Genomic DNA, 461373 nt, shown 5'->3' on the forward strand with positions numbered 1-461373 from the left:
GCTAAGTGCCTCCAAAGGGGAGTCAGGCCGGTCTCTGGAAAGCATTGGAGTGGCGTTGAGGATCAGCCATCGGTTGAGCCAGACCGCCCATCCCCACCTGCGATTCGAAGCTGCTCGGCTGCGCCGTGCCGTTCTGGATGTGCTCCAGGAAATTTTCTCCCACGGCAAAGTGTTTCGCGAGGACGCGGCCAGGCTCAACGAGGTCGTGAGAAACATCCTGGCAACATGGCCTGAGGACGCCGATACCTGGAAGGCCGCCCGAGCTCTTGGTCTCCACGCTTATGAGGTGGTTCGCATTGGACGCCTGTTTGATCTATTGACCGACGAGGAAGCAAAGACGCTCTCCCAGGAGTACGACCTCCGCACCCTTGTGGAAAAGACCCGCGCCCATGCGGATCAGGACGAACTCTATTATCTCACCCAAATGCGGCAGGTGATTGACCTATCGCGGAAGCCCTACTTCGAACGAAAACCCGCACTTGACCGCCTGGTTAGCGAATGGCAGGCGAGAAAGGCGGACGAAGAGGTTTTGGTGGCCTGTCGCATCCTCCTGCCTATGGTAGAGCCTGGGCAACTGGTCCAGGCGGAAGATCGTGCCAATATGCTGGCGTGGGCGGTGGCACTCGATGCGGCTTTGGGTCATCAAAATGCCACGGAGGTTGTCAATCCGCTGACGGGAGAGAAGTACTGGGTCGAGTCCAGCGGCGATTGGCTCTACATTAATGGCATCGGGACCGACCTTGGGCGGCATGGTGCCATCGCGATCCCCCGTTTTCCGTCGCCGAAATGAAATCGGGCCTCTACATGGGAGCCATTGTGGATTCACTCTTGGTGGACTGGGAACCTTCCCCGGCGGGTTGAGAGGTGGAGAAGTTCTGGCTCTTTTTCCCGTTCCCGTTGTTGGTCATGCCCAGCGATTTTCGCACGATCGGTCCCAGCAGGGGATGATTGATCAGTTTCAGGTCTTTTTCGTCAGCGATCTGCCGAAGGTCGTCACGTGCTCGGAAGAATGCTTCCACAACCTGCGGGTCCCACTGGCGACCTGCTCCCTTGCGGATGATTTCGTCGATTTTGTCGTTGGGCATCCGGGAGCGATACGGACGGTTGCTCGCCATCGCATCATAGGCGTCGGCCACCGCGACAATTCGGGCGATGGGAGGAATGGCCTCGCCAGCCAATTTATGGGGATAGCCCGTCCCATCCCATGACTCGTGATGGTGCAGCACCACAGGCAGAATATCATCCAGTTGCTTGAGTCCGGCAAGAATCCGGTGCCCTTTCTCCACATGGGTCTTGATGTGGTCGTACTCCTCATCCGTGAGTTTACCGGGTTTTTGAAGCACCGCGTCATTCACCCCGATTTTACCGATATCGTGAAGCAGTCCTGCCAGGTAAACTCGGGAAAGCATTTCGGGAGGATAGCCCATCTCCTGCGCCAGTCGCACAGCGATCCGGGCAACGCGGTCACTGTGACCACACGTGTAGGGATCCTTGGCATCAATCGCCGATGTGAGCGCCCTGATCACACCCGCCAGAAGCATCGACTGCTGTCGATAAAGCTCAAGGTTGGCACTGTGGACCCCAATGATCGTCGCCACGGAATGGAGCAGGTTGGCCTCCATGCTGCCAAACTGCTGATCCTGGCGATGATTGAAAGCGGCCAGATAGCCCAGCAGGTTCTCACCTTCCGTCACCGGGACGGCGATGACATTGCGAATCGAGAATGCTTCAAAAGTAAATGGATCGGAAAAGTTCCGGACCAGAGGGTCGATCGCTTTGCGAACATTCCAGTGCTCCATAAGGGAGCAGAATTGCTCGTCGGTCAGGGGTAAATTCCCCGCCTTCAGTAACACATTTTGAGTGCGGACCTTTCCGAGGTAGTTTTCATCCGTTGAGTCCACAGGCAGGAGAACCAGCCCGATGCCTTGCGCTGGCACCACCTCCATCAGCCAGTCGATGGCAATTTTGGCGAGCTCTTCGTCCGTTTTGGAAAGTCGCAAATTGCGGGTTAAACGGTGGAGAAGGCTGATTTCTTCGTAAACGCCGGCCAGGTGCATGGACATTTCGTCGGCCTGGCTTTCCAGGTCCTCCACACGATCAAGTGTGCGGAAGTGCTCACGGCACGCATCCGCCACTTGGAGCAGAATCCGCGGATCCCAAACGTGTTGGTGAGCCGCCCAATGATGGAGATGGCTCGCCTTGGCCCCGAGACGCTCGGCGTGGGCGTCGAGGGAATCCTGCGGCGACAGGGGTGCGGTGAGAAACACAGCGGCCGCCACGTGCCATTCCTCCCCGGCGCGAAAAGGAACGGCGAGGGCCGTCAGGGGAGACTCCTCCCAAATAATCTCGGACTGTTTCCGATTCGCGACGACCCGGCAAAGTATCCCAAACTGTTCCCAATCAATCGACGGCTGTTCCGGCTTGGCCAAAAGTTCCCCAGTCTCCCCTTTGAACACAGCAAAATCGGTCCCGAAACTTTTGGCTAGAAAGCGGAGACGCTTTGAACCTGACGGCGATGCCAAGCATACCGCCGCCCAGACTTGGGCGACATCAGAGCCTTCACCGCTTGCCCATTCCTTCCAGCTCTCGAGCAGGGAAGATTCGCCTATGGTCATGGTTGATTCCCTCACTTGTTTCCGCCACGCACACTTCGTCGCCCCACTCGATGAGATCCTTCATATCGGCCTTTGCAATCGAAAATCTCATCCCGTTGACTAAGTGTCATTGCCACTGGTCTGCCCATCCGGCGACTTATTCCGACTCATTTCCCCGCACCAGGCCCCAGTGAAAATTTAGGACACTTTTTCCATTCACGCAAAATGTCTGGCCGTCCTGACAGAAATATTCTGGATTCTGCCACGGGAAGAATCGGCATTACCTTCCCCACGGACGAATTACCCGGGAGAACGTTGAAAGAGCCACTGAGCTGTGCCGGACACCGAAAAACCGATTGGGGGCCGGTGATGAAAATCTCGGTCGGGGATTTAATCCGCTCCGCGCAGGATGGCCCACAAATCACCCGGTGCACATAATGAAGGGCTGACAGCGGCCCTTCAGATAAGAGGTCCCAAAAAGTTCCCGGAAATGTCTGTCAGTGTGAAAAAAAGAGCCGCGTCCCAAACAATCCATTCGGGACGCGGCCGCTTCCGGGAGGGACAAAGGGGAACGGGTTTATCCGGTGAATTTCAAGGACTCATCAACCCTGCTTTTTCTCCTCCTTTTTGCGGGGCTCGAAGCCTTTCTCGAATCCCGCATTACCGAACACAGCATTAAAACGCTCGGCATCAGCCATTTTCTCGATCTTGCCCGCACATCCCTTGCAGCAGAAATGCACCTCCAATCCACCAATCTCGGCCTTTTGCTCGGTCGAGACGGGGCGACCGGTCAACGGGCAAGCCTTTTGAGTGTACTGCTTGGTCAAAACAAGCTGTTGATTGGCCTTGGCCGCGTACTTGTCCTTATGCTTGTTGAACTCTTCGATGCAGTCCGGGCAGCAGAAAAACACTTTCCCGCCGCGATAATCGGCAGAGACTTCTTTCTTGGCCTCTCCGCCCATCACCGGGCATTCAATCTTCGGACCCTTCTTGGGCGCGCCTTCGAGAGCGGTCAACTGAGCGGCCACCCCTCCCTTCTCCTGGGCGGCATCGACCGGACAGGACTGATCTGTATCGCAGGCCTTTCCAGCGCAGCAGGCGGACTTTTCACCGTCAACCTTATCCGCAACTTCGGAAACCGCTCCGCCACCGCAGCACCCGCCCGCCACAGCTTTGACCGGACACTGGCCAGAGGTCTCGTCGCCCGTCGTGGATGAGGAGCTAAAGAGGATGGAACCCCCGATAATTCCGGCACTCAAGCTAACAAATGCAATTAGGTACTTCATATTTCTCCTCCTCTCGTTGACCCTCCTCTCGCATCCGCCGGCGCGGGTGGAAAATTTCGTCAGAATCAATTGCTGAATTAAGCATAGGCAGGGCAGCCAATGCGGTCAAGTGTTCAAATACGACATATTTGCTAATGTTTTTTGGGCCCCCCGCACAAACGCTCTTGGGGCGGCAGGCCGGCCGCTATGTCCGCCCGGTCTCAGCGGCAATAATGAACTGATTGTGCGGCAGCGTCTCAGGCCGCGAGCCGGTAAAGCCGCGGGCGGAACCGAAGTAAAGCGCGTTGTTGATCCAGATTGGGTAACATTTCCTCGGGGTTCTGGTTTTTCTGGTGATGGAGCGGCCGGTGATCCTCGACCATCCTTTCGGAGCGCCAAGCCATGCCAAAAATCATTGATCTTTCGCTTCCGTTGACCGACGGCGGGCCGAGTTATCCCAAAGATCCACCCCTCCGCATCGAGGTTTACCGTCGGCTTCCGGATGACGGATGCAACGTGACGCAAATCACGATGGGCACGCACCAAGGAACTCACTGCGACGCCCCGTTTCATTTTTTGGAGGAAGGCCGTCCGGTCGATCAGGTGCCTCTGGAGCGCTTCTATGGCCCGGCCACCCTTGTGGACCTCGCACCCGGCGGAGAACTGCCTCCCAAAACACCCATCACCCCAGATATGCTCCAGCCCTTTGCCAAGTACTTTCGGGAGGGAAGCCGCGTCATCTGCCGGACGGGTTGGTACCGCCGTTTTGGTCAGCCTGAGTATTTCATTGATCTTCCCTCCCTTACAGTAGAGGCGGCGCAGTGGATCGCCGCTCGCCGCATCAGTCTGTTGGGCATTGATATGCCGACGCCGAGCAAAATTGCTGGTCACGAGGTCCATCGGATTCTGCTGGCCCCGGGAGCCGAGATTGTTCTCGTGGAAGCCCTCACCAATCTCGATGCCTTGCCGCAGGAGTTCATTTTCGCGGGTTTCCCGCTCAAACTGGTGGGCAGGGATGGTTCCCCAATAAGGGCTGTGGCCATCATCCCGGATGAATAGCCCCGTAGTTCCCCCAGAGGACAATTGAGCGTCAAACCCCGGTGAGCCCCGCTCTACCCCCTCGCTTCCGAAGACCCTTCCGGATATTGAGACACGTTCCGAAGACCCTTCCGGATATTGAGACACGTTCGGTGGGAAGAAGTGTTCGCCACTTTCCGCAAACACCAGGGACAAAATCATGGACGAGCACACTCACACGTATGAGGAAGCTGACTACCGGCCGGCGGTTGCCCCGCCCCCGCAATCCATCTTCATCCCGGGAACGCAAATCGAAATCATTCGCCCCATTGATAGTCCGGGCATCTATCGACATGCTCTGTTTGATTTTGACGGGACATTGAGCCTGATTCGGGAAGGCTGGCCGGACGTCATGATCCCGATGATGGTGGAGATCCTGCTGGCCACTGGAACCACGGAGACGCCGCAGGAGCTCGAAGAATTGGTTCGGAACTTTGTCACCGAATTGACAGGAAAACAGACGATTTACCAGATGATCCGATTGGCGGAAGAGGTGGCCCGGCGGGGTGGTCGACCGCTCGATCCCGCTGAGTACAAGCGGATCTATCACGAACGTCTCATGGCGCGCATCGAGCATCGCCGGGAAGGCCTCCGCAGCGGACGAATCAGGCCCGAGGACATGCTTGTTCCCGGCGCGATTGAGCTGCTGGAAGAGCTTTGTCGCCGCAGAGTAAAGCTGTACCTGGCCAGTGGTACGGACGAGGTCTATGTCCAGGAGGAAGCCCGGCTGCTGGGGCTGGACAAATACTTCGGTCCCCATATCTACGGGGCGATTGACGACTATAGACGTTTTTCCAAGGCCATGGTCATCGAACAGATTCTGACAAGTAACCAAATCACTGGCCGGGAACTTCTCGGGTTCGGGGATGGATATGTGGAAATCCAGAATGTGAAGGAGGTCGGGGGAACCGCGGTGGCGGTGGCAAGTGACGAAGCCCACAAAAGCGGCAAGCCCGACCCGTGGAAACGTCAAAGGTTGATCGGGGTGGGGGCGGATGTGGTCATCCCCGATTATCGGGAATGGCGAGCGCTCATCGGTTATCTTTGGGGAGTAATTCAGATTCCCGCTGGATGATGACAGGCTGGCATGCCCGCATCGCGGCCGCCACGATATTTCCATGCTGACCGCGCGGTGGCAGAATAGCCGTAGAAGACTGTCAATCCGGCTGGAAAAAGGAAAGCCCTATGCCCTATCCACAGTTTGATCGTTCGCGGGTAACGCTGCGTCCATTGAGCGAGCGAATTCATGACCTGAACCGCAGCATCCTTCTGGATCCGAATAACCTTCAGGTCACGTTTCGACATCCCGCGATTCCTGTCCTGGCCGAAAGAATCACCCAGGCCGCGGTAAAAAAGGCATCCATCATCGCTTTTTGCGGCGCCCATGTCCTGAGGAAAGGCAATGGCCCCCTTCTTATTGACCTGATGGCGAAAGGACTTTTAACACATTTGGCCCTCAACGGCGCTGGGGCGATTCACGACTTCGAGCTGGCGCTCATCGGCGCGACCTGCGAGAGCGTCGCTCGGTATATCCGCACCGGACAGTTTGGCCTGTGGCGCGAGACCGGTCGAATCAATGAGGCGGCGATTCTGGCGGCGCGGGAGGGCATCGGGTTCGGCGAAGCCCTGGGACGAATGATCGAAGAAGAACAATTCCCATACCGGCAAACAAGTGTTCTGGCGGCGGGATATCGGCTAGGCGTCCCAGTGACGGTCCATGTGGCCATTGGGCAAGATATCGTGCACGAACATCCTAACTTTGACGCAGCGGCCACCGGCCAGGCGTCGTACACAGATTTTCTGGTTTTCACCGAGAGCGTAGCCCATCTGGAAGGCGGCGTGTACCTCAATATTGGGTCGGCCGTTGCAGGACCGGAGGTCTATCTCAAGGCCCTTAGCATGGCGCGGAACGTGGCACGGCAGGAAGGCCGGGAAATCCGGCACTTCACGACGGCGGTGTTTGACCTAATACCGATCGGCGACGACTGGCGCAGTGAAGCGCCCAAAGACGATCCGCGCTACTACTACCGGCCGTTCAAAACGGTCCTCGTGCGGACGGTGGCCGATGGCGGAGAAAGTTTCTACATTCAGGGAGACCACCGCGAGACGGTGCCGTCTCTTTACACGGAGATTATCCGCCGCTGGCAGTCTCGCCCCGCCTGACCGGGCAGCAACTGACGCCGCCCGAAGCAGTTCTTTCCCAGAGAGGCTGGGTCGTCCCTGACAGGGTGCATCAGAAACGAGGTCCGTGGCATGGTTTCAGCGAAACGTTTCGAGGGAATCACACAGGAACGACTGACTGCCCTGCTGGAACGCTTTCCCAGTCGACGTGTGGCGGTCGTGGGGGATTTTTTCCTTGACAAATACCTGGATGTGGATCCCCGATTGGCGGAAACCAGCCTGGAGACTGGCAAAATCGCGCATCAGGTGGTGCGCGTCAGGCACAGCCCGGGAGCAGCGGGAACTGTGGTGTGTAACCTGGCGGCCCTCGGCGTGGGCACCATTTACTGCGTGGGAATCATCGGCGACGACGGCGAAGGTTATGAATTACGCCAGGATTTGCAGAGACTGGGTTGTCGGCTGGAACATCTCCAGGTTGTTCCAGACCGATTCACCCCTACCTACCTGAAACCCCGGGATATTACCGACCCGTCACTTGCTGGTGAACATTCCCGGTACGATACGAAGAATCGAACGCCGACACCAGAAAAGCTGGTGGATCGCCTGCTTTCCTCCGTGGAGAACCTGCTGTCGGAAGTGGACGCGGTAATCGTTCTGGACCAGGTGGAAGAAGAGGAATGTGGCGTGGTGGGACGACGATTACGGGAGTTTCTCGCCCAGCAGGCACCGCGTTTCCCCCACATTGTTTTCTGGGCGGACAGCCGACGTCGCATCCGTCAATTTCGCCGTATCATCCTCAAGTGCAACCGTTATGAATTGACCGGATCCCGGCCTCGGGAGGCAGATCCACCGGACTGGGCCGCTCTTTTGGAAGCCCTCAAGAGCTTCCGCGAGTTGAATGGCGCACCCGCCGTTGTCACACTAGGTGAATACGGCATGATGGTGAGCGACCCGGAGATCCTTTGGATTCCGGCCGTCCGCGTCGAAGGGCCGACTGACCCCACCGGGGCCGGAGACAGTGCCACGGCCGGCGCCGTGGCAGCGCTGGCCAGTGGTGCTTCGCTGCCCGAAGCTGCTCTCGTGGGTAACCTGGTCGCTTCGATCACAGTGCAGCAACTGGCCACCACGGGGACGGCCAAACCGGAAGAACTGCCGCCGCGTCTCGAACTATGGCGATCTCAGCAAAGCGATCAGCGATCACTCCCCGCCTGAATGGGGTTTTTGCACCGGTCAGAAAGAAACGTGCTGCCATCAATTTCCCGGCAACGTGAAAGTCAATTCCATGGCTCGACGGCACGCGTCAGGTGCGGGGGCGACGGTGAACCTTGGAGCCGCTGTGGGCAAGGTGGCCCGGTGGCTCAAGGCACGTCCCCCCGTGGTCCAGCAACTCCTGACCTGCCTCACCTGTTCACTCTCGCGGCCTGCGCCAACCTCCCCTTCCGGCTCAGCCACGAAATTACGCGTCGCGTCAAAAAGCGGCGACGCTAGCCAGTCGCCGAAAGCCGGACGACTATGGGCAGCTCAATGGGGTTTAGACCCCCACCTGACGGACAGCGTTGTCGAGCAGGCCCTTGAGGCCGTCTTCGCCTGTGTGACCACCCTCATCACCGTGCGTTTTCTCCAGCTTTTGGATGTCGAGGGAATCCCCGAAGAGCCGTCCGTTCATGCGCAGTTGCTGGTCGCCTTCGCAGTCCAGGACGTACCCGAGCGCTATCCCCAGGCGAAAGAACTCTGGGGCTTCTATCAGTGGTTGGGGCTGACCGACGCCCTTTCTGTGAATGTGAACGCGGACCCCAGCCAACTGACAGCGCATCTCACGGCGTTCGTGCAGGAGGTGGATCGCATCCTCGAGCCAAAACCAGCGTGGAATGTAACGCCCCAGGATATCTTTCGTCCCATCCGCGAGGCCCTCTTCCCAAAATGGATCCGTCTGGCAAAAGGCGAATTCTACACGCCCTTTGTCCTGGCCGATTACATCCTCGAAAAACTTGGATATCCTGATCAGATGAATTCGCGTCTCCTGGACCCCTCGTGCGGAAGTGGGGTTTTTCTGGTGGCGGCTGCCTGGCGACGGGCTGAGCACTTCCGGCGGCAACTCGCTGAGGGTATCGCCATCCACCGAGAATATTCTTCAACCCCCGCAGTCCATGGCAACGCTTCCGCGCAAGCCGTGCTTCGCGATAAACTGCTCCACACGATCCTGGGTGGGGGCATCCTGGGACTGGAAATTCAACCTGCCGCTGTTCTGGCCGCCCGCGCAAGTCTGGCCGTGATCGCCACCGCTTTCTGCCGTCGATGGATGCCCCACGTCCCGATTTCGCTTTCCGACCTCACGCGCCACGGCCCTCCCGTTCTTCGGAGAGATTTCCTGTCTTTGTGGTCCTCACTGGGCAGCGGTGCGTGCGAGACCTCGGAAACTTCTTTCCCAACCACCTCAACGGACGTCCTTGACAGAAAGCCGTTTGACATCATCGTTGGCAATCCCCCGTGGGTGATATGGGACCGGCTGGATGAAAACGCCCGGCGCGACATGTCCACCGTTTTTCGCGAACTCGGGCTTTTCGATCTTTCGCCTCAAATGGCGCGGCATGGTGGCGGCAAACGTGACTGCGGTGCTGCATTCATTTCGGCAGCGTGCCGCGTTCTCGAACAGCATGGCCGCCTTGGAATGGTGTTGCCAGTTAGCCTGTTTCATAGCCAGGCCTCGGGCCGGAGTTTTCGGCTCCTGTTTAGCAAGTCCCAGGGCTGTTTGAGGATTCGAGAGGTGGTGGACCTTCGTGCCGTCTCGGTGTTTCCGGGGACGATTCAGCGGACGGGAATTCTGTTCGCGGAGAAAGGCATTGCGCCTCGGTTTCCGGTACCGTTTACAGTTTGCCGAGGCAGGAAAGGCCATCGGGGCCAATTACGTGACGGCATGTGGCCCAGCATCCAGGCCGAGCGGACGGTGCTCTTCGCGCAACCGGCCGACAGGACAGACGCCGGCGCTCCCTGGATTATCATGAGACCGTCCCTGTGGGAGATTTGGGAACAAATCTGCGGTCGATCTGAATACCAGGCCTACTTAGGGGCGAATACGGGCGGGGCGAACGGGATTTTCTGGTTGGAAGTTCTGGGATGGGAGGGAAACCGGCTCGTTGTGCAGAATCGCCCGGAATTTGGTCGCACCCCAGTGCCCCGTGTCACGGCAACCCTCGAGCCCGATCTGGTTTTCCCCCTGGTGCGGTGGAAAGATCTCGCCCCGATAAAGGCCCCCGTTCTCGGCGTCCTCCTCGTGCAGAATCCTGCTACCCGCTCGCCATGGCCGGAGGACTACCTCCGCGAGTTTTTTCCGGCGACCTTTGGTTATCTCGCCCGGTTTCAAGATGTTCTGGACAGGCGCGCGGCACGAAAGAAGCTTCAATCGCGAGGTCCCTGGTATGCCCAGTACAACGTGGGACCGTACACAATGGCCTCGTGGAAAGTGGTGTGGCGACGGATGGACGCGACGCTGAAAGCCGTGGTGCTGGGGGAAGAAAGTCTCGCCGGGTTACCGGCCAAGCCCGTGATTCCCCAGGAAACGTGCTGCTTTGTCCCGGTGGAGTCCAGTGAAGAAGGCCATTATCTAGCTGGTGTTTTGAACAGTCCCCTGGTGGAAGCGATTATTCAGGCCTTTGGGATGTCCGGATCACGAAGTTTCGGCAGTCCCAGCCTGCTCCATTATCTGCGAATTCCTCGCTTTCGACCGACGGACCCTGTTCACATGCAACTCGCCGAGTTCTACCGCCAGGCCGCTTGCCGTGAAGACACCGCCGATTCGGATTTTCTGGCGGAATGGACAGAGCTGGCCGCCGCCGTGTTCGGTACTGATTCGGAGCGGGCCAAACGAGAAATTCTGCAACACGGCACTTCACCCCATTGACGAATTGGTGCAAACAGCAGTTCTCTGTTTGGGCAAAGCAGTCGGCCGGTCAAGAGTTCGGAGGGCCGTTGAGCCCCAGTCGGGTAAGCCAGCGACCTCGCGGTGGCTTGGCCTTGTCGCCGGAGGCCGACGCACTTTCCAGAGCTTGCAATTTCTCTTCGAGTTCGCGCTGTTTTTCCTCCAGCAGGGCGCGCTCGCGGGCGATTTTCGCCCGTTCCAGAGAGATCTCCAGCTCAGCCTTGCGGAGTTTTTCCTTCCACTCCTCTTCCAACTGACGGAGATGTTCACGTTGCTGACGAATGACTTCATCCTGATCGAGCAACCGCTCCAGCGCGGCGGCACCTACGGCCACAGAGCCGATACTCGTGGCCTGCTCTTCAAGCAGACGTCGAAGTTCGGCGATTTCATTGTCCTTTTCGGCGAGTAGTGCTTCCGTCCGGGTGATAATTTCCTCAATACGATCCCGCTCTTTCTGAAGCGTGCCATCCGAAGAATCTTCAGACTCCGACTCCAAAGCCGCCAGGATTCGCTGTTTTTCGGCTTCCCAATTGAGAATCCGGCCATCGCTGGCACCACCCGGGGCCGGCCCGTTGGACTGCGCTCGCGCCAGCTTCTTCTCCAATTCTGCATTCTTCTGTCTCAGTTCACGGATTTCCGCCAGGGCGAGATTATATCTTTCCTGAAGCTCGGATTGCGTTGACCCATTTCCTTCGCGGCGAAGAGCCTCCAGTTCTTCCTCAAGCTGGCTGCAACGAAGCACAAGGGCGTTGAGCGCCGCCTCGCGATCATTCCACTGGTTTGCCCACTGCTGTCTTTCGCGCTCAAACTGCGTCAGGAGTTGTTTCTCCCTGGCCTTCCAACTGTCTTCGCTGTCCCCAGAATGCTGCTGAAGTGCTGTCAGGCGGGTTTCCAAATCTTCCTTGAGGTTTCGCACCGACGCCAGTTCTTCGCGGACGGCCACCAGCTCCGCTGTGAGCCGTTCCAGGCAAGCGGTTTGCTGTTGGAGGGGTTCCTGCCATCCGTTGCCAGACTTTTGAATCATGGCCTCCAATGTAGGAATCAGCGAGGCCAGTTGCTGAGAAAGACCGCTATCACTGGAAGAAGCCGACGCCGGGACGGTCTCGGCGCTGCGGAGAGCCTGCTCGAGAGCGATTTTCAGTCCTTCCCCGGCCAGGCGAAGCCGTTCTTCCTGACGCGCGAAAATCTCGCGGCATCGGCTCTGTTGATGCTGAAGACGTCTGAGGAGCGCTTCCGCCGAGTTCACCGGCGCCGCGAGTCCTTCACTTGCCACCATGGGACGGGACTTTCTTGACCAAGTTCGTGGTAGATGAGATCTCCGCCAATAAAATTGCGGGGAATTATCCCTGTAAAATCCATATCGCCGGCAATGCCAGCACTCCCTAATGAACGAGTAGCTCACAGATGGCGGCCAGTCAAATGGGCGGAAATCAAACACCGGAGTGCTGATTTTTTGCACCGACCAGGCCAAATCAAACGGGGACGGCAACTGTGCCGTCCCCGCGATGTGGAGATGCTGTTCGCGCCTCACACGCCAAGGATGGTGAGACGTTGACTCATTGGGCATCCTTCGTCACGCCCGGGAAGTCGTCGGTGCGGAATGGGCTGGCTGGCAATCCCGCTTTATTCCAGAGATTGACCACTGGATAGTTGGCCCAACCAAACCGCACGGCGACCGGCTTTTCCACCTGCGGGCTCCACACGACGACGGTGTCGCCCTGAATCTCTGCCTCCGCGTTGACGAATTTTCGATCTTCGCCGCAGATCGTGAAGCCCGTCAACTTGTCACCCTTGCAGACCAATCCGCCGTCCACATGGGTGAAATGGAGGATCACCTTGTTGCCCTGAACTTCCATGTGGTCGTAGATGGGGCCCGAGTACTCGATATCTTCACCGTAGGCCAGCGCCCTTGCGGCAATGGCGAGGCGTTCACCGACCGGCTGCTTCTTTTTGGGGTGAATATCGTCTTCCTCACCCACGTCAGTGATAACAGCCATCGCCGTATTGCGGGTATTGAGCATGGTCAAAAGCTGTGCCTCGCGGAGTTCCGCCCAGGCACTTTCGGTCGGCTCCGTTTCAATTTTCATGAAGGGAGCTAGTTGCACGAAGAGGAAGGGAAAGTCTCCCTGATTCCACGCTTCCCGCCAGGAGGCAATCATTGCCGGGAAGAGTGTGCGGTACTGGTAGGCCCGCCCCGCATTCGATTCCCCCTGATACCAGATAGCCCCGCGAATGGCATATGGGATGAGCGGCGCGACCATGGCGTTGTACAAGCCACCGGGACTGTGCGGATGTTCCGGTCCCATCGGAGGGCTGGGAGGCCGTCGATTGAACTGCTCACCCTTTTCCTTGGCCTGGCGAGCCTGTTGGCGGTATTCCGCCATGGCCTCCTCGTACTTCTTCATATTCTCGGGATACTTGGCCAGCGCATCGCGGAAGCGGTCCACGATGGGGGAAAGCTCAGGCATATTGATGAGTTTGTGCCAGTTCGTCCAGGCCTCGGCCGGCGTCCCGCCATACGAGGTGTTGATCAATCCCACAGCCACCCCGAGCTTCTTTTGCAGGCTGCGTCCGAAAAAGTAACCCACAGCGGAGAAGTCCGCCACCGTGTCCGGACCACAGACTGCCCAGGCTCCGTTCACGTCGGTCTGCGGTTCGGGCTTGGCCTGGCGGGGCACGGTGAACAGCCGAATCATGGGATTGGCCGAGTTGGCGATTTCTTCTTCGGCGTTGGCTGACGCCCGCACCGGCCATTGCATATTCGATTGTCCGCTGCAAATCCAAACCTCTCCGATCATAACATCTTTGAGGACAATTTCATTCTTGCCCTGAATTTTCAGCTCGTACGGTCCGCCCGCGGGCACGGCCTGAAGTTTGACCATCCACCGCCCGTGTTCGTCTGCTTTGGTGGAAACTTTTTGATCGCCCAGAGTAACAGTCACCTCTTCGCCCGGATCGGCTGTCCCCCAGACAGGAATCGGCATCTGCTGTTGCAGGACAGCATGGTCGGAAAACAGGGCCATCGGTTTAACGTCCGCCCGGGCTGCGGTGAGGGCCCATCCCACCCAACACAGGCCGGTTAACAGCAGGACACTTCTCCAGTGGTGCCACACGCGTTGCATTGTCGCGGTCTCCTTGTTCAAAACACCAACCGACACCGTCGCTTCCAAGGTGGAAGCGCGCTTCACAAAACAGCGCCTATTGTGTGTCCGCAGAAAGCCGCATGCAAGCCACCCGGTTGTTGCCCCATCCGCAGTTTTGCAAAAACCCACGAGATGCCACGGGCGCAACGTGCTGTAGGGGCAATTCATGAACTGCCCCTACCAGTCCCAGGGCCCGGATGAAATGGGCCCGCAAATGGAACCGAACATTCGAGCGCTTCTCAGGATTCGGAGATCAACGGGACGATCGCTCAGGACGGCATCTGCGTCTGTTGGAGGGGCGTCTTCCACGGTATCCGGTGAACACGGAGAGGCACGCTTCTCGTGCCCGGCGAAACGCAATGCGTCATCTCACGCTGGGAAGCGGACCTGACGAGCATATCCCTCCGAGATGTGGAGTGCGGGGCTTTAGCTCCGCTTTCAGCGCGGGACTTCAGTCCCCGCCGAAGGCAAATGGATGATCCAATGTCGAATGGCGGACCTGACACGCACGTCCCTCCGGGATTGCACCTGACAAGGAGGTCCCTGCGAGCTGAATCCCGCTCCGACGTGAATCGCTTCGAACGACCTCGTCCCCATCGGCAGACCAAAAGTGGGGATGTCTCAAACCCGCGTGATTGCGAAATAAACCGAGCGCCCCGGGGTTGACTGGCGGGGCGCTCGTCGGCAGGAATCGGGCAGTCCTTCTTGGGTACCGAGGTTTGGGAAATTTGGGGCTTACGCGGCCGGCTGCCGGGGGAAGAACAATCAGCTTTGATGGGCCAGCTCGCCACGGGTCTTGAATCGAGCAACGAGCGACCGCAGAGCCGTGGCCTGGGCGCCCAGCTCTTCACTGCACGAGGCAAGTTCGGAGGTGCCCGCGGAGGCTTCCTGCGTGATGGCAGCCACCGATCCGATTGCCTGAACAACCTGCTGAGCGATGGCGGTCTGCTGCTGTGTCACCTCTGCAATTTCGGAGATCATTTGAGAGGTGCTTTCCACGGCCGCCACAATCTTCTGGAGGGCTCCTCCCACCTGTTCGCTCAGTTGTGCCCCCTCCACAATCCGTTCCGTGGACTCCTTGATGAGCGTCGTGATCTGGCTGGCAGCGCGGTTGCAGCGTTCTGCCAGCTTGCGGACCTCGTCGGCCACCACGGCGAAGCCCATGCCGTGCTCACCGGCCCGGGCCGCTTCAATCGCCGCGTTGAGCGCGAGCAGATTGGTCTGGCTGGCGATGTCCGAAATCACACCGATGATCTCGCTGATTTGATTGGCACTTGACCGAATCAATTCCATCGATTCCATAGATTTCTCGACCGACTGAGCCCCCGTGTGAGCCAGTTGATCGGTATTCCGGGCCTGTGCCGCCGCCTCCATAGCCTTCTGCTGAATCTCCTGAATCAACTGGTTGAGTGTTTGGACAGAGCGGGTCACCGATTCAATCGCTTCAACCTGGTTTTGTGCGCCCGCTGCAATATCCTGAGAGCGCGTGGCCACAATCTGTGACCCCTCGGCAAATTGGTGGCCGCTCTCCACCACGCTGGCCACGAGAGCCTCCAAGCGATCGATGAATCGATTAAACCACATCGCCAGCTCACCGAATTCGTCGCGCGTAACGGCGGGGAGACGCTTCGTCAAATCACCCTCACCCTCTGCAATATCGCGGAGCAATTCCGTGGTGGTGCGAATCTGGCGAAGCGTCTTGCGAATTAGATAAAAGACGCCACCCATGCACACGAGCCCACCAACCAAAATGGAACCTAGGAAAACGAACAATGTGCGGCGCGCCTCACTTCGGATCCGATGGCTGATCTCCTCGGTCTGCGCTGCAGTCGTCTGGATAGCGCTGATTTGCCGCGATCATGCTATTTCGCTCGGCAGTTGCTTTCAGTACCCGTTCGATCTGCGCCTGTTGTTCATCCTGCATCACATCGAGGATATGCCGGGCCTCATCAAAATGGGCCACCGAGGCAGCCCTGCTAATTTCCGTGGCGGCCTCGCGCTGATCAGGGTGAGCCGCTTTGGCTACGACCTCGCTGGTCACAGATTTCCACGCCTGAAAAGCCTCCTGGAATTTCTGATAAAGCTCGCGGAGGGTAGGCGAATCGTATTTTTCGAGGGACTTTTTCACCCGCTCTTCGGCCTGTCCGAGGTTCTCCTCGCTGGCCTGCTTGGCTTTTTCCCATGCTTCAGGGGTACTGGCGGCGAGGGCTTCCCGTTCCGCCACAAGTGCCTGGTACATATCCCGGTCAGCATTCAGCATGAGAGTGATGCTCTCGTAGCGTCCCGCGACTTCCGGCAAATCCTGGGATATGAGCGCTCCCACTTGCTCGTTGATGAGCGGGTTGATTTTGTGCTCGACCAGGGTGGGGATTTGATGTTCTGCCACGTCATGGAGCGCTCTGTCCAGCGTAGCTAATGCGTACCATCCCACCGCGGAGACCGTTACCATCAACAAACCAATAAACCCAATAAGCAAATAGGCTTTGGTGCGCAATCGCATGGTCTTCACAACTCCCTGAAATGTTAACGCCGTTCTTGAGACTTTCACCGCAACCACTGCCATTAGGGTGCGTCTCGCGATGCATCGCGATCGACGACTGACACACGATCACAACAAAGGACGTCTTTGAATGGCCAACGTGGTCGAAAATAGGGCACACGGCTCACGAGAAGACTCTCTCGGAAACTGTCGAGGCCTTCTTGGCTGTTCTTTGCGGAGCCGAGTGCCGGGCTGGCTTGCCAGCGGATAGCGACTCCATTCGCAGAAACTATAGGTCATGAATTTGGAGGCGTGAGAAAACGTCTGAAGAATCGTTGACTTTGCATCCCGCGAATCCACCGACGGATCCGGAATCAAAAGCTCGAGCACAATTACACCAAATCCCACGTGCAACTTTCCAGAAAAGCTGTAATCTTGATACCAGCTAGTCCCGTACAGGCCACACAACAGACACTACTGTTGGGCCGCCATCTGGCGGAACGTGACCCCGCCGCCGCAATTGCCCCAGAAGCCTATAGTCTTTAATAGTTCTCAACGCTGATCGGCCGGAATGATGTCGATCTCGGCAATTGAGGTGAAAGGCTGGCCGCGAATTTCCTTCAAGGCAACGAGTTTGAGGAATCGGGCTCGGATCGACTGTGGGAAGCGGATAACTCTTTCGATCGCTCGGCCGTCCCAGGTGCCCCGAACAATGGCATCGCCCCAGGCCTGGCCGTCATCGCTCAGAAAGACAGCAAATTCAGCAATTCGCCCGTTAGGATTGCTGTCCTGCCGGGGTAGGACTCTCATCCCGGCCATGAGCACAGGCTGCCCCAAATCAACGATGATTTCATGCGGCGGGGGCGCGGCCACCGGGTCCCAGGCGGTATGCCACATCGTCTGCGGATCACCGTCAATCGCCAAAGTCGGTTCGTAGCCTGGTTGGAAGCTGTCGGCGGTGGCCTTCGCGCCAAGGGTTTCGAGGAGACGCGGCTTACGCCACAGGGTTTGCCACTGTACCTCGGTAACCGTGACCGCCGGCTGGAAATTCTCGGAAAGCATGTAACGAATGAGACTGCTTCTCAGTTGGCGGGCAACCACTCGTGTGGATAAATCATGCAGCACGTCCATTGAACACACCAAAAGCCGACCGTTTCCAACCCTCGCTTCCCACAGAAGCCCGAGCTTCCGGGCTTCGCACCAGTCATCGATGGCCTGAACGATGGGGCGGAGATCCCGGGCTAACCCGTCCAGAACCATCGGCGTGCATGCGTCGAGAAGCTCCTGCCACTGCCAGTCGGCATGAAAATCGGTCGGAAAATCCTTGAGCGCAGGATGCTCAGGATCACAAAGTATTCCCACCATATGCACTTTTTGAGTGGGAAAGGTAATCCGGTTCCAGAAAATCGGCTGGAATGTCCCCAGCGTATCTCCCCCAATCCATTTCCTCTCCGGTATGAAAAGAACGGTTCTGCCCTCCTGGGCAAATCTCCACGCCGTGTGTGGATCTGTGGCCAGTGCAATTTGATCCGGGATCTCCGTGGAAACCTCGGCCGGATAAACCCAAATTTTCCAGTCATTGGTCACATCACTATTCTCAAGGCATACTTTCAGCCTGAGGACGGCCGGCGCGGGCACATTGCGAAGGTCGACACTTTGCACTGACCCTTCGGTGAGCTGACCGGTGGGATAATCCCGGGGGACCGTTTGCCCAGCCGCAATCACCCGCGGTTCCGGATTTTCTTGGCACAATTCCCATTTCAGCACGGCGTCTCTGAGGTCCTCCGGACCGTAATGGGCCAGATCGAGCTGGAATTCGAGTTTCTCCTGGTTGGTCCAAACGAACTTTTTCAGCCGAGCCAGTGGAACGGTGCTGTTGCAGAAACGTCGATATTCCCCGGGAGAACAGTACCCCTTGCTTTCCCAAAACGCGTCCAGCACACCGACAGGAGCGGTCCCCTGTCCGGGAAAATCGTGCAGATCCAGCAGTTGAAAACCGGCCATGCCCGGCGTCCGCAAAGCGGCTTCGATCTCCTGCTTGTAGAGGATCACCTGAAATCGGCCGGAAGCCCGGATGAAATCCGCCGCCTGATCGTAGAGGCCCTTCTTTTGCAGGATGTCGCGAAACACCTCCATATTGGACCCGCGGAAAAACCCTGTGTACTTCTCAGGTTCGGAGACCACATTGGGGTAAGCGCACCACTGACCGATCTCGTGGCTGACGACGGGAATTCCTGCTTTGGCGATAAATTCACGGTAGTCGAGCCAGGTTTGCCCTGGTTTATTCAACTGCAGAGGTCCCCAGGCCTGAAGGCGCGGAGCCGGTGTGACGTGATATTGATTGGCTGGTAACTGAGGCCAACCTGAGCCGGCCGAGTAACAGCGTCTGGGATCGGCAGCCTTTTGTGTTTCCACCCATTTGGTAAGAAAGGCGTCCCGCTTGGCCACAGAGGGCCCGCCCGGCTCATTGCTCGCTACCATCAACAGGAAGGAAGGATGATTTCCATACGTCCTGCGAATGCGTGCCGCCTCGGCGTACACAAACGCGTCCTGCGGTTCGCCATTGCCGAACGAGGCCCAGCAGGAGCATTCCACCTGGTAGTAAAAGCCCATTTCGTCGGCCGCGACAAAGGCGGCCTCCGGTGGGCACCAGGAATGAAAGCGCAGGTGGTTGAGGCCGTAGCTCCGCGCCACAGAAAGAATCCGCTTCCAGGACTCCACGTCCGTGGGAGGATGGCCTTCCCGGGGAAAAATGCAGCATTCCAGTGTGCCCCGGAGGAAGATGGGGCGTCCGTTGAGAACAAACTGAGTTCCGCGGACTTCCAATTGCCGCAAGCCAAATGTCACCGTTTCCACATCATGATACGTCCCTTCTCCACGGTCCTGGGTTTTTAACTCCACCGTCAGATCGTACAAAACGGGATGAAATTCATCCCAAAACCTTGCTCGGCCATCCAGGGAATAGCGTACCCGCTGGCGCAGGCCGTCTGCGTCCCATCGAACGGGAATTTCCAGTGCGCGGAATTGTTCTGCTGGAGCAGAATCCGCCTGGGCGGCGTGTGCCCTGGCCGCCAGGAGCAACTGCCCGTGACCGCTGACGCCCGTCCGATTTCCGAGGGTGATTTTCACCTCCACCGCATGCTGGGCCACATCGGGGTAAACCTGGACGTCATCGATCCACACCGGGGGACGACGACGCAGTTCCATGCGTCCCACAATCCCGTTCCAGTTCCCCTGGGTCTCATCAGAAATGCTGTGCGCGCTTTTGCCCACCGGAATCAGGTAACGGTTATCTACGGAAATCGTCAAGCGATGCTTTCCCGGTGTGAGGTATTCCGAGAGATCATAAACGTGGGGCGTGGCCAGGGAATTCTGGGAACCCACCTCTCGATCGTCGATCCAGAGCGTGCTCTGCCAGTGGACACGCTCAAGGAAAAGGACAATGTGGTCACCCTGCCAATCTTCTGGAATTGTTACCTCCCGCTGGTACCAGGCCGGGCCGACATAATGACGCGGCGGAGTCAGAAAAAAAGGAGAACGAAAGTTCTCACGCGTCCAGTAAGGAGCGAACAGAGAGTCGTTTGCCCTTTTCAATCCGATTCCCGCCAGCCATTGGCTCTCCGGTCCAGGCGGATCGCCATATCCCTGCGCCTGAAGCATTCCCGGCAGTTGGATGCGATCCGGCAACGCGGTGTCGTACCACCGTTCTACCCGGCCACGATCCTCTGGATCCAGTCGGAAGGACCACTCACCGGATAGATCGACCGCTCGCTCTGTCGCGTGAATCTTGGCCGACCAGGCTATGCTTACTGCGAACGCCAATACTAATCCCAACTGACCGTATTTCGGTGATCGCGACATGAAAGGCAGTCCCTCCGCAAAGATTTTGCTTCATCCCATCGGAAAATGACGAATCGCTCTGCGCTAACGCATGGTCCCGTCGGACCATGGCTGTAAAAACCTCGATTAATGTACTGCAAGAGGCGTTTCTCCGCGACCCACTCCGTCGGAAGATCGCCAAGCATTCAACACGTTTCCAGGTCCGAACCGTCCGTCGCAGAAGAGATCCAGAGCGCATTCAGGGCCGGCTCAAGAAGGGCCGGTTTCACCCGGATTAACGGCACGCCGCGGAAGGCGTCCCTCCAGTGGAGGCTGTGGAACACGTCGCGCCCGTGGGCGGATGGGCGGGTCGGGTGTCACCCCGACCGATCGCGATTCTGTCACGAGAAAATCGCCGGTCAACCGACAAGTGAGGCGAAACCGACGGACCAGAAATTTTTATTTGCCCCCGGAAATCCGTGAAGCATCATGGTATAAATAAGGTTTTCGACGGTTCTCGCCCGAACACGATTGGCCCTGTCCGGGCGTGGCGCCCGGCCCGGCGCGATGCGAGCCATCATAACAAATCTGTACAGCGCGAATTTGCTGAAGGGAGGATGTATGGAGCTGAAACGGTCTCTCCTGCCGGAAAGCGACCTGCCTGTAGAGTGGTACAACCTGCTGGCCGATCTGCCTGAACCGCTTCCACCGCCGATTCATCCGCTGACCAAGGAACCCCTGGATCCTGCCGCTTTGGAACGCATTTTCGCGAAGGAGCTGATCCGGCAGGAAGTCAGCCAGGAGCGATGGATCGGCATTCCCGACGAAGTGCGCCGGGTGTACGCCCTATGGCGTCCCACGCCCCTCGTTCGCGCTCGCAATCTGGAAAAGGCGCTGAAAACCCCTGCTCGGATTTACTTCAAAGACGAAAGTCACAGCCCGCCCGGAAGTCACAAGCCTAACACAGCGGTTGCCCAGGCTTACTACAACAAGATTCAGGGAATCCGACGCCTATCGACGGAGACAGGTGCCGGCCAGTGGGGATCTTCTCTGGCGTTTGCCTGCTCCTTCTTTGGGCTGGAGTGCAAGGTTTATATGGTCAAGGTGAGCTATCACCAGAAACCTTATCGACGTGTCATGATGCAGTTGTGGGGAGCCACGGTAACGCCGAGTCCCTCGGAGGAGACGGAATGCGGGCGCAAGATCCTCGCCAGCGACCCCAACTGTCCCGGAAGCCTGGGAATCGCCATTAGCGAAGCCGTCGAAGTTGCCCTCAAGAACGACGACACCAATTACACACTGGGGAGCGTTCTCAACCACGTGATGCTCCATCAGACCGTCATCGGTCTTGAGGCCGAAAAACAGATGAAAGAGTTCGGCGATTGGCCAGATGTTGTCATCGGCTGCGTCGGCGGCGGAAGCAATTTTGCTGGCTTGGCTTTCCCGTTCCTCCGCCACAAACTGGCAGGAAAGGAAATGCGTTTTGTGGCGGCAGAGCCGAAGGCCTGTCCCTCGCTCACCCGAGGCATGTACCGCTACGATTTCGGCGACACCTCGATGCTCACACCGTTGCTCAAGATGCACACGCTGGGACACAGCTTTGTGCCAGCCGGCATTCATGCGGGTGGACTGCGATATCATGGAATGGCCCCGATGGTGAGCTTCGCCGTCAAACTGGGCCTGGTGGAAGCTGTGGCCCTCCATCAACGGGAATGCTTCGAGGCCGCCAGGCTCTTTGCCGCCACGGAGGGAATCATCCCGGCACCGGAAACCTCGCACGCCATTCGGGCGGCGATTATCGAGGCCCTGAAATGCAAGGAAACCGGCGAAGAGAAGTGCATTCTCTTCAATCTGAGTGGCCACGGAATTTGCGACCTGGGCGCTTACGAGCGCTATCTGGCCGGAGAGCTGGAAGACTACGAATTGCCACAGGAACAAATCGATCAGGCCCTCGCTGAACTGCCTGCCGTCGAGTAGGAGGCTATCCTCTAATCTGCGGCTGACCGCACCTGTCGGCCTACGTCTATGATTCATGAAAACCTAAAAAAGGAGGCATGCCATGACCTATACAGGGCGTGGTAGCGGGCGACTGGCCGCCCGAGCCGTGACAGTTGCATTTGCCCTGGCGCTCCTTTTTGGCGCAAACCTGCCGGCGGAGAAGATCGGCCCATGGGATACCGATCTCCTCTTTCAGCCCCCGACTGTGGAATGGGGCGAGGAAAAAGACGGGGTCCGCGAACTCTTCTACCAGGGAGAGCCTTTTCAGGGAAGACCGACCCGCGTGTACGCCGTTTACGCTCAGCCGCCGGGAACCGGTCCCTTTCCTGCCATGGTGTGTGTCCACGGAGGTGGCGGCACGGCGTTTCCGGAGTGGGTCCGACTGTGGGCGGAGCGTGGATACGCGGCGATCTCCATGGACCTGGCCGGTTGTGGCCCCCAACGGCAGCGTTTACCGGATGGTGGCCCTGATCAATCCGACGATTCCAAGTTTCGTTCTTTCGACGAGAATTCAGTTACCGAAATGTGGACATACCATGCGGTGGCGGCGGTGATTCGGGCACATTCACTCCTGCGGAGTCTGCCTCAAATCGATGCTGATCGCATCGGTGTCACCGGGATCAGTTGGGGCGGTTATCTCACATGCATCGTGGCTGGAGTGGATAGCCGTTTTCGACTGGCCATTCCCGTTTACGGATGCGGATTCCTCCACGAGAACAGCGTGTGGCTTCCCCGATTTGAAAAGATGTCACCGGAACAGCGTGAACGATGGGTCCGCTTTTTCGACCCTTCCCAATATCTCGGTCGCGTGCGATGTCCGATCTTTTTCCTTAACGGCACAAACGATTTCGCCTACCCGCTTGACAGCTATCGCAAATCCTACGACCTCGTACCGGGAGAGAAATACATTCGCATCGAAGTCCGCATGAAGCACAGCCATCCCGACGGTTGGGCGCCGCGAGAAATCGGCCTTTTCGCCGACGCCCTGCTCAAAGGAGGACAACCGTTACCCCGGCTCTCTTCTCTCCACCGTGAGGACCGGACGGTCTGGGCCGAGGTGACGTCGGTCGTACCTGTGAAGCAAGCCCATCTGAATTACACCGTCGACGGTGGTCGGTGGCAGGACCGTCAGTGGACGTCCATCCCCGCCAGGCTGGAGCAGAACCGCGTGGTGGCAGAACTGCCTTCCGAACAGTTGTCCGCATATTACCTGGATGTGGTGGATGAAAGAGGGGCGATGATTTCCACGCCCCCCGAGATTGTGCGATAGCCGGGCAAGGGCCCCTGCCGGGTGGAATCGCCCAGGCGTGGGACCGGGATCTTTTTAATCCGTTAGTTCGAACGTGAACTCGGTGGTGGACTCCGTGACTTCGGCTGTTAGGCCTGACGTTTCTGGTGCCGCATATTTCGTGGGGAGTTCGTCACGATATTTGGCGGGGACGGGCGGTGCGTCAGGATCCGTGCTTCCACCTTCCACCAGGACCGATTTCCGGATAGTGACCCGATAGCTGCCCGGTACAACCCCGTCGTTCTTCTCGAATGTCGTCAGGCGTGCCACACCTTGAGCATCCGTCATCCCTGTAGCGGCATGGCCTCCAGACGTGGGCAGGAATTGGACGTTTGCCTCAGCTACCGGTTGGCCCTTGTACTTGACCGTCACTTTTACGGGCACGGTCTTGGGACGCCCCGGCACGGCGCGCTTGCCGCTGCCACAGCCACTCAAGCAAAGCGACAAAGCGACGATAACACCAACAGCAGCCGCTTTTCCCACGGAAGGTCTCCAGTTACGCGCCGTCAGCATGCTTTTCTCCTAAAGCTCGACTTCTTTGGCAGGTTGAGTATCGATAAACCTCAGTCACCGTTTCGCCTGCAGCGATGGAACAATACAAGCCGGCCTGCTAGCGCAGGCCGGGCAAGGAGGTGCGTCATGCCGCCACTCGAGACAGCCTCAAGAGAGCTTTTCGCTGGTCTTGCGACCGCTCTCTTAAGCCCGACGATTTGGCCGGCGCGATTGGCCAGAAATGTCGCGAGGAAAAAAACCACGGAATGCGATCCCCAAGCATCGAGATGGAATGGGGATCAACTCAGGAAATCTCGCGATCAGAATTCCGAACTCGGCTCTCCGCCAGCCTTGGTCCCCAGAGCGCCCCAAACGCCGTACGGGCTCACGCCACCCGCGGTTGGCGATGGAAAGTCGGTTCCCAGGTTCCCTGTGTCAACGGTTTCGGTAACGAATCGCACGGATCCGTCAGCGAATGCCACGTTGACACCACCGGGATGACGACTGCTGGGGGTGTAAATACCCCGTTCCCAGTGGCTGGCTGCATTGGCACAGGAAGCTGAATTGGGCGGAAGAATCGTGGTAAAGCCAGCAAACCATGCCGCACCGTCCGCCCAGCGGAATCCAGGTGCCGTATCGGTGGTGAAGCTTCCCGTCACGTATTTCTTTTGAGCTGGATCATAAGCAGCCCGACAGGTTAATGGATTTGTACCGAGCGCCAATCCCACAACGTTGCCAAGAGAGTTCTGAGCCTTCGGTCGAACACGCTCGGAGAGCAGGGCCGTGTTGCTCGTCCCATCAGTAATATCCGCCATCGATGACCAACTGAAGACGTGAAACACCCCACGGTTTTGGGCACTTGTGGGTGGTGCGTTGAAGCTATCAATGGGCGAATCACCGCCGTTCATGCAGTAGCTCAATGTTCCTCGGGCGGTTCCCGTGGGCGTCACATTGGTCGGATCGCTGGGGCAATTGAGGGCTGGAATCACGGCGTTGTACCAGGTTGTGCCGTTCCATGGTGCCTGATTGGGAAGAGCGTAGATCTGGTCATAGAGCGACTGCTGCTCGATAAACGGAGTCACCGCGGCCCAACCACTCAGACGCCCTCGATGCGTTGTGTTGCTGTTGGAATTCTGATCTCCGGAACCGGCCTGGCGAGCGGGAAACCGATTGTACACATCATGATAATTTTGCATCGCCAGCGCGAGCTGCTTGAGGTTGTTCACGCATTGCGTGCGTCGCGCGGCTTCCCGCGCAGCCTGAACCGCCGGTAACAAAAGGGCGATTAAAATTCCGATAATGGCGATCACTACAAGCAGTTCCACGAGTGTAAACGCCGAGCGCGCACAACTTTTCTTACGAGACAACTCAAAACCCATAAAAAGACCTCCATCCGGAAGCAAATTGAACGGGAAAAACGGATACCACAGACACACAAAACCGAACCCTAAGGCGCTGCAAAACCCCCGTGCAGCGAGCGTCCTCTCCCTGACGAAAGAACCCAGCGGGGACAAGCCCGGGGAATTGGGCGGGAAACTAACGGCGGGTTTTTTCAGCATTTAACTTCCATCGTAGATGGCCTTTTGACTGCTGTCAAGTAACCGAGTGATGCCCAAGCCCAAGGTTAACAGTGAGGCCGCTCGTCCCGTCACCTCTGTGGGACCTAATTCATCCCCACTTTGCAAAACCCGACGACATGCCACGGGCACAATGGGTTCTAGGGGAAATTCATGAAGTGTCCTACGTCGTCGGAGGGAACCGCTTGTCAGGTCCGCTTTTTCCAACGTTGGACCATCGATTTTGCTTCACCGGGCACGACAAGCGTGCCCCTCCGGCCTTTTTCCGGAGGGACGTGCTTGTCAGATCGGCATCTTCGGAGGGACGTGCTTGTCACGTCCGCCGTTCAATGTTGGATCATTCGTTCCCTTTCGCCGGGGACTGAAGTCCCGCGCCGAAAGCGGGGCTAAAGCCCCGCACTCCATGGAGTGCGGCGATTTATCGCCGCTTTCTTCGTGAAGGCTTTAGCCTTCACAACCTTCCGTCGGTGCAGATGGAACGACGCTAAGCGGTAGGGGCAATTCATGAATTGCCCCTACCATCCGAGAGAATGCGTTTCGGCGATCGGGGGCCTGTCGGATCGCCTGCCCGTTGCAACATGAACTCATGTCATGCCTGTCGCGTCCTGGCCTGTGCCGGAGAACTGGCTTTCCGAACGTGGACTGACTATCCTAATGGGGCGGACGATGTGACGACATTTTTGAGCACGCAAAAGAGAATAAGGTGCTGCCATGACGAATTCCCATGCTTCTACCGGCTATTCGCGACGTAGCGTTTTGAGGGGACTGCTAATGTGCGGGACGATGGCCATTGGGAGTCGGTCCCTTCTTGGGACTGGACTTTTGGCTGAGGAAGTGGCTGGCTCGGGGCAGGCCCTGGAAAAACGTGGCTGGAAACTTGCTTGCCAACTCTACACATTCCGAAGATTTCCTTTTTATGAGGCGATCGAAAAAATCGCGGCTCTGGGGATCAAAGCCGTGGAACCGTGCTTTTTCCTGCCCCTTGATGCGCGCCAGCCTGGCCTCGTCACAAGTGAGGCCCTTCCTCCCGACAAACGTGCGGAAATGAGGCAGAAAATGGCCCAACTCGGCATAACAATGCCCAACTTCTATGCGAACCTTGGCAACGATCAAGATCAGGCACGGAAAGTGTTTTCATTCGCGAAAGAGATGGGCTGCCAGACCGTCGTGGCCGAACCGCCTGCCGACTCGCTCCCCATGCTGGACGAACTCCTGGCCGAGTACGGTCTCACGCTGGCCATCCACAATCATCCCCAGTCACCCAGTTCTCACTACTGGCATCCTAAGAACGTGCTGGGGGCAGTGGAAAAACGTAGCCACCGAATTGGAGCGTGCGCAGACACGGGACACTGGGTCCGCTCGGGCCTGGATCCCGTCGCGTGCCTGAAGCTGCTGGAAGGGCGCATCATTACCCTTCACTTGAAGGACGTGGCGGAATGCGGGGTGGTTGGTTCCCGGGATGTTCCTCTGGGCACGGGAGCGGCCCACTATGATCGCGTCCTGGAAGAGTTGGCCCGGCAAAACTTTCGAGGCGTCATGACCATCGAATACGAGCACGATTCGCCGCAACTGCTTGAAGACGTCGCCAAGTGTCGCGATTTCGTCATCAATTGGGCGGTCCAACACGCGTGAATGCCTTCCATTTAACTTGCGGGTTCTTTCGAGTCGCGCATCCAGGGGAGAAAATCTATGCGGTGGCTGAAAACAATGACGGCTTTCTGGGCAGAGCCACATTCCCGACCATCCGTTGGCCGGTTGAGCGTTCTTTCTCTTCTCGTGGTCGTGACTCTGACCCCACCACCTATCGGGAAAACGCAAGAGGCTCAGCAGTTTTCCAAACTTTGGGGCAAAAACGGAGCGCTCTGGTCGCCCTACAGTCGGCTTCCGGATTTCACCTGGGCAGGATACCGTTGGGGCTCGGAGACCTACAGAAGGCCTCAGGAACGGGTGTCGGTCAAGGATTTCGGGGCCAAAGGTGACGGACAAACCGATGACACGGCGGCCTTTAAACACGCCCTCGAGGCCGGAAAAGGCAAAATTGTTTTCATCCCACCCGGAAAGTATATTTTGCGGGACATTCTTTACATCCGCAATTCAAACACTGTGCTGCAAGGGGCGGGGCCGGAGCAAACCGTCCTCGTCTTCACCAGACCCGGCGTGGAAATCGATCCTCGACCCTCCAAAACCGATGGTAATCAGCCCACCACCAACTGGTCCTGGGCGGGGGGACTGATCTCCATTGGCGGCGCGCGTACTCAATCCAAAGACGTGACGAAAGTTATCAAATCCCAAAAGCGAGGGGACACAACCCTCACGCTGGAGAAGAATCCTTTTCGGCCGGGGGATGAAATTCTTCTTACCCTCCGCGATGATGATGCGAAATCGCTCCTGAATTACCTTTATCGCGGCCAGCCTGGCGATATTTCGGGACTGGACAACTGGTACGTGGAACAGGTTTTCCGCGTCGTTGGATGCGAGGGGCAAACGGTGGTTTTGAATCGGCCGTTGCGTTTTGACGTCCGTGGGGAATGGCGGCCAACCGTGGAGCGATTTGTCCCACCTGTGACAGATGTCGGAGTCGAAGGGCTCACCTTTGATTTCCCAGTGCGTCAATACGCCGGACATTTCAAGGAGGTGGGCCTGAATCCGGTGGAGATCACGCGCTATGCTGCCCATTGCTGGTTGAGAGACCTGGTGATTCGCAATGCTGATAATGGTCCGTTTGTTTCGGGTTATTTCTGCACTTTGGAGAAGATTCGCTTGGAGGCCGATCCGGAAAGGGCCTCGCCATCCGGCCATTACACCGGCCACCACGGCATTACTTTCGGCCGAGCTTCAGACTGCCTCTGCCGGGATTTTGAGATCAATACCCGATTCATACACGATCTGACTGTGCAGAGTTCCATTGGATGCGTGTTTTGCTCAGGACGCGGCATCGACCTCTGTTTCGATCACCACCGCTGGGCGCCATACGAAAATCTTTTCACCGATATCGATGCGGGCATTGGAAGCCGCCTGTTTGCTTCGAGTGGCGGGGGCATGCGGGGCAATCACACCGCCGGAGGTGAAACCTTCTGGTGCATTCGCACCCAGCGACCTGTCCGCTGGCCCGCGAGTTTGGGGATTGACGCGATCAATGTGGTTGGCCTTAACGTGAGTGATGCCGCTCAGGCTGTCCCCTCGTTACCTCCGGTCGCCGAGCTGACGGGAAGATGGTGTGAACCGATCCCGCCGCAAAAACTTCTCCCGCCGAATTTATACGATGCCATGCGTGCGCGAGGCGGCGGCAATAACTGACAATCGGAATGCGAAAAGCTTACGTGGAGCGGGCGCGCCCCACCGTGGGGTATTCGCCCGGGTTTCTGTACTACGCTTTTATAAGAGGGTTTCTTTAAAAAATGCGCGGCGAGGGCCGACATGGATCAAGCGTATCGGCATTCGCCCCCTCAAGTGGGGTATTGTTTCTTGGTTTGGCCAGACTATATTTCAGGCGGTGGCGATAACACTCGCCGGGGGCTAATGAAAATGTTGGGACCGCCATCGGGCAAATAGAAATCATGAATTGATTTCAGAATTGATTACTTCGACGGAGCGGCACGTTCGGTTTTTAACGAGAGATGCAGGCAATGCAATGTTGCGCAACCTGCAATGTTGCGCAACCATGGTTTCTACTTAAGCATTTTCGTCGGCGTCGTGCTCGTGCTAGGGGGATGGGCAGGAAAAGCACGGGTTTTCGCGGAACCGACCCTGCAGATCTATCTCGAAGGCGGACTTTACGACACGGTGACAGAAAGCTGGTACCTGGCACCGCCGGGTTCTTCGGCAGGCGCACCATTCCGGTTGTGGATCATTGGTAACACCTCTCAGGGACCTATCGAGGAAGTGCGCCTTTCCATGGCTTATTCGGCCGTCTACCGGGCAAACGGCGTCGATCTTGCCGTGACCATCACTCCGACCACCACAGGGGGGCTATTTGGATTCACCGATCCTTCGACGCCACCCCCTCCCACCTTCCTTCAGTACGGTGCGGAAGGAACTCGGCCGGCTCTGGGAGATGGTTCACCGCTCCCCGCTCATGGGATTTACGGTGAGGGTGTCGTATGGCAGGAATGGCTTCTGGGGGACTTTACGCTCTCCGATTCGCCCATCGGCGATTTCATCAACAGCGTGCCTCCGCCAGGTCCGAAGACAGGTCAAATCAACGTTTATGAGGTAACCATCACTTTCTCAGATGGCTCGAGTGCTCACGGTGTGAATGTACACTTTGACGCGTACAACCACGTGGAAGCGAAAAATCATGTACGGTACCGCTTTGCCCCGTTTTCGCACGACGCTGACGGCGATGTGACGGTTGTGCCCGAGCCGGGCAGCCTTGTTGCTCTCGCGTCTTTTCTTGGAGGCTCGTTAGTCTTCGGGACGGGAACTTTTTTCCGGCGGCGAAAGAAAGGTTGACCAATCCACGTTCAATGTGGTTGCGGTGAAGTCATCGTTGTCGGCTTGCCCGTTCCCATTGGGCAACATCGCGCTGGATGAACGTTTCATTCCAGCAACATCCTGGGATATTCGGCTCGCAGCCCACCTTCTTTTTAAGCGCCTCGGCCAGGTTTTGAGAGTTTAGCGTCGTTTCGGCACGCGACGTGCTGCTCTAATGGACGAGTGTTGGTGGCGTCTGAGGTTCCCCATCGCGAAGCGATTTTGGTTCAGGCTAGTTTTTGTCGCCAGGAGTAAGCGGTCTATGAGTCACCTCTCCTCGTCGGGTCGTCGGCGCTCACTTCGTCGTGGCGTACTCAGTTTCGAGTGGATCCTCCTCATTTCGCTCCTAGTGATCGGAATTATCGGCGGACTGGCGGCCGTGCGAAATGCCCTGCTCAGCGAGCTCAACGATCTCTCCCAAGCGGTTGAAGCGATCAACGTCTGCGGGACGTGCGATCCAGCCAGTTGTCCCCCCGGAAACCCCGATTGCTGCGACGATCCCTGGTGGTGTCCGTGATCCATCCATGGCTCCCTGCCGCTTTGGGCAGTCGACCAGCTACAATAGGGCATTGAACTGGCTGTATCACTACCGCTGTTCGTCGCTTTGGCCTCTTGGATAAGTGTTAATGGAATCGCCCCACGTTAGTGACACTGCCGGCCAGACGGTCGCTCCCGTGGGCGAGAGTGCGTCCACTCACCCGGGGCGGGCCGCTTGCTGTCCTCGCTGGCGTCGCGGTTCGCTTTTAGCAGTCGCCCTGCTCTTCGTCCTTGGGGTGATTTTCCACCGACAGTGGCTGCCCCTGCTCGTCTATCCCCTTTTGGCACCGACGAACTCGCATCCGGGTGCGGCGGATGTTGTTTGGATCCGCAGTTCGGACGGGCACTCTCTGCCTACCGAAGACGCAATTTCGCAAGCCGCGGCGATTCTCCGCCAAAATCCGGACGCCGTTGTTATCTTTACAGAAGGATGGCCGAGCCGACTTGTAGAGCTGGGCGTCCTCCCGCCCATGGTGGAAGTGCTACGGTCGGCCCTCAAGGACTACGGTATTCCTCCCGAGCGGGTGATCGAACTCAAACCCGATCAAGCGGGTTTATGGTACGAAGCACAGGCGGTGGCGAACTACCTCAAACGGCATCCCGATACGGATGTAGTCTTTTTTGTGGAAGAATTTGGCGGAAGAAGTACTTCGCTGGTCCTTCGATCCGCCATGGGTGACGACGTCTATCGCCGTGTCACCCTCGTGGGGGTGCCCCATCCGCTGTTTTCCGCGCAAAACTGGTGGCGTTGCCGGGCAGGCATCAAGGGAACCATGGTGGGTTATCTGTACCTCATTTACTCTCTCATTGAACCCCGGCCGGTGGTATCACCGCAGCCATTATCACTTGACGATTTTGACAGACTGATACCGGAATGTCCGGAAAGCTAAGGAAACCCCGCACCATGAGCCGTCGGTGGATAGCCGTTCTGGTGGTCCTGGGAGTCGTTGGCGGTCTGGCCGCCGCACACCAGTGGTGGCTTCCCCACCTGGCAAGTTGGCTGGATGTCAGCGGTCCGCTGCGCCGTGCTGACTACGCCATGGTGATGGGAGGAGGTGTGGAAAACCGTCCCGTGCTGGCTGCCGTTTTGTACCGGAAGCGCTGGGTGGATCGGATTCTCATCTCGGAAATCAGACCCATCCCCTCACGGACCCGATCCCTCATACCCGCCGAGCATGAACTCACAAAAGCCCTTCTGATGCGCTTGGGGGTACCGGAGGACCGAATTGTCCTGTTGCGGGGCAATCATGCGGCGACTTTTCATGAAATCACTTCCTTGCGCGATGTGCTGGCGGAATCGCCCTCCGTTCGGGTAATCATCGTGACCGACAGTCTCCACACCCGGCGGACTGCCTGGAATGTCCGCCATTTGCTGGGCCCCATGGCCGACCGCGTGACCTTCGTGGGGGCTCCTTCAGAACGCTACGACCTCCGCCGGTGGTGGCAGTCCGGCGACGGGTTCTTCATGGTCACAAGCGAATACCTCAAGCTTGTTTCATACTGGATCCTTTATGGAACGGGCAAATGGTGGGTACCCGGCGTTATCGCCTTGATCCTCGTGCTCGGTATGCTCCGACGTCACCTCACCCGGTACCGGAGAACTCACCGCCTGACGCAGGGAACAGCTTGAAAGAGCACGAGCCGCGGTCCGGAGATTGACGCCGTCCCGCGCGTGCCGCCTCGCTGGTTCATTCAACAGTTTTTGGCCCACCCAAGACGGCCGTTTTGAAAACGTTCCTCTCTTTCGGCCCCAGTCCGCCGCGCAAATTCCCCAAGTTGGTGGTGTGGCACTACCGCACCAGGAGCCAAACTGGTAAGATTATCATGGTGGTAGGGCAACCATCAGTTTGAGGGGGGACGTGGTGGGCGCCAGATGCCTTGGCGGGGCGTCGCTTCAAGGGGATATAAGCTGGGAGATCCATGGCCATGAACGAGGCACAAACTGAACCCAAAAAAATTCGGGTGTTCATCGCTGACGACCACGAGATGGTGCGGGTGGGCCTGCGCGCCATGTTTCAGGGAACGGAGATCGAGGTCGTCGGGGAAGCGGGAACGGGCGAGGACGCGGTCAACTTTCTGCGCAACAACGATGTCGATGTTGCCATCCTTGATGTGCGGATGCCCCATGGCGATGGCCTCAATGCCCTGGGTCGGATCAAGCTCGAAAAGCCCGATCTCCCGGTTCTGATCCTCTCCACATTCGACAACCCCAGCTACGTCGCCCGCGCGGTTGCTTTCGGTGCCCAGGGATATCTCCTTAAAAGCAGCACACGCGACGAGCTTTTGGAGGCCATTCGGGCAGCCGCCCGCGGGGAAAGTATCTGGACCCGGGAAGAACTTCGCCGGGTGGCGGGGGGACTGGCCACGCCCCGGACACAGGGAAACATCGATATTCCGTTGACTCAGCGGGAAAGCGAGGTGCTGCGCCACCTTGCCCGGGGAATGACCAACAAAGAGATCGCTCAGGCCCTCAAAATCAGCTACGAAACCGTCAAGGAACACGTCCAGCACATTTTGAGAAAAATTGGTGTGACGGACCGGACTCAGGCGGCCGTCTGGGCGGTGAAAAACGGTTTGGTATGAATTTGTCGCTCATGCCGGTAGGCTAAACTGGACGGGAGCGAGTTCTCCCGTTTTTTTATCCTGCTATTTCTCTTCCGTATGCCACATTTTCTGGGCAGCGAGAAAATCCTTCCCAAAGATGGTCCTACCCAGTTTCAAGCTTCCGGCTACGGTGGAAAACGATGGCCGTTATCCCCCTATCCCCAGCTAATTTTCCGCGATTTGAATCAGACCTGGTCCTCAAACCGTGGACAATCGAGAGCGGGAACGCTGAGGCGGCGTTTCCCCTTCCTCCCGGGGCGTACTTTCCAGCACTGCCGGAGAAGCCAGCTCTGCCTGAACCGGTGGAAGTTCTGGGCCTGCCTATTTCCCCATGGACAAAGAGCCAGGTTCTCGAGTTTGTGGATTGGCTCGTGCTCCGAGGTCAGCCGTCGTTTTTCATCACGGCCAATCTCCACTACGCCCGACTGACGGCACGGTGGCCCGATCTGAAAGAGATCAACAAAAAAGCGGACTTTATCGTGGCCGACGGAATGCCTCTCCTCTGGGTGGCTCGCTGGATGGGGCGTCCCCTGCCTGAACGGGTGACCGGTGCCGATCTTGTTTGGGATCTTTCCGAGCTGGCGGCCTCTCGCGGTTATCCTGTCTTTCTTTTGGGAGGGACCCCGGGAGTTGCCGAAATAGCGGCACGAAAACTGCTCGAAAGGTTCCCACGTTTGGTCATCGCCGGGACGGCGGCCCCGATGCTGGATACCCTGGAACCGGCGCGCGAAGCGGAGTTACTGGCCCGGATCAGGCACAGTGGGGCCCGAATCCTCTTTGCCGCCTTTGGTCAACCCAAGGGTGAACGCTGGCTGGCCTCGCGTATCGAGGCACTGGGTGTCCCGGTCGCCGTCCAGGTCGGAGCCGCTCTGGATTTTGCCGCGAGGAAAGTCCGTCGGGCACCGCGATTTCTTCAACGCGTCGGTCTGGAATGGGCCTATCGGATTCTGTGCGATCCCCGGCGGCTGGCTCCTCGGTACATGGCCGACGGCCTGTTCTTCCTGCGCGCCCTTGCGCGGATTCAAAAGGGATGAATATCCACTAACGATTCACGGTGTATTCGAGGGTCAAAGTGCTCTCGCCACCATCGGAAACTTCAACGGGCAGACGCCAGCCTTGAATTCCAATGCGGCATAAACCACGGCCGGACTTTTCGCACCAGTAAAACACGGCCACAACTTCAAGCGTCGTGGTGCCGGAGTCCAGCGGAGAGAGCTCGACTTCGATAGGCCCTTCCTTCGGCGTGACCCGAAAGACTTCAAAGCCCTGCCGCGTGTCCCCTGAGGACGCTGACGTTCCAGACTGCTGCAATCGCCGAACCCGAATCTCCACCGGCATGGCCGGATTCAAACCGTGGTCCGGAGGGAACCGGAGATCAAGGCGAATTTTCAGTGGTGATTCCGAACGTACCGAGACTTTTTCCTGGGTGATGAAGGGAACGTCAGCGAAAGGTGGCTCACTTTCACGTTTGATTTGAGGTGCCTGCAGACCTTTGATCGCCACCGTGATGCCCCGAACCGCCGGCGCAAGCTCAATTCGCCGTATCGCGTGATTATTCGTATCAGCCACGTAAAGAACCGAGTCCGAAGCAGGTGAAATCCCAGCCGGCTCATCGAAACGGGGTGGATCGTCGCTGTTGCCCGGCTGGGTCTCACCGGCCACGGTCACGGTCTCCCCAGTCTCGGGATGCACCCGCTTGATTTTGTTGTTGTACGTATCGGCCACATAGAGAAATTTCCCTGCATAGCACAGACCTATCGGGTGCTGAAGCAGGACCTGAGGGGCGGGCCCGTCCCGATCCCCAAACGTAAACAGCCGCGCAGCCATCAAACGGGCGGTTCCCACCACCGTTCGAACCTCACCGCCTGCCTGCAGCGGCACGGCACGGATGGAACTTCCTTCGCTGTCAGCCACATAGAGCCATCGACCATCGGTGGCCAGCCCACTGGGCTGTGCGAACGAAGCGAACCCCAAAGCGTACGGTGATGGCGGGAGAAGCGGCCCGTCGACGATATCCTCACGGGCATTTCCCGCATACGGACCAATCCGGCTGAACTGCGTATCCATCCGCCAAATCTGGTGACATCCCGCCATCGCGATGTAGATCCACTCTCTCACGATGCACAGATCCCATGGGCTGCTCAATTCGGTGGTAAGAGGAGCTCCCATGCGCGCGGGTGGGGGGCGGCGCAGTTGACGACCCGTTCCCGCGACTGTTCGCACAACGCGTTTTTCCAGATCCACCGCGCGGATCGCATGGTTTTCGGTATCTGCTACTAAAAGGATTTGGCCCAGGAGTGCCATTCCCTGAGGACTGGAAAACTGGGCTGCCTCGAACGTCCCGTTCCGGAGGCCCGGCTCCCCCGACCCAATCACGGCGAGAAGATCTCCCTCCAGGGTGGTCACGACAATCCGATGATGCCCGGAATCCGCTATGAAGAGCCGTTTTCCCGAAGAATCGACGAGAATTTTGCCGGGAAACCGCAACGGAGTGGGTTCAACGCGGCGGGCAAGCGTCTCGAAATGAATCGGGGTGCGGTCGAGAGTGCCGCGTTTGTCGTAGTATGCAATTGCGGGCCGCAGGAGCCGATCCAACGCCTCGAACGTGGTCTCTCCGCTTTCACCCCAAACGACAAAGCCTTCGGGATCGATCAGAACCAGCGTCGGCCAGGCGTTAACACCAAACCGCCGCCAAATTGTCATGTTGCGGTCGTTGATGACCGGATGCTCGATTCCGTAGCGCAAGATGGCCTGCTTGATGTTGTCCGTGTCGCGCTCTTCATCGAACTTCGCAGAGTGTACGCCGATTACCACCAGTTCCCGCGGATACTTGGCCTCCAGCTTCTTCAACTCGGGAATGATGTGCATGCAGTTGATGCAGCAGTATGTCCAGAAGTCGAGAAGGACAAATTTGCCGCGAAGGTCTTCCCATCGCAGCGGCCCCGCGGTATTCAACCATTCCACGTCTTCTGGCAAATCCGGAACAGGATGACGCACTGCAAAGGGTGCTGCTTCCATAGTCAAACCTTTATTGGCACAACCAAAAGAAACTAAATTGAGCGTGCACACAAATATGGCAAGTAAAAGCCACGAGCGACCATACCTCAGGAATCCGCTTTGTGGCACCCGATCTCGACACCGCTGGGAATTGTCGGCGATCCGGATCGTGGGATTGGAAGGTCTCCACAAAACCATGGCCATATCCTTCGCGCCTGACGAAAATGGCACAACGTTTCTTCTCATTCCCATTGAAGATTTCTTCCCGGTCTCCAGAGGTCCGGCTGGAGGTTGAAACGGGCCTGTCATCTTCGTGCCCGCGGGTCGTGGAAATGACAAACGGATTCCGATGGCCCGAACTCCGATGGCGAGATCCGTCCTGGGATTGCCCAATCCTATACCCGACAAGGCCGCTGGGACAATAACCACCAACGCTGACACATCCCCACTCTTTCTCAAACGAGGGGGACGCGGACGTTCACACGGGTTTGCGTCGAAGCGAAATTCAACCCGGGGGAACCTGCTTGCCAGGTCCGCTTTCGGAGGGACGTGCCGGTCACGTCCACTTTGCAACGTTAGACCACCCATTGGGTTTCGGCGGGCATGGCAAGCGTCTCCCTGCGCGTTCAATGGACGCCGTGGAAGGCATCCCTCCGACAGACGCAGATGCCGCCCTGAGCGATCGTCCCGTTGGCGTCCGAATCGTGAGAAGCACTCAAATGTTCGGTTCCATTTGCGGGCCCATTTTATCCGGGCCCCGGGACCGGTAGGGGCAATTCATGAATTGCCCCTACAGCACGTTGCGCTTGTGGCATCTCAGAGGTTATTGAGAAGCAGGAATGACTCGGGCACCCACGGTGACGATTTGCCCTCTGAGCGGTTGTACCGGAGGCCGAAACTGATACATCCAGGAACAACTCGGCCGGAGACTGAAAAGAGCCTGCGAAACTGTTAGGAGGCCTGAGAGAGCTGCGAGACGAGCCTTGCAAACTCCTGCTGGACTCTCTGTTGAATCCCCGAAGTGTCCGGGTCACTGGAAAGGGCTGCCTGCCGAAGTGCCAGTTCGCTGCAGAGAACCACCGCCCTGCAGGTCGCATCATAGTTAATGGGGAGGAAGATTCGCAGCCGGGCGGGCAAAAATCGCCTGCGAAGAAGCGCTGCCTGGTCAGGCCGAATTCGGCCCTCGCGCACCTGCTCCTCCAGATACCGCACAAAGGACCCGTACTCTCGCCGCAAAATAGCGATCACCACCAACACGGCGACAAGCCACGCCAACCCGTCGACCCAGCCGGCGACGCTGACCGGAGAATAACCCATGCGTTCGCTGAGAAGCAGCACGGCCCCGTTTCTTAGAACACGCACACCGTACACGCCACTCCACAGGGTGATTGCCGTATGCCAGCGCTGCCACAGTTTAGGACGGCTTTGCGCCCAGGCCAGCGCGGCCCCGATGGCCGCCCCACAAAGCGTGGTCATGAATCCCCCAGCAACCACGCGATTCACGAACACGCTGGCCATCCCGCCATATCCCGCCGGCTGCCACCCCGCCAGATAGAGATAAAACACATTCTGAATGGCGGCGAACCCCGCTGCGATGACGCCCCCGTAGATCATGGCCTCCGAGAGATAGCCGAACTGTTTGCGGAACATCAGCATCACCGCCAGAATGGCGAGCGCCTTAAGGCCCTCTTCCACAGCGGGAGCCACAAGAAGAAACCGACGAGGCACCTCCAGGGCCTGGCTTTCCAGATGAAACGCCATATTCCAGGGCACAAGCAACCCCAGGAATAAATTAGCGAACACCCCGGCCACGAGCCCCCAGCCAAACACGCACCCCAGTAAATAGGTCTCCTGCCACCGGTACCGCTCCAGCCAGTAGAAAAACCAGGCAAAGCAAACACCGGCCAATAGAGACCCAACAGTGCATATGAGCAATCCGAGGGCTTCGCTCATCCTTGCTTTCCCTCAGTCAAAAGTCAGAGCGTCACTGATAACCCACCTCCCGAAATAAACAGGTGTCATCTTCCGCCCCCAAAAGCCCTAAGGCTCTTATGGCACGTTTTGCCACAAGCGGGCCCTCCAATCGGGAGAGTTCTCGCAGTGCGTTATCTTAACGCCGCCGGTCCCGCGAGCCATACCCCGATCGCCGACTCCTCGCTTCCAAATTCTTCTGGATAACATAGCCAACCACCTCGGCCCAACCGGGCACCGCCTTGTGCGATGGTCGCGGAATTTCTTCCTCGTCGGTCTCGTGGGCTTCCTCCTCTTCTGGCTTGCTCTCGGCGGACGTTACACTACGCCGTTTTCGCTGGGGCGCGACCTCGGGTTCCTCCCGAACCGCCTGGCTTGGCTCCGCCTCTTCTGGAGATTCTCCTGTTTCCCCGTTAGCCTCCGCACCACTAACGGCAAGCTCCACGATCTCGGGAAGCTCTTCTTCAAACGGTTCCGGAGATACCGGGGCCACACCGGAGCGTTTCTTTCGACGTTTTCTCCGGCGTTTTTTCTTTTCCCCCGTTAGAGCCTCGGCTTCTGACGCGGATTCCCCGGACGACACATCAGCCACAACCGGTTGAAGCGTGGCTGTATCCGCCGCCACCGCACGCCCCGCGGAGGAGGGCGTCAGAATTTCTTCCACCACCGGCACAAGTGGGGCAGGAGGGTTTTCTCCCTCCACGGGCGCGACCACCTGCTCCTCCAGCCAATCGCCCTGCGGAGTGACCTCCGCCTGGACCACCTCCCGTACCTCCTCCTCCGGTGGCAAGGTCACCGCCACCACAGACGCCTCTTCGAACGGCTCGGGAGCGATTGTCTGTTCGACTGGTGCAAACCATTCCAGAGCACCGGTCGATGGGGCGACCGTCTCGGAAGTGCCCTTCTCTCCCGTTGGCCGGGCGGTCATTTGGTCGGACGTGACCCCCTCGGCCGGGGCTGCCGTCTCTTTGGGCCGTAGCCCAAGCTGGGCTGCGATATCGTCCCAATCACCCCCCGACCGACTCCGCGGCGTCCACCGGCGCAAGGGAATGCGATCCGGGATTGCTTCGAGCGTGATAGGCCCCGGCGATTTTCCAGACGCCTGGGTCACCGCTACACTCGGCTGTTCACCAGGTTGCTGCGATTCCGATGGAGTGTCCCGTTGATCCGTCGCACTCCCTTCCACAGGCGTGGCGGACCCGGAGGAAGGCTGCGAAGACTCCGCACCGCTGTCCCCCGGCCGAAGTCCGAGGAATTCGGCCAGCTTCGCCCACGGATCATTCTCAGTTCGCTGCTTGCTTGATGATTCGGACGCTTCTGCCATAAGTGCTCAGGTTGCCCAAGTAGCCCGGTAACCAGGCGCAGGACCGCATTAACGAGGAATACCTCCGCAGGAGGCAACAAAACGAGGACGACTCACTGCGAGTTTTTCTTAATTTTTCGCATCTTTTAATATACGCCAGCCTTCTGCCCGTGAAAAGCAAGCCCGCCGCGACGTGGGAAGCCTTGCCAAAGGGACTACCTCCACTTTCCCCCGTCGATAGGTACGCGGAGGCCACATCGGCTTACGTCAACCCGGAGGGACGTGCTTGTCGCGTCCGCTTTTCAGCGTTAGGTGATGCGGTGTGGTTCGGTAGGCTCCATGGAGTGCGGGGCTTTAGCCCCGCTTTCATCGTGGGACTTCAGTCCCCGCTGAAACGGAATGGACGATCAAACGTTGAACGGCGGCCCCGACAAGCGGGGCCCTCCGAGAAATCATTCGGAGGGGCGCGCTCGTCGTGCCCGATGAGGAGGCATGGTTCATCGATCAGTTTTCATCGGCCCCGACAAGCGGGTCCCTCCGAAGAAGCGGCCCCGAGAAGCGAGTCGCTCCGCACGCGGTAGGGGCGATTCATGAATCGCCCCGAAAATACTTTCATCAGGGCCAAGCGGTATGTCGGTAGGCGCAATTCATGAATTGCGCCTACCTCGCGCCATGCCCTTAGATTCCGACAGATCCTTTCAAAAAAGTGGGGATGGGTCAGGGCAATCGGTCGCTTGTCAGGGCCCTGCCGGGCCGGGTACGATAACATTTCCTGTGCCCCCTGAATTCAACACCACTGGACGGCGTGTGAGGCAGACGGCTGGCAGTGCTTCCCGCCGCAAGACCTTGATCAACTGACCAGGTAAAGGACGTGCCTATGTCTGTCAATCCGTGGCTTCCATTCCCGATAGACCAGTTTGCGCAGGCCGGGTATCGCGATTATCAACGCCAGCGGCAACTCACGCTGGGTGACCTCCTTCTGGAAAACCGCATCATCCTCCTCCAGGGGCCGATCTACGACCTCAACGCGAGCGAGGTCATCATGAAACTCCTCTATTTGCAAAGCGAAAACCGACGGAAAGACATTCATTTTTACATCAATTCGCCCGGGGGAAGTGTCACTGCTACCCTGGCGATTTACGACACGATGCAGATTCTCAGTTGCCCGGTGGCCACCTACTGCGTGGGTCTGGCTGCCAGTGGAGGCGCGGTCCTTTTGGCCGGAGGGACCAAAGGCAAACGCTTCGCGCTCCCGCACTCCAAGGTGATGATCCACCAGCCCTACGGCCAGGTGGGCGGTCAGGTGAGCGACATCGAGATTCAAACACAGGAGATTCTCCGCACGCGGGACATTCTTAATCAAATTCTCGCGCAGCATACAGGACAGCCAATCGAACGCATTGCAAAGGACACAGACCGCGATTTCTACATGACTGCCGAGGAAGCCAAGGCTTACGGTATCGTGGACGATATTCTTTCCAAACAGTCCCAGGAAAAACCCGAAGACGAACTGGAATGAACCAGAAAGTGCCAGCCCAGGAAATAGCCGCTGTCATCTGGACTTCTTGCATTCTCCGAATCATGCGGTCTTTTGAAGCGGTTTACCGGGACCTGCACGCGTGAGGCAGCCGCCGCAACGAAAACAATGCGAAGTTGTCAGGAGACTCAATCATGACGCTGATCCCTTTTGTTATTGAACGGACGGGTCGGGAAGAGCGGGCGATGGATATTTACAGTCGCCTGCTCAAAGATCGGATTGTCTTTATCGGTGCTCCCATCACGGACGAACTGGCCAACTCGGTGGTCGCGCAATTGCTCTATCTGCAATCCGAAAACCCCAAGGCAGATGTGCACATTTACATTAATTCGCCAGGCGGAAGTGTGACGGCGGGACTGGCCATCTACGATACGATGCAATTCATCCGCTGCGATGTCGCCACCTACTGCATCGGACAGGCTGCGTCCATGGCGGCCGTGCTCCTGGCCGCAGGAACAAAAGGAAAACGCTACGCCCTGCCTAATTCGCGGATCATGATCCATCAGCCGATGGCCGGTGTCGAAGGAACTGCTACCGAGATCATGATTCACGCCAAGGAATTCCGGAACCTCAAAGAGCGGATCAATCGCATCCTGATCAAACACACGGGACACCCCCTTGAGAAAATCGAAAAAGACACGGACCGCGATTGTTTCATGTCCGCTGAGGAAGCCCGCGACTACGGACTGATCGACCACGTGATCGAGCGTGCCCCGGAGCCTGTGGAAAGGCAGTGAGTCTCAACTCAGAGGAATAGCGCAACGTTAAGCCCCCAAACGAACGTCACGCAGGCACCGGTGTGTCTTCAACGAGGCGACGGATGAGCGCTTCCACGGCGTCCCGCTGACCTCCGTGGAGATACCCCTGGGTGATGACACGGTGAGCGAGGACGGGCACGGCAAGGGCCTGGATGTCGTCTGGCACCACGAAATCTCGTCCCTCCAGAAAAGCCCGAGCCTGCGCCGCCCGGTAAAGGACCAGCGACGCCCGGACACTGGCCCCCACGCGGATTTCCGGGCATTTCCGAGTGGCTTCCACGAGGTCGAGAAGATACTCCAGCACGGATCGCTCCATGCGGACCTCACGAACGGCGGCCTGCAGCGCCAGCACCTGCTCCGTTGTGAGTACCGGCTCGAGCGAGTCCACCGGTTCCCCGTTGCGGTGCTGCTCCAATAGTTCCCGTTCGAAATCACGGGCGGGATATCCTACCGAAATCCGCAGCAAAAACCGGTCCATCTGACTTTCCGGCAAAGGATAAGTCCCCTCGAATTCCAGCGGATTCTGCGTGGCAATGACCAGAAATGGACGGGGCAGCGGATATGTCTTGCCCTCCACAGTCACCTGGGCTTCGTTCATGGCCTCCAGAAGAGCACTCTGCGTCCGCGGGGTGGCACGATTGATTTCGTCGGCCAGAACGACGTTAGCAAAAATCGGACCTGGATAAAAGACAAATTCGCGGCGATCTGCATGATATAAGTTGCTTCCCGTGATGTCCGATGGCAGCAGATCCGGCGTAAACTGAATGCGGCGGAAAACGCCTGCAATGCTTCGTGCGATCGCCTTTCCCAGCAGCGTCTTGCCCACTCCTGGAACATCTTCGAGGAGGAGGTGTTCCCCGGCCAACAGGGCGATCAGACACATCTCCACGACAGATTGTTTGCCGAGGAGCACACCGTTGATATTGTCCCGCAGGGCCTGGAGAAGGCGAAACGTTTCATTGTCCATAAGGCAAATACGCCCGACTCAAAAGACTGTCTTCTGTTGCTGGCGGAAACGAACAGAGGGGAGCATCACGGGTTTGCACCGCCTCACGTGCGCGGATCAATGTCGCTCCTGATGCCCCATTATAATCTAGCCAGCTTCGATGTCGTCCGCCCACACCTGAAAGGAGAAACGCCCGCCACGCGGGTGATGCGAGAACTGGGCAGGGAAACTGGCTCGAAGAGAGAAGATACGCCAGTCCCATCGCAATTCCAAATTCAAGACCATCCCCAGCAGCCCACAGTTCGGGCACGAACTGGGAGGAGTGCGGCAACTCCTCGCCAGGTTCAGACGGTGGGGGCGGATGCCGGTTCCACCTCAGGGTTTGATCGCCCGCCAGGATTCGGCGGTCACCCGTGCCGGTGTCTCCTCGGCTGATTGGTTCCGCGCATTCGCGGGTTTGCTCGTGGAGGGCACGTCGTCCGATACGCCCACCCAGGCTACCGGTTCCACCTCGCTTACCCCGTTCTTCTGCGCGAGTGTTCCCTCCGCTTTGTGCGTTGCCACGTCGCGCTGCGCCGATGACCGGCCGGGCTGCAAATGCGTGCCGAGCGCTCTCAACTCTAGATCGCCGGGAGAAACTTGCGAGGCAACGCGCTCATACGACCTGCCATGGGATACCCTTGTGTTCTGGCTCCCTTGCGAGCCCGAGTTGACCGAAGGTGCCTTCACGATGCGCAGGGTGGAGCCACCCTCTTTTGCACCCGAATCAGAACGGGGACTGAGCCGGGTCGTGGATGGAAGAGGTGGGACCTCCGGGCCTTCTTCGCCGGTGCTTTTCTGCGGCTTGGGAGCAGGTAACACCTCGGGCCCCTTCGGCTCGGTCTTGGATTCGGTCGCGTTTTCGCCCTCCGCAGTGAACGGATTACCGGAGTCCGAATCCCGTCGCCCCGCATGTTGATCATATTCCCCGCGGCTGAATACCGGCGGATTGGTCATGCCGTAGTTGAGATAGATTCCGGCATCGCGAGCCCGAGCCCGGCGAAGGGCGTCGAAGTAGGCTTTTTCCGGCCAGGGACCCTCAGTGAGATACACACCGTTGTATTCCAGGAGGGAACCCTTCCGAAAGTGGAGATGGCTGATCGCGAACATGTACTTGGTGAGGGCCTGATAATACTGAATTTCCGCTTCCGCTCGACGCTGCTGCGCGTTAAGCAGAAGATCCAGCGTGGCCGTCCCCGCATCGTACATCGCCGTGACCGCGCGGACTTCGTTTTCGGCGGCCACCGTTCGGTTGTAGTTCGTCTGGGCGAGTGTGTAATACTCGTCGATTTCCCGCAAGACCCAGGCAATCTGGTGGGAGATTTCCAGCTCCTGCTCCTGGAGGATCGCTCTTTCCCGGGCAAGGTTGAGCTGGGCGTTGCGGACAGCAGCAAGTTCCTTCCGGAAACCGATCGGAATCTGCAACTCCATGCCCAGCTCCCAGTCCTGGAAGTCGCCCGACGTGAGCGATCCGTAGGCGTTGGACCTGCTGTTATCGGGATCGAGCAAGTCATGTCCCAGGCCGTTCCATCGGTAAAACCCGAAGAAATCCAGGCGGGGGAGAAGGTAATTCTTGGCCGCGATCAACTCCAGCTCGGCTTTCTTCACACGCCATTTCTCCCGCCGAAGGAGCGGGTTGCGGACAAGGGCCTCGGCGTGGACATCGTAAAAGTCAAACTGGACCTTTGCCCGGGTGGGTTCGTCTTTGGGCCTGATGAGTCGTCCATCGGTGGCGGCAAGCCCCATCAGGTAGCGGAGATTGTTTTCCGCTTTGTAGAGCGAGCTGAGTGACTGTTCCACCGCAGCGCGAAAGGCCAGGTATTGTTGACGAGCCTGGGCCTCTTCCTGGGCACTCCCTCCACGACCGCCAACCTCGTACTTCGCCCGAACCTGCCGCCACGTCTGGAGGGCGGCGTCCCGTCCGGCAATGACCGTGTCGAGCTGGCGATACGCGAGATACAGGGTCCAGTAGGCCTTTTCCACGTCCAGGAGGAGTTCCGAAACCGACTGTTCAAACTCCGCCAGCCGCTGATCCGTTTCCAATCGCGCGATGAGCACCCCGTTGTACACTCCGGGAATGGTGTTGGGACCAGCAATCCGATTGAACGTCACCCCCGCACCCTGGAGTAACGGTTGCCGGAACTCTGCCTGAAGATTCGCTGTCCAGTGACTGGGCCAGGCCCGGCTGGCCGTGGCGTTATTCCATTCGTAGCCCACATTGTGACTGATGCTGAACGTCCCGCCCGTTGCGTAAGTCTTGGACAACTGCGTCTGAAACGTGCCGAGGTCCTGGCGAAAGGCCGATGGCCGAAAAAATGTGACAAAACCTGCCACGTTTTGAGGGGTGTCCAGTTTTTGCCAGAACAAGCGGGTACTCAGTTGAGCATCGAATTCGGCGAGCACCGCTTCAACACCGGTGCGAGGATTGGTCTCCTGCCTCGCCGGGTCGTAAATCGATGCCGTACCTTCCGGAGCCACAGTGAGCGTGGTCTCAGGGAGACGCGGTGCACCAACGTCCGGTTGATTCAGACTGCGGATGATCTTGCTGTTTTGAAGCGCGATCCGTGCCGCCTCTTCGAGTGAAAGATCCCAGTACTCTTTGACCTCACTGTTGGAAATCGTAAATGGTGGCAACGCCTTTTGCACTTCGTCCAGGGAATTAGCTTCTACGTCCGGATATTCAATTTGCGTGGCCTTATCGACGTAGTGGGAAAGATCGCCGTCTTCATGGAGGAAAAACGGTTGCTGCGGACGGCAACCGAGCATCCCGGCGAACACAATTCCGCAGACCACGGTGAGCATGCCTCTCGGCAGCTTCATGGGCGATATCCTCTCTGAAGCAGCAGCTCTTTTAGCGGGCATCAACGCGCCACCCAAACCACAACAAGCGCGTTAAATCCTGCGGAATTGTTATCGACGAGTTGATCGTTAAACTTTGACAAATCGGGTCATCTTAACACCCCGCCCTTCGGACGAGCGTCCCGGATGGCGCCTGCGCTAGTCGCAAGACAGATCAGAAAACATACGAAGCATGGAGGAAATAAACAAACGAACTGCGATGGCATGCGCCGCGGTTGCTGGCCCCTCTCAGAGCAAATCGAATTGGTCAGTCAGAGGATTTGTGGCCAAACAGTGTCAGCACGATCCGCCGCCCTGAATTGTGTCGGCGGTGTTCGCAGAGAAAGATCCCCTGCCAGGTGCCCAGGGCCAGCCGACCATTGCGAACAGGGATGAGCACACTGCAGCCCAGAATCGAGCATTTGCCGTGGCCAGGCATGTCGTCAGCACCTTCCACCGTGTGCACATACCGAAAGCCCTCCGGGACGAGATGATCCAGAAGGCGATCGAGGTCGGCCGCCACGTCGGGATCAGCAGATTCGTTGATGGTTAGGGAAGCCGACGTATGCTGAAGAAACACATGGAGAAGGCCGCACTGAAACTGCCGCAACTCCGGGAGCGCTTCGACAATATGTCGGGTGATGGGATGAAATCCTTTTCCAAACCGGGGCAGCTCGATTTCTCGCTGAACCCAATCCATTCCGCTCATATAACCTGTCTTTCGCACTTTTTTCAGAATACCAAAGCTCGCAATCTCGATTCTCATTCTCTGCCAATATGCAATGTACGATTCATTTCCGCAAGATTGCCGAATAAAATGAGGTGACACGGGAAGACCAATCGCACGCGGAAACCAGCGGCCTCGGCGGGATTAAAATTACGGCTTCCGCGGCATCAATCCACTTTGTCAGAATCAGGACCCGAGTATGACCTGCAAACACCTCCAAGAACTCTTTGCCCTGTGTGAGAGGTATAACCTGAAAATCACGGGTGCCGAACTCGTTCGCATTGTCTGTCCCACGTGTGGAGTGGATGAAGTCTGCCCCAACGTCCTGACGGAAGAATACGAGAGGCGCCACGGCGAAGTCTCTAGTGAGGAGACCGCCCCGCCGCAGCCGCAAGGGTCTTCAACCGCCACGCCGTCGCCCTGACCACTTCTCGTTGGTGTTGCTTTTCAAAAAACGGCTCACTTTCAGGCCCGATCGACCACTCGAACCTTTCACGATTCCGGCGCGGGCTGCCCTAATTTCGGGCGGCTGTGAGCTTCGACTGGCATGGCGAATCCAACCCAGTGGCTTTCTCTATGAGGCCCACACGGAGACGGTCCCTATTCGCGCGGAAAACCTCCACTATTAGACTAACGTTTTTCCCCGTCGCTTTCATGAGCTTTTTTGACGCCCTGAACGTACAAAATAAATAGGGTGACAATTCGAGCACCCTTTGGGTTTCGTTTTGACACAACGAAGTCACTTCAGCACAAGCTAAGGAGCCGAAGCGATGCCAGCAGTTGTCAATCAGGAAACATGCAACGGTTGCGGTGAATGCGTGCAGGCTTGCCCTCTGGATGCCATCAAGATTGAAAATGAAAAAGCTCACGTTGACCCGGATACTTGCGGCGACTGCGGGGCCTGCGTTGACGTGTGCCCAACGCAATCCATTACGCTCTCGTAATCCCCGCGACTGCCCACGATAAATCGGTAAACCGGGCATCCCCACAATGATCCCGCCTGAGATAACACTCAGGGGGGAGTTTTTCCGCGAAACTTCTCCACCACGCCTGAGGGAGCGGCTTAGCACGTTTTCTGGTGCGTCAAGCAGCACAGCGCTGACATTACCGGTGGGTAGATGGCCGGCGGCGTGGTTATTTTCGCGTCTTCAAGAACTGCCTGAACCCGGGCAGGGGAGCGGTGGCACTGGCAACGTATTTGGGAAGCCGGACAACTTCCCCGTTGGCCCATTCGACGAACCCTCGCTGGTGGCAGTCTGCCGCGAGGTCGAGAATTGTTTTCTCAGCCAGCGGGGGATCCGCCTCGGCCAGCGCCACAACAAACCAGCCTGCGGGAACGGGCCAGTAACCGCCGTTTTGATACGTCTCGGGAGGTGCCTTGCAGACTTCCCAATAGCTACCGCCCGGCAAGTGGCGGATTTTCCCTTTTTGGACAATCTCGCTGTAATGATTGCGAAAATAGGCACCTGTTTTGCGCCGCTGGCCGGGTGAAGCAACCCCCAAATAGACGGCGAACGCCGATCCCCAAATGTCAGGCTGTCCGCACTGATGCGTGGCCGCCAGAAAGAGACCGATCTTCTCATCCCACAGCGTTGTGCGGATCGCCTCGGCAAGACGTGCAGCCTCCCGCGCATAACCGGTCGCCTTTTCTGAGTTTCCGGCGGCCGACTCCATCTCAGCCATTTGCTGGTAACCCTGATACAGCAAGAGGGAACAGAAAAGAACCGCCCCTTTTTTGACAACCGTGTCCGTGAACCCATAGGGGCAACGGTCCCATTCTTTTGCCGGATCAATCCAAACAAGTCCAGAACTCGGCTCTCGGGGCACGACGGCGAGCGCCTTTTCAAGACGCGGAAGAATTTCCCGCAGAAGCTCTGGGTCTTTAATGCGTTTCCAGGTGTGATAGGCAACATCCACAAGAAACTGGGAACCATCGGCAACCGGATTTTCCCCCATGGTGCCCATCCCGGGCTTAAAGATGGGCTTGCCGTCGAAGGTGACACAATCGACGCATGTGCCGTCGGGTGCCTGGGCATTCAGAAAGATGGCCAGGCAGTTACGGAGTTCGTCTTCAGTGAAGGCATCGGCCGCTCCTTCTAGCACGTACGCGTAATCGCGGAGCCAGAAAGCCTCATAGCCGATGCCTACCTGAGGGGGAAAAACAGCCCGGCCGTCCGGAAGTGTCCGGCGGCATTCCCGAACCAGACTTCTCGCCTGGGATTCCAGCCAGGTCACCGCCTCGGAGACATCCCTCCACGGGAGTTCTCTCCCCTGCTCTGCGAAACTAACCGAAGCCCTCACCGTGGCGAGAACCGCGATCACGAGGCCCAACGGTGCCAATCGCATGGGGCATCCCCATTTGCTGAAGGTTCAGAGCAGTCCTGGCTGCCAGGCTGCATTGTGTGCAAAGGAAACAAGGCAGCCAACTAAGCCGTGGCAGATATCTCCGGTATTCGGCAACTGTCTAAAGTGCTGGGACAAACGACCACCCGGATCAGTGCGCTCCCGCTTGCTGCTGAGCTTCTTCGGGAGGAATTTCCCGAATGAAGATATTGCGGAAATAGAGTTTGTTGCCGTGATTTTGAAGCTCGATCGGGCCGGTGCGGTAGATGGGCTTGTCACGTTCCCAGTAGTTTTCCATCACCACGTTGTCCACCACCAGTTCTCCGTTCAGCCACACGCTCACGCGGTCTCCAATCATCCGGATGCGGAAGCGGTTCCACTCACCGATAGGTTTGTCCGCCCGTTTGAGCGGCTTATTCGGGTGCTTCTGATTGTTGTAAAGTCCCCCTGAACCCTCCGGATGGTCGTTGGCGTCCCAGATCTGGACCTGGGGGCATCCCCGGAGATAAATTCCCGAGTCCCCGTGGGGCAGGATTTTCCAATCCACCCAAAGCTCGAAGTCGCCGTAATCGCGGGCAGTGCAGAGGTTGTCGCCCTTTCCATCAAACACCAGGACGCCATCCTCCACATGCCAGTGTTCACGCATCCGCTGATCGGCGATTTCCTGGGCCTTGGCCAGCTCTTCAGGCGACATTTTAGCCCGAGTGACCGGATTTCCCACGAGGCCCTTCCAACCGGTCAAATCTTTCCCATTAAACAGGGCCACAAAACCGGGGGGCGGCACGTTGTTTTCGCCAGGTTCCGCCGCCAGGGCCACACCTACCATCCCAGTCAGGATGCTACTCAGAATCAGCAAGCTGAAAAATCGCATGACCTTCTCCTTTCGTGATTGACTGACAGTGTCCCCCGTAAACGCGATGTTCTCGCACAAAGCACCGATTCTTACCGTCGGCCCAAAGCATTGACCCCCACTTGGCTGGCTGCCATTCTAGCCGAGTCGGCGGACATGATCACGAGATGCCGTCAACCATCCGGATCGTCAACGGTTGCGTCGGACCGTACCTTCGCCTCCATAGTACGGTGCGCGGTCCCAGTAATCGGTGTCGCCCAGTGCCCGGGGGTCTCCCGTCGAGACCATCCAGTCGCGCAGTTTGGCTTTCAGTTCGTTCTCGACCTGGGCAAGTTCCGGTTTTCCCGATAGATTGTGCATCTCGCCGGGGTCCGCCTGGAGATCGTAGAGCTCGAATTCGGGCCGTTTGGCTCCGGCTGCCGCAAGGAAGAACGGGCGGATTGCCGGGTCGTCTTTGCGTGCGAGCATCTCTGACCAGGTGGGCGAGCCATCGATATCGCCGTAGTCCCGCCCCACGCTTTCCTCCGGTGGATTGCCAGCCGGCCAGAGCTGCGGGCGCAAATTCCAGATCAGATGCCAGCGTTCCGTAATGATGGAACGGATTGGATAACTCGCGTTGTTGGGTCGGGTGCAGGTGTGGCGTTCGCGTTCTGTAAACACGTGATCGCGTGAAGGATCCACCCGCCCCGACTGGTTGGACAGCAGGATGTTCAGGAAACTCCTGCCGGTCATCTCAGGAAGCGGCTCCAAACCTGCCGCCTCGAGGATTGTGGGAGCTACGTCGGTCAGCGAGATAAAATCGTCCACGATCCGGCCACCCGGCACGCGGGCCCGCCAGCAGATTGCCAGCGGCACGTGGGTACCCGCATCGTAACACGTCGCCTTAGCCTTGGGAAACGGCATCCCGTTGTCGCCAGTCACGATGATGAGGGTGTTATCGAGGCGACCGCTCTTTTCGAGCAATGCCAGAGCTTCGCCCAGCTCTCGATCGAAACGTTCCACCTCAAACAGATAGTCGGCAATATCACTTCGCACGATAGGCGTATCGGGGAGAAACGGCGGCACACGGACCCGTTTGGGGTCGATGCCGGCTGCCTCGCCCGAACCCTTTTCGTATGGTCGGTGGGGATCAGATGTCCCAAACCAGAAGCAGAAAGGTTTATCAGGCGGGACAGTTTTCAGAAACTGTTCAAAGCTTTTGAAGGAGGGACCTGCCGGATTCCGCTTTCTTCCCGTCCCTTCCAGGGAGCCGGGGCCCCAGCCTTTGCGCATGCTGCCGATGACGTAGTCGTTTTCTTCCAGAACATCGGGATAGCAGCGGAATTTGGCCATCAGACGGCTGTGCAGATTGGCACCCTCTTCCAGTCGATGCGAGGCCTGTCCGGTCAAGAGCGCTCCGCGAGACGCCGTGCAGGTCGGGGCATTCACGTGAGCGCGGGTGAAAAGCACACCTTCCCGGGCGATGCGGTCGAACGTGGGGGTCCGCGCCGCCGGATCGCCGTAGGCTCCAGCATGCGGCCAGGCCCAGTCATCAGCAATCGCCAGCAAGATGTTGGGACGTTCCGCCGGGCGCTCTTCCCCAAGGCCCGTGCTGGAAAACAACGGCACTGTCTGAAAGCCGGCAACAATCAGCAGCAAGTTGCCGATCATGCCGAAAAACCACCGTTGGATGTTGACGTGACTCATCGCTGAGATCTCCTCCCCAAAATTAACACTCGCCGCGTTGGGTCGGCGAAATCCGAGTTTAACGACCCTGGGAACTCCGCAGGGTGTACATAACGGATGCGATATCCCGAGCGGCCTGAATGATCTCGGGATAGGGTGTATCACACACGTCGAGAAAGCCGATCTGGTAGTTCTCACCGTCACCCCGACCGGTGGTGGCCTGATCCATAAGCTGGAACCAATGCGTGCCCACAATCTGCGGATGGAGCAAGGCGCTTTTCACGTACCGACGATAACATTCCGCGCGGTCTGCCTGATCAGCGGCTTCGCGGAGTCCCGTGTGGAACATCCCCCGGTCCAAGGCCCCGAAGTGAAATTCTCCGATGATCACGGGTTTATCAATTCCGTCGGGCAGACGGAGCGAGGCCACACTGACGTCATAGCGGTTGAAGCTGATAACATCGCAGTACAAGGCTGCGGCACGAATTGCCCGATCGTTCACCCAGGCAAATCGACAGCCCAGATAGAGTTTATCAGGCGCGAATTTTTTGACGGCGTCGTGGCAGCGACGGAAATATGTTTCAGCAATTTCGCTGCAGAAGGCCGCCAGATCCTCGCGGGCCTTTTTCTGATCCACCTCGTCCGTTTTTTGGAGGAAATCGTCCCAAGAGGCAAAACTTGTTCCCCAAATGGCGTTCAATTTGGCGACATCTCCATACTTTTGCCGAAGGCGCTCCTGGAAAACCTTTTTAGCGGGTTGATCTGCCGGCGAACGAACAGTCGCCACTGCCAGAGAAAGCTCGTCACCCCAGCTCAGCTCGTTATCCACGAAGTAGCCCAAACACCACGGATCTTTTGCCGAGGAATTGGCTTCCCGCTCCATCGCCGCCAGAAGGCCACGGTCAAAATCGGGATCAAACGGATCCGCAAATCGACCCCAGTATCCGGTGGAACCTTCGATCCGGCGGGCGCCTGAGGAAAGAGTCACCACATAAGGAGTGCGGCGCATGCTGTAAATAGCCGGGTCCGACCAGTTGCCAATGGTGTTAATGCCCCAGCTCCGCAACCGCTGATGCATTCGCTCGTTGAACGTTTTTTCCCAATTCGTGCCGTACTTTAGGAGGAGATTGGCGCCGGAAAAGCAAAACGTTCGATACGACTCTTTCTTCTGATAGTAGCCGTGGGGGGCCCATGAGCCCCGACCGTAAAACACGCCAAATGGACTATCCACCGGCGGGAGTTGGAACCAGTGCTCACGATCGGTGATGGGTGTGACCGCTGTGGTGCTGCGGACACAGTCGACCCCGTGCGACCAGAAGAGCCGCCCCTCTGGATCCACCAACCACCATCGGCCCTCGTGTTTGGTCACACGAAAGTGACCTGTTGCCTCCAGAATCGGCCCGCTCTTCCACCCGCCGAACTGATCCCAATCGCCTGGACCGGGATGGGCAGCCAGATCGCGATCCTCCTCCCGGATTCTTTCAGCCAGCTCCGCCGCGCTGTGGATTTTCCCGGGCCAGTCTCGATGTCGGTACTGCCCAAACTCGTCAATCAGCGGGAACAGATTGCTTGTATCACCACTCCACCAGGGGGGCGTTTGGAAGCTTTCGCTGGCCAGCACTTTTTGCACTTCCAGCACGGTGTTGGCGGAAAAACCTCGCATCGTGAGCGCCAGCTCTTCCACGGTAGCGACGTCGATGCCCCGTTCTGGGTCAAGCAGTTCAGGAAATCCCCGCATGCCAAAGAACACGTCCTTGAGCGCTTCGGGAACGACACGGCGGAGCGTCAGTCGAAGGTGCACGCGTTCGCCAGGTTCCAGAATGTAATCCCGGGAAAGATTCTTGCCCTTGCTCCTTGCTCGCCATTGAACCCGTAGTGTATCCGCGGAAGGATTGTGAAGTTCGATTCCGACGTAGCGAAAGGCCGTCAGATTCCAGGTCTTCTCAGGGGCTGGAAAGCGAACCATTGCCGAGTCTGCTCCCGCTTCCGGCCGGATCCTCAGGATCGAAACCCCATCGCGGGATGCTACCTCGGCTGTCGCCCGTTCCAAACGATAACCGTCTGCCTTTTGCGGCGACCACAATACTTCCACGGACGCGCCGTTCGGTTGCTCGGCCTGAGCCTGCCTGCCCGGGAACACCGGCAAAACATTCCAAGAGTTGCAAACAATCAGAACGGCTAGCGTGATCTGTAGGTAGCAGAGACATCCAGGCAAATTAAAGTACCGTCTCATGGGTTTGTCACCTCCGAGTTGCGGGCAGGATCCGCGACGTTTCCGGGAGCTAACTCCTCGAGCACGACCACGCTCATCAGTGCATGCGTTGATGTGCCACGATTAACCGTGCCCCTATCCTACGTCGGAGAGCCGTGCCCTTCAAGCACGTCAGGACCCGCGCTTCATCCCCCCTTCTGCAAAAACCACGAGATGCCGCGGGCGCAAGGCGTGGTAGGGGCAATTCATGAATTGCCCCTACCGTTTAACCCGCCGCCGAACCGACCGTTTATCGCCCGGTTGGTGAATTTGGTCATCTAAGGATTGCGCTAGGAACATGACAAGCGCGTCACTCCCAAAGCAAGCCTGAGAAACGGGTTCTACCAGGCTGATGTCGCTCCCACACAAGCCCGTGCGGATGTCCGCGCTCTTTGGCAGTGGAAAAGTAGGGATCTGTCAGCTTCAGTATCAATTAGGAATTCTTTAGACTGAGCAAAAGAGGACGCTTTCTCCCCATACCTGGCTCCGCAAACAGATTTTTTGTCACCGTCCGCGGTAGAAATGTGGTGATGTTGCTCTCTCGGCTTCAGTATGGATTTACGCAAAGTGCTGTTCGCTGGCTGGCGGATCGGCGGCGGTCGCTGGCCTGGCGATTGTTTACCGGCTTTGTTTTGGTAGCGCTGAGCAGCAGTCTGCTGGCGGGCCTGGGCACGGCGTTGTTTTGGCGCCAGCACGTGCAGAAACGTCAGGAACGCGAGTTACAGCGCGTGGCCGACATCGTCACCCACGCCAGATTTCCCCTGGGAAGAAGTGTGCTGCGACAAATGCGGGAACTTTCCGGAGTGGAGTTTGTCACCGCATCCCGCGCTGGACAAATCCTTGACAGTACCATTCCCCTCGATAAAACCGACGAGAAAGTGTTGACCACAATCCTCGGGCAGCATCCAGAAGGTCGAGACCCTAGCCGCACAGTGAACCTCTCGGGCAAGCAGTACCGGGTCAAAAAAATTCCCGTGGCGTATCGAACGGGCTCACCGGACGACGCCCACGCCGTACTGCTTCTTCGCGAGCAAGCGGCCTTACTGTCGGAGATGGCACCAATTCTTCCTGCGACGGGCGTTGCTGCCGGATGTGCCGTTGCCCTGTCGGCGATTGTCTCCATTTGGCTGGCGCGTTCCATCGCCAAACCACTCAGCGACCTGGCCAGGGCAACCGTTCGGGCGGCACGGGACTGGAATGCCTCCATCCCCATTCCTTCAACCAACAACGAGGTGTGCGACCTGGCCGTGGCGATTCAGCAAATGATCCGCCAGCGACAGGAGTTTGAACGGGCACTCCGCGATGAAGAACGCAACCATGCGCTGCATGAGATTGGCCGTGGACTCGCGCACCAACTGAGAAACCTGGTTACCGCGCTCCGTCTGGCCGTGGATCTCCATGTGCAGTCCTGTCATGAGGCTGGGGCTGATGACGAATTGAGGGTGGCGTACCGGCAACTTCAGGTGATGGAGGTCACTCTTCGCGAATTCCTCACCCTCACCGCCCAACTTCCGCATCCGGAACTTGTGGATCTACGCGCGCTGCTGGACGAGGTTCTGGAGTTGCTCCAGCCAGCCATCGAGCATGCTCAGGTGACACTTCGGGTGGAAGTTTCACCGGATTCCGACGGAAAATTTCCTGTGGAAGGACATCGATGGGCCCTGTTTCAACTGATGGCCAATCTGATCACCAATGGATTTGAGGCAGCCCGACAGGGCTCTCACCAGCCTCAGGTGTGGGTTCTGCTCGAGCGCCGCGATAACAAAGGGCGACTGGTGGTGAGGGACAACGGGCCAGGCGTGGCAGATCATGTGCAGGAGCGACTGTTCAAAGCACCCGTCACGACCAAGCCGGACGGAATTGGGCTGGGCCTTTTGGTCTGTCAGACTGTGGCCGCCCAACACCACGGGACGCTGAGCTGGTCTCGCCAGCGTGAGTGGACCGAGTTTGTCTTTGAATTCCCACTCGCGTCAAGTGGAAACCCGTCAACGGTAGAATCGCAGGCGTGAAGCATGGCGAACATTCTGATTGTCGATGATCAACCGGATATCTGCTGGGCGCTCTCCAAGCTTGCCCGGCAGATGGGACATTCCGCCATCACGCTGACGGCGGCAGAGGACCTGTTTCGCCAACTGGAAGAAGCTCGCGGCGATCTGGTGATCCTCGATGTGCGTCTGCCTGGGATGGACGGTCTGGAGGCCCTCCGGCAGCTTCGCCAACTTCGCCCCCGACTGCCCGTCATTGTCATCACGGCTTACGGTGATCTGGACGTGGCCGTCCAGGCAATCCAGGCAGGGGCCTTCGACTATCTGACAAAACCATTCACGCTGGAAACTGCCGCCCAGGCCATCAGACGTGCCCTGGCCACCCCGGCTTTGCAAACCGCATCGCCGGACGCAACGGATGACCGACAGGGAAACGAGTTGCAGCTCATCGGCGTTTCACCCGCCATGCAAGCGGTTTTCAAGCAGATTGCCGTGGTGGCACCCACCGATTCGGCAGTGCACATTACCGGCGAAAGCGGGACAGGAAAAGAACTGGTCGCGAGGGCCATTCATCACTACAGCCCTCGCCGCGATCGTCCCTTTGTTGTCGCCCACCTCGCGGCCCTCAGTCCCTCGCTCGTTGAGAGCGAACTTTTCGGCCACGTGCGCGGTGCCTTCACAGGAGCCGAGTCGGATCACGTGGGGCTGCTTCAGCGGGCGAACGGGGGCACTCTGTTTATCGACGAAGTCGCCGACATTCCGCTGAACGTTCAGGCCAAGTTGCTTCGAGCCTTGGAATATCGCGAATTCTGCCCGGTGGGTGGCACAAAACCGGTCCAGGTCAATTTTCGCCTCATTTCGGCCACACACCAGGATCTGCGCAGACTCGTCAGAGAGGGCGCGTTCCGACATGATTTGTTTTATCGGCTTGTGACATTCGAAATCCATCTCCCTCCCTTGAGGGAGCGGAAGGAAGACATTGAACCGCTGGCAAAGTACTTTCTGGGACGGCTGGCCGCGCAATCGGGAAAGGCACCTCCGGCCTGGTCCGCGGATTTTCGCGAGGCGCTTCTGGCGCGTCCCTGGTGGGGAAATGTACGCGAGTTACGGCACGCCCTGGAGCACGCCCTCATCGTCAGTCGAGGAGGCGTCCTGCATGCCGACCACCTCCCGCCAGCCCTGTCACGCAGCCAGCAGGATGTCGCGGAGGAAGAATCGCTTCGCGATTGTGTGCAGAAATGGGTGCAGCAAGCCGTGACCGATCCGACCCTCGAGGGCCGACTGTACGAAGCGTTTCTCCAGCTTGTGGAACCGGTGCTCCTGGAAGCCGCCCTGGAAATCCATCGAGGCCAGTACATCCATGCGGCGCGGCATCTGGGAATTCACCGTGTCACGCTGCGAAAAAAGCTCCAGCAGTACCGAGAGCTCCGCCGGTTTGCCGATCGGTCGGCGGAGACCTCTTCGGAGGCTGATCCAAGCGAGTGAAGCGACTCCCTTCGGACACTCGCCCGTTTACAGGCGAGAAGGCAGCCTTCATAATAAGTGCACGAGGTTTGATAGAAGGAGGGTCATTCCACGATGAGCAGCCAACAAACAATTGACCTCGCGAGCTACATCCGCTCAATCCCCAACTTTCCCAAACCGGGGATTATTTTCCGCGACATCACGCCATTGCTGGCTTCTCCCGAAGCTCTGCGAGAAACGGTGCGGCAGCTCGCCGATGCCGTCCGCGACCGAGATGTAGAAGCCATAGCAGCCGCCGAAGCTCGGGGTTTCCTTTTCGCCGCCCCGCTCGCCCTGGAGCTGAACGTGGGGCTGATCCCCATTCGTAAGCCGGGGAAACTGCCCTCTGAAACTTTTTCTCACACCTATACTCTGGAGTACGGAACCGACACCCTGGAAATGCACAAAGACGCCATCAAGCCGGGAACGCGGGTACTGGTGGTCGACGATCTCCTGGCAACCGGTGGGACTGTGGAAGCGTGCTGCCGACTTATAGAGAAGGCTGGCGGAATTGTGGTCGGCTGTGCTTTTGTTATCGAACTGACCGATCTCAAGGGGGCCGAACGTTTGGCCCGATACCGCCCGGTGAGCCTCATCAAATTCAGCGGCGGATGACTCCTTCCCGGGAATGACCAGGCTTGCCCGCCGGCTCTTCTGACCCTCGTCAGTACGAATCGAAGAAAGCACATTCCTGAACGGTCGAGGGGCAGATTTTCCATCAGCGGACGAAAAGCGTGCTGGTGGAGCGTGCCGGACTGACCACCGGGGTTCTCTGAAAAAACCGGGCAAGTAAGGCGGGCTGGGCTGCAAAGTCCACGTGCACGATCGACGCCACCACCTGCGCGTTGCCGATGATGTCGTACTCGAAGCCCGGCTCCTTCACCAGGCCGGTGGAAACCGACTCGGGCTCGAACCACCACTGGGAATTCCGGTAGCCGCGTATCGCCGTGCCCGCCTCCGCCAGCCAGGTGCTCGATCGGAGCGTCACCGTAACCGGAAGTGGCTCCCCAAATCGTGGGAGACGCCGCCCCGCTGCCGGGAGGACTCCCGCCCCAGAAATGAAGCAACCGGTACTGACCTCCATCCATTCGCAGAGATACGCCGCACCGGCCCCTTCCGCATAGACCCTGCCACCCCGGCGGACGTAATCTCGGAGAGAGACCTTCAGGCAGTGGTTTTCAGCCAGGCGAGCCGCGTGTTCCCGAGGTTCTCCACAGCCCAGGTAGACCACGTCCGTTTCTGGTGGAATACGCTCGTCCCGAAGAGGGGAGAATTCGACGATTTTGGCCCCTGCTCGCTCCAGAAGTTCCAGGGATTCCTGGAAGTAGCAACCGAACACGGCGTCCCGCGCTATCGCCACCTGGAGCCGTCCCCGAAAATCCCAAATCGTCGTGGGATCCTGGGGAAATGGCCTCTCGGCACTGGTCCGGACAATCCGCTGAAATAACCCAAAATCCCACCACAGGGTTAGTCCTCCATCCACCCAGCACTGGGATCGGTCCAGCACGGCAGAAAGGCGATTCGGATGGCCATGATAAACGATCCCCACAAGCGGCACACCCAAAAGTATCCCCACGTCCACCACGTACTGGCTGGGTGGAATGCCGGGATCGGCATCGGTGAGGAAAAGGCCATCCAATCCGCTCGGCAAACTGCAACGGTTGGCCACAACCTGCGTGAGTTGGCGAGTACTGAAGATGGCCAACTTCGATAGACCGAGCCAATCGCAGAGCGCATCCAGATTTCCTCCAGCCCCTCGTGAACATCGGGGAAGTGCGCGGAGGCAGCAGGAAGGAGCTTTCGAGACGGACCTTTTTCCTGCGAGGTCCGCCTGTCTTTTTTCACCAGAGTCCTCCGGCTGTGCAGGCGGAAGCGATAGGCAACCGCTTGACGCCGAATTGGCCGGGGAATACTGACCGAGCACGATCGCCAAATCGGCCCGTTCCGTCCCTTCAAGAAAAAAAGAACGGCACTGGGTGGGGGTCATCAACCAACTGTCCAGATGCCGTGGAGTGGCCCCCGACCATGCCCGAAGCTCCTGAAATCCCCCGAAAGCTGCCCGGGAAAGAAACGTCTGCACATGAACCTTGCGAGCGGCAAATCCCCGGAGCAGGACCCGTAGTAAGGGCCAGGGGTCTGTTGCCCCATCCAGCGTGCCAAGGGCCAATCGGGGAACTGAAGCCATACTATTACCTGCGTATCCGTCCGAATTAGCAAATTCACTCAAATCTGCATTAGCAGCCTAGATTCGCCGGACAATTTGTGCCTCGCTGTTGGCATTTTTCGCGGGCTCCCAAGAAGAGTCAAGCGAAGAGGATTCCAGCGCAGGGAAGAGAATTCAATCACTCAGGATATATCACAGAGGTAAATGGCACGCAGGTTACAGTTCCCGGAGCCGGACGACCGCCTGCCGGGCCCGCTCCAGAAATGCCTGCTTTGGTTCCCCATTCTCCAGCCACATCGGTGGACCAAAGATGACCCGCGTGAGCAGCGGCACTGGAAGAAACTCACCCCGGGGGAGGATGCGGTTCATGTTGTCCAGATAGACCGGCACAAGCTCCAGGTCCGGCCGTCGCTTGGCGAGATAATACAGGCCGCTCTTGAACGGCGCCACATCTGGTCCGAGGGTTCGCCCGCCCTCCGGGAAGATGATCACCGAATACTTGTCGCCCATCGCTTCCAGGATCTCTGCGATCGGGGAGTGGTGGATCTTGATCTCCTGCCGATCGATGAGAAGAGCGTTGAAAACTTCACACGCTAGATACCGACGGACCGGATTCGCCACCCAGTAGTCCTTTGCTGCGACCGGGCGGGTGACAGCCCGCACGGCGGAAGGCAACGCCGCCCATATGACCACCGCATCGAGATGGCTCGTATGATTGGCAAAATACACGCGTTGACATGTGTCAGGCTGACAATTCACCCAGCGAACACTTGCCCCGCTGATCAGACGGGCAATCAGCGCAAGCAGGACGCGGAGCCCCCCGGTGACCACCCTGGGTACACGGGATCCCGGAGCCCGAACTGGGTGGACACTGTCGTTTTTCACCTCCAAGGTAGGACTGGAAGTATTCGATGTGGCCAGGATTTTCATCAATCCCAGATCGTTCTGAAGGCTCGGCGGCAAATCGCCAACGGCCGCATCTCTCCCTTGCGCCGGCGTCGCTGCAAGCGGCCCTCGTGACTTCCCCACCACTCCTCCCGCACACAGTTGCGAGGCTGGTCACGGTGCCTGCCCTATGTCTTGCGCCCTGGCGACTTCACCCGGCTTGGGAGGTTCGAACTTCCGCACCCTCACGTTTCGCAAGCGCGCCCAACCCTTCTCGCTTCGCTCAAATAATTGAGGTAATGCTCCCACGTCGAACTTCGGACCGGGACGGAAGTTCGGATCACGGACCTCAACCATTAGCGTACCATTGACCCACAGTGCCGCATAGCCGTCGGCCAGCTGGACCTTGAGGTGATTGAGCCTGAACAGCGGAGAAGGCAAGCAAATCGGCTTTTTTCCCACAGTCACCCAAATCTCGTCAGGCAGCGCAACACCCAGACGATCATCGTTCGTGGGAGCGAACTCCTCGTTCAATTCTCGGGGGACGGCGAGGCCAAGAAACACGCCGTGGTTGTGCTCATGCGTCTGGATGTCGAACTCGACCTCTAACGGCCAGGGGAAAGAGGCACGCGGCCTGATGACCGTGCGGGGATAAGAGGGGTTTGCCCGAACAACGGCCGTATTCTCATCTTCGTATGTCCAGACGCCGCCGATGATCAACCATCTAGTAAATCCCGGATCAAATCGTAACGGACACCACTCACCGGCGTTGAATGCGAGAAGGCCTTCCAGCTCGCGAATCCAAACCGTGCAGTAAGCCCGGGACTGAGGATGGTCATCCGCTGCGTAGGCCTCTTCGAAAAGCTGTTTTGCCTTTTCCAGGACATCATTGGGGTAAGGAGGTGTGACCCCTTCCAGCATTTGCCGCGCGGCTTTGATTTTCTCCGCCCCTTTTCCCGTCAGGGCGTACATTTCGGCGATGAGCCGTGCGGGTTGCTGGTACCACGTAAAGAGGACCGGTTCGGACAGTTTTCCGCCGAGTTGGTCGGCGATCTGCCGTGCCTCTTGAAGCCGCCCGGCCCGGCAGGCGACACAGAACTTCCGGGTCATTAACACCTCGTAGGTAGGGTAAAGGACAATTTCGCCTTGGCGGCTGGGATGCTTGATCATCCCGTCCAGGATCTCACACGCCCGTTCATACACCCCCGGCATCCGCCACACGGGATGATCCTCGTAGATCACCTCGTTTTGGGCGAGGTGGAGCTCTTCCTCGACGTCTTCAATTGCCGTCAGAAAGAAAGCTGGAACCCGTGAGTCATACTTGCGGTAGTCCGCGGCGCGGATTGCCAGTTGATACATCTCCTCCACGCTGCCACCCCAGCGGGGGCGCAGTGCCCACAGGTACGAAGAATAGGCGTGTAGGGAGTCTGGATCCAGCGCCACCGCCTTTTCGAACCATTCGTCCGCGGAGTCTCCAGTCTCGCCCGTCATGGCCACTCCGATCATAAGCTCGGCGGGCTCCACCCAATCCGGGTGTAGCTTGAGGGCTTCCAATAACTCCCCTTTTGCTTTCACCAGTTTCTCGTGGAAAATCGGCCATGCGGCGGGCGAGACGTACTGGGCAAAGCGATTTCCCCGCATCCACCATCCCTCATCGATGAGGTACTGGGCGGTGATCATATGTTGCAGCCACGGGTCCATCTTTTCTTTCACCGCCATGCAGCCCTTGTAAATCGGTTCAACTTGAGTTCGATTTTCAGGAGCGGAGCTATTTCCGAGCACGACTCGCAGTTCGAAAAACACCACGCGGACCATCAACGGCTCCAGCGTGGGATCACACAACCGCCTTGTCACGACCCGCACAAGATCCCCGCTCAAGTTCCCTGGATTGCTGGGGAAGAGAACAGACGACTTCACCGCAAGCGCCGAATACAGTGCCACCCAGCGTGCTTCCTCCGGGTAGCAGATCTCATCGAACCCTTTCAGAACTTGTGTAATAAACGCTTCCGATCGTAGTGCACCCTCCTGGAGAAGTGCCAGGACGTAATAACTCCTCACGAGAGGATCCCGGCACCCTTTCTCGAACAATTTTTCTCCCATGGCGGACGTGATCCGCGGATCACGTCCCCGGGGCCGGGGGAGGAACTGAAGCTGCACCGCTCGCATGAACTCCGCGGCTTCGTCCTGCATTTCCGGAGGATCCCACGTGAATTTCCGGTACATCTCGATATCGCGCGACCAGAGTTTGAGGGCGGCCCGCTCGAAAGGAGTGAATGGGGCCCCGGGCGTAACTTCTGGAATTTCCCCATCACTTTCGTGGGATGCCCGACTTTCCGCTCGGATGCCTGCGTCTGGCGATGTCATTACCGCCATTAAAAAAGGCACGAGAAAAGCCGGTCCCCAAGTGTGCCGAGCAAGTGTTCTTCGCATGGCCCACCCCTCCGTTGACCTCACAAAGCAAAAACCGGGACAAGACCAATGTTATTCGGCCTCCATTGTGCCTTCCCCGACACCTTTGCGTCAAGCATCAAATGCCGTAGATTAGACTTTTTCAAGTTATCGTTACTGGATATCACCGTCTCGCCCGGGCGGCAACCCGGTCAGCGGCGAATTCTGCCGATTGGGAGTGCTGGTAGATGAACGTGCTTGTCGTCGGTGGTGCTGGATATATTGGTTCCCATGCTGTGAAGCTGCTTGCCGAAGTCGGTCACACCGTCGTTGTGGTGGACAATCTCAGCCGGGGACACCGCGAGGCCGTTCCCACCACGATTCCGTTTTATGAAATGCCCCTGGCCGATACCGAGGGTCTCAAACGGGTCCTCAAGCGGTACCGCATCGAGTGCGTCATGCATTTTGCAGCCCTCGCCTATGTGGGCGAATCCGTGGAGCGCCCTCTCGCTTACTACGACAACAATGTCGCTCAAACGGTGTCTCTCCTCCGAGCGATGGAGGCTGCAGGCGTGGACAAGATGGTATTCAGCTCCACCTGCGCCACGTATGGTGAACCGAAAGTGGTTCCGATCGTGGAGGAAACACCCCAGGAACCCATCAATCCGTATGGACGCTCCAAACTTTTTGTGGAAAAAATTCTTGCCGATTACGCAACGAGTCGTCCAGCCTTTTCCTATGCAGCGCTCCGCTACTTCAATGTGGCGGGTGCGGCGCGGGATGGCAGTCTGGGAGAGGATCACGATCCAGAAACCCATTTAATTCCCTCGCTTCTTCTGACGGCCCTAGGAAAACGTCCCCAGTTTGTCGTGTTTGGGACCGACTACCCTACCCCGGACGGCACATGTATTCGGGACTACATTCATGTGGAAGACCTCTGCCGCGCGCACATCATGGTGATGGAGGCGCTCCAGGCGGGATCGCGGCTCATTTATAATCTGGGCATCGGCCGCGGCTATTCGGTGAAAGAGGTGCTGCACTCCGTAGAACGGGTCACCGGCCGAAAGATCCCGGTGGTGTATGGCCCCAGGAGGCCCGGCGACCCTGCCATTCTCTATGCAGATGCTACCAAAATCCGCCGCGAGCTGAACTGGACTCCTGAGTACACAGAAATCGACGCGATCGTGGAAACCGCCTGGCAGTGGTTCAAGGATCACCCCGACGGTTACCGCCGAAAGTCGTAGCGCGAACTAACGTACTAAATGGACACCGTGGGTCAAGCACGAAAGGTGGTCACGATGAAGTGCCGTTCTGCTTTCGCCGGTTGGTTGAGCGCGCTGTCGATGATTACGGTCGTGTGCGGTTCGGCTGTTGCTTATGCAGATGAGAATCGAGCGAATTCGGAGGCAGGCAAGATGCCGCAGCGCGTGGAGGACATCGTGCCGCCGGGAACAGAACCGACTGTCCTGGGAACTGGATACGGGTTCTGTGAAGGACCGGCCGCCGATGCCGAAGGAAATGTCTATTTCTCGGACGGAAAAAACGACTCGATCTACGTTTATCGGGAAGGAAAAGGGGTGGAGCTCTTCGTCAACGACAGCACTGATGCCAACGGTATGATGTTCAACAGCAAAGGCGAACTTCTGGTCTGTGAAGGAGCTGCCCGGAGGGTTGTCGCCTTTGATGTCACAACCAGGAAAAAGCGCATCGTAGCGTCAAATTATCAGGGAACTCCCTTCAACGAACCCAATGACCTCACCGTCGATTTGCAGGACGGTTTCTACTTCACCGACCCCAATTACCACCACCGCGGACAACCGTCGCTGATGAAAGAAGCCGTTTACTACGTGAATCCACAGGGGGAGGTTACGCGCGTTTCCGAAGTCTGTGTCCGGCCGAACGGCATCTTGCTGGATCCACGTAATCGCTACCTCTATCTCGCCGACAATGCGGCGGGCCTCATTTATCGATATCCGGTGGTTGGACCCGGGAAGCTCGGTGAAGTTGAGAAATGGATCGATCTGGGGGCCCATCCCGATGGAATGACAATGGACGAGTGGGGAAATCTCTACGTGGCCTGTGGAAAGGCCGGAGTTAAAGTTTATACCGAGAACGGACAGTATCTCGGAACAATTGTCGTGCCTTACGCTTCGAACTGCGTTTTTGGTGGGAGGGAATTCCGCACTCTGTTCGTCACATCAGCAGACAAGTTCCTGGCCATCCCCACTCAGGTCCGCGGTGCGCCCCCTGTTGTGTGCAGGTCACACGAAAAATCGCAAGAAAGGCCGTAAGTCCACAGCTCACCGTGAAAAAATCGCCGTTCAATGGCTGATCGGATATGATTACAGGATGGGGCCAAGTGAATTGAAGCTACCGTGATGGAAGGATCTATCGGCCCTGACCAGAGGGATGGTGATCCGTTTTTGACTGCGATTTACCTTATCGGGCCTCCGCCGGCCTTTCACTGTGATGGAAGGTCCGTCGCGTTGCGCACCGGGCGGGGATGTTTGCGGGATAGAGCGGTATGGCTCACGGATTGCGTGGAATAACGTGGATCTCTCAGTGGCTGTGGCCGATCCGAACGCGGTGGAAACGGCGAGTCCTTTTCGAAGATGCGTTGAAATTCATCCACGAAAGGGAGGAAACGGGGCAACCGGTCACCCCGGAAGAGCTGGCGTCGGCAATCGGCATCCCACCTAAGAGCTTACCCGGCTTCGTCGGTCGACTCCGGGAAATAGGTTACCTGGAACCGGAGCGAGAGGGGGACAGAAATTTGCGGCTCACTGCGGAGGGGCGGCAGGAGGCCCTTCGGATTGTCCGATTACACCGGTTGTGGGAACATTATCTTGCCGAGCAAACCGGGCTGGCGCCCGAAGAGTGGCACGCGGCGGCGCATCGCCTGGAACACTCCACCACTCCGGAGACCGCGAACTCGCTTGCCGCCCAACTCGGATTTCCTCGCTTCGATCCGCACGGGGATCCCATCCCCACGGAAACCGGCGAGATCGTCCAGCGGGAGGGGACGCCAATTTCGGAGAGCAAGCCGGGCGATGTGGTGCAGGTCTGCCACATCGAAGACGAGCCCGTCACCGCGTACCAGGAACTTCTCTCGCATGACTTGCACCTTGGCACACCGCTGCGGGTGGAAAAAATCCGCCAGGACGGCGTCACCGTCCGCCATCAGGGTCAGACGATCCGTCTGTCGCCCGAGGCTTCTGCCAATCTGTGGGTCAAAGTAGCCCCGGACATTGAGTCCCGACCATGGGAACAGCCCAGGGCGACACTCGCGGACCTTCGCCTGGGAGAGGTTGGGATTGTGAAGGGGATTTCACCCCAGTGTCGTGGACTGCAGCGACGGCGCCTGCTCGACCTGGGTTTCGTGCCGGGGACCCGAGTGGTCGCGGAACTGCGCAGCCCCAGCGGCGATCCCACAGCCTACCGAGTCCGTAACACGCTCATTGCCCTGCGACGAGATCAGGCCCAGTTGATCGACATCGAGCCCGTCAAGACGGGGACCGACACAAAGTCTTTGCAGCCGGTTCAGAATCAATCGCCATGAAGATACTAGCGCGGCAATGTGATAGCTGTCAGCTTTGTCCGGCAGGAAGCGCGGCAGGAACGGCACTCCTCCAGGTGGAACGCGGCCAGGCGGACTTCGTCGTCGCGCTGGCAGGCAATCCAAATACCGGAAAGAGCACGGTTTTCAACGCCCTGACCGGGTTGCATCAGCACACGGGCAACTGGCCTGGCAAGACCGTCGCTCGGGCCGAGGGGTTTTTCACATACCAGGGGAAACGCTTCAAGCTGGTGGATTTGCCCGGCACCTATTCCCTGATGGCCACTAGCTACGATGAGGAAGTGGCCCGTGATTTCCTCCTTTTCGGGCGGCCGGACGTCACCATCATCGTGGTGGATGCGACCCGCCTGGAGCGTAATCTGAACCTTGCCCTCCAGGTTCTGGAAATCACCGACCGTGCGGTAATCTGTCTCAATCTCATGGATGAGGCCCGACGCCACGGAATCACGATTGATGTACCCGCTCTGGAACGTGAACTGGGAGTGCCGGTGGTCCCGGCCGCGGCACGGTTCGGGCAGGGGATCGACGAGTTGGTACAGGTTGTTGCCCAAGTGGCCCACGGAGAGCGGACATGCCGCCCTCGACGCGTCGGCGGCGAGGCCCCCAGTTTGAAAGCGGCGGTCGATCAACTCAGCCAGCTTCTCCTGGAGGCTTTCCCCGGACTGACGAACGCCAACTGGGTCGCGCTCCGGCTGTTGGACGGCGATCCTAACGTGACCGAAGCCGTCAGGTCGGGAATGCTCGGGGAACTCGGAGAGCGGGAAACGCTGCTGGATGGCTCGTCCTCGCTGTCTCGAACGGGCACGGAACAACCGGCTGGGGACTCCACCAGGGCCCTCCGGGAGACGATCATTGAGACGGCCTCCTCCCTGCGCTGGCAGATCGGCATGGATTTCCACCAAACGCTGGTGGAGACGATCTACGCGGCGGCAGCCGAAATTGCGGATCGCGTCGTCCGGTATGACGAGGCGCAAAAAGCGCGGTGGGAGGAAAAGCTGGACCGCATCCTCACCAGTCCCCTGTTCGGTTATCCCATCATGGTGGCGCTATTCCTCGTCGTCATTTGGATCACCGTCCAGGGGGCAAATTATCCTTCCGCATTGCTCAATTGGTTGCTGGTGGAAACCCTCTATCCAGCCGTGCGCGGGCTGTTCGTGGCGGCCGGCGCACCTTCCTGGATAACCGGTCTGCTGGTCGATGGAGGACTTCTTGCCACGGCGTGGGTCGTGAGCGTGATGCTTCCCCCGATGGCCATTTTCTTTCCCCTTTTCACACTGTTGGAAGACCTCGGCTATTTACCGCGGGTGGCGTTCAACCTGGACCGCTTTTTCCGCTGGGCTGGCGCCCACGGTAAACAGGCGCTGACGATGACCATGGGTTTTGGCTGCAATGCTGCGGGAGTGGTCGCCTGCCGAATTATCGACAGTCCCCGGGAACGGCTCGTGGCCATCCTCACCAATAACTTTTCGCTCTGTAACGGTCGCTGGCCCACGCAGATTCTGCTGGCCACCATCTTTCTGGGCAGCCTGGTGCCTCCCTATCTTTCCGGCGCGGTCGCGGCGGCCGGCGTGGTGGGCGTCGCCCTTCTGGGCATCATCATGACGTTCGTCGTGTCCTGGCTTTTGACCAGAACCGTCCTCCGGGGAGAGGTCTCCACGTTCCATCTGGAACTGCCGCCCTACCGGCCACCGCAAATCCTGCAAACTCTCTACACCTCATTGATCGATCGCACCCTCATCGTCCTCTGGCGTGCAGTGGTGTTCGCCTTTCCAGCGGGAATGGCCACCTGGGCTGTGGCCAACATATGGATCGGTGGCGACACACTCGCCGCTCATATCGTCCGATGGCTCGATCCCTTCGGTCGATTCGTGGGCTTGAATGGGGTCATCCTGCTGGCCTATGTGGTGGCCATCCCGGCCAACGAAATTGTTATTCCCACCATCCTTATGCTGACAGTCCTGCTGACAGGAGCAGGCGGTATCCACGCCCAGGCCGGTGTCCTGTTTGAACCTGAAGATCTGACCCTCACAGCTCGCATTTTCCAGGAAGCAGGCTGGACCCCCGTCACCGCCCTCTGTCTTATGCTCTTCAGCCTCATGCACAACCCATGCTCGACAACCATCTATACGATCTACAAAGAAACCGGCAGCACCAAATGGACGATCGTCGCTGTCGTGTTACCGATCCTGATGGGGTTGACAGCCTGTTTTCTGGTCAATGCCACACTGGGGCGGTTCTTCTGACGCTGGTTTCCCGCGTGGCGTCACGCCTTCACGACGCTGGCCCCTCTTCACTTTTCGCGGGGTTTAGCGAGAGACCAGGGCCTCTCCATGTTGCCGGGACAAGCCGTGAATTGCCTCGTCCACACGTGCGGGATTGACGAACCGCCTTCTGGCAGGGGCCATTCATGAATGGGCCTCCCGCTGAAGGAGAAACTGAATCAAGCAGCCGGAGCCGGATGAGGGACAGGAACTATCCAACGCCGGAACATGGGCCGGCGCCCACATCTCACCACACATCCTTCGGAGGACTTGCCCGCGAAAACAGAACAGTCTATCCAACCTTCAACATTGGAAGTGACAAGCACGTCCCTCCGAAATACTTTTCCAAGGGGCCGCTCGCCGTGCCCGTGGAAACGGCATCGATCTTCCAATCTCGACCAGCCGGCCCAACTCACCAGTAATCCACCCCTTAGACGCGCCAACCTGGCATGCGCGGCGCACCACAGGTAAATTGAGTTTTTGTGACTTTTTGTGGACCCAATGGAGGATAATTCTGGTAGAACCTTCTACAGCCATGACACACAACGAGTCTGCAACCCCAAGGACAGAGAAGAAAACCGTCCTCGCCGGTATTGTAGGATCCGGCTTTTCGGCCACCTTTCATTTCCACTCCATCCAAAAGGTTTACGGGACTCACGTGAAAGTGGTCGGCGTATACTCCCGAAATCAGACGGCTGCCGAACAATTTGCCGCCGCCCGGGGGATTCGTGCGTTCCCGTCGCTCGAATCGCTCCTCGATGAGGTGGAAGTCGTGCACATCTGCACACCGCCCGTCACGCACGAACCGTTCTCCATTGCCGCGCTCAAACGAGACAAATTTGTCATCTGCGAAAAGCCCCTGACGGGGTATTTCGGGGACGGCTCGCCCGATTTTCATGGAGATCGATTCCCCAAACAGGTGGCCTTGGATGCGGCACTGGCGAGTGTCGAGCGAATTCTCGAAGCCGAAGCGGCCAGCCGTGGACGACTGCTCTACGCGGAAAACTGGGTCTATGCCCCCTCGATTCAGAAAGAGCGCGAAATCCTGGAAAAAACCAAGGGGCAGATTCTGTGGATTCACGGCGAGGAGGCTCACAGCGGTTCCCACTCCGAAGAATACGCCTTCTGGAAGTTCTGTGGTGGCGGCGTCCTCATCGGCAAGGGATGCCATCCGCTGACGGCCGCACTGTACCTGAAGCGGGTGGAAGGCCGCACGCGGTTGGGAAGGCCCATCCGGCCGAAAATGGTCTCCGCGCGGACGCACGCCATCACCCGCCTGCCCACCTTTGTGGACATGGGTCACATCCGGTGCGATTACTACGACATCGACGATTTTTCGATGATCCACATTGAATTCGAAGACGGAATGATCGCCACCGTGTTCGCCTCCGACATCGTACTCGGCGGAGTTCACAACTGGCTGGAGGTCTGCGCGAACAACCATCGCACCATCTGCAACATCAATCCCAACACGGCCATGCTCACGTACAATCCCCGCGAAGAGTATTTCAAGGACATCTATGTGGTGGAAAAGATCGGCACGAAACAGGGCTGGGCATTCACCTCTCCGGATGAAGACTGGATGACCGGTTACCCGCAGGAGATGGAAGCCTTTTATCGCACAATCGCCTACGGCGAACCTCTGGAGAGCGATAGCCGCCTGGCTGCGGACGCCATCTCCACGATCTACAGCGCCTACGTGTCGGCGGAACAAGGGGGAAAAGCTGTCCCGGTTCGCACTTTCGATTAAAATCGATGGAGAAAAACGGGTCTTGCACTGGCCTGGCTGACCCTGGCAAACAAAGCGACGGATAGCGTCGCACCGAAATAGTTTGAGGCCTGCACGCATCATGACAGCCGAGTATCCCGATCCCTCCTCCACGATGCGGTATCCGGTGGCCTTTTTGCTTCTTCTTTTTATGCTCGGCATTTTGCCCGGGTGGCTGTCGGTAGGTTCCACCGGACGGGGGAGCGTGGCAAGCAAAGAGACACCTCCCAAACTGTCCACACTACCGACACAACTAACGCGCGGCGAAACAGTGGCAAAGCAACCGAGTCCTCCCGTCCCGATGTCACTGGGCGAGAAAGTGCTGTCGCCACGGGAAAGTTTGCTGACCAGCGCGGCGTCTCCCTCGGAAACTCCTGGAAGAATTGCCCCGCCCACCGAGGATGAGTTTCCTCCTTCCGTACCAAGAACTCGGGAAGCACTTCTCGACGAAGCGAAAATGGTGGCCACTTCGGTGGTCCAGCGTTACCCGGAAAGCCCGCTGGCACTGGCCATCCTGGCGACCTGGCAAATGCTGACCAACCAGGACGGTGAGGCCGAACAAACCTGGCGGAAAGTCCTCGCCATGGATAACCGCTTCCTCGATGCCTATGAGGCCCTCATCCAATTGGCGGGGAAACGCCAGGATCACGACGAGGTGATCCGCCTCGCACGGAGAGTCATTGAGGTGGCCCCGCAACAGGAATTTGGGTATCTTCACCTGGCCGACGCGTTAAGTGCCCAAGGAAAAGATGAAGAGGCGGTTGCCGTCCTGCAGGAATACGTCTCCCTCAATCAAAATGCGTCACTCGACGTTCAGAAGCTCCGGGCGAAAATCCTATTGCGATTGGGACAGTACGCCGAGGCAGAAAAGGTCCTGGACGCCATCCCCGCCCATCTTGCTGAGGCGGAATTGGCCGAACTCCGCGCCGCTCTGGCCGCCGCCCAGGGGGATCCCGACCGGGCGGAAAAGTATCTCCAGCAGATGGAAACCGTGACCCCGTCGAAAGAGCCGGCAACACGGTCAACCGCGGCCACCAGGTTGCCTCCCGAGATCGAAAAACTGCTGGCGGACGTCGCCCTTCTCGAAACCAAAGCCGCCAAAATGTACTACGTATATCGCGATTTCATTCGCACGGAGATTTATCTCCGTCGGGCCATCGCCCTCGATCCCAACTGCCGCGAAGCTCGCCGGGCTCTGGTCGCCTTTTACCAGGAACAGAAGCGCTATTCGCAGATGGAAAAAGCGCTTGAAGAGTGGCTTCGTGCGGAACCAGACAGACTGCAGATCTACGTGGGGTTGGCGGCCTGCTACGGCGGGCGGCGGGACTTTGAGAAAACGGAGGCGATCCTTCAGGAGGCAGCCCGGCGTTTTCCCGAAAATCCTCTCCCGCTGGCTATGCTGGCCAGACTCTACATAGATGCCCAGCGCAAGACTGAGGAAGCCGTACCGCTGGCCGAAAAGGTCGTCAAGCTCCAGCCCATTGCCGTCAACTATCAGCTCCTGGCGGAAGCCCTGGAGGCCGTCGGTCGTACTGACGAAGCCCTTGAGGCGATCGATCAGGCCATGAAGCTCGATCCTGGCCAATCCTTATTTCAAAGCGTTCACCAGCGTCTGCTGAAAAAGGCCGGCCAAACGCCCCCTGCAAAAGAGGGCAACGCGGGGTAGTCCGAGGTGGGCCAGCACGTTATCATGCAGGCGTTTTCCCTCGGGCTGGGCCAAGTGTGTGGTCAACTGTTTGATTGCGGATCATTGGGGAGGCTCACACATGACCGTTCGGATGTCTTCATTCTGTACTGTCGGATGGTTGCTGGTTGCTGCTCTTGGAGGAACCATCCGCGGCCTGCCTGCCGCGGAAGTCCAGGCCCGGCGACCGAATATCCTTTTCTGCATTGCCGACGACTGGTCCTATCCCCATGCGAGCATTTACGGCTGCCGCTGGGTGAATACGCCTGGTTTCGACCGTGTGGCCAAGGAGGGAATCCTCTTCACCCGGGCGTACACCCCAAACGCCAAATGTGCGCCCAGCCGGTCCATTATCCTAACGGGCCGAAATTCATGGCAGCTCAAGGAAGCATGCAATCACAATTGCGAGTTCCCTTTGGAGTTCAAGGTCGTCACCGAAGTCCTTGAAGAACACGGCTATTTTGTCGGCAAGACCGGTAAAGGATGGGGACCCGGCCGGGCAAGGGATGCCAACGGGCAGCCCCGGTCGCTGACAGGCCGATCTTTCGATCGCCGCGTGACCAAGCCCGCCACGTCCACCATTTCGCGCAACGATTATGCCGCGAACTTCGCCGACTTCCTTTCCGCCTGTCCCAAAGACCGCCCCTGGTTTTTCTGGTACGGATCCACTGAACCGCATCGGCCCTATGAATTTGGGAGCGGCCTGCGATTGACCAGCAAAAAGCTCACCGACGTGAACTGGGTTCCCTCCTACTGGCCGGATAACGACACGGTACGCACCGACTTACTCGACTATGCCTATGAAGTCGAATACTTCGATCAACACCTGCAAACGATGTTGCGGATTCTTGAAGAAAATGGCCAATTGGACAATACGGTTGTCATTGTGACCTCCGACAACGGCATGCCCTTTCCCCGAGTCAAAGGTCAATGCTACGAGCTTTCCAACCACATGCCGCTGGCCATCATGTGGAAAAAAGGCATTTCTCGCCCCGGCCGAATCGTTGACGACCTCATCAGTTTCGCTGATTTCGCCCCCACATTCCTGGAACTGGCGGGCATCGAACCATCGCAGTCTGGAATGGCCCCCATCACCGGGAAGAGTTTCGTCAACATCCTCACCAGTGAACAATCTGGTCAGGTGGATCCTCAAAGGACCTTTGTGTTGGTGGGAAAGGAACGTCACGACGTTGGACGTCCCCATGATTGGGGTTACCCGATTCGCGGGATTCTGGAGGGTGAGTGGCTGTACCTGCGCAATTTTGAGCCAGACCGCTGGCCCGCGGGTAATCCGGAAACCGGCTATCTTAACTGCGACGGCAGTCCAACCAAGACGGAGATTCTGCATGCTCGGCGGGAAGGTCGGAACGTTTCCTGGTGGCAGGCCTGCTTTGGAAAAAGGCCGCCCGAGGAACTCTATAACATCAAGGAAGATCCCGACTGTGCCACGAACCGGATCGCCGATTTTCCGGAGATTGCACGCCGTCTTGCCGAGAAAATGGAAAAACGTCTTCGTGAAGAGGGTGATCCCCGTATGTTCGGACAGGGGGCCGTGTTCGAGCAATACCCCTATGTTGATCCTCAAACGCGCAATTTCTATGAACGTTTCATGAGCGGGGAAAAGCTCCGTGCTGGATGGGTCAATCCGGACGATTTTGAGCCGCAGCCACTTCCGTAGTTATCTTGGGTGGTGAAAAGGTGAGAAATTGCTTCGGGGAGGTGACTGGATGGTCAGAGGCATCGGCAACCGGGAGGCACTTTTTCGCAACCTGCCGTGCGGAACGGGTCTGGTGCTGGTGGCGGGAGCAATCCTGCTCTGGGGTACGCCAATTCTTTCGGGAATGGCGTTTGTCGGGGAAGGTGCAGCAGCACCGTCTCCCACCGGTGGTCCAGGCGAAACTAAGCCCACCATGGCCGACAACTCGCCCTGCCTTGTCTGCCATGCCAACTTTGAAGAAGAACCGTTGAGCCGGCGGCACGCCAGGGCTGGAGTGGGTTGCGTTAAGTGTCACGGTGAAAGTCTCGATCACCGAAGTGACGAAAACAACACGACGCCACCGGACCGAATGTTCCCGCGCTCGGAAATTGATCGCGCCTGTCGAGAATGCCATCCCACGCATAACGTGCCTGCCAAACTGGTGGTGGCCACCTACCTGGAACGCTGCCGCGAGATCACCAACCCGGAGAAATTGGTTTGCACGGGCTGCCACGGTAAGCACCGGATGAACTATCGCAGCATCGTCTGGGATAAGCGGACCGGGCGTCTGCTTGGCCCCGGCGAGAAAGCCGCCGAATAGTTCCTCAGAGGTGGAAGGATCACGGGATCACATGATACTTCAGAGCCGAGCCACCCACCCTTGCCAACAGCGTTTCCATGCCGAAAACGTTTAAGCGGCACGAAAGGCCAACCCGCCGTCAACGAATGGCAAACGGCGTCCGTCACCGTCACGTTTTCCCGGCACGCACCCGCTGCACCTGTTCCAGGCACCGAAGCATGTACTGGATACTTTCCCGAGCAATTCGTTCTGGACCGGGACCGTAATCGAACACCTCTACCGAAACCCAGCCCTGATACCCAATCTCAAGCAGCGCTTCAAAGATCGGCACAAAATCGAGGTCGCCAAAGCCCGGGCCAAGCCGGTTTGGATCATTGGCGTGAAAGTGGACCAGGTGCTCGCGGAACGTTCGCAAAAGCGTGGGAATGGGCGTCGCTTCGCTGCACATCGCTTTGCAATCCAGATGTAGTCTTACACGCGGCGATCCCAATTTGTTGATGATCGCGACGGCCTCCTCCGCGGTGTTGACGAAATTGGTTTCCTGGATGCCGAGCGGCTCCAGAGCAAGGATGGTGTTGGTGCGTTCAAGTTCCGGAATCAGCTTCTCAAAGACTTCCACAGCGTAATCTTCGGCTTTGGCCCGGGTCACCTGGGGGAGAACATTCCGTTGCTGAGGCGATCCAAAAACGAGAATCGTACCGCCCAGGTCAGCGCAGCATCGGGCAAGTTCACGCAGGTATTCGGCGGTTCGCTGGCGGATTGTTTCGTCGGGCGAGGTGAGGTGAAAGCCCTCCGTCTTGGCCAGCAGCCAGTGGAGCCCCACCGTTTTCAGTCCCGCTTTTTCAATGGCCTGCCGGATTTCCGCCCGCCGCTGCGGCGAAAGATCGGTCACGCGTTGCGCTAGCGTGAACGGCGCAATTTCGATACCCTCGTAGCCGCACTCGGCAGCAAGGGCAAACCCGTCTTCCAACGACCGATCCTGAAAAGTTTCGTTGCAAATGGCGAATCGCATAAAGTCCCTCAAAAAACCGGGAAAAGATTGATCTTTACGCATCCACCGGGACGAGGTGCCGGGCTCCCGTTTCCCTGGCATTCCCGTTGCCAATTCGGCTTGCGTGGTCCCTGGTGTTTCCCCATTTTAGATGGGAATGCCCAGTCGTTCCACAGCCCTGCTCACCCTCTGCCCCGGCCGAAAATGATGCAGACGCCCTTTCCCGCTCGGTGGAACCCATCGCACCGTTGTTTTATAATTCCCCACAAGCCAGTCCAACTCTGCGGGCAACATCCATCGTCAGACTACCTGTTTGAAAAACCGGCTTGCACTTTCCTGCGATGATTGCTCCCCGACAACCAGGACGTTTCCCAGTGGGACTACCCTTCGAATTGCGAATGCCTATGGATACAAATTCGCATGAGCGTTTCATGGAGCTCGCGCTTCGCGAGGCGGAGCAGGCATTTGAAGAAGACGAAGTCCCCATCGGTGCGGTGATTGTTCATGAAAACCGGGTCATTGCTTCAGCCCATAATCAAAGGGAGCGGCTGCGGGATCCGACCGCTCATGCCGAGATGATCGCCATCACCCAGGCCGCGGAGGCACTCCGATCATGGCGGTTGGAAGGATGCACTCTCTATGTCACGATCGAGCCGTGTCCCATGTGTGCGGGGGCCATTTTGCAGGCAAGAATCCCTACGGTGGTCTATGGGGCGGATGACCCGAAGGCGGGCGCTGTGCGTTCACTCTATCAGCTTCTGGAAGATTCCCGGCTGAACCATCGTTGCACAGTTATTCCTGGTGTCCTGGCGGACAAGTGCACGGAGATCATCCGACGGTTTTTTCAAAAACAGCGTGCGTTGGGCAAAAAATAGTTCAAAATCGCCGAAACACCCGAACCTTTGCAGTGGAAAACCTGCCCGTGGGTTGTTCTCAATTTTGCAGGAGGTGAGCTATGATGTTCGAGCAAACTGGCAAAAACCCGTTGATTTCGCGCACCACGCGTCGTGAGTTTCTCCGCAACGGTGCAGCAGCGACAACCATCGGGGGATGGACGCTGCTTCCTCACGCAGCTTCCGTGGCCGAAACTCCAGCCAACGAACGAGTCGTACTCGCGATTGTGGGTTGTGGTGGTCGTGGGAGCGCTCTGGCCGGCGGGTTCCTCCAACGCGGTGATTGCCGCATCGCCTATGTCTGTGATCCTTTTCTGCCCCGCGCGGAAGCACTGGCGAAAACGGTGGCCCAAACTCAAGGGACGGCTCCCAAAGTCGTTGATGATCTCCGCAAAGCCCTTGACGACAATACTGTGGATGCCATCGTGTCGGCCACACCCGATCACTGGCATGCGCTGAGCACTGTCTGGGCGTGCCAGGCAGGCAAGGATGTGTATGTCGAAAAGCCGGTGTCCCACAGTATCTGGGAAGCCCGCAAGATGGTGGAGGCAGCTCGTAAGTATCAGCGGGTGGTCCAAATTGGCACTCAGAATCGGAGCGCTCCCTACAATTTTGATGCAAAGGAGTACATCAGCTCGGGAAAACTGGGACGCATTCACTTGTGCCGGATCTTCAATCAGAAGTTCTGGGGAAATTTCCCGCCCAAGCCGGACAGCGATCCGCCGCCGGGTCTCAATTGGGACATCTGGAATGGCCCCGCGCCCGAGGCCCGATATAACTTCAACTATCAATACAACTGGCATCATTTCTGGCGGTATTCCGGTGGCGATATTGCCAACGATGCCAGCCATCAGATCGATCTTGCCCGGTGGTTGTTGGGCGTCGGCTGTCCCAGGACGGTGTACTCCGTTGGCGGGCGCTTTGATAGCGAGGGCGCAGCGGAGACACCAGACACACAGATTGCCGTGTATGAGTACGATGGACTGTTGGTAACTTTTGAACTGACCCTCTACACCCCGTACATGCTGAAAATCGACCCGGAAATCCGAGACAACGATCTGTTTCCTTACTGGCCGCAGTGTGCCACCCGAATCGAAATCTACGGCACAGAAGGCGTCATGTATGTTGGTCGTCACGGAGGGGGCTGGCAGGTCTTCGAACGGCCGAAATCCCGTCAACCGGTGGTCACAGCCCAGCGGTATGGGCGATTTCCGGATCCGGAACACAAGGCCAACTTCATCGAATGCATCAAGGCCCGCAAGCTGCCCAACGCGGATGTGGAAGAAGGCTACCGCAGCGGCCTTCTCATTCACTACGCAAACATTAGCCTTCGACTGGGGGGCGTGAAGATTGTCCTTGATCCTCAGAAGGAGCTTCCAGTTGAACCTGCCGAAGCCCATTCGCTCATAAAACGCGAGTACCGCCCGCCGTACGTGATCCCCGAAAACGTGTGATTTGAAACCCCGCTCTGCATCGCGATTGCCAATGGGCGAGCCACGGCGGTGGACCGTTTCTCACCCATAACCTATTATGGGGATGAGAGGAGTTTTCCAAATGGAATGTCCGAAAACATATGGTCCTACCTCGATCCTTGACGGTGGGCCCTCCGTCAAGCTTCCGAGATCTTTCCTCAACGGCTGAGTTGGCCAAAATCCATGGTCATCGATCAAATCCTCGATAACTTATTCGTGGGTTCGTGTCCGGTCGACTACAACGATGTCGAATCCCTCAAACGGGCTGGCATCACGGCCGTGTTGAACCTCCAGACGGACGAGGATATCGCCTCCCGAGATATTCACCGGTCAGCCCTTGAAACGGCGTACAGGCGGGCAGGTATCCAGGAAATTAGGGAACCGATTCGCGATTTCGATTACGACCACCTCAGGGCGCGGCTTCCGGAGGCGGTGGCAGAATTACGGCGGTTGCTCCAGAACGGTCACAAAGTTTTCGTCCACTGCACCGCCGGGATGAACCGCTCCCCCACGGTCGTGATCGCCTATATGCACTGGGTGCTTGGATGGGACCTGTACCAGGCGGAATCCCACGTTTACGCCCGGCACTACTGCTACCCGCTTACCGCCGCCATCGCATCCCAGCCGGTCCCCACGTTTGACGAAAGCCCAAGCGACCCGGCGTGTGAATCGCCCTGAGGAGGCTTCTCGCCGAACTCGAAAACGGGCCACGTGAAACTCCTGGGCAAGAATTAGAACATCTGCAACTGCACCGGGGAATTCTTCTTCCCAGAAATCACTGTCTGCGCTGGTTCTTCGTTTTCCGGATTGACAATGATGACGGCCCCGTCAAATTCCTCCGGCGTCGGATCGTCACGGACGGGACGTCCATGCTCGTCCAGCTTCAGGTCGGCCTCAGCCGTCACGCGTTTGGCAACTTCCATGAGGTCTCGATACACTTCGTCACGGTCCACGCCTCTCATCACGGAGACGGCATTCGCCACTTCCTTGAGATAACGGAGAAAGATGTTCCGTCGTTCGCCCTGCTGACGGACCCGCAGACGTCGTCGCAGGTACATTCCCAGACGTCTGCCAACTGCTTGAAATGCCAGCCGTAATTCTTTCTGGATTTCCGGATAGGCCGCGATGGCTTCCTTGGACTCGCTGGTGAACGGCACCCATACGCTGGCAAAGTGCACGAGGAGCGTCACCGGGCCCGTCGGCAGGGAATTGCGAGACTGGCTCAACCCGTAGGGTCGCCAATTCGTGCTCATGACCGTCTGCGTGATGGCACAGGCTCCGGCCTGGAAGAGAAGCGGTACGCGGTTGGCGTAGCGGAGGACAGTCATGGTTTGTCCCTCCGTGAGGTTAACGCTTTGCAGCGCCTCACAGAGTTGCTGACGCTCCCGGGCCTTGAGTTTGGCAGGAGACATGCGCGCCTTCAGCCGTGCCTGCTGAAGAATCTTGTCCGCACCCTCGGGACCAATGCCATCGAACGTTGTCGTCAAGAACTGCCGGAGTGTTCGCGCATCCGTCTCGGCAAGCAGCTCCTCCAGAGTCTCCAGTGAGACGCGGTAAGTGGCGGGCGCTCCACCGTACGCCAGGCCGACTTCCACCTGGAACGGATTCCCGCGATACACGGCCGGGGGACGTGTGACGGCCGTGTAAAACTCGCCGGGCACCAGTTGCCGCAGTCCCCGCAGAATGAGCTCCTCTCCAATCGGTGACAGGCAATCGGTGGCGGGCGATTGAATCTTGGTGGTTTGCAGGGCTTGAAAAAGCGCCTCGGCTTCGTGACGACCGACTCGCCGCGGATTGGCACGGCTGCTCAGCCCCGCGGTTTCGAGAATTTTTTGGGCAACCGCCGGACTGACCCGTGAGAAAGACTCCGTGAGAAAACCGCTCAAGGTGTTCGCTTTGGTGTCCTTGAGCATCGTCACCAGCCAGCCCAATTCCACCCCGTAAGGGTGAGGTTTGATTTCTTTGGGCTCGGGTGGCAACTGTTCGGCAACACGCGGGAAATCACGAGTTTTTCCCTCGGGGTCCTGGTAGTGAAGCGTCACATGGGGATTAGCTATGGCCGTCTGGAAGAGGTACTCATCGACACTTCCCCGCCCTCGCTGGTATTTGGCCTCAAGTTCGATGGCCACCAGCGTCCCGTGTTCCACATCATTCCAGGGCAGGCCGAACGGCTGAAGAAACTCACCAATATTCTCGTTCGCCGGGATATCGACGCCGTCCCCTTTGCCGTTGACGATTTCCGGTCGGTTGTTCTTGGTGTCAATCTGAATTTGATAGAAATGGGCAGGCTTCCTCGGGCCGGTTTTGGAAACGATGCTCACCGGCTTCCCGGTGGTCAAAAGGCCGTACATCCCGGCCGCACTGATACCGATCCCCTGCTGTCCGCGACTTTGCCGAAGCCGGTGGAATTTCGAGCCGTAGAGCAGTTTTCCAAAAATGAGGGGTATTTGCTTTTTGACGATGCCTGGCCCGTTATCCTGCACGATAACGCGGTAGCGGCTCTCTCCGGTGGGATCGATGCGGACCCACACCTCGGGCAGGACGCCGGCCTCTTCGCACGCATCCAGGGCGTTATCCACGGCTTCTTTGACGGCCGTCAACAGCGCCTTGCGGGGATTGTCGAACCCCAGCAGGTGGCGGTTTTTGGCGAAGAATTCGCTGACGGAGATCTCGCGCTGTTTGGCAGCGAGGCTCTCGGCACTCACCCGCCGACGCGGTTGGCCGTTTCCACCCACCGCGGACGAAGCCTCGGACTGACCTGCCTGACGCGATTTTTCAATAGTTTGAGGACTCTGCTGGTCTTGTTTTGCGGTAGAAACTCCCATCGCGATCACACGTCCGTGTTGAAGCCAAAAACAGGAAAGAAATTCGCATTATAGCGATCGTAACGAGCTATGCCCACAGGAGAGGTGTTTCACAGGCGCCACAATATCGTGAGCCCCCTCGAACTCCTTTTATAAAGTCTCACTGTTTTTGTCCAGAGTGGCCGAATCCTCTATAAAGGAGGCCCCATCCGCAGATGGCGTCGGCAGGCGGGTTTTCAGGCTGTTTCACGATGACACGGACGGACCAATGGCAGAAAGGATACGAATGATGAAACGCGGAGAGAGAAACCGACAGACTATGTTGCGTTGGGTGCTGGGCGTGGCGCTGGGTCTGGCCATGGGAATGTTTTTGGGCCTGGCCCCCGCTGTGGCCCATGACCGCGGCCATTCCGATGCCCGTAATCACAGGGCGGGGGATCTGTTCCCCAGCTACTGGGCACCGGCGGCACCGGGGGAGATTTCTGCCCCTCTTTATGTCGCTCCGGTCCCCACGCCTCCTTACGTCGGCCATACCTGGGTCACCTACCAGCCCCTTTATCCCCATGAGTTCCTCTATCCCCATCGAAAGGTGTTTGTCAGGAACAACCCTCAGGGAGGTTGGACGCGGGTGAGTGTCTGCTGGTGGTGAAGCGCGGAAGCCGTCGCCTCGTATCGTCATTTGCCGGAAGATCACCGAGGTAACCAACGAGCCGAATTGACCGGGTTCACACGAATCCTTTTCCACATGCTCGAAGAAGGAACGTCAGCTTACGTCAACGAGGACAAAAACCATGAACACGAAGTTAACCATGACGATCGGTGTGGCGATAGCCCTCACAATGGGCCTTGCAGCCAGCCAGCTTCTCGCCGGGGAAAACACGTTCTTTGGGAAAAGGGCCGCCCGACGCGCCATGTGCACCCCATGGTATGGGGACTACTACAACGGCGCGTGGGGTGCCCCCGTCGCGGTGGTCGTTCCCCCCACTGCAGAATTTCAGACCCATTGGGGTTGGGGAGTGGGAAACATGCGCGTGACGACCATTGATCACCAGTACAGCCGCAACTGGCCGGGACCTGCGATGGGCGGTGCCGTGCCGCTCCGTCCCACCCCGGCCTGGCCGCAGGACACGGACCAATTCGGATATTACTACATCCGCGGTCCGTGGTGAGCCTTCCGCGTGCCCGACATGACAGCCTCCGCCCCCTGGGTTGTCGCCCAGGGGGTCTTTTTATGACAACGGAAATCGGGCGATCGCCTGAAACTCCCCGCCGAATTCAGTTCGCTTCGCGCGTGAAATAGTGGGTATGGAGCAGGCGGTGAGACATTTCGCCCAACGGTTGTCCCAGGAATTCCGCATAGAGTTGCTGAATCTGCGGGTTCAGATGGGACTTGCGAATGGCCTTGTGTTCATCCTCTTTCTTGAGCGCAGCGATTCGGGCAAGGCGAACACGGTGGTCCGTGTAACGGGGCTGACCGCCACCGCCGATGCAGCCGCCGGGACACGCCATCACCTCCACAAAGTGATATTCCCTCTCCCCCTTCTCGATCGCCCGAATTAACCGTTCCGCATTGGCCAGACCGTGGGCCACAGCAACGCGGAGGGTGATTCCTTCGAGAAAGCTCCACTCCGGCTTGAGCTGTGTGAGCGGGATCTCGGCCTCCTTGATTCCCTCCAGTCCGGTCAAATTGGGAACGTGAAGGTCGGGAGTGGGAAGCTCGCGGCCGGTGATCAATTCGTAAACCGTTCGCAAGGCGGCTTCCATGACTCCACCGGTATGTCCGAAAATATCGCCGGCACCGCTGGACAGGCCCATTGGAGCGTCCATCTGTTCATCGGGGAGCGAAGCGAAGTCGATACCGGCCACACGGATCATTCTCGCCAGTTCCCGGGTGGTGAGGACCGCGTCCACGTCACGAGTTCCGCTGGCCGTCATTTCTGGCCGGGCGGCCTCAAACTTCTTGGCCGTGCAGGGCATCACAGAAACGACGAAGATGTCGTCCGGCCGCTTGCCCAGTTTGTTCGCGTAATACGTTTTGGCCACGGCGCCGAACATCTGTTGCGGCGATTTGCAGGTTGATAGATTCCCCAGAAGTTCGTGATGGAAAAACTCCATGTACTGGATCCATCCTGGGGAACAACTCGTGAACATGGGAAGTGGCGCATCCGCGCCTTCGACAAACTTTTTCCGCAACCGCGTGAGAAACTCGGTTCCCTCCTCCATGATGGTGAGATCGGCGGCAAAGTTGGTGTCAAACACCGCATCGAATCCGAGACGCCGCAGGGCCGCCACCATCTTTCCGGTGACGAGTGTGCCGGGCGGATAGCCAAAGCACTCCCCCAATGCAGCGCGAATGGCAGGAGCCGTCTGCACGATCACGAAGTTATCGGGATTGTCCAGTGCTGCCCAAACCATTTCCACGTGGTCGCGCTCGGAAATCGCGCCGACCGGGCAGATCGCCGCGCACTGTCCGCATTGCACACAGGCCACCGTGGCAAGATCCCGCCCCAGCGCGGGACCAATGACGGTGTGAAATCCGCGGAATTGCGGGAAGAGCGCGCCCACATTCTGAATTTCATTGCACACGCTCACACACCGGCGACACTTGATGCACTTGCCGCTGTCCCGCACGAGAGCCGGCGTTGAGACATCGAGCCGCTTGCGTGCCCGTTCGCCGCGGTAGCTGATCTCCCGAATCCCCAGCTCGGCGGCAAGAGATTGCAGCTCACAGTTTCCGTTGCGATCGCACGTCTGGCACTCTCCGTTGTGTTCTGAAAGAAGCAACTCCACCACGGCGGTGCGTGCTCGACGAACCCGCGATGTATTGGTGTAAATGCGCATTCCTTCCCACACCCTGGTGGCGCAAGAAGCCACCAGATTGCGGACTCCCTCCACTTCCACGACGCAGACGCGGCAAGCCCCGACGGGTTTGAGACTTTCCACGAAACAGAGCGTCGGTATCCGGATTCCGGCCTTCTTGGCGGCGCAAAGGATTGTCGTGCCTTCCGGCACTTCCATCTCGTGATCGTTGATGGCGATTCGGACCATGGTTGCCGATTTCTGGCTGGTTGCTTCACTCACTGCGCTGGAATGCATGGCTCGTCCTACCGGAATGCGCCTCAATCAAATTTCGCCTAATTGGTGTAAAACCACCTGATGCATATTGCGTTTCCCATAATCGCACCGCAGGCAGCGCCGCGCCTGACGGATGGCCACGGGCTCCGGCCAGGGCAGTTCCACTTCGTCGAAGTTGTGGCGACGTCTTTCGACCGGCAGCAGCCGGAGGGGCTCGCGAGGGGTGGGCTCCGGCTCGGCATCGGGATCAAAGGACGTTTCCACAGGATGGGGTTCCCGCCAGAAAGCGTGGTTTTCTCCTGTGAGGAACATGTCGATCCCCACCGCCGCCCGTTCTCCGGCAGCGACAGCCTCCACCACGGACGCCGGTCCCGTCACGGCATCTCCGCCGGCAAAAATCCACCGCTGCGACGTCTGCCCGGTCACCGGATCCACATCGATGAACCCCCGACTGTTCCTGCGGAGTTCAACATCACCACAAAGGGTATCCAGGTCGAGAGTCTGCCCCACCGCGACGAGAATGTGATCTGCCGGAATACAGAAGGCTTCACCGGCTTCTTTGGGGCGGCGACGTCCGGAGCGGTCAAACTCACCCAACTGAACGGGAACACACTTGAGGCCCACCACGCGTCCCCCTTCGGTGAGGACCTCCACGGGTGCCGTCAGGAGCTGGAGGCGCACGCCCTCGGCCTCGGCCTCCGTGATCTCCTCCTCATAAGCCGGCATAGCTTCGCGATTTCGCCGATAAACGACCACGACGCTTTCGGCCCCCAGACGGATGGCGGTGCGGGCTGCATCAATCGCGGAGTTGCCCCCGCCAACAATCACCACCCGGCGCCCCACAGGCACCGATCCGCGGATGTTGTATGTCCGCAAGAAACTGAGCGCGTCTTCCACGCCCTGGGCATTTTCCCCGGGAATATTGAGTTTGGCCCCCTGAGGAGCACCCACGCCCAGAAAGACCGCGTCGTAGCCCTGGGCCCGCAAACTGCTGAGTGTGAAATCTCGGCCGAGGGCCATGCCCGTGATGATCTCCACCCCCATCTGCTCGATCATGCGGACCTCTCGGGCAACGACCTCCCTGGGCAACCGATAGGCCGGGATGGCCTGGACCAGCATACCGCCCGGCCGCTGTTCTGCCTCGAAAACCTCCGGTCGGTAGCCCAGTCGGGCCAGAAAATATGCGCAGGTAAGTCCAGCGGGCCCCGCCCCGATGATGGCGATTTTTTTCTTAGCATTTTTGGGATTTTCTCGGATTTCCGGAACTTGCAGCGTCACCTCCTGATCGACCATGAACCGTTTGATCGCGCGGATGGCCACCGGAGCGTCCAATGAGGCACGGCGGCACTTGTCCTCACACGTGTGGAAACACACCCGCGAGCAGACAGCGGCAAAGGGATTCCGTTCGCGATGGAGACGAATCGCTTCGGCGTAACGCCGCTCGGCCACGAGGGCGACAAAGCCGGGAATATCCACATTGGCAGGGCACGCGCTTTCACAGGGAGCCGCCACCATCGCCGAGCAAACTCCCGCCCGACAGTGCTTGTCGCGGATATGCTCCACGTACTCCGCGCCAAAGTGCCGAATGGTGGAAAGGACCGGGTTGGACGCCGTCTGCCCCAGGCCACACAACGATGTTTCTTTGACCATCTCGCCCAGTTCGATGAGGCGTTCCACATCGTCCTCTTGTCCCTGGCCGTTGCAGATCCGCTCCATGATTTCCAGCATCCGCTTGGTACCCACGCGGCACGGCACGCATTTGCCGCAGGATTCGTCCTGGACAAACTCCAGGAAGTATCGGGCGACATCGACCATACAACTGTCGTCGTCCATGACGATCAGCCCGCCGGAGCCCATGATGGCCCCGAGTTCCGCCAGGGACTCGTAATCCAGGGGAACGTTCAGATGCTGGCGGGGTACACACCCGCCGGAAGGCCCGCCAATCTGCGCGGCCTTGAACGGCTTGCCGGAGGCCGTGCCGCCGCCGATGTCGTAGATCAAATCCCCAAGCGGCATGCCGATCGGGACTTCCACGAGGCCCGCATGTTTGATCCCACCGGCCAGGGCGAACACTTTCGTGCCGCGGCTTTTTGGCGTACCCCACTGCGCGTACCACTCACCTCCGCGGAGCACAATCACGGGGATATTGGCCAGTGTTTCCACGTTGTTCAGCACGGTGGGATGGTCCCACAGACCTTTTTCCACGGGAAACGGCGGCCGGGGACGCGGCTCTCCCCGATTACCCTCGATCGAGGTCAAAAGAGCGGTTTCTTCCCCGCATACAAAAGCCCCCGAACCCATGCGGATTTCGATGTCGAAGTCAAAGCCCAAACCCAGAATGTTCTTGCCCAGCAGGCCCGCTTCTCTGGCCTGCGCGATGGCGATTTGAAGGCGTTCCACGGCCAGGGGATATTCCGCCCGCACGTAAACAAAGCCCCGGGACGCCCCGATCGTCGCGGCAGCAATGGCGATCCCCTCGATGACACTGTGGGGATCACCTTCCAGGACACTGCGATCCATGAAGGCCCCGGGATCTCCCTCGTCGGCATTGCAGACCACATATTTGATGGGGTCCGCCTGTCGCCGGGCCGCATCCCATTTTCTCCAGGTGGGAAACCCGGCCCCTCCCCGACCGCGAAGCCCGGACTGTCGCAACGTCTCGATCACCTCGTCGGGATTCCGGTGCTGAAGCACTTTCGCCAGCGCCTGGTATCCGTCCCGCTCGATGTAGTCTTCAATCCGCGTGGGATCGATCTCCCCGCAGTTGCGAAGGACGATTTTTACCTGCCGTTTGAAGAAATCGATCTCCTCCATTCGCGCCACGTGCCTGCCATCCGGCCGACGATGCGTGAGGCGCTCGACAATCTTTCCCTGCAGGAAATGCTCGCGAACAAGCTGGGCGGTGTCTTCCGGACGAACGTGCTCGTAAACAATATCCTCAACCATCAGAACGGGTCCGCCAAAACAAGGCCCCATGCAGCCCGTCCCGATGATCCGCCACTGTTCGCCGATCCCCATTTCCGCAAGGTTCTGCTCGAGAGCTTCTTTTGTGCGGAGTGATCCAGAGGCGATGCAACCGGCGCCAGTGCAGATACGAACTTCCCGACCCCCGTTCTGTTGCCAGGAACTGCGTTGTGTCCGAAGCTCGTCACGCCACTGGGTGAGCTGTTCAACACTTGTGATCCGTGGCCGGTTCATAGGCATGTAACCTGTTGGTGGCTTGTCCAAGACCGAAATTACAAAAGCCAAGACTCCGATACTTCGCGAAATTCCCTCATGATGTGGTGTCCGTCAGGAAAGCGCTTCCAGTCGAGAGCCACGAAAACGAAACACGATCTTCGCCGCTTTTTTCTCTCGTGGATTCTCCTGAAGTCCCAGAACCTCCACGGAAGCGGAAATGGTCATTTGTCCCCGTTGCGATACTTCTGGAGGAGTTCACCAAGGCGGGACACCTTCACTCTTTGGTGAACGTCGTTGTCGATCATGATCACGGGAGCGAGGCCGCACGCACCAAAGCAACGGCCAACGTCCAGAGAGAAAGTGCGATCCGACGTCGTCTCGCCCACGTCGATCCCCAGTTCTTCCCGCAGCGCTGCCAGCACCTGCTTGCCCCCACGAACGTAACACGCGGTCCCCAGACACACCCGAATCATATGCCGCCCGCGAGGCACCGTGTTGAAGAAAGAATAAAAGGTCACGACGCCGGTGACCTCGCTGAGAGGCTTGCCAAATGCCCGCGCAATCCGTTTCAAAACCGGCTCGGGCAGGTATCCGAAGATCGTCTGCGCCATCTGGAGCACGGGAATGAGGCCCCCCGGCACATCGCGATACTGCGAGAGGATGTCGTCAAGCTGGGCGAGCTTTTCTTCTTCCGTAGCTTCCCCACAGAGACACCCTGAAGACGTGCCCGATACTGGCGTTCCAATTTTCTGTGTGTCCACGCGAATCCCTCCCGGCGTCTGACTCTTTAACCTGTTCCGCTCAATGAGTTGTGTCTCATATTGAAAAACTTACATCACTCTGCCGAACACGACCAGGAGCAATAGTCTCGTTTTTATTTGACAGATTGGGCAGATATTAATTCCTTTGCGTGACTAACGATCCCTGTTTCGCCAAATATATACGTAGCAACTTTGCGACGGTTTGAACGGATTTGCCTGGGCACGACGAGCGTGCCCCTCCGATTCGCCGGAGGGACCTGCCTGTCAGGTCTGCTTTTCAACTTCCGCACACCTCGTTTCTTCTGTCCCTGCGTCTTGCGACAGGCTTTCCTCCCGGGGAAAATCAGAGGCACAACCAGATGCTGCTGGCCGTAGCGCAGCGTGGTGCGCATGCCCCAATCTCCATCCCGCCACGCCGCATGGGAGATCATCAGGATGAGCAAGATCACAGACATCCGCATTGTGCGTGTGAACACGAATACCGAAGAATACGCCTACCGAACCCCAATGAAATTTGGCGGCCGGGTGGTGACCGACGTGACGCTGCGGAATGTCGTCATCGACGTGGAAACCCGGGGCGGACGGCGGGCTCGGGGGTTCGGCTCCATGCCCGTGGGGAATGTCTGGGCCTGGCCAAGCCAAGAAGTGCCGCCCGACAAAACCCTTCAAGCAATGGTTCTTTTCGGCAGTCAGTTCCAGTCCTGGCTGGGCGAATACAAAGGTACCGGTCATCCTCTCGAAATAACCGAGGAATGGTCATCTGCCTACGACTATGTGGCGCGCTCAGTCGAGGAGCACCTGCGTCTTTCCGAACGAATGCCCCGTCTTGCCCAGCTCGTCGCAGCCAGTCCGTTTGAAGCCGCGCTCCATGACGCCTACGGCCGGGCCCTGGAACAGAACTCTTACAATGTGCTGGGCAAAGATTTTGTCAACGCAGATCTGTCACATCACCTGTCTGCAGAGTTCCGTGGCGAGTATCTCGATCAATACACTTATCGGGAACCGAGGCCGCGGATGCCGCTCTATCACCTGGTGGGCGCGCTGGACCCCCTCACCGATGCGGATATCAAGGAACGTCTCAACGACGGACTCCCGGAAACGCTCCCCGAGTGGATCACCTTCAATGGTCTCACGCACCTTAAGATCAAGCTCAACGGTGACGATCTTCGCTGGGATGTGGAACGGGTCCTGGCGATCCACGCTGTGACCGCCGAGACGCAGCGCAAGCGCGGGTGCGACAGATGGTTCTACTCAGCCGACTTCAACGAACGCTGCCAGAACGTCGAATATGTCCTGGAATTCTTGACGCGGATCAAGGAGCGCTCGCCTGAGGCCTTCGAGCGTCTTCAGTATATCGAGCAGCCAACCCATCGCGATCTCCGTGCCCACCCCGAAAATCGGATGCACCGGGCAGCCGAGATCAAGCCCGTTGTGATCGATGAGTCTCTCGTGGATTTTGAAAGTCTTCTTCTCAGTCGCGAGATGGGCTACTCGGGAGTTGCACTGAAGACCTGCAAGGGCCACTCGGAAGCCCTTCTCATGGCGGCAGCCGCGCAAAAATACAAACTGTTCCTGTGCGTGCAGGATCTCACGTGCCCGGGATATTCCTTCCTCCATTCGGCTTCGCTTGCCGCTCGCATCCCTGGCGTGGCTGCCATCGAAGGCAATGCCCGACAATACTGCCCGGCAGCCAATCGCGGCTGGGAGGATCGCTACCCTTCCATGTTCCGGATTACAGACGGAACCGTGGGAACGGCAGTTTTGAACGGGGTGGGCCTTGGTTTCGAACCACTCGCGTGGTTTTGAGGAGGCCTTCGCCAAGTTAGAGGCTCTCCCCAAGGTTCAATCACGGCTGACGGACTACACCTAAATAGTTGCTTCCGGTTGGTCTCACCGCGCCCGTCGAGCCACCTCATCAGGTCGACTGACCCAGGAGTTGCTCCCGCGGGGCAGAAATCCCCTCCATACTGGGGAGCAATGCCAGGCCGACCTCGAGCGACAGATCGCCCCAATCGCATGTGAAGTGAATTGAAATGGGTGTGACGTTGGAGGGGAAGTGGACTTCGTGTTGTTTTCCCGTGATCACGTTGGGCAAACTGACTGCCAGTTGGAACTCCTCGAGCTCGGCTTTGGCGCCCCCTGCCACCATGTTTGTGAGTTCCCCCACGGCATCCAGCACATCGTCATTGATTTCGGACATCTCCGTGCACAGGAGAGTCGAAGCGGCTTTGAGGGCCACCTCTCGGGATAAACTGAGAACCACTGCACCGACAGCTTTGCCCGTCAAGCCGATGACGCCGCTCACCTCGTGGCATGCCCGACAGTCCTCCTTCACCGTTAAACTCGTCCGCCGGACGGGACAGTTGAGCATCGTGGTAAACGTCTTCTGAAGTGATCGCATGAACGGATTGATCAATTCAGCCCGCATTGGTTCGCCTTTCGCGCCTCAGTGAGTCTCGTTCCGGACACCAACCCGTCCGGCAAAACAACTTTGGGGAAGCCAAAAACAACTAGCAGAGACCCGCTGTCCGATTCGCGTGGAGCATAGTTTCACCAAATCGCTCCGAGGCCATGCTCGGTTCTGTGATACTGAAATGTAGGCCAGCGTTCGAAGTACGGGAAGTGTTGTCGCTGTGCCTCAATATCATCCAAAAGGGGGGATCGCCCGCGTTTTTTGCATAAAAGGTAATTCTGGACCCATGCAGCCGTCCGGGAGACGCGTCAGACGATTCGGTAATGGCGGTCGACAAAACATAAGCATGGCAATCGCGAGGGTGCCATTGACCTGCACCGAAGAGATATACTCGACATGTGATCGAACTCTTGCACGGGCGATGCAACCAAATCAAGATAGCGCTCAGCTAGATTTTTCTGCCAACGATGGATATACGGAGTTGAGGCCCATGGTCTGGAGCAAGTCTCGACCGTCCGCCTCCCCGCGGCCGAGCATTTGCCAGACCCACTGGGCCTGTTTTTGTCTGCCAACACCCTGTCTCCATCGCGCAGGTTCAACCGCAGGGGCTGTCCGATTCACAACGTGGCGGGTTTTCTTGCACTGCTGGCCGAAGTTTTCAGGAAGGGTCGAAAGGCACGCGCCGCAATAGGTGCGTTATTTCCGCGGTGCCCTGGCTCACCCCCAATTTCGCTTGCCGACAGGGACATGGACCCCCCAGAGGTTCGCGGGGGAGCGAGATTCAACTCGGAGGGACCTGCCGGTCAGGTCCGCTTTGCAAGCTTGGATAATCGATCTCACCGGTCGGGCTCCAATTCTTCGGTTCAGTTGCCGCTGAGACGGTAGGGGCAGTTCAGGAATTGCCCCTACAACCCACTGTGCCTGGGGAATGCCGTAGGGCTATGCAAAAGCAGGCAGCGGGGATGAACTGGCACCACGCCCGCTTCACGCCCAGCCCTGTGCCGGGTAAAATTGGGATTTTCCACAGGATTACACTGGACGTGCCCCAGCGCGCGGCAAATCCGCTTGGGGCATTGTCATCATGCCGGAGCATAGGCTATCAGTTGATTTCTCGAGAGAAGGTTGTTGTCGTTCCATGCCCAAGCAAAAGACAAAGAAAGCCGCGGCAAAACGGTTTAAGATCACGGCCACGGGAAAGGTGAAACACCGAAGTGCCGGCACAAGCCACCTGGCGACGCGGAAGTCAAAAAAGCGGCGCCGGCAGCTTCGGGGAACGGATCTCCTTTCCAAAGTAGAGGCCAAGCGGATCATCCCGCTCATTCGTACCTGATGGGCCCGTCGCCGAATAAAGGGCCATTCGTGGCGCAATTGGGGAGTGGTGTCCGCACGCTTTGTTTGAGATTTTGCGGGACGGGCAGGGTTAAACGCCTTCAGGCTGCTGAAGGGGCCTGGTTCCCGCTTGCTGAGGGAGTCATACCATGCGAACCAGAACGAGTGCAACGCGCAGACGCCGTATAAAAAAGCTCTTTCGTCGGGCAAAAGGCTTCGTAGGCGGACGCAGGCGACTCCTGAGAACTGTCAAGGAAACTCTGATTCGGGCAGGGGTCTACGCGTACCGGGACCGTCGGGTTCGGAAGCGCGAATTCCGCCGCTTGTGGATCACCCGCATCAGTGCCGCCGTCCGTCAGCGAGGTATGCTGTACAGCCGATTTATCGATGGGCTGAAGAAGGCGGGTATCGAACTGGATCGAAAGAGCCTCGCCGAAATGGCGGTCAACGATCCCGAAGGGTTCGATCGGGTCGTCGAGCAAGCCAAGGCAGCGCTCCAGGCCGCCGGCTCACCGCTCTGGTAAGGCGCGGCTGATTGTACTAACGGATGGGACCCCGGCGAACCGAAGGCCGTAGTCCGCTAATGGCAGGGTTTGGAAGCAAAAACGATCACCAAAGGAGCAATTTAGTGGTTGCTCCTGTTTTTTGCTATTGTGATACCCCGGGTACACGGATTCGCTTATCGGAGCAGCGGGGCGCTTTGTGTGTGGTCCGCGGGCGTGCGCTTTCACATCCCCGTCTTGATCACCACGGCATGGCCGTTGAGGTTATGCACGACCACCCGACCCGGCTGCCCGCGGAGACTCTCGACGAAGCGGGTCACTCCCGCGCACAGGCTGAATCCATAATCGTCGAAAACAATAACCCCGCCGGGCGACAGCCTCGGCCAAACCCATGCGAAACACTCCGCTGCGGAGTCGTGGGTGTCCACATCAATATGGCAAAACCGAATGGGGCCAGGTGGAATCAAAGAGCCTGTTTCGTCCGGAAAAATTCCCGGAAGAATCTCGATGCGGGTAACCCCCAATTTCTCTGCAAGCTGCTCAACGATTTCGGGCGAGGCGTCCGCGTGTTCGCCTCCTTTGTAGAAAGTGTCGCTCTCCGAGGCCTTGACGACACCCCTGAATGTATCGCACAGGAAAATTGGGGAATCAATTCCCAGTTGCAGGGCACGATAGGCCAGGAGGACTCCTGTTCCGCCCCGCCAAACTCCCACTTCCAAAAGTATCCCCGCGACCGAGCGAACTTCCGCCAACAGCGTCCACAGTTCCCAGCACCGGTAGCGGTCCACGAGCGTGTGGTTGCGAATTTTTTCGTGAACCATTAAAAACTCATCATCGCCCAACCACGGGGCGTAATCGGCATACGGATGAATATCTTCGACGGGCGTGTGGCCGGCCGAAAAACGCGGGATGCGACGCACCTCGAGCCCAAAACTGCGGATAATCCCCTTCGCAAACTGCCGCCAGTTTGCCGATGTTTTGACCATGCGAATTGCCTCTCTTCTTTATCTTCTCATCTGGAGTACTAGACCTGTCTGTCCTGTTTCCTGCCGCCCTGCTCATCGGCTCGTTACATGTCAAACTTTGACGATTTTTCAAATATCAGGCGATTAGTCATCATTGATTAATGGAATGGAAATACGACAATCTCGAAGCTGGATTCCCCCGGAACCGGCGGTACAATGATGCGCGTCCCGGGTCTGCGGTTGGGTGTAAGCCCGCACCCGGGGAGTGATCGACACAGGCTGAATGCGGCACTTGTCCTGAATGAGAGAAGCGAGGAGGTCCGGACCATGATGAACGTTTCGCGACGAGCGTTTTTGGCAGGGATGGCGGCAGCGGGGAGCGCTGCTTTGGCGGGTCGGTGGACATTCGGCCACCCGCACATGCCCGACATTAAAAGCGGGGTGGATCGCATCACCCTGGGACGAACGGGTCTGAAGACTTCGGTGCTCGGTATCGGCACAGGCACCGTTGGAGGAAGTCAGCAACTGGCAATGGGCAGTGACAACTTCACCAAAATGGTCCGTCACGCCCTTGATCGCGGCATCCACTACATCGACACGGCCGATAACTACAGCACCCACATCTTTGTTCGTTTGGCGCTCCAGAAGGTGCCTCGAGAAAAGTATTTCATCCAAACCAAGACCCGCGCGAGAAGTGCCGAGGTCCTCCACGCCGATATCGAGCGGTTCCGCCGGGAACTCCGGGTGGACTATATTGACTCCGTCCTGATGCATTGCATGACCACGCCCACATGGCCCACCGAGATGCGTCCCGTCATGGATGCACTCTACGAGGAAAAGCAGAAGGGACGGGTGAAAGCAGTGGGTGTTTCCTGCCACGGATGGGAGCCACTCGTTGCGTCCGTGGATGTCGATTGGGTGGACATTCAGCTCGCTCGGATCAACCCCTTCGGCATGAAGATGGACGGCAAGCCGGAAGATGTGGCGGCAGTCCTCAAGAAGATGCACGACGCTGGCCGGGGTATCATCGGGATGAAAATCTACGGGGAGACGGGCCTCAACTCCCGCGATGAGCGACTTCAATCTCTCAAGTACGTTTTGGGCCTGGGTTGTGTGGACTGTTTCACAATCGGTTTCACCAGCATTGAGCAGATCGACGAAACATTGAATCTGATCGAACAGGCGCTCCAGCAGGGAGTCCACGCCTGACTCTCACGATCAGGTTGAAAACGCCGTGGGGGGCCGGGGTGAAAGCCGACCCCCCAATCTTTTTGGGGGGACGCCTTCCGCGACGTCGTTTTGTCCATTGCATACCCCGGGAAACAAAACAACTCCCCGGTTTGCTGCCGACATCGAGACTTTCCAAACTGTCCAGAAAAAACCGGAGGCCTGCCTCTTGCGTTACATGAACACTTTGTGCGTGTTCACTCCAATCAAAAACGATTCTTTTGCGCAGATTTGCTCCCGATTCGCGTTGTCCTATTGCTTAAACTCTGGCGTCGGGCTGTGAGCCAATGGCATTCCCGACCTCCCTCATCACCTTCGCAACCAATCCGCTTATAATCCATTGATGTGGACAGGTAACTTGTGCCTGTAATAAACGGCACACATTGGGAGGGGCTCACACCCACTTGCAGGCCCCATGGTAGGTTGCGGTTGCAAGGGGTCGCGTCCGGGCGGGCTCTCCCTTGGTTTGGGAGGTCTGGTGCGCCTCCGATTGTTCGGACCAACTGGGGTCGCCGTGTTTGGGAAGGTCCCGATCCCGGTGGTGACATCGCGATCAATTCCGGCAGTGGTTCAACAACTCGGTATGTCCAAGCCTTACTTACCATTGTGGTTCGATCGTGCTCGCCCCCTCTTTGGAGCGATCCTTCTGTTTGTGCCGCTTTATCTCCTGGGCGTCGCGTGGTTTGCTGCCGATCCGCAAACGATCGACATCGGCTACTCCCCGACGCAACCCGTCCCTTTCTCCCACGCCCTCCATGCAGGCGAACTGGGATTGGATTGTCGCTACTGTCATACCACCGTGGAAAAAGCAGCTCATGCGGCAATCCCGTCCACGGAAATTTGCATGAACTGCCATGATCGGATCGCGCCGAACAGTCCCAAACTGGCACTGGTGCGAGAAAGTTACGCCACCGGCCAGCCGATTCCCTGGGTGCGTGTCCATGATTTGCCCGATTTTGTTTATTTCGACCACAGTGCCCACGTCAACCGCGGCGTCAGTTGTGTGGAATGCCACGATCGTGTGGACCGCATGGAACGTGTCTATCAGGCAAGGACTTTGCGAATGGGTTGGTGCTTGGAATGCCATCGCAATCCCGAGCCACACCTCCGTCCGCAGGATCAGATCACCAATCTCGCCTGGCAGGCGGGATCTCCGGAAGAACAGCAACGAATAGGTGAAGAATTGCGACGGAAAAACAACATTCAACCCTCGACGAGTTGTTCGACATGTCATCGATGAGTCGCCAAGGTGAGCCAACTGCCGGTAATAGCCCGCGCTACTGGCGGACACTGGACGAATTGGCAGATACTCCGGAATTCCGTGAATGGATTGCCAAGGAGTTTCCTCACGGTGTGGCCCTCGAGGGCCTTTCCCGACGGCGGTGGCTGCAACTGATGGCCGCCTCGTTTACCCTCGCCGGCTTAGCCGGATGCCGCTGGGAAAAAACGGAAATCGCCCCATTCGTTCATCGCCCGGTTGGTCGAATCCCGGGCAAGCCCGAACGCTTCGCCACCGCCATGGACTTATCCGGTGAAGTGACGGGGCTGGTGGCCACATGCGTGGACGGACGGCCAATCAAGTTGGAAGGCAACCCCATTCATCCAACGAGCCTGGGGGGAACGGACAGCTTCGCCCAGGCTGCCGTCCTGCAACTTTACGACCCGGACCGAAGTCGCGATGTCGTCGCACGTTCCGACGGACAATGGGTGGTTCGCTCTTGGGAGGACTTCACGGCGGCCCTGCGGCAACGGATCACGGCCACACCCAATGGGGAAAACTGGGTGTTTGTCACTTCGGCGACGTCCTCCCCCACTGTGCGGCGATTGCGGAAACTTCTCGAACAGCGCTGGCCGAAGGCACAGTGGTTCACCTACGAACCTGTTCATGACGACTTTGTCCGCAGGGGGACGCGGAATGTGTTCGGAGTGGAAGCCCGCCCTGTCTATCGGCTGGATCAGGCCAGAGTCATCCTCGCGCTGGACGCCGACCTGTTTTTCGAGTCGGCGGGACATGTCCGGGCTGCCCGGGACTTTGCCGCCACGCGAGACGGAAACCCTGACCGCATGTCCCGGCTTTATGCGGTCGAAACCCGCTGGACCCTGACCGGTTCGTCCGCGGACCATCGGTTGCCACTCCCTCCTGGCGAAATCTCCGCGTTTGTGGCTGCATTGGAAACTTGTCTGGCAAGACTCGCCGCCGGGGAATCGCTGCCGGATATCGGCTCCACCTCCGATCAATCGCCCAGGTCGCAGTATCGTGCAGCATTTCTCAAAGCAGTCGCGGAAGATCTATGGCAACACCGAGGCCGCTCCGCGGTGGCGGCAGGGACCTGGCTGGCCCCGGAAGTGCATGCGGCTGTCGCGCGGATCAACAGAATGCTGGAAAACCTGGGTGGGCCAGTTTTGTATATCCCCGTATCCGACCCCATGCTTGCCCGGTCCGCAGAAAGCCTGCAGGCACTCCACGAATTGCTGGCATCCGGCAACGTGCAGAACATTTTGTTTGCCGACACGAACCCTGTCTACAGCGCTCCAGCGGCGATGAAGCTGCACCAGCTTGTCGAGCGGGTGCCGTTTTCCGTCCACCTTGGTCTTTACGCCGACGAGACGGCCCTTTCGTGTCGCTGGCACGTTCCCATGGCCCATTTTCTGGAAACCTGGGGCGACGCGGAGACCTGGGACGGCACGTACACCGTCATGCAGCCCATGATCGCTCCGCTTTGGGGCGGCAAAAGCCTCATTGAATTGCTCGGGCTGTTCCTTGATCCGCGAAAGAGTGCTCAAGATTGGGTGCAGGAGACATTCCAAACGCGGTATCCCCACACGCAGGGTTCGGACTGGGAGAGATGTCTTGCCCAGGGGCTGTTCCGGGACGGGACGGGTCAGCTCAATTCGCTCACCGAGCTGGCTGACTCTGCGAAGAAGGAGAGTTTTCCAGATGCCGTGGAACGCTTTATGGCGGGTGACAAACCTACCGAGGATGCTGTCTCCGTCCTGCTCACCGCGGACTACTCGGTGTACGACGGTCGGTTCGCCAACAACGCGTGGCTCCAGGAGTGGCCCGACCCGGTGACCCGCCTCACCTGGGGAAACGCTGCCGTGATGGGCGTGGAGACCGCTCGCGGCCTGGATTGTAAAGACGGTTCCGTCATCCGGCTTGAAGTGAACGGTGCCGCGCTCGTTTTGCCGGTGGTGGTCGTGCCCGGGATCCCACCGCAGACGGTCATTGTTTCCCTGGGCTACGGGCGAACCGCCGCAGGTCATGTGGGGGGCCTGGCTACCGAGAACATCCCCTCCGTGGGAGTTAACACCTATGCGCTTCGATCACACGCTTCCCAGTTTGTTTTCTCCAGTGTCAAAGTGACGAAACTGCCCGACAGCCAGCCGCTGGCCAGTGTTCAGGACCATCATCTCATCGACCGAATTGGTCTCCAGGGACGCGTGGAGCGGTTAGGGGAACTGGTGCGGGAAGTGACCTTGCAACGATTGACCGATCCCCATGAGCCGTATTCCGCGGAGGAGGTGGTGCATCATCCTCCGCTCGAATCGCTTTGGCCTGAACATGCTTACGAAGGTCATCGCTGGGGCATGGCGGTAGACCTCTCGAAGTGCATCGGTTGCGGTGCATGCGTCGTGGCCTGCCAGGCCGAAAACAACATTCCCGTGGTCGGACCGGCGCAGGTGATGCGAAGTCGCGAGATGCACTGGATCCGCATTGATCGCTATTTCACCGGGGCTCCCGAAAATCCTCGCACAGTGCATCAGCCGGTCATGTGTCAGCAGTGCGAGTTGGCGCCGTGCGAACAAGTTTGTCCCGTGGCCGCCACAGTCCACAGCCACGAGGGACTTAACGACATGGTCTATAACCGGTGTATCGGCACCCGATATTGCGCTAACAACTGCCCCTACAAAGTTCGGCGGTTTAATTACTTCTATTATCACAAGGATTTGGACAATCCGCGGAATGAAGTCCAGAAAATGGTATACAACCCCGAGGTGACAATCCGTTCTCGGGGGGTGATGGAAAAGTGTACCTACTGCGTCCAGCGGATCCAGAATGCCAAAATCGAGGCCAAAAACGAGCGCCGTCCGTTGAAAGACGGTGAAATCCAAACCGCGTGCCAGCAGGTGTGTCCGGCGCAGGCGATCGTCTTCGGCGACCTGGCCGACCCCAAAAGCGCGGTCGCTCAACTCCATCATTCAAATCGCGCCTATGGAATGCTGGCAGAACTGAACGTCAAGCCGCGTACCAAGTATCTCGCACGGGTTCGCAACCCTCATCCGGCACTGCAAGCAATGGAAAGTGAGCCATCTGCTGCAAATCGGGAACATACCGCATAAGCAAATTCATCAGCATTCGATGTAAGACCACCAGGGGGAAAGAGAACCTTCCATGGGCCTGGCGTCAATGATTTCCAGACAACCTGAAGTGGACAACACGATCAGCGATCCCACCTCGCGACCACCGCTTGTCATAGGCCAGCACGATTTTGCAACGGTGACAGAAACGGTCGCGCGGATTCCAGAGCGACCCAGGGCCACGCTTGCCTGGAAAGTCAGCTTTGCCGTGGCAGCTTCCCTGGCCGCGATGTTCATCGCCCTGACGGGTTACCTTTTTGTGACGGGCATTGGAATCTGGGGCAACAACAGCCCCGTGTTCTGGGGATTTCCCATCGTCAATTTCGTGTTCTGGGTGGGGATCGGTCACGCGGGCACGCTGATTTCGGCCATCTTATTTCTCTTCCGTCAACACTGGCGGACAAGTATCAACCGCTTCGCGGAAGCGATGACCGTGTTTGCCGTGGTCTGTGCCGGGATCTTTCCCGCGATCCACGTGGGGCGCGTGTGGTACGTTTACTGGCTGGCACCTTATCCCAACCCAATGGGCATGTGGCCAAACTTCAGAAGTCCCCTTTTGTGGGACGTGTTTGCCGTTAGCACATATATGACCGTTTCCGTCTTATTCTGGTACCTGGGGATGATCCCCGATCTGGCCACTCTCCGCGATCGAGCAACTCGCCCGCTGCCAAGGTTACTGTACGGCCTGTTTTCGCTGGGTTGGTCAGGGTCGGCGCGACACTGGCACCGATTTGAGAAGGCGTATCTCTTCTTGGCGGCTTTGGCGACGCCTCTTGTTCTCAGCGTGCACTCCGTCGTGAGCTTCGACTTTGCCGTCTCTGTAATCCCCGGCTGGCATACCACCATCTTTCCGCCTTACTTTGTGGCGGGGGCAATTTTCAGTGGCTTCGCGATGGTGGTCACTCTCATGGTGCCGGCACGAGAGTTTTTTGGACTTAAGGAACTCGTCACACTCCGTCATCTGGATAACATGAATAAATTTATTCTCGCGACCAGCTTCATGGTCGGTTATGCTTACCTCATTGAAGTCTTCATGGCATGGTACAGCGGGAATAAATACGAGCTCTTCACTTTTCTCAATCGGGCACTGGGCCCGTATGCCTGGGCATACTGGACGATGGTCATTTGCAACGTGGCGATTCCTCAACTCTTCTGGTCTAAAAAATGCCGGACTACACCCTGGATGATGTGGATCATCGCCATATTTGTGAATATTGGAATGTGGTTTGAACGCTTTGTCATCATCGTAACTTCGCTCAGTCGCGATTTTCTCCCGGGGAGCTGGGCTCTTTACAAACCCACGATCATTGACTTTCTCATGCTGATCGGCAGTTTCGGAATATTTTTTACTCTGTTTCTGCTCTTCTGCCGGTATCTGCCCATGGTGGCGATGGCCGAAGTGAAAACCGTGTTGCCCCAGGCCCATGTCCATCACCGTCATGCCGCGGAAGAGCACGCGCCTTCCGAACTGGAATATTCGCGATAAAAAAGTTCGGTCATAGTACGTGAACGCACCACGTTAGAGACGTTATGAACGACAATAGTCACAGCCCCACGAAACCGAATTCGCACCAGCCACACTATGTGGGCGTCGTGGCTCGGTTTGGCTCTCCTGCCGACCTGCTGGCAGCGGCACGGCAGATTTCAGCGGCCGGCTACCGTTACTGGGATTGCCATACTCCGTTCCCGATCCACGGCCTTGATCGGGCCATGAAAATCCGGCCCACAATTCTCCCCTGGCTGGTGGCGGGGGCGGGAGCGATGGGAGCACTCGGTGCCCTGGTCCTGCAATGGTGGGCCAACGGAGTTGCCTATCCCCTCAACATCAGTGGAAAACCATTTTTCAGTCTACCGGCTAACGTTCCTATCATCTTCGAACTGACAGTGCTGTTTGCCGCCCTCACCGCCTTTTTCGGCGCAATTGTGCTTAACGGATTGCCCCGCCTCCTCTATCCGGGGAGTACGGCAGCTTCATTCGCTCGGGTGACAACCGATGCATTTCTGGTCTCGATCGAGGCTAAAGACCCTCAGTTTCATCCGGAGCGAACGGCCGAATGGCTGCGAAATCTTGGCGCGGAAAGTGTGGAACTGTGCCCCGCCCCGGAAGGCGATACTACCATCCCGGTGGCCATCAAACGTGGATTGCTGGTGCTGGCCGTTCTGGCGCTCCTGCCGCCGCTGTTCATCGCTCTGGCACGACAGCACACCACGGAAACTCCCCAGGAAAAGCCCCGCATTCACATCATCAAAGACATGGACTTTCAGCCCAAATATCAGACGCAGGCCGTTAGCCCGCTGTTTGCCGACCGTCGGGCGATGCGTCCGCGAGTGCCGGGGACTGTCCCGTTCGATCCTCACTGGGAGCCCCCACCGGAGGGATTTCTCACGGGGAAAATCGGCAGCGACTATCTCACTGAATTTCCGATCCGGGTAACCGAGGAAGTCATGCGGCGCGGCCGCGAACGGTATGACATTTACTGCGCAACATGCCACGGCTGGACGGGTGAAGCGGGGCCGTACGACGGCATGACCTCCCGCCGGGCCCGTGCCCGCGGTGAAGCGACGTGGGTTCCGCCCGCCAGCCTCACCGGCCAGGCCGTCCGCGAACAACCCGTGGGCAAAATCTTCGAGACGATCACCCAGGGCGTGGTTCGCGAGGGTGTTTACAGCATGCCCCCCTACGCTGTCCAAATTCCGCCGGAGGATCGCTGGGCCATCGTGCTGTATGTCCGGGCACTCCAACGGGCTCGCGCGCCGTACCCGGAGGATTTTCAAGAAGCGGCGGCCACTGCATCCACGGCAGGTCGCGGCCTCATCCATGACGAACCCATGAACAGCAACCTCGCAAAAGATAGACGGCCGTAAGAATAACGAGCGAATAAAGCGAAGAGTATTTTACCTTTGACGATGTCGTAGATGGGATCGGTAATGCAAGCGACAGAATTGATGGATACCAATTCCACGGTTCAATCCGCGATGAACCCCTCAACGACGGGGGTGTCTCGGGCACCGCAGATCTGCATTATTGGCGGAGCCATCGCGATCGTTCTGGGCTTTGTGCTGTCCAGCAGTTCTCCGGCCGGGTGGTTGCAGGATTATCTTGTGCACTACACTTTCCTGGTAAGCATCACGCTTGGGGCACTGTTTTTCGTATTTCTTCAACATTTGACCCGTGCCGGCTGGAGCGTCACGGTCCGTCGTACCGCGGAACTGATGGCCGGGACCACTCCGATGCTAGTGGCCGTCGCTTTTTTACCTATCGCTGTCACTTTGTTTATCGATGGATTGAACCTTTATCCCTGGGCGGCTAGCGATTTCTTTCTCCACCATGCTGAATTACGCCATAAAACGATCTATTTGAATATTCCCTTCTTCTTATTGCGGGCAGCTTTTTGCCTGGCGGCATGGTGGTGGCTGGGGCGATTTTACATGACTCGGTCCCTGGCACAGGATACAGATGGGGATCCGCGCTGGACACTGGTTATGGAAAAATGGAGCCCCGCGGCTGCCCTTCTCTTCACAGTGACCGTGACCCTGGCTGCCTTCGACTGGGTGATGTCGCTTGCGCCCGCGTGGTACAGCACCATCTTTCCGGTGTATATCTTTTCCGGATGCGTTGTGGGGGGACTGGCGGGCCTGATCCTGATTCTTTTACTCGCTCAGGCTCTTGGGTTCCTATCTCACCGCGTTGTGACTGTTGAGCATTATCATGATCTGGGAAAACTTCTTTTTGGATTTGTCATTTTTTGGGGATATATAGCGTTTTCGCAATACATGCTCATTTGGTACGGAAATATTCCCGAGGAATCTCAGTTCTATTTGCCACGGCAACAGGGAATATGGTTGTATGTATCATTGGGTCTTGTTTTCGGTCATCTGCTCATTCCACTGGTGGGAATGATGCCCCGGGCGATCAAACGCAATCCCTGGACGCTGGGATTCTTCGCCGTATGGTTGCTGGTATTTCATTGGCTTGATCTGTACTGGTTGATCAAACCGAACTGGCATCCCACTGTCGGTCCCCTATCACTGATTGGTGGAATCCTTGGCGGTGTGGGCGTGTTCGGAATCGTGATCGCAATCGTTCTGAAAGGTTTGACACGCTATCCCCCCATTCCGGTGCGGGATCCGCGTCTGAACGAGGCGATCCACCATGAGGTGGTTTAAAATGAAGCGTTACAACATCAGTGATGGCAAAATCGCGTAACTTACAGATGGTGGCAAGTGATGAACAGCCAAACTGTCCCCGATACTGAAATTGAACTCCAGGTACAGGGCGAAAAGGACGTTAATGCGACCCTGATTGGTCTTATTGGATTTGTGGGAGCACTGATCGTTTTTGCAATTATTATTCTGCTCCAGGTGATTTATTACGCCTGGGTGAGCCGGATTGAAACGCGAAACCGGCAGGTGCTTCCAGAAGAGATTGTCACAGTCAAGACCGAGCAGCAACTCCGTCTGGCGGCAGCGGCATCCCAAGCCGGGAAGGAAGCGGGCGTCCTCCCCATCGATCAGGCCATGCGGCTGGTACTTCGCGACCTTCAGGCAGGGCGGCCAGCGGCCGAAATTGGGGGCAGAATGCAGCCGCCCGCTCCAGCCCCTGAACCCAACGAAAAAACTGGCCAAACCACGCAGGAGGTTAAATCGCCAGAAAAACCGACCAGCAAGATAAAAAATTGAAATTTGCCCGACATTTGTTGGAGAGATCGTGATCTAAGGCATACAATTCCAAAAGAGTCGAGCGGGTGGTAATGTCGAATCCCGCGTGTTGAATGAGTGCCCTTAACACACCAGCGTGGCAATAAACCTCTCTTCGGGAGGAAGTGAACATGTTGCGAAGCCGAGGCTTCACGATATTCCTGGTCTGCGGGCTGATCCTGCTGGGCTCAAGAGTGAACGCCCAGTTGTCCCAGACTGCGCCCAACGAACTGGAGGGCGTTGGCGTAGACGAGAAACTCGGTAGCACGCTCCCGCTGGATCTGGAGTTCACAACCTCCGAGGGGCAGCCCGTCCGTTTGAAGGATCTGTTCGACGGAAAAACACCCGTGCTGCTGACTCTCAATTATTCGAATTGCCCCAAGCTGTGCCATCTTCAGCTCAACGGCCTTTTCGAAGGGCTGGAATCTCTCGATTGGACACTCGGCGGCAAATTCCGCATGATCACGGTGAGCATCAATCCCGAGGAGACGACGGAGCGGGCAGCCGCGACCAAGCGGCACTACCTGACTGCTTACCAGCGCCCGGAAGCGGACCGCGGATGGTTCTTTTTGACGGGCAAAGAAGAGAATATCAAGCGTTTGGCTAACAGCGTGGGCTTCTATTATCGCTACGATCAGGCAACCAAACAATTTATTCATCCGGCAGTGACCATTGTATGCACGCCGGAAGGCAAAATCTCCCGTTACCTTTACGGGGTAGAATATCCTGCTCAAAATATTCGCCTGGCCCTTTTAGAAGCGAGCGAAGGTAAAATCGGCACGACCACCGACCGTATCCTCATGTTCTGCTTTCATTATGACCCCGCCCGGGGAACCTACACCCTGGCAGCCTACCGCCTGATGCAGTTAGGAGGTGTTCTCACGGTCTGTGTCCTGGGGACGGTTTTGGCGGTGTGGTGGTGGCGGGAACGAACACAGCGCAATCCAGGCAATAGTGCCCCCGAAACACATGGAGTCAATGTAACTTCACAGGCTGACGATTCTTGGGCCGAACAATAAAAACTTTCAGAGCAATTTCCTATCATGAGTGTTCGGTTCGGTTGTCCTGGTCAGATTGAACGAGTATGGATCCCTCACAAATAACCAATCATTTGACAGGCAACTCAATCGCGGGAGTTCTACCGCTGGTACAAAGCGGAAGCTTCTGGCTACCACCCGCCGGGTCCACAACGGCATCGGCCGTGGACTGGCTGTTCTATTTTTTGTTCTATGTGGCTGCGTTTTTCTTTCTGTTGATTGTCACCTTGATGACGCTTTTTGTCCTTAAATATCGTGCGCGTCCTGACCGGGATGCGCCCGAACCCTCCCCCAGCCACAATACCTGGCTCGAGCTGACCTGGTCTGTTATTCCCACAATGATCATCATATTCATTTTCGCGGTTGGGTTTGCTGGATACATGGAGATGCGGACACCGCCAGCGAATGCCTATGAAATCCGCGTGACGGGCCAGAAATGGAAGTGGTTTTTTACCTATCCAACAGGATATGTTGATGAGAATCTCCACGTGCCTGTGGATCGTCCCATCCGCCTTGTGATGACCAGTCGCGATGTCATCCACAGTCTCTATATTCCGGCCTTTCGACTCAAGATGGACCTCGTGCCCGGGCGATACACATCCACCTGGTTTCAAGCGATCCAGCCCGGCGAGTACGATCTTTTATGCGCCGAGTACTGTGGAGACAATCATTCTTCGATGCTTGCCAAGGTTATCGTGCATCGGCCCGGTGAGTTTGAAAAATGGCTGGAAGAGGCCTCTAACTTCATGAAAAACCTCTCACCGGTGGAGGCTGGGCAGATCCTCTATCAGCGTCAGGGTTGTGCCCAGTGTCATTCGATCGACGGCTCCGCAAAGGTGGGACCTACCTTTCTGGGACTTTTCGAAAGCCAGGTCAAGCTCGCGGATGGCACTACCGTAACGGCCGACGAGAACTATCTGCGCGAGTCCATCCTGGTGCCGGATGCCAAAGTTGTGGCAGGATTTCGACCGCAGATGCCCCCGTACCAGGGGCTCCTCGATGAGGACAAAATTGCTGCCCTTATTGAGTTTATTAAATCGCTAAAATCGGAACAGTCGGCTGGAGGACATAACTGATGGTTACCGAAGTTACGGAACCCAGGCCGGTGGCCCGCTCGACGCCGCCCGACTATCTTCACGACGGGCGTGGGATCTGGTCGTGGCTTTTCACCCTCGATCATAAGCGGATCGGGGTCATGTATCTTGTGGGCATTTTGACCTCGTTACTTCTGGGGGGAGTTTTCGCACTCCTCATTCGCACTCACCTGGCCATCCCGGCACTGGTTCACCAGCCTGGTCAAGCAACGTCTACCGCCGGGAGTGCCGCCGTGGTTGTGGGGCCGAGTCAGCCGGTTCCGGCCAATACTTCCACCGGGCAGGATGCCGCGGCCCAAATGGTGGCTGAATCCGAAGCGGCTACTGCTGCCAGCACCGTCCAGCCGACACCCCCGCGCTATCTTCTAACGCCAAAGGAATACAATCGCGCGTTTACTCTTCATGGCGCGATTATGATATTCCTGGTCATTATCCCGGGGATTCCTGCCGCCCTGGGTAACTTCGTGTTGCCGCTCATGCTGGGAGCCAAAGACGTGGCGTTTCCGCGTCTCAACTTGATGAGTTTTCATTTATGGCTAATTGGTCTCGTGTTTTTCCTGGTCGTGCTGTTCACGGGAGGACTGGACACGGGATGGACTTTTTATACTCCCTATAGCACGACTACCGATACCCGCGTCACAACGGCAGTGGTAGGCGCGTTTATTCTGGGATTCAGCTCTATATTTACCGGGATTAACTTTATCGCCACCGTTCATTTCCTGCGTCCGCGGGGCATGAGCTGGTTCCGGATGCCGCTCTTTGTCTGGTCCCTCTACGCCACGGCAATTATTCAGGTCCTCGCCACACCGGTGCTGGGCATCACGCTGCTGCTGATTGCTTTAGAGAAGAATCTCGGGCTGGGTATTTTTGACCCCAAGCTGGGTGGGGACCCGGTGCTCTTCCAGCACTTTTTCTGGTTTTACTCTCACCCGGCGGTCTATATCATGATTTTGCCCGGAATGGGCATTATCAGTGAACTGATTTCCACCTTCAGCCGCAAGCATATATTCGGATATCGCTTCATTGCCTTTTCCAGCGTGGCCATCGCCATCCTCGGTTTTCTCGTCTGGGGACATCACATGTTTACCAGCGGGCAATCGCGGCTGGCCAGCATGATCTTCAGTGCGCTTACTTTCAGCGTGTCCATTCCTTCCGCGATTAAAGTCTTCAATTGGTTGGCGACCATGTATAAAGGGCGGATCTCGCTGCAAACACCGATGTGCTATGCCCTTGCGTTCATTCTTCTGTTCGGTATTGGTGGCCTGACAGGTCTGTTCCTTGGCGCCCTGGCCACCGATGTCCACCTCCACGACACCTACTTCGTGGTGGCACACTTTCACTATGTGATGTTTGGCGGGACGCTTGTCGCCTTCCTCGGTGGCCTTCACTACTGGTGGCCGAAGATGACGGGCAAAATGTACAACGATACCCTCGGCCGTTTGGGAGCGCTTTTGATATTCCTCGGTCTCAATCTGACATTCTTCCCGCAATTTGTCTTGGGTAGCCGAGGGATGCCGCGTCGGTACTTCGATTATTCCAGTTTGCTTGATCGGCATCCCGAATTTGCGGGTCTCAATCTGATGTCTACCGCGGGGGCATATCTGACGGCCATTGGGCTGATCGTGGCGGCCGTCTGTCTGCTGGGTTCTTTATGGTGGGGTAGGAAGGCACCGCCCAATCCTTGGGGGTCGGCTTCCCTGGAGTGGCGATGCCCTTCCCCTCCCCCCAAAGAGAATTTCCTCAGTCCTCCCGTCATAACGCCGGCTTTCGATCCGTACGACCTCGATCAGGTGGTGTACGATCCGGAAACACAGGGTTACTGGGTGCGCCAGACCGCAATCACGTGAGGCGAAAAGAGGATGCGCACTGCAATATGACTTTCATGGTTGCGAGTATTGAGAATTCCGGTTTTTCTAAACGTTAGTTCTCCGTTTTTGCGGCGATGACGATGGCAACACACTCCGTTGAAGTTCCGGAACAACATCACCCAACTGGGGAACACGATCACCATGCAGGTGAGCATCCTGCATACCTGGCCCATCATTTCGACTCCATGGCCCAACAGTTTGCGGCCGGCAAACTGGGGATGTGGATCTTCCTGGTGACGGAAATCCTCTTTTTTGGCGGACTCTTTTGCGCGTACGCCGTCTATCGCGCGAATCATCCGGAAGTTTTTGTCTACGCCCACCACTTTCTGGACAAAAACCTCGGCGCGCTGAACACCGCGATCCTCATTTTTAGCAGTTTCACAATGGCCTGGGCGGTGCGAGCCGCGCAACTGGGACAGCAACAAACATTGCGGCTGTGCTTGATAACGACGCTCCTCTGCGCGGGCGCGTTTCTCGGGGTGAAATATGTCGAGTATCGCCAGAAATGGGAGCACGGCCTCCTCTGGGCAGGCTGGTACCATCCCCACGTCACCAATGCTGAGCACCACGGGGATGCTGCTCCGAAACCCTCCTCACCGGCGACCGCGCCAACTGCTGTCCAAGCCACAACATCAGGACAAACACCCGAGCCCACCACGGCGGCAACGGCGGGTGAACACTCCGAATACCCCGGTGAGCCGCGTCTGGCCGGTGTCTTCTTCAGCATTTATTTCTGCATGACAGGCCTTCACGCCCTGCACGTCGTCGGAGGCATGATCGCCATCACGTGGCTTCTCATCCGCGCCTTTCAGGGGGTGTTTGGTCCGGAATACTACGGGCCGGTGGACTACGTCGGCCTTTACTGGCACCTTGTTGACATGATCTGGATTTATCTGTTTCCGCTCCTGTATTTGATTCACTGAGAACGGGGAGGAACCTCCGCTCAGGGAAACAACTGCTGAACTGAGAGGCTTTGCAAAAGGAATGAGTATGACGTCACAGCAGGTAAACCAGGCACATCATGCGGGAGGACACGTGGTGCCAGGACATGTCCTGGTGGCCGTCTTTATTGCGCTCCTCGTACTCACGGCCCTGACGGTAGCCGCCACATGGGTCGACCTGGGACCGGGAAATCTTTTTGTAGCAATTGGAATAGCAACGGTTAAAGCTGCCCTGGTTGCTCTATTCTTCATGCATTTGCGGTACGATCACCCATTCTATGGGCTCGTGTTCACGTTGGCGATACTTTTCCTGGCACTTTTCCTGGGATTAACGCTGGTGGATGTCCGACAAACATTTCCTGAAGTGCAGGCCGCACTGGAAAACCCGGTGTGATCTTGGCAGACACCGCGTCAAGGACATTCGGCGGCCGACTTCTCCGCCAACGTTCTTTGTTTGAATGAGCCCCCACCTTAGGGCACGCTCGGTCGGGGCGTCTGATACGCGGCAAGTCAATGGTCGACCACAAATTTTCTGGATTATTTAAACCGACCCCGGTTATAATGAATGTGCGGTGGAAGGTGTCCGGTTTGTAGACGACCGGGATCGCGCAGCTTGTCTTTCTGGGACTCGTCAAAAAAACGGGAGGGTGCCATGGTGGACATTCGAGAACCGCGGATTCGGGCGGCGGCTGAGCGGGAAATGGCCAAGTGGTCTGCGGCCCAGCAGATTGCGGAACGGGTGATCCGCTTCGACGAAGCACACGCGAGTCAAAAGCAACTCGGTCCGTTCATTACCATTTCTCGGCAGGCAGGTTGTGGGGCGGAAGAAATCGCCCAGCGAGTCGGCGAGAAACTTCATTGGGACGTTATCGACAAAAACGTGCTCGACACCATTGCTCAGAGGTTTTGCCTGGAACGAAGCCAGTTGGAATCGATTGACGAGTCCCCGAGCAACTGGGTGCGGGACACGCTGGGACAGTGGCTGGATCCGCACGTCATTTCCAGCGATAAGTTCCTCGCCTGCCTCGAACGCGTGGTTTGGGCGGCTGCCCGAAAAGGACAGGTCATCTTTGTGGGCAGGGGGATCCGGTTCGTCTTGCCGGATAACGCCGGACTGGCTGTGCGGATTGTGGCCTCGGAAAAGTATCGCGTGGCGAGAATTCAGAGAGAGAAGGGGCTCAGCGAGGCCGAAGCCCGCCGTTTCGTGCAGGAACTGGAAGCGGCTCGGCAACGATTCGTCCAGCAGTTCTTCCATAAGGATGTGAGCGATCCTCAATGGTACGACCTCGTCCTCAATGTGGAGCGCTGGGGCGTGGAGACCACGGCGGATCTGATCGTGGCAGCTTGGAAGGCTCGGGAGGCTTCCCTCTTGGCAAAACAACTGAGTTAGCCGGCTGGGGGCGATTGGGGACATGCGGCAAAGAAAATTGCGGTCGGCACGCGGCAAGCCATAACCACGCGACCGAACTCTGCCTCTTGCAAGTTGCAAAAATCGCGTTATGATAGGGTCCAACTGGTGGGGGTGCCCGGTAAATCGTTACAGGCCGTTGGAAGGAAGGTTTTTAGCCGAGGTTCCCCATCCAGGAAGCTGGAGAAGCGAGCAGCGGCAATGACACAATCCGACAACGTTAAATTGGGGGAATTCCGTCACATCGACGTGTATGAAGTGGACGATGTGACGGTTGTTCATTTCAAGGAAAGCCGAATTACCGACGACCTGGGGATCCAGGAACTGGGGCAGGAACTGTTCTCGCTGGTAGATCAGGGCAATCGGACGAAGCTTTTGCTTAATTTCGCCAACGTGCAATTTCTTTCCAGTGGCGCTTTGGGAAAACTGAGGGCTTTAGAGAACCGGGTATCCAAACGGGGTGGCGTTGTCAAACTCTGCTCAATTAACCCCAATATTTACGAAGTCTTCAAAATTACCCGGTTTGACACGATCTTCCAGATTTTCAAGACCGAAGCTGACGCCCTGGCCAGCTTCTGAGGTCTCTTTCGTCTGATCATCTTCCTGGCCATCTTGTCCCCTGGCCGGTTCAAAAATTGATCTTGGCCAATTTCTGGGAAATTGTTAAAAAGGCAATTGTTCACGGACAAGGATGTCCCCTTGCATGTCTGTCTTGTCAGGATGACTCAGCGGATCATCCGGCGACCAGTTGAGCCGCCGGACGCTCGGTTTTGCCGCGTATTGCAGTGATCGTTTTCGAAGGGCAGGCAAGCTGCTGCGGCACGCTGGCAGGCTGAAAATTTGAGAAGGTGAATTTGCTGTAAGAGCGTTCCGCCCTGCGCCTCCAGAAAGCCTCCAGAAATTCAATTTATGGCAGGTGGCGTGGAGTGTTACGCCTGTTCTGCGTGCCAGAAGGCAACCTGTGCTGAGATTCATTTCCAGAACCGAAAACCCAAAATTACCGTAACTACACCACGAAAACTTGACAACCACCACACCAGGCTCGTCGTAGCAAACGGAGTGGAGACGCCCAGTACGATGTGACATCGTTCTGTGGACGCCAAACAAGGAAAGGAGGACGTCATGTTAGTGCTGACCCGCCGAGAAAACGAACGGATTGTGCTTCCCACCGTGCACACGTCTATTCAGGTGGTGCGGATTTCGGGATCGACTGTGCGATTGGGAATTGATGCGCCGCCAGAGGTGCCAGTATTGCGGGAAGAATTGTTGGAGACGTTCCAACAAGAGACTGCGATGTCCCAACGGGCTTCCACGCAGGCTTCCCTTCAACGAAACACCCCGCCGCAACAGCGCGATTCCTCAGCCAATGAACTACCGATTAAGACCCACCAGGCGTACGAGAAGATCTTGGATTGCCTCGTCGTAGCTCTGGAGTATGCGGATGTCCAATTAACCCAGGGCAACCTTGAGCTCGCCCGTCAAACGATTCAGAAGGCTCTGGTGCACCTTCACGAAACTCGGCAGCAGGTGGGTGCAGTCGGGCAGGCGGATTGTTCCATGCAAGCCGCTCAAACGCACCAGGAGCGCGTCGCACTGGTCGTTCAAAACGTCAAGAAGAGCCAGCGCCCCATCGCGGCGGTCCTGGAGCGGGCGGGATTCAAGGTTAAGATCGTGCCCAATGGGTGTCAGGCCCTGGATTATCTGGCCAAGCATGCCCGTCCCGATCTGATTATCTTCGACTTTGATCAGCCGGTGCCTTCCCGAAAAACGCCGTGTGACACCGCGCGGACGTTGCGTGAAATCCGAGACAATCCAGATTTGAGGGGCGTCAAAGTGATCGCGCTTGGATCACGCAGCCCCGCTGAATTGCAGGTGACCATCGGTCCGCACGGTGTGGATCAATGGATCCAGACGGCTCATCAGGCGGAAACGTTCATCCGCGAACTCAATTTGTAAGGTAGGCTCAGAAGAACGCAATTTCCCGTGGCTGAGCGCTCTGACTTTTCCGTGGACACGACGTGGCTGACCCGGGATGGTATCCGGCTGGTAGGACGTCTCTGGGAACCACGCAACTTCTTACCTCGCGCCCGCATTTTCGGGCTGCACGGAATTCTTGAACACTGCGGCAGGTATGAGTGGTTTGCCAGCCAGTTAACGGCTCGCGGCTACAGTCTGGAAATGATCGATCTGCGGGGACACGGACGCTCGGAAGGTCCGCGGGTCAGCGTCCGCGATTTTGATCAGTATCTTGAGGACCTGGACGACGTCAACCAGCAACTCCGCGAGGTCGGCCGGGCACCGGATTTTCTCTTTGGACACAGCATGGGGGCCGGGCTAGTGATCCTCTGGTGTGCCACCCGACGCCCACCCGTTAGAGGCGCTATTCTCAGTGCTCCGCCTGTGACAATAGCAGTCCGCATCCCGCGATGGCTGATCGGGCTGGGACGATTTCTTGTGAGAGTCTTTCCGGAAATTCGCCTCGTTCAGTTAAAAACGGCGCGGCGTTTCGGTCAGCATGCCGTGTCGCGGGATCCAGCGGTGCTTAAAGCCCTTCGCGAGGATCCTCTCGTTTATCGTGGGCGTTTCCCGCTGCGAACCGGCCTGGGGCTCATCGACCTCCAGGAAAAACTCCAGCAGGTCGCCATCAATTTTGAGACGCCTTTTATTTTGCTCCAGGGCACAGGCGATAAACTTTCTTCCGCGAGTGGTGCTCAACTCTTCTACGAACGCGCAGCCGCTGCCGACAAGACGTTACGGCTATATGATGGGCTCTATCACGAAGTCCTCAGTGAACCGGAGAAAGACCTGGTCATCGCGGAGGTGCTCCGTTGGCTGGATGCCCACTCGACCGAACCGTCGCCGGCGCGCGACCAGCCGCCCTGACAGTCGCGGCGACCGCCCCCACCGTCCACAATCAGGCAGATGGACTGCGTCGCTCTGCGGGGAGTCTCCAGGGAGTTGCCTATCAAGTGTTCGCCTTTGGCCGGCAGCACGGTGTGCTCGCTTCGTCGTGCACAAGAGTCATCTCCCTTCAGAGTGCCTCGGGAAAAAAGCGCTCGTTACGGCCCGTCATGAAAGTTGAATTATTTTGTCTCGCTGGCAACGTCAGGCCCGAAGAACGCCCCGGCCTGGCTGTTCTCTGTGAGATTTCGGCACACTGCCTCACTGCACAAACAGCCATCTGTGCCATCCCGGATGACATGAGAAACGTCGTTTTCTGGATCTTGCGTGGCAATTCGCGGGGACGTCGCCACAGCGTGTCGAAAAGTCGGAATTGTGGGAGAGGTCTCAAAGCCGTGTAGACCGGAGGAACATAGAGCGGCGGCACGGGCATCACTAGCGCACCACCTTCCAGATGGGACGGAATAAGAGACCCTTGAATGGCATCATTAGCTTTGAATGGGCAGCACGCTGCGGGAGTCAGAACCGGGGCATGTCTTGCGAAAGCAGGATAACTGGGAAAGAATGGCAAAAGCGTACACCGAGTTGTAACAACGTCTTGCGCAGTTTCTCTGTGTTGTGAATTTGCTCAATTCCTTCAACGAGAGTATCTCCCCTGAGTTGGTTTGTGGGTCCTGTAAATGCGTCGGCTGAGGAGCTGACGCCCATTTGTGGTCCGTATGTGGTTCCAAGTTGGAGGTTGCTGCGATGAAACGTCTGGTTGCCTTGTTCGTGGCTCTGGGATTGTTGGTGGCTGTGGTCGGCTGCCCAAAACCGGCCACCCAAACCGAAAAAGGAAAGACGCCCGCTGCCGGTACGACTCAAAAGGCAGCCCCGGGCGAAACTCAACCCGCCGGTGAGGAGAAGCCTGCTGAGCCGCAGGGAGCAGCCGAGCAGAAAGGGCCGGAACTCCCTGCTCCATCAGCGCCCGGGGAAGTGACGATGCCGCCTGCTCCTGAACAGCCTGCTGCCCAACCGGCTGAGCAGAAACCGGCCGAACAGCCCGCGGCCCAACCCGCTGAACAGAAGCCGGCTGAACAACCGGCAGCTCAGCCTGCCGAGCAGAAGCCCGCGGAGCAACCCGCTCCTGCCGAACAGAAGCCTGCAGAACAAAAACCAGCCGAACAGCCGGCACCTGCCGAACAGAAGCCGGCGGAACAGCCTGCCCAGCAGTGAGCCAGGGTTTGGCAGCTTTGGCAACCGTGCCCATTTGATTCGACAGGTCTCCTGTCCAAGTAATTTTGAGACTCAGCGCGAGTCCCTCGTGGGACTCGCGTTCTTTTTTGGTTTGCGTTCCTTACCTTGGGCAAGTCGCAGGTTCTTTCAATGAAAGCGGCAAGTTGGTGGCCTGCGTAAGTCGGCCAACGGTTTCCGCGATATAATGGCATCATGAGGTGTGATTAAAGACTCGACACCAGATAACCCAAGTGCGCCGATAAAGATTCTTCGATTTATGCCAACACTTCGTACCATCACGCTCGGATGCAAGGTCAATCAGTACGAGACGGAATACCTCCGCCAGGGTTTCCTGCGCCTGGGATATCGGGACGCCGGGCAGGATGAACCTGTGGATCTGGTCATCTTTAATACTTGCACGGTCACGCATCAGGCGGACGCGGAGTGCCGAAAGATTCTCCGCAGGCTCGCCCGGGAGCATCCTGAAGCCGAGGTGATTGTAATGGGCTGCTTCGCGGCAAAAGCGGCGGACGAAATTGCGTCGATGCCCGGCGTCTCGGAGGTGCTGACCGACAAACGCCAGATGCGGGAGTGTCTCGCCCGGCGAGGGCTCGTCGATGTGCCCACGGGGATTGCCTTTTTTGCTCGGCGGCATCGTGCCTACGTGAAGGTTCAGGACGGTTGCGTTTTGCCCTGCACGTACTGCATTATTCCCCAGGTGCGGCCGGGATTGTGGAGCCGCCCCGTGGAAGACATCCTCCTGGAAGTGCGGCAACTGGTGGACAACGGTTATCGGGAAGTGGTACTCACAGGGGTTCACCTGGGGCTGTTTGGCCGTGGACCGGGCGACGACCGAACAATGGATCTGGCGGAACTCGTTTCCCGGCTTCTCAACGTAGATCGTCGTTTTCGTATCCGCCTTTCAAGCCTGGAAGTCAATGAAGTCAGCGATCGCCTGCTGGAATTGATGGCAGAAAATCCCGAACGGATCTGTTCCCACCTTCATATCCCTTTGCAGAGTGGGTCGCCAAAAATTCTAAAGCGGATGCGGCGTCGGGCAGACGTGGAATACTACTTGCGGCGGTGTGAACGCGTTAAGCAACTCCTTCGCGACCCGGCCATCACGACGGATATCATGGTTGGCTTTCCCGGAGAGACGGATGCCGATTTTGAGGAAACCTGTCGGGTTGTAGAATCGGTCGGATTTGCAAAGATTCACATTTTCCGATTCAGTCCAAGAGAGGGGACTCCCGCCGCCGAGTATCCCGATCAGGTTCCCGAACACGTCAAAAAGGAAAGATCATCGTACCTGGAGCAACTCGCGCAGCAAGTCAGACGGCGCTACATCGGTGAACTCATCGGAGGGAGTCTTCAGGTTCTTTGGGAAGATCTCGTGACCGATCCGGAAGGCCGCCCGAAGTGCCTGCTGGGCATGTCCGACCGATACATCCCTGTCCGATCGCATGCCAGTATGGGCGAATTGGGAGAGTTGGGTCAGGTGGATGTGGACGGATTTGATGGCGAATTTCTTACAGCTCGCGGGCAGGATGCCTCGTTGGACCTGACACTCTTGAATGCAACGGCCGACCGCCTATAGACCCGCCATTTTGGGGAGCGGTGTTGAAATAATTCGGCCAAGACGCCATCATAAGGGGAGTGATGATCCATCCTGGTTTGTGAAGCCCCCGGCATAAATGGTGGTCTATCGCGTAAGCAAAAGGTGAATTTAACTCCACATGCGGGTTCCGGAGCAGGTTTCCCCGTCGAGCCCGTGAGGAATTCCCGCCCAAAAACGTTGCGGAAGGTCCGTGAGCGTCGATCGCTTCACACGGTTTTTCCGCCAGAGAGAAGTTCCCTCCTGAGACGAGGATACGGCAATGGCTGTGCGAAAGTCGAGCAGCATTGGAGATCAATCCGTGCGGGACGAACCGACGGCGACGGCAGTAGAAACGTCCCCGGCATCCACGCCCCGACGCAAACGCATTCTGCTTGTCGATGACGATCCGGAGATCGTCGAATCGATGCGGGTGGCCCTCGAGGCGATGGGCTATGAGGTCCTCATTGCGCGGGACGGAAACCAAGGGCTGGCCCTGGCAGATACTGAAAATCCGGACCTTGTCATTCTCGACATGATGATGCCCAAGCGAAGTGGTTTCCTGGTTCTGGAGCGACTTCGTCAGACACGCAAGGTCCCCGTCCGGGTCATTATGATCACCGCCAACGAGGGAAGTCGGCACAAGGCGTACGCTGAAATGCTGGGCGTGGACGATTACATTCGCAAGCCATTTGCCATGGATCGGCTGCTGGACAGCGTTCGGCGGTTGCTGGAAAGCTGAGCCGGAGAGTCGTGGAAGGATGGACGCAGACTCTCGGGTTGTGGGGCCAACCACTTGCCAGCGCTAGCCGAGATGATGCTAAATAAACTGCTGTTGCTAATCACACCTCAGAGGCGAATTCCCCGGGCGGCTGCCAGTTGAATGATCGCTCTTTTGAAGTATTGAAACTTGTATTTTGGTTTTCTCTTCGCCCAGAGATAGGCTGATTGAAGGAGTTCGGGAGGCAGGCGTCCGGCTTTAACCAGCTCCACGACGTAGGCAATAAAGCCTTCCTCTTCCGGTGACGCCGTGTGGAGAGACGCTTTGAGCACCTCGGGATTGAGCCATTCGGGAGTGTCGGCCCAGCAGGTTCGCTGGAACAACCACCCACCTAAAAAAGCAGTGCCCACCGTCTTTAGAGCTGTGCGGCGATCCATGATTTGCACCCTGGATAGGATTCTGGCTGTAACTCCGCGCGTCAACCAACTTCAGCGTTTTTCCACGTGATGGATACTACCGCCAGTGCGGCCGCTGCGACAAGGCCAAAATTCTCTGTTTAAGCTCGCTTCTTGCGATGAGTCGAAAAACTTTGGGTAACCAACCGGGAGATCATGCTGAATCAGTTTCCGTGGGCACGACACGCGTGCTCCGCCGAAGGATTGCTCGTCGAAAGCCGCGTGTCAGGTCACATTTTCCAAATATTTTTGGAAAACGCATTTTAACGACCGGGCTCCGACCGCTTGGTTCAGTTGCCGGATAAGCGGTAGGGGCAATTCATGAATTGCCCCTGCAACACATTGCCTTCTCAGCGATCCTCGCAAAAAACGGGATAAGATAGGAAGATCATCTGGCACTTCCATTGCTTGCGATTCCATAATGGCAGGAAATCTGCTGCACATGGGCAATGGCCTCCTTTACGCTTACGAAGGAAAGTAAAAACTCTCCTGCCTTTCGAAAAAAGGGATTGACAATGAACAGGCGTGCCGACGTTGGAGCAGCAATGCGAACTCGACCGCCATCAATACCCCGGCAATCAACCGCCCAGCCAGAAAAGATTGTCGCCGTCGTTTTGGTCATTGTTTTCAGCACATGGTGGATATGCGTCAGCAGTGGTTGTCGGAAGCCGGTCATCACTCCCGAAGCGAAGCCCTGGTCGGCCGCCGAAACGGATCCATTGGAAACGGCTTCCGACCTGGAACAATGGCCCATGTTTCGCGGTCCATTTGCCCAGGGAATCGGGGTGAACGCCCATCCGCCGATCCAATTCTCGCTGCAACACAACCTCAAGTGGAAAGTCCCGGTTCCCGGCAAAGGCAACAGCTCACCGGTGGTGTGGGGTGATTTCGTGTTTGTCACTTCGGCCGTCGGGAACGATCGGGAACCAGTCGGAGTCGTTCTTGCCTTTCGTCGCTCCGACGGCCAATTACTGTGGCGGCGGGAGGTGGGCCGACTGCAGGGCAAAACCCATCCCAAGAATGGTTACGCGTCACCCAGTGTAGCCACCGATGGAGAGCGAGTCGTCGCGTTCTTCGGTTCCGCAGGTTTGATCTGTTGTGACTTCGAGGGTAATTTCCTGTGGCAAAAACCGCTGGGTCCGCAAGAGCATATCTATGGGGTGGCCGCCAGCCCAATTATTGTGGGAGACACCGTGATCCAACTGTGTGACCGGGACGAGCATTCCTTCCTGATCGCTGTTGACAAGCGCACCGGGAAAGAAGTGTGGAGAACCCCTCGGGATTCCACCGGCTGCTGGACGACGCCCGTGCTCGTGCCCCTGGAGAAGAACCTCTCCTACCTGGTGGTAAACGGCGGTGAGGTGGGCAACGTCGGCCAACTGACGATTTACGACTCCCGCACGGGCCGTAAGCTATGGTCCTACGACGGGTTAGAAACCCTCGTCACCCCGGTTGCCCTGTTCCGCAACCAAACACTTTTCAGTCTGAGCGGTCGCAACGGGCCGATCCTGGCCTTTCATCTCGAAGGACAAGAGAGATCAGTGCGGGCCGAACTCCTTTGGCGGTTGCCACGTGGTGGCCCGTACATCCCCTCCGGCATTGTCTATCGCAATCGTCTGTATGTGCTATCCGATCTGAAGTGGCTGACCTGTTACAATCCGGGGAACGGTGAGGTTGTCTGGCGAGCTTCGCTGGAAGGGACGTTCACGGCTTCGCTTGTGGCGGCCGATGGCCGATTGTATGCCGTCAACGAACGGGGCGTGGTCTTTGTTGTCGCGGCAGGAGATGAATTCCGACTGCTTGCCCGCAATGACATCGGCGGCCAGTGCCTGGCCACGCCCGCGGTGGTCGATCGTGATTTCGTTCTGAGAACGGCTGAGGCGCTCTACTGCTTCAGTGAGCCTGGGGGCTCGGAAAATGTCAAACAGGGAAACTCCAAGCCTGCTGCCAGTCGCTCTCAAGATGCCGAAAGGCATAAGGACTCTCCGACTGTGCCATCCGGAACCACGCTCCACAACAGCGTGGCCGAACCGACATCCGCGGAGACGGCGGTGGATATCGTCTCCGGATCTGATTGGCCAGTGTTTCGAGGCACGCTCACGGCCACTGGCCTGGCACTGGGTCGATTCGACCGGCCGCCTCGGCAGGCGTGGGTCTTCACCGCCGAGAACGATTCATTCACAGCCACGCCGGTGGTGGCCGAAAACACCGTCTTCCTGGGTGGCAATGAAGGCAATTTTTACGCCGTGGACTTGCAAACAGGACAAAAGCGCTGGGCGTGGAAGGCACCTGCCGGAATCGTTGCGCCCGCTTGTTATTGGAATGGCCATGTGTACGTAGGAGATGTTAATGGTGGCTTTCACTGTCTCCGCGCGGAAACCGGCGATCCCGTGTGGCAACTTGAAGTGGCCGGAGAAATTGACGGGGGGCCCAGCTTCGCCACGCTGCCCTCGGGCAAACAGGTTGTGGTGTTTGGATCGCAGGACACATTCCTCTATTGCGTTGATGCACAAAGTGGGGACATCTTGTGGAAAGGCGGTGGCCACGATCAGATTCGCTGCACACCTCCCATCGTGGAGGGACGCACATTCATCGCTGGATGCGATGGAAAACTGCATGTCTTGGAAATCCACGATGGCAAGGAAATCGCCGCGATCGACCTGGAAGGGCCGACTGGCTCGACACCCGCGGTGGTGGGCCCGCTGGCCTATGTAGGCACGGAAAATGGTGTCTTTTTTGGTATCGACTGGAAGCAGGCAAAAGTCGTGTGGCGTTACGACAATGAGAACGATGGCGGAGCCTTTCGGGCGTCCGCGGCGGTGAGTGAGCGCTACGTTGTGGTGGGCAGTCGAGACAAAGCCGTCCACTGTTTTGACCGCATTACCGGCCGACATTTGTGGCGATTTCCTACGCGGCGCTATGTGGATGCGTCGCCGGTCATTGTGCGGGCAACACAGGATGCGGATCCTGACAATGATTTGGTCCTGGCAGCCTCGTTGGATGGTCATCTTTATGCCATTCGTATCAGGGACGGACAGTCGCCGTGGTCGCTCACCGTGGGCGGCGCCATCTCGGCATCCCCGGTTGTCGTGCAAAACGCTCTGCTGGTGGCCACCGAAGACGGAGACCTTTTGTGTTATCGCGCCGCCATCGAGCCGTAATATGAGTTAAGATGGGCAAAAATCATTGTGCGCGGAGATGAGTATGATTTTGCCGAAGTCCTCCGAGCTCAACGATCCCGAGTTTGACCGGAAGTTAGAGGAGCTGAAAGCCCGTCTGCCCCGGCCGGTCATCTGGCTTGTTGGAAAGGCCCAGGCGGGGAAGACGTCGATCGTCCATGCCCTCACGGGCGACCCTCGTGCGGAAATCGGAAAAGGATTTGAGCCCTGCACGAAATCATCTTGGCGTTATCCGTTCCCGAGCCATGAGTCGCCTCTTCTGGAGTTCCTGGACACGCGCGGTCTTGGCGACGCCGATTACGATCCCACGGAGGATCTGCAATGGCACGAGCAAGACGCACACCTCGTGATGGCCGTCATGCGGGCGGACGATTCCGGGCGAGAGGCTGTTTGCAACGTGATTCGTGAGGTGATGCGGCGGCATCCCGATTGGCCGGTGATCGTGGTGCAGACATGCCTTCACAGGCTCTATCCCCCGCAGGAGCGGCGTCACATTCTCCCGTATCCATTTGATCGTGAGCCCTTCCCGCCGGAAGTGCCGCAAGACCTTGCCCGTGCCCTCACTGAGCAACGTTCGTGGTTCCCGAGGGACAAGGTCCGCTTTGTAGCCATTGATTTTACGCTGCCCGAAGATGGATACACCCCGCAGTTTTATGGCTTGGAGCAACTCTGGCAGGCCATCGAGGATGCCTTTCCGGTGAGTATCCGGGCGATGATCGCGGCCACCCAAGAGCTGCGTCGTCACGCGGGAGCCCTCCATTCGCAAAAGGCACAGGAAGTGATCCTCCATTACGCCCTTCTTGCTGCGGGTGCGGGAGCGGTCCCCATTCCGGCGATTGACCTGCCTTTGATTTTGGGTATTCAATTTCTCATGGCCCAGCGGCTTGCAGCCATTTACAATCAGCCTCTCACCTGGGAACGTTTCTGGGATATGGTGGCAACCCTGGGGTGGGGATTCGTTACTCGTTGGGGTGTGCGGTACGTGACTCGCGAGTTGCTCAAGTTCTTGCCCTGGGTCGGTATGCCGGCCGCAGCGGCCTTCAATGGCGTCTCAACCTATGCACTGGGACAAACCCTGGCATGGTATTTTGCGGAAATCAAGAAGGGGGCAGTGCCGACGGTCGACGACATTAAACACATTTATCAAAATGAATTGAAGTTCGCCCGCGAACATGCGACAGGCCTTTTTCAATCGGTGAAAAGTACCTGAAAGACAAAATGAGAATCTGTCCGGTGCAACACATGCGCATTGAATCCCCACTGATCGGAGTATCTTTGCCAAAAAATCGGCGAGTATTATTTCAGGCGTTTAATACGTATTAAATAAGGGGACTTCCATGTTCAGTAAACGGCAGGCGATTTTGTGGGCGATCACCCTGATGATTGTGGCTATTCCATACGTTGGCTTGATGGTTGTTGGGGCCTACACGCTCTGGCGCAACGGCTGGGTGTTCATTTATGGCATCATCACAGCGGCAATCACCGCAGCCTTTTTTGTCGCTGTCAGTCACTATCGCAGAAAGGCGCCCCAGGATGCGTTGAAAACACCCCTCCCGGCGTGCCCCGAGGATTGGCCCTCTCGAGAACGAGAGGCCTGGCAGAAGGTGGAAGACCTGGCCGCACAGGCCGAGGCCGGCCAACTATTGGTCAATAAAGTTGACGATATTCAGGATCTTCTCCTTCAACTCATGCATACCGTGGCACGCCACTTTTACCCCGACAGGGAGGAAGCTTACCTCCAGGTGCCGGTGACCGACGTTCTCAAAATAATCGAAAAAGTGACCCGTGAACTCCGCGAGACCATCCAAACCAATATTCCTGGCTCTCATATTCTTACAATCAACGACTGGAAAACACTCCGCACGTATTGGGAGTGGTGGCAATCCCTGTACATTATTTACCGCATTGTCACCGCGGCTGCGTCGCCGATCAATGCGCTGTGGCGGGAGTTTCAACGCTACGTCACAAGCCAGACCGTTCAGCAAACAGTGGATCAGATGAAGTCCGAAGCGCTGGCCTTTATTATCCGACGGGTTGGATTTTATCTTATTGAGCTTTACTCAGGCCGGGTCATTTTGGATGAAGAACTCTTCCAGAAGCAAAGGGCAGGCTACCTCCAGGAAGAGTGGAAAGCGGCGCAGGGTTCGACAGGGGACGAATCCGTTCCTGCCGAACTGATTCGGATCGTTATCGTGGGTCAGCTCAAGGCGGGAAAATCAAGCCTGGTCAATGCCCTTTGTGGTGCCTGGCGGGCACATGTGGATGTTCTCCCGGCCACCAACCAAATTTGCCATTACCGTCTCATCCCCGAGGATGCCAACTCCAGGGAGAAGAACAAGAGTCAATTGCCCGGAGGCCTCATTCTCGTCGATACCCCCGGTTACCAGTCGGAGCAGGAGATCGAGAAATCTCGCTCCCTGTGGGAAGAGGTAGAGCGAGCGGATATGGTGGTGATCGTTTGTTCGGCCTGCATTGCTGCCCGCAGGCCGGACCGTATCTTTGTCCGGCGATTTCGGCAATTCTTTCGTGAACGGCCGTTCCTCTGTCAACCGCCGCTTATTGCGGTGTGCTCATTCATCGACGAACTCCGTCCCCGTCACGAATGGAATCCGCCGTACGATTGGCAGGAACAGAATGTCGGCGACAACCTGTCGCCTAAAGAGCGGTCGATTCGCGACTTCGTGGAGTGCGTCCGGCGCGACCTTGAGCTGACTTCCAGCGAGCCTGCCATTCCCGTCTGCACGCATCCAGACCGCCTGTACAACGTGAAGGAGGGGGTCCTCACAGCCATTCGCGAACGCTGGCAGGAGGCCTTAGGCGTCCAGCGAAATCGGCTTCTGCGCCAGCACCGCAAACCCGAAAAATGGCGATTGCTTGGGGAACAGGCCAAACACATTCTCCCGCATGTCTCACGGGTCGGCGTGCAATGGCTGACGGCACACCTGATTGGAAAACTCGGCAAGCAAGGCTGGAAATTCTTCCAGCGGTGAAAAGCCCGGGGCGCTCTGTGCCGGTCGCTGCCTGGTGCAAAAATCGGTGCGACGTCGGCCGTTAATATGGTCAAAAAGATAACCGCCGCAAGTCTTGCAACTGGCGGCGGTCGTTTTGGATCAACACGGGACGCAAGTGAAAACTAATTTGAACTTTGCTCCGAAGGTTTTTGCCCTTCTTGTTTCTGGTCCTTGTCGGACTCAGGCTTCTCCTCTTTTTTGTCCTGTTCGGCGGGCGGGCTGACCGGCTCGGGAGGCTCCTGAAGGAGTTCCCGCATCGGTTTGCCGGACTTATAGGTTTCCAATTCCTTCATGAGAGCCTCTTTTTCCTCGCCCTCGCCGAGTTCCACCGCTTTCTGGGACCATTCGATAGCGGTTTTCAAGTCTCCCAGTTCGGCATAGGCGGCAGCCAGCGTGCTGAGGATATGGGCCTCCTTGTACTGTGTGAGTTCGCAGGCTTTCTTCGCCAGCTCAAGAGCACGCTTGCCGTCCCGCAGTTTATCATCCGGCGAAGTGGCCAGCACCCAGGCCAGGTTGTTCAGGACACCACTATCGTTAGGGTCAACTTCCAGCGCCTTTTCGTAGTCTTTAATCGCTTCCGCATGGCGTCCCATACTGAGCAGGGCATCGGCGCGTCCACGGAGTGCCGCCACGTTCTTGGGATCGGCTTCCAGCACCTTGGTGAACTGTTCGATCGCTTTTCCATAAAATTTCTGGGCGGAGTACAGCAACCCTAGCTGGAGAGCGAGGGTCACTTCGTCTTCGCCGCTCTGCGCCTTGCGCACCTGCTCAAGATCCGCAATGGCCTCGCTAAACTTGCCGCTACCGGCCAGAATCGCCGCCCGAAGGCGCAGAAGAGCTGGATTTCCCGGACGCAGCTTGATGGCTTCATTGATGTCTTTCAGGGCTTCGTCCGTTTTTTTCAGTTCTTGGTACACAGCGGCCCGGATCATGAGAACGGCAGGATTTTTTGGATCAAGCTTAGCCGCCTGGTTTAAAAGCTCGAGTGCTTTTTCGTATTCCTTTTGAACGGCGAGGATCCGTGCTCGGTTAAAGAGGGCTTCCGCCGTGTTAGGGCTGAGCTTTTCAATCTGATCGCACACCTGAAGAGCTTCATCATAACGTTTCAGCTCAATCAGGGTGTCGATCTTGGACTCCAGCGTGGCAATTGAATCCGGCTCCTTTTCCAGTGCCTTATTGAGATCCGCCAGGGCCTCTTCCGGTTTGTTTGCCTTCAGATAGCTTTGCGCCCGCAGACGCAGTGGCTCCGGATCATCCGGCAAAAGCTCGATGGCCTTGGTCAGGTCCGCGATGGATTCCTCCTTGCCCTGGGTGAGCTGCCCCCGAAGCATGTACGCGTCGCCAAGCAGGCGTGGATTGTTGGCACCCAGTTCAATGGCGCGCCCGCATGCCTCGATGGCCTTCCTCTCATCTCCCCCGGGAAGAGCATGGAGCTTGGCAACGGTGAACCAGGCTTCAGCCTGCGTTGGATCAACTGCCAGGCCTTTCTCGAGATCTTCCAGGGCCAGCGCCCGAAAAGCTGGCCAGTTACGATCGATGGGAATCCCACCGAGGATAACCTGGGCAATCATCATTCCGCGTTGGATTCGCGTGGCCGCCAGAAGCTGTTTCGCAAACTCCTCATCTTCCTTATCCAGCTTTTTGGAAAGGGCCTGCTCACACAGTCGGATAACCTCGCCGAGATCATTGAGCGTTCGCGCGGAAAGCTTCAGTTCCACCGCGCGATCGAGGTCTTCCCGACCGGTTGTTTCCTCCGCTTTCTTGGCTTCAGTTTCCGCAACGGACTTTTCCAAAGCCGCAACCCCATTAGCGAAACCGACAAAGCCCCACACTAAAAGGACGGTCACAAGGAACGCAACAACTCGGGTAAGACGCAGCGATTTGGAAACACGTGAGGGTTTCATCTTCAGACTCCTGGCGGCGAATGACACTTTCGGACAGAGAGGCAATTGCGAAATTGTAGCAAAATCTGGGCCTGCAGGTGAACCAAGTTTTTCATTTATCATTATGGTGAGAAAACGCCAACGATGGCTATCCCAGTGTGGCGATGTCCGTTCACCGCCAGAGGAGGGAACCGAAAGGCCGCCAGGAGCGGCTTTGGGCTTGGTGGCCGTTGAGCGATCCTCTTGTAAGTTGCGAACCGGCACCCAGCGGCTGTCGATGGCTCCCAGAACTGTTCTCATGTCCAGAATGGCCAAGTTATCGCCCGGTGAGGGGATCTTCGCGACAGACAATCTGTGGCAAATCCGCACCGACACAGTACCGACACAGTAAGAGTGTGCTGACTTCTCACACCGAGAACCGGGCGTGGTGCTGGCGCCGTTGATCCAGTGTGCTGATCACGCCCATTCACTGGTCTTTATTGGCGTTATCAGGCGGATTGGCCTGTTCCTGATGGGGTTGGGCCTCGGGCGCTGCGGCCGGTTGGTTTTCCCGAGCCTGGTTTTCCTGAGCCGGGGCAGGCGGGTTATTGCCACCGGGGGCTGCTGGTTCGACGGCTGTGCTTCTACCTTGGCCACCATCAACGAGAAGCAAATTGGCCCAAAATAACGGATGGGCCGTCTTTGTCGGAAGATCATTAGGCCTGACCTGAACCCGGGGCTCCCGTCTGGGGTCAAGCGGCTCCGTCATCACCAGGAGCATTGCTCTCTGGAGACTCTCGCTGGCCGACTTCCCTGGCCATTCCTGGAAGAATTCTTTCAGCAGCGTGTTGAGGCTCTGTCCACCTGTCCGCCATCGTCCGAGAAGCAGCGTTTGCGAACCCACCGCCTGCAGGCTCGCGGCGGCAAGGAAAACTTCCTGACCACCCAGCGAAATGTCGTTTTTCCGCAAGGCGGATTCCGTAGCCATGTGAAGGCCCGGGAGGGCCACCATCAGGGGACGTCCGTAGGGCAGTTCAAGCCAGTCGCCCAGTTCGGTATTCCCTTTCGCCAAAGGAAGCGGCGTGATATTAAACGGCCGGGCACAGTCGCCCAAATCCTCCAGGACAACCAGTTGATCAAACAAGGATGCGACCAGGCGACCGGGGGGAGCGCTGGGCGAAGCCCCGAGAACCAGCGCCCCCGGGAGCGACTCAAGAATCGCTGCCACGCGCTGCTGTCCGGCTGCTGGTTCTTCCTGCGGGTTGAGGCGTCCCTGAAAGACGAGCGTTCGCGGCTGCGGAGGGAGGGTGATCGGACCACTTATTACCGCTGAAGACGACGAAATCGCATAATAGACCTTATGCTTGGCAACGAGGGGAAGGTACCCATTATCCGCCTTAACACAGAGCGTTTCAAAGGGCAGGTACCATAGAAAGCCATCTGGTACGATGATCAGTTGATCAAAATCCGCAGCCAGATCGGCTTTCGAACCCGCCACCAGGAAATTGAGTAGATTGGCCCCCGCCGATTGCCAGCCCGTCTCCGCCACGTCTTTGACCGTAAACTCGCGATTTCCGTCCAAAAAGCCAAGCTGCGTCAGATACTGGCTTAGCAGCTTTTGCACCGCCACCTGTCCCCCACGGAGTTGCCAGGTGTCATACTGATCGTTCGTCACATAGAAGACAAAAACGTCATTCCCGGCCGCAAAGAACGTCCACAGAACGGCACCCGGCGGAAGCTGCTGGCGAATTTGCTTGGTCGGAATGACAGGTGGAAAGGGAACGCCCACGGCAGTGCGGTCCACGGCCATCGCACGAAGAAGACTTTCCTGTTTTCTGATAATCTCCATCCAGGCATCCCACTTTTTCTGGAGAGCCACCTGCTCCTCGTTGTTTTTGGGCACGAGACTGGTCGTCAGAAGTTCCTGCCGCAACTGCCGAGACTGCTTGCTGAGTTCGGCGAACTGGGGGTACCGTGCGAGCAGATTTTGCCGCTCCTGACGCGCCTGGTTATCGAGGAGGACCTCCGGAGCCTCGAGAAGTCGCCGCAAGGCGTCCAGCCGTCCTCCCAGCGGGAGAGCCGACTGAAACCGGTGCCGCCGGGCACGATCAGCTATTTCCAGGGCGTCCTCCCATTGCTTTCGCTGCCATGCGATGGCAAACCACTGGTCATAGAGCGTCGGATGAGGAGTCGAAATGACCGCCAGACATTCCAACGGATCGATCGCCCAATCGAGGTTTGTCGGGTCCCGTAGCAGGAGTTGATACAGCTCGTGGGCGGTCCGGGGCGTGATTGGCCCCCGCAGTCCGATTTGCCCCGACGCATAGACCTGAGAAAGACGCGATATCTGAAATAGCCAGAGGGACGTACTCCGCATCGCAGGGAGCGCCGCGTTGAGGGCCGCCTGCCCCTGCGCCGTGGCACCACTTTGGAGCAAGGACGCTGCGCGGAGAAACGCCAGCCGAGTCGCCAGGCGACCCGTGCTCATCTGTCGTCGGGAAACAATGCTCTGGGCATCATCGAGAGCCGTGGTCGCCATCGCCAGATTGTTCGTCGCCAGGGCCTGCTCAGCCAAACTGAGATCCAAACTGGCCTGGATGAAGGGAATCCGCTTGGTCTTGGCCCAGGCAAGAGCCGCAGGCAAGACTGGGTAAACTGTTTGCGATCGGCCAACCAGATGGGCCACTGCCGCCAAACGCAGGGCTTCTTCCAGCATCAGACCGTCGCCATAGTAAAACGCATCGTAGCTGGCCTCCTGGAAGAAATTGATGGCGGCTCCGTAATCCCCCCGGGCCAGGGCCAGTTTCCCAAGCTCGATCAGAGCGATCCCCGAAAGTTGGTGCTCAAACCTGCCGGCAACAGTCGTCGATCGTGTGAGAAGAGGAATCGCCGCATCCAAACGGCCTTCACTGACCGCGCTCAACCCCGCCAAAAGATCGCCCCAGCACTGCGACCAGTGGTTGGGTTGGGTGTATTGAACGGAAAACACACTCGATGCCGGTTTGCTTAGTGGATCAGCGAGCGACAGAGGACCAAGCAGTTCAATCCGTCGCCGCAACGCCAGCGCTGTGCAGCGAATGATCTCCACCACATTGATCGCCCGGGCTTCCTGCGGCACAATGGCTCCTCTCTCCAACAAGCTGGGATCCACTATGATCTGCGAATAGGTGTACAGGCCCGTGGAGGGCACCTGACCAACGGGGTTGGTCCGGGTCCTCTGTCCCCAGGGGATCGGCCGATTTGCACTGCTCAACGGACTTGCCCCCGTTGGTGGCAGAATCACCTGCTGAAGCCAGGTCGGATAGCTCAGGGCAATTTCCAGGGCCGCGGAATAGCTTTCAAATGCCCGATCGAGTTGCCCCATCTGGTAATAGCACTCCCCCATCATCGCGAGGTAGCACACGGAATCCATGAACCGGCGCGTGCCGAATTTCATGGCGCTGCGGTAGCAGGTGTCGAACATCTGGAGTGCATCGCGAAATTCCCCCTCATGCATCAGTTCCAGACCACTGTAATAAAGGGGTTGCGGCACCTGGCCGCCGGAGCTCAATTGAGCCAGCCCCAATTTGCAGAAGAAACATCCCAGCCAGAGCGCCAGCGCAAAGGCCAGCAGCCTCAGCTCCGCACGAATGCCGCGACGCAGCTTCTGTTCACCAAACCGCAGCCGCAAGATTTTTGATGCGTTCATTGAGCTCGCCTGTGGATGCCATGGCAAAAGGACCAACCAAGGGGAGCCGTTTCGTGAAGTCCTGACCACCGGGACCGCGGCCTTTCGCCCGTGCGGTCCTTCAACCCGGCCCCTTTCAGCTCCCCATTGGTAGATGACGGCCACCCCTATTCGATCTTACGACTTTTTCCGAGCTCCCGCTAATAGGCGGCTAAAGTCTGCCTGCCTTGCAGACGATAACGGATATAACGAATCTGCCGGTCCGCTCGGCGGCTCAATGCTGACGTTTGTACTGCGGGGGACCGGGAGTGCTGAATTAGATAGGAAAACCGGGAAGGTTAGACGAGCCTCTCGGAAATCGAAGACAGAAGGACGCTGGCGTCGAAAACGGCCCTATCAGGAACACGGAGGTCGCGAATGGACGGCCGAAAATCACGCACAATGACTGCATTTCTGCTGCTCGGAGCGGTGTCGCTGGGGACGCTCCTGCTGGGTGCAGGGTGCCAGGTGGATGTCGGAGGACAGACCCTTCCCAGCCCCTATTACATGAAGGATGACGTGCAATACTTCGCGCCGGGTCCGGAATTCAAGCTTGCCCGCGAGGCGGCAGCACTTCAGCAGGCCAAGGCCCAGCAGATGCAGCAAGCCCCTGTCCGGTAAGCGCGAGTTTCTAACCTGAAACCAGAAACCCCGATGACCGCGGCGCCAGACCGTGGTGCTCGCACGATGCGTCCATCTGTCTGGGATCAATGTGCTGTTTTAAAGTGCCCCCGCCCTCCACTGGGGCATTTTTTGTAGGAGCACATGCCAGTATGGACTTCCCCTTCCGACTCCCTCTCCTGGCCGAGTACTGGATTGAGCTAGTATTGGTCTGGCTCGGTTTCGGGACTGTGGTCGGCCTTCTGGCGCGAGTCATCTTTCCCGGCCGTGAGCCAAGCGGTGCCTTGGGCACGGTGCTGATCGGGGTGATCGGGGCCGTGGTCGGCCCTCTTTTCATGGAAACGGTGTGCCGTCTGGAGGGGTTCAACCCCATCAGTCTCCTGGGTTTTGTGGCGGCACTCGGGGGAGCCTCCGTGGTGCTGGTCCTGTATCGCTTCCTCCTCCTAATAATGAGCGACCATCTTCCGCCGCAACCCACCGAAGAACATCTCGCTCCTCCCCCCGAATACCCTCCACCACCGCCACCCTACGAATACCCCTGGCCACCCCCTCCTACCGCATGAATGAATGTCGATCACTCCTGAAGGCCCAACTCCGCGGGTGGAACGACAGAATCGCGCATCGTTAAGTCGCGAAAGCATTTAAAACGGTGGAACGTGAGGTAGTTGGCGTCGTGAGCATTGTGAGCGCCGCCTGCCTCATCGTCGTAGGCGGTGCGAATAGCGGCGATGATGTCGTCCCCGTCAAACAACCAGTCAGGGTACTGGAAGGCGTGCCGCTGAGTGTCCGAATGGTAAAGGAGTACGGTGCGGATCTCCCAATGGCGCAGGTCCGGCGAGGCAACTAATGCGAGCGTGTTGCGGACCCTCGCTGCGTCTAGTCCTTGATGCCGGGGAGGCACCCAGTTGACGAGTGACCAGTACCGCCGGGACTGCGGATCGAAGCGGATGGTGAATTTCTTGGCCCCGCCCGGAAAATCCACAAAATCCTCATGGGGATCAAACCGAAGCGTTCGCCCGTCACGAGCCACATGAAGGACGGCGGCTTTTCCTCCCTCGGGATAGGCCACCCGCAGAATGTTGAGAATCTCCCCCGCTGGACCAATCACGATATTTCCTTCCAGAAAACCGCCGAACCCCCCATCAAGCCACGATGAGTCACCAGGTAAAGGGTTACTCAGAGTCCAGTTATCGGCCACGAGAAGGTCTGCGTCGGTAGGAGCTGAAATAACCCGGGCGCGAAACGATCGGCCCCATTGCCGCGGATTTGTAGTGTCTTCCACCGCCCGCCAGATTCGCCCACTGTGCTCGACCACGGGCACAGGCGCACAGTGAAAGCGTCCTTTTGCAAGCAGCCCGCTCTTTTCATCATCCGGTGAAGTCCACGTTCGCCCCCCATCCTGGGAGCGTCGGATAACGAGATTGCCGTAGTGACTCCACGTCCCCAAGAGATAAAGGTGCCCGCGATGGACAAACAGCGTGGACCAGAACTGCCCCTCCACATCAGCCACGTGCTGCCAGCTTTCACCACGGTCTTTTGAGATGAAAACCCGGGTTTTCGCCCTCTCGTGCTCGGTGGAACCCGGCCCAAATTCGTCGTGGGAAGCCACATAAGTTCCATCCGGAAGAACCGCGAGACTCGGCGATCCGATGTAAATGCCAGTGGTCCGCGGCGAATGGTCGACAACGACCCCCGGAACCGTCTTGTGGGTCGGTTCACCTTCAGCCGGGCTCCACACCAAAACACCGAAGGCAATTATTCCCACCCGGATCAAGACGCGATGCAACCTCATGGGACAGCTCCCTTCAGGCCTCTGGCCCTTTGACAAGATCGTCCGGCAACACCGACAGCGCGAGATACGAACTCTGCCGAGAAACATCCGCAAGCGATTGAAAACTGTACAGGAATTCCGCGGTCGTCTTGAGAAACTCGCCCGCAATCTGAGGACACCGGTCGGCCACCTCATTCACTTCCCAGCGGTCATCGGGTTTCACGAACAGCCTTACCCGGCGGCGAAGTTCTTCGATTTCCCAGTCACTGAGCGAGTCCTCTCCTTCCTGCGTTCTCATCTTCACAAGATTGGCAAGATCTGCCCGGGCACTTACCACGGTGAGATCCTGAAGTGTCGCCTCATCGGGCACTGCCTCCTCACCGCTTCCCAGCGCACCTGAGGAATCCGCGATCTCTTCAGCGTCTTCTTGACCCACCAGTCGTACCTGTGCGAACCACCCACGTGTGCGCACCGCCAGGGTCCGGTGTCCATCCCAAACGAAGAGGCGATCTCGCACCTGATCCACCTCTCCGCGAATAATCGGAAGGAGATCTTCCCCGCCAATCGCAACCCATGTTTTTTCCGGACCAACCGGATTTCCAGTCCGCCCGATGGGCGTATCCACACCCACCCAATTCAGAACGGTAACCGCCAGATCGTGCGGATAGACAAGGGCCTGGCTCCGTTCCGATTGCCCAAGCCCGTCGGAAAACGCCACTATGAAGGGAACGTGGAGCAGTTCCGCGTGCAACGGAGTATGCCACGTCCCCAACCATCCGTGCTCTCCCAGAGGCATTCCCCGGGCTGAGGTGATGACCAGCATCCACGGCTCGCGATGGGCAAGTTCCTCCAGTGTGCTCCACAACCCGGCCAGGCAAAGGTCGAGAACTTCCACCTGCGCGGCATAGGCCGAAACAAACGGCAACAGCCAGTCCGGGTCGACCTCTCCCCGAAAGCGGAGTCGTGGCACGTTGGTCCCCGACCACGGCTCGGGATCGCCCTCTTCATGGTGCCGCATTCGCATCGTCAGCGGCGCATCCCAGTGATTTCGCAGGTCGGAGAGATGGCACCACACCAGCGCCGTCCCTTCAATCTGTGACAGCGTTTCGCAGACTTCAGAAAAAACCACAGCCGTGCGGGTCTCCGCCCAGTCCTCTGCCGGCCGACCCACCGGAGTCACAGCGGGCTCGCCCTGGACAACGCGAAACGAACTGTGCTCTTCATCACCCGCGTCGTCCGGCAACTTACCGACCAAGCGATGTTCCTCAAAAGTTTGGGCTAGCGGATGTGCAAGAACGCTGCTTTCTGGACTGATAAGGACGGTCTTCCAATTTTGCTTCCGCAGGAGGGACACAATGGACCGCTGTGCTGGGTCTTCCTGCAAAGTGCCGTCGCCGGAAGTCTCCTGCGATGACACACGATCTCCCAGGCTCACCGAATTACCCACCGCTGATCGGTGCAACGCAATTTGGGTGGGATGGAGTCCTGTCCACAGCGCTGCCGTTTGCACAGCGCGATGCGGCGAACCAATCAGACAGTGATCAAACACAAAACCGTCCGCAGCAATGCGATTGAGCGATGGGGTTTCCACCCAGTCGTTGCCATACGGCCCCAAAAACTCTGCGCGCAATCCGTCGGCCTCGATCACAATGATTTTCATAACGCTCCGTTATGGCTGAGGTCTCACGTCTTTTTCCCACCGTTCCAGCAGTTGACGCAGCTGACCTGCAAAATCCGGCCGGGCCGCAAGCAGGTCCTGGCTCTCACCCGGATCCCTCACAAGATCAAAGAGATACTCCTCCACTTTAGCACCCATCCGGTGTCGAAGGTACTTCCAGTCTCGGTGGCGCACGGCCCACCAGGTGGAGTTGCCCCGTCGCGCCCGCCAATACACGGTACGGGGTATTGGCGGACGATTCTCTTCAACCAGCTTTAATACATCGATTCCGTCCAGCCGAGATATTCCATCCGGTTGTATACCAGCAACGCGTAAGATCGAAGCGGTCCAGTCCATGGTCAGACAGACCTGTTCACTCACGGCGTCCGACGGCACGTGTCCCGGCCAGCGTACGATCGCCGGAACGCGGATCCCGCCCTCCCACGTGGTTCCCTTTCCGCCGCGAAATGGTTTATTGCTGCCGGTCTTTGTGGCCCCGTTGTCGCTGGTGAAAATGACCAAAGTGCGTTCAGCAAGTCCGCATCGATCGACCGCCTCGAGGATTTTTTGAATCGCCTGGTCCATCCCTACTCTTGCAAAAAATCGCTGAGTTCACCTTTTGCACTTTACGCCGCGAGATTGATGAGGTTTTCCAGGAGTTGGAACATTTTTTTCGAACCCCTTCTGCCCAGGCCAGACGCAGAAATTCGCTGTTGTAAACTCAGGCGTTTGAGCGCGCTCAGCATGTCGGCGAACGAAGGACGGGACTTCCGCGTGTACCAAGGCGGGATCCGTAACCTCGCCTCGCGATGACCTTCCGAAACGTACCAATGGACAATCAGCGTGTAAAGCAACATGGCCATGGGAGCCGTGCGCTCCACCGCCCGCTCGCTCCATCCTTGGGGCTCTTCAAATCCCAGGTACTGCTTGCTGTCATGGAAGGTCACTTCCACACTCCAGCGCATGGAATACCATCTCAGGACATCTTCCGCCCTTGCCTCGGCAACCGTGGAATAGAACGCTTCCCGACCGCGTCCTCCGGACAAAGCCTCCACGGCAACGATTTTCACCGGTCGTTCGGGGACTGCGTGCAGCCGGGCTTCGGCCTCGGCGACCCGCGCGGTTTGGGTCCGACCATACACCGACAGCTTGATCTGCCGACCTCCCTTGGACAGCATTTCTTTGGGCGGAGGCAGCTTCTGACCCCGACGACGAGGACGGCCGGGGCGACCAGGCTTGTGAGGTGGTGGGGCCTCGTACAGCCGGGCATCCAGTGTGGTGCGGCTGGTCAGGTCGCAGTTGGGTGGCAACAGGCCCAGGATACTTTGCCCACCATAGGTGGAATCTCCCACCAGGTGAAATCGCAGGTTGGGAAACCGGCTGCACAGCAGTGTGAGTCTTCGACGGTTAAATCCTGGCTCGATCTGGAGCGACGGCTTGCAGAATAACCATGATTAATGTAACAAGTTGCATCGGGAGGCTCCATGCTGACGGCTGGGGATATGTTTTGGCTCGCCTCCTGTGGCGATTTGCAGGAGGCTCTCCTTTTTTGCCAAGACCAGTTTTCAGTCAAAAAGTCCAAAGTTGAACATAAGTATTGTGTAGAAATGCACTAGTCGTCATGCCCGTCTATTTTCACGTCACGTTGTAATTTGTCCGAGTTCGGCACTTCACAGCCCTTTTAATGGTCTCTCGCCGAGTTGCGATTTCTGTTGTCGAGTCCGACAACGTCATAACTTCACTGTTGAGTCATCCACAAATCCACGCGCGGAACGGGTTGCTATTCCTGCGGTAAAAGCACATCCACAACCCTGGCCACAATTTCATAGTTGTTTTCTCTGTTGTTCGAAAAGCCGCGAAGAAAGCATCGTATACGCTTTACATCACCTCCCGTGCGTGGGTCCAGCACCACAAGGTCGCCATCACCGTTTAGCCGCAAGCCAATAGTCATGGCTTCGTCCACATTCACTGCGTGATTGACCCACCAGACCGGATTCTGCCCTTCGTTTTGCCAGAACGCGGTGAAACTCTGGGGTTCGTTGGCGACTCGCTTTCCTTGAACGACAATACCATCCTTCACTAATTCGATCCTCTCAATGCTTGCTATGAGCGGATGGTCCCAACGTCTCACCACTAGTTTTTTTCGCCAATCAATGTGCATGATGTGATTCTTGCATCCAACAATGATTGTTCGCCCATCAGATGTCAAACGCCACGGTACGTCGTCGCTACCCTTCAGAAGAGAAAGAGAACTTCCGTCAAGCTGGCCGATAAGATTTCCAGAGGACGCATCCCAAAAACACCACAGTGGACTTGCATCGTTGTCTTCTGGTTCTTCTTTATCATTTGCAGCTGGCGTTGTAAATGATATGCGAGTCCCTTCAGCTTTCGCTGCTAGAACTTTTCCGGTTACGTCAAATTGAAACTCGCGAAAATCGTCAAAGCGGTCGTTGCGCGGCATTGTGAGCTTGTATCTGCTTACTTTGTCTCCGAATTTAATGATTTCGAGTAATCGGAGTCGATAATTCGAGTACACGAGCAGATTACCTGGTCCAAACGCAAATCCGTAGGCCGCGACTCCCCATGTGGTCCCATTTTCTAAAGTGTGCACGGAACCAAAACCATCAAATCCGCGACACGCGATATACTGACCATCGACTGAAACACTGACTTCATACAAAGGGGGCAGTGGTACACCTAAAAAAGCATTAACATACTTTAACCTTTCGACACTTAGTACATGGACGATGCCTGTATCGAGGCCTGCCAACACCAGTGTCTTGCCGTCTTTCGAAAACACAGTCATGCACTTTCGTCCGGGGGAAACCACCGGCCGTATTTGCTGCGCTTGAGGCAGGTCACATAGAGCTGATACGGCGTTACCGTACCAGAGCCACGCGTGACTTCCTGTAGGACTTAGTTGAAAGTCGTGTATCGCAAGAGGAGTTTCACCTTCAGAATCTGTCTCTAGCGAAACATCCTGTGATTGAGAATCGGTATCGTTGCAGGGAGCGAAAAAAGCATGTATTTCCGAAGCATCTCCATTCTGAATGAAGGTTTCGGCGATTCGTTGGGCCTGAGACTGTTCCGATGGTAGAGCAGGACCACCATCATAAGAGAAGCCTTTGCAGAATACGATATTCTGAAAACTGATGGCGAACGCCAACGTAAGTGGCAGCCAAGCAGCACCCGCGATCAGATGGCCATGTAAGGGAAACATCATTGACTCACCGTCCGTTTTGGGCAAGGTTCACGATGTCTGAGCCCATACCCACGTTCTTGCGCAGACGTCAAACTCAGCTCGTACTCATAGGAACGCAGCATGCATTTAAGGTTTTTTGGTTCTCAATGAACGCAAGCTCCGAGAGAACGGGCTATTGACGTGGGTTGCTGGAACCACGGGGATCCACGACCACTCCGCAAAACAGAATGATGCCAGAGTAACGGTGGCGAATAAGGAAGATGAACGGTCGGTCCACGGTTATGGTTTCCTCTGCGTGTTTTATCCCCAACGTCACGCCAGTAGCAACTGTTTGTGCGGAAGCTCGCAACTCCCTCTGATTTACTCCCACCTGTGTCTGTTGAAGAACGACGTCTAGGGCAATGCTTTCACCTTCCACCATTTTTGAAAAGTCTGCCTCCTCAAGCTCAAAGGCCCGTCGCATACCGGCTGCTTTCAACAATTCCGCTACAGGACATTGAGCCGCGACTTCAAACAGAGGGAGAGTCAGTTTCACGTTCTTCCATTGAAGCCTGGTGTCAAGCAGGCTGCAAAGTTCTGAGAATCTGCTGACAACGCCGGAGAGACACTCATCGACACGCTGTTTCGGATCTGGCAACAGAATTACGAGGTTCAAACCATAATGTCGCGTTGGAAGTTCGACGGCTGTTACGTGGAATTCACCCAGTCTTCCTACTAACGCCGGAACAATCTCACTCATCATGTCAACCGCGATGTGGTTATCCGGTGACACGTAAAAGGGCCTGGTCAGCGTTCCGGAAAACTCTTCCATCCAGGGGTACCGTATGGCTAACGAATTGAGAATGATCCATCGTGTGAGAGGAGTGATTTTGAGGTCCGTTTGTTTAAAAGTTGGCAGTAACGCAGAAAGCAGTTTCTCGTCCTGCAGGTTGCCCTGCATCACGTGTGCGAGCCCGCTGTTCGTGATGTAACGACGATATTCCTCCCGAAGACGGCAACGCACATCGAGGCAAAAGATGGTCGCTTCCTGATTTAATAAGGGAGCAACCTCGGTGGGAACGTACGTTTTAATTCCAGATTCTTCCCAGTGTTCCCAAACAATTCTTATTGGTTCCCGGGAAGTGTTGAATGTTTCAACAACTTGATCCAAAGAAGGCCCTGACACACCGTTAAGCTGATTAATTAAGTCACCCTCTCGCAAGGTCTCTAAAGGCGGGTCCAAAGTCTTCTTCAGTCGCGAAATCACCACCTTCCCATCTTTCTCCGCGAGCTCGATACCCTGAGTATCGCACCAGCGACGAAAGGGTGTTCGCATTTCGATCCCAGCCTGGGAAAAGGCTGAGAACATTTCCTGCTCGATTTCACGCTGTAAATCAATCTTAAGCAATTGGGCAAACTCTCTTTTTGTTTCACCACTGCTTCCCAGGCCTGCCGTGACCAGAACATTGACAATGCCTGCCGGAGAGAAACACTGATTCGTTTCCCGAAACTCCCAGTGCGGCCAGAGGCTGGCCACCAAATGCTGACTGACTGCAGCCCAGCGCCGCCAGCGTAAAGAATCTTCATATCCTGTGGCTACCCGACGTGCAGTTTTCATCGCCTTCTGCATTTCCGCGTCGGTAAGTTGCGTGACATTTGCAATGGCTCCGTCCTTCCATTTGACGGTAACGCGGACCCCTGGCTGGAATAGAAGGCCAAGTTGTCCATCTTGACTAAGCGGTTCCATACCGGCAAACGTAAGAGTATCCACGATAGTCGGCGGAACCTTCAAAGCCACGCTGGGCTCGGTGGCGGGAGCTGAGGGCGGTTGATTCTGGGTGGTAGCAGGCGTTGGTGAAGCTTCCCCTTTCGAACTGTCGTCGCGGGAAGGTCGCTCTCCCGTGGTCGGTGACGTTAGCGCTGAGGGCCTACTAAGTGCCTCCCGCACAGCGTCCAGAAAGATTCGCCACGAATAACTTTTGACTTCTTTTCCAGAAGAAAAAATAGAAACAAACGGACGATCAACGTCGTCACTTGGGTTAGCCCAGACTGCAACAAGCTGTCGATTGTCTTCGCTTACCGCTACAAGCGGTGCATACACCGGCGCGGTCCAGAGGAGACTGCCGGAGCGGGTGACACACGCCACCTGGCCACCACCACCCTCCTGCGTTACCGGTTCCACGAAAAGAACTGCACGACCGTCCTCGGACAACTGGTAATATGGGACTGGCTGTATCTCCTCCGCACCCGAACTCACGGCAACGCTCATGCAGAGCAGCGACCAAAAGGCCAGAGAGTGCATTTACCACCTCCTTCGCATACCGCACCGAGCCGTTCTAACTTCGCACATTTCGGAAAGGGGGCTGTGGGTGGGTACTCCACCACACAGCCCCACAACTACGCTTTTGCCAGACAGGATACCCCACAGCCGACAATAACTTAACTCCTCAGAAACACTCTTCTACTGCTGCCCTTTTCCCTGTCCTGGCCCAAGAAACTCTCCACTACCACTCACGCCTTTTTCTTTTTCTTGCTTGCCCTCCTGAATCTTTTCGCCACTCGCTTCTGTCCCTGAACCAGCGTGACTCTTTTCAGCTTTTGGCTTTTTACTTGCCATCAATTCCTCCCATTCTTTTTGTATATCGCTCCGATCATTTCCGTCCTTGTCCTTTGCTAATAATAACCAAGGATAAAACTCGGCAAAATCTTGTGTCAGCATTTCTTCTTTTTTCAAATACTCCCACGCGCTAAGGATCGCCACGCGTGCGGACTGGTCGAGAAAGCCTATAACATCACTGGCGTCCATCTTCACTACTGAATCTGTGCTTTGATCATTTAGTTCCTCTTTTTCCTTCAAATTCTCCCATGTCACCTTCTTAACAACTTCAGAAAGCGTCCGCGGTTCCTTCACGCCTCCAATCATTTTTTCCACATCCTGCAACTCCAAAGCAAGGTTCGTGCAGTCATTGGGGATCTTTTCTTCTTCAAAAGCAAACGGCAATTGCGCCACGGTGACAAAAGTCTGCGTAAACGGCAATTCCTTCCTCTCGTTCGTAGCGACTGCGCTTTGATCGCGCGCCACTGAATTGATGTGCCAGCGCCCGGCGCCCCTGGCCAAAATGATGTCCAACCGCGTGTACCACCACAGTGGCACCGCCCTCGTTACGATGGAAAACCTAAGCTGTCCATCAGGAAGACGCAATGGTGTGCGAACCTTTTCTTCTCCGTGTCTACTTGCCAGGAAACTTTCTACCGGGAAATCTTGGGCGCATGAGTCACTTACAATGAGGCTGAGCCTCGGGTTCTTCCTCGTGATTGTGTTAGTGAGGTCATCGGCATAAAGAAGATCCTGTTTGCGCTGAATACTCTCAACAGGACCCTTTAGGAACCAACAGAGTCGCTCCCCCTTAGAAGTATCAGTCCCCCCGTGAGACAAAACATACACGAACACGGCGTCGTCACGTCCAACAGGCAGGTTGTTCACGTAACTGATGATATCCTGTGGCGTCACGTCCCGTCCTGTAAAGATCTTAAAGCTCCGGAACTTAGTCTTTTCGTGTTCTTGGACGAGTTTGTCAATCAGAGCCCTGTTGTTTTCCTCTGATTGTGCCTCGACGCTCTTGTACGGTGTTACCAGGAGCCATTTCTTCACCTGTGCAACATTGTGTTCCCAAATCTCTTTATCGGTTTCCGGGTCTTTTACGCCCCCCATGATCACAATGACATGAGCCGGGATGATCGCGGGGGTTGCCTGCACAACTCGTCCCCGACAACAGCGAAATAGTCGCGACAGAATTGGACAGTGATGGGCAGCCTCTGAGTGCGAGAGCGTACCACTCCAGAAGAGCAGGATCACTCCCGCCAGGGCTACGAGTTTCCGAAACATGGTTGTCGGTTTCGGGGTTACGCGCATCTTCCTCTCCTTTCGTAAAAGGACCATACGACAGGAACACAAACCACAGAACGGAGAACGGTAATCAACATTACCACCGGAGAATGCTATTGCGCAACCAAGTCGCCGTCGTACTCTGATAACCTAGTGTTCCGTCACAGGCAAATTTTGGGATTGTGCTAGGTGGGTGGCATGGGATAGGATCGGTGGTCGTTTTCGTTCCCTTTTGCCAAGGAGGGTTGCCGTGCGAAAGAAGTATATTGTCCGGCTGACCGAGGAGGAACGTCAGAAATGTCAGGAAATCATTCGCAAGCTGAAGGGGACCAGCCAGAAGGTCCGTCGCGCTCAGATTTTGCTGAAGGCGGACGCGGACGGTCCAGCTTGGACGGACCAACGCATTGCCGAAGCGTTCGGGTGTCGGCGGCAGACGGTAGAGAAGATTCGTCAGCGTTTTGTGGAACGGGGTTTTGAGGAGACGCTGGAAGGGAAGAGCCGGTCGGGGCCACCAGCGAACAAGATTCTGGATGGGGAGGTGGAAGCGAAAATCATTGCCACCCGTTTGGGGCCGCCGCCTGCGGGTTACGGTCAGTGGACGCTTCGCCTCCTGGCCCGTCGGTTGGTGGAGCTGAAAGTGGTGGAATCGATCAGCCACGAGACAGTACGCCGGGCGCTAAAAAAAACGAGATCACGGCGCGGAAGATTCAGTACTGGGTGATACCGCCGGAGGCGGATGCGGAGTTTGCCGCTCAGATGGAAGAGGTGCTGGAAGTGTATTGTCGGCCGTATGATCCGTTGCATCCGGTCGTTTGCATGGACGAGCAGCCGGTGCAGTTGGTGAAGGAAGTGCGGCGTCCGATTCCGGCGACGAGAGGGCATGCCCGGCGAGTGGATTACGAGTATGAACGAGCGGGGACGGCGGCGATCTTCCTGTTTTGCGAGCCCTTGGTCGGCTGGCGTCAGGCGACGGCGCGGGAACGTCGGACGAAGAGCGACTGGGCCACGGAGGTGGCGGCGCTTTTGGACGGGCGTTACGCGGACTGTGAGCGGATCACGCTGATCTGTGACAACCTGAACACGCACACGAAGGGGGCGTTTTACGAGGTGTTCCCAGCGGAGCGGGCTCGTCAGTACGTTCGTCGCATTGAGTTTGTTTACACGCCGAAACACGGCAGTTGACTGAACGTGGCGGAGTGCGAGTTGAGCTGTTTAACCCGGCAGTGCCTGGCGGGGCGTCGCCTGGGGGAGCTACGTCTTCTTCAGGAGGAAATTGCGGCGTGGTCGGTAGACCTCAACGCTCGGCAGCGGGGTGTCGACTGGCAAATGACCGCGGAAGATGCCCGCTGCAAACTGAAGTCTGTCTATCCCAAAATTATCCTGTGACGAAGCAGTAGGCTGCTTTCGTATTCCATGGTGGAAACGTCATGATACGTTGCTTGTATCTTGTCCCAGCATCAAAAACCGCGAGGAATCGAGATCAGAGAAGAATTTATTCTTTCTTGCCAAGCACGATGGCAAAAAGTTAGAGCTGTGGGTTGTGGATCTTGTCAGCCCAATTTTGCAAGGCCGAATCAGACCCAGACTCAGGCAAGACGTTTTTGAAGTTGACGAGCTTAAATGTTTCCTGAGGCGACATGCGGACACCTATACACAAGATCAGCAGCCTATTCTGACTTTTGCGAAAGAGCGACGCCGCAAAGGTCTGACTCCCGTTTTGCGTGCCTGTTGGTCCGAAGATCGCTGAGGAGGTGCTACGATGAAACGTCAACGTAACTGGGGATTGCTGGTTGGTTCTGTGGCCATGGCCACGTTAGCCTGGTTGGCTCTTTTGCAGGGACGCACGGCACTAGCCGAAGATGATGGTAAGTGCCCGCGTTATGCGGCGATCGCGCTCGACGATTTCACAGGGAGTTATGGCTATGCCTACAATTATTCGACCCGCAAGGAAGCGGAAGAGGCCGCAATTCGCTGGGCGGGTCGCAATGCACGGGTCATTTTGAGTACGACAGCCCCATATTTCGCGTTTGCGCGTGGGCCATTGGGAGGCTGGGGCACGGGAACAGGTAACACCTACTGGGAGGCTGCGACAGCCGCCCTCGTGAACGCGCGAAAGCACGCCCTGTCGCCCCAGCTTAAGTTTTGTCGTTACAACGGCCCTGACACGACTCCGCATTGAATTGGCTGGGTATCATCAGACCGCCCCCTAATCACGTGCATGTCCGCTGTGATTGGCAGTGACGGTGTCCCGATCCTATAAAAGGAATTCGTGTTTTCAATTGATGAGTGGGTGTGTTCCGTGTCTCGCCTGAAAACACGGTGCACACCCATTACCTGTTTCGGTATGTAGGACGCTTTGATAGAGCGATTTTCATTCCAGCAAGAGCAAAAGATCCCGCCCACTATCTCTGTAAGGCCAACATGGACGAGTTGGGTGGCCCGAGCCGAAGCAACGTCTCGGCTTGGAAAGACATTGGCATGCCTTGGTCGGTGGTCTCTACCAAATGACTGGCTTGGTTAACCTGGTTATAATAGGGGTGGTTTTCGGGGGGCTGCTCCTGGGTTCCGGTGGAACAAGTATGCCGTTGTTACCCGCCGTCCAGAGCGCGAATGACCAGGGGCTGGTTGACGAGGGGGGACTTGTCATGGTGACGGGCGAGCAGTTCTGGCAGTCTCTTCAAGCGAGTGGGCTTTTCTCTTCGGAAGATCTGGAGCGGTATCGCAACCGGTGGTTTAAAGAGGGCCTTCCCGACTCCGGCGAGGAGCTCGCGCGGGAACTGGTCCGACACGGGGTGCTGACATCTTTTCAGGCCGGGTGTCTCTTGCGGGGAAAAACGAAATTCCTGGTGCTGGGGGAATATGAGATTTTGGACCAGCTTGGCAAGGGCGGCATGGGGGTTGTCTTCAAGGCCCGGCATCGGCGGATGGAGCGGGTGGTGGCCCTCAAGACCTTGCCGCCGCAGGCGATGAAAGACCCGGAGTCGGTGCAGCGGTTTTATCGGGAGGTGAAGGCGGCGGCCCGGCTGAGCCATCCCAACATTGTGACGGCCTACGACGCGGGGGAGCAACATGGGATTCACTATCTGGTGATGGAGTATGTGGACGGTCAGGACCTGGCAAGCCTGGTCAAAGAGCATGGGCCGATGCCTCTGGAGGAGGCCCTGGAGTGTGTGCTTCAGGCGGCGCGGGGCCTGGCGTATGCCCACAGTCAGGGGGTGATCCATCGGGACATCAAGCCGAGCAATTTGCTGGTGGATCGTTCGGGGGTGGTGAAGATCTTGGACATGGGGCTGGCCCGGCTGATGTTCGACCCGGCCAAGGACGGGGTGACGGGGGACCAGTTGACGGCGACGGGGCAGGTGATGGGGACGTGCGACTACATGGCCCCGGAGCAGGCGGTGAGCACGCATCGGGTGGATGGGCGGGCGGACATCTATTCGTTGGGGTGCACGCTGTACCGGTTGTTGACGGGCGAGCCGCCATATCCGCGGCAGACACTAATGGAGGTGCTGGTGGCACATCGGGAGGCGCCAATTCCCTCGCTGAGCAAGGCCCGGCCGGACGTCCCGGTCGAGGTGGACATGGTGTTTCAGCGGATGATGGCAAAACGCCCGGAGGACCGGTATCAGAGGATGGAGGAGGTGATCGAGGCGTTGGAGCATTGTTTGGCGGTGTGTCGGGCGGGGGTACCTGCGGGGGGTGGGGGTGAGCTTTCGATCAGTGCCTGGCTGGCAAGGCTTTCCCAGCGGCAGGAGGGGGCGGCGGAGGATGAGACGGCGGTGGGAATGGCCGAGGCAACGCCGCGGAAGGTGGGGTCGTGGCCGCGGATGCGGGGCATTTCTGCACAGTCGGCCAGGAAGTGGCAGGATTGGCTTTCATCTCAGTCGCTGTTTATCTGGGGAGGGGTGGTGGTAGGGTGTTTGATTTTGCTGGGCATTCTGGCGGTGGTCCTGCGTCCAGGGCGGTCGTCAGGGACTTCGGGGGAAGCACGAAGACCAGTAGCTCGGCCTGCGGCAAGAAGTTCCGAGAGGGTGGCGGGTCCGCAGCCTCAGCCGACTCTTCCGGTGTGGCAGGAGGAGCTGGAGAAGGTGGAGGGTGAAGTCCAGGGGTATTTGGCGGGGCAAGAGTACGGGAGGGCTTTGGCGGCGTATCAGCAGCTGGCGGATCGGTATCAGGACCTGGAGCTGGCCCAAGTGGTCCAGGAGCGGAAGGCGAAGGTGGAGGAGGCGGCATCACAGGCAGTGCAGGCCGCGGAAGAGCAGGCCCGGCAACTGCTGGCCGAGAAGAAGTTTGTCGGGGCACGGGTGGTGCTCTTGCCGGTTATGGAGCGATTCGGGATACCGGCCCTGGCCGAGAAAGCGCAGGGATTGCTGAAAGAGATTGAGGCGGCAGAGAAGGCTACCGACGAAATGGCCCAGGCCTCTGCTTCGAAGGAGCCAGCGAGTCCAGGTCAGATGCCTGCTGGAGAGTCGAAGCCACAAGAGACAGCGAGTGCTGGCAGGGAACGTCCGGCAATTGAGATGGCCTGGGAGAAAGTGGCGGGATTATTGCGGGAGTGGGAGGATCGTGAGGCCGAGTTCACGCGAGCAACGGCGGGGGTGGAGGAGAAGGTCCGTCAGTGGGATTTTGCGGGGGCGTTAGCGGAGGCAGAGAAGATCCAGTTGAGTGATCCGGCTTTAGCGGTCCGCTGGGAGGTTCGGCGGGAGGAGTTAAGCTGGCTGGTGGAGTGGAAGGGGCGGATCATGGAGAAGATCAACGGCTCTTCGGGGCGATTGCGGAAGAGCGATTTGGGCTTGCGGGGGCTGGGTGGGGAGGTGGTGGCAGCCGATGAGGAGAAGATCACCTGTCGCTTGCTTGGCGAGAAGACGGAGACGTTGGCCTGGCAGGAGTTGGGCTCGCAGGCGCCGAGGAAGCTGGCAAGTCTCGTGCTGGACCCGGCCAGGCCGGAGGACCTTCTGAAGGCGGCCGTGTTTTTGGTGTCGATGGGCGAATCTGGGGAGGCCACCCGGTATTTTGTGGAGGCCGAGAAGAAGGGGCTTTCGGTGCGGAAGCACCTGGAACTGGCCAGCTATCCGCTGCTGAGGGACCTGGTGGAGCAGTTGCGAAAGAAGGAGTACCCGGCGGCCCGATTGGCTTTGGATCGACTGGAAAAGGAACCGGCCCTGGCCGAGTGGCGCAGCCAGCATCAAGAGCTTTTGCAGGGGATTGAGGCGGTCCTGGCCGCTGCCCAGCGGGAGGCCGAGGCAGAAAAACTCTACGCCGAGGCGGTCAAGCTCTATAAGGAGCAGGAGCTTCACGACGTGAAACCGTTGGTGGAACAACTGCGGACGCAATACGCGGACACCACGGTAGTTTTCGATACCGCTCGCCAACCGCCGCTTTCAGAGTTGGAAAAGGCCACAGCCAATTTAGGCCGCCGGATTACGGTGCGTCAGGACGGCAAAGGGGACTTCCGCACTATCCAGGCCGCCATTGATGCAGCCCAAACTGGTGACTTGGTAGAAATCCAAGACTCCGGAATATATAGCGAGGCGGTAAAGATTCCGAATACCAAATCGAATATTACCCTAGCGGGCCGGAAAAAGTGCTGGCCTCTGCTCCTTTCCATGGAACCTAACAGTGTCGTGGGAAATCTACTTACTATTGAGGGTCCAGATGTCACGATTCGGAGACTGTTGGTGGTTAATCGAGGAGCATCAGGCCGCACGCCGTGTGCTATTAAGGGAAGCTGTAAATTAGAAAATTTGGTAGTGGTTGGAAGCATCCGTGATGGTGACTGGGTGGTACTAAATTCATGTTTGATAATAGGAGATATTGGCAGCATAGGAGCCATTTTAAAAATACCGTTCTGGTAGGTGGTTGGAATCCTTGGGGTAATCCCAAGTCAGTTCAAACCGAGCATAGTGTGGCACTAGCGATGACCACTTTCTATCAAGAACCATGTTTGTGGCGGGATTCCATCATCCGGGACATCGCCAATCCTCAGCGCCATCCAGGCCACCGGATGGAGCATTGCGTAACCTTTGGAAACGTTTCGCCGGACATCGAACGGGGGCCAGGCTGTGTGCATGCGGATCCGATGTTTATGGATCCGAAGAATTTGGACTATCGGTTGCGGCCTGGCAGTCCGTGCATTGGGAAGGCATCCGACGGCGGGGATATAGGTGTTCGCTGGACGCCGGAGATGCTCGAACTTCTGCGAGTGGCTCAGGAGCTTCGACGGCGCGGGCTCATTACTTTCTGATTGGCGACAGAAAACAACCGCAACCCAATCGGTCGAGGTGGAACCGGGGTGATCGCTCGGAGGCACCCGATCCTCCAATCCACACAATGGAGAGTATCTCGGAGGGACCCGCTTGTCGGGTCCACTTGTCAACCTTGGATGATCCACTCTGATTCATTCGCATTCCGGTAGGGGCGATTCATGAATCGCCCCTACCACGATGGTGACGCCCCGTGCCGAGGGGACACCGGGCACGACAAGCGTGCCCCTCCGACTCCTTTTTTCGGAGGCACCCGCCTGTCAGGTGCACATTCCGCTGATTACACGGTAGGGAGAATTCATGAATTGCCCCTACCAACGTCGGAGGGACCCGCTTGTCGGGTCCGTTTATCAACGTTCGATGATGAATTGCCTTTCAGCGGGGACTGAAGTCCCGCGCTGAAAGCGGGGCTGAAGCCCCGCACTCCATGGAGTGCGGCGATTCATCGCCGCTTTTCGGTGAAGGCTTTAGCCTTCACCACCTTGCCCTCGGCCTGGATGGAAGGGTGACCGGTCGGGCGGCACCCGACCCCCCAATCCACACAATGGAGGGACCCGCTCGTCAGGTCCGTTCCTCCAGGATGGATGATCCGTTCCATTCATCGTGCATGGCAAGGGTTTAACGGTAGGGGCAATTCGTGAATTGCCCCTACCGGGCAACCCCATCCTGCCCAAAACATGCGATACGGGCGATTCACGAATCGCCCCTACCACACGTTGCGCCTTTCGGCCCTCACAGCTCCAAACGAAAAGTAAGCATCCGACGAATGGCCGGGTGCTTGGAGATACCCTGGCAAGTCAAATGACGTTTGTCGCACCATGACGCAGAAAGGGAGCATCCTGTGGCAAGTGTCGCAAATGACGGCAAAGCCCGAAGAATCCTTTTCGTGGTCCCAGATGGCAAGCGGAAAACGCTCCGCGTTGGCCGTGTGGACAAAAAGATGGCGGAAAGTATCCGCGTCCACGTGGGGGCGTTGCTGGCAGCCCGCATCAGCAGCTTACCGGTACAGCCAGCCACCGGCACTTGGCTGAATACCATCGGTGAGGCCCTCCAGAAGAAACTTGCCAAGGTGGGGCTAGAGCCCTGGCCCCGGTTGAGGCGTAACCTGCGGGCAAATTGCGAAAGCGACCTGGCCCAGGCCTTCCCGCTGGCCGTAATCACCAAGTGGCTGGGAAACTCCCCCTCCATCGCGTTACGGCGTTATTTGGACCCCGCGGATGCGGCATATGCCCAGGCTCTCAACTGGATGCCGCCCCATGAAAGTGGCCAAATGAACATGGGAAGTGTTCAAACGAACAGTGGCATAGAATCCGGTGCACGCGTGGCACGAGGTGGGGCGCCGCAAGCTCCCGCAAGCGGTGGCAAGATAGAGAAGAATACGTCAGAAGTATTTCCTGCAAGCGAAGTTATGCAGTCCTATTCCGGTCCTAACTTCTTTCTGCAAAACGACTTAGTGGAGCGGAGGGGATTCGAACCCCCGACCTCTAGAGTGCGATTCTAGCGCTCTCCCAACTGAGCTACCGCCCCGGGGCCTTCTCAAAGTGGGCGATGCGGGACTCGAACCTGCGACCCCCAGCTTGTCGAGCTGGTGCTCTAACCAACTGAGCTAATCGCCCATCTCTCTTTCCTGGCCGTTCCGACCTCGGTCATACCAGCGGGGACGTCGCCACTGAACAGCCTCAGCCATCCTCACTCTTCGGATGGATTAAGCTGACCGCAAGTGGCACTCATGGCTCGCGGCAAGCGCCGGATCTCCCGGCAGACCGACCGGACTTGCTGGCCAAGTACTCTGGTTCTATTTTAACCGCCCGAGGCACGGGTAAGTCAATAGCCCCTGACACATCTCCGCATTCCCACTTTCCCCCGCCAATGGGCACCCGAACGTCCACACGGGTCGGTCTCAGCCCGGAGGGACCTCCTTGTCAGGTTGGATGCTCCACTTCGCATTGGCCGGCACAACAAGCGTGCCCTTCCCAACGACTTCTCGGAGGGACCTGCTTGTTAGGTCCGCCGAACAACCTTCGATCACCCATTGCCTTTCACCGGGGACTGAAGGTCCGCGTGAAAAGCGGGGTTAGAGCCCCGCACTGCACATAACAAGGACCCGGTTCGCCCGGGCCACGCCATTGGTAGGGGCAATTCATGATTTGCGTCTGCAACCCGTTTTCACTCGTGGCACGTGATGGTTATTGGTAAAAGTAGGGCCGCCGGCGGGCACAACCGTCATATGGTCGGTTTCCGGATGGCCGTTTACAATGGGCGGATATCCGATCGTGCTCCGATTTTAAATACCAAGCCCTGCAGCGCTTTTGCCGGATCAGCTAGCCAGAGAGGGGAGGTCCGCCCCGATTTCTGGCACATTCCGGTATCGCTATATATTTGATTTTCGTCATTCGGGATCGTGCTCATGGCGAAGGCAACATATAAATCCGCGGGTGTGGACCTGGACCTGTATCGCCAGGCGATGGCCCGAATCCCACACCTCCTGCGAAGGACGATGACACCGCGGACCATCGATTTGCCCAATGGTTTCGCGGGGTTGTTCCGTCTGGACTTTCCCTGGCCCCTGTTTGCACGGCGGTATCAGGATCCCGTTCTTGTCGCCTGCACGGACGGAGTCGGCACCAAGCTCAAGGTTGCGTCCCTGGCAGGCGTTTACAATACGGTGGGGATTGATCTTGTGGCCATGAGCGTCAACGACGCGTTATGTTGCGGTGCTGAGCCGCTCTTCTTTCTGGATTATGTGGCCATGCCCAAGGACGATCCGCCGCTTCTGGAAAAGCTGCTGGAGGGCATTGTGGAAGGGTGTCGCCAGGCGGATTGTGCCCTTCTGGGCGGGGAGACAGCGATCCTTCCAGACCTGTATCAGCCGGGTGATTTCGATCTGGCTGGCTTTTGCGTGGGGGTGGTGGAGAGTCGTTCCGTCATCACCGGACAGACTATCACCCCAGGTGATACCGTGTTGGGACTGGCCTCCACCGGCTTTCATTCCAACGGATACAGCCTCATTCGCAAGGTGGTGTTTGAAATGGCCGGACTGAAGGTGGGGGACTTTATTCCGGAATTGGGCATGACCGTGGGCCAAGCACTGCTTACACCGACGCGCATTTACGTCCGGCCAATCCGAGCCGTGTTGCGGTACTATCGGGTTAAGACGGTAGTTCATGGGATTGCCCATATCACTGGTGGCGGCATTCGCGAAAACCTGTCGCGAATCGTGCCGGCGGGCGTGCGGATCGTTTTGGACAAATCCGCCTGGCCGGTGCCCGCCGTTTTTCCCTGGGTGCAGCGGCTCGGGGATATCGATGACGAGGAAATGGAAAATGTTTTTAATCTTGGGCTGGGTATGATCCTCGTCGTCAGCAGTTACTATGCAACCAGTATCCGCCATCAGCTTGAAGACCAGGGCGTTCCCTGCTGGGAAATCGGCCGGGCAGAGGCAGCCGAGGCAAGCGGGGTGGTGTGGGCGGGAAAGTCATCGTAAGCTTTTTGGGACCCCCGTTATTTCACGCCCGCATAACATCACAGGCCGCCTGGGAACAAGGCTCATCGACGGCACTCATGGACTGGGACTAACGGCGTCGAACGATGTTCACGGGGCGGCAGGCAATCTAGAAGGCAAGGCGTCAACAGCCGGCCACCCAGCCAGTGGCTTGAAAAATGTCTCAGGCGGCGCGAGCCTTTCGAACTCGAGAACGTCGGGCGGCAGGGATGGGTGGTTCCGAGGTTTCGCCGGTGTTCAGGTCGGCAGCCGTGGAAGCCGTCCTATCCTCGGGATAAGGATCGGGCACAAAAAACCAGGAATCCGCAACGGGCACAGGCCAGGGATTCTTAGTGGCATCGAGGGGATCGGTGCTTGAGTCGAGCGGTCTCTGTTGCTCGGCCTGATCGACTTCTGGCTCTTCTTTAGAGGTGGAATCGCCCTGGGAGGTGCTTTCGGGTAGTGGGTCCCCGGCCAGAGGCGTCCCGGTAGGATCAGTCATTCCCCCGGCATCGGGGACACTGGACAACGAAACGGGGTTGGACGAAGTCTCCCGGGCCGGTGCAGCCTCGTGGATCGGCGTGGAATGCGATCGCGTCGGCGAGCGCTGAGGTCTACGCGCGGACTTGCCGAGAACCGTCGATGACGTCAGATTCGTCACTGGAATGCCCAGGTTGTGGCAGACGTTTGTAATATGCTCGTGACAGGTTAGCAGGAGGATTTGCTGGCGAGGTCCGGCGAACTCAGCCAGCGTTCGACAGGCCGCCCGAACTCGGTCCTGATCAAAATTCACCAGGACGTCATCGAGGATGAGCGGCAGTTGGACTCCGCGAGCCGCCCAATCACTGGCCAGAGCCAAGCGTAGGGAGAGGAAAAGTTGTTCTCGGGTACCACGGGAAAGCTCGTCCACACGGCGGAGGTTTCCGGAATGATCTTCGGTGAGGAGCACACGCTCGGCAACGGGCGTCCAAACGCGGCGGTAACGGCCCTCTGTCATCGCTTCCAGGAACCTGGAGGCTTTTTGCAGGATGCGGGGTTGCCGTTCGTGCTCGTAGTGCTGGCGAACTTTTTCAAAGAGGAAAAGCACCAGCCGGGGCAATCGCTCGCGAATGAGGCCAGGGCCGAGCCTATAATCGAGAGTCGCCAAAGCCAGGCGTTTTTCCTCGATGCGGCGGTCGCGGGCCAGTGTCTCGATTTCCGCCGTCAATCGCTCCAGCACCTGGCGACAGGACGTCACCTGACCACTGTATTCTTCTACTTTGGCCAGTGCTTCCTGATAGCGCGATTCCAAACCAACGAAGAGATCTTCAAGCTTTTCCCCTGCTCCGAGGCGTGATGACACGCCCTTGACCGCCTGCCGGAGCTCAGTGGTGATTTGTTCGTACTTCTGCTGAAGCTCCTGGCCCTTTCGCCATTGATGATGGGCCCTGCCCAGCGAATCGGAGAAGCCCGTGCGACGCCTGAAATGGCGGATGTGCCGCTTCAAGGCCATCTGTAATTTTCGCACAGTTTTCTGTTGACGCTGAAGATCTTTTAATACAGCCCGCCCTTCGCGAAGAAGTTGTTTTTTCTCGCGGGCATGGGCGATCGCTTCATCGTAAGCGGCCAGCAGCATGTCGAGGAGGAGCTCCGGGGAACTATCCGGCGGCTGAAGTCCGGCAACCTGCGCGAGTTGCTGCAGGCGAGTGGACCATGTCTCATGCTGTCGAAGTAGCGACAATCGCCGTTTGTGGACCGATTCCCAGCGCGAATAAAGTCGGCAATACTGCCGGAGCGTTTGGAGTGCCATCCCGGCAGCGGAAGGGTTCTCCGGTAAAGGAAGTCCTTGCTGGCCAAAGAAAGCTGCCACGCCACGAGCAGCTTCCTCCAATTGGGCCCGTAGCTCGGCGAGCTCTCGCTCTGCTTCCGCGATTTGCTGGGCTAAATGATCAAGTTGCGTTTGAAGCAGGCCCAAGGACTCAAGCTCGCGAATCTCGTTTTCCAGTGCAGGAAGCTCCCGCGGCAAATGGGTGGGCGCTGATGTGATCGCCATTTCCAAACCAGAAACCTGCTCCGTGAGACGCTCGCGATCCGCCCGAAGGGCTTCCCATTCTTGCAGGATCGCATCGGCGCGAGAGCGGTGGAGACGCTCGCCGTGAAGCTTGACGGCGACTCCTGCACCGACCAGAACGGCACCGAGCAGCACACCGCTCCAGCCCAAACCACTCACCGGAAATATGGCAAGCGTCAGCAGGGACAGCAGAACGAGGGCCAGCCCCAGCACAAAGGGAACCGCCACAAACAACCAGGTTCGCCCTGGAAGTAGGGCTTCTTTCATGACGGCGAGCCGTTCCGCGCGAAGCTCCCTCTGCCGGTTATCTAAGGAGGCAAGCTGCTCTCTGAGCTGGGCCAGCTTTCGAAGATGCGTGGCCTGGCGACTGCGTTCGTCGAGGGCCGTCGGGACGTTTGCCGCATGAAAGATTTCGAGCTTCTGCCGCAATTGTTCTGCTAGGCGATCTTTTGTCGCCCGGTCGGTGGCAAGTTTTTGCTCTTCCGTCTGGATTCGCTGGCCAAGCCGCTCCCACTGAGTTATGGCGCGCCGAACGTCGCCCCATGACCAATTTACGGGCCAGTCCAGGGTCTTCGCACCAAGGCGACTTTGGAGACTCTCCAGTTCCCGGTCGAGACGATCCTGCTCCGCTTGCAGAACGTTCAACGTCGTCCGGAGATTGACGAGGTCGTTTCGGATGGGCCGGAGGGCCTCGAATTCGGTGGCGTGGGCCAGGAGTGCCTCGTTGATTGTGATTTTGCTCAGCCGAGTTTTTACCTGGGAGTGCTGCTCCTTGAGCTGTTTTAAGGCCTCTTTGGCGGCGCGCAGCCTTTTGCGCAGGTGGGCCACGCGCCGGAAAAAAACCTCAGGAACACCGACCAGGGGTCCCACCTCGCGGAGTTCCTTCTCCACGAGACAGCGTTCCTCCCACAATGGCAGGAATTGCCGAAGCGCTTCCCATGTCTGGCATTTCTCGCGCCACTCCGCGAGGGCTTCTTCTGCCCTGGCGCACTGCTGCTCCGCTGTCTTTCGCGCGGCGAGAAGTCGCGCAAACCGAACTGCCGTCCTGGGAGCCTCTTGCAGTTCCCGTTCCAGCCGATCCCGCTCCTCCAGCAACTCCTCGAGAATTTCACCCTGCCGGTTTGCCTCAGCCTGTTCCTGTAAACGCGCAAGGACTCGCCCCAAAACGGCTCGGTCAATCCCCAAACTCAGGTCGTAGAGGAGTTCACCCGTGGCCGCAGTCTCGAGCGTTCGAAGATAGGCTATGTCTTCCAGATTGACCGCGAAAATGGCGTTGAACGTGGTCTCGTCGAGAGGGCACAGAAGACGGAGCGTCTCCTCGGCCGGGCTATTTTGGTTGCCGTCAAAGACCTCGATGACCTCACCACGGCTGGGTGTCCACCGCCGGTAGACCTGGAAGACAGTGTCCTGATGCTCACACACCAGTCGTCCCGCAAGCACCGGATCGTCGGCCGAGGCAAAACTGTTTCGTTGTTGAAAACCGAAGAACATACCCCGCAGAAATTCCAGCAGGGTGGACTTGCCCGTCTCGTTGGGGCCGAAAAACACGGCCAGTCCAGAGGGCAACTCCCCGCTGGACCAATCACGCCAGATTCCAAACCGCTCGATGTCGATCTGGCGGAGTCTCATTCAGCGCGTCCTCCACCACTACGCGTTGCGGGCTGGTTCTCTTCCAGCAACACCAAACCATAAAAAAGGGCCTCTCGAACGATTTCCGGCCAACCGGTCTGCCACTGATCGGGGCATCCGCGAAACACTGGAGACAGTTCCAATTCGCTCGCTGGCAAGCATTGGGAAAGAAATTCACGAGGATTCGTTGCCTCTAAGGCCAATCCCTGCCTGAGCAATTCTCCGCGAAAGCTCTCCTCTTGCAGCCAGGTTTCCGGCCAGGGATCACTGGGATGCCAGGTCACCTCGATCGGCCAGACGTAAGGAGGGCTTTGACCGTAACGCATCCGCAGCAGTTCGAGGATTTCCCGATCAAATCCCTTCATCCGCCACGGCATGAGCGCATGGGGCGATCCCTCCAGGCGAATTCGCACAAGCCAATCGGCATCCCCCGCTGCCCGGCGGGCCTCGACCTCCTGAATGATTTGGGACACAAGCTGGGGTTCGGTGCTTTCCGCTGCCACGTGGACGGTGAGCGTGTGCCACCGCAAGGCCGCCACGGAGAGGGAACGCAGAAAAACCTTTTTCGGCCCATGCAGCTCGACAACCGTGATGGACGGAATGACTTCGGGATCTGAAAAGCAGACAAAGGCCGGGCCGGGGTCGTGTGCCTTCACGCCTGCCCAATCAAACTCCGTGCGGACTCGGTGTCCCCCCAATGCCCAGTAGTCTGTCTCAATTTCGTCCGCGGGATTGTTCCCGCCTTCACCGATGTCCTGTCCGTAAGCCAGACCAACAGTGAAACCCTCCAGGGACGACGGTTTTTCCGGGAACGTTTTCAGCGGGTCTGCCTGGGATGTGATGACAAGCTGGAGTGGTCCTCCGGGAGTGGTCACCGTGGAAACGCAAGGTTCATCACCCAGAAAGAGGTGGACGTTGGGCGGAAGTGGGAATTCCTCCGGCCAGGGACCACAGCGCTCGAGCTGGCCCCAGAGCCAGATCACAGGAACATTCTGGGAAGCGAGTCCCTGGCAAAACTGGAAAACGGCGAACCAATCCCCGGGAGCCGCGGTTGCCGGATTCAGGACGTCGCCGGCAAAAATCACCGCATGGGCCCCTTCACGACTGGCTATTTCTGCCACCCGAAGTAGAGTCTTTCGGGGGGCCTCGATCAACCGCTCCACCACTCGGGGCGGAAGTTCGGGAACACCTTCAACGGCCTCGCCAAGGCAGAAACCGCTTGCGTGGATGACGGTCAGCGGCGGCACGGTGAAAAATCCTTTAACTCAGCGTCAAATTGTATTAGCTGTGCATATTGCCCAGATTACGCAGCCGCGTATCGCCACTTCCCGAGACGGCGGCAGGCCGAGAATAGCAAATCCCCGCCCCTGACACTATGGGAATTCTGCAGGGGCAGGACTTATATCGTGAAGTTCGATTAGGGGGGATCGTACCCGCCGGGATGCCAGGGATGACAGCGCAGGATCCGACAGACTCCTTTCCACGTCCCGATGAACGCCCCGTACTTTTGCACGGCCTGAATGAAATAGAGCGAACAGCTCGGCTCAAAGCGGCAACATCGGCCAAGCATCGGACTGATCGTCCATCGATAAAGTGAGACGATCGCGATCAGAACACCGGCCAGCACCCAATTGACGCAGAGGTAAACCGCCCTGATCGTCCACCCAATAGGACAAATAATTTTTCCCCACGTTGACATCCGACCGTTGCAAGACAGGAGGCCGCACGCCGCTTGATCGCCAACCTGATCATCTAAAAGCGCGGTCCTCGCTCGATCCAGCCCAGCAAAGAGGGTATCGCCGAAATCAAAGGCAGTTGCGGAACTCAGGCTGCCGGAACGGGAAGCCTCGCCGGTGTCAGGTCCAGATTTGGGCGGCAGTGGGGACGTCGGTTGGTCATTCGGTAAGTTTCTGCTGACCTCCTGCCTTGATGCACCTGCTCGTGAACGCTGGCGGCTGGGCTCCTCTTTTGATCCACTAGTGCGCTTTAATCGCCGGCCAAGCTGTTTCATGAGGGAGGGTATGCGATACCACAGCTCGTGAAAGTCGGGTTCGATCCCTTTTCTGGGAATGACGATGTAGTCGATGCCGGACGGGATATCCGCCTTTCGTTGCCGAAAGACCTCCCGAATGAGCCGCTTCCAGCGATTGCGAAAAACCGGTTTGCCGAGCTTGCGGGATACGGAAATTGCCAGCCGGGGATGGGGCAGATCGTTTTCGCACCCGTAAATGACTAGCTGCTCGTCAGCCACGGAGCACCGGCGGGCAAAGACCCGATCGATTTCTCGCTGTTTACGGATGCGGTATTCCCGACCGAAACTCTGATCCACTGTTGCTCCCTCGCCTGTTTGCCCAAACACCCCGGGGCCAGCGACTGGGCGTTTCTGATGGCAGCCGCCTCACACAGCGCGGCAACATGCAGGTTTTTCCGGTGATCACCGTGACGACTCACCGCCACGTGACCCCGGTACGCACGTTTGAAGTGTACGCATCCTGGAGTCGTTGGAGGCTTTCTTTCATGCTCTCGGGGATATGGGGAGGCGGCACGATGAGAACTTCCACATACAGATCACCAGCCGGCTCTCCGGCCGGTCGAACTCCGTAGCCTGGCACGCGAAGTTTCTTTCCACTTGCCGTTCCTGGCGGAATACGTAAGGAAATCGTGCCGTGAGGTGTGGGCACGTCCACTTTCGCGCCGAACAGGGCCTCGGGAATGGTCACCGGCAGTTTGACGTAAAGGTCTTTGCCTTTCCGCTCAAAATGCGGATGCGGGGCTACGTGGACGGTGAGATACAGATCGCCGGGCTCTCCGCCATAAGGTGCCGGAGCTCCCTGGCCTCTGAGACGGATCCGTTTTCCGTCCTCGATCCCAGCGGGAATTTTCACGCTGAGGGTTTCGCTGCGGCCATCCGGTCGCCTGACGCTGATGGCAACCTCTCCCCCTTCGACTGCGGTCGTGAAAGGAATGGTGACCTCACTTTCGATATCCTGACCGCGAAGTCCGGCTCCGGTGGTTTCGGCCGTTCTCCCTCGCCCGGCCGTTCGGCGGAAATGTTGGAAGAGGTCCTCAAAACCGCCCATGCCCCCTCTACCGCCAGGGAAATCCTGGTACCGCTCTTCAAAGAACCGGCCGAGATCGAAATCGTCGCCGAAGAAGAACGTGAATTCGCCGGGACCGGTCTGCGTGAACCCCCCTCGGCCGGTCCCCGGTCTGGCGCCCGCTCCCGCGCCCGCATACTGGAACGACGCCCCATAGCGATCGTACATCTCGCGCTTTTGAGGGTCGCTGAGGACCTCAAAGGCCTCCTGGACTTCTTGGAATTTCTCCTTGGCGTTTTTGTCATTCGGGTTGAGATCCGGATGATATTTGCGCGCAAGCTGCCGATACGCCTTTCGGATTTCCTCATCCGTGGCGTTCCGCGGAACTCCCAGAATTTTGTAATAGTCGCGTGCCATAGCAGACGGTTTATGTCCTTGCAAACGGAATTGACTTTGCTGACTTCATCGATGCGACAAGCGGGGACTTTTACTCCGACCCTGTGCCGTTGAACGGCAGTTTTCCTTCTGCCTCTTCAGAGGGGATTCGGTCGATACGATTGCGGTGCGCAATTTTTATGAAACCCGGCCAGAGTCCTGTATCAGGCCATCGCATTCCGACCGGTTAGCCACGACCCAGTTCCACTAAATGGCTTCTAATCCAGCATACTCGATGGGTCTTTCGAATGGTATTCTACCCGTGGCCATCCTTCCGCGACCGCGCCGCCCGATGCCGCTTTTAGGGAGGAAAACGCGAAAAGTCCCCGTCAATTTGGCAGCGATACCCACTCCTTTTTCCTTAATGCAACATGCGTACCACTCTTCAGTCGATAAAGAGGATCCCGGCGAAAATCGCCGGCTGATGGGAGGCATAACGCACAAGCGGTTCAAAAATCGGCCCCGCAGCCCGAGAGCTTTGGGCAGGTCGAGCTTTTCAAAGTTCCATCACGGCAGTGACACCTGCTGGCCGTCCTGCACTGCCGAGAGATAGATGAACGTATCGCGATCAATGGTCGTCGCAAGGGGCCGACAGGAACCATCGGCGAACGCAAACTGGACAACACCCGGGTGACGAGAAGAAAACTGCCACCAGCCCCACCGCGTGTCGTTGGCAGCGGTAGGTCCGAGGCCCCAGGCGCTGGCCATGACGCCACACCCAAACCACGAATACGCCCGCTCGGGATCTTCCGTGCCCCCCATGGCCTCCCCAAACAGGAGTGTCTGGCTGGTCCCATCGGTGATTGTGGAAAAGCTCTCCTGGGACCGATTCCAGAAAACTCCTCGAAACGCATCGCTGCTGGCAATCCCTGTGACCCCCATGTACCCCCCGGATCCCAGGTAATTTGTCCGTGCCAGAACATCCCCGGTGTTGTCGGAAAAGCTTGCCGCCGTCAAAGTGACATAGGGCGAAACGTAATGGAAATGGAGGATCACAATGGGACGCGCGATCCTGGTCGCGTGATCGGACGGACAGAGGAACACCCGCGGTTGCACCTGAGCGGCACCCCATGCTTTGGGGCGTTGCCAGAAGGCCTGTCCCTGCCGGCTGGCATCGTAAAGGGAGATCCCGCCGAAATTCGGGACATCAGCGTCACTCTGGTCCTTGAGCGAGCCCTGTTCAAGGTAGGGCAGAAGATAGGCCAGCACACTCGTCCATTGCCCCGGGTAGGGGGGAACCGGGGCCTGCGGCAGCGGCCCCAAATAACCCGGCGGAAACTGCCGGTGAGAATCGTGGAAGTTATGCGCTGCTAGGGCCAGTTGCTTCAGATGGTTGAGGCATTCACTCCGGCGTGCCGCCTCCCGGGCCATCTGCACAGCGGGTAAAAGCAGCGCGATCAGCAATCCGATGATCGCCAGCACGACGAGCAATTCCACAAGCGTGAATGCCCGTCGCCTCGACAGAGACGAGAAATGGATGTTTGTTCCGGATGGAAGAATCACAGGATCACAGATGGCCGCAACAGCGATTGAAGCGGAACGCGTTGAATCCGGTTCTCACCAGCAAAACCCAACTTCGCCCCACACCGCTCTTGAATACCGTACCAACGACCGCACCAAAATCCGTCCCCGGTTTGGCGACCCGTTCATACCACAATCATAGCCATCCCAATGACTTCCGTCAAAAAAGCGGCCAGGCAGCCGTGACCCCATCTCATTCTGCCATTGCAATAAATGCGGAGCTTGGTAATGCCCAGGCGTCCTTTGACTGCAATCCCCGACCGATCAGGGGAAGTTATTCTTATTTCCCGGAATTTGCTATACTACTGGCTGGAATGCAAGAGTGTGAGAAATCTTCAGGTTGTGCGGAGCGTGTCAGTGAATGCTTCCTTGATCCTCGTTTTCAGCCGACCGCGAGCCGCCCAGGCAATTCCCGCCTTCCGGAAGCTGGTGGATAGTATCGTGTCCGCTATCTCTGGTGTACCCGCGGTCATTATTCCCCATCTTTACGACCTCGTCCCTCGAGGTCCGGTACTCCAGCGGTTGGAAAAGCTCTCCGGCGATATGATCCTCCTGGCTCCGCTATTTCCGCGGGCAGCTCAACTGGTCCTCCGCGCGAATGGATTGAACTATCGGCTGATGCAGGGAAAGGGAGATTCCGCCTCCGACACCACTTTTGGCACCCATCGGCTCTGGGCGTTTGACTACCGTGAGTATCTTTCCACGGAGGTTCTTAAACAGACCGTGATGGCTCTGGTATCGGAAATCATGGGGCAGGAAGAAGCAAGTCTTCCTTCCCTGGCGGAGAAACCGGAAGACCTCATTTGGGAAATTGACGAACCGATTCAGCCGCGCTGGTATCCTGTTATCGACGAAGACCGCTGCACCCTTTGTTACGAATGTCTCAATTTCTGCCTGTTTGGGGTGTATGACGTTCGGGAAGATGGCCGCGTGTTCACCGCCCAGCCGGACGCCTGTCGGCCAGGCTGTCCCGCCTGCGCGCGTGTTTGCCCGAGCAACGCCATCATATTTCCGCTCTATCCCGATCCAGCCATCGCCGGGGCCGGGCGTGAGCATCAGGATGGCTCCCTTGTTCCACCAGACCAACTGTTCTCGAGAGATCGTCTTTCTCGCGAAGAAGCCGAAAAGTGGCGGGCACGATTTGCTGGCACGGCCGCGTCGACGCCTCCCCAGCCGGCTACAGGCGGCCCTGCCGATACGGCCCGCGGGGACGGAACCCCCCGGAAAGAGGAGGCCGATCGCGATAGTCCAAGCCTCGATCGAGAAGCCAGAATTCCCGGTCCACCGGACATAAGCGACGAGGAAATCGACCGCTGGCTGGAAGAAGCCGAAGGTGAGACGGGACAGGATCGCACAGATTGAAATCAAGCAGGGTCATTGGTCTCGAGGCTGAACCGGGGCGATCGGTTTGGGTGGAACGGGGCGATTGGCAGGGGTGGAACCCGACCCTCCAACCCCTTCCATGGAGGGACCCGCTTGTCGGGTCCGCTTGTCAACGTTAGACCGCCCAGTGGATTTCATCGGGCACGACAAGCGTGCCCCTCCGATTTTCCGAGGGACGTGCTTGTCACGTCCGCATATCAACGTTGGATGGCCGATTTCGCTTCATCCGACGCAAGAACAGTCGCTGGTAGTGGCGATTCACGAATGGCCCTTACCAAAGCTTTAGGCCGCGGCACCTGATAGGTTTTTTCCAAAGTGGGGAGCCGGCGGAACGCCAAAAGCTTGACACGGGCATCTCAGCAGTGTAAAAAGATTTCGGCGTGAGTAGGCTAATGGGCATGTCCTTTTTGGAGGTTTAATGCTATGCTGCGAAAACGTGACTTGAAAGGATTTACGCTTGTCGAACTATTGGTGGTCATCGCCATCATCGGTATCTTGATCGCTCTTTTGCTACCAGCCGTTCAGGCAGCGCGTGAAGCTGCTCGTCGGAGTCAATGCACTAACAATCTCAAACAGATTGGCCTTGGCCTGCATAACTATCACGATTCACTCAAAACGTTGCCACCTGGCTCCTTCAATCTGCGCGAGCAATGGTACTCAAACGGCACGAATTGGCGAACACTCATTCTCCCCTACATCGAGCAGAAGGCGGTGTATGACCAGTTGGCATTTCGCAGTGACTTTCCCTACACGTTCATGGCCGGTGGTGCGGCAGGAACAACCAATTATCTCCAGGGCTGTCGAGTCCTGAGTAAACTTCTGATTCCCGTATACCGCTGCCCATCGACGGACATCCCTGTCTTTGACATCCAGGACGATCCTGTTGTTAATAACAATCCTGGCCAGACGATGATGATCAATTATGCGGGAATCCAGGGAGCAGCGCGTCCGGTACCCGGCCCAGACCCCAACGCCGGCACCAAAGATTGTGGACACGGGTGGTCGTGTAACAACGGAATGATGCCTGCAAACGAGTGTTATGACTTGGCTTATTGTCGCGACGGGACGTCCAACACACTCCTGGTTGGGGAACAATCCGGGCGCGTCGGTGGGAAGAATCGGACTTCTAACTATTACGGGGGTTGGTACGGAAGTCGCCACCCCAGAACCATTGACGATCCCGCTGGGTGCGGTGATTTGTGGCAAACGGGAACAACCTGCGTGCGTTTTGGGCCCAATTCTCAGATCGTGCAGGTTGGAGCAACAGAGCACAAGTACCGCAATAACACGGTCCTCAATTCGATGCATCCTGGCGGCATTAATGTGCTGTTTACCGACGGGAGTGTCCGCTTCATCAGCGATACCATCGACTTGACGGACCTCAAGCGATTGGCATGTCGGTACGATGGCGAAACCACCACTGGATCGTACTGACCCAAAACCGACTTGCCATTGAAAACGGTGAGTGCCTCGGATTCGCTTCGGGGGTGCGCGATCTAGCGTTAACGGGGGGTGACCCGTCGCGGACGTGTCGGCTCACCGAACGCTTTCAAATCTCTGCGACGGTCTTAGTGCGCCCGCTCTCACTTGCGACAGTTACTCGGACAGGGCTGAGCTCAAACTTTTGCGACAAAGCATTTGGCCAATATGCATAACGCACAGGAGGCTTCAACGATGAAGGCAGCCGGGTGGTTGAATTTACCCCTTTACACCCTGTTGATTTTGGTGGTACTCGCTTCGGTAGTCTCGGGTTGCTCGGGTCGGAAAAGCAAGCCCAAAGGAACGGTGCAGGGCAAGGTTATCTTCAACGGTCAGCCATACACCGAGGCTTCCGTAGTTTTTCTCAATCAAGCGACTGGTCAGGGGGGGTCGGCCAACATCGAAAGCGACGGTTCTTTCCGTCTTCCTGAACCAATCGAAGTAGGTACTTACATCGTGTATTTAGCTCCCAAAATGGAGAACGATCCCACGGCCGAACCGAAACCTGTTTCAATTGACAAATCAATACCTGAGAAATACTGGAGTGAATCGACCAGCGATATCCGCGTTGAGGTTCAAAAAGGTTCAAACGAGTTCACAATCGAACTCAAGCCGTGAAATCCCAACGGTAGTGTGCCCGCACAAGCCTTCTCTGCTATGCTCACAGGGAGTTGAAGTGTCGGGCCTTCCCGCCGGGTAATCATGGTTACGCAGGGAAAATCGCCCTATAAGGTGGCGGTCCCGCAACTTAAGCGCCTTTCCTGACTGTCGGCAATCCGATTCTTGCCTCTTTGGCATCACATCGGCTATTCACTTTCGCGCTCTCCTGAAAGCTTTCCAAAAATTTTCTGCCGCGGCGCCAAGATTTCGCCTCTCGTCTCGAATACTCCTATAGGAAAGCACCTCGCCCAAGCCAGGCCATCAGCCTCTGAGGGAAATTTCCCATCCGCTCGACCTGGGTGAGTGCGAGAAGATAAGTTGTTTTGGCAGTGCCGAGAGGAGGGTCAAGCCATGTTGAAGAAATTTCTCATCGCCGGTGGACTGCTCGTGTTGGTCGGGACGCTCCTGCTGGGGCGGGACCTGGTGAGTTACGTTCGGACCTCCGCCCGCTCGGTCCAGGAGGCCGTGGTCGACGCGGTCCCCACCGAATTTCAGATCCGCCGGGCCCGCGATATGATCGAAGACCTGCTTCCCCAAATTCGCCAGAATATGCACCTGATCGCTCGCGAAGAAGTGGAAATCGAACGGTTGGAGCGGCAAATCGCGCAGGCCCGGGAGGCCCTTGAGCAGGAAAAGGCCGTCATCCTGCGGATGAAAAACGATCTGGCCAGCGGGAAACCGAAGCTCGTGTACTGCGGTCGCGAGTATTCTGCCGAGCAGGTCAGGCAGGATTTGGCCAATCGTTTTGAGCGGTACAAGACGAACGAAGCAACGCTTGCCAATTTGGAGCAGATCCGCGATGTCCGATTGAAAAGTCTTCAGGCTGCCCGGGATAAAATGGAAAACATGCTGGCTGCGAAGCGGCAGCTCGAAGTGGAAGTGGAAAACCTGCAGGCCCGTCTGCAAATGGTGCAAGCCGCCCAGGCGACCAGCGCCTATCAGTTTGACGACAGCAAACTCGGTCGCATCAAGGAACTCATCACCGACCTGCGGACTCGCCTCGACGTGGCAGAGCGATTGGTGCAATCGCAGGGCATCTACCAGGGAGAAATCCCGGTGGAAAACCCCAACCAAAAGGATATCGTGGAGGAGGTGACCGAATACTTCGGCAACTCGGGCGAGTCTCAGGAATCTCCGGCCGTCGCGAAAGCTCATTAACCCCCAAAGCGATGATGTGGCCGTAAAAGGAGGCCTGCCCATGGTTCGGCCAGCAAGAGACGTTTTTCACTGGAAACTATTTTCCAGAACTACCATGGGTCCACTGGGTATCGCTAAGAAATTTTTCCTCTGGGTGGACGAGGTGGGGGGATTTCTCGTCTGCCCACAGCCGACGGTGACGTTGGGCCATCTCGATTCCCGCGAGGCGGATGTGCCCATTTCCGGCGATCTTGAGAGTCGTCATCTGACGCTCATGAGAGAAGATGATCTCTACGTCCTGGAAGCCCATGGCCCGGTGTGCCTCAACGGCCGACCGGTTCAGCGAACGATTCTCCCGGAACGGTGTGTGCTTGAGCTGGGGAACTGCGTCCGATTGCAATTTCTTCGGCCCCATCCGTTGAGCGCGTCGGCACGCCTTGAGTTTGCCAGTGGACACCGGACCGTCCCCAGTACCGACGGCATCCTCCTCATGGCCAGAAACATCATTCTAGGCCCGCAAGACACATCCCATGTGGTGTGCCCTACTTGGAAAGAGTCAGTAACGCTGTACTGGGCCGGTGACGCCCTGCGATGTCGTGGATCGGGATTGCTCACGGTAGACGGCAAGGCGGTCCGCGGGGAAGCGATGCTCTCGCTCACTTCGCATGTTGAGGGGGCCCATTGGCGTTTTCATCTCGAGCCGGCATAACGCCGCTGGATTGGGCGAAAAATCATACGCCTGAGAGAACACAATGCTTTGGACAAGGCTCTGCTGCAAGCGAGGTTGGCGACGGGGCCGTCCACCCGGTGCTACAATGATAAGAGTCCCAGGTCCTCGGGCTTTGTACGAAAGTGAGCACTGCCATGCCCGTGGTCAATCGTAATCCACCGGATCCTCGCGATCCCCTTCAGGCGACCCAGGCTGCCGCTCCTGGCGGGGAGCCGATCGCTGAGGAATCCCGATTCTTGTACGCAAGCGGTGATCGTCCGCTGCCGGGCTTCACGATCAAGCGGGGTATTGGCCGGGGTGGTTTCGGCGAAGTTTACTACGCAGTCAGCGACGCCGGAAAGGAGGTCGCCCTCAAGCTCCTTTGTCGCCATCTCGATGTCGAGCTCCGTGGGATCCAGCACTGTCTCAACCTGAAGCACCCAAATCTGCTCATGATTTATGACGTGCAACGGGATCCGCGCGGCGACACGTGGGTCATCATGGAATATGTGCGGGGAAGTTCTCTGGAACAGGCCCTGGACCATCACCCGCAGGGACTGCCGCCCAACGAGGCTCTCGTGTGGTTTCACGGGATGGCCGCCGGAGTGGGCTATCTCCACAGCCACGGAATCGTCCATCGGGATCTCAAACCAGGCAACCTCTTTCTGGAAGAAGGGGTCGTCAAGGTCGGGGACTATGGTCTGGCGAAGTACATTTCCTGCAGTCAGCGGAGCGGGCAAACGCAGAGCGTCGGCACCGTGCACTACATGGCGCCGGAGGTCGGCCGGGGACGATACGGTAAGGAAATCGACATCTACGCCATGGGGATCATCCTCTATGAAATGCTCACCGGCCGAGTTCCTTTTGATGGCGAAAGTGCGGGCGAAATCCTCATCAAACATTTGACCGAAGCCCCCGATCTTACGCGTGTCCCGCAGCCGTTTCGCCGCACCGTTGCCCGGGCTTTGGAGAAAGATCCCGACCATCGCTATCACAGCGTCGCGGAGATGCTCGCCGATCTGCCACCGCCCCCAAGCGCCGGCACCTATGTGGGACCGATCACAACGGGACAGCGGAACGGACGTCCCAGCTCTCCGGAAAAATCCTGGGACGATGCAATCGCCTTCACCTCCGGCTCACCGAACGGGGCCATACCTCCCGCCCCATTAGCGACGGCAGCCAAGCAGGAACACGAAAAGGAAAACTCTGCAAATGCTCCCGCGGTGACCAGCGGAACGTGTGGCTGGGGCAGGAAACTGGTTGAGCGTCTGTCCACACCTGTGGCGCTGGCCGGAATCGGGATTTCGGCAGCCGTGCTGCTGTTTGGCGCCTTTTCCGCACCTCACGCCGCTCTCGCAGGTTTGCTGGGGATGGTCGGCTTACTCCTGGGCATCCTGTTCCTCCAGGCCTTCAGCCACCGCCTGACTCGTAGCAAATCGTCACAAGATGTGACCAGGGCAGAACTTGTTCGTCCTGCGGGCAGGTATCCCGTGGCGCAGCCGGTGGCGGAACCGGCTGGCCATGAGCCAGTCCTGGTCGCCACGCCTGTGCCGCCCCCCACCCGGGAGGAAGCCTTTCGCATGGAGTGGCGGCAGAAGCCGCTTCGGGCACATGTGGCGGAACTGCTGGGCTCGATGCTGGCCGCGGTCCTGGTGGCGGGGGTGGTCGCGCTGGTGGGGTACCTGGTTCTCAGCTTTCGGGGGAATCTTCCCTCTTTACTGCAAGCCGCCTGGCTCTATTTCATGACGACGTTCGGCACCTGGATTGTCCTCATCCTGGCGAAACTGTGGCAGGGGCGGGAAGGGGATGTCATCACGCGACGCTTTGTGATGATGATTGCCGGATTCCTACTCGGAGCGGTGGGCTTCTTCCTGGCGCAATATTTGAAGGTGGATCTGCCGTTCGATCCTCGTTGGCCGAACATCCCCGACTGGCAGCTACCCGCGGCTTTCTACCGCGACGGTCAACCGATGCTGCCGGCGATGGTGGCCGGTTTTGGCACTCTCTTTCTGTTCGTCCGCTGGTGGCGACTCGCTGACCCGCTGCGTCCCAGGCGCTTTGGATTCTGGGGGGTTTTCGGGCCCGGGGTGGCAGCATTCCTGGCCAGCACGCTGTGGGTGTTCCCGGCCCAGTGGTTGGTGATTCCGGCCATGGGCATGGGCATCACACTGCAACTTGCCGCCCGGTGGTTCGTGAGAAGTCGTTTCGCTGGCGTGCCATCACCCCATCGAACCGGGAGATGAACCCGTGATGGCTTACTTCTTTTTCATCGTCGCGATAGTTTTGACAGGACCGACTGCAGGACTGACCGTCCTGGCGGCGGAGAATCAGAGCCATTCCACCAAGGCAACTGACGATCGGGGCGGTTCCGAACCCGCCGTCGCCGGCTCCCATAGTACTTTTGAAAAGGCGGGTTCTGATTTTGCGCGGGATATGTCTGCCACAACGGATGCTGCACCGCCGCGAGCTTCACGCTCCCGCCCTGCCTGGGTGGACCAAGGGGCCGAGCGTGTGGGCAGCGAATATCGTCTTCCCGTGGCGATTGGCCCCTATGCATCCCCCCTGGAATGCGAAGCCCGCCTTCCGGCCGCGGTGGAGGCTGCCATCGACGACTATGTGGAACTCATCCTCGGACCGGAGGCACGGGGACGCGTCAAATTTCCCTGGTCATTTGTGGTGACAAATCTCCTCCGCGAGAGGTACATGGAGTCGCGTCTTTTCCAGCTCACCTCCACACAGCAGCGTGAAATGCATACGCTCCATGTGTTGCTCACGTTTGACCACAATGCGAACCAGTACCTCAGGCAAATTTGGCGATTCACCCAGGGCACCATGAATCTGGTTCGCTTCGGCACTTTTTTTGGAATCGCCGTGTGGACACTCGCCGTTGTCTGGGGCTATCTGCGGCTGGACCTCACCTTTGGCGGCCGTTACCGCTTGCCGCTGGGAGCGGCGGCCGGCCTCCTGCTCGTTTTGCCGTGGATTATCCTGGCGATTCTTCCGCTTCGCTGACGGCGTCGTTTTTCGTTCTCCCCGGTGGCACCTCAGCGGGCGTTCAGCCATTTTTCGATGCCGCCTTTTGCTCGGGCTTCCCCCGAATGGTGTCGTCGTCCTTGTAGAACGTCTTCAGCCGTGTTAGCTCGGCCTTGAGTTCGCGCACCACATCCGCGTACTGCGGATCGCCGTAGACATTGTGGAGTTCGTGCGGATCCTTTTGGAGATCGTACAGTTCCCATTCGTCGATCTCGTAGAAGTAGATGAGCTTGTACCGCTCCGTCCGCACACCGTAGTGTTTATGGACCATGTGGGGACCGGGATACTCATAGTAACGGTAATAGATCGACGTTCGCCAGTCTGGCGGGTCTTTGCCTTCGAGAAGTGGCTTTAGGCTGCGCCCCTGCATATCTTCCGGAATGGGAACCCCCGCCACATCGAGGAATGTCTCGGGGAAGTCCAGGTTGAGGACCATCTTTTCGCAAACGCTTCCCGGCGGAGTATGCCCGGGCCAGCGGACCAGAAGCGGCGTCCGCAGCGATTCTTCGTACATGAACCGCTTGTCAAACCAGCCGTGTTCGCCGAGGTAGAAACCCTGGTCGGACGTATAAATGACGATCGTATTCTCCGCAAGACCTGATTGATCGAGGTAATCCAGCACCCTGCCCACGTTGCGGTCCACCCCCGCCACACAACGGAGGTAGTCTTTCAAATACCGCTGATATTTCCAACGGACGAGGTCTTCACCTTGCAGATTCGCCTGCTTGAAGGCCTCATTTTCCGCTTCATACGCCTTGTAGAAGCGTTCCGCCTGTTCCGGCGTGAATTTTTCCATTTGCGGCACAAGTTTCAGGTCGTGCGGGGTCAAATGCCGGGCGATGGTCATCTCCTGTTCATGCGCCGCCCGACCTCGCGTGGCGTAGTCGTCAAAGAGGGTTGGTGGCTCGGGGATTGTGACATCTTTGTAGAGGTCCAGTTCCTGTGGACCGGGGCACCAGTTCCGGTGCGGCGCCTTGTGATGATACATGAGGAAGAAGGGCCGGTTGGGATCTCGTTTGTTTTTCAAAAAGTCCAGGACCAGGTCAGTGATAATGTCCGTGGTGTAGCCTTCATGAACCACCCGGCCCTGCGGAGTCTTCATCGGCGGGTTGTAGTACGGTCCCTGTCCGAACAGGATCTCCCAGTGATCAAAACCGGTCGGATCGCTGCCCAGGTGCCATTTGCCGATGACCGCCGTCTGGTAGCCGGCCTTCTGGAGCAGCTTGGCCACTGTCTGCTGCGTCCCGTCGAAAAGACCGTCATTCGTGGGATATCCATTGAGATGGCTGTATTTGCCGGTGAGAATCACTGCTCGGGAAGGTCCACAGATGGAGTTCGTCACAAAACAGTTCCGAAACAGCATTCCCTCTTTCGCAAGCCGATCCAGATTCGGCGTCTGATTGATGCCATAGCCGTAGCAACTCAACGCCTGGTAGGCATGGTCATCTGCCATGATAAAGAGAATGTTGGGACGCTGCGTCTTTGCCTTTTGGGCGGATTCCTCTGCGAGTACCGACCTGGAAAGCCAGCCCAGCGTCGCACTGACGATCCCAATGGCACAGAGAATACGAGGCACGCGCATAACGACCTCCCCACAACATGTCTCTAAAACCAAACACCACCAAACCATCCGCGGTCACAGCCAAACCACTTTGCGATTAGTGTGACCAGGTGTGCTCCAATTGTCAACAAAGCACGGCGCGTTGTTATGAACCCGTCGCTCCACCCACGGCCAACTCTAGCCCGTGTGGGCAATTCATGAATTGCCCGTACTGAAATGAAGTTCGTCCGTGCGAGGCGTTTTGGCGGGGCGATTCGTGAATCGCCCCTACCGGGAACTGACCGGTTGCTCGCGATTGGCGTGCTGGCTATGTCTTGGCGGTGGACTGCCCGATGGCCAGACTACAGAATATGCTCGCGATTCCAGCACGGCCATTTCCACGCCCCGAGATCGGCTCTGGAAGCTTCTCACCAACAGGCGGGAGGTCAACCGCTTTCCCGCTCCCGCCATCCCACGAAGTGTGGTACCATTAATGCTTTGCAAAGAAGTCAAAAATTTCTGGGAAGACTCTGCCCCCCGGCTGGGCCGTTCGGGTATGTCAAACAGCACCGGGCAAGACTCGCAAGCGTCACGCTCACAGATGGGGATGGAGGATGGTGCCCGTGGCTTGCCTGGACAAATCGATGTCCCGATTGGGGCGAGTGACCAGGAGCCGGCGGCAGCTACGAACGTGAAGGCAAAGGAGTTGGAGAATTTCCATGGCGATTGATAAATTCGCAATGTGTCCCGGCGGGATGGGGAAGAAAGTCAAGTTCTGCGCGGGTAACTGTTTGCCGCAATTGGAACGCCTGGAGAAATTGATCACGGCGGATCAGAGCCGGGCGGCACGCCAGCAGGTGACCACCTGGCTGGAACGCGATCCCAATCGGGCATGCCTGTGGGCGTACAAGTGCCTGCTGGATCGGGCAGCAGGCTGTGTGGAGGACCACGCAAAATCGGCGGCGGAGTTTGTCCGTCTGTTCCCTGACAGCCCCATTGCCCTGGCTGAACTGGCCATCGCTCAAATCCTGGAAAACCGTTTTCAAGAGGCCAGCGAAAGCCTTGCACGCTGTGTGGAGCAGTGCGAGGCGCAGGGATACTTTTATTACCGAGTCGTGGCGGCCATGACCACCGTGGCGGAGTGGCTTGCCGAGCAGGGACACATCCCCGCGGCCATTGCGTATCTCTGGATCGCTTCTCATCGTTACGATCCACAGAATCACACCGAGACAGATGAAATCCTGCAGCAGTTGTACCACCGCAAGGATGTGCCCCTCGAACTGCGTCAAATGCCCACGACGGGCCTGTTCAAGGACGAGCTTCGGGACCTCGATTCTCGCGTTTACCAACACGTGGTGCGGTTTCGCTTCGCCCTCGCAGAACAGGAGGTCCAGCGTTACCTGGAAACCAATCCTGAAGAACCGCAGGCCTGGTTCTGTCTGGGAAACCTCCGGCTCTGGCAGATCAATTATCCGGGCGCAGCCGAAGCCTACTTGCGGTGCGCGCAACTGGATCAAACAGGGCCCCTGGGGATGGTGGCTCTGTTACGTGCGACCATACTCAAAAAGAACGGCTTCGGCGATACAGAGAATCTCTATTTGCTCCGGTATGAAGTTTCGGATCCCGAGCGGACGAAAGAAGCCCTTTTCTCCGATCCGCATCTGGACCACGTTCCCCCCGAATCTCCCTCACAAACAAATGACAGGGGGCTCACGGAGCCACAATTCTTGTTGTTGCGGTATCCCCGTTCCGATGGTTTTGAACAGCTTCTGAGAGATCTGGACGAACCGCGACCCCCGCTCGTTTCTTACGTCTTATATTCGCGAAGCCGTGACGATGAACCAGCACAAATCGTACTGACCGGTGTTTCGGAATCTGATCGTTCCTGGGTCGAAACACGCGCTCGGCAGTGGTGCGGCGACGAGGAACTCAAAGTTCTTGAAGAATCGGTTTTCACCACTGACTCGCGAATTCTCAGGATGCTCCGCGACGTCTCTTCTGTCAGTTCACGCTTTCTAGACGGGAAGTGGACGGACGTGGAATCCCGACTTGTGGAGAGCATCCCCAAATGGCGATGGCCGGTTCTTGAACCGCTGACCCTGGAAGAAGCGGCGCGCGACCCACAGAAGAAACAATGGGCGCGAATACTGCTGGCCCATATTCTGCAAGAGATTCCTGACCGACACATAGCCCGAGTCCTCCACGAGGTGTGGCAGAAGCTCCATCTGGACTTTGACCAGGAGGAACTGACGAGGTTCATCGACAAAACGGCGGACCCGCTGCTCATTCATTTCATCGACCCTGCGCGGCTTTCTGACGAGCAACTGTCGGCAGTGTGCAAGCTTCTATTTCTGTACCAGCAGGTCCCGCTTTTGGAGCGGTTCCGCCCTGAAGTTCTGCAACGCCGAGATCGCCTGGATCCCGAGCTCGTCTATTTCGTTTATGAAGTACACGCGGCGGTCTTCGTCCGCACCAGACAGCAGGAATGGCTCACCATCCATCCTGAACTTGAGGAGATGATCACGTATTGCGAGCAGCACAATCTATCGCACGGTCGACTGCACGAGCTGGACCTTGTAGGGTTGGTCGGCATTCTCGCCTCGAAGAGCACTTCGACGGAGATCAAAAAGCAAGCCCTTCCATTTTTCGAAAAACTCCTCGAACACCTGGTCCGTCACCATGTCAACGATCCCGAGATCGGACCAATGGTGAGAGACTACTGGCACAAACTGACGCAAATGGCACTAGCGTTTAAAGCCTCCTTAACAGGAGGACGGAGCCTCGATGAACTTACACAGCCGCAAATCTGGACGCCAGACGCGGAACCTGGACCGGAATCCCGCCTAGCCCAACCGGAACCCAAGAAAATTTGGGTGCCGGGGATGGACTAAAATTGATTGGGCAAGCATCAATTTCCTGCGGGAACGGCTTGAGAAACAGTTTGATGAAGGAGGAGCGTTGCCCGGCATGGTGTACTGTCGCGGTGTGCGAGGCGCAACAACTGCCGATGCCAATACTCCCGAAGCCATCCTAGAAGCAACCCGACAGTTGCTGGCCCTGATGATCCGTCAAAACGGGATCAAACCGGAAGACATCGCCAGCGCGATTTTCACCACCACACCTGATTTGAATGCGGAGTTTCCTGCCCTGGCTGCCCGTCAGTTGGGATGGATGAACGTGGCCATGCTCTGTGGCCACGAGCTGGATGTCCCCGGGGCCCTGCCGCGGTGTATCCGGGTCCTCATTCACTGGAACACCACAAAAAAAGCCGAGGAAATCGTCCATGTGTACATCAAGGGGGCCGAGAAACTTCGGCCGGACCTGTCCTACCTCCCCCCTGTAGACTGGGAGGAACTCGAACGATGGATTCAGGCCCATCTGAATCGGGAAGCAAAACCGAGCGGTCGGGCAGACCCGGCTTCCAGCTCCGTGACCGGGAAACTGTCCCTGGCGGTTGGGGAGCACCCCGATGGTGCATCCCCGCAGGCAAGTTCCTCACCTTCCGAGCCGCGCGGGAAGTGAGACGGCACTCCGTCATAGACCTCTCCCATGGTTCAGGAATGTTCGCCCGATCGCGGCCCTAGGGTCACCGCCCCCTGGCCCTGGTGATCTTTCACCATCACAGGGCAGGATTTCACCCGGCCTGCCTTTGAGCCATAATGGGCTGTAAAAGCGAACCCGCCGGGGCAGTCTGGAGTATAGCAAACAAGAGAGTTGCGTTGATCAAGTTATTAGAAAACCCGTGAATCTTCACATATAAACGTGACCACCATGGCGGAAACGGCATATCCCCTTCCTCAAGCACTGTTACGTCTTTTGAAAGAGGACCCCCGATACAAACTCGACGCTTATCTCTTTGTCTTTCAGGCCCTGGACTATGCCCGCAAATTGGGCATGGGCCGCGAAGCTCCCAGTGAGCCTCTTCCTGAAGACGTCCGTCAGGAGGCCCAACGACTCGGGCTGGAAGCTTCACCGGAAGAAGAGGAGGAGGCGCGACATGTCTCCGGACAGGAACTCTGCGAGGCTGCCCGCCTCTACGCCACGGAGCAATACGGCTATCTGGCCAAAACAGTCCTTAACAGCTGGGGCATCTACTCCACCAGCGATTTCGGGGAGATTGTGTACAACCTCATCCGCGTTGGACTCATGCGAAAGACGCGAGAGGACCGACGCGAGGATTTCGATAACGTTTACGATTTTGAGGAAGTATTCTGCCGTAATTATCAGTTTGCCCGACCTAACAGAACACGTCCCGTTGAATGAACCCCTCAGCAAAAGCACCACGCAAGGCGACCGGATCTCAGCCTCCCGTACAAACACCGGGCAAAGCCGAGCGGGGAACACAAGGCGATCCCGCCGGGCGGAAGCCAACTCTCTGGGAGCGGGTTCGCCTTGCCCTGATGAGCGTCGTTCTTTTTCTCTGGATCGCAGCGCTCGTCGCGCTCGCCATCCTCACGTCGTAGAGAATCGCGGTGACTTCAGGAGCCGAGCTTTTGCACCACGTAGGGGTGGGGGCGTTTGCGGACCACCGTTGCAGAGATGATTTTGTCTGGTTCCGGGGGATTTGGTGCCTGCGGATCGCGCGGCTGAAGCTTTTCCACCACATCCATCCCGGAAATGACACGGCCAAAAACCGTGTGCTTGCCATTGAGATGGCTCGTCGGCATATAGGTGATGAAAAACTGTGAGCCGTTGGTGTTTGGTCCCGCATTGGCCATACTCAGGCTCCCACGAAAGTGCAGTCGTGCATTGGGTGCGTTGCACTCATCGGCAATCTTATAACCGGGGCCGCCGGTCCCATCGCCCTTGGGGCAACCAGCCTGGGCCATAAACCCAGGGATGACGCGATGGAATGTCAATCCATTGTAGAACCCCTGCTCCACCAGGGTGATGAAGTTCGCCACGGTGTTGGGGGCTTCATTCTCGAATAGTTCCAGAAGGATGTCGCCTTTGGTGGTCTTCAGTAGAACTCGGGGAAGGTCGTCGGCCTTAGCCTCGGCCTGCCGCTTCTGCTCCTCGATCGGCTTCTGCTTGGCGTAGAAATCAGCGGCCTCCCGCAGAGCAGTGACCTGATCGTCCTTGATGCCCAACTCTTCGATCTTCTTGAAATAGTTCGTCGCCTTTTCGAAATCCTCCAAGGCAAACGCCGCTTTCCCGGCCGCCAGGTAGGCTACGGGTGATTTAACGTTGTTCTTTAGGAGCTTTTCCGAAAGGGCCAGAGCCTCCTGAAATTTACCAGAATCCCCATCGTCCAGTGCCACTTCCAGCAGAAGATCCACCAGGTCTCCCTCGGTTTGCGGATTTTCATCATACGCGGCTTCCGCCGCCGCAATCAGCCCTGGCAGCTTCTTTTGCGCTTCGTCCACCAGTTTTTCGTACTGCTGGCGGAGCTGGGACATTTCTGCCGGGTTTGCGTTGGGATACTTCATGCGGATTTCCCGAATTTGAGTCAACAGAGCCACCCATTCCGCGAGAGCCTTACGGAACGCCTCGGCCTTGGGGCCGGAGGGAATGGTCGCAGCGGAAGGTGGAGAAGCGGGTTCGGCCAGCGCTGTGAGGGCCTTCAGTCGATAGCCGACCGCAATAACCCCCGCGGCCAGCAAAATCGCAACGACAACAAATCCCAGACGTTTCATGAACTCATTCCTTTCTCTTAACACTGGACGGCAAGAAACTTACAGATCTGCCGTCAACGTATCACAGGTTGCCTCCTTTGAACAGGCCACCCATCTGAATAGATCACCCGTCTGGTTGTGTGGCACGAAAAATGGAAAGCTCCTAACCTGCCGAGTGATGAGCGACCTCGGCCTTTGCGGAGGCAAAGTCTCCATTTTCCGGAAAAAAGGAGCGCAGTTCGCCCTTTGCACTGGCGTCCTCAAACAAGAAAGCTGACGATACCTTCCCAATGGGAGGATCGACTGGACCGGTGACGTGGGCCGCTCACGGGGTGGGAGGACCGATGCCTGTTTTGAAGCGGGCATTAGCTTCGGCCCGAACAGCGGCACCCGCCGCCTCGCGGGCAGCATGTCGAGCTAGGATCCCCGCTCGCGCATCCACGGCGAAATCGGCTGCCCGACCTCGTTTGATCGCCCGATCGAACTCGCGAAACACCTCGACCACTTCGGCTCTAATCGCCTTTTCCAGCTCTTCTATTTTTCCCAGTTCATCGGCTACGAGGGCTGCGTATTGTCGCACCCGGGCTTGCTCCTCCGCCTCGGTGATCGCCGCCACCAGTCTCACCGTGGGTTTTTCTCCGTTCCAGGTCACATAACAACTCTCCACCACGGTGTTGGCCCTCCACGTTTCTACGTATCGAGGCCAGTACGGTGGATCGGAATCAAAAACACACACCAGGCCCTGCCGGCGACCGCGGACAAATTCCACGAGAAAGCTCGGTTGACCTTGGTCGTCGAGCACGACAAACGGTCCTTCCCGGGAACCCTGCCGGTAGTTTGCGATGACGTAGGGGTTTCCTTGGTGGAACAGCACGAGTGGGCCTTCCAGCAGTCCCTGGTAGAATCCCGCCGCAAATTGCATCCGGTCATTGTCGTCGTAACATACGTAAAACCCGATTCGGGTCTTCACCTGCAGGTTGATTTTGAAATCCCCTTTGCGGTACACGATGACAGCGGCCTTCAGAATGATCTCCTGCCAGTTGCCCGGAGGCCGAATCTTTCCCGCCTGGAACACAGCTCCGGAAGGGAGCACCACATCCGGACACGAGTAGATCTCGAACGGGTAACCGGGAAGACTGATCAGGTCCGCATTCCCTCCTGGTTGCATGGGCGCAAATCCCGGTGGTAGTCCCGGTTGTGCAGGCGCGACACCAACCGGTCCGGCGAGTGCAGGTTGGGGTGCCTTCTGCCTGGGCAGCGGAAGCATAACCACTTGCGGCCTCATCATGCGGGTTTTTATTTCGGGCGATGCCAGCGCAAAATTGAGATTCTGGGCCAACCGCGCGTTGAATCCAGCCGTGTTCATGCCCACCACGCGTCCTTGCTCATCGACGAGCGGACCACCACTGTTGCCCGGTGAAATCGGTGCTGTCGTTTGGATCCAATTCGCGGCCTTCTTCTGCACGGGTTCATCAAAGCTACCGTCCGCCACCACCTGGCGAATTTCTTCCGTAGTCCGCACCGCACTCACGATCCCCTCGCTCAAACTCCCCTCAAGTCCCCGCGGGGCACCGTAGGCGAACACCCGTTCGCCGACTTCCGGCAGATCTTCCCGGAGTTCCAGCGCGTCAGGCAAGCCGACCCCCTGAATGTCCAGAATGGCGAGATCATATTCGGGCAAAAGTTGGCCCATGGTCACGGGAATTTCCTGGCCCGTTGAAAGTTTCACGCGTATGTTCCAGTTATCCAGAACGACGTGGGCGTTTGTGACGACGTACTTTTTCCCCAGCGGCGTTTGCACGAAAAATCCACTTCCCAAACCGGATTCTCCCTCCACGACCACCGTCGCCGCCTGGACCTTCTTCAACCACGGGAGCTTGCCAGCCTGGGCCGGAACCACCTGTTCACCGCCGTCCGGCTTCACTGGAAAAGCATCACCGACACCTCGCTGCCCGGGTTGGCCAAAGGGATTTTGCTGAGCAGGCTCCGGCCCCCGCGGACCGACATTCTGCGGCATGGGAATTCGGTCGGGGACTCCTTGATCTTCTGCTGCCTGTCGAGGCCCCACAGGCCCCTGGGGAGCAGGGCGATCCAGCTTTTCTTTCGCAGGTTGTGCTGCCCCCTGACGTGGAAGCCGCGCACGCTGGGCGACTTCGCCTCGCTCCTTGCGGGGACTGAGCGCCATCCAAATGATCAGCCCCACTGCGCACAGGAGAGCCGTCCCCAGGCCGATCAAAATCGCCAGCGATTCCTGTGACAGCCGGTTCTTCTTTCTGAGGGATCGGTAGGATGGTGCTCCCTGCGGCCAGTAAATCTGGCCATTTGCTGGAAACGCCCCACCGCCACTCCCGGCCAACATCGGCCCAAATTTTTCTCGCAAGGCCGCATCATAAGCCTGCTTGCGAACCGGATCGATGAGGGTTAATCGGGCCTGAACGATTTGGTTGATAAGTTGTTCGGCATAGCTTGCGTGGGGCCCGGTCGTTTTCGTCCTCAAAAACGCCAACCGTTGATCCACAGCAGCCTCAATGACCTGCGGATCGCTTTCAAACGGCCGGAGTCCCAGCAACCGGTAATAGCTAATGGGACGTTCGTGAGGCGGAATTCCCAGCCATACGTGATAGGGATCGAAGCTACCTTGCGGCGATGTCATCCGCACACCCCCTTTCCGAGAATGCCTTCCCACTCCGAAGTATCCCGGCACACCCGACGATACTACCACTTCAAGCCCTGTCTCTCAAGCCTGGCAAGTCCATTCTTCTATCCAGCCTGGACGGAACATGTCCAACCTGTGCGAAATTCTTAGTATTGGAGGCAGCGCCGGCCGGTTTGTGCCTGCTGACACGTTCCGGCGTTGGGAGCCTTTCAGTTTTGAAAAGGACGCAGAGGTCAAGACGGCGTTATTGCTTGTTGATGCGGAGGGCTAACACTACAGTGCAAGGTTAAGGCTACTCGCAGCGGATTAGACCTTTGACGTTGACGCCAATTTCTTGTGGGTTGCGAGGTGTTCGTTGGCAGTGGCTTTTGCGCGCCGCGGCTTTGCGTTACTGGATGCATTGCTTCCGCCCGGCGGTCTTCTCGCAGCTTTTGGGCAGCAGATCGGACAACTAGCCGTCCACATACACTGCAAGGCACGCCCGGGTATCCTGGGCAAAGCAAATTATCGATTTGTTTCAATTACTGCCGAAAGTGCGGCCGCAACCAGCAAGTCTGATCCGCATCCATGAGCAGGCCTCCTTGAGAGCGTCAATGGACCATAGTTTCCCACATTCGCCGATTTACGCAAGATCGTTCTTGCGCTGTAGTATTAGTGGCAACCGGTTATCCGTCCGCCAATTGGCAAAACATGCAGGTGGGCCACCTCCGCCAGCGTTACCTCTGGGGTTCAGCGGTGGATCAGATTTTGACCGAGGAAAATGTTGACAATGGGGCTGACGAAACCGTACAGTGGACCTTGACGGACCACCTGAACACGGTTCGGGACATTGCCAAGTATAATTCGGGCAGCGACATGACGACCGTGGTCAACCACCTCATCTATGATGCTTTTGGTCGGGTCACGTCGGAGAGTAATCCCGCGGTGGACTCCTTGTTCCTCTTCACCGCCCGACCGTTCGATAGTGACACCCAACTGCAAAACAACCTCAACCGCTGGTACGATGCCCGTGTCGGCCGCTGGCTGAGCGAGGACCCGATCGGCTTCGCCGGCGGCGATGGGAATTTGTATCGGTATATCCAGAATTCGCCCAGTGGTGCCGTTGATCCTGACGGATTGCGGGGAACGGTAGCACCCCCGCTTCCCGTCCGTCCGGGTCCGTCGCCTGTTCGGCCGGGCGTACCGCCAAGGCCAGCTTTGCCTCGTCCTAGGCCTATCGCCCCGGGGATGCCTGAGATCAACTGGCCTCCTAGCTATCCTCCCGTAAGCTCGGAAGAGATTCCCCCCAGTTACACCCCCCTGCCTCCTGGGTGGGAGGAAGGCCCTGGCCCGTCCCTAGTGCCCGCGCCCGGAACGCAGGAATGGGAGGCGTACGCGAAGAGGTGCTGGGAGATATACAAGCGGAGAATGGAATGCAGGATACTCCATGATGACTTTTATAAACCGCTGCAAGACCTGGGAGGAAACTATCGTAATGAAAGGGAATGTGCCAAGGTCGCACGCAAGTGCAGCGCTATCTACTGGGAGGTGCAGGGACGGAAAGCCTACCTCGACAAAGGCTGCGACTACGTGCTACCCGGCAGTATCAAAAAAGGATCGGAAAAGCAGGAAGCAAACCATCGCATAGAATTGGAGAATAAGCAACAAGCTTTGAAGAACTGTTGGAACCACTACCGCCAGCTCGGTTGTGGCGAGCCTCCCGAGCCAACACCCTACCGTGAGCTGTTAGGCAGGGACCCGTTTGCTCCGCTACGTTTACCTTGGAAATGGTGGTAATCTGCTCTTTATAGGCACAGTGCGCGGTCAATCAGTTAGGGTCGTAAGGTTAATGGGGGCAGATCGATGTTCGCGTCTCCCCTCAACACGGTTCCGCGGAGCCCTGAATATGAGTAGAGCAGAGCCGTATCCCGATCGAGACTGGTTCGCGGTGAACACCGGACGGGTAGATGCCGATTACCTGGCGTTCCTGGCCGAGAGGGTGCCAAAGGATTTAGTGAAGCAGTTGTACGAAGATGCCCTGCCCGATATCTATTTGGATCGAAGGCCGCCAGAGACTTTAGTGGAACCTCTTTCCTCCGGTGTCTTTCCGCAAGATGAGAAGGAACGCTGGGAGATTGAAAACCTTCTTCGGTATGTGACCTGGAATTATGACACTAGTGAGCGCTGGGGCGAGTACGAAGATCCGTTCAAAATAGTCTACTCCATGTCGCTCTATTTGCATTGCTATATTCTGGGCTACAAGGACCCGCCCCCGAACCCATATTTGACTGCGTTGCGGCTATTGGTGACTGCGGCTGGGAAGCTAGATTTTCAGACACGGCTTCAGGTGTGCCGGTTTTTGGGTTCGCGCATCACCATGCTTCCGCCAGACCCGAACGACTGCGTGGGCGCGGTGTCCGGGCTGGTATGGGCGATTGCAGTCCTTCTGGGCAGTCTGGTTGAAAACGTGGCTGCTTTCGGAGAGGTGATTGCGAACGAAGAGAACATTAAAGAGAAGTGGCACAAAGGGGAGGAATACATGGACCCGGAGAGGGTCAAAAAGATAGAGCAGTTGCTTCGGGAGATGTACGGAGCCCAGGGTAGGGTGCTTCGTGCTGCCGACCAGTTGGTTAGCGCGTTGGGCGGCCCAGATAACCCCGAGACACGAAACGATGATACAGGCTCGTGACCGCGTCGTTGCTCGCCGTGTGCATGTCCATTCTGGGTAGTCCTTGGCACGCCGCGAACAGCGGGAGACCAACTCGGGCAACATGCAGCTGGGCCACCTGCGGCAGCGTTACCTCTGGGGCCCGGCGGTGGATCAGATTTTCGCTGAGGAAAATGTTGACAACAGGGCTGACGAAACCGTACAGTGGACCTTGACGGACCACCTGAACACGGTCCGGGACATCGCCAAGTACGATTCGGGCAGCGACATGACCATCGTGGTCAACCATCTGATCTACGACGCCTTTGGCAGAGATACCGGGGAGAGTAATTTTTCTTGAATACGCGGTTTCGTGATCTTCGTCGGGTGGCCCTTTATTCGTGCTGGCACGTCTCGCGTCGTGCGGTCACGGATATTTACTCAGTTTTACAGCGAAGACGCCATTTAAAACGGCTTCTGAAGACATTTTCGCCCCGGTTTCGGGGTTACGTGGCCGGGCGCCAGGCAAACCGAAAGCTCACGTCGTCGGCTCCCTCCAAAGTCTTTCCACCTTCGTCTTTTTGATTGGGGCCCACCGAGTAGATGACGCAGTGGTCACTCCCCGTCACCACATGGAACGGCGTTCCGCTGTAAGGGTCCAGGACCACGTCTTTGGGTAAATTGAGTTTGTTCGGATCGAGCAGATGTTGACCGGATTCTGCTATTTCCTGGGCGGGAGTGTGGAGGATCGCCAAAGCGACAAGGCACTCACGGCGACGCGTCTCGACGGCGAAGGCCTCGTTGACGCAGCGACGCACGGTGGGAATGACCATCTTAACCGCATCGGCCTCGGCAGGCAGACCGCTGGCCTCAAGTGCAGAGGTGACCGCAGAATAACTCGCCTGCTCAACGTCTCTCACAAGCCGCTCGAATAAATCCAGATAACCGAGGTAAACCTGGTTCCAGCGAAACCGCGTCCACAGAGAATTGCGACCCGGATATCGAGCCAGAAGGCTCAAGCCCAAGGCCCGATCGACCACCAAGGCCCTGGCGCACGCTTCAAGGGGGCGCGTGTCCAAAAGGGACTGGCGGAGAACGGCCATTTCTTCGACCTCGTTGGGGTGGCCCAGGATGACCTCGCAGAGGTCGATCGCGTCGGCGTCGGCCCGCAGGGCGGAATTGCAGGGCATGCTCCCCGGATACGTACCGATCCACTGGCCCAGTTTCTGTAAATACTGTGCAGCCCGAAGAACCTCGCGAGTGTTTCCTAATTCCCCATTGAACAGCCCCCAGTAGCGGAGCATCCGCGCAACAACATCCGCGTCCTGAACAACACGGACGGACCACCTGAGGTGCTCTTCCGGGGTCGGTTCACCCGCCGGAGGAACCGGTGGAGGCGGATTTTGCAGGAACTGCTCGACGAGCTCGAGAAACGTGCCATGCTTCTGGAAAGCCTCCGCGACACGCTCTCGTCCTGCCTCGGTGAGATGGCCGTTTTCGTCCATGAGGGCGGGCGCGTAGGAGTTTTCCACGATCTTGCGAATCTCATTCGCATAGTTACGACCTCGGCAAACCGCGTGTCCTGGGTTTTTTCGCCGCCAGCGTCCGTGAATCGCCATAGTTCTTCCACCGAGGTTGGTTCGCCCGCCTGCCGCAGAGCTAGCAGCTTCGATTCGATCCGTTTGTCGCCCAACGCGATGAGCCAGACGTAACCCCCGGCGGCAATCAGCAAAAAGGCGATGATGAGGCCCACCACAAGGGCCGCACGCGTTGCACGTTGCATCGTTTCCCAATCCTTCTGATTGCGGATTCCAAACAAAGGAACAGACACGCGAACAGCTAACAGTATATTTTTGAACTGCCAAATGCAACGCCGGGGATCCCGCCCACAGGAGATTGGCCGTCAAACATCAGTGCGGAGTCTGCTTCTTGCCCAATTCGTCCAATCCGTAGCGACGGATCTTGCGTTCCAGGGTGGAACGCTCGATGCCGAGGATCTGGGCCGTTCGGCTTTTGTTCCAATTGGTGTGTCGCAGGGTAGCGAGAATGTGCGCCCGTTCGAGCTCCTCCAGTGAACAGGGGCGATAACCGCGTTCCTGAATGAGGGCCTCGGCCGTGTCACCGGTGGTCGGCAAGGTGGAAAGCAGCAGGTCATCCACATCGATATAATCCCCGCGACAGAGGACCACCGCTCGCTCGATGACGTTTTTAAGCTCCCTCACATTCCCTGGCCAGCGATACGAGGTGAGCCGTTCCATGGCCTGAGTGGTGAAGCCTTTAATCTTGCGGCCGGTCTCTTCGCGGAACTTGTTGAGGAAGTAATAAGCCAGTTCAGGGATATCTTCGATCCGTTTCCTCAGCGGTGGCACAACGATTTCCAAGACCCGCAGCCGGAAGAACAAGTCTCTGCGAAACCGTCCCGCAGCCACTTCCTGCTCCAGGTCGCGGTTCGTGGCGGCAATGACCCGGACGTCTACCTTGATGGGCTTGCTTCCGCCCACCCTTTCAAACGGATGCCCCTCCAACACTCGCAGAAACTTGGCCTGGATGCTGGGGCTCATCTCGCCGATTTCGTCGAGCATGAGCGTTCCCTGGTGGGCCAGCTCGAACTTCCCAATTTTGCGTTCATAGGCGCCTGTGAAGGCCCCTTTCTCGTGTCCAAAGAGCTCGCTGGCCAGAAGTTCCTCAGACAGGGCAGCGCAGTTGATGCAGACGAACGGTCCACTGCGTCGCGGGCTGGAATAGTGGACGGCCCGGGCCACGAGTTCCTTTCCCACCCCACTTTCCCCCCGGATAAGAACCGTAGCTTTACTGGCCGCCGCGCGAGCGATTTCCTCGTTGATTTTCCTGATCGCTTCACTTCGCCCGATCAACTCGCTGTGGACACCCAGCCGCTCGCGAAGCTGCACGTTCTCCGTCTTGACCTGAGTGAGATTCTCCGCCAATTCCTCCTGCCGGTTGAGGTTCGCGAGAGCCACGGCGAGGGTGTCCGCCGCTGCCAGCGTGAACTCGAGATCCTCGGGAGAAGGACCACGGCTCGTATCGGTGGAGTAAAGATGGATCACGCCAAGAGCCCGCTTTCCCTGCCGCACCGGGGCACAGATGACGCTCGTGGCGTGGATTTCCCCGCGACTATCCCGGCTGCCGATGGCGCTATCGTCGAGGACGTTACGGGCCAAAACTGCCTCTCCCTCCCGAAGCACCGTGCTTGCCAGGAAATTGGAAACCCTGTGGTAGGGCCATTGCGATGTTGTCTTGGAAGCGACCACGTGGAGGTCGCTGCCCGTGGGATTCCCCACGAAATCGCGAGGGACCAATAACACGGCGCCCCCGTCCACGGCCGTCATTTCAAACAAGGCTTCCAGAGTGAGTTCTGCCATCCGCACGGCGGTGGGCGCCTTGCCCAGCTCGAACGCGAGGCGGCACAACCGCGCGGCAGCTCGGCCGGCTTCTTCGAGGCTCAGTTCCTCGCGATTCTCCGATTCGAGAAGCCGGGTTCGATTCCGCCGATGGGTGATGGTGGTGGGCTCGTATTCGCCGAGAACCTCCTCGTCGCTTTCGGAGGGGGCCTTCTCGGACGCCTGGGGAGTATCGAGAACCGGCTCCCGTCCCGGTATGGTGCCCGTTTCCGGGAAAGCGTCGCTGAGATGTTTGACGAAAACGAGCTGAGACCGCCCGATGCGGATGACATCGCCAGACTGCAAGGGCCAATCCGTCTTGATGAGCTGGTTGCCGACAACCGTGCCGTTCCGACTCTCCAGATCGCGGATGACCCACCGGCCCTCGGACATGAAGACTTCCGCGTGGCTGCGGCTGCAGCGTTCGTCTTTGATGACGATCTGGTTTGTCGGCGCCCGACCGATCGTGATCACCTGGCCCGGGACGAGACGAAACACGTCCGTCCACTTCGAGCCTTCACGGATGACGAGGTAGGCAACGTCCGACAATGGTCAACCCTCGCTCTCGTTGGTGCAGACCGAAAACCGCGTCCGAAAACCGCCTTACATTCTATTTTCATTCTAATGGTTTTCCTCGCGATTCGGAGCGCATTACCAGGAGCGGTTCTGAAGCGGAGAAACGCGTCTTTGCCGGAATGCTGGGGTTCCTGGTGGCAACGCCGCGTTTCCCTGAGACGAACCACGGACCGGGATCCGTCCTTTGCCAGGGGGTGACGGAATAGAGTGTTGGCTCCCGCGGCTTCCCGGCAGATTCGCTAATTCCTGCGACGCTGGTGGAGCCGTGAACTGAGCCACAGCCTGAAAACGGGGAACTTTCAGGCAAAAATTGTCAACCAAAAAGGGGATGCAAAAGAAAGTTGAAAACCCCGCGGCAGCCAATTAGCCTAAAATTGTAGTGGCTCAGTATGGAAGTAATTCCTCAACCAAAGCGTCCTTGGGAACCGGGAAAATCGGCAGAGAGTACCCTGCTGCTCAAATTGCTGTCGAAATTGCTGCTGTCATTGTGACGAAAAGTTTACTTTACCGCGTGGTTTGGGAGATTTTCGTATGATTCGCGTGCGGGGAATCGGTCGTCGGGTGGGCTTGCTTACCGCTTTAGCAGCCTTGCTAGCCGTGGGCACCTGGTTGGGCCAGGCTCAGGCACAAACCAACAATACAGGGGGAGCCGTGCTGGCAACCCGAGCGGTTGGAGGAGTCATTATCGACCAGTCCGGCGTGATTCGCTCGGCGTCACGGCAGGATCTTCAGGAATTGGCCAAAACCTGGCAGCAGTTCCATCGCGATCTCCCTGAGGAGTTGCGGCGGCCGTCGGCCAGCCTGGCGATCTCCCTCAAATCGCTGGACGCTGAGCTCGCCCGTTCCATGCGGGAGGGTACACCCCTTCCGGAAGAGGTTTGCTTCCTCGGCGGCCTGACACGGATCGATTACGTGCTCGTTTATCCCGATAAGCAGGACATCATCATCGTGGGTCCTGCCGAGCCGTGGCGGCTCCACGAAAAAGGCTATCCAGTGGGAACACAGACCGGCAAGCCGATCATGTTACTGGATGACCTAGTAGTGGCCTTGCGGGCGGCATTTCAGCCGCAGCGAACGGTCATCAGCTGCTCCATCGATCCCACGGCCGAGGGCATTCAACGCCTCAACGCCTTCGTTCGCGCACGCCGGGGAAATGTGGATCCGGTGGCATTTGCCCGAGCTCTCGAAGAGACCATTGGCCCGCAGGTTGTCACGCTCACAGGTGTCCCGGAATCCACCCATTTTGCCCGCGTCCTCGTGGCGGCCGACTTCCGCATGAAGCAGATCTCCATGGGTGCGGAGCCCGCGCCGGTGCCGGGGCTGCCGAGCTTTGTTTCGCTGGTGGCCAGTTCCGGCTTCCGGCCGAATAACATGATGCCCCGATGGTGGCTTGCACCGGACTATGAGCCGCTGGCCCGCGACGAAGCAGGTTTAACGTGGAAGTTCCAGAAGGCGGCCGTCAAAACAATGGCCGAGGCAGATCTCTACAACAGCCAGGGTGAACGTGTGAAGACCGAGGAAGCGGCTCCAATTTATCGCAAATGGGCCGAACTGATGACCACGCGGTATGAGGAGCTCTCCAAGGCTGATCCGGTGTTTGGGCAGGTTCGCAACTGCATGGACCTCGCCACCCTGGGTGCTCTCATTGCCCAGGAAAGACTGCTCGAGAAGGCTCAGCTTTCTCTGCCGGCCCTTCTGGGTGAAGACGTTGTGGCCACTGCCAAATTGACCCCCGCCCGTCATGTCTCGCCGACCGCGGTCTTCGCCAGGATTCGCGGCGGCACGATGTTCGTGACCGGCGGTGTGCAAATCAATGCCTGGGAAATCGTCTCCAAGCAGGTCAATCGGCCGGAGCTTGCTGCCGCGAGAGCGAGTCTGCCCGTGCCCAGCGGGAGTTGGTTCGCGAATTGAGGGCAACCAGTTCGGCGATATTTGAAGGCGAATACACCTCCAGAAGGCGTGGTCCTAGTGCAGGCCACGCCTTTTAATTTTTGTCGAGAAAAAGCGACATTTTGCTTTTCAACTTACGCTGGGTTTGGACGCCGGCATACGGCGATCCAGCCGTTCGCGCGCATCCAGCCGAAAAACCATGGGAAAGGCAACGGCTCACGCCTCCCCACAGCGAGGGGAATGAGCTCCTCGATAACCAGTCCCGCACTCCGCAAATCTTGAACAAATTCACGGCGAGTAAAAGCGTGAACGAAAACGTTGGGGATGCCATGATACTCAAAAAATTTATCGCCAAACTCGGTGCGGCGGAGAATACGGGCTTCCACCCAGTGGGGAATCAACCAGTCGCGACCGCCGGGTGTCAGGGCATGAAACCACACATTGTGAACATGGACGATGAATTTTCCGCCCGGTGTCAGAATCCGCGCCACGTGCCGCAGCACCTGGCGGCGTGCCTGCCGCCCTCTCACCATGCCCAGCGTGCTGAAGAGACAGAGACAGTAATCGGCGATCGAGTCTTTGAGACACCCCAGCTCCACTATATTTGCGTGAATTGCCCAAACATTGCATCCTTCCTGTTTTGCTTTCTCGCGGAGGCGGACCAGCATTGGTCGGGATAGGTCGACTCCGATTCCGACAAATCCCCGCTTGACGAGAGGGATGACCGCCCGGCCGGTGCCACATCCCAGGTCCACCACCACGCCTGGCCGGCGGCAATGCCGTGCAATGACCTGCTGGTCAAAAACGGTGAGGTCGTTTCCCGAGATGGTGTCGTCATACTCTTCAGCGATATGGGGGGCCTGCGCGTATTCCCATACGCCCTTGGGAACCCCGGCAGGTAATTGCCAACTGGGAGGCGAATTCATGACATGAGTTACTGTGGACACGTCGCGCTCCCGTTGTGTCGTCCCCCCTTTTCCTCTGCCGTCGGAAAGAAACCCGAACCTCGCCGAGACCTTCGGCAGGGGTGAAAGTCAGTTCGGAGGGACCTGCCTGTCAGGTCCGCATTGTGACGTTGGACAATCCAAATCATGGACCGATCTTTCTCCACGCGGTTCAATTCCCGTAAAAACGTAAGGGCAATTCATGAGTTGTCCCTACCGCACGCCATGCCCTTAAGCTCCGATAAATCCTTCCAAAAAGTGGGAATGGGCCAGGCGTCCGGTGGTTGTTAAGCTGGCGTTCCTATAATATAATCAAGCGTTTTAAGGGCTCCGAGGGACAATGGGTTGAGTTTACTGCCAAGTGGCGTTTCGTGTCAGGAAAGGAGAAAGCTGTGGCTGTCCGAGTTGGAATCAATGGGTTTGGCCGCATTGGTCGTCTGGTCGTCCGCCGCATGATGCAGAAGCCGGGTGTCTTCCAGGTGGTCGGCGTGAATGACATTACAGACGTGAAGACCCTGGCAATGCTCTTCAAGTACGACAGCGTGCACCGCACTTACCCGGGAACCGTCGAATATGACGATAAGCACATCATCATCGACGGTCAGAAAATCCCCGTGATGGCCGAGAAAGACCCCACGAAACTCCCATGGAAAGACCTCGGCGCCGATATCGTCGTGGAGAGCACGGGGGTCTTCACCAGCCGCGGCGGGGATGGAAAACCGGGCTACGCTTCCCACCTGGAAGCGGGCGCCAAGAAGGTTGTTCTCAGTGCTCCGGCCAAGGACAATCCCGACCTCACCTGTGTGTTGGGCGTTAACGATGATCAGCTCAAGCCCGAACACACGTGCATCTCCAACGCGAGCTGCACGACCAACTGCCTGGCACCGGTTGCCAAAGTCCTCCATGAGAAATTCGGCATTGTGCGGGGGCTGATGACGACCGTCCACGCCTACACCAATGACCAGCGGGTGCTCGATTTGCCCCACAAGGACCTCTATCGGGCGCGGGCGGCTGCCCTGAACATCATTCCCACTTCCACCGGTGCGGCCAAGGCAGTGGGATTGGTTATTCCTGAGCTCAAAGGCAAGCTCACGGGGATCGCCATGCGTGTTCCGGTCCCAACGGGCAGTGTTGTGGACCTTGTCGCCGAACTGAAGCGGCCCGTCGAGGCTGCCGAGGTCAATGCGGCGATCAGGGAGGCCGCTGAGGGTAAGCTCAAGGGGATTCTCCAGTACACCGAAGACCCCATTGTGTCCAGCGACATCATCGGCAACCCACACAGCTCCATCTTCGTCGGCCCGTGGACGCAGGTGATGGAAGGGTCGATGGTGAAGGTTGTCGCCTGGTACGACAACGAGTGGGGTTACAGCTGCCGGACTGCGGACCTCGTGGAACGCCTCGGCCAGATGCTCTGAGTCTTGATCAGTTCTAGCGGCCCTGGCTTCTGCCAGAACGGTCCAGGCTGAGTTGAGATTCTATCGTTGAATCACGTGGAGGACGGATCATTCGGTGGTCCGTCCTTATTTTATTGCTGACCCATCCCCGCTTTTTGTTATGGACCTGTGAGAATCCAACGGTCTGGCGTAGGGGCGATTCATGAATTGCCCGTGCCGTTAAACTGGAATTGAACTGAACGGACGAAAATCGGTTCGTGAATTGGATTCTCCAAGGTCCCAATGTGGCCCCAACAGGCAAGTCTTCGAGCTGACTTTCACGGCCGCAAAAGTCTCGGGAAGGTGCGGAGTCTTTACTGGGTGCGGAGGAAAAGCGGGGATGACTTGGGTTTTTGTGATTGGCAAAAACTTGAAAAACTTTGTCAGTTTGGGCGACCTGGAGGCGAACCTTGCCCCGCAGTCCCAAGTGCGGCTATGGGGGACCTGTCGGGACGACCTGGCTTATCTTCTTCCAATGAGTCTTCGAACTCGTTTTATCGCTCGGCGGCGGAGAGGCTGGGCCAACGCTCGGCACTGTGAATGAGGCGGAGTTGATTGGTCGCTACGAACACGTTCTCGTGCTGGAGCTTCACCGTGAAACCGAGTTCGGTTCCCATCTGCTCCAGATCCGCCTGGAGAAGCCGAATATCCCATTTGGTGGGGATCTCGATCTGGCCAATCAAAACGAACTCGTCGCCGGAGCGATCGCCGTAAAGATCGACTATGTTGATGTCTTTGCTTGCCAAGTACTGGCTGAACCGCCGGACAATTCCCGGCTGGTCCTGACCGAACGCCGTGATCACGAAACGATCGCAGGGGACCTTTTCGGAATAGTTTTCCACAGGAGCGGCCCGCCGGGCGAGGACCTGGAGGTTCCAGGCACCACCGGCTTTCCGAACGTGTTCAGCGAGCGCATCTGGATCGATGGGGCGGGGCAGACTGATGATCATGATCAGGGTGAAATAGCCGCCCAGGACTGTTTGGCTGCACGCGTCGATATTGGCTCCCAGCTCCTCCACCGCGGCGCTCACGGTGGCCACAATGCCGGGATGATCGTCGGACATTACATCAAGCACGTAGGCGTGTTCATATCGGCTGATCATAGACGTGATTTTTCCCTCCCGTCATTCTGCTTGTGGGCAACACCCCTTTCCAACGGGCATCTGAACGGAAGACACTCACCCGAATTCTCCGAGGTGCCAGCGGTGAGACACGGCACGATGTGACGAGGAGTCGTCACGACCAAGGCTGGCCTCGTTTTGAACTTACCTATCCCCAACGGGATCGCGGCAAAATGGCATCAGCGTTTATTGTAATCAGGGGATCGCTGCTGAAGGTAGATAACGGTTGGGGCCTTGGAGGGGCAGAGGGGCATGGTTATTAGCCCAGCAAATGCGAAATGGGCCATCCCCCATTGAGAAATGGCCGGGGCAAACAGGTCGCTCCGACAGACGGAAGAGCATTTCTGTCGGGCCCGCCTGGGGCCTGTCTCGCTAACCTCGACCTGAACATCGACATCGAAATCCCCATTCTCACGATTGTCCTGGGTTGCCTGCTCTTGCTGGTGCAGATTCTTGAGCTGCCGCTTCCGGAAGTTCTCAGGCCAGAGGAGAAGAATCAATCGGAGTAACCTTCAGACTCTCTGGTTTTAATAGTGGGAAAACCCCACCACCGAATTGGCCATGGCGCTGTTGCTGGAATGGGCATTTCGCATTCAGTCGGCGTATGCCGGCCGAAGTTGAGCGAAGGAATCCGCCAATCGGGTCACCTGGTCTTTGAGATTTTCCGACTGCTGGAGTGCCGCTTGACTGTAGGCCTGATACGTGGTCGGTGGACTCTCGCCATACCGTTTGAGTGTGTTGACCGTCCGCATGAGGGACTCCAGAAGTTTCACGCGGTTCTGGTCCACATGCGGGCTCTGTTTCAATGCATTGAGACGTTGATCCAGGTTCTTGGTGCAGAAAGCGAGAATCTCTCTGGCTTCGCTGGCATCGAGGGCCGATCGGATTTTGCGGGCTTGGTCCTCGGGCATCAGTTCAACCAATTTGACCTTGCCGGCAGCCAACCTTGGGACCCCCCGCATCCGCACAACTTGCTCTTGGGCACGCACTTCATCCGGAACATTTGCAGCGAACTTGAGGAGATACAGGACACCCGCCACGGCCAGGTTCTCAAATATAGCCCGTTCCGCGTGGAGGTCAGCGGCTCGACCAGTAGGCTGCTGCAATTCTTTCTCGGCCTCTTCGATGGCTTTGACAAGAGCATTCCCCGGAATGGAAAACGCCATGCCTCGCCGAATCACTCCGGGCATGATTTTCGCAAAGCTCTGGTCCAGATTGCGAAGGGCCTGCCCCAGCTCGCGCTCGCCCTCCTCCGTGGCCTTCATGGCAATGACACCCACGACCTCACCCTGCCAGTTGAACAGCGGTGCCCCACTGCTTCCAGGATTGACGTTGGCGGTAATCTGGTAGAAATCGTAACCCTTCTTATGGACACGGGCTGCAACCTGACCCGCTACCATGGCATTACGCAAGATCAGTTCCGTGTTTCCCAAAGACGGATTGCTGATGATCGCCACTTTATCTCCCGGTCGCAATTCGGTGACGAACGCAATCGGAATGGGTTTTTGAGGACAATCGACGTAAAGGATCGCCAAATCCCTTGCCGGATCCTCATAGAGTAGCTTCTGGACTCGATAACGTCCCTCCTGTGCCCCGGCGAATGTGATCTCAAGGTCTTCGACAAATGCGCCCTCGATGACATGGGAATTGGTTACGATCAATTTCTCCTTGGCGACGAACCCTGTGCCGGAAGCGAGGGGAAACTCGATCAAACCGACCGAATCTTTCCACTGGGTGACCTCTTCGGGTGGCTGTTCGTCAAAGTGCGTGATCGGCGGACCTGGCAATTCCGACCTTGGACGCACGCCCGCTGTCTCCGGTGGTGACGGTGTCTCTTCCGGTTGGGTCTGAGGTGGCGATGATGGAGGTGGCCCTGCCGACAACCACGGAGGAGACCCGAAGGGGCGAGATGGCCTCCCCATTCCCGGACCACCGGGCCGCGCTCGAGCGAAATCGGGGCGGTATCTCGCGCCAATGGGGCCAGGCAACAGTTCAACACGATCAATGACAAAAACCGTCTCCGCACGGTAAACGCTCAAAGCAATCCTGCGTGGCGGGATGTGAGACCAGAACCGTTGATCCAGGCTCAAACGAGACGCATCACCCTGCCATTGAATGATCAGTTCTTGCGATGCGCGTACGTGGACGTAGTCGGGGGCAGAAGCGAACTCCAGCGTGACCGGTGCATCCCCCTGGAAGATTCGCCCAAAATAAGTCGTTTCGTTATGATCAGCCGTTGCTCCCGACACCAGGGAAAGCCCGCTAACGAGCCGCCCATATCCCTCGAGGACGACCATCGTTTGAGAGTTCCCCACCGGGAGCGTGACATTCAGAGACTCGCGGCCCTGAACACGTCGTGCCACGATAACCAGCCTGAACTCCTGAGGTGGGTCAAAAGGAAAAACCAGCGTTGTCCGTGCTTGACCAGGCGAACGCAAGGACTTGCCTTCTCGTACCCAGTTACCCAACATACAGTGAACTGTTGGATCAACGAGTGCCAGCAAATCTTGTGGTGGCCCATAAACAGGGGCGGGCGAGGACACCTGTTCCATCCGTGGATTTTCTGCCTCTGAAACGGGCGGACCACCAGTTGTCTGTGGCGGCACGTTTGTTTGACCGGAGGAAGCCGGTTGTGGGGCTGCCGTGGAGAGGGCTTGGGGAACCCCACCACCACCGGCCAATTCCGCACTCGGTTCCGCACTCGGTGCTTGCGGAACTTGTTGAGCGCCAACTGGCATTGCCGGGGCTGCCTGTTGCATCTGAGACCTGCTGGCGACGGTATCCCCCTGATCTGCTTGTGCGTTCGCAGCGTCTTGGGCCGACGGGGACGATTCCTGCGAAGATGTCCGAGTCGGTGGCGAGACCCGAAACGAGGAAGGCGACGCCGGACATCCGACCGCGAAAACAAGCAACGCGAGTGCGACAAGGCATTCCCAGCGGCACACTGATGTGCTATTCGCCATGGCACATCCTCCGTTTCGCCAAGACTAGCGGAACGCTACCCGTTTTGGACGGTATTGTACAACCCCGGTATCGGCACGTCATCCAGCACGTGCCCTGCCCCATCCCCACTTTCTGTAAGGACCTGTGAGGGGCCAAAGGCTCAATGTGTTGGAGGGGCAATTCATGAATTGCCCCTACCCCCTCGGAGGGACGTGCTTGTCACGTCCGCCGCTTGACGTTTGATCATCCATCCTCTATCACCGGGCACGACAAGCGTGCCCCTCCGGAAAAAATCTCGGAGGGACCCGCTTGTCGGGTCCGTGTTTTAACGTTGCGTATTCCGTTTTGCACGAGTGGGCACGACAGGCGTGGTCCTCCGAAGCGCCCCTCGGAGGGACCTGCTTGTCAGGTCCGTGTTTTAACGTTGCGTATTCCGTTTTGCACGAGTGGGCACGACAGGCGTGCCCCTCCGAAGCGCCCCTCGGAGGGACCTGCTCGTCAGGCTCATCTGCCCGAAGGGCGAAAACGCCATCCGCGGTATCAGATTATCACAACGCGCGAACGTTTTCGACCGGGGAAACCTCGTGTAAAATAACAAAGGGAGGGAAAACAGGGTTCTGGTTCTGCGTGATTCGATCCGGGTTTCTGGAGAATCAGAGAGTGAACGACTACGACAACGCGATGCCGGCCATCGAAACCACAACGTCTTTGGAGCGGGCACTTCTGGCGGCACGGACAGCCGAGGAACATCGTGGGCAGGACATTGTCATCCTCGACATGCGGGAGCTGACCACGTTTTTTGATTTCTTCGTGATCGTTTCGGGAACCAGTCGCCGTCAGCTCCACGCCATGAGTGAACACATCGACGAAGCCCTCACCCAGCAAGGGGCTCGGCGGCTTGGGATGGAGGGGTTTGGGGAAAGTCGATGGATCCTGCTGGACTACGGAGACGTGGTTGTCCATCTCTTCGACCCGGAAACCCGCCGCTATTACGCCCTCGAAGATCTCTGGTCGCATGCCCGTCAGATCCCCTTCTCCCCCGGGGGTGACGGTTCCGCGAGAATGGCGTCCGTGTGAGGACGCTCTGGCTTCCCGTTCTTCGCCTCAGGCCAGGTAAGACCTGGCATCGGAAAATTGTGTTGATGGAGGCCTCATTTGGTGCCAAAGGAAGCTGCACGATGAACATTCTGGAGGAACTGCGAGTCCGTTTTCGTCCCATTCTCGCTCAGTTGACGTCCGATCCGGAGTCCTACCTCAAGCTGCTCCGCCCTACCCAGGATGAGCGATTAGGTGATTACCAGGCCGACCTGGCGATGCCATTAGCTAAGGCGCTTCGGAGAAAGCCACGGGAGATAGCGGAAGAGATTGTGGCAGCGCTGGATGTGGCCGACATGGCCCACCCACCCGAGATCGCCGGGCCAGGATTTATCAACTTTCGACTCCGTGACGAATACCTGGAAAAGTGTTTGCAGGCCCTTCTCGAGGATCCCCGTCTGGGTGTGCCGCCGGTGGAAAAGGTGGAAACCATCATCATCGACTATTCCGCGCCCAACGTGGCCAAGCCAATGCATGTCGGCCATATCCGCTCCACGGTGATCGGCGATGCGATCTACAGGACGCTGCGTTTCGTCGGTCATCGCGTGATCAGCGATAACCACATCGGCGATTGGGGCACCCAGTTCGGCATGATCATTTACGGTTATCGCCATTTTCTTGACGAAGACGCCTACAAGAAAAACCCCACGGCGGAACTTGCCCGACTGTATCGCTTGGTGCGGCAACTCATTGATTATCAGGAAGCAGTACAAAAAATTGCGGAGCTGGAGGGGCGTTTGCAGGCAAAAGAGCAGGAACTCGCCGGGGTGAGCTCGAATCAGACCTCTGCGGCGGCCACCAAGATGGAAGATAAAAAACGTCGCGAACTCCAGGAGGAAATTGAGGAACTGCGAGAAGAGCTGGAAGAATTGCGCCGCAAACGCGCCGCCGTCGAGGACAATCCCACGCTTTACGAGTGGGCGAAAGCCCATCCCAACATCGAGCAGGACGTCCTTCAGGAAACCGCGAAGCTGCACGCGGGGGACGAAGAAAACCTCCGGTTATGGCGAGAGTTTCTACCCCACAGCCTGGACGAAATGAACCGCATTTACCGGCGATTGGGTATCCGCTTCGATTACACGCTGGGAGAGAGTTTCTATCACGATCGGCTCGGGCCACTGGTGGAAGAACTTGTTCAAAAGGGGCTCGCTCGGGAGAGCGAAGGGGCGATTTGCATCTTCTTCCCCGATATTGACACACCCATGATCATCCGCAAACAGGACGGAGCCTTCCTGTATGCCACGACGGATCTGGCGACCCTCCGCTATCGCATGGAAACCTGGAATCCAGACGCCATCCTCTATGTCGTGGATTTCCGACAGAGCCTCCATTTTCGCCAGCTTTTTGCTGCCGCTCGCATGATGGGATATGACCGGGTTAAGCTCGTTCATGTGAGTTTCGGCACCGTGCTGGGCGAGGATGGACGACCTTTCAAAACCCGTGAAGGCGACGTAGTTGGGCTGGAATCCCTGCTCGACGAAGCAGTCCGCCGAGCTTACCAGATCGTTTGCGCCAATGACGATGCCAAACCCACAGGGCCGGAATTGTCCGAGGAAGAGCGGCGTCGCATCGCGGAAGTCGTCGGGATCGGCGCCCTGAAGTACGCGGACCTCTCCCAAAACCGCACCAGTGACTACGTGTTCAGCTACGACAAGATGCTGGCCATGACCGGAAACACGGGAACTTACATGCAGTACGCCTATGCCCGGATTCAAAACATCTTCGCGAAAGGCGGGGTAGATGTGACCACGCTTCGCAAACTGGACGGCCCCATCCACCTGAAACACCCTGCCGAGCGAGCCCTAGGGCGCGAGATTCTCCGTTTTCCCGAAGCCATCCAATTGGTGCTCGAGGATTACCGTCCCAATCAGTTGACGGGCTATCTTTTCTCGCTGGCTAACCGCTTTTCCACCTTTTACGAGTCCTGTCCCGTCCTTCAGGCCGCAGACAGTGAAGAACGGCAAAGCCGGTTGCTTCTCTGTGACCTTACGGCACGGGTCATCCGCCAAGGGCTGGAACTTCTGGGAATCGAGGTGGTTAACCGTATGTAGCTGTCGGGTTATTCCTCGCCCGGGATTATTTTAGACGGCAGTTTGGCGTGGAGGCTGGTGCGCGGTTCGGGCAGGAAGATACTCATGGCTCCGGCCAGGGAAATCACCACAATGGCGGCATGGAGCAGTCTTTCGAATCCCCACAGTTCGATGATCCAGCCCCAGAGGGGAGATGCCAGAAGGGGAAGCGTGATGGCCACCTGAAGTCCTGCCGTAGCCACTGCATGCTCCTGGGCTGGGACCAACTCCAGCGCGTAATTGACGGCCAGACGCGGCGTAAGAGTAGTGAATGCCAGAGTGAGAAACGTGAACCAGATTCCGCTTTCCACCCAGTTTCGGGGAAGGTGGAGCATCGCCAGGCACCAGGCCGGTGTCATGGCCGAACAAAACACGAGGAGGGCGAACGTCAGGCGATTTCCGAATCGATCGGCCAGCCAGCCCACAAGGATGCTGAACACGCCGACGCTCGCGCTCTGGGCGATGACCCAGAGGTATTGCTGGTCGGCGGAAATGTGGAGGCGCTCTCGGGCGAATGCCTGGTAGTGCGGGACCAGCGCGAGAGAAAAGCTGTACACCATACCGACAAGCCAGAGACCTCTCAATCCGGGCCGAGTCCGAAATGACCTGATGAACGGTTCCCAAAAGCTGACGGTGGTCACCTCGTGCCCGGTTTCGTTCCTGACTGGTTCACGTAAAAGCAGGCACAGAACTCCCGAAAAAATGAACAGGCAGGCGCTGGCCGCGAAAATGATATCGTAATGGGGAAAATTTCCCGACAACCAGGACCGCAGTAATAAGAATCCCACGAGGACTGCTGGAATCGTTCCCCAGAACGTGGAATAGCTCATCAGTCGGCCGCGGTAATCCGGGCGGATGAGTTTTCCCTGGACAGTATTGAACGCGACCTGGTACAGGCCGTAGATGCCGGAAAAAAGAAAATAAACCGCAAGGAATGTCACGGCGGCGTTGCGGCGACCGATCTCCCCATGTCCCAAGGCCAGAACGGCCATCAGTCCGAGCGGAATAGCGAGCAACGCGGAAAAGATAACGAGTGTGAACCGCTTGGTGGGAACGTGGTCCATCAACCTGGCAAGGAAGATGGGGAAGACGCCCTGGCCCGCGCGATTGAGAATCGGCAAGAATCCCCGGTAAACGCCCGCCCCGGGACCGACGAGAAAATCCAGAAATCCGGGAAGGACGACGCTCTCGGTTTTGAATGTCCACCCCACGCGAAAAATGATTTGATGAAAAATGAGTAACCAGAGATTTGCCCTGTGCGAAGCAGGATCGGGCGCGCACTGGGTGCGGGGGCGAGAATCCCTTTCCTGACAACCCTTTCTGCTCGCATCCAAAGGGGGAATGTCCTGCATGAGTGCGATAGCCCACCGCGAAAGCCGGGCAACGTTCACAATCTGACTGTACGCCCTTTGATTTTACGCCAAAGTGTTCAGCGGCAGGAAATCGAAGCACATACTCGCAAATTTTTACGGGGTTGACAGCTTTTCGGAGGATTTCCGAAAGTGAGGGCTCATATTGTCTGCTATTGCTTTTGGAGCAACAATTCCAGATAGCTTCTCCGTTCAATTGTTCGTAGGCCCAGTTTTGCTGCCAGGCGGGTAAGGGCTTCCCGGGCAACCGCCATTTTCTCGTGTTCGCACACGATCTCCAGTTCCACGAACGCTCCCAGATCCACCACTTCGTCGAGGGAAATCTCAACGGTCCATCCTTCCCAACCCAGGCGGAATCTTTTCCGCCGCTTGGCGACCTGGCGAACCGGCTGAAATCCCAGGCGTTCCAGCAGGGTTTTCCATCTTTCCCATGCTTCGCGACCATCCGTCAGGGGCAGCTCGATTTCGTCTCGCGTTTTGGACACCGTGTCGATTTTGGGGCCTTTGTACGTTATCCAGTTGCGATCACCAATTCGACGGATTCGAAGGGCTTCGTCCGTTTGTGAAAAATCACGTGCCGGATGGGCGAAGTACAGATCCACTTCTTCCCGGATTCCCTCCGGGACGGCGCCAAGTCCGGCGAGTTGTTTTTCCACGGTGGGAAGATCGACCTCTCTGAACTTGAATTCCACTTCAAGCGTTGAACTCATATCGGTCAGCCATATTCTCCAGGGCTTATCAGGCCGAAATGACCGCGGTTAATCCTACGACCGGTGTGCCAGGACCGGCGCGGGCAAGTGTTCAGTCCCTGATAGGTGAGGTAGGATCAAGAAAAAGCCAGTTGATTTGGCACAAAAACTGAATGCATGATACCAGAACCAGAACAGGGCCGAAAGTTATAGTGATGATCGCAGAGGCGGCAGTGCGTGCGGAGCGGGCTTCGGCGGCCCAGGCACACTGACCGATGCACCGCCTCTGCCATAGCCTCGCACGGGTGACCTCGGAAAAGGCCACAATGAACGCCGCAAGTAAACCGGTCGGCATCGATCTGGGAACCTGGAAGATCTGCGCGGCCTCCCTGGACGCCACCGGCCACTCGGAGATGGTTCGCGATGAGAGGGGCGATACGTTCTTGCCCAACGCCGTTCGCTTCACAGAGACGGACATCATCGTGGGCAGGGAAGCCAGGAGCGTCATGTTTCTCTATCGTGACGAGGTGGCCTACTGGATGAAGCGGGAGCTGGGGACGGCCCTCTACAGCCGACCGATCCGTGGCCAGAAACTCCCGCCCGAGGTAGTCCAGGCCTGCGTGTTGCGACGATTTCGGGAAGTACTGCAACGGCAGATACCGGGAGAGTCACGGTGCGTTTTCGCGGTGCCAGGGCACTTTGATCAGTGGCGTCAGCGCGCGGTGATCGACGCGGGTGAGATCGCAGGCTTGAATGGATTGGGGGTCGTGCCAGACCACGTCGCTGCCGTTTTGGCGTTCCTGGAGGCGACGGGCGAAAGTATCGAGCGAGCCGGTTCCCGTCAGCGTATGTTCTTTGTTTTCGACCTTGGAGGTGGGGCCTGCCAGATGGCCACTCTCGTTCTCCACGAAGGAGTGTGCCGGACTCTTTCTTATGAAGTGAATCCGCAGCTTTCCGGATACGATTTTGACCTACGATTGGGGGAACTGGTTGCGGAACGGATGCTCGCCGACGGGTTTTCTGATCCCCGGGGCAATCCCGTTTTGTGGAACAAGCTCTATGCGGCAGTGGTGGAAGCCAAGCATAATCTGAGTGCCCGGGAACGGACGTACCTGGAGGTGGAACTCGAGGCCACCCGTTTTGAAATGGTCATCAGCCGCCAGGAATTCGAGAGCCAGTGCGCTGATCTGACTGCTTCTCTGCAGCGCAAGCTCACCCGTCATCTGCAGCGAGTGTCATCCGAACCGGGTCGGTCGATGGTGCCGGTTGTGACGGGTGGGGGGGGCCGCATGCCGGTGATTCAGCGAGTTTTAGGTGACGTCTTCGGGCGGAGTATCCACTTCACAGTCAACCCGGAAGAAGCAGTCGCCCGGGGAGCCGCCCTCTATGGCGCCCTGCGTTTGGAAATCCCGTGCTCTCTGTCCAAGCCTTCCGCCCGTGCGAGGTCTCCAAAAGAAAAGTTTGCTCAGTTGAATATCGAGAGCGTTCTCCCCTTCACGCTCTTTCTGGTCCCCGATTGGGATCCGGAAGCGGAAAAAATCGTCATCGCAGGCGAGGGCACGGCTCTTCCGGCTCAAACCGTACATCAGCTCGTCATTCCCCATCCGGTGAGCGATGCGCTCAGTCTCTCCCTGTGGAGAGAGGTTGCTTCTCGCGGCGAAAAGATGGGCGAGTTACTGATCAAAGGGCCTCCGCAACCGACAAGTCCTTTGACTATTCAGCTCGAAGTGACCTGTAAGGAAACCGGGGAGTTGGCGTGGACCGCCCGACGGCCTGGCACGACGGAAAAATTGGAGGTCGTGTTTATTCCGGCGTCAGGTTTGGAGCGGGAAACCGTCACCCAGTGGCGGGAAACACTTGGCTCGGCGAAGTCGTGGGCTCATGTTTCCGACGGGTTGGCCAGGACGCGAACTTCGGCGGATCGGCAGCCGGAGGAAAGCGCATCAGGCTCAGGTCTTACAGGCCAGGCGGAAGCCAGCGCTTCGGCAGCCGATTCACGCCCGATGGCGACGCCGCCATCCCGACCACGTCACCCGCGATTGGCCGCGGCTCAGGCACAGGGCCGATGGACGCCCCTGGAAATCGCGCCGCCACCCGCCGTTATCCCGGAACATACTCCTTCTTCCGAGTTTCCCGAGGTTGAGAATGCGACGGCCAAGTTACCGGTGCAGAAAGGAACGGAAAGCGTGCCGGAAACCTTTCCTGCACCAATATCCGAGCCTGGTCCACTGATTCGACGGAATGTCGCTCGCGTCACGCGGGAAGATCTCCTTCAAGGCCAGCCGGAGGCACTTGCCGATTCAATAAAGCCGATCAACGTTTTGCACGGGCGACGCAGGGAAATTTCGCCAGTGGAAGGGGCGGGAACCCGACCGCCCCACGAACAGGGCAGTCCAGATCTGGGGATCTCTCCACCGGGTTCGGCAGGCGTGCGATCACGGGCAGCTGGCGATCGTGTTCGAGTGGGGTTTGGGATCACACTTCCGCGTGTCTTTGTCGGTATTATCGGATTTGTTGTCTCGGGACTGCTCGGGCTGGCAATCGGGTACTGGCTGGTCAGCAAATTGTTTCCCGAAAGCTGGATCCTTCGGCCATGGTAAATGTTGTCGCCTCTTCCAAAAAAACGCTTCCCAATTTGGGAAGCGCGAGGATGCTGAAAGGTCGAAGGATGTAAAGCTGCCTGTCAGGCGATTGTTTTGGTCACCAGAACGACGTCCTGATCGGCCTTTTCATTGAACTCAAAGCCACGGTTACGGAAAGTGGCCAGCATCCGTGCGTTATCCTTGGATGTTTCGGCCACGACTTTCTTGATGCCCCACCGCTTGGCCACCTCCAGGCAGTAGTCGGTGAGCAAACCGCCCAGACCTCGCCCGTGCCAGCGATCGGCTACCAGGACCGCGTATTCCGCAACTTCGTGGTTGGCATCGGCGACGAGTCGCCCCACCCCGATCAGTTTCCGCTGGCCATCCTCTTCCACTTCCGCCACGATGGCCATTTCCCGGTCATAGTCAATGAAGCAATATCGGGCGGCCATCTCGTGCGTGGTCTGTTTGAACAGATAGCTGAAGCGGAACCAGATCGATTGCGTGGAGCAGCTCGCCAGGAGTTCGTGCCACATCGGTTCGTCTTCCGGCTTGATCGGCCGGAGGATGACGCGCGTCCCGTCCTTGAGTTTTCGCTCGGTGACAAATTCCTCCGGATAAGGCCGAATTGCAAGATGGGCATACGGCCGGACGCCGTGAGCCAGGATATCGCGATCAACGACGACACGGGCGTCGAGGGCGATGACATCTTCCGGTGTGACAAGAAGCGGGTTGACGTCCAGCTCCTTGATTTCTGGATAGTCTGCCACCAGGTAGGAAAACCGCATAAGCACTTCAATGAGCTTATCGATGTTGACGCCCGGCCGACCACGATAACCGCGGAGCAATGGCCACGACTTGAGGGATTCCAGCGCCCGCCGGGCAAGCGTTTCATTAAGCGGCGGAAGGGCAAGGGCGTAGTCGCGGAACACCTCGGCCGCCACACCACCCATTCCCACCATGATCACCGATCCGAACACGGGATCCCGCTTCGTTCCGATGATCAGCTCGAAACTGTTCGGGTAACTCACCATTTGCTGGACGGTGCAGCCGAGGATCTGCGCATCCGGCCGCTTTTCCTGGGCACGCCGCACCAGCTTTTCGAAGCCCTCGCGAACGGCCTGTTCGTTGGCGATATTGAGAAGCACACCGCCCACGTCGGTCTTGTGGGTGATCTGCGGCGAGTGAATTTTCATTACGACCGGGAAGCCAATTCGCTTGGCAATTTCCACGGCCTGATCCGCCGTGCGAGCGAGGTAGGGCTTGGTGACGGGAATCCCATAGGCTTCCAGGAAGGCCTTGGACACGCTTTCCGTCAGGATTTCCGCACCCTCGGTCAGCAGGCTTTCGAAAACGCCGCGGAGTCGCTGGCGATCAAAGGAGAATGACACCGGGATGTCGCGAGGCGTTTCGTGGAGCAGCGAAAGATTCCGCGCGTAGGATACCAAATGCATGAACGCGCGAACCGCCTTTTCGGGAGTTGTGTAGCAGGGGATGTTGTTTTCACTGAGAATCTGCATCCCCTCGGCGACAGTTCGTCCACCCATCCATGCGCCGAGAATCGGCTTTTTGTGTTTCTTTGCGATTTCCGCCACCGCCCGGGCCGTGCCAGTGGAGTCCGTCATTGCCTGAGGGGTAAGGATGACGAACACCGCATCCACGTTGGGATCGGCGGCCACCACATCGATCGCCTTGGCGTAGCGTTCGGGCGGTGCGTCTCCCAGCACATCCACCGGGTTATTGTGCGACCAGAATGGCGGCAGAAACTCGTTGAGCTTCTGCATGGTTTCTTCGGAAAGTTCCGCCAGATGACCACCCAGCGCAATGAGGGCATCGGTCGTCATGACGCCCGGACCGCCGGCATTCGTGACAATGGCGACGCGGTCACCCTTGGGCGGTTGCTGCCGGGCGAGAAGCTCGGCACAGTCGAACATGTCTTCGATCTGAAAGATCCGCTCGATGCCCGCCCGTTGGAACGCCGCCTCATACACCGCATCGACACCCGCCATTGCCCCGGTGTGCGAGGCCGCTGCCGCCGCTGATTCCGCAAATCGGCCCGATTTGAAGGCCACAATTGGCTTCGTGCGGGCGAATGCCCGGGCTGCCGACATGAATTCCCGGGCTTCCGTGATGGACTCGATGTAAAGAATGATGGACTGGGTTTCTGTCTGGGAACCAAAGTAGTCGATCAGATCGGCAATTGTCACGTCGATCATATTGCCGACCGACACAAAATAGGAAAATCCAATTCCCTGATCGATGGCCCAGTCCAGCACCGAGGTGCACAGCGCGCCCGATTGGGAGATGAACCCGATATGTCCCTTAGGCGGAGTCGCTGCGGCGAAACTCGCGTTTAGGGAAATGCCGGGGACAATGATCCCCAAACAGTTCGGCCCGATAATCCTCATGCCAGGGAATTTGGCCTGTTCTTCCAGCACCTGGTTTTCCAGTTTGCGGCCTTCTTCCCCAATTTCCCGGAAACCGGCGGAGATGATGACGATCCCCTTTGTGCCGGCCATCCCTAATTCGCGGATGAGCCCGGGCACGGTTTTCGCCGGCGTGCAAATGACGGCCAGATCTGGCGGATTGGGCAAACTCGCTACATCTTTATAAGCATGAATCCCCTGGACGGCCTCCCGCTTGGGATTAACCGGGTAAACCACCCCGCGGAACCCCGATCCCACTAGATTCCGCAGCACCGTGTAACCGACGCTGGTGGGGGTATCGCTGGCACCGATGACCGCCACGCGATGCGGATTGAAGATCTTATGCAGGTTTTCGATACTCACGGTCAGCTCCTACCATGTCTCCCAGAACCCTGTCCCCGTCCTCGCGGAGACGACTGTCTCTTCATACCGGAAGCGTTCCAAAAAGACCAAACGCCCTCCCCTCGTAGTTCAAGATAGCCAATTTAAGAATTCGGCGAAAGTAGCACAAAATGTAAGTGGTGCCGAAACCTTGCGTAATTCGCTGAACAATCCGCTTTTCGCGGCCGGTTCGTTTGTGTCAATGGATGCGGGTATGTCACCCCATACGCGAATACCCGACAACGCCCTTGTAATTGTACGCCGAGCTTTGGCGAATAGTTTTTTCCTGTTTTCGCTATTTTTTGCTAACACATGGGCGTAGGCAGATGGGCTTCGATCATCCATGAAGAGGCTTAAAGCAGGGCACCACCGCGGCGTTGCCTCCACGATTTGATCAGCCTTGGCGGAGGGCTTTTTATACGCCTGTCCAAATCTTTGGTAATGGACCACGCCGCGTTTGCGCGAGAGTCGGCCGCAGCAAAAACAGCGTTAAAGAAACCATGCCCCCCTGATTTTTGACTGAGGCAAGATTTTTGCAAGAAATAAAACTTTCGCAGAATACGAGTTCCAATCCTCGCCGGTAGGCCGTCCGATCGCCGAGTTGCGACTTTTTCCCTTGACAGACTTTCATTCATAACCTAGGGTTGTCATGACGCCTTGAGTGAGGTTTCGCCAGATTCGGGTGTTGGCCGGCCGTGGGCAACCTTGAGAAGCATCTCTTCTAAGAGGAACGCTGACGCCAGGATCGAAAGAGATACGGCAGGCCACTGATTTGCCAGGAGCGGCTTCTTCTGAAGTGACCCAGGTAACCCGGGTTATTCCACCAGGGAGAAAGTGCCGTCTCAGGGAGCGTAAACACGCAAAATCGGGTGGCAGAATTGTCGGGCACCGGCGCATCGTGGACCGGTCCCCATACGGATGGATGTGCAATTGACGGGACACGGATGGCCCTGATGCCGGGGCACGCCCGGGACGATGCCCGGTTTTCCCAAGCTCAATCATCGGCTTACTGGGAGGAGATCGAGTGATGAGCCTCGCTGATGTCACATCACCAGCCAGTTACTGGCAACCTTTGTGGTCGGAATCATCGGGCGGGTCGGTGCAGGCCGCTGTCCGGCGCGTCCTTGCCACGATTTATCCCGAACCCTATGAAAATGAGCGGCGACAGTCACCGCGATTTCCGTTCCCTTATCTCGTGCAACTCCAACCTATGAGTTCCGACGGTAGCTCTCGGCAGGGCGCCTCGCTGGTTGTGGTTGGGAAGCATTTATCGGAGACTGGGATTGGCTTCTATCACCCGCGGCCGTTACCCAGCCGAATTGCCTGCGTGACGCTGGAAAACGCAGGGCAGCGGGCGTCGCTCCTTCTGGAACTCCTCTGGACGCAATTCACTCAGCATGGTTGGTACGAGAGCGGCGGCCGATTCTTGCGGGTCCTGGAGTCCTGCTGATCAGACTCTCGATGTAACCCCCTGAACACAAGCATACCGACCATCCGGCCAATGATTTCTCGGAATATTTTCGCCCCGCAATCAAGGTTGTACCGAAATCGAGGAGGCCGGTGACGTTGGGGCGGCAAGGCCGGCAAAGTTGGCGAGAAGTTTGAGGCCCAGGGCCTGGCTTTTCTCAGGGTGAAATTGGGTGGCAAAGACATTATCCTGCCGGACCATGGAGCAGAATCGGATTTTGTACTCGGTGGTCCCGGCAACGACTTCGGCGTCCAGCGGAACGACGTAATACGAGTGCACAAAGTAGAAGTAACTTTCGTCCGGGATGCCCGTCATCAGTGGATTGGGGCATTCCTGTCGCACCTGATTCCAGCCCATGTGCGGGACGCTCCATCCGTGCGGCAATTCAAAACGAACAACCTCGCCCCGCAACAGTCCGAAACCGGGAATTGGACCGTTCTCGTAACTTTTTTCGAAAAGGAGCTGAAGTCCCAGGCAGATTCCCAGAAAGGGACGCCCAGATTCGATGAAGCGGAGGATCGGCTTGACGAGTTCCCGCCGTTTTAACTCCGCCATCGCATCGCCGAAGGCCCCCACGCCGGGAAGAACAAGCCGCTCGGCATTCATCACCCGATTTGGATCATCAGTGACCTCCGCGCGGAGTCCCAGCCTTTCGAACGCCTTTTGGACGCTCCTCAGATTCCCCATTCCATAATCGACGATCGTGACACTGCCAGGTTCGAATTGGGGTGCCGTCATAGGACTCCGCCAGTTTCACCAAGCCTGACGAAAACCACCTCACAAATCAGTTGATTCCAGGTGCGCGATCATTTCCAAAAACCGTCTCATGGAAGGACACCGCTTTTCTTTATTGGGTTCAATGCAGGCATGGATGGCCGCCGCCAGGTCGGGATGGATCTGTGGCCGATAACGTCGAATATCCGCTGGCGGCTTATCATGCGCCATGGCCGCCATGCCGGTTGTGCCCCGCTCCCATGGGAGTTCGAATGTGAGCAGCTCGTACATGCTCACTCCGAACGAGAAAACATCCAGACGTTGATCGGTGGGGTAACGCCGCACCAACTCAGGCGCCATGTAGTTGGGTGTTCCGCTGCGGTTTCCCGGCGCCATGAACGGCGGTGTGGCTGGTACGCTCAGACCGAAGTCGGTCAGTTTGAGAATGCTGAAGTCCCGATTGAACATGAGGTTGCGGGGACAGATATCGCGGTGAATGAAGCCGGCTTCATGAACGACGGCCACGGCTTCTGCCACCTGTCGGATATACGGCAAGAGAGGCCGTTGGAACAAAAACGGACTTTTCGCCACGAGATGGCCATTCAAACCGCCGCCCTCAAGATACTCCATGACCAGATAGGGTTCGTCATTCGTTGTCCACCCGTATTCGTAGGTCATCACGATGTAGGGGTGGACGAAGAGTGTGGCGATTTCGCCTTCGCTGGGTTTATTGAGGCCTTTAAAGCGGGCTTCGTACGCGGCTGTTTTTTGGGGATCGCAAATTTTCAGGCCTACGATTTCGCCCCGTTCGCGGTCCATCGCCACATAGAACTTGGACATCGTTCCCGCCACGCCTTCTCGGAGGATTTTGAATCGGGCGGCAATATCGACCTTCTTCCGGGGCTTGATGCCTTTGGAAGAGCGTCCGAATAAGGATTGAAGGAGCTTAAGTACCATGTTTGATCCGTCACTGATCTTCCCAGAAGCCCCCTCGCGAACTGCTGGCCCCAATCACCCTTATGGCTAGTTTAAATGGCTCCTACCGCTCGGGCAAGAAAGCTCCGAACTGAGTCAGCCCCACTTTTCTCCTGCTGGAAAAGGGGGCGGACCTCGACGACACCTTGATCAGGAGCGAGATTCAGTCCGATGACACCCGCTTTCGGAGGGACGTACCTGCCACGTGCGCTTTGCAGCGTTGGATCATGGATTGCCTCTCCGCGGGCACGACGAACGTGCCCCTCCGAGGCATTTGTCGGAGGGACGTGCTTGTCACGTCCGCTTTGCAACCTTCCGATTATCCCTTTGACCGACCGGATTCTAACTCTTCGGTTCAGTCACCGGTTGGAACGGTCGGGGCAATTCATGAATTGCCCCGACCGGCTGGTATCGCGGTCGAGGGCGCGACGGGGCTCATAGCAGTTGACTGAATTAACCACCATTCAAACAGGGGACCCGACAGGCCCGTGCTGCCAGGAGATGCGCGGAAGGGCGCGCTCTTCCTGCCCGTTCACACTTTCGATCTCGGGTTGAGCTCACTCGGCATTCCGTGGTGTCGGCCTGATCGTCGCCGACCATTCCGCGATGACGTCCCCCGCGTGGAAATCACGGGGTCCCGAAAGGTGGTTGAGAATGAGCCGATCGGTGGCGCGGCCTCGCTCGGGCTGAGTGGCGCCAACGTAGAGCACATCCCTCGGTGGAAAGAGTTCGATTTCCATCATGTGATCGATTCCCACATGATCGGTCTGGGGCGCTTCCCACCGGACACTGGAATGGGCGGGGATCGTTTTCGAGACACTGCCTAGCCGGATTTCCCGCTTTCCCTGTTCGAAAATCCATCGCTGATTGTTTAAAACGCCTATCAATCCCGTGGCCATTTCCTGGATCGTGCAGTCCCGCTGGACGACGAGTTTTTCAGCGATGCACACCTGGCCTGAAGCGTCTCCGTTAATGGTCCATTCGGCGATGACATTATCCCCATGGCTGATGTGGAGAATTCCTTGAAACGATTCTTTCTTCTCGGAAAACTCCGCGCGAAGAAGCTTTACGGGGAGCGGTCGCGTGTTGCCCGATAGCTTTATCGATCCCACCAGACTTTGTTGATCTGGGGAAATAAGGCGGTCGCGCTGGTTAGGGGTGAATGTTCCCATGATCACCGAGCCGTAGCTTATGGCAGTGATCAGGCGAGGTGTTCGGTAAAGAAAGATCTTCCCGAAACGGAGATGCTTTGCCCCCAGTCGCGGTTGATAAGTCCCGATCGCTGCGGGATCGGCGAAATGGAGGTGGAGCCATGCTCGGGCGAGGGCCTCGGCGATATCCGTTTGCGTGGAAGGGAAAAAGAATTCGGAGGGGTCGTAGATAGCTCCCTCCGGCGATCTGGCCTGCATCTTCTCGATAACACCAACGGTCTGGGTAGCAAGGTCCCACGCTTCACCATCTCGCCCGTAAACAAACATCAGGACATGGGCAGAAAGCCACGCAGGTTGCCGAAAGATCGTCCAATCCTGTCCGCTCGGATACACGAATCCCATATCGGGAAGGATGAACCACTTTAGGTTTTCGTAAATTCCTCTCACATTCCACAGAACGGATTGAGGTTCGCGCCGGCCGGTCATCCGAAAATCCGTCACGCAACCCAGTGATAGCGTGAAAGTGGACATGTAATCCGGATGGACAAATCCATGATTTTCGAGGGTGAAGTCATCGAAGATATTGGCCCCTGTGAATTGTTCCGCCACCGGTCGACCGTCCACCTCATCGGTCGTATTTTGATCGGCTGGACGGAGAAACGCCGACAGCGTCCAGCGCTGGAACTGCGACATCCACTGGTCGGCCTGGGGATCGTGGGGCATTAGCAGCCAGGCGACAGACAAAATCTGTGCGTTCCAGGCGTTTTCTTCGGCTTTGGTATCGCCGCGAAGCTGAGCTGGTGGCTGGCTGTGGGCGATGCGTTCTGCCTCATGCCGCACGACTCGCCGGACAGCGGACCGCAGATCTTCCGGCAGGTCATTCCAGATGAACCAGGCCCCTCTCCCCAGCATTTGCGCCCAGTGGGCCGACTGCCAGGCGTCTCCCCACTTTCGCCCGTCGCCGGTTGGTCGGCTTCCCGTCACATGTGTTTCGGTCAGATAACGGATCATGGGGACGATGATGTCCCCTAGAAGCGTCGCGCGCGACATTCCAACGAGTTTTTCGTCGTAAGGTCCAAACCGATAAAGAAAACAGAACGCCTCCACCGCCCCCGTGTTAGGACGGATCCAATGTTCCGCGCTCCGGCTTTCGGTAAGCAGTTTGTACCGCGGATCACCGTTCCACGGTTTTACCAAACCCAACAGATAGTGCGATTGCTTTTCCAGAATCACATACAGTCTGTCGGCGAGATTGGCCAATTGCGGGCTGGGAAACTCCGGCAACATGAGCGGGGCCACAGCAGGCTCTTCGCTGAATGTTGGCTGTTCCAGTGCTGTGCACGCGAGAAACCCAATCACCAAGGTGAAAAGAGCATGAGTCAACCCTTGGCGGCTCCTGAAAGTTTTCATTTGCTGACTCCTGTGGTCTGGTTTCGCAGTTCGGAGTGTCGGCCAGTTTTTCAGATGGCGACACATCTTGATGGTGCAGCCCTATTGTGCCGATTGCGGTTAGGTCTCACAAGCCGTTGCGCGCCTGACCCAGCCCTGCTTTTCTGCTGCCGACGGGGACGCGAACCTTCACAGGGGGCCGCCTGGGAGTGGGATTCAACCCGGAGGCACCTGCTTTCGGAGGGACGTGCTTGATAAGTGCACTTTGCAGCGTTGGATCATGGATTGCCTCTCCGCGGGCACGACGAACGTGCCCCTCCGAGGCATTTGTGGCAGGGACGTGCTTGTCACGTCCGCTGTGCAACGTTGCGATCATCATCTTTGACCGACCGGATTCCGACTCTCCGGTTCAGTTACCGGTTGGAATGGTTGGGGCGATTGATGAATTGCCCCTGCAACACCTCGTGCCCGTTGTGTGTCTTGGGCTTTTGCAATCGCGAGGATACGTCAGCAGTACGACGACTTGACCTACTTGATACACTGAGTAGATTGCTCAACAAATCTAGAATCTGGCTCCGCAAACCGGGAGCGCTCAGAAAAACCCGTCAGGTGATTCGCTGTTTCTGTTGGAAGGAGGATGTCTGATGTCTGATGTCGTGATCACGGTTCGACCGAACGGTCCTTATCTTGTCCAGGGGAAGGTGCGCGTTGTGGATGCGGATGGACGAGAATTCCCGACTGATCCTTCCCGGCCGATTGCTCTCTGCCGGTGTGCACACTCAAAACAGCGCCCATTCTGCGACGGATCGCACAAGACGTGCGGATTCCAAGCGGATGACCGGGCTCCCGCAGGTGGCGGGTAATTGGCAGCTCGCCAGATTTTTTGCCGAGGTTTGCCACGGCGGGGGTGAGGTGCGGCTCCCGCCGTTTTGGTTTCTTGTCTAAACGGTTGAAGTGATTTTTCGGATGTTGCCGGCTCCAGTCGGCGGTTCTTCCGTCTTTTCAGGGCAGCCGGCGGAGTTGGAAGTGCCCAAAAGCTTTTCGCAGGCGCCAAGGTTGACTAAACTAAAAAGGACGCCCGGGAGGTCAGTCTCGGGGGTTATGGGCCAGCGAGTGGAATCAATGGGCATTGGGAGATCAGGCAATCCGCACCATCCGTGTCGTGTCGTCCGCATCCTTGCGCAGCAGCATTGATCGTCGGGATTGCTGGAAAGTACGTGACAATGGGGTGCCTCACCCGATGAGGGAGAGGAGGGATCGCGAATCATGAGTTCCTGGATGTTTGGTGTCATTACTCACAAGCCGGCGGACCTGGCCCTTTCGCTCCATGAGGGTTCGCCGACAGGCAGTGGCGGTTTATCGCCGGCTTTGGCTTGGGGAGTAGGTTGGTACGAGGGGGCCCGGCCCAAAATCACCAAGCAGGTCCAGGCTTCGGCTGCGCGGCCCAGCAACGCCGCCCGGTTTGCTCCCGGGACTTCCCGAATCTACGTGCTTTTCCTGGATGCCGGTGTTTCCGGGGATGAGGACGAGCGGAATCTCTCACCGTTTCATTATCGGAACTGGTTGTTTGCGCAGCAGGGGCATCTCAATCGAGAAGAACTTTTTCGGCTGCTTGATCCTCCGCACGCGGAGTCTCTGGACGGGGAAAGCGGGGGTGAGGTCTTTTTTCACTGGATAGTTCAGAACATCAAGAAAACAAGGGACCTTGTGCCCAGCCTGCTTGATTCGCTTCGCCAGGTCGGGGATGATGGCGTGGCCTTCCTGCTGAGCAACGGCCGATGGCTTTTCGCTTACCAGAACGGTCATCCCCTTTATTATTTGGAGAGACGCTTTTCAACCAGTGAGCACTCCTTTCATTACCACGTCTCGGAGCTGGAAGCCGACATCAACAGTTCTACCTTGGCTACAGAAAGCGCCATTCTGATTTCGTCGAAGAAGCTCAGTGGTGAACCCTGGTGTGAAATCCCCGAAAGTCACCTGCTGGCGGTAACGCCCCGACTCGACGTCATTCTTGTGGATCTTGCGGAACGAGCCACGGAAACGGCATGAGACTTCCATGGCCTCTGCACCGAGCAGATTGGACATTTGTGGGGAGAGACGGTTTATCCGTTGCTCTTGGGCGTCCCCCGGCGATAGGCACGATAGATGGAGTATCCGCCAGATAGATTGCGTGCTCGGAAGCCCTTCTGGTTCAGGATGCGGACACCATAGTAGGAACGCTGGCCGCCAGCGCAGTGGACCCAAATCTCGCGATCCCGGGGCAGTTCGTGGAGGCGGCCGCGGAGTTCTCCCAGCGGTATGTTGACCGCACCCGGCAGGGCTCCCGCGGCGAACTCTCCGGGAGTCCGCACATCGAGAATGAACGGACGCCGCTCCTCGGGAAAACGGTCCAGCTCATCCCAGTGGGCGGGCGCCACATCGCCTCGAAGAATATTTCCTGCCACAAATCCCGCTATATTGACCGGATCTCTCGCACTGCCTACTTGCGGTGCATAGCAGAGCTCCGCTTCTTCCAGATCGTACACGGTGCCGCCTTTCTGGATCATCGCCGCGATGACGTCGATGCGTTTGTCAACGCCTTCGCTTCCTACCGCCTGGGCTCCCAGCACGCGTCCATCGCGGGGATCGAAGAGCAGTTTGATGGTCATCGGCTTGGCGCCCGGATAATAGGTGGCATGGCTGGCGGAGTGGGTGAAACTTTTTTGATAGGGGATTCCAGCCCGTTGAGCAGCCTTTTCGGTGAGCCCCGTCTTGGCAATGTCCACACCGAACACCCGAACAAAGGCGGTTCCCAACGCCCCCGGGAAACGGCTGGGACGGCCGCAAATGTTGTCAGCGGCCACTCGCGCCTGTCGAGAAGCAGGCCCCGCCAACGGCACCCAGGTCGGCTGACCAGTGACCAGGTCCTTCACTTCGACCGCGTCTCCCACCGCCCAGATCGTTGGGTCGCTGGTTTGCATGTGCTCGTTGACGCGAATGCCGCCTAGGGGGCCAATTTCCAGACCGGCCTCCTGGGCCAGGGTTACGTCCGGACGAACGCCAACGCTCAGAATCACCGCCCCACAGTCGATTTTTTCTCCCCCTGCTGTCACCAGAAGCTGGGAACCGTCCGCCTCAATGGCCTGGAGGGGGTGCCCAAGCAGCAGACGAACGTCGTGGGCGGCCAGTTTGTCGTAGATGGGCACGACCATTTCCGGATCGAAGCCGGGGAGAATCTGCGGCGCGGCTTCCACGACGGTGACAGTGATGTTGCGATTGGCGAGATTTTCCACCATCTCCAGGCCGATGTAGCCCGCTCCCACGACAACCGCCCGGGTGACATGTCTGTCCTGAAGCCAGCGATAAATGCGCTCTGCGTCCTCAAGCAGCCGGAGTGTGAAGACCCCGGGCAGATCAACGCCGGGAACATCGGGGACAATGGGCTTGGCTCCCGGTGCCAGAACCAGGGCATCGTAAGGCCGGGTGAAGCGGGCTCCCGTTTGGCGGTTGCGGACTTCGACGAGGCGATTTTCGCGGTCGATGCGGGTGACTTCGTGATTGACCCGAACCTCCACGTTGAAATAGTCTCTGAAGCGTTCAGGCGACGCGACGAGTAATCTTTCGCGAGGGGAGATAACCCCCCCAATGTAGTACGGCAGGCCGCAATTCGCGAAGGACACAAAGCCGCCGCGTTCGAACACATAAATCTCAGCGTTTTCGTCCAATCGTCGCAATCGGGCAGCGCAGGAGGCCCCGCCCGCCACTCCGCCCACGATCACCACGCGCCTGGAGATCATTGTTAGCTCCTCTTTGAACGCCGTCTCGAAGTTTGGATGGTGGTTTCCGCCAGAAAAGGGGGAAACGCCAATTTTTTCTAGCAGATTTCCATTTAGTGCTTATTTCGATTGTAGATTGTTGTGGATGGTCTGTCACGGAAGGTGGCAAAAATACCGCAGAGATACCAGAAAAAGGGGCATGCGGAATTTTAAAAGCACGCCGTGGAAATCGCAGGTGGATTAAGCTATATAGAGAAAGCGAGCCTTGTGGTCCGTTGACCGCCGGAAGACTTGCGGAAACCAAGTACTTTTCAAGGGGACTCGGCACTATGGACACCATTCTCGTCACAGGAGGGGCCGGATTTATCGGCAGCAATTTCGTCCGGTACTGGCTGCGGGAAGAACCGGGACGATTGGTCAACCTGGACAAGCTCACTTACGCCGGCAATCTCGATTCGCTGGCGGATGTGCTGGATGATCCCCGCCACGTGTTTGTGCAGGGGGACATCTGCGATGGGCCCATGGTACGGCAACTTCTGGAGGAATTTCGACCATGGGCGATTGTGAATTTTGCGGCCGAGTCTCACGTGGATCGTTCCATCGACGGACCCGCGGAATTTGTTCAGACCAACGTGGTGGGCACGTTCCGCCTGTTGGAAGCCGCCCGGGATTACTGGAGTGGCCTGTCCGCCGACGAAAAGGAGCGATTTCGTTTCCTCCATGTCTCCACCGACGAGGTTTATGGATCGCTCGGCCCCACGGGATACTTCACCGAGGAAACGCCGTACGCACCCAATTCGCCCTACTCCGCATCGAAAGCGGCAGCCGATCATTTCGCCCGGGCTTATCACCATACCTATGGGTTGCCGGTCCTGGTGACCAATTGCTCTAACAACTATGGACCCTATCAATTTCCGGAAAAACTCATTCCCCTGATGATTCTCAATGCCGTGGAAGGTAAACCGCTGCCCGTTTATGGAGATGGACAAAACATTCGTGATTGGCTGTACGTGGAAGATCACTGCCGGGCGTTGCGGCTGGTATTGAAAAAAGCCAAGCCCGGCAGCGAGTACAACATCGGGGGCAACTGCGAGCGGACCAACCTCCAGGTCGTTCACGCGATTTGCGAGATCGTGGACCGTCTTCGCCCGGATTTACCCCATCGGCCCTGCTCTCAATTGATCACGTTCGTGCAGGATCGCCCCGGTCATGACCGCCGTTATGCCATCGATGCTAGCAAAATTCGCCGCGAATTGGGTTGGGAACCCCAGGAAACTTTCGAAACAGGGCTCGAACGCACCGTCCGCTGGTATCTTGAGAATACCACCTGGGTGGAGCGGGTGACTTCCGGGAAATATCGGCGGGAGCGCCTCGGGCTGGGGCGGCTCAAAAGCGAGCAGAGCGTCTCTCGGGACTAGGCCGCGGCTTTGAGGAGGGCTTCTCATGACCATCTACTGCAAAAAAGGGATCGTTTTGGCAGGTGGCGCGGGCACGCGATTGCATCCCCTGACACGGGCGGTAAGCAAACAACTCCTGCCGATTTACGATAAACCGATGGTGTATTACCCGCTTTCCACCCTCATGCTCGCGGGGATCCGCGATATCTTGCTTATTTCCACCCCCGAGGATACCCCCCTGTTTGAGCGCTTGCTGGGCGATGGCTCGGACCTGGGAATTTCCATTCGCTACGCCGTGCAGCCCAGGCCCGAAGGATTGGCGCAGGCATTCATCATCGGACGTGACTTCATCGGGCCCGACCACGTGGCCATGGTACTGGGCGACAACATCTTTTACGGACAGGGATTCCAGGCGATGCTTATGCGGGCGGCTTCCCGCCCGGAAGGTGCCACAGTCTTTGCCTATCTTGTCAAAGACCCGCAGCGCTACGGGGTGGTGGAGCTAGACGAGCAGGGCCGACCTGTTCGAATCGTAGAGAAGCCCAAAGATCCCCGGTCGAACTACGCGGTCACCGGTTTGTACTTTTATGACAATGACGTTGTGGAAATTGCGGCCCACCTTAAGCCCAGCGCCCGCGGGGAGTTGGAGATCACCGACGTCAACCAAATCTATCTGGAGCGCGGACGCCTCCACGTGGAGATTCTCGGTCGCGGTTTTGCCTGGCTCGACACCGGAACGCACGAATCGCTCCTGGAGGCGTCCAACTTCGTGGAGACCATCGAGCATCGTCAAGGCCTGAAAATCGCTTGCCTTGAAGAAGTGGCCTACCGCAAGGGGTTCATCGACGCCACCCAACTCGAACGGCTCGCTCGTCGCTACAATAACAGTTACGGGCAGTATCTGCTCGATCTGTTGAAATACCCTGGACTGAAATGACGCGGCGCCAGATGGAGGCGTGATCGGCCAGTTCGGGCAGATGTCGCCCGCGCCCTGGTCAGAGCCGAGCGGCACAACGTCAGTGCCAAGTTGGTAGATTGCAGGCCACAGCGAAGGGCTTCCTGTTGTTCCGGAAGAGATCATGGCGAAGGGCAATAAACCAAGCGACTCAGAACACAACAACGAACGCGTCGTGACCCAAAATCGGCGCGCCAAGCGGGACTACGAAATCCTCGATACTCTCGAGTGTGGTATCGCCCTTTTGGGCAGCGAGGTGAAAAGTCTGCGCAACGGGAAAGTTTCCATCGAGGAAGCCTTTGCACGGGTCAAAGACGGTGAAGTGTGGCTTTACAACTGTGACATTCCGGAATACCCGCAGGCCAATCGTTTTAACCACGACCCCAAGCGTCCGCGAAAGCTCCTCCTTCATCGACGAGAAATCAAACGATTTGCCGGACAGGCGTCGCAAAAAGGGTTCACGCTCATCCCGTTGAAGATTTATTTCAAGCGGGGACTGGCGAAGGTCCTGCTCGGATTGTGCCGAGGGCGCAAGGAGCACGACAAACGAGAAATCATTAAGAAGGAAGAATCACAGCGGGAAATCCGCCGAATCATGCAGCGGTATCAGAACCGTTGACCCTGGGCGGGTTCTCCACGCATTAACTGCTCATCTTTGACGCACTTTGCGAATCACCAAGAGCTTCGGCCGTTGAGCAGCAGTTCCCGCTGAAATATTGCTTGCGGCCACTGCATTTGTCGCGTTGAAGTCCCGCCTTCACGGAGACCACTCCGGCCAGGGTTCTCTCAGGACTTCAGGCGCCGTCGCCCCCTGCAACCGGAGGATCTCGCTCCGCGCGTTCGCGACCGCATCAGAGCTGCAAAGAGCCGACACGCTAACCGTGAAACTCCGCGCTTCAGCAGGCTGAAGGGTGATGACGCGGCCTTTAGCCTTTTCGAAGGAGCGGCGGTTGGGAAAATTGACGGCGGGCTCCAAACCCGTCACGTATCCATCACAGGTGGGCTGCTCGTTCTTCCACAACGTGAAATAGGGCAACTCCTGAACATTGAATCCCACGCGAACACCCCGAGTGCCCGTCTCGTTGTGCAAAACTGCCTGCGTAAAACCTTTGCCATCGCCGAGTGGCTGGATGAAATAGACCGTTTCGGGCTTGCCGGGTGTTTCCGCACCGTAGCTGTCCCAGCGATCGATCTCCGGGGCCGCCACGGCATCGCGGGGGGCCATTCGCTTGATCGGCAGGATGACGCGCGATCCCGGCTCAAGGAGCGGCCGACCAAAGTTGATGTGGTAGAGAAGCTCCATCTCGCCAGGCACGGCGGCCAGATTGGTGACTGTGTCGGTAACGGAAAACTCGCAGGAATTGGGCAGGGTACTGATGATTGTGGAAAGTTTAAGTTTGTTGAAGAAGAGGCGGCTTTCCAAGACTTCTCCGCAGATTGAAAGCTCCCCGGTTTCGTCATCCGCCACGATTTCTACCCGGGAAGCCGGCAGATTCGCAATCTTGCCGTGAAGCGGATAGCGCAAAATGCCACGCTCGTCAAATTCTGGGGCTCCGTTGCTCTCCAAACCGCAGCGCACGAAGAGTTCGTCGAAGCCATCCAGCCAGCCCAGGCCGCTTGGTTCCCAGAGATTGACCCAGCGGGGATGGACCGGGCCGCGGATCGGTGCCTTCCAGCCCAGCTCCAGATCGCCGCACCATGCTCGCCAAATCCCCATTCCGCGAGTGGGGAGCACCACCAAGCGCAGACGCCCGTTGTTGAGTTCGATGACCTCCACACCTTCAGAACGGCCACCGTGCAACGTCCGCTTGCTGATCGTGACCCCTTCCGGAATGGCAGGGGCGATATCGTGCGTGAGTGTCAACTGTTCCACCCAAATACCGCGGCTCACATCGGTGATGACCCATTTTTGTTTCGCCATGGCCGATCCGTCTCCGTGTTGTGGTTTTGATCATTAACTGATCACCAGGGATTTGGGCTGGAAGTCTGCGCGGATTTTGTAACCCACAACTCCTGGATCCCTCTCCTAAAGCACCATCACTGTGGCGTTAGTTTACCTGCTGAAAAGTGCCGAGGAAAGCATGGTCTTAGCCATCTGCAGAAGGCTACCAGATGCCACGGGCACAATGTGGTGTAGGGGTAATTCATGAATTGCCCCTACCATTCTAACCGGCAACTGAACCGAAAAGTTGAAATCCGCTCGATCAAGGAGCATGATCGCAAGGTTGCAATGCAGACGTGACGAGCCCGTCCCTCCGAAAAATGCTTCGGAGGGGCACGCTTGTCGTGCCCGCGGAAGGGCAATGCATGATCCAACGCTGCAAGGCTGTCGTGACGAGATCGTCGCTCCGAAAGGGAACCTGACCATCAGTTCCCCCTGGGTTGAATTTCGCTTCCACGCGAACCCCTGTGAACGTCGTCGGGGCCGGAAGAAAAATGGGGATGAGTCGGAAACGTGGCGGTTGAAGTTCCGACTTCCTCAAACGCAGTCCCAAGTGGGGCCGGAGAGCGCGATTTGGCCTGACACGTGTAACCCTGTTTGCTTGGCCAGGATCGCACGATCGCCGGAGGGCTATCCCGGCCCTTTTTTGTTGTGCTGGGCAGAGGCCGCAAAAGTCGGTATCCTTAGAAAGACGTCCAACGCCCGTTCGAGGCAGTTCGTATCGCGTCGAGGAGAACTGGAGAAGGTACTTGGTAACGGAGAGCAGGGTCCATGCCGCTTGTTGTTGTGGGTTCCGTTGCTTTGGACAGTGTCGAAACGCCCGAAGCCAAACGAGAGAACGTTCTCGGAGGATCAGCGGTCTATTTCTCACTGGCCGCACGCTTTTTCACGCGTGTCCGCCTGGTTGGGGTGGTGGGGGAAGACTGGCCTGCCGAGCACACGAAGCTCCTCGAAGATTCCGGGGTCGATGTGAGCGGTCTGAGCGTGGTGCCGGGGGCAAAGACCTTTCGCTGGCGCGGACGCTATCTCCCTAATATGAATGATCGCGAGACGCTTGAGGTCCAGCTCAATGTGATGGAGCAGTTTGACCCTGTGCTGCCCGAGGAACATCGGCGGTGTCGCTTCCTTTTTCTGGCCAACGGATCGACCCGGATGCAGCTCCGCGTCCTCGAGCAATGCGTGGGGCCCAACCTCACCGTTGCCGACACCATGGATCACTGGATCCGCACGGAGCCCCAGGAGTTGCGGACGCTGCTCCAGCGAATCGACGGATTGGTGCTCAACGATTTCGAAGCCACGCTGCTGGCAGAAGAGCAGAACCTCATCCGTGCCGGTCGAAAAATCCTGGAGATGGGCCCCAACTTTGTCGTCATCAAAAAGGGCGAACATGGGGCCATGTTCTTCAGTCGCCACGAAATGTACGTGTTGCCCGCCTACCCCACGGCCGATGTGATCGATCCCACCGGAGCCGGTGACAGTTTCGCCGGTGGGATGATGGGCTATCTGGCGGAGCAAACTGAATTTTCGCCAGAGGATCTCAAAACGGCCATGGCCTACGGAATCGTGGTGGCCAGCTTTACTGTGGAAGACTTCAGCGTGTATCGGCTTCTCAAGATCCGACGCCAGGACATCGATGCTCGACTCGACGCCTACCGGAAGATGCTGACGTTCTGAACGCCATCGGATGGGGATACGTGCTCTGCTGTCGCAGGGAAGAACTTTAAGTTTTTCCATTGAAAAGACTTGCGATTCGGACCGACAAATCGGAAAACCTGCTTGCAGGTGAGCAGTGCCAGATATAATTGAAAGATTGCGAAAGAGCCATGTCGGCCAGGATGGTGGCCGGCCGGGAGGTCGTTGGCCTTCCGGGCACCGAGAAGAACGGGACTAAGCCATTGACGCGAGGGGTTAATCAAGGAGTCACGCCTGATGTCCGCCCTAGATGTTCGGCAACAGGAAACACAGGAACGCCAGCCGACCAACGGACAATTGCCGGAAGGTGCTATTCCTCAACTGGCCAAGGACATCGATCCCGAAGAAACCCAGGAATGGCTGGACGCGCTGGAGTATGTGATTCGCAAGCACGGGGGCGAACGGGCGGTGTATCTGCTGGAACGCCTGAAAGAAAAAGCCTTCCGCAGCGGCGTGCCGTGGGTCTCTGCCGCCACGACGCCTTACATCAACACGATTCCTCCTGAACAGGAGCCCGAATACCCAGGCGACCGCGCAATCGAGCGGCGAATTAAGAGCATTATCCGCTGGAATGCCATGGCGATGGTCGTGCGGGCAAACCGGGTTAGCTCGGGAATCGGTGGTCACATCTCCACCTTCGCTTCGGCCGCTACGCTGTACGAAGTGGGGTTTAATCACTTTTTCCGCGGCAAGCAGGGGAATCATCCGCCAGATTTTGTGTACTTTCAGGGGCACGCCAGTCCGGGAATTTACGCGCGGGCATTTCTGGAAGGCCGAATCACTGAAAAACAACTGGAAAACTTTCGTCGCGAGCTGGCCGAGGGCGGCGGATTGAGCTCTTATCCTCATCCCTGGTTGATGCCCAATTTCTGGGAATTTCCGACCGTTTCCATGGGACTGGGGCCGATCATGGCGATTTACCAGGCGCGATTCAACCAGTACCTGGCTGACCGGGGGATCCTGCCCGAAGCCCGGGAATCGAAAGTCTGGTGCTTCTTGGGCGACGGCGAATGTGACGAACCGGAAACGTTGGGGGCGATCACCCTGGCGGGCCGGGAACGCCTGGACAACCTCATTTTCGTGGTGAATTGCAATCTGCAACGTCTGGATGGCCCTGTTCGTGGGAACGGTAAAATCATCCAGGAGTTGGAAGGGGCCTTCCGCGGCGCCGGTTGGAACGTGATCAAGGTGATTTGGGGGTCCGATTGGGATCCGCTGCTGGCCAAGGACAAGGACGGGTTGCTTGTCCGTCGCATGAATGAGGTGGTGGATGGCCAGTATCAGAAGTACACGGTCATGCCGGGGAGTTACATCCGCAAGCACTTCTTCGGCGTGGATCCCCGGCTGGAGGCCTTGGTGGCCGATCTGACCGACGAGCAAATTCGCCGCCTCAAACGCGGCGGACACGATCCGGTCAAAGTTTATGCGGCATATAAAGCCGCCGTCGAGCACAAAGGTTCCCCCACGGTCATTCTGGCCAAGACGATCAAGGGTTATGGGCTGGGAGAGGCTGGGGAAGGGCGAAACATCACCCATCAGCAGAAGAAACTGAACGAGGAAGAGCTCCGTCGGTTTCGGGAGCGATTCGACATCCCCATTCCGGATGATAAAGTGGCGGAGGCGCCTTTCTATCGTCCTCCCGAGGACAGCCCTGAGATTCAGTATCTCAAGGCCCGCCGCAAGGCCCTCGGCGGACCCGTGCCGAGTCGTCGTCAGCCGAAAGTCAAGTTGAAGCCACCCAAGTGGGAGGACTTTGCTGAGTTCTTTGCCGGAAGCGAAGGCCGCGAAGTTTCCACCACCATGGCATTTGTGCGGTTGCTTGCCCGTCTGATGCGGGACAAAAACATCGGTCGGTACATCGTTCCTATTGTCCCCGATGAAAGTCGCACCTTCGGAATGGAAGCGCTGTTCCGGCAGTTCGGCATTTACTCCCACGTGGGTCAGCTCTATGAACCTGTGGACTCCGACACGGTGCTGTACTACCGCGAGGCGGTGGATGGGCAAATTCTGGAAGAAGGTATCACGGAAGCCGGGTCGATGGCGTCGTTCATCGCCGCCGGGACGGCACATTCCACACACGGAATCAACATGATTCCGTTTTTCATCTTCTACTCCATGTTCGGGTTCCAGCGAATCGGGGATCTCATTTGGGCCGCCGGCGATATGCGATGCCGGGGCTTTCTGATGGGAGGCACTTCCGGCCGGACGACGCTCGCCGGAGAAGGCCTCCAGCACCAGGATGGCAACAGCCATCTGTATGCCCTGGCTTACCCCACCTGCCAGGCTTACGACCCCTGTTACGCGTACGAAATGGCGGTCATCGTGCTCGATGGCATTCGCCGAATGTACTACGAGGAAGAAGACATCTTCTATTACATCACGCTCATGAACGAAAACTACGAGATGCCGATCCTGCCCATGGGTTCCACGGAAGGAATCTGCAAGGGCATGTACCGGCTCTCCGTGCGTGATTTGGGCCCCGACCGTCCCAGCGTGGACCTCATGGCCAGCGGGGCCATACTGCGAGAGGCCCTTCGGGCACAGGAAATTCTGGATCAAAAATTCGCCGTTTCCAGCCGGGTCTTCAGCGTGACAAGTTGGAAACGTCTCCTGGAAGATGCCCGGGAGGTCGATCGCTACAACCGGCTCCACCCCGAATCCGCCCCTCGGGTCCCCTATGTGCAGCAGGTGCTGGAGGGCTCCCAGGGAACGGTCGTCGCGGCTTCAGACTACGTATCGGCCGTGCCGCTCACTCTTGCCCGATGGATTCCCGGCGATTACGTCGCGCTGGGGACGGACGGCTTTGGTCGGAGCGAAGCCCGCCGAGAACTCCGCCGTTTCTTCGAGGTCGATGCCGAAAATATCGCGCTGGCCGCACTCACGTCCCTGGCGGAACGGGGACTTTATCCGAAAGACCGCCTCGCGTCAGCCATCAGAGAACTGGGGCTGGACCCGGAAAAGCCCGTGCCCTGGAAAGTTTGAGTATTCGCTCAGGTGCTCCAACGGGCACGTGATAAGGCACCTCAAGCCACGCTCGTGTCGCGGGCGTGAGCATTGTTGTGTTCCACGATGCGCTCGAATCGACCGAAGATCATGCGGCCGGCGCTCGTCTGAAGCACGCTGGTCACATTGAGAACCACGGTTTTCCCGACGTATTCCCGACCGTCTTCCACCACCACCATCGTCCCGTCGTCGAGATAGCCGACGCCCTGGTGTTCCTCTTCTCCCGGCTTGACCAGGCGGACCTGGATCTGCTCGCCGGGGAGGAATCGCGGCTTGAGGGCGTTGGCCAGGTCGTTGATATTGATCACCCGAACGCCGTGGACCCGAGCTACCTTGTTGAGGTTGTAGTCGTTCGTGACCAGTCGCCCTTCCAGATGTTTGGCCAGAGTGACCAGCTTGACATCCACGGATTGTCCGGCAAACTCGGGGAGGTCCCGGTCCCAGATGGTGAGTTCCACGTCGGGATTATTGCGGAGACGGTGGAGAATATCGAGCCCCCGTCGCCCCCTTGCCCGCTTGGAGCGATCGGCGCTATCGGCGACGGCCTGCAGTTCATTAATGACGAATCGGGGAATCACCAGTCGGCTGTCGAAGAGATTGGTTTCCACCAGATCGGCAATGCGGCCGTCGATAATGACGCTGGTGTCCAGGATGTACGGTCGGCGTCCCTTGACCTCCTTGGTGAACTCGACGTAGGGGATGATGAATCGGAAATCGTCTTTGGTCTGAAATAGGAAGCTGATGCACACATAACAGAGGACCGCTGCCAGGATCAGCTGCACTACGTTCCGCACCCGCTCCTCGGTTTGGAGGCTTTCGAAGACGGGGGTCAGTGCCAGCCCCGCCACGTAACTGAGGAAAAGCCCCACGATCAAACCGAAGTAAACGGAGCTGATAATCTCCAGCGGTTTGCGCGGGATCAGAATGTCCAGCAGGATAACCGCCCCGCCAATGGCCATGATCCCCAGCACAATCAACCAGGCTGTCCACTGAAGGTCCTGGGGATACAGACCGGCCTTCACAACGATCACCGCCACACCCGCCAGAACAATAAGGAAGGTGAGGCGCAAAAAAGTGAGAACCATGCTGGTGCCCTCTCTGTTACCGAATGTGCAACCTTGAAGCCATACAGAAGGATAGGTTACAGACCCATGAGGATGCCGACGACATATCCCCCGTCCAGGGTAACGCTTTTTTTTTGAGTTCGCCGGCCTCCCCGGGCGTTCGCCCTCGGCTGCCGCCTCCCTGGGCTCGAATGTTCCTTCGTCGATTCTAGCCGAAACGAGAGCCATCATAAAGCCTTTTCGCATCCGGGAAAGCCGGTGGCTCTGGTTTCATCATGGCCAACTCGCTGGATCGCGAAGGTCAGTGAATTTGGGAATGGTTTGGAAAGTTTATTTCCCGCAAGGGGAAATAGCCGTTTGTCGCGGGGAACCCTCCCGCCGTGCCCGGGGAAACCTCGTGGCTCATCCATCCCTGACGACATTGCTATGACGAGTAGCGCCGTCATAGGGCCGAAGGATCGCGCCCGTCCCGCCCGTTCCCAGCCGCAGCACCAACCCGTTAACAGGACCTTCGTTGCCCAAGCAAGGTTCATCATCGGTTAACTGTATTTCGGTTTCAGTTTGCTTAAATTTTGCAACTGGTTCGGGCTGAGAAATTGTCGATCCCAGCCCTTGCTTGGCGGCCGAAGCTGAGTAGAATGAGGCGGCAAATCCAACAGGCAATTATGGATCTATTTCGAGGTCTTTAAGGCTTCCAACCTTCACTAGCCACATCCAAGCATTCAGCACAAGACAATACTCTCCCAACCAGACGAATAAACTCCGGCTTACGCCCGGTTACCAAGAATCCCGCCCTTGCGTTCCGACGATGATTGCCTCGCGGCGCAGAACAGATCTCAGGCACAGCAGGCAAACAGACAGCGGTTTCCTCGCTGTCTTTCACGAGGGAAGTGTTTCAACCCAAGTGTCCACTCGCCATTTCTCGCCGATGGTCTTGGGTGAGAGTTGTGCGAAATCCAGCATTGCGGCGTTTATTTACGAGAAATGTGCCCGATGCCCGTGTCCCGACATTCAAGGATAGGCGGAGGGTTTGAGTTGACAGTTGAGCAGGTCTTATTTGGGGGAGCGAAACGATGGCTCACACCAATTGCCGCGGTAACACATTCTTCCAGGGCAATCGTCGGGAATTTCTCACCGTGGGGGCCCTCGGTTTCCTGGGTCTGACGCTCGGTGACCTCTTGCGTCTGGAGGCTGCCAAAGCACAGGAGGGGAGTGCTTCAGCAGATCCAACGTTCGGCAAAGCCAAGGGGTTGATCCACATCTTTCTTCCTGGCGGAATGGCTCAGCAGGAGTCTTTTGACCCCAAGCCCTATGCCCCCCTGGAATACCGTGGCTCCTTTGGGACTGTGAAAACCAACACGGGAGAATTGTTCTCGGAAAACTTCCCAAAACTCGCCCAGGTGGCTGATAAGTTCACGGTCATCCGCTCCATGAGCCACGGCGAAGCGGCGCATGAGCGCGGCACGCACAACATGTTCACGGGGTATCGACCCAGTCCCGCCGTGACATATCCCAGTCTTGGCAGTATTGTCAGCCATGAGCTGGGGCCACGGGAATCGCTGCCTCCCTATGTGTGCATTCCCAATGAACCTAACCCCTATGCCGGGCCGGGTTATCTCAGTTCGGCGTATGGTCCGTTTTCACTGGGGGCCGATCCGGCGGGAAGAGGTTTTCGGGTTCGCGACCTGAGTCTTCCCCCAGGAGTGGACGAGCAGCGATTTGCACGGCGTCGTACCCTCTTGGAAGCGGTCAACGCCCACTTTGCCTCGCTGGAAAAGGCGGACGCCATTCAGGCGATGGACTCATTTTACTACCGGGCATATGAAATGCTCAGTTCTGCGAAGGCCCGGGAGGCGTTTAATCTGGATGCGGAGTCCCCCCAAATCCGCGAACGGTACGGTTATACCCAGGCTGGGCAGCGGTTTCTGCTGGCACGGCGCTTGATCGCCGCCGGTGTCCGCGTTGTCACAGTCACCTACGGCGGATGGGATTTCCACGAGCAGATCGTGCCGGGCACGAAGCGGCTCGCTCCCGCTCTCGATCAGGCCCTGGCGGCTTTGTTCTCGGACCTTGACGCCTCAGGGCTTCTGGATGAAACCATCGTGATGGTTTCCACAGAATTTGGACGAACTCCCAAAGTCAATGGAACGGCAGGGCGCGATCACTGGCCCAAGGTCTTCAGCATTCTCCTTGCCGGAGGCGGCGTGACCCGCGGCCAGATTTTTGGTAGCTCGGATGCCACGGCGTCCGAACCGGCCAGCGAGCCCATCGGGCCGGAGGACCTTTTTGCCACGATTTACCATCTGCTGGGGGTGGACTACGAGAAGCGCTTGATCGGCCCGGGCAATCGGCCGCTCAACATCGTCCGCGATGGCCGGGTTCGCCGGGGCCTGATTGCCTGATGACCCTGCCCTCCAACGCTCGCGTTGCTGTCTACGAGTTGGGATTACCTCGCCATGAAGCGGAACAATCGCTCATTTGCCTGGGAAAAAACTCTTGCGGGGTCTCGCCCGATCCCGAACGTCCCCCGACGGAGACACGGGAGTTGTCTTGTTAGGAGTAAGAATGGCCCGGGGCCGATCGTGCGTCTGTTCGGGTTTGCCTGGCTGGGAGTTGTGCTGAGCGTGATTTTCTCCGGAGTTGCGTGGGCGGCCGACCCGGTGATCACGCGTGTGAGTCCAATCAGCGCCCAGCAGGGGACGGAGATTGAGTTGACGATTACAGGCTCCCGTCTGGCTGATGCGGCGGAGCTTCTCTTCACGGGTCCTGGCTTGTCGGTGCGGGAAATCACGACAAAGGCGGGCGACCGCCTGGTGGCGAAGGTGGCCGTTGCTCCCGATTGCCCGGTTGGAGAGCACGGCCTCCGCGTGCGTACAGCCACCGGAATTTCAAACCTCATCACTTTCCACGTGGGACTGCTTCCGGAAATCGATGAGCAAGAGCCCAACAACGATTTCCACAATCCCCAGGTTATCCCCCTGAATACAACCGTCCGAGGAGTTGTTGAGAACGAGGATGTGGATTACTTTGCCGTAGAACTCAAGGCCGGGCAGCGACTATCGGTGGAAGTTGAGGGAATGCGACTGGGAAAATCCTTCTTTGATCCCGCGGTGGCCATCCTGGATTCTAAGCGTTTTGTGCTGGCTACTGCGGATGATACGGCTTTCGGTGGTCAGGACGCCGTTTGTGCGGCCGTCGCGCCGGCGGATGGTCGGTACATCGTGCAGGTTCGGGAAAGTGCCTTTGGCGGATCCGGAGATTCTTTCTACCGGCTCCACGTGGGCACGTTTCCACGACCTCTGGCGGCATTTCCACTGGGCGGTGCGGCTGGTCAAACTCTAAAAGTGCGCTGGGTCGGTGACCCGCTCGGTCCTTGGGAGGAGGATCTGACGCTTCCCACCCAGCCTGCAGACCGGTGGCCGATATTGGCCCACCGGGATGGTCAGGCAGCCCCAACACCCAACTGGATGAGGGTGAGTGCGAGCGGTCCCGAAACCGCGGAAGTTGAGCCCAACGACGTTCCGGCACAGGCCACGCCAGCGACTGCGCCAGGGGCGTGCAACGGCGTGCTGGAACGGCCGGATGATCGGGACTTCTTTCGTTTCTCGGCCAAAAAAGGCCAGGCTTATGAGATCCGCCTCCTCGCCCGGCAGTTGCGGACCCCTGTGGACAGCGTCTTGACCGTACATGCGGCGGACGGTCGGCAGCTGGCGGCCAATGATGATGCAGGTAGTCCGGACAGCATCATCCGGTGGACGGCTCCCGACGATGGTGAGTATCTGGTTGGGGTCCGTGATCACCTTAAAGCCGGCGGACCCGAGTATGTTTATCGCCTCGAGGTCACACCCGTTCAACCGAAGTTGCGGCTGAGTCTGCCCGAGCGGCAACAATTCCGTGACATCGTGGCAGCGGTCCCGCGAGGGAATCGCTACGCTTTCCTGGTCTCGGTCGCGCGCGAGGATTTTGACGGCCCAGTGGACCTGCGCTTTGAAGACCTGCCTCCAGGGATCAGTGTGGAAACATTTCCCATTCCGCCAGGTCAGTCAGTCGTGCCCGTCATCCTCACTGCCGCGGCCGAAGCCCCGCTGGAAGGACGGTGGGTCAGTGTCAGAGGTGTTTCCAAGATCGGTGAGCAGGAGATTGTGGGAGAACTGCTGCAGCGGACTTCTCTTGTTCGCGGCCAGAACAATCGCGAGTACTGGAACTTTTATTCACACCGCCTGGCAACGGCGGTGACCGAAGCCGTGCCGTTCCGGGTGACGATTCAACAGCCCAAGGTACCGCTCGTTCAGGGGGGAACGATGGAACTCGTCATCAAAGCGGAACGGGATGCGGGATTCGACGGACCGATCACCGTGGCGATGCTGAACTTATCGCCGGGTGTGTCCGCGCCCACCTCGGTGACGATTGCGCAGGGAGCCCAGGAGGTCCGGATGCCGCTCACCGCCAATGGGCAGGCAGCCCTGGGGACCTGGAAAATCGTAGCCCTTGCGTCCGCCGATCTTGGCGGGACGGTTGAGGTGGCCACGCCTCCCGCCGATCTGACGGTCGCCGCGCCATTTGTGGCGATGACCTTCCCGCAGGTTTCCCTGGATCAGGGACAGTCAGGAAACTGGCAGGCGCAGGTCGAGGTTCGCACCAAGTTTAACGGGAACGCTCAGGTGGAGCTGCTCGGACTTCCTTCCGGCATAAGCTCGGAGCCGCAGACGATCACAGCCGACACCCAGCAGTGCACGTTCCCCCTGCGAACAGAACCTACTGCCCCGGTGGGACTTCACAAATCGCTCGTGGTGAAGGTGACGATCATCCAGGACGGCGAGCCCATCGTCCACCTGTTGTCGGCCGGGGAACTGCGGATCCAGAAACCGCGGCCAGCCCAGGTGGCGCAGGCCGCTCCACCTCCCCCGCCTCCCCAACCGACGGAAAGACCGCTCAGCCGACTGGAGCAACTCCGGCAGCAGCGTCAGAATCAAACGGCCACGCCGTAAACCTTCCTATTTCAGGAGGGCCTTCAAGCCATGAATCGAGTACGGTTGCCTTTTTTCAGGTTTCCTCAGCGTGCGAACCCGTTGACTGGGTTGGCCACTCTTGCTGGTTTGATTGCGTTCTGGGGCGCGATCGCGGTCAGCCGTGCGGCGGACGTCGTCCGCCTGGAGATCTATCCGTCTGACACCCTGCGGCTGGAAACGAAGGACGATCGGCAGTCGTTTGTGGTGGTGGCTGTGACGGCCGACGGTGTTACTCAGGATGTGACAACGCAGGCCAATCTTCGTCTGGAGAACCCAGCCCTCGCCCGCCTGGAAAACGCCACTCTTTATCCACAGGCCAACGGCGAAACACGGTTGGTCGCGGAGTATGCCGGGCAGAGTGCGGGCGTACCCGTGGTGGTCAAAGATGTGGAAAAGGAACGTCCCCTCAGTTTTCGATTGGACGTCATGCCCGTGTTCATGCGAGCGGGTTGCAACACGGGCACCTGTCACGGGGCTGCTCGCGGGAAAGACGGTTTCCGACTGTCGCTCTTTGGGTTTGATCCCGAGGGCGATTATGAACGGCTCATCCACGAAGTGCCGTTCCGCCGGGTCAATCTCGCCGTTCCCGAGGACAGTCTCATCCTGCAAAAAGCCATCGGAGCTGTCCCGCATACGGGCGGCAAACGCTTTGAAAAGGAGAGCGAATTGTACCGCACTCTCTACCGCTGGTTGGAACTCGGGGCCCCGCGTGACAGTGGAGACGTGCCCAGCGTGGAGAAAGTCGAGGTTTTTCCGCCGCAAAGTGTGCTGCAAGGAGAGAACGCGACCCAGCGGCTGGTGGTGCGGGCCCACTACTCGGACGGCACGGATCGAGATGTCACCCACCTGGCCGTTTTCCTCAGCAATAACGACTATGCGGCTCCCGTCGACGAAAACGGGTTGGTCAAAGCGGCCCACCGCGGCGAGGCGTTCATCCTGGCACGCTTTGACACAAAAGTGGTGGGAAGTCAGGTCCTTGTGCTGCCTGCCGATGTGCCGATGGTGGCCACCGATGAACCCGCCAACTACATCGACGAACTGGTCAATGAAAAGCTGCGCAAGCTCCGCATCCAGCCGAGTGCTCTGTGCAGCGATGCCGAATTCCTCCGTCGCGTGACGCTGGATATCATCGGCCAGCTTCCCACCGAGGAAGAGTATACGCGGTTCCTTGCGGACACCCAGCCGGACAAGCGGACACGGTTGGTGGACGAACTCCTCCAGCGCAAGGAATTCGCAGAGCTTTGGGCGATGAAATGGGCAGAAGTTCTGATGGTCCGTTCCAATGTGAACGTGAGCTACAAGTCGGCCTATCTCTACTCCCAATGGCTGACGGAAAAGATCGCTTCCGGAGAACCATTTGACGAGATCGTTCGCGAGTTGCTGGCTTCCGAGGGTGGTACATTCACCAATCCTGCCACGAATTTTTATCAAGTGGAAACGGACACTCTTAAAACTGCCGAGAACGTTGCCCAGGTGTTCATGGGTCGTCGAATTCAGTGTGCGCAATGCCACAATCATCCGTTCGACCGCTGGACGATGGACGATTACTACAGTTTTGCCGCATTTTTTGCCCAGATCGGCCGCAAGAATGGAGAAGACGATCGGGAAACAATCGTCTTTAACCGCGGCAGCGGCGAAGTGCGTCATCCGGTGGACAATCGCGTGATGGCCCCCAAGTTCTTGGGTGGCCCGCAACCCCAAATCAACGGTGGGGATCGTCGCAAGGTCCTCGCCGAGTGGCTCACCTCGCCCGACTGCCCGGACTTTGCCTGTAACGTCGCTAATCGAATCTGGGCGCACTTTTTCGGAGTCGGGATCGTTGATCCGGTGGATGATGTCCGCATGAGCAATCCGCCCAGCAATCCGCAACTGTATGAAACGCTTGGAAAAAAGCTCATCGAATACAAATACGACTTTAAACGTCTGGTGCGGGATATCTGCCTGTCCAAAACCTATCAGCGATCGGCGATTCCGAATGAGAGCAATCGCGAGGACACGCGTAACTTCTCCCACGCCAATGTGCGCCGTTTGCAGGCGGAAATCCTGCTGGATTGTATCTGCCAGGTTACGGAGTCGCCGGAAAAGTTCCGCGGGTTGCCCCTCGGTGCTCGGGCGATTCAGATCGCGGATGGAAGCACGACCAATTACTTTCTCACGACCTTCGGCCGGTCACCCCGAGATACAGTCTGTGCGTGTGACGTGCGTACCGATCCAACACTCTCGCAGGCCCTCCATCTAATCACTGGCAATACGATCGAAAGCAAGATCAAACAGGGTGGCCTCATTGACCGGTGGCTGAATGAAAAGGTATCCCCAGAAGACATCGTGAAGCGGCTGTTCATCCGCACACTGACCCGCGAACCGACCGAACAGGAAATGCAGGCCGTTAGAGAAGCGCTCAAAGACCAGGCTGATCCGCGGCCGGTTTTACACGACGTCTTTTGGGCACTTTTGAACTCCCGGGAGTTCTCCTTCAACCATTGAGCGTCCCCCCGGCGGACGAAATAGTAAAACCAGCAAATGATTCGTGCCAATCGGGTTTCATCAAACCTGCGGCGGCATGCAGTATCCGAGGAGTAAGCGTTCCATGCGAAGGTGTTTTTCACGTGGCTGGTTCGTAGTGGTGGCCCTGGCGTGTTTCGGATGGTTGCGGATGGGGTTTGCCGTTGCGGAGGAGGCCAAAATCACGTACGTGGATCATGTCCGACCTATCTTCCGCGAGCACTGCTTCGCCTGCCACAACCAGAACAAGGCCACCAACGATCTTGCCCTGGATAGCTACGAACGGCTCATGGAGGGTGGCGCCAGCGGGGCGGTTATCGAACCCGGCGATCCCGACAACTCCTATCTCTGGATGCTCGTCTCTCACAAAGAGCAACCCTACATGCCCCCGAACCAGGACCCACTTCCCGCGGAGAAGCTGCAAATCATTCAGAAATGGATCCAGGGTGGGGCGCTCAAGGACAGCGGGAGTTCGGCCGCTGCCGCAAAACCCAAGGTGGATCTCTCCATGACGCAGGTGACGCCGGCGCAGCAGGGCACGCCCATTATGCCCGAGAATTTACCCCAGGAGCCGATCCTCGTCACCCGACGGCCGGCTCCCGCTTATGCCCTGGCGACGGCCCCTTGGTCGCCGTTGGCGGTTGTCGCCGGTCAAAAGCAACTGGTGTTCTACCACACCGAAAGCGGCCAGCGATTGGGTATTGTGCCATTTCCGCCAGGTGTAGCGTACGACCTGAAGTTCAGCCGCTCAGGAGCAGTACTGGCAGCCGGCGGTGGCATTGGGGCCAAGGTGGGAAATGTCGTGTTGTATGACGTGAAAACGGGCAAGGAATTGACCACTATTGGCGACGAGCTGGATGTCGTCCTCGCCTGTGATGTCAGTCCGGACCTCAAGTTTGTGTTGCTGGGAGGCCCGCAGAAGATCGCCCGCGTCTTCAACGTGGAGGACGGCTCTCAACTCGTGGAAATCAAAAAGCACACGGATTGGATTTATGCAGCCGCCATTAGCCCCGATGGCGTTCTGATGGCCACAGCCGATCGTGCGGGAGGACTGTGGGTTTGGGAGGCGGGTGCGGATCGCGAGTTTGCCACTCTGGATGGCCACAAGGCTGCTGTGACAGCCCTGGCGTGGCGGCCGGATTCGAACGTTTTGGCATCGGCTTCGGAAGACGGAACAATCAAGCTCTGGGATATGAATAATGGTCAGCAAATCCGCAGCATCAACGCCCACAGCGGGGGCGCGACCACCGTCGCTTTCATGAACGATGGCCGCCTGGTGTCAGGGGGACGCGACAAGACCGTAAAAATCTGGGATATTTCTGGACGAAATCTGAAGACTTTGCCCGCGTTTCCCGATCTGATCCTGCGAGTGGCCGCCACCTACGATAACAAGCGAGTGGTGGCCGCCGATCTCTCGGGGGAGGTACGCCTCATCGATATTGAGTCGGGTAACGTGGTGGCCAATTTGCCGGCAAACCCTGCCCCAGCATCGGCATCACCACCGGCCACGGCCCAGGCCACTGCTTCCACGAAATGAAGCTCCGCGCGGCTATCTCGATCGCGCTTGCGATTTCTTTTGCAATCGGAACGGCAACGGCATTGCTCAGGAGGACGCCTCGCTTTCCGCTTCTGGAGCTTCGTTATTCGCTCGCTCCGTCACCGAAGTCGGCATCACCCGCTTTGGTTTTACGTCTTCGGTTCCGGGAACGACGAATGGGCCGGGGGAGTGAGTCTCCACGATTTCCCGCAATTCTTCCTGATCAATGACCTCCTTTTGCATGAGCCGCTGGGCCAAGGCTTCCAAGGCTGGGCGACGCACCTCCAGAATCCGCCGAGTTCGCTGAAGGGCTTCGTCGATGATCCGCCGGATTTCGCGGTCGATTTCCTCGGCCGTCGCTTCGCTGTACCAGCGAGGACGTCCCAAATCGCTGTAGACACCCAGATGAGTGGGCACATCATCGCGGAACGCCAGCTTTCCAAGGCGGCTCATCCCAAATTCCGTGACCATGCTCCGCGCGATATCGGTGGCCCTCTGCAGGTCGTTCTGCGCACCCGTGGAAACATCTTGGAACACCAGTTCCTCGGCGACACTGCCTGCCAAGAGCACCTGGATGCGGGCTTCCAGCTCGCTTTGCGTCAACAGATAGCGGTCGCCCTCCGGACGCTGGAGAGTGTACCCCAGACCAGCAATTCCCCGCGGGATGATGGAGACTTTGTGGACCGGGTCCGTATTCGGCAGGGAATAAGCCACCAGGGCATGGCCACTTTCATGATAAGCCACCCGAAGTTTTTCCTCTTCACTCATCACCCGCTGCCGTTTTTCCAGCCCGGCCGTCACCCTCTCCACAGCTTCCGTGAACTCCTCCATGGTGACCGCCTCTTTGTTTTTGCGGGCGGCAAGAAGGGCTGCCTCATTGACGAGATTGGCCAGGTCCGCCCCCACGAAGCCCGGGGTTAATGCGGCGATTTCGCTGATGTTCACCGACGGATCCAGCTTCACATTTCGACAATGGACCTTGAGGATGGCCTCGCGTCCACGGACATCAGGACGATCAACAAGGATGTGCCGGTCGAATCTTCCCGGCCGCAACAAGGCGGGATCGAGCGTCTCCGGTCGGTTCGTCGCCGCCAGGACGATGACACCGCTGTTGGAGTTGAATCCATCCATTTCCACAAGCAGGGCGTTCAGGGTCTGTTCCCTTTCTTCGTGCCCGCCCACGATGCTCGTCCCGCGCATCTTGCCTAAAGCGTCGAGCTCGTCGATAAACACGATGCAGGGAGCGCGGGCCTGTGCTTGCTGGAACATGTCCCTGACCCGCGCGGCGCCCACTCCCACGAACATTTCCACAAAATCCGATCCGGAAAGACTGAAGAAGGGCACACCGGCCTCTCCGGCGATGGCTTTCGCCAGCAGCGTTTTTCCCGTGCCTGGCGGTCCCACCAGCAACACGCCTTTCGGGATGCGGCCGCCCAACGCCCGAAATTTTTGCGGGTTTTTGAGAAACTCCACGACTTCCTTCACTTCCTCAACGGCCTCGTCAATGCCCGCGACGTCCTTGAACGTCACACCGACGTCTTCAGGAGCATAGAGCCGGCTGCGGCTCCGGCCGAACGCAATCGCCGAGCCGGGGCCTCCCATCCGACGGAGGAGAAAGAGCATCAACAGGACAAAGACCAAAAGCAGGATGATGTGAGGTCCGTATTGCTCCCAGAAAGTGGGTGGTTCCCCGCCCCGGACGTCGCGGAATCCTTTGTTCAAAAGCAATTGCAGGAGGGCGTTGTTGTCGTTTTCGAATCCCAGTCGAGAGGAACGAAAAGTGACTTCTTCCGGCTTGGAACGTTTACTGACGGGATCCAGGATCTCCCGCGTCACGGTACCGACGACTTCGTGGGGACGGACGACGAGATCGCGCAGGCCCGAATAGCGTATGCGATACAGTTCGTTGCCGACTTTCTTGGTCACCACGATGGCCGCCTTCGGATTCTCCTCCGGGCTTCCCTGCTCGATCAGTCGCACGAGTTCCAGGTATGGAATATCCTCGGTAATGGTCGGTCGCACCAACCCGGCCAAAAGGAGGCTCACGGCAAGGGCAATCAGAAGATACCAAAGAATGGCAGGGCCACCGGGACCTCGGCGTTCGCGGGCTTTCTTGTCACCCAGGGGTGACTGCTCCCCTTTATTCGGATCGTTTCGGTTACCGGAGTCTCGCGAAAAGAGGTTCCGGAGTCGTTGCAGGTCGTTGGGTATTAAATACCAGGCTTTCTCGCCGATTCTCGATTTCATCATGCGTGTGAGCAGGCCATCTGTAAAACGGGAACGACTGTCCGCTTTTCCCCCAAACTTCTGCCCTTTTCTAATGATAGATCACAGTCGGCGTTGAGGTACTCCTAAGGGAGGGGAATGAGGGCCCAATCCTCTGGAGCGGTTTTTTAGCCGGCAAATCCTGGGCGGACGGGTGGGTGGGCCCCGACATTATTTACCTTCATTATCACACTTGCGGGAAAAGAGGCAAATAGTCCATGAAATGACTCGTCCCCGTTTTTGGTACGGGGTTGTAATAATTTGATCCGGTGGCATGGCAGTGGGTCGTCGGAATTGTGTCGGAGGTGGGGGAGTCGCAAGTCTCGCAATTCCACAGCTAGCGACTAGCCAAACTCTCATCGTGCCAACATCAGGAACCGAAGTGTCTGTCTTCCTCTAATTGTCCAGTGGGCTACGTTGCTTGGCCCTGGCGCGAGTTAATGGGCGGACCAGCCAGGCAAGTCCGTCTAGAAGTAGCGCTTGTTGTGCCCGGCGACACAGCTTGTTTTCAACGGGCACAACTGTTGCAAGGCGGGCGGACGCAGAGTTAAGAACCGTCAAACAAGATATAATGCAGTGTTTAGGCATGCCTTTGTGTCTCGGTGTTCCAATTCCTGGACAGCGAGTTTTCGGGGCGGATTTCGGACTGATTTAACATTCGGGGCAGTCTTGTGATTGCAGCCATGCCCAACACTATGCGAATATTGATCCTGGGAGCAGGTACGATTGGAAGCTCGATTGCTGAGTTCCTTTCCCCACACCACAGGGTGACGTTGATCGATCAGGACCGCGAGACTGTCGATCGAATCAACGCGACCATGGATGTGCGGGCACTTGTGGGATCGGCCTCCGATGCGGTTCTGCTCTTCCAGGCGGGAGCCACGGACGCTGACCTGTGTCTGGCGGTGACCAACTCCGATGAGGTGAATCTTGTTGGGGCCAGCGTGGCCAAAGCGATGGGAACGCGGCGAGCCATCGCTCGGGTGTATTCCCCCAACATTCTGGATACCAGTACCTTCGACTACCGCGATCACTTCCGTCTTGACAGGCTCGTCAGCCTGGAGCGTTTGGCCGCCCTGGACCTTGCAAGGGTGGTCCGCGGTACCGGTACCCTGAGCATTGAAATCTTCACTGTGGCCGACTTGGAAATGCAGGAAATTGAAATCCGCGGAAAAGCCCCTGGAGTGGGGGTTCCGCTCCGGGAACTCCGGTTGCCTCGGGGCGTCCGGGTGGGGACGGTACTGCGACAGGGCAAGCTGTTCATTGCCGGGCCGGAGGATTCGATTGAAATTGGCGATCGAGTCGCGCTCTTAGGCAGGCGGGACGAGCTGGATGTCGTGAAAACCTTGTTCGAGACGGAGACCCCCCAGCGTTTGGGGGTGGTTATTGCGGGAGGTGGGGAAACCGGCTTTCAGTTGGCTCGCCTCCTCGAAGGACCACGCCACAATGTGGTCCTGATGGAGTCGAATCGAGAGCGTTGCGAGTATTTGGCCAGCCACCTCCGCGACGTGACGGTGGTCTGCTGTGACGTTCGAAGTCGGGCGGCATTGGAAGAGGAACGCGTGGGCAGTGCCGACTATTTCGTAGCCTGTACGGGCGACGATGAGAACAACCTTCTGGCATGTGTGGAAGCCAAAGAACTCGGGGCCCAGAAGGTGGCGGCAGTGGTTGCCCGTTCGGATTACCGTTACATTCTGACAAAGCTTGGCGTGGACCACGTCACGACTCCTCCCGACGTTGTGCGGAGAGAAGTGGAAGCCCATCTCACCACCGGGGTGGTGGTCTCCAAAAAGCCGCTCGTGCCCGGCTCGAAGGTTTTCGTCATGGAACTCGAGGTCGTGGAAGGGGCACCGGTGACCGAACACGTGCTGGCACGAGTGGGATTGCCGAGACAGTGCCTCATTGCGGCGGTCATCCGCGAGGGCTTTGCCATGCTTCCGGCAGCTGACGACCGCATCAAACCGCGTGACACGGTGATCGTCCTGGTCCACGAAGACATGATCGATGAGATGCTCACGTTCTTCCAGCCGCCGGAGTGAAGCGTGTCGCTTTACCCCGGACTGCCCTCCGGCTGGAGCATCTCCAGCATGGCACGGTTTTCTGACCGGACGTCACCTGCCCTGAGTCATGGGTCCGTTGGTCCCGCTCGTGGGAATCGGGAGGAGGGGCTGAGGCCACAGTGTTAACGCAGACCAGCGAAAAACCCTTCTTGGGGATAATAATATGGCCACGAAACGCATTTATCTCGATAACGCAGCCACAACCTGGCCGAAACCACCAGCCGTTTATGAAGCGGTCGAGGCCTATCAGCGGAACCTCGGTTGCTCGCCGGGGCGCAGCACATATCGGGATGCCATGGAGGCCGACCGCGTGGTGGCTGAGGCGCGTCGGGCAGTGGCCCGGTGTCTGGGCCTATCGGATCCTCATCGCATTGTTTTCGGATTCAACGGCACGGATGTGCTCAATATGGCGATTCGGGGTGTGGTGCGGCCGGGCGATCACGTCATCACGACGGCGGCCGACCACAACTCTGTTCTTCGCCCGCTGCGGTTTTACGAGGAATATCATCACGTTCAGGTGGATCGCATTCCTTGCGATCCCCGCGGGTTTGTGATTCTCGAAGAACTGGAAAAAGCACTTCGCCCGGAGACGCGTCTGGTGGCGGTCAACCACGCGTCCAATGTGGTGGGAACACTTCAGCCGCTGGAAGAAATCGTCAAACTGGTTCGGCGGCATTGCGAGGCGATTATTTTGGTGGATGCGGCTCAGTCGCTGGGACATCTGCCACTTTTTCCCAAGGAATTGGGAATCGATTTGTTGGCGGCTCCCGGCCACAAGGGGCTCCTTGGACCGATGGGAACCGGCGTCCTCTATCTTGCTCCCAGGATCGAAGAGAGATTGGTGCCGCTGCGGATGGGAGGAACCGGCTCCCGCAGTGACGAAGACCGCCAGCCGGACTTCCTGCCCGATAAGTTCGAGCCCGGCAATCACAACGCACCTGGGCTAGCGGGCCTTGTGGAGGGCATTCGCTACCTGGAAGCCCGTACCCTGGAGGAAATCCGCCAGCATGAAATCGCCCTCACCGCCCAGCTCATTGCTGGGTTGAAGGAAGTGCCGGGGGTAACGCTCTACGGTCCTCCGTCTGCAGAACAACGGGTGGGCGTGGTGAGCCTTAATATTGAGGGGTATTCTCCGGAAGAAGTAGCGGGTATCCTCGATCTGCACTACGGCATCCAGGTGCGATCGGGGATCCACTGTGCTCCCCTGATGCACCGGACGCTGGGCACCGTGGAACGAGGTGGGGCCGTCCGCTTTAGTTTCAGTCCCTTTACCACACGGGAAGAGATTGATGCAGCAATCCAGGCCGTTACAGAAATCGCTCGCCACAGTTGACCACCCCCGCGTTTCCGGGATCTGCTACCGGCGCCAGAGACTCGCCGTCTTGCGGAGGCAATCCGTGAATTGCCCGTAGGTGTAACCGCAGTCCTGAACTAAGCGTAGAGTGCCCACTCGGTGAAGGGGCCACTATCCAGCGCTGGAACGGGGATCTGGCGAGCGGATCTCCGGAAGGGCACGCTGGTCGTGTCCAGAGAAAGAGAGGTGAATTATCCAAACTGACAGCCGAACGTGATGGGCAGGTGGCTCCGTGTTTCTCCAACGCGTTGTGGTTACCGCCGCGTGCGGTGGGGCGGTGTCGCCGGAGTGCGGGTAGCGCCCATCTTCACCGCGGGGAAGATCGTCTTGGGAGACTGCTCATCGAGGTTGAAAATGGTGAAGCCGGGAACACCGGCAAGCCGGGCAAGCGCAATCTGTGCCACCACCTGATCGGGACCATCCAGTCGGTAAGCGCCGATCCCGGGATACATGGGAATTTTTCCCTGCGTGGCCTGCCACTGGTTTTTCACCCAGCGGACAAACTGTTCGTGGTTGTTCGTGTAGTCCATGGGACACACGAAGTCGAGGTAGCCCGCATGAACCCAGCTCACCCAATCCTGACCGACAGAATCCCTGCAGGCCGGATACTCGGCAAACACGGCAGCTGAGATTTTGATTCCCGGCCGAATCTGGCGGGCTTCCCGGGAAACAGCCTCCACCACCCGCGTGATATTCCGCCGTCGCCATTCCAGATATTGGGAACGCAGGGGGCCCGAGACACAATCGTGTGGCCATTGGGCGACCTTCACACCCATTTCGGCTTCAAATCGCTGGCGGCAGCCCGGGCAAAAACAATTGTCAGGACCGGGATAGCGGATGTAGTCAAAATGGATGCCGTCCACCGGGTACTTGCGGACGACCTCCAACATGGTCTCCACTTCCAGACGCTGATTCTCTGGATGCGAGGGGCAGAGCCAGTTGCTGGGTTCGCCGCGTCGTGTCATTTGGGTCCGCCCCGCTGCCCGCATCTGATCAATGAACGATTGCGGGGCGTTACTCAAATTGAAATTGACCTTCCACACGTGCACCTCCAGGCCGTGCCGATGGCAGGCCGCCACGCATTGCTCAATTTGGTCCCCGTATTTTTGGAAGGCTTCGCTTCGTGGAAGGATGTCGCTTGCATAGTGAGCCAGACCGGCCCACAGCATATTGGGCAGCACCATGTTGAAGCCCGCTTCGGCAAGTTCCCTGGCTGTGCGTTCCCAATTGCCAGGGTAGGCGCCCAGCCCGGAATGATTCCAGTACGCTCGGCCTTCGACATGGGGGCTTGGCTGGGCGGACAGGTACGCCTGAATAAGTTTTCCCCGAAGTTGCTGGAGTTCTCGCAAATTGATGGAAGGTGCTTTTCCCTGCGATTGGGCCTCACGAACGGCAAGAAGTTTTTGTTCGGCTTCTGCGAAAGATTGCCAGGCTGGATGGGTGGAATCGGGGAGATACGTCTTCAACCAGGCGCGCAACTCATCGAGACTGGTCAGATGCCCCACCTGAACCGCTCGTGTCAAAAGTCCCCGGGTGATTTCGGTTTTCAGTTCGGGAAGCAGTGCGGAGAGAACGGCGGCCAGCATCAACCGCTGATTCTCTGTGTCCCCGTCTAGAAGAATATGGCTGAAAAACGCACCCCGGGGTGAAAGAATCATGGCCGGTTTTCGCGTCGCTTCACCTGAAGCCGTGTACCACCATCCAATCACTTGCGCATCGGCAGCGGCCGGTTCCGCTTCCGTGACGTTCCACGAGCTTTGACGCATTACCTCGGGCAGATCGGGAAGAATTTGGCGGTCGAAACGCACTTCCGCGAACTGGCCCGGGAACTGCTGTCCCACCCATCGGGTCTTTCCAATTCCCAGCAGCCCGAGCAACTCCGCCGGCGCCTGGTAGTTGAGAAACACCCGGGTTCCCTGTCGGATGGCCTCGGCCAGCGCCTTGGTCGCGTCCGGGGTCAGACGTGGATGATAGGGCACAATGATGACCTTCTGTTCCGCCCAGATCTGTGGGTTCGGGGAGGCATCGTCCCATTCGTCGTACTCAAGGCCGAGGTCATCAAGCAGCCTGGCGAATCGCTGGAGGGTTTCCCTCGCGGTGCGGTATTCGGGATCGCGGCCGTAAATCGCTGCGGCTGGCCCGAGAATCGCGATGGCGTGCCGGACGGCAACGAGGCGATAAATTCGCGCCCGGCCATCCAGGTTCTGGCCCCGCCAAAATGAAATACGGATACCGTCGATCTGGTGCCACCCTTGAGGACGTTCCTCGGTACGGAAGTCGGATTTGCGGAATCGCAGTACCTGACGCCCCGGTCGCGTCACACTACCCGAGGCAGCATACCAACCCTCCCCGCTGCGAAAATAGAGCGAGATATACCCAACAGCTTCCACCGGCTCTACCGAAACTTCCAACAGGAACTCGCCGGGGCGCGACAGATCCAGCGATACCCGGCGGTCATGGACGCTTCGCGGCCAGGCTGGCTGAGACGCAAACGGCAGGGCGACTTCCAAAGCCACCGTGCCGTCCTCGCGGACAAGCCGTACCGGTGCCGTACGTTCACTGGGATGCCACGCCCCCTGAGCCTCCGCTTCGTTCCCGTAATTTACGCCTTCCAGGACGATTTCCTGCGTCCCCGCGGTTTGCGCCGTCGCTACCACGGGCAGGGTGAGCAAGCCGAGCAGGGCAAGTGTCAAGCCAATTAGATTTTGTCGGCAGACCAGCGGTTGCATGCGATGTCTCCCTGTATCAATCTGTCGTGCCTGCCAAATGATTGATATCCGACGCGGAACGCGAGATGTAGCCGTGCAGATACAGATCATCCCCGACGCGTTCCCAGGTTACATTCGAGAGGTGGAGGGCCTCCGCCATCTTTGTCACACCCCTCCCCGCTACGGGTGTCCGCCCATTTTGACCGCCCACAATTTTGGGAGCAACAAACACGTGCACCTCGTCCACGAGTTGATGGTCGAACAGCTCACCGAGCACCTGGCTTCCGCCTTCAAACAGGACGTTGGTCATGCGGCGGCGTCCCAGTTCGTCAAGGAGGGCCTGCAAACGCTCGGACCGTGTTTTACCGGGGCATTCCAGCACTTCGCATCCGGCAGCCTCCAGCTTCCGGCGAGCCTCGCCGTCGGCTTGTGCTGACACCGCGACCAGGACAGGGAATTCCCGGGCGGTCTGAACGAGACGACTGTGGGGCGACAGCCGGGCACGTGAGTCCAGAACGATGCGCACGGCAATTCTGGGGCCAGGCGGCCGGGCCGTCAGCAGCGGATCGTCCGTTTCCACTGTGCCAATCCCTACCGCGATTCCATCCACACGGCCGCGAAGTGCGTGAACCTTTCGACGCGATTCTTCCCCACTGATCCATCGGCTTTCCCCAGTCGCCGTGGCGATCTTCCCATCAACCGTCATCGCCCACTTGGCAATCACCCACGGCCGTTGCGTGGAAAGCAACTTGAGGTAGGGGGCGTTCAAACGTCGCGCTTCCTGCTCCATGAGGCCGACAACGACTTCGATCCCGGCTTCTCGCAGACGAGCGATTCCCTGGCCGTGGACAAGCGAAAAGGGGTCCGCCATGGCGGCCACCACACGACGGATCCCCGCCCGAATAATGGCATCCGTGCAGGGGGGCGTTTTACCAAAATGGCAGCAAGGCTCCAGCGTGACATACATTGTGGCTCCGGCTGCCCGGTCGCCTGCCATGCGAAGGGCTTCCACCTCCGCGTGCGGCTGACCATAAGCGCGGTGCCACCCCTCGCCAATAATCTCGGCCCCTCGTGCGATGACACAGCCCACCATCGGATTGGGCTCCACAGCGCCCTTGCCCAGAGCCGCCAAGCTTAACGCTCGCCGCATGTGCCAGGCATCGAGTTCCATCTGATCCATGGTGCTCCCCTTTGCTGCAAACAAAAATGTTGTCAACGCGAGCGAGAACAAACGCTGTTATCTTGCGTCGCGCTCACTTTTGTTTTCCCGCGACCGGAGCTTGGTCCGGACTCTTACTTTCCGGGACCATCGCGCACGTGGCGCATTCTGTCCGCTGTGAGATCGCAGCCCCTTCGATCCCGAGCGCCCTGTACATTCCCGAAGAAAGACGCAGCCTCCGTCCCGACCATATTTCGTCTCAGCGCACCGGTCGGGCTGAGCACCGGGTCAGCTCGCGGCTTCCCCTCCGCGGGATATACTGCTCGTCACATCAGGACAGCTACTACTTCAGTCGAAGAACCCACGCCGGATATTGTACCGAAACAGAAATCTTTTTGGCTAGGACGAGACCAGACGCCGTCAGATTTCGGGAGGGATAATCCGCAAATTTCCCCGGCGACGCATTCAAGCTTCGCTTTTTCCTAACTCCTTAACAAAGGAATAGGTCAGAAGCAGGCTGGTATCCCGATCGACGCTGATGGCAGTTCGACACACTCGCTGAATTGTTGTGCCTTATATCACTTTGTCACTGGCGCGAACTCTGGAACCTGCCACGTCACATGATGCCCGGCGTCTCGTAACATGGCCACCACCTCTTCCACCGGACGTCGGTCCACCACGGGAAACTGACCACCGTCCTGGTCTTCCACAGCCTCTGCACCTGCGCGATAACCGCCGGGCACCGTGGAACTGGCGGCGCTCATTTGGGTGATACATGTTTGGGCGAGAAGATCTCGCAGTGAGGGCGGCTCCCGCGTGGAAAGGACCAATTCGGCCTGAGGAAAGGCGTGCCGCAACCCACAGTAAAGGCGGATGAGAGTTTCGTCATCCACAGGATGCGGAATCACGAAGTCGGCCGGCCCTTCGTGAATCCGCGGCAGGCTGAACGCGATGCGACGATCAGCAAATCGCTCTTTCAGATAGGCCGCGTGGCGGACCATGGCTTTGGCATCGGGCAAAGGATCGCCCAGCCCAAGCAGAATTCCCAACCCCAAACGCTTCACCCCGCCTTCCGCCGCTCGCTCGAGGCCTTCGAGTCGCCAGGCATAGTGCGATTTGGGCCCGCGGGGATGGAAATGTTGATAAAGCTGCCAATCGTACGTCTCCTGGTAGAGGGTCACCCCAATGATGCCGGCTTCCACCAGGGCCGCATATCCGGCCGTGGATTGTGGGGCAATCTCAACCGCAAGACTGACGGGAAATTGCCCTCGAATCGCCCGGATGATCTCGCTGTAGTATTCAACGTCGGTTTTCTGAGGATAATCTCCCGCAACAAGCAGGATGTGTCGCATTCCCCGGTTTGTGAGGATTTGTGCCTGCTCGAGGGCCTCTTCCGTCGTGAGCCACCGCCGCGGTACCTTTTCTGGAAAGCGGAATCCGCAGTACAGACAGTAGTTCACGCAGTAGCTCGATAAGTAAAGGGGAGCGTACACAAGAACCCGCCAGCCCGTCGAACCGTTCGGACCGGCCTGATCCTGTTCCCGTCCTCCATGCACGGTGGGAGAGACAGCAAAATGCTCGCGGGTCAGCCGTCGGGCACTGGCCAGCACATCTTCGAGAGGTCGCTGGCGATCCAGACATGCCTCCAGTTGAGCCACTGCTTCCGCTGCCACGCTCTCGTCATGAACCACCTGGATTGCCCGGCGCGGAGTTCGATCACCTTGGCCACTGAGCCGGGCGAACAGGAGGTCCAGCATCTCGGCGGCACGAAAGTCCTCCCCGTCAAGGACTTCTTCCCGCTCATGGAGAAGCTGGTAGCGCAGTCGCTCCACACGCTCGGCGAAGGAGGAAGCGATGGTCTGTCCGGTTTCTCCCCGAGAAACGATTATATTCTCTTCGAGACTCGCCCGGGCCTCGCGCAAAAGCTCCCAGTGCCGGGCAAAATGGGGATCCCGCTCGGCGAGGTATCTTTCTAAAAACCCCCAGTCGATGTTCTGTTCAATAACGGTGTTTGTGCTCATAAAGCTGCGGTCGTAAGTTCGCCGGTCGATTATCTCGGGAAGAATCACCCGTCACAAATATTCTTGGGACTCTTTGATGAACGGTTACCCGCAAGGAAAGGAACAAAAGTTTCTGCGAAACTTTGAGTGCCGGGCCGGGCCGGGATTCGCGGTACCAGATCGTGATGTCCCTTTTTTCCCGATCCTTGTTCAATTTTAGGAACCGTGGAACACAAAGGACAAACCACCCCATGATCACCACAAAGCGAATCATTTACGTTGTGGGTGGCTTATTACTCCAGCATTTCGCGACTGCGGACAATGGTTCCGCTCATGAACTTGCGCACGCCTTCGGGTGTTTCCAGGAGAATGGCACCTGTGCCGTCGATACCGCGGCAAATTCCTTCGTATTGCTGTTTCTCTGTCTCCAGGATGAGTTGATGCCCTTTCTGGAGACAGAGGCGATCTGCCTCACTGGTCAGGCCTGCGGGATTGTGCGAAAGAGCTTCGAGATGGCTTTCCATATGACGAAGAATGCTGATCAGCACGTCGGTTCGGTCCAAGAAGGTACCGCAGATGTCGCGGAGGCTGGTCACGATAGGCTGAAGCTCCTTGGGGGCTTCCCGAGCCATATTATTCACATTCACCCCAATCCCAAAAATGGCGCGCTGGTTGGCGGCCACCTCGACGAGAATTCCAGCGATTTTTCGTCCCGCCACGTACACGTCGTTCGGCCAGTGAAGCCCCACGGGAACTGTCGGTGGCACGAGGGGCCGAATGGCCTGGCAGACACTCAGAGCCCCCAGGAGTCCAAGAAAGCCCGCGGTGGGTCCTTGCCCGGACTCAGTTTCTTCAGATGTTTTCAGCCGATTGTGTTGACCCGTTGCCTCACTTGGGGGGGTAGGCGTTCTACTGGGTGACATGGGCGGGGCCAGGATCACTGAGAAGGCGAGGCTTCCCTGCCCGGTCCACCAACGGCGGCTGCCCCGTCCCCTTCCCGCTGTTTGATGCTCGGCCGCCACGAGAAATGGCAGTGGGAGATCGGGGCGTAGAATAAGTGTCTTGGCCCAATTGTTTGTAGAGTCTATTGTTTGCCAAACTTCACCATCTTGAACAAAAGTTTCTCGGATGACTCTAGCAAGGTCCAATGGTGGTGGGCAACTCTCTTGCATTGGTCGATTCCTTTCTCACGTTTGGTCTGGTACAACATTCTCGCCCCGCTTGGAACCCGCTTGGAAGTCGGAAATCCGTGCTTACGGCTTCTCAGGTTCCGCCCTTCCTCCGATCGGGATCGTACGCCTTCGCCGAAACCCGAAGAACAAGCGTCCGCGGATCATCCCTCCTGGAAAAATGGACCTGACAAGCAGGTCCCTCCCAGGGGGGCACGCCTGTCGTGCCCGGTCTGTGTGGAGAAGCCCGTTACAGGCTGTGAAACTGCGCAAGCGTTAAAACGCTCATGCAAGATGACGGTCTGCGCGGAGTGAGCATTACAAGCCCACAAAACGCCGTTCCGAGGCATTTTTTCCTTCAAGGATCAGCTTGCTGTCTCTCAAATACACCTATTTCCAGCCTGCCTGCCCGACGCACCCACTGATTCTTCTCCTGTGACCTTTCCTGATTTGTCCAGTTTCAATCTCCTAACTCGCCTTCTGGACGAAAGCGTCTGCAACGCAAGGGGCTCCACCCTCTCTGCTGCCTGGGTTTTTGTCTTCCACCACTGGCCTTCTGCTACCGCATGCTCTTCTTCCTCGCAGTTCCCGGGCCATGCTCGGATTTTCAATCTCCTCGAGCACGCTTCCGCCAGGAAAACGAGTCGGAAAACCGTCCGCCGAGACGTGGTGGCTCCAGAAAACTGATTTTGCCAACCGGGCAGCTTGGAGAGTTATCCCCCAACGCGGCAATCGACACCAGACTCCACCGAGCGTCACTCGACACCGCGCTCCGCCACATGGGGGGTATTGACACTTCTCGGCAAGTGGCATACGCTCATCGTCGGCTTAAGGTGCTAACATTTCTCGAGTGGTCGGCAAGGACTGATCTGCACTGTGCCTAACTTTTGTCACCCCGCTGAGCTTTCGCGTCGCCGGGAAACCAATTGCAATAATCGTGCACTGCCTGGAGCCGAGGGATAAGTATTAAGTGTACGTTTTACAACCTCGTGGCCATGGGGGAGGTGCGCTATGAAATGGTTTAGCCATCTCGTGTGCTGGTTGGGGAAGCAGGCGGGGCTGGTTCTGCTGCTCGCCTTGGTGACGTTTGGAATCGCTGCCGGCCAACCGCCGGAGGATCGCTGGGAACGGCTGGGCCGTGTTGCGGCCGCCCATGCACGTCACAGCGACGCCCTTATGGAGTTACCTGACGTGGTGGGAGTCGGTATCGGGGTCGACGCCAAGAACAATCCTGTGCTGAAGGTCTTTACCAAGCACGGCCGGCCTGCTGGAGTCCCGCGGAAGCTCGATGGGGCCGACGTGGAAATTGTTCCAACCGGAGAATTCCATGCCCTTGCTCCCGCTGCACCGGCCGCTGTGAAACCATCGGCGACTAAACCCTCGGTCGATAAGCCCCCGACCGTAACGTTCGTCTCCCCGCAGCACGGAGAAACCGTGGTGGGAGAGGTAACGCTCCAAGTCAACGCCACGGATGACAAGGGTGTTACGAAGGTCGAATTCTACTATCAGCAGTACGATGCGTACTATAGCGGTAAAGTTCCACAACTGCTCGCTACGGATACGAACGGCGGCGATGGCTGGTCGTGTACATGGAATACGACCGCAGTACCGGACGAACGTTACATCCTCTGGGCAGTTGCCTACGATACCAAGGGGCAAACAGCCAGCCACAACGTGACGATCGCAATCGACAATACGCGTGGTGAGCCACCGGCGTACTCTCCAGATCGGTTTGAAGACTCTGCGGTGTCGCCGATCGGTGTGTCGGTGGGCAATCAGTATGAAGCGTCGGCCGGGACAATCGGCTGCCGTCTCAAGGATTCTTCCGGTAGGCTTTTTATTTTGAGCAACAACCACGTGCTCGCGCTGGAGAATACCGCCCCTCTGAACAGTTGGATTCTTCAACCAGGCTTGTATGACATGCCCGCTGGTACATTTCCTTATGCCTGGCAAATTGTGGGCACACTGACTGCCTACGTGCCCATCACGTTTTCGCGATTCGCCAGCAATAAGGTTGATGCGGCCATTGCCGAAGTCAAACGGTGGGGATTGGATGGTGAAACTCCGCTGGTAGCCACTAGTGCCCCTTCCGGTTCGGGAGTTTCGCGTTTTTGGTAGGGGCAAGAATTGGTCTTGGAGAATTCGGGGAGTTTAGACAAAAAGGGTCTCCACGTCGCGTGGTTCAAAAAGACTCTCAATGACGTGGAGACCGGAAAATGGACAAGGTTCATGTTCGCCCGATCACCTGCTACGAGCGACAAGAGCTCCATAGAATGAAACGACAATTGTCTAATCATGTCAATAGCCGTCATGCGCGGATTGTGCTGCTCTCCGCCGGCGGGGTTCGCAACCGCGAAATTGCCCAGCGGGTCGACTGCACGCCGCAGTGGGTGCGACGGATCATTCACCGCTTTAACCAAGGCGGGCTGGAGGCGATCAGTTGGCATCCGTACTACCAGGCTGGTGGCAGCCCACGCAAATTCCTCGCCGAGGTGGTCGAGCAGATCGTCGAGGTGGCCCTTTCCTCGCCGAAGGCCTTGATCGGGATGACACAATGGTCGCTGAGCAAGTTGCGGGAGTATCTGGTGAGCCAGAAGATCGTTGCGTACATCAGCTTGGAGTGGCTGCGCACGTTGCTGAAGCGTTGTGGCATTCGCTGGCGGCGGACCAAGACGTGGAAGGAGTCAACGGACCCGGAGTTTTGGCCTAAATACCGGCGAATTCGCCGACTTTACCAGCGTCGGCCGGCGGTGGGTCGGCGGATTTGCGTCGATGAGTTTGGCCCCCTGAATCTCCAGCCACGCCATGGCCGTTGCCTGGCCAAAGCGGGGACCAAGCGGGTCGAGCGTTTGCGAGCCACCTACCGCCGCACCAGTGGAGTTCGCCATTTCCTGGCGGCCTACGACCTGGAAACGGGCACGTTGTTGGGCCGGTTCTACAGCCGGAAAACCTGGATCGAGTTCTTGCGATTTCTCCGGTGGCTCCGGCGGCGTTACCCGCAGAGCGAAACGTTACACATCGTGATGGACAACTACAGTCCCCATCTGAAGGAAGAGGTCTGGGCATGGGCCCGGGCGAACAATGTGAAGTTTTACCTTACCCCGTCCAATGCGTCATGGCTGAATCGGATCGAGTGCCAGTTCACGGGACTGAAGAAGTTTGCCCTGGACAATAGCGACTATCGGAGTCATGAAGAACAGGAGCAAGCTATCCGGAGGTATTTGGCTTGGCGCAACGGCCGCCGTGCGATAGCCGTCGAGCCTTGGCGATCCTCCCTCCGAAGAAACGCCCCATCCACCTGCCGCGCAGCAGCCTAACACGCGCGAAACTGTTCGACCGGAAAGGGCACTAGTACACCCCAAGACGGCTACGGTACGCCCAGCGTGGATTACATCAGCAACGAGGATCTGGCTACTTTGTTTGCAGTTTCGCAGATTTCGCAGACTCCCTTTCCCGTCCAGAAATACGGTCGCACCACAGGGTGGACCATGGGCACGATCACCAGCATCAACACGACAATCCTTGTGTCCTACAGCCGTGGCACCGCTCGGTTTGTGAACCAAATTGTGGTCCAAAGTCCGAGTGCCTTTATCCTTCCGGGCGACTCGGGTTCGCTGCTGGTGACACAAGAAGCCACACTGTCGGAGTCGGAGGGAGTCCTATTGGATGCCAACAGGCCGGTGGGACTGCTCTTCGCGGGGAACTCCGACGGAACGTATGCCGTGGCCAATCGGATCGAAGACGTGCTTCAGGCACTGAGCTCTCGACTCGGTTCTAACGTGACAATCGATGGGGAATACGGCCAATGGAAATAAAAATGGCCAACGGTTTTGAAAGCCCGCAAGCGGTGCAGACGTTTCGCTGAGCCGTGAAAAAATCTTTCTGGATTTGACTGGCGGGACGAAAAGCCCGGCCCGATGTCGTCCTGCCGCCTCTGACCAGAGACGCTGATCTCCAGGGCTGGTGGCGCGCGATTACGGCCGATTTCGACACGTCATTCGTACCGCTCCACGGAAGTTTGCGCTGGCCGAGCTGAAAAGCGTTCAAGGCTCAAAAGCGAGTGGCCCGTACTGAGCGCGGCAGTCGGCAAAGTGTGGAATTCGGCCCGGACGGTCCTTACCGTATCTCCTTCACTGCGAATGTTCCAGGGGTAGGTTGGGCTTTCTGCGGAAAGCACAGAGGTCCCCGCGATTGGGCACCGGCAGGGCACTCGGCAGAACGAGCTGCGGGGCACGTCACGTTTTTCCCGGAGCAGGATTCCGCACCTTTCCGGCGATGTAGTCGCCATTCCCCGAAGTTAAACTGTGCACTCTTCCAGGCTTGGTTTGATCGTGCGGGAACTGCCGGTGGGGGCTTTTTTTCGCATGGCTGGCTTGCACTCGACCGATGCATGCCGAAGGGGCCCGGGCGTGTTGTGCGCTGACATTATTTTCGTCATCTATTCCCTCGGAGCTGGGGCACGTGTGGAGTGCGGCAGAGTACGAGCGTAAGAATAGGTGAGGCAAGGTCCTCGGACACCCGATGCCGAGATTGTACTCGTTGGTCTTACTACTGGGTGGGATCGCCGCGGCCTGGTTGGTCATTCCACGGCTTCAGCAATTTCGTCTGCCAACCGGCTGGCCAGGCGGCCAGAAGAAGCAGGAAGCGACTCCCGATCCGATGGTGCCGGAGCTTCCCCCGGCCAAGGTACAGAAGACGTTTCGCCTTGCCGTGTGGGATGTAACTCCGTTGGACATGGTCAAAGCCTCAGAGTCTGGCGTTCTGCGGGCGATTGCCGGGGTTGTTCGACAATTCGACATCACCGTGCTTCAGGGAGTGGACCTCCGTGAGCGGGCGGTGCTGGCAGCAGTTATGGATACTGTTCGGGAGGGAGATCAGTATTTCAGCTATGTGACGGTCCCCGAGCCCCTGCGGTTGGGACTGCCCAGGGGAAGCGTTATCATCTTTGACCTGCGGGCGGTGGAAGTCGATCGCAGCACGGTTCGGATGATTGAGTCGCTGGGACCGCGTTTTCGACATGTCCCGCTGACGGCCGCCTTTAGGGCCAGGGGCGTGCCGCCGGAGCAGGCGTTCACCTTCTCCGTGGTCAGCGTCCATGTGGATCCATTTGCCGTCGAGGAGGAAATGTCACTGCTGGACGATGTTTTCCGGGCAGTGCGGGATGATGGACGAGGGGAAGATGACGTCCTGCTGGCTGGTTTCTTCGCATGTGGAGACCGAGAGCTGAAAGTCGCCCTGCGAAACCCGGATGGGGTCTGTGTCAACCCGGGGTTTCCGACCAACATCGCGGGCACGGAAAGCAGTACCAATATCGCATTCGATGGACGAGCCACCATCGAGTACACGGGCCGATTTGGTGTCATTGACCTGATGCGGCAATATCGTTTGACTGCTGCCCAGGCGCAACAGGTGTCGCAGCACTTGCCCGTCTGGGCCGAGTTCAGCGTTTACGAAGGCGGTGCCCCATAACATTGCGGTTAAGAAGAACTGGCACCTTCGTCCACAATTGACATTCTTCCCTGTGGCGTCTGGTCGTTTTTGGTGAGCAGGAGCCTTTCGCACACAATGCTGGAACTTACTCCCCGGTTCGACGAAGCCCTGCGGTTTGCCGTCAGTGTTCACAGGCATCAGGTTCGAAATGTCACGGAAACGCCCTATGTGGGGCACTTGTTGCGGGTGTGCGGCCTGGTCCTGGAATATGGGGGAACGGAGGATGAGGCCATCGCAGGGCTGCTGCACGACGCGCTGGAGGATCAAAACCGGCCTGGTTTGGTGGACGAAATTAAGCAGCGTTTTGGGCCGCAGGTCCTGGAAATTGTGCGGGAATGCAGCGACACAACCCAGCGTCCCAAACCACCCTGGCGGGAAAGGAAGGAGCAGTTCCTGCGGCGACTGGCCGAGGCCAACGCGGCGGTGCGGCTCGTGGTGGCCGCGGATAAGTGGGACAACGTCAACAACCTCCTGGTGCTGCTGCGCCGGTTTGGGCCGGAAATCTGGCAGCACTTCCGTGGCGGGCGAGAGGGAACTCTATGGTATTATCGAGAAATCGTTTCGGTGCTTCGCCGGGCAAGCCAGAATCCGCTCATTCTTGATCTGGCCGAGAGGGTAGAGCAGCTCCATAAGCTTGCGAAAGCATAGCGCATCAAGAAGACGTCGAGGCGGGTCGCAAACCCGCCTCGACGGAGTTATTCAGCAACTCCGCTCCCAAGGGGAGCAACTCAGAATTTCAGAACCAGCCGAGGGCCGCCAGACTGTAGCGCACGGCCAGTCCTGCCACCACGACGCTCACCATGCTCATCAGTTTGATGAGAATGTTGAGGCTGGGACCGCTGGTGTCTTTGAACGGGTCACCCACAGTATCACCCACGACGGCCGCTTTGTGGGCATCAGTGCCTTTGCCGCCGTACGCACCTCGTTCGATGTGCTTCTTGGCGTTATCCCAGGCACCACCGGCATTCGCCATGAAGACGGCGATGCAGAACCCGGAGGCGAGCGCCCCCATAAGCAGGCCAAGAACACCAGTCACGCCCAGAATCAGCGCAACCAGCACCGGGGTCACCAAACCGAGCAGCGAGGGCAGGATCATTTCCTTTTGAGCGGCCTGGGTGCTGATCCGGACGGGTGTCGCATAGTCCGGTTTTTCGGTGCCCTCCATGATGCCCGGCTTTTCTCGGAACTGGCGGCGGACCTCCTCCACCATACGGTAGGCGGCCCGACCCACAGCCTTCATTGTGAGGGACGAGAACAGGAAGGGCAGCATGGCCCCGATGAGCACCCCCACGAGGACCGTGGGGTTCATCAGGTGGGCTTCATAGTAATTGGCGAAGTCCGGCATGGTTGCCCGATCGATGCGGATCAGCGGCGCCTTGGTCTTGGCGAACTGCAACCGTTCGCGTTTGATGCCTTTCACCTCGTCCGTGAACTTTTCCAGGATTCCGTCGGGCACCTTCTGTGGGCCTTTTGACGCATCTAGTTTGGACCATTCTTCGGCGACTGCGGGGTCAATGATATCGTTGCCGAAGGCCAGATAGCCGTAAATGATGTTCTTACCGCTGCGATCTTTTTGGGGCGTCACTTCGGCAACGAACTTGTCGGACAATTTATAGAGGCCTGGTTCAGCCTGGACGAGGGCCGAGTGCGCCCAGCGATCGAAGCCCACGCGAACCTCCTCCACGTAGGCTGCGAGCAGAGCAAGGGCGGTGAGAGCGGCGGAACCAATGGCAAACCCTTTACCGGTCGCCGCGGTTGTATTTCCGAGGCTATCCAACGCGTCGGTACGCTGACGGACCTCGGGCTCCAGATGCGACATCTCAGCGTTACCACCGGCGTTGTCGGCGATGGGGCCGTATGCGTCGGTAGCCAGCGTGATACCCAGCGTGCTGAGCATCCCAACTGCTGCAATACCCACACCGTAAAGTCCCATCGCGAACCAGCTCAGATCATTGAAGTGGAACTGAGCAGCGAAGCCAAAGGCCAGGATGGTGGCGATACCCACCACGATCACCGGGAACCATGTGCTTTTCATCCCTTCGGCAAAACCGGCGATGATCACCGTGGCCGGACCCGTCTGAGCCTGGCTGGCAATGAATTTCGTCGGTTGGTATTCGTCGCTGGTGGAATACTCCGTCCATTTTCCGATAAGCCAGCCCGCCACCAGACCGACGATAACGCTCAGCGAGACAGTCCAGAAGTCGGGCAGGAGCAGGTACGTGAACACGAAGGTAGCCACCGCTATAAGGGCGGTGGAGAGGTTGATGCCACGTCCAAGGGCCTTCAGCAGCGTCTTCTGGCTGGCATCTTCTTCCGATCGCACCGCGTAAATCCCGATCACGGAAAGAGCAATACCCACGCCTGCCAAGACAATGGGTAGGAAAAGTGCCGCGAGCTGATAGTTCAGCTTGGCTGTTTCCAGAGCGAGAGCACCTTTTTGCACCTGCTCCAAAATCCGCTGGGGCAGTAACTCGCCGGTTGCGAACGCGGCAACCCCGAGGGCGGCCGTCGCCAAAATCGAACCGCAGTAGGATTCATACAGGTCGGCCCCCATACCTGCCACGTCGCCCACATTGTCACCCACGTTGTCGGCGATCACGGCAGGGTTACGTGGGTCGTCCTCGGGAATACCTTTTTCCACTTTACCGACCAGGTCGGCCCCCACGTCGGCGGCCTTGGTGAAGATACCACCACCGACACGGGCAAACAGCGCCTGGCTGCTGGCTCCCATGCCGAAGCACAGCATGGTGACGGTGATCTGTTCCAGAGTCATGTGGTAGCCGAGGATTCCGATAACCCAGTAGAGAATCGCAAACCACAGGCAGATATCCAGCAGGCCGAGGCCAACCACCGTCAGCCCCATCACTGCACCGCTACGGAATGCTACCCGCAAACCGTCGTTGAGCGACTTGCGGCACCCCTGGGCCGTCCGGCTGCTCGCCAGCGTCGCCGTCTTCATTCCCAAATAACCGGCCAAGCCGGAAAAGAAACCGCCGGTGAGGAATGCGAACGGCACCCAGCGGCTTTGGGCATGAAGCCCGAACGCGGCGATCGCGAGCAGGATCACGATGACCACGAAGAACCCCGCCACCACCGTGTACTGCTGTTTCAGGTAGGCGTTGGCCCCTTCCCGCACGTAACTGGCGATTTCCTCCATCCGCTCATTACCTTTTTCCGAGTTGAGCATTTCCTGGAAGAAGCGCCAGGCAAAATACAGGCCGCATATCGCGCCTGCCAGGCCGATGAGCCAGAAGATGAACACTCCAATTTGAGCGCCCATCGATGCACCGGCCGGAGCAGAAGTGGCTTCTTCCGCCCAAGCGGGAGTAGCCACGGCGGCGACTCCCAGCAATCCAATGGCTTTTGCCAGGCCTTTTGCCGTTGACAAAAGCAATCTCCTCATGCGTGTTTCCATGGTTGGACCTCTCTCTTCCTCAAAACCAGTTCCCACACACCGACTGAGATTGAGTGAACCTTCTTCCTGCCATGAACCCGTCCCGGAACGGCAGCCCCTAGTTGAACAACCTGTGGTCCAAGGGTTGCGTCCTTCGTCGCGTCAAATTCAAGCAAGTCGCCTCAATTGAGGATCTCTTTCTGGCTCCGGATCGCACCACGGGCCTCAGAAATGCAATTGTCTTTCGGTACGTACTAAAACCCCCGACTGGTTCTCCCGCCCGCGGTTTGGTCACACTGCGATTTCTGGAGCCAGCCGCTTCTCCCCGGCGATGTTTCGCCACGTCCGTACTTGGTTAAATTGGACAAAAACCAGCAAGATAGGGAAAAGCAGCCTTTTTCGGGCGACTCGAGAGTCTCGCGCCTCGCGGACGCGGATGCGAAAACAGGCGGATGTAAAAACAGAAAGTCTAACGGAGGGGCGAGGCTCTTGTCAACAATAGCACATAGAGAACCCGCGACAAATAGCGGCTCCAGGATCACAGGACCAGGGAGCGCCACAGCGTCCTGCCCCCTAACATGGTGTTTCCAGGGTGCCACAAATGTAGGGCCGCACATGGCACTGTCGCCGGGATATTCATAGGATTGTCTCACACGCAAGGACCGCGCTGGGGAACTTTTCCCCCGCGTTGCGGCCTCAAATATCTGGGGCGAAGCCGCAACCACGTGGTTTATAGTTGCTTTTCTGAGAATTTGGATTAGGCTGAAGAAAGAGAATCGGCTGATGTGTCCGCCCGTTGCGGCGTTTTCGAGGAGGTTAGTCATGGCTCGTTTTTGGCGTTATGCGGCGCTTGTAGGGGCGTTCTTGCTGGGCTTATCCGCCACCTGGCTTTTGGGGGCTGACCCCGTGGCAAGGCAAAAAGATGCATCCGACCAGGCGAAAGCCGCGCCGGCGGTGGATCTGTTTGCCGCCATGGAACAAAAACTGGTGGATGTGAAAGTCATCGCCAAGGATTCCACCGAATGCAATATCGTGATACGCAACAAGAGCGACAAGCCCCTTAGTATTCGCATGCCTGAAACGTTTGCCGGTGTGCCCGTTCTTCCCCAATTCGCTGGCGGGTTGGGTGGAGACGTTTACGGCGGCAGGGGCGGTCGCGGTGGATACGGCGGCGGTTATGGCGGTGGTTACGGTGGCGGAGCTCAGGGCTTCGGCGGTGGGTTCGGCGGATATGGCGGCTACGGCGGTGGTTATGGTGGGTACGGCGGTGGTTTTCTAAGCGTGCCCCCCGAGAAGGTCGTGCAGGTGAAGGCCCCCATCGTTTGTCTGGACCACGGGAAACCCGACCCCAATCCCCGCATCCCCTACGAGCTCAAGCCGATCGAGTCCTACGCCAAGACCCCTGAGGTCAACGTCGTCTTGAAAATGCTGGCGGAAGGGAAAATCAATCAGCGGGTGGCACAAATTGCGGCCTGGCACTTCCAGAACGGGAAGAGCTTTGACGAACTCGCGCGGATGGAAATTCGCACGGCCATCGGCATGCGGCGTCCCTACTTCTCGCCGGCAGAACTTCAAGCCGCGCTCCAGGTGGTGGCCGAGGCCAACCGCATCGTTATGAACAGCCAGCGACAAACGCCGGGCTCTGTTTCGCCGGGCGAACTTGAAGCCAGCCGGCAATAGCCGGGGACAACGAGCCATCGTTCGCGGTGCGACAAACGCCGGGCAGCAAAGTTCAGTTGAATGATTTCAGTCCGGAGGCCAAATCAGGCCTCCGGTCTTTTGCGCACACTTAAATGGCCACCGCTGCTGCCAAGCTACCAGCGCAATCCTTGCGATCGCTCCAACGATTACGTCAACGGTCCTGCTTTGTTACAATCCACCGGTATTCTCCCGGGCCGGGCAAATCGACTTCCAGGCCACTCCACGCCTTTTGGGCGGAAATCACCAGCCGGTCCTTTCGCATCAAATCTTCCACAACCAACGATTCGCTTTCATCCACAGTAAACCACTCCGGGAACTGGTTGATCCGAGGATAATCGACGGGCAGATGGAAGAAATGTTTGTGTCTGGGCCGATCAAAGAGCAACCGTCCCGTCCAGGGGCGATCGACGGTCAGGCTGACATGCAGTTGCCCTTTTTGAAAAACGGCGCCCAACCGAATATCCTCCCGCCACGGTTCCGCCCGCAGACCCTGCGTTTTCCAGAAAGCATACATGAGGGCGGTTCGCGCTACATTGCCATCGCCGTGCCACCCTTCGATAATTCCGTCGGGCCGCTGGGGTTTCCACATGTCATGGATTTTTCGATCAATCCACTCCGCCGCTGACGGGATAGGCTCTCGATTGTAGAGGTTGATCGCACCTTCAAGAGAGTCGGCATATTCGTCAGCGGAACCCCAGTGATAATCCCCGACATCGTCTCGCAGATGGCTCAAAACGCGACGGACAGCCTCCCGATATTGAGGCGTTTTATCAATCAGATAGACGCTGTAAATTCCGTTGTAATTGTACCCCCAGGTGTCACAAATCCCGGAATCGTGCGTCCCCACCTGCGGTTGGATGACGTTGTACATCATACCGCGGGCGTCACATCCCACTTCAAGAATTCGGTCGCACATTTCATGAATCGGGGCCCGGTACGCGTCGGCCTTCTCGGGATGCGCAAAACTAACGGCCACGTAGAGCTCGCACAACCCAGAAACAATCTCGCACCCATGATCGCGAAGTCGCAAATCACGGAAATGCCGCGTGGGGTGATTCGATCCCAGCAGATAGTAATCCCCTAATCGTTCGGCCCATTCTAAATACCTTTTTTCTCCCGTGAGCCAGTAAAGACGCGAAAGCACCTGTAATTGCTCGCCGTTCACCTCCACGTTGTCAGACGGGATCGGCCCAAAGGGTGTTGATAACGGCGCATGCTTCCAAATGGCGTTTTCAATGGCGATCAACCTCTCCAACCACGGAGAAGGCCCCAGATACTCTGTGAGGGGGAGTAAGCCATCTTTCACATATTCCGAACCACCAAAGATGAGCGCCGCCAAATTGGGCTCAGATCGCACAAACCCCTGCTTTGAAAAAGACCAGGCATCGGGAATCGCGTCCAGGCGACTCGTCAAACGGGTTTCTGTTCGCAGCATCTCGAGCATGCGGCCTTCGAACAGAGGTTTATCCGTGACAAACGCCGTCAGCACAAGAAACGGATAATTGTCCGCGGCTGCATCCTCGGGATTCCAAATATCGCGGGAGGCGATCAGATTACGTGGTATGAGTCCCGTCTTGGGGTCAGCCTGGGCCAGCCAGCCTTCCATATACTTTCGGCACCGGAAAAACATTTCGTGGGCCTGTCGGCCATGACGAGCGGCCAGGCGAAAGGTCCGTTCGGGGTTGTCCGCAGCCAAATCTTCCGCTGGATTCACGGATTCCTGCCACAGGCGGGCAAATTCCGGGTAGGTCGCTGCGAAACCACCATCGACAGGCCCCGGAGGCGCGGCAGGAATCAGCGAAACCTTCATTGCCACGGAACTGCCATTCACGACTCCCTTTGCGTCACCGGCCACGACGGCGATTCGCGAGAAAAAGCCCTGTCGCGCACCGGTCCCCAAAAATCGCACTGTCACGGGAGGGCGCAGTTCTTTCGGAACGGGAAGATCCAGGGGACGAAATCCATCGTAACCGCCGTACTCCACCGGCTGGTCTTTCACTGCCCCCTGTTTGTCCTGCCATCGCACAAGAAAGGTCCTGCGATCGTTTTTCGCGCCGGCCGTGAGCCGAATGAGAACGTCTTGCCGCAATCTGTCAGGAGCGGTGATCGTCACCTCAATTTGATGGCGTCCTAGCCAGACATACCGAACGCCCGCGTAAACCTGCGTGGCATCTTCATCCTGAAGTGCCTGCTCGGCGATGAGTTTTTGTTCTCCTTCCCCCGGCGTTACCTGCTCGGCGGTCACGGTGTGCGCCGCAAAACAGAGGACAAAAAACGCCACGGGAACACAGCGGAAGGGCAATTTGGAGCGGACTTTTATCACGGGAACTTCCCTCTTTTGAGTATGGTGACCACTGACAGATGGCTCCGGCAATCCTTCGGATTCCGGCCACGACTTGCGCAGTTTTACAGACCGCATGTTTTACATCAAAAGGACGCATTTAATTGCCTGGGCAGCTAGTGAAAGCGCTTTTTGTGCTATTGCGCGGTCCGGAAAAAGCTCTAGGTCGGCGTCCCGAGGACTGTTATAATTCACACGGCGCGGAAGGCAACGGGGAACCCCGCCGATCATCGGAGGTTTCGTGAGGACGTCATGTTCGGACAGGGAGGTCCGAAACTACCGATCTTGTTCTTGCCGCTGGTGCGACGGACGGCCGCGCCGAGGTCTTTTTTGTGCTGCATTGCCACTCTGGGTCTTGGGGTGGGGATCCTCGTCTGTGCATCTTCTTCGGCGTTTGGCGAAACATTGGGACTGCGGATATCCTGGGGCGGTGGAGCGCCGCGCCGCTGGAGCGGCACAATCACGGTTTCCGAGGGGCAGATCGTTTCCAGGACCTTGCTTGGCACCGAAGTTGATGAGCCCGGCGCGCTCTTTCGAGAAGAAAATACCCTCGTCATCGCCCCCAGCCGTCCGCGGATTTATCAGGGGGTCGATGTGGTCGTCGATTCCCCCATCCAGGCCAACCTGCAGGTGGAACTGGCCGGTTCCGAACAGGCGCCGCAGCACTGGACGATTCCACTGAAAAATGTGCTCCGGAACCCTTATGAAACGCCGGTGGACGACCAGGGGAACCGGCTGTTTGTTGAGCGATCTCCCGGCGATGTCCTGACCCTCGAATCGGACCGACCGCACCTCATCTTTGAACCGGGGGAAACCTGGTCGTTCCGGGTCCGATTCCGCGGAAGCCCTTTCAATCCGGGAGAGCAGGTCACTTTGGAGGTCCGGGTTCAAAATGCCCGGGAACAGCAAACCCGCTGGAACCTTCTTGATCCCTTCAACTTGGGACGCAGTAACGCGCCCGGTCTTCCATCCGCCCGGTATGAGACCACGGCCGGTTCCAATGTGGCTGTGCCGGTTGAACTCGTGCTCCCGGAGGCAGAAGGGGTCTATGATGTTGTTTTGACCGCTGTCGGCAACACAGGGCTGCGCTTGGGGGACTCGGTCGTGCGTCCGCTGGGTTGGGGCGGCACCACGGTGCAGCGGCGAGTCCAGGTGGTTGTGCTCGCCAAGAAAAACGTCCCCAGTCTGGCCGAAGCTCGCTCGGAATTGCGGCTTTTGGGAGAGGCCGTGGACGCGGGAAATCCCACATTTTGGGAACGCCTGGGTCGCATGACACCGGCCCTCCCGCGATTGCACCTTCTATCCCGTGATGGACTGCTGGGCCGAGGCTGGCGTCGCCTGAGAGAAGGTCAGCAAGAACCGTACACGGAACTTCGACCCAGCGACTCGGGGGACGAGCCAAGCTGGGCCATCTATTCGCTGCCCGTTATGGAACCCGGCACACCCCATCTGCTGGAGATCGAGTGGCCTGCCGATCGAAAGCAGACGCTTCTTGTCTCGCTGATTGAACCAAATGCCATGGGGGCGATCTCCCCGCCACTTATGGACAGAGGAGTCACAAGCTCGGGTGAAGTGAGCCGCTGGGGGGAAAAGCTAGGCTGGCAGGTATACCGGACGGTATTCTGGCCAAAAACCCGGCAACCATTCCTGATGGTCGCTAATCCGGGAAACGAGCCGGCGATTTACGGGAAAATACGGGTTTATGGAGGATGGCGTCACCTACCGGAGGAATTCCCGCCGGCAGCATTCCCCACCGAGCGAATTCTGGCAGCGTATTTCCATCGACCGTTTTTGACAGCAGCGTTTGAGGCAAGCGACGCGCCGGGGCCGTTTCGAGAACGGGGCGTCGAAGACTGGGTCACATTCTTCGACGCCACCGTCCGGCTTTCCGAATATCTTCGCTTTGCGGGCTACAATGCAGTGGTGCTTACCGTGGCGGCTGATGGGTCCACGTTGTTTCCCAGCCCACGATGGCAACCTACTCCCCGCTACGACAACGGTTGTTTTCATCCCGACGGTGCGGATCCGGTCCGAAAGGACGTTGTGGAGCTCGTGTTACGCGTCGCAGACCGTGATGGATTCATGGTCATCCCGGCCATGGACTTTTCGACTCCCCTGCCGGATCTGGAGGCCACGATTCACCGGCGTGGCAACCAGGGCCGAAACCTTCGCTGGGTGGGTCCCGACGGTCGAACGCTCGACGAAACAACACAACCCTACCGGGGAATGCTTCCCTACTACAACATCCTTCACCGCGAGGTTCAGGAAACCATTCTGAATTTGATCCACGAGTTTGCCGATCGGTACGGGCAACATCCTTCCTTTGCCGGGCTGGGACTTCAAGTTTCAGCCTACGGATACATGCAACTTCCCGGTCCGCAATGGGGAATGGACGATGAAACGGTGGCCCGATTTTGCGAAGAGACTGGCATCACCATCGAGGCAACTGGGGAGGATCGATTCCAGAAGCGGGCCGAACTTCTTCTGGGACAGTATTTCCGGCAGTGGGTTCGCTGGCGGGCGCAGCGGCTGCAGAGCTTTTATACGCGGGTCAACCAGGAATTGACGGCGGTCCGCCCGGATGCCCGACTGTATTTGCTCGCCCCCACGCTTTTCGTGGGTGAAAGGTGGGAGAATCGTCTTCGGCCGACGCTCATGCAGCGGCAGGACCCGCTGGCCGTCTTTCAAGAAGTGGGTCTTGATCCGAGCGTCCTGGCCAGCGACCCGAGCATCACATTTCTCCGCGTATTCCGATTGGTGGAGCACGCCCCACTGGGGGTACGAGCGGCCGAATACGAGGTCGATCAACTGTTTCGGTCGTGGCAGGGGCTGACTTCACTGGCCACCGGGGGTGTCCTTTTCTACCAGGCCCCGCGTGAGATTCGTATCCCCAGTTTCGATGCAGCCGCCCCCTATTCCCCAGCTTTCACAGCCATCATGCATCAGCCCATTCCGTGGGGATACGAAAGTCTGCGACGCTATGCGCAAGCCCTGGCCGAGGGCGACCCCAGCTTCATTGCAGACGGCGGCTGGCGCGTTTCGATGGGTGATGAAGAGGCCCTTCGGGTCTGGCGGGCCACCTACCGGAGGCTCCCGGCCGCCGCTTTCCACGACGTGTCTTTCCCTGGAAACAGCAAATCCATTCAGCCACTCATCGTCCGCTCTGCCGTTCGCGGACAGGAAACCTATCTTTACATGCTCAATCAGGCCGGTTTTTCGATCAGGGCGACGCTACACTTTCGAACTCCGGCCAACACGCGGGTGGTGGAACTCAGCGGCATGCGTCCTCTTCCCACCATCAAAAAGGATACCGACGACATGTGGCGTTGGGAGGCTGATCTCGGCCCGTACGATTTGCTGGCGGTAAAGTTCACGTCGCCCCAGGTGTCTTTCTCAAAGGCCATGGTGTATTTCAATCCCGCTATCATCGATCGGCTGAAAGACCAGATCACGGAGTTGAGCGAGCGGGCGGCCACTTTGAGCACGCCACCACTCTACGAAGGTCTGGCAAATCCCGACTTTGAGCAAAAACCGGAGAAGGAGGGGGAAATTCCCCACTGGAAGATACAGGCTGGCTCCGACGCCACGGTGCGTCTCGACGACCAGGAGAAAAAGCAGGGCACCTACTCTTTGCATGTCGCGAGCCGTGGGGCACCTGTCACGATGATCAGCGATCCATTCGAAGCACCATCGACAGGACGTCTCACGGTAGGACTGTGGCTGAAAACACGGCCGGGAAATCCCCAGCCTCCATTGCGTGTCTTCCTGTTTGGAGAGCCAGCGCAGTTTCCGTTCGCCCGATACGCGGAAATCGGTGCTTCCGCGACCGGTCAGTCTGTTCCGACCGTGGGTGCAGAATGGACACCTGTCCTGGTTCAAGTGGCTGATTTGCCGCTGGGCAGAAAGGGTCCCCTCTACCTGAGACTCGATCTGGCCGGGCCAGGCGAGGTCTGGATCGACGATATTCAATTGTGCTCCCTGGCCTTCAGTAAGGCAGAACGGGTGGAGCTGTTCAAGCTCATCGCGCCCGCCCAGGCCAAGCTGGACAACGGAGAAATAGCGGACTGCCTCCGCATGCTGGAGAGCTACTGGCCACAGTATCTGATGGCGTTCGTCCCCCGCGCTGATCTTTCCGCTCAAATCAGCCGGGAAAACCAAGGTGCTCAGCCCACAGAAGCCGGATCAGTTCGCAATTCCGTCAAAACGCCCGACCGATCTGCATCACTTCTCGATCGGATCCGGGGTGTTCTGCCGTCGAAATGGCGGTTTTGAGAAAGGCGTTTCGGCAACAGGGGGAGAGTGTTTTTTCACGGCCTCACCGCCATCCCGTGTCTTGCGCGTTTTACCGCTTTGCCGCCCACGTCGCGAATCGCACTTGCCCCAGGTTGGTAAATTCTGTATTTGTTTGCCGCGGTGCCTAAAGGGTGGCCTTGGCGACCCTTCCACATTTCTCGAGATACTGTGATTCTCCGTTGATGCGCAGCAGACTGGGACTCATTAGCGCTGCGGTGTGTGCTAGCTTGGCGGGTCTCCTGTTAATCTGGAGCCCCGCAAAGGTTTTCTGCCAAACCTCCGCAGCCATCCCGGAGGCTCATTCCCCGAGCGTCGGGCCGGGCAGCGAAGATTTCGGGAAGCTGGACAACCGTGCGATTGGGGCTCAGCCCGCCGAGCAAGAACTGGTCGTCGAAGTCCGTGTGGTGGGCGCCAAGCACGTACCCCGTGAAAAATACTTGCCCGCCATCAAGACGAGAGCTGGTCGAGCCTTCGATCTTCAAACCCTCGAAGAGGATGTAAGACGGCTTTATCGGACGGGGCTGTTTGTTGACATCAAGACATACACACCGCAGGTACAGGGGGGCCGTCTGGTCATTTTTGAAGTCCTGGAGCGACCGCTTCTCCATTATGTGAAATACGTTGGTAATCGGGCGTTCAGCGAAAAACGTCTTGCCAAAGAGACCGGTCTTAAGGCCGGCGATCCCCTGGACACCTGGCAGGTGGATGAGGCCCAGCGCCGATTGGAGCAATTCTATCACGAAAAGGGATTCCCCCACGCCCGGGTCACAGTGATCGAAGGCAACAAAACGACCGATCGCGGGGCGATTTTCCTTATCAACGAGGGACGTCGGCAGCGTGTGGCGTGGACGCAATTCGTCGGCAACACGATTGCTTCTGACGCGCGATTGAGAACGCAGGTGCAGACCAAACCCGGCTGGTTCTGGTTCCTGGGGGGGCTTTTTGATCGAAAACAACTGGATGAGGACGTCGAGCGGATCACGGCCTACTACCGCAGCTTAGGATTCTTTCAGGCCCGTGTGGGACGCGATATCGAGGTCTATCCCGACCCCGTCAGTGATTCCCGCGAATGGGTCTACGTGACGTATGTCATCGACGAGGGGCCTCGCTACCGAATTCGCAATATTTCGTTTTTCGGCAATGAAAAGTTTTCTACCGGTGAACTCTCCAAAAATCTTGAATTAAAACCTGGAGATTACTTCGATCAAAATAAACTTCAAATGGATCTTAATCGGCTAAGAGATAAATACGGCTCTATCGGCCATGTATTTGCCGATGTGCAGGCGGATCCCCGTTTCCTGGAAGAGCCGGGACAACTCGACCTTGTTTATAAGATTGACGAAGGACATCCCTATAAAGTCGGAATGATCAATGTTCAAATTAGTGGGGAGGAGCCGCACACACGGGTAACGACAGTCCTCAATAGGATGTCTTTGGCCCCTGGCGATATTGCGGATATTCGCGAGATTCGAGCGAGCGAGCGGCGACTCAGGGCATCCCAGATCTTCGAGGTTGATCCCTCCCGGGGTGTTCAGCCTAAGATTGTATTCACGCCGCCCGAGTTGCCTTCGGTGCCGGAAAAAGGTGAAGGGCCACAAATTGCGGAAAGGCCCCAGCGACCGGCGCCACCGCGGGGAGACTCAGGGGAAAGGCCCGCGGATAACGACCAGCCCTCGTCGTCGAGCGTCATCCGTGGCCAATCGGAAGGTGGTTTGAGCTTTCCTGCACCTCCTCGCTGGTTGTGGCCTTCGCCCACGGGGGGATCGCGGCCTGCCTCCGGAGGAGACGTCGTGCCGGCTGTGGGGACACGCGTGTCCTCCGAACCGTCGCAGGTGGTCCCGGCCACGTATCAGGAGTCTCCGCAGACAACATCAGGCGTCATTCCGACCAGCGGAGCGACGGTTATTCCGAGTGGGCAACCAGTACAAAACTCGTTGCCGCAGCCATTACCGGGCGCAATTCAACCAGATACACCTGGAACAGCGGTAGCGACGGATGTTCTATCGGCTTTGGCGGCTCCTGCCAATGAGGTGCCCGCTCCGGCTACCCGCGTTGTGTTTCCCGATCGCCCGCTACCCGGCGATATGTCGGTGTTTTCCGACCGTCCTCCCGATGAAGAACCTCTCGAATTGCCGTTGCAACCGATGGTGGAAGAAGCCCGCACCGGGCGAATCATGTTCAGTGTGGGCGTGAACTCCGACGCTGGTGTGATGGGGAGTGCCATCATCGAAGAGCAGAATTTCGACTGGACCCGCTGGCCGCGGAGCTGGCGCGACATCATTGAGGGACGGGCATGGCGGGGAGCCGGTCAGCGGTTTCGGCTGGAAGCCGTTCCTGGCACTCAGGTGCATCGCTACATGATCAGTTTTTCCGATCCCTATTTTCTGGATCGCAACGTTACGTTCGGTCTGAGCGGATTCTACTATCGCCGGAACTACCGGGAATACACAGAAGAGCGGCTGGGGGGTCGCGTGGCCTTTGGTTATCAGTTCACGCACGATCTGTCGGGGACCATCGCCTATCGCGGCGCCGATATCAAAATCCTTGATCCGCTCGTGACGCCTTTCGGTATCCCCCCGACCATTGCGGATGCGATGGGAACAAACATCCTCCATGGATTTGAGGTGGCGCTCACCCACGACACTCGGGATAACGCGTTCCTACCCACTGAGGGTCACTTCTTCCAGGCATCGTTCGAGCAGGTGGTGGGAACACATGATTATCCGCGAGTGGAGCTCGACTACCGGCGCTACTTCGCGCTGTGGCAGAGACCGGACGGGTCGGGCCGCCACGTTCTGGGGCTGGCCGGACGGATCGGCATCACCGGAAGTGATACACCGGTGTATGACCACTACTTCGCCGGGGGAACCTCGAGCCTGCGCGGTTTTGACTATCGGGGAGCTTCGCCTCGGGAATTTGGCGTGGCGGTGGGTGGCCACTTTCTTATGCTGGCTTCGGCAGAGTACATGTTCCCCATCACGGCCGACGACATGGTGCGGGGCGTCATCTTCTGCGACACCGGGACGGTGGAGCCGAGCATCGACAACTGGACTGATCGGTACCGCGTGGCCGTCGGTTTCGGGTTGCGGGTTGTCATCCCGATGATGGGACCTGCCCCGATGGCCTTCGACTTTGGCTTCCCTGTGGTCGAAGAACCCGGCGACGACAATCGGGTGTTCAATTTCTTCATCGGCTTCTTGCGGTAAAAGCTGGTAACTTCTAAAGTAGCGCTTGCGGTCAGCGAACACCAGACTGGCTTTTTCCGCACAGGCAGAAACAAATGTCGCGAACGCTCGATCATCTTCAAATCGCCAACGTTGGTCCCATCCACGAAGCGAATGTCGCTTTCGGTGACCTGACCGTTTGCGTGGGTCCCCAGGCATCCGGGAAAAGCATCTGTCTGCAACTGCTTCGCCTGATTTTGGATACCGGATACATCCATACACAATTGCGCAAACATGGCATCGACTGGGGATCCGATGTAGACCGATTTCTCGACGTGTACCTCGGCCAGGGCATGTGCCAGATTTGGGACGCTGGGAAGAGCAGCCTCGTCGTTGATGGGAAGCCAATTAACATAGCGAATCTGGCAACCATCCGCAAACGCGATGCCTCGCCGCGCGTATTTTATATTCCGGCACAGCGAGTATTATCCCTGGCCAATGGCTGGCCACGGCCATTTCAATCCTTCTCTCCAGAGGATCCCTTTTCGCTGCGCGATTTTAGCGAAACTTTCCGTTTACTTCTAGAACAAGAATTTACAACCGAATTCCATCTGTTCCCGCGGCCGAATCGTTTAAAAAAAGAATATCGCGACCTCCTGACTCAACACCTGTTTGCTGGATTTGAGCTGTACGTGGATCGGTTTGGGGCAATGCGACGCCTCGTGTTGCGGAGAAACACCGAAGGGGCCGGCATTCCGTTTCTGGCCTGGTCTGCAGGGCAGCGGGAGTTCGTACCGCTACTCATGGGACTCTACTGGCTTATGCCGCCGAGCAAGATCAGCCGGCGCGAAAATCTCCTGTGGGTCATCATTGAAGAGCCTGAGATGGGTCTTCACCCTAACGCTGTTTCGGCCGTATTGCTCCTTTTATTAGAGTTGCTGAGGCGTGAATACCGCGTGTGTATTTCGACACATTCTCCGCACGTGCTTGAAGTGGTCTGGGCGCTTCGCATCATGCAAACTCACAATGCGACGGCCGATGATGTTCTAGAACTTTTTAGTGTCAGAAAGTCAGAACCGATGAGGCGCGTGGCAAGCACAGCGCTAAAAAAGGAACTTCGAGTGTTCTATTTCAAACGCAATGGTGATACGGTCGACATCACTAATCTAGATCCAGGGGCGCAGTCCAAGGAAGAGGCAGGCTGGGGTGGCCTCACAGAGTTTAGCGCTCACGTCAACGATCTGGTAGCGCGAGTGGTCCGGCAGTAGATAGTCTGGGCACCATACTGGTGGCCCATAGCACGTAAATGGCTTAGCCAAAGGAAAAGGTCACGTTTAAACCAAGGATCCCGAAAAGGCAAGCATACATGGGAAGGAAAACTACAACGGGGTTTTATTGGGCGGTGAGAAAAATCCCCGAATTACAAGAGGCGTTCCACAATGGCCTCCAAGCGCTTAAAAGATCGGAACGTCCATGTGTACTGGCACATGACCCCGCCCGATTAACTGGGAGTATCTGCCTGGACGCTGCATTAAGAAAACAATATCCCAGCGATCATCGGTGGGATTATGGTATTGGATACAATCATTTGCAGGACGGTGAGAAAGTGACATGGATAGAGTTTCATCCAGCCTCTTCACATCACGTGAAAGTTGTTATTGCAAAGTTGATTTGGCTTAAATCATGGCTTGAAACTAAAGCTCCCGGGCTTCGGGCCATGACCCGAGATTATTACTGGATTGCAACTGGTGGAGTTGCTATCAGTCCAAATTCACCGCAAGCAAAACAAATTGCTAAAGCTGGATTGCGTGGCCCTTGCAGACAATTGAAACTTGAATAAGAAAAAATCCCCGAATGGCTCCGGCTGCAATCCTGCAATGCACATAATTCCCAGCGACCTGAGTGACAGGAATTGGGATTCCCCTATGCGCAGGCCTATGACCAGCTACGTTGTCATTCCGGCGCGATTGGCTTCCACTCGACTTCCCCGCAAGATGCTGCTGGATGAAACCGGCAAGCCCCTCATCCAGCATACCTACGAGGCAGCGGCACGGGCAACCAAGCCGGCGGGAGTGTGCGTGGCCTGCGACCACGAGGAAATCCGGCAAGCGGTGGAGCGCTTTGGAGGGAAGGCCGTTTTGACCAGTCCCACCGCCCAGAGTGGGACGGACCGCGTGGCCGAGGTTGCCCGGTCAATGCCGGAAGTGGATATCTTCGTTAATGTGCAGGGGGACGAGCCGGAAATCCCCCCGGAAGCGATCGATCAGGTGGTCGAGCTTTTGGAACGCACCGCTGAGGCCGAGGTGGCGACGCTGGCTGCTCCTCTGCGAGAACGTGATCGGCTGGCAGATCCCGCCTGCGTCAAAGTGGTTTGCGACGGGCGGGGATTCGCCCTCTATTTCAGCCGCAGCATAATCCCCCATCCCCGCGAATGGGATGACTCTCTCCTCCAGGCCGATCCGCCGATCTTTTTGCAACATATCGGGGTGTATGCCTATCGCCGGGAGTATCTTTTGAAAATCCCATACCTTGCGCCGCCCCCCCTGGAGCGAGTCGAGAAGTTGGAACAGTTGCGTTTCCTCTACCACGGAGCGCGGATTGCTGTGGGCCTGATCCCCTCACCCACCTGTGGTATCGACACCCCCGAGGATTACCGCCGGTTTGTGGCAAATTACAGGGCGCGGTACAATCGGCGATAAAGGCGTTGCGGTGGGCCACGGCCGGCTTGCAAGTTGCCCTGCGGCGCGAATTTTTGCCCGCATCCCAGCGGTGATGCTGTTCTGACGACTTTCGGGTGCATCCGAAAAAATCCACAAAAGGTCCAGCCCTTTTTTGGGGTATTTCTTTATTTGATTTAGGTTTTGGTACAACATGGCCAAGCATATTTTTGTGACGGGTGGTGTCGTAAGCTCCCTTGGCAAAGGGCTGACGAGCGCTTCAATCGGCATGCTTTTGGAGCGCCGTGGCCTCTCCGTTCGGATGCAAAAAATGGATCCCTACATCAACGTGGATCCCGGCACCATGAGTCCCTACCAGCACGGGGAGGTCTACGTTCTGGATGACGGCAGCGAAACCGATCTGGACCTCGGTCACTACGAACGCTTCACCAACAGCCCGCTGACACGCGATAGCAATTACACAACCGGCAAGATTTATCTTTCCGTCATCACCAAGGAACGTCGGGGGGAGTACCTCGGCCAAACTGTGCAGGTGATTCCGCACATCACAAACGAAATCAAGCGAGCGATCACCAAGCTCGCGGCCCCCGATGTGGACGTGGTCATCACGGAGATCGGGGGAACCGTGGGTGATATCGAAAGCCTGCCGTTCCTGGAGGCGATTCGTCAGCTATCCCTGGACATCGGGCGGGAAAACTGCCTGTATATTCACCTGACTCTCGTTCCCTATCTTCGCGCCGCTGGCGAAATTAAGACCAAGCCCACCCAACATTCCGTGGGACAGCTCCGACAAATCGGTATCCAGCCGGACATTCTCATTTGCCGTACGGAAAAGCCCCTCACGCGGGATGCACGCGCTAAGGTAGCTCTGTTCTGCAACGTTCCCGTGGACTGTGTCATCGAAGAGCGGGACAAGGATTTTTCGATCTACGAGGTGCCCATCAGTCTCGTCGAGCATGGTTTGGACGAGCTGATCGTGCGGAAACTTGGGCTGAAAGCCGGTCCTCTCAATCTGGATAGCTGGTACGAGCTCCTCCATCGTATCCGAAACCCAAAGAGCGAAGTCTCCATCGCGGTGGTGGGCAAATACGTCGAGCATCGGGACGCGTATAAGTCTATCTATGAGGCGCTTGATCACGCGGGCATCGCCCATCAGGCACTTGTCCGCGTGGAACGGGTGCACAGCGAGAAGATCGAACAGGAGGGACCGGAACGGCTGCTGGCGGGGGTGGACGGAATTCTCGTGCCGGGCGGCTTCGGCGAGCGCGGCATCGAGGGAAAGGTAGAAGCCATCCGTTACGCCCGTGAGAAGAAAATTCCCTTTTTTGGCATTTGTTTAGGCATGCAATGCGCGGTGATTGAGTTTGCCCGACACGTGGCCGGCCTGGAGGGCGCCCATTCCACCGAATTCAACAAGGACACCCCGCATCCGGTCATTTGCCTGCTGGACGAACAGCGTCATATCACCGACAAAGGCGGCACGATGCGTTTGGGGGCCTATCCTGCGGTGCTCACTCCTGGCAGTAAGGCGGCTGAAGCGTACGGCACTCTGGAAATCAGCGAACGCCATCGGCACCGTTACGAGTTCAACAATGCCTACCGAAGTCGCCTCGCGGAGCTGGGTCTGCAAGTTTCGGGTACAAGTCCCGACGGCAAATTGGCGGAGATCGTGGAACTGGTCGGGCATCCGTGGTTTGTGGCTGTGCAATTCCATCCCGAGTTCAAATCCCAACCCACCCGTGCTCATCCGCTCTTCCGCGCATTTATCGAGGCAGCTCTCAAGGCCCGAGCGCAGCGCGTAAATCAGCCAACGGGTGAGGGCGTTTCCCCGATGGAGGTCAACGCCGAAACTCCCCACTGAACGTGGAGCTGACACTACTCTGAGGGTCCGTAGTTTCGGGTTGGCAAATCCAAGTCAACTCGAGAACACTGCGGGATGGTCGTGTATTCGGTCGAAAATTGAATCCAACCTCGGCCGGCTGCCCGACGGCGATTTTCTCGGTTGACGCTTTCGCGTCTTTTTGACTAATTTCTCTCGATTCTGATGGATCCCTCATCTGAAGGGTAAGAGCCAGGAAGGACGATCTCCGCACAAACGCGGCTAATTCAGGGACGAAGAGATGACCGCGGAAGGTTTATCTTCGAGTGTCGCACTGCCTTTGCGTATCTTGCATATTTTTGCGAGGCTGAATCATGGCGGTGCAGAAATCCGTACTCTCGAGCTAGTGCGATATCTTCGCACGCATCATCCAGAGCTTCCCTTGGAAACTCATTTTTGTTGTTTGTCGGGATTGCCGGGAACGCTGGACGAGGTGGCCCGGGGTTTGGGCTGTCAGGTGCATCTTTTGCCGCTCCGCAGTCCGGGCTTTATCGCCAGGTTTCTGAAACTTCTCCGCGATGGCCGTTACGATGTCGTCCACTCGCATGTTCATCATCCCTCGGGACTCATCACGCTCCTGGCAAAAACGGCCGGTGTTCCTTGCCGCGTGGTGCATTTTCGGAGTATTGACGACGGACGCCCGCCGGGGTTTGCCAGGCGAATGTTGGTTCGATTGTGGAAACATCTCATCGATCGGTCGGCCACCCATATCCTCGGAGTGAGCAGGTGCGCCCTCCAAGCCTCCTGGTGCCCTGATTGGACCGGCGACAACCGATGTCAGGTGATTTACAACGGCATTGATCTTGGGCGATTTCCCGACCTTATGGATCGAGTTGCCCGCGAAAGACTCTTCGAGCAGTTGCAACTGCCCTCTGACATGAGAGTTCTGGTCCACGTCGGCCGCGATACTCCCGCGAAGAACCACAAGCGACTTTTGTCAATTTTTTCCGAGTTAAAAAAATCACTGCCGCAAGCAGTTCTCCTATTGGTTGGCGATCTGGCACAGAACTCATCACTTTTAGGGGAAGTCCGACAACACGGCGTGGAAGGTTCGGTTCGATTTCTCGGACGTCGCGATGACGTGCCCTTCATTTTGGCTGCTGCGGATTTGATGGTGTTCCCATCTCTATGGGAGGGAATGCCGGGAGCGGTGCTGGAATCACTTGCCGTCGGCACGCCGGTGGTCGCCTCGGATATCCTGCCCCATCGGGAAATTGCCGAACAATTCCCAGGCTGTATCTGGCTGGTGCCGCTCGAGGAGTCTGACAAAACCTGGGCTGAACGGATTACGCAGGTTCCACAGCCTACTCCAGCAACCCGGCTGGCTGCGCGATCTGCGTTCCTTGCCGGGCCTTTTTCGCTGCAACGGGCAGCAGAGCAACTCCTGAACATCTGGTGCTCGGCCCGCGCCGATAAGAACCTTTTTCACGTGGAATTGGGCTCCCATGGGAAGACGACGGCGGAACAACGGAGGGCCGCATGAGCTTGGGAGATGTTGCGATTTTTTTGACGGCACTGATGGCGGCCTTCGCCGTCACAATGAGAGCGGTGGGGGATCGTTTTCATCTAGAAATTCCCGAATTGATCCACTTCTACGTGTACGTGCCAACATTTCTCCTGGCCTGCCTCACCTGGCTGACTCGGCCCCGATTTCTAAGAAGCTGGCCCTTTCTATTTGCCACGGCCATCCCAGTTGTGGGACTGTGCTACGGAGAATCGCCCAGTTTGGGGACGAACGCTGTTGTGGCGTTTTATCTTGTATCCGGCGTGGCCCTGGCAGCGTTAATCGCCGACCGCAACCGTTGGAGATGGGCTGCCCGCGTTTTCGTGCTGGTAAACGCGTTTCTGGTGTTTTTCATTTTTTGGCTGAATTATCAGGCCAGTAACGGCTCCCTCCGGCTGACGCTGATCAAATACGGTTACCTTCTTCTCAGCGACATGACGAAGTCAGCCAATCCAAATCAAGTGGGCGCCCAGTTCGCTTTTGCCAGCGTTGTGGGATTCGTGGTCTTTTTGCGGTCAGGCAGGCTCATCCTTCCTAGTCAGACAGCATCTGTTCTTCAGCCGGTCTCGCTGGTAGGAGATTTTTTGCTAAGCCGATCCGGAACCATCGCGCCACAGTGGTGGCGATTCGAACACCTACAACAAGATACCGTAGAACCCCACACTCCCAACCGGCGTTTTGAATTCGGTCGGGCGGATTGGGGAATCTTGGCAGGAACGATGGTTTGTGCGCTGGGTTGTGTCTTGACCGCCTCCCGTGGAGCCACGCTCGGACTGATTGTCGGTGCCAGTGCCGCGATTTTGGGAAGCCTCGGACTTCAGCCCATCCGTCGCGTCCGTGACTTTGTGGTCTTCGCCGTCCTCGCTTTTCTCGTGGGGACTCTTGTCGCAGCTACTCTCAACGTTAATCCACTGGAGCGTCTGTCGAATCGCATATTCGGAGGAGAAGGGGAGACGGTCGTCACTGCTGGCAGTCGCCTTCAGATTTGGGAGAACGCGTTCCGCGCCTGGCTGGCCGACCCCGTCCGCTTTCTCGTGGGAGCGGGAACAGGTGGGGCCGACGTCGCGTTGGGGAAATTTGACCCAGGTGCCAAATTTGACGACTATGGAACGATCAGAAGGAGCTGCCACAACATATTCATCGAATGGGCGCTCAGTTATGGCCTCGTGGGAATCTTGCCGGGCGTTATCCTCGCGCTCACCGTGTGGAGCCAGGCGGCGGCGTTGGATCGCCAAGAATTTGCCATGGATCGCCGGGCCCTGCTTCTCACAATTGCCACCTTAGGTATGACGGGGGTTGCCTACCGTTACCTGAGCTGGCCGATGATGGCCGGTCTCTCCCTCGCACTTTTAGAGTTCACATCGGGTACGCCAGTGGGAACGTTTCGCGCCCCAACAATGCAACCGCCACACTGGGTGCACGGGCCAGGTTGGCAGGTTCAAGTAAAGTTGCCCGAAAGTTATCAACCGATATCTCGGTGGCCGATATAGAAGAGCGGGTCCTGCACCAATCGTCCTTTCGATGTTCTCTGCCATGAAGATCCTCCATGTTGCCCCCCTTAGCTGGAAGAACCCCAATGGGGTTACTGAAGCCGTCACCAATCTGGCGCTGGCCCAGTCGCAATTTCCTCAAGTCCAGGTCGGACTGCTCGTGAGCAGCGTTGATCCCGGGCCCGTTCCTCAGTTGCCCCTGCCGGTGTTGCTACGCCGGGATATGGTTCATCTGGCCGGTTGGAGTTCTATATGGGAATGTGTCAGGTCCCGGCTGTTCGTGCCGGACCTTGTTGTGTTTCACAGCACGTTCGTGCCTTTTCATGCGTGGCTGGCGAGAGAGCTCCGGCGTCGCTTCGTACCTTATATTGTGTGTCCACATGGGGGAATGACACGCGAGGCACTGGCCCATAAGGCCTGGAAGAAGAGGCTCGGCCGACGCCTGTTCTTCGATGCCCTTGTCGCGGGTGCGAGCGCTATCCAGTATCTCTCGCAAGGCGAATATGAGCGGTCGGGCGACTGGGGACGTCCGGTCATTATCGCGGGAAATGGTGTCTGGCCTCCGCCCGAAGAAAAGCTGGCCACCCCGGGACGTCGTGACACACGCGAGTTTTTGTTCCTCGGTCGCCTGCAAATTGAGATTAAAGGGTTGGATGTTCTTCTCGAAGCTGCAGCAAGATGTCAAAGGGAACTTCGGCAAAGCCAGACGCGAGTGAGAATCGTCGGCCCAGGTTGTGCTCAATCGGAGACGTACCTGCGGGATGAGGTGGCCAGGCATTCCCTGGGGGATATTGTGCGTGTGGAGGGGCCGGTCCGAGGAGACGCAAAAGCCCAAGCCTACGCAACTGCCGATGTATTTCTCCATCCTTCCCGGACCGAGGGCCATCCGACGAGTATCCTGGAGGCGCTCTCCTACGGAGTGCCGGTCGTCGTAACGGTCCAGACCAATGTCCTGCACCAGGTGCTGGCCGCCGGAGCGGGCTGGGCTGCGACACATGACCCCGGTGACCTGGCAAGGACTCTCGTCCGCCTGGCGAGAGCCGCGCCGCAGACACTCGCTGCCGCAGGACGTGCAGCCCGGCAACTCGCTCTGCAACATTTCACATGGCCTCAGGCCGCCCAAAAAACGTTATCTAAGTACACACAGATTCTCCGCCTGGCGCGGGCCGCGTGATTGTCGGATGCCGCGCATCAGAAACTGGTCTTTCCTCATCGTACCCCCCACAAGTCACTGAACAGCTAATAAAACGACCGAGCCGGTTTGGCCGACTCGGTCGCGTTGCCCTCAGGAGCGACAGGGCTGCGTGAGGGGAAACTCCCTGTCGCTTTACAGCCACACTCGTGGCATTCCCTCTGCGGGAGGAACCTTAACGTTTAATGGCACGGCCCGTCCAGCGGCCTTGACATCAGTATGGTTCATACACGCCGGGCTGAGCGATTGGGTAATCGCCGTTGGCGTCCGGCTTCACCGGGGGTTCCTGGTCCCAGGAGGTGATCTCCGGAGCGATGACGGGACCCTTTTCCACAGCCTCGTCCCAACGGACAACTTTACCACTGTAGGTAGCCATGCGGCCGAGAACCGCTGTGAAGCTGCTCGTCGCGCCGAAGTACCCTTCGTTGTACTTCTCGTTCTTCACAATGGCGTTCAGGAAGTCAATGTGCTCCTGCACATAGGGGTTCGTGCCACCCCGACCACCAGCAGAGCACGGCGACACGCCCTTGGTGCCATGGGCCGCCTCAGCCACGATGTTCCAGCAGCCATTGATCTGGCGGCACTGACTGTACATCTTGACGCCATTGGGATAGGTGAATTCCACAAAGTGGTGGTCATAAATCTGACCAACACCCCGATTCTCACCCCGATATCGCATCTCGCACCCACCCATACCGTTTGCCTCGATTGGGTGGACCGGGTTGGTCAGATCATCACTCATCACCCAGTTGCACACGTCGAGGTTATGGACATGCTGCTCGACAATGTTATCGCCGCTGAGCCATGTGAAATGATACCAGTTGTACACCTGGTACTGGAGCTCGTTCTGGCCGGGCTGACGGCGACGAATCCAGATCGCACCACCGTTCCAGTATGCCCGGAGGAACATGATCTCACCGATTTTGCCCTCTTTGATTGCGCCAATTTCCTCGATGTAGCTGGCCTGATGGTGCCGCTGAAGCCCGACGCCGACCTTCAATCCTTTCTCATCGGCCAGCTTGTTCGCGGCCATCACCTTGCGGAAGCCCGGAGCATCAACGCACACCGGCTTTTCCATGAAGACGTGCTTGCCGGCTTTGATGGCGTACTCGTACTGGAACGGCCGGAAGCCCGGTGGAGACGCATTGATCATGATGTCGACGCCACAATCGATGGCTTTTTTGTAGGCATCCAGTCCCACGAACACACGGTCGTCCGGCAAATCCACGATATCTTTACCGAACTCTTTGCGAAGGTTTTCAGCGGTATTGCGGGCACGATCTTCGAAGGCATCGGCCACCGCAACCACCTGTACCTTGATTCCCGTTTTCTGAGAAGCTTGGATGTGATCGCGAACAGCGCCATTACCCCGGCCGCCGCAGCCCACCAAGCAGACTTTGAGGACATCACTGCCCGCCGCGTGGACGGAACGTGCGAGATTGAGCGACCCCATCAGTGCCGCACCGCCCACCACGGCCGAGGTTTCCAGGAAGCTTCGTCGAGATGTTTTCAGCACATCACTCATGGCGCGCACTCCTTACAAAGGGTTCAACACTGGACTTAACCGGCAAAGCGTTGGGTTGTCTCTGTCCCAATGCTGATAAAAACCGGAAAACTCGCCTTCCAAGTTAATCCCGAGGAATTGCCAACGCAAGGGCCCACAACCAACTCGGCGCAAAACCCTCACTGCTTACCGCCCTGGGCCTTCCGATAATTCCGCAGGATTTCGGGATCGGGTTCGTAGAGCTTGGCTTCCTCTTCGGTCGGCAATCGCAGCGGGCGAACAACGCGGAACCCCACAAAAGGCGCATCTGTGAGATACCAGATGCTTTGCGGGATTTGCGGGTCCTGCATTTTCCAGTCCGGATGAGAAGCACGCCGGGCGGCACTGCGGAGCATCTCGGGATCATCCATCCAGGAGCCGCCCCGCACCACCACCGGGAACTCCTTGGTAACCGGAACAATGGGATTCTTCACGGTCTTGCCCGCGAATTTTTGATAAGCATCGGGCACATACTGATCGAGCACCCACTCCGCGACATTGCCGTGCATGTCATAAAGCCCCCACGGATTCGGCTTCTTTTCTCCGACTTTGTGATATTTGTCGTCACTGTTGTCGAAATACCAGGCGTAATCATCCAGATTCGCGGGATCATTTCCAAACGAATAAGCCGTCGTGGTTCCCGCCCGGCAGGCATATTCCCATTCAGCTTCAGTTGGCAGCCGGTAATAACGGCCCGTTTTCGCACAGAGCCACTTGCAGAAGTGCTGGGCGGCGTAGAGCGTCATGCACACGGCAGGCCGATCTTTTTTACCCATGCCGAAAGACATATCGGTATAAGGCGGAGTGGGGCGAGCAATCGCGTCGGCGATTTCATCCCACTTGGTAGCAGGCTCTTTCGTCTGCTCCCGACGCCGCTTATCCAGCTCGAAAGACCATGTCTCGTAAGCGTCCCAGAGCGTCTCGTACTTCGCCATCCAGAAAGGTTCAATTTCCACCTCGTGCTGCGGCCCCTCGTCGGGTTTTCGGCCGGGTTCATTCTCCGGGCTTCCCATCAGGAACTTTCCACCCGGGATCGGTACCATATCGAATTTGATATCTGTGCCCACAATCACTTCCGTGTAAGGCTTCATCTCCGCCTCGGTTTTCGCATCCGCATTGGGCACAGGATATGGTTCGGGCAGCCATTTGATGACCAGGTCTTCAGCCGGGTTGACTTTTTGTCCGGTTCCTTCCTCAGCCCAAAGGGATGTCATCCCCCATCCCAGCACCACTGTTCCCACACCAACCCATAACCAGGAGCGCATTTGGGTGTCCCTCATCTAACAGCACCTCGTGACCAACTGAACCGAACCTGACCGATATCCAACCCTGCACCGCGCCATTCCAGGGGGCAGTGCAGTTCCTCGATGCCTATCGACATTGCTACGCACAGGGTGAGACTGATGATCGGACGGGCCAAATGACTTTCCGGCTTATGGTCCAGGATGGATCTGGTCATGTGCCCGCCCGCATTCCTCGTCTGACCTGGCTCATGGGAAATTCGTTCGAGCCGAACCTTGGAGGGTTCCCATCCGTCGTCGATAATAACCCGTATTGTAAACCGCTGCCAACCCCCCTGCAAACGGTTTGGAATATCTGGCGCCGGAACGCACGGGTCAAACAGCGTCAATCACGACAATCATTGGAAAATTGATATGCGTGGCTTTTCTTTCCTCACCGGGACCACTTTGAAGAAGCGTTGTCAACACGCGGTGTTCGACAGCAGATTACTGCCAGCCGCGTTTGTCATTGTGCCGATAATGTGCTGCCTGCCAGGTCCGATCGCCGGTGCTGAGCCTTCACGCCCATCCCCATCCGAGACGTCAACCGCGCCCGAGCACCCGGCTAGCCAGCAACTGACGCTTACCCCCTCTGCGAGCCGTCCTCCGGTGCGATGGCTCCGTGAAGCCGAGGAGATGGCTGCTCCCCTGCGAATCATTTGCTACCATCCCGACGGCGTGGTTGCCGACCGGGCAATGGCCCGGGCGATCGCTCGCATCCACCAGCTCAACGCGATTTTCAGCGACTATGACCCAACCAGTGAGGTCCGCCGCCTTTGTGAGACGGCAGGAACGGGGAAAAAGGTGCAGGTCAGCGACGATTTGTGGCAGCTCCTCACGTTCAGCCTCAAGATCTCTGAGCAAACCGCAGGGGCGTTTGATGTCACAATCGGCCCGATTGTGCGACTGTGGCGAAGGGCCCGCATGTCCCGCGAGATGCCCCCCGCCTATCGCTTTGACGAAGCACGTCAGGCAGTGGGGTATCAGTTTGTGCGACTCTATCCCGAAGATCGGGCTGTGGAGCTCCTGCGGCCGGGAATGCGACTGGATTTCGGTGCTGTTGCGAAGGGCTATGCCATTGATGCAGCCCTTAAGGTCATGCGGCAGGAAGGTGTGCCTTCAGCATTGATCGATCTGGGAGGCGACCTCGGGCTGGGCGAGTCTCCACCCGATCGCGGCCATTGGAGTGTTGCCGTGGCAGCCATGAAGCCGGGAGAGCCGCCAAGTTACTTTGTGCGGCGGGCACGGTGTGGCATAGCGACGTCGGGCGATCGTTACCGCTTTGTGGTCATTGGCGGGAAACGCTACTCGCACATCGTCGATCCACGAACTGGCGTAGGCCTGACCGACCAAAGCGAGGTGACGGTAATTGCCCCAAATGCGACCCTGGCCGATGCTTTGGCCACGGCGGTCAGTGTTCTTGGACCGGAAAGAGGGCTGGCCTGGGTGGATACTTTTCCGGATGCGGCCGCCCTTTATCTGCGGCTTGTGGGAGATCACACCGAAGTCCATACGTCGAAACAGTGGAAGGAGTTGAGTGGGGAAACACCGGATGCCCAGCCGTGATCACACCTCAGAAGTCCTGAGCTCTGCTTCCCTCAGCAAAACCGCGGCCCGGTTGTGCGTGGTGGGAGCGGTCATTCTCTGGAGCACTAGCGGCTTCTTCACCAAATCCCACTTTTTTGATAACTGGCCAATAGAATGGCGCGGCGCCATGTTCGGATTCTGGCGAACGCTGGCCGCTGCAATCGTTTTGTTACCGCTGGTTCGTGGCGTTCGTTTTCGGCCGATGCTTGTTCCTATGGTCATATCATTTGCCGGAATGAACATCACCTTCCTGACGGCGATGGTCCTCAGCACGGCGGCGAACGCCATTTGGCTGGAAAGTACGGCCCCCTTTTGGGTACTTCTTTCATGCCTTTTTCTGTTCCGCGAGCCACTTCAAAAAAGAGATTTCCTGCCGTTCCTGGCCGCGTTTGCCGGGGTGGCCCTGATTCTGACCTTCGAGCTCACCCGTACGGAAAAACTTTCCCAACTGGGCGTCATCGCGGGATTGCTCTCCGGAATTTGCTACGGTGGCGTGATTGTGACACTTCGGCAACTTCGTGAAGAAAACTCGGCCTGGCTTGTGGCCCTTAATCACGCGGCCTCGGCAGTCGTACTGGCTCCGCTTGTGCTGCTTCTCGGCTACTGGCCCACCCCCTTTCAACTGGCCTGGCTTGTCACCTTTGGCGTCGTCCAGATGGCCATCCCCTATCTTCTCCTCACGACGGGGCTCAAAGTAATTCCCAGTCACGAAGTTGCGCTCATTGGACTTCTGGAGCCGATCCTCAATCCTATTTGGGCGTATCTTGTTTGGGGCGAACGCCCGGCCTGGTGGACTCTGGCAGGCGGAACCTGCATCTTGCTGGGATTGTTTCTCCGATATGTCGCCGGCGGCAACAACACCACGTCCCATTAAGAACCGCCAACCAGCTCTCGAGTGGCAAAAAGATCCCGTTGGCCGGGCCTACCGGAGTTGGACTGCCCCGCGGGATGGCACTGCGGTGCTTCGCTCAAGCGCGGCTTTCCCATGATTCAAGTCGGTTTACCGGGCAGACAGCCGGTCTCAGATATCCTCCGGTCGTTCCGACCACGGTGCCGTGAGAGACTGTCCGTTGTGACGCCGGTCAAGTGAGAGCAGGAAGGGCACCACGCGCCGGGCCCAATCACCGGGTTTGGGGTAATTGGCGGCCTCGGGACCGAAGCAGCTTCGCAGCATGGCCGTGTCAATGATCCCTGGGTTGACGACCACCGCTGCGAGATCGGGTGGAAGCTCTGCCGCTAACGACTGCGTGAGTCCTTCGACCGCGAATTTGGTGGCACAATACGGGCCAACCTCCGCCGCCGCAGATCTTCCCCAGTAAGAGCTGAAATTAACGACGACCCCGCGTTTCCGCCCCAGCATTGCGGGGACAAAATGGCGGATCGTGTGATAAATGCCACCGATGTTCACGCGTAGCAGTTGCTCAAATTCCCCGGGCGGAACTTCCCAAAGTCGGGCATTGCGGTTGATCAAGGCCGCATTGTTGATAAGCAGATCGGGCGGACCCAGTGCAGCGATGACTTCCCTGGCCCACTCCGCCACCGCCTGGTCGTTGGCCACATCCACTTTGCCAAACATGTGCGGCGGGCCGTAAATCGTGGAAAGTTCTTCCACTGCGGACGCCGAGCGGGCACAGCCTGCCACCGTATGCCCGAGAGCGATGAACCGGTCCACCATGGCCCGGCCCAGCCCGCGACTGACGCCCGTGATCACGATCACCTTCCGTTCATTGCCAGCCATGGCATCCTCTCAAGAAATTGCTACGGTCGAAGGCGCTTATCCCTCAAAAGACACGGATCCAGCCCGAAATGCCTGAGAATGGATCAGGTCCAACGGCGTCAAAAGAGAGCCGCAAGCGGTGTTACTTCAACCGTCCTGCCGCCCATTCAATCCCACGTTTCAACAGGATGGGATAATTGGGGTTGCTCCAGGCAAGATGATCGTGCCCCAGCATGAGGTAAAACACCCGGCTATTGCCATACGAAGTGACCCATCCAATTTCCGGATCATTGTTGGGACAGTCGGTCTTGAGTATGACGTGAACATTGGGAGCGGTATAGTAATCCTTGTAGGTTTCGTCATGGATGACGAAGTCTTTCAATCCTCGAGTGATGGGATGTTCCGGATCAGCGATGATCACTTTGTAATCCTGGCCATGCGCCCAGCCCGAGGGTTTGTATGTTTGCCCGTCGATCACGCACTCCTGCAGGATGAATTTTCCTCCGATGATCTTGCGGAACTCGTCCCAATCGCGGTGGGCTCCCATATTGTGGTGGAGCGAAACAACTCCGATTCCCTTTTTGAGCAGGGCGACAAAGGCTTCCTGCTGCTGGGGCGTGATGCGAGGCACCATGTCGTACATGACGATCACATCGAATTGCTCGGCGGCGGCGGGATTGAGCATGTCGGCCTGGTCCGGAAGTTTGATGGCTTTGTATTCAATCCCCTCCATCTTGTCGAACATTTCGAAGAACGGCTTTTCCTCGAATCCGTGCCCCCCGTAAGTCAGCAGGACACGTATCTTGCCGGAATGACCATCGGTCCCCTCGGCAAAGCCATTCCCTGTAAAACCCCACATCACCAGTCCCGCAATCAGCAGAGCCACACGCTGTCTCATGGGTCGGTCTCCTGTGATCGGTCGTAATCGATGACAATTGTCGCCTGATGTCCGGATGCGCAACACAGACGGCGCCGTGAGCGGTTCCCTCGGAAGCTCATTTGATAGCTTAGCCGAGAGATTTTGTCTCCCCGTTTGAGCTGACGCCTCAGATCACGCCACAACACCCGCCCACTGTAGGCAGGAAATGCGTCACCGTCAAGCAGGTGAACGAAATGGAGGGGCACGCTCGTTGTGCCCGGTGAAAGAGGATGGATCATCGGACGTTAAATCGCGGACGTGACAAGTACGTCCCTCCGAGATTGTAGGGGCCATTCATGAATGGCCCCTACCAGTGGACTGGTTGTCGTGGTCGCGGCAAAACACCGCAAACCACCGTGGCTCGAGTGGAGCCAGGCCCTCCAGTCCCTCGCATGGTGCGAATGCAACCGGAACGTTCGCTTAGCGTGGAACTCACACCTATTGAAGGGACGCCTTTCACGGAGTCCCGCCAGACACCCGGGAGGGACTATTCTTTTTCGTAATGTTCCACCAGCGGCCAGTATTTGGCGAAGTCGAAGTCGGGGCTGTTATCCAGATCGTGGCAGTTCCGACAGTTATGCACCTCGGAGTTTTCAGCCTCCTCTTTGGTCACAATCATCGCCTGGGCGGCCCTTCTTTGTCGCTCGATGTCACTTCCCATTTCGGCCGCTACGTGCTCCCCGCCTGGTCCGTGACAGGACTCGCATCCAACGTCGATGAGTTGGGGTGTCTCCCTCTCAGAAAGGAATCCGGAGATGTAGGGGAAATACCGGGTGGGGTGCCAGCCTGTCACGTGGCAACTGATACACTCGGGATCGAACGTTCTCGGCGGATCCAGGTTTTTCAGCGTGTCCCAGGCCTTTGCGTGGCCCGACTTCTTCCAGATCAGGTATGACTTCTCGTGGCAGTTGGCGCATTTTTCCGAGCCGACATAATCTCCCTGGATTTCGCGTCGGGGATGGGGAACAGGACGGATTTCCAGACCGGCTAGCCCAAGGGTTTCTAACTGATTCTGGTAGGTCACCATCATCTGCTTCATCTCAGGAGAATCGGGATACCGTGAATCCAGAATGACCCGCTGGTAAGCGACAGGCTGATCGGGATTGTCATAAAATCCTAGAACAGCCGCGGCCATCCCTTTTTCCCCCACGCGGACCAGGAGTGTTTTGGTATCGGGCACGAAGCGGGGAGAACCGGGAGGTTCCGCGGGACCATCGGTGGTTGCCAGGACGTTAAATTCCGGGAACTTTTTGACCAGGGTAAACGCCTCTTCGTCGGCAGCGTCGGCCAGCAGAACCAGGATGTCTGCCTGAGATTTAAGCTGCGGGACAATCTTGGCCAGCGCTTCCTCGGGGTCCATAAAGGCGAGATCAGGATTCCGAATCTCCTGCTGATAGCTTTTGCCGAGGACGGCGGTTATCCCCACGCGCTTGCCGCCGGCTTCCACAACCCGATAACGAGACATCCACTGATCTGCTGAGAAATCGAACAAGGCCACATTCGCCGAAACGAATTCACTTTGTTGCTGACCGACGGGCGCGACCACCGAGAGGAGAAGCGGGGCGGGTAGCCGCAAGTCGTTGTGTCCCAAATTAATCGCTTCGTAACCGATCACCCGCAGGGCATCCACGGTGACCTGAAACTTGACCTCTGTCTGCTTACCAAATCCCTTGATAAGTCCCCCGACATCCATCACCACCAGCGGCCAACCTTGCTCACGAAGCTGCCGGATCATCGTGTGTCGCCGACTCAACCCGCCCTTCATACGTTCCTTGCCGGCGCACCCGCAGGGCTCAAAGTAGCCGTCCTGACGCCCCGTAAAGACCAGTGCGACCTGGGGTTTCGTCCAGCCCACAAAGAATTGACCATTTTCCTTGATGGGGTCAAATGGCGGACGCTCCAGACGACGTTTGAACCCCGATGAAGAGCCGGCCGGGGTCTGCGACTGGGCAGCGGGTATCACCGCGGCAGGCTGCAATGGTGGCGGCGATGACGCGGAGGAGGTCTCAATGGGTGAACTGGGCAACTGGCCTTTTGGACGACCGCCGCCCCGTAGCGGATTAGGAAGGGCTTCCCCGGGTGCAGCCTCTGAGACGACCGCCTTGGGAAGCCCTCGCTCAGCTTGTTTCGGCAGTTCGCCCTGCACGTTCATAGTCGGTACAGCGGGGACAAAAGTTGCCGGAGGTGGCGCTGCCTGAGAAGCAGGGGCCTCCGACCTCTCACCGGCTTGGGCGACGGCGTGTGCGGGCTGTTCATCGGGGATGATCCAACCCGAAGGAACCGCCGACGGCGCTCCGGCAGAGAGTGTTTCCGGTTGCTTCACCCAACTTGCCGCCGAGGAAGACGCGGGAGACTCACTCCGCGGAGCAGGCGTCGGAGGAACTGCCGCTTTCCCTGGAACCGCCGCAGTTCCGGCTACCGCCGATGGTGACTCTTCCGGGGGCGGTGTTGCCAGGCCGGAAGCCGCCGACTTCCGGGGGATGGGCTGGGGAGGTGGGGAACGCTCGCAGCCCAGCTCAATCGCCGCCACCATTCCGGCAAAAAAAGAAATGGTGCAAACCGTGACGGCCGCCGTGCCGCGATAACCACTCCGTGACATTTCAGGTCTCCTTCTTTTTCTCCGGTGAAGGAAGTGTGTCACATTCACTCGATGGCGAAGCGGACAAGGATCTTGACCTCGGGGGCGTCAGGATGATTCGTTTTAATGATGACTCGCCCCAGGTTCGGCTCATCCAGGCCAAAATAGTTGGCGGGCCCTGCTCCCGGTGGAATTCTGATCACAATGGGCACCAGCATCGTTACATCCTTGTGCACAATCCGATCGGCCTCGACGGTAACTTCCAGGAATTCTGGAACACTTTTTTCGACATGGAATTCCAACTTTTCGTCGGGCAGGGCGGCCAACCGCAGCATCACCCGGCGTTCTGCCCCGGTCTGGCGGTTCACACGCCCAATGTGGAGGATCCCCCGCGAGGAATCCCACCCCGCCCCCACGATGTTCACGTCACTTTCCACTCGCCCCTGAACGGGGATCTCCAGCTCGGGAGAATCTTTCTGATCGGTATGCAGGCGGATTTTCTGCTGAAACGGTCCAAGAGGCAAGCCTGGTTTGAGCCGAACGAGCAGCCGATACCCAGCCTTGGCCCCCGGCTCGACGGTTAGTTCTCCCTCCGAAAGAGGGGATAGCTCCAGGCTGAAAAAGTTCGCCGTTTCGTCCTGGAATGCCAACTCCGGCTGGCTAATTTTTACAGGCTGCTGGCGAAAGATGTAAATCTTGGCTTCCCCAACAGCCGGCTGCATTCGCACCACGCGAGTAAAAACGATCTCCGCGGGCACCACCCTTATGGAGCGGACAACATCCGCCTTGACGGTGAGTTTCACCTGGGGTCTTCGCAGGTCGTTCGTGTACAGCGTGGCATGCTGGGTGACCGGCCCGACGTAGTCCTTCCCGTTAAACTCGAGTGCGATTTTTATGGACTGGCCCGGGCCTAGTTCGGCCTCTTCAAAATTGAGCACGGTGCAGCGGCAGGAGCTATCCCCTTTGGTCAGCCGGAGCGGTGCGGAGCCCACATTGCGAATCTCGAATTCATGCCGAACGACCGAGTTAGATTCGATCCTGCCAAAATCGTAGGTGTCTTCCGGCACTTCGACCCTGGGCTCTGCAACTCCCGAAACCTCCTGTTCGAATTTCGCACCCGCTTGGACATTAGCCGATGCCGCAGGCTGGGCTTCCGCCAAAACAGGATAGCCGGGCCATGGCCGATACTCCACGCTGGCCCAGCCCAGCGCCAAGCCCACGACTACCCCTGCGACCGCCGCCACCAGAACGACCAGCCCCACGAGTTTTAACCGTCGCATGGTGTTCCTCCGGTCATTGTTCGGTGTTATCTTTCAGATACAAAAGATTCTCACCTGTTCGCCCACCCCGCTGTTGTGCCTTTCAGCACCGTCCTGCGGAATGAGCGGGATTGTTACCACACGGGCGTCCGCCGCCGGAATTCCTATCATTTAGCATGGCCGGAACAAGTTGCCGCGCCACCCGGCGTCTTTCTCGTATTCTACATACGGATGCCATCCCGGTTGGTTTTTTGGCACGGCAATAGTTCAGATAAGAAGTGGCAAATAAACCTCGACGGCGTCGCCTCGGGTGGCCCCAGAGGCCCGGGCCAGCCGTTGTCATGGCCAAATTCCCTGTGACAGGCATGAACGGAGCGTGGGCTTTCGCCACTGGGCTTGACGCGGATTATTCTGAATCTCCCGCCTCGTCGACCACGTCGAAGGTGGGCTCCGCGGTTTTCCGGGACGAGATCTGCTCCTGAAGGAACGCGAGGAAACCATCGGGATCGTCCGTCCCGAGGTTGTATACTTTTTTCCCGCAAAAAACTCTTACGCAATCGAAACCCCAAACGTTATACGTCCATCCCCAGCCGAGGCGATAATGAATGCCCCAACCGTCCAGTAATGTGGTGCGGCCTTTTTCCACCCGCGTGATTGCTTTATACGGAATGCGCTTCCGCAGAAGGGGAATCGGCCCAAACTGGACCACCAGGGCATCTCCCCCGTCGTAGATGGTCAGCGAGGTAAAACAGAGGGTGATGCCCCCAACAATCCCGGCGACCAGAAAATACGTCCACCAGGGGATTGGCTTGCCTGGAAGAAAAAAATCCAAAATGAGCAAATAGAGCACAATCCCAGGCACGAGAAGGTACCATCGACCGTATTGCGTGTTGCGATAGCGCATTGCTGAAAGCTGCGTTAGTTTCGGATCTTGTCTGGTTTGAGAACATTCCGCCCGCGTGGCACACGCAAGCTACAGAGCGGCCAAGAGGCGGATCGCACGTCACCCCCGGTTGTGAGCGTGGAGACAGCCTGGACAAATTGCGAGACCATTATCGCGCGAACCGACTGTCGGTCATAGGTGGCTCTGTCCGCAATCAGTCGCGGAAGGCCTCCTGGGTCACAACCTACGGCGGACCGATTAAACTGGATATCTTGCCCATCGCGCAAGCCGCGTGGGAAGACATTTCATCCACCCGCTGGCATACCTCCTTCTTTTTGAGCGCATGGCTGCTCCTGTCAACGATTGGATTGATGAACCGGGCGTCTATCGGCCGTTGTTGCGGCTTTCCTGGCCGGTGCTCTTGGAGCAGGGGCTGGCCCTGCTTGTAGGCTTTTCGGACACGATCCTGACAGGGCACTATCTCAGCGAATCCCATCTGGCGGCCGTCAATCTGATGGCCTACCTCCTGTGGCTGCTCTATGGACTTTTCAGCGTGGTCGCGATTGGGGCCTCTGCGCTGGTGGCCCGGTATGTGGGAGCTCGTCGGATCATGATGGCGGAGCGGTTCATGCACCAGGCCCTGTTGGTAGGTTTCCTGGTGGCCGTGCCGTCGGCAATCCTGGCAGCCGTGCTGGGGCCGAAGATCATCGCGTTTCTCCAGCTCCAAGGAACCTCGGCAAAGGCAGCTCAAAGTTACTGGGAAATCGTCATCCCGGCCATGCCGTTCGTGATGCTCAGTGCGGTGGGGATCGCTTGTTTACGCGGAGCCGGGGCGATGGTTCAGGGGCTCATCATCATGACCATTGTCAACATTGTGAACATCGCGGTGAGCTGGGCCTTCTGCCTCGGTTTTGGACCCTGTCCCCGCTGGGGCTGGGAAGGCATCGCTTTTGGGACGGCATGCGGCTACTGTGTGGGAGGTGTGGTGACGCTGCTCATTCTCGTAAGGGGACTGGCCGGACTGCGGCTTCGCTGGAGGATGTTTCGTTATCAGGGCAAGCTGGTTTATCGGCTGCTTCGGGTAGGTATCCCGGGAGGGCTGGAAACCCTGTCAATGATTCTCTGCCAGTTATGGTTTGTGGCCATTGTCAACGCGCTGGGAGACAAGGCGGCCGCCGCGCACGGAGTCGCCCTTCGCATTGAATCGCTGGCCTTTCTCCCCGGTGCTGCCTTCCAGGTGGCGGCGGCCACCATGACCGGCCAGTATCTGGGCGCACGCCAGCCTCATAAGGCCACCCGAGGCGTTATCGCCGCATGCGTTCTGGCGGGTTTGGTGATGGGCACGGGAGCCATTCTTTTCTATACGTTTCCCCTCCAGCTTGCCAGCCTCATGGTGGGCGACCACCAGCGCGATATCGCTCACCTAGCGGCGCCGCTGCTCCGCACAATCGCAGTGGGCATTCCTCCCCTGGTTTTCGTCACGATATTTTCGGGTGCTTTACGCGGTGCCGGTGACACCCGCTGGCCGCTGTTATTCAGCCTGATCGGATTGCTGGGGGTAAGAATTCCCGGTGCGTACTGGCTGACGCTGCCGGGGGTGGTGTTGCCCGGCGTCGCCCTCCCCGTGCCGGGATGGGGACTGGGTGTTCTTGGGGCGTGGTACGCCATGGTGGCGGATCTCTATCTCCGTGCCTGCCTGACAACCTGGCGATTTGTCCACGGAGGGTGGAAAACCATCCGCGTGTAGAGCTGGCCGAGTTTATTAAGACCAGCGTGTCAGCTACACTAAACACGGTGTTCTATCCGTTAACGCCCAATTAAGAATCGTCTCAGCCCAGCGTCGCCAGCTTGGGGTTGCTAAACCGCACCGGCGATCTGGTTGTCATCAGCTAACGATCGGGGAGGAGTGTCATGAAGATGTGTTCCCACGCACTGCGGTTAGGAAGGAATGTTTCTCGCGCTTCGCTACCGGGCTGTCTCCTGCAAGGGCGACCATGGCAAATGCCAATCGTACTTGGCGTTTTATGGACGATGTACCTCGGAGGACTGTCCCCGGGCGAGGTTCTGGCGGAGACAAAATCCAGTCCATGGCCGCCTCGGCCCAATATCGTCTATATCGTGTCCGACGAACTGGGCTACTACGAGCTTTCCTACATGGGTCACCCCCACTTCCAGACGCCCAATATCGACCGACTGGCGGCGGAAGGGATACGCTTCACCCAGGCGCTGGCAGGAAGTTCCCTGTGCGCGCCTACCCGATGCTGCCTCATGACGGGAAAGCACTCGGGACACACCTCCGTCCGTACCAACGGCGGCGGAACGCCCTTGCGAGCGGATGAACCCACCATCGCTTCGGTGCTCAAGCAGGTGGGCTACGCCACCGGTGGGTTCGGTAAATGGGGGTGCGGGGGCCGGGGCTCTACCGGCGTACCGGAGCGCCATGGCTTCGACATTTTTTTCGGTTACTACGATCAAGTCCACGCCCATTCGTACTATCCGCCCTATCTCATCCGAAACAGTGTAGAGGTCCCTTTGCCAGGCAACCACGGCCTGAGCAACGGCACCACCTATTCGCATTACCTTATTGTGGAAGAAGCCAAAAAGTTTATTCGCGAGAATAAAGATCATCCTTTCTTCTGTTATTTGCCCGTCACGCCACCCCATGGGATTCATGACATCCCGGAAACTGACCCTGCCTGGGCCCTGTACAAAGACAAGCCGTGGCCGCTCGACGCCCGCAAGTACGCAGCGATGGTGAACATGGTAGATCGCCACGTGGGAGAAATTCGGGATCTGCTGCGGGAATTGGGGCTGGAGGAGAAGACGATCATCTTTTTCAGCGGCGACAACGGCGGCCATGAGTACTTCCGCGATGCCGATCATCCTCGGGGATTTCACGCGCCCAACGTGGATCCGCGAACAGGCCAGCAATTTCGCGGTGGCAAGGGCAACCTTTATGAGGGCGGCCTGCGAGTGCCGATGATCGTGTGCTGGCCAGGCCAGATCAAACCGGGTCGGGTGAGCGACCTGCTCTGGTACTTCCCGGATGTCCTGCCAACCCTCGCTGAACTGGCGGGTGCAACACCACCAGCCGACATCGATGGCATCTCCATCGTCCCTGAACTTCTGGGCGAAGACGTGGTCGGTCGAAAACAGCCACAGCACGATTTTCTCTACTGGGAGCTTGGCGGCCAGATTGCTGTCCGTAAGAAGAATTGGAAAGCCATTCGTCCGGGAATGGGCAAACCCTGGGAGCTGTATGACCTTGCCCGGGACATCGGCGAAACACAAAACCTCGCAGCGGACCATCCCGAGATTCTGAAGGAGCTTATCGCACTGGCGGAAAAGGCACACGAGCCCGCGGTGGAGGGCGACTTCTTTGCTCCTGAACTCAATGAAAAAGACCGTCGGGCCAAATTTGGCGATGAGGTACCCCCGGAACAGGTGAATGTCACCATGGTGAACCGGTTGCCGCAGGACGGCATGATCCCGCGGAAGTTTTACACCATTCTTTCCTGCAGCAGCGAATCGAAGGGCAACGACCGCCTGGCAAGGTACGCTATCGATGGTAATCCCCGAACCTGGTGGCACACGCAATTTCAGCCGGATTTGAAGCGACCGCCTCACGAGCTCGTCATTGACCTTGGCAAAGAGTTCACGGTCAGCGGAATCCGCTACCTGGCGCGCCAGGACCACACCTGGAATGGAACTTTCAAGGAGTGCGAAATAGCGGTCAGTAAAACTCCTGACTTTTCCGAAGCAACGACGACGCGCGTTGAATTCAGCAAGACCAAAGAGGCCCAGGAGCGGAACATTCCGCCCACCCGTGGACGGTACGTGCGGATCCGTATCCTTTCAGAGATCAACGGCGGCCCGTGGGCATCCGCTGCCGAAATCGGCATTGTCGGTGAGTGATACAGGCTCGAAGGCGACATTTTCCGTTGCATCGCTCGAGCATGCTGGCCTCCCGGGGGCCCGGTGGGCTATCTTTATACATGAGGTCCATCGTCGCGTGTGACAATTGGCCGGGCATTTCCCGCCGGGGCGGAGAGCATACCTCCCGCCGGTAAGCCAGTTTCGCGGAAGAATCATGATGAGTGATCAAACACCGATTCCAGGGCCCGCGGAGGAAGAGATCGTCCGCGCGGAGATTGTCGTTCCCGCAGAAGGCTTTCCCCCGTCGCCCAGGGCTGTCCCTGTGGTTTTGCGTCAACCGCGCATCTGGCCGGTGTTTCTCGTGTTGGCGCTCTCGCTTTTCGTTCAAATCGGGGCGGTGGGCCTGGCCGCGGTTCTGGGCGTCATGGTACGGGCGGGAATGATCGAGTCAGCGTCGGACCTGCAATTTGTCTTCCGTGAGGCCGTCGACGCCCCCGAGTACCTTCTTACCACTGCCGCGTTAACCATGGCAGGATTCGCCCTGCTCGCAGGCGGTGCCACGTGGATCGAGGGTGAAAGGCTGCACGAACGACTTCGACTGTTCCGGCCGGTGGCCTCCCCAGGTCTGCTCATTCTTTCCTTCATTGGCGTGCTCAGCCTGCAACTGGCTTTCGTGGCGGCCACGCAGCTAAAGATTTTTCCTGAATCTGATTTGCTGGAAGAAATGTTTTCCAAAATCAACGCGATGGGGCCGCTTGGCCGACTGGCGGCCGTCCTGTTCATCGGTGTCGCCCCAGGAATCTGTGAAGAAGTACTCTTTCGCGGCTATGTCCAGACCGGATTATCCCGCCGCTGGGGACCGTGGCGCGGAGCTCTGGTGACGGCTGTGCTCTTTGGGGCGATGCACCTCAATTTCCTTCAGGGTGCGTTCGCCACACTTCTCGGACTTTATCTCGGACTCCTGACGGAACGCACAGGCAGCGTCATCCCGGCGATGCTTCTCCACGGCATGAACAACGTGCTGGCCACCATTATGGCCATCGGCAATTGGGAACCCTCCTTTGGGCAACCCCAGATCGTGCTGGGGGCAGCCTTTGCTGTGATGGTGATCACCGAGTACGTGGTGGCTGCTCCGCTTCTTCGGGCAGGCCTGCATAGCGTGCCTTCGAGGTCCAATTCGTAGCCTCAATACGACAACCAGTTTGTCACGGCAGCCATCTGGAAGGGAGCGCCGGCGTGACGTGCGGGAAGAGAGGTCCCTTGAGGAGCAACGGCCAGCGAATTGGCGAGTCACAGGGAACTTCTTCCCCCAGGGCCCAACTGTCTGGTGGATCACAGTCGGAAGTTGAATGTGCGGGTGACAAACCGCCAGATTCTCTGTCCCAGACTCAGCCAGTGGGCATAATCGACGTGGACCTTGGCACGACCCCGCAGGCCGGGGATCAGCAGTCCGTCCGGATTGGGCAACGGCACGCGGGCCTGATAGACGGTACCGATCGGTTTTTCCACTCCCGTAGTCGGATCCGTCTTGGTGGGAAGTTCTCCCCCCGCCTTGCCGGCCAATCGCGGTGAAGCGGCTTCCACCTCTCGCTTGGCCACCTCCTCCACGTGGCCGGTCAACGTTTTCCAGGGTAGTTCGTCGAGTTTGATGCGAACGAACAAACCAGGCTGAACGAATTCGATGTCCGCCTGATCGATGACCAGGATAGCTTCCATCCTGTTGGGATCGGCGATTGTGCAGAAGAGATCACCCTCCTTGAGGAGAGCACCGATATTCTGTGGTTCCAGGGGACTTCCGGACCACTCCGGCAAAGGTGCGTCGGGGTCTTCATGAGTGACCCTCCAGGGCGGCGGCACCACAACACCGTCGCGGGGGGCAACGAGAAGAAGTCGTTGCTGGTCCGCTTTTCTCTCCGCCAATTGCTGGGCCACAGTCTGGATGGCTTCGCGAAGACTGGGCAACTCGTTGGCGGCTGCCTCGTCCTCGCTCCGACGCCGTTCCAGCGCGGAGAGCCTCGCCGCATACTGCCGATACAGACTTTCCAGCCGGGCGATTTCAATTTCCAGGTCGTGGTCGGCAAGCTTCGCCAGTGGTTGTCCGGCTTTCACATGCTGTCCCGGCCGAACCAGAATCTCTTCCAGCCGACCGGGAACATCCACGTACACCGGGGCCGGATCCTGGGGCTGGATCTCGCAGGTGCACATCACCCGATACGGCAGCGGAACAAACACCACAAAAGCCACGAGGAGAGCCAAACCCACCAGCGTCATCATCAAACGGGGCTTTTTCACTTCGTTCCACCTTCCCGGCACATAAAAGAACTTGCCCAGTTGATACAACGGATGCACGACCAATCCATACAGCGCGCCAATCGCGATAGCGTGACCGATAATCTCCAGTCGATACGGTTTGAAGAATTTATTGAGAAAAAGCAGGATCGAGAGGACCACCACCCAGCGATAGATGGCCGCGGCGACGGAATACGTGATGAACAGGGCGTGATGACGCTGCGGCAAAAAGGGATCCTCCGGCAGTTCCAATCCCAGGAACCATTTGGCCGCCGTCCGGCTGAGGATCTGCGTCGCTTTCTGCCGGAGGTTGGGGATCTCCAGGATATCCGCCAGCACGTAATATCCGTCATACCGCAGGAGCGGATTGCCATTGAAAACCACCGTACTCACGGAGCAGATGAACATCACATTGAGCGCCAGATGGTTGATCAGCCCCGGCTCGCTGAACCACCACACAAACGTGGCGATGGCCGCCAGCGTTAGCTCCACGAATATCCCCGCAGCTCCGATGGCCGCGCGATGCCACCGGTTGGGCAACATCCAGGAGTCCGAAACGTTGCAGTAAAGGCAGGGGGTCAGAACCAGGAGCATGACGCCCATTTCGTGGCACTCGCCGCCGAAATGCTTGCAGCTCAAACCGTGGCCGAATTCATGGAGAATCTTCGTGATCGCCAGCGTCACCGCCAGCCAGAGGGCATTCGTCGGGGTGAAGAACTGATAGAAACTGGGAAGTCGAGAAAGAAACACGCGAAACTCCGCAGCCACGAGGAGCAGTGCCGCCAGCCACAGAATGACGCATGCAATCAGGAAGGCGGGGTGAAACATCCACCGCACCCAGGGATAGAGCGCGTTGAGGATCCGCTCGGGGTCGATACCGCGGAACCGCAGCGCGAGGATATTGCTCAGCGCGTTGATCCACTCCTGTTTGCGGCGCTCGGCACGTCTTTTCAGCAACTGGCGGCCCTGTTCGGGGGCTGCCGCCACCACCAGACCACTCCGATGGAGCATCCCAATGAACTGCTGGAGTTCTTCCAGGGTGATCTTCTGCGGGGGGAACTCCGCTTCAAAACGGGCCTTGATCTCGTCCAGGCTGGAACGGCCATCGAGCTGGTTGAGAATGAAGAATTCCTCTTCCTGGAATCGGAAATAGTTGAGGCCGACCGGATCCTTCACCACCCAGTACACCTCGCCCTCATAGCGCTGACGCTGGGCCACCAGATCCGGGCGTTTCCGGATCGGAAGAGGTCGCGCCGAACTGGAGAGCAGACTATCCGCAAGTGTGACCATGCGCTCTCTTGGCCCACAGGGCGATCAACACGTCACATACAATGTGCAAATCCCGGCAAGAACCGATGCTTGGCCGTCCTTATCTGGAGCTTCCCGCTCATGGGTTCAATCGAATCGTAAGCTGGCCGGTCAACCCCGGCCGGAGCAACCAGTGGCCGCTCCGCTCGTCCCGAACATTGACGATTTCCGCCCATACCATGAATTCGCCGGTCACTTCGACCACGGGGCTGACGTACACCACCTGTCCCTGAAACTGTCGTTCTCCCAGTTGCGGGAGCTTGACGACAAACACCACCGGCGCCTTGTCGAGCTGGGCCGGCAGGTACTTTTCTGCACTAACCATCCCCTCGATCCGCAACCGGTCCATCCGCACGACGTGAAAAACGGGATCTCCCGGTTTCACCCATTCCCCGGCATGCAAGAACCGTTTGATAATAACCCCATCGATAGGGGCCACGATCTGGTACATTCGGAGCTGCTCCTCGACCTCAGCCAGCTCCGCCTGACGAACCTGTACGGTGAGTTTGGCGACTTCCAGATCGTGGGCCGCTTGCTCGATCGCCAGCGAGGTTTTGCCGCGTTCTAGCAGCAACCGCCGTAGTTCTGCCTGAGGGACGGCACCCGGGGCCCTGTTGTTGGCATCCACGGCCTGCTGATATTCCGCATCCGCGACAAGGTTGGCCCACTTTGCATAGCGCACATTGACATCGTTGTCAGCATCTTTTTTGGCAGCTTCCAGTTGATAGCGTTTGACGTCCAGGGTTTTCTGCAGCACCGCATCATCAATTCGCCCAAGGACGTCACCCCGTTTAACAGTGTCCCCTTCCTTCACAGAAAGCTCGATCAACTGTCCCTGGACACGTGCGGGAACCTGAGCCTCGTCAATGATGGAGACGGGGCAATTCGGGAGAGTGACCACCGCGGAATCCGCCGACGGTGCAGCCACCTCAAGTCCCCACAGTACGATATTGAGTACAAACCATAACATCATGGTTGTTCCGTGTTAAACTGTCGATTGATCCCCTGTAATCTGACCGGACGAATCCAGCCGATCCCTGGTACGATCTCCTATTGCCGGGTGACAGGCATGGTTTCCTTTACCACAAGTAGAAAATAATCCGCGTCTGAATGAATGCGATAAGATCGCGGAACCATGCGTATCCCATGGATCGGGTACCACAGTGAACCTTGGCGCTCACGGTAGCACCCGGCCGTAATTGAGCGGGATCAAAATCCTCCTTGTTGATGGCGACTTTGATCATGACCACGTTACCTTCCTCAGGAAGAACCTCCGCCGAGGCATAGATGTTCTTAACCCGGCCCATACGTACCCGACCGGGATCGGTGGCCAGGACATATTCCACCGTGAGATCCTCGTTGGGATCGCGCTGCTGAATCTGACGGCGGGCGAGGGCGATCTCGCCCATCCGGTCTTCAGCCATATGCAGTTCCAGCTCCCAATCCCCTGCGGTGTCGGCGATCCTCATGAGGATCTGACCCCGATTGACGGGCCGGTTGATGAGCCGGTTGTAAACGTCCCACGTGACCACGTCTCCGGTAATGGGGCTGACGACGGTCAGTTCCTTCTCCTTTTCTTTGAGGATCGCTCGTTGGGCGATGAGGCTGATCTGCCGGGCTTCCAGTTCTGCAAGTTGCCCGGTGAGTCGATTCCGCTCCTGAAGACTGAGTGCCCGAAGGTCAGCGAGTTCCCGCCGAATGGTAGCGATCTGTTTTTGGTTGGAGGCCAATTGGCCCTCGATTTCCAGGATATTCTGTTTCAATTCTGTATTGCGGAGCCTGGCCAGGACCTGGCCCGCTTCCACATGCTGTCCGTGCTGCACCAGCACCTCGTCAACCACTCCGTCAATGCCAGCAAAGACGTCGCGTTTCACGACGGGTTCCAGCGTGCCCCGGGCATGAAGTTTGTACGGCCACGGTACGAAAATCAGCATCAGACAAACGAGGACGGCCAGAACGCCGAAAAGCACGGCGCGAGGCAGCATTCGTGCCTGGGTGACCAGGCGTGATTTGCCGAGCGCTTTCCACAGTGGCATGAGAAAAAGCTCGTTATGTTCCACCGCGTTGGCCAGCGCGATGGCGGCATGCTCGGCAACGACTTCGACACGCTGTCGCAGTTGCGGCGTGATGCGGCTGTCTTCGATTTGCTCCACGATCATGGTGCCCACCGGCGGCGGTCGGTCCACAGGACGGTCAGCCTCGCTTTCATCGGTGGGGGGAGGTGCCGGCCGCCCCAGGGGAATGACAATCACCGTCTTGGAATGCGACTCATCCACATACTCCTGGAGCGCATCCTCTATCTGCGGAGCCAACTGCGAGGTATCACCACAATACCAGACACTCTCCCGAGCCGCCGCAACGACCGTCGCCAGATCTCCCAGGAGTCTGACGACATTCGATCGCTTATTCACCACATCCTGGCCAGAAATGGCCTCGATCACCTGGCGGCGTCCCCGTCGAACGGAAACACTCACCCGATCACAGTCGATCAGCCGGCGTGCTTCGTTCGCCAGGGTGTAAGCGGTTTCACGGGGGTCCAGGCTTTGATGGATCAAACGGGTAAACTCTTCCAGCCGGGACCAAAGTATCTGACGATCAGAAAGGCTTTTGAGTTGCTGGGTCTTGAAATAATCGCCCGCCAGATCGCACATCTGGGTCAAAAATCGCAGATAGCCCTTTTGGGCGGGCGGAGGAGCGTCCGGACGCTGGAAGACCTCCACAAGACCGACCACTTCCAGTTCGGTCTTGACAGGGCCGAGAATGAGCAGAAAATCCGTGGGATTTCCTTCCCCGTTGTTCTCGCCGCTGCCCGACTGCGGTGGGACGAGAAGGGGCTCCTTGGTTTGAAGCACGCGCTGAAGCAGACGATTGTGCCGCTGGCGTCCTTCGGGGTCTTCCGCCAGCCGCGTCTGCTGAAGGTTCATCTGATAGGCCAGGCTCAGGCGTCCCTGGCCCTCGGTGAGCCAGAAGGCCCCTCCCACGGCAGCTAACGCCGTCACCACCCTGGGCAGAAACTCCGCGCAGTATTGTTCCGGAGCCAACTCCGCCCGAGAGGAAAGCTGTGCTATCTCAGCGACAAGCTGACGAATCTGCTGCCGCGTCTGTTCAATCAGTTCGGGATCGAGGGGCTGTTCTGTGCTCATCCAGGTGGACACTGGTCAGGAAAGCTCCTGGGCGGGCGTAACACCAAATCTTGGTAAATCCTCTACTTCCATTGTAACCCATCGGTCCGGAAAACCGCCCCTGTGGATGACCCGGCCACGACCCACCCCTTGTCACATTCCTATCAGACTATACCTTACAAATCGCGACTCGATTGCGCAGGAATGACCTCCGCTGGAGACAGAGCGTTGCGAAACACCACCCCGCCACATGACCCCCGCCCGGTGTGTTCCCTCGGGGGAAACGACTTGAGCCGAGATGGGGTACGTGTCAGAACGCCAGGCCGCCGCCCAGGAAAACGGCGGAATTTGGTTTATATTTATCGGTCCAGCCAGCCTCGTAAACGAGCTCTCGAGAGAAAGCTAACCCCACTTCGATATAGCCCCGGAGGCCCCGCATGCGGTAGAAGTCCAACCCGGTCGCCAGGCGCAGGTCGTTGTAATCGACTCGTTCGGTCGCACCCGCATTGATGCCGCTGGTTCGCTTGATCGTCCACGAATCGCCGCCGTAATCACCCCGCACGTACCACCAGATGTCGGCACCGACGGAGCGTGGAAGTCGCATCGCAAACCGCGGATTGGGAAACAGGATGGAGATTTCCATGCTGGGATCACTCGCGTTATCCACCCAAATGGCTCCCCCGGCAGGCAGCATCTTGATGCGAACACGATCCAGGTACATCACACCCCCCTTCAGTTTCCAGTTGGGGGTCATATTGAGCGTCAGGTATCCCGTCCCCTGAAAGCGGAGGCTATCTGCCGTAACCCGTTTGAAGTCGGAATAGACCCCGATACGAAAACTGAGTTCACCTCCCAGCACGGGAGTCAATTGGGGATTCCATGCAGCATCCAGGTAGGCGTCATAAGTGACTGAGGGCATGTCCTGGGACTGCGGGAGTGCGGAAGAGATCGGCCCATTCCACCAGTGGAATGTGAATCCCGGCGTCACTCGCAAGGGCGGTCCGGCGGTGCTCAGAAAAGGGAAGGCAAATGTGGAATACAATTCGAGATCGTCCACGCCGAGTTCAGAGCCGCCATTACCCGGAATCCATGTGAACCGAAATCCGGTGGACTCCCGAAATTTGATCATCGTGTTGTAGAAGTCCTGGCCACCGACCCCCGGGAATATTCCGCCCTGAGGAAACACGCTCTGGGTACCCGTGCCGGGAGCGGCATATGGGTCCCAGTTGGAAGGTGGCGGGGTCGCGCCCTGGTAAATCGCCCCAGGGCCAGGGGCCACTCCGGGACCCGCCGGGGCATAAGACGGCACCTGCCCTGGGGGATAGTTTAAAGCAGGCGGCGCTGTGGCCGATGGTGGTGCGGCGGGCGGAGGAACGCTCCACGGGGAGGGTATCGCATCATTTCCTTGCGGCGCAGGTGCGGCGCCGTAAACGCTACTCTGTCCCGGAACAGGAGTGGCGGCTCCGGGCGTCATCGGCTGAACCTGCGTGCCGTACACTCCTCCTGAGGTAGCCGGGGAACCGTAAACACTCCCACTTGGGGCCGGGGCGGTCGGCTGAACATTGCTCCCTGATGACGTGGTGGTCCAGGTCCCTTGAGAAGGGCTGGTGCCGCCAGTCGGTGGCTGGGTCTGAGTGCTCAAAGACGCTGTAGGGAACCGCACCCGTTGCGCCTCGGCAGTCGCGGAAAAAACCAGCGTCCCACACAGCACGGCCCAAACCGGGATGACCTCCCACCCACGGGGAGGATACTCGCGTCGCGGCTTTCGGATCATCCGTTGCACGGCCGGGCACTCCGTGCCTGTAAGATAAACAAAACAAATAGCTCTCACGCCGACCTTTGCCGACGGCAAAGGCTTTTCCTTCAGCGAACCGGGAACGACAATACGGAGATGCTGCTAATTACCCTTCCTTTTCCTCGCCGTCAAGAGAGAAGCCACCGAGAAGCGGGAAGGGTGCACCGGAACCGGCTGCACGCAGTCCCCGAACGGCCGGTGAAAATCGTCGGCGTGGAGGCTTTGTCCCGCGGACGCAGTCGGGAAGCGTTCAATTCGACCGCTGTCGAAGCAAAGGCGGAAGATCTGCTGACATGGTAGTCCGTGCGTGAAAGCACACAATTTCTTTGTACCGCCTGGGGAGATGGGGTGCGAAAAAAGAATGTTCCCACTCCTGGAAAACCCCATCAATCTCGCGGCGCAAAGTGCAAAAGATAAACTTAGCGGCGCGAAAACTGGGGACGAGTCAGCCACCTGCCAGTTCTTCGGTCAAGCAACCGTCCCGCAGGATTCTCCGTGGGAGCTGGCAGTCACGTCGTCGGAGCCTTCGGTTAACTGCGCGTCCGATGGCCTGTCAGCCATTTCACGGGATTTAACTTCGGGTTGTGGCAGAAAAACGAGTTCCAGGGGATTGTCAGCCGTCGGATCGGCGATTCGCAAAGCAGCGCGTCCCGTAACCAGCATTTGCAAAGTATCGCCGATCAGTTCGCGTCGCCATCCCTGGGCGAGAATTGGCGGGGAGTCATCCGTGCTGCCAGAGAGATAGTAAGCCAGCCAGTCTCGCAAATCGTTGGTCCCGCCCACCAGTCCCACGGCAATTTGTTTTTTCAAACACAGGCTTGCCAGGGCGCTATAGAGAAATTGTCCAACCACGGGGGACTGCTGAACTCCAGGCCGATTGGGAAGCTGTGGCCATTTTTCCGGCGGTAGGGCAATCGCCTGTCGGATGCACGCGGAAATCATCGGCACGAGGTGGCGCACCGCATGATGCGACATCCCGCGAATGGCAAGGATTCGCTTGGGATCACCGGAAGCTCGTCGTGCTAACTCGACCAAAAGATCATCCCGTAATACGCGACGCGGTGGAACATTTCGTCGGGCGGCCTCCTGTTCCCGCCAGTGCCACAGCTCGCGGAGAATTGCCAATTCTCGGCGGGATACCCCACCATAACCCGTCAGCCGCCGCCACCGCTCTTCCCCTTCAGCCTGAATCGCCATCTGTTGCTGCCGCTGGACTTCCTCCTTCAACCACTCCAGGCGATTGAGACGGATAAGCTCGCCCTCCAGGCGATCCCTCAGGGGTAGCAGATATCGGACGTCATTGAGGGCGTACTCGATCTGTCTGTCACTCAGCGGTCTGCGACGCCAGTCGGTCCGCGTTTCATGCTTGGTTACAGAAATCCCCAGATATTTCTGCAGAATGTTGGCAAGTCCGGCGGGATACTCCAGCCCTGTCAGACCAGCGGCTATCTGCACGTCGAAAACACGATCAGGAAACCGCCCGATGGCGTTATAGCAGAACTGAAGATCAACTCGGCCCGCGTGGACGACCACCTCGACGTTCCCCTCCACGATGGCCTCCCAGAATCGTCGCACGGAGCCCAGCGGGAACGGATCGATCACCACCAGTTCATCGTCAAAGGCGACCTGGATCAGGCAGAGGTTGGGCTGATAGCTGTCCTCGGCGACAAACTCTGTATCCAGCGCGAGCCGAGGTCGCTCCCGCAGTTCTCGACAGAAAATCTCGAAGTCATTGACGGCGGCTATGCGGCGAACAGGGTGACGATCTTCTCCACCAGTTGCGGACTCCCGATTCACTGAGCACCCTTTCTTTCGTCACTTTCCAGTTCTTGCTGGGCAACGCTATCAGACCGCCCGCACTGTTTACTGTTCGTAGTGCTCCAACCGCACCCTCTAGGAGGCCTGCCAACGCGGGGATGCCCCAATTTGAGTCACCTGAGCCACGGCCTGTGGATTCAAACCGTGAATGCAACGCGCGGGTACGTTTGCATCGACTGCGACCACGTTCCAATCAACGAACCGCTCCCACGGCGGGAATCGAGGCGGCGACGTCCTGCGCCAGAATCTCCACGGATAGCAGCTCCACCACGAGGTCAATTTCTTCAGTTGGGGTCACCTCTCCTGCGTCATGGGTCACAAAGATATCGATCGACTGCCGACGGGGCTTGCCATCAGTGAGTGTTCTCACGTCGTCCAACCATATCCCATCAGAGATCGCCCGCTGGGTAATGCTCTGGATTTTCCGCCGATAGAAACCTGAAACGGCAGCCAGCGTGCTGCGACCTTCCAGCCGGATGTAGTGGACGCGCATGGGATCGAATTGCACGCCGGGGAGTTCCTGTTTGAGTTGTGAGTTTGGCCAATCCAGGTGATACTCGGCGACAACGGCACAATTGGGGTGGGCCTCTTGAAATTCAGGCGGCCGTTTCTGACTAACCGATTCCAGAGCACCGGGATCCACAGTGGCGAGCCGATCGGCCGCCTGCTTCAGCTCCCGGCAGACGGAGCGTCCAACGTTCTCGGCCATTAGCATCCATCGCACCTTGGCAGGCAGGGCTGCTGTGCTGGCCACGCCTGCCTGACCAGGGGGCATCGTCCCGCTGCCGTATTCTTCGCCGGATTCCGGTCCTCCGGAATAGCCCGGTCCCGGCCGATATCCCGGGCGGACAGGCGGGCGCCGCAGTGGGGGTCTCGTGGGTCGATTCACATTGGGTTGAGGTGGTTCCTCTCGCGGGAGGCTTTTCACAACAACCACCATGCCGGGATCAATGGCGAGATTATTGCCCAAGCCGAGTGCTGCCAGAGGTTCCGGACCTTCTTCTAACTTGGCCTTCAGGATCCCGCTGAGTCTCAATCGAACGGAGCTCATGGGGAAAGTGGCTGCCAGACAGATATCCCGAGCGCTCTCTTTGAGCGAATTGACCTGCCGCAAACGTGCTTCGATCAGAGCCACGGCATCGGGCGTCCAGAGTTTGGGGGCCAGCTTCAACGCCATGTCGCGTGGCAACCCTTTTACCATCAAGCGCCGTTCCTGGCTGACCAGCTTCGGCACCGACTGAGCGGATCCCCGTGGAGCACCAGGTTGACCGGGAGTGGCACCTGGAAAGCCCGGCGGATAGCCATAACCGGGCGGCGCGGAACTCGATGATTCTTCTGGCGAAGATGGTGGATAACCTGGATATCCTCCCGGAGGACCCGAGGTATAACCGGGGGCTCCCGATCCCGGATAGCCTGGATAACCGGCCCCCGGATAGCCGACCGGTGTGCCCGGCGGGCCCCCCATTGGCCTTGCCCCGGGTATCTGTTGCGCAAGCCGTGCCAGGTCTTCCAGCCCCTGTGGATCTTCCGCACCGATTACCGCCGCAAACACGGCTGCGTTGAGTTCCGTAAGCGCATCCACAATCCAGCCCACGGTGGGATCTTGCGGACTGCCTTTTTGCAGGAACACCAGTAGGACAGGGAGATTCTCCGGCACAGGCTGTGTCAGGACCGGCATCATGAGTTGCCGATCGGCCGGGCGGGCATTGGGACTCAGGACGTGCGTCGCTAAAGCCAGCCGAATTTTTTCAGTCATTACATCCTTGACGAGATCGAAGAGCAGTCGCTGGATTTCATCTCCCGTCATTTTGCGCTGCGGACCGCCGGGGCCGCTCGCTCCGGGATAGCCTGGGTATCCTTCTGGCGGGTAGCTCGAAGAGTACTCCTCACTGGAGCTTTCATAGGATGGAGCACTTCCCGGGGAACCATAACCGGAGGTATATCCAGGTGGTGGACCGGAAACACCTGGGTACCCGGCAGGAGGACCATATCCACCGGGATATGCTCCCGGTGCGCTGCCCGCTGCTTGCTTGGGAAGTCGGGGTGGCTGCGTGAGGACTTCGATCACAAGGTCTTCATAGACCGGTTTGGAAAGATTTTGGGCCACCTCGCGAAGAGTGGTCTCAACCCCCACTCGATCGTCCACCACTTCCAGCTTGGCATCCAGGAGATCCTTGATCACGCCGACTGCGGCGGAGGTGCCCAGCTTGACGAGAGCCGTGGCTGCCGCTTTAAGGACGTCAACATCAAACCCAGGATTCGCGGCTGTTGCACCGGAAGGGCCCATTCCCGGCGGCGGGCCAGCCGTGGGTGGGCCACTGCTGTAACCTTCTTCCGGGGGAGGATACGGAGCTCCGGATCCATACGGGCCGCCCGAACCGTATGGCGATCCGGAACCATAAGGACCACCGGAACCATACGGCCCGCCCGATGCAGGCTTCGCTGCCGGAGGCTTTTCCATAAGTGCCTTCAGAATTTCAACAGCTTCGGCCTCGCGCTGGCCGGATGTGGCATCGGCCACCAACCGATCGACGGCCTCGAAGAGTCGCTTGTCCTGCTTTTGTCGGGCCTTTTTGAAATCGTCGAAAGTCCATTGGCCTACATCCTCGGGCAGCTCCTCCTTTTTTTCTTCCTGAGCCTGTTGCTGGGGAGGACTTGGAGGCGGCGTGGGAGCCGGCGGCGGAGCGACCACGGGTGGGCCGGAACTAGAAGTCGCGGCAGTAGTATCCCCACCCCGGCTACATCCGATGACGGACAGGCCCAACATACCCAGGACAAGACTGATCCAAACTCCCCAACTCCGCGCGGTGATGAGCTTCATGACGATCACCCTCCGTTCCCCGGGATAGTCAGACGGATCACTTTTTCTACCGCCTGACCTAATCAGCCCGATACGTATTTTCCCCCAATCGTTCGGTACAATCCGCACGACTGCATCAAGCCCGGCAATCCTCGCTGCACCGCCTTCCATTGTACCACTTTTCAACGGTGTTTCGTAGCAATTCGGGGGTTAGTCCACAATTCTCATAACTGTGGAACAAAATTGCCTTTGACATATTTGCCCTCTGCGTTCTAGGGTACTGAAAAGGGCCGATAAGGCGGGTTTTCCCCCTGGCCGCGGAAGGTGTTCGTCATCTGTCGGTACGGTGGAGGCGATTCCTGTTAACGCACTGCAGCACACCCTTGGATCAGCGTGAATCCCATGGCCGCGGAAGGAGGGCCGAATATGAACATTCTTCTGTTCGAGGATGAGCTTGTCACCCAACTTTATCCCATCACGACAGGCCGCCCGGCGTTTGCCATTTCGTGCGGCGGTTATCGACTTGTGGAGCTTATTCGTCGGTTCGAAGCAGCGATCTACGGGGACGTCCGCCCACACTTGAGGGAAATTACACAACTGGATTTTGGCCTTTCATCACCACCCGAAATCTGGGAAGGACGCTGGCTGTTCGTCAACGCTCGGCTCGTTCCCAGCGTTGGGGCCGTGGCGATCCTCAAAGAACTGGTCGAAGACCAGCGCAATGTGCTTGTCCGCTGGAATAATCACACGGCGGCTGCCGCCATGACGTTTTCCACCCCCGTGCCACGACCGCGCGAGTCATTGTCCGAGTTTCTTGTGCGACAGTGTGCGGAGGACCATGTTGAGGTTCTGGACCGCCGCCTCGTCCTGTTCGAATATCCGCACGAGGTCGTCAAATACCATATGGAAATTCTGGGGGAGAACCTCGCCGACAAGATCGCTCGGGGAAATTATCGCCAGTTGTCAGACGGCCTTTTCGTCGCCGACAACGTCGTTCTTGGGGATTATCTGAGTGTGGATAGCACGGCAGGACCGGTAGTCATTGAATCCGGTGCACGTGTCGGACCGTTCTGTCACTTTCAGGGGCCGGTCCTTGTAGGCCAAAACGCCAAACTCATCGAACAGGCCTCACTCAAAGACAACGTCGCCCTCGGACACACGACAAAGGTGGGTGGGGAAGTGGAGGCGTCCATCGTGGAACCCTACAGCAACAAGCAACACCACGGTTTTCTGGGCCATAGTTATCTGGGAAGCTGGGTCAACCTGGGCGCCGGAACCTGCAACAGTGATCTCAAAAACACGTACGGGCTCGTGGTTATGGAGTACAACGGCAAGCGCGTGCCCACAGGAATGCAATTCATGGGCTGTATCATCGGCGATTACACCAAGACGGCCGTCAACACCGGGATCTTTACCGGCAAGGTTATCGGCGTGTGCTGCATGGTGTACGGATTCGTGACGACCAACGTGCCCAGTTTTACCAACTACGCACGGCTCTTTGGACAGATGACCGAACTGCCCGTGGAAGTTGCCATCGCGGGCCAGCAGCGGATGTTTTTAAGGAGGAATGTGACGCAACGGCCGTGCCATATCCAGCTCATCCGCGATATGTACGAGCTGACGCAGGGCGAACGGCGTCTGGCTAACGCCCCACTCGTGCTTTGAGAACCGTTTTTCCTCGCTGAAAAAACCGGCAGGTGTTGGCTCGGTACCGCAGTGCAGGTCACTGGCGATATGCCGGTGCCTGTCCCCTGTGGGACGCGCCCTTTTTCTCCGATAGCACGTTGCCGCACCTCATAGCGACAACGCGTTGGCCTGTAAGTCGATCGCAGGCTTGTCTGCCACCCTGCTGGTCCTGCGGTATGACCGAAGCTACTTCACCGGTTTATTACGGGTAGTTCCTGGTTACCTGCTTGACCGCCATGCCTTTACCCGGAGGCACAGTGATCTGTGTTCCATCTGAGAAATGAACCGTCACGGGGACGGCACGCAGGTTGAAAGCGACGTACGTGCGATGTTCTCCGTTGCGAAACACAGCATAGAGGGGATGATCAGCGGTCACCGATCGATCCACGCGACCCATGTCGAGCAGACTGTGGATCCAGCAGTAGGTGTTGGTCTTCGAGTTTCCCGACTCTGGTTGAAAGCGCCCCGCTGCGGCGTTGAATTGGCGAAGAGCGTCCTGGGGATCGTCGAGTGCACGGTACATCCAGATCAGGTCGGCCCATTGATCCCACCTGGGACCACCTTTATGGGCTACGAGCGCTTCGTAATTCTTGCGTACATATTCGGGGTATAGCCCAAGGTAGAGCGATCCACCGTGAAAAGGCAACCAGTTGATTCCGTGGATGGCCTCAGGCCTGGCAGAGAACCACGTCGCATAGTCTGCCTTGCCACCCCAAATTATCCCCACCACGGGTTCAGGAAAAGATGCGGGCCGATTGTCACCGGACACGTCAAACCAGTATTCGTTGATGGCGTACAATTCGCTCGTGTAAAGATAAATTCCAAGATCCCGGAGGGCGGTGTTACCGGTCGCTTCCCCCAATAGAATCAGGGCACACCAGGCGTTCATGGCTTCGGAGGAGGACTCCTGGTTGTTGCCATCTGCGAACCGGGCATGACCGCTGGCCCAGCTATGGCCGGCGTACACATCAAAGCATCGCAGAAACGGGAACCGCGGGTCACCGCGCCGGCTGCACGCGATGTCGTCGACCACCATCTGCAACAGGCCACCCCATCGCGCAGGATCAGCCCACTGCGGATCGTATCGCACAATTTCAGCGGCCGCCCGGAGAAAATAACCGTAGTGAAAATGGTGGTCGTTCAGCTCCGTATCGCTCCCGTAGGCGGCCGGATACCCGATGAGCGTACCCCATCGGTCATCGTAATAGAACAGTCCCGTTGATTTGAGACGGCCGTTGTCGCCGACCGCAGTGAACCAGGCTTCAAGACGTTGCTGGATTTGCCGGAGAAGTTCTCGCTGGACCGCGTGATTGCCGTTTTCCGCTGCCAGGGCAGCCAGCGTGGCCTGTCTTCCCAGCCATTTGCCTTCCCAATACGTGTCCCCGGGAGCCCCTCGTGTTTTGGTGCAATCTTCTTCCAGATATCGATCGACAACCGTTCGATCCCAGCTTGCCGTGGCCGGCAGAACAGGCAGTACACCGGGAAAAGTCATCCGGACGGTGAACGATTGCCCCTCGGCAAGCTTCATCGTTCCGCGGACCGACTCATATTCGTAGGGGAGAATCTTCGCGTCGGTGTTTTTCCACTGATGGGGATACAGGGCAAAGAGCGTGCCCGGTGCCGAGCCTTCGTATTCCACCGTTGTGTAGTTGAAAGTGGTGACAACGGAACTCGTGGCCGGATCGTACTTCCAGTGCACCTCTGTTCCCATCACATGAGAGTGCGCATACCGGGAAAATAGGGCGAACACTTTTTCGGATCTTTCCGGCAAAAGTGCGAGCGAAAATCGCGGGCTTTGATCCGCAAGATTGACCCAGGTCTTCTCATCGACCGCTGTCCATTTTGAACCCCGTGGTCCAAACAGGGCATAATGCTTGCCGTTTACACTCACCGCAACCGCGTGTTGCGCGAGGCTGCCCGCCCAGATTTCGGGTTTTTGTGCGAATACGATGCGCGCTGCGCCGCCACGATACTGGGCATACACGAACGGAGATCCATGCCCATAGGTCAGACTCATACCCTTTTTGAGATCACCGAATCGCACGGTGACAAACCAGTCACTGTAGGCTTCCACACGCGCTTCATCGAATGCCGCAACGTTGGAATGGCCAATCGTCAAATCCGCGGAATTGTTGGGCATGCTGGCGAGAATACTTCTGGGCGTCACCATGAGGTGCGGTCCGGGATAAAACACCCGCAAACCGGTTTTCTCCGCGCGCACTGCCAGAGGATGAGGATATTGAGCTTCGGAAAGTGGCATCCACAGAACACTGCTCCACCATTGATTGGTGGGAAACGGTGGACGTAGCGTATCTACCACATAGACAGTCTCCGGAGGCCGCCGCGCACCGGCCGGGGCCACTCGTGCGTAGCTCCCCGCTCCCACACGCTCAACGGATGGCATCGCGGGCAGTTCACTCGCCAGCACGGAAGGCTCGGCAGGCAGCACGAGAAACAGAACGAGACCGGCGAAGGCGACTTTTTCTGGGAGCACGTTTCGATTGGTCGCGGTTCGTTGAGTACCGATCTTTAGGATCATTGCGACGAGACTCTTTCATCCAACCAATGGGGTCACACATCCGCTTCGTTTATGCAGCCTCTCGTTCCTCAATTTATTTCCGTGCAGACCGTGTGAATACCCCGGAGCACACGATTTGATCGAAAAAACATCGGGATGATAGACACGGAAACGTTATTTTCAAACCGTTTGGCCTAAACTGCCGACTCATGGGGGTGGAATGCTCACGTGCTCTCGTAGCGACGCCACCAGTGCCGCAAACTTCCTGAGCTTAGAATCGGGCAGTGTGTGAGAAAGGCATTCCGCCATCCACGCCAGGCCCGCTGTGGGATCCTGCGAGACCGCCAGATAGACCGGCCCGCCGTACCTCGCGGGAAAGCCCAAACCGCACACGGCTGCCACGTCGATCATGGGCCACTCCTTAACAACGCCCTCTTGAACAAGCGACAATGCTTCCCCCACCATGGCAGCCAGGAGGCGTTCGCTCATTTGTTCCGTCACGCTTGTGGACGGGGTCGTCACCCACGGCGCCAGGAGTTTTTCCACGGTGGAGTCCGTCTCGGGGCTGGCGGTCCAGGAAGTGACGTCACTGTACTGATAGAATCCCCGGCCCGTTTTTCTTCCCAATCGCTTATGCTTGAGCAACGTCACGAGGATGGGGGAAGCTTGAATCCGATCGGGAAACGCCTCCCAGAGAATCCTGCCGGCTGCCCAAACTGTGTCGAGCCCGATTTCGTCCATGATCCGCAACGGTCCCATTGCAAAGCCCACGCGGAGGGCAGATTCATCGAGAGCTGGAATTCCGGCACCGTCGGCAAGTGATCGGAGGGCTTCGTCGAGGTACGCGAAAAGCAGTCGGTTGACGACAAACCCGGGAGAATCGGAAACCGTCAGCGGAAGTTTCCCCAGTGCCAGCGCCTGTCGCATGACAGAGACCGCAAGCAAAGGCTCCGTCTGCCTGTGGCCAATGACTTCTACCACGGGGCGCTCGCGAACCGGATGCAGAAAATGCAACCCCATCAAGCGCTGAGGCCCGCGGAGCTCTTTCGCCAGACGACCCACCGGAATCGTGGACGTGTTCGTGAGAAAAACACGGTCCGGTGGTACCAAATCTTCCAGTTGCTTAAAGATCGCCTGTTTGAGGGGAAGATTCTCGGGCACGGCCTCGATGACGCACGCGCAATCGGCCAGGTGGTGCAAATCCGATGCGCAATGAAGATGTGAGAGAAAAGCGGAAATCTGGCTCGCATCTCTTATTTGAAACTCCAGTTCATGGCGAACGCGCTGCGGTGCGGTGGCCAGTGCCTCGGGGGCATTATCAAAGAGAACCACCTCGCATCCCCGGCGCAGATGGCACGCGGCTATGCTGATGCCCATCAGGCCAGCACCCACAATGCCGACGCGCGAGAATGGCGTCGGGGTGTTCTGAGCCACACACTCAAGGACAGAGGCGAGACTTTCTGGACTGAATGTTTCCGGAATCTGGCCAATGAGGTCTGTTGGTTCCCCCGCCTCACGAATCGCCCGTTGCAAGCACAGCCGGACACTCGACGCTAAATATCTTGTGGCCGCCTCCGGATCGATTACGGGAAGAGTCATTGTGAAGGCATTTCCTTTTTCTGAAATGCTTCATCATTCAAAAAAAAACGAGACAGTTTGCGGGGAGTCCGATCAAGATCGCGAGCAAGCCCTCATCGAGGTTCGGTGACGCTGTCACGAGGCGGGTTGATTGGGTGCGCCCGCCGGAGGTGCGGTGCCGCTTCCACCGGCGCTCGCCGCCAGTGATTGGAGAGCTGTATTCAGCGTATTGAGCGCGGGGGGCAGAAGCCGGACAAGCTCGCTCGCTGGATTCCGGGCACTGGCAGAATCGTTGAGGGCCTTCGTGATACCGTCAAGGGCCGTGTTGAATTTGCCCACGAGCTGATCCTCCGGCTTGCCCGTCAACATACTCCGCACACCTCGAATGCCCTGTTGCGCACACCCCACATAACGCGCAATCTTTCGAGCTTTGAGATTCTCCAAGGAACCACTTTGGCTGGCGGATTGGATGTCCGCCACACACAGGTCGAGCACCATCTTTCCCAAGCTCTGCACCACCGCCAGTGGCGAAACACCCTGGACCTGCGAGTAATCAAGATTTCCCAGTGCGGATGCCGCTGCCAATCGCACCGCCGGCGCCTCGTTCTCGTCACTGACGAAACCGACCAGGAACGTCACATTTTCACCATTGGCACCGGCTTGTCGTGTGGCCGCGAGGACGTCGATGGCGCGAACTCGAAACCATTCGTGAATCTGAGGATCACGGTTTGGGGGCGCGTTTTTATCCCCAGCCAGCTTCCGCAGCAGAGGAATGACCTGCTGGTCCCGCATGTTGGCATCCGGAATGCCACAGGCACAGTGGCGTTCCAGGCCCACAAGTGCCGCCAGCCGCAGGGCATCGGGCTGATTGGTGTCCTGAACGAGGGTAAGCAAAAATGGCAGCGCGGCGGGGAGCGGCGTGGGAGGTTGCATGCCACCACCCGTGGGACGCTCCCGCTCATTCAGTTCACCAATGGCCAGCACTGCACTGACACGGACGGCGGGATCGAGCTGATTATTCTGAGCGAAGTCGCTCAACGTACGGAACGCGATCTGCAGGAGGAGGTCACGCGGAGGCCCACCGCCCCGTGCCGCATTGCCCAGATCGCTCACAATAAGCTGCGACCGTAGCTGCTGGAGTCGCGACCGATTGCTTGCCTTGGTCCAACTTGGGAAAAAGTACTTTTCGTAATAATCCTGAAAAAGCTGCTGGCCATTGGCCACCGCGGAAAAGTTTCCCTCCCGGAGCATTCGTTGCACGGTGGCCGCCTGCTTCGCCAGGCTATCATCGGTAGAAAGCTCGAGATAATTCGGGATAGTCGGGGGGACCGGTTTTTCCTCTGGCTGTTGGGGAGCCGTGCCTGGCAAACCCGGGATTCCGGGCAAGCCGGGAATGGTGGGTGGCGGACTGCCAGGCTGCGTTAACGGAGGTGCCGAACCCGGCGGCTGAGCACCTGTCCATTCGGCAAGAAGTACCCCCAGGCTGACAGCACCCAGGATGCACAACGAGAAGACCACACGCGGACGGATCCGAGAAGACGGTTTTCTGTTCATCTGCCTATCCCGATTAAACTGTGCTTGCCGCGATTTGCGGATATACCCCGGCTATGTTCCAGCGTACTCAACGGCTGTTTCGAGTGTCAAGCGACCGGGAGTCCTGCCGGGTCCCTCGGCAAAACCGACGATGAAGTGCCCCCTCGGCAAGGAATGCGATTCTGTCCCCGGAAAAAACAAAACGGCCGAGACGAAGTGGGAATTCGTCCCGGCCGTCTTCTGAGCTGATCTGATTGAAAACACGATCACATTAGGAAAATGAACGTGACCAGAATGAATAGCGGTATTAGGATACACCCGCTGTAGAGCATGTAACCGAAAAAGCTCGGCATCTTGATGCCGCGTTTTTCGGCGATGGCACGAACCATGAAATTGGGGCCATTTCCGATGTATGTGTTGGCGCCCATGAAGACCGCTCCCAAACTGACGGCCACGAGCAAATCGTGAGCCACACCGGTGCCAGGCGGCACAAGATTTTCTCCGCCCAATGTTCGAGCGGTTTCAAAAAACACCACATAAGTCGGGGCATTGTCCAGGAATGAGGAGAGTGCCCCGGTGGCCCAGAAGAATTGCGCAGGTTCCGTCAGCCCCAATCGGGGACCTTCCACATGCAGGATTTGCAGAGGCGGCTGCATGGTGATGAATATACCGAAGAACAGGGCCGCCACTTCCACAATGGCCCCGTAGTTGAACCGATTGGCCACCCGATTCTCGTGGTCACCAAACATCAGCGACAGAGCCACCATGGCCAGTTGGACCACTTCCCGAAGATATAACGGCGGGTGAATGTTGGTTCCCGGGAAAGGCTTGCTGGGATCCAGAAGGGCTACTCCCAGCACCACACCGACCAGCAGGGGCAGATTGGGCCATAATCCGCGAATCTGGAGACGTCGAACCTGCGTTGTGTCCCGACGAATATCCCGTTTCTCTTCACGGGGATAGAAGTAGAACGTATCCCACAGGAAGTAAATGATCAATAGACCGATGTTGACAAAGGCCCACTCTTTCCACAATTGGAGAGTCCAGAGGAACGGTACCCCACGCAGATATCCGAGGAACAGCGGCGGATCGCCGATCGGGAGCAAACATCCCCCACAGTTGCACACGATAAAGATGAAGAACACCACCGTGTGTGCCACGTGTTTTCGTTCGCTATTTGTGTCAAGCAGAAGACGGATGAGGAGCATGGCGGCCCCTGTCGTCCCCACGAAGCTGGCCAGCACGCCGCCAATGAACATGATGATCACGTTGGTGATCGGTTTCGCACGCAGGTCGCCTTCGATGCGAATTCCCCCACTGATCGTGTAAAGGCTGAAAAGCAGCACAATGAAGGGAATGTACTCGCTGAAAATTGCGTTGGCGAAGACAGCAAAGGTATTGCCCCAGTTGGGACCGGCGGTATTCGGCTGGCTGATATAATGGGCAGGCCAGTGTCCCTCGACCGGCTGCTCATAAACGAACAGGTAGTAGGCCAGTGTGACCAACGCCAAAACTGCTGCCACATAGAAACGGTGGAGATTGCTCTCCCACCAGTGTTCCGTCCAGGGTAAAAGGGGGAAAACCGCAATGATCAATAGAAGAGCCACAAACGGGCTGACCATCCACAGCGGGGGATGCCCCAACACGGCGTGCGCCTCCCCGTGCTCAGCCTCCCCGCCTTGCCCACCCTCGCCAGTCGCTCCATTCTCTTTTTTATGCTCCAAGGACGGCTTTTCCTCGGAACTTTGCGGCTGGGTTGCTTCCGAAGCTGGGAGATTTCCTCGGGCAGACTCGCCTCGCGCAGCTTTGCCCTTCGCCGGATCTCCATGAGTCGCTTCGTCGTGAGAAGCGGCCGATTCCGCCTGTCGTGCCGCGGCCTGGGCCTGGGCGTGCTTCTCGGCTTCAACGATCTTTCGGGTGGCGGCTTGCGGCCAGCCCGCTATCAGGGCAAGGGCGTACAGGACAAATACCACGCACAAGGCCGCAACGACACGACGATTGGTTTCTGGTGACACAGGATGATCGTGCGACATACACCCGTCCTTTGTCTGTTTGTTTCCTCCCAAAGGGTCCTTTCAGGGTTTCGGCGACTGGTGGCCTGTTAAACGCGTCGACCGACCGACTGGCGCCGTTGCATTCGTGATTCATCCGCAAAACCGCGGACTTCGCTGCAGATGCCGGTCGCGGACAGCTCATCCCCTGTAAGCAGACGGCTAGCTTTGAAATGATTCATACAAATATAGGACCAATTTTGTTCGCTGCCGAGGTCCGGCGTTTCCCGAGTGACCTGCGGTGCGACACAACGGCCCGGTGACCCATCAGTAGATGACGAGATATACCGTCAAAGTGGGGAAATCAATTGGAGGAGTAGCTTTAGGAATAGAAAACAAACCGCAGTGGCCGCAAAATTAATACAAACTGCACAAAATATCCTCGATCTCTCCCTGGGTCATCGGTCGCGGATTGCCACTCATGCTTGTACCGAAGGAACCCGCGGCAATTTTTGGGATCATCTCTTGACTGACCCCGATTTCGCGAAGTTTTTGAGGGAGATGCAGATCCGCTCGCAACTGCTCCACGGCCTCGATCAACGCATCAACCGCCGCATCGTCGTTAGGGAAATCTTTCTCCAGGGCATGCCGAGTGAGATAAGCGAGCTCCCGGCCGACAACGGTGCGATTGGCACGAAGGGCCGCCGGGAGCATCATCGCACAGGCCAATCCGTGCGGGATCCCCGCCACCACCCCTAACGCTGCCGCGATTCCGTGAGCCATCCCCAGCCCCGCATTGGCCAGGCAGATTCCTGAGAGCAGGGCAGCCTGGGCCATGGCTTCACGAGCTTCTCGGTGATCAGGTTCTCGATACGCGGTTGTCAGCCACTTGAGCGCCAGACGAAGACCTTCGGGGGCGAGCATTTGGGGGATGGGCTTGCGACGATTGGAAATAAAACTTTCAACCAGTTGGGTAATGGCGTCCATCCCGGAACTGGCCGTAACATGCGGCGGCTGCGTTACGGTCAGCTCGGGATCAACCACCGCAACCAGCGGCACAACCCGATCATCCCGCAGGCTCTTCTTAAAGGGAGGATCCAGGGACGAAATGACAGCATTGCGTGTGGCTTCCGTTCCCGTTCCTGCCGTGGTGGGAACAGCCACCACGGGGAGCGGTGGTTGTGTCAGCTTGAGTCCCCGCCCCACGTTTTCCAGGTAGTCCTGGACCGACTCCCCCTGGGAATTCGTGGCCATTGCTGCAACCGCTTTGGCGAGATCGATGGCCGATCCACCACCGACCGCCAGTAACATGTCACCCGGTCGAAGCCCAATCGAGCGGACCTGTCCGGTGACCGCATCCACGTCACAGACCAGCGGCTCGCGGGAAATTGTGGTCAGGAACTGCCACGTCACTCCGGCTCTTTCCAGCAGTCGCCGCAGATGGTCCAGAACGCCCTGTCTTTCCAGGGTGCGGGAACCACAAATCACGAACACCCTTGTCCCCCACCGCGGTAATTCCTCGGCCAGGTGCTGGCGGCATCCCCAGCCGAAGATGATCTTCCGCGGCATCACGAATTGATACGGCTGAAGCGCGATGGAAAAACCTTTCATTTGCTACTTAGCATCCTGTATCACGATGGCGTGGAGGCCAATTCCTCCAAATAATTCCCCTGCGTTCCGGGCAACTGTACCAAAAGATGATTCCCAGATGCCGCTCGGCGGAATCGCGACCGTTCTTACCGGCAAGGAGTTTATTCTTTCAGGACCGGATCGTCCAATTGTTGTTGAAGCTGCAAGAGCCGCTCTTTTAACTGCGATTTGACATCCCGATGCGCTGGGTCGTTGGCAAGGTTTTTCATCTCCCAGGGATCGTTCTGAATGTCGAAGAGCTGCTCGTGGAATTCATCCTTGACATGGTAGGTGATGTACTTGTAGCGCTCGGTCCGCACAGAACGCTGGAATTCGCGATAGGCACCGAAAACGGCGTCGCGAACCTTCTGTTTTTCTTTTCGCATAATCGGCAGAAGCGATTGGCCTTCCACGCCGTCTGGAAGAGGAATCTGGAAGATATCAGCCACGGTGGGAAAAACGTCAAAAAGATATACCAGGGCATCGCTTTGGCCCACTGGAATGCCGGGTCCAGCAAAAATCAGCGGCACCCGCTGGCTGTGTTCGTACAGGTTTTGTTTGCCCATCAGACCATGCCGTCCCACGGCCAGACCGTTATCCGAAGCGAACACAATGAGCGTGTCCTGAAAATGTCCTGTATTCTGCAGCGTCTCAAGGATCCTTCCAATTTGGGCGTCAAGGTGCGTAATCATGGCGTAGTACTCAGCAATGTGGCGGCGGATATCCTCCGGATTCCGCGGGAACGATGCAAGAAGCTCGTCTCTCACCCGTAGTTCGCCGTTGTCGAAGGGATGTTCCGGGAGAAAGTTGGGCGGCAAAGAGACGTCAGCGGGATCGTACATCTGACGATACGGTTCAGGCGGAGTGCGTGGGTCGTGGGGTGCCGTAAAGGCCACGTAGGCGAAAAACGGCTTGTCGCCCTGATAACTCTTGAGAAAGTCAATACAGGCATCGGCGAACAACTCGCTGGAAAACTTTTCCACAACCTTCCGGTTGGCCTGGGGATATTTTCCCGTGGGATCAAAATCGAAGACCGGCATTCGGAAATGGTCGTTCATTCCACCGAAGAAGATCGCCTTGCCCATGTCGAAACTTCGCGCCAGAGATTCCCGGCCATTGTGCCATTTTCCGGTGACGAAAGTGGTGAATCCGTGTTCACGAAAGACCTGCGGCCACGTGGGGACACCGGCAAGATTCTCCGGAACATGCCACAAGGTTCTGCCACTAAGAAACATGGCTCGGCTCGGCACGCACACCGCCCCCTGCATGCTTCCCATGATAAAAGTATGAGTGAACACGAACCCCTCACGGGCAAGCCGGTCAAGATTGGGGGTACGGATTTCTTGATTACCCAGGGCGTGGATGGTGTCGAATCGCTGATCATCGGAAAACAGCACGAGCAGGTTTTTCGGTCGAGTGGTTGGATTCTGCAGTTTGTTGCCGATCTCTTCCGCTTGCATGGTCGGCAACCAGAAAAGCATCGCTATCAGGATAGATAGCAGGGTTAGGCACGTCCTCACCGGGACGGTTTTCCACCGCTTTGAGAATTCGTGTGCTGGAAAAGAGAACTCGGTTCGACCTCTTTGCATTGGAAACCTCCTCAAGTTCCAAAAACGCGCTACGCCCCAAGGAATGCGTCGCGGTGCATCGGGTGACTACCCGGAAACGGTTTGTGACTTTCCCACTTTAATATTGCCCAGCAGACTCGATCGCACGCCGACCGAGTTTGCTGGTCGCTCGATCGCGCTCCAGGGGCATGTCCGGTGGAACAGGATGATCGGTCTATGGTGACTCGACGCGCAGGGGTTTCGCCGTCACAATAGTGGGAAGTGATCAAGTAACAACATGCGATGGCATCATTTTGACTTTGAAATGAGTCGTTAGCAATGGCTTGTCCGTGGACTGGCTCCTTTGGTGTGGAGGTGATGCGATGGTGAGCGGCATGAGGAGTTGCAGCCTGAGGGTGTTTTTCACACTGGGAACTGGGATCGCGCTACTTCTGGTGGCCGGGATGGCTTGGGCCGAAGATGGGAAGGGAAAAGCCATGAGTTACGGGGAAGCACGGCAGTACCTTGCCAGGCACACGAAAATCTACGAATTGCTGGACGAGCATGGCGCCCGCGTGCTGATCTGTCCGGAATGGCAGGGCCGCGTCATGACCTCCACCTGTGACGGCCTGCATGGTTTGAGCTTCGGGTTTATCAACAAGGATTTCATCGATGCTGGCAAGCCGAACCCGCATTTTAACAATTACGGTGGTGAAGATCGGTTTTGGCTTTCGCCGGAAGGCGGTCAATTCTCTCTGTGGTTCAAAAAGGGAGCAGAGCAGAATCTCGATAACTGGTTCACACCTCCGGCGCTCAACGAAGGTGCATGGGAGATGATCAGTCGACCCCGCGACCCGTTCTACCGCATGCGCCGCCGCATGGAACTCGTCAACGCCTCGGGAACGGAGTTTAAGCTGGAGGTGACGCGAGACGTGAGGTTGCTCACATCGGCCGACCTGCAGCGGCTGTTCGGCGATGCGGCCCAGGACCTGACTTCGCGAAAGGTGAAACTTGTGGGCTACGAGACAATCAACCGCGTTGTGAATCTCGGCGAGCCGATGCAAAAAGAGAAGGGGCTCGTCTCAATCTGGATTCTGGGAATGTTCAATGCCGGACCGAAGACGGTGGTCATTGTGCCGTACCGGCCGGGAGATGAGGCCACACTCGGCCCGGTGGTGAAATCCGATTACTTCGGCCCGATCCCTCCAGAACGCCTCAAGATTTTACCGGAAGCCATTCTCTTCCTCGCCGACGGCAACTACCGGTCGAAAATCGGGACGTCCCAGAAGCGGGCACGGAATGTGGCAGGTTCGATGGACTTCGTCCACAATGTGCTTACGCTGGTGCATTTCACAATGCCGGAAGACCCCACTCAGCATCTTTACATGAACAACATGTGGGAATTACCCCAGGCTGAGCCATATGTGGGCGACGTGGCCAACAGTTATAACGACGGACCAGCCGGCCCGGACAAGCCAGGGCTGGGACCCTTCTATGAAATTGAATCGCTTTCGCCGGCCAAAGAGCTCAAGCACGGCGAGACCCTGGAGCACGCCCATCGGACGGTCCATATCCAGGGAGATTACGAGACGCTCAAATCGATTGCGAAGAAAGTCCTGGGAGTGGATCTGGACACCGTCCGCAAGACGATGTTCAGCGAATGACACTTGGCTCTGAAGAGGAGCGAATTGGGTAAAAGGAGCCGGGGGCCGGCGGTGCATCTGTCGGTCCCCTTTTTGTACTCTGTGTGCTACGGGACTGCCATGTTGAGTCGGGTCCTTGAACCGGAAGTGATGGACACCCTCGAAGAGGCCCTGGATTACGATTCCATGGACCATTCCGAGGTGAACCGGGTATTTGTGGCCGACTTTCTTGCCGCGGGAGCTTCCCCCGGAAAAGTCGCGGATTTGGGCACGGGCACGGCCCTGATACCAATTGAGCTACTCCGGCGGAATCGGCAATTCCAGGTGGTGGCGGTCGAGTACTCTCGGCATATGCTGCTGGTGGCTCGGGAACATCTCCGTGAGCTCGGCCTGCTCGATAAAATTCTTCTCGTTCGGGCGGATGCCAAGCGGCTGCCATTTGCTGATGGAGCTTTCACGCTGGTCATGTCCAACAGCCTCATTCATCATCTGCCTGACCCGTGGCAAGGGATCGTGGAAGCTCACCGCATCACCGCTCCGGGAGGACTCCTGTTCTTCCGAGATCTGGCACGGCCAGAGGACGAACAACGGTTGCAGCAACTGGTCATGCAGTACGCCGGGGATGCCAACGCTCATCAGCAGCAGATGTTCGCCGATTCCCTTCGGGCGGCCTTGACGGTGGAAGAGATGGCCGAGCTTGTCACTCGCCTGGGCTATCCGCCGACGTCGGTTCGTATGACCAGCGACCGCCACTGGACGTGGTGCGCTCGGAAACCACGTTCGTAAAAGATCAGCAAACTGCCGACCACGTGGGTTCAAAACGCGTTGGCGCGGCCGTGTCAGGCGGCTTTCCGCGCGTTGGCCATCATTTCTTCCCACACCCGCCGCTGTTCGATCAGGGCAGCGATGCGGTCCGGCGGATTGGTCCGGCATTCCAGAAGAATCCAGCCCTTGTAGTTGTTGGCCACCAGAAGGTTGAACAGAGTTTGATAAGGGTAATCGCCGAGATTTAATTCGCGGACGTGGACCGTATCGCCGAGCCGATCCTTGACCAGATTGAAATTGTATTCCAGCCCCTGACCCTGAAGATCTTCAGCGTTCGAGTTCCAGCACAGACCAACATTGGGATGGGTGGCCACATCCATGATCTTCCTCATGATGGGCAGCGGGGCGCACTGACCATGCACCTCCAATCTTAGACGCTGTCCATAATCGGCGGCAAAAGCGGCCAGCTCATTGAGCGCCCGCCCAATCTGCTCAATGGTCTTCTCCTGCGGTACCTGTTTGGGCAGATCATTGGGCTTGACTTTGACGCCCAGGCCGCCCACATCATGGCTCAGCTTGATGAACGCCTTGGTTCGTTCAATGGACTGCTTGAGACGTTCCGGTTCAGGATAATGGAAGGCTTCGTTGGATCCCAGCCCGACAAGCACGACCGGGCTGTCGGCGAAGCGTTTCCTGACTTCCGCGCGTTTTTCGGGCCCGATCTCCGGCTCCACACCGTGGGCGTGTTCCGTGCGTAGCTCAACGCCCTCCATACCCGTCTTCTCACAATTGGCAAGCAGAGTTGGTAGATCCCAATCCCGGCCCCAGAGATAGGTGACCAACCCCAGACGGATGGTGCGCGAGGGATCCCCGACGCCGAATGCCCAGGCGAACGGATCGGCCATGGCCGCGGCGGCCAACGGTACACCTAATGCTCCCCTCAAAAAGTCTCGGCGCGGTAACTTACCCATGGTGAGCTCCTTGCTAACCTCGCACGCATGAAAATGTTTTTACTGATTGCTGGACGTCGGATGGTGAATCAAGCACGGGGTGGCCATTGTGAGTCTCAAGCCACGTTCAGCCTACTAACAGAGTAAATACCCCCTGGCTGGAATACAAGTGACTCGTCGACGTCTCGGTTAGCCTATGGCAGACTGCGATTTGCAGGTCCACTCCTGTGAAGAGAAGCGGGCGAGAAGTTCCTCGAAGAGGGAATCTCGTTCCGTAGAATAAGGAAAATGTTGCAAACGCCAGCCCAGGGCTTGAGCAAGCAGCGGCGGCCAGGCCACGGCAAAATCTCGAAAGAGCTCGCTGTCATGACCAATAGGGTCTTTGTGTCCCGTAACTTCCCAAACTCCGGGCAGTTCCGGTGCCCAAGGCGATCGCCCCAGAAGAATACTGCCGTGTTGGAGTACAGCATTCCGAGTTCGCCGCTGGGCACTGCCGACGAGCTTGACCGTCGATTCAGCGCACGATGGAGATGGTTCGGCTGTTCCGGGGCTACCGTTCGTTTCGGTAGGCTGATTTCCGGACGATTGACAACTCGAAAAAGTCTCCTCATCGACCACGGCGACGACATCCCCCACCGTGCGACGCTGAAAACAGAGGAACGGACATGGACGCGATGGTGTTTGACCGCAGCGAGCCGGGGGATTCTCCCGACGCAGCACCACCGCCGTTACTCCCCAGCGCTGCAGCCAGCGTGCCAGTGTTTCATGTACGGTCAGATAAAGCAACAAACGGTCCTTGGCCAGGGGATGTTCTGCCGGGAGGCACAGGGCATACGTCCATTCGCGATCGTGAAGGATCGCGCCACCGCCGCTGGGGCGACGCACCACCGGACAGGACTGGCTGGACGGATGACTTTTTCGGTCTTCGTAACGCTGAAAATACCCCAGCGAAAGTGTGGCGGGGTGCCACCGATAAAGCCGCAGTATGGGCGCCTCATGACCTGCCGCCCAGGCAGCACACCACTCGTCGGCCGCCATGTTATAGGGGCCACTTCGCGGCGAGTCGATCAAAAGTAAACATCTCTCCATGGTGGCACGGAAGTTCACACGCCCGATCAACCGCTTGCGCTTTCCGAGACGGGCGTCCATTTGAGGATCGGTGCACGGGCAGCCAACACCTCGTCAGGCCGGGAAATGGGCGTCGTATGAGGGGCTTCGTGGACCAGTTCGGGCGGTTCTTCGAGGATGGCCTTGAGCGTATCAGCGAACGCGTCCAGCGTGGCCTTGGTTTCCGTCTCGGTTGGTTCAATCATCAGGGCCTCCCTCAGGACCAGAGGGAAGTACACCGTTGGCGCGTGAAATCCGTAATCGAGAAGACGCTTAGCAATGTCCATCGCTGAAATGTTTCGGCTCGCCCGAATCTTCATTGCGGAAGCCACAAACTCGTGCATGCAGCGGTGGCCGTAAGGCACCGGTAAGAACGATCGCACGCGGGCCAGCAGGTAATTGGCGTTGAGGACCGCCCGCTCGCTCACCCGCCGCAGGCCTTCTGGTCCCTGGGTTCTGATGTAAGCGTAAGCCCGGAGAAGAACACTGATGTTTCCGTAGAAACTTCTTACTCGGCCAATAGACAGCGGGCGATTTTCATCGAGTGTGTACTGACCGGGTGCCGTCTCCACGATTACCGGGATGGGGAGAAAGTCAGCGAGGTGTTTTTTGACGGCGACCGGTCCGGCTCCAGGTCCGCCACCCCCGTGAGGACCGCTGAATGTTTTGTGCGGGTTGTAGTGCATCATATCGGCACCGCAGTCTCCCGGGCGGACGATTCCCATAACGGCGTTCATGTTAGCGCCGTCCATATAGACGAGGCCACCGACCGCGTGCACCATGTCGGCAATGCGACGGATTTGCGTTTCGAACAACCCCAGCGTATTGGGATTGGTGATCATAAAGACGGCCGTCTGCGCGTTGAGCTTGCTCCGCAAATCCTCCAAATCGACCAGTCCCTGCGTATTGCTTTTCACCTGAACACTTCGAAAACCGGCCATGGTGGCACTGGCGGGATTGGTTCCGTGGGCCACATCGGGAATGAGCACCGTCGTGCGGTGTTCGCCGCGATGCCGGAAGTAAGCCGCCGCGATGAGGAGGGCTGTCAGTTCGCCGTGCGCGCCAGCTGCCGGCTGTAGCGTCACGGCTTCCATCCCTGCGATCTCGGCCAGGATCTGCTGCAGCGCGTGGAGGGCACCGAGAAGCCCCTGGACTGTTTCCAGCGGCTGGTAAGGATGCAGATTGGCGAAGCCCGGCAACTGAGCGAGCCGATCGTTCCGCTTGGGATTGTATTTCATCGTACAGGATCCCAGCGGATAGAAATGGGTGTCCACCGACATATTGAGCTGGGAAAGATTGATGAAATGCCGGATGAGCGCAGGCTCGCTCACTTCCGGAAGAGGAGGCGGCGTCTCGGCCAGCTCTTCAGGAGGGACAAGCTCCGCCAGCGGTCGCGACGGCACATCGCACGGCGGAACAATCGCTTCCGCACATCCAGGTTGAGAAAGCTCAAACAGCAACTGGGTGGCCTGTTTATTCCTCATGGGAGTTATTCAACCTGCACAGTTCGCTGCGACGAAGGGGTCATGGAAGATTTTCTATCGATTGCTCTGGAGTCTGCTCGGGTGCGAGCGGAGGCCAGAATGGCCGTCAGGCGATCCATTTCAGCCTGCGTACGCTTTTCTGTGACGGCGATGAGCAAAGCGTTCGCCAGCTCGGGGAACCACCGCCCCAATGGGATTCCGGCGAAGAACCCAGCGTCCGTGGCGATTTCGAGAAGGGTTTTCACCTCAGCCGGGCTTTCGGCGGCCACGGCGAACTCCTTGAAAAACGCCGCGTTAAAGAGCGGCTGGAAGCCCGCCTCGCGCTGCAGTCGCTCGCGGAGGTAATGCGCTTTCTGCAAACACAGCTCGGCCACGGCGCGAAGTCCATGCGGTCCCAGGGCCGCCAGATAGACGGTCGCCCGAAGGGCCATCAACCCCTGGTTGGTGCAGATGTTACTGGTGGCTTTTTCACGCCGGATGTGCTGCTCCCGCGTCTGCAACGTGAGGACCCAACATCGCTGGCCGCGGCGGTCCACCGTCTGACCTACCAATCGTCCAGGCAGTCGCCTCAGGAATGCCTCCCTGCACGCGAGGATGCCCAGATAGGGGCCTCCCCACGCCAAGGGCAATCCGAGCGACTGACCCTCAGCAACTGCGATATCGGCGCCGTAATCACCTGGCCGACGCAGCACACCCAGACTGATCGGATCCACCACAGCGATGAGTAAAGCCCCAGCGGCGTGTGTGATTTCACTTATCTTTCTGGCCGCCTCAACACATCCAAAAAAGTTAGGCTGTTGGAGGATGACGCATGCCGTTTGATCGTTCACTACCCGCGCAAGGCTGTCTGCATCGATGATTCCTCGCGGAGTGGCCAGCGTAATAATCTCCGCTGAGACATGGGAAAGATACGTGGCCAGGACCGCCCGATATTCTGGGTGAACATTCTGAGGCACAATCACCCGTTTTCGGCCGGTTTGGTGGCTCAGACACATGAGAACCGCCTCGGCAAGGGTGGTGGCCCCGTCATAGAGGCTGGCGTTTGAGACATCCAAACCCGTCAACTGCGTGATGAGCGTCTGGTACTCGAAGAAAACTTGAAGATTGCCCTGGCTCACCTCCGGCTGATAGGGAGTGTAGGAAGTGTAAAACTCACTTCGAGAGGCAATGAAATCGACCACGGCGGGGATGAAATGGTCGTAAGCCCCTCCTCCCAAAAAGCACACCTTTTGATGGGTTCCCACGTTCCGCTGCGCCAGATCCTCCATGTGTTGGGTGAGTTCCAATTCGGAAAGCGCCGGCGGAATTTTCAGCTGGCCCTGAAAGCGCACGTCAGACGGTAGATGGGCAAACAGCTCATCGATGCTTTGCACGCCAATCGCGGCAAGCATCGCTTTGACTTCTTGCTCGGTTTGCGGAAGATAAGCCATGGCTCTCCCTTAGGTTGTTCACGAACGGATGCCGACTGATCGTTTGATGCCCACCTCCAATCGCGTCCTAACGCCCATTCCCTAATGATGCCCATTCCCGCATGGAGGAATCAGAAAAACCTCTTGCCACTACCGCGAGGACTCCTCACAGAATCGGAGAAGTGTGCGACCACCTTCCGCACAAGCCCTCGGTCATCGGGCATGTCAACCGCAGGATCGATTGGCCGTCTCACCCGTGCTCTTCTGCCTCCGAGGCACACTGTGCTTCATAGGCGGCTCGGTCCAAGAGTTGATCCAATTCGCTTGTATCGGCCACCTCCAGCTTCGCAATCCAGCCTTGCCCGAATGGGTCCGCAGTCAATTGCTCGAGGTGTGTCGTCAGATCCGTGTGGACCTCGACCACAGTACCGGTTACCGGGCTGTAAATGTCGCTGACTGCCTTAACGGATTCAATCTGTCCGAGCGGTTCCCCCGCCCGTACCTGTTTTCCCACGGGAGGCAATTCCAGAAACACCAGATCAGACATTGCCTGGACGGCGAAATCGGTAATCCCTACAGTGGCAATCGTCTTACCTTCGGCATTCTGAGAAATGGCGACCCATTCATGGGTCTTCGTGTACTTGAGGTCCTGGGCGTCCACAGCTTTTCCTCGCAATTTCTCCGACAATTACCGGTGGATGTCTGCACGTCGGCCGGCAGCCAACGAGGAAGCAGACCTCCCGGACTGATTCAAAAGGCTGAAGTCCCACGAGAACGGAACTTTAATTTTATCCCTTGGGGCCTTTTGGGGCACCGGGTGCTTGGCTGATCCGTGCCCACTTTTCTGCTGCTGAAAAGCGGCACGAACCCGGACAACGCCTTGGGCAGAAACAAGCTTCAGCCCGGAGGGACCTGCTTGTCAGGTCCGCCTTTCAAGCCTGGATGATCCAGTTCACCGGCGGGGCCAACTGCTCGGTTCGGCTATTGATTAAACGGCGGGGACAATTTGTGAATTGCCCCTACCGGGGCCTGTGACGTCACATGTGCGAGTCTGCTCGGACACGACAAGCGTGCCCCTCCGACCTTCCGAAAACCCTTCGCGGCAGACCATGCTTCGGAGGGACCTGCTTGTCAGGTCCGCTTGTCAACATTGCACAGTCCATCACGCCGGTCGGGAACCCATGCCACAGTGAGTCGATCACGCGGCAAGTTGTTGCAGCAGCGAGTCAGCCACGAGCATCGCGCACTGTGTTGAGCACCGGAAGATGGAGGGGCGGTTTGCCCTCTCGAAAAGAAAGCGCCCCGGTGGGACAAATGGCGACGACCTGCTCTGCCAAATCCCCCAATGCCTCCTCCAATGTGCGATTGAAAGGAACCCCGATTCGCACGTCGAAACCGCGTCCGATAAAGGTCAATCCCAAAGGCGCCCGAGCAGCCTCGGTGACCTCGACACACAACCCGCAAAGAATGCATTTGCCCGGTTCGTAGATGATTCCAGAAGGCCGAGCGATGATCTCCAGTTTGGCACGCTCGCCGCGAAACCGATTGGGATCTGCCTGATAGCGTATGGCGTACTCACGCAAACGGCAGTGAGGAAGGGCTCGACAATCGCAGTGCAGACAGCGTGCCGCCTGGTGGACCGCCAGATCTTCGTCCCAGCGAGCGCCGGGCGGCGGCTCGGTGCGGGGGATTGGTGCAGCCAGCGTCGCCAGTTGCTCGATTTCCTCTTTTTCCAATCGCCCCATACGAACAGAGAACTTCTCCGGAACGCCTTCCACTCGGCCGAGGCGCAGGAGTTGGTCTATGCATCGGGCGGCCAGTTTTCCATCAGCACAACTGCGGACCACAAGGCCCCGTCCCCGAATCGCATTTCCGGCAGCGAAGACACGATCGAGCGGCGTTTGGAAGGTCTCGCGATTCACTGTGATGCCGCGTGGCGTGTGGGGAATGCCCAGTTGCTCCAGTCGTTCTGGCATTTGTTCCCCCAGCGCGAGAAGGACTGCGTCGTAACTCTTTTGGAGTTCCGCGAGGGTGATGCCATTTTCCCCGGGCGGCACCAACGGTGTACATGGCCGGAACTCGACCCCGAGCCGGAAAATCACATCAATTTCCGCGTCCAGAATATCTGCTGGCACGGGGCTGCCGCCGGGATCGGGACGGAAGCGGACGCGACCTCCCGCCCTGTCCGCTGCTTCAAACAGCACCACACGGTGTCCCAGTTGGCGAAGGTAAAAGGCGGCCGATAGCCCTGTCGGACCGGCACCGACGACGGCCACGGTTTCGCCGCTGTCCGGTTGGCAGGGCGGCAGGTAAGGATCGCCCGACGCAAGATCCCACTCGGCCACGTATCGTTTCAGACCGCACACCGCAACCGGGTCATCGGCTGCGTTTCGCCGGCAGCCTTTTTCGCAGGGTCGCGGACAGACCCAGCCCAGCGTGGCCGGAAGCGCGATATCCCGTTTGATCGTGCCGATTGCCTCCCGCAGCTCTTCCCTCTGAATTTGCCGCAGCATGGTGGGAATATCCATGTGCGCGGGACAAGCGAAATGGCAGGGCGCCAGGCAGTCCCCCAGGTGATCGCTCAGCAGGAGTTCCAAAGCCGTGCGACGGACGTGGGCCACCTCGTCTGTTTCACTTTCCACGACCATCCCGTCGCTCACCGGAGTACCGCAGGAGGGCACCATCCGCGCCCGCCCATTCTCGATCACTTTCACCGTGCAGACCAAGCACGAGGTCTGGGGCTTGAAACCGTCCAGGAAACACAGGGTGGGAATATCGATCCCCAACTGCCGGGCCGCTTTGAGCACGCTCGTTCCCGATGGTACGGTGATACTGCGGCCGTCAATCGTCACACGGCAAAGTGCGGAGCTCATGGCGAGGAAGAACTCCCTGTGGTGATAGCCACTTTTTGGGTGGAGTGGTCGAACAAGGGAATACTGCCGGAAACACCATTGCCCGCGGAATCAGCGATCTCCAAACGACCGGGGCCTGACGGAGGCGAAGTATGTATGGACATTTTGGAAGGTCCAACAATCTTGCCACCCGACTCAATGACTACCGCTCCTTCCGGACAAACGAGTCGGCAGGTATCACACCGGGTGCAAAGCTGATCATCGACAAAGTGTTTCTGGTACGGCCGAAGACGGATCGCATTGACGGGGCAATGCTGGGCGCACAATGTGCAACCGATGCATGCGTCCGTGATACGGTAGTGAATGAGGGGAGCACATCGTCCCGCCGGGCACTCACCCCGAATGTGGGCCTCGTACTCTTCCCGAAAATACCGTAGCGTGGTGAGGACGGGATTCGGTGCGGTCTTGCCCAATCCACAGATACTTCCCGCCTTGACAGTTTGCGATAGATCTTCGAGCGTTGGAAGGTCCTCCGGCTGGGCACGCCCCTCACAGATTCGGTCCAAAATGTCGAGCATTCGCCGGGTGCCGATGCGGCACAAGGTGCACTTCCCACACGATTGATCCTGGGTGAAGCGGAGAAAGTACCGGGCAATGTCCACCATGCAATCACTATCATCAAGGACAATCAAACCTCCCGAACCCATGATGGCGCCGGTGGCCGTCAGAGCCTCGTAGTCCACAGGGGTGTCGAAAAGCGATTCCGGGATACAACCTCCAGACGGACCACCCACCTGGACGGCTTTGAGCCTTCGGCCGGGCTGAGCACCACCCCCAATCTGTTCCACGATTTCCCGCAGGGTTATGCCCATGGGCACTTCAATGAGACCACCCCGGCGTACCTTTCCCGCCAGAGCAAAAACTTTTGTTCCCTTGCTCGTCGCGGTGCCGAGCGCGGCAAATCGCGCGGCCCCGTTCCGTATGATCCACGGCACGAGGGCGAAGGTTTCCACATTATTGACGAGGGTGGGCTGGCCGGCAAAACCGAATTCGGCGGGATAAGGCGGTCGTAAGCGGGGCATTCCACGGCGGCCCTCCAGGGAGGCGATCAGGGCCGTTTCCTCACCGCACACAAACGCCCCCGCACCTCCGTAAACACGAACATGGAAGGAATGATCCGTCCCCAGAATTCTGTCGCCCAGGATGCCCGCCTCTTCACACCGTCGAATCGCTTCCCGAACCCGTTCCACCGCGAGAGGATATTCGGCACGGATGTAAAAAATGCCTTCAGTGGCCCCCACCGCCCGGGCTGCAATAAGCATTCCCTCAATGACCCGATAGGGAAACGATTCAAGAATCATTCGGTCCATAAAGGCTCCGGGGTCTCCTTCGTCGCCATTGCAGGTAACGTATTTTTTGGTTCCCTGGGCCTTTCGCACGACTTCCCATTTCACTCCCGTGGGAAAGCCCGCCCCGCCACGACCCCGCAGGCCACTCTGTTTCACCTCTTCGATAATCCGTTCCGGGGTCCATTCCTTCAGGGCCTTCTCCGCCGCTGAGAATCCTCCCCGAATCCGATATTCTTCCAGGTCCAAGGGATCGATTTCTCCCGCCCATTCTGTGGCGATCCGTATCTGTCGGCCGAGAAAGGCCTCCACAGGCGGATCCCGGACATCCAGCGGCTTCGGCGTCAGTTCGTCCTCGTCGAGGTCACCGAGCAGATGATCCAGCCACCGCTGCCATGTATAGTGCAGCCGGGTAAAAAAGTTTTTTCGGCGAAAATGCCGGTGAATGATCGCGGGGACATCTTCGGGTTGCACTCGGGAATAGACCCGGCGCTGACCTTGCTTGGGGATGACTTCCACCAACGGAGTCTGATGACAAATGCCGACGCATCCCACCCGCTTGACCCGTACGGAAACACCCGCCACGGCCGCCAGACTTTTCACACGTTCATAAACCTGCCTGCTGCCCTGGGCCTGACAGCAGGACCCCAAACCGATGCGGATTTCTCCCTGGGTTGTTCCGTCCGTTTTGCCCAATAGCTCGTCCTGGGGGATGCCTTCTTTCTGCTGGTGGAGGAAGTCGGCCAGGACCTGTGGCACTCTGGTGGGCGTCAGCCGTCCGTAGGTAAGCTGATCAATCTGAATAACAGGTGCCAGAGTGCAACAGCCCAGGCACGCCACTTTTTCGATGGTGAAAAGTCCCTCCGGGTCGGTGTCTTCTCCCTGGGGAATTCTTAAATGGCGCTCCAGCGACTCCTGGATACGGGGTGCCCCTTTCACGTGACAGGCAGTTCCGTGACACACCCGAATAATGTGCTGGCCAACAGGACGGAACCGAAATTGACCGTAAAACGTTGCCACACCAACCAGTTGGGCTGGGCGGACCTGCGTCAATTCGCAGACACGTTCGAGGGCCTCCTGGGGCAGATAACGGAAATGGCTCTGAATGGCCTGGAGGATGGGAATCGCGGCTTCTGGTCCCCGTCCGCAGCGTTCCACGATCTCGTCAACAATTTGCAGGTCAATGGACGATTGCGGGGAGACGGAGCCGCCGGCACTCATTACTGAAGACAGAGGTAAGTCACTGGTTGTTTTCATGGACCGTGTGAGTACGAAAGGTCAGTTGTCTCGTCTTTCACCAGGCCAGATTTACCACCTCAGCGAGGCATGATTTTTGGTTACTGACGCTGTCGTAATTGTAACCTGTTCACCATCGGAGTCGAACATCTTCCCCAAAATGGGACGGCAGTCAGTCGGAGGATCGTGTCGTGCGCGACCCGCTTTGCTGCTGTTCCGAATGCTGGAAATTCCACGCACTTCTTGCCATCTCTACGCGTCAGTGTCCGATGCAAAAAACGTGTTTTTCGCCCCGGATATACAACCGGCCGGGCTGAAAGGCAGGGCTGGTCACACAGCCTTCACCCAGTGAGTTTTCATGCTCGATCTGGAATTCCTGATCACTGACCGTCCCCACCCAGCATGCGCCCTCTTTGGAAAACAGGTACACCCTGCCACCCGCATAGGAAGGCGACGACGCAAAGGTGTGGTCCGGGAACTCATGCTCCCAGAGCTTCTCACCGGTTTTAACGTTATAGCACGCCAGCACCGATGTGGAGGACATCCATAACACATAATGATCAAAAGCCAGCGGACTGCAGGTGTCCGGCAGGGCATCCTCCGCCTCCCAGACCTTGTGCGTCTTGGTGACATCACCCGATCCGTCCCCTCGAATGCCGTACATGTAATAGGAGTACTCGCCTCCAGCAACGACAAGATCGCCCTGGACGACGGGAGAAGGCCCGCAGTCACCTGTGGTGCCGTCAAACCGCCACCATTCCGTGCCGTTCTCCGGGTTGTAGGAAATCACAAACGGATTGGCTACCGTGATCAGTTGCAGTTTTCCAGCTAGGTTGGCAATGACGGGACTGGTCCACGAGTTGCCAGTGGGACGTGTGACCTCCCAAACGACCCGCCCAGTGGGCCCTTCGATCGCAAACAGTTTGGATTTGTCGTCATCGGGTTCTCCCTGATCGAAGAGCACGATCACCCAATTTTTGTAGGTGCACAGGGAGGAAGCGTGTCCATAAGCGTTATCCGGGATCCCCAATCCCTTGACCCAGATGATGTTTCCCTGAAAATCCAGAGCGGCCAGGTCGCCGTTGGCAAAGATGGCGTAAACGCGACGACCATCGGTCGCCACCGTGGGTGCAGCAAAGCCGGTGTCCTTCATGACCTTCGGCTTCTTGCCCCGGCTTTCGGGAGTGGGTGGGATCTCTCGTTGCCAGAGCAACTTGCCAGAATCGGCATCCAGCGCGTAGCACACCCGTCGATCTTCCGTGGCGCCCGTCACGAAAACGAACCTGTCCCATACAACGGGCGAGTTGTGCCCCGGAAGCTCGATGGCCGTTTTCCACAGGATGCCCTGACCTTCTTCCGCATTCCATTGCACGGGTGGGTCCGGATGGTTGGAAACGCCATCACCATTCGGACCACGAAATCGCGGCCAAAACCGTGCGAACTCCTCCGGAGGAGCAGCATCATTCCCGACCGGCGCCCGCGAGGATGCCGCAGATGGCCCCTTCTCGGACTTTTCAGATTGCGTCCCTTGCCCGGATGAGGCTTTCTCTGCGGATCCTCCTGTCTGAGGACCGGAACGCTGTGCCAGTTCTCCACCAGATTGGGTGGAAAGTGCTCGTTTCAACGCGAATGCCTGATGCACGCTGGCTCGTGAGTTCCAGATGAGAAATCCTCCGGCCACAATCAGCAGAACGACAAGTCCCGTCACGGCAGCCAAACGCCGGCGGGTTGCCCGCTCGAACGCCTCGTCCCACACCTCGGTCGTACTTGGATGGGGCAAGGGACGACGAAGCGTGGAGGCAATTTTGGCCGAGATCGCGAACGTGATCAGGCCGGCGATCAAGAGGAGCGTTCCCCAGCGGTTGAACGTTCTCGCTCGGAAATACTCCTGTCGCAATTCGAGATCGAGTTCGCGAATTGCTTCCTTCAGTTGTTCATTCTGGGGGTCGGCAGCCAGTTGTTTCTGAAGCGCCAGATACTGGGGAGAGTCCAAAGGATCCTTGGCCAGATGGGTGACATAGTTCCAGACCAGCAGACCAGTGACTACCAATGTGAAAGCCGCGGCGACCACCGCAATTCGGAGCGCTGCCAGGAAGCCCGGTAACGGCCCGGATGAGGTTGTTAACCCGTCGCCCGGTTGCTTCATGCGATCGCTTGTCTCCTTTGGCGAGCCCGCCGTCATAGCCTCGGTTCTCCCGAAGTATTCCATCCTAAAACTGTCGGTCACCGTACCGGTTACAGCCTCACAGAGAGCGCTGCGCCCTCGTACAATTCCGCGGGAACTTTTCCTGTCGATTCGGAAAATGGCAATTTTGTGCGTGGATTCTCCGCTTTCGAATATTCTCGCCCGTGGTAAGGTCAGCGGACATTCCCGCTGGTAACTGGGGAGGAAGCATCCGGAATTCGTGCACGAGGGAGTCGAGCAACTTCTTCCCATGAGAGCCAGCCCCGCTGGATCTGCTCTTCCGGACAGTACCAGAAACAGCGTCCGCACGCCACGCAGCGGCGGGGATCGGGGAGGTACTCTTCCCGTCGAGGCCGTGTGACCAGTTGTACGAATTTGAGGCCGATCACCAGGCCCACCCATATTCCGAAGATGGTCCCAGCACGAGCGAATACGCCAAGTCGCTCGACAGCCCTCTGGAATAAGGCGATTTCACTTTCTCCGGAATTGTGAAAAGCCTTGATGGCGTCCTGGGCGAATTTGTTATCCGGCGGCACCTGTCCCGCCTGCACCCATTGCGCCAGCCGCACCTGCGGATCCAACTGCGCCAAAACCGGATGCAAGGCGTAGCCGGCCAATCCGCCAGCAATAAGCCACAGGGGCACAGCACCAAGCATGACCGCCAGACGGCGTCGTGCTGCTCGTCGCTCTGCCCGAGGAAGCGGCGGCACAGGGGCCACGATCGCTCCGTAAGGACACGCATCCTCGCACAGCCGGCAGCGAATGCATTCGGTGGGGGGGATGCGCACATGCCACCGTGCCAGTTTGGAGCACAGGCCCAGAAGTGCTCCATAGGGGCAGAGGAACCGGCAATACGGTCGCCCGACAAAAATCCCGATCAAGAGTAAACTGCCGCCGAAAATCAACATGGATGTGGCGCCCGACCGCCGAAAAAACGCCACAAACGGATCATACTCGCAAATCACATAACTGGTGCCGGTGGCCGCGTAAAGAACGGCAAGTCCAAGATATATCCAAGAGAAAAGCCCCAGAGCATGTTCGAGCCAGTCGGGTAGCTTCTGCGGTCGAACCGCCGCAATTTCCTGAATGGCCCCCAGCGGACATACGGCCGCACAAAATACCCGGCCAAAGAATAGGGCAAAAGCAATCGGAAGGGCAAAAAAGAGAAGAACACTCCACGGAATAACGTACCGTCCATCAAAAAGTCCCTGGGCTACATCCTGAATAGCTCCAATCGGGCAGACGCACCCTTCCCGATGAAAGCCGAACCAGAACAAACTGACACCCGCCAGCACAAACAGCCCGTTCCGCGAACGTTTCGCCAGGGCCAGGTAGGTCGCTGTTCCCAGGGCGATGACGAGGGCGATCGTGTCCACCATTTCCCAAATAGGTGAGGGTGGCGGAGGCACGGGCGTTTCCGGCAGTTTATGCGAAGTAAAATCCGGCGGGGGAAAGCGCTCGACGGCCAGCGCTGCCCACCGTCCCGCCCACAGAACGGCAATCACCCCCAAAAAGAGAATCGCATTCCATCGCCTCGATGCCCCTTTTTGCGAGCGGGGAGTTTCAGGTAGCCGACAATTTTTGCTTTGTTCCTGGTTGGAAGGACGGTCAATCATATCGGATGAAACACCGAGTCAAATCTTTGGCACACAAAAAGAATGGCAATACAAATCTCCAGTTTGTACTCACAGCGCGGCGCTCGGTTTGTAGAGATGCTTCAACAGATAGGGCTGTGATGCTGGAAGGCGTACAAATGCCTGCGAAGGACAGGCAATGGCGATGGAGCACTGGTGGCAGTTCAGGCAACGGTCATGCCTCACCTGAAGGTAGAGCGATCCATTGCCAAAGGCAGCGCAACCCACCACGCACTTGCCGCACGCGATGCACAGATTCTCGTCGATGGTGTATTCGTAGTAAGGCTCTTCGACCAGTTTCCGAATGAGGGCGCCCGTGGGGCAGAGCTGATTTTCCGCCCCGGTATTGAGGGCCAGCGGCTCAGGCGGAAAATACCCAGTGCACAAATCGCAGTAGCCGCACATGGGAAAGCTGTTGACGCATTTGACGGCGGAGGGATCCAGAACGCAGTGGGTCGCGCAGTTGCCGCAGGCGATGCACTTGTAAGGGTCAATCTGCCAAACCAGAGGTTCTCCCGATGCCTTTTTCCCTGCCAGGAACCCCACCAGCCCTCCCACACCGAGAAACGTCGCCATCTGGATCCCTTCCCGCAACATTTCTCGCCGCGAAATCCGTTTTTCGTTACCGGCTGGGCTCATGGCATTTCCCTCCTGCCGACAATTCGGCGGCTCGCTACGAATTAGATTGTGCGCTGGCCAGCTCCCCGCTCGTTTTCTCTTCCACTTTCCTCTTCAAATATCTTTCCGGGTAGCAATCCGTATGGGCTTGAGGGTCCTTCAGACTACTTCGGAAAACCTGGGCCTGAGGAAGGGAACAAGCCGCCACCCGCGAACAGCCGTTACATACCGACCGCCGACAATCCACGTGGGTTTGCAGACCCACTTGCCGCAATCCAAGCTTCACTGTCGTTGCAGAGAGCACAACCAAAGCAGCCGCGCGAAGCGACTCGCGCCAAAAACCTCGCCGAGTCATGGACTGGCAAGTTTCCCGGGACTTGCATTGTTCATGATTGGCCACATGCGAATTCGTCATGGCTGAGAGTTCTCATTGTCCACGGAGTTCACTCGGTTTCCCGAATTGCCAGGTTGCTCACGGCGGAGAGCAGACCGCCAAAACACGATCTCGGGGCACAACCCCCTCCAACATCTTTTATGATGCCGGCTCCAACTCTTTCCGAGCGGTAGTCTCCATATTGACGTTCTTCTTCATTTGGATCGCGCTCCCTTCGGCACTGTCAGACGTCGGCGGTTGGCCAGTCTTTTTCGGTCGAAAGGCCTCCAGGACGCTCCGTCCGGGATCGAGAATGAGGACCCATTGCTCGTCGGGAGTTTCGGGCGGCGAAAAAACTTCCACATCGAGAACAGGAAGTCGGTCCTCGTCCCGCGTCTCTTCCCATTTGCGGGAAGGAGCAAAATGCTCGGGGGCAGCCACCCAACCTAATAGCTCCCCGTGTGCCGAGTAAACTTTCACGCGGGGAATCCCCTTTTCTGCCGTCACCACCCTCCCGTCAGAAAATAGCGCAATGTGAGCGGGGTTGCAACAGCCACAGAAACCCGCCTCATCCAAGCCCGCTTTTCCCCAGAAGATTTCCAGGTCGCCCTCCCGTGTATAAACTTCGACGCGATGGACCCCAGGATTGACCACCCGCAGGAGACCGTCGGAACCCCAGGCGAGATCAAAATAAGGGCTGGGAATAATAAAACCGAGGATCCCGCGATCGACATCCCGGTGGCCAATCTCGGCTATTTTCTCACCGTGGCGATCAACACGGTGAACAACCCGGTTGCCCGCATCCGCCACGAAAACCTCCTCACCAGCCACTGCGATGTCAGTAATCACCGCTTTAGAACCAAAAAAACTCCATTCCGACTGCACGTCACCCGCTGCGGACACGACGATGACGCGGGAGCCGCTTCCCACGAAAAAGAGCAAATCCGAATCAGACCCCTTCCCGGTCCGGCCATCCTGACCTCCCGAATGCCTTGCAACAGCAAGACACTGGGGCGAAAAAGACACGGCCATTTTCTCCTCCAATCGTCCCCCGTTTGCCGAAAGGGCGACGGGAAGCAGTTGATCATCCACAGCGACCCAGGCTGTGGCTTCCAGGACGGCCAACCGCCGGAGGTCCTTTCCTGGAATTTCGAGCTGCCAGGCAGGTTCGAAAACGATTTTCTCCTCGGGAACGGAGACATAATTGTCCAGGGTATAGACAAAGCGCTCGGGGAGTGCATTGGTGCGAGGGCTTCGCAGGTGATTTCGGTACACGAGCACGGCCGTGGCTCCGATGATAAGTCCCACAACAACGCAGGCAAGAGCCAGCAGCGCTTCCTGACGCAGTGAGCCTCTGGGGATGGTTGTCGGACCCTCACCTGACGGGTGATTCCGCAACGGAGCATGTATTCGTCTTGTGTCCATGGTGGCGTACCGGGCAAGACGTCGAAAAACCGCCGTCGGTCTCAGTTGGCCGTCAAATCCAGGCAGACCATCTCCGTGCTGCTGCGAACAATGAGGCGGCCCTTGACAATGGCCATGGGGCCCCAGCAGTCATGCCCCTCCAGCACCCGAGCCTGCGCCAGGGGCCGAAAGGCCTCGGGGGTGGCCTCCGCCATGGTCAGCCTGCCGTCGTCGTCCAACGCCAGAAGCAGGCCATTCGCGATCATATAAGGTCCCAATCCAAATCGATACTGGGGACCGCTCGCCCAGCGTTGGTTGCCGTTCAGGTCGAGGCAGACCATCTGTTTGTCCTTTTCTCGCACGCCGTAAATAAACCCTTTGTACAGCACGGGGGTTTGCTGGGTCGAGCCAAACTGCTGGGGAGGAAGCTGCGATTCCACCGCGGGGATGATCCTGTCGCCCTCTTTTTTTAAACGCATGAGCAGGGCACCCGAATCGTAGCCGCCGCAGAAAAAAATGCGATCATCGGGCAGAGCAAGCGGAGACGGAACGGTGGCGAGGCTGATTTTCCACTCGGATGTGTCCCAAAGGATGGTGCCGTCATCCGCTCGAACCGCGACCACGCCACCGGTCGCACAATACACATACATTCGAATCCCTTGGAACACGACCGGCATAATGGAAGAATGGGTCATTTTCCAGTCGCGTGGATTGGGCGTTCGCCACAATTCCTTGCCCGTTGCCGCATCAACCGCCACCATAAGGGCCTGAGGTCCGCCCGGCGCGAGGATCACCCGATCGTTCTCCACCAGCGGGCATTGGCCCGTATACCAGGGTGGCACGGTAGCCCCCCAGCGTTCCGCCATATCGATGAGCCAGTAGTTCTTGCCCGTCAAACGATCCAGACAGGCCACGTGGCACTTTGGGCCAATGGTCACCACGTACTTATCGGTCACCGTTGGAATGGTACGGGACATGCCATGGTTGCGTTTGACAGTATTGTGATAGCGGAACTGCCAAATATCCCGACCATCGTCCAGCGATAGACAGCGGACCACGTCTTCTTCCTTGTCGCGATCGTAGTCGATAATGTAGACCCGCCCGTCCTTGATGGCTGCCGCTGCGAATCCTTCCCCCACTTCAATGGACCAGATTCGCCGGGGTCCCTCCGGTGGCCAGGAGCGTGCGAGAGTGACGCTGGGATCTTCCCAAATGGCATCCAGATTGGGTCCGCGGAACCTCGGCCATTCCCCCGGAACCGACGAAGGTTTCCCTTCCAGCGTCACAAGCGTGCCGGATAGCTCGCGTTTTTCGGACTTCTGTCTGATCGACCGAACTGGCCGATCCAATCCGGGGACGCGGCGTTCCAGCGGCGGCGTTGGCACCGCCACCATCCAAGTCACAATCGCCCCCAATCCAAGGATGGCGACGGTGAGCGGAAGGAGAACTGTCCAAGCAAAGGAACGCATACCGTAATGCGAATGGCGGCGAGTTATTCCTTGAGGCCCGTTACGTCAAAGTCCCACCGTTCGTTCGTGGCCAGCATTTGATCCCACGTGACCTCTGCTTTTTGGTACGCAGCCATCCGCCCAAGGATCGTGGTGAGATTGCTACGGACGCTGGGAGCTACGGTGGGATTGCTGAAATCCCCCTTGGTGATGGCCTCATAGAAGGCAGCAATGTTGGTTTTCGCACCATCTGTGTAAAGATTGCCAGTCGGGCCTCCTGGAAAAGGTTTTTTCCCCTGAATGCTGACCGTTCCAAAATAATGGGTGTCGGCTGTCCCTTCCGTTCCGAAGATGCGACAGCCGATGTCATCATACCCGGCTCCGTACTGTTTGGATGCAAATGTGAGGATGACTTCATTGGGAAAGGTGAAGATTACGGAGAAATGATCCCAGCAGTCTCCAGGTCCGGTTTTGCCTTTGCGACCGCCCACTCCGTAAGCTCGCTCGGGAGCCGCATCCAGGAACCACGTGGCCACGTCCAGGGCATGGATGTTTTGCTCGGTGATGATGTCGCCAGAAAGAACCCGAAACGCTCCCCATGCCCGGAGGAGATGTTCCGGGTTTTTCACATCCAGATCGGCGGGTGCCACCCAGGTGGGACCACAGTAGTACACAGCCTCGGCACTCACGATCGTGCCGATATCACCGGCCTGAACACGACGAACCGCTTCCTGATAGAGCGGGCAGGCCCGGGTTTGAAAGTCCACAAGAAAAACCAGTTTCTTGGCCGTCGCCTTCTGACCTGCCTGTTCAATTACCCGACAACCCGCCACATCGACAGCCACGGGTTTGGCCAGAAAGACGTGCACGCCGGCTTCGACCGCTGTGGCGGCCTGTTCAGGATGGAAGAACGGGGGACTTTCAACGGCGACGGCATCCAGGCCCCCATCGTCCAGCATCCGTCGATAACCCAGCAGCCCGGTGTAACGCCGGTTTTCCGGCACCGCAAACTGCGTCCCAGCTGCCTCGGCACGGTCAGGAAAATAGTCGTGGACCGCCGCAATCGTGTAGCCTCCATGGTCTCGGAAGAGGTTGGCGATCCAGCGCCCCCGGCCACCACATCCGATAAGGCCCAAGCGGACCCGCGAGTTGGCCTCGCTGCCAAAAACCAGGTCATGGCGAATCAATGCAGCCACGGCGGCGCCGCCAGCGGCGAGAAATGTCCGGCGATCGGTCTTGCTCGGCATACAATATCCTCCTGGCGCGAGAGAGGTCTCGTTAAATTCTCCCACGGGTATGAGCACCCTCCGCAATTGCTCCACATTATTTCTGAGGACGCGACACAAAAGCCTCATGGATCGCCATCCACACCGCCTGCACGAGTGTCACGGGGTTCTCGCAGCATCCCATGGCCGTTTCATTGCTGCATTCCGTGTCGTGGCGGTGGGGGAGTGGGAACCAGAATTCAACTCATGAACCCGATGATTCGCCCGATCCGGAGCGGACCTGTTGAAACAGCCATTCGCGGAGTTCCGGCTCCTGATAGGCCCGGGACCACGAGTTGTGGCCTACCCCGGGGTATTCTGTGTAGCGTACTTTTCCGCCTGCTTTTTTGAGGGCTTCGACCATGGCTCGGGAGAGGGAGACTGGCACCACGGGATCAGCGCCTCCATGGAAGATCCACATCGGAATATGGGCAATTTCCTTGGCACGGGAGGTATCGCCCCCACCACAGATAGGCACGGCCGCAGCGAAATCATGCGGACGCCGAAGCAAAAGGTCAAACGTACCAAACCCACCCATCGAAAGCCCGGTCACGTAGCACCGATCGGGATCCACGCTCAATTCCTTGCGGATTTGGTCGAAAAGCTCGATGACCAGCTTCATGGGCCGCGTGAGTTCATTGGGCCAGGGTTGAGACGAATCCGCCTGGCGGCGAAGACCCGCCCACCAGGAATTCCGCGGACATTGTGGAGCAATGAGAAAGGCCGGATGCTGGGGATCGAGCACGAGTGTCAAGAATTCATCGTTTTTAAGCTGGGCCTCGTTGTCATCCCCGCGCTCACCAGCCCCGTGCAGAAAGATGATCAGGGGATACTTTTTGTTCGGATCATAGTTTTCCGGCTTCCAGAGGCGGTAAGGAAGCGTTTCCCCCTCTGCATTCTTGTACACCCGTTTTTCCAGTTTGCTGTGGAGATCTTTGTACATCTGGGCTGAGACCGTTTGAAAGGCCGCCAACCAGGCCAAAATAGCCGACGTTCCCACGACACAGCCGATCCACCGTTTCATAGCATCACCCTTCTGCGAAGCCTACTCCGGTGACCAATTCGAACACGCCCAGGCATAGCCCCCGAGCGTTGCCGTGTAGCCAGAATATCAAGAAAAAACGCCGGTGTGAATCCACCGGCGAAAAATTGGCTGCACGGACGAAATTCAAACGGGTGTTGGACCGTCACTCCATCAGTTCCGGAGGTACATCCACCGGAAGTTTGCCAGCCTTAATCCGATCGCCAAATGTGGGAGACTTTGGATCCTTTGGATCGACCTTTTCCTTCTCCACGACCTCGAGGGCCTTCTGGATCTTTTCCTTGTTGCGGGCATCAGTTTTACGGTCCAGCAGTTTGTCGAGGGCCTGGCCGTACGCATTCCGTTTGGTCTTGTCATCACCCAAATGGCAAATGTTGCACCCGGCGCGATCGACCAACTCGGCGAATGCCCGATCTTTCGGGTCGTTGCTGTCTTTCTTGACATAGCGCTCCACAAACTGGGTGCGGAATTGGGTCACCGCCAGCGCCTGAGATCCGCACCACACAGCTCCAACCACTAGGGCGGTCACTCCCAACAGCTTCTTCATTGGATCAACACCTCCTCATGTCGTCTTCTTCTATTCGATATGTTCTGCCGCAACACACACGATCCCGTTTCCATTCGCAGATTCTTCTTTGGTTCCCATTCCCTCCACCGCTACCGGCTTGTGGTGGAGCGGCTATCGCCATGGTTCTTCCGACGCAGTGAAGTTTGCCACAATCCCCTATCCGCTCTTGCGTATGCGGAGTCCCCTTCCGGAGACCGAAGTTTCCGCACGACCTGCGGGGAAATTAATCCAAGTGGCGGGAAACGCGTCGCAGCCATCCCCGAACGGCAAAGCAAGGGGCGTTGCCTTGCTTTCGGGGTGTTTTCATTGCTCAGACCTTCCCGGAAGCAACCTTCCCAATTCTATGCCAGTTGTAAAGGCATTTGCCAGATTTTACCATCGTTTCGGGGCAGGTTCCAATGAATTCCAATGAAAAGGTTCGTTCCGTGGGCGCTCAGCGGGTGGGCGTACCTTGAAGCTTGGCCAGGAGCCGTTTCGCGGCCCCCGGGGGATCGGGAGCATCCACCACGGCCGCGGATACCGCCACGCGAAAAATTCCCGTTTTCAGTACCGCATCGATGTTCGACTCGTTGATGCCCCCGATGGCGAATGCGGGCAGGGTGATTTCCGAGGCGACCTGTCGCAAGAACTCCAACCCGGGGAAGTGCGAAAACTGTTTGGTTGACGAAGGAAACGTCGGCCCACATCCAATGTAATTGGCCCCATCGAGGACAGCCTGTCGGGCCTGCTCGATATCATGGGTGGAAACACCTATCAACATGTCAGGGCCTACAAGGGCGCGGACATCCTTGACCGTCAGTTCCTCCTGCCCCACATGGACTCCGTCAGCCTGACTCAGGACGGCCAGATCCGGGCGATCGTTCATGATGAACAACGTTTGTGTGCCCCGGGTGATTTTGCGAGCAATCCGTGCCCGTTCCAACAGTAAGCGATCCTCGAGCGTTTTCTCTCGGAGTTGAATCACGTGGACACCGGCTTCCACAAGTGACGTGATCAGGGCCTGGAATTCGTCAGGTGAAGGCCGTGCGTCCACCAGGACATAAAGTCGCGCGTTTTGCAGACGCTCCCGAGAGAGCTCGGTGATGCGAATGGCCCGATGCAGTGTGTAACACCGGTAGCGAAGTTGTTCAAAGCGCTCTGCTAGTTCCGGTTGGAGTACCTTCGCGCATTCTTCCACGCTGCGGATGGCCTCGCGAACGCGGGATAAATTCGCATCGAGCAGCCCTTCCACAGACTCGCGTTTCATTTCGTGGGAATGCTTGATCCGGGTGCCGACATCGGTTTGAGTTTCCCGGGCAGCGAGGCGGTAGGCCATGGGAAATTCGCCCGCAAGCCGGGAAAACGCATGACGAATGTCTTTAAGCTCGCCCACAAGAAAGGGATCATCCAGCACAAACCGAACATAATCTTCCACAACACGGAGGCCTTCCAACGCACGGTTGATCGCTGCATCCACGATGCGATAGAGTCCCATCGCGGTGGAGACGGTGAGTTTCGAAACGGCATCCTCCTTTTTCGCCTCGTCAGAAGACGTCGTGCGAGAATCTGCTGGAGGTTCTTCTCGCCGAAGTCTTTCTTCTTCCGGAGGTTCACAAGAAGCGGAGGGCTTGATCTGCGCATGACCCACTTCGGGCGAAAAAATTGATTCTTCTTCCCCGGGCGACGGCAGAGCTTCAATCTGGCCCCCCACGGCTTCCTGTGATGCCGACCGCCACTGCCCACCGGTGCCATAGCGCTGCAGAATCTGCTGCCGGAGCTGTGTGAAATTCAATCCCTGTTCGCGGAGCCAGTCGGCAACGGGGTGCTCGCAGCCCGCCAGTCCCAAGAGCAAATGCTCCGTGGAGATAATGGGCGGCCAATCGCCCCAATCCATATAAAGATCGACCGCTGTGAAGAGGCTTTTTACTTCGGGATGGAATTGCGGCGGTGACTCCAGGGGAATTGGTGGCGGCTCCGCAGACCGATGAAGTTCTGGCCAATGGGCGAGAAGTAATTCCTCGCTGATACCGAGTTCTCGCAGAATCATCGCCGCGCGGCATTCCGGTTCAGCGAGCAGACCCATGAGGATGCTTACCAGCCGGAGACCGCCGGACCCTTCCCCGTACTGCCAGGTTGCAGCAGCGGCCAGCGCACGAAGCGCTCCTGGTGTAAATTCACGTTCCATGGCAATCGAGAAAAACCTGCCTTCGGAGGATTTCGCCGGCTCTTCCGCATGCGTGTTTCTCAATGAACTTGGCTCGCCGACATGCCGCGTGCCGGCTGTCTTCACTCCATGGTACAGAACAGCCGATGGGATCGGAAAGACTCAGAGCAGGCGAAACCGTGGCATCAACTGCGAAAGACTTTTCTGCAACATGGAGCGCAGCCGCAGCCAGACCGGATTGCTGTGGTGAGGCTGCACTTCGGAAATCGCTAGGTAGGAGCGAAAACTTGTAAGAAGTTCTTCCAATCGGGCGGCAATTTCGCGACGGCGGCGTTCCCGGGTGGACTTCGGGGCAACCCTGACACGGAAGCACGACCGTGCGGGCGTGTCCCCGGTGGCGGGTTTGTCTTCGTTCATCACCACCACCATTTCGAAGCACACGGGACGGTCTGAACGGCGTCTGCTGCGGAGGGGATTTCGAACCTCGATCTCCATTTCCAGGCGGTTTCCCTGCACTTTGAGAATCCGTGCCTGATGGTCGGCAATGAATCCGTGTAGTTTTTCCACAGCCAGGGCAAGTGGAAAAGGGCTGATCAGGGTCTCTTCCACCACGACCTCCGTGGATGCAGCACGCCACCACCAGCGTTTGGCGCTGACGGGTGCGGTCTCGCCGTGATTGCCAACTCCGAGTTGGATAACCATATTCCGGCCATTGGCCTTGGCCATGAGAAGCGCCCGATCCGCCCGCCGGAGAATTGTTTCGGGAGTGTCGCCCGGCTGAACTTCTGTGACTCCGAAACTGGCCGTCACCACCCGACCGTTCAGCCGAGCCAGGGGTGTGCGAGCGAGGGCTTCCCGCATTTCTTCGGCGCGACGGGTGGCCGTCGCAATGTCACACGCAGCACAGAGCATGACGAATTCTTCTCCGCCGTATCTGGCCACCAGGTCTCCCGACCGGGAATATCGGCGCAGCACCCCCGCCAGCGTCCGTAGCGCGTCGTCCCCCGCTTGATGACCGTAGGTGTCATTGACCTGTTTGAAGCGATCGAGATCGCAGATGATAAGGCTGAAGGGAATTCCTCGCCGCTGGTACTGCTCCACAAAGAGGGGCAACATGCGGTCGAATTCCGCGCGGTTAGCAAGGTCCGTGAGCGGATCGCGGGTAACGCGTTCGCGGAAGTATTCGAGCCGCTGTTCCAGATTGATCTCCGGTGAAGCGTCATGAATGATGGCCACGGCGCCGAGAATAGTCCCATCCTGCAGGACAACCGGGACGGCGTGGAGATCGACCGGGACTTTCTCCTGATTCCTGCCCTGCATGCTGAGGCGCCGCAGCACCTGGGCGCCGCATCGCAGGGCGGTAAGTACCGGACAATCCTGCTCGGTCAGCGGTTCTCCCCGTTCGCTCCGCAACCCCAGAATGGTGGGCGACCACTTTCGCGATCGCACGGCTTCCGCCATGATTCCGCTGAGCCGCTCCGCTCCAGGATTCCACTGGAGGATAAGCTCCTGGGTATCGACGAAGATGACGCCATCCCGCATGTTCTGCAAAAGGCGGTGCTGGAAGACGGTTTCCATCTCGGGCGGGAGGATGGTTTGACTGGGGGAGACCCACCGCCAGAGATGGTTGACCGATTCGGCGTCAAGGTCGGTAAGCCAGCGTCGGGCGACATCCTGTTTGGCTGCATCCACACCACTTCGATAAAACCGGACAAACTCTTCGACGAGATCAGGGTCGAATTGACGTCCCGCCCCATGATAGAGCTCGGCAAACGCCCGCTCCACGCTCATCGCGGGGCGATAAAGGTGATCCGTGGTCATTGCATCGAAAGCTTCCGCGACGGCGATCATCCGGGCTGCTTCGGGAATGGCCCGCCCCCATGCGGAGTACCCTGCTCGGGTCGCGTCATACCATGCCGGCACGTTGCCCACAATCCGCAGAATGTTTTCATTGTCCGTCACGTGCCGGAGGATTTCCACGCTCATCAGCCGGGCACGATCGACGTAAAGAATTTCTTCCGGGGTCAACGGCCCGGGTTTAAGTAGGATTTGATCCGGCAGTCCGATCAGACCCACGTCGTGCAGAAGGGCGGCAACCTCCAGCTCGTCGCGCTCCTGCTCGGTCATCCCGCGCCATTTTGCCCAGGCCGAGCACAGAAGGGCGACCCGTAAGGAGTGAATGGCCGTCGGCAGGTGGCGGACCCGGAGGGCTGCAAACAGACCGGCCGACACCCCCAGCCGGGCTGCCACAAGTCGTTCGTAGTGCACGAAGTCCGGTTCCCCGGTTTCCCGACCAGACGGGACAGCATCCGCTGAGGGCGCTTGCGCTGCTGCTTCTGAAGGTTTCATCAGTTCGCTGGGCAGCGATGTCACATCGGTCTCGGGGATAGCGGAAGCTGGCGCCGCGATGTCAGTCATACATGCTCCCCTTTCTCAGATGACTGGCAACCGAAATTTCCCCGGTAAAATGGGCTGACCAGCCTCACTTCGGCCATCCGGCGTCGGGCTAACGTCGAGCGGAGAACGTGCTCACCTACAAGGCGATGAATTCCGGTCAGAAACCCTCGCAAGCCGTCCCATGGATGTGTGGCCGGTCGACCATTTCCGGATAAGTAGCCTGTCCAATCGAAAAGACAACAAGGATTTGAGTCTTGTCAGGGCATTGTTATTGCTCTACTGAAAGCCTAGGTCATAGTGAAAGCAAGGTCAAACTTTGCCCAGCCAAGCCAAAAAATAAAACATGAAGCTGATCTCGCTGTGATGTTGTGACGGAGAAGCACGCCGTTTGTTGCCCCTGCCCCGTTCTGATGAAAAAAGCAAACACACGAGCCAGCCCAAAATCAACAGTTGACAGAGGAGACGCTCTTCAGAGGGGCGGTCCACGCTACGGAGGAAAAAAACGGTCAGGGCGAAGCGAACCACATTCCACCCTGACCGGATTCAAATCGTTACGCTTTGGTTTTTGAGAAGACGTTAATCTCGCCGCAAGGCTTTGGTGGCCGCAGGGCTACCGTCCCCAAGATCACCGTTTCTGCTTTTTGTAGTCGCCAACGTTGGGCACCTTGGGATGGACATCCGGTCCGAAGTACCGGAGACTCACGAGGGGCTCGGTTCCGGTGTTCTCCACAATGACACCGGCCTTGGCCGCTTCGTAGGTGATGTAAATTTCGTCATCCGGCTCTTCTCCGAAGCGGATCATGATCGGCGTTTGCAACCAGAGTTTGCTTTTCTCATACCCCTGGACGCTGATATAGCCGCATCCCTGGACGGTGATCCAGCCGCTGGCGCCTGGGTCACGAAGGACGCATTTCGCGCCGGGCATCACCGTCAGTTCCTTGGCGGAGAAGAGTTGCTTGCCATCCACCAGACCATAGACGATCCAGCGGTCGGTGTAACCTTCTCCGGAGTTCTCTTCATCCACGATCGGCTCCAGGTAGTTATGTTCGCGGAAGTAGGGATCGACGTTCTTTTCCCAGTCGAGCTGGTCCACGATGTAGTCCAGATCGTGCTGGTATTCCTTGGGAACGTCCTTCACGCAGAGCTCCCACGGGACGTAACGCCCTTCGACCATCGACTGGAACATTCCAAAAACGTCCGATCCCCACTGCGGCTCGTAGGTGCAGCGGGACCCAGGCGCATGGAGGACCCCCGCCGGAATGAGCCAGCCGGTTCCCGGTTTCAGCCGGTACGCCCGGGACAAGTCCAGAATCCCGTTGTCGCCCTTGTTCCAGTTTTCCAGACACCGCTTGACATCGTCTTTGGTTACACCGGGTTCAAGCCCCATGAAGGTGTAGTCGAAATGATTCTCGGCAGCATTCAATTGAGGTGGGAAGTAATAGGCCTCCGGCTTGCCTTCCTGACCGGTCTTTTGAGCATGCTCCTGGCGCTGATGCATGTGGTGGGGAATCGGACCAGCGTTATCGAAGAATTTGGAATACACAGGCCAGCGGTGGTATTTGTTCCAGATATCAGGACCAACAATTTTGCCCTGCCCTTCCTCAACGGCGTCCCTTAACAGGAACCGTTCGCCTTCAAAGCGAACCCAGCTCAACCCTTCATCCCAGTTGCGTCCTTCATTGGCGGCTTCAGTCGTGCTGGCGAACCAGCGTTCGTCGATCCCTCCGCGATGGGCTCCGAAGGCGTAGAGATCCTCCGTTGCCAGTTTGATGCGCCGACCGGGATGCAGAAAACTCCGCGGCACCCAGGTGGGTGTTAGGCGGAGGATTCCCCCTGTGGCGTCCATCGCGCGGTCCAGGATCTTTCCCACGTTGTCTCGGTTGTAGGGCTTCGACTGGGACATTGTGCACCTTTCTCCTTGCCGCTAGAGTCCAAGACCGATGAGTTAGACCTTCCTACCATCCGACAAAACGATCGGCAGAACCGTTGCTCTCGTACGGCGTATTTTTACCCGTCAGATGGGCAAAAGCAAGTTACCCGTACTGCGGGTCATTCCCACTTTTGCAAAACCTGTGACAAGCCACAAGTACAAAGCGTTCTAGAGGCAATTCATGAATTGCCCCTGCCAACATACCGTTTTGCCCCGATGAACGTATTTTGGGGGCGATTCATGAATCGCCCCTACCGCGTGCGGAGGGCCACGCTTGTCGGGTCCGTTTTTTTCGGAGGGACGTGCTTGTCACGTCCGCTGTGCAACGTTCGATGATCAATTCCCTTTGCCCGGGCACGACAAGCGTGCCCCTCCGGTGCTTTTTCTCGGAGGGACCCGCTTGTCGGGTCCGTTAATCCACGTTCGATGTTCCATTTGCTTTCGCCGGGCACGACAAGCGTGCCCCTCCGATGTTTATTGGACGCCGTGGAAGGCGCCCCTCCTGGTAGGCGCAATTCATGAATTGTCCCTGCCAACATACCGTTTTGCCCTGATGAACGTATTTTGGGGGCGATTCATGAATTGTTCCCACGATACGGTGAAAACTCGAATCCGTCACAGATTCTTTCCAAGAAGTCAAAGAAAATCCCTCTGGCAAGGTTAGAATAATGCCAGTAGGTTAAACCAATGGGTAAATATGAGCAGGATCTTTCAATGACCTGGGTGTGTCCGTACTGTCAGGGCAGGCGACCGGTTCCGCCACCCGCGACCGCGGGTCAGGCCGTCTGTCCGTATTGTCGGCGACCGGTCATGATGCCCCAGGTTGAAGGACAGAAGTCACCGAATAGGGGCGAGGAGTCTGTTTCCCTTCCGACGGGCATTCCAAATGATGATCCTTTTTGGGAGTTGCGGAACCGAATTACTCGCAGCAAAAGACGGACCGCCTGGTACTGGTGGATTGGGGCATTTGTCGGTCTCGCCTGTCTGGGAGCTGTCATCGCAGGCATCTGGTGGGTGGAAAACGCCCAGCAGGGCGGGGCCAATCTGACAAAGGTATCTCCCCCGGCTCCCGAGAAACGACCGCCACCTCCTCTTCGTTGGTCGCCCCATCAGGTGTTTGTCGCCCGAACGCTGGAACAAGCCCGCCAGGCGGTCGTTAAGATCGAGATCCCGCTTGAGGCGGGAACGGCGGTGGAAACCGGTACCGGATTCTTTATCGGCGATCGCGGATGGATTGCCACTAACAATCATCTGGTCCAGAACATGAACAGCCGGGCCTATGTTCGCTCGGCAGATGGGCAAACGTATCGGATCGCCGGAGTTGTCATCCAGGCTCCAGAAATGGACCTGGCCATCCTCCAACTTGCGGAGCGCCCGGCGAAGACGACGGTTCTAGATCTCAGCTATGATGGCACACCTGCCCTGGGTACGGAGGTCTATGCCATCGGACATCCGTACAATGTGGACTTTTCCCTGTCGCGGGGGGTGGTGAGCCGCGTTCTCACCACCGCCGAGCTGATTCAAAATTTCCCCGACCACATCGTGGCCAAGATTCACTCTCCACCCAACATGGTGTGGATACAGCATGACGCCAAGATCTCGCCTGGCAACAGCGGTGGGCCGCTTCTCGACGGTGCCGGAAGAGTCCTGGGAGTGAACACCTTTGTGCACCGGCTGGCCCAGTATGGATTCGCCAGCCACATTCGATATCTGCGGGAATTAATGGCTCGGGCAAAAGATGCCCCGGTACGTCCCCTTCCGGAACCCCGCGCCCCATCTCTGGAAAATGTGTCTCCTGAGCAGATTGTGGACCTTACGCAAATCGATCCGCTTTGGAATGCAGCTACAGCGATGGGGTGGAACCCCCAGACACCGGATCAGTATCGCCAGATTTCAGAACTTGCGCGGATCGCCAATATCGTGAAATACCTCCAGGTCCGTGGTCAAATTCCTGAGGGCGTTCCACCCGAGATTATCGATCGCGCGGCCACTCAGCTCGAATCTCGATTTATGTCGTTGGATCCGGGCGTGTTGTCAGTTGCGGTAACGGAAAAGCTCAACAGCTTTGCCGTCCAATCATTAAACCAGGTTCAATCGGGAATTGTGTGCGTGGGCGTTGTGGCGAGCCCGGTGCAAGGGACGGCAGTCCTTGTGGCAGTAGGAGAACGCCCACGGCATCTGCTGCTTCGGTTGCGGCCGGATCCCCCTCCGCTTCAGATATCACAGCGGGTCTTTGTCGCTGGCCTCATTTTGCCACAGGTGGCCGAAATTCGATTGGGAAACCAAAATGCTGCCGAACAGGTCCCGGTCATTCTGGCAATGTTCGTCATTCCTTTGGAGAAACAGTCTACCGCGGGCGACACAACCGCGGCACCGGCACCCTGAAGCCGGCCAGTTTTGCCCTCCATGTGTGGTGAAACGAAAAGAGTGGTTCAAACAGTTTTTCCTAAAAGACGATCCACTGCCGCCCCGATGTCGGGCTCCCGCATCAAGCTTTCGCCAACGAGAACGGCTTTCACTCCGGCCGCCGCCAGCCGCCGCACATCTTCATGACTCTGAATGCCGCTCTCTCCCACGACAAGGCGATCAGGCGGGATCTCCGCCCGAAGGCGAATGGTGTGGTTCAAATCCACTTCGAAAGTACGGAGGTTTCGATTGTTAATGCCGATAAGCTTGGCCCCCAGCTCCACAACCCGCCGTAGATTCTCCGGTTCATAAATCTCCACCAGGGGCGTCATGTCCCACTTGATCACCTCTTCGTAGAGTTGGGGCAGTTGCTCGTCGTTGAGACATTCCGCGATGAGGAGCACCGCGTCAGCCCCGTAGGCACGGGCTTCAAGAACCTGGTAAGGGTCAAGAATAAAATCCTTTCGCAGTACGGGAATATTGACAGCGTCCTTGATCCAGCGAAGAAATTCGATATGGCCCTGAAAATACGGTTCATCGGTTAGAACGCTGATACAAGCCGCCCCGTGTTGTTCGTAAATTCGGGCAATCTCAACCGGATCGAAGCTCTCTCGAATGACGCCCTTCGAAGGGCTGGCCTTCTTGACTTCGGCAATGAGTGCCATCCCCGGGGCATCGCGAATGGCGGCTAGAAAATCCCGTGGCGGGGCCTGTTCCTCGACCAAACGGCGGAGATGATCTTCGGGCGCAAAAATTTTTGCCCGTTCGATCTCCTCTCGTTTGGTGGCCACAATGCGGTCAAGAATAGACGCCATGGAGAATTTCCTGCCTCATCGATCGCCTGCGCGGGGAATTTGACGTGCGATCCTGTCACCTCTCCGTGCTGAGGTCGAGGCGCACTCTTCAATGAGGATCGCGTCAACTGTCAGATAATCCCCGCCTTTCCAACAGTCGCTCAAATCTGCGAAACCGGGCTCGGCCGCAACAGTATGTTCGTGATATTTGAAACGGTTTGCGCGTATTCCGGTTTGTCCCGGAGTTGGAGCCATTCTGGATCTTTCAGGAAGGCTGCCCAGGCCTGCTTTTGAGCTTCAATGGTGTCGAAGCCCAGCATGTACGTCAAATTGGGCAATTTCGTGCCGATGAGCGCCTGTCCAAAGAAAACCGGATTCATCTTGAGCCGGCGGAAAATTGCCAGTTCCCCGCCCGTGTTGAACATTTCAACCTTCTTCACATGCTTGGTAAGATTGTGGCTCTCGTAAATTCGGAGCTGGAAAATGCGACTGTCAGCCGTGCTCGGCACCTCCACTTGGGGCACTCCATCGAAGGCGAGGAGCAGGCTGCTTTCGACGCGTTGATAAGTGGGATCGTCGAAAGAATCCTCGAGCACCTCTTTACCTGCGGCTTGTGCCCGGGGATCACTCAGGAGCGCTGCCATTTCCCGAATCACTGTTTCACAGGTGTTGTGGGGCAAAAGCACAAAGAGGCTGGGATCTTCACCTTCCAGGTAGCGAAAGACCCCGACCGGCCGGATGCCGAGGTTGTTCCAAACAGGGATGGCCACTTCAGCCAGGAATTTTTCCAAACGATCTCGCTTTTCCGGAGTCGCAATTTGGTAACGGCGGAGCTCCAGCAACTGCTTGCTCTTTCCACTTCCCTCGACTGCCTGCGTTAGCTCACTTATCGCCATCACCGTTCCCACGCTGCCAATCACGGAAGATGCCAGAAACTCTCGCCGTTGCATGAGGTGTCTCCTTTCTTCTGCGCCGGTTCAACCAGAAAGCTGCTTTTGCCCTGATGCTGATCCCAATCGTGGGAGTGGCCCCCAAAAAAGTGGCGGCAAACCAAACAAATTACGGGCACCCGCCTCACTCGTCGGACGTTTTCCGATTGTCACAGTTTACCTGCGATTCGCGGATTTGACTATCGGTAGCGCGGAACTACCCGGGCCACCCTGAATCATCCCCAGTTTTGTAATAACCTATGAGATACCACAGGTCCGATACGTTGTAGCGGCAATCCATGGATTTCACCCAACCATTTGACCCGGAATTCAACCGAGCATTTGAAGCACGGTGCATTTGAAGCACGGTCAGTGAAATGGCCTCTGCGATCATTAGAATGTGGGCCTACCAAGCAGGTTCCTCCGGGTTGAATCTCACTCCGGCAGGAGTTCGTTTGGATGACCGCCTCCTCATTGGCGCGGGAGATGTGATGATGTGTTAGGGTCTCGCCCTCTTGCCCGCCGAGGGATCCCTCGTCAGAATGGGGGCGGCGTTTCAGGTCTCAACGTTCTCCAGTTGATTGGCTTCCAAAAAGGGACTGACCATGTCGAGCCCGCACCGTAACCGAAGCAGCTTCTGTGTATCCCGCCACGTTGAGAACCTTCGAACCGGACTGCAACTCGCCTTGGCGGTCATCTTCCTGGTATGGCCCATCGCCGCTTTGGCAACGCGCAGTGCAACAGGCCATGCGGAAGAAAAACCGGGCGCGTCCACGCCACCGGCAGTTATCTGCCTCAGTGCTTCGGCTTCCCCTTTGGAGCGCCTCGCCGCCCTAGAAATCCGGCGATATCTGTACCTCCGCACGGGAGAGTTGATTCCCCTGGTTGATCAACCGGCAAACGAACAGGCGACAGACGTGATCGTGGTGGCGCGAAGCGATCGCCTTTTGGGCGGGGAGTTGATTCCGACCGACGTTATTAATGCTCACCGGTCATCGCTTGAAAACCGCCTTGATCGGGCTGGAGATGATGGCTTCCTCGTGTGGACGATTCCTGGCAACCAGCGGCAGATTTTGGTAATAACCGGCAAGAAAGACATTGGCGTTCTCTACGGGGCTTATCGTCTTGCCGAACACTACGGGGTACGTTTCTATCTGGAAGGAGACGTCGTCCCTGATCGCCGAGTGGCCTGGTCGCTTGCGCAACTTGATGAAGTTCGTCGGCCGTTGTTTCAGCATCGGGGGATTCAACCGTTCCACGACTTTCCTGAAGGACCCGATTGGTGGGGGGTGGAAGAGTACAAGGCGATCCTTGCCCAGTTGCCCAAATTGGGCATGAATTTCATCGGGTTTCACTGCTATCCGGAGGGTGGCGTTGGCCCGGAGCCGCTCGTGTGGATTGGCCAGGCTGCTGATATAGGGGAAGGACCGGGAGTTCGCTTCAGTTATCCCGCCCGGCATTTCCTCACCAGCAACGTGACAGGGTCCTGGGGCTACCGCCCCATGAAGACGTCCGACTATGCGTTCGGCGCCGACCAACTCTTTGAAGTCGATGATTATGGGGCCGATTACATGCAGGGTTACTCTCCCTGGACGGAAATGAATGTCGACCAGGCGAACAAACTTTTTGAAAATATGGGGCGTGTTCTTGACGAGGCCTTCACCTTTGCCCGTCATCTCGGCATCGCAACCGCGGTGGGAACGGAAACGCCGCTCACCATTCCCAAAGCGGTTCGCGAACGGCTCAAGGCGTCTGGAAAGGACCCGTCGAATCCGGCGGTTGTTAAAGAAGTTTACGCCGCCATGTTTAAGCGGATTATGCAGACGCACCCCCTGGACTACTACTGGTTTTGGACGCCTGAGAACTGGACCTGGTCAGGCACCAAGCCCGAAGAAGTGGAGGCCACACTTGCCGACCTGAAGATGGCCTACGAAGCAGCCAAAGAGGTGGGGGCTCCGTTCACATTGGCGACGTGCGGATGGGTGCTGGGACCCAGCCAGGATCGTGCGCTGTTCGACAAAGTTTTACCCAAAGAGATGCCGGTCAGTTGCATCAATCGGCAGGTTGGCCACGACCCCGTCGAGCCTGGTTTTGCCCGTGTGCAAGGGCGTCCCAAATGGGCCATTCCCTGGCTGGAAGATGATCCCGCACTCATCAGCCCCCAGCTCTGGGTGGGACGCATGAGAAAGGATGCCGCCGACGCGCTGAAGTACGGTTGCACGGGATTGATGGGAATTCACTGGCGGACGCGACAGCTTGGGCCCAATGTTTCCGCGCTGGCCGCCGCCGCATGGGATCAGCACGGCTGGAACCCGGAACTTGGTGAGACTCCCGCTGCTCCGTCCCGCCCTGGCGAAGGTCCTGAGGGCGGCCAGTTTGCCACCTTTCCCGGCGTTGATTTTGCCAACACTGACGAAGATCCGATTTACCAGACTGTCCGGTACGATGTCGATGCCTATCGGTTCAATCTGCCCAACGGCCAGTACCGGGTCGTTTTAAAGTTCTGCGAACCCCATTACAGCGAAGCGGGGAAGCGCGTCTTCGGTGTGAAAATCCAGGGGAAAACCATCATCGACACTCTCGACATATTTGCCCAAGTGGGCAAAAATCGGGCTCTTGATTTCACCTTTGACGGTATCGAAGTGGCGGACGGCACTTTGCTTATCGAGTTCGTCCGCCAGGCGGAATTCCCCTGCATCGCGGGGATTGTCATCACCGGTCCGGTGACTCGCAAAATCAACTGCGGTGGTCCTGCATGGAACGACTATCAGGCCGATTGGCCCCCCACAGACCGCACGGCTCATCGTTACCTGATGTCGATTGATTTTTACCTGGATTGGGCTTCGGCTCAGTTTGGACCAGAAGTGGCCTTCGAGGCAGCGACGATTTTCGCCGCCATCGACGGCCGCCTCCCGCGTCCCAGCACGTGGGTCCATGGGCCGGGCGGGATTGTGCCGGACTCCCGGCCGTGGAGCGAAGTGTCCAAGGATTATGCTTTCGTGGATGAATTGGCAGCCCTACGAGAAAGCGTCCAGGGACCTGGCAACCGCGAGCGATTCGACTACTGGCTGGATCTGTTTCGTTACATGCGGGCGAATGCCAAGGTCAATTGTGCACTTCATGCCTACAAAGCCGCCATTGCGGAATTGGCAAAAATCCAGCAGAAAAACGGTGATCCGGCCGAGCTTCAGCGATTGGCCAGGGAAAAGGTTCTTCCCCTCCGCGAGGAACTCGTGGCCGATCTCAAAGAGGTTCATACCTATCTCCTTTCGCACGTGTCCACCTATGGCGGTCTGGGGAACATCTGCAATTGGCAGCAACACGTCATTCCAATCACGCTGGGCGATGCGGATGCCCAACTCGTGAAGCTGGTGGGTGAAGAGATTCTCGCCGATCGGAGGCTCCCGCGCACCTACGACGGCCGTCCCCGCATCATCGTGCCATCCGTGCGAAGTCTCCTCAGTCGCGGAGAATCCCTCCGACTCAAGGTCATTCTCCTCGGGTGGCAGAATGCTGAAGCGAGCCTCTGCTGGCGGGCCGTTGGAGAGCCCACATATCACACGGTTCCCCTGAGCCACGTCGCACGATCCGTGTATCAGGCGGCGCTTGCCGGAGAGCAGCTTCCCGACATTGTGGAGTACTTCATTGAGGTCCGCAGTGGCGACCAGGTGGCCCGGTATCCGGCAACCGCACCCGAGATCGGCCTGACGACAGTCGTCGCACCTTAGGCTTGACAGTCGTATCCCACTGCGAGTTGCATGGACGCGACTACGGCAGTTTGCTTCCTTGTGCCCCACACTCTGGCGGATGGCCGACTGACGCGCTGTCGCACGTCGCCCCAAGGTCTCGGAACAATGTTCGGCGAACGTTGATTCGAACTGTTCGACCAATCGGGGTCGGCACGGTGGAGGGCCATCCCCACCGCTGGCCGGTCAAGGATAGGGTGAGGTGCTCGGTGCTCAACGGCGTCCCAACTGGCCTTTTTTTATCCGCCCGGCAACGCGATACTTAACGGGTTACGGTCCAAATTTCCTAAATGCATGCGTGAACACCAGCGCGGTCAAGTCGGACCGTGCCAGGTTTTGCAATTGGGAGACTGCGTGAAAACATGGTCCAGGTCGTTTTGCCCGACGGTCAAATCCAGGATTTCCCATCCTGCATTACCGCAGCCGACGTTGCGGAGCAAATCAGTCCCCGACTAGCCAAGGCGGCAGTGGCGGCGGAAGTCAACGGCAAAGTTGTCGATCTCAACACCCCCCTTCCGACGGGTAGTCCTGTCCAGCTTAAGATTCTGACGGAACGCGATCCCCAGGCCCTGGAGGTCCTGCGTCACTCTGCCGCCCACGTGATGGCCCGGGCGGTTCTGCGTCTCTTTCCCGGAGCCAAGCTCGCTTTCGGTCCCCCGGTGGAAAACGGCTTTTATTACGACATCGACCTTGACCGCCCCCTCAAAGAGGAGGATTTGGAGCGGATCGAAGCCGAGATGGCGAAAATCGTGGAGCTGGACGAACCGTTCGAGCGGCTCGAGGTCCCTTGGGAGAAAGCAGTGGAAATCTGTCGCGATCTCGACCAGCCGTACAAGGTGGAACATCTGCGGGAAGGGCTGGCCAGCGAAAAAACCGTCTCCTTCTATCGCCAGGGCGAGTTCCTCGATTTGTGCGAGGGGCCTCATATCCCCTCTGCGGGGCGGCTGAAGGCGTTCAAATTGCTTTCGGTGGCAGGAGCTTACTGGCGCGGAGACGCCTCTCGACAGCAGCTCCAGCGCCTCTACGGAACGGCATGGTTCAGCAGGAAAGATCTTGAGGATTATCTCCACCGCCTGGAGGAAGCCAAGAAACGGGATCACCGTGTGCTGGGAAAGCGGCTCGAGCTGTTCACCATTGAGCCGATGGTAGGTTCCGGACTGGTGCTTTGGCTACCGAAGGGCGCAATCATTCGCCGCCAGCTCGAGGATTTCCTTTACGGGGAACTCCTGCGTCGGGGTTATCAGGCCGTTTATACCCCGCACATTGGACGAGTGGAACTGTATCAAACTTCCGGTCACTACCCGTATTATGCGGACAGCCAATTTCCCCCCATCCAAATGGCTGACGGCGAGCGGTATCTCCTTAAGCCGATGAACTGTCCGCACCACATCATGATTTATAAATCCCGTCCGCGGAGCTACCGGGAGCTACCCCTCCGGCTGGCGGAGTTCGGGACGGTGTACCGTTTTGAACAATCTGGGGAGCTCACCGGAATGACCCGGGTCCGCGGCTTCACACAGGACGACGCCCATATCTTCTGCACGGAAGAGCAGGTGGCCGAGGAATTTCGCGGTTGTCTGGAAATGACGCAATTCGTCCTTCAAACGCTGGGATTTACAGATTACCGAGTTCGGCTGAGCCTCCGTGATCCGAAAAGCGATAAATACGTGGGCGATCCTGAGGTCTGGGAGCGTGCGGAATCGGCCCTTCGCCGAGTGTGTGAAGAAATGAATCTGCCCAACCTGGAGACCGCCATCGGCGAGGCCGCATTTTACGGTCCCAAGGCGGACTTCATCGTGTCCGATTGCATAGGCCGGGAGTGGCAATTGGGCACCGTCCAGCTGGACTACAATCTCCCCAGCCCGCAGCGATTTAACCTGGAATACATTGGGCCAGACAATCGTCCCCATCAGCCGGTCATGATCCATCGTGCTCCTTTCGGGTCCCTGGAACGTTTCACCGGGATCTTGATTGAGCATTTCGCGGGAGCGTTCCCCCTCTGGCTGGCGCCGGAACAAATCCGCGTGCTCACCGTCAGCGAAAAATTCGAAGAATACGCTCGACAGGTGGAGCGGCAGTTTCGGGAAGCGGGCCTGCGGGTGGTCGGAGATTATCGGGCCGAAAAGGTCAGCGCCAAAATCCGCGACGCTCAACTTGAACTGGTCCCCTACATGGCGGTCATTGGAGGCCGGGAACAGGAGCAGGGAACCGTGGCCTTGCGAGAGCGCCGCAAGGGGGACCTGGGCGCCTTCCCCGTGGCAGCAGTCATTGCAAAATTGCAGGAAGAAATCCGACTGAAGATAATACCCCGTTATGACGACGCGCAAAAATAGCGTCGGCCGGACCTGCTTCCGGGCAATTCCTGACACGGGAGGTGGTGCGGGGTGTTGACGTTCCGGCAATGTGTGTTCATACTCAAGCAAGTGTCCAACGCCCTTCCGGAAAGGGCGTTGACGATGGCTACGGGGTCAACTGTTTTGGTCGCTTGAGAGTTTGGCTGAAAGAGGAGTCCAACAATCGAGGAGAAAACCTATCGCGTCAATGAGCGGATCCGCAGTCCGTCCGTCCGGCTGATTGGTCCCGATGGCCAGCAGATGGGAATTGTCAGCCGTGAGCAAGCCCTCGCGGCAGCGAGGGAAGCGGGGCTCGATCTGGTTGAGGTAGCCCCCAACGATAACCCGCCCGTTTGCCGCATTCTCGACTTCGGCAAATTCAAATACATGCAGAAAAAGAAGCAGCAGAAGTCGCATGCGGCTCAAATGAAGGTCAAGGAAATCCGGGTCCGACCGGGGACCGGGGAAGCCGACCTGAACGTCAAGATCAACCGTGCCCGGGAGTTCCTCACTAAAGGCGATAAAGTCCTCATTTCCGTTATGTTCCGGGGACGAGAAGCCGCCCATATGGAGGAGGGCGAAAAAGTCCTCAACCATATCCTGGAGCGGTTGATGGACCTGGGCAAGCTGGAAGGGACAATCAGCCGCCAGCCCAAGCGGATCGTGTGTACGGTCCTTCCCAACGCTAAATCAGCCTCGTAGGGAACCCCGGACAGCGACCGCAGCGATGAAGCGCATCTAGCCCAATTTGGTATTCCCCGGGAAACGGGAATAGGGCGCGTGCGCCGGGCATGATCGTGGTGCCGTATGGTTCGGGTTCAGTGGGGCATTATTTAAGCCGCACAAGGGCCCGGGAATTCAAGCCAATTTTCAGGCCTTCGGATGGGTTCTCAACGGGAATAAAACTTGGCTTCCCGGACCAAACCGTCGGTTGTCTGCCCATCCTTTCGCGAATTGCTCGCGAAAGGTTTTTTCCGAAGCGCGTCCCCACTGGACGCCCTTGCCGGGAGGCTCTACAATCAAAAATGGACGCGGGGACAATCCCCGGCGTTCGCCCGATCGCGGGGTGGAGCAGCCAGGTAGCTCGCAAGGCTCATAACCTTGAGGTCGCAGGTTCAAATCCTGCCCCCGCAATTTCCTTATGTTGCAGCAACGAGTTACAACGCGCATCGCGCTGCACAACATCGCAATTGAACACGTCTTGCGATTCGCTTTTCTCTATCTTGCCACTCGGTGCTGGAACGTTCTGTGCCACTTTTTGTGCCACCCGTGTGCCGGATTCTGTGCCACTGTTCGTTTGAACACCAGTGGTGTCCGGTTGTACATGGTTTGAGTCTTGGGTGGCCTTGAGAGTCCACTGGAGCGCTAACCAATATGCTGCGTCGGTGGGGTCCACGTAGTGGCGTAACGGAATGGAGGGGGCATTTCCCGGCCACTTGGTGACCACGGCCAGCGGGAAGGCCTGGGCGAGCTCGCTTTCGCAGCTTGCCCGCAGGTTGTGCCTCAACCTGGGCCAGCACTCCAGCCCCACTTTGGCCAAATTTTCTTTGAGGGTCTCGCCGGTCGTATTCAACCAGGCCGCGGTAGCCTGCTGGACCGGCAGGCCGCTGATCCGGGAAGCCAGCAGCGCCTCCACGTGGATGCGGATACTCTCCGCCGTCTTTTTGTCCACCCGGCCAAGGCGAAGCGTTTTCCGCTTGCCATCACGGGCCACGAAGAAGGATTCGCCAGCCTTTGGCCACGGACCTCGGAGACGGGCCCACTGGAGCGAACCCCGAACATGGAGTGGAAACATTTGCTAGCCATGGCCAGGCACATGGGGATGCGAGTGCCCACCTTCCAACCGTCCCGTCTGAAGAAGCCCACCCCGGCGACGTAGTCAGCCGCGTTTAACCCGGTAATCTCCTCTAACTTGAATCCTTTTAATAACTTACAACCCAGACTGTGCGCCATCCATTGCGGAAGATCAGTCCGAAAACCGAACTGCGCCCGGGGAATCGCGCCAATTTTGAGGCTTCGGATAGGTTCTTAGCATGACCTGGGACTGTGTCGATTGGGAGCGTCTACTGATCCGTGTATCATCCCCAAAACTGCGAAACAAGGGAAACCGTTCCAAATGGCGCCTATCTTTCCACCAGTGCGCTGTCACCTGCAGGCTCTTTGGGAACAGACGGAGGGGAAGACCTACATCTTCGAGCAGCTCCGCAAGCGAGAGTCCACAAAAAGGGGTGAGCGGGGGAACTGGAGGGCAATCAACCTACGGGAACGGCTAAGGCGAAAGATTGTCAAAGCCGGCTTTCGTCCGTGGCCCAAACTTTGGCAGAATCTCCGCTCCAGCGCTGGAATAGACCTCTTGGCTCGATTCCCACCAGCCGCGGTTTTGGAGTGGATTGGCCACACTGCCGACGTGGCCCGGGAGCATTACTTCCCAATCAGACAAGTCGATATCGAAAAGGCCACCAATGAAGAGTAGGGACCCCACCAACGGTGCGGTGGGCCTAAAAGTGGCCCAGTAAATGCATTCAAAGATATGCAAAGGGACACAAAACGCAGAAGAGCCAGTTCGCCGCAATTCGATGCAAGCCCTATCTGGGTATTGACTTGCGTCAATTTGCGCTTGTATGCACAACTCCCGTAGATACCTCAAGATGCCCCCTGTAGGATTCGAACCTACGACCCGCTGATTAAGAGTCAGCTGCTCTGCCGGGCTGAGCTAAGGGGGCATTTTGCCTGGGAATTCACTACGCCCCATTTACTCTGGGTGTTAACCCATGCCCCATTCACCGAGCAGTAAGAACGGATTCTCACGCTTTTCGGACAACGTAACTAACCCCAATCCCTGTCGTTTGGGTGAGCGTAACCCGCTCTTCGGACCTATCACACTTCGTGCGGTCCACCGATTCACACTGCCCGGTGAATGAAAACAAAAAATGCGGGAAAGAGGACTTGAACCTCCACGGCCTTGCGGCCACCAGGCCCTCAACCTGGCGCGTCTGCCAATTCCGCCATTCCCGCGAACGACCATCACCTCATAAAAATAGTCTACTGATCCCCCTTGCCACGTCAAGTCCCAGAGCAGGGCACCGGACCCGTCCCTACTTTTGCAGAAACCTGCGAGATACCAAGGGCACGATGGGCTGGTAGGGGCAATTCATGAATTGCCGCTACCGTTTAGCGGCCAACGAAACCGCGCCTCTCGACGTTGGATGCTCCATTTCGCATCGGCCGGCACAACGGGCGTGCCTGGTGAAAGCCGGCGGATCATCCACGTTGGAAACGCGGACGTGACAAGCCCGTCCCTCCGAAAGCCGCGAATTCGGAAATGTCGTCTAGAGGGGCACGCTTGTCGTGCCCGGTGAAGGGCGATGGGGCATCGATCGGTGTTGATCGGACCCGACAAGCGGGTCCCTCCGAAAGTAACGCGGACAAGCAGGTCCCTCCAAAATGAGTGTGGCTCCCCTTGTCAACCGTTCTGAAGGCCTGCGTCGCCTTTCGGCAGCGGAAGTGGCGATGACTCAAGTGCTGTTGCGAAAGCAAGAAAAATGACGACCCCCGCGGAAGAACCAGCCCACGCAGCCGGATTCCGACGGGGGCTCGCGCCTGTCGGCAGGGTATCGGCCGTCCCTGGCCATTCGGCAGGTCTCCATACCGCTCTTTCGGGCACCATGAGGGATCATATCCCCAAGCCAATCCAGGAGGAATCGCAACGAATCCTTGCCGCCCCCGGGTGGGCGTATGGGGCATCAGGGCATCATGCTGGGCTATTTCACCAGACGAACAGGTCGATGGGTCGCCACCGTGCGGAACTTCTCGATGAGCTGTTCGCGATAATTTGTAACGGCCAGGGTGCCTGGTACGATGAACGACTGGCCGTTGGTCATGCGAGCGATTTCATCAAGCAGGGCCGTATCGGCGTCCAGCCCCAGTCCGATCGTGAAGATCGGAATTCGGTTTTCGGCCGCCCTTTGGGCCTGCGCAAGAGCGTAGGCGCGTCCCTGGGTTTCGTTGTATGGCCGGTTGGCCTTTCCGTCCGTCATCAGCACGATCATTTTGAAGGCCCCCGGCCGTCCGTGGGCGAGAAGTTCATCCACTCCGTTTTTGATCCCCGCGCCGATATTCGTGTAATGGTCGTAGTGACCCGCCTGCCGGTGGATGATGGTGTCTTTAATGGCCTCGAAGGATTGAGTGAGTGGGTGCTCAGTTACTGCCATCTGATCGGGCGAGTTGTAGATCACGAGCGACACCCGATCGTTGGTATTCACAGCCTGGATGTAGTCGAAGAACACTCCCACGGCCTCTTTGAGCTGACTGACAGGCTGCTCACTCACTTTCCACAAGTCGGGCGTTTCGTTGGCCTTTGGTTTTTGCTCCAACCAGTAGTTGATGAGGGTCAAATAACCGTACATTTTCCGATAACCCGCGTTTTTCACGAAGGTGCTCGTTTTAACATAATCGATGTAACTTTCCCAACTGCCGGAGGGATAGGGGTAAGGCACCTTGTCGAGCCCAAAGGCTTTCATAATGTTCGCGGCGGTGTCTTCGAAACGTTCGCCGTAGCCGGGGCCTTCACCACTTTCGTTGCAGCCGGATTTCACCCAGCAGCGGTCGATCCGCTTGTTGGCGTTGTAGCCGGTACCCCGGAAAGCACCCGTTTTTCCAGAAAGCCCATCGAACTTCTGCTTGGTGCCGTCAGAGAATTGAAGCACCACGTTTGAGAGGTCCTTGGTCGAAACGACGTAAACGTCGTCCCCACGAAACGTGACGGTGATCTGGGGTTGGCAAGACGATTGAGGCGGTTTACCCACCTGGGTGTAATACTGCGGCGTGAACTGGAGAGAGCCGTAAGTCGGTGAGCCAAGTTCCTGGTAAATTTGCTGGATATTGGCTTCCACGGCCTGACGGGCAGACGGGCCGAATTCAGTGATTCGGCGGAGTTCACTGTCGTCGTTCATGGAGGCAGAAAAGTCGAGCACCAGCACGATATCCCTGGGCTGGTACTGGGCGATCGATTCAGCCTGAAGGACGAAGGCGTCCCGGCCGAAGATTCGGGCGAAAAACAGAGGTCCGCCATTGTGTGTGGTTGTCACGCGAATGGCGGACGGGGTGGTCGCAGTGGGAAGGAACTGGGAGGTTTCGGCGTCCCACTCTCCGAAGTCCACGCGAAACTCCTGGGAATGCTGAGCGAGCAGCTCTTCCAGTCGATCTTCCCAGTTTGCCAACTCGGTCAGATTTTGGTGACCGATTGGGTTTCTGGCCAAAAACTCGAACGCTTTGAGGCGGGCGACTTCGGTTCCGTCGACCAGGCTTGCGGCGCCAGCCAGGGCCGCCGCATCCGTGGCTCGTTTGAGCTCGGTCTTCACCGTCATCATGTAGCCCACGTCCACAGAAAGGGCAAGAAGCCCCATCATGAAGACCATGAGCAGTGCCGTGAGTACAACAATCGCGCCACGACGTCTTTTTTTGTCCTCGCACTCCCACAGCAGCCGAAGCAGCTTCGCCGACCTCATAAAGCCCTCCCTATCGAGACGAGAACCACCACCGACGAGACAGGCGCGACTCTTCGATTCGGTCTATTGGAAAAGATAGGATATTTTTCGCGGCGAAGCAAAAAATAATGGGGAATCGTTTCGGAACGGTCGAGACACAAATCTAGTCCGGCTGGAATAGCAAAAGCCGGTGGCCCAAGTATCTGTAGGTCGTGGATACTGGGAACGAAACAACGACCTTGCTTGCGCCGAAGCTTATGGCCGATGTGAGGGAAAGTTCCAGTTCTTCGTCTCCATCTGTGCAGTCAGTCGCGGAGCGTCCCTGCGGGGCATGCACGGCCTGCTGCACATGGCTACCCATTCCAGCAGGGCACGTGGGCCCGGATGACAAGCCCGCCGGTGTGGCCTGCCCCCACTTGACGTGCACAGGCTGTCGCGAATACGAAAACCGGCCGACGATCTGCCGCCGATTTGAATGCGCTTTTCTCAAAGCTCGGACATGGCCGGTTCAGTGGCGACCGGACCGCTCTGGTCTGCTCTGCTTATCTGAACTGCTTTCACCCGGCGTGTGGGGCGCCGCGGTTTACGAGTTGGTGCCAGGGCGTCTGGACTCGACTGTTGGCCGAGCCATCCTCGAGCAGCTTTTGGCACAATCAAGCTTCGTCGTGCTGATTACGCGAGACGGGCGGCGGATTCTTCGTCAGGGCCTTCGGGTGGATACAAAGGAGCACATCCCCCGGCCCCATTTTGCCCACGATCAGCGTGCGACAGAATCCTCGCCTCGCGGATACAGTCGGCCGGCACCGTAAATCACATGCCGCACAGCTGGCGGCATCGCGCCTCAAGCCGCTGTAGAGCTGAGCCATCCCTACCTCCCTTTGCCGCTGGAACGAAGCGCGAATCTGGACAATCGCCCGCGCAGGAGGAATTCAATCCAAGCAAAGCTGCTTGCCACGATCAAACTTGCAACGTTGCAGAATCGACTTTATCCGCGCCGATCCATCCGCCCGCTCAGTTCATGGTTGGGGGCAATTCATGAATTGTCCCTACAACGCGTGAAATTTCCGAAGCAGTGGGGAGGGGTCAGGGTACGGAAAGGAGTTTCCGCAGCACCATCGGTAAGATGCCACCATGGCGATAGTACTCAAGCTCGACGGGGGTGTCGATTCGCGCCACACAGGAGAACTCGATGGTTTGGCCGTCGCTCTTCCGGGCAACCACCCGCACGCAACATCGCGGAGTTAGTCCTGTTTCCGGCTCGAGAATATCGATCACCTCTTCGCCGGTCAAACCCAGGCCTTGCCATGTCTGGCCTCCTGGAAATTGAAGGGGAAGCACTCCCATTCCCACGAGATTGCTCCGGTGGATGCGCTCGAAACTGGTGGCCAGGACAGCGCGGATTCCCAAGAGGGCCGTTCCTTTGGCGGCCCAGTCGCGACTGCTTCCGGTCCCGTATTCGGCCCCAGCAAGCACGACCAGGGGAGTGCCGCTCGACTTGTACCGCATGGCCGCTTCGAAGACCGAAAGCACTTCCCCCGTCGGCCAGTAGCGCGTCACACCGCCTTCCTGGTCAGGGACCAGATAATTTCGCAGGCGAATGTTGGCAAACGTTCCCCGAACCATGACAAGGTCGTTGCCGCGTCGAGCGCCATAGGTATTGAATTCTTCCGGCGGAACACCTCTTTCGATAAGAAAACGGCCTGCTGGGCTATCTTTGGGGATGGTCCCCGCCGGCGAGATATGGTCCGTGGTGACGGAATCTCCCAGGGCCAGAAGGACCCGGGCACCACGGATTGGAGGTGGGGGAGTGGGCTCCGGCGTGAGCCCGTCAAAATACGGGGGCTCGTGGATATACGTGCTTTCCTCACGCCATGGGAAAAGCTCGCTCGGCTGGACTGCAAGACTCTGCCACAGTTCGTCGCCTTCAAAGACAGATTGATAGCGTTTTTGGAAAAGCTCGGGGGTCAACACCTGCGCCATCGCTGAAGCGATTTCCCGTTCACTTGGCCAGAGGTCTTTCAAGTACACCGGCTGACCTGCTGGATCTGTCCCGATAGGCTCGCGGAGGAGGTCGCGGGTGACCGATCCAGCCAGCGCCGCTGCCACAACGAGCGGTGGGGAAGCCAGATAATTCGCTTTGACGAGCGGATGGATTCGGCCTTCAAAATTGCGGTTTCCGCTGAGGACTGCGGCGACCACGAGGTTGCCCCGTTTAACGGCCTCGGCAACGGCCTCTGGTAACGGACCGCTATTTCCAATACATGTGGTGCAACCGTAGCCAACAATGGCGAATCCCAGCTTTTCCAGATACGGCAGCAGGCCCAGTCGTTCAAGGTAATCGGTGACCACGCGAGATCCCGGCGCGAGGCTTGTTTTCACGTAGGGCGGAACGGTGAGCCCTTTTTCACAGGCTTTTTTCGCGAGTAACCCGGCTGCGATCATCAATTTGGGATTGCTTGTGTTGGTGCAGCTTGTAATGGCGGCGATGACCACTGAGCCGTGGCCAAGGGTGACTTCTTTCCCATCCCAGCGAAAAATCTCTTGCCGCGTGACTGCGTCGGGCGTGAGCCCAAAACCCCGCTTGTCCACGGGCGCCGTCAGGGCTTCCGCAAAACTCTGCGCGAGTCGGGCAACGGGAACTCTGTCCTGGGGGCGTTTTGGGCCCGCCACCGAGCCCTCCACGCTGTCCAGGTCGAGGCGAAGGATCTTTGTGTAGCTGGGCACTGGATCCCCCGGGTTGCGGAAAAGCCCCTGCTCCTTGCAGTACCGTTCGACCAGTTCCACAAGTTCAGCAGGACGGCCGGTCTCCTGGAGATAGTGAAGCGTTTGATCGTCGATGGGGAAAAAGCCCATTGTGGCTCCGTATTCCGGCGCCATATTGGCCAGAACCGCCCGGTCATAAACGGGCATTCGAGCGATGGCCTCGCCAAAAAACTCGACGAATTTTCCGACAACTCCCTCCTTTCGCAGCAGTTCGGTGACGGTCAGCACCAAATCGGTGGCGGTGACGCCCTCTCGTAACTCGCCCACCAGTTCCAGGCCCACCACTTCGGGGGCCAGCATGTACATGGGCTGACCGAGCATGGCGGCTTCGGCTTCGATCCCTCCCACTCCCCAGCCCAGCACGCCCAGCCCGTTGATCATTGTGGTATGGCTGTCCGTGCCCACGAGGGTGTCCGGGTAGGCAAGGCCCTGATCATTTGTGACAACGCATCGGGCGAGATACTCCAAATTGATCTGGTGAATGATTCCGGCTGCTGGCGGGACAACGCGAAGATTGGCGAAGCTGACCTGTCCCCAGCGGAGAAACTCATACCGCTCGCGATTCCGCTCGAACTCCAAGCGAACGTTTTTCTGAAAAGCGTCCCTATCCCCGAAGAAGTCCACCTGGACAGAATGATCAATCACGAGATCGACCGGGATGAGGGGGTTCACGCGGGATGGCTGGCCACCCATGCGATGAATTGCACTGCGCATGGCAGCCAGGTCCACCAAAGCGGGGACTCCGGTGAAATCCTGAAGAATGACCCGTGCAGGCTTGAAGGGCACCTCGATGTCCCCACGACCTTTGGAGCCGCCCCATTGAGCAAGCCGGCGAACGTCCTCTTCCGTAATCGAGAATCCGTCGCACTGCCGCAGCACGGATTCCAGCAAAATGCGGATGGAGTACGGGAGGTCCGTCAGTCGCGTCAAGCCCAGGTCTTCAAGCCGCGTGAGCCGAAAAAATTTCCACGCACCACTGGAGGTTCGCAGGTCGCCAAGAGCTTGAAACGGATCGTTCGCAATTGTGACCATCACAGTGTCATTTCCCTCACATACTTCTCAGCCGGCGGAACAGAAAACACAACTGCCTTGGATGGGAACATGCTATCCTATCCCCTCGCCCGGCCGCTGGGTAGTGTAGCCCGGCGTTGCCATCTCGGCGCGAGCGATCCGAAGAATGCAACGTTCAACTCGCGGGAGATCCGCGAGGAGGACAGATCGCTGGACGAGGGAGCTCTTCAGGATTTTCCGTTTCAGAGGTCGCCGCGGGAACGGTTCATCGTTCCTGCGATCGTTCAGATGGCTCGAGGGGATGGTCCCCTAAACCGTCGATTACCCCGATGTGTTTTCCCAGCCAGGGGCGGAACGACTCAGACAGTTCCTCCCAAAACCGGGGGAGAGGGGCCGTGATGTCAATGGGCTCGAAAGTCATCGGGTTCAGGAAATGGAGTTCTCGCGCGTGCAGTGCGATGGGACAGAACCGGGGATCCTGATGCTGAGGTCCCACACGACGTTGCGCCCCGTACTGCCAGTCGCCTACCACCGGGTGACCACGCGAGGCCGCCTGAACCCGAATCTGGTGCATGCGACCGGTTTCCAGCTCAATTTCCAACCAACTGAGCCCATCCCACTGTCGAAGCACCCGATATCTGAGCACCGCCAACCGTGCCTCCGGATGATTCTCGGGAACAATCTCCGCCTGGGGCACATCAGGGATTTTCCGCATGTAATCGCGCCATTCCCCCATTGGCGGGGATAGATTTCCCTCGACAACGGCCCAATATAGCTTTCGAATGTTGCGGGCCTCAAACTGTTCCGTAATTCGCCTGGTCGCTCGAGTGTGGCGCGTAAATAGGATCGCGCCAGTGACAGGCCGATCGAGCCGGTGAGGGACACCCAGGTAGACTCCCGCGCCAGGGGGGCTGCGCGTGGCGAGAAAGTCGCGTACTAACTCCACCAAAGAGGGAACTCCCGGCGGACCCTGAACCAGTATTCCGGCCGGCTTATTGATCACCAGGACCTCGCGCGCTTCGTAGAGGATCTCTGGCACCCCCTCCGGGAACGCCAGCCAAGTCTTCTGGGAGGTGTACGGTTTCTGCCCGTTAGGTTCGTTCATTGCGAGTCAACAACTCAAACCTGTAACGCGGATTTGGCGGAACTTTCTTCGGCTGGCCTGGTGCCAAAATGGCAGGTCGGCCATCTCCCGGCCCGCCGGAAAGCAACGACGGCGGCGGAAGCTCAATCATATCTTACGTTCATTTCGCAGGTTATGAACTTGCCCTGATTCTAAGTATATCAATGGCACAACCTTTGCGAAAAGCTCGTTTCCAGTGGTTAGTCTTGAAAGGTTCGAATACGGAATGTCACGGGTGCCTCCTCTTTGTCAGGTTCAGCTAAAACCTCAGTTTCGTACGACGGGTGAGGAGGGGGCGCACTGGAAATACACAGTTTTGTCCCAGAGAAAGGGAGAAACAACATGGCACAGGAAAAAATCATCGGCATCGACCTGGGGACGACCAACTCGGTGGTGGCCGTCATGGAAGGCAAGGAGGTCAAGGTGATCCCCAACCAAGAGGGGAATCGCCTGACCCCGAGCGTGGTGGCTTTCACAGAGCGTGGCGAGATTCTCGTGGGTGAGCCTGCCAAACGGCAAGCGATCACCAACCCCAAGCGAACAATCTATTCGATCAAGCGATTCATGGGCCGTCGTCGTGAGGAGGTCAAGACCGAAGAGGCGATGGTCCCCTACGAGATCGTCGGGGAGCCTGGAGAATACGTCAAGGTCAAAGTCGGGGACCGGCTCTACACGCCCCCGGAAATTTCCGCAATGATCTTGCGGAAACTCAAGGATGCCGCGGAAGCGTATTTGGGTCACCGCGTCAACAAGGCGGTGATTACCGTGCCCGCCTACTTCAATGACGCGCAGCGGCAAGCCACCAAGGATGCGGGCCAAATCGCCGGGTTGGAAGTCGTGCGGATCATCAACGAGCCCACGGCGGCCTCTCTGGCGTATGGGCTCGACAAGAAGGAGGCCGAAAAAATCGTCGTCTTCGACCTGGGCGGCGGAACGTTCGACGTCTCCATCCTCGAGGTGGCCGAAGGCGTGTTCCGAGTCATCAGCACCAGTGGTGACACGCACCTGGGTGGCGATGACTTCGACCGGGCCCTGGTGGACTATGTCGCTGAGGAATTTAAGAAGGAACACGGGATTGACCTCCGAAAGGACCCGATGGCTCTCCAGCGGCTCCAGGAAGCCTGCGAAAAGGCCAAGAAAGAGCTCAGCTCACTCCAGCAAACCGACATCAACCTGCCGTTCATCACCGCGGATGCCACCGGGCCCAAGCACCTGCACATGACGATCACCCGGTCCAAGTTCGAACAGCTTGTGGACCACCTCATCCAGCGGTGCCGGGGACCGGTCGAGCAGGCACTCCGTGACGCCCGGCTCACAGCCAAGGATATTGACGAGGTGGTGCTCGTTGGTGGTTCGACGCGGATCCCGAAGGTTCAGGAACTGGTCCGCGAAATGTTCGGCAAGGAGCCGCACAAGGGCGTCAACCCCGACGAGGTGGTGGCCGTTGGCGCGGCGATTCAGGGTGCGGTGCTGGCGGGTGAGGTCAAGGACGTGCTTCTGCTCGACGTCACGCCGCTCTCCCTCGGTATTGAGACGCTGGGTGGCATTATGACCAAGATCGTCGAGCGGAACACGACGATCCCGTGCACCCGGAAACAGATCTTCAGCACTGCGGAGGACAACCAGACCGCGGTGACCATCAAGGTCTACCAGGGTGAACGTGAAATGGCGGCGGACAACCGCTTGCTCGGCATGTTCAACCTGGAAGGGATCCCACCTGCTCCTCGTGGAGTGCCGCAGATCGAGGTCACTTTTGACATCGACGCCAACGGTATCCTCCATGTGACGGCCAAAGACCTGGGTACCGGCAAGGAGCAGAAGGTCCGCATCGAGCAGTCGGCCGGGTTGACCAAGGAAGAAATCGAGCGGATGCGTCGCGAAGCCGAGCTTCACGCGGAGGAAGACCGTCGCAAGCGCGAGCTGGCCGAGCTCCGCAACAAGGCCGACAACCTGTGCTGGCAAATCGAGAAGCTCATGAAAGAGCACGAAGGAAAACTGTCGGCGGCGGATCGCGACGCGCTCACTCGCGCCATCGAAAAGACCCGCAACGCAGCCAAGTCCGACAGTGCCGAGCAAATCAAGTCCGCTATCAGCGAGCTTGAGGCAGCGGCCCACGCGTTCAGCAAGACGCTGTATGAGAAGGCTGCTGCGGGCGCCAGCGCGTCCGCAGGTGGCTCAACATCGAGGTCGGGCGGCGGTAAGGATGACGATACCATCGATGCGGAATTCGAGGTCAAGTGATCATTCCTCGCTGATCCCGTACCTCGTTCCGGAATACCGCGGGAATTGATGAAGTCGGGGGTCGCTGTGAATCGGCCTGCTCCAGCGACCTCCTTTAGTTACCTGGCCGCGCCCGCAGGTGATCCTGAGGGCTGACAGGACAGAATTGTCCGTTGCTCCTTGGCAGGCTGATCCATCCCCACTTTTGCAAAAACCGATGCGATGACATGGACGCAGCGTTTCGAGGGTAATGTCGGGGCAATTCTGGGATTGCCCCGACCGTTCAACCAGGAGCCGGACCAGGCAGTTCGAGCCACGCCTGGTGAAATGGATGATGGAATCGTGGCACTACGGACTTGATAAAAAGGCCCCTCTGAGTTGAATCTCGCTCCCACGCGAGGCCGTGTGGACGTCTGCGTCCCCATGGGCGGAGGAAAAATGGGGATGGATTTGCTTGGCAGGAAGTTGTGTGCAAAAGCCTGGAGCGGTAAACTCATCGCGGCGATCCTCGGCCGAAATGGAAACCTCGTATCTTCATCACTTCGTGGGTCCATTGAGGCGCAAGCCTGTGACACCAGAATCTTTTAACAGCACGAGAAAGAAAGGAGGCAATCATGCCGGCTTTTCGATTCGATAAACTGACCATCAAAGCACAGGAAGCAGTAGCCAACGCGCAATCCCTGGCGTCCGAACGAGGGCATCCGGAGATCGACCCGGTGCACCTGCTGGCCGCTCTGGTGAGCGAGACGGATGGGTTGATCAAGCCGATTCTGGAGCGGATCGGGGTCAACCGGTCGCAACTTGAACGGATCATCGAGGGCGAGCTCAATCATTTTCCGAAGGTTTCTGGCGGTGCCCAGCCGCAACCGTCTTCCTCTCTGATGAAGGTCCTTGAGCAGTCTCAACGCGAGGCTGACGCCCTGCGTGACGATTTCATTTCGACCGAACACCTGCTCCTGGCGCTGGCCAAGGTGGATTCCAAGGCCCGCAACATTCTTAAACTCAACGGCATCACTGATCAGGAGATTCTACAGGCGATGCGGGCGGTGAGGGGCACAGCGCGTGTGGAGGACCAGAACCCGGAGGCCAAGTTCCAGGCCCTCGAGCGGTATGGGGTGGACCTTGTGGAGCGGGCCCGCAAGGGCAAACTCGACCCCGTCATCGGTCGGGATCAGGAAATCCGCCGCGTCATGCAGGTTCTGTCACGACGTACCAAGAACAACCCTGTGCTGATTGGTGATCCCGGAGTGGGCAAAACGGCGATTGTCGAGGGGTTGGCCCAGCGAATTGCCGATGGGGACGTTCCGGAGAACCTGAAAAACAAACGGGTGATCGCCCTCGACATGGGGGCTTTAATTGCGGGGACGAAATATCGCGGCGAATTCGAGGAACGTCTCAAAGCCGTTCTGAGAGAGGTGGAAGCGGCCGGTGGGAACATCATCCTCTTCATCGACGAGCTTCACACGGTGGTGGGGGCAGGAAGGGCGGAGGGTGGCGCGGACGCGGCGAACCTGCTCAAACCCGCTCTTGCCCGGGGTGATCTGCGGTGCATTGGCGCGACCACTCTCGACGAGTACCGCAAATACATCGAAAAAGATGCGGCTCTGGAGCGTCGGTTTCAACCGGTGTATGTGGGCGAGCCTTCTGTCGAGGACACAATCGCCATTCTCCGTGGTCTCAAGGCCCGCTACGAGGCCCATCACGGCGTGAAGATCAAGGATTCGGCTCTCGTTGCCGCGGCGAGGTTGTCGCACCGCTACATCACCGATCGCTATCTTCCCGACAAAGCCATCGACCTGGTGGATGAGGCGATGAGCCGTCTCGCCATGGAGCTGAAAAGCGTGCCGGTGGAGATCGACCAACTCCAACGACGAATTGTGCAACTGGAACTGGCCGAGCGCCAGCTTGCTGATGAGACCGAGGAACACGCCAAGGAGCGCCGTGCCGAGATCCAGGAGGAGATCAACAAGCTGCGTCAGGAATTGCAAAAACTTCGTGATCAATGGGAGAAAGAGAAAGCCGCGATCGAGCAGATTAGGCGTCTCCAGAATGAACTCCAGCAGGCCGAGCATGAATTCAATCAGCTTCAGGCCGCCATCAAAGAAAAGCAATCCTCCGGCATGCTGGTGCGGGAAGAAGATTACCAGCGGCTTTACGAATTGGATATCAGACGCCGCGAGCTGGCAAAACAATTGGAGCAGGCGGAGAATTCCTATCCGGTCCCGGACGACAAACGGCTGTTGCGGCTGGAAGTGGGTCCGGAAGAGATCGCCGAAGTCGTCAGTGCCTGGACCGGCATTCCCGTGTCCCGCATGATGGAGACCGAACGGGCCAAGCTGCTCGTGCTCGAGGAACGCCTCCACCAGCGAGTTGTGGGGCAGGACGAAGCGGTGGAAGCAGTGGCCAACGCCGTGCGCCGCAGCCGGTCAGGGCTGCAGGATCCGAAACGCCCCATCGGTTCGTTCATCTTCCTGGGCCCGACCGGTGTCGGGAAGACGGAGCTGTGCAAGGCGCTCGCCGAAGTCCTCTTCGACGACGAAAACGCCCTGGTACGGCTCGACATGAGCGAGTTTATGGAACGGCACACCGTCAGCCGACTGATCGGCGCCCCGCCCGGGTATGTGGGCTATGAAGAGGGTGGTGTGCTCACCGAGGCCATTCGCCGGCGTCCCTATGCCGTGATCCTGCTTGACGAAATTGAAAAGGCTCATCGCGATGTGTTCAACATCCTGCTCCAGGTGCTCGACGATGGTCGGCTCACAGACAACCAGGGTCACACGGTCGACTTCACCAACACGATCATCGTGATGACCTCCAACATCGGAAGCCAACTCATCCAGGAGATCACTCAAGCAGGCGGCACGGAAGATGAAATCCGCGAGGCCGTTATGCAGGCCCTCAAACAGCATTTCCTGCCGGAGTTCCTCAACCGCATCGATGAAGTGATCATCTTCCATCCGCTTCGCAAGGATCAGATCAAGAAGATCGCCGAAATCCAGATCCGGCGGCTCAAGGATCGGCTGGCTTCCAAGGGAATCACTCTGGAGGTTACCGATCGGGCAATCGAGGCCCTGGCCGAGCTCGGCTACGACCCCACCTACGGCGCTCGACCGCTCAAGCGGGTCATTCAACAGCGGATCGAGAACCCGCTGGCTATGGAGCTCCTCAAGGAAACCGATTGGGAAGGCGCCACCATACGGGTGGATTACGACGATCGGACGGAGGAGTTCACGTTCGAGCGGATCGCTCCCGAGCCGGCCACCGTGGGCAGTTCGCGGTGACAAGCAAGGGCAAAACAGCTCACATAAACCGTGTTATTGACAGCAGATTCAGAGTTGGGGTGAGAAGCAGCTCGCCCCAACTCTTTTCTTTCTTCACGTCCAGCCGTCGTGCAGGAGCTAAGAACCCTGTAGATCCGCGGAGTCAAACCGAGCCTCTCTAATTCCGCAGATCAACCGCCCTGCGGTTGCGGTAGAGTGTTTACATCCAGCGACCGCAACCATTCCAGCACCACCCATCCCACTTTGGCCAGGCTTAACGGAGAGCACTGGGCGGGGACATCATTCTGAGTATGCCAGGCGGGATAGTCAAAATCGATGAGCACGCAGGAAGGAATTCCCCCAATATTGTGAAGGGCCAAATGATCGTCCCGAATCTCATACTTTTTTTGGGGGATGAATTCGAGGACTTTGAGTCGGGCGGCCGTTTTCCAAATGCCATCCACGATCCAACGGGAGTCCCGCCACCACGCACTGTTACGCTCCTGATAGATTTGGAGGTCCGCGTCGCCCACCATGTCGAACAGGACGGCCGCGCGATACCGCCAGCGGCGTTGGGGCGCGGACTCGACGTATTGCTGGGCAAAGTATTCCGAGCCCTGGAAGTAGGGATCCCATTCCGAGAAGATGAACTCTTCCCCATCGAAGCACACCATATCAACGCCCATATCCGGTGGCAACTTGCTGACGTGGTGTGCCATCTCCATGAGCACGGCAACCCCGCTGGCGCCGTCGTTGGCTCCGATAAAACGGCCTCGCGGGTTGACCCGATCGCGCAGAGGGAACGGAAGGGTATCGTAATGGGCACAGAGAAGAATACGTTCCGTCCGCTCTGGGAAAAACCTGGCAATCAGGTTAGCCATCGGCACCGGATCACCAGTGCGAGGATCCCGCCCGGAAAATCGCTGCAATTCCACTTCGGCTCCCAGCTCAGCAAAATGTTTGAGAAGGAGCTCCTGCTGCTTGGCCATCCCAGGCGAGCCGCTGGGTCGAGGTCCTATCTCGCACAATTGCTCGAGATACCGAAATGCCCGCGCGCCGTCAAAAGGAATCTGCTCAAGTCGCCAGTGAGACACCCTGCCGGTCCCGCGGGGAAGAAATTGCCACAAAAGCAGGCCTGAGCCAAAAGCAAATAGAAGAAAGACACCTGCGCCTCCGATCAACCGCGCCAAACTGGCTTGATGCCGGAGCCGAAAAAAATAACCAGAGTGCTCACCAGCAACCAGACGCGCCAAACCTGCGTTCGGCTCCTCGACCGAAGGTACTCCGAAACAGAAGCCACCCGTCTGCCCGAGGGGCTGTCTTTCTCCCGAGAGAATACACGACCCGCTTTCCCCGGGGTGTTATTCCCCAACAAAGGGCAGCAGCGCCATGATCCGCGCCCGCTTGATAGCCTTGCTAATGGCGTGCTGGCTCTTCGCAGCACAACCGGTCTTGCGGCGGCCCACGATTTTACCCTGTCGGTTGGTCAGCTTTTTCAGCAGTTCCACGTCCTTGTAGTCCACATAAAGAGGGCGTGGGTACTGCCCGTCCACCATCAAGGGGTCACGCTTTCGACGCTTTGCTCGAATTCTCTTCTTCGCCATATCGATTCGCCAGTCAAATCACCGCATGGATGTCCGAAAACAACTGGTTTTTCGCTTTTTCAGTCCCAAGAGGTTCGCCAAAGCTCCAGTATAAAGCGGAGGACCGCACAAGCCAAGGGAAGGGGCAACCTTAACCATCCCCACTCTTTGAGGAGCCGCGACATGCAGGATATGGGGGCAATTCATGAATTGCCCTTTCTGGACTCCGATGCATTTGGGTCTGACAGATGTGTTGCCGGGGGATTCGTGAATCACCCCGGCTGTTTAAGTTTGACCAGCAACTGAGCCCAGCAACTGGAACGCGATCGATGAAGTGGATGATCCCAAATGCGGACCTGACAAGCAGGTCCCTCCGAAGAGTCCCTCCGAAGAGTCGGAGGGGCACGCTTGTCGTGCCCACTGAAACGTAAGAGAGAATCCAGCGGTGGAAAGCGGACGTGACAAACACATCCCTCCCGAAGCGGACGTGACAAACACGTCGCGCCGGACTGAAACTCGCTCCCGCCCCCAGCCTGATTAAGCTCCGCACCCCTGCGCTGCGAATCGCGAAACGGTGGCGATGGGCGACTACGGGCACGGCGTAGCGCTCTGGCGGGCCGCTCGCAGCTCGGCCAAAGTCTGCTGAATGTTGGCGAGCTCTTCCTCTTCGAGAGGTTCCAGCTTTTTCGCTCCGAGTGCCCTGGCCAGGGCCTCCAGCTCCTGAATGACCGGCTCGGCATCGCGGCCCATCGTGAGGAGTATTTCCGTGGCCTCCTCGCGGTAAATGCCTCCACGGATGTCAGAAATGAGGCTGTTCTTGAGGGGTTCGAAGGAGCCGCCGAGACGCCAGATCGCCCAACAGGCAGCCGATGCCGGATAAATCGGCCGACGAGCATGGGATTTTTCGATCGCCTCGCGCGCAGGCCCGGCCACATCAGGTCCCAACCGACCCAATGCCAGCACGGCCTGTTCGCGGACAGGTTGCACCACATCATCGACCGCTTCGGTCAATGCCTGAACGGCGTCGGGGCCGATTTTCGGGCCAATCTTGCCGAGAGCAGCAGCAGCGTTGCGTTTCACCGAAGCGGCCCCATTTTTCAGCCGATCAACGAGGTCCGGTACGGCGGGAAGGGCCGGTTCACCAATTGCCCCCAGCGCGCGACACGCCCAATACTGGGTGTGAAAATCCTCATGGTAGAGGGCCTTGCGAAGCACCGGGACAGCCGGGGCCGCCGCCGGACCGATTGCCATGAGAGCCCCCACGGCCTGCCGGCGATTGACCACATTATCTTCCTGGATCAGCTCAATCAACTTAGGAACAGCCGGTGCTGCGGCCGACCCCAGCTCCGAGTACGCCACGCAGAGCACGGCCTTTTTCTCCGGCGAGGCGTTCGTCCACTCCGCATCGAGAATCGGTAGCGCCTGTGCGCCGAATTTCCCAATTGCCTGAAAGGCAAGGATCCAGTTGGGCAGGTCGTCCACCTGCGCCCCATCTTTCTGCGCCAGTTCCAGCAGCTTGGGGACCGCGACGTCGGCATGTGCGGGTGCCAGCTTGCCGACGGCCACGATGGCCCTGGTTCTCACTGTGTCACGGGGATCACCAAGAGCTGTGAGAAGCACGGGTACCGCGTCTTGCCCCAGGGATTTCAGCGCCGCAACCGCCTGGAGTTTGCTGGCTTCGTCTCCCTCCGTGAGCATTCGTCGGCACTCCTCAAGGGAAGGCCGCGCCTGTCCAGCGGGTGCCGGTGAGGGCGATTCCTCGGCCCCGGCTACCGTGGTGGTATCGGCAAATCCCCACAAACTCAGCGCCAGGATGGCCGCCAACACTGATCGCCACGACCATAAACGGGTATCACATACATTTCTCATCAATGGATTGGGCCAAGGAGGAGAAATTCTAACACCATGCGCACCCAGACGAGCCGAAATTCTCATAACCAGCCTTTCATAAAGAGTTGAGCGAGCCTGTACTACCTCCACCTTTTTTCCGGCGGAGCAAATCCTCCGCACTCGGCCGGTGGGCTGTGCTCATTATTTCCCAGGACCCGCGTGATGCCAAGCGCCAAAAGGCAAATTTCGCAAATTACCTGCGATGGCCCTTTTACCCGCATACGGTTACAAGCCAGAAAGCCCACAACGGGAAAGATATGCAGATTTAGGGTGCAGGGCTCGCATCCCCAAGCGCCGCACTCAACCACTTCAGGTAATCCGCGCTTCCCAGTGAAATGGGCACCGCGATGATTTCTGGCACCTGATAAGGATGCATCTGGCGGATGCGTTGCTCAAGTTGAGCATAGCGAGATGCCGCGGTCTTTATCAAACACAGCCATTCATCGGCCGATTCCACTTTACCCTGCCATTGGTACACGCTGTGGATCGGACCGGCAATTTGGACACAGCCTGCCAGCGCCTCCTCCACGAGAGTCTGGGCCACTCGCGCGGCTGACTCACGATCGGGAAACGTTACAAAGACCTGGAGAAAAGAGCTTAGCTGCTCCGTCATGGACTAAGCACCCCCCATCGCAGAAAACGCTGTTGGTCCTTTTCCCCTCCTCCCGTAACTCGGCAAGGCGACTTGCGGCATCCCGCGAAAGAGAGAATCAACCAATACAGGTCACGATTGCGCTGTCTCTTAGGAAGGACTCTGGGTATCGCTCGGGGCGCCACCCTGCCCAGAGGGCTGCGCATGCGTTTTGTCCCGGGCCTGTCGCGCTACCTCCAAAGCCGACGGCTTGTACTCCACGTGCTGAGGGCCCTCTTTGGGGACCGAAGCCGGAGAAGCCGCCCCTTCGGGCGTTTTGGAAGCAGGCGGATCAACCACCCGCAAGTCATCCAGGTCAATATCGTACCAACCGCGATCGGCACCAGAATCGAACTGGACAAGCGCCCGCCCATTCCAGTTGATTGTGATAACCCGGCCGATTTTCCCTTTGAATCGAGCAAGTTCCGGGCGCGGGCTATTCACGGTGACGTACTGGTCCGTGTATTCCAGTCGCAAGTTCTGGATGCGGTCGTAGTCCATATCGGCCGCCATGTTCACCTCTCACTTCATGCAGGGATCGGTCACCTCGGAGCCGGCCAACGGACCCCACAATGGGGGTCTCCTCTACCGGACCGTCTTCGCTTACCTCAATTGGACTTCACCGGTGAACGGAAACGGGCGGCGTCTTCCGCGGCTTTCCACCGAAGGTAGGCGTCAAGGAATCCCTGAATTTCACCATCCATGACCGCCTGGAAGCTGGTTTCGGTATGACCCGTGCGGGCATCCTTGATCCGCTGTTCCGGATGCTGGAAGTAACTGCGGATTTGCGAACCGAACCCCACTTTGGGAGCCGCCTCGTATTTGGCCGCCATCTCGGCTTCACGCTTTTCTTCTTCCAGACGCGCCAGTTTTGCGCGAAGCATCTTCATCGCCATGGCGCGATTCTGGTGCTGACTCCGCTCACTCTGGCAGGCCACGACTATGCCTGTGGGGATGTGCGTAATCCGTACCGCGCTGGACGTTTTATTGACGTGTTGTCCGCCGGGACCGCTTGCCCGGAACACATCCTCCTCGATGTCCTCTTCCCGAATTTCGATTTCCGTATCGTTTTTCACTTCGGGTGTGACGTCCACCGCAGCGAAGCTCGTTTGTCGTTTGCCTTCCGCGTTGAAGGGGCTGATCCGCACAAGACGGTGAATGCCCGTCTCGCCTTTGAGATACCCATAGGCCATCGGTCCGCGGATCGCGATGGTGGCACTGTTGATACCGGCTACGTCGTTATCCACGCGATCCAGCAATTCCACTTCGTAGCCGTTGGCTTCCGCCCAGTTGATATACATCCGCAAGAGCATTTCTGCCCAATCATGGGCATCGGTTCCACCATCCCGGGCATTGATGCTCACGATGGCATTGCACGAGTCGTGAGGCCCATTGAGCAGGGACTTGACTTCCAGCTCATTTACCAGCTTTTCCAAACGCTGGAGCGCCTCAGGCAACTCCGCGGCGATTTCCGGAGATTCTTCGCCCAGTTCGATCATGGCGTCCACGTCCTCAAGCTCCTTGAGCGCCTGATCCATCGGCTTGAGGACCGCGCGGAGTTCCTTCAGCTCGGAAACCAGGGCCTGGGATTTCTCGGGATCCGCCCAGAAGGAGGGCTGGCTCATCGCCTGTTCGATCTCAGTCTCCCTAGCTTTGCGATGAGCGTAGTCAAAGGGAGTCCCGAAGCTGCAGCAAACGTTCCCGAATAGCCTCTGCACGATTGACAAGTTCTCGTTCCATCGGCGATCTCCGCAGATCTTCTCCAAAAACGGGATGGATGAAGATTGTTAATCAAATTCTTCGCTGCAAAGTTTGCGCCACCGAAAGGACCGCGATAACTGACTGCCGTCCTTTGAAATTGTAGGCACACCGGAGCAACACGAGAACCTTTTCTCTGACCCTGTCTCTTGCCGCGCCCCCCCACCTCTGACAATTGCAGAGCGATTGCCGTCCGGTCGCGCGAATTTGGCAAGCGGCCAGGTCGATTATTTCAAGTTTAACATGCCTGACAAGATTGGTACACTCGGCCTTTCGGAACCTCTACAATCATGGAGAACCAATGGTGAACCGAACTCGCGGGCTGCTCGTGGGAGCCCCAGTGGCCACTCAGATTGCCACAATCCAAGGGGATTCGATGATTGACATTAACGAGTACGATTATGAGCTGCCGAAACACCTGATTGCCCAGCGGCCTCTGCCGAACCGGGCCGACGCTCGGCTTATGGTCGTGGATCGGCGGTCGCAGACCATCGAGCACCGCCACGTGCGGGATCTGCCCGAGATCCTCCAGCCGGGCGACATCCTAGTCTTAAACAACACTCGGGTGGTTCCGGCACGGCTGGTGGGTTACCGGACCGAGACCCGCGGTCGCTGGGAAGGCCTATTCGTGGAGGCCGATCCCAGTGGCGTCTGGCAGGTGATTGGGAAAACCCGCGGTAAGCTCCGGCCGGGTGAGACCATCACGCTTGTCAATCGGGAAGGGCGGGACGATATCAAGCTCTTTGTTATCGGCAAGATTGCAGACGGGGGCTGGCTGGTCAGTCCCGATACCAGTGAGGACACCTGGCAGACCCTGGAACGCCTCGGTCGGGTGCCGCTTCCCCCCTACATTCGCGGGGGCCAGATGATGGAAGAAGACCGAACCCGCTACCAAACGGTCTACGCCCAGGTCCCCGGATCCGTAGCCGCTCCCACAGCCGGGCTCCATTTCACCCCGCAACTTTTGAACAGCCTTCGCACACAGGGGGTCAAGATCGTTTTCGTGACCCTCCATGTGGGGTTGGGAACCTTCGTCCCGATCAAAACCTCGCAAATCGAAGAACATAAAATGCACTCCGAATGGGGTGAGATCGCTCCGGAGGTGGCGGAGGAAATCAACGCTGCCCGTAAGGAAGGGGGCCGGGTGGTGGCTGTGGGCACGACGGTGACGCGACTTCTGGAAACGGCTGCCGCCAGTGGTGAACTGAAGCCATTTGCCGGGCGAACCGACCTCTACATCCGCCCGCCGTATCAGTTCAAAATTGTGGACGCCCTGATGACCAACTTTCATCTTCCTAAAACCACCCTGCTGGTTTTGGTACGGACCTTTGGAGGAGATGAGTTAATTAAGCGTGCCTATGACGAAGCAATTCGAGAGGAGTATCGGTTTTACAGCTACGGCGACGCCATGCTGATCCTGTAGAATTCTCGTTCAGCGAGAGAATAGGGTGCGGTTTTCGATAATCCATCGCTTTCATCAGGAAGAAAGTGAGGTTTCCCAGTATGCCGCGGGATCCGATGGATGAAGAAGTTCTCGTCATTCCCACTAGCTACTTTCACGAGTTAGGGTATTTCCAGGGCTTCACCAATCGCGTGGAACGTTATGTTCCCCGCATCTTTTCACCGGAAAAGACATCCTTCCGGGCCCGCCGGTTGGTGGAGCCGGATCCGTCCTTCAAGCAGATCATCCCGTATGCCATCCTTGCCTGGCGAAACGGTGCAGGATGGGAAGTTTTTCACTACACCCGGGGAAGCGGCCAGGGAGAAAGCCGCTTGCGGCGAAAGCGAAGCATAGGGATTGGGGGCCATATTGCTCGCGAGGATGCAGCGAATGGCACGGATGCATTTCACCATGCGTTGCTGCGAGAAATCAACGAAGAGGTGATCATCGGCTCGCCCTATATCCTGGAGTGCGTCGGACTCATCAACGACGACCAGACCGAGGTCGGAAGGGTGCATCTCGGCGTGGTCTATCGGCTGTCGCTGGAAGAACCGGTGGTAACTCCGCGTGAAGTCGATGTGGTGGGGCACGGATTTGCCCCTCCCCAGCAACTCGCGAACAATTGGACAGAGTTCGAAACGTGGTCCCAAATCGCGTTGGAGGGTGTTTTTGGAGTGGTCCCTCCCGGGCAAGCAGATCAGCGCACAGCGTGAGTCGCGCTTAATGGTGCAAACGCCCATCTATCTTGACAACCATGCCACGACCCGGTGCGATCCCCGGGTGCGGGATGTGATGCTGCCATATTTCTGTGAAGAATTTGGGAACGCCGCTTCCATCACCCATGTGTTTGGAGAAAGGGCTAAAGACGCGGTCGAGAAAGCAAGGGAAACAATTGCAGCAGCGGTGGATGCTGATCCCCGGGAAGTGATTTTCACAAGTGGGGCCACCGAAAGTAACAATCTCGCCATTTTAGGAGTCGGTCGCTGTCTTCCGCCTGGGTCTCACCTGGTCGCCTCCTCAATCGAGCACCCCTCTGTTCTGGAACCTTTGCAGAAGCTGAGCGAGGAAGGCCATACCGTCACCCTGGTCCGCCCGGTCCAAAACGGTGATCCTCAGGCGGGGCGGGTCTTGGCCGAATCTGTGGAAGAGGCTTTGAAGCCGAATACGCGGCTGGTTTCAATTATGGCGGCCAACAACGAGATAGGCTCAGTCCAGCCGATTCGAGAAATCGCCGCTCTCTGTCGAGAGCGCGGCATTATTTTCCATGTGGACGCCGTGCAGGCTCTTGGCAAAGTACCCCTCCGCGACGAACTTCGCGAGGTGGACCTGATCAGCCTTTCGGCCCATAAAGTTTATGGCCCCAAAGGCGTTGGGGCCCTCATCGTCCGGCGACGCCAGGCTGGGTTCAAAATTCAGCCCCTCATCTACGGTGGAGGACACGAACGAGGCCTGCGTAGCGGCACGCTCAACGTTCCCGGGATTGTCGGATTTGCCCATGCTGTGGCCCTTGCCCTGGCGGATCTGGAAAATGAAATGGTGCGATTGCAGCAACTCCGCAATCTGCTGTTCCATTTGCTCAAGGAACAACTGGGAGAGCGGGTGCAACTGAATGGGCCGGATCTATCCCGACCGGATTGGCGACTCCCGGGCAATCTCAACGTCCGCTTCCCCGGAATCGAGGGCGAGACGCTGCTCCTCCACGTTCCGGAGCTGGCTTTGAGCTCGGGATCGGCCTGCAGCTCGGCGGATCCCCGACCCAGCCATGTTTTGCTGGCTCTGGGGCTGAGTGAAACGGAGGCTCGGGCGAGTATCCGCGTGGGAATCGGGCGTTTCAACACGGAGGAAGAAATTCGGTACGCGGCCGACGTTTTGTGTAGCGCCGTCCGTCAGCTTGTCGATCTTCAATCGGCCCTCGAGGGTTGGTCGAGAGGTCCTGGAGAACGTTAAACAGATAACCCTGTCAACGCTCGGGCCGTTGTTCTCACCCCACCCGCATACCGAACCAAGGGCGGTCGTCGTTAATGGGCGAGCCACTTCCACAGGAGAAAGACCGTCACAACAAGGCCCAGCGGAATCAGAAGGAAAAAGATAAGTGGGGCCAGCAGACTTTGCCCGCTCGGCGTCGATCGGCCTTCGGGTTCCGCCGGAATGCCGATAGGGTCGTCGGTGCGGGCGGTGGTCTGGCTTACCCCGGTGGACTGGTTGTCCATGGCCACCTGAAGGAGCATGTTGGAAAAACTCGGTTTTGTATCGGGAAGCGGGATTGGCGGCGCAGTCAGCGGCTTCGCCACATAAAGTCGATGCCTGTTCCCTGATTTCGAGCGGATGAAGCACGTCTCGTCGATAGGACAGGGGGTGATAACCCAAGGAGCCAGTCGCCGCACGACCTCTGCCGCGGTCGGTATACGCTCCTTGGGATCCTTGGCCATCATTTCGGCCATCACATCGACAAAGGCTGCATCCAGTTCGGGGTTCAGTCGGCGGGGATCGAGCGGACGCAGCTCGCAGTGCGCCCGCACTTTATCGGCCGTGGTTCCGCCGGGAAACGGGACTTTGCCTGTAACCGCGTAATACAGGGTGCAACCGAGAGAGTAAATATCCCACGCCGGTGTTGGTTTATGCGGTTCGCGAATGTGGTCCGGGGAGAGATAGTCCACGGTACCCACGATCCGTCCATAGCGGGGATCGTTGACCGCCTCCTGGCCGAGCGGACCAGCAAGCCCGAGATCCAGCAATTTGGCGGTTCCATCGTTGGTGACCAGGATGTTGCCCGGTTTGACATCCCGGTGAATCAGCCCCTGCTCGTGAGCGTGCTGGAGGGCTGAAGCGACCTGAGAGATGATCGAGGCCGCGGCATGCATCCGCATGGGTCCGCGCTGGCGGATAAGTTTTCGCATATCGACGCCGGGGACGTATTCGGTCACGAGGTACACGACGCTCCCATCCATCCCGGCATCGTAAGCCCGTACCAGATTGGGGTGATCCAGTTTGGCCTGCGCCCGAATTTCCCGAAGAAAATTCTGCACTGCCTCGGGATTAGACTTGTGTCGGGGGAGGACCTTGACCGCCACAACCCGCCCGAGGATCATATGTTCCCCTTTAAAAACCTGCCCCATGCCCCCGCGACCGATGGAATCGATAATTCGGTAAGGACCGAGGGTGAACTTCGTGCGGCCCTCGAGGAGCTGTTTGGCCTGCCAGGCATTGATGTAACCGAGTTCGACGAGCGTTTGCGCGAGCCGCTCCTCCAACGGAACGTCGATGGAGAATCCCGCTTTGGCACGGAGCGTTTGCCAGGCCTCTTCAAGCTGTTCCCGTGTTACCAGGCCGCTGGCCAGGGCACAATGCTCGAAGCTTGTGCTGCCGGGAACAGTCATACGTCCAGTCCATCTCTTGGCAGTTGTCACCCGATGCGACGCTCAAAGTGGTCGAGACTCGCCAACTGGGCTAAGGACCTCCGTACAACCAGCGTTTCTTCGCGTTACGCCCGCCGAACGCGGCCAACAACGTCTTCCTCCAGTAAAACCTAGCACCACGTGGGCCGATCTAAAGTCCATGGATGCTGTGTGGAGGTGCCTGCTCACTTGAAAATTATAATGCTCTTCAGCAACGGTGTCGCCGATATGACATCGAAGTGACGGCGCATTTCAGCAGAAAGGCAAAGTTCCCTTGCAGGGCCCAGCATCCGTTCACGGCTGTTCCGCGCCCGAATTCAGCGAAGCTTCGCTAATTGGGGTCTCGTAGAGAAGCTTGTTAGTCGTCTGCTTTTGTAAAGAGGAACACGCCTGTCCCGGCCCCGCTTTCCGAACCTCCATGATCATGCCCGCCCGGCAGACACCACCGCCCTGCTTCGCGGAGTATCCGTAACTCAACTGACATGCGTGATGCCGTCAACCCGCCTATCTCGGGTGCGGCGCAAGGTCGTTTCTAGGAGTAGTTTGCCGGTAAAATAGGCAGAGGGTGATTTTGCCGTTTGTTCGGACTTTGAGGGACGAACATGGTATCGCCGAACCACGAGAATCAGCAATCGCTGGGTAACCCCCGGCAGACCGAGGGACCTCCACCGTCACGGACGCTGGCTGTGGCCAGGGTCATGGGGAAGGGCTTTCAGATCGTGGCGATGCTGTGCCTGCTGGGGCTCTTCACGCTGGTGGTCATCAAATACTCACCCTTCAGTCCCGAGAAGGTCCCGGTGGGTGAAAATCACCCAGCGGTCGGCCGCGCCCTGACGACGCTCGCCCTGACTCCGCTGACCGGCAGCAGCACGGCCATCACGTCTGCCGATCTTTCAGGACGGGTGACGCTGATTAATTTCTGGGGAACATGGTGCCCACCCTGTCGCCGGGAATTTCCTCACATGAAAGCCCTTTTCGAGGAGTTCAAGGATCATCCGGCGTTTCTTTTCCTTTCCGTGTCCTGCGCGGGAGATCGCCAGGAAAATCAAGAAAATATCGATGAACTCCGCCGGAGCACACTTGCCTTCTTGAATTCTTCGGATGCAGAATTTCCCACTTACGCTGATCCCACCTTCCAGACTCGGAGTGAGATCGACCGAATCGCAGGTTTTCAGGGGTATCCCACGACAATTCTCGTCGATGGGAGCAGAACAATCCGGGCGATGTGGGTCGGTTACTGGCCGGGAATTGAAAAAGAAATTGAGCGCATGATCAAAAAGCTGCTCGCCGAATCACAAAACTCTCAGCCCGACGTTTCAAACCGCTAGTGCTCCCCAAACCTGGGGGCGGGTCAATTTGCGTCGGACGTCGGCTTTCCCCAAGCGCCCGCCCGCAAGCGGCGGACGTTTCCTGAAGATGCAGGAAACGCAGTCGCCTTTTCGACTTTATCAGCCGCCGAGCTTTCCTGGGGACGGCTTACCCCCAATTAGGAAACGTAGGGATTGAAGGGAATCAGTGACTCGAAACTGCTCAGCGGGGCACGCTCCAAACATGCCCGAATTATCCGTCGGCCGAGGGGATCCAGCCCCGGCATCGACACCAATTCCTCCAGATGCTTATGGAAGAACCGATAAAGAATCTCCGCACCCTTGTCGTAGGTCTCCGGTCCTACTTCCGGCTGAGAGTCCACTTCCAGGAACCAACTGGGAATCTGAGTGCCTTCGATTTGCATGAAGGAGAGAGCATATCCTAGCAGGGGACACCGGGCCGGTTTAAGCTGTTCAGGCCGAAATCGGGCGCCACCACGTCGCGCCAGATATTCCCGCATGAGCCACTCCGGCATAAAGCCAACTTCCCAGCATCCGATATGCTGATTGGGCACGAGGACAAATCGCGTATCCGGCGTCTCCAGAATTTGCCTGAGCAGGAGGTTGGCCTGATCAACTTTACACCCCGTCGCAAAAGGCCAGTATGATCCCACACCTTCGCTCTGGAGCGAATCACTGTCCACGATACTGGGATTGGAATGTCCTCGGGGCGCCACCAATCGCCACAACCATGCCAACGCCGGCGGCAGGACGTGCATCATTCCCAAAATGCCGTAGGTGGGATTTTCTCGCGTGCAGGGCGGCGTGCGGACTCCAAAACTCCGCACATCCACGGACACCGGCTCATTAATCACATTCGGAACCAGCCGCCGTGGCAAAATCACACGCGGGTTCGGACACGGTTTTCCGGGAGCATCTTCGATGTGTTCCCAAATCAGACACGTCGCGCGGGGCACCGCATGAATATTGAGGAAAATGATGGGCTCCTTCGCCATCGTGCAAATTCGTTCAAGATAGGGATCCGTTCCATATTCCTTGATGTGGTCCACCCGCACGAACCACGCCGTTTCCGCATCGGAGACCACCAGTTTTCTACCCTTGGAGTTTTGAAAACCCGGGTGACACAGGGCCATGTCATCGGTAACAGGAAACAAAGTGCAGCCCTGAACCAGGGAGATGTAGCGTTTTTGACCTGTGATAATGTTTCTTCCCAAGAGAAGCCGGCCGTCGGGTTCCCGATGCGGATATTCGAGCATTTCACTCTTTCCACCACCGCTGGCCCCTTCATGCATGATGGTCATGATGTTGTCGTAAGGCGTCATGACCTGAACGGTGGAACCATGCAGCGTCACCCAACCCTGCTCCTCTCCCAGGGAAAGAAGCACACCGTAAACGCCCTTCTTGGCGCTGGGTCCCGGATAGAGATTGAGCGAAAAGACCTCATACACCGGAGGACCACGGTGGTGAATGACCACCTGTTTGCCGTCGCAAAGAGTGTGTCGGAACGGGGGTGCAACAAACACCACGGCCTCCGGAGAAAACTCTTCCGGAAGTTCAACTGCCGGGATCATCTCCTGAAGAAGCGCAAGGGCACCCGCAAAGAAACTGGCGTTGAGAGGCGCGACGAGAGCCGCCTGAAACCCCCACCGCCTTCCACCTGCGTAAAACGGCAGAATGATCAGTTCCTGTTCAGCCAGCCAGTCCAGAATCTCCTGCCGAACCTGCTCAAACGGAACTGAAAACCGCTCATGAAATCGGGGCTTGTCGGAGGGACGATCGTCGGCCACCACCATGCAGTCCGGGTCCCGCCGCCGCATGTAGGGCTCTGTGTAATTGACCGCAATGCCATTGCGGCACCGGACCACCGTAGCCTCCTTGAACGGTCCTTTGCCGGGAATGTCATAAACGACTTCAAAGTAATCCCTGTCCGGACCTCCGACAGCCAAATCGAAAAGCTCTTGCGGCTTTTCGGGAATAATCACCCGCCGCGCCGATTGGAGGACACGGAGCAGACTTTCTGGTCCAACGATCCGACTTCCTACCGCACTGTTCAAATCGACCGCCATGATGGTAAGCTCGTGTCTCGTATTGTCTCTGTCCGCGAACTGGCCTGATATCGCTTCACCAACACTCCCGTTATGGTCCACAGCTGGACACACGGCCAGCGCAGAAGGGCACCCACTGAATTACCTCTCAAAACGCCATTTTAACCAGACCGAAGTGCCGCCACACCAATGCGACAAAGGCCAACTGCCCCCTCTGCTGAGGCATTCGTTCCCTGGCACCACTCCTTATATCTTACCGCCCAAGCGACGCGCCGAAATGGCGGCGTCATCAGTAGTACATCGTAATTGGCAAGAAGTGTTAGCAAAGTGCCATATTAACGCAATCAGGACCTGCTGGGAACGCAGTTGCTCCGGATCCGCCCCTACTGCGCCCGACCGGCATAGACACCGAACTTTTCCTTAAGGTTCGCAGTGCCACCCCCAGGAATTCGGCCGTCGAGTGCTCGGCTTGCCAATCTTTTGCCCTACTGCACCCCGGCAGTCTCGCCCAGAAGCCGCGCGTAGGCTGCCTTGGCATGCTCAAGCAGGTCGTCGTACGAGTAGGCTTCGACGTCTTCGCCGATCAGTTCCACGTCGAAAAATCCGTCGTAGCCGTTGTCGCGGAGTGCCCGCACAAGTTCAACAATCGGCAGCGACCCCTCCCCAAGGAGGCAACGGTTAACCTCGCCATTGGGGGGCGATTTGGCATCGCCAAGTTGGACCAATGCGATATGCGGAATCAATTGCGGAATTCGCGACACGATGTCCGGAACAGCGCCCAAATGGTAGACATCGAAGATAAGCTTGACCTGGTTGGAGCCGATCGCATCGACGAGCTTGAAGTATTCGTCAAGATCGGTGATGAACGTGAAATCGCCAGCGCAACCGGGATGCATTGGTTCCACGCCCAAAAATACTCCCAGCTCCTGGGCGAGGGGAATCATTTCCTTGAGGGCCTCCCGAAACAACCGTCGGGCGTGGTTATGGGTGTGGAGCCCCCGAGCACCACTGTACACCAGAAGGCACCGGGTTTTCAGCTCCGCTGCCGTGCGGACGGCTTCCAGGGCATCTTCCACTGCTCCCCGGAATGTGCGCCCGTCTGTGCCGGTAAATCCCCCAGCCCAGAACAGATGTGACACCTGCATCCCCGTTTCGCTGAGCAGTTCCGCCCCTTTCTCTTCACCAAAGTCGGAGAGCTTTTGCCGCCACACACCGATGGCAGGAATCCCCGCCGCTTTGTACCGCAGGACATCTTCCTCGAAAGACCAGCGGAACGTCGTGGTTTCGGATACGGATAAACATGCCATCCGTGTTCGCCTCCCAGGTTTCAACCGTGATCAGGCAGAACGCTGTCGCGGATTTGCCAACGTCCAGTGTAACCAGTATGTCGCAAACCTCCAAACACGTAAAGATGCACACAACCGTGCAGGCGGATAGGTTTCCGTCTTCACGTGCTGGGGGACGCGGACGCCGGTCTGGAGAGACGATAGCGAGGATCGATGCGGTCAATCTCCTCCGTCATGACGTCGATCGTATAACGGATTTGTTCCTCCGTATGCCGTGATGTGAGGAAAAACCGTAACCGCGCGGCTGACTCCGGTACAGCGGGATAGACAATCGGCTGGACGTTGATGCCGCGCCGGAAAAGGGCCTGCGAGAGCTGCATGGAATGGAGCGAGTGACCGAGGATGATCGGCACCACTGGAGAATCCCGGCTGGCGCCTGTATCGAAGCCTCGTTCCCGAGCAAGGCCGAGGAAAAGTGCCGCCCGCTCCCGGAGGCGACGAACACGCTCCGGCTCTTTTTGAAGCAAACGGAGCGAAGCGAGAGCCGCCGCGGCGTTGGGCGGGGACAACCCCACGCTGAACACGAATCCCGGCGCCGTGTATTTGAGATACTCCACGAGGGCCTTCTTACCGGCGATGTAACCGCCGCAACTTCCAAACGATTTGCTGAGCGTCCCCATCCAGATGTCAACACCGTCGCGCGGAACGCCGAAGTACTCGCCGATACCGCGCCCGGTTTCTCCAATTGTCCCCATCGAATGGGCTTCATCCACCATAAGAAGCGCCTTATGCCGCTTTTTCACCTCGATGAAGTGCGGCAAATCCGGAATGTCGCCGTCCATGCTGTAGACACCCTCGATCACGATGAGCACCCGGCGGTATTCCCTCCGGAAGAGGCTTAACAGGCGGTCCGCCGTTCGCCAGTCATTGTGAGGGAAGGGTCGACGACGGGCACCGGAGAGAATGGCCCCCTGGAGAATGCTGTTATGAGATAGCTCATCGTGGAGAATAAGATCCCCCGGCTTGAACAGGTGGCCGATCACCGTTTCGTTGGTTGCATGACCGCCCACGAACACCACGGCGGCCTCTGTCCCCAGGAACCGGGCCAACTCTTCCTCCAACTCCCGATGAATCACCTTTTCGCCGGACACAAGTCGGCTCGCGGAGACGCTTGTCCCGTAGCGCTCCACGGCCTCCTGGACAGCGCGAATGACCACCGGATCCCCCGACATCCCGAGGTAGTTGTAGCTGGAAAAGTTGATCATCTCGCGGCCCCCAATGACCGTTCGGTCATTGGTGATGCCCTCGTGGACCGTAAAGAACGGATTTCCCAGACCACTTGCCTCCAGCACCCGCAACCGCTCTTGAAGGGCGACGTACTCAGGGAATTTCTCAATGTTGTAGAAGTCCTCGGGGATTTCCTGCCCGGCGGGAATGATGACGCGGCGTTCCTGCTCTACACCGCCAAGATATTTTTCCACCGCTTCCACAACCTGAGCGCAGGTTTCCAGCTCCGGCAGAATCTCGGCCGGGAAGCGGCCGCCGAAACGCTCTTCCAGCGAGGCGAGAATCTCCATACGTTCCAGAGAATCGAGCCCGATCTCGGTAATGGCCGTATCCAACGTCAGCCCTTCGGCACGATCTCGCGCCACCCGCCGTACTTCCGCCAGAACCGCCTCAATGATTTTTTCACGACTGGGGCGCGTCGATGGCGTTCCGCCCGATACCCCGCCCGATGGCGCACTCCGACTCCCATCGCCCGAGGAGGACGAACTGCTCCCGCCCCCTGCTGCCTGCCATGCCGGACCGAGATCGGCAGTTTGGGCCAGTCGCTGGACAAGATCGCCGTCCCCATTTCCACCGGAAAAGGCTGCTAAAGCAGGCTCCGGCTTCTCGACCGCTTGAACCGATTCCGAAGTCTTTGCAGCCGGGCTGAGCGCCGAGAGGGGCTCCTCCTCGACGGATGGCTCCCTGTGCCATGCCGCCACGACTTCCAGCGTTCCCTCCAGATAGGCCTGACGACAGGCGAACCGTTGAATCTTGTTGCTGGATGTGCGCGGAATACTGCCGGGCTTGATGAGGACAATCGCATCCACCGCCAGTTCATGTTCCAGTGCCACGGCCCGGCGGATTGCCTGAAAGATTGAATCAAACCCCTCTTTGACCCGGCGCTCCACTTCCTGCACGATGACCAACTGTTCTCGCCCGTCGCGCTCCACGGCGAAACACGCCCCAGCGTTCGGCCGAAGGCGATCGTCGGCCTCCTGGACTGTCCTCTCGATGTCCTGGGGATAGACGTTCACGCCATGGATGATGATCATGTCTTTGATCCGACCGGTTACAAAGAGTTCCCCCCGGTCTAAAAACCCCAGGTCGCCTGTCCGCATAAAGGGGCCTTCCCCATCGGCGAGATGCGCGCGGAACGTGTGTTGCGTGGCCTCCTCGTTCTCCCAGTAACCGACGGCCACGCTGGGGCCTTGGACCCAGATTTCGCCGATCTGACCTTCCGGAAGACGTTGGCAGGTCTCGGGATCCGCGATCACGATTTTGCCATCCGGGAGTTGCTGACCACATCCCACAAGGGCCCGGGCGTGCGGCGCCTTGGGATGACACTCCACGGCCCGCCCCCGGGCGATTTGCTCGCCGTCAAATAGCCGGATGATCGGTGGCTCTTTGACAAATCCGCCGGATACCATCAGCGTGGATTCGGCCAAACCGTAGCAGGGATAGAAGGCCTCCCGTCGAAAACCGCAGGGAGCAAAGTACTCGGAAAAGCGTTCGATTGTGTCCGCGCGGACAGGTTCCGCACCGTTGAACGCCACCTCCCAGGAGCTGAGGTCCAGTGTGTCCCGCTGCTGCGGAGTGATCGCCCGAACGCACAGATCATAAGCAAAGTTCGGCCCGCCGCTTGTGGTTCCGCGGTACTTGGTGATCGCTGCCAGCCACCGATAGGGCTTTTGAAGAAACGCCATCGGAGCCATCATGATATTGGGACGGCCGACAAACACGGGCTGAATGATGCCCCCAATCAGGCCCATGTCGTGGTAACTGGGCAACCAGTACACCCCCGTGCCACTCCGACGGTGCTCAAATGCCCAACAAATGAGCGCCGAGTTGTGAAGCAGGTTGGCATGGGTCAGCATGACACCCTTGGGTGTCCCGGTGGAGCCCGAGGTGTACTGGAGGAAGGCAAGGGTCTGACTGTCGATCTCCGGCTCTTCCCAGCGATCTTCCATGTGGGGTTCGATTTCCGTGGTGGTCAGCCAAGAAAGTTCTTTCAGATGGGGCGTTTCATCGATCAGGGTGTCCACACGATCTCTCACCGCCCGCGTGGTGAGGGCAACCCGAGCTCGCGCATTGTCGGATATGGCCTGGATCCGCTCCATGGATCGGTTTCTTCGCGGTGGATAAACCGGCACCGCGACAACGCCGGCATACAGGCAGCCAAAAAATGCAGCGATGAAATCCAGCCCCGGCGGGTACAGCAAGAGTGCACGTTCGCCCACCAAATCGTGCGTTTGCAACCAGGCCGCGATGGCCCGCGCCTGCCGATCGAGTTCCCGATACGTGATCGGTTGCTCTTCCGTTTCGCCATCCACCAGATAAATGAAAGCGATGTCGTCAGGCTGATATGTGGCGCGATGCCGCAACAGCTCGACCAGAGTGGTCGGTCCAAAAAAACGACCGGGCAGTTTCTCCGACTTATTCATGGCAGGATACAAATATCCGTTTTTGAAGAGGCCGATTCCACGGCAGCGGCCCTCGACCAAAATCAGTGCCGGACGGCAGGAGACGAATCCGTCAATTCGTCAAGCCACTGCGATCAATCTTGCGGCCTCCAGAATCGTTGTTTTCAAAAAAGCACTTCCGCCGGAAGCCTCACACCCCAACCTTGCTGAGGTTTCTTCATGTTGCACGAAGGGCGCTTTCGAGACTCGGGCCCCTGGGAACGATGGAGTCATGGAGTCCTTCACCTATTTCGACCCATCTTAGCCTATGTTACGCTTTTTCTCTGGAATCCGCAAAGGCGGTCGCATTGCCACCTTCAGTGGGGTGATAATCCCCGCGATAGGACAGTTCCCGTTGAATCTGAGCCAGCGGCGGCCTCAAACCGGTTCTTGCACGGCCACGCGAAAAGAGCGACCATTGAATGCAGGGCGGTACTTATGTTCTGGAGAATGGTTCGATGCTCGTGGTCACGTGTCCTTCCTGCCAAGCGCGTCTGAAGGTCAGTTCCCAGTTCACAGGTCGGGCGGGAAAATGCCCCCGCTGTGGGGAAATCGTCCCCATTCGCCAGAGCGAACAAACACCACCCAGCACGGCTCCGACCGGTGCTGCCGGGAGTTCCCCGCCACCGGCAGAAGATGAAGACTTGCCGCATATCGAGCATCCCGATCGTTTGGTCCGTCACTTCCACTATCTTGTGTGTGACCGACAGGGCCTGGTCGCCACGTGGGAATCCAACGGTCAGGGGTGGATGATTCGGTCGGGGACGACGTTCGTGCGGGCTGTCCGCAATGCAGACAAGTTACCGGCCCAGGGTGATTTCAAACTTGTCGAACTCCAGATCGTACCGCATCCGGACGGTTCGCACCGGCTGGAAGGCCTGCACGTCTATCAACTGGCGTCCCGCTACGCGCTAACAAGGATCGAACGCGGGGAAGACGCCATCCTTGGCGCCATCCGCGGACCGGGTTCCCTCAACCGCGATCAGAAAGCGGCCGTGTTTCGGTATATCCGGGAAAAATTCATGCGCCCCATGTGGGAAGACAACCAGGCGCTGATCGATTACCTGACCAACCAGGATTATCACTCCCCGGGCATTTCCCCACCCACCCATCCAGCCAGCCCGGCGTGAAATCCAAGGAGAGATCCCGCCTGGGAGCGATCACCGCTCTGGTGACTTTTCCGCCAGCGTGTTGGACGGCCGATCTCTTCGCGGTTTGAAGATGACGCCTGCCAGCGGCGGGAGCACAATTTTCATCGAAGCCGGAAACCCGTGCCACGGGATCGGTTCGGAGACCGCGCGGCCACAATTGCCAATGTTGCCGCCCCCGTATATTTCGGCATCACTGTTGAAAATCTCTTCAAACTCGCACACCTCAGGAACGCCAATACGATGCTCCCACCGGGGCACGGGTGTGAAGTTGAGCGCGATCACCAGGTAGTTGTTGGGGTCTTTGCCCCGCCGAATGTAGCTGAGTGTGCTTTCCTCCCAATTGTGGCAGTCGATCCACTGGAAGCCTTCCCAGCGGAAATCGACCTCGTGAAGGGCCTTTTCCCTTCGCAGAAGTTTATTCAGATCCGCCACACACCGCTGGAGTCCGCGATGCGTCGGCCAGTCGAGAAGCTCCCACTGCAACTGGGCGTCATAATTCCATTCGTGCCATTGCCCAAACTCGCTGCCCATGAAGAGCAATTTTTTGCCGGGGTGTGTCCACATGTAGGTGTACAGCAGTCGAAGATTCGCAAACTTCTGCCACCAATCGCCCGGCATTTGGGAAATGAGCGAGCCCTTTCCGTGAACGACCTCGTCGTGCGACAGCGGAAGGACGAAATTTTCGTGGAAGGCATAGATTAGGCTGAAGGTGAGCTCATTGTGGTGATACTTCCGGTAAATGGGGTCCTTGTGCATGTAGCGGCGGGTGTCGTTCATCCAACCCATGTTCCACTTCATGCTGAAGCCGAGACCGCCCTGGTACGTGGGATGCGAAACCCCTGGCCAGGCCGTCGATTCCTCGGCAATTGTCAGAACCCCCGGAAATTGCAGGTGCACCTGTTCATTGAGCAGTTTGAGGAAAGCGATGGCCTGGAGATTCTCCCGGCCGCCAAATTCATTGGGAAGCCACTCGCCCGGCCCCTTGCTGTAATCCAGGTACAGCATGGAGGCCACGGCATCCACGCGGATGCCATCCACGTGATATTTGTCGAACCAGAAGAGCGCATTAGCAATCAGGTAGTTACGGACCTCGTACCGGCCGTAATTGAAAATATGCGTTCCCCAGTCGCGATGCTCACCCAGGCGGGGATCTTCATGCTCATAGAGGGCGGTCCCATCGAACCGGCGGAGCCCATGGCCGTCTTTCGGAAAGTGGCCGGGCACCCAGTCGATAATGACACCGATGCCGTTCTGATGGCAGTAGTCGACAAAGTATTGAAAATCCTCGGGCGTCCCGTACCGAGAAGTGACCGCGTAGTAACCCACCACCTGGTATCCCCAACTTGCTGTGAGAGGGTGCTCAGCGATGGGCAAAAGCTCGATGTGGGTGTAGCCCATCTTTTTAACGTAGTCCACAAGCTCGTGGGCAAGCTCGCGATAATTCATCCAGCCAGTGGGGTTGTCCTTTGGCCGCCGCCAGCTTCCCAGGTGGACTTCGTAGATGGAAATGGGTTCTTCCAGCCAGTTCCGCTTCTTCCGCTGTTCCATCCATTCCTGGTCGTGCCACTGGTAACGATTGATGTTGAAAACGCGGGAGGCACTCCGCGGCGGCACCTCGGCCCAGAACCCGAACGGATCGGCCTTCTCAAAAACCTGGTCATGATAGCGGATCTGAAACTTGTACAGGTCGCCCTCTTTCAGACCGGGGATGAAGATTTCCCAAAATCCATTGGGGATGTGTTTCCGCATGGGATGGCAGCGGCCATCCCAGCGGTTGAAGTCTCCGATAACACTGACGCTTGTGGCGTTAGGTGCCCAAACGGCAAAGTTCACGCCCTCAACTCCGTTAACCGTACGGAGCTGCGCGCCCAGTTTGTTGTAGCATCGCCAGTGGCGTCCCTCGCCGAGTAAATAGAGGTCGTAATCCGTCAAAAGCGGAGGAAAAGTGTACGGGTCGTGCATGATCACCTGTTTGCCATCTTCCTCGGCCACCCGAAGCAAATACTGAGGTTGCTGGCCATTTAGTGGGCAGAGGGCCTCGTACAGGCCGGCAGGGTGAATCCGGCGCATCGGCCGGGGCACGCCCTCGTGCGCCAGATCGATGACCCAGGCCTGCTTGGAATGGGGGAGGAACGCGCGAATAGACAGGAGCTTTCGCCCGTCTTCCTCCACCACGTGGGGTCCCAGCACTTCGAATGGATTCTCGTGTTTTCCCTCCAGAAGCCGACCTAAATGCTCCAAAGGAATATGCGTCCGCACGGTCACCTCCTTGTCTCCCATGTCACCCATGACGCAGCTTATTTTACCCAAGTTTTTCGAATTTCTCACGCAATACGGTTTCAAAGAACCGGCTTTGTAATGGCATCGTCAGAAAAGCACGCCATTCATCCAGATTCTCTATATTGCCAACATTGTCACTAAAACCCAAACAATACACATGGGCACACTTTTCAGATCGATTTGACAGCCCCGGCTTGGCAAAGGCGTGAAAATTATTGAGGCGGGATTCGCCCCTTTTGCTGACCTTCTCAAAAAAATTTTACGGCCCAATTTTCTCCGGAAAGCCGCCCGACTCAAAAAATCGCGGCCACCCACCGAACACCGACGAGATTACCAACTCGCTTTCAGCGAGCTCGCCATACGGGCTCGCCAACTTGAGGGCCGGATCCATCCCACAAGCCACCTCAGTCTTTGACCAATCAGCGACGACTTCATCACAGGATGATGCTCTCCGGGACCTTCCCTTCGAGCAGACCTCGCGGCAGAGACAGTCACCCCGTCGGAGACGCAATCTCCCTCTCGCCAGTGGGGAGGATCAATACGCCACACTCGGCATTCGATTTCGTGGAACCTGGTGGCCCGGGCTATCCGCTGCCACAAATCCCGGTTTCGTACCGGAACCCGCTGGTCGTAGTAATCCCAGTGCCAACCTGACTGAGGCCACTCATGCAGTCCAAACAGGAGGCCCTCGCGAACTGCCGGACTGTGCGTCCAGATAATCACCTTAGCCGACTGGTTGAGGGATTCGAGAGCCCGGGCAATCGTGAGAAGCTCGAGTCGCTCGCCACAAACGCCGGGCTCCTCGTCCTCGGCTATAAACTCGTCGTGGCCCTCTTCCGAACGAAGGATGAACCGCCAACGGAAAGGATTCCCGTTGATGCCGGTTTGATACAGCAACGTAAAAGTGAGTCGCGGGACGGAAAGATCATCATCCCTGCCGGCCGCGACATCCTGCGCGCGATCCACGTGCAAAGCCATTGATGACACTCCGCCGATGTCCTGCTCAGGCAAACAGACCTGCAAAGTCTTCCTGACCGATCTTATTACCGGATATCGGCAAAAGCTATCTATCCTTTGCAGATTAACAGAAAAATTTTGCGGGACATCTGCGGAATGGAGACCGTGCCAATCGGTTGTGCGGCGCGTTACGCGCGTTTGGCCAGATTGTGCCACCAATCGCAGCCGTAGTTGCCCACCTTGTACTGCTCGATTTGACCGCTGGCCGCGGGCCCTGCCGCTTTCGCCAGGAGTTCCTGGACTTCCTCATCAGAAAGCGGGCGGAAATTCCTGGCCATCTCGATGTCTTGCCGCAGGTTCTCCCCCGATTGAATGCCACAAATGAGGCTGGAAATGGGCAGCGAAAGGGCAAACCGTCGGAGCAGGGGCGCTGGTATGCCCAGCTCCCGCGGCAATCGGCCGCCCTGCGAAGCAAGGGCCTTCATGCCGATGGCGCCAATCTTACGTTCCACACACACCGGCAATACTTGCTTTTGGAAACTTTCGTAATGCGCATCCAGGATGTTGATGGGCATTTGAACAGTGTCCCATTCGAAAGGTTTGGCGAGCATCGCCAGATGAAACCGCGGATTTTTGTGGCCGGTAAAACCGATATAACGAACCTTCCCCGCCTTGCGGGCCTCGAGGGCGCACTTGAGGGCCCCATTTTCGGCGAAGATGAGATCCGGATCGTCGTTCCATTGAATGCCGTGAAACTGCCACAAATCGATCCGATCCGTGCGAAGACGGCGGAGGCTGTCCTCGAGATTTTGCCGGGCGGTTTTGTAATCCCGTCCACACACTTTGGTCATGAGGAAAACCTTGTCGCGATATCCATTCTGCGCAAGGGCCTTTCCCATGCGTTCCTCGCTTCCACCGTTGTGATAGTCCCAGCAGTTATCGAAGAATGTCAGGCCATTGTCGATGGCTTCATGCATGATCGCGATGGCTTCCTTTTCATCACGAATGGCTCCGATGTCCCAGCCACCCAGCCCGATGATGCTCACACGTTCGCCGGTCTTGCCCAACGGACGCGTGGGTAGCCCGGCGGGACTGGACTCCTGAGCCAGTAGCATGCTGCGGCCAAGTGCCAAACCGGCAATAACTGTTTGCAGGAACTCGCGGCGTGTGGATTCGACGTTCATTGCGGCATCTCCTCGCAAGGGGGTAACGGGACGATACTCACACCAACAGGAGGCGCACAATTTTAGCGCCGCGAAATTGTTGGAAAAGCCCGGCAAGATCTGACTCGTCCCCAGTTTTGGTATGGAGCTGTGAGAGGCCAAAGGCTGAATGTGTCGGTCGTGGGGGCTGTTCATGAATTCCCCCTACTGGAATTCAGTCCATTTGGCGGCGCGGGATGCTTTGTGGATCTTTTCGGAGGGACACGCTTGTCGTGCCCGGTGATAGAGGAATGGATGATCGAACGTCGAACCGCGGACCTGACAACCAGGTCCCTCCGGGAGAGATCCCTCCGGGCTGAATCTCACCCGTCTAACCAGCTTGCCGAAGCTCACACGCCTTTGCCGGACCGAAGACAAAGCGAGAATGGATCAGCGGCAAACCGGGTGCGAGCTCCGCAAAGATGCCCTCAAGGCGAATTGCACGCTGGGACGAAAAAACTAGGGCGCGCCACTGGTAATCCATTATTGCTATTCTGTTTTTGCGAATTGTGGTTGGTTGAGACATCCAACAGCAGATATTCTGGGGTGTCTCAGCCTCGATCGCGGGCAAGTGCGGCCGCCAGATTATCTCCCAGGGCCAGAGTGCGAACATGCCCGTTGATCTCCAGATTTACCTCGCGAACTCCGATTTTGAGAACGCGCCCGCGGACTTCGCCGACCTCGAACGTATCGTTTTCACCCAATCGGAGTGTTTTGTTTTCCGTCCGTATGTAAAGCCACACTTCCCGCTTGCCATTGACCTCAACGATGCCGTTCACGTAAGCAAACTGGCTAGGATCAAGAACCGGCTCCGGCGGTGGCGTAGGCGGTCGCACCGGCCGCGTTGGTCGCGGTGGCGAAGGCGGAGGCGGGGGTGGAGGCGGAGTGTACGCCACAAACACGTTCCGATCCACGATAGTCTTGACATACTCCTTTAAATCCGGCAGCTTTCGCTCCACGAGGGGCCCGCTCGGCAAACTATCTTTCGCCACTGCATCATCAAGGGCGATCGCCTCGATACTGATCAACAGGTCAATGCGTTTTCCTTCTTTCACCGGCGTGATCGATAGTCGCTGAATGGCATGCAGATAGTCCCGCGAATAGAAGGCGTAAAGAAATCGCGTGAGTGATTCGAGGGTGCCCTGTCCGCGGACAGTAAATGGCATGCGGTAGAACAGATTCTTTTCCCGCCGTACTTCCCCGCTGTCCACCTGGATGGCTTCCAACCGGGCATTTTGGGCACATTCAAGAAGCCAATTTTGATAAAGGCGACGTGCGACGGCGGGATCGGCCGGCAGGGAGCGTGCCGCCCATTCTTTGAGCTGCTCTTTGGCCTTTTGGATATCCTGAAGTTGTCTCTCTTTAGCCCAAATCGAATTGATGAGCGTTGCCCGAGCCGTTTGCCGGATGCGGAACGGAGTTGAAACGATTGCCCAAATCGTCCGCCCCGCGACAAACGCGATCAGGACGGCTGCCACAAGTGCCAGTATGCGTTCCCTTTGCCCGAGTTTCATGGCGTCACCTCACGGTTTGTCTCGGGGCCGCGGAACGGGGAGCCGCGGTGGGAGTCAGGCCCGGCGTGCGGGCAGCCGGCGCGCGGCCGGAGCGGGCCGGCGCCGGAGGAGTGGACCGAATCACGACGGACGTTCCAAAGCGAAGCGTGTACGGTTTTTGAGAATCGTCTTCCGCTTTTCCTTTGGAAACGACCCGGTGGGTTTCATCCTCAAGAGCCTGCTCCATTTTCTGGACGCTTTCACTCGTGGCGGCGAAGCCTTCCAGCGAAATTTCGCCCGCCTTCGATCCAGCAGCCAGCGACACCTTGGTGAGCATCACCTCTTTTGCAGAAGGGATTTTCTCGTTTAAACGCTTCAGTTCTTCCAGCCAGTCCACCCGGGAACCGAGCCACCCGCGAACAGCCTGGGCGAGCTGCGCCACTTCGGCTCCTGCCTTCAATTCGCGATCCAGTTCCGATTGCCGCGTGCGGAGCTGCGCTATTTCCTGATCGAGCTGCGCCAATTGCCACCACCCGTAACCGACCCCGAGTGCCACGAGAACGGCTGCACCGACACCGGCCACCAAAAGCTGCCGCTTCTTAGACGGCGGCTCGGGACGGCGGTGCGGATGGAGGAAATCGAGCGGTGGCGTGATTTTTTCCTTCTCGTCCGCAAGAACTCCCAGCAGTGCTGTGTACTCTCCGGGATGGTCGGGAAGCGATTCCGCCAGCTGGGGACTGAGCACGAAGGGCTGGAAAGGATTGAAACAACTGGCAGAGAGGTCCAGTCGCTCGTGGAGCAACCCAACAAGATGCTCGTGGGCCGGCGTATTCCCGCAGAGAACAAGGTGATTCGCCCGGCCACCACCCAATTGATTCTGGGCCGCCATCATTGTCCGGCGAATTTCGCCCACCAGCGTCTCGGCCGAGGATGGATCACGAAGCGGATCACCGACCAGACGGGCGGTCCGCATGAACACCAACCGCCCCTCCACGATCACCGAAAGATCCACCTCATCTCCGACCAGGTCAATAACCAGCCGGATTTCTCCTTCCGAAAGAGGCAGACAACGGCGAGCCAACGAGGCCGAGGCGCACGGGCGCAGAAGCAGGCGTTCCGGGCGGAGTTGGGCAACCCGGCATGTGTCCTGGATTTGACTTAAAAGCTGGGGAGAAAGCGCTGCCACCAGTACATTTCTCGGCTGAGTAGGATCTCCGTCCAGCGGCAGATAATCGATGCTCCAGTCTTCAGTAACGTGCGTGAACTCCCGCAGCGCTTGAAGTTTGACAACCTCCGGCAGATCGTCGTCGGACACCGGCGGCACCGAGAGTTGACGGAGTTCCACCAGCGAACGGCTGATGGTCACGAACGTGGTCGGACGCCGGATATTGCGGGCGGCTAATGCAGCGGCCAGGCAACGTCCGATATCCTCCGCGCTCGGCCGGAACGGCTCTTCACCCGCCGGCGCTCCACCCAACGCATCGCGTAGATTGACATCGAACAGATGCTCCAGGATGAGACGATCCGACCGAGACGTGGCAACTGCCACCCTCAATTCCCGATCGTTCCATTCGTAGGCCAACCAGCGTGCCATCGGCTGTTACCTCAAGGGGACACGACCGTCCCTGCACGACCAAGACCAGCCATCTGCCCGGAAGATCCCAGGACGTCTAAAGGAAATCCGCGTCCAAGATGGCTCATATCTCTCCAGAATAATAGCCGGGCCGGGCGAACGGTAGCGTCAACAATCGCCTCCACCCGACAACTCGGTCCCCCACCGGCGAAATATCCAACCACCTGCGCCCGGTAAACATTACCCCCGCACGTGATGAACGGCATGAGGGCTTTCATTTCGTCAAGCGTCACCAGGCCGTCCGCAAGAATCCAGGTCTCATAACGGTAATTCTCGTCGTCGATGAGAGTGGGGTCTTTGGGTCGGGCTTGAATGATCATCTCGGCCACACTGGGATCCAGCGTGGGAATTCCGTACAGGATGGACCGTGGCGCAAGGTTAATGTTGATGCGCCCCGGGATCACTTTGCTCGAGGTGGCCGTGAGATTCGCCATGATCAGCGGTAAGATGGTTCGCAGCAGTGCCGGGTCATTGGGAAACACGGGGTCAATCACCCGCGGCTCATTCTCACCTGCGAATTGCATCCGGACTTTTGCACCAATGAGATCGAGCACGGTACTGAATTTGACGCGGGAAGGCCGCGAGAAGTCAATCTGGGCGTCCGCGGGCATCGGTTCGGACTGCTCCGTCCCCTCATAGGGCCCATTCTGGCGGTAGCCCACAATAAACGTCGCCACGTCGTGGCCAAATTCTTCTTCCAGTTGATTATAGAGAGCCTCGAGGTCGTCCTGATTGATGTTGATCTTGGCTCGGCCATCGGGACGAACGTTCAGTTCCATGCTGTACAGGGTGAGATACGCGGACCAGCCGCGATAAGCGACGGGATCGTCAGCGCTCAGCCCGGCAAAGGCTTCGGGAATGGTTTCATCCGCATCGATGATGCCGTTACGATTGCGGTCTGCCCCGAAGAGCAGTTCGGGCGTCACCCCCCGCACAAGGAGCAACTCCTCGATGGTTTCCAGCGGGCCATTTTTCGTCGCGTAGGCGGGGGACAGCCCTGAATAGTATTCGATTTCAGCCCCAAACTCCCGCGGTTCGTCGTCGGCATCCAGCCAGTCCATGATCGCATCGGCGATGTCTTCCGTCATGCCGGGCAACCCCATGAGAAGTTGCCGTCCTCCGTTCTCCGCGTATTGGTCGGCCAGGAGCAGACTGTTGACGTTGAGCTTGGCCGACTCGTTTTCCAGGCCATATCGGATGGTCGTGCCCATAGTGTCTTCCCAATCGGGTGCAATGACGGAGAAAAGCCCGGTATCAAGCGGATCGGCGGTTTGGTGCACAACCATTCCGGAGAACCACGCCGGATTGTTAAACCAACCGCCGTTGTCGTTTTGCCATTCCTCATCCATTGAGACAAAGAGGCGAACCGCTTCCACCCCGGAAGCGGCAAGGGCACGCGCTTGAGCCATCCGATTGGAGATATGTGCGCCTTCGCGCTCCGCCAGCATGAGATCTCCCAAAGTTAAGGCCGCCAACGAAAGAAGCGCGACCGTCACGAGCACCACAAGAAGCACCATCCCACGCCGCCGGCGCGAAGTACCGGCGTGCCTCACGCGCTGAGAACGGCGCTGGCCCTGTCGTTGATGTCCTCCCAGTTGATTCACAGTCATACCGCTGACAACATAGCAGTCACACAAAACACGTGCTCAAGTATTAGGGCCGGCCCAAACAGCCCCATCATCGGGGCGGTCCTCCCGGTGGAAAGCCTCCGGGCGGGGGACCTCCTGGTCCTCCCGGTGGGCCAGAAGGCGGACCGCCAAAGCCAGACGGAGGTGGCCCAAACCCACCCGGTGAGCCCCCTCCGGATGGCCCGGCGCCTGGTGGCGTGCCGCCCCGACCGCCCTCGCCAGCGCGCGACCCACCTTCATCTCGGCCTGAGTCACCACCGCGGCCTGAGTCACCGTCGCGGCTTGAGTCACCGCCGCGGCCTGAGCCTCCCGACCGACCACCTCCCGGTGCCGCAGCACCGCCACCTCCTGACGGTGTCTGCTCCTCAGGTGCTTCCTCCATTCCTTCTTCCTCGGGCGTCATTTGCTCGCCGGAACTCGATTCGCCGGTGCTTTCGGCCCCCGCTGTGGCACCGAGAGTTCCGGTTTCGTGCGCCGCCGGTAAGTACACCACCGTGCGATACACATGATAGGCACTTGTATCCAGCAAAAGTCCGGAACTGGTACTCGCCATTCCGCTCACGTCCTGGGAAGACAGTTCCGTGAGTGCACCGGAGGCACCGGCGAACGTCTCTTCAAGGCCGGTTGATTTCGGCCGCAGATACAGGCGAATTTCCACCGCTTTGGGAAGACATCCCTGCGAACCCGAATCCCACGAGTCGGTCCATCCCGAGCCGTCAAAGTAAGCAAATTGAATCGCTGCCACTTCGGGAGCGATGGGCTGCAGCTGCTGGTCAATCGTGTCGAGCTCACCGCTTTGTGATGCCCAGACCGTAACCGCCCGGTCTAGTTCCCGCCGTACCAGACCGCCTTGTTCCTCAAATCCGGTTACGCCCGGCATTGTGGTGAACGAATAGTTGATCGTTTCCTCCGGTGAAACGACGAAGTAGGCCACCGTTTTCACATCGCTGACACGGTCGATGAAACGGCCTTCCGAGGACAACGTTATTTCCGAGGAGAGTTGATCCGGCCGCGGTAGTCGGCTGACATCCACCTCGATCCAGTCCGGCCCCCCATACAACCCCGGGACCGACCGGGGAAGCGTGGTCATGGTCCAATCTCCCCCCAGTTCACTCATGTTGCTTTCCCCGGTTGATTCCCCCAGCAATTCGCTGTCCAACCCTGAACTGCCGGCCAGCGACGCCAAATCACTTTGCGCCGCCTGGGTCACCAGACCGGGGATGAGCTTCTCAAAATTGACCGGATCATATGGCACCGCCCCACGGATGTCCTGGGCAATGCGTTCCAGTAGCGTACGGGCGAGTTGGGCTTCCTCCACCTGGGCCCGGGCCTTTTGAACTACCCGATAATGGAAGTCCACCGCAGCGCCCAGTGCAGCGAGAAGAATCGCGACCAACCCCAGGGCCACAATCACTTCCAGCAGCGTGAAGCCGCGGTTTCCCTGCACCCGGCCGGGACAATCCCGGTCGGGCCTGCCTTGTCTCACTCGAAGGATGCCACTTGGTTTAACCATAACTTTGCGAGACTTTCAACGTGCCAATACACGCCGCCGCAATCACTCGTTCAATGTTTCCGAGGACGCGGCGCCGCTCTCGCCGGAGCTGGTTGACGTCGCTGCCGCACTTTCCTCTTCGCCAGGTTGAGTAAACTCCATGGTCGGATCGAGCATCCATTGAGTCAGGCTGTACTGAACCGGATGGGCCACCACGCTCGGGTCCTGGGCCACGATGACCTGCACGCCAAGCAATCCATCCAACTCCAGGGGAGCAATGTCCACAGTGTACAGCCATCCCGGTTCGACCGTATCGTCGATGTCTTCCACGGGAGCATCGGCCACGGTTTCCAGCGGCAGGGCTCCGGCGTTAAGTTGCGCCAGAATCGCCTCCGCGATCAGCTGCGCCCGTGTGAGATCCCGCACACGAGCAGCGTTTCGATAGGCGTTGTAAACCAGTTGCCCGATCGCTGCCAGCGACGTCAAGAGAATGGCCAGGGCGAGGATTACTTCCAGGAGCGTGAAGCCCCAAGGGCCCCGCCTGCGGTAAGGCTTTCGGGCAATCGTTTTCACTGTGGCGCTCATGGCGAAGAGCCCTGTTGCCCGACCAATGTGGTGGTCCCTTCATGCTCTCCGTTGTAAGGATCTCCGACCAGCACGGAGCCGGTCAGTCCCCGCAGGGAGATGTCAATTCGCCGTCCGTACTCGTTTTGCAGCGTCAGAAGGGCCGAACTGGTCGATCCATCGGGAAAGAAAAAGATGGTTGTGCCAGATGAACTGCCACCTAAGGGTGCCGCTATACCCATCACCGATGCAGCAATTCCCAAACCGGTGACGCTTTCGGAAAAGGTTGCGCTCAGATCGGAGTCCATCACCTGGAGGTCGGCAAATGTGATCTTTTCCGGCAACTCTTTGCGACCAGCGATCACCGTCCCCAGCCCCGTGTCAGTACCCTGGGAACCCGGCAAGGGCAGAGCACCAGTGCTTCCACTATCAAGAGGCGGCAGCGACTGATCCACTTCCGTCACGCCACCCGATTGGATTCCCGCCTCACTCCACGGCTGGACTGCGTATCCGCTCCCTCCCAGTTCGCAGACGAAGCAGTAGATTTGACCACTGGCCATGGCTCGAGCGCGGGCTCGGGCCCATTCCGCCCGAATTTGATCGGCAGCCAACTGAAGTCGTCGGCCCGCCATTGGCTTCTGAATGGCCGTCAGGACCAATCCACCGATGATCACGACAAGTCCCAGAACGATGATGATCTCGACAAGCGTGAAACCCCGCCGTACTGGTCGCTCCCAACACGACTTCAGTTTGCGCCCTCGCCGTTGACTCTTTTTTCCTGCCAGAAGCGCACGGGCAAGTTTATCGACCAGTGAAACGGGGTCGCAAAGCACCATGACGGCGGTCTCATTGTGATAAAGGACCAAGCCATTTCTGAAAATCCAGTATTACTGGCCCCAATTTGTGATATCGTCCTCTGTTCCGTCCACGCCGTCGGGGCCCATCGACCAGATATCTGGCCGCCCTGTTGTGTTTCTCTGCGGCGGATACATGTACAAATACTCATGCTGCCAGGGATCCAGAGGCACGGCCTGCGCGTTGAGGTAGGGGCCATTCCATTTGGTAGGGTCGGGGAGATCCGCGGGTGGGGCGATCAAGGCATCCAAAGAGGGCGGATAGTCGTTGAGATCGAGATAGTACGCGTCACACGCCTGTTCAAACGCCTTGATCTGCGTCCGCGCGGCATTTTCGTATGCCCGACGCTGCATCGGAATGAGGTTCGTTACAGCCAGCGAGGCGATCACCAGGAGGATCGTCAACACGATGAGCACCTCGATGAGGGTCAAACCTCTCCGACGTTCCCGATTCATCCCTTTCCAAATGGTCCTTGGCTTCATCACAACGTTATCCTTTTCCCTTTGGTCTTCTTCTCTTCTCCGGCGGGAACACTCGTAGCGTCCCACCGATCCCTTTAAATCATCCCTCCAAAGATACTAACGCTCGCCAAGCGAAAACGCTTCGCCCCATTACCGAAGGGGATAATCCCCCAAAATTGGAGGCTGCTTCGTCTAGGTCGTCGTTTTGCCCCGACTGACGCCGATTTTGCCCGCTAAATCGCCTGACTCATCTTGAAGATGGGCAGGAGCAGCGCCACGACCACCACCAAAACGCCGGACGCCACCAGGAGCAACAGGATGGGCTCGAGTAACCGTACCCCCACGTCGAGCTGACGCCACGTTCTTCGCTCCAGGGCCTCCGCAATCTGAATGAGGACGGTTTCCAGGGTGTTGGCCTCTTCCGCCACCGAGATCATCTCGATAACCATAGGGGGAAAGAGCCGACAACTGGCCAGAGGCACAGCCAATCGCTGGCCCTGAGAGATACTCTTGGCGGCTTTCTGGATTGCCTCGGCCAAAAGGACATTTCCCGTCGCCTCGCTGGCAATCTCCAGGGCTCGCAGAATCTGAACGCCATTTCGCAGCAGGGTTCCAAGCACGCGACAAAAGCGGGCGACCGCGAAGTTGAGAACAATCGTTCCCAGAACAGGCACTTTAATGATGTACTGGTCCCATAAGCGGCGGCCCGATTCACTTCGCAGCCAGGCGCGAAGTCCCATAATCACCACAATTAGTCCGCCCGCCACCCAAAGCCCCCATGATTGGATGAAAGCACTAAACGAGAGCAGTCCTTCGGTTAACGCGGGCAACTCATTGCGGTTGCGGAGATTTTCGAAAAGTCCCTCGAACTTCGGTACAAGAAAAACCAGGAGTGCACTCACCACGATCGTGCCGATGACAATCAGCATGACGGGATAGGCCATCGCCCCTTTGACACGCTTCCGCAAGTCTTCGGTGGCTTCGGTAAATTCCGAGACGCGGTAAAGGGCCTCTTCCAGAAAACCACCTTCGGACCCCGCCCGCACCATGCTCACCGCCATCTCGCTAAAGATGTGCGGAAAGCGGGCCATGGCGTCGCCCAGTCCGGCCCCGTCTTCCACCCGCCGGGCCACTTCACCAAGAACCTCTTTGAGAACGGGATGAATCGACTGCGCCCGCACGATTTGCAGCGCCTTTAACAGCGGAACACCACTGCGAAGAAGATCGGCGAGCTGACCGTACACGACGGCCATCGTTTGGGCGGGCACCCGACTTCGTTGAAAAAGACGCCGGGGCGGAGCTTCCGCGCGGATCTCGACGGGATAAAGCTCCCGGCTGGCGATCGTGGCGAGCGCTTCCCGCTGGGTCGCTGCCTCAATCGACCCGGTCACTTTTTTGCCGCTGCTATCAACCGCGACGTAACTGAATTCCGGCATCTTGTCCCCGCACGAGAGGGCCTGACGAGCCTCACCCGTAACGTCGATGATTTACCGACAGTTTATTCCACTCAACTCGTTTAACATCCGCTGACGTCCAACAGCCCAGACGCTCCGTTTTGCGTAACGATCGGGATCTGCCATCCGTCCCATTACGCTGCACGGAAGACGAAACGGCTCAATGCTCATCCGGACGGGTGACGCGGTCGATTTCCTCTATTGTAGTCCGGCCGCTCAAAACTTTCCGCCAAGCGTCCTGACGGAGCGTGATCATGCCTTCTTCGATGGCGGCCTGACGGATCGCCCAACTGCTCGCCCGATCGTGCGCCAGCTCACGAATCCGCTCGCTGCTGACCAGGAGCTCAAAAATACCGATTCGGCCTTTGTACCCCACGTGCCGGCACGCCCGACAACCTACCGCCCTGTACAGCAAGACGCCTTCCTCGAGAATCTCCTTGGGGAAATCACGCGGCAGTTCCTCGGGTTTTGGCCGATATGGTTCCTTGCATTCCGGACACAGGGTGCGGACCAATCGCTGGGCCATCACCGCCTCGACGGTACTCGACACCAGAAAAGGCTCCACCCCCATATCGGTCAAACGGGTAAAGGCCCCCGCGGCATCATTGGTGTGCAGAGTGCTGAACACAAGGTGACCGGTGAGGGATGCCTGGATGGCGTTCTCGGCAGTCTCCAGATCGCGGATCTCACCCACCAGAATCACATCCGGGTCATGCCGCAGGATGCTCCGCAAGGAGTTAGCGAAAGTCAGCCCGATTTTGGGGTGCACCTGAATCTGATTGATTCCTTCCAACTGATATTCGACGGGGTCTTCAGTGGTGATGATCTTGATCGACTCGTCGCGAATCTCCAGCAGAGCGCTGTAGAGCGTGGTCGTCTTACCAGAACCCGTCGGACCGGTCACCAGGATGATGCCGTGGGGCAGGTTGATCAATTCGTGGAATTTCTGGTAAACATCCTCTTCCATGCCTAGCTTGCGGAGGTTGAACTCCATCGCCCCTTTATCGAGCAGACGGAGCACAACCCCCTCGCCGTGGATCATGGGGATGACCGAGACACGCACGTCCACCTCGCGACCTGCCACCCGCAATTGGATTCGGCCGTCCTGCGGGAGACGACGCTCCGCAATATTGAGACGGGCCATGATCTTGAGGCGGCTGATGATGGCAGCCTGGAAACGGTTGATCTCCGGGGGAACCGGCTGCGGATGGAGAACGCCGTCGATGCGGTAACGGATTTTCAGTCCCGAGGGCTGCGACTCGATGTGGACGTCGCTCGCCCGCAGTTCAATCGCCTCCAGCAGAATCTCGTTGACCAGGCGAACGACCGACGGTTCCTGGGCGAGCTGAGACAGCTCCGATCCATCTGTCTCAATTTCTTCCAGCAATTCGATCTGATTTTCTTCTTCCTGCTGACTCTGGGCGATCAGTTCGTCGATTGTCTCTCCGCCGACCCCGAGATAGGTCTTAATAAGCTTGGCGATTTCCGCCCGCGAGGCAAGGACGGGGACGACGGTTTTCCCCGTTGCGGTTGCTAGTTCGTCGAGGGGGTAAAGATTAAATGGGTCGCTCGTGGCAACCACCAGGGTGCCGTTTTCCTCCTTAATTGGGAACAGCGATTCCCGATAGATGAATTTCACCGGGAAATTTCGCAGAATGCTGGGATCGATTTTGACTTCCGAAAGATCGACGTACTCAATGCCGAGCTCTTCCCCCAGCGCGCGGAGCGCTTCCTCTTCCGTGAGCAACCCCAGCCCAACGGCCGCCTGATCGAGACGCCGTCCTTCGCCCTGATTGCGCCGGGCAAGCTGCAACTGCTGGGGGGTCAAAAGTCCTTTTCGCACGAGAATTTCACCGGCTTCCATCGAAACGTCACTCTTCGTCAAACGGCTTAGCCCCTGGGTGTCCGATTGCTCGGACCGCTGCGGAGAAAACGCGGACAACTCGTCGCCCTGACGAACCTCCATTCCCCGGATCTGCTGTCCGATCTCTCACCGTCTATTGCGGCGGTCGCTAAAAATGGCGACCGCCACCCGTTTGTTCCTCAGCAGCACGCCAACCAGGCAGGTCTAACCAAACGCGCTTCAGGTGGGACTGGCACGGAGGGGAATGTGAGCGAGCCCATTCGGTCACTGAGCCCGCTCATTTAACCATTGCTACCGAGCGAGCTCGCGCACTCGCCCCCACCACCACCCCATGCAATTTTACAGCCAGTCAAACCGCGAGGTTCCATAAATCCGAACTGAAACCTACTCCGATCACCGAGCGCCAAAGAATTGGGGCCCGTCCATTATTGCATTAGCATGATCACAATACTGATCATATCACTGATTATGGATCGGGCCCCGTGGCTCACTCAACTCCAGGGAAACTTATCGACGAGCCGATCAGGCTCCCCGGTTGCCGCCACCGCGACGGGCGCCCGGGCCACCCGGACCACCGGGGCCACCAGCCGGTGCCGGGAACAGTTCACTGAAGTCGATATCGATCTTCTCACCGATCATATCGTTCCACTTCTTCTTCTGTTCCTCGGTCAGCTGGCCCAGCACGGCTTCCTCCACCTTCTGCCGCATTTCACGGAATCGCTCGCGCATTTGGGCGGGATCGGGACGCTCGCCCTGTTGTGGCCGCTGGCCACGGAGTTCCTCACGAACTTTGTCCCGAGCCTCGCGAATCTTTGTGAGTTGCTCCTCGCTGATCCCCAACTCCTTCCGAACATCTTCCCGTTCCACGGCCAGGGCAATTCCACCCAACTGGAGCTGAATCTGGTTCAGCCGTTTCTGCTGATGGGGCAAAAGAACATTCTGGATGGCCTTGTTGGTCTCTTCCTGGAGCTGACGGAACCGCTGCGGGTCGCGCTGGCCACTTTGGAAGGCCTCCCGCATTTTCTCCCGTGCCTGCTCGCTGATCTTTTGCAACTGCGCCTTTTGGTCGTCTGTTAACTCCAGTTCCTTTTGGATTTTTTCAGACCGCAGGAGGAACTGGACGCCCATTCCACCGCCCGGGGCGAAACCGAAAGGTCCGCCCGGCCCCCGCTGCCCACCTCGTCCTCCCGGCGGCTGCGCGAGAGCCGTTCCCGCGACCAAAGCCAACCCCAAGCCAAAGACTAACACCGCTGTCCACGCGCGCATCCTCATCTGACAACCCTCCACATGTGCAACACGACACCTCTAAGAAGATCCTACGGGTCGGGTCTGATAGGTCTCTGCCGACCGGAGAGCGTCCACCGCTCTCCACTGGATATTAACCCGACCTCACCGTGAAAGTTCCGCACCGGTAACCGCGCAATTTTGTACCAATGAGATGGGAATGCATTCCCATACCGGGGGAAAGCTTAGACGCCGGAAGCCAGTGCCCGGGCCACATCCGTCCGGTATGCGATAAGGGCAGGCAGATAACCCACAATTGAGGCGAGAATAATCAGCCCCGGGACCAGCACCAGCTCGATCGGCTGGAAACTGAGGGCGGAAATCTGGACACCGGTTTCTTCAAAAATGACGCCGGAAAAAGCGCCGATCAGGCCGTGGCCCAAACAAACTCCGAAAGCCCCACCACCGAGTGACAGAAGGATCGACTCCAGGAGGATGACCGCCATCACCGTCGTCCGCTTGGCCCCCAACGCCCGCATGATCGCGATCTCCAGACGCCGCTCACTCATCGAGTTATAGATGCTCACCATCAGGCCAATTCCTGCCACAACCACAATGAGGACCGCGAAGATGAGCAGCACGGTCTGAATATTTCCGAGCAATCCTTCGAACAATTTGGCCACCTCTTCCGCGGGGATGACACACTGGACGCCTGGCTCTCTGCCAACAAGTTGCGGGAGAGCCAGCGCTTTGGCCGTGTTTGTCCAGTCACGCTTGACCAGAACCGCCGTCAGCAGCTTTTCGTTTTCGGTGTGAGTTGCCTCGGATTCCTCGTGACTCGAACCTGTTGCGGTGTTCTGTTCTTCGCCCTGGGTTTCCTCTTCAGAGCTTGCTGATGAATGCTGGTCGTGGAGATGGAGCTTCCAAAAGCCCTCGATATTGACAAAAATTCCCCGGTCATTGGGAGTCCCTGTTGGCTTCAGCACCCCCACGATGGTGAACTGTTCGGGGTGCTCGTGGCCACCCTGGCCGCCGAAGCCATGAGTAATGCGAAAAGTGTCTCCCACTTTGAGGCCCGCCTTCCGTGCCACAGTTGCCCCGATGACGGCCTCAAAAGGGGCATCATCCCGAAAGTTCCGCCCGTTTTCTTCGAACTCGTAGGGATGATCGCCCAGGTATCGGAATTCTTCAAACATTTCAGGAACCGTGGCGATCACCGGATAGCCTGCGTAGCTCCCGCCGATGCACACCGGAATGGCCGCCGCGACTTCGGTGGCGAACTGGCCGTGGTGAAGCTCCTCGTAAACCTGATACGGGATAGTCCCCCGCGGAGGCTGAAGGTAGTAAACGGTACTGAGTACCAGTTCCAAAGGCCCTCCCTTGGCGGAGCCGACGATCATGTCGTAGCCCTGAGAGCTGCGGCGGAACGAACGATCCAATACGTGGTAGATCACCAGGACCGCCACCACCAGGGCTACGCCCAGGGCCATCGAAAATGCCGTGAGCACCGACGCCACCGCACGATGTTGAATGCTTCGCCAGGCAATTTTCCAGAGAGGCATACCCGATGGATCTCTCCTCGATTTGTTTTCTCAACTGTCGGCTTGAACGAATTATGTGAAGTTTTTCGCCTGCTTCTTAGCGCCGCCGGTGGGAAAGAACCAGGTTAATATCGGGAAGATGAACAATGCGGGGGAACTGGCGGGCCACCTCGGGACTGTGCGTCACAAGGATGAGGGCCACATTTTCTTCCCGGCAACCTTCCCGCAACAAGTCCAGTACCGCCTGTTGGTTGCTGGAGTCCACATTAGCTGTGGGTTCGTCCGCGAGGATCAGTTTTGGGCGATTGGCAAGCGCCCGCGCCACCGAAACGCGCTGCTGCTCCCCAACTGAAAGCTGGCGCGGTTTGTGATGCAGTCGGTGACCCAGTCCGACGCGTTCCAAGAGCTGTTTGGCTCGTTTGACATCCGGCTTGCCCCGCCCGAACGTCATGCCCAGCAACACATTTTCCAGGGCGGTAAAAGCAGGCAGAAGATTAAAGGTCTGGAATACGTAGCCGATATTCTCAGCCCGAAATCGGTCACATTCCGCCTCGGAAAGGAGGGTGATATCCCACCCAGCGATACGGACCTGACCTTCATCGGGACGACTGATTCCCGCGATGATGTGGAGGAGCGTTGTCTTCCCGCACCCGCTTTCTCCCACGATGACAACCTGTTCCCCCGCTTCGACGGTGAACTCGGGAATATCCAGGATGGGGAGTTCCCCGCCGTCCGGCTCTCGGAACGACTTGCGGACATCCTGGAGGAGCAACAGAGGTGCTTGGTCTTGCGGAAATGTCATAAGGCCTACGCCTGTCGCTAGAAAGCCGCAAATTGAGCATCAGCTAACTAGACATTCTCACCCACCGATACGGTGACTCGACAAGGATGGTTCATTTCTCGAGCACACGGCCGGCGGGCGACGCCTGCCTCCGGACAAATTTTGCTGAGTCCGCCCCGGTTGCAGCACGTGGGGCCTCGATTAGGCCGATTTTACTCTCGACGAGGCAGCTTCGGAAACCCAGCCAGAACCACGGTTACCAGAATACCAAAAACAAACGACGACACGGCGGTTTCTACCAGGTGCGTCAGCCGAACACTCGCCGAAGGCATCAACGTGCAGCATACTTGGCGTAATGAGCTTCCGTTGTGGCCAACCCCGAACCGATTTCGACCCATTCCCACCTTAGTATGGGGCGGTGAGATGCCAAAGGTTCGATGCATGGTAGGGGCAATTCATGAATTGCCCCTACGGTTGAAAGAGAGTTGATACGAGCAGCTAAAGATCAGTCCGCGAATTGGAGTATCCAACGTCGACATGTGGACCGTACAAGCAGGTCCCTCCGAGCTGAAATGTCACTCCCGCGGAAGGTCTCGGCAAAGTCTGAGATTCTTACTGGCGGTAGAGAACAAGGGGAAGAGTCAGCGGACCGAGTTCGTTGTCCGGGCTACCATGCCTCGATCATCTGTCCACTCAAGAGGGATCACGCAGCACGGAGATCTTCGTATTGCAGCGAATGAAAACGCCGGTAAATGGCCGATCGCGCGAGCAACTCGTCATGGCTGCCAATGTCCACGATTTGGCCGTCTTGCATGAGCATCACGCGATCGGCGAGACCGATCGAGCTGAGCCGATGAGTGATCATGATCGTGGTCCGACCAAGAATGAATTTCTCCAGTGCCTCCTGAATGAGTTGCTCGCTTTCCACGTCGATCTGGCTGGTGGCCTCATCGAGGATAAGGATGGCAGGATCCCGAAGAATTGCCCGGGCCAGCGCGATCCGCTGGCGCTGTCCCCCGGACAGGCCTACCCCCATCGGACCAACAACCGTGTCGTAACCGTTGGGAAGTTGCTCGATGAAATGATGAGCATGGGCTGCCCGTGCCGCATCAACGGCCTGTTCATCGGTGGCGTGGGGCGAACCGTATTTGATGTTGTTGAGGATCGTATCGTGGAAGAGAACCGGCTCCTGGGTTACCAGGCCAATCTGCTTGCGGAGGGATCGCAGGCGGATATCCGGAAGCGGGACGCCGTCTAATCGAATTTCTCCCTGCTGGGGATCAAAGAACCGGGGAATAAGCCCCACGAGCGTGCTCTTCCCACACCCGCTTCCACCCACGATGACCAGGGTCTCCCCAAACGGAATCGTGAGGTTAATATCGCGAAGGACTGGCCGACCCGGCACATACCCAAACCAGACGTGGTCAAACACGAGGTGCTTCCGGTGCCGCGGGATCGATCGAGCGCCCGGCTTTTCCCGAACATCCGGGGCTTTTTCCAGAAGTGCGTAAACGCGATCGGTCGCCGCAAAGGCGGCCTGGAGGCCCGAGAAGACATCCGAGAGTTTTCGCACCGGATCAGCGGCTCCCGCCAGAAGGGCATAGAAGAGCACGAGTTCCGGCATGGACAGCGGTTGTGCGGAAATGGTGATCCCAAGAAAGGTCGTCTTCTGATGGAGAACAAGGTAGGCCCCGGCAATCATGGCGAGGCTGATGATGGTAATTCCGAGAACCTCGGTGACCGGATTGGTCAGCGCGTCGTACATTGCAATCTTCATGCCCTTGACATAGTAGCGCCGACACGTATCGAAAAAGCGACGCCGCTCATAGGGCTCCATGGTGAAGGCTTTGACGATCGGGAGGGCACGCAGTGCCTCCTCCAGGGTTCCATAAAGCTGGGCCATCTCCTCCATCGCCTTGCGATTGGCCTTTTTGAGAAGCCGGCCCAGACGCCAGATTGCCCAGCCCGCCGGCGGAACCACCAGCAAAGAGAAGACCAGAAGCGGCCAGCAAATGTAGGCTGCCGCAGCCAGACAGGCAAACATTTTCAGCGGCTCGCGAGTCATCTTGCCGAGCAGGATTGTCAATCCGCCGTGGATAGCGTTCATGTCGTGCGTGAATCGGCTCATCATCTGGGCGGCACTTTCCTGGCCTGGCCGATTGAGCTCCAATCGCAGCGCATGGGCAAAGAGCTGACGGCGGAGCTGAAGGATTGTTTGATGAGCAACTCGAGCCACCAAAATGGAGTTGGTCACCAGCGCAGCACTCTTCAAAACAGTGCCCAGCAGGAGTAAACCGAGAATAAAACAGAGTGTCGAAAAGGGATCTCGTGGAGTCAGACGCTGGATCCACGGCCGCAACCACTCGTACTGCCGTTGCCTAAGCTGGACCTGAGCCAGCTCCGCTTCAAGAGCCCGCGTTTGTTGGGAGAGCCCGCTTTGCGGAGCTTGTCGCGACCCCTGTGACCAAGCTTCCTGATTTGGGGTCGCCTCGCCCCGGGAGTGGGCAATCGCGGCAAGCTGCTCCTGGATGGCCTGCTGCGCCTGGCGGCATTCTTCGATTTTCAAGTCCACCCAGTAGTGAAGCGATTCCCCGCGGAATGCAACCTCCACAATGGGATAAATGGCCGAGATGTTGCCTCCCCACAGGACCCCCACGACCAGGGCTGTGACACTCACGCCCAAGAGCGCCAGGGGCTGTCGCAGGACCAAGCTCAGAATTTTCCCGAAGTTCTTCATGGACGAACAAAGAATTGGCTGGTATCGAAAAAGACGGAGCCGCGATAGGAACGGCACTTCTCCGCTGGGATTTTGGTCGGCAAGTCTTTCAAATCAGAGGTGTTTTACCAAATTCGCCGAAATCTCAAAAGATCAAACATCGAGAGGGTACCAGCGCGAAAGAGTCCCATAGGCCAGGTGCAACCGAACCCTCGGAGGGACGCCTCCCACAACGTCCGTTAAACTCGGAGGGGCACGCTTGTCGTGCCCCGGGGAGGTGGCATGGTTGATCCAACATCGGAAGAGCGGGCCGTGCAACGCCTTCGTCCATCGCAGGGATTGGAGGGCCCGGTTCCACCCAGATCAACGGCAAGGTGGTGAAGGCTAAAGCCTTCACGAAAAAGCGGCGATAAATCGCCGCACTCCATGGAGTGCGGAGCTTTAGCCCCGCATTCCGCGCGGGACTTCAGTCCCCGTGGAAAGGCGAGGGATGATCGAACGTCAAACGGCGGACCCGACGAGCGGGTCCCTCCGACGTTGTAGGGGCAATTCATGAATTGCCCCTACCGGAATGGGAGTGAATTCGGATGGATCATCGAAGGTTGACAAGCGGACGTGACAAGCACGTCCCTCCGGAAGAGGTCCCTCCGTTGTGTGGACCTGACGATTGGGTCCCGCCCGATTTCGAGAAGCCGGGCCTCAAGGCACCATGAGAAATCGCGTGAGGTCTTCAGGTTCGCGCGGCGGCCCTCAGCTTGGCACTCCGTGCCCGCGGATTGGCCGCCACCTCTTCTTCGCTCGGCGTAATCGGTTTTTTGGTGAGAACCGTGTACCGGGGATCAGATTTGAACGCCTCTTTAACCAACCGGTCTTCCAGCGAATGGAAACTGATCACCACAAGGCGTCCTCCAGGTCGGAGCACGTCGGGATAACGCCGTAGGGCCGTTTCTAACGCGCCCAGCTCGTCATTAACCGCAATCCGCAACGCCTGGAAAGTGCGAGTTGCGGGGTGGATGCCACCGGACCGATGCCGAGGCACAACGCGGCAGATGAGTTCCGCCAGATCGCGTGCTGTTTTGATCGGGCTCTTTTTGCGTTCTTCCACAATTCGGGCAGCAATCCGCCGAGAAAAGCGTTCCTCCCCATACCGGTAGATAAGGTCGGCGAGGGCTTTTTCCCCCATCCGGTTGATGAGCGTCCACGCGGGTTCCCCGGAGGTTGGGTCGAACCGCAGGTCGAGCGGTCCATCCGCCTGAAAGCTGAAGCCGCGGCTGGCGTCGGCCAATTGATCGCTCGACATCCCCAGGTCGAGCAAGATACCGTCCACCGTTTCTACATCCAGTTCGTCTAATATTTCTGGCAAATCACGGAAATCACCTTGCACAATCCGGACCGGCAGGGCCGCCAAATTCTTTTCCGCGCGATGCACGGCTGCCGGATCGCGGTCCAAAGCGATGACGGCGCCCCCCGGCCAAACCCGCTGAGCGATTAGGCGTGTGTGGCCACCCCCTCCTAAAGTAGCATCCACGATGACCTGCCCAGGTTGCGGATGCAGAAATTTCAGAACTTCCTGAGGCATCACCGGAATGTGGCAACTTTGGGCAGAGACATCCATGGCTCACTGAAATCAGCAAAGGTTCAACGCGGTGGCGGGAAGCGGGGCCTGGAGCTGCGGGAAATGAACAAGGTGCGATCTCCCTTGGGCCTTCACCTTCCCGGTTCCATTGTAACGCGGTCTTTGAGTGGGAAAACGCCAGCCCGTTGGACGCCGACTCGTGGATAAGAAAGCCTCCCCCAGAATTCTAGCGGTTCTGGACGTATCAGAGGTAATCGGCGAAGAGTTCTCGCGATGGCCGTGGGATGACCACCTCTGACACCAACAGCCCTCTGGATCGGGCTTCCTCCGCTCCGGCCGATACTCCCGCGCGAACGTCGGCCACCGAGCCCGTCATGAGAACCAGGCCTTTTCCTCCCAAAGCCATGGCGACGTGAATTCTGAAGAGGGTGACGCGAGCGGCCTTGGCTGCCCGATCGGCGGCCGCCAGAGCTGCTGTGCCACTGAATGTTTCGATAACCCCCAGAGCCCCCGCGTGATCGCGATCAAGAACGACCGATTGCCCCAGGGCCGGAAATACCGATTCGTGCACGTTCGGGATCAAAAGTTCGTCGATGACGGAATCCCGCGCTGCGGCGAGCCCCGCCTGCAAAGCCGCCTGGACGTCGCTGACCAACCCACCAACGATGATGAGGTATTTACCTGAGCAAATGGTCCTAGCGATGAGAAGGTCCACAGAGGCTGCCTTCAGCATCACGTCTTCCACTTCGTAGCCAACGCCGACGCTCGACAGTTCAACGGCCGCGATGGCTCGCCCGGTGGGTTGAATTTCTGCCATCGTTGTCTCCTTTTCCTTTCTATATTCCGATGCTGTGGCGGCAGGGCGATTTCAAACCGAATATGTTACTCACTTTCAATCCAGATAATTCCATCGGTGATCGCACTCACCCGTCCCGCAATGGAGGCGTGCACAGGGGCGCCCAGCGCTGGTTTGCCATTGGCCCGGGGCGGACGTCCGATCATCTGACCTCGTTCCACCCTGTCACCAACCTGCACGATTGGCTCGCAGGGTACTCCTACGTGTTGCTTCAGCTTGATTCCCACACGCCGCGGCGTAACAGTCCGTTCCACAAGCGGTCCCACGTTGGGATAGACTGTTAACCCCAGCTTCCGCATCAGTCTGGCGGTAGGGGCGCGGCGGTTTTTGAGCAACCGGTCCGCTCTCTCGGGAACGAACGGCGGGTTTTCCCATCGCCGTTTCTCCGCAAGGATCCGACGTTTGTTCTGCGCGCAGACGTTCTTTGGGTCAAGGTCTTCGGGGCAGGAGTACAGGCTGCACAGATTGCATTCGCAGCAAAATGCAGTGCCCTGGACATTCGCTTCTCCCACCAGAGTGAAGCCCAGGCTGCGCATGGCCCGGTGGGGTTCGATGGGATGCCCGAGGAGCCAGCGCGGGCACAATTCCGTGCAAAAACTGCATTGATCACAGGCCGACCGGCCAATCCTGGCAATTTGCTTCCAGTCCTGACGGCGCCGCCGAATGACGATGTGATCATGAGGAAGAACGATAACACCCCCGGTCGTTTTATCCACGAGAGCCTGGGGGTTCTCTTCCAGATACCCCATCATCACCCCACCCACCATCAACTGAGGATTCGCCACCGTTGCACCGCCAGCCAGCTCGAGGCATTCCGCAAGTGTCACCCCTACCGGCACGCGGAGGGTCACAGGCTCCCTCACCGCCCCCGCAATCGTCAGATATTTTTCCACGACCGGCTGTGAAGCGGCCTGGGCGACATTGAACGCCGTTTCCACGTTAATCACAACCGCTCCCACATGCAGGGGAATTCCCCCAGGCGGAATGACGCGTCCCAGGGCCTCGTACACGAGAATGAATTCGTCACCGGACGGGTATGCGTCGGGGAGAGGGACGATCTCCACACGCGGAGGAATCAATCGTTCCAGCTTTTCGATGACATCGTGGTACTTGCCCTTGATGCCGATGACGCCGCGCTCCGCTCCCACAAGCTGCATAGCGATCTGAAGGCCTTCCAGCACCGTCTCCGTGTAATCACGGAGGATCTCTTTGTCTTTATGCAGGAGTGGCTCGCATTCCGCCGCGTTGATGAGCACTGTATCGGCACGCGCGGATAACTTCACGTGCGTAGGGAACCCGGCCCCTCCGGCCCCCACCACGCCGGCCTCAAAAACGTGTTCCACCGTGACCTTCATGGGCTTCGCGCCTGCATCGTCGAGGATTGCTAGCCGAGGTTGGTTTCCCGGCGAGAGAAAATTGATGGGAACAATTGAACAAAACTATTGGATGGCTCTTTCCAATCTTAGCTTAAAGCAGAATCGTGATGAACTCCTGTCTTTTTCCGTCAAACTTCGCCTTTGCCGATAAGCTGTGCAGAAATTGCACACCGCAACCGATTGGGTCGCGAGCCATTCTCTGCAAAAATTTCCCGGCCGGCGGGCAAGTCAAAGGGTAACTCATGTCTACCCGGCCGCCGCACAGGTGGCATTTCGCGGCTTTTCCCGCGGGTTTTTCCGGGCAGCGCCGCGAAAAATGCGTTTTGGCATCGCTTGTGCTTCATAAAGACGCCAGGTCGGCGCCGGCCTGAAGGTCGAAAGTGAATGTCGAGGTGTATCACACACAAGTAACCCTGTAATGAGGAGGACACGACCATGCGTGCTCAACGACTCTTGACGATTCTAACTGGACTGGCTCTTCTGGTACTTCCCGCGATTGCGTGGGCCAGCGAGCCTGCGGCAGCCAATACCTCCGCCCCGGCTGCTGTCCCCGCACCGGGCGCCACAGTTTCTAAGTTGGCGGAAATCCGCGCCGAGTGGTTCCGCACCATGGCAGCTTTGGCCGAAGAACAGACCAAGCCCCAGCCGGACAGCCAGCGCATTGCAGAACTGCAGGCCAAGCTTCGTGACCTGCGTGCGGAGTGGGTCAAAGCTGGTCCTGCCCCAATCGGCAATCCGGCCATGGGCGTCTGCCCGTGGGGTGGGCCCGGTCTCGGGCTGGGATTGGGACGCGGTCCTGGATACGCGATGGGGATGGGCCCCGGTCGTGGACCTGGTCCTGGTTTTGGACCAACGTCTCCCGGTTTTGGCCCACGACGGGGCCGGGGATACGGCATGGGTGGTCCCGGCCGTGGAATGGGCCTTGGGCCCTATTACGTGGACCGCAACGGCAATGGCATCTGTGACTACTACGAATTCCGCTGGGGCTGGTGAAATAGGTCCGGAAGACCGTGGTTGACAGCGGCAAGTTCCTGGTCTTACAACGGCGGGAGATTGAACGGATCTCCCGCCTTTTTTCACACGCATTCGGGGAGTCCACAAGCCTAATGAAGGACGCGCTCGTTTCGCCGCCGACAACTGTGGTTTCGCCTTCCCCCCCATTCGAAACCCGCTCGCGAGGGCACGGAGGAAGGTTCAAAGTCCTTCGGGAAGCAGGTGGAATATTGGCAATTGGATTTCTCCTGGCGGTGGCCCTGCTTTTTGTAGCCTGGCAGTGGCACGAGTGGCAGACGGACCGAATGGGTGCGGAGGAAATTGTCCGTGGCCAGGCCGAAGCCCTCGCCAGGGCTGTCATCGGAGCCATCCGCTCGCATCGTCGGCTGGGGGCCTTTTTCGATCAGCAAATCCAGGTGGCCCTTGATGAACTCGTCGATTCCCACGATGTGCTGGCTGCAGGAATTGCCGATAAAAATCACCGGTTTTTACTTCGAGCCGGAGCAAACCTCCCGGAAATTCCGCCGGGCGATTGGGCGAAACTGCCGGAAGGTTTTCTGATCCAAAAGGCCTTCGAGCTACCGCCACTCCCACCGGAGGGGCCGGGACGCGGTCGAGGCTTCGGCTGGGGACGTTGGTTCCGCGATGCGATGGAACAGGAGAATCCCAGCCACTTCGCCAATGGAGGAAACTTCCTTGTGATCCTGCTGCTGGATCGTTCCGGTTACGACGCCCAGATGCGGCGGGCTGCGATCAGTCGTCTCGTGGCGGTGGCAACCGGTTTGGGATGTCTCGCGCTGCTTGCTCTCGTGTGGGGCCTTGCCACCAGAGCTTTGACCGCCGAACACGAGCGTCGATTGGCTGAATTGCGGGCGAAACACTATGAGGAACTCGGACAGGCGGCAGCCGGCCTCGCCCATGAAACCCGCCATCCCCTGGGGCTGATCCGGGGTTGGGCTCAGAAGATCGCGCAGAGTGCGGAACCCCAGTCGCCGGTTGCAAGGGAAGCCCGCCTGGTCATGGAAGAATGCGATCGGCTGGCCGCGCGTTTGACACAGTTTCTCACTTTTGCAAAACCCTACCGGCCACGATGGGAGCTTGTCCACCCAGAGCCGATTATTCAGGAGCTTCTGACACTGCTGGAACCGGATTGCGAGGCCAGAGCCGTTCGCTGTCACTTTGAGCGGCCAGACCGCCCGATCGCTTTTTGGGCCGATCCCGAACTATTTCGTCAGGCACTCTTCAACCTGTTGCACAACGCAGTCAAGTTCACACAGCCGGGGACGTCGGTCGAGGTTAGCACGCGTGTGTCTTCCAACTGCAGTACAATTGAGGTGAGAGATCACGGGCCTGGGGTCAAACCGGAACAGCTTCCCCGTCTGTTTACACCTTATTTTTCAACCGATCCTCAGGGGAGTGGTCTGGGGTTGGCACTGGTTCGCAAGGTTGTGGAGGCCCATGGCTGGGACATTCAGTACGAGCCGCTGCCGGAGGGCGGTTCTGTGTTTCGCATAGTCATCCCGATGAACAAACGGAAGCCTGCGCCCACTCCTGAGAGGCCGACAGGCAGAGGGGCCGGCACTCTCGCCCCGGGAAATCTGGAACCAGCTCCCGACGCCCCTGGCGGGGATGGACCATAGCCACGTCAACATCCGAATAAGGCGATAGAAAGGGCGGTTTTGGGGATCTCCTGGCAAACTCAAATGGGGAACAAAAACTCGTGACATCCGCTTCCGATGCCCATGCGTTCTAAACCCGGCAAGCAGCCCTTGATCCTGATCGTGGATGACGACGAGGCCCACCGTAAGCTCTTTGCAGAGGTGGTGCACTCGCTGGGGTTGCGCGTCGCCGAAGCAGGATCCGCCGACGAAGCCTGGCACCGCATTGCGGATGAGCACCCCGGTCTCATACTTCTGGACGTCCGTTTACCGGGCAAATCGGGGCTGGAGATTCTACCGGATCTGAAGAAAAAGTATCCTGACATCCCAATTATTCTCATCACCGCTTATGGAGACGTGCGCGAAGCGGTGGAAGCGATGAAGATTGGGGCCGTCGATTATCTCCTTAAGCCCGTCGATCTTGAGGAACTGGAAACCGTTATTCTTGACCACGTGGGCCGTGGCGAAGAGCTGGCCACGAAATCGCGGTTACCGCCCCTGCCTCCCCACGTGGTGTGCGTAAGTGCCGCTTTTCAAAAAGTTTTGGAAACAGCTTATCTCGTGGCACAATCCGACGCCCCGGTTTTGATCCTCGGCCCAAGCGGCAGTGGGAAGGAGGTGGTGGCACGGCTCATTCGCGACTGGAGTTCCCGGCGCGAAGGCCCATTTGTTGCCGCCAATTGCGCAGGCTTGCCAGAATCACTCATTGAGAGCGAGCTTTTTGGACATGTCGCGGGGGCGTTTACCGGCGCCACGGCGGATCGGATGGGGTATTTTCGCGCAGCGCACGGGGGTACCCTTTTCCTTGATGAAATTGGGGAATTGCCCCTCAGCGTTCAGGCAAAGCTGCTCCGAGCTCTGGAAACGGGGGAGATCATCCCCGTCGGTAGTGAGAAACCTGTAAGGACAGACTTCCGGCTTCTGGCAGCCACCAACCGCAATCTTGAGGAATTCGTCAAAACCGGCCGATTTCGCGAAGACCTCTATTATCGCATCAACGTGGTGGAACTCACCGTCCCGCCGTTGAAGGAGCGACGTGAGGATATTCTCCCGCTGGCCGAGTTTTTCGGCCGTCAGTTTGCACGTCAACCCGTGCGTTTTTCACCCCAGGCGATGGCGGCTCTCCTCTCGTATCACTGGCCGGGAAATGTGCGGCAACTGCGAAATGCCATCCAGCGGGCGTGTTTGCTGGCGCAGGGAAATATCATCCTTCCGGAGCATCTTCCGCCCGAGGTGGCGGCCCTGGCGTCCTCGGGGCATGAAGCAACCCAAGAATGCGAGGAAGGGCGTCTCTCGGCGGTGGAAAGGGCGACAATCCTCTCCACCCTTGCCGAGTGCGGCGGCAACCGAACGCTGGCCGCCAGAAAACTGGGTATTAGCCGGCGAGCGCTTATCTACAAGCTCAAGGCTTTGGAAGCCCTATCTCCCCCAAGCGGTGGCGACCAATCTCGTTGAAGCCACGCCTTGTCGCGCGCAAAAAAGGAGGGGTGATTTTTCTCACCCCTACCCACGGAATAAGTTTACCTGCAGCGGGCGGATGTGCCCGATGTCATCCGACCGCGGAGCAACGCCTGAGGGGCCTCATGGAGCCTGGGTGGCCGGTGCCGCCTGACCCTGCCGCGCACGCCGCTGCCCCGCTCGCCCCTGTGCAGCCGCCGCCTGGGGTTTGGCGGGAGGCGTTTCCGGAGCCTTTAAGACCGGCTTTGTGGCGGGCTGGGTTAACGGTTCGCCGTCAAGCGGCGGCTGAAGTTTGCTCAGATCCACTCCAAACCGAGCGAGGATGGTGGGGGCGATGTCCTGCCGCATACCATCCCGCTTCACCAGGGGATCATTGGTCGCTAGGAAGACATAGGGAGCATAGCTGTGGCCGGTGCCGCCCTCATTGAAGCCGTGGTCGGCCGTCACGTAAATGAGGGTCTTATCATACAGTCCAAGCTCTTTTAGCTTTTCCACAATCTTGCCCAGCCAGGCGTCGTTGGAAATGAGGGCATCGTTGTACTCCTTGGAGTTTTCTCCGAAGCGATGCCCCTGATGATCGACCGAAGCGAAATGCACAAAGAAGAAGAAGGGCTTGTCGCGATACTTTTCCAAAAGCTCAATGGCCCGGGAGCCAACTTTTTCGTCTTCCATCAGCCCATATTCCCACACATCGCAGGCCTTGTGCATGGTGTAATACGGCGAGCCTTCAAAGACGAGATACTTGACGCCGTTTTCTTCCACAATCCGGCCAAGGACCTGTCGGCCGGCGCCGGGCTGGGCCGGTTGCCCGGCTTTCTGCTGAGCCCGTCTCTGAGCCGCCTGATTGCCCTGAGCCCGCTGCTGTTGCCGGGCCTGCCCCTGCTGCTTGGCCTGGGCTTGCCGCTCGGCCTGAATCTTGGCTGCTTCCTCGTCCGTGAGCTGTCGCTTGAACGGCTCCCGGATTTCTCCGCAGTGTTCCCGCTTGCCGATCACCGCAACACATACAAAATCAGGACCAAAATGTTCCTTGAGACGCTCAAAGACGCTCAAGCCCTTGGGAACGTCCCGGTACCGCCCGTTGCTGTATACCCCTGTGACTTCAGGATTGTAGCCAGTGAGTATCTGTGTCCACCCCGCTTTGGTGTCGGTTGCGCCAGTGACGACATCGATGTTAACGAGAGCCCCCTCTTTTGCGAGCTTCTGGAGATTCGGCAGCTCCCCGCGCTGCAAACACTCCATCACGTGTGCCCGCTGAGCACCATCCCATCCGATAAGGATGATGTTCTGGGGTTTTGCCGCTTTCCCGGCCTCTTCCGCAAAAACCGGGCGGCCCGACAATAGCATGAGTGCCAGGGCCAGGAGTACCAGAGGTCGAACCAACCGCTTCATAGGATCACCTCCCGAACTGCTGAGAACCATCCAGTCACCACTTTGAAAACCTGCCAACGAGCAGCCAGTATTGCCCGCAAAATGACCCGAATCCTGTCGGATGAAGAGCCTTCGCCAACTCTATTGCGCCAGTGCGATAAAGCGCACAGTGGGACGAAAAACTCCTGACTGGCTAGCGTCATGCACATTTGCATCTGGCGAAACTGGCAGCGTATCCGTATAAAGACTTCCAGTGGATACGGACTGAGATTGGCAATCCTCAGGCCACCGAGCACGCTTCTGGCAGGGCGCCCCCAGCTTCGACCCTTCCCTCAGCCTGGCCCCCAGCGATCTCCCGAGTAGACCCTGGCGCTTGGGTGCTTTTTTATCCTAGCTTTTTGAGGTTAAATAACACTTTTTGCTCCCCGTTTCATGACGTGCCCCGGCACCGGGTGAGTAAGCTCGCGGAAAGAGGCACGCCACCCCAGACGGCGGGGTGCGGCTTGATTTTTCCGAGATCGATTTGCAAGAGGCGCCGAGCCAGGGTGTTCGACAATATCCCTGGTTTAAGGTTTGCCTGAGCAATTGACGCCGGATAGGTTGAAGTTTTCATGGTAGGGGCAATTGACGAATTGCCCCCAACAGGCGCTGCGTATTTCGGTCCGAAAACCATACACAAGACCCCGGTCTGGGCGATTCGTCAGACCAATTGTGCAGGGCTCCCTTCAGTCTTTGAAAACAGCCGAATAAGAAGATCTTTGGAGTTTTTCGCCATGAATAATTGTCCCCGACGCAACCATAAATCTGAGCACGACATGCTGCTTTCCGGCCGACGGATCCTGCCGCCCGGGATCAAAGGAAATGAGTCCGCCGCCGACCTCATCGATCAGTGTTTCCTGGCGTACAACGCCGGAAGGTTGAGAGAGGCAGTGCAGCTCTTCACCCGAAAAATGCTTGCGTCAGACGTCACGGTGGGTATATCATTGGCCGGAGCACTGACCCCCGCTGGCCTGGGGGCTTCCTGCATCGTCCCGCTGATTGAGGCCGGCTTCGTGGACTGGATTGTAAGTACGGGCGCCAACCTCTACCACGACCTTCACTTTGCGTTCAATTACAAATTGGTGGCCGGCGACTTCCGCTACGACGATCGCCACCTCCATGAGGTGGGCGTGGTGCGGATTTACGATGTGCTCCTCTCCCTTGACGAGTGCCTGATTGAGACGGACCGCCGGGTCCAGGAAATGCTTGTCCGCCCAGAGTTCCAGGGCCGACTCACCACTGCCGAACTGCATCATTACATGGGGAAGTACGCGGCAGAAGCCGAGGAGCAGTCGGGGCTTCCCCACGTGTCCGTATTGGCCGCGGCCTACCGCTGTGGCGTGCCGGTTTACACCAGTTCTCCGGGAGACTCGACCATCGGCATGGTGGCCGCCGCTGAGCGTTTTCGCAACTCCCAGCTTGTCCTCGATCCCCTTGCCGATGTCAACGAGACGGCGGCCATTTATTACTGGTCGAAGCAGGAAGGACGCCGCTCGGCGGTGGTCATTTTCGGTGGAGGAAGTCCCAAAAACTTCGTGCTTCAGACCGCTCCCCATGTGACCGACATCCTCGAAATCGAAACAAAAGGTCACGATTACTTTCTGCAATTCACCGACGCGCGACCCGATACCGGTGGGTTGTCGGGGGCTACCCCCCAAGAGGCGGTGAGCTGGGGAAAGGTCGATCCCGATCGCGTGCCAGACTCCGTGGTCTGTTACATCGATTCCACGGTGGCCATGCCCCTTCTGACGTCGTATGCCCTGACGCGGTGCTCGAAACGCCCCCTCAAACGGTTGTTTGAAAGGCGGGAAGAGTTTGTCCGACAACTGCGAGACGAGTTCCTCCGGCGGCACGGCTCCTCGCCGCAGGCGAGCGAGTGAGCTCAGACTCACGCTCGTTTGATACAAAAGACAGACTGATCTTCCGCAAGGGATGGCGCACAGTCTGGGTTGGAAGTTATTAAAAGGATTCAAGTTAGAGGAGATTACCGGGTTGAACGCGGCTGACTACGCCGCCGGGATCGGGGGGATTTCTGGGTGGGCTTCTTCAGACGGGACGGTTGGAAGGTGGGCAGTCGGACCCCCAACGCCTCGAGGATCTTCTGTTGCTGGGTGTCCGGTTGCGGTAGTCGCGTCAACTCAATCCGCCCGTTCACCTGGTAGTACTCCAAACACAGCCGCCCCAAGGCTGTCAACGCATCCTCCAGCGTCACCGTGTGTTCGTCCTCGGCGGTGGTCCCAAACACGGCACGCAACCGTTCCTCGAGCACCATCTGCAGCTTCAACGCCAGCATGCACACCAACGCGTGGGCTTGCGTGCGATCCGCCCGCCGCAGGTACACCGGCCGAATCTCCAACCCGGTCGTCTTCATCCTCCGAAACGCCCGCTCCACCACCGCCAAGCCCCGATAACACCGATCCACCGCCGCCGCATCCAAAAGCTCGCCCCTCACATCCGTCTCCAAAACGTAGCAGCCAGCCAAGGCCAACGCCTCCTCCCGCGCCGCTGCATCCACCTCCAACACCAGCCGCCGACCCACCAACCGCACCTGCACCCAGTCCTCTATACCGTAGCGCTGGATCCACTCCCTGATCCGCCGCAACCCCACTTCCGGCCGAGCCCGCTCGGAGTTCTCCACAAACCGGTTGCGGGCCTCCACCCGCGCTTCCAGTTTGGCCAGCTTGTCCGCCACCCGCCGCCGCTCCCGCTCCGCCACCAGCGGATTCCGCCGCAACACGTAACGGCGGCCCTCGGCCTGGACCTCGGCCACCGCCTCGTCGAACAGACTCCACTCCAGGGTCCCCTGGCCCAACAGACGGCGAACCTGGGGCGTCGTGAGCGCGGTGATGTAACGCAAACCGGCGGCCGTCAGCGCCTCCTTGCCCGCCAACTTCACCATCCCCCGGTCCCCCACCAAGACCGTCTCCTCAACCCCAAACTGCTCCTTCAAAATCCGCACCTGTTCACCAACCGTGGTGGGATCCGCCTGGTTGCCAGCAAAGACGCGAATAGCCAGCGGCTCGCCCGCCGGGTCGGTCAATAACCCCACCACAATCTGCAGCTTGCCACGCTTGCCGTCCCGGCTATACCCATAGGCCCCCAGTTCGTGACAGCGACCTTCCAAGTAAGCACTGGTCACGTCGTAGAGCACCAACACCGGCGGCCGACCCCCGTGGCGACGCAGATAATCCCGGTAGAGGGCCCGCTCGATCCGGGCCTGGCGGGCAGCCAACTCGTCCAGGGTCCGGTACAGATCGTCCTCGGTGAACGGCTCCAGCCCGAGGACTTCCCCCACCGCTTGCTGAGAAGCCCACCGCACCGCCGACAGACGGGAACCTTGACACAACAGGCGCGCCAAGACCAAAAACAGGGCCAGCTTGCCGCGGCGGCTCGCGCCCAAGACGCGGCTCAGGCCCAACTGGTCGGCAACCTGCTTGGCAGCAAACAGGGCGCCAAAGGAAGGACCGCAAACGGGCTCTCCCAAGACCAGATTGTCGAATTCGCCGCGGAGGGCTCGGGCGAGGGCTTCGACGCGTTCGGCGGGCCAGTGGGTGAGATTCGCCAAGGTGCGGTTTTTGACTTTGCCATCCTCGCGGTAGCTTTCCCGGAGGAGGACCGTGGGACGCGAGCCGTGGTTGGGGACAGTGGTGATGTACATGCCTATAGAATATCACCACCAAACCATTCTGTCAAGAGGAAAATTGAGATATACATGACTACATTCCTGGCCCCGAACATGTCCTAAGTTCTTCCCGCCACGCTACTTAACCCCAAAACCCATGCGGAAGATCAGTCAGAAACCTCCCAGCTCTCGGGCCGGCTATAATTGATGCGTGATGAGCGCGCAATCCAAAGTGACAGTCCGTCTCACGCCGGTGGGGCGTTATTACGCTTTCCTGGTGGTGGGTATCTTTCTGGCCGCCATGGTGCGGCAGGTCAATCTGTTGCTTCTTTTGTCGGGGCTGATCGCCGCCCCTTTATTTTTGAGTTGGCAAATGGCGCGGCGGAATATTCGCCGCCTCTCCATCCGAAGACGTGTCCCCAGCCGGGTGTGCGCGGGGGACCTGATGGTCGTGGACCTCGAATTGGAAGTCTCTTCGCGCCGGGGCAAAGCGTGGATGGTGTCTGTCTCGGATCGTATTCAGCGTGATGGCTGCTCGTCAGACTCAGGTGGCGAGTCCGTTCGCGTGTTTTTCCCCTATGTGGACGGCACGGGTGCCCGAGCGCTGGCCTATCGCGGGAGGATCGCGCGGCGTGGATGCTACACGCTCGGACCAATTGTTCTGGCCACTCGATTCCCCCTGGGATTGTTCGAAGCGCGTCGCCAGGTGGACCTCCGCGACCAGATCATTGTGTGCCCCCGGCTGGGAAGGCTCACCGAGAATTGGAATCGGCGTCACCATTTCACGTACGACGGCGGCAGCCGCTCCGAACGGTGTGCAGATCGGGTATCCGGCGATTTTTACGGACTGCGAAGCTGGCAAATCGGCGATAGTCCCCGCCTGGTCCACTGGCGGAGCTCGGCCAGGCACGGGGAACTCCTGGTGCGGCAGTTCGATCGGCCCCGTCAGCAACATCTGACCGTCCTGCTCAATCTGTGTTGTCGTGCCGGTCAGCACATGAACCGTGATGCGGTCAAAAACGAACAGGATGTGGAAAAGGCGATCAGTTTCGTCGCCACGGTGATCCACGATCTCTGCCGGAAAGGCGGCCGTTCCCTCCTCCTCGGCGTCAGCGCGGAAGACATCACCTGGTTGGGGGGACCGGCCTCTCCCGGTTTTTTGCAGCGGGCCATGGACCTTTTGACGAGGGTTGAACCATCAGAGGGGGATCACCTGGTCACTCTGTTTGCGGAGGCCCGCCGGAGAAGCCCCCAACACGCCGATTTTCTGCTGGTCACCACAAGTCCCCTGCGCTTTCGACCGGAGTTATCCGCGAATTCCGGGGACCATGCCGCGAGGGGCGAAACCTCGGGAAAACGTCCTGGGCAAGCCGGTGCCGTTGCCCGAGATTTTCGGGTGGAAGTCATTGATGTTACTTCCGGGAACCTTGAAAACATTTTCGAATACCAAACCGTCGCCGGGTCATGACGGACTGAGCCTGACAAATGCGCAGGCCCGCCACCGGACCGCCAGCCGCCGGCTCATGCGCTTGCTGCAGGTCAACATGGCGGCCCTGGCCGCATTGGGGACGTTCCTGCTGGCGATGGGCCAGCAATCGCGCTGGCTGATGGGGCTGGCCCTGGTCTCCTCGCTTATTAGTCTGCTGCTGGTGGATCTGACCAGGATCTTTTCGCTCCCCAGATGGGTGACCAATATCCTTTTGATTGCGGCCCTCGTGGTCACGGGGTTCGACGTTCTTCGCTATTCGGGCCCCCTCCACGTGCTCATCGTCGCCAATCTTCTGGTGTATATTCAGTGCGTTTTGCAGTTCCAGCAGAAAGACGCGCGGATTTACCGTTACTTGCTCATGCTGAGCATTTTTCAGGTCGTCTCCGCCTGTGCGTTCTTTCATGGAGTCATTTTCGGACTGCTGCTCGTCGTTTACCTGATACTGGCCCTTACCGCACTCCTGCTGGTGACATACTTTGGCGAATGGGACGCACAGGAAACAAACTGGCAAGTGGATTGTCGGGCCACACAGGAGAGCCGATCATCTCCGCTGTTCATCAGTGTGACGAGCGATCCGCCCGATCCGCGTGCGCCGCTGGGGATTAACGGGGCATTGCTCGGCAGACTTGCCCGCGTGGTGGTGAGCTCCGCCTTGTTTAGCGGGGTCGTGTTTCTTGTGGTCCCCCGTCTCAGCACCCGTCCCTGGCCTGGAATCGCCCCCGCCCCTGTGCGCACGGTGGGATTCGACGCTGCGATCACTTTGGAAGAAGTCGGCGACCTCCTGGATGACCCCACCCCTGTCATGCGGGTGGAGGTGGCAACTCTCGACGGAGAACCTCTGGGTTACGTGGGTCCGCTCTATTTGCGAGGCGGATCCCTCCAGGTCTACTACGAGAAGCACTGGTCCCTGAATCCCTTTTTCATCCAGAATGAGATTCGTCCTCTTCAACCGCTGTTTCGCGGACCGGGGCAATCGCTTTTTTTGCAGAGAATTGTGCTGGAGAGGACACAAGGTCCAGAGGTTTTCGCCATCTGGCCGGTAGGCAAATGGGACGATTCCCCCTTGCTCTACGACGTCGATCGGACGCGCGTTTTGCGGGTTACAGAAGATAACCGGCGAACCACCTATGAAATGACCACATCAGCCCTGGAATTTGGACGCCTGGCCGATCTTGTCCCGGCTACGGAACCGGTGCGGCAAGCCCCTTTTCTGCAACTTCCTTGGGTCATCTTTCAGCCGGACTGGTGGGGTGGTCGTTTCGTGTTCCATCGCGACTTGTATCACAGACGGGGTTGGAATCGCCTGGAGGAACTCGCGGCTCAATGGGCCAAAGAGGCGCCCTGGCCCGAAGATGATCATTTTCATCTCGCCAAGCATTTTGAGCAAATTCTGGCGTTTTCCGGTGAGTTTCAGTACTCCACCGAGGCAGTCTCACGTGACCCCGACCTCGATCCAGTGGTGGATTTTCTCACCAAGTCCCGGAAGGGGCACTGTGAGTATTTTGCCACAGCCCTGGCCCTCCTTCTTCGTTGCCGGGGGATCCCCACGCGGATCGTCATTGGGTACAAAACGGAAGAATTCAACACGTTGGGCGGTTTCTATCAGGCCCGACAGCGGGATGCCCATGCCTGGGTGGAAGCCTATCTCAGCCCCGACAAGCTCTCTCCTGAATTGATGGGAAGCAGACCTTCGGAACTGTGGCAGTACGGGGCTTGGCTTCGCCTCGATCCCACGCCGCCGTCGTCCAGTCGTGCAGGCGCAAACCAAACTTTCTGGCAACGCCTCTGGACTACCTACACGTTTCTTGACTACATTTGGCTGAAATACGTGATGCAACTGGACAAGGTCACTCAGCAGGCAGAGGTGTACCAGCCGGTCCGCCGGCGGGTTCAGGAGGGAGTGGAAACTCTTGTCCGCCCAGAGCGGTGGCGCCAGACCCTCAGCTCTGTTGGTGCAGCGATACGCAGATCTCTAGGGGAGTTTTCCCAGTGGCGCACGATTGGCGGCAGCTTGGTGGTTGTCGGATTGGTCGCGATCGGAATTTTTTGGCTGTGGCGGGATCCGCTGCGCCGGATCTGGATCATGAAGAAACTACCGCTTCGCCGCAGCTGGCCTCCGCTAGCCGATCATGTGGTCGTTCAGGTACACGGGGAACTCCAACGGCTGCTTGAGCGAACACATTCGCCACGATTACCCGGTGAAACGCCCCGAGCCTTTGTGGAACGCGTTGCGCAACTTCAGCTCGCCAGCGGAAGTTGTGAGTGCGACGGTTGGACTGCATCGGCCCGGCGGATTGTCGATCTCTATTACCGATTCCGCTTCGGCAATCACACACCCACCGCACTCGAGGTCGAGGACATGGCCGCCGCCTTGCAAACTGTGCGATCCGCGCTACGCGGCCGTCGAACGATCAACCGTCGAAACAATCACGTTCACAAGATCGACAATCCGGAAACACGTTAACATCGTGGAATCCCACCCGCTCATGAAAGGCGTTTACTCTGCCGGTTCGATGGTGGCTGTCATCGAACCCCGACACTCTTTGACGAGTGGGTCGCGCCCAAAGGCGTGAATCTGGTCACGTTTGAGCTCCGCATGCTCCTTGGTGGTGGTGAGAACAATGCACCGGCCGGTCTTGTCCACTTCCTCGGCCATCAGGTAGGCCTTGGTGAAGGAGTAGCCGAAAAGCTGCATGAGCATGCGAATGACGTAATCGTACGTGTGGTCGTCATCATTCCAGAGGACGACGTGATACCGCGGAACATGCTGAATGCGCGGTTTCTTGCGGCGCTTCTTCTTCGGAAGAACCTGGACCAGTGTCGTCACGGATTCTCCCGACTTTTCTTGGTTGCTCATGGCTGCAGGTTTCCGTAGGATTCCGCAAGCAACCAATCCCGAACCACTTCAAGTTCGATTGGGGATGACGCTCCCCGTAGTCTTACCCGTCCTAGGAAATTATAGTGAGGATTCTTCCGCCCACAAAGTCAAGGAGAGATCGCCGTGCGCGACATTGATCGAGTTATTGCCTATCTGCAATCAGAACAGCAGGCCGCCGTTGATCGCCTCTGCCAGTTTTTACGAATCCCCAGTGTCAGCGCGGACAGCAAATATGCCAGCGATGTCCGTCGTGCCGCGGAATGGGTGGGCAGCTTCCTCCGCGATGCGGGTTTGAAAACGGAGACAATTGAAAACCATGGGCACCCCCTCATTTTGGCGGAAACCCCCCATCAAGACGGGCTTCCCATCGTCCTCATTTACGGCCATTATGACGTGCAACCAGCCGAAAACATTCATCTTTGGACCAGCTCGCCGTTCGAACCCACCATCCGTAACGGAGCGATCTACGCGCGGGGTGCCAGTGACGACAAAGGGCAGCTTCTGACACACATGCTGTCGGTGCAGGCGTGGAAACAGGTTACCGGAAGTTGGCCCGTTAACTTTAAGTTCATTGTCGAAGGTGAGGAGGAAACCGGCAGCCACGTGCTGCAGCGGTTTCTCGAACAGGCGGGCGATCGTCTGGCGTGCGATTGCGTGGTGATCAGCGATGGCAGCCAGTTTGGGCCGGATCAGCCCGCCATCACCTACGGTTTGCGAGGGATAGCCTATTTTGAGCTTCGAGTCTTCGGGCCTTCTCACGATCTGCATTCCGGGGCCTTCGGGGGCACCGTCACCAATCCCGCTAACGCGCTGGCCCAAATGCTCGCCGGGTTGGTGGATGACCAAGGACGGGTGAATATTCCCGGCTTTTACGACGACGTCGAACCACCCACCCCTGAAGAGCGGGAGCGATTACGCCAGTTGCCTTTTGACGAAAAGGCGTTCTGGCAGAGTCTGGGAGTTGATTCGGCAGTGGGCGAGGTTGGCTACAGCGTCCTGGAGCGGCGGTGGATTCGGCCTACTTACGACGTTTGCGGAATCTGGGGTGGCTACCAGGGTGAAGGGGCCAAGACGGTCATCCCCGCCGAAGCGGGCGCCAAGATCAGTTTTCGCTTAGTTCCCAGGCAGCAGCCAGGTCGAGTACGGGAACTCCTTGAAAGACGCTTGAAGGAACTCTGTCCCCCAGGGGTCCGCTTCCAGCTCATCGATCTCCACGGATCACCAGCGGTGGTAACGCCGCTGGACAGCCCATTCATCAAAGCGGCCGAGAAAGCCCTTCGAGCGGTGTTTCCCAATCCACCTGTGTTTACCCGGGAAGGAGGCTCGATCCCTATCGTCAGCAAGTTCCAGGAGCGGCTCCGGGCGGACGTTTTGCTTTTGGGCTGGGGGCAGTACGACGACAACGCGCACGGCCCCGACGAGAAATTCCTCCTGGCCGATTTCCATCGCGGAACGCTTGCCAGCGCCTATCTTTGGGAAGAAATCCGCGAAATCGCGAACACTCGGAAATAGTGAAAGTATTGCACCCCAAAGCCGCTGTCCCAAACCGGGGGTGAGTAACCGTTGGTGACAGAACTGGCTTGGAATTCAGCGGGAAATATTCTTTCTCATGGGAGGTTAAGCAGTCAATGCTCGACCGACGATTTGTGCTGGAAAATGTCGAAGCCGTCAAGCGGAATTGCGAAATCCGTGGCGTGCGGGTGGATGTGGACCGTTTTGTTGCGCTGGAGACACGTCGCCGGGAATTGCAGGCGCAACTCGACGAATTGAACCATAAGGCCAACCAAATTGCGAAGTCCATCGCTCGTTGTGCCAGTGAAGAGGATCGCCAGGCCCGACGCGAAGAAGGGCGGCAGGTGCGCGAACAGGCCGCGGCGGTGGAGAGGGAGCTCCGTTCCCTCGAGGAAGAAGCGACGGCACTCCTCAAGCAAATTCCCAATATGACTCACCCCGACGCACCGATCGGCGATGCTTCCGCGTCACGGGAGGTGGGACGGGGCAAATGGCCGGTGCGAACATTCGACTTTCCTGTCAAGGATCATGTGGAAATCGCGGAAAAACTGGACCTCATCGATTTCGAGGCCGGGGCGCGGGTGGCCGGACACGGGTTTTATTTCCTCAAGAATGAAGCGGTCCTGCTCGAACTGGCGCTCCAGCGATTCGCGGTGGATATTCTTCGTCAGGAGGGCTTCGTCATCACGACCACCCCGGATCTCGCACGCAACGAGATCCTCGAAGGCATCGGCTTCCTTCCGAGGGGGCCCGAAACGCAGATTTACAGCATCGAAAACAGCGATCTCAGTCTGGTTGCGACAGCCGAAATCACTCTCGGCGGTTATTATGCAGGCCACATCTTCGAGGCGGATCAGCTTCCTCTCAAGATGGCCGGGATCAGTCACTGTTTTCGTACCGAAGCGGGTGCGCATGGACGGGCCACCCGCGGTATTTATCGCGTCCACCAGTTTACCAAGGTAGAAATGTTCGCCTTCACCTTGCCGGAGCAGAGTGATCCCATGCTCGAATACTTCCGCAGTATCGAGTGCCGGATTTTTGATGACCTTGGAATTCCGTATCGGGTCATCGACACAGCCTCCGGTGATTTGGGCGGCCCCGCCTATCGAAAATACGATCTGGAGGCCTGGATGCCCGGCCGAGGAGAATTCGGCGAGGTCACCAGCACGTCGAATTGCACGGACTATCAGGCCCGGCGTCTGGATATTCGCTACCGTATTAAAGGCGAACGCGGGACCAAATTCGTCCATACTTTGAACGGTACGGCCATCGCGATCAGCCGGGCGCTGATTGCCATTTTGGAGAACTACCAGCAGGCCGACGGTTCGGTTCTCATCCCCGACGTACTTCGCCCCTACGTCGGTTTAGAGAAAATCGGCCCCCGGTGAATGAGCGCTTTTCGGTACCGCTACGCCGGTACGACTGTTGGCGGTGAGAATCGGGTCAGCCTGCAAAGTCGGGGGCTTCAGGTTCGCTTGGGGACCTATCCATCCCGACTTTTGCAAAAACCTAGGGGACACCATGGGCGCAATGTATTTGGAGCAATTCGTGGATTGCCCCTACCTGACTGCGGTTAGAGCTGTTGAAGCGGGTGAACGCCACGCGGTTCTGCGACGTCCGGCTGGGCCGAGCCACATCTCTTCAACCTGGGGATGTGTCAGGCTCGGCTGGCCTTGACGACGTCCAACAACGGGAATAGATTTAATCTAGCAAGCAGATCGAAGGACTGACGAAAATGAAAAATATTTGCGCGAACCTTAGCCTTGGCCTGTTGTTACTGCCTCCCACGTGAGGCCGGCCTTTCGGTTCGCGCAACAGAAAGCGAAAATCCAAGAACCCAGGGCCGGCAGGTCCTGGGTTCCTTGCTTTTTATGGACAATGACCAAAAGGGGAATTGCATCGCAAGACACTTGCTGTATTCGCGATTGATGATTGATAAGTGCCACTCTCGGAACGCTCGGCATTTGGCGACCGGACAGATCCGTGGGACGTTCGTCGCTGTCCGGAGGCCGGGCTGGAGAGACGCGAGATAACGGCGCTCGGGTGTCGCATGAGGGGACACACCACTTCGTACCGACACTGGCTTCATCCCACGAGGGCATGGTTGGTGTTGCGCCCGCCGACCGACAGGTCGGCTTCCGGCTTAAACGAGGTCAGCTTGGTCGGACGGGCTGCTGCTCGTTCCGAAAGGCCTTGAAAAACCTTCTCCTGGTGAAATCGCAGTTTTCAAAGAAGATTTGCAGGTCAAGAATCTGCTGGCTCAAGTAAGGTCCCTGTCAGGCTCGCAAGTTTACAACCGTGTTGGTTCGCCTTGGCCGAATTGGAAAACACGACAGAACACGAGAGAAAGGGTGACACGACGATGTACGACGACGAAGTCCCAAAACCGAGCACAACTCGACGGATCATCATATTCGACACCACACTGCGGGATGGCGAGCAATCGCCGGGATGCAGCATGAACCTCCAGGAAAAACTGGAGGTCGCCCATGCACTGGCCCAACTGGGCGTGGATGTCATTGAAGCAGGTTTCCCCATTGCCTCACCCGGCGATTTTGAGGCCGTCAAAGCCATTGCCCAGGAAATTCGCGGACCGGTAATCTGTGGTTTGGCCCGATGTCGCGAAGCAGACATCGATCGGGCATGGGAAGCCCTTCGCTGGGCTGAATCTCCCAGAATTCACGTCTTCCTGGCCACCAGCGCCATCCATCGCGAGCACAAGTTGCGCATGACCAAGGAACAGATCATTGAGCTGGCCGTCGCCGGTGTCCGCCGGGCAGCCAAATACTGTTCCAACGTCGAGTTCTCGCCCGAGGATGCCGCTCGCACGGAAATAGATTTCCTCTGTCAGGTTGTGGAAGCCGCGATCGATGCGGGAGCCACCACCGTCAATATTCCGGATACGGTTGGGTACGCTGTGCCCTCGCAGATGTACCGATTGATAAAGACGCTCCGCGAACGGGTGCCCAATATCGATAAAGCCGTCATCAGTGTTCACTGCCATGATGACCTCGGCATGGCCGTCGCCAACAGCCTGGCCGCCATTCAAGCCGGTGCCGGGCAGGTGGAGTGCACGATTAACGGGATCGGAGAACGGGCAGGCAACTGCGCTCTGGAAGAAATTGTGATGGCCCTCCGTGTGCGACAGGACGTGTTCCATGCGGACACCGGAGTGGTCAGCCAGCGGCTGGTCCCCACCAGTCGCCTGGTGGCCGGGATTACGGGAATGGTGGTCCAGCGAAATAAGGCCATCGTCGGGCAAAACGCGTTTGCGCACGAGGCCGGAATTCATCAGGACGGCATTCTCAAAGAGCCACGGACGTACGAGATCATGCGGCCGGAAGATGTCGGCTTCTCCCGAAGCGACCTGGTATTGGGCAAGCACAGCGGTCGCGCGGCCCTGGCAGCCCGGGCTAAAGCGCTGGGTTATGAATTAACGCCGGAGCAACTCGACCGCGTCTTCCAGGAGTTTAAAATTCTGGCCGACAAAAAGAAGGAAGTCTATGACGGCGATCTGGCGGCCCTCATCGAGCAGCAGACGCGCGTTGTGCCGGATACCTGGACCCTTGAATCGTACTCGCTCACAGTGGGCACACAGCAGGTTCCCGAGGTAACTATGACGTTGCGCCGGGCCGACAACGAAGTCCGCACGGTCACTCTCAGTGCAGGCGACGGTCCCGTGGATGCCGTCTTTCTGGCCATCGAAAAACTCACGGGGATTTCTGTGGCCTGTCGGGATTTTCATGTCCACAGCGTGACCGTCGGAAAGGACGCCCTGGGTGAGGTCCAGGTGCAGGTGGAGTATAATGGCGACATCTACCGAGGTCGCGGAGTTTCCACGGATAGCCTGGAGGCCAGCGCCAAGGCGTTTCTGAATGCGATCAACCGGATCCTGGCGAAAAACCATCATCCCAAGGCGACGGCAGCGGAGCCTGCAGGCTGACAGGATGGAACGGCATGATGAATAAAAACCCCAGACCGCCGGGAATGGGCAGGCTGTTGTCCCGGCGGACAGTTTAGAGCCTGTCGAAATCCGAACGGTTTCCGCACATGGATGTCGATTTCGAGATTTTCGCATAGTTCGTAGCGCGTCGACGGCCGATTGAGGCCGGGGCCGAGTGGCGGAATGGTAGACGCACAGGACTTAAAATCCTGTGGGGAGTCATCCCCGTGCGGGTTCGAATCCCGCCTCGGCTATTTGGGGTATTTGCACCAGATTGCAGCCAGTCGTAACTGATGCCAGGAAAACGTGTTGCGGCAGATCGGTAAAAGGCGGCTTCGGGATATTTCCACCCATTTCCGCCCCTTGCTGCGCCGGATTTTGCGCCGCCTGTAGCTGCGGTGGAATCCACTTTGTTGCTTCTTGAAAAGCCGCCTCGGTCGGTTCAACGTAACGCCGCAGGTCAATCGAAGGGGTACTACTCAGCCATTTAGTTACAACCGCAAGAGGAAAGTGAGCTGCAAGATCGGATTCACAACTGGCGCGCAGGTTGTGCCACAACTTCGGCCAAGGTTCTACGCCCGCCCGTCGAATTATCTTCGCCAGTGTGGTTCGCAGAGATGCATTTCGCTAACCTGCCGGACCATAAGCCCGTCGGCGGTACTCGTAGGGAAATACGTACTCTGAACCTACCTCGGCCGCATCGAAAGCCTCGTCCAGATAAGGTCGCAACAGGGGAAAGATCGGGATGACCCGATACGGCTTGCCTTGCCCTTCGGTCTTGGGCGAAGGAACCGTCGACTCGCTGACCCTCGGTCGTTGTGGGTCGTGGGCGTCGTGGTGCGAACACCCGGGCAAGAAGGCCGAGTGCACTCCGCCGAAGGACGAATACCACCTCCTGAAAACCACCCAAGGGACAGATCCGGGAACACCACACCCCAGGGAACAGAAAACTCAGTCCCACGGCGGTCAGCACGCCACTCATTCCAATCGCAAGAAGCACCGGACTGGAAGAAAACGGTTGCCCTATGCTGCTGAATAGGGCGAGTGGGTCGAGCCAAAGCAAGACGGGGAATCCCGCGAAAGCACCAGCGAGGGTTGCAAATACCAAATAGTGCCCCAAATGTGGTACGGATGGACGCCGCAAGCCCACCTTCTTTCCCAGCCACGTCGATAGCTCGTTGCATGTCCCCAGGGGACACATCCAACGGCAGAACCAACGCAGTTTGAAAGCCACGACGACTCCCACAAACAGGGCGAGCCATCCGGTCACCGACAAGCCCCCGGTAACGATTAACTTGCACACGGCAATAGTAAAACTCAACCCTGCAGGCAAAGTGGCGAGTCCACTACGCAGTGCTTGGCCAGCCAGAACAATAACAATCGTCCCTGCGAGAATGGCAAATCGCACGATCCAGCGAAGAGCCTTAATCTCACTTACGGGGTGCGTCGGCGACGTACGGCTGGCGAACCATCGACACGATGGCTTTCGCTCATGGTTCTTGGAAACTCCTATCTGACCATCGTTATCCTGGCGATGCACCTCAGCCAAGGTAGGCCCCCTGCTCACGAAGAATCTTCTGAACTTTGGGGACTTCGACCTGACGGGGCGAGCAGCGATCCTTCACGGCCACGGCAGCGGCGACTCCGGCGGCATGGCCAGTGGCGCAACAGTTGGGGATCAAACGTACCAAATCAGCCATTTGCATTTCGGCACTGATGCAACGTCCGGCTGCGAGCACGTTTTCGACCTTCTTGGGTACGAGTGCGCCGTAAGGAACCTGCCATTCCCCATGCTGGCCGTCGGTCGAGCCACCGACAGCAACCACATCGTCAAAACGCCGTCCGGCCTTCAAATCGGCGTATCGAACGGTGGCTACACCATTCAAGACCCGAGTGATCCGAACACCCAATTGAGGTGCTGTCTCGACCAGATAAAGCGATTCGTAGCCGGGAACCTGCCGCGCTTGCTGGACATTCCGCCAAATGAATTTCCGGTGCGACATTTCCATGCGGGTCAGGGTTCGCACGTCAAGTCCATCCACTTCTGGTCCAATTAGATTGACCCAGTTGACCCCAGGGGCAGGAGTCGGGCTACCAAGCCGCTTGGGACGATTGCCCGCCGGTGCGCGAGATGGGTCGATCCGATCCAGATTACCGATCCGCGAAACCAACCCCACATTGTGTGTGCGGTGTTCAAACTCGGCTCCGGCTGCGGCAAAAATGTCCCCGTCGCCTGTGGCGTCGATGACAACATCGGCGAGGATGGCCTGTCGTCCGGACTTACTCTCAAACACAGCACCCCGCACGGTGTTTCCCTCGAGAATAGCGTCCACGCCCCAGGCGTGTAGGAAGACTTCCACCCCAGCCTCCTCGATCATCTCTACCATCACGTACTTCAGGGCCTCGGCGTCCACAGTGGGGTTCTTTCCGGGACCACGATTGATAATACCGCCGGGCAGCTTCTCCAGCCGCTGCATCATCTCTTCGCCGATTCCCATGCAAACCTGTTTCCCGCCCTTCACAATGTGTCCGAGCACAAGGAGCACCAACCCACCGGTCCATAATCCCCCAAAGTGACCATAGCGTTCGACAAGCGTAACACGTGCCCCGGCACGCCGCGCGGCAATGGCGGCAGATACCCCGGCGGGACCACCCCCAACGACAAGGACTTCGCATTGCGAAAGCAACGGCAATTCGCGCTGAGGTTGAATAACACGCCCGTTCACAAGCCTGGCCGTGAATTGAGTGTCTTGCACTTTGTGGGGGTCCAACACACTGCTCGTAAATCCTGATGACTCGCCGATCGGTGCAACCTGCTGGTTCTCCCCCGAAGCTGAGGGCAAAACGCCCATGCTGCCCATCGCGCTAAGTGCGCCGATCGCCTTCAGCCAGTTTCTTCTGTTCATCGGATTCATGAAGGAATACTCCTGTCATCTGAGTGCAAAACATCGCGTGCCCGAACCAAAAGTCGCATTATAAAATGCGTCGCAAGCCGTCACAACGAAAATGTTGTCACCTGTCGTGCGGTTTTCATGCATGGTTCAAGCATCGCACCGTGATCCGAATCGCTTCGCCAACGACATGGCCCAGATGACAAGAACGCCGAACAGTTGTTTGGGGACTCGTACGGTTTTGTCTGGTCGATTGGCGTGGTTGGACTCCACTATGTGTTCATTCGCCAGATCGTGAAGTTCAATACCGCGGCAAAGCTGACCCAGGCCAGGTACGGTGTTAAGAGCCAACCCGCGAGGCGCGAATAGCGGAAAAAAGCCCACATTGTCGCCACGATGGCGAGCCAGAGAACGAGGATTTCAATAAACGCCAAATCGGGCCTGTGCATGCCAAAGAAGATCCAGGACCAGGCCGCATTGAGGACAAGCTGGAGTCCAAACAGGCCGAGCGGGACGTTTCCCGCCCTGAATCCGGTTTGCTTCCAAACCAACCAGGCAGCGATGCCCATTGTGATAAAAAGCGTGGTCCATACTGGTCCGAAAACACTGCTCGGTGGGTTCCATGTAGGTTTGTTGAGCGTCCTGTACCACCCATCGACTTGTGGAGCTGTGGCAAGCGACCCCAAAAAGCCCACCGCAAGGCATACACCAACAAACACGACAAGCCCAACCCAGTCTTTAGCCGTTCTCATGATCGTCCTTCTTTTTAGTGAATAAAAGTTGGCAAAGAATTTGTTAAGGAACCTTTGCACAATTGCTACTTACCGGCATTATAATCTGGGGGTTACAACTGGTGATAAAAATAGAAGGAGTACCAAAACGGCATGGTTCACTGGATTCCTCCAGTTGATGGACAAAACCATGCCCTGGCAGGAGTTGATCGATATCATCAGGCTGTTTTATCCGAACAACGAGGGCCCCGGCCGACCGGCCAGGCCGCTCATCGGGATGCTCAAGCTGTAGTTCCTCCAGATTTGGTGCGCCCTGTCGGACCCGGTGACGCAAGAGTTGATGCACGATAGCCATGTGGTACAGCAAGTTGTGGCCTTGGGCCTACGGAAAGACGCCTCGCCGGCCGAGACGACCATTTGCCGCTTTCGGCAGTTGCTTGAGGACTGTCGGTAGGTCCCAAGATTGAAGATAGAGGAAGTTTAGTCCGCGATAAACGTTGCCTTGTATGGATTAAAAACCATTATCAAGCGTGAAACTACCAGAAGACAATCGAAGTCACCTTTTGTTTAGCGGTCCCCATTCAGCCTGGAAGATGCTGCCATCCGCCAGCGGTTATCTTATTCGTTGAAACTGCTCATTGAATATGCAAAGGCCCTTCTGGCGGTTCGGGGGAGTGGTGTTGTGGACTTGGAGAGATCCCCTTATGCCATGCAGCGTGGCGAAACATGTGATTTTTGGTCACGATTTTGCCCTCCACATTGATGATTAATCGCTTGCCCGGCGAATCGTTGCCGGAAAGAATTCATGGTTCGTAACGTTGTAACTTCACGACGACTCTGCTTTATTGGCCGATGTTCGTGAAATCGGGAGGTAACTCCTACCATGATGAGTCAGCATCCAGAAACCGCACCACGTCCGGCCATTTCACTCCAGCCGGAAGAGGGATGGCACTGTCAACACTGGTTCTATCGCTTCGACAGGCAGGCGCTACGGCGGCTCTCGCCGGCCGAAAGGAAGCAAGCCTGTGAGGAGTTTCTCGCTGTTTTGTCGCCTTCTCCGGAATCGGCGCCGGCACGGTTCCAGAGCTATGTCATTATGGGGCATAAGGCCGACTTCGGTTTGATGATGCTGGATGCCGATCCGCTCAAGCTGAACGGACTTCATCATCGCCTCATGGGGAGTGCGATGGGCGCGGCACTCATTCCCACTTGGTCGTTTGTCTCCCTTACAGAGGTCTCGGAATACTTACACACCCCCGAGGCCTACGCGGAACGGTTGCAAAAGGAGGGGCTATCTCCGGAAAGCCCCGAGTTCCTGCAACGGACGTCGCAGTACGCCAAACGGTACGAAATCATGCGAAAACAACGCTTGAATCCCGACCTGCCGGACTGGCCGGCGTTCTGTTTTTACCCCATGAATAAGCGACGTCGCCCCGAGGCAAACTGGTTCATGCTGAACTTTGAAGAGCGGGAACGCCTGATGGCTGAACACGGTGAGACCGGAATGAAGTTTGCCGGTCGGGTGACGCAGCTTGTGACAGTAGGAATCGGGTTAGAAGATTGGGAATGGGGGGTGACTTTGTGGGCACGCAATCCCCAGTATCTTAAGGATATTGTCTACCGTATGCGATTCGACGAGGCCAGTGCTCGGTACGCCGACTTCGGCCCTTTTTACAGTGGCTATCGGGCCTCTCCCGAACAAATCCTGGATCACTGCGGCATCCGTTGAAGCATACGGAGGAACATTCCCAATCAACGGCGGTTGATTGCCGCCAACAACAGGGGAAATTGACGATTAAAGCCTGAAGCATGTTTCTCAGGTTCTTCATCAACCGACTGATCTGGCTGGTGATCACGCTCTGGGTCGTGTTCACGGTGAGCTTTTTCCTGATGCGTGCCGTGCCCGGCGGGCCCCTTGACCGCGAACGCCGCCTGGATCCGCAAATCGAAAAGAATTTGGCCGCCCGATACCACCTCGACGAGCCGGCCTGGCGGCAGTATTTACGTGAGCTCGGCAATGTTGTGCGTGGGGACCTGGGCTACAGTTACCGGATGGCCGATTTTACAGTTAACGAAGTGATCGCTCAGGGCTTGCCCATTTCCGCCGCGCTGGGAATTGCGGCTTTAGGCTTCGCCGTAACACTGGGGGTTGCAGCGGGCGTGGTATCGGCCGTGGCACGAAACACCGTCTGGGACCGAGCGCTGATGCTGGCGGCCACAGTGGGATTGGCGGTACCCAACTTTACCCTGGCGGGCCTTCTCATTATTTTGCTGGTGTTTTTGATCCCCGTGTTTCCTGCCGCCGGTTGGGGCAGAGGGGCACACCTTGTTCTCCCTGCAATCAGCCTCGGATTACCTTATGCGGCCTCAATCGCCCGACTGGTCCGAACAGGCCTCCTCGACGTCCTCAATCAGGACTTTGTACGTACCGCCCGCGCTAAAGGCGTGCCGCCGATGGTTGTGATCTTCAAGCACGCCATGCCCATGGCCCTGCCGCCCGTGATTTCCTACCTTGGCCCGGCAACGGCGGGCATCATCACGGGGTCGCCAGTGGTAGAAAAGATTTTCGCGATCCCCGGGGTTGGTATGCACTTTGTCGAGGCGGCTATTCAGCGGGACTACACCCTCGCCATGGGGCTTGTCTTGTTGTTCACGCTGCTGCTGTATTGTGCTAACATGCTCGTGGACCTGGGTTATTCGGTCCTTGACCCCCGCGTGGAACTCGAATGAGCCAACGGGGGAAAAGGCAAGCCAGGGGAAACTCAACACGCTCATCTCATCGGCGTTTGCGCTGCTCTAGACGGGCAATTCCTGCGGCGCCGATGAAACCGGCATCCCCTCCCAATGCGGCGAACCGAATGACGACTTTCTCCGCCAGGGTGGGAAAGGCCCGCTGTCGCACCTCTTCCCGAATCCGCTGGAGAAATTGCCGTCCCACGGGGGACTTCATTCCGCCAAACGTCATCGCTCCACCCAAGAGCAGCCCCGTCGGATCAAAAGTGTGCAGCAGAGTGACAATGCCCAGACCGAGGTAGTAGGCGGTCTCCAGAACCAGTTCCAGCGAGGGTTCGTCACCGTTCTCGGCGAGTTGGGCAATAAGGAGGGGAGTCAGCTTCTCGCCCTGGGAAATGCGTTCCGCCAGAGCAGGTGCCTTGCCCGCGGCAATCCTGTCTTTGGCCCGCCGAATTAAGCCCGTCGCACTTGCAAAAGACTCCAGATGGCCGCGCTTCCCGCACGAACAAATGGGGGCTGTGTCAGAGGGATCCACGAGAATGTGCCCACATTCAGTGCCGTGTCCATGTTCTCCCTCGATGATCAGGTCCCCAATAATCACGCCACATCCTACCCCGGTGCCGAGGGTGAGGAAGACCAGGCTGTTAAAGCCACGGCCGGAGCCGATCCACAACTCCCCGTAGGCGGCTGCCGAGGCGTCGTTGGCCATGGCGACCGGCATTCCGCAGGCATCGGCGAGGCGATCGCGGATCGGGAAACCTCCCCAGCCGGGAAAATTGGTGGGGTTCACCATCACTCCCGTTCCCAGGTCGAGAATACCCGGGCAGCCTAAACCAATCCGGGCTATCTCAGTGGGCTCCAGCCCCGAGGATTGAATCATTTCGGTCGTTGTTTCGCTGACCCGCTGAATCCAATCCTGGGGGCCATTTTCCACCAGCGTGGCGAATTCTCGGGAGTGACAGACCGGCCTTCCTAAGTCGTCTACCAAACCGACCTTCGTACTTGTTCCACCGAGATCAATGCCCACGTAGAACGGTGGTATGGCACGATTGAGCGGAATAGGCTTGACGGCTGGAGCCATGATCGGGTCCCCTCTCTTTTACTGTGTGGTTACACTCTAACAAACACACAGTTACCGGGGAAGTCAAGAAAAGTCCGTCAAAAACCGCAATTTAAGATGGCTCCGATCCGGGCGGGCGGGCCGATTGGGCCAATTATAGCGGTTGAGCTATTACTGGGCGGCCGATTTGCTCCCCGCAGGAGATCCCATGATAGGAAAGCCCTCGGGGAGAGGTCGGCCAGCCACCGAGTAACCCCGCTCATGGAGGAAATCCTTCAGCCGTCGAAAGTCTTTAAAACCGTCTGGATAACACCAGAGGGTGACGACCGTTTTATCCGGTCGGTAGCCGGCCAAACGTCGGCGAAACTCCGAGGTCTCCTCCAGTGCACGATCAACGGGGTCCCCACCGGCCCCCGTGGGAATCAGAACCCATTGACGGAGCTGAGCATATGCCCCTGTCATCGTGTTTCCATCGCCTGGTGTCCCCGCAAGGTGGCGACGCACAAGTGAATATTCCATTTTGAATCCACCGATTGGTCCGACGACCCCTGTGATTTCCGGCACTTCCAGCAGGCGATAAAGTTTTCGGCGTGCATCGGCTACGAGTTCTTCCAGGAGCCGATCGAGCGGAATATACGTGATCTTTCCTTTTTCGATAACAAAATGGATCTCCTCACGATCGCTGGGAGTTGCCAGCGGAGTGGGATAGTTGACGAGTTGCACGACCTCCGTCCGGTTTTGCTGGGTGGCAGCCTCTCGCTCCAGTCGTGACAGTTCCTCGTGTGCCTCTGCCAAGGCCTGGACAAGGGCCTGCTGGCGAGTCGCGTCACCACTCAACTGTTTGGACTTTTCTTCGTACTCCTTTTTCAACAATCCTACCAGCAATGCCAGCCGATCACGTTCCGCCAGACGTGCTTGTATTTCGATGCTTGTTTGGCCCACTTTTTCAGCCAGTTCCAGAATATCTTTGCGCAGCGAAACCAGACGCGCCGATCGCCGTTGCAACTCCGTCAGTCGCACCTCACGTTCTTTCACGGTGGGGTCTTCCGGCAAAACGAGATTGACCGGCGCGTGCTGTGCGCGCACACCGACTACCATGACCAAGATGATGAGAATGCCCACAATATTGGTCACGGTATCGAGGAACGAATCGTATCCGGCGGTGTGCTGGTCCTCCATGACATGTCATCCTGTGATGCAAGCTGATTGGTTCGGCGTTTTTTGATTAACTCTGCTTGATCCACGGCTCACGAATCCTGGTCAGCGCACGTCAGGCACCTTCTCAATGAGAAGTCCGCTTCCGGCGAGGAGTTGTTGCAGAATGCCAAACTGCTCTTCTGCACCGGGCGCTACATGGACCCGAAGAATCGGCCGCCAGTACATTCCTCGCCCAGCCATTCCCCAACTGGTGATGTATTCTTTGATGGTCTTCACGAGCTCTTCCACTGCTCTCTCGGCCCCCTGGTCGAGCGGGAACACCCGAGCGGCCACAAGTGGGTTATCGGGAACCAGGACAAACCGGTCGGGAAAGCACTCGATCTTAATGGGCCGGGTGACGGGAATCGTACCTCGATCATGAGGCAAGAGCGCCCAGCCCTGGCCGTAGCGGTCTGCCAATGGCCGAAGAGATCCTGGATGCCGAATGTCCGCGTCGCTGCGAGGGACCGATGCGTCTACCCAAGACGGCTCCGGGTGTTGGCCGGTCTCGTTGGAACGACCTGCGTTTGAAGCGCGAGCTGTCGCAACACCTGCCGTGCCAAGGACTTCTGAACTCCGCGAGCCCTGAGCCGAAGCAGATCGGTCCGTCACTACAAATTCGGCACTCGCGGGTATGCCGTCGGTACGGGCTGATATCTGGTTTTCCCCAGCCAGACCCGCTGTCTGCGACCCGCGGGCGGAAACGTCGCGGTTATCCGCTCCATTGAGACGCGACTTTTGCTGCCACCGGGTGAGCATTGGATCGTCCGCGGCACTGCTGGAGACATCTTCTCCAGAGATGTCTTCCACGGCTCCTCCCACATACGGGGCAGGTCGGAAGCGCCGCGGCCGGCCGCCGTATTTCCCCGGGGCTGATTGCACCAGAAACTCCTGGCGACGTCGCGCCAATGTGACGGCGTCCTGAACCACCTGGGCCAGCCGGGTGTCCGGTGGTGGGTACGACAGGTTCCAGTCCTCCTCTACAAGTTCGTAACCAAATTCAGTTCCCCAAGATGTCATCGCCGCCCGGGCTGCATAATAGGCTTCGATTCCGCTCGGCCGAACGATGAGCAGAGGATACGGTTCGCCCTCCTCCTCCGGGTCAAATTCGCGGCGTGCCAACCATTCTTCACGTACCGCGCGGAGGGCCGCATCGAGGGGATTTCCCGGACCCAGTGGTCCGAGGAAATCCTCTGGGGGGAATCGAATTCCCTCCGGCTGCAAGTACACCCCGTCGCTTCGACATTCGAGATAAATGGGCCGGCGGCGCGTGCCATGTGGTCCGTGATAGGGGATGATGGCGTAACTTCGGGTGGATGGCTGCTGCTTTGCCTCTTCCATTTTCCGCTTCAAATCGGCAATTTTTCGCTGTAACTCAGCCAGTTCCGCTTCCTGCACTTCAATGAGCCGCTTTCGCTGGCCCTCCTCCGTTTCCTGGAGAGACTCCAGTTGGCGCAGCTTCGCCTGCCAGAGAACTCCTTCGTCACGCAAACGTCGCAGGGAATCCTCCAAGTGCCCCAACAGAGTCCGCGCTTCGGTCAGTTGCTGTTGTGTTTTATCACGGCTGGCCCGGAGTTGCTCTTCCTGCCACTGGACGTCTTCCTCCCATTGCTGCAATTGTTCGATGGAGGGAAGTGTCTGCTCAGCCACCGAGTTCGCCTTTTCTGCCCGAGCCTGAGCCAGGGCCTTCAGCCGCGCTTGACGGACGAGAATGACAAGCAGGAGAATGAGCACCCCCATCGTGCAAATGAGCACGGCGAGGAAAGGAAACAGGGAAACCGGATTTTCGCTCCCAAGAGTCGAGCGCCGCGATCGCCGTTTCATGCCGCCTTTGCCTTGGTGGGATGACCCTCCGCCCGCGGGCTTCGATCAGCGGGAAGTCGATGGAGGTGCGCGCTAAGCAAATTGGCTGCCGCCGCCAGGGTGGCCAACGCCTCCTCAAAGTGCTTGGCCGACGCCACAGCCGAGAGATTCTGTTCCAAAAGCCGCTGGAGTTCGGCGAGCTCTCCCACGCTTCGAGCGAACTCTCGCCACGCCATTGCATCCTCGCGGAGACGATTTTCCAGCTCGGTCAGTATTTCCGTGGACCGACGGAGCACCTCGCCCACCGAGTTTATTTGCACGTTGACAGGCTCCAGAGTGTTCTTTGCCCAATCAGCCAGCAATTGGAGATGGGCTTTTTCCATTTCCTGCAAGCGGCGGGCGTGTTGCTCGGCCGTGGCATTGAGGGCGCTGGTCATAGCCATTTCCAGAGCCTGACCCGCGCGATTCCACAAGTTCCCTATCGCTTCGTCCCGCTCCTTGAGAGTCCGCTGCCACAGTTCGTTCTGGGTGTTTACAAGTTCTTCGCATGCCTGGACGACGTCCCGTAACGCCTGCCGTACCTCCGCATTCTGATCTCCGGCGGATTCGCCCACGAACATGGGAAGCAGTACGTCCTGGACGCGGTCCGAAACGGCGGCCACCAGTTTCTGCTCCGCTCGATCCACTGCATACTGAACGAGCATCAGGATCATGGAAAGGGCCAGCGCAAGAGCCGTTGTGTCGAAGGCGACCATCAATCCCCCCATAACCGTGGGAAGTGTCTCTTCAAGCTGCTGGGGAGAAAGGTTCCCCAGGGAAAGCGTGATTCCCACGACTGTTCCCAAGAATCCCAGAATGGGAATCGCCCAAACGACAAGCCGCACGAACCCGTAGTCAGCGCGGCGATTCTCAGCCTCTTCCTGGGCAAGCTCTCTCAGATACTCGTCCAGACCCCGGCTCGACTGTCGGCGCTGCACATAGAGAATGCCCGCCCTCATGTGGCGAAGGAACGTGCTCTCGCCGACCGCTTTCGCGTACCCATCGATCGCCTGCGAAAGCTCCTGAGGACTCGTCCTGGGTGAATATGTCTGAGCCTGCAAGTGCACCAGGTGGGCCCATTCTCCCGCCACCCGCCATCCTTTGAACACGAGTGTGCTCAATCCCAGGAAGAAAAGAAGCGTTTCGATGTATTCGATGGGGTGACCGGTCGTGTACCGGCGGAGAAACTCTGCTCCCGGCCAGTCAGCCGTTTTGAGAGCAAAAAGATACACAGTAAATAAAGCGCCTCCCCAAATCAGGGGCGAACTTGCAATCCGATGGAGGATATAACGGAAGGTCCTCATGAGGGTGGGTCCCGATCTTCCTGACGTAATTTTTGTTGAACCAGGTTTCTCTCGTTTTCCGGCGGGGGATTGTCCCTGAGACTGGTCACCGGGTCAATGTCAAGTGAAACGGCGAGAGACCAGTCCCGTCTCGGTACAATCGACACAATCGCTGCGATCGCTTCAATTTAAAAACTCGACCAAGACGACAAAAACAAAAATTGGGAGTCTAGCGAAATGTGAGAAGAAAGAGAAACTCAGTACTCAGGGCTTTCTGCCATTCCGGTTAATCCACACAGAACGCGCAGTTTGCCAAAATTGCTCTTCACGATTTTTCGCAAATCACCTATGATGTGCCCGAGATTTCCCGGTCATCGGAGTATTCGCGCTTTTTGAAACTTGAGTGATCACCCGCCTGGATAGGTTTCGATCCTAGCCCACAGGCGGTAGGACCAGCGCCGGAGAGCACGTTTTACTGGTTGGAATCGCTGCCAGCCGAGGTTTCCGGGAAGGAACTCTCTCCGGTGTTTACCATTTTTACACGGGGAAACGCCGGCTCGGAGACACGCACGGCGGTCGGAGTGTCTTTCCGCCGGACAAGTGTTCGGGAAAACTCCAGCACGGATGAAACTGACCGGAGGGAATGAAAAGTTGACGCGGAAAACCGAATTGCTGACAGGGGCGCGGCACGGTAAATCCGCTCGCCACGCATGAAGACACGCTAACCAGGAGTGGCGTCACGTATTTATGAAAGACCCATGAGACTATGGAGTGCTCCGCCTAGCTGCGGTTCTTACCCGTGGCACCACAGCGCACGGAATTCGTTCGTGCTTATCGCCGTTGTGGTGAGCGGATGTATTACCCCCGCAACTACTCCCCCGCCAGCCGCTGTGCCCGGTATGGTACCACCTCCTGCTGCCTCCGGAGAATACTATCGGGAAGTCCCAGGCCCCATCCTTCCCGGTGACTGTTCCGAGTTCACCGTGGTGCCGCAGGAGACGGCGGCGGCCGTGGGAACAGAGGTGATTCTTGTGGCCAGCGTTCGCGGCCAGGATCAGTACATGCTGACGAACCAGCGCGTGGAATGGACGATCATGCCTGGGGGAGTGGGGGCGTTTGTTGATTTCAACCGAGCGACCCTCATCGATTATCTGGTGGGTGACTTTACCCGACCGCGAAAAGTCAACGAGCATTTTGTCATCACCAGCACCACACGCCAGTATTTGCGACTGACCCGGGGCACGGTCGATCCCAATGATGATGTCATCATCCGACCCGGTCAGGCGTGGGTCAGTCTGACCAGTCCCATCGAGGGGACCTCTGTGGTGCAAGTCTATGTGCCTTGCGTTCATAGCTGGAACCGTCGGGTGCAAACCGCGACGATTCACTGGGTGGATGCACAGTGGACCCTCCCGCCCCCGGCGATCGTCCCGGCTGGTTCACGCCATAAACTTGTCACAACCGTGACCCGTCAGCGAGACCGATCTCCGTGTTCCGGGTGGAAAGTCCGGTACGAGATCACGGGAGGAGTCACCGCGGCTTTCGCCCCGGAGGGCTCCACGTCGGTGGAAATCCCTGTGGATTCCTCTGGACAGGCGGCGGCCGAGATTTACCAAACTCAGCCGCTCGGCGGTTCGACCCAGGTCAGCGTCCAGATTATCCGTCCAGGAGATGCCCCGGGGGCGGCGGGGAAACAACTTATCGTGGCCACAGGACAGACGCTTGTCACCTGGTCCGCGGCCCAACTGGCGGTGCGGGTCAACGCTCCACAAACTGTCGCCGTGGGCGGGAGCACGACCGTTCGCATTGAAGTGAATAATCCCGGCGACCTCCCGGCGGAAAATGTCATGGTAACGGCCACCCTGCCTGCCGGCTTTACCCAGCGGAGTACCACGCCCGTCGCTTCGGTGTCGGGAAACACCTTGACGTGGAACATCGGACGGCTGAATGCCCACGAGATGCGCACACTTGATGTGGTTATCGAAGCTTCGCAAGGTGCCACGGGATCTTTGTGCGCCGAAGCGCAGGGAGCAGGTGGCCTGCGTGCCCAGCATTGCGCCACAATATCGGCCGGAGCGGCAGCCCCCGCCACCACTTCGACCGCAGGCGTCGTGGAATTGCGCGTGCAGGGGCCCGATCGTGCCACCGTTGGCCAGGAAGTGACGTTCGTCATTTCGATCACGAATCGCAGTACCAGTCCGCTGGGCAATCTCCTCGTGAAGGATACATTCGATCGTGGTTTTCAGCACGCGGTGGGACAGGGGGCCGTGGAACGGGACCTCCCCGGAACACTCCAGCCCGGTGAAACAAAAACAATTGGCGTGGTTTTTAAGATTGTGCAGCCAGGACGGTGGTGCCACACCGTTCAGGTGAGCGGACCAACTGGTGTTCTGGCCTCGCAGTCGGCATGTCTCGAAGCCCAGCCAGGAACGTCGGGGTCTGGGTCCGGTCTACCATCGGCTCCCCCTTCGGGAGCTGCGCAGCCCGGGACCTCGTCCACCACCAGCCCTGGTACAATTCCGTCGCCTCCGTTGTCCACCACTCCATCCACGGGGAGCCAACCGCCGTTATCCGGGCAGAATCTCACGGGCACGCCTAGCCCCGCGACACAGCAGCCCACCTTGCCCGGGGCCAGTCCAGGAGTTGGCGTCTCACCTCCGTCGGCCGCCACGCCCTCCCAGCCCGCCCCCTCCACTCCCAGCCCAACGCTCCAATCGGTGGATTTCAAAATCACCGGGCCGGCGTCTGTCAAATTGGGAGAATCAGCCGTCTTCACGTGCGAAATTACGGTCACCGGCCCCAGCGCACTCGCCAACCTTCGACTGCGGTGCTCCTTTGATGAAGCGTGGGAGCCCCTTCGAGCAAGTGCTGGTTACCAACTGGAAGGCGATGTCATCACGTGGACCCTCAACACGCTGGCGCCCAATCAGCCTGTTCGCCGTCAGGTGGAACTGCGAGCCCTGAAGACCAGCGACCAAGCGTGTTGCCGCGGCGAACTGGTCAGTCCCGACGGCAGTTCAAACGTGCAACGGGCGTGCGTCCGCATTGAGCCGGCAGCGCCAACCCCGACCGTTCGGGGCCGACCACCCATCGCGGAAACGCCACCGTCAATATCTGACGTTCCGAGTACCCAGGCACCGCCCGCGGAAAGCTCCGCTTCGGGGGAATCCGCGGGCACGTGTCCGCTCAACGTGTCGATCATCGATCGCTACGAACCAATCGCCATCGGCAAGTCGAAAGTTGTGGAATTTGTTCTCACCAATTCCGGACGTAGTCCAGTGTCGGACATCCGACTTGCCGTAACGATCCCGGACCGCTTCGCCTGGAATCCGGACATGACCTCGGGACCCGATCGGTTCGAATCGCCTTCTCCTGGTCTGGTCGTTTTCGTCACTCGTGAACCTTTGCCGGCCGGGCAGAGTTTGCACCTTCGACTCGGTCTTACCGCCAAAAAGTCGGGAACGGGGCAGATCAACGCCCAGGTCACCTGTCAGGGATCGGTGAAACCTCTCACGGTCACGCGAGAGACCACCGTTGTAAATCGCTAGAATAAACGAAGGCAGGATTCGTCCTCGCGATTTTTCGGCATAAGGCAGGGGGCAATCATGCGCCGGTTTGTCATTCTGGAACACGACAGTCCCCGCGGACTCCATTACGACTTCATGCTGGAAACGGCGACGCTCCTCTGCACATGGGCGCTGGGCGAAATGCCGGCTGCCGGAAAAACCATTCCCGCCCAGCAACTGCCCGACCATCGCAGGATCTATCTGGAATACGAAGGGGAAATCTCTGGCGGGCGCGGCACTGTCCGGCGTTGGGATGAGGGCACTTACCTTCTGCGCAAGCGCACCAGCCTCATGCTGGAACTCGTTCTGAGCGGAAACAGGTTGCGCGGTCGGGCGACACTTTCGTTGGTGGATCCCGAGTGTCAAGCGTGGCGATTCGAGTATTGGCCCGACGATTCACTCACAAGTTGACCTGATCGCGCTTGGGTCGGTCGTGCTCCGCACCGAACAAGGTTTTGTGCTGAGAAAGCTCTGTACTCCCCGCTCTCGTACGTGGGACGTTACAGTACAAAATCTCATCATCTTTCTGCTTTGCTGCAATCCCGGCAGGTCCTGCGTAACGCGACTTTTGAAAAGCCTTCTGGAAGGCCCCTCGAAGGTTGGCGATGAAAGAAAACGGTGGATCCTGAGCCCAAGGGGCCGGTCGGACTTCCCCTGGCTAATCGGCACGGATGGGCGCTCCATTGGTCGGGACGGTTTTTTCTGTTCCGACTTCCCGCAGAACCAACCAGCCATAAGGAGCACAACGTTGTCGCGTTCGCTATCCGCCCTCATGCCGTTCTGTAACGCCCAGCATCTGGCCCTGCGCGTCGTTCCGGCGTACATCGATGGGCTTTCCGACCTCACGCCAGAGTGGGAAATTGTTCTCGTGGATGACGGTTCTTCGGACGGGACACCCGACATCCTCTGCGACTTCACCCAGGCCTATCCGCAGGTCAAACTGGCCATTCATGCACAACCACGTGGCATGTACCTGGCTTATTGCACGGCCCTCGCCCTCAGCCGGGGTGAGTTCCTGTTCATCCCGCTGCACCATCGACCGGTAAGCCTGGACGGGCTCCATCGCCTGTGGTCGGCAAGTGCCGAGATGCCCGTGGTCGTGGGTCTTTACGGGGATCCATCTCCGGCACCGAACGTGGAGTGTATCCTTCTTCACAGGTCAGCCGCATCGCCCATCTTGCCGGCGCTGAGTTGCCCCGAACGGCTCGCTCAGGTTCTTGCCCGGTTTGAGCCCCATGTTGCCACAGTGCCGTTAAGAACCGCGGCATGGAGGGGCAGCTTCGAGCCGAAACTAGCAGAGAGTTATGCAACATCCGATGGGCCAGAACCCTCGCCCCCGCCGCCAAAGAGCGCCATGCCACGATCGGCGCTGGCCATCTTCTCCCGACTTAAGCAATTCGCCCTCGACGAGTAAGTGACCTTGCCTACCCTGTCGATCACGGGCAGTTCTCTCACGTATCGAAGATCACCTCTGCGCGGTAGCCACCGGGTGTGCGTTCCAGCGTCAGGCCGTGATAGGTTACGGCTTTGATCTCGATTTCCCCCGTGTCGCGCTGGGGATCCAGGGGCCGCGCGACAATTCGGCCGTGCAGCCCCTGTCTGTCAAATGTGACGCGGTATTTTATTGGTAAGAGGCGGTCTGCTGTGCACAGCACAAGAACTTTGCTTAACCAGTCATGGAAGAGATCTTCCCAAACCGCAGGAAGTCTCTGCGTCTCTCCATCCAATTCTCCATGGACGGACGGTAGTGGTTCTCCCAGCGACACCATGAGTTCCCGTTCCACCGTGGACTGATTCGGCAACGGGGCATCGTTCCCGTTCTTGGACGGCACTTTGCCGGAAGAGGGTGTTGACCCCTTTAACTCGACATCGTTGACCACGCATTTATCTTCCGGATGTTCAGACAGCACGCTGGGAAACATCTGGGCCACCATCGCCCGAGCCGCTTCGATGAAAAGCTCTTCCAGCGAGGGTGCCTCTATCCTCACATGCAGGTCGGCTGTGTGGTCGAGCACCGTGAACGGCATCTGCTCTCCTCCTTCGAATCGGATACAAAGTCCGGAACTTTGCGGCATATCACAAGCGGCGTCCCGAACACCTCCCTCTGTTGCCATCGTATGCGAGAAACCATCGGTCGCCTACACCCACGTGAGCGCCCGACTGGGCGGTGTGATCCGCGTTGAATAGTCCAACGACACCCGTGCCGGAGATCGTTGCTAGGAACCGTTGCCGGGTATCTTCGGGCTCAAGAATTGAGACCTACGGGCCGGAAGTGGATCCTCAATACCGGATCTGGATGACGAGAGACCGTCTCAACTCAGGCAGCGGTAGAGGCGACTCCAATTTGCCATTAGACCAGGTGTCCGTCCATGGATCATAGAAGCGCACCGTCGCGGCGTCAGGCAAGTTCCAGGAGACGGGAATTGCAAGTTTCGCGTCGTGAATCGTCTCTGGCGGCTTATCCTCGGCCAATTCCGTGCGCCAAGTGTTTTCCTTATCACGACACCAGATGAGCGTGGTGTGATTGCCTCTCAAAACGTACACGTACAGCCGGGGGTGTTCCAGCTCGACGGGCTGGAAATTCTCGGCAGGTGGATCGAGACCCCTGACGACCGCCGCAAACCGGCCAAAATGCCACCACAGATTGTTTCTATCCACGTAGACATCCCAGTGCCAGATATGGCCGGGGCCCGCAGCCCCCGCAAAAAATGGGGCAAAAAGCACATCATGAAGAATAATACCGTCTTTATCTTTTGCGTAAAGTTTGAATGGTCCGCTGTGATTGGGTTCAACGGCGCCACTTTCCGCAAGCAAAATCGGCTTCCGCACTCCAAACGACCGAAGATCCCTCACAGCCTCCGCCGCGAACACCGCGACCGGTCCATGGCAAATCTCCCAGGCGGCTCCCAGATCCAGGTATCGGTGCACCTGCAGCACGTCATTGCCTGGCATCTGGCAGAGTCGCCGGTATCGCTCGCGTTTATTTTCGTGGTCATAACTCCCCAGACTCTGCATGGCCAGATTCTGAGGGAACAGTCGGTGCAACTCCGGCAGCATCTCCGCCGTCCACGGTTCCCACACGTTAGCCCGAACGGCATCCATCTCGTTCCACAGTTCCCATCCAAAGATGATCGGGTCACAATCGTAACGCGCGGCATACCAGGCGAGCTTCCGCTTATACTGGGCTCGCCCGGCCTCACCGAGGAAGAAATCCGCCGTGTCCCTGGCCGGGCCTCCATTCTGAATGAGATGCTGCGGCTTGGCTGCCCAGGCCTGAGTTCCTTCGCCGAGGTGGCGAAAATGCTCGGTGCAGAGTTTCAAACGGATTCCGTACTTTCGGGCAAGCGCCAGAAGTGCGTCGATGCGCTGCGCGCGTTCCTCGTCGAATACCCCGCTCCGCTCGTGCTCGATATCAAAAAAGGGGTTGCTCAGCCAGATCCGAACGAAGTTTCCGCCATTGGCGGAGAGCTTCCGAAACCACTCTTCCATGCCGGCAAGCCCCGTGGCCGGCGGCCCGATCATGTTCAAACCGATAGGAATGTACGGCCTTCCGTCGCTCAACTCGAAATACCGGGGGTCGCGCGGGCTCACGCGGACATGAGCCAACGCCTCCTGCGCCGCCAAATGGAAGGTCCAAAACCCCATAATTCCCCAGACGATTGCCGCCACCCAAATCCATCGCCGGATCATCGTGCCATCTCCCATGAAACCCGGATTTTTCGTGGTTTTTTACCCAAGTGCCATAGAATCGCGGACATTTACTCCACGGCCGGTTCAATCTTCGTGCCAATCCGCTGTGCGGACCGATCTACCGCACATCGTGGGCAAGATCACTCCCATCATAAGCACGCGTCCCGGCGTCGCAAGGTGTTTGCGATCTGAGCCATCCTCACTTTTGCAATACGCTACGACATGCCACGGGCACGATATGTTGTAGCGGCAATTCATGACTTGCCCCTACCGGTGAACGCTTGCCGTGCGCGATGAAATGGAACGGATCATCCACCTTGGAAAAACGGACCCGACGAGCGGGTCCCTCCGAAAACACGGAGGGGCACGCTTGTCGTGCCCGATGAGGAGGGATGGATGATCGATCGCTCTTGATCGGCCCCGACAGGCGGGTTCCTCCGAGAGGCGGGCGTGACAAGCAGGTTTCTCCGGGCCGAATCTCGCTCCCGCGCAAACCGTTGTGGATGTCCGCGTCCCCGTTGGCAAAGGAGAAGTGGGGACGAGTCATCTTTGCGCAATAACGCAGGCGGTTTGCGCAAATTTGTGTTGCGTCACGAAGCCCGATCATCCACAATCCAAAAAAAGAGAATGGGCCGGGACGGACATTCTTGCGATCGGTTCGTCCCGCCCGACATAACAATCATTACAGGAGGGACGGTCACCATGGTGAAGCGCGTTGTCTGGCAGCGATTTAGGGCTGGCATTTTGGTAGCAGGATTCCTCTGGTTTCTGACGTCGGCTGGGATGCTCCCAGCGCGGGAAACCGCGCCCTCACGCCCAAACATTCTCTTTATTTGCGTGGACGACCTTAAACCTGTTCTCGGCTGCTACGGCGATCCGATCGCCAGGACGCCGAATATGGATCGTCTAGCACGGCGGGGGATGCGCTTTGAACTGGCCTTCTGCAACCAAGCCGTGTGCGCCCCCTCCCGGAACGATCTGATGCTCGGATCGCGCTCCACCACCATTGGAATCTACGGCTTGAGCGAGAATTTTCGCAGCGCTGTCCCCAATGCCGTCACCATGCCCCAGTACTTCATGAAATATGGCTACCGCACAGAATCGGTGGGCAAGGTGTTTCACGTGGGCCACGGAAATCACGACGATCCTGCTTCATGGAGTGTTCCCAGTGTCATTGAGAAGGTGGTTGAGTACGTTGACCCGAAAAACTCCGCCAACGGACAATTGACACGGGAAGAAGCCTATTTTACCAATCAGAAACTCGACCAGATCGGCCGTCTTCCCCGCGGCGCAGCCTGGGAGAAACTGGACGTTCCGGACACGGCTTATGCCGATGGACGAATTGCCGAAGAAGGCATCAAGCGATTGCGTGCAGCCAAAGAGCGGCTCGAGAAGGAAGGGACCCCGTTCTTTATCGCTCTGGGGTTTGTCAAACCGCATCTGCCATTCACCGCACCGAAAAAGTACTGGGATCTCTATAACCCTGCGGAGTTCAGGCTTGCCACCTACCAGGAATTACCCCTGGGAGCTCCCCCGATCGCCGGCAAGCGGGGCGGTGAAATCCTCAACTATGATCCTCTAAGCATGGAAAATCTGAAGACCGACGACATTCAACGCACGTTGATCCACGGTTATTACGCCGCCACAAGTTTCGCCGATGCCCAGATCGGAAAAGTCCTCGATGAACTTGACCGCCTCGGTCTCGCTGATTCGACTATCATCGTGCTATGGGGTGATAATGGGTTCCATCTGGGTGACCATGGCATTTGGACCAAACACACGAACTACGAGCAGGCGGTGCGCATTCCCCTGATTATCGTGGCACCGGGTATCACTCCACCAGGTTCTGTCACGCGCCAGGTGGCCGAAAATGTGGATATCTTTCCCACTCTGGCCGAATTGGCAGGCCTACCGCGTCCAACGGGTCCGCAGCCCATTGAGGGTGTCAGCCTGGTGCCGGCGCTCCGTGATCCAAATGCCCGGGTAGACGATCACGCTTATCACTGCTTTCCGCGAGGCGAGGTCATGGGACGGGCCATCCGCACGGAGCGGTACCGGCTTGTGGAATGGAAAAAGATCGGAGCCCCGACCAGCACTGCGCAGTATGAGCTGTACGACTATCAAACTGATCCGGAAGAGCGCGAAAACCTCGTGGACAAACTTCCCGAGGTGGCCCAAAAGCTCAAGGCGATCCTCGCTCGGTATCCGGAGGCGGCCATCCCCTTGGCCCAGCGACGCAAAAACCGTTAGGGCATTTCATTCGACGACAACCACCGCTTCCGCAAATCCCAACAGGAATTGAGGCGCCGAGTTTTCCCATGGGCAGGCCACGTCGAGCGTCACAATATGGCGGCCGGGCTGGGCGTTCCTGGGGACTTCCACCGTGAGCGTGACCCCAGTTTCCGTTCGCGCTGCTGCCAAAATGGGGGACCATCCCTTCCAGGAATGGCGTGCCGCCGGCACCCGTGATTTGCGCCACGAGAATGGCGGAACTGCCCGCACCCGGAACTCCGCCTCCCTCTTCAAATGATTGAAAACCACCACTTTGAAATTCGCGATACCGCCCGCTTTTACAGATTGCTCGTAAGGATCCGCCCTGACCCACAGTTCGTCCATTCCAAAATGCGGGTCCGGCCAGGGAAACAACTGGGCCAGCAGTTGACGCCGTTCTTTCAATCGGCCGATGATCGCCTGGCAAAAATCGGGAGTAAACCGAAACGCTCGATCCACATGACAGTTGAACATGTGAGTCGGCCGCAGTTTCATCACCAGTTCAAGGCATCGCTGAAACCCCATTCCGTCATGAAGAAAATTCCTGTTTTGAATGCAGTAATCATCGATACCTGACGGCGTGAACGAATCACCCACAAAGAAAAGCCGATCCGAACCTGTTTCGACCAGTAGTGCCCCGTGGTAGAGTGTTTGTCCCGGGAATTCGAACGCGGTCAGACGAAACTCATGCCACGAGAGACTCGTCCCATCTGCGAGAATATGATCCACTGCAATTTGAGAGGGTGAAATACATGGCAAACGCCACGCCAGTGGTCGGCTAACCACACTTGCCACCGACGGCACAGCGTAGCAAGGGCAACCGAACCTTTGCAGGAACTCGGGGATGGCGTCCACGTGGTCGTCATGGTAATGGGTGATCCACAGACCCTCCACCCGCTTGATCGTGCCCTGGGAGAGCATGCTCTCTAACGCCTCAATAACCTGGCGAGTCCCGCAATCCATAACAAAGGCCGCTCGATCTTTAGAGATAAGAATCCAGCTTGTTCCGATATGCCGGAGATAGGAAGGTACCTCCAGGGTTTCCTGGAATGGTAACTGATCGGGCTGTCCCGCAAATTCTGTGAAAAGTTCAGGGAAATAGTGCCGCAGTGCCGACGTGGAGACGTAATTCCGGTATGCTTTCTCGAGACGTTCGAGAACCAGCGCGATGGCCTGACGCGGGTCGGTCACAATTCCTCCGTGCGAGGTGACAAGAAAATCAGGTTTGAGCTCCAGGACACGATTCAGGCTCGCCTTCAGCCATTCCTGGGCGCCCAGATACCCGTGGTAATCAGATATTCGCCTTTGTCCCCGCTGAAACCCTTTCTGAAGGGAGTAAAGATCGGGAAGCTGTCCGGGCCCGTACAGCAGATCGCCGCAGAAAACGATTCGTCGGCCGTCCACCTCCACACAGTAGCTGACCGCACCGTCCGTGTGCCCCGGTGTTGCAAGCACTGAAATCCGGCCTGGTCCCCAGGTAAAGGAATCGCCGTCTCGAACGGTTCGGGTCACGGCTATGGGTTCAGGGAACGTCCAATGATGCGGATGCTGGTTGTAGATGTGCCATCGGGTCCCCGGCGCAGCCCAGTAATCCGTGACATGGGTGAAGAGTTTGAGCTCGCTTTCCGGGACAACAACTTCAATTTCTGCCGAATTCCTTTCAAGGCCCGAGGCCTGCTCCCGATGGTGATGGGTCACGAACACCGTGCTGATTTTCAGGCCTTGTTGCTCTGCCCAGTCAAACACCTCTCCGTCACCGCAGTCAAAAAGTGCCAGCTCGTGACTGTTTCTCAACACTCCCACGTGAACCGGTCCGCAAAACACGCCGACGTGATCGGTGAGCCAGTTGACGGTCCCCGGTTTCGCTGGAATTTCCGTGTCCACTCCTGCCAAGGATCGTGGAGTGGCCAACAGCAAAGGAGCCCCGAGCGAACCCCGGAGAAGCCCTCTCCGGGATAAACGGCGACCGTGGACACAAATTTCGGCAGACTTCATCTGATCAGCCTCCAGAAATTGACTATTTGGGCAACTCCTACCGTTCGTCCCCTTCATGCAACCGGGTGCCTCCAGTATGTCCCTCGCCGTACTGAAATCAAGCGGCCACACCGATCTGCGAAACGAGCAAGGAGACGATGCTGCTCCGCGATTCAAAATGAATAATCATTCAGGTGCAACATTTGCGGCGGGCACTTGTTTGTCCCTATCCTTTTTCACGGAACCGTAAAATCAGCGTGGCTGCATCGGGGGATCACATTCCTTTCGGGCGATTACAAGAAGGCCCACTGCTGATCCATCTTCACTTTTGCAAAGACTATTGAGATGACATGGGCGCAATTTGTTGTAGGGGCAACTCATGAATTGTCCCTACCGTAAGGTCCCGCCGGGTTGAATCCCGCTCCCACACGAACCCGCGTGGAGGTCCGCGTTCCCATCGGCGGCACAAAGTGGGGATGTGTCAGGGCCTGCTGGCCACGACCAGTTGAACCTGCATGTCGTGAATCTGGCGGAGCCACGTACAATTGGGCATACACTGTCTCGGCGAGTTAACGTGAAGGCGGATCATCCGCCATGAGGTCCAATCACCCGCTTGTTATGCTTCCAGAGGAGTGTTTCCATGCCAGACGAATCCAATGAGCACTCCAACTCAGAAGTTCAGCACAACGAGCAAAACGAATCTGGTTTTGCGGAACTCCTGCGCTACACGCTGGCTGGATATATCGGTGGACTTGTCGCGGGTGTGATTCTTGACACGCTGGGTTTTCAAAGGGCTGCTCTCGGTCAGTGGCTGGTGAGAACGCTGGGCGGTGAAGCCGAAAGTATCTTTGAAGGCCTTTTTGCACTTCGCCAACGGATCTTGAGAAAAAGTGCGTCCATCGCCGAAAGCTACGCCTGGGGCAAATTCCTGGGGATGATCGCTCCCTGGATCATTGACGCCCTCAGCCGACTCCTGGGGCTGGATGTGTACGGCGTCGAGGGGTTCTACATCCCATATTTTTACGCGATGAGCGACCAGATCGGTGCGAATCTTGCCGGAATTTTTCACTTCCGCCAGGAAACCGGCGACTGGAAAACGGCCTTTCGCAGGTATTTCCGTCATCCTGTCATGCTGGCCAGTTTAGGGATCATCCTCATCGTTCCCATCGGGCTTCTCGTGGCACGTCTTTTGGGATTCAGCCCCACCACACAGGTAGCCACAGCGATCGAAATCATCGCTTCCAATTTGTGCTGGATACCTCCTGCGGTTGGCTGGTTGACAGAGAAGCGTCACGTCATAAAGTCCAGTAAATGAATGGGACGACTAATTGCACAGATAATGGCGAGTGCCTCCCAAAATACCAGACGCTCCTGGCTAAATACTCGCATAAAATCGCGAGACAGAATAAAAAAATTATTCAGAGTGAGTATCGGGGAGAATCGTTTTTCAGTCGCAAAAGGATCTGCCACGATTTACAATCGATCGGAGCAAGGGATCATGGGACATTTCGGAATGTCTCAGGGAGATGTTGGCATCTCGATTCCGAATCACGGCGAAATAAACAAGCCAATTCGATGAAAAATGACGAGGAAGTGGGCCATGGACCACGAAACCAGGTGGTTTTCCATTCAGCAGAAGTCGAATGAAACCGTGATCACTTTTCATCCAAAGCCCGATGTTCGGTTTTGGCCGCCGTCTGTTCTCCGCGAAAATCCCCTCCCTCGAAATTTGGTCCGGGGTGGAAAAGTCGTGATCACAGGAGCGGGATCTGTCTGGATGTACGCCCATGCGGCTGCCTTGACCGCAGCGGAAGGTGGCTGCGTGGAGGTGCGCAAGCCACAGGATCAAGCTGGCCGGAATGTGGGCGACGCCTCAACTCCGCCATCGTTTTCTCCCCGGGATTTCTTCACAGTGCATCACCGGGAGTTTGGTGACGAGCACAGCATCGCCCTTGTGAAGCTGGATATCAGGCCCAGCCCCCCGCTGACGAAGACGGAAATATCGAAAGTCGTCGAGGCGGTCGGCGACGAGCTGAAGAGGCTACCGGGTGAATCAACGGTCTGTTTGACGGGCTCCGGCCCGGTGGAGGTCTATGCGGGAATTGCGTCGGTCGCGGTTTCCCAAGGGATTTCTCGCATCGTTTGTATTTCCCCGCGGGATGGATACGTTTTCGTTTGGCCACCCGATGGGGCAGCACCCAAGTTAACCTCGGAGACCATTGACTGGATTCACGGTTTGCTTCGGCCAAAGCAGGGTTCCGTCACTTTGGGGGTGGTGGGTGATCCCAATTGCGGCAAATCGGTATTGAGCAGAGCGCTCTATTACTGCGCTATAAGGGCCAGCTATTGGGCCTGGCGTTTTGATTCGGATGGTCAGTCTCCGACACCCGAGTGGTACCTGCTTCTTCGCCAGGAATCGCCAGAACAGGCCGAGCAATTGCGGAAGTTGCAGAAAATCGGCTGGACAAATGAAATGGAAGAGATCTTAACCCGACAACTGGCCATCGCCCGCGATTATTTCGATGTCCTCATTGTGGATCTGCCGGGAGGTAATCTAAAGGTCTCACCGCCTCAGCGCATCCCACCCGGACGTGAAGAATTATTCCAATTGGTAGACAGGTTCATCATTGTGTATCAGGATCATGGCTTACCCCAGCCGTGGATCGACGCTCTTCAGCAACATCGGCTGGCGGAGCGAATTGTCGCAATGATTGCCTCGGCCAATCCTCGCGAGCAGACAAGTTTGACCTTCAGCAAAACGGGCAACAATATTTGGGAAGGGCGTGCCACCGGCCTGGATCGCGGGGTGGAGTTGAATCACATTGTGAACTCCTATCACAATACACTTCTTCCATTCTGGAACATCCTACTTGCCCGCCAGGGAGGGCCCGGCTCAAATCAGGATCGCTGAGAGTATCTACGCTTTAATCGAAAGAAATGCAAGCTGGGGTGCTTCAGGGCCCGATGCGAGGTGGCGCCAGCCCAGCCGAAATCTTATCCAAAATGAGAAGCCAATCCTGACCCCGGCCGCTCCCCGGGGCGCGAATCGCGAAGGATTCACTCGGCTTTTTTCGACCACCGTCCTGAACACTTCCCGTGCGCGGATCAAACCACCACACCTGCACCTCTTCTCTTCTTGCCACATCCCAGTGAACCGTTAGCGATCCGCCCGTGGGCAAATAAACCAGCGCGAACGTGTCATCAATAGAGCGGGCAGCACGGCGATGATCGGCCCCTTCCAGCTCGTTACCTTGGATGAGCGATTGATCCGGTACCAGCTTGTACCAGGGACGCTGGGTCAGGATCGCCCGCATGAGTCCCATCTGAGCACTTCCCGGATGGTGCAGGGCTTCTTTCCACGGCGTGCGTGCGAAAGAGATGGGCTTTCGGGGCGGCTCGTACATCTGCCAGATATTGTGGTTTCCGTACGTATGCCCACACGCACCACTCAACATCGACCAGTAGGCTGCCTGGCGGACATCCCAATCGTCGAACCATTGCTCCCCCTGCTTCCAATTGACAGGATGATCTTCGTAACGTGGCTCACCATCCAAAACAGGCTTGGTAGGCACCAGGTCCCGTAGCGCCAGTGTGGTCTTATAGTTGGGGAGATTGAACGCACTATGGCCGGACTGAAACATGTTAAAGGCCAACCAATCATCCCTGTGCAACCACTGTGCGGAATTTGATCCGCCCATCGGATGGTAGGTCATCAGATGGGCGCCGCCGTCTCCTTCGGCAAGTCCCGCTGCCAGTCCGCGCACGATGGCCAGATGACGCTCATTTTCGGGATTGCGGTCACCACCGAGAATCCAGATGATGGGACGGTCTCGATACCGCTGGCCCAACCATCGCCCGTAAACCCTGGCATTTTCTGGAGTAAAGATCTCCGGTCCCACGCCCCACTTTTTATTCCACTTATCACCCCAGGTTGGAAGCATTCCAATGAATAAACCAAGCCCTTCCGCCCGCTGAATAATCCAATCGACGTGATCCCAATAGTCATTATCTGGACCTTCTACGACGGCCGGCCTGGTGGGATCGTTATTCAAAAGCGGTACGTGGCCATAAGCATTGGGGGTATGTAGACCGTCGAGTTCCGCCAACACCACAGCCTGAATGACGGTAAATCCCTTTTTCGCGCGATCAGTTAAATAAAGTTCTGCTTCCTCGCGATTGAGGCGATGGAACAACTCCCATGCAGTATCACCGAGATAGAAAAACGGTTCTCCCTTGTCCGTCAGAAGGTAACGTCCATTGTCAGACACTCGGAGACGCTGAGGCGCTCCTGCATTCACGGTGCGGACTAAAATGAAACCGACTATCAAGACACAAAAACAACTACGGCATATCCAGACGACATTCCGGCCTTTCAGAATCATACAACACTCCTCACGGAAAAATGGTTTTTCTTTTG

Annotated in this window: 312 protein-coding genes and 6 tRNA genes (1 of these 318 only partly in view); 160 read left to right on the top strand and 158 right to left on the bottom strand. The window is 57.9% G+C overall.

Features of this window, described 5'->3' with window-relative positions; all coding sequences use genetic code 11:
* A protein-coding gene (locus THTE_RS10935; RefSeq protein ID WP_157732030.1) for a hypothetical protein crosses the window boundary here: on the top strand, positions 1-790 show its 3' portion. It extends 605 nt beyond the left edge of the window; only the last 790 of its 1395 coding nucleotides appear in the window; its start codon lies beyond the left edge, outside the window; the stop codon is at positions 788-790.
* Positions 791-800: 10 nt separating this feature from the next.
* Here THTE_RS10935 and THTE_RS10940 read toward each other — a convergent pair whose 3' ends face one another.
* Together THTE_RS10940 and THTE_RS10945 are read right to left on the bottom strand one after the other, a co-directional pair.
* Positions 801-2615, bottom strand: coding sequence for an HD-GYP domain-containing protein (locus THTE_RS10940; protein ID WP_095415476.1), 1815 nt, complete (start codon positions 2613-2615; stop codon positions 801-803).
* Positions 2616-3196: 581 nt separating this feature from the next.
* Entirely contained in the window at positions 3197-3880 is a 684-nt protein-coding gene (locus THTE_RS10945) for a hypothetical protein (protein WP_095415477.1), read from the bottom strand.
* 381 nt (positions 3881-4261) lie between these two features.
* Between THTE_RS10945 and THTE_RS10950 the strand changes: the two genes are divergently transcribed.
* From THTE_RS10950 to THTE_RS10970, 5 genes are all read left to right on the top strand, one after another.
* Positions 4262-4918: a cyclase family protein gene (locus THTE_RS10950; RefSeq protein WP_095415478.1), complete on the top strand. Its 657-nt coding sequence runs from the start codon at positions 4262-4264 to the stop codon at positions 4916-4918.
* 178 nt (positions 4919-5096) lie between these two features.
* The gene (locus THTE_RS10955) at positions 5097-6011 is read left to right on the top strand and encodes an HAD family hydrolase (protein WP_095415479.1); all 915 of its coding nucleotides are present in this window, start codon (positions 5097-5099) and stop codon (positions 6009-6011) included.
* Between the two features lie 110 nt (positions 6012-6121).
* A complete protein-coding gene (locus tag THTE_RS10960; protein ID WP_095415480.1) occupies positions 6122-7099 on the top strand; it encodes a GSU2086 family protein in 978 nt (325 codons plus the stop codon).
* 90 nt (positions 7100-7189) lie between these two features.
* A complete protein-coding gene (locus THTE_RS10965) occupies positions 7190-8269 on the top strand; it encodes a bifunctional heptose 7-phosphate kinase/heptose 1-phosphate adenyltransferase (protein WP_095415481.1) in 1080 nt (359 codons plus the stop codon).
* A gap of 70 nt (positions 8270-8339) precedes the next feature.
* A complete protein-coding gene (locus tag THTE_RS10970) occupies positions 8340-10955 on the top strand; it encodes an Eco57I restriction-modification methylase domain-containing protein (protein ID WP_095415482.1) in 2616 nt (871 codons plus the stop codon).
* Between the two features lie 49 nt (positions 10956-11004).
* Here THTE_RS10970 and THTE_RS10975 read toward each other — a convergent pair whose 3' ends face one another.
* The 5 genes from THTE_RS10975 to THTE_RS11000 all read right to left on the bottom strand — a co-directional run bounded on the left by THTE_RS10975 (position 11005) and on the right by THTE_RS11000 (position 20456).
* Positions 11005-12249: a coiled-coil domain-containing protein gene (locus tag THTE_RS10975; RefSeq protein WP_095415483.1), complete on the bottom strand. Its 1245-nt coding sequence runs from the start codon at positions 12247-12249 to the stop codon at positions 11005-11007.
* 280 nt (positions 12250-12529) lie between these two features.
* Entirely contained in the window at positions 12530-14095 is a 1566-nt protein-coding gene (locus tag THTE_RS10980; RefSeq protein ID WP_095415484.1) for a sialate O-acetylesterase, read from the bottom strand.
* 786 nt (positions 14096-14881) lie between these two features.
* Positions 14882-15844, bottom strand: a complete 963-nt coding sequence (locus tag THTE_RS10985) for a methyl-accepting chemotaxis protein (RefSeq protein ID WP_095415485.1) — start codon at positions 15842-15844, stop codon at positions 14882-14884.
* 58 nt (positions 15845-15902) lie between these two features.
* Positions 15903-16616, bottom strand: a complete 714-nt coding sequence (locus tag THTE_RS10990; RefSeq protein ID WP_095415486.1) for an MCP four helix bundle domain-containing protein — start codon at positions 16614-16616, stop codon at positions 15903-15905.
* Positions 16617-17147: 531 nt separating this feature from the next.
* Positions 17148-20456 (bottom strand): discoidin domain-containing protein, encoded by a 3309-nt coding sequence (locus tag THTE_RS11000; protein WP_095415488.1) that lies wholly within the window; start codon positions 20454-20456, stop codon positions 17148-17150.
* A gap of 579 nt (positions 20457-21035) precedes the next feature.
* Between THTE_RS11000 and THTE_RS11005 the strand changes: the two genes are divergently transcribed.
* A complete protein-coding gene (locus THTE_RS11005) occupies positions 21036-22391 on the top strand; it encodes a TrpB-like pyridoxal phosphate-dependent enzyme (protein WP_095415489.1) in 1356 nt (451 codons plus the stop codon).
* 82 nt (positions 22392-22473) lie between these two features.
* Positions 22474-23682 carry an acetylxylan esterase gene (locus THTE_RS11010; protein WP_095415490.1) on the top strand — a complete coding sequence of 403 codons (1209 nt, stop codon included), beginning with the start codon at positions 22474-22476 and terminating at the stop codon, positions 23680-23682.
* Positions 23683-23736: 54 nt separating this feature from the next.
* Here THTE_RS11010 and THTE_RS11015 read toward each other — a convergent pair whose 3' ends face one another.
* Both THTE_RS11015 and THTE_RS11020 read right to left on the bottom strand, forming a co-directional pair.
* Complete coding sequence (locus THTE_RS11015) at positions 23737-24213, bottom strand: carboxypeptidase-like regulatory domain-containing protein (RefSeq protein ID WP_095415491.1); 477 nt, start codon at positions 24211-24213, stop codon at positions 23737-23739.
* A gap of 299 nt (positions 24214-24512) precedes the next feature.
* Positions 24513-25571: a DUF1559 family PulG-like putative transporter gene (locus tag THTE_RS11020; RefSeq protein WP_095416860.1), complete on the bottom strand. Its 1059-nt coding sequence runs from the start codon at positions 25569-25571 to the stop codon at positions 24513-24515.
* A 909-nt stretch (positions 25572-26480) separates the two neighbouring features.
* On the opposite strand from THTE_RS11020, the gene THTE_RS11025 reads away from it, so the two are divergent.
* The 8 genes from THTE_RS11025 (at position 26481) to THTE_RS11060 (ending at position 34417) form a co-directional block, all read left to right on the top strand.
* Entirely contained in the window at positions 26481-27401 is a 921-nt protein-coding gene (locus THTE_RS11025) for a sugar phosphate isomerase/epimerase family protein (protein WP_095415492.1), read from the top strand.
* A gap of 57 nt (positions 27402-27458) precedes the next feature.
* Positions 27459-29066: a glycosyl hydrolase family 28-related protein gene (locus THTE_RS11030; RefSeq protein WP_095415493.1), complete on the top strand. Its 1608-nt coding sequence runs from the start codon at positions 27459-27461 to the stop codon at positions 29064-29066.
* Between the two features lie 351 nt (positions 29067-29417).
* Complete coding sequence (locus THTE_RS11035) at positions 29418-30221, top strand: choice-of-anchor N protein (protein ID WP_095415494.1); 804 nt, start codon at positions 29418-29420, stop codon at positions 30219-30221.
* A 283-nt stretch (positions 30222-30504) separates the two neighbouring features.
* The gene (locus THTE_RS11040; protein WP_095415495.1) at positions 30505-30759 is read left to right on the top strand and encodes a hypothetical protein; all 255 of its coding nucleotides are present in this window, start codon (positions 30505-30507) and stop codon (positions 30757-30759) included.
* Between the two features lie 109 nt (positions 30760-30868).
* The gene (locus THTE_RS11045) at positions 30869-31669 is read left to right on the top strand and encodes a hypothetical protein (protein ID WP_095415496.1); all 801 of its coding nucleotides are present in this window, start codon (positions 30869-30871) and stop codon (positions 31667-31669) included.
* 14 nt (positions 31670-31683) lie between these two features.
* Positions 31684-32409 (top strand): YdcF family protein, encoded by a 726-nt coding sequence (locus THTE_RS11050; protein ID WP_157732031.1) that lies wholly within the window; start codon positions 31684-31686, stop codon positions 32407-32409.
* 296 nt (positions 32410-32705) lie between these two features.
* Positions 32706-33362, top strand: coding sequence for a response regulator (locus THTE_RS11055; RefSeq protein WP_095415498.1), 657 nt, complete (start codon positions 32706-32708; stop codon positions 33360-33362).
* Positions 33363-33523: 161 nt separating this feature from the next.
* The gene (locus THTE_RS11060) at positions 33524-34417 is read left to right on the top strand and encodes a WecB/TagA/CpsF family glycosyltransferase (protein WP_095415499.1); all 894 of its coding nucleotides are present in this window, start codon (positions 33524-33526) and stop codon (positions 34415-34417) included.
* Between the two features lie 7 nt (positions 34418-34424).
* On the opposite strand, the gene THTE_RS11065 is transcribed toward THTE_RS11060, so the two are convergent.
* The 3 genes from THTE_RS11065 to THTE_RS11075 all read right to left on the bottom strand — a co-directional run bounded on the left by THTE_RS11065 (position 34425) and on the right by THTE_RS11075 (position 39675).
* Entirely contained in the window at positions 34425-36401 is a 1977-nt protein-coding gene (locus tag THTE_RS11065) for a thioredoxin-like domain-containing protein (protein ID WP_095416861.1), read from the bottom strand.
* Positions 36402-37331: 930 nt separating this feature from the next.
* A complete protein-coding gene (locus tag THTE_RS11070) occupies positions 37332-38333 on the bottom strand; it encodes a PrsW family glutamic-type intramembrane protease (RefSeq protein ID WP_095415500.1) in 1002 nt (333 codons plus the stop codon).
* 157 nt (positions 38334-38490) lie between these two features.
* Positions 38491-39675, bottom strand: coding sequence for a hypothetical protein (locus THTE_RS11075; protein ID WP_095415501.1), 1185 nt, complete (start codon positions 39673-39675; stop codon positions 38491-38493).
* A gap of 856 nt (positions 39676-40531) precedes the next feature.
* On the opposite strand from THTE_RS11075, the gene THTE_RS11080 reads away from it, so the two are divergent.
* Positions 40532-41173 (top strand): ClpP family protease, encoded by a 642-nt coding sequence (locus THTE_RS11080; RefSeq protein WP_095415502.1) that lies wholly within the window; start codon positions 40532-40534, stop codon positions 41171-41173.
* A gap of 152 nt (positions 41174-41325) precedes the next feature.
* Positions 41326-41928: an ATP-dependent Clp endopeptidase proteolytic subunit ClpP gene (gene clpP / locus THTE_RS11085; protein WP_095415503.1), complete on the top strand. Its 603-nt coding sequence runs from the start codon at positions 41326-41328 to the stop codon at positions 41926-41928.
* A gap of 46 nt (positions 41929-41974) precedes the next feature.
* Here the strand turns inward: clpP and THTE_RS11090 are convergent, their stop codons facing one another.
* From THTE_RS11090 to THTE_RS11105, 3 genes are all read right to left on the bottom strand, one after another.
* On the bottom strand, positions 41975-42916 hold the full coding sequence (locus THTE_RS11090; protein WP_095415504.1) for an AAA family ATPase: 942 nt from the start codon (positions 42914-42916) through the stop codon (positions 41975-41977).
* 354 nt (positions 42917-43270) lie between these two features.
* Positions 43271-45754, bottom strand: coding sequence for a TolC family protein (locus THTE_RS11100; protein WP_168175840.1), 2484 nt, complete (start codon positions 45752-45754; stop codon positions 43271-43273).
* Between the two features lie 286 nt (positions 45755-46040).
* On the bottom strand, positions 46041-46538 hold the full coding sequence (locus THTE_RS11105) for a secondary thiamine-phosphate synthase enzyme YjbQ (RefSeq protein WP_476718186.1): 498 nt from the start codon (positions 46536-46538) through the stop codon (positions 46041-46043).
* A 160-nt stretch (positions 46539-46698) separates the two neighbouring features.
* On the opposite strand from THTE_RS11105, the gene THTE_RS17995 reads away from it, so the two are divergent.
* The gene (locus tag THTE_RS17995; protein WP_157732032.1) at positions 46699-46923 is read left to right on the top strand and encodes a hypothetical protein; all 225 of its coding nucleotides are present in this window, start codon (positions 46699-46701) and stop codon (positions 46921-46923) included.
* A gap of 346 nt (positions 46924-47269) precedes the next feature.
* The gene (locus THTE_RS18695; RefSeq protein WP_095415509.1) at positions 47270-47443 is read left to right on the top strand and encodes an indolepyruvate ferredoxin oxidoreductase subunit alpha; all 174 of its coding nucleotides are present in this window, start codon (positions 47270-47272) and stop codon (positions 47441-47443) included.
* Positions 47444-47633: 190 nt separating this feature from the next.
* Here THTE_RS18695 and THTE_RS11125 read toward each other — a convergent pair whose 3' ends face one another.
* From THTE_RS11125 to THTE_RS11140, 4 genes are all read right to left on the bottom strand, one after another.
* A complete protein-coding gene (locus tag THTE_RS11125; protein WP_095415510.1) occupies positions 47634-48845 on the bottom strand; it encodes an MGH1-like glycoside hydrolase domain-containing protein in 1212 nt (403 codons plus the stop codon).
* Positions 48846-48993: 148 nt separating this feature from the next.
* The gene (locus THTE_RS11130; RefSeq protein WP_095415511.1) at positions 48994-49713 is read right to left on the bottom strand and encodes a 3-keto-disaccharide hydrolase; all 720 of its coding nucleotides are present in this window, start codon (positions 49711-49713) and stop codon (positions 48994-48996) included.
* Between the two features lie 168 nt (positions 49714-49881).
* Entirely contained in the window at positions 49882-51378 is a 1497-nt protein-coding gene (locus THTE_RS11135; RefSeq protein ID WP_095415512.1) for a sulfatase family protein, read from the bottom strand.
* 58 nt (positions 51379-51436) lie between these two features.
* Complete coding sequence (locus THTE_RS11140; protein WP_095415513.1) at positions 51437-53590, bottom strand: beta-galactosidase; 2154 nt, start codon at positions 53588-53590, stop codon at positions 51437-51439.
* A 548-nt stretch (positions 53591-54138) separates the two neighbouring features.
* Here THTE_RS11140 and THTE_RS11145 point away from each other — a divergent pair.
* From THTE_RS11145 to THTE_RS11155, 3 genes are all read left to right on the top strand, one after another.
* Positions 54139-55617 carry a sensor histidine kinase gene (locus tag THTE_RS11145; protein WP_095415514.1) on the top strand — a complete coding sequence of 493 codons (1479 nt, stop codon included), beginning with the start codon at positions 54139-54141 and terminating at the stop codon, positions 55615-55617.
* A gap of 3 nt (positions 55618-55620) precedes the next feature.
* A complete protein-coding gene (locus THTE_RS11150; RefSeq protein ID WP_095415515.1) occupies positions 55621-57078 on the top strand; it encodes a sigma-54-dependent transcriptional regulator in 1458 nt (485 codons plus the stop codon).
* Positions 57079-57171: 93 nt separating this feature from the next.
* Positions 57172-57711, top strand: a complete 540-nt coding sequence (locus tag THTE_RS11155) for an adenine phosphoribosyltransferase (RefSeq protein WP_095415516.1) — start codon at positions 57172-57174, stop codon at positions 57709-57711.
* A gap of 103 nt (positions 57712-57814) precedes the next feature.
* Here THTE_RS11155 and THTE_RS11160 read toward each other — a convergent pair whose 3' ends face one another.
* From THTE_RS11160 to THTE_RS11170, 3 genes are all read right to left on the bottom strand, one after another.
* Positions 57815-59281, bottom strand: coding sequence for a hypothetical protein (locus THTE_RS11160; protein WP_095415517.1), 1467 nt, complete (start codon positions 59279-59281; stop codon positions 57815-57817).
* A 195-nt stretch (positions 59282-59476) separates the two neighbouring features.
* Positions 59477-60289 carry a lysophospholipid acyltransferase family protein gene (locus THTE_RS11165; protein ID WP_237260122.1) on the bottom strand — a complete coding sequence of 271 codons (813 nt, stop codon included), beginning with the start codon at positions 60287-60289 and terminating at the stop codon, positions 59477-59479.
* Positions 60290-60319: 30 nt separating this feature from the next.
* Positions 60320-62575 carry a tetratricopeptide repeat protein gene (locus THTE_RS11170; RefSeq protein ID WP_095415518.1) on the bottom strand — a complete coding sequence of 752 codons (2256 nt, stop codon included), beginning with the start codon at positions 62573-62575 and terminating at the stop codon, positions 60320-60322.
* A 206-nt stretch (positions 62576-62781) separates the two neighbouring features.
* Here THTE_RS11170 and galE point away from each other — a divergent pair, with 206 nt between their 5' ends.
* The 8 genes from galE to THTE_RS11210 all read left to right on the top strand — a co-directional run bounded on the left by galE (position 62782) and on the right by THTE_RS11210 (position 74120).
* Entirely contained in the window at positions 62782-63777 is a 996-nt protein-coding gene (gene galE / locus THTE_RS11175) for a UDP-glucose 4-epimerase GalE (RefSeq protein ID WP_095415519.1), read from the top strand.
* A 54-nt stretch (positions 63778-63831) separates the two neighbouring features.
* Positions 63832-64824, top strand: coding sequence for an SMP-30/gluconolactonase/LRE family protein (locus THTE_RS11180; protein WP_157732033.1), 993 nt, complete (start codon positions 63832-63834; stop codon positions 64822-64824).
* 233 nt (positions 64825-65057) lie between these two features.
* Positions 65058-66092, top strand: coding sequence for a metal-dependent transcriptional regulator (locus THTE_RS11185; protein ID WP_095415521.1), 1035 nt, complete (start codon positions 65058-65060; stop codon positions 66090-66092).
* Positions 66089-68353 carry a ferrous iron transport protein B gene (feoB, locus tag THTE_RS11190; RefSeq protein WP_095415522.1) on the top strand — a complete coding sequence of 755 codons (2265 nt, stop codon included), beginning with the start codon at positions 66089-66091 and terminating at the stop codon, positions 68351-68353. Before THTE_RS11185 ends, feoB begins: the two co-directional genes overlap by 4 nt.
* A 553-nt stretch (positions 68354-68906) precedes the next feature.
* Positions 68907-70121 carry a Gfo/Idh/MocA family protein gene (locus THTE_RS11195; RefSeq protein WP_095415523.1) on the top strand — a complete coding sequence of 405 codons (1215 nt, stop codon included), beginning with the start codon at positions 68907-68909 and terminating at the stop codon, positions 70119-70121.
* A gap of 100 nt (positions 70122-70221) precedes the next feature.
* The gene (locus THTE_RS11200; protein ID WP_095415524.1) at positions 70222-71805 is read left to right on the top strand and encodes a tetratricopeptide repeat protein; all 1584 of its coding nucleotides are present in this window, start codon (positions 70222-70224) and stop codon (positions 71803-71805) included.
* 100 nt (positions 71806-71905) lie between these two features.
* Positions 71906-73501: a sulfatase family protein gene (locus tag THTE_RS11205; RefSeq protein WP_207651697.1), complete on the top strand. Its 1596-nt coding sequence runs from the start codon at positions 71906-71908 to the stop codon at positions 73499-73501.
* A 49-nt stretch (positions 73502-73550) separates the two neighbouring features.
* Positions 73551-74120: a hypothetical protein gene (locus tag THTE_RS11210; protein WP_095415525.1), complete on the top strand. Its 570-nt coding sequence runs from the start codon at positions 73551-73553 to the stop codon at positions 74118-74120.
* Positions 74121-74268: 148 nt separating this feature from the next.
* Here the strand turns inward: THTE_RS11210 and THTE_RS11215 are convergent, their stop codons facing one another.
* Positions 74269-75111, bottom strand: a complete 843-nt coding sequence (locus THTE_RS11215) for a sugar phosphate isomerase/epimerase family protein (RefSeq protein ID WP_095416865.1) — start codon at positions 75109-75111, stop codon at positions 74269-74271.
* Positions 75112-75488: 377 nt separating this feature from the next.
* Here THTE_RS11215 and tadA point away from each other — a divergent pair, with 377 nt between their 5' ends.
* From tadA to THTE_RS11230, 3 genes are all read left to right on the top strand, one after another.
* Positions 75489-75965 (top strand): tRNA adenosine(34) deaminase TadA, encoded by a 477-nt coding sequence (tadA, locus tag THTE_RS11220; protein ID WP_207651698.1) that lies wholly within the window; start codon positions 75489-75491, stop codon positions 75963-75965.
* An 80-nt stretch (positions 75966-76045) separates the two neighbouring features.
* On the top strand, positions 76046-77437 hold the full coding sequence (locus THTE_RS11225) for a Gfo/Idh/MocA family protein (RefSeq protein ID WP_095415526.1): 1392 nt from the start codon (positions 76046-76048) through the stop codon (positions 77435-77437).
* Between the two features lie 201 nt (positions 77438-77638).
* Positions 77639-78133 carry a dual specificity protein phosphatase family protein gene (locus tag THTE_RS11230; protein ID WP_095415527.1) on the top strand — a complete coding sequence of 165 codons (495 nt, stop codon included), beginning with the start codon at positions 77639-77641 and terminating at the stop codon, positions 78131-78133.
* 53 nt (positions 78134-78186) lie between these two features.
* Here the strand turns inward: THTE_RS11230 and THTE_RS11235 are convergent, their stop codons facing one another.
* Positions 78187-80280, bottom strand: coding sequence for a DNA topoisomerase VI subunit B (locus tag THTE_RS11235; protein ID WP_095415528.1), 2094 nt, complete (start codon positions 80278-80280; stop codon positions 78187-78189).
* 265 nt (positions 80281-80545) lie between these two features.
* Here THTE_RS11235 and THTE_RS11240 point away from each other — a divergent pair, with 265 nt between their 5' ends.
* Positions 80546-80908 carry a hypothetical protein gene (locus THTE_RS11240; protein WP_157732034.1) on the top strand — a complete coding sequence of 121 codons (363 nt, stop codon included), beginning with the start codon at positions 80546-80548 and terminating at the stop codon, positions 80906-80908.
* 142 nt (positions 80909-81050) lie between these two features.
* The gene (locus tag THTE_RS11245; RefSeq protein WP_095415530.1) at positions 81051-81428 is read left to right on the top strand and encodes a hypothetical protein; all 378 of its coding nucleotides are present in this window, start codon (positions 81051-81053) and stop codon (positions 81426-81428) included.
* A gap of 106 nt (positions 81429-81534) precedes the next feature.
* Here THTE_RS11245 and THTE_RS11250 read toward each other — a convergent pair whose 3' ends face one another.
* From THTE_RS11250 to THTE_RS11260, 3 genes are all read right to left on the bottom strand, one after another.
* Positions 81535-83355 carry an NADH-dependent [FeFe] hydrogenase, group A6 gene (locus THTE_RS11250; protein ID WP_237260124.1) on the bottom strand — a complete coding sequence of 607 codons (1821 nt, stop codon included), beginning with the start codon at positions 83353-83355 and terminating at the stop codon, positions 81535-81537.
* A gap of 27 nt (positions 83356-83382) precedes the next feature.
* Entirely contained in the window at positions 83383-86532 is a 3150-nt protein-coding gene (locus tag THTE_RS11255; protein WP_095415531.1) for an FAD-dependent oxidoreductase, read from the bottom strand.
* Between the two features lie 203 nt (positions 86533-86735).
* Positions 86736-87275 carry an NADH-quinone oxidoreductase subunit NuoE family protein gene (locus tag THTE_RS11260; protein WP_207651699.1) on the bottom strand — a complete coding sequence of 180 codons (540 nt, stop codon included), beginning with the start codon at positions 87273-87275 and terminating at the stop codon, positions 86736-86738.
* A 435-nt stretch (positions 87276-87710) separates the two neighbouring features.
* Here THTE_RS11260 and THTE_RS11270 point away from each other — a divergent pair, with 435 nt between their 5' ends.
* Positions 87711-89081 carry a mandelate racemase/muconate lactonizing enzyme family protein gene (locus THTE_RS11270; protein WP_095415533.1) on the top strand — a complete coding sequence of 457 codons (1371 nt, stop codon included), beginning with the start codon at positions 87711-87713 and terminating at the stop codon, positions 89079-89081.
* A gap of 109 nt (positions 89082-89190) precedes the next feature.
* Here the strand turns inward: THTE_RS11270 and THTE_RS11275 are convergent, their stop codons facing one another.
* On the bottom strand, positions 89191-89703 hold the full coding sequence (locus tag THTE_RS11275; protein ID WP_095415534.1) for a chemotaxis protein CheX: 513 nt from the start codon (positions 89701-89703) through the stop codon (positions 89191-89193).
* Between the two features lie 1120 nt (positions 89704-90823).
* Between THTE_RS11275 and rpmI the strand changes: the two genes are divergently transcribed.
* The gene (gene rpmI, locus THTE_RS11280) at positions 90824-91018 is read left to right on the top strand and encodes a 50S ribosomal protein L35 (protein WP_095415535.1); all 195 of its coding nucleotides are present in this window, start codon (positions 90824-90826) and stop codon (positions 91016-91018) included.
* 148 nt (positions 91019-91166) lie between these two features.
* Positions 91167-91541 (top strand): 50S ribosomal protein L20, encoded by a 375-nt coding sequence (gene rplT, locus THTE_RS11285; RefSeq protein WP_095415536.1) that lies wholly within the window; start codon positions 91167-91169, stop codon positions 91539-91541.
* A gap of 203 nt (positions 91542-91744) precedes the next feature.
* Here the strand turns inward: rplT and THTE_RS11290 are convergent, their stop codons facing one another.
* Complete coding sequence (locus THTE_RS11290; RefSeq protein ID WP_095415537.1) at positions 91745-92506, bottom strand: TylF/MycF/NovP-related O-methyltransferase; 762 nt, start codon at positions 92504-92506, stop codon at positions 91745-91747.
* A gap of 306 nt (positions 92507-92812) precedes the next feature.
* Between THTE_RS11290 and THTE_RS11295 the strand changes: the two genes are divergently transcribed.
* From THTE_RS11295 to THTE_RS11395, 19 genes are all read left to right on the top strand, one after another.
* Entirely contained in the window at positions 92813-93694 is an 882-nt protein-coding gene (locus THTE_RS11295) for an aldo/keto reductase (protein WP_157732035.1), read from the top strand.
* 496 nt (positions 93695-94190) lie between these two features.
* The gene (locus THTE_RS11300; RefSeq protein ID WP_237260125.1) at positions 94191-94952 is read left to right on the top strand and encodes a cytochrome c3 family protein; all 762 of its coding nucleotides are present in this window, start codon (positions 94191-94193) and stop codon (positions 94950-94952) included.
* Positions 94940-98053 (top strand): TAT-variant-translocated molybdopterin oxidoreductase, encoded by a 3114-nt coding sequence (locus THTE_RS11305; protein ID WP_095415539.1) that lies wholly within the window; start codon positions 94940-94942, stop codon positions 98051-98053. The genes THTE_RS11300 and THTE_RS11305 overlap by 13 nt, the downstream gene beginning before the upstream one ends.
* Positions 98054-98105: 52 nt before the next feature.
* Positions 98106-99557, top strand: a complete 1452-nt coding sequence (gene nrfD, locus THTE_RS11310) for an NrfD/PsrC family molybdoenzyme membrane anchor subunit (protein WP_237260126.1) — start codon at positions 98106-98108, stop codon at positions 99555-99557.
* A gap of 44 nt (positions 99558-99601) precedes the next feature.
* Positions 99602-100936, top strand: a complete 1335-nt coding sequence (locus THTE_RS11315; RefSeq protein WP_095415540.1) for a quinol:electron acceptor oxidoreductase subunit ActD — start codon at positions 99602-99604, stop codon at positions 100934-100936.
* A gap of 51 nt (positions 100937-100987) precedes the next feature.
* Positions 100988-102238 carry a quinol:cytochrome C oxidoreductase gene (locus THTE_RS11320; protein ID WP_157732036.1) on the top strand — a complete coding sequence of 417 codons (1251 nt, stop codon included), beginning with the start codon at positions 100988-100990 and terminating at the stop codon, positions 102236-102238.
* 60 nt (positions 102239-102298) lie between these two features.
* A complete protein-coding gene (locus THTE_RS11325) occupies positions 102299-102751 on the top strand; it encodes a hypothetical protein (RefSeq protein WP_095415542.1) in 453 nt (150 codons plus the stop codon).
* A gap of 149 nt (positions 102752-102900) precedes the next feature.
* Positions 102901-103788, top strand: coding sequence for an SCO family protein (locus tag THTE_RS11330; protein WP_095415543.1), 888 nt, complete (start codon positions 102901-102903; stop codon positions 103786-103788).
* Between the two features lie 65 nt (positions 103789-103853).
* Positions 103854-104882, top strand: a complete 1029-nt coding sequence (gene coxB / locus THTE_RS11335; protein ID WP_095415544.1) for a cytochrome c oxidase subunit II — start codon at positions 103854-103856, stop codon at positions 104880-104882.
* Entirely contained in the window at positions 104882-106747 is a 1866-nt protein-coding gene (locus tag THTE_RS11340) for a cytochrome c oxidase subunit I (RefSeq protein WP_157732037.1), read from the top strand. The genes coxB and THTE_RS11340 overlap by 1 nt, the downstream gene beginning before the upstream one ends.
* A 101-nt stretch (positions 106748-106848) precedes the next feature.
* Positions 106849-107691, top strand: coding sequence for a cytochrome c oxidase subunit 3 family protein (locus THTE_RS11345; protein WP_095415545.1), 843 nt, complete (start codon positions 106849-106851; stop codon positions 107689-107691).
* 67 nt (positions 107692-107758) lie between these two features.
* Entirely contained in the window at positions 107759-108103 is a 345-nt protein-coding gene (locus THTE_RS11350; RefSeq protein WP_095415546.1) for a cytochrome C oxidase subunit IV family protein, read from the top strand.
* Positions 108104-108361: 258 nt separating this feature from the next.
* On the top strand, positions 108362-109099 hold the full coding sequence (locus THTE_RS11355) for a cytidylate kinase-like family protein (RefSeq protein WP_157732038.1): 738 nt from the start codon (positions 108362-108364) through the stop codon (positions 109097-109099).
* Positions 109100-109318: 219 nt separating this feature from the next.
* Entirely contained in the window at positions 109319-109696 is a 378-nt protein-coding gene (locus THTE_RS11360; protein WP_095415548.1) for an STAS domain-containing protein, read from the top strand.
* A gap of 543 nt (positions 109697-110239) precedes the next feature.
* Positions 110240-111073, top strand: coding sequence for a carbon storage regulator (locus tag THTE_RS11370; RefSeq protein WP_095415550.1), 834 nt, complete (start codon positions 110240-110242; stop codon positions 111071-111073).
* Positions 111074-111100: 27 nt separating this feature from the next.
* Positions 111101-112000: an alpha/beta hydrolase gene (locus THTE_RS11375; RefSeq protein WP_095415551.1), complete on the top strand. Its 900-nt coding sequence runs from the start codon at positions 111101-111103 to the stop codon at positions 111998-112000.
* Positions 112001-112765: 765 nt separating this feature from the next.
* A complete protein-coding gene (locus THTE_RS18280; protein WP_207651700.1) occupies positions 112766-113233 on the top strand; it encodes a hypothetical protein in 468 nt (155 codons plus the stop codon).
* A gap of 277 nt (positions 113234-113510) precedes the next feature.
* Entirely contained in the window at positions 113511-114830 is a 1320-nt protein-coding gene (gene mtaB / locus THTE_RS11390) for a tRNA (N(6)-L-threonylcarbamoyladenosine(37)-C(2))-methylthiotransferase MtaB (RefSeq protein WP_095415553.1), read from the top strand.
* A gap of 280 nt (positions 114831-115110) precedes the next feature.
* Positions 115111-115569 (top strand): response regulator transcription factor, encoded by a 459-nt coding sequence (locus THTE_RS11395; protein ID WP_095415554.1) that lies wholly within the window; start codon positions 115111-115113, stop codon positions 115567-115569.
* Positions 115570-115676: 107 nt separating this feature from the next.
* Here the strand turns inward: THTE_RS11395 and THTE_RS11400 are convergent, their stop codons facing one another.
* Positions 115677-115985 (bottom strand): hypothetical protein, encoded by a 309-nt coding sequence (locus tag THTE_RS11400; protein ID WP_095415555.1) that lies wholly within the window; start codon positions 115983-115985, stop codon positions 115677-115679.
* A gap of 563 nt (positions 115986-116548) precedes the next feature.
* On the opposite strand from THTE_RS11400, the gene THTE_RS11410 reads away from it, so the two are divergent.
* From THTE_RS11410 to THTE_RS11420, 3 genes are all read left to right on the top strand, one after another.
* Entirely contained in the window at positions 116549-119164 is a 2616-nt protein-coding gene (locus THTE_RS11410; RefSeq protein WP_168175841.1) for an outer membrane protein assembly factor BamB family protein, read from the top strand.
* A 43-nt stretch (positions 119165-119207) separates the two neighbouring features.
* Positions 119208-120392, top strand: coding sequence for a DUF697 domain-containing protein (locus THTE_RS11415; RefSeq protein ID WP_168175842.1), 1185 nt, complete (start codon positions 119208-119210; stop codon positions 120390-120392).
* A 127-nt stretch (positions 120393-120519) separates the two neighbouring features.
* A complete protein-coding gene (locus THTE_RS11420) occupies positions 120520-122172 on the top strand; it encodes a GTPase domain-containing protein (protein WP_095415559.1) in 1653 nt (550 codons plus the stop codon).
* Between the two features lie 143 nt (positions 122173-122315).
* Here the strand turns inward: THTE_RS11420 and THTE_RS11425 are convergent, their stop codons facing one another.
* Positions 122316-124097, bottom strand: coding sequence for a tetratricopeptide repeat protein (locus THTE_RS11425; RefSeq protein ID WP_168175843.1), 1782 nt, complete (start codon positions 124095-124097; stop codon positions 122316-122318).
* A 445-nt stretch (positions 124098-124542) separates the two neighbouring features.
* Positions 124543-127743, bottom strand: coding sequence for a CHAT domain-containing protein (locus THTE_RS11430; protein WP_095415561.1), 3201 nt, complete (start codon positions 127741-127743; stop codon positions 124543-124545).
* Positions 127744-128139: 396 nt separating this feature from the next.
* On the opposite strand from THTE_RS11430, the gene THTE_RS11435 reads away from it, so the two are divergent.
* Together THTE_RS11435 and THTE_RS11440 are read left to right on the top strand one after the other, a co-directional pair.
* Entirely contained in the window at positions 128140-128382 is a 243-nt protein-coding gene (locus tag THTE_RS11435) for a hypothetical protein (protein ID WP_095415562.1), read from the top strand.
* 152 nt (positions 128383-128534) lie between these two features.
* On the top strand, positions 128535-128945 hold the full coding sequence (locus THTE_RS11440; RefSeq protein WP_095415563.1) for a GlsB/YeaQ/YmgE family stress response membrane protein: 411 nt from the start codon (positions 128535-128537) through the stop codon (positions 128943-128945).
* Positions 128946-128956: 11 nt separating this feature from the next.
* Here THTE_RS11440 and THTE_RS11445 read toward each other — a convergent pair whose 3' ends face one another.
* The 7 genes from THTE_RS11445 to THTE_RS11475 form a co-directional block, all read right to left on the bottom strand.
* Positions 128957-130174, bottom strand: coding sequence for a sialidase family protein (locus THTE_RS11445; RefSeq protein ID WP_095415564.1), 1218 nt, complete (start codon positions 130172-130174; stop codon positions 128957-128959).
* Positions 130175-130187: 13 nt separating this feature from the next.
* Positions 130188-131813: a sulfatase-like hydrolase/transferase gene (locus THTE_RS11450; protein ID WP_095415565.1), complete on the bottom strand. Its 1626-nt coding sequence runs from the start codon at positions 131811-131813 to the stop codon at positions 130188-130190.
* Positions 131814-131822: 9 nt separating this feature from the next.
* Complete coding sequence (locus tag THTE_RS11455; protein ID WP_095415566.1) at positions 131823-132395, bottom strand: sulfatase family protein; 573 nt, start codon at positions 132393-132395, stop codon at positions 131823-131825.
* A 41-nt stretch (positions 132396-132436) separates the two neighbouring features.
* Positions 132437-133234: an IS701 family transposase gene (locus THTE_RS11460; RefSeq protein WP_476718189.1), complete on the bottom strand. Its 798-nt coding sequence runs from the start codon at positions 133232-133234 to the stop codon at positions 132437-132439.
* 356 nt (positions 133235-133590) lie between these two features.
* A complete protein-coding gene (locus tag THTE_RS11465) occupies positions 133591-135033 on the bottom strand; it encodes a WD40 repeat domain-containing protein (protein ID WP_157732039.1) in 1443 nt (480 codons plus the stop codon).
* A 151-nt stretch (positions 135034-135184) separates the two neighbouring features.
* Positions 135185-137293, bottom strand: coding sequence for a serpin family protein (locus tag THTE_RS11470; protein ID WP_095415569.1), 2109 nt, complete (start codon positions 137291-137293; stop codon positions 135185-135187).
* Positions 137294-137452: 159 nt separating this feature from the next.
* A complete protein-coding gene (locus THTE_RS11475) occupies positions 137453-138748 on the bottom strand; it encodes a caspase family protein (RefSeq protein ID WP_157732040.1) in 1296 nt (431 codons plus the stop codon).
* A gap of 379 nt (positions 138749-139127) precedes the next feature.
* On the opposite strand from THTE_RS11475, the gene THTE_RS11480 reads away from it, so the two are divergent.
* From THTE_RS11480 to THTE_RS11505, 6 genes are all read left to right on the top strand, one after another.
* A complete protein-coding gene (locus tag THTE_RS11480) occupies positions 139128-139598 on the top strand; it encodes a helix-turn-helix domain-containing protein (protein WP_157732041.1) in 471 nt (156 codons plus the stop codon).
* Positions 139595-140059, top strand: a complete 465-nt coding sequence (locus THTE_RS18000) for a transposase (RefSeq protein ID WP_157732042.1) — start codon at positions 139595-139597, stop codon at positions 140057-140059. Before THTE_RS11480 ends, THTE_RS18000 begins: the two co-directional genes overlap by 4 nt.
* Before the next feature lie 21 nt (positions 140060-140080).
* On the top strand, positions 140081-140263 hold the full coding sequence (locus THTE_RS18005; RefSeq protein ID WP_157732043.1) for a hypothetical protein: 183 nt from the start codon (positions 140081-140083) through the stop codon (positions 140261-140263).
* 373 nt (positions 140264-140636) lie between these two features.
* Positions 140637-141056 carry a DUF4189 domain-containing protein gene (locus tag THTE_RS11495; protein WP_095415573.1) on the top strand — a complete coding sequence of 140 codons (420 nt, stop codon included), beginning with the start codon at positions 140637-140639 and terminating at the stop codon, positions 141054-141056.
* Between the two features lie 400 nt (positions 141057-141456).
* Entirely contained in the window at positions 141457-144732 is a 3276-nt protein-coding gene (locus THTE_RS11500; protein WP_168175844.1) for a serine/threonine-protein kinase, read from the top strand.
* 62 nt (positions 144733-144794) lie between these two features.
* Positions 144795-145121, top strand: a complete 327-nt coding sequence (locus THTE_RS11505; RefSeq protein ID WP_095415575.1) for a hypothetical protein — start codon at positions 144795-144797, stop codon at positions 145119-145121.
* A 1473-nt stretch (positions 145122-146594) separates the two neighbouring features.
* Here THTE_RS11505 and THTE_RS11510 read toward each other — a convergent pair.
* Both THTE_RS11510 and THTE_RS11515 read right to left on the bottom strand, forming a co-directional pair.
* Positions 146595-146667, bottom strand: a tRNA-Ala gene (locus THTE_RS11510).
* A gap of 15 nt (positions 146668-146682) precedes the next feature.
* Positions 146683-146756 (bottom strand) — tRNA-Val (locus THTE_RS11515).
* 791 nt (positions 146757-147547) lie between these two features.
* Between THTE_RS11515 and purM the strand changes: the two genes are divergently transcribed.
* The gene (gene purM, locus THTE_RS11520) at positions 147548-148624 is read left to right on the top strand and encodes a phosphoribosylformylglycinamidine cyclo-ligase (protein ID WP_095415576.1); all 1077 of its coding nucleotides are present in this window, start codon (positions 147548-147550) and stop codon (positions 148622-148624) included.
* Positions 148625-148805: 181 nt separating this feature from the next.
* Here the strand turns inward: purM and THTE_RS11525 are convergent, their stop codons facing one another.
* The 5 genes from THTE_RS11525 to THTE_RS11545 all read right to left on the bottom strand — a co-directional run bounded on the left by THTE_RS11525 (position 148806) and on the right by THTE_RS11545 (position 157276).
* Positions 148806-152300, bottom strand: a complete 3495-nt coding sequence (locus THTE_RS11525) for an AAA family ATPase (RefSeq protein ID WP_095415577.1) — start codon at positions 152298-152300, stop codon at positions 148806-148808.
* Positions 152297-153547 carry a metallophosphoesterase family protein gene (locus THTE_RS11530; RefSeq protein WP_095415578.1) on the bottom strand — a complete coding sequence of 417 codons (1251 nt, stop codon included), beginning with the start codon at positions 153545-153547 and terminating at the stop codon, positions 152297-152299. Before THTE_RS11530 ends, THTE_RS11525 begins: the two co-directional genes overlap by 4 nt.
* Before the next feature lie 170 nt (positions 153548-153717).
* A complete protein-coding gene (gene yidD, locus THTE_RS11535) occupies positions 153718-154629 on the bottom strand; it encodes a membrane protein insertion efficiency factor YidD (protein WP_168175845.1) in 912 nt (303 codons plus the stop codon).
* A 118-nt stretch (positions 154630-154747) separates the two neighbouring features.
* Complete coding sequence (locus THTE_RS11540) at positions 154748-155755, bottom strand: DnaJ C-terminal domain-containing protein (RefSeq protein WP_095415580.1); 1008 nt, start codon at positions 155753-155755, stop codon at positions 154748-154750.
* 525 nt (positions 155756-156280) lie between these two features.
* Entirely contained in the window at positions 156281-157276 is a 996-nt protein-coding gene (locus THTE_RS11545) for a DUF1559 domain-containing protein (RefSeq protein ID WP_095415581.1), read from the bottom strand.
* A gap of 375 nt (positions 157277-157651) precedes the next feature.
* Between THTE_RS11545 and THTE_RS11550 the strand changes: the two genes are divergently transcribed.
* From THTE_RS11550 to THTE_RS11580, 7 genes are all read left to right on the top strand, one after another.
* Entirely contained in the window at positions 157652-158656 is a 1005-nt protein-coding gene (locus THTE_RS11550) for a hypothetical protein (RefSeq protein WP_157732044.1), read from the top strand.
* 444 nt (positions 158657-159100) lie between these two features.
* The gene (locus tag THTE_RS11555; protein ID WP_095415583.1) at positions 159101-160111 is read left to right on the top strand and encodes a DUF1559 domain-containing protein; all 1011 of its coding nucleotides are present in this window, start codon (positions 159101-159103) and stop codon (positions 160109-160111) included.
* 240 nt (positions 160112-160351) lie between these two features.
* Positions 160352-160774, top strand: coding sequence for a carboxypeptidase-like regulatory domain-containing protein (locus THTE_RS11560; protein ID WP_095415584.1), 423 nt, complete (start codon positions 160352-160354; stop codon positions 160772-160774).
* A gap of 393 nt (positions 160775-161167) precedes the next feature.
* Positions 161168-161974, top strand: a complete 807-nt coding sequence (locus THTE_RS11565; RefSeq protein ID WP_095415585.1) for a hypothetical protein — start codon at positions 161168-161170, stop codon at positions 161972-161974.
* A 40-nt stretch (positions 161975-162014) separates the two neighbouring features.
* Positions 162015-162662, top strand: a complete 648-nt coding sequence (locus THTE_RS11570) for a hypothetical protein (RefSeq protein WP_095415586.1) — start codon at positions 162015-162017, stop codon at positions 162660-162662.
* 155 nt (positions 162663-162817) lie between these two features.
* Positions 162818-164905, top strand: coding sequence for a serine/threonine-protein kinase (locus tag THTE_RS11575; protein WP_095415587.1), 2088 nt, complete (start codon positions 162818-162820; stop codon positions 164903-164905).
* Positions 164906-164912: 7 nt separating this feature from the next.
* Entirely contained in the window at positions 164913-165674 is a 762-nt protein-coding gene (locus THTE_RS11580; protein WP_095415588.1) for a hypothetical protein, read from the top strand.
* Between the two features lie 43 nt (positions 165675-165717).
* Here THTE_RS11580 and THTE_RS11585 read toward each other — a convergent pair whose 3' ends face one another.
* Positions 165718-167277 (bottom strand): sulfatase family protein, encoded by a 1560-nt coding sequence (locus THTE_RS11585; protein ID WP_095415589.1) that lies wholly within the window; start codon positions 167275-167277, stop codon positions 165718-165720.
* A 208-nt stretch (positions 167278-167485) separates the two neighbouring features.
* On the opposite strand from THTE_RS11585, the gene THTE_RS11590 reads away from it, so the two are divergent.
* From THTE_RS11590 to THTE_RS11610, 5 genes are all read left to right on the top strand, one after another.
* A complete protein-coding gene (locus tag THTE_RS11590; protein WP_095415590.1) occupies positions 167486-167965 on the top strand; it encodes a hypothetical protein in 480 nt (159 codons plus the stop codon).
* A complete protein-coding gene (locus THTE_RS11595) occupies positions 167955-170126 on the top strand; it encodes a tetratricopeptide repeat protein (RefSeq protein WP_095415591.1) in 2172 nt (723 codons plus the stop codon). The genes THTE_RS11590 and THTE_RS11595 overlap by 11 nt, the downstream gene beginning before the upstream one ends.
* A 76-nt stretch (positions 170127-170202) precedes the next feature.
* Positions 170203-170757, top strand: a complete 555-nt coding sequence (gene aroH, locus THTE_RS11600; protein WP_095415592.1) for a chorismate mutase — start codon at positions 170203-170205, stop codon at positions 170755-170757.
* A 249-nt stretch (positions 170758-171006) separates the two neighbouring features.
* On the top strand, positions 171007-171498 hold the full coding sequence (locus tag THTE_RS11605) for a Minf_1886 family protein (RefSeq protein ID WP_095415593.1): 492 nt from the start codon (positions 171007-171009) through the stop codon (positions 171496-171498).
* Positions 171495-171698, top strand: a complete 204-nt coding sequence (locus THTE_RS11610; protein ID WP_095415594.1) for a hypothetical protein — start codon at positions 171495-171497, stop codon at positions 171696-171698. The genes THTE_RS11605 and THTE_RS11610 overlap by 4 nt, the downstream gene beginning before the upstream one ends.
* A gap of 15 nt (positions 171699-171713) precedes the next feature.
* On the opposite strand, the gene THTE_RS18570 is transcribed toward THTE_RS11610, so the two are convergent.
* Together THTE_RS18570 and THTE_RS11620 are read right to left on the bottom strand one after the other, a co-directional pair.
* Positions 171714-172871, bottom strand: a complete 1158-nt coding sequence (locus THTE_RS18570; protein WP_269467013.1) for a peptidylprolyl isomerase — start codon at positions 172869-172871, stop codon at positions 171714-171716.
* A gap of 304 nt (positions 172872-173175) precedes the next feature.
* On the bottom strand, positions 173176-175503 hold the full coding sequence (locus THTE_RS11620; protein WP_095415595.1) for a trypsin-like peptidase domain-containing protein: 2328 nt from the start codon (positions 175501-175503) through the stop codon (positions 173176-173178).
* Positions 175504-176160: 657 nt separating this feature from the next.
* Here THTE_RS11620 and THTE_RS11625 point away from each other — a divergent pair.
* From THTE_RS11625 to THTE_RS11635, 3 genes are all read left to right on the top strand, one after another.
* Positions 176161-177282, top strand: coding sequence for an RHS repeat domain-containing protein (locus tag THTE_RS11625; RefSeq protein WP_095415596.1), 1122 nt, complete (start codon positions 176161-176163; stop codon positions 177280-177282).
* A 109-nt stretch (positions 177283-177391) separates the two neighbouring features.
* A complete protein-coding gene (locus tag THTE_RS11630) occupies positions 177392-178174 on the top strand; it encodes a hypothetical protein (RefSeq protein WP_095415597.1) in 783 nt (260 codons plus the stop codon).
* 82 nt (positions 178175-178256) lie between these two features.
* Positions 178257-178493 carry a hypothetical protein gene (locus THTE_RS11635; protein WP_095415598.1) on the top strand — a complete coding sequence of 79 codons (237 nt, stop codon included), beginning with the start codon at positions 178257-178259 and terminating at the stop codon, positions 178491-178493.
* Between the two features lie 145 nt (positions 178494-178638).
* Here THTE_RS11635 and THTE_RS11640 read toward each other — a convergent pair whose 3' ends face one another.
* Both THTE_RS11640 and THTE_RS11645 read right to left on the bottom strand, forming a co-directional pair.
* Positions 178639-179751, bottom strand: a complete 1113-nt coding sequence (locus THTE_RS11640; protein ID WP_095415599.1) for a hypothetical protein — start codon at positions 179749-179751, stop codon at positions 178639-178641.
* A 291-nt stretch (positions 179752-180042) separates the two neighbouring features.
* A complete protein-coding gene (locus THTE_RS11645) occupies positions 180043-182079 on the bottom strand; it encodes a sigma 54-interacting transcriptional regulator (RefSeq protein WP_095415600.1) in 2037 nt (678 codons plus the stop codon).
* Positions 182080-182637: 558 nt separating this feature from the next.
* Here THTE_RS11645 and THTE_RS11655 point away from each other — a divergent pair.
* Entirely contained in the window at positions 182638-184017 is a 1380-nt protein-coding gene (locus tag THTE_RS11655) for a DUF1598 domain-containing protein (protein ID WP_095415602.1), read from the top strand.
* Positions 184018-184130: 113 nt separating this feature from the next.
* On the opposite strand, the gene THTE_RS11660 is transcribed toward THTE_RS11655, so the two are convergent.
* Entirely contained in the window at positions 184131-184943 is an 813-nt protein-coding gene (locus THTE_RS11660) for a class I SAM-dependent methyltransferase (RefSeq protein ID WP_157732045.1), read from the bottom strand.
* Between the two features lie 389 nt (positions 184944-185332).
* On the opposite strand from THTE_RS11660, the gene gap reads away from it, so the two are divergent.
* A complete protein-coding gene (gene gap / locus THTE_RS11665) occupies positions 185333-186355 on the top strand; it encodes a type I glyceraldehyde-3-phosphate dehydrogenase (RefSeq protein WP_095415604.1) in 1023 nt (340 codons plus the stop codon).
* 512 nt (positions 186356-186867) lie between these two features.
* Here gap and THTE_RS11670 read toward each other — a convergent pair.
* The gene (locus THTE_RS11670; protein WP_095415605.1) at positions 186868-187476 is read right to left on the bottom strand and encodes a glycine cleavage system transcriptional repressor; all 609 of its coding nucleotides are present in this window, start codon (positions 187474-187476) and stop codon (positions 186868-186870) included.
* Between the two features lie 296 nt (positions 187477-187772).
* On the opposite strand from THTE_RS11670, the gene THTE_RS11675 reads away from it, so the two are divergent.
* Positions 187773-188003 carry a hypothetical protein gene (locus THTE_RS11675; RefSeq protein ID WP_095415606.1) on the top strand — a complete coding sequence of 77 codons (231 nt, stop codon included), beginning with the start codon at positions 187773-187775 and terminating at the stop codon, positions 188001-188003.
* Between the two features lie 84 nt (positions 188004-188087).
* Here the strand turns inward: THTE_RS11675 and THTE_RS11680 are convergent, their stop codons facing one another.
* Entirely contained in the window at positions 188088-190253 is a 2166-nt protein-coding gene (locus THTE_RS11680) for a S1 family peptidase (protein ID WP_157732046.1), read from the bottom strand.
* A gap of 844 nt (positions 190254-191097) precedes the next feature.
* On the opposite strand from THTE_RS11680, the gene rsfS reads away from it, so the two are divergent.
* Together rsfS and argS are read left to right on the top strand one after the other, a co-directional pair.
* Positions 191098-191514: a ribosome silencing factor gene (rsfS, locus tag THTE_RS11685; RefSeq protein ID WP_237260127.1), complete on the top strand. Its 417-nt coding sequence runs from the start codon at positions 191098-191100 to the stop codon at positions 191512-191514.
* Between the two features lie 101 nt (positions 191515-191615).
* On the top strand, positions 191616-193583 hold the full coding sequence (gene argS / locus THTE_RS11690) for an arginine--tRNA ligase (protein WP_095415608.1): 1968 nt from the start codon (positions 191616-191618) through the stop codon (positions 193581-193583).
* An 8-nt stretch (positions 193584-193591) separates the two neighbouring features.
* Here the strand turns inward: argS and THTE_RS11695 are convergent, their stop codons facing one another.
* Positions 193592-194953, bottom strand: a complete 1362-nt coding sequence (locus THTE_RS11695) for an MFS transporter (RefSeq protein ID WP_095415609.1) — start codon at positions 194951-194953, stop codon at positions 193592-193594.
* A 170-nt stretch (positions 194954-195123) separates the two neighbouring features.
* On the bottom strand, positions 195124-195681 hold the full coding sequence (gene cyaB, locus THTE_RS11700) for a class IV adenylate cyclase (RefSeq protein WP_095415610.1): 558 nt from the start codon (positions 195679-195681) through the stop codon (positions 195124-195126).
* A gap of 305 nt (positions 195682-195986) precedes the next feature.
* On the opposite strand from cyaB, the gene THTE_RS11705 reads away from it, so the two are divergent.
* Complete coding sequence (locus THTE_RS11705) at positions 195987-198260, top strand: Hsp70 family protein (RefSeq protein ID WP_168175846.1); 2274 nt, start codon at positions 195987-195989, stop codon at positions 198258-198260.
* Between the two features lie 83 nt (positions 198261-198343).
* Here the strand turns inward: THTE_RS11705 and acs are convergent, their stop codons facing one another.
* Complete coding sequence (gene acs, locus THTE_RS11710) at positions 198344-201031, bottom strand: acetate--CoA ligase alpha subunit (RefSeq protein WP_095415612.1); 2688 nt, start codon at positions 201029-201031, stop codon at positions 198344-198346.
* A 1045-nt stretch (positions 201032-202076) separates the two neighbouring features.
* Between acs and THTE_RS11715 the strand changes: the two genes are divergently transcribed.
* Positions 202077-202499 carry a hypothetical protein gene (locus THTE_RS11715; RefSeq protein WP_095415613.1) on the top strand — a complete coding sequence of 141 codons (423 nt, stop codon included), beginning with the start codon at positions 202077-202079 and terminating at the stop codon, positions 202497-202499.
* An 81-nt stretch (positions 202500-202580) separates the two neighbouring features.
* On the opposite strand, the gene hisH is transcribed toward THTE_RS11715, so the two are convergent.
* The 3 genes from hisH to THTE_RS11730 all read right to left on the bottom strand — a co-directional run bounded on the left by hisH (position 202581) and on the right by THTE_RS11730 (position 206767).
* Positions 202581-203255, bottom strand: coding sequence for an imidazole glycerol phosphate synthase subunit HisH (hisH, locus tag THTE_RS11720; protein WP_095415614.1), 675 nt, complete (start codon positions 203253-203255; stop codon positions 202581-202583).
* A gap of 39 nt (positions 203256-203294) precedes the next feature.
* Positions 203295-204188, bottom strand: a complete 894-nt coding sequence (locus tag THTE_RS11725; protein ID WP_095415615.1) for a serine/threonine protein kinase — start codon at positions 204186-204188, stop codon at positions 203295-203297.
* A gap of 575 nt (positions 204189-204763) precedes the next feature.
* A complete protein-coding gene (locus THTE_RS11730) occupies positions 204764-206767 on the bottom strand; it encodes a hypothetical protein (RefSeq protein WP_095415616.1) in 2004 nt (667 codons plus the stop codon).
* 623 nt (positions 206768-207390) lie between these two features.
* Between THTE_RS11730 and THTE_RS11735 the strand changes: the two genes are divergently transcribed.
* Positions 207391-207609, top strand: coding sequence for a CDGSH iron-sulfur domain-containing protein (locus THTE_RS11735; protein ID WP_095415617.1), 219 nt, complete (start codon positions 207391-207393; stop codon positions 207607-207609).
* 403 nt (positions 207610-208012) lie between these two features.
* Positions 208013-208795 carry a class II glutamine amidotransferase gene (locus tag THTE_RS11745; protein WP_095415619.1) on the top strand — a complete coding sequence of 261 codons (783 nt, stop codon included), beginning with the start codon at positions 208013-208015 and terminating at the stop codon, positions 208793-208795.
* Between the two features lie 53 nt (positions 208796-208848).
* On the opposite strand, the gene THTE_RS11750 is transcribed toward THTE_RS11745, so the two are convergent.
* Complete coding sequence (locus THTE_RS11750) at positions 208849-210522, bottom strand: FAD-dependent oxidoreductase (protein ID WP_095415620.1); 1674 nt, start codon at positions 210520-210522, stop codon at positions 208849-208851.
* A gap of 308 nt (positions 210523-210830) precedes the next feature.
* Here THTE_RS11750 and rfbB point away from each other — a divergent pair, with 308 nt between their 5' ends.
* From rfbB to smpB, 3 genes are all read left to right on the top strand, one after another.
* Positions 210831-211919: a dTDP-glucose 4,6-dehydratase gene (rfbB, locus tag THTE_RS11755; protein WP_095415621.1), complete on the top strand. Its 1089-nt coding sequence runs from the start codon at positions 210831-210833 to the stop codon at positions 211917-211919.
* Between the two features lie 25 nt (positions 211920-211944).
* Complete coding sequence (gene rfbA / locus THTE_RS11760) at positions 211945-212835, top strand: glucose-1-phosphate thymidylyltransferase RfbA (protein ID WP_095415622.1); 891 nt, start codon at positions 211945-211947, stop codon at positions 212833-212835.
* Positions 212836-212977: 142 nt separating this feature from the next.
* Positions 212978-213472 (top strand): SsrA-binding protein SmpB, encoded by a 495-nt coding sequence (gene smpB, locus THTE_RS11765; protein WP_095415623.1) that lies wholly within the window; start codon positions 212978-212980, stop codon positions 213470-213472.
* A gap of 138 nt (positions 213473-213610) precedes the next feature.
* Here the strand turns inward: smpB and THTE_RS11770 are convergent, their stop codons facing one another.
* Positions 213611-214774 carry an aldose 1-epimerase family protein gene (locus tag THTE_RS11770; RefSeq protein ID WP_095415624.1) on the bottom strand — a complete coding sequence of 388 codons (1164 nt, stop codon included), beginning with the start codon at positions 214772-214774 and terminating at the stop codon, positions 213611-213613.
* Positions 214775-215566: 792 nt separating this feature from the next.
* On the opposite strand from THTE_RS11770, the gene THTE_RS11775 reads away from it, so the two are divergent.
* Positions 215567-216469 (top strand): PfkB family carbohydrate kinase, encoded by a 903-nt coding sequence (locus tag THTE_RS11775; protein WP_095415625.1) that lies wholly within the window; start codon positions 215567-215569, stop codon positions 216467-216469.
* A gap of 255 nt (positions 216470-216724) precedes the next feature.
* Entirely contained in the window at positions 216725-219469 is a 2745-nt protein-coding gene (aceE, locus tag THTE_RS11780) for a pyruvate dehydrogenase (acetyl-transferring), homodimeric type (RefSeq protein ID WP_095415626.1), read from the top strand.
* Between the two features lie 41 nt (positions 219470-219510).
* Here aceE and THTE_RS11785 read toward each other — a convergent pair whose 3' ends face one another.
* Complete coding sequence (locus THTE_RS11785; RefSeq protein WP_095415627.1) at positions 219511-220575, bottom strand: PIN/TRAM domain-containing protein; 1065 nt, start codon at positions 220573-220575, stop codon at positions 219511-219513.
* Between the two features lie 1052 nt (positions 220576-221627).
* On the opposite strand from THTE_RS11785, the gene THTE_RS11790 reads away from it, so the two are divergent.
* From THTE_RS11790 to THTE_RS11805, 4 genes are all read left to right on the top strand, one after another.
* Positions 221628-222956 (top strand): DUF1501 domain-containing protein, encoded by a 1329-nt coding sequence (locus THTE_RS11790; protein WP_095415628.1) that lies wholly within the window; start codon positions 221628-221630, stop codon positions 222954-222956.
* A gap of 180 nt (positions 222957-223136) precedes the next feature.
* Positions 223137-225542 (top strand): PPC domain-containing protein, encoded by a 2406-nt coding sequence (locus THTE_RS11795; protein ID WP_168175847.1) that lies wholly within the window; start codon positions 223137-223139, stop codon positions 225540-225542.
* Positions 225543-225572: 30 nt separating this feature from the next.
* Positions 225573-228047 carry a DUF1549 and DUF1553 domain-containing protein gene (locus THTE_RS11800; protein WP_095415630.1) on the top strand — a complete coding sequence of 825 codons (2475 nt, stop codon included), beginning with the start codon at positions 225573-225575 and terminating at the stop codon, positions 228045-228047.
* Positions 228048-228150: 103 nt separating this feature from the next.
* On the top strand, positions 228151-229602 hold the full coding sequence (locus THTE_RS11805; RefSeq protein ID WP_168175848.1) for a WD40 domain-containing protein: 1452 nt from the start codon (positions 228151-228153) through the stop codon (positions 229600-229602).
* Positions 229603-229668: 66 nt separating this feature from the next.
* Here the strand turns inward: THTE_RS11805 and ftsH are convergent, their stop codons facing one another.
* A complete protein-coding gene (gene ftsH, locus THTE_RS11810) occupies positions 229669-231852 on the bottom strand; it encodes an ATP-dependent zinc metalloprotease FtsH (RefSeq protein WP_095415632.1) in 2184 nt (727 codons plus the stop codon).
* A 698-nt stretch (positions 231853-232550) separates the two neighbouring features.
* Between ftsH and trkA the strand changes: the two genes are divergently transcribed.
* Entirely contained in the window at positions 232551-233906 is a 1356-nt protein-coding gene (gene trkA / locus THTE_RS11815; protein ID WP_237260128.1) for a Trk system potassium transporter TrkA, read from the top strand.
* 184 nt (positions 233907-234090) lie between these two features.
* A complete protein-coding gene (locus THTE_RS11820; protein WP_095415633.1) occupies positions 234091-235260 on the top strand; it encodes an aminotransferase class V-fold PLP-dependent enzyme in 1170 nt (389 codons plus the stop codon).
* 275 nt (positions 235261-235535) lie between these two features.
* Here the strand turns inward: THTE_RS11820 and THTE_RS11825 are convergent, their stop codons facing one another.
* The 4 genes from THTE_RS11825 to THTE_RS11845 all read right to left on the bottom strand — a co-directional run bounded on the left by THTE_RS11825 (position 235536) and on the right by THTE_RS11845 (position 242320).
* Complete coding sequence (locus THTE_RS11825; protein WP_157732047.1) at positions 235536-238010, bottom strand: glycoside hydrolase family 10-like protein; 2475 nt, start codon at positions 238008-238010, stop codon at positions 235536-235538.
* Between the two features lie 16 nt (positions 238011-238026).
* The gene (gene ribD / locus THTE_RS11830; protein WP_095415635.1) at positions 238027-239169 is read right to left on the bottom strand and encodes a bifunctional diaminohydroxyphosphoribosylaminopyrimidine deaminase/5-amino-6-(5-phosphoribosylamino)uracil reductase RibD; all 1143 of its coding nucleotides are present in this window, start codon (positions 239167-239169) and stop codon (positions 238027-238029) included.
* A 557-nt stretch (positions 239170-239726) separates the two neighbouring features.
* Positions 239727-241169 (bottom strand): radical SAM protein, encoded by a 1443-nt coding sequence (locus tag THTE_RS11835; protein ID WP_095415636.1) that lies wholly within the window; start codon positions 241167-241169, stop codon positions 239727-239729.
* A gap of 272 nt (positions 241170-241441) precedes the next feature.
* Complete coding sequence (locus tag THTE_RS11845; protein ID WP_095415638.1) at positions 241442-242320, bottom strand: biotin--[acetyl-CoA-carboxylase] ligase; 879 nt, start codon at positions 242318-242320, stop codon at positions 241442-241444.
* 1008 nt (positions 242321-243328) lie between these two features.
* Here THTE_RS11845 and THTE_RS11850 point away from each other — a divergent pair.
* The 5 genes from THTE_RS11850 (at position 243329) to THTE_RS11870 (ending at position 248455) form a co-directional block, all read left to right on the top strand.
* On the top strand, positions 243329-244435 hold the full coding sequence (locus THTE_RS11850) for an Ig-like domain-containing protein (RefSeq protein WP_095415639.1): 1107 nt from the start codon (positions 243329-243331) through the stop codon (positions 244433-244435).
* 98 nt (positions 244436-244533) lie between these two features.
* Positions 244534-245634: an IS630 family transposase gene (locus THTE_RS11855; protein ID WP_095415223.1), complete on the top strand. Its 1101-nt coding sequence runs from the start codon at positions 244534-244536 to the stop codon at positions 245632-245634.
* A 66-nt stretch (positions 245635-245700) separates the two neighbouring features.
* Entirely contained in the window at positions 245701-246132 is a 432-nt protein-coding gene (locus THTE_RS11860) for a chymotrypsin family serine protease (RefSeq protein WP_095415640.1), read from the top strand.
* Between the two features lie 706 nt (positions 246133-246838).
* Positions 246839-247786 carry an exonuclease/endonuclease/phosphatase family protein gene (locus THTE_RS11865; protein ID WP_095415641.1) on the top strand — a complete coding sequence of 316 codons (948 nt, stop codon included), beginning with the start codon at positions 246839-246841 and terminating at the stop codon, positions 247784-247786.
* Between the two features lie 96 nt (positions 247787-247882).
* On the top strand, positions 247883-248455 hold the full coding sequence (locus tag THTE_RS11870; RefSeq protein ID WP_207651701.1) for an HD domain-containing protein: 573 nt from the start codon (positions 247883-247885) through the stop codon (positions 248453-248455).
* 88 nt (positions 248456-248543) lie between these two features.
* Here the strand turns inward: THTE_RS11870 and THTE_RS11875 are convergent, their stop codons facing one another.
* A complete protein-coding gene (locus tag THTE_RS11875) occupies positions 248544-251087 on the bottom strand; it encodes a sodium-translocating pyrophosphatase (RefSeq protein ID WP_095416876.1) in 2544 nt (847 codons plus the stop codon).
* 936 nt (positions 251088-252023) lie between these two features.
* On the opposite strand from THTE_RS11875, the gene THTE_RS18285 reads away from it, so the two are divergent.
* Complete coding sequence (locus THTE_RS18285; protein ID WP_207651702.1) at positions 252024-252881, top strand: hypothetical protein; 858 nt, start codon at positions 252024-252026, stop codon at positions 252879-252881.
* A gap of 172 nt (positions 252882-253053) precedes the next feature.
* Here THTE_RS18285 and THTE_RS11890 read toward each other — a convergent pair whose 3' ends face one another.
* Entirely contained in the window at positions 253054-255225 is a 2172-nt protein-coding gene (locus THTE_RS11890) for a hypothetical protein (protein ID WP_095415643.1), read from the bottom strand.
* A gap of 270 nt (positions 255226-255495) precedes the next feature.
* Between THTE_RS11890 and THTE_RS11895 the strand changes: the two genes are divergently transcribed.
* From THTE_RS11895 to THTE_RS11930, 9 genes are all read left to right on the top strand, one after another.
* Positions 255496-259515 (top strand): family 10 glycosylhydrolase, encoded by a 4020-nt coding sequence (locus THTE_RS11895; protein WP_095415644.1) that lies wholly within the window; start codon positions 255496-255498, stop codon positions 259513-259515.
* Positions 259516-259718: 203 nt separating this feature from the next.
* Positions 259719-262742 carry a POTRA domain-containing protein gene (locus THTE_RS11900; protein WP_095415645.1) on the top strand — a complete coding sequence of 1008 codons (3024 nt, stop codon included), beginning with the start codon at positions 259719-259721 and terminating at the stop codon, positions 262740-262742.
* 74 nt (positions 262743-262816) lie between these two features.
* A complete protein-coding gene (locus tag THTE_RS11905; RefSeq protein WP_095415646.1) occupies positions 262817-263968 on the top strand; it encodes an AAA family ATPase in 1152 nt (383 codons plus the stop codon).
* A 98-nt stretch (positions 263969-264066) separates the two neighbouring features.
* Positions 264067-264540 carry a hypothetical protein gene (locus tag THTE_RS18010; protein ID WP_157732048.1) on the top strand — a complete coding sequence of 158 codons (474 nt, stop codon included), beginning with the start codon at positions 264067-264069 and terminating at the stop codon, positions 264538-264540.
* A gap of 85 nt (positions 264541-264625) precedes the next feature.
* Positions 264626-265399: a 3-deoxy-manno-octulosonate cytidylyltransferase gene (gene kdsB, locus THTE_RS11910; RefSeq protein ID WP_207651703.1), complete on the top strand. Its 774-nt coding sequence runs from the start codon at positions 264626-264628 to the stop codon at positions 265397-265399.
* Between the two features lie 172 nt (positions 265400-265571).
* Positions 265572-267239 carry a CTP synthase gene (locus THTE_RS11915; protein WP_095415648.1) on the top strand — a complete coding sequence of 556 codons (1668 nt, stop codon included), beginning with the start codon at positions 265572-265574 and terminating at the stop codon, positions 267237-267239.
* Between the two features lie 259 nt (positions 267240-267498).
* Positions 267499-268740, top strand: a complete 1242-nt coding sequence (locus THTE_RS11920; protein ID WP_095415649.1) for a glycosyltransferase — start codon at positions 267499-267501, stop codon at positions 268738-268740.
* Positions 268737-270251, top strand: a complete 1515-nt coding sequence (locus tag THTE_RS11925; RefSeq protein WP_095415650.1) for an O-antigen ligase family protein — start codon at positions 268737-268739, stop codon at positions 270249-270251. The genes THTE_RS11920 and THTE_RS11925 overlap by 4 nt, the downstream gene beginning before the upstream one ends.
* 43 nt (positions 270252-270294) lie before the next feature.
* The gene (locus THTE_RS11930) at positions 270295-271425 is read left to right on the top strand and encodes a glycosyltransferase (RefSeq protein ID WP_157732049.1); all 1131 of its coding nucleotides are present in this window, start codon (positions 270295-270297) and stop codon (positions 271423-271425) included.
* A 232-nt stretch (positions 271426-271657) separates the two neighbouring features.
* On the opposite strand, the gene THTE_RS11935 is transcribed toward THTE_RS11930, so the two are convergent.
* The 3 genes from THTE_RS11935 to THTE_RS18015 all read right to left on the bottom strand — a co-directional run bounded on the left by THTE_RS11935 (position 271658) and on the right by THTE_RS18015 (position 274445).
* Complete coding sequence (locus tag THTE_RS11935) at positions 271658-272968, bottom strand: Gfo/Idh/MocA family oxidoreductase (protein ID WP_095415652.1); 1311 nt, start codon at positions 272966-272968, stop codon at positions 271658-271660.
* Positions 272969-273126: 158 nt separating this feature from the next.
* Positions 273127-274251: a formylglycine-generating enzyme family protein gene (locus tag THTE_RS11940; protein ID WP_237260130.1), complete on the bottom strand. Its 1125-nt coding sequence runs from the start codon at positions 274249-274251 to the stop codon at positions 273127-273129.
* Between the two features lie 11 nt (positions 274252-274262).
* Entirely contained in the window at positions 274263-274445 is a 183-nt protein-coding gene (locus tag THTE_RS18015; protein WP_157732050.1) for a hypothetical protein, read from the bottom strand.
* A gap of 430 nt (positions 274446-274875) precedes the next feature.
* Here THTE_RS18015 and THTE_RS11950 point away from each other — a divergent pair, with 430 nt between their 5' ends.
* Together THTE_RS11950 and THTE_RS11955 are read left to right on the top strand one after the other, a co-directional pair.
* Positions 274876-275832, top strand: coding sequence for an FAD:protein FMN transferase (locus THTE_RS11950; RefSeq protein ID WP_157732051.1), 957 nt, complete (start codon positions 274876-274878; stop codon positions 275830-275832).
* Complete coding sequence (locus THTE_RS11955; RefSeq protein ID WP_095415655.1) at positions 275819-276727, top strand: DMT family transporter; 909 nt, start codon at positions 275819-275821, stop codon at positions 276725-276727. Before THTE_RS11950 ends, THTE_RS11955 begins: the two co-directional genes overlap by 14 nt.
* Positions 276728-276874: 147 nt before the next feature.
* Here the strand turns inward: THTE_RS11955 and THTE_RS11960 are convergent, their stop codons facing one another.
* The 5 genes from THTE_RS11960 to THTE_RS11980 form a co-directional block, all read right to left on the bottom strand.
* Positions 276875-277591, bottom strand: coding sequence for an SDR family oxidoreductase (locus tag THTE_RS11960; RefSeq protein WP_095415656.1), 717 nt, complete (start codon positions 277589-277591; stop codon positions 276875-276877).
* A 121-nt stretch (positions 277592-277712) separates the two neighbouring features.
* Positions 277713-278468, bottom strand: a complete 756-nt coding sequence (locus THTE_RS11965) for a ThuA domain-containing protein (protein ID WP_095415657.1) — start codon at positions 278466-278468, stop codon at positions 277713-277715.
* A 508-nt stretch (positions 278469-278976) separates the two neighbouring features.
* A complete protein-coding gene (locus THTE_RS11970; RefSeq protein WP_095415658.1) occupies positions 278977-281088 on the bottom strand; it encodes a multiheme c-type cytochrome in 2112 nt (703 codons plus the stop codon).
* A gap of 44 nt (positions 281089-281132) precedes the next feature.
* The gene (locus THTE_RS11975; protein ID WP_095415659.1) at positions 281133-282347 is read right to left on the bottom strand and encodes a DUF1573 domain-containing protein; all 1215 of its coding nucleotides are present in this window, start codon (positions 282345-282347) and stop codon (positions 281133-281135) included.
* A 385-nt stretch (positions 282348-282732) separates the two neighbouring features.
* Complete coding sequence (locus THTE_RS11980) at positions 282733-283230, bottom strand: PH domain-containing protein (protein ID WP_095415660.1); 498 nt, start codon at positions 283228-283230, stop codon at positions 282733-282735.
* A 322-nt stretch (positions 283231-283552) separates the two neighbouring features.
* Here THTE_RS11980 and THTE_RS11985 point away from each other — a divergent pair, with 322 nt between their 5' ends.
* The 3 genes from THTE_RS11985 to THTE_RS11995 all read left to right on the top strand — a co-directional run bounded on the left by THTE_RS11985 (position 283553) and on the right by THTE_RS11995 (position 288268).
* Positions 283553-284956, top strand: a complete 1404-nt coding sequence (locus THTE_RS11985) for an MATE family efflux transporter (RefSeq protein WP_157732052.1) — start codon at positions 283553-283555, stop codon at positions 284954-284956.
* 254 nt (positions 284957-285210) lie between these two features.
* A complete protein-coding gene (locus tag THTE_RS11990; RefSeq protein WP_157732053.1) occupies positions 285211-287124 on the top strand; it encodes a sulfatase-like hydrolase/transferase in 1914 nt (637 codons plus the stop codon).
* Between the two features lie 175 nt (positions 287125-287299).
* Positions 287300-288268 (top strand): type II CAAX endopeptidase family protein, encoded by a 969-nt coding sequence (locus tag THTE_RS11995; protein ID WP_095415663.1) that lies wholly within the window; start codon positions 287300-287302, stop codon positions 288266-288268.
* Between the two features lie 149 nt (positions 288269-288417).
* On the opposite strand, the gene THTE_RS12000 is transcribed toward THTE_RS11995, so the two are convergent.
* The 6 genes from THTE_RS12000 to THTE_RS12030 form a co-directional block, all read right to left on the bottom strand.
* Positions 288418-290664: an HlyD family efflux transporter periplasmic adaptor subunit gene (locus THTE_RS12000; RefSeq protein ID WP_095415664.1), complete on the bottom strand. Its 2247-nt coding sequence runs from the start codon at positions 290662-290664 to the stop codon at positions 288418-288420.
* 97 nt (positions 290665-290761) lie between these two features.
* Positions 290762-291655: an efflux RND transporter periplasmic adaptor subunit gene (locus THTE_RS12005; protein WP_095415665.1), complete on the bottom strand. Its 894-nt coding sequence runs from the start codon at positions 291653-291655 to the stop codon at positions 290762-290764.
* Between the two features lie 106 nt (positions 291656-291761).
* Positions 291762-293825 (bottom strand): GAF domain-containing protein, encoded by a 2064-nt coding sequence (locus tag THTE_RS12010; protein ID WP_095415666.1) that lies wholly within the window; start codon positions 293823-293825, stop codon positions 291762-291764.
* Between the two features lie 289 nt (positions 293826-294114).
* Positions 294115-295587, bottom strand: a complete 1473-nt coding sequence (locus THTE_RS12015; RefSeq protein WP_157732054.1) for a hypothetical protein — start codon at positions 295585-295587, stop codon at positions 294115-294117.
* A 480-nt stretch (positions 295588-296067) separates the two neighbouring features.
* Complete coding sequence (locus tag THTE_RS12025) at positions 296068-297396, bottom strand: ribonuclease D (RefSeq protein WP_095415669.1); 1329 nt, start codon at positions 297394-297396, stop codon at positions 296068-296070.
* A gap of 214 nt (positions 297397-297610) precedes the next feature.
* A complete protein-coding gene (locus tag THTE_RS12030) occupies positions 297611-300238 on the bottom strand; it encodes a hypothetical protein (RefSeq protein ID WP_095415670.1) in 2628 nt (875 codons plus the stop codon).
* Between the two features lie 405 nt (positions 300239-300643).
* On the opposite strand from THTE_RS12030, the gene THTE_RS12035 reads away from it, so the two are divergent.
* Positions 300644-301882: a putative sugar nucleotidyl transferase gene (locus THTE_RS12035; protein WP_095415671.1), complete on the top strand. Its 1239-nt coding sequence runs from the start codon at positions 300644-300646 to the stop codon at positions 301880-301882.
* A gap of 223 nt (positions 301883-302105) precedes the next feature.
* Here THTE_RS12035 and THTE_RS12040 read toward each other — a convergent pair whose 3' ends face one another.
* From THTE_RS12040 to THTE_RS12065, 6 genes are all read right to left on the bottom strand, one after another.
* The gene (locus tag THTE_RS12040; RefSeq protein ID WP_095415672.1) at positions 302106-304442 is read right to left on the bottom strand and encodes a glycosyl hydrolase; all 2337 of its coding nucleotides are present in this window, start codon (positions 304440-304442) and stop codon (positions 302106-302108) included.
* Positions 304443-304628: 186 nt separating this feature from the next.
* On the bottom strand, positions 304629-306020 hold the full coding sequence (locus THTE_RS12045) for a 3-hydroxyacyl-CoA dehydrogenase (protein WP_095415673.1): 1392 nt from the start codon (positions 306018-306020) through the stop codon (positions 304629-304631).
* A 114-nt stretch (positions 306021-306134) separates the two neighbouring features.
* A complete protein-coding gene (locus THTE_RS12050) occupies positions 306135-307553 on the bottom strand; it encodes a HEAT repeat domain-containing protein (protein ID WP_095415674.1) in 1419 nt (472 codons plus the stop codon).
* 245 nt (positions 307554-307798) lie between these two features.
* Complete coding sequence (locus tag THTE_RS12055; protein ID WP_207651704.1) at positions 307799-309565, bottom strand: sodium:proton antiporter; 1767 nt, start codon at positions 309563-309565, stop codon at positions 307799-307801.
* Between the two features lie 375 nt (positions 309566-309940).
* Positions 309941-311134 carry an iron-containing alcohol dehydrogenase gene (locus THTE_RS12060; protein WP_207651705.1) on the bottom strand — a complete coding sequence of 398 codons (1194 nt, stop codon included), beginning with the start codon at positions 311132-311134 and terminating at the stop codon, positions 309941-309943.
* A gap of 140 nt (positions 311135-311274) precedes the next feature.
* The gene (locus tag THTE_RS12065) at positions 311275-312741 is read right to left on the bottom strand and encodes a sulfatase family protein (protein WP_095415675.1); all 1467 of its coding nucleotides are present in this window, start codon (positions 312739-312741) and stop codon (positions 311275-311277) included.
* Between the two features lie 341 nt (positions 312742-313082).
* Here THTE_RS12065 and THTE_RS12070 point away from each other — a divergent pair, with 341 nt between their 5' ends.
* Entirely contained in the window at positions 313083-314363 is a 1281-nt protein-coding gene (locus tag THTE_RS12070) for a DUF6786 family protein (protein WP_095415676.1), read from the top strand.
* Between the two features lie 99 nt (positions 314364-314462).
* Positions 314463-315128, top strand: coding sequence for a class I SAM-dependent methyltransferase (locus THTE_RS12075; protein ID WP_095416880.1), 666 nt, complete (start codon positions 314463-314465; stop codon positions 315126-315128).
* Between the two features lie 53 nt (positions 315129-315181).
* Here THTE_RS12075 and THTE_RS12080 read toward each other — a convergent pair whose 3' ends face one another.
* The 18 genes from THTE_RS12080 to THTE_RS12175 form a co-directional block, all read right to left on the bottom strand.
* A complete protein-coding gene (locus THTE_RS12080; RefSeq protein ID WP_095415677.1) occupies positions 315182-316078 on the bottom strand; it encodes a sugar phosphate isomerase/epimerase family protein in 897 nt (298 codons plus the stop codon).
* Between the two features lie 168 nt (positions 316079-316246).
* Positions 316247-317128 carry a lipoate--protein ligase family protein gene (locus tag THTE_RS12085; protein ID WP_207651706.1) on the bottom strand — a complete coding sequence of 294 codons (882 nt, stop codon included), beginning with the start codon at positions 317126-317128 and terminating at the stop codon, positions 316247-316249.
* Between the two features lie 44 nt (positions 317129-317172).
* Complete coding sequence (gene gcvPB, locus THTE_RS12090; protein WP_095415678.1) at positions 317173-318648, bottom strand: aminomethyl-transferring glycine dehydrogenase subunit GcvPB; 1476 nt, start codon at positions 318646-318648, stop codon at positions 317173-317175.
* Positions 318649-318653: 5 nt separating this feature from the next.
* Positions 318654-320078 carry an aminomethyl-transferring glycine dehydrogenase subunit GcvPA gene (gene gcvPA / locus THTE_RS12095; RefSeq protein ID WP_095415679.1) on the bottom strand — a complete coding sequence of 475 codons (1425 nt, stop codon included), beginning with the start codon at positions 320076-320078 and terminating at the stop codon, positions 318654-318656.
* A 229-nt stretch (positions 320079-320307) separates the two neighbouring features.
* Positions 320308-320718: a glycine cleavage system protein GcvH gene (gcvH, locus tag THTE_RS12100; protein WP_095415680.1), complete on the bottom strand. Its 411-nt coding sequence runs from the start codon at positions 320716-320718 to the stop codon at positions 320308-320310.
* Between the two features lie 565 nt (positions 320719-321283).
* Positions 321284-322930 carry an FAD-dependent oxidoreductase gene (locus tag THTE_RS12105; RefSeq protein ID WP_095415681.1) on the bottom strand — a complete coding sequence of 549 codons (1647 nt, stop codon included), beginning with the start codon at positions 322928-322930 and terminating at the stop codon, positions 321284-321286.
* Entirely contained in the window at positions 322927-325476 is a 2550-nt protein-coding gene (locus THTE_RS12110) for an NAD(P)H-dependent oxidoreductase subunit E (protein WP_095415682.1), read from the bottom strand. The genes THTE_RS12105 and THTE_RS12110 overlap by 4 nt, the downstream gene beginning before the upstream one ends.
* Positions 325477-325750: 274 nt before the next feature.
* The gene (locus tag THTE_RS12115) at positions 325751-327673 is read right to left on the bottom strand and encodes an outer membrane protein assembly factor BamB family protein (protein WP_168175850.1); all 1923 of its coding nucleotides are present in this window, start codon (positions 327671-327673) and stop codon (positions 325751-325753) included.
* A 176-nt stretch (positions 327674-327849) separates the two neighbouring features.
* Positions 327850-329292, bottom strand: coding sequence for a 4Fe-4S binding protein (locus THTE_RS12120; protein WP_095415684.1), 1443 nt, complete (start codon positions 329290-329292; stop codon positions 327850-327852).
* Positions 329293-329361: 69 nt separating this feature from the next.
* Positions 329362-329949, bottom strand: coding sequence for a 4Fe-4S dicluster domain-containing protein (locus tag THTE_RS12125; RefSeq protein WP_095415685.1), 588 nt, complete (start codon positions 329947-329949; stop codon positions 329362-329364).
* A gap of 511 nt (positions 329950-330460) precedes the next feature.
* Positions 330461-331726: an NHL repeat-containing protein gene (locus THTE_RS12135; protein WP_157732057.1), complete on the bottom strand. Its 1266-nt coding sequence runs from the start codon at positions 331724-331726 to the stop codon at positions 330461-330463.
* Positions 331727-331767: 41 nt separating this feature from the next.
* Positions 331768-333174: an outer membrane protein assembly factor BamB family protein gene (locus THTE_RS12140; RefSeq protein ID WP_095415688.1), complete on the bottom strand. Its 1407-nt coding sequence runs from the start codon at positions 333172-333174 to the stop codon at positions 331768-331770.
* Positions 333175-333197: 23 nt separating this feature from the next.
* Positions 333198-334400 carry a Gfo/Idh/MocA family protein gene (locus tag THTE_RS12145; RefSeq protein ID WP_157732058.1) on the bottom strand — a complete coding sequence of 401 codons (1203 nt, stop codon included), beginning with the start codon at positions 334398-334400 and terminating at the stop codon, positions 333198-333200.
* A gap of 223 nt (positions 334401-334623) precedes the next feature.
* Entirely contained in the window at positions 334624-335442 is an 819-nt protein-coding gene (locus THTE_RS12150) for a carboxylesterase family protein (protein WP_207651707.1), read from the bottom strand.
* 163 nt (positions 335443-335605) lie between these two features.
* Positions 335606-336007 (bottom strand): hypothetical protein, encoded by a 402-nt coding sequence (locus THTE_RS12155; protein WP_095415690.1) that lies wholly within the window; start codon positions 336005-336007, stop codon positions 335606-335608.
* A 454-nt stretch (positions 336008-336461) separates the two neighbouring features.
* A complete protein-coding gene (locus THTE_RS12160) occupies positions 336462-338192 on the bottom strand; it encodes a thiamine phosphate synthase (protein WP_157732059.1) in 1731 nt (576 codons plus the stop codon).
* Positions 338193-338333: 141 nt separating this feature from the next.
* Positions 338334-340589, bottom strand: coding sequence for a diguanylate cyclase (locus tag THTE_RS12165; protein WP_095415692.1), 2256 nt, complete (start codon positions 340587-340589; stop codon positions 338334-338336).
* Between the two features lie 604 nt (positions 340590-341193).
* Positions 341194-342471: a cupin domain-containing protein gene (locus THTE_RS12175; RefSeq protein WP_095415694.1), complete on the bottom strand. Its 1278-nt coding sequence runs from the start codon at positions 342469-342471 to the stop codon at positions 341194-341196.
* A 741-nt stretch (positions 342472-343212) separates the two neighbouring features.
* Here THTE_RS12175 and THTE_RS12180 point away from each other — a divergent pair.
* Positions 343213-344883, top strand: a complete 1671-nt coding sequence (locus THTE_RS12180; protein ID WP_157732060.1) for a S1C family serine protease — start codon at positions 343213-343215, stop codon at positions 344881-344883.
* 47 nt (positions 344884-344930) lie between these two features.
* Here the strand turns inward: THTE_RS12180 and trpC are convergent, their stop codons facing one another.
* A complete protein-coding gene (gene trpC, locus THTE_RS12185; RefSeq protein WP_095415696.1) occupies positions 344931-345719 on the bottom strand; it encodes an indole-3-glycerol phosphate synthase TrpC in 789 nt (262 codons plus the stop codon).
* A 140-nt stretch (positions 345720-345859) separates the two neighbouring features.
* On the bottom strand, positions 345860-346648 hold the full coding sequence (locus tag THTE_RS12190) for an NIPSNAP family protein (protein WP_095415697.1): 789 nt from the start codon (positions 346646-346648) through the stop codon (positions 345860-345862).
* Between the two features lie 584 nt (positions 346649-347232).
* Between THTE_RS12190 and THTE_RS12195 the strand changes: the two genes are divergently transcribed.
* The 5 genes from THTE_RS12195 (at position 347233) to THTE_RS12220 (ending at position 355179) form a co-directional block, all read left to right on the top strand.
* Positions 347233-350355 carry a malectin domain-containing carbohydrate-binding protein gene (locus tag THTE_RS12195; protein ID WP_095415698.1) on the top strand — a complete coding sequence of 1041 codons (3123 nt, stop codon included), beginning with the start codon at positions 347233-347235 and terminating at the stop codon, positions 350353-350355.
* A gap of 380 nt (positions 350356-350735) precedes the next feature.
* A complete protein-coding gene (gene thrS / locus THTE_RS12200) occupies positions 350736-352706 on the top strand; it encodes a threonine--tRNA ligase (protein WP_095415699.1) in 1971 nt (656 codons plus the stop codon).
* 240 nt (positions 352707-352946) lie between these two features.
* Positions 352947-353408 carry a translation initiation factor IF-3 gene (infC, locus tag THTE_RS12205; protein ID WP_420823862.1) on the top strand — a complete coding sequence of 154 codons (462 nt, stop codon included), beginning with the start codon at positions 352947-352949 and terminating at the stop codon, positions 353406-353408.
* A 358-nt stretch (positions 353409-353766) separates the two neighbouring features.
* Positions 353767-353840 (top strand) — tRNA-Met (locus THTE_RS12210).
* 982 nt (positions 353841-354822) lie between these two features.
* Positions 354823-355179, top strand: coding sequence for a hypothetical protein (locus THTE_RS12220; RefSeq protein ID WP_095415702.1), 357 nt, complete (start codon positions 354823-354825; stop codon positions 355177-355179).
* A 176-nt stretch (positions 355180-355355) separates the two neighbouring features.
* Here the strand turns inward: THTE_RS12220 and THTE_RS12225 are convergent.
* From THTE_RS12225 to THTE_RS12235, 3 genes are all read right to left on the bottom strand, one after another.
* Positions 355356-355429, bottom strand: a tRNA-Lys gene (locus THTE_RS12225).
* Positions 355430-355637: 208 nt separating this feature from the next.
* Positions 355638-355721, bottom strand: a tRNA-Leu gene (locus THTE_RS12230).
* Positions 355722-356467: 746 nt separating this feature from the next.
* Positions 356468-358213: a VWA domain-containing protein gene (locus tag THTE_RS12235; protein WP_095415703.1), complete on the bottom strand. Its 1746-nt coding sequence runs from the start codon at positions 358211-358213 to the stop codon at positions 356468-356470.
* A 218-nt stretch (positions 358214-358431) separates the two neighbouring features.
* On the opposite strand from THTE_RS12235, the gene THTE_RS12240 reads away from it, so the two are divergent.
* Positions 358432-359001, top strand: a complete 570-nt coding sequence (locus THTE_RS12240; protein WP_157732061.1) for a CxxCxxCC domain-containing protein — start codon at positions 358432-358434, stop codon at positions 358999-359001.
* Positions 359002-359275: 274 nt separating this feature from the next.
* Here the strand turns inward: THTE_RS12240 and acnA are convergent, their stop codons facing one another.
* Both acnA and THTE_RS12250 read right to left on the bottom strand, forming a co-directional pair.
* On the bottom strand, positions 359276-361987 hold the full coding sequence (gene acnA, locus THTE_RS12245; protein WP_095415705.1) for an aconitate hydratase AcnA: 2712 nt from the start codon (positions 361985-361987) through the stop codon (positions 359276-359278).
* A gap of 244 nt (positions 361988-362231) precedes the next feature.
* Positions 362232-363071, bottom strand: a complete 840-nt coding sequence (locus tag THTE_RS12250) for an RluA family pseudouridine synthase (RefSeq protein WP_095415706.1) — start codon at positions 363069-363071, stop codon at positions 362232-362234.
* 360 nt (positions 363072-363431) lie between these two features.
* Here THTE_RS12250 and dnaK point away from each other — a divergent pair, with 360 nt between their 5' ends.
* Both dnaK and clpB read left to right on the top strand, forming a co-directional pair.
* The gene (dnaK, locus tag THTE_RS12255; protein WP_095415707.1) at positions 363432-365330 is read left to right on the top strand and encodes a molecular chaperone DnaK; all 1899 of its coding nucleotides are present in this window, start codon (positions 363432-363434) and stop codon (positions 365328-365330) included.
* A gap of 593 nt (positions 365331-365923) precedes the next feature.
* A complete protein-coding gene (gene clpB, locus THTE_RS12265; RefSeq protein ID WP_095415709.1) occupies positions 365924-368590 on the top strand; it encodes an ATP-dependent chaperone ClpB in 2667 nt (888 codons plus the stop codon).
* A 170-nt stretch (positions 368591-368760) separates the two neighbouring features.
* On the opposite strand, the gene THTE_RS12270 is transcribed toward clpB, so the two are convergent.
* The 6 genes from THTE_RS12270 to prfB all read right to left on the bottom strand — a co-directional run bounded on the left by THTE_RS12270 (position 368761) and on the right by prfB (position 374413).
* Positions 368761-369663 (bottom strand): M28 family peptidase, encoded by a 903-nt coding sequence (locus tag THTE_RS12270; protein ID WP_237260131.1) that lies wholly within the window; start codon positions 369661-369663, stop codon positions 368761-368763.
* 267 nt (positions 369664-369930) lie between these two features.
* Positions 369931-370173, bottom strand: a complete 243-nt coding sequence (rpsR, locus tag THTE_RS12275) for a 30S ribosomal protein S18 (RefSeq protein WP_095415710.1) — start codon at positions 370171-370173, stop codon at positions 369931-369933.
* A 567-nt stretch (positions 370174-370740) separates the two neighbouring features.
* On the bottom strand, positions 370741-371979 hold the full coding sequence (locus THTE_RS12280; RefSeq protein ID WP_157732062.1) for a HEAT repeat domain-containing protein: 1239 nt from the start codon (positions 371977-371979) through the stop codon (positions 370741-370743).
* A 328-nt stretch (positions 371980-372307) separates the two neighbouring features.
* Positions 372308-372655 carry a divalent-cation tolerance protein CutA gene (gene cutA / locus THTE_RS12285; RefSeq protein WP_095415712.1) on the bottom strand — a complete coding sequence of 116 codons (348 nt, stop codon included), beginning with the start codon at positions 372653-372655 and terminating at the stop codon, positions 372308-372310.
* Between the two features lie 129 nt (positions 372656-372784).
* Positions 372785-373186, bottom strand: coding sequence for a hypothetical protein (locus THTE_RS12290; protein WP_095415713.1), 402 nt, complete (start codon positions 373184-373186; stop codon positions 372785-372787).
* 95 nt (positions 373187-373281) lie between these two features.
* A protein-coding gene (prfB, locus tag THTE_RS12295) for a peptide chain release factor 2 (protein ID WP_338064579.1) occupies positions 373282-374413 on the bottom strand; the annotation gives its coding sequence in 2 pieces (ribosomal slippage) (positions 373282-374343 and positions 374345-374413; 1131 coding nt in all).
* Between the two features lie 319 nt (positions 374414-374732).
* Between prfB and queA the strand changes: the two genes are divergently transcribed.
* The 3 genes from queA (at position 374733) to THTE_RS12310 (ending at position 377819) form a co-directional block, all read left to right on the top strand.
* Positions 374733-375854 (top strand): tRNA preQ1(34) S-adenosylmethionine ribosyltransferase-isomerase QueA, encoded by a 1122-nt coding sequence (gene queA, locus THTE_RS12300; protein WP_237260132.1) that lies wholly within the window; start codon positions 374733-374735, stop codon positions 375852-375854.
* An 80-nt stretch (positions 375855-375934) separates the two neighbouring features.
* Positions 375935-376585: a phosphoesterase gene (locus tag THTE_RS12305; protein ID WP_237260133.1), complete on the top strand. Its 651-nt coding sequence runs from the start codon at positions 375935-375937 to the stop codon at positions 376583-376585.
* Complete coding sequence (locus THTE_RS12310) at positions 376542-377819, top strand: cysteine desulfurase family protein (RefSeq protein WP_237260134.1); 1278 nt, start codon at positions 376542-376544, stop codon at positions 377817-377819. Before THTE_RS12305 ends, THTE_RS12310 begins: the two co-directional genes overlap by 44 nt.
* A gap of 71 nt (positions 377820-377890) precedes the next feature.
* Here the strand turns inward: THTE_RS12310 and THTE_RS12315 are convergent, their stop codons facing one another.
* Positions 377891-379249 (bottom strand): serine/threonine-protein kinase, encoded by a 1359-nt coding sequence (locus tag THTE_RS12315; protein WP_095415716.1) that lies wholly within the window; start codon positions 379247-379249, stop codon positions 377891-377893.
* A gap of 620 nt (positions 379250-379869) precedes the next feature.
* On the opposite strand from THTE_RS12315, the gene THTE_RS12320 reads away from it, so the two are divergent.
* Positions 379870-380595, top strand: a complete 726-nt coding sequence (locus tag THTE_RS12320) for a TlpA family protein disulfide reductase (RefSeq protein ID WP_095415717.1) — start codon at positions 379870-379872, stop codon at positions 380593-380595.
* A gap of 158 nt (positions 380596-380753) precedes the next feature.
* Here THTE_RS12320 and THTE_RS12325 read toward each other — a convergent pair whose 3' ends face one another.
* The 3 genes from THTE_RS12325 to THTE_RS18450 form a co-directional block, all read right to left on the bottom strand.
* Positions 380754-382661, bottom strand: coding sequence for a DUF4914 family protein (locus tag THTE_RS12325; protein WP_095415718.1), 1908 nt, complete (start codon positions 382659-382661; stop codon positions 380754-380756).
* 464 nt (positions 382662-383125) lie between these two features.
* Positions 383126-383947: a sugar phosphate isomerase/epimerase family protein gene (locus THTE_RS12330; RefSeq protein WP_095415719.1), complete on the bottom strand. Its 822-nt coding sequence runs from the start codon at positions 383945-383947 to the stop codon at positions 383126-383128.
* Between the two features lie 140 nt (positions 383948-384087).
* A complete protein-coding gene (locus THTE_RS18450; RefSeq protein WP_168175851.1) occupies positions 384088-387636 on the bottom strand; it encodes an aminotransferase class I/II-fold pyridoxal phosphate-dependent enzyme in 3549 nt (1182 codons plus the stop codon).
* Between the two features lie 440 nt (positions 387637-388076).
* Between THTE_RS18450 and THTE_RS12345 the strand changes: the two genes are divergently transcribed.
* On the top strand, positions 388077-388784 hold the full coding sequence (locus THTE_RS12345; protein WP_095415721.1) for a zinc ribbon domain-containing protein: 708 nt from the start codon (positions 388077-388079) through the stop codon (positions 388782-388784).
* Positions 388785-388814: 30 nt separating this feature from the next.
* Here the strand turns inward: THTE_RS12345 and glgB are convergent, their stop codons facing one another.
* The 19 genes from glgB to THTE_RS12440 form a co-directional block, all read right to left on the bottom strand.
* Entirely contained in the window at positions 388815-391064 is a 2250-nt protein-coding gene (gene glgB, locus THTE_RS12350) for a 1,4-alpha-glucan branching protein GlgB (protein WP_420823847.1), read from the bottom strand.
* Between the two features lie 351 nt (positions 391065-391415).
* On the bottom strand, positions 391416-392063 hold the full coding sequence (locus THTE_RS12355; RefSeq protein ID WP_095415723.1) for an RNase H family protein: 648 nt from the start codon (positions 392061-392063) through the stop codon (positions 391416-391418).
* A 167-nt stretch (positions 392064-392230) separates the two neighbouring features.
* A complete protein-coding gene (locus THTE_RS12360) occupies positions 392231-393226 on the bottom strand; it encodes an aldo/keto reductase (protein ID WP_095415724.1) in 996 nt (331 codons plus the stop codon).
* A 569-nt stretch (positions 393227-393795) separates the two neighbouring features.
* On the bottom strand, positions 393796-394758 hold the full coding sequence (locus tag THTE_RS12365; protein ID WP_095415725.1) for a hypothetical protein: 963 nt from the start codon (positions 394756-394758) through the stop codon (positions 393796-393798).
* Between the two features lie 4 nt (positions 394759-394762).
* Positions 394763-396331: a hypothetical protein gene (locus tag THTE_RS12370; RefSeq protein WP_095415726.1), complete on the bottom strand. Its 1569-nt coding sequence runs from the start codon at positions 396329-396331 to the stop codon at positions 394763-394765.
* Positions 396332-396342: 11 nt separating this feature from the next.
* Positions 396343-397980 (bottom strand): type II secretion system minor pseudopilin, encoded by a 1638-nt coding sequence (locus THTE_RS12375; RefSeq protein WP_095415727.1) that lies wholly within the window; start codon positions 397978-397980, stop codon positions 396343-396345.
* A 67-nt stretch (positions 397981-398047) separates the two neighbouring features.
* The gene (locus THTE_RS12380; RefSeq protein WP_168175852.1) at positions 398048-399484 is read right to left on the bottom strand and encodes a prepilin-type N-terminal cleavage/methylation domain-containing protein; all 1437 of its coding nucleotides are present in this window, start codon (positions 399482-399484) and stop codon (positions 398048-398050) included.
* A 69-nt stretch (positions 399485-399553) separates the two neighbouring features.
* On the bottom strand, positions 399554-400075 hold the full coding sequence (locus THTE_RS12385; RefSeq protein WP_095415729.1) for a type IV pilus modification PilV family protein: 522 nt from the start codon (positions 400073-400075) through the stop codon (positions 399554-399556).
* Positions 400072-400890, bottom strand: a complete 819-nt coding sequence (locus THTE_RS12390; RefSeq protein WP_095415730.1) for a pilus assembly FimT family protein — start codon at positions 400888-400890, stop codon at positions 400072-400074. Before THTE_RS12390 ends, THTE_RS12385 begins: the two co-directional genes overlap by 4 nt.
* A gap of 51 nt (positions 400891-400941) precedes the next feature.
* Positions 400942-401391 (bottom strand): type II secretion system major pseudopilin GspG, encoded by a 450-nt coding sequence (gspG, locus tag THTE_RS12395; RefSeq protein WP_095415731.1) that lies wholly within the window; start codon positions 401389-401391, stop codon positions 400942-400944.
* A 212-nt stretch (positions 401392-401603) separates the two neighbouring features.
* Complete coding sequence (locus THTE_RS12400; protein ID WP_095415732.1) at positions 401604-402806, bottom strand: type II secretion system F family protein; 1203 nt, start codon at positions 402804-402806, stop codon at positions 401604-401606.
* Positions 402807-402984: 178 nt separating this feature from the next.
* Complete coding sequence (gene gspE / locus THTE_RS12405; RefSeq protein ID WP_237260135.1) at positions 402985-404790, bottom strand: type II secretion system ATPase GspE; 1806 nt, start codon at positions 404788-404790, stop codon at positions 402985-402987.
* Positions 404791-405210: 420 nt separating this feature from the next.
* Positions 405211-405960, bottom strand: a complete 750-nt coding sequence (locus THTE_RS12410; RefSeq protein ID WP_095415733.1) for a nucleoporin Nup88 family protein — start codon at positions 405958-405960, stop codon at positions 405211-405213.
* Between the two features lie 197 nt (positions 405961-406157).
* A complete protein-coding gene (locus THTE_RS12415) occupies positions 406158-407474 on the bottom strand; it encodes an ABC transporter permease (protein WP_095415734.1) in 1317 nt (438 codons plus the stop codon).
* 76 nt (positions 407475-407550) lie between these two features.
* Positions 407551-408255, bottom strand: coding sequence for an ABC transporter ATP-binding protein (locus THTE_RS12420; RefSeq protein ID WP_207651708.1), 705 nt, complete (start codon positions 408253-408255; stop codon positions 407551-407553).
* A 682-nt stretch (positions 408256-408937) separates the two neighbouring features.
* Positions 408938-410944, bottom strand: coding sequence for an ABC transporter ATP-binding protein (locus tag THTE_RS12425; RefSeq protein ID WP_168175853.1), 2007 nt, complete (start codon positions 410942-410944; stop codon positions 408938-408940).
* Positions 410945-411680: 736 nt separating this feature from the next.
* A complete protein-coding gene (gene rsmH, locus THTE_RS12430) occupies positions 411681-412565 on the bottom strand; it encodes a 16S rRNA (cytosine(1402)-N(4))-methyltransferase RsmH (RefSeq protein ID WP_095415736.1) in 885 nt (294 codons plus the stop codon).
* A gap of 205 nt (positions 412566-412770) precedes the next feature.
* The gene (locus THTE_RS12435) at positions 412771-413343 is read right to left on the bottom strand and encodes a BMC domain-containing protein (protein WP_095415737.1); all 573 of its coding nucleotides are present in this window, start codon (positions 413341-413343) and stop codon (positions 412771-412773) included.
* Between the two features lie 65 nt (positions 413344-413408).
* Positions 413409-414737: a 4Fe-4S dicluster domain-containing protein gene (locus tag THTE_RS12440; protein WP_095415738.1), complete on the bottom strand. Its 1329-nt coding sequence runs from the start codon at positions 414735-414737 to the stop codon at positions 413409-413411.
* A gap of 456 nt (positions 414738-415193) precedes the next feature.
* On the opposite strand from THTE_RS12440, the gene THTE_RS12445 reads away from it, so the two are divergent.
* From THTE_RS12445 to THTE_RS12455, 3 genes are all read left to right on the top strand, one after another.
* Positions 415194-415751 carry a hypothetical protein gene (locus THTE_RS12445; protein ID WP_095415739.1) on the top strand — a complete coding sequence of 186 codons (558 nt, stop codon included), beginning with the start codon at positions 415194-415196 and terminating at the stop codon, positions 415749-415751.
* Between the two features lie 230 nt (positions 415752-415981).
* Positions 415982-417391, top strand: coding sequence for a sensor histidine kinase (locus THTE_RS12450; RefSeq protein ID WP_157732066.1), 1410 nt, complete (start codon positions 415982-415984; stop codon positions 417389-417391).
* 96 nt (positions 417392-417487) lie between these two features.
* Positions 417488-418864, top strand: a complete 1377-nt coding sequence (locus THTE_RS12455; protein ID WP_207651709.1) for a sigma-54-dependent transcriptional regulator — start codon at positions 417488-417490, stop codon at positions 418862-418864.
* 126 nt (positions 418865-418990) lie between these two features.
* On the opposite strand, the gene THTE_RS12460 is transcribed toward THTE_RS12455, so the two are convergent.
* A complete protein-coding gene (locus tag THTE_RS12460; protein ID WP_157732067.1) occupies positions 418991-420256 on the bottom strand; it encodes an alkaline phosphatase family protein in 1266 nt (421 codons plus the stop codon).
* A 752-nt stretch (positions 420257-421008) separates the two neighbouring features.
* Between THTE_RS12460 and THTE_RS12465 the strand changes: the two genes are divergently transcribed.
* Complete coding sequence (locus THTE_RS12465) at positions 421009-422154, top strand: homospermidine biosynthesis protein (RefSeq protein ID WP_207651710.1); 1146 nt, start codon at positions 421009-421011, stop codon at positions 422152-422154.
* 104 nt (positions 422155-422258) lie between these two features.
* Here THTE_RS12465 and THTE_RS12470 read toward each other — a convergent pair whose 3' ends face one another.
* Positions 422259-423932 (bottom strand): IS1634 family transposase, encoded by a 1674-nt coding sequence (locus tag THTE_RS12470; protein ID WP_207651711.1) that lies wholly within the window; start codon positions 423930-423932, stop codon positions 422259-422261.
* 178 nt (positions 423933-424110) lie between these two features.
* On the opposite strand from THTE_RS12470, the gene THTE_RS12475 reads away from it, so the two are divergent.
* Entirely contained in the window at positions 424111-425364 is a 1254-nt protein-coding gene (locus THTE_RS12475) for a DUF58 domain-containing protein (protein WP_095415743.1), read from the top strand.
* Positions 425306-427849, top strand: coding sequence for a transglutaminase TgpA family protein (locus THTE_RS12480; RefSeq protein ID WP_168175854.1), 2544 nt, complete (start codon positions 425306-425308; stop codon positions 427847-427849). The genes THTE_RS12475 and THTE_RS12480 overlap by 59 nt, the downstream gene beginning before the upstream one ends.
* Before the next feature lie 33 nt (positions 427850-427882).
* Here the strand turns inward: THTE_RS12480 and THTE_RS12485 are convergent, their stop codons facing one another.
* Positions 427883-428242 (bottom strand): ATP-dependent Clp protease adaptor ClpS, encoded by a 360-nt coding sequence (locus THTE_RS12485; protein ID WP_095415745.1) that lies wholly within the window; start codon positions 428240-428242, stop codon positions 427883-427885.
* A 144-nt stretch (positions 428243-428386) separates the two neighbouring features.
* Here THTE_RS12485 and THTE_RS12490 point away from each other — a divergent pair, with 144 nt between their 5' ends.
* From THTE_RS12490 to THTE_RS12505, 4 genes are all read left to right on the top strand, one after another.
* The gene (locus THTE_RS12490; RefSeq protein ID WP_237260136.1) at positions 428387-429775 is read left to right on the top strand and encodes a dipeptidase; all 1389 of its coding nucleotides are present in this window, start codon (positions 428387-428389) and stop codon (positions 429773-429775) included.
* A gap of 116 nt (positions 429776-429891) precedes the next feature.
* Positions 429892-431163 (top strand): serine--tRNA ligase, encoded by a 1272-nt coding sequence (serS, locus tag THTE_RS12495; RefSeq protein ID WP_095415746.1) that lies wholly within the window; start codon positions 429892-429894, stop codon positions 431161-431163.
* 974 nt (positions 431164-432137) lie between these two features.
* Positions 432138-433718: a 2-isopropylmalate synthase gene (locus THTE_RS12500; protein ID WP_095415747.1), complete on the top strand. Its 1581-nt coding sequence runs from the start codon at positions 432138-432140 to the stop codon at positions 433716-433718.
* Positions 433719-433887: 169 nt separating this feature from the next.
* Positions 433888-433972 (top strand) — tRNA-Leu (locus THTE_RS12505).
* Positions 433973-434247: 275 nt separating this feature from the next.
* Here the strand turns inward: THTE_RS12505 and THTE_RS18700 are convergent.
* The 3 genes from THTE_RS18700 to THTE_RS12520 all read right to left on the bottom strand — a co-directional run bounded on the left by THTE_RS18700 (position 434248) and on the right by THTE_RS12520 (position 437361).
* Positions 434248-435285, bottom strand: a complete 1038-nt coding sequence (locus THTE_RS18700; RefSeq protein WP_095415748.1) for a 4Fe-4S binding protein — start codon at positions 435283-435285, stop codon at positions 434248-434250.
* Complete coding sequence (locus tag THTE_RS12515; protein WP_095415749.1) at positions 435260-436633, bottom strand: FAD-dependent oxidoreductase; 1374 nt, start codon at positions 436631-436633, stop codon at positions 435260-435262. The genes THTE_RS18700 and THTE_RS12515 overlap by 26 nt, the downstream gene beginning before the upstream one ends.
* 248 nt (positions 436634-436881) lie before the next feature.
* Complete coding sequence (locus THTE_RS12520; protein WP_095415750.1) at positions 436882-437361, bottom strand: TspO/MBR family protein; 480 nt, start codon at positions 437359-437361, stop codon at positions 436882-436884.
* A gap of 862 nt (positions 437362-438223) precedes the next feature.
* On the opposite strand from THTE_RS12520, the gene hemQ reads away from it, so the two are divergent.
* Both hemQ and THTE_RS12535 read left to right on the top strand, forming a co-directional pair.
* Positions 438224-439069 carry a hydrogen peroxide-dependent heme synthase gene (gene hemQ / locus THTE_RS12530; RefSeq protein ID WP_237260137.1) on the top strand — a complete coding sequence of 282 codons (846 nt, stop codon included), beginning with the start codon at positions 438224-438226 and terminating at the stop codon, positions 439067-439069.
* Between the two features lie 80 nt (positions 439070-439149).
* Positions 439150-440070 (top strand): ABC transporter permease, encoded by a 921-nt coding sequence (locus THTE_RS12535; RefSeq protein ID WP_095415752.1) that lies wholly within the window; start codon positions 439150-439152, stop codon positions 440068-440070.
* 46 nt (positions 440071-440116) lie between these two features.
* Here the strand turns inward: THTE_RS12535 and THTE_RS12540 are convergent, their stop codons facing one another.
* The 4 genes from THTE_RS12540 to THTE_RS12555 all read right to left on the bottom strand — a co-directional run bounded on the left by THTE_RS12540 (position 440117) and on the right by THTE_RS12555 (position 445476).
* Positions 440117-441154, bottom strand: a complete 1038-nt coding sequence (locus THTE_RS12540; protein ID WP_095415753.1) for an ROK family protein — start codon at positions 441152-441154, stop codon at positions 440117-440119.
* 150 nt (positions 441155-441304) lie between these two features.
* Complete coding sequence (locus tag THTE_RS12545) at positions 441305-442312, bottom strand: hypothetical protein (protein WP_095415754.1); 1008 nt, start codon at positions 442310-442312, stop codon at positions 441305-441307.
* Between the two features lie 81 nt (positions 442313-442393).
* On the bottom strand, positions 442394-444154 hold the full coding sequence (locus tag THTE_RS12550) for a hypothetical protein (protein WP_095415755.1): 1761 nt from the start codon (positions 444152-444154) through the stop codon (positions 442394-442396).
* Entirely contained in the window at positions 444151-445476 is a 1326-nt protein-coding gene (locus THTE_RS12555; protein ID WP_095415756.1) for a MotA/TolQ/ExbB proton channel family protein, read from the bottom strand. The genes THTE_RS12550 and THTE_RS12555 overlap by 4 nt, the downstream gene beginning before the upstream one ends.
* Positions 445477-446282: 806 nt before the next feature.
* Between THTE_RS12555 and THTE_RS12565 the strand changes: the two genes are divergently transcribed.
* From THTE_RS12565 to THTE_RS12575, 3 genes are all read left to right on the top strand, one after another.
* On the top strand, positions 446283-449003 hold the full coding sequence (locus THTE_RS12565) for a DUF11 domain-containing protein (RefSeq protein ID WP_168175855.1): 2721 nt from the start codon (positions 446283-446285) through the stop codon (positions 449001-449003).
* Positions 449004-449060: 57 nt separating this feature from the next.
* Complete coding sequence (locus tag THTE_RS12570) at positions 449061-449432, top strand: DNA polymerase ligase N-terminal domain-containing protein (RefSeq protein WP_095415759.1); 372 nt, start codon at positions 449061-449063, stop codon at positions 449430-449432.
* A gap of 337 nt (positions 449433-449769) precedes the next feature.
* Positions 449770-450435 (top strand): glycosyltransferase family 2 protein, encoded by a 666-nt coding sequence (locus tag THTE_RS12575; protein WP_157732070.1) that lies wholly within the window; start codon positions 449770-449772, stop codon positions 450433-450435.
* A gap of 37 nt (positions 450436-450472) precedes the next feature.
* Here THTE_RS12575 and THTE_RS12580 read toward each other — a convergent pair whose 3' ends face one another.
* On the bottom strand, positions 450473-451048 hold the full coding sequence (locus THTE_RS12580; protein WP_168175856.1) for an archease: 576 nt from the start codon (positions 451046-451048) through the stop codon (positions 450473-450475).
* A 253-nt stretch (positions 451049-451301) separates the two neighbouring features.
* Positions 451302-452711, bottom strand: a complete 1410-nt coding sequence (locus THTE_RS12585) for a glycoside hydrolase 5 family protein (RefSeq protein ID WP_095415762.1) — start codon at positions 452709-452711, stop codon at positions 451302-451304.
* Between the two features lie 702 nt (positions 452712-453413).
* Between THTE_RS12585 and THTE_RS12590 the strand changes: the two genes are divergently transcribed.
* Positions 453414-454961, top strand: a complete 1548-nt coding sequence (locus THTE_RS12590) for a sulfatase (RefSeq protein WP_237260138.1) — start codon at positions 453414-453416, stop codon at positions 454959-454961.
* Positions 454962-454967: 6 nt separating this feature from the next.
* On the opposite strand, the gene THTE_RS12595 is transcribed toward THTE_RS12590, so the two are convergent.
* A complete protein-coding gene (locus tag THTE_RS12595; protein ID WP_168175857.1) occupies positions 454968-456977 on the bottom strand; it encodes an MBL fold metallo-hydrolase in 2010 nt (669 codons plus the stop codon).
* Between the two features lie 619 nt (positions 456978-457596).
* Here THTE_RS12595 and THTE_RS12600 point away from each other — a divergent pair.
* Both THTE_RS12600 and THTE_RS12605 read left to right on the top strand, forming a co-directional pair.
* Entirely contained in the window at positions 457597-458271 is a 675-nt protein-coding gene (locus tag THTE_RS12600; protein WP_207651712.1) for a hypothetical protein, read from the top strand.
* Positions 458272-458556: 285 nt separating this feature from the next.
* Complete coding sequence (locus THTE_RS12605; RefSeq protein ID WP_095415764.1) at positions 458557-459867, top strand: hypothetical protein; 1311 nt, start codon at positions 458557-458559, stop codon at positions 459865-459867.
* A gap of 43 nt (positions 459868-459910) precedes the next feature.
* Here THTE_RS12605 and THTE_RS12610 read toward each other — a convergent pair whose 3' ends face one another.
* A complete protein-coding gene (locus THTE_RS12610; RefSeq protein ID WP_095415765.1) occupies positions 459911-461338 on the bottom strand; it encodes a glycoside hydrolase family 140 protein in 1428 nt (475 codons plus the stop codon).
* Positions 461339-461373: the final 35 nt, after the last annotated feature.

The organism is Thermogutta terrifontis (assembly GCF_002277955.1).
GTDB classification, from domain to species: Bacteria; Planctomycetota; Planctomycetia; order Pirellulales; family Thermoguttaceae; genus Thermogutta; species Thermogutta terrifontis.

Bases quoted from the DNA above. Each gene is read 5' to 3' on its own strand.
- THTE_RS10940 (WP_095415476.1), bottom strand. From the start codon at position 2,615: ATGACCATAGGCGAATCTTCCCTGCTCGAGAGCTGGAAGGAATGGGCA.
- THTE_RS10945 (WP_095415477.1), bottom strand. From the start codon at position 3,880: ATGAAGTACCTAATTGCATTTGTTAGCTTGAGTGCCGGAATTATCGGG.
- THTE_RS10950 (WP_095415478.1), top strand. From the start codon at position 4,262: ATGCCAAAAATCATTGATCTTTCGCTTCCGTTGACCGACGGCGGGCCG.
- THTE_RS10955 (WP_095415479.1), top strand. From the start codon at position 5,097: ATGGACGAGCACACTCACACGTATGAGGAAGCTGACTACCGGCCGGCG.
- THTE_RS10960 (WP_095415480.1), top strand. From the start codon at position 6,122: ATGCCCTATCCACAGTTTGATCGTTCGCGGGTAACGCTGCGTCCATTG.
- THTE_RS10965 (WP_095415481.1), top strand. From the start codon at position 7,190: ATGGTTTCAGCGAAACGTTTCGAGGGAATCACACAGGAACGACTGACT.
- THTE_RS10970 (WP_095415482.1), top strand. From the start codon at position 8,340: ATGGCTCGACGGCACGCGTCAGGTGCGGGGGCGACGGTGAACCTTGGA.
- THTE_RS10975 (WP_095415483.1), bottom strand. From the start codon at position 12,249: ATGGTGGCAAGTGAAGGACTCGCGGCGCCGGTGAACTCGGCGGAAGCG.
- THTE_RS10980 (WP_095415484.1), bottom strand. From the start codon at position 14,095: ATGCAACGCGTGTGGCACCACTGGAGAAGTGTCCTGCTGTTAACCGGC.
- THTE_RS10985 (WP_095415485.1), bottom strand. From the start codon at position 15,844: ATGGGTGGCGTCTTTTATCTAATTCGCAAGACGCTTCGCCAGATTCGC.
- THTE_RS10990 (WP_095415486.1), bottom strand. From the start codon at position 16,616: ATGCGATTGCGCACCAAAGCCTATTTGCTTATTGGGTTTATTGGTTTG.
- THTE_RS11000 (WP_095415488.1), bottom strand. From the start codon at position 20,456: ATGTCGCGATCACCGAAATACGGTCAGTTGGGATTAGTATTGGCGTTC.
- THTE_RS11005 (WP_095415489.1), top strand. From the start codon at position 21,036: ATGGAGCTGAAACGGTCTCTCCTGCCGGAAAGCGACCTGCCTGTAGAG.
- THTE_RS11010 (WP_095415490.1), top strand. From the start codon at position 22,474: ATGACCTATACAGGGCGTGGTAGCGGGCGACTGGCCGCCCGAGCCGTG.
- THTE_RS11015 (WP_095415491.1), bottom strand. From the start codon at position 24,213: ATGCTGACGGCGCGTAACTGGAGACCTTCCGTGGGAAAAGCGGCTGCT.
- THTE_RS11020 (WP_095416860.1), bottom strand. From the start codon at position 25,571: ATGGGTTTTGAGTTGTCTCGTAAGAAAAGTTGTGCGCGCTCGGCGTTT.
- THTE_RS11025 (WP_095415492.1), top strand. From the start codon at position 26,481: ATGACGAATTCCCATGCTTCTACCGGCTATTCGCGACGTAGCGTTTTG.
- THTE_RS11030 (WP_095415493.1), top strand. From the start codon at position 27,459: ATGCGGTGGCTGAAAACAATGACGGCTTTCTGGGCAGAGCCACATTCC.
- THTE_RS11035 (WP_095415494.1), top strand. From the start codon at position 29,418: ATGTTGCGCAACCATGGTTTCTACTTAAGCATTTTCGTCGGCGTCGTG.
- THTE_RS11040 (WP_095415495.1), top strand. From the start codon at position 30,505: ATGAGTCACCTCTCCTCGTCGGGTCGTCGGCGCTCACTTCGTCGTGGC.
- THTE_RS11045 (WP_095415496.1), top strand. From the start codon at position 30,869: ATGGAATCGCCCCACGTTAGTGACACTGCCGGCCAGACGGTCGCTCCC.
- THTE_RS11050 (WP_157732031.1), top strand. From the start codon at position 31,684: ATGAGCCGTCGGTGGATAGCCGTTCTGGTGGTCCTGGGAGTCGTTGGC.
- THTE_RS11055 (WP_095415498.1), top strand. From the start codon at position 32,706: ATGAACGAGGCACAAACTGAACCCAAAAAAATTCGGGTGTTCATCGCT.
- THTE_RS11060 (WP_095415499.1), top strand. From the start codon at position 33,524: ATGGCCGTTATCCCCCTATCCCCAGCTAATTTTCCGCGATTTGAATCA.
- THTE_RS11065 (WP_095416861.1), bottom strand. From the start codon at position 36,401: ATGGAAGCAGCACCCTTTGCAGTGCGTCATCCTGTTCCGGATTTGCCA.
- THTE_RS11070 (WP_095415500.1), bottom strand. From the start codon at position 38,333: ATGAGCGAAGCCCTCGGATTGCTCATATGCACTGTTGGGTCTCTATTG.
- THTE_RS11075 (WP_095415501.1), bottom strand. From the start codon at position 39,675: ATGGCAGAAGCGTCCGAATCATCAAGCAAGCAGCGAACTGAGAATGAT.
- THTE_RS11080 (WP_095415502.1), top strand. From the start codon at position 40,532: ATGTCTGTCAATCCGTGGCTTCCATTCCCGATAGACCAGTTTGCGCAG.
- clpP (WP_095415503.1), top strand. From the start codon at position 41,326: ATGACGCTGATCCCTTTTGTTATTGAACGGACGGGTCGGGAAGAGCGG.
- THTE_RS11090 (WP_095415504.1), bottom strand. From the start codon at position 42,916: ATGGACAATGAAACGTTTCGCCTTCTCCAGGCCCTGCGGGACAATATC.
- THTE_RS11100 (WP_168175840.1), bottom strand. From the start codon at position 45,754: ATGAAGCTGCCGAGAGGCATGCTCACCGTGGTCTGCGGAATTGTGTTC.
- THTE_RS11105 (WP_476718186.1), bottom strand. From the start codon at position 46,538: ATGAGAATCGAGATTGCGAGCTTTGGTATTCTGAAAAAAGTGCGAAAG.
- THTE_RS17995 (WP_157732032.1), top strand. From the start codon at position 46,699: ATGACCTGCAAACACCTCCAAGAACTCTTTGCCCTGTGTGAGAGGTAT.
- THTE_RS18695 (WP_095415509.1), top strand. From the start codon at position 47,270: ATGCCAGCAGTTGTCAATCAGGAAACATGCAACGGTTGCGGTGAATGC.
- THTE_RS11125 (WP_095415510.1), bottom strand. From the start codon at position 48,845: ATGCGATTGGCACCGTTGGGCCTCGTGATCGCGGTTCTCGCCACGGTG.
- THTE_RS11130 (WP_095415511.1), bottom strand. From the start codon at position 49,713: ATGCGATTTTTCAGCTTGCTGATTCTGAGTAGCATCCTGACTGGGATG.
- THTE_RS11135 (WP_095415512.1), bottom strand. From the start codon at position 51,378: ATGAGTCACGTCAACATCCAACGGTGGTTTTTCGGCATGATCGGCAAC.
- THTE_RS11140 (WP_095415513.1), bottom strand. From the start codon at position 53,590: ATGAGACGGTACTTTAATTTGCCTGGATGTCTCTGCTACCTACAGATC.
- THTE_RS11145 (WP_095415514.1), top strand. From the start codon at position 54,139: ATGTTGCTCTCTCGGCTTCAGTATGGATTTACGCAAAGTGCTGTTCGC.
- THTE_RS11150 (WP_095415515.1), top strand. From the start codon at position 55,621: ATGGCGAACATTCTGATTGTCGATGATCAACCGGATATCTGCTGGGCG.
- THTE_RS11155 (WP_095415516.1), top strand. From the start codon at position 57,172: ATGAGCAGCCAACAAACAATTGACCTCGCGAGCTACATCCGCTCAATC.
- THTE_RS11160 (WP_095415517.1), bottom strand. From the start codon at position 59,281: ATGGCTTCAGTTCCCCGATTGGCCCTTGGCACGCTGGATGGGGCAACA.
- THTE_RS11170 (WP_095415518.1), bottom strand. From the start codon at position 62,575: ATGCGAAGAACACTTGCTCGGCACACTTGGGGACCGGCTTTTCTCGTG.
- galE (WP_095415519.1), top strand. From the start codon at position 62,782: ATGAACGTGCTTGTCGTCGGTGGTGCTGGATATATTGGTTCCCATGCT.
- THTE_RS11180 (WP_157732033.1), top strand. From the start codon at position 63,832: ATGAAGTGCCGTTCTGCTTTCGCCGGTTGGTTGAGCGCGCTGTCGATG.
- THTE_RS11185 (WP_095415521.1), top strand. From the start codon at position 65,058: ATGGCTCACGGATTGCGTGGAATAACGTGGATCTCTCAGTGGCTGTGG.
- feoB (WP_095415522.1), top strand. From the start codon at position 66,089: ATGAAGATACTAGCGCGGCAATGTGATAGCTGTCAGCTTTGTCCGGCA.
- THTE_RS11195 (WP_095415523.1), top strand. From the start codon at position 68,907: ATGACACACAACGAGTCTGCAACCCCAAGGACAGAGAAGAAAACCGTC.
- THTE_RS11200 (WP_095415524.1), top strand. From the start codon at position 70,222: ATGACAGCCGAGTATCCCGATCCCTCCTCCACGATGCGGTATCCGGTG.
- THTE_RS11205 (WP_207651697.1), top strand. From the start codon at position 71,906: ATGACCGTTCGGATGTCTTCATTCTGTACTGTCGGATGGTTGCTGGTT.
- THTE_RS11210 (WP_095415525.1), top strand. From the start codon at position 73,551: ATGGTCAGAGGCATCGGCAACCGGGAGGCACTTTTTCGCAACCTGCCG.
- THTE_RS11215 (WP_095416865.1), bottom strand. From the start codon at position 75,111: ATGCGATTCGCCATTTGCAACGAAACTTTTCAGGATCGGTCGTTGGAA.
- tadA (WP_207651698.1), top strand. From the start codon at position 75,489: ATGCCTATGGATACAAATTCGCATGAGCGTTTCATGGAGCTCGCGCTT.
- THTE_RS11225 (WP_095415526.1), top strand. From the start codon at position 76,046: ATGATGTTCGAGCAAACTGGCAAAAACCCGTTGATTTCGCGCACCACG.
- THTE_RS11230 (WP_095415527.1), top strand. From the start codon at position 77,639: ATGGTCATCGATCAAATCCTCGATAACTTATTCGTGGGTTCGTGTCCG.
- THTE_RS11235 (WP_095415528.1), bottom strand. From the start codon at position 80,280: ATGGGAGTTTCTACCGCAAAACAAGACCAGCAGAGTCCTCAAACTATT.
- THTE_RS11240 (WP_157732034.1), top strand. From the start codon at position 80,546: ATGATGAAACGCGGAGAGAGAAACCGACAGACTATGTTGCGTTGGGTG.
- THTE_RS11245 (WP_095415530.1), top strand. From the start codon at position 81,051: ATGAACACGAAGTTAACCATGACGATCGGTGTGGCGATAGCCCTCACA.
- THTE_RS11250 (WP_237260124.1), bottom strand. From the start codon at position 83,355: ATGCATTCCAGCGCAGTGAGTGAAGCAACCAGCCAGAAATCGGCAACC.
- THTE_RS11255 (WP_095415531.1), bottom strand. From the start codon at position 86,532: ATGAACCGGCCACGGATCACAAGTGTTGAACAGCTCACCCAGTGGCGT.
- THTE_RS11270 (WP_095415533.1), top strand. From the start codon at position 87,711: ATGAGCAAGATCACAGACATCCGCATTGTGCGTGTGAACACGAATACC.
- THTE_RS11275 (WP_095415534.1), bottom strand. From the start codon at position 89,703: ATGCGGGCTGAATTGATCAATCCGTTCATGCGATCACTTCAGAAGACG.
- rpmI (WP_095415535.1), top strand. From the start codon at position 90,824: ATGCCCAAGCAAAAGACAAAGAAAGCCGCGGCAAAACGGTTTAAGATC.
- rplT (WP_095415536.1), top strand. From the start codon at position 91,167: ATGCGAACCAGAACGAGTGCAACGCGCAGACGCCGTATAAAAAAGCTC.
- THTE_RS11290 (WP_095415537.1), bottom strand. From the start codon at position 92,506: ATGGTCAAAACATCGGCAAACTGGCGGCAGTTTGCGAAGGGGATTATC.
- THTE_RS11295 (WP_157732035.1), top strand. From the start codon at position 92,813: ATGATGAACGTTTCGCGACGAGCGTTTTTGGCAGGGATGGCGGCAGCG.
- THTE_RS11305 (WP_095415539.1), top strand. From the start codon at position 94,940: ATGTCATCGATGAGTCGCCAAGGTGAGCCAACTGCCGGTAATAGCCCG.
- nrfD (WP_237260126.1), top strand. From the start codon at position 98,106: ATGGGCCTGGCGTCAATGATTTCCAGACAACCTGAAGTGGACAACACG.
- THTE_RS11315 (WP_095415540.1), top strand. From the start codon at position 99,602: ATGAACGACAATAGTCACAGCCCCACGAAACCGAATTCGCACCAGCCA.
- THTE_RS11320 (WP_157732036.1), top strand. From the start codon at position 100,988: ATGGGATCGGTAATGCAAGCGACAGAATTGATGGATACCAATTCCACG.
- THTE_RS11325 (WP_095415542.1), top strand. From the start codon at position 102,299: ATGAACAGCCAAACTGTCCCCGATACTGAAATTGAACTCCAGGTACAG.
- THTE_RS11330 (WP_095415543.1), top strand. From the start codon at position 102,901: ATGTTGCGAAGCCGAGGCTTCACGATATTCCTGGTCTGCGGGCTGATC.
- coxB (WP_095415544.1), top strand. From the start codon at position 103,854: ATGGATCCCTCACAAATAACCAATCATTTGACAGGCAACTCAATCGCG.
- THTE_RS11340 (WP_157732037.1), top strand. From the start codon at position 104,882: ATGGTTACCGAAGTTACGGAACCCAGGCCGGTGGCCCGCTCGACGCCG.
- THTE_RS11345 (WP_095415545.1), top strand. From the start codon at position 106,849: ATGGCAACACACTCCGTTGAAGTTCCGGAACAACATCACCCAACTGGG.
- THTE_RS11350 (WP_095415546.1), top strand. From the start codon at position 107,759: ATGACGTCACAGCAGGTAAACCAGGCACATCATGCGGGAGGACACGTG.
- THTE_RS11355 (WP_157732038.1), top strand. From the start codon at position 108,362: ATGGTGGACATTCGAGAACCGCGGATTCGGGCGGCGGCTGAGCGGGAA.
- THTE_RS11360 (WP_095415548.1), top strand. From the start codon at position 109,319: ATGACACAATCCGACAACGTTAAATTGGGGGAATTCCGTCACATCGAC.
- THTE_RS11370 (WP_095415550.1), top strand. From the start codon at position 110,240: ATGTTAGTGCTGACCCGCCGAGAAAACGAACGGATTGTGCTTCCCACC.
- THTE_RS18280 (WP_207651700.1), top strand. From the start codon at position 112,766: ATGAAACGTCTGGTTGCCTTGTTCGTGGCTCTGGGATTGTTGGTGGCT.
- mtaB (WP_095415553.1), top strand. From the start codon at position 113,511: ATGCCAACACTTCGTACCATCACGCTCGGATGCAAGGTCAATCAGTAC.
- THTE_RS11395 (WP_095415554.1), top strand. From the start codon at position 115,111: ATGGCTGTGCGAAAGTCGAGCAGCATTGGAGATCAATCCGTGCGGGAC.
- THTE_RS11400 (WP_095415555.1), bottom strand. From the start codon at position 115,985: ATGGATCGCCGCACAGCTCTAAAGACGGTGGGCACTGCTTTTTTAGGT.
- THTE_RS11410 (WP_168175841.1), top strand. From the start codon at position 116,549: ATGCGAACTCGACCGCCATCAATACCCCGGCAATCAACCGCCCAGCCA.
- THTE_RS11415 (WP_168175842.1), top strand. From the start codon at position 119,208: ATGATTTTGCCGAAGTCCTCCGAGCTCAACGATCCCGAGTTTGACCGG.
- THTE_RS11420 (WP_095415559.1), top strand. From the start codon at position 120,520: ATGTTCAGTAAACGGCAGGCGATTTTGTGGGCGATCACCCTGATGATT.
- THTE_RS11425 (WP_168175843.1), bottom strand. From the start codon at position 124,097: ATGAAACCCTCACGTGTTTCCAAATCGCTGCGTCTTACCCGAGTTGTT.
- THTE_RS11430 (WP_095415561.1), bottom strand. From the start codon at position 127,743: ATGAACGCATCAAAAATCTTGCGGCTGCGGTTTGGTGAACAGAAGCTG.
- THTE_RS11435 (WP_095415562.1), top strand. From the start codon at position 128,140: ATGGACGGCCGAAAATCACGCACAATGACTGCATTTCTGCTGCTCGGA.
- THTE_RS11440 (WP_095415563.1), top strand. From the start codon at position 128,535: ATGGACTTCCCCTTCCGACTCCCTCTCCTGGCCGAGTACTGGATTGAG.
- THTE_RS11445 (WP_095415564.1), bottom strand. From the start codon at position 130,174: ATGAGGTTGCATCGCGTCTTGATCCGGGTGGGAATAATTGCCTTCGGT.
- THTE_RS11450 (WP_095415565.1), bottom strand. From the start codon at position 131,813: ATGAAAATCATTGTGATCGAGGCCGACGGATTGCGCGCAGAGTTTTTG.
- THTE_RS11455 (WP_095415566.1), bottom strand. From the start codon at position 132,395: ATGGACCAGGCGATTCAAAAAATCCTCGAGGCGGTCGATCGATGCGGA.
- THTE_RS11465 (WP_157732039.1), bottom strand. From the start codon at position 135,033: ATGATGTTTCCCTTACATGGCCATCTGATCGCGGGTGCTGCTTGGCTG.
- THTE_RS11470 (WP_095415569.1), bottom strand. From the start codon at position 137,293: ATGCACTCTCTGGCCTTTTGGTCGCTGCTCTGCATGAGCGTTGCCGTG.
- THTE_RS11495 (WP_095415573.1), top strand. From the start codon at position 140,637: ATGAAACGTCAACGTAACTGGGGATTGCTGGTTGGTTCTGTGGCCATG.
- THTE_RS11500 (WP_168175844.1), top strand. From the start codon at position 141,457: ATGCCGTTGTTACCCGCCGTCCAGAGCGCGAATGACCAGGGGCTGGTT.
- THTE_RS11505 (WP_095415575.1), top strand. From the start codon at position 144,795: ATGACCACTTTCTATCAAGAACCATGTTTGTGGCGGGATTCCATCATC.
- purM (WP_095415576.1), top strand. From the start codon at position 147,548: ATGGCGAAGGCAACATATAAATCCGCGGGTGTGGACCTGGACCTGTAT.
- THTE_RS11525 (WP_095415577.1), bottom strand. From the start codon at position 152,300: ATGAGACTCCGCCAGATCGACATCGAGCGGTTTGGAATCTGGCGTGAT.
- THTE_RS11540 (WP_095415580.1), bottom strand. From the start codon at position 155,755: ATGGCACGCGACTATTACAAAATTCTGGGAGTTCCGCGGAACGCCACG.
- THTE_RS11555 (WP_095415583.1), top strand. From the start codon at position 159,101: ATGCTGCGAAAACGTGACTTGAAAGGATTTACGCTTGTCGAACTATTG.
- THTE_RS11560 (WP_095415584.1), top strand. From the start codon at position 160,352: ATGAAGGCAGCCGGGTGGTTGAATTTACCCCTTTACACCCTGTTGATT.
- THTE_RS11565 (WP_095415585.1), top strand. From the start codon at position 161,168: ATGTTGAAGAAATTTCTCATCGCCGGTGGACTGCTCGTGTTGGTCGGG.
- THTE_RS11570 (WP_095415586.1), top strand. From the start codon at position 162,015: ATGGTTCGGCCAGCAAGAGACGTTTTTCACTGGAAACTATTTTCCAGA.
- THTE_RS11575 (WP_095415587.1), top strand. From the start codon at position 162,818: ATGCCCGTGGTCAATCGTAATCCACCGGATCCTCGCGATCCCCTTCAG.
- THTE_RS11580 (WP_095415588.1), top strand. From the start codon at position 164,913: ATGGCTTACTTCTTTTTCATCGTCGCGATAGTTTTGACAGGACCGACT.
- THTE_RS11585 (WP_095415589.1), bottom strand. From the start codon at position 167,277: ATGCGCGTGCCTCGTATTCTCTGTGCCATTGGGATCGTCAGTGCGACG.
- THTE_RS11595 (WP_095415591.1), top strand. From the start codon at position 167,955: ATGGCGATTGATAAATTCGCAATGTGTCCCGGCGGGATGGGGAAGAAA.
- aroH (WP_095415592.1), top strand. From the start codon at position 170,203: ATGGTGTACTGTCGCGGTGTGCGAGGCGCAACAACTGCCGATGCCAAT.
- THTE_RS11605 (WP_095415593.1), top strand. From the start codon at position 171,007: ATGGCGGAAACGGCATATCCCCTTCCTCAAGCACTGTTACGTCTTTTG.
- THTE_RS11610 (WP_095415594.1), top strand. From the start codon at position 171,495: ATGAACCCCTCAGCAAAAGCACCACGCAAGGCGACCGGATCTCAGCCT.
- THTE_RS18570 (WP_269467013.1), bottom strand. From the start codon at position 172,871: ATGAAACGTCTGGGATTTGTTGTCGTTGCGATTTTGCTGGCCGCGGGG.
- THTE_RS11620 (WP_095415595.1), bottom strand. From the start codon at position 175,503: ATGACATCGCCGCAAGGTAGCTTCGATCCCTATCACGTATGGCTGGGA.
- THTE_RS11630 (WP_095415597.1), top strand. From the start codon at position 177,392: ATGAGTAGAGCAGAGCCGTATCCCGATCGAGACTGGTTCGCGGTGAAC.
- THTE_RS11635 (WP_095415598.1), top strand. From the start codon at position 178,257: ATGCAGCTGGGCCACCTGCGGCAGCGTTACCTCTGGGGCCCGGCGGTG.
- THTE_RS11640 (WP_095415599.1), bottom strand. From the start codon at position 179,751: ATGGCGATTCACGGACGCTGGCGGCGAAAAAACCCAGGACACGCGGTT.
- THTE_RS11655 (WP_095415602.1), top strand. From the start codon at position 182,638: ATGATTCGCGTGCGGGGAATCGGTCGTCGGGTGGGCTTGCTTACCGCT.
- THTE_RS11670 (WP_095415605.1), bottom strand. From the start codon at position 187,476: ATGATCAGCCGATATGAACACGCCTACGTGCTTGATGTAATGTCCGAC.
- THTE_RS11675 (WP_095415606.1), top strand. From the start codon at position 187,773: ATGGGCCATCCCCCATTGAGAAATGGCCGGGGCAAACAGGTCGCTCCG.
- THTE_RS11680 (WP_157732046.1), bottom strand. From the start codon at position 190,253: ATGCAACAGGCAGCCCCGGCAATGCCAGTTGGCGCTCAACAAGTTCCG.
- argS (WP_095415608.1), top strand. From the start codon at position 191,616: ATGAACATTCTGGAGGAACTGCGAGTCCGTTTTCGTCCCATTCTCGCT.
- THTE_RS11695 (WP_095415609.1), bottom strand. From the start codon at position 194,953: ATGCAGGACATTCCCCCTTTGGATGCGAGCAGAAAGGGTTGTCAGGAA.
- cyaB (WP_095415610.1), bottom strand. From the start codon at position 195,681: ATGAGTTCAACGCTTGAAGTGGAATTCAAGTTCAGAGAGGTCGATCTT.
- THTE_RS11705 (WP_168175846.1), top strand. From the start codon at position 195,987: ATGAACGCCGCAAGTAAACCGGTCGGCATCGATCTGGGAACCTGGAAG.
- THTE_RS11715 (WP_095415613.1), top strand. From the start codon at position 202,077: ATGAGCCTCGCTGATGTCACATCACCAGCCAGTTACTGGCAACCTTTG.
- hisH (WP_095415614.1), bottom strand. From the start codon at position 203,255: ATGACGGCACCCCAATTCGAACCTGGCAGTGTCACGATCGTCGATTAT.
- THTE_RS11725 (WP_095415615.1), bottom strand. From the start codon at position 204,188: ATGGTACTTAAGCTCCTTCAATCCTTATTCGGACGCTCTTCCAAAGGC.
- THTE_RS11730 (WP_095415616.1), bottom strand. From the start codon at position 206,767: ATGAAAACTTTCAGGAGCCGCCAAGGGTTGACTCATGCTCTTTTCACC.
- THTE_RS11735 (WP_095415617.1), top strand. From the start codon at position 207,391: ATGTCTGATGTCGTGATCACGGTTCGACCGAACGGTCCTTATCTTGTC.
- THTE_RS11745 (WP_095415619.1), top strand. From the start codon at position 208,013: ATGAGTTCCTGGATGTTTGGTGTCATTACTCACAAGCCGGCGGACCTG.
- THTE_RS11750 (WP_095415620.1), bottom strand. From the start codon at position 210,522: ATGATCTCCAGGCGCGTGGTGATCGTGGGCGGAGTGGCGGGCGGGGCC.
- rfbB (WP_095415621.1), top strand. From the start codon at position 210,831: ATGGACACCATTCTCGTCACAGGAGGGGCCGGATTTATCGGCAGCAAT.
- rfbA (WP_095415622.1), top strand. From the start codon at position 211,945: ATGACCATCTACTGCAAAAAAGGGATCGTTTTGGCAGGTGGCGCGGGC.
- smpB (WP_095415623.1), top strand. From the start codon at position 212,978: ATGGCGAAGGGCAATAAACCAAGCGACTCAGAACACAACAACGAACGC.
- THTE_RS11770 (WP_095415624.1), bottom strand. From the start codon at position 214,774: ATGGCGAAACAAAAATGGGTCATCACCGATGTGAGCCGCGGTATTTGG.
- THTE_RS11775 (WP_095415625.1), top strand. From the start codon at position 215,567: ATGCCGCTTGTTGTTGTGGGTTCCGTTGCTTTGGACAGTGTCGAAACG.
- aceE (WP_095415626.1), top strand. From the start codon at position 216,725: ATGTCCGCCCTAGATGTTCGGCAACAGGAAACACAGGAACGCCAGCCG.
- THTE_RS11785 (WP_095415627.1), bottom strand. From the start codon at position 220,575: ATGGTTCTCACTTTTTTGCGCCTCACCTTCCTTATTGTTCTGGCGGGT.
- THTE_RS11790 (WP_095415628.1), top strand. From the start codon at position 221,628: ATGGCTCACACCAATTGCCGCGGTAACACATTCTTCCAGGGCAATCGT.
- THTE_RS11800 (WP_095415630.1), top strand. From the start codon at position 225,573: ATGAATCGAGTACGGTTGCCTTTTTTCAGGTTTCCTCAGCGTGCGAAC.
- THTE_RS11805 (WP_168175848.1), top strand. From the start codon at position 228,151: ATGCGAAGGTGTTTTTCACGTGGCTGGTTCGTAGTGGTGGCCCTGGCG.
- ftsH (WP_095415632.1), bottom strand. From the start codon at position 231,852: ATGATGAAATCGAGAATCGGCGAGAAAGCCTGGTATTTAATACCCAAC.
- trkA (WP_237260128.1), top strand. From the start codon at position 232,551: ATGCCCAACACTATGCGAATATTGATCCTGGGAGCAGGTACGATTGGA.
- THTE_RS11820 (WP_095415633.1), top strand. From the start codon at position 234,091: ATGGCCACGAAACGCATTTATCTCGATAACGCAGCCACAACCTGGCCG.
- THTE_RS11825 (WP_157732047.1), bottom strand. From the start codon at position 238,010: ATGCAACCGCTGGTCTGCCGACAAAATCTAATTGGCTTGACACTTGCC.
- ribD (WP_095415635.1), bottom strand. From the start codon at position 239,169: ATGGATCAGATGGAACTCGATGCCTGGCACATGCGGCGAGCGTTAAGC.
- THTE_RS11835 (WP_095415636.1), bottom strand. From the start codon at position 241,169: ATGAGCACAAACACCGTTATTGAACAGAACATCGACTGGGGGTTTTTA.
- THTE_RS11845 (WP_095415638.1), bottom strand. From the start codon at position 242,320: ATGCAAGAGAGTTGCCCACCACCATTGGACCTTGCTAGAGTCATCCGA.
- THTE_RS11850 (WP_095415639.1), top strand. From the start codon at position 243,329: ATGAAATGGTTTAGCCATCTCGTGTGCTGGTTGGGGAAGCAGGCGGGG.
- THTE_RS11855 (WP_095415223.1), top strand. From the start codon at position 244,534: ATGGACAAGGTTCATGTTCGCCCGATCACCTGCTACGAGCGACAAGAG.
- THTE_RS11865 (WP_095415641.1), top strand. From the start codon at position 246,839: ATGCCGAGATTGTACTCGTTGGTCTTACTACTGGGTGGGATCGCCGCG.
- THTE_RS11870 (WP_207651701.1), top strand. From the start codon at position 247,883: ATGCTGGAACTTACTCCCCGGTTCGACGAAGCCCTGCGGTTTGCCGTC.
- THTE_RS11875 (WP_095416876.1), bottom strand. From the start codon at position 251,087: ATGGGCGCTCAAATTGGAGTGTTCATCTTCTGGCTCATCGGCCTGGCA.
- THTE_RS18285 (WP_207651702.1), top strand. From the start codon at position 252,024: ATGGCTCGTTTTTGGCGTTATGCGGCGCTTGTAGGGGCGTTCTTGCTG.
- THTE_RS11895 (WP_095415644.1), top strand. From the start codon at position 255,496: ATGTTCGGACAGGGAGGTCCGAAACTACCGATCTTGTTCTTGCCGCTG.
- THTE_RS11900 (WP_095415645.1), top strand. From the start codon at position 259,719: ATGCGCAGCAGACTGGGACTCATTAGCGCTGCGGTGTGTGCTAGCTTG.
- THTE_RS11905 (WP_095415646.1), top strand. From the start codon at position 262,817: ATGTCGCGAACGCTCGATCATCTTCAAATCGCCAACGTTGGTCCCATC.
- THTE_RS18010 (WP_157732048.1), top strand. From the start codon at position 264,067: ATGGGAAGGAAAACTACAACGGGGTTTTATTGGGCGGTGAGAAAAATC.
- kdsB (WP_207651703.1), top strand. From the start codon at position 264,626: ATGCGCAGGCCTATGACCAGCTACGTTGTCATTCCGGCGCGATTGGCT.
- THTE_RS11915 (WP_095415648.1), top strand. From the start codon at position 265,572: ATGGCCAAGCATATTTTTGTGACGGGTGGTGTCGTAAGCTCCCTTGGC.
- THTE_RS11920 (WP_095415649.1), top strand. From the start codon at position 267,499: ATGACCGCGGAAGGTTTATCTTCGAGTGTCGCACTGCCTTTGCGTATC.
- THTE_RS11925 (WP_095415650.1), top strand. From the start codon at position 268,737: ATGAGCTTGGGAGATGTTGCGATTTTTTTGACGGCACTGATGGCGGCC.
- THTE_RS11930 (WP_157732049.1), top strand. From the start codon at position 270,295: ATGAAGATCCTCCATGTTGCCCCCCTTAGCTGGAAGAACCCCAATGGG.
- THTE_RS11935 (WP_095415652.1), bottom strand. From the start codon at position 272,968: ATGAGTGATGTGCTGAAAACATCTCGACGAAGCTTCCTGGAAACCTCG.
- THTE_RS11940 (WP_237260130.1), bottom strand. From the start codon at position 274,251: ATGCGCTCCTGGTTATGGGTTGGTGTGGGAACAGTGGTGCTGGGATGG.
- THTE_RS18015 (WP_157732050.1), bottom strand. From the start codon at position 274,445: ATGACCAGATCCATCCTGGACCATAAGCCGGAAAGTCATTTGGCCCGT.
- THTE_RS11955 (WP_095415655.1), top strand. From the start codon at position 275,819: ATGCCCAGCCGTGATCACACCTCAGAAGTCCTGAGCTCTGCTTCCCTC.
- THTE_RS11960 (WP_095415656.1), bottom strand. From the start codon at position 277,591: ATGGCTGGCAATGAACGGAAGGTGATCGTGATCACGGGCGTCAGTCGC.
- THTE_RS11965 (WP_095415657.1), bottom strand. From the start codon at position 278,468: ATGAGACAGCGTGTGGCTCTGCTGATTGCGGGACTGGTGATGTGGGGT.
- THTE_RS11970 (WP_095415658.1), bottom strand. From the start codon at position 281,088: ATGTCACGGAGTGGTTATCGCGGCACGGCGGCCGTCACGGTTTGCACC.
- THTE_RS11975 (WP_095415659.1), bottom strand. From the start codon at position 282,347: ATGCGACGGTTAAAACTCGTGGGGCTGGTCGTTCTGGTGGCGGCGGTC.
- THTE_RS11980 (WP_095415660.1), bottom strand. From the start codon at position 283,230: ATGCGCTATCGCAACACGCAATACGGTCGATGGTACCTTCTCGTGCCT.
- THTE_RS11985 (WP_157732052.1), top strand. From the start codon at position 283,553: ATGGCTGCTCCTGTCAACGATTGGATTGATGAACCGGGCGTCTATCGG.
- THTE_RS11990 (WP_157732053.1), top strand. From the start codon at position 285,211: ATGCCAATCGTACTTGGCGTTTTATGGACGATGTACCTCGGAGGACTG.
- THTE_RS11995 (WP_095415663.1), top strand. From the start codon at position 287,300: ATGATGAGTGATCAAACACCGATTCCAGGGCCCGCGGAGGAAGAGATC.
- THTE_RS12000 (WP_095415664.1), bottom strand. From the start codon at position 290,664: ATGGTCACACTTGCGGATAGTCTGCTCTCCAGTTCGGCGCGACCTCTT.
- THTE_RS12005 (WP_095415665.1), bottom strand. From the start codon at position 291,655: ATGATGTTATGGTTTGTACTCAATATCGTACTGTGGGGACTTGAGGTG.
- THTE_RS12010 (WP_095415666.1), bottom strand. From the start codon at position 293,825: ATGAGCACAGAACAGCCCCTCGATCCCGAACTGATTGAACAGACGCGG.
- THTE_RS12030 (WP_095415670.1), bottom strand. From the start codon at position 300,238: ATGAAGCTCATCACCGCGCGGAGTTGGGGAGTTTGGATCAGTCTTGTC.
- THTE_RS12035 (WP_095415671.1), top strand. From the start codon at position 300,644: ATGAACATTCTTCTGTTCGAGGATGAGCTTGTCACCCAACTTTATCCC.
- THTE_RS12040 (WP_095415672.1), bottom strand. From the start codon at position 304,442: ATGATCCTAAAGATCGGTACTCAACGAACCGCGACCAATCGAAACGTG.
- THTE_RS12045 (WP_095415673.1), bottom strand. From the start codon at position 306,020: ATGACTCTTCCCGTAATCGATCCGGAGGCGGCCACAAGATATTTAGCG.
- THTE_RS12050 (WP_095415674.1), bottom strand. From the start codon at position 307,553: ATGAACAGAAAACCGTCTTCTCGGATCCGTCCGCGTGTGGTCTTCTCG.
- THTE_RS12055 (WP_207651704.1), bottom strand. From the start codon at position 309,565: ATGTCGCACGATCATCCTGTGTCACCAGAAACCAATCGTCGTGTCGTT.
- THTE_RS12060 (WP_207651705.1), bottom strand. From the start codon at position 311,134: ATGAAAGGTTTTTCCATCGCGCTTCAGCCGTATCAATTCGTGATGCCG.
- THTE_RS12065 (WP_095415675.1), bottom strand. From the start codon at position 312,741: ATGCAAAGAGGTCGAACCGAGTTCTCTTTTCCAGCACACGAATTCTCA.
- THTE_RS12070 (WP_095415676.1), top strand. From the start codon at position 313,083: ATGGTGAGCGGCATGAGGAGTTGCAGCCTGAGGGTGTTTTTCACACTG.
- THTE_RS12075 (WP_095416880.1), top strand. From the start codon at position 314,463: ATGTTGAGTCGGGTCCTTGAACCGGAAGTGATGGACACCCTCGAAGAG.
- THTE_RS12080 (WP_095415677.1), bottom strand. From the start codon at position 316,078: ATGGGTAAGTTACCGCGCCGAGACTTTTTGAGGGGAGCATTAGGTGTA.
- gcvPB (WP_095415678.1), bottom strand. From the start codon at position 318,648: ATGAGGAATAAACAGGCCACCCAGTTGCTGTTTGAGCTTTCTCAACCT.
- gcvPA (WP_095415679.1), bottom strand. From the start codon at position 320,078: ATGGCTTATCTTCCGCAAACCGAGCAAGAAGTCAAAGCGATGCTTGCC.
- THTE_RS12105 (WP_095415681.1), bottom strand. From the start codon at position 322,930: ATGAGCTCCGCACTTTGCCGTGTGACGATTGACGGCCGCAGTATCACC.
- THTE_RS12110 (WP_095415682.1), bottom strand. From the start codon at position 325,476: ATGAGTGCCGGCGGCTCCGTCTCCCCGCAATCGTCCATTGACCTGCAA.
- THTE_RS12115 (WP_168175850.1), bottom strand. From the start codon at position 327,673: ATGACGGCGGGCTCGCCAAAGGAGACAAGCGATCGCATGAAGCAACCG.
- THTE_RS12120 (WP_095415684.1), bottom strand. From the start codon at position 329,292: ATGATTGACCGTCCTTCCAACCAGGAACAAAGCAAAAATTGTCGGCTA.
- THTE_RS12125 (WP_095415685.1), bottom strand. From the start codon at position 329,949: ATGAGCCCAGCCGGTAACGAAAAACGGATTTCGCGGCGAGAAATGTTG.
- THTE_RS12135 (WP_157732057.1), bottom strand. From the start codon at position 331,726: ATGGACACAAGACGAATACATGCTCCGTTGCGGAATCACCCGTCAGGT.
- THTE_RS12140 (WP_095415688.1), bottom strand. From the start codon at position 333,174: ATGCGTTCCTTTGCTTGGACAGTTCTCCTTCCGCTCACCGTCGCCATC.
- THTE_RS12145 (WP_157732058.1), bottom strand. From the start codon at position 334,400: ATGCCGAGCAAGACCGATCGCCGGACATTTCTCGCCGCTGGCGGCGCC.
- THTE_RS12150 (WP_207651707.1), bottom strand. From the start codon at position 335,442: ATGAAACGGTGGATCGGCTGTGTCGTGGGAACGTCGGCTATTTTGGCC.
- THTE_RS12155 (WP_095415690.1), bottom strand. From the start codon at position 336,007: ATGAAGAAGCTGTTGGGAGTGACCGCCCTAGTGGTTGGAGCTGTGTGG.
- THTE_RS12160 (WP_157732059.1), bottom strand. From the start codon at position 338,192: ATGGAACGTGAATTTACACCAGGAGCGCTTCGTGCGCTGGCCGCTGCT.
- THTE_RS12165 (WP_095415692.1), bottom strand. From the start codon at position 340,589: ATGACTGACATCGCGGCGCCAGCTTCCGCTATCCCCGAGACCGATGTG.
- THTE_RS12175 (WP_095415694.1), bottom strand. From the start codon at position 342,471: ATGTCCCAGTCGAAGCCCTACAACCGAGACAACGTGGGAAAGATCCTG.
- THTE_RS12180 (WP_157732060.1), top strand. From the start codon at position 343,213: ATGACCTGGGTGTGTCCGTACTGTCAGGGCAGGCGACCGGTTCCGCCA.
- trpC (WP_095415696.1), bottom strand. From the start codon at position 345,719: ATGGCGTCTATTCTTGACCGCATTGTGGCCACCAAACGAGAGGAGATC.
- THTE_RS12190 (WP_095415697.1), bottom strand. From the start codon at position 346,648: ATGCAACGGCGAGAGTTTCTGGCATCTTCCGTGATTGGCAGCGTGGGA.
- THTE_RS12195 (WP_095415698.1), top strand. From the start codon at position 347,233: ATGTCGAGCCCGCACCGTAACCGAAGCAGCTTCTGTGTATCCCGCCAC.
- thrS (WP_095415699.1), top strand. From the start codon at position 350,736: ATGGTCCAGGTCGTTTTGCCCGACGGTCAAATCCAGGATTTCCCATCC.
- THTE_RS12220 (WP_095415702.1), top strand. From the start codon at position 354,823: ATGGCGCCTATCTTTCCACCAGTGCGCTGTCACCTGCAGGCTCTTTGG.
- THTE_RS12235 (WP_095415703.1), bottom strand. From the start codon at position 358,213: ATGAGGTCGGCGAAGCTGCTTCGGCTGCTGTGGGAGTGCGAGGACAAA.
- acnA (WP_095415705.1), bottom strand. From the start codon at position 361,987: ATGGTCACAATTGCGAACGATCCGTTTCAAGCTCTTGGCGACCTGCGA.
- THTE_RS12250 (WP_095415706.1), bottom strand. From the start codon at position 363,071: ATGAACGAACCTAACGGGCAGAAACCGTACACCTCCCAGAAGACTTGG.
- dnaK (WP_095415707.1), top strand. From the start codon at position 363,432: ATGGCACAGGAAAAAATCATCGGCATCGACCTGGGGACGACCAACTCG.
- clpB (WP_095415709.1), top strand. From the start codon at position 365,924: ATGCCGGCTTTTCGATTCGATAAACTGACCATCAAAGCACAGGAAGCA.
- rpsR (WP_095415710.1), bottom strand. From the start codon at position 370,173: ATGGCGAAGAAGAGAATTCGAGCAAAGCGTCGAAAGCGTGACCCCTTG.
- cutA (WP_095415712.1), bottom strand. From the start codon at position 372,655: ATGACGGAGCAGCTAAGCTCTTTTCTCCAGGTCTTTGTAACGTTTCCC.
- THTE_RS12290 (WP_095415713.1), bottom strand. From the start codon at position 373,186: ATGGCGGCCGATATGGACTACGACCGCATCCAGAACTTGCGACTGGAA.
- queA (WP_237260132.1), top strand. From the start codon at position 374,733: ATGGTGAACCGAACTCGCGGGCTGCTCGTGGGAGCCCCAGTGGCCACT.
- THTE_RS12305 (WP_237260133.1), top strand. From the start codon at position 375,935: ATGCCGCGGGATCCGATGGATGAAGAAGTTCTCGTCATTCCCACTAGC.
- THTE_RS12315 (WP_095415716.1), bottom strand. From the start codon at position 379,249: ATGACTGTTCCCGGCAGCACAAGCTTCGAGCATTGTGCCCTGGCCAGC.
- THTE_RS12320 (WP_095415717.1), top strand. From the start codon at position 379,870: ATGGTATCGCCGAACCACGAGAATCAGCAATCGCTGGGTAACCCCCGG.
- THTE_RS12325 (WP_095415718.1), bottom strand. From the start codon at position 382,661: ATGGCGGTCGATTTGAACAGTGCGGTAGGAAGTCGGATCGTTGGACCA.
- THTE_RS12330 (WP_095415719.1), bottom strand. From the start codon at position 383,947: ATGGCATGTTTATCCGTATCCGAAACCACGACGTTCCGCTGGTCTTTC.
- THTE_RS18450 (WP_168175851.1), bottom strand. From the start codon at position 387,636: ATGAATAAGTCGGAGAAACTGCCCGGTCGTTTTTTTGGACCGACCACT.
- THTE_RS12345 (WP_095415721.1), top strand. From the start codon at position 388,077: ATGCAGGGCGGTACTTATGTTCTGGAGAATGGTTCGATGCTCGTGGTC.
- THTE_RS12355 (WP_095415723.1), bottom strand. From the start codon at position 392,063: ATGGCTTTGCACGTGGATCGCGCGCAGGATGTCGCGGCCGGCAGGGAT.
- THTE_RS12360 (WP_095415724.1), bottom strand. From the start codon at position 393,226: ATGAACGTCGAATCCACACGCCGCGAGTTCCTGCAAACAGTTATTGCC.
- THTE_RS12365 (WP_095415725.1), bottom strand. From the start codon at position 394,758: ATGAAACTCGGGCAAAGGGAACGCATACTGGCACTTGTGGCAGCCGTC.
- THTE_RS12370 (WP_095415726.1), bottom strand. From the start codon at position 396,331: ATGGCACGCTGGTTGGCCTACGAATGGAACGATCGGGAATTGAGGGTG.
- THTE_RS12375 (WP_095415727.1), bottom strand. From the start codon at position 397,980: ATGACTGTGAATCAACTGGGAGGACATCAACGACAGGGCCAGCGCCGT.
- THTE_RS12385 (WP_095415729.1), bottom strand. From the start codon at position 400,075: ATGAGCGCCACAGTGAAAACGATTGCCCGAAAGCCTTACCGCAGGCGG.
- THTE_RS12390 (WP_095415730.1), bottom strand. From the start codon at position 400,890: ATGGTGCTTTGCGACCCCGTTTCACTGGTCGATAAACTTGCCCGTGCG.
- gspG (WP_095415731.1), bottom strand. From the start codon at position 401,391: ATGAAGCCAAGGACCATTTGGAAAGGGATGAATCGGGAACGTCGGAGA.
- THTE_RS12400 (WP_095415732.1), bottom strand. From the start codon at position 402,806: ATGCCGGAATTCAGTTACGTCGCGGTTGATAGCAGCGGCAAAAAAGTG.
- gspE (WP_237260135.1), bottom strand. From the start codon at position 404,790: ATGGAGGTTCGTCAGGGCGACGAGTTGTCCGCGTTTTCTCCGCAGCGG.
- THTE_RS12410 (WP_095415733.1), bottom strand. From the start codon at position 405,960: ATGAGGATGCGCGCGTGGACAGCGGTGTTAGTCTTTGGCTTGGGGTTG.
- THTE_RS12415 (WP_095415734.1), bottom strand. From the start codon at position 407,474: ATGCCTCTCTGGAAAATTGCCTGGCGAAGCATTCAACATCGTGCGGTG.
- THTE_RS12420 (WP_207651708.1), bottom strand. From the start codon at position 408,255: ATGACATTTCCGCAAGACCAAGCACCTCTGTTGCTCCTCCAGGATGTC.
- rsmH (WP_095415736.1), bottom strand. From the start codon at position 412,565: ATGGATGTCTCTGCCCAAAGTTGCCACATTCCGGTGATGCCTCAGGAA.
- THTE_RS12435 (WP_095415737.1), bottom strand. From the start codon at position 413,343: ATGGCAGAAATTCAACCCACCGGGCGAGCCATCGCGGCCGTTGAACTG.
- THTE_RS12440 (WP_095415738.1), bottom strand. From the start codon at position 414,737: ATGAAGGTCACGGTGGAACACGTTTTTGAGGCCGGCGTGGTGGGGGCC.
- THTE_RS12445 (WP_095415739.1), top strand. From the start codon at position 415,194: ATGCGTGCTCAACGACTCTTGACGATTCTAACTGGACTGGCTCTTCTG.
- THTE_RS12455 (WP_207651709.1), top strand. From the start codon at position 417,488: ATGCCCATGCGTTCTAAACCCGGCAAGCAGCCCTTGATCCTGATCGTG.
- THTE_RS12460 (WP_157732067.1), bottom strand. From the start codon at position 420,256: ATGAAGCGGTTGGTTCGACCTCTGGTACTCCTGGCCCTGGCACTCATG.
- THTE_RS12465 (WP_207651710.1), top strand. From the start codon at position 421,009: ATGAATAATTGTCCCCGACGCAACCATAAATCTGAGCACGACATGCTG.
- THTE_RS12470 (WP_207651711.1), bottom strand. From the start codon at position 423,932: ATGTACATCACCACTGTCCCCAACCACGGCTCGCGTCCCACGGTCCTC.
- THTE_RS12475 (WP_095415743.1), top strand. From the start codon at position 424,111: ATGAGCGCGCAATCCAAAGTGACAGTCCGTCTCACGCCGGTGGGGCGT.
- THTE_RS12480 (WP_168175854.1), top strand. From the start codon at position 425,306: ATGTTACTTCCGGGAACCTTGAAAACATTTTCGAATACCAAACCGTCG.
- THTE_RS12485 (WP_095415745.1), bottom strand. From the start codon at position 428,242: ATGAGCAACCAAGAAAAGTCGGGAGAATCCGTGACGACACTGGTCCAG.
- serS (WP_095415746.1), top strand. From the start codon at position 429,892: ATGCTCGACCGACGATTTGTGCTGGAAAATGTCGAAGCCGTCAAGCGG.
- THTE_RS12500 (WP_095415747.1), top strand. From the start codon at position 432,138: ATGTACGACGACGAAGTCCCAAAACCGAGCACAACTCGACGGATCATC.
- THTE_RS12515 (WP_095415749.1), bottom strand. From the start codon at position 436,633: ATGAATCCGATGAACAGAAGAAACTGGCTGAAGGCGATCGGCGCACTT.
- THTE_RS12520 (WP_095415750.1), bottom strand. From the start codon at position 437,361: ATGAGAACGGCTAAAGACTGGGTTGGGCTTGTCGTGTTTGTTGGTGTA.
- hemQ (WP_237260137.1), top strand. From the start codon at position 438,224: ATGATGAGTCAGCATCCAGAAACCGCACCACGTCCGGCCATTTCACTC.
- THTE_RS12535 (WP_095415752.1), top strand. From the start codon at position 439,150: ATGTTTCTCAGGTTCTTCATCAACCGACTGATCTGGCTGGTGATCACG.
- THTE_RS12540 (WP_095415753.1), bottom strand. From the start codon at position 441,154: ATGGCTCCAGCCGTCAAGCCTATTCCGCTCAATCGTGCCATACCACCG.
- THTE_RS12545 (WP_095415754.1), bottom strand. From the start codon at position 442,312: ATGGAGGACCAGCACACCGCCGGATACGATTCGTTCCTCGATACCGTG.
- THTE_RS12550 (WP_095415755.1), bottom strand. From the start codon at position 444,154: ATGAAACGGCGATCGCGGCGCTCGACTCTTGGGAGCGAAAATCCGGTT.
- THTE_RS12555 (WP_095415756.1), bottom strand. From the start codon at position 445,476: ATGAGGACCTTCCGTTATATCCTCCATCGGATTGCAAGTTCGCCCCTG.
- THTE_RS12570 (WP_095415759.1), top strand. From the start codon at position 449,061: ATGCGCCGGTTTGTCATTCTGGAACACGACAGTCCCCGCGGACTCCAT.
- THTE_RS12580 (WP_168175856.1), bottom strand. From the start codon at position 451,048: ATGCCGTTCACGGTGCTCGACCACACAGCCGACCTGCATGTGAGGATA.
- THTE_RS12585 (WP_095415762.1), bottom strand. From the start codon at position 452,711: ATGATCCGGCGATGGATTTGGGTGGCGGCAATCGTCTGGGGAATTATG.
- THTE_RS12590 (WP_237260138.1), top strand. From the start codon at position 453,414: ATGGTGAAGCGCGTTGTCTGGCAGCGATTTAGGGCTGGCATTTTGGTA.
- THTE_RS12595 (WP_168175857.1), bottom strand. From the start codon at position 456,977: ATGAAGTCTGCCGAAATTTGTGTCCACGGTCGCCGTTTATCCCGGAGA.
- THTE_RS12600 (WP_207651712.1), top strand. From the start codon at position 457,597: ATGCCAGACGAATCCAATGAGCACTCCAACTCAGAAGTTCAGCACAAC.
- THTE_RS12605 (WP_095415764.1), top strand. From the start codon at position 458,557: ATGGACCACGAAACCAGGTGGTTTTCCATTCAGCAGAAGTCGAATGAA.
- THTE_RS12610 (WP_095415765.1), bottom strand. From the start codon at position 461,338: ATGATTCTGAAAGGCCGGAATGTCGTCTGGATATGCCGTAGTTGTTTT.